Raw genomic sequence first — 461,373 nt, 5'->3', positions numbered from 1 at the left:
CGCAGGGAGCGACGGCTTGCGCGCCGGACTCGACTTCACCACCGGCGTCCTGACGCTGGTGTCGCTCACTGCTGCGGTCGCCTGGGGCCTGCTGGCCACCGACCGGATTTTCCTCTCGACCCGTCAGCGGCTGATCGGCCAGGGCATCCACCGGGCCGCCGCTGTCACCTCGCTCGGCTTCCTCCTGCTGCACGGCACCGTGAAGGTCTCGCTCGGGCACGTGGAACTGATCGGCGCCCTCATACCCTTCGGCCTCGGCGTCAGCGGCACGGCCGGACTCATCGGCTTCGGCTCGCTGGCCGGCCTGCTGATGATCGTCACTGCGGCAACCGGTGCCATGCGCAGCGCTTTCGCCACCCCGGGGAAGATCGCCGGCCGCTGGCGGGCGTTGCACGCGCTGGCCTATCCGGCCTGGTGCTCCGCACTGTTGCACGGCCTGTACGCCGGCCGTCAGGCCGCGACCTGGGTCGTCGTCATGTACAGCCTCTGCCTGATCGCCGTGGCCGCCGCACTGTGCCTGCGGCTGCTGCCCGCCCCGACCAAGCGCCTGATCACCGATCTGGTCACCACCCTGATCAGCCCCGACGGCCCTCCCCCGGACCCCGACCCGGTGATACGCAGTTCCCCGCTCGGGGGCACGGAACGCATGCCGTCGCAGGCGCGCGAGGGGCTGCAGCGACAAGGGCTGCCGCCCGAGGCGCCCGGGTGGGGTGACGACCGCGAGGTACGCGGCACCCCTGTCCGTCCCCGTACGCTCTCCGCCCCCTCCCCGCCGCTGTACGAGGCCCCGCAGTTCGGGACCACGCCGGACGAGTCCCCTCTGTACGAAGCCCCGCCGCGCAGCTCCGAGCGGCTCGGTCCGGGCCTCGACGCCACGACGGCGACAGGGGCCGCGGCGGGACCGGGGCCCGGGCCGGGCATCTCTGCCGCCTACCGCGCCGTCTCCCGGCCACCCGCACCCCCGCAGGAACGCCCGGCGGACGGCCTGTGGCCCGCACCGTCCCCCGCGCCCCCCGCACAGGCGCTCAGGCCTTCCTACGGCCCCGACCCCTCTTACGACCCCGAGCACGCGTACGCCCGCACCCAGGAGTCCACGGCGTACTCCACGCCCTCGCCCACCGAGACGGCGTACTCCACGCCCTTGTACAGCGAGACCGCTTACGCCACGCCCTTGTACACCGAGACCGCTTACGCCTACCCCGATGCCACTTCGACCGGCTCCGTCCCCGCCGCCGACCCGGCCGGATACGACGGCAGTGCCGCAAGGGGCAACGCCGACACCGAACAGCTGCCAGGGCTCTATCCGCCTCCCGCAGGAGAGCCCTGGCACGCACCCGCAGGAGACCGACCGTGAATGTCCCCCTCCCCGATGTACCCGAGGTCCGCGTAGTCGGCCTTCCCCAGCTGACGACCGGCTTCGACCTCGTCGAGCGGATCGATCTCGCCATGCACCTGAAGGTGCACGGCCCGCTCGAACCGATGAACGGCGAGCGCCTTGCCGAACTGGCCGAGTCCATCTCCCTGCGCGGCCGCGGCGGCGCAGGTTTCCCGTTCGGCAAGAAACTGCGCGCCGTGGCGAAGGCCTCCATCCGGCGCGGGGTGCGGCCCGTCGTCGTGATCAACGGCAGTGAGGGCGAGCCCGCCTGCCGCAAGGACACCCTCCTGCTCAACCGCGCCCCGCACCTCATCCTCGACGGCGCCCTGCTCGCGGCGGAGGCACTCGGCGCGCGCACCCTGGTCGTCGCCGTCACCCGCAACTCCACCGAGATATCCATCCGCGCCGCACTGGCGGAGCGCGGCCTGTCGGATCGGCGGGGACAGCACCTGCGCGCCCGGGTCGTGCGCACCCCGGAGCGCATGGTCTCGGGTGAGGCATCGGCAGTCATCCGGGCGGTGAACGGTGGCCCCGCTCTGCCGCCGGGCCGCCGGGAGCGCGCGGCGGAGTCCGGAGTGGCCGGCGCCCCGACCCTGCTGTCGAACGCGGAGACGTACGCACAGCTCGCCGTCGCGGCCCGGATCGGCTCCCGCCGCTACGGGCACACAGGCCTGCCCGACGAGCCCGGCACGGTCCTGCTCACCGTCTCCGGGGCCGTGGCGCGGCCCATGGTCATCGAAGTGCCCACCGGAGTGCCCCTGCGGTACGTACTGCAGCTGGCCGGTGCGCCGCCGCTGCCCCAGGGCGTGCTCACCGGTGGCTATCACGGCAACTGGATCGACGCGAACGCCACGCACGACGCCGTCGTCTCCCGGGCGTCCCTGGCTGCGGCGGGGGGTGCGCTCGGTGCGGGGGCCATCCTGCCGATCGGCCCGGAGACCTGCCCGATCGGCGAGTCGCTGCGCATCGCGAACTGGCTGGCGGCCGAGACGGCGGGCCAGTGCGGGCCGTGCAAGCTCGGGCTGCCGGCCGCGGCCGGCGGACTCTCCGACGTGCTCAACGGCGGCGGACCTGCCGCCCTCGAGGCGCTGCGGGAGGTGACCCAGGCCGTGAAGGGCCGTGGGGCGTGCAAGCACCCGGACGGCTCGGCGCGCTTCCTGGCGTCAACCCTGTCCGCGTTCACGGACGACCTCGCGGCGCATGTCCTGGGCGGCGGCTGCGGACGCGAGACGCTCGGGGTACTGCCCCTGCCCTCTCCCGGCTACGAGGACGTGGAGGAGTCGATTCCGAGCGGCGAGAAGCTGGCGGTCGACTGGACGCTCTGCCGGGGCCACGGACTGTGTGCGGACATCGTCCCCGAGCTGATCAGACTCGGCCCCGACGGTTACCCGGCGCTCGCGGACGCGGCCGTGCCGATGCATCTGCGGGGCCGCGCCCAGCGCGCCGTACGGCGATGCCCGGAGCTGGCCCTCCGCATCGAGCAGGCCCCTGCCGAACGTCCGATGCTCCCGAGCGCCCAGCGGAAGGCCCTGGGCAGCGGACGGAGTTGATCCGGCTCCCCACCCCAGCACCCCGGTGCACAACGAGAAGCGGTCCATCCGATTCGGATGGACCGCTTCTTCACTGTGGAGCTAAGGAGAATTGAACTCCTGACCTCCTGCATGCCATGCAGGCGCTCTACCAACTGAGCTATAGCCCCTCGCTTATCGCCCGGTTCCCCCGGCGACATCGAGAACATTACACGGTCCCCCCGGCCCTTCACCAAATCGTTTCCAGTCTGTCCCGATATGCCCGACTGGCGAAGCCCTGACCAGCGAGGGGCCCGGCGGCCCGGACCTCGTCAGGCAGTGGCGAAGGAGTAGAACCGCTTCAGGGTGCAGTGCTCCTCAAGAAGCCGTCCGTAGATGGGCTCACCCTCGAGCTCCCGGTACGTCTCGATGGGGTCGCCTTTTATGATCAGCGCCCGTGCGCACTCCTCGCACCAGTACTGGAACTCCGAATTGACCGGATCCATGTCCCTGACGATGGGCGTACCGCTGCCGCACCAGTCGCACTTACGCCTGTGTGCACCCATCGGTCAGCTCCGACTGTGGCCGCAGGCCGTGCACGCGTGGGGGGCCAACTGCGGGGCCTCCGGGCCGGGGGGCGCCTTGGAGGTAAGGGGCAGGTCCGGGACCTGTTCGCGGCTCGCAGGCATCGCGCTCCCTCCCGATCGGTCCATCGCCCCCTCCGGCGGTCCGATTCTGCCATGACCCCGCAAGGGGGTCAGCCCGCCGACCACCGGACCGCCTGTATCAGCCGTACGGAACCGGCCACCGCGCCCGAGAAGAAGGCTTGAATGCGCTCCCGAGGGGAGGAGGAGCAGGAAGGAGGAGAGCCGGCGGGAGAGCTCCGGCCCTCAGGACGGCAGTCCCACGCCCGGTGACCGGACGGACTCACCGCACGACCGCACGACCGCACGACCGCACGACAAAGGATCCCGCCCCCTGCTGGGGACGGGATCCTTTGATTGTGGAGCTAAGGAGAATTGAACTCCTGACCTCCTGCATGCCATGCAGGCGCTCTACCAACTGAGCTATAGCCCCGCTGTTCGCTGTGTTTCCCTGCGTTTCCGCGCTGCGAACAAGAAGAACTTTAGCCTGCGACCAGCCGGAAAGTGAAATCCGGCCCCCGCGGCCCGGAGACACCCTCCGGACACCCGCTAATCGTCGTCGCCGAGCACCGGTTCGGGGAGCGTCCCGGCGTTGTGCTCGAGCAGTCGCCAGCCCCGCGCGCCTTCGCCGAGCACGGACCAGCAGCAGTTGGAGAGCCCGCCGAGCCCCTCCCAGTGGTGCGCTTCCAGACCGAGCAGCCGGCCGATCGTCGTCCGGATCGTGCCCCCGTGGCTCACCACGACGAGCGTGCCGCCGTCGGGCAGCTTGGCGGCGTGCTCCAGGACGACCGGAGCAGCCCGGTCGGCGACCTCGGTCTCCAGCTCGCCACCGCCCCGGCGCACGGGCTCACCGCGCTTCCAGGCGGCGTACTGCTCGCCGTACTGCCCGACGATCTCCTCATGGGTGAGGCCCTGCCAGGCACCCGCATACGTCTCGCGCAGTGCGGAGTCGTGTGCGACGTCGAGGCCGGTGACCGAGGCGAGCTCGGCGGCCGTGGCCGCTGCTCGCTGCAGGTCCGAGGCCACGATGGCGTCAGGCTTCAGCGAGGCGAGCAGCCGGGCGGCCCTGTGGGCCTGTCCGACGCCGGCCTCGGTGAGCTCGATGTCCGTGGAGCCCTGGAAACGGCGCTCCAGATTCCACGCCGTCTGGCCGTGGCGCCAAAGGACGATCCGGCGGCCCCTGCCGCCCTTGCTGCCGTTCAGCTCTGCTCACCTTCCGTGACACCGTGGAGCTGGGCGTGCTCCTCGGCCTTACCGCGGGTCTTGAGGGCGTCCTCGGGGAGGGCGATCTCGGGGCAGTCCTTCCACAGGCGCTCGAGCGCGTAGAAGACACGCTCCTCGCTGTGCTGGACGTGGATCACGATGTCGACGTAGTCGAGGAGGATCCAGCGGGCGTCGCGGTCGCCCTCGCGGCGTACCGGCTTGGCGCCGAGCTCCTTCTGCAGCCGCTCCTCGATCTCGTCGACGATCGACTTGACCTGGCGGTCGTTGGGGGCCGAGGCCAGCAGGAAGGCGTCGGTGATCGACAGCACGTCGCTGACGTCGTAGGCGATGATGTCGTGCGCGAGCCGGTCGGCTGCCGCCTGGGCGGCAGCGTTGATGAGCTCGATGGAGCGGTCCGTGGCGGTCACATGCAGGCTTTCGTCGGCGGTCAGATCAACCTCTAGGGTCTCACGGACCGCCGACAGCCCTTACGACGTTTACGCCGGGTGCTACTTGATCTTGTAGTTCTGGCCGAGCACGACGGACACATCGGCATTCGCCGCGGGCTTGCCCTGCTTCACCGAGCTCGTCGGCAGGCCCAGGGTCTTGGCGACCTCGACCGCCTTCGCCTTGTCCTCGGCAGCCTTGTAGACGACCTGGGACGACGCCTCGGCGCCCGACTTCCCGCCGTCCACGAAGGCGTATCCGCCGTTGACCAGCTGGACTCTGGCGAATTCCGTGCCGTCGGCGTTGCCTGTGGCGTTCTTGACTCCGACCCGTACGGCCGCACCCTGGTCCGGGGCCTTCACCGTGCCGCCCAGGATGTCCTTGACGACGCTCTCCGTCGCCTTGTCCGTGAGGGTGCCGTCGTCCTGGACCGGGAGCAGCGCCGTCTTGTAGTCGCCCACCTTGGCGTGCCCGGCGAGTTTCGCCAGCGAGGCGCCCAGGTCCTGCTCGGGCAGCGACGGGTCGAGGATCTGCGCCAGGGTCTCCACGGTGACCGTGGCGGCCTTGGGGTCCTCCGACATCTTGCGCAGAACGCTGCGCATGACCTGCCCGAAGCGCAGCAGCTGCTTCGCCTCCGGCTCACCGGGACCCCGGTAGGTGGCGTACGCGACGGCCATCTGGCCGCTCAGCGTCTGCGCCTCGCCCTTGCTCACGAGCGGCGACGCGCCCTTCTTGGCATCGGGCACATCGGTGTCGGTGTCGACCTCGATGTTGCCCACGAGCTCGACGAGGTTCTCGAGGTACGGGGTGTCGAGCCGCCAGGTGCCGCTGATCCTGGTGCCGAGCAGGGTGTCGATCGCCTCGCGTGTGCCCGTGGACCCGTCGTCGTCGACGGACTTGCCGAGCGTGGTCGTGGAGCCGTCGTCCGTGGCCACGGAGAGCGAGTTGGGAAGCAGGACGGTGGTGCCCTGCTTGGTGGTGACGTTGTCGACGAGCAGCGCCGTGGAGGTGCCGCCCTTCTTGGTGTTGTGCAGATGGACGACGATGACGTCCCGCTGCTGCGGACCCGTCGCCGTGTTGGTCTGCTTGTCCTGGTCCGAGAGGCCGGGGATCTTGCCGGCGTACCAGAGGTAACCGGCGCCGCCGACCGCCACGAGGACCATGACGACTATCAGCGCGACGATCCGCTTGCGCCCGCGGCGTCGCGCTTCCTCGCGCCGCTCGCTGCGGCTCTCGGTGAATTTCAGCCAGTCGATGACGTCTTCGGAGTCCTCGTCGGGCTCCTCGATGAACGAGAACTGCTCGGTGCGGTAGTCGCGGTCGGCGCGGCGCTGCTCGGGCACGACGGGTTCGGGCACGACGGGTTCGGGCGCCGGCTCGGGTGCACGCCGCGGCCCGGGCTCCGGTGGTGCGGCCATCGGGGCGCTCTGGTGCTGCTGGGTGCTCCACTGCTGCGTGGAGTCGTCGACGGCGGGCTGCTGGCCTGTGTCGTAGCCGTAGTTCCCGTAGCCGCCGTCGTAGTCGTAGCCCTGCTGCTGCGGCTGCTGCGGAGCGGCATACGGGTCGTACTGCTGCGTACCCGCGTACGGGTCGTAGCCGTACCCCTGGCCGGCCCCGTAGGCCTGCTGCGTCTGGGCCTGCTGCGTCTGCCCGTCCTGCTGCGGGGCTTGCTGGGCCTGCTGCGCGTACGGGTCGTACTGCTGCTGCCCCTGCTGCTGGTAGACCGGCTGCCCGTACTCGTCGTAGCCGATGATCTGCGGCTGCTGTTGGTAGTACGGGTCGTACGGGTTCTGTCGGTCGTTCACCGGTGCCCCTCTCCGTGGCTCATTCGCCGCGGTACAGCTGGCGCTTGTCGATGTAGCGGACCACACCGTCCGGCACCAGGTACCAGACAGGATCCCCCTGCTGGACCCTCGCTCGGCAGTCTGTGGACGAGATCGCCAGCGCGGGTACCTCCACGAGCGAGACCCCGCCCTCGGGCAGTCCGTCGTCCGTGAGCACATGACCCGGCCGGGTCACACCGATGAAGTGGGAGAGCGAGAAGAGCTCCTCCGCGTCACGCCAGGTGAGGATCTGGGACAGCGCGTCGGCGCCGGTGATGAAGAAGAGGTCCGCGTCGCCGTGCACCGCACGCAGGTCCCGCAGCGTATCGATCGTGTACGTCGGTCCGCCACGGTCGATGTCGCTGCGGCTGACCGAGAACTGCGGGTTCGACGCCGTCGCGATGACCGTCATCAGGTAGCGGTCCTCGGCCGGGGACACGTTCTTGTGGCTCTTCTGCCACGGCTGCCCGGTCGGGACGAAGATCACCTCGTCGAGGTGGAAATGGGCGGCCACTTCACTGGCCGCCACCAGGTGTCCGTGGTGGATCGGGTCAAATGTCCCGCCCATCACGCCGAGTCGGCGCTTGCCGCGGCCGGTAGGCACTTCCTGCTCTCCCATGCGTGCAGACCCTACTGGCACAGCTGTTCGCCTCTGCCTCAGCGGTCTCGGTTGAAGCGGGTCGTGATCCACAGAAGCAGCATGAGCGCGACGAACGCACCGCCGCCGGTGAGGTACGGGCTGAGGCTTTCGTGGTTGCCACCCTGCTCGCCACCTTCGGAGGCGAGGGTGACCAGCTGGTGCGCGGTGCTCGTGAGGCTCATCTTCGGCAGGACCTATCGATCGGGAGTCGGAAGGAAGACGTCGCGGACATCGTATGCGGGCGCTGCGGGCACGCTCACGCCGACTCAGTCGTTGTTGTCGTCGTTGCGGTATCCGCGCAGCAGGAACCAGGCGAGCAGGGCAGCTCCGACGAGCGAGACGAGCAGCACGACGCGGAGCGTACTGCCGGGCCCCTGGTCCTCGGATGCGGCAGCGAGCACTGCGACGGTGTACGGCATTTCGGGCGCTCCTCAAAGTTATCCACAGCCCCCCGCACACCGTAGCGCCAGCACATACGCTGGGTTTTGTCAGGGGGACGAGCGACGTCTCGTACGAACAGGGGGCTTCCATGACCGACAACAGTCACGAGAGCGTGCCGAGCAGGCAGCGCAGGCGATTCCCGGGTATCTCCTCCCGGGCGTACGAACACCCGGCGGACCGCTCGGCCCTGGTGGCCCTGCGCAAGCTGAGCGGTTTCGACACCGTGTTCAAGGCCCTCAGCGGACTGCTCCCGGAGCGCAGCCTGCGGCTGCTCTTCCTGTCGGACTCCGTCCGGGTGAGCGACGCACAGTTCACCCACCTCAACGACATGCTGCGGGACGCCTGTTACATCCTGGACCTGGAGAAGGTCCCGCCCATGTACGTCAATCAGGACCCGCAGCCGAATGCCATGTGCATCGGTCTCGACGAGCCGATCATCGTCGTGACGACGGGCCTGGTGGAGCTGCTCGACGAGGAGGAGATGCGGGCGGTCGTGGGCCATGAGGTGGGCCACGCGCTCTCCGGTCACGCGGTGTACCGGACGATACTTCTCTTCCTGACCGGCCTCGCTCTCAAGGTGGCCTGGATCCCGCTCGGCAACGTCGCGATCATGGCGATCGTGACGGCGCTGCGCGAGTGGTTCCGCAAGTCGGAGCTGTCCGCGGACCGGGCCGGACTTCTCGTCGGGCAGGACCAGCAGGCGTCGATGCGCGGCCTGATGAAGATCGCGGGCGGCAATCACCTCCACGAGATGAATGTGGATGCCTTCCTCGCCCAGGCCGACGAGTACGAGAAGGGCGGCGATCTGCGCGATTCCGTGCTCAAGATCCTCAACGTGCTGCCCCGCTCCCACCCCTTCACCACCGTGCGGGCGGCCGAGCTGAAGAAGTGGTCGGAGACCCGCGAGTACCAGCGGATCATGGACGGCCACTACCCCAAGCGCGAAGAGGACAAGGACACCTCGGTGACCGACTCCTTCCGGGAGTCCGCATCGCACTACGCGGACACGGTGCGCACCAGCAAGGACCCGCTGATGAAGCTCGTCGGTGACATCGCAGGCGGTGCGGGTGACCTGGGGGGCAAGCTCCGGGACAAGTTCACCGGGGCGAATGGCGGGAGCGGCGGTGGGGCCGCGGGCAAGGGCGGAGCCCCGTCCTCGGACTCTACGGACGGCTCCGATGGGACCTGGAGGCGTCAGGACCCGGAAGAGGGCTCGGCGCCGGCGGGGGGCTGACCGCAAGGGTGCCGCACAGCGCCGCGGTGGGCAGGCCCGTGGCATACGGGTCCGTACCGGCCGGTCCCCGGGTGTCGGCCCGCTCGCCGGCGAACAGCGGACGCAGTGCGCCTGCCGCATCGGCGGAGCACGCCTGCGGCCCGGCCTGGACGTAGGCGCTCCGCACCTCCAGCCGGTGCAGCCGGAGGTCCTCCCGGTCCACGAGGAAGTGCATCTCGCGCCGCACGGTGAACAGTGAGGCGCCGTCCGCGCGGTGGGGACCGGATACGGCCGGGCGCAGGGCGTACGTGAAGGTGTGGTCGGACACCACCTCCAGAGTGTCCGACCCCGCCTCCGCGTAGGAGAACGTGCCCTGGACCCGGATCTCCGGGTCCGCGAGTTCCACCTCGGCCGGGTCGAAGCGCACGAGCCAGCCCGTCGCCATGTGCTGGCCGTCCCTGTCGGGTGCGCTCATGCTCCGGTCGAACTGGGGCGTCTGGTCCGGGTCGATCAGCCGCCCGACCGGCCGGACGATGCCACCGGTGAGCACATCGGGGTCGAGCGAGGACTCCACCAGGTAGTCCTTGGCCGTGATCAGGGCTGTCGTCACCTGACTGTCCGAGAAGTTCTTCGTCCGCCGGACCACCGGCAGGTTGATGCCCGCCGCGCCGGTCCGGTAGCCCGCTGCCGGGCCGGTGGCGAAGAGCGAGTCAGGGGTCCCGCCCGGCACGGCGCCCCGGGGGGCGAGTGGAATCAGAGTCGTCCGCAAGGGCTCGGCATGCCTGCCCGCGGGCGTCGGATAGGGGTTGCGGAAGCCCACGTAGACCGCGGCGGCGAAAGCAAGCGCGATGAGCACGACCAGGGCGACAGCGGCCCGGGAGCGCCGTCGGCCGGCGCGGCCGGGCAGGGAACGCACGGCGCGGGCGTGATCGCCCATCCGTTCCTGGGCGGAGAACTCCTGCAGACGGGCAGCACGGACAAACGATTCGTCGAAGACGAGGGAGCGGTACTCGTCCTCACCGCTCGATGAGTTCTCGGGCGGACCTTCCGGCGGTTCTCCGCGGCCTGTCATGACTTCTCCCGATCTCCACGCCACCGGCGAGGGCGGGCGCTGGGGCCGGCCCTGGGCCGATGGGCACCGGGCCGGCCTGTCCGTCACGGGTTCGACGCAGGGATAAGTGAAGGGCCCTCTCCCCGGGGACGGGGACGGGAGGAGGGATCACGGGGTCATACCTTCAGATTGGGTCGATCCTCATCAAGGTAAACGCCGTGCAGGTGGGAGCGCAGGCGGAGAAGCCCGCGGTTACGCCACCGGGTTAGGCCTTTGCCGGCCCCACCGGATTGCCCCACCCGCGTGACGCCGACCGCCCCGCGCGCCGGGGACGGCTGCGCCGGAGGCCGGACGCCGGAGGATGTTGCGCCGAGGGCGGCACGGTATGCCGCCCGTGCGTCAGGCCCGTACGTGGGTCACGGTGTGCGTGGGATCGCGGAGACCGCCGGGCGGGAGTAGTCGGCCGATGCGGAGGGGGCGACGCCGGGCTTGTCGACCCCGCTCGTCACCGGCGGCGGGACCTGGTCCTGCCGGTTGCCGGCGGCGCCGCGGTAGACGGCGCTGAAGGCCAGCGCGACCATGCCGATACCCATCAGCACGGCCAGCAGCCAGGCGACCGGCCGGTGCCAGCGGGCGCTGCCACGGTAGGGGCGCAGAGCCCCGCCGTGACGCCCGTAGGGGCCGCTGTCGTCCTCGTAGTCACCGTCGGGGCCTTCCAGGTCACAAGGATCCCCGAAGGCCCGCTCACGGCCGTACAGGCCGTCGGGCCCGTAGCCGTCGTCGTGGAGGTCGTCGTCCATGGTGCCGCCGCGCGAATGCGCCCTGGCCGCCTCGGCCTCCGCGCGCGCCTCAGCGGCGGCGAGCAGCCGCTCGACGGCGGTGGGTTCGTGGATCTCGGCGGACCGGACGAAGTCCTCGTCGAACACCACGGAGGCGAAGTCCTCGTCCGCGCCCCCGCGGTCGTCGTCGGGCTCCCAGCCGTCCGGGAACGGCCTGCCCCCCACGTCGTCCGGCACAGCTTCAGCGTAGCCCCGGCGGGGCGTTTTGGGCAGAGAGCCCACACATTCACCCACCCCGCCGGGTGCGCACCCGGTTACCGGATGTGGCCGTCGCCGGTGACGATGTACTTCGTCGAGGTCAGCTCCGGCAGCCCCATCGGCCCGCGGGCATGCAGCTTCTGCGTGGAGATGCCGATCTCCGCGCCGAAGCCGAACTGCCCGCCGTCCGTGAAGCGCGTGGAGGCGTTCACGGCGACCGTCGTGGAATCCACCAATTGGGTGAACCGGCGGGCCGCCGCCTGTGACGTGGTCACGATGGCCTCGGTGTGGCCCGAGGACCAGAGCCGGATGTGCGCCACGGCCGCATCCAACGACTCCACGACGGCCGCCGCGATGTCGTACGAGAGGTACTCGGTCTCCCAGTCCTCCGGCGTCGCCGCGACGACGGTGGCCTTGGACCCCTCCGCGTACTCCAGCACCCGCTCGTCACCGTGGACGGTGACCCCTGCGTCGGCCAGCGCCTCCAGGGCGCGCGGCAGGAAGTCCGCGGCGACGTCCTTGTGGACCAGGAGCGTCTCCGCGGAGTTGCAGACGCTCGGGCGCTGCGCCTTGGAGTTGATCAGGATGTCGACGGCCATGTCGAGGTCGGTCTGCGCGTCGACGTACACATGGCAGTTGCCGGTGCCGGTCTCGATGACGGGGACGGTGGACTCCTCCACGACCGTACGGATCAGCGAGGCGCCGCCGCGCGGGATCAGCACGTCGACGAGGCCGCGGGCACGCATCAGCTCGCGTACGGAGTCGCGGTTCTCCCCCGGGACCAGCTGCACCGCGTCGGCCGGGAGGCCCGACCCGCCCACCGCGTCCCGGAGCACCCGTACGAGGGCGGTGTTGGAGGCGTAGGCGGAGGACGATCCGCGCAGCAGTACGGCGTTCCCGGACTTCAGGCAGAGGGCCGCGGCGTCGACCGTCACATTGGGCCGGGCCTCGTAGATGATGCCGACCACGCCGAGCGGCACCCGCACCTGGCGGAGGTCGATGCCGTTGGGGAGGGTGGATCCGCGTACCACTTCGCCGACCGGGTCGGGCAGGGCCGCCACGTCGCGCACATCGGCGGCGATCGCGCGGATCCGCTCGGGGGTGAGGGTGAGCCGGTCGACGATCGACTCGCTCGTACCGGCCTCGCGTGCGCGCTCGACGTCCTCGGCGTTGGCCGCGACGATCTCGCTGGTACGCACCTCGAGCGCGTCCGCGATCGCCAGCAGGGCGTCGTCCTTCGCCGAGCGCGGCAGCGGGGCGATGTCGGCGGCGGCGGCGCGTGCACGGTAGGCGGCCCGGGCGACCGGGGACATGTTGTCGTACGGCGAAAGCGTGGTCATGCCCGCAGGGTAGTGCGCACACTGCGGGCATCCGTCACGTATCCCGTGATGCGAGACAAGCACGCCGGTACCTGTGCACCCTGCGACGTACGCCCGGTCAGTACGGGTGCACCCCGACCGGGGCCGCCGGTGGCGGGCCGTAGCCCTCGGCGATGCGCTGGTGGTACGTCTCCCGGTCGATGACCTCCAGGCCGACGATCTCCCATGGCGGAAGCTTGGCGCTCGACCGGTGCTCACCCCAGAGGCGCAGCGCGACCGCTGCCGCGTCGTGCAGGTCGCGCGCCTCTTCCCAGTAGCGGATCTCCGCATGGTCGTTGGCGTACCGGCTGGTCAGCAGGAACGGGTGGTCGTGCGCCAGCTGCTCAAGGCCGCGTCTGACCTCCTTCAGCGGGGTCTCGCTGCCGGAGACGCTGAGGGTGATGTGCCACAGCTTCGACTGGGTCCGCTCCTCCTCCGTCACCACCGGTTCCTGCTCGAGGGTCTGGTCGCTGCGCGAACCGATGAAATCGGCCCCCGCTCCGACGCTGGTCAGGGCGCGGCTGCCCGTTCCGCGGGGCAGCGCCCCCGGGCGCGCTCGTCTCACCGGCGGCCTCCTGTGAATGTGTAGCTGTGCTGACCCCTTGTATCCCCGTGACAAAGTTGACCAGTCCGGGGCCGGGTGTGGGGCGGTTTTGGTGAAGGTCTCTGCCCGAAGGCTGGACTTTCAGCCGTTTCAGGGGGTGCGGCGGGGCGCGAGGACGACGAGATCGTCCCTGTGTACGACCTCGCGCTCGTACGAGGGGCCGAGCTCCCGTGCCAGGTCGCGGGTGGAGCGGCCGAGCAGCTGGGGGATCTCCTTGGCGTCGAAGTTGACGAGCCCCCGGGCGACGGCCCGGCCGGCGGCGTCGCGCAGCTCCACCGGGTCCCCTGCGGAGAACTCGCCCTCGACTGCGGAGATTCCGGCCGGCAGCAGAGAGGTACGGCGCTCGACAACGGCCTCGACCGCTCCGTCGTCCAGGGTCAGCGCGCCCAGCGGGGTCGACGCGTGGGCCAGCCAGAGCAGCCGGTCGGCCGAACGGCGCCCGGTGCGGTGGAAGTACGTACCGGTGTCGCGGCCCGCGAGGGCGTCCGCGACCCGGCTCGCGGAGGTGAGGACGACGGGGACTCCGGCGGCGGTGGCGATCTGCGCGGCCTCGACCTTGGTGACCATGCCTCCGGTGCCGACGCCGGCCTTGCCCGCGCTGCCGATCGTGATGCCTTCCAGATCCGCGGGGCCGCTCACCTCGGCGATGCGGGAGGTGCCGGGGGTACTGGGGTCGCCGTCGTAGAGACCGTCCACGTCCGAGAGGAGGACGAGGAGGTCGGCATGGACGAGATGGGCGACGAGCGCGGCGAGCCGGTCGTTGTCGCCGAACCGGATCTCGTCGGTGGCAACGGTGTCGTTCTCGTTGACGACGGGGAACGCGCCCATCTCCAGGAGCTGGTCGAGCGTGCTGTACGCGTTGCGGTAGTGGGCGCGCCGACTCGTGTCGTCGGCGGTGAGGAGCACCTGGCCGACGCGTACGCCGTAGCGGGCGAAGGACGCCGTGTACCGGGCGACGAGCAGGCCCTGCCCGACGCTGGCGGCGGCCTGCTGGCGGGCCAGGTCCTTGGGTCTGCGGACGAGTCCGAGGGGGGCGAGTCCGGCCGCGATCGCTCCGCTGGAGACCAGGACGATCTCGCGCTCCCCGCCGCTCCTGACCTTGGCGAGTACGTCGACGAGGGCATCGACCCGGTCGGCGTCGAGGCCGCCCGACGCCGTGGTGAGCGAGGAGGATCCGACCTTGACCACGATCCTGCAGGCGTCGGTCACGCCCGGCCTTCGCCCCGCGCCGTCCCCGGAGGGTGTGCGGAGTGCGCCTTCGGTATCCCTTGCCCCTGACACGTACGCCCGTCCCCATCACGTCGTCCTGTTCGGTGACCACAATCTACGCGAGGAGGCCGGAGCCGCGCTGTGCCGTCTCAGCGCGGACGGACGGCCTGCGCCGTGCCGTCCCGATGCAGACGGACAGGCCCGCGCCGCCCTGTGACATGCCACCGAAATGAGCCATTTACGTAATCTCCACCGGTCATTCATCGGGCTACGCTTTACGCGTGACAGATGAACCTTCCCGCAAGAGACGCATTCTTCTCAGATCGGGCAAAAGCCCCTTCGATGTGGCCTCGCTCGAACAGTCCCTCCACAGAGATGTCTTCGCGACCAACGCGGGCAACTTGATCTTCAGCGACGCGGCGCACAAGATTCTGACGACTCCGCGGGCAGAGGTCTTCTCCAACGGAATCCGTACGGACCCGTCGGCGGCCGAGCGCATAAACGAGGAGTACGACGCATTCGTCGTGCCTCTCGCGAACGCCTTCCGCCCGACCTTCGAGCGGCCGCTGAAGCGGATGACGCAGCTGATCAAGAAGCTGCGCATTCCCGTCGTCGTTCTGGGTGTCGGCGCGCAGGCCAGCCTCGACTACGACGCGTCCCGGCTGAAGCCGATGGAGCCGACCGTCAGGGAATTCGTCACAGAGGTGCTCAACCGCAGCGCGTCCATCGGTGTGCGTGGCGAGTTCACCGAGCAGTACCTCAAGGACATGGGATTCCGGGACGTCGAAGTCATCGGCTGCCCCTCCATGTTCCTGAACGGCGATACGTTCCGGGTCGAGAAGAGGACCGAGGCGCTGACCGCGGACTCTCTCGTCTCGGTGAACGGCTCACACAGCGCCGTACGCTCGCACGGCCTCGACGCCATCATCCGGCAGGCCCACGAGCGCTATCCGCATCTGCGGTTCGTCGGGCAGAACCTGCTCGAGGCGCAGCTGCTGCACTGGCGGGAGACGTCGAACCCGATCGGCGCCCAGGCCTCGATGCCGACCCACCCGTCCCACCCCATGTACCGCGAGGGCAAGGTCCGGCTCTACGTCGACCCGGTCACCTGGATCGACGAACTGCGCGCGTACGACTTCTCGTTCGGCTCCCGCATCCACGGCAACATCGCGGCGCTGCTGGCCGGTGTGCCGAGCACCGTGCTCTGCAGCGACTCCCGCACCCTCGAGCTGTGCAGGTACTTCGGCATCCCGCACCGCAAGATCACCGAGACCCCCAAGAACATCGACCCGGCCGAGCTGTACGCGGCGGCCGATTTCGGTGAGCTCGTGAACGGGCACAAGGAACGCTTCCTCCGCTTCACCGGATTCATGGAGAGGAACGGCCTGGAGAACACGTTCACCCATGGCGACGGCGGCGCGGCATTCGACGCGCAGCTGGGCAAGCTCTCCTTCCCGCCCGCCGTGCGCCCCTGGATCGACAGTGACCCGGAGTCGCTGAGCGGCCGGTTCAGCTGGATGCAGAGCCGCATGGAGGAACTCACCGCGCAGAACACCATGTTGAGGAGCCAGCTCGACAGGAAGAGCGGTCAGGTCAGCATCAAGGTGCAGGCGGGTGACGGTGCGGCCGCCTGGCCGTCGGCCTACCGGCGCGCCCGCCGCGTGGTGGGCCGTCCGGTCAGGAAGCTGCTGCGCCCCGAGCAGTAGGGAAGGAAGGTCCACTGTCGCAGCGGGGCGCGCTCCTGCGCGGGCTCAGACCTTGTGTGCCCGCTGCGGCATGTGCAGGGTGGTCCGGGCCACCCTGCGGGCCTTGCGTGCCAGGCGCCGCACGAAGACGGCAGTGGACTGTGTGACCGGCGGCGCCTCGGTCCGCCCTTCGGCGAACCGTTCGGTCACGGTCACCTCGTACGCCGAGTCGGGCAGCCCGGCGCGCTCCCCGAAGTGCGGATAGGCCAGGTAGAGCCGCCCCTTGAGCCCCTTCCGGACGGCCTTCGGCTCGTGCTTGTCCTTGATGAACTGCAGGATGTCCAGGAGCAGATCGAGCCTGCCCTTCGACACACAGAGCATGCGCAGCCGTTCCTGGACCCTGAGGCGGCCGGCCAGCCCCGCCGACCAGTAGGCGTCCAGGAGCGGGGCGCCCAGCTCCATCTTCTTGGCCCGTACGGCCTCGGACTGCCTGAGGAGCACGGGGCCGAACTGCGGGAGCAGTGTGACGACGAACGGCCTGACCATCAGGGCGTCCCGCCGGGGCCCGGGCGGAAGGTGTGCGGCTATGAGCCCCATCAGCGCGCGGGCCGAATCGAAACGCAGCTGGTAACTGCCGCTCTTCGTCACGTGTTTGCCGTCGTCCCTGCCGACCAGGTAGTAGCAGACGTGGTCGGCGACGACGGAGACGCCGTTGCCCCGCAGATACGCCTCCATGGTGAAGAGCGCGTCCTCGCCGGTCTTCAGTCCCTCGTCGAAGGTCATTCCGAACCGCGTGAGGAGTTCCCGCCGGAACAGCTTCTGGGCACTCAGCGTGAATTTGATGTTGGAGGAATGGACGTCGGTGCGTTCGACGGTTTCCTTCCACATCGACTTCGCGGCACCGCGGTTGACTCCGACGACCTTGCCCAGCACCACATCCGTGCCGGCCCGGTCGCCCATCGCGACCATCCGCTCCAGGGCCTCCTCGCCGAAGTAGTCGTCCGCGTCAAGGAAGAAGACGTACCGGCCGCGGGCGAGCCCGAGGCCGACATTGCGCGGGCCGCTCGGCCCTCCCGAGTTCTCCTGGCGGATGACACGCATGTCGATCGCGGTCCTGGCGGCGAATTCCTCCAGGTACTCCCCCGTCCCGTCGGTGGAGCCGTCGTCCACGGCGACGATCTCCATGCGTCCGGCGGGAAGTGTCTGCGCTTCGACGGATTCCAGGCAGCGGATCAGATAGGGCATCGCCTCATAGGCCCCGATTATGACGCTGACATCTGGCGTGCTGCTGCTCATCGCTCCCCGGTCTGTACATATCCGTATCAATCAGGAGAAACGATAGAGCGTTGTTCGATCACCTGCTCTGTGCACGGACACGCCGAACGGCCCGTACGTTCCCCTCCCGAAGGAGGAGACGGACGGGCCGTCGAGGGGGTTGCGTCACCATCCGGACGACTTTCGAACATCTGGATGACGGCTGGATTACATCTGGTGGCCGGTACTGATCAGGCCATCAGCGGGACACCGTGGGACCTGCGCCGATGCTCGCGTCGGCCTCCGAAACGGCCGTCTCATCGGGATCGGCCGCTGCCACAGCCTCGGCGGTGACCGCAGCCGCACCGTCGCCGGCACCACTGGATTCGGCCTCGGGGTCGGGCAAGGGGGCGGGCTGCTCACCGATGCGCTGGGCGACGCCCGCGTTGCGCGCCTCGGCCTTGGCCGAGAGTGTCCGCACGGCGACGTCGAACCGTTCCAGGGAGGTCGGCTCGTCCGGACCCAGCAGATAGCTCTTCAGCTCGCGGCGGGCCTCGGTCAGCGGGTCCGCCTTCGGGTCGGCGACCGCGTTCAGGAGCTCGCCGATCTCCTCGGCGCTGTTGGAGAGGACGACGGCGGCCCGTACGGCGGTGTTCTGGCGCTTGAACTCCTCCGCGCCGAGCTCCGCCGAGTCAGTGACGGCGTACGGCTTGCCGCTCGCGATGAAGTCGGACACCACACTGGAGATGTCCGAGACCATGGCATCGGCCTGGTTGAAGCAGTCGTACAGCTTGGGCTGCGAGCCGGTCACCGTCCGGTGCTCCCACCAGCCGAAGGAACGCCAGTACGCGTCGTTCCACTCGGCCCGCAGGGTGGCCATCTCGGCCTGGCGTGCCGGGTCGGCGAGCGAGACCCGCGACTCCTCCGACTCGTCCCCGCCGGCCCGGCCGGGCCGGGCCAGTACGTCCAGCCGTGCCTCGATCCGCGTCAGCTCGGCCTGCGCCGCACGCTGATCCGCGGCGGCCTTGCCGGCCTCCCCGGCCCAGCGGGGGTCGGCGGCGCGCGCCTGGGCCGCCTTGGCGACCCGGGCAACGATCCGGGCGTGCACGGCCTTGGCCTTGGCACTGCGGATGCCGGTGAACGGGTGCGGCTTGTAGATGACCCGGACGGGCTGGTCCGCGTCGAGCAGCCGACGCACGATGTTCTCCCCGGCCAGCAGCAGGGAGGTGTTGCCGGGGTTGTCGTCCCAGCCTTCCCAGGTCGGGGCGTACAGAACTGTCGGAATGGGGTTCTTCGCGGTGCCGGTCCAGCTCGTGATGGGCGCCAGCTGCGGGCGTCCGACCTCGACGATGTCCTCGTCGCGGATGCCGACATCGGCGAGCGCGTACCGGTCGCGGCCCGCGCGGCCGGCCGTCCACACCTCGTCGTACACCTTGGAGTACGGGTTGACGCTGGCGAGCTTGTCGCTGTCGCCGTGGCCGATGAAGACGTGCTTCATCGTCGGGACGCGGAGCATGTGGATGTTCTTGCCGACGTTCGCCGGATACAGGCAGACCCGCACGGTGGAGAGGTTCAGATTCATCAGGTGGGTGCCCGCGGGGATGCAGACCACCGGTACGGAGGTCTCGGCGAGCATGGACACCAGGGGGCGCTCCCGCATGACGATCAGCGGCCGGCCCTCTATGCCTGCCATGGTGTCCAGCCACATGTTGACCTGGTACGCCGACTCGTTGGAGCCGGAGAAGTACAGGACGACGGTCGGCTGGTACTCGTTCAGCCAGGTGTCCAGGGCCTTGAGCACGGCGGGGGCGGTCGGCACCCGGCGGGCCCGGCGCAGGTACGGGACGAGCAGGGCGTTGTAGAGGACGGCCAGCAGCACCGTCACTCCGGCCCCGACGAAGCCGATGATCTCCTGGCCCGTTCCGGCGGCGATCAGGATGCCTGCCACCGCGGGGATGTCCAGGTGGAGCATCTTCTCGGCGGAGCGGTGCAGCAGCGCGCGCGGCGGGGCGTCGGCGATGCGGACGGCATGCAGGTCCACGTTGCGGGTGACGATCGGCATCGTGCGGCGGAGCCGGATGAGCGTCGTCAGGGCGCCGTGCGGTGCCTGGAGGCCGTAGAAGACGAGGAAGCAGGCGACCGCCGCGTAGAAGATCGGCTCCTCGGCGAGATCCAGCCGCGCGAGCAGCAGGATGATCATCAGCTGGCGGAGCAGGAAGCGGATCGGCAGTCCCGCCCGCACCTTGCCGAGCCGGTTGACCAGATAACTGCCACGCTGGTGCAGGAACCAGTCCGTGAAGTACGTGACAGCCGTGGCCGCCGCGAAGAACCAGATATCGGGGAGAAGCGCGGCAATCATGACGCAGGGGTATCCCAGCGTCATCAGTATCGCTGCCGCCAGTTCTGACCGACTGCCCACACGGGCCAGGCGAATGGCTGTCGAAATCACGAAGAACCTGCTCCAGGGGGTGCCGGTTGTTTCACGTATAGAGGGAAATGTGAAGATGCGGCTTCACGCACTCGGGCCTCTGCAGTCGCGTTTCAGCGATAACAGAGGCCCGTTAAAGTACATTTGTCAAGAATTATTACACATCTTCCTGACGGTCCAGCACCGAGGCGAGTGCCTGCTCGAATCCGGAGGATTCGGCGACGTCACGCGTCGGGTCCTGCTGGCGTACGTCGATGACGTGACCCGTCATCGCCGAGAGCAGGACGTCCAGCGAGGTGCGTGCCACCGCCTCGGAGGAGAGCAGCGAGCCTTCCGGCTCCTGGCCGAACGCCTTGGTCCGCATCGGGGTCGCGGTGCGCTCCGGGTTCACACAGTTGACCCGGATCCCGTCGCCGGCCCACTCGTCCGCGAGCGCCTGGGTGAGGTTCACCATGGCGGCCTTGGTGGAGGAGTAGAGGCTGTACTCGGCGCGGCCGCGGGTGTAGCTGCTGGAGGTGTAGAGCAGCAGCTGACCCTGGGTCTCCGCCAGGTACTTGTACGAGGCGCGGGCGATCTGGACGGGCGCCAGGTAGTTGACGTTCAGCGCTTCCTGGATCGTCGTGTTGTCGGTCTCGGCCAGCTTGCCGATGCGCAGCACGCCCGCGGTGTTGATGACGTAGTCGACGCGACCGGTCTCGGCGTACGCCTTGGAGAGCGCGTCGTCCACGTGCTCCGGGTTCTCGACGTGGGTACCGGTGGTCGAACGGCCCAGCGCGTACACGCTGGCGCCGTACTGCTCGGCCAGCGTGGCGATGTCCGCGCCGATCCCGTACGAACCGCCGAAGACGACCAGGGTCTTGCCCGAGAGCAGCTCCCGGTAGGCGGCCTCGTCGGCCTGGCGCGGGGCCGCAGTGGAGGCCAGCTGGAAGAGCTTGTCGGTGATGAAGACGTCGACCGGCTGGGTCACCTTCATGTTGTACTCGTCGCCCGCGACCACGTAGATCGGCACGTCGGGGAGGTACCGCAGGACCACCGAACAGTCGTCGGTGGCCTGGAAGTTCGGGTCGCCCGCCGCGATCGCGTACGCCTTGCGGATCGTGGAGAGCTTGAAGGCCTGCGGGGTCTGGCCGCGGCGCAGCCGGGACCGGTCCGGGACCTCGGTGATGAATTCCCCGTCCTCGCCGTGCGTGCGGGTCACGATGATCGTGTCCGCGGACGGGATGGCGACGTCGACGGCCTGGTAGCGGTCGAGGGCGTCGACACAGTCCTTGATGACGCGCTGTGACAGAAGCGGACGGACGGCGTCATGGAAGAGGACGTTGCGGTCCTCACCCTCCGCGAGCCCTTCGCCGAGCGCCGCGATGGCACGCTCGGTGGTCTCGTTGCGGGTGTTGCCGCCTTCGATGATCTTGATGACCTTGGTCAGTCCGGCCTTGGCGACGATCTTCTCGACGTCGGGCACGAAGCCCGGCGCCATCAGCACGATGACATCGTCGATGTCCTCGGCGTTCTCGAAGATGGACAGCGTGTGCTCGATGACTGCCTTACCGGCGATCTTCAGCAGCTGCTTGGGGATCGCCAGTCCCACGCGCTGACCGGTACCACCGGCGAGCACGACCGCTGTGGTCCGGGGCTTGGCTTCATGCGGCAAAGACACAGACGACCTACCTTGCGATGACAGGGGGGAACAGTGTGATGGTCGCACTCTCCGTGACCGTCTCGCAAGGCGGACGTCCACCGCTGCTCGCCTCCGCGAAACCCGCAGTTCACTGCCTGGCCAGGGAGGTTGGGCCGTGCCGGCCCCGTACGCGGAGTGACGGACTCCACAGACGTCTTACGCAATCCGCACATCATCGGCGACGTCACCGCCGCCACCTGGCAGTTCCCTGTGAAAACAGGGCGCTCCCCTGTGAGAACCGGGCGCCCTCCGTGCGGAGGGCGCCCGGCGGGGTGCCTAGAAGGGCTTGAAGTCGTCGTACTCGCGCTGAGCCTCGTCGCGCTCGCTCTCCCGCTCGCGGCGGCGCTGCTCGGCGGGCCGCGGTGCCTCGAGACGGTGGTCCTCGCCACGGCGCCCCAGCATCTCGGCGCCCGCCGTCAGGCTCGGCTCCCAGTCGAAGACGACCGCGTTCTCCTCGGCCCCGATGGCCACGCCGTCACCGGCCTGGGCACCTGCCTTGCGCAGCGCGTCCTCGACACCGAGGCGGTTGAGGCGGTCCGCGAGGTAGCCGACGGCCTCGTCGTTGTTGAAGTCGGTCTGGCTGATCCAGCGCTCGGGCTTCTCGCCGCGCACGCGGTAGATGCCCTCGTCGTCCCTCTTGACCGTGAAGCCCGCGTCGTCGACGGCCTTGGGACGGATGACGACCCGGGTCGACTCCTCCTTCGGCTTGGTGGCGCGCGCCTCGGCGATGATCCCGGCGAGGGCGTAACTGAGCTCGTTGAGGCCCTTGTGCGCGATGGCGGAGACCTCGAAGACGCGGTAGCCGCGCGCTTCCAGGTCCGGGCGGATCATGTCGGCGAGGTCCTGGCCGTCCGGGATGTCGACCTTGTTGAGGGCGACGATGCGCGGGCGGTTCTCGAGGCCGCCGTACAGCCGCAGCTCCTCCTCGATCATGTCGAGGTCGGAGACGGGGTCACGGTCCGACTCGAGCGTCGCGGTGTCCAGGACGTGCACGAGCACGGAGCAGCGCTCGACGTGCCTCAGGAACTCCAGGCCGAGGCCCTTGCCCTGGCTGGCGCCCGGGATGAGTCCGGGGACGTCCGCGATGGTGTAGACGGTCGAGCCCGCGGTGACGACGCCCAGGTTGGGCACGAGGGTCGTGAACGGGTAGTCCGCGATCTTCGGCTTGGCCGCGGAGAGCACCGAGATCAGCGAGGACTTGCCGGCGCTCGGGTAGCCGACGAGGGCGACGTCGGCGACGGTCTTGAGCTCCAGGACGATGTCCCGGCTCGTTCCCGGCTCGCCGAGCAGCGCGAAACCGGGCGCCTTGCGGCGCGCCGAGGCCAGCGCGGCGTTGCCGAGGCCGCCGCGGCCGCCCTGGCCCGCCACGAAGGTGGTGCCCTGGCCGACCATGTCCGCCAGGACGTTGCCGTCGCCGTCGAGGACGACGGTGCCGTCCGGGACGGGCAGCACCAGGTCCTGGCCGTCCTTGCCGGAGCGGTTGTCGCCCGCACCGGGCTGGCCGTTCGTGGCCTTGCGGTGGGGGCTGTGGTGGTAGTCCAGCAGCGTGGTGACGGCCTGCTCGACGACGAGGATCACGTCGCCCCCGCGTCCGCCGTTGCCCCCGTCGGGGCCGCCCAGCGGCTTGAACTTCTCACGGTGTACGGAGGCGCAGCCGTGGCCCCCGTTACCCGCGGCGGCATGCAGCTCGACGCGGTCCACGAAGGTGGTCATGGTTGGGGCCTCCAGGTAATGCGGATAAATACAGGAATGTCTTTAGACGTAACGCGCCGAGGGCGGACCCGCTTCCCCGATTACCGGGAAAGCTGAGATCCGCCCTCGGAAGGTGCTGTGTCGTTCAGTCGAAACCTGAAATCAGGCAGCGACGGGAACGATGTTCACGACCTTGCGGCCACGGTGCGTACCGAACTCCACCGCACCGGCGGTCAGCGCGAACAGCGTGTCGTCGCCGCCACGGCCGACGCCCGTGCCCGGGTGGAAGTGGGTACCGCGCTGGCGGACCAGGATCTCACCGGCGTTCACGGCCTGACCGCCGAAGCGCTTCACGCCGAGCCGCTGGGAATTTGAGTCGCGCCCGTTCCGAGTGGACGATGCGCCCTTCTTATGTGCCATGTCTCCTCAGTCCCTTACTTCGCAGCCGCGGGGATACCGGTGACCTTGATCGCCGTGTACTGCTGGCGGTGACCCTGGCGACGGCGGTAGCCGGTCTTGTTCTTGTAGCGAAGGATGTCGATCTTCGCACCCTTGTGGTGGTCCACGATCTCGGCCTGGACCTTGATGCCGTCCAGGACCCAGGGGTCGCTGGTCACGGCGTCGCCGTCGACAACGAGCAGGGTCGAGAGCTCGACCGTGTCGCCAACCTTGGCGGTGGGAATCTTGTCAACCTCAACGATGTCGCCGACAGCAACCTTGTGCTGGCGACCACCGCTGCGCACGATGGCGTACACGCGGATCTCTCTCTCACTCGGAACGGATCCCCCTGAAGCCAGCCGATCGCGCAGGCCGGGGCCCACGACAGTCCGGAAGGATGAGCGGCCTCTCACAGGGACGGATCCACCGCGAGGGATGTGCTCAGGGGTAGGCGCACGGAAACACGCCGAGGGTCAAGGCTACGGGGCCGCTGCGGAGGGGTCAAACCGGGTCGCGCCCCCGGCGCACCTCGCCTGGATCCGGGGGGTCGTATGCTCGCCGGGCAAGTCCGCTCTCCGGAAGGCGCAACACGTGAACTACAGGGTCCAGCCCACCGCCCAGGTCGATGGGAGTGCCGAGATCGGCGACGGCAGCAGCGTCTGGGAGCTCGCCCAGATCCGCGAGGGAGCCAGGCTCGGCGAGGGCTGCGTGGTCGGCCGTGGCGCTTACGTGGGCACCGGCGTGCAGATCGGCAACAACGTCAAGCTGCAGAACTACGCGCTCGTCTACGAGCCGGCCGAGCTCGGCGACGGGGTCTTCGTCGGTCCCGCTGTCGTTCTCACCAACGACCACAACCCGCGCTCCGTCGACCCCGAGGGCAAGCAGAAGCGCGGCGGCGACTGGGAGGCCGTCGGTGTGAAGGTCGCCGAGGGCGCTTCGCTCGGCGCCAGGTCCGTGTGTGTCGCGCCGGTACGGATCGGGGCCTGGGCCATGGTCGCCGCGGGCGCCGTGGTCACGAAGGACGTGCCGGACTTCGGCCTGGTCGTGGGCGTGCCCGCCCGCCGGATCGGCTGGGTGGGCCGGTCCGGTGTGAAGCTCGTCGAGCGTGCGGACGAGCCCGGTGTCTGGGAGTGCCCGCAGACGGGCACCCTGCACGACGAGAGCGACGGCGTACTCACGGAGCGTGCCGCCCGGGCGCTCTGACCCGAGGACGTCGAGCGCGCCCGCCCCGATGCCCCGGTCGGCATCGGGGCGGGCGTGCGTCGGGCCACCCGGCGTCTGCCGCGCGTTTGGTGGGCAGCCACTCTTCCGTTACCCACGCGAAGCCCGTACGGTCCGAGTTCCTGACTCGAACGTGGAGCTTCGCTGTGCTGACACCTCGCCTCTCCGACGAACGCCTCGTCGGTCTCGCACGCTGGGCCACCGACCGGATGGCACGCGTCAAGAACCCGGTCCTGGCGGAGCGGGTGCTCGGCGTGGCCGGTCACCGCATCCAGGACTCCCGGACCAGGGCCGACGTACTGGCGGATGCCGCGGAGGCCCGGCTCGCCCTCGGTTACATACCCCGCCATCTGACGCAGGCGTACGCGGCGGAACTGGCGTGTGCCGACGAGCACCACAAGGCCGGCCGGCGCAGCGCCGCCGCGGCCTCGGCCGCCAAGGCCCTGATCCTCGCCTTCCACCGGGTCGCCCACCTCGACAGCCTCGCCTCGCCGCTCGCCACCGACCCCGCCAGGTTCACGGCGCCGCTCCGCCGCAGCCGGGTGCTGCGGGCCCTGCGGGCGCCTCGCGGGCGCTCCGCTCCGGCAGCCGCGCCGCCCACCGACCGGCCGCTGCGGCTGCTCTTCGTCCACAGTGCGAACGCGAACTTCCTGCCGCCGATCCTCGACCGCTACCGGGCGCACCCGGACGTCGAGGTCCGCGTCATGAACACCGCGGACACCCCGGCGACGGCCCCGCTCGCCAAGGGCATGGGCCGGATGATCGGCTGCGGTATCGGGGGCGGGCGCGACTACGCCGCGCAGGCGGAGACGGCGCTGCGCCCGCACCTCGACTGGGCCGACGTCGTGTTCGTCGACTGGTGCACGGCTGCCGCCGCCTTCCTCACGCTCGTCGACCCCGGTACGACCCGGGTCGTGGTGCGTCTGCACAGTTTCGAGGCGTTCAGCTACTGGCCCCACCTGGTGGACTTCTCCCGTGTCGACGACGTGGTGTTCGTCAGCGAACACCTGCGGGACCTCGCCCTCGCTTCGCTCCCCCGGCTGCGGGAGCCGGGCGCTCCGGCCGTTCATGTCATCGACAACGCGGTCGACCTCACCCGTTTCCCGCTGCCCAAGAAGCCCGAGGCCCGGTTCACGCTCGGCCTGGTGGGCGCCGGCCAGGTCGCCAAGGATCCCCGCTGGGCCCTGGAGGTACTGCGGTTGTTGCGGCAGAAGGACAAGCGCTACCGCCTGCATCTGATCGGCAGTCCCATGAACCCGGCCGACAGCCCCGCCCTCGCCCGCTACCACGAGGCGTTCACCTCCGACCTGGCACCGCTCGTCTCCGCCGGGGCGGTCCAGGTGACTGGGCAGACGGACGACGTGCCCGCGGCGCTGACCGAGGTCGGGCTGATCCTCAGCACGTCCGTCCGCGAGAGCTGGCATCTGGGCCTGATCGAGGGAGCCGCGAGCGGCGCGGTCCCGGTCGTACGTGACTGGCCCTTCTTCGCGGACAAGCCGCGGGGTGCCCATTCGCTCTTTCCCGGCTCCTGGGTGGTGTCCTCGCCCGCCGAGGCGGCCGAGCGGATCCTCGCGGTCAACGAATCCGCGGAGAGCTGGCTCAAGGCCGGTCACGAGGCCTCCGAGCAGGCGATCTCGACCTGGGACTGGCAGACGGTCGGTCCGCACTTCGACCGGCTGCTGATCACCCGGTCCGCGGCGATCCCCGCCCAGAGGGCCGTACGGACCACGGCGGAGTGACGTGCGGCCGGGCCGCGGGCGCACGCACCCCGGTCACGGTCTGTTCATAGGCTCTTTAGGATGACCGGACACAGCACCGTCATCACGTGCCCAGTACAAGCCTAACGAGGCCGCCATGCCCCAGACCGAGGTCCAGGTGCCAAGCCAGCCGGCTGTCACCGCGACTGCCGTTCAGCCCAGTCCCGCCAGGGCGCCCGGGCCGCGGCTGCACGCCCTGGACGCGCTGCGGGTCGTCGCCGCGCTCGCCGTGCTCGCCTTTCACTTCACCGGGGTGGACGCCGCGACGAAGGCCAACTGGGGGGTGAACCCCAAGGAGCTGTTCCCGTGGCTCTTCCCGGTGACGTCCTACGGCTCCTACGGCGTCCAGCTCTTCTTCCTGATCAGCGGCTTCGTGATCTGCCTGTCCGCGTGGGACCGCACCCCGGGCCAGTTCGTGCGGGCCCGGTTCCTGCGCCTGTTCCCGGCCTACTGGTTCTCGGCCGCCGTCGCGTTCGCGGTCTGGCGCGCGCTGCCGGACGGCACGCGCACGGGTCCGAGCATCAGTGAGTCGCTGACGAACCTGACGATGCTCCAGGTGCCGTTGTCCGCCCAGCATCTGGTGGGCGCCTACTGGACGCTCTGGGCCGAGCTCACCTTCTACCTGATCTTCCTCCTGGTGATCTGGAAGGGCCTCGACTACCGCCGCGTCAGCGTCTTCTGCTGGCTGTGGCTGCTGGCGAGCGTGCTGATCCAGCAGGAGAACAACCAGGTGCCGATCCTCGGCATCTTCGCCCAGCCGCTCAACACCGCCCTGTTCGTCGGCGGCATCGCGATGTACCTGATGTACCGCTTCGGCCCGGACCTCAAGCTCTGGGGCCTGCTCGCCGCGAGCTGGCTGGTCATGCAGAGCGACCTGGTCCAGCACGCCGACGGTCTGCGCCACGACCGGGGCATGGACCGCCAGCCGTACGTGGCGCTGGCACTGGTGACCGTCTTCTACCTGCTCGTGCTGGCCGTCGCGCTCCACAAGCTCGACAGGATCCGCTGGACCGGGTTCGCCACCCTGGGCGCACTCGTCTACCCGCTGTACCTGCTGCACGAAGAGCTCGGCTGGGCCCTGATCCGGAACCTGTACGGACCTCTGGGCGCCTGGCCCACGCTCCTGGTGACCACGGCCGTCATCCTGCTGGCGGCCTGGCTGCTGCACCGGCTGGTGGAACGCCCCTCACAGCGCTGGCTGCGCGCCAGGCTGGACCGGGAGGCACGGGAGGCGGCGGCCCGCACCGAGCGGTCCAAGGCCGTCTGACACCCCTCCGGAACGGACGATGGGCCCCACCCGGCACTGCCGGGTGGGGCCCATCGCGTGGCGGTGGAGCGGTCAGCCGCCGATGACGACGCGGCGGACGCCGGCCCAGTTGGCCGGGTCGGTCGTACGGCGGCCGTCGACCAGGACGCGGACGTCCGGCAGGTCGGCGGCGGCCAGCTCGCGGTACTCGGCGTGGTCGGCCTGGAGGATCGCGGCGGTGACGGCCTGGCCCTCGTGCGGCACGAGGCCGTGGGCGGTCAGCTCGTCGGCCGTGTACATCGGGTCCGAGACGAACGGCATCGCGCCGCGCGCCTTCAGGGCCTCCACGACGCCGAAGACACCGGAGAACGCGGTCTCCTTGACGCCACCGCGGTAGGCGGCGCCCAGCACGACCACACCGACACCGTTCAGGTCGCCGTAGGCGGCGGCCAGCAGGTCGACGGCGTACTCGGGCATCGCGGCGTTGGCCTCACGGGCCGAGCGCACGACGGTGGCCTCCGGGTCGTTCCACAGGTACATCCGCGGGTAGATCGGGATGCAGTGGCCGCCGACGGCGATGCCGGGCTGGTGGATGTGGCTGTAGGGCTGGCTGTTGCAGGCCTCGATGACCTTCTTGATGTCGATGTCGTTCTTGTCGGCGAACCGGGCGAACTGGTTGGCCAGACCGATGTTGACATCGCGGTAGGTGGTCTCGGCGAGCTTGGCGAGCTCGGAGGCCTCCGCCGTACCGAGGTCCCACACACCGTTCGCACGGGGCAGGTCCTCGCGGTCGTCGAAGTCGAGCACGGCCTCGTAGAACTCCACACCGCGCTGCGCGGAGGCCTCGTCGATGCCGCCCACGAGCTTCGGGTAGCGGCGGAGGTCGGCGAAGACGCGGCCGGTCAGGACCCGCTCCGGGGAGAAGACGAGGTGGAAGTCCCTGCCCGGCGTGAGGCCCGATCCCTCGGCGAGCATCGGCGCCCAGCGGGTACGCGTGGTGCCGACCGGGAGCGTGGTCTCGTAGCTGACGAGGGTGCCCGGCTTGAGGCCTGCGGCGATCGCCTTCGTCGCGGCGTCCATCCAGCCGAAGTCCGGGGTGCCCTCGGCATCCACGAAGAGCGGTACGACCACCACGACGGCGTCGGACGCGGCCACGGCGGCCGTGGTGTCCGTCGTCGCGGAGAGCAGGCCGGCGCCCACGGTCTCCTTGAGCTTGACGTCCAGGTCGTGCTCGCCGGGGAACGGCTCGGTGGCCGCGTTGACCAGCTCGACGACCTTCTCGTTGACGTCCGCGCCGATGACCTTGTGGCCCTTGGCTGCGAACTGCACGGCGAGCGGAAGGCCGATCTTGCCGAGCGCGACTACACAGATGTTCATCGGGTTACTTTCCTCTTCAGCCTGGACAGCATGTGGCGCAGCCGCTTGCCCGCACCGGGTTTGATCTCCCACAGGGGTGCCGTCGTGATCACGAGGCGGCCCTTGGGATTCTGGTTCGCCGCGACCCTGTACGGGACGGCCTGCCGCCAGCGGCGGGCCAGGGGCAGCGGCCTGCCACCGGTCTTCACCGGGATCTCGTACGTCGAGCCCGCCAGGTCCACGTACACGCGGACACCGAGCTTCGACTTCACCGCGTGGACGGGGATCCGGCCCCGCAGCGTCGTCGCCCGTCCGTCATCGGTGGTACCGAGGGTGAACTCACCCTCCGGTGCCGGCAGTTCGTGTCCCGGCGGCAGTCGTCGCGCGCCGGGCTTGTCCGCGCTCTTGGGCATGGCCCCCTTGGCCATGCGCACGGTCACCGAACCGGTGTCGCCGAGGACTCCGATCCGCGCCGACAGAACGAGGTGCAGGTCGTCGCCCGCCTGGTCCCACTCGGCGGCGAGGAGTTCCGTCCCCTGCGCCAGCCGCCCGGGAACGGCCTCACCGACCAGCTCGTAGTAGCGGTCGGGGAGACCGAGGGACTCGTCGCGGAAGCCGGGGTACAGGGCGAATGCCTTGTCGCCCTCGATGCGGAAGGGCGGGGCGCCCTGCTCCGCCTCCTCGGTGATCGCCCGGATCAGCTCGTCGACGGCACCCGCCCGCGCGAGACAGATCCGTACCCGGCGCTTGACGTCCAGGGAGTCCCTGAGCGCGTCGGTGAGGTAGTCGTCGGCGAGCGCAGCGATGCCCTCGCAGACCTCGCGCCGCGTCTCGGCGTCGAGGGCGGGGAAGTCGTCCTGGACGAGCTTGGCGAGCTCCCAGGTGAAGTGACGCTGGAAGAGGGCGTCCCGGTCCGGGCCCGCTTCGACCAGGGAGGCCGCGTGCTTCATGATCGCGGCCGTGCAGCGCAGCCGGGACAGGTGATTGGCCCGGTAGGTGATGTTGCTGGCATCACCGCGCTTCACCGCGTAGTAGAAGGTGTAGTCCGAGAGCACCGAGATCTTCCGGGCCCGGAAGCACGCCTCTATGGTGAACGGCTGGTCGCTGCCGACCGGCAGGTCCTCCGGGAAACGCAGCCGGTGCTTCTCGACCAGCTCGCGACGGAAGAGCTTGGTGTTCGCCAGCGTGAAGGGCAGGCTGGAGTGGAACAGGCTGACGTCCGGGTCGTTCTTCTTGTACAGCTTCTGGTGGACGTACCGGCCGTTGGTTCCGACCATCTTGCCGACGACCACGTCGGATTCGTGCTCGTCCGCGTAGGCCACCATCCGCTCCAGGGCTTCCTCGCCCAGGTAGTCGTCGGAACCTATGAAGTAGACGAACCGGCCGGTGGCCACCTCCAGCGCCCTGTTGCTGGGCGCGGCGGGACCGCCCGAGTTGGCCTGGTGGATGACCTTGACCGTACCGGGGTACCGCTCGGCGAACCGGTCGAGCTCGGCGCCGCTCTCGTCCGTCGATCCGTCGTCGACCGCGACGACCTCGAGCCGGTCGAGGCCGATGCTCTGCCCGATGAGCGAGTTCAGGCACTCCGTCAGGTAGGGCATCGTGTTGTAAACGGCGACAACCACACTGACGTCAGGAGCCGTCGTCATAGTCTGTTTTCCGCCTTCTCGCGGTCTGAGAGCAGGTTGGTGTACAGGCCGTCGAGAACCTCGGCCTGCGCTTCCCAGGTCCAGGTGTCCAGCAGGCCGGGCTTGTCGTAGGCGGCGCGGTAGCGCTCGGGATCGGCCAGCACCTGCTTGATCGCGCGGACCAGATCGGGAACGTCCTCAGCGGTGCAGACCTCGCCCTGACCGGTCGAACGGGTCACCTCGGACATGGTCTTCACATCGCTGACGACCAGGGGCAGCCGGGCGTGCGAGTACTCGAAGAACTTGGTGATCAGAGCGATCTCGTGGTTCGGCCAGTGGTGGATCGGGATGCAGCCGGCGTCCGCCGCGGACAGGAACTTCACGACCTGCCAGTGCGGTACGTACGGAACCGCGTGCAGACGGTCGCCCGCCCCCAGCTCCTCGGCCCGGGCCAGGAGGCCCTTTATGTAGCCGGCGGCCGGACTGGGAACGACGAACGCCATGTGCACGCCGTCGAGGTGCGGCAGTGCCTCCACCAGGTCGCCGAGGCCACGCTGCGGACCGGGCGAGCCGCTGTAGACGACCAGCGGAACATCCGGGCCGATGCCGCACAGTTCGCGCAGATCCGGAACCGGGTCGGCGTCGTCCTCGTCGAGCCGCTCGACCGGCCGGTCGGGCGCGTTGAGGACGACCGTCGGCTGCTCGGCCAGGGAGTGGCGCTCGCGCAGCAGGTCGCCGAGGCCCTCGGAGACGGTCACCACCGCGTCCGCGTACGGGGCGAACTCGCTCTCGTGCGCCGTGTTGCCGGGAATCCAGTGCGCGTTGTCCTCCCACGGGCGGACGCCCGGCAGGAACTCGTGCGCGTCCCAGACCAGCTTGACCTTCCGGCCCGCGGCCCTGGCGCGGACCGCCGCGCGGGCGCCGACTCCGAGCATCCGGAAGTCGTTGGCATGGATCAGGTCGGGCTTGAGGGCGTCGATCTCCTTGCCGTACGTGAGCTCGTAGTCCCACAGTGCGGGCTCGAGCCTGCGCCAGGCCCTGTTCCCCTTGGCCCTCTTCCAGGCCGCGGTGAACGCCCGGTCCAGCGGCCCCTGGAGCCGGCGGCCGGCCTTCTGCGCCTCGGTGGACTGGCGGGACCGGAGTTCGATCCAGCGCTGCATCACCTTCGACACCGGCCCGGCCACCTTGAGGCGGGCCTGCTCCGTCCTGCGGAAGCCCGGGGTACCGACTGCCTGCGGCGCCACCTTGAGCGCGGCACGACGTGTCGCCACGTCGGCGCGCCACGCCTTCGCCCACTGCCGGCGATAGGCGGCGAGCGGACCGGGCGGATACGCCAGCGGACGGCGCAGCAGCGAGCGGTGCCGCTCGGCATGCCGCTTCGCCAGGGGCGTCTTCAGCGGCAGCAGCCGCACGTCGGCGTCGCCCAGCTTCCAGCTGCGCCCGTTGCCCGAGCGGACCAGGCCCAGCAGCGTCACGTCCCAGCCTGCCGCGGCCATGGACTCGGCAGCCTTCTGTACGCGCGAATCGCCTTCGACCTTGTTGTCGACCAGCATGACGACCCGGCCCCTGACGGGCCTGTCGGTGCCGAGTTCCTGCGTCTCCATCAACAACCTTTCCCCCGGACGCGTCACTTGAGGAAACCGCTCAGTACCTGGGCGGTCCAGCGTCCGTCATGGTAAGTACGCGCGAATTCCACCGAGGCGCGGCCGATGGCCGCGGTTCCCTCGCGATCGTCGATCAGGGAGCCCAGCACCTCGCGCAGGGTGTCAGGAGTGGCGCTGACGATCGGCAGTTCCCCGTTCGTCGTGGCCTTCACCGCGTCGCTGATGTAGCCGACGACCGGCTTTCCGGCCGCCATCGCCTCCACGGCGAACGTGCCGTAGCTGCCGGTGGTGAACTGGTCCAGGACCAGGTCGCTCTCCTTGACCAGCGCCTGCATCTCGGCCCAGGGGATGTCCTCGGCGAGCCTGAAGTCGATCACGCCCTTGTCGTGCAGCTCGGTGAGCACGGGCATGATGCGGTCCGTGCCCTTCGTCCAGCGCTTGGACGGGGCGTGCATCACGATGGGCCGCTCGCGCTCCATCACGGGACGGTCGGCCGCCCACGAGGCGACGTCGACGACGAGCGGCGCCCACTTGGCCGACGGCAGGTCGTCCAACAGGTCGGGGGTCGTGACGAAGAGCGGAAGGCCGCATTCGTCGGCGATCCGCCGGTTGGCCTCGGCCTTGGCCTGGAGCTTCTCCGCGATGCCCTCGGGGGCGTCCCGGAACAGCGAGAACTCGTGGCGCTCCAGGTGCCGGGCGGGGTTGCGGATGTCGCTGCCGTGCGACAGCAGCGCCACCTTGACGCGGGCCTTGCGCAGCGCGGCCAGATCGCCGGCGATCGTGTCGCCGTTGAGCCGTCCGAAGACCGGCATGAAGGCGTCGACGATCAGGTGGCTGTAGCGGCCGACCACCCGCTTCACCTGTTCCAGCTGGACGTCCAGCTCGCCGAGCCGGGAGGCGTCGACGTAGACGTCCGCGGGATAGTCGAAGGTGTCCGCCCGCTGGTTCATGACCACTTCGACGGACACATCCGGATTCGCCTGCGACACGGCCTGCGCGAACGCGGCACCCTGACCGGCGTAGTTGGCCGGTCCGATGCCCAGCTTCACGGGTGTCGGGCCGAGGGGGGTCCAGACCGGTACACCGGACTTGCCGCTGCTCGCACCGAGCGGTGCGGCCCCCGGCGTCTCCTGGACGGTCCACGACACCTCGGCGACGGGCACCGGCGGCGTCTTCTTCGACAGGGTGCGGTACAGCTCGAGCAGCCCGGCGCTCTGCTGCTCCCAGGAGAGCTCCTTGAGCACGTCCTCGGTGATGTGCGCGGCAAGCTCGCTGCGGTTCTTCAGCGCGCGGGACGCGGCGGCCGCGAAGGTGGTCGGGTCGTCCCAGGTGAAGACCTCACCGAGGCCCTTCTCCTCCACGTACGCCTTGATCACCCGTACGTCGCTGGTGACCAGCGGAAGACCCGCCTGAAGGTACTCGGACACCTTCGTCGGCAGCGAGACCTCGCAGTTGGGGACCCGCTTGAACGGGGTCAGGCCGACGTCCGCCGAGGACAGGTAGTCCGCGACCTCGTGCTGCGACACATAGGGCACCAGGTGGATGCGGTCGCGCACACCGAGCGACTCGGCAGTCGCCAGCAGCTGCTCCAGCAGCGGGGTCACCCGGCTGCAGACGAGCGCCAGGTGTACGCCGGGCAGTTCGGGAAGCCCGTCGATGACGGCGTCCACACCGCGCTCCGGGCCGAGCCAGCCCGAGTACACCATCAGCGGGACCTCGGGGCCCAGGCCGCACACCTCGCGGACGGACGAGCGCACCGAGCCGGAGCCGATGACCTCGCGGACCGGGGAGTTGCCCACGACCAGGGGGGCCTCAGCGAGCTTGTGGTCGTTCTTGAGCAGCTCGGCCAGCTGCGGGGACACGGTGACCACCGCGTCCGCGCGGCCGATGTACTCGGCCTCGGCCGCCGGAAGGGCGTAGCCCTGGCGCGGGTTGGGCCATTCGACGCCGCGGATGTACTCGTGCGCGTCGTAGAGCCAGGCACAGCGGTGACCGCTCGCCCGGAGCCGCGCCGCACTGCGCGCGGCCGTCACGATCATGGTGGCGTCGTTGGCGTGGATGACGTCCGGCTTGAGTTCCTCGATCACCGGACCGAACGCCAGGTCGAGATCGACCAGCTGCGGCCAGTCCCGGCGCCAGTCGCGGACCGGATCCTTCGGCGTCCGGCGCTGCTCCCACTTGAACGCGCGTACCCGCAGCTTGTAGACGGCGCGGCGCGCGCGCAGCACGGCCTTCAGGGACGCCCGCCGGGGCGCGCCCGACCAGGTCGTCTCGGCCGACGTCTGGCGCACCCAGGCCCGGTAGGAGGCACGGTAGTGGCTCAGAGCCGCCTGGTCGTGGATACGGAACTGGGTCATGGCCCCACGCAGCGGATGAGCCCTGCGGGCCTTCACCGACCGCACGTACTCCGCGGACACGGGGACGCGGACCACCTGGATCGGTCCCATCCTCGACCGCTGGACACGCTTGGTGTCACTCCTGCCGATCAGCGTGACGTCCCAGCCGTCGCGGGCGGCGGCCACAGCCGTCTTCTGGACCCGCGAGTCGCCCGTGATGCCGTTGGCGACGATCACGGCGAGCCGCGGTCGGCGGGCAGGGGATTTCATTCTGTACTTCCTCCGGTGGAAGACAAACGAGCCGGTACCTGCTGCGCACTCCCCAGGAGTGCGCAGCGGACCGGGCAGATGAGCGATATGCCCGCTGCCGGGGCTTCAGCCCGCCGCACTGTTGGTGTCCAGGCGGACGGTCGTGCCGCTCACGGCCGACTCGAGGACCGCGGCAGCCACCTCAACGGTACGCAGGCCCTGCCGCAGGGTGCAGATGTCGGCGTCCGTACCCAGCACAGCGTCCCTGAAGAGCTCGTGCTCGACAAGCAGCGGCTCGCGCTTCGGGATCGCGTAACGGATCATGTCGCCCTCGGAGACACCGCGGAACGCGCGCAGCGCCTCCCACTCGGTGGTGACCGCGGCGTTCGAGTGGAACGTGAGGTCGGCGGTGAGGGTGTCGGCGATGTAGCAGCCGCGCTCGCCGGTGACCGAGGTGAAGCGCTCCTTGAGCGGGCTCAGCCAGTTGACCAGGTGGTTGACCATGGTGCCGTCGGAGAGCTGGCCCACGGCGGAGACCATGTCCTCGTGCGGGCGGCCGGACTTCGACACGGTGTGGGCCGCGATCGACGTGTACGTCTGACCGGTCACCCAGCCCGTCAGGTCGATGTCGTGCGTGGCGAGGTCCTTGACCACGCCGACGTCCGCGATCCGGTGCGGGAACGGGCCCTGGCGGCGGGTGACGACCTGGAAGACGTCGCCGAGCTCGCCGGCCTCCAGACGGCTGCGCAGCGAGCGCAGGGCCGGGTTGCAGCGCTCGATGTGGCCGACTCCGGCCACCAGGTTCCGCGACTCGAAGGCCTCGACGAGGCGGCGGGCGCCCTCGACGGTGTCGGCCAGCGGCTTCTCGATCAGGGCGCAGACACCGGCGTCGGCCAGCTGCAGGCCGACCGTCTCGTGCAGCGCGGTCGGGCAGGCCACGACCGCGTAGTCGACACCGAGGGCGATGAGCTCCTCGACGGTCGACAGGACGGGGGCGCCCTGCGCCCAGCCGTTCTTGTCGCCCATCGGGTCGACGACGCCGACCAGGGTCACGCCTTCGAGTCCGGCCAGCACACGGGCGTGGTGGCGCCCCATGGAGCCCAGGCCGATGAGCCCGGCCCTCAGTACGGCGGCGGTCACAGGCTCTCCCCCAGTGCGTTCACGGCGTTGGCGATGCGCTCCAGCTCACCCTCGCTGAGCGACGGGTGGACGGGCAGCGAGACGACCTCGGCGGCCGCACGCTCGGTCTCGGGCAGGTCCCAGTTGCGGCCGGCCTTCTGGTCCGGCTCCCAGTAGGGCTTCAGCCGGTGGATCGGGGTCGGGTAGTAGACGGCGTTGCCGATGCCCGCCTCGGTGAGCTTCGCCATCGCGGCGTCGCGGTCGCCCTGCACCCGGATCGTGTACTGGTGGTAGACGTGGCGGGCGCCCTCGGCGACCGGCGGCGTCGTCACGTGCGGCGTGGTGATGTGCGCGTCGAGGTACGCGGCGTTGGAGCGGCGCTGCTCGGTCCAGCCGCCGACCTTGGTCAGCTGCACGCGGCCGACGGCCGCGGCCACGTCCGTCATGCGCACGTTGGCGCCGACGATCTCGTTGGCGTACCGCTGCTCCATGCCCTGGTTGCGCAGGAGGCGCAGGGTGCGGGCGAGCTCGGCGTCGGCCGTGGTGACCATGCCGCCCTCGAGGGAGTGCATGTTCTTCGTCGGGTAGAAGCTGAACGTTCCGCCTTCGCCGAACGCGCCGACGGGGGTGCCGTTCAGGGCGGCGGCGTGGGCCTGGCACGCGTCTTCGACGACAGCCAGTTTGTGCTTCGCCGCAATGGGCATGAGCTTGTCCATCGCCGCCGGGTGGCCGTACAGGTGCACCGGCATGATCGCGGCGGTGCGCGGCGTGATGGCCGCCTCGACCGCGGCGGGGTCCAGGCCGTAGCTGCCGGGCTCGATGTCGGCGAAGACGACATCGGCACCGACGAGGCGGACCGCGTTCGCGGAGGCCGCGAAGGAGAAGGAAGGGACGATCACCTCGTCGCCCGGGCCGATGCCGAGGGCCAGCAGCAGAAGGTGCAGCGCGGAGGTACCGGAGTTGACGGCGACGCAGTGTCGGCCGTCGACCAGCTCGGAGAAGCCCTCTTCGAAAGCCGCGACCTCCGGCCCCTGTACGACGCGGCCACTGCGCAGCACGCGTACCGCAGCCTCGATCTCTTCTTCACCGATGACCGGGCGGGCAGCAGGAATCGGCTGCTCGTTGATGCTCGTCATGGACGTCCTCCTTGAACACCGCAAGAGCTCTTTACAGGCAGAGGTCTGGGGTGCGGGACGTCTTACGAGGCCGCGCATAACCCCACCGGCACAATGCCGACGCCCTACCGAGGAATCTGGGCCCAGTCTGTCCTGAACCGGGTCGGTCACCGACCGTAGTCCCGCTGGGGAACCTGAACAGGCCGACGACCGCCGTCACATTATCAGGGATTTCTCAGGTGATTTCGGGCCCGTTAACCCGCTAGTGCATCAGTTCTGAAACAAAGCAGGTGTCCCGCCCCGAAGGCTTCGGGGCGGGACACGGATCGATGAACAACCGGTTACGAAATGCTCAGTCGACCGTTGATCAGGACTCGTCGGCCGGTGCGGAAGCGGTCACGGAAGGCGACGACTGCTCGGCGGCGACGGTCTTCTTCGCCGTTGCCTTCTTCGCCGTCGTCTTCTTCGCGGTCGTCTTCTTCGCAGCGGTCTTCTTCGCGGCCGTCTTGGTGACCGCCTTCTTGGCCGGGGCCTTCTTGGCGGCCTTGCGGACCGCCTTCTTGGCCGGGGCCTCCGCCTCCGTCCCGGACTCGTCCGCCACCGGGGCGTCGGACGGGGCCGGCTCGGTCGCGGGGCTGCCCGTGACCACGACGACCGCCGCCTCGTCCGCACCGGTGGGCGAACCTGCCGGAGCGGTGACCTTGCGGGTCGCCCGGCGGCGGGCACGCGGCGGGGCGACCGGAGCGGATGCCTCGTCAACTGCCGGTGCCTCAGGGGCCGGAGCCTTGGCCGCTGCGGCCTCGACGACCGGGTCCTCGACCGCTACGGGTTCCGCGGCGGGCTCGGCCGGCGTGACCGGCTGCGCGACATCGGCCGACTTGGGAGTACCGGCCGGCGAGGTCGCCTTCCGGGTCGCCCTGCGGCGCGTACGCCCCGCGGGTGCGGGCTCGGCCTCGGGGGCCGGGACGACAGCCGGGGTCTCGGCGACCGGCTCGGCCTGCGGCTCCGCCTCGACGGCCGGGGCCGACTCGGCCACAGGAGCCGGGGCGGCCTGCGGCGTGCCGGCCGGAGCCGACACCTTGCGGGTCGCACGCCGACGGCCACGGCCGCGTGTCGCTGCCGCCTCCGCCTCGGCCGGGCTGCTGTACAGCTCCTCGTCCGCGACGAACTCCGGCTCGGGCAGCGCGATCGGGGCTGCGACCTCGGCCGCCACCTCGTCCTCGCTCTCGACCGCGTGCTCGTCGTGCTCGTGGTCCTGGACGTGCTGGTCGTGGTCGTGCTCCTGGCCGGCGCCACCGCGTCCGCGCTTCTTCGAGCGCTTGCCGCCGCCACCGCCGCCGCCGACGGACGTCGGCTGCTCCATGTGCACGATCACGCCGCGGCCGTTGCAGTGGACACAGGTCTCGGAGAAGGACTCCAGCAGACCCTGGCCCACGCGCTTGCGCGTCATCTGGACCAGGCCCAGCGACGTGACCTCGGCGACCTGGTGCTTCGTACGGTCCCGGCCCAGGCACTCCAGCAGTCGCCGCAGCACCAGGTCCCGGTTGGACTCCAGCACCATGTCGATGAAGTCGACGACGACGATGCCACCGAGGTCGCGCAGCCGCAGCTGGCGCACGATCTCCTCGGCCGCCTCCAGGTTGTTCTTGGTGACGGTCTCCTCGAGGTTTCCGCCCTGCCCGGTGAACTTGCCGGTGTTGACGTCGACGACGACCATCGCCTCGGTCTTGTCGATCACGAGCGAGCCGCCGCTGGGCAGGTAGACCTTCCGGTCCAGTGCCTTCATCAGCTGCTCGTCGATCCGGTACGTCGCGAAGACGTCGACCTCGGAAGTCCAGCGCGACAGACGGTCCGTGAGGTCCGGTGCCACGTGCGAGACGTAGCCGTGGATGGTCTCCCAGGCGTCCTCACCGCTGACGATGACCTTCGAGAAGTCCTCGTTGAAGATGTCGCGGACGACCCGGACGGTCATGTCCGGCTCGCCGTACAGAAGCGTCGGGGCGTTGGTGCTCCCGCTGCTCTTCGACTTCTTCTGGATCTCTTCCCACTGGCCCTGCAGCCGCTCGACGTCGCGGCGCAGCTCGTCCTCGCTCGCGCCCTCGGCGGCGGTGCGCACGATGACGCCCGCGTCCTCGGGAACGATCTTCTTGAGGATGGTCTTCAGCCGGGCCCGCTCGGTGTCGGGCAGCTTGCGGCTGATGCCGGTCATCGAGCCCTCGGGCACGTAGACCAGGTAGCGGCCGGGCAGCGAGACCTGGCTGGTCAGGCGGGCGCCCTTGTGGCCGATCGGGTCCTTCGTGACCTGGACGAGGACCGACTGGCCGGACTTCAGCGCGGTCTCGATGCGGCGCGGCCCGTGGGCCATGCCGAGCGCCTCGAAGTTGACCTCACCGGCGTACAGCACCGCGTTGCGGCCCTTGCCGATGTCGACGAACGCGGCCTCCATGGACGGCAGTACGTTCTGCACCTTGCCCAGGTAGACGTTGCCGACGTAGCTGGTGGCCTGCTCCTTGTTGACGTAGTGCTCGACGAGCACGTTGTCCTCGAGGACGCCGATCTGGGTGCGCTCGCCGCTCTGGCGGACGACCATGACGCGCTCGACGGCCTCGCGGCGCGCCAGGAACTCGGCCTCGGTGATGATCGGGACGCGGCGGCGGCCCTGCTCGCGGCCTTCGCGGCGACGCTGCTTCTTGGCCTCCATACGGGTCGAGCCCTTGATGGACTGGACCTCGTCGAAGCCGGTGCCGGGCTCGCGCTCGGCTTCCTTCTTGCGCGGCTCGCGGACCTTGACGACCGTACGCTCCGGGTCGTCCTGGCCCGAGGGGCCGTCCTCGCCCGAGGCGTCGCCGCTACGGCGGCGACGACGGCGACGGCGACGGCTGCTGCTGGATCCGGACGCCGAGGACTCGTGGTCCTCGTCGTTGTCCTCGTCCTGCTCCTGCTCGTCCTCGGAGGCCTCGTCGTGCTGCTCGGCGTCGTCCGCGTCGTTGGTCTCACCGCGACGGCGACGGCGGCCGCCACGGCGGCGACGGCGCGAGGGGCGGTCGCCGTACTCGTCCGAGTCGTCCTCGTGCTCGGCTTCCGCCTCGGGCTCGGCCTCGTGCTCGTCCTCGACGGGCTCCTCCACCGGGAGGGTGACGGGCGTCGCGGCCGGCTCGGTCTCGACTGCCTCACCGCGACGGCGGCGACGGCGGCGCGAACCGCCCTGCGGCGCGGCCTCCGCGGCCTGCGCGGGTGCGGCGGCCTCCGTCTCGGGCTCCGCCTGTACGGCTTGTGGGGCCTGTGCGGCCTTGCGGGACGCGCGCTCGGGGGCCTTCGGCTCCTCGAACTCGTCGTTCTCCTCGTACTGCGATCCGGACCCGGCGGCAGCCGCTGCGGCGGCCGCGGTCTCCGGGGTCTGGAACATCGGCTCGGCGAAGACCGGTGCCTGGAAGACGGCCACGGCGGGGCGCGCGGCGCGGCGGCTCCTGCGTGCCGACTCCTCGACCTTGCCGGTGAACTCCGGCCTGCCTGCGGCGGCGGTGGCCCGGCGGCGCTGGCGGCCTCGCGGCGCGGCTTCCTCGACCTCTTCGGCCTCTGCGGCGAGCTCCTCGGCGACAGCCGCGGGAAGGCTCTCACCGGTCTCGGCGGCGGCCTCCTCGGCAGCCTCCTCGGCCGGCTGCGGGGCACCTGCCGGAGCGGTCGCCTTGCGCACCGCACGACGACGGCCGCGCGGGGCCTCCGCCACAGGCGCCTCGGCAACCGGCTCGGCGGCTTCCGCGACCGGCTCGGCCACGGTCTCGGCCGGAACCTCGGCGGCCTGCGTGCCCTGCGGCGTACCGGCCGGAGCCGACGCGCGGCGCCGGGTACGGCCGCGCGGCGCGGCGACGGGCTCGGGGGTCTCAGTGGCCTCGGCGGCAACGGGCTCGGTCTGCTCGGCCACGACGATCTCCTCGGCGGCGGCCTCCGCGTTCTGCGGGGCACCTGCCGGAGCGGTGGCCTTACGGGTGGCACGACGACGGCCGCGCGGGGCCTCGGCGACAGGCGCCTCGGCCACTTCCGCGACCGGCTCGGCGGTCTCCGCGACCGGCTCGGCCACGATCTCCGCCGCGGCCTCGGCGTTCTGCGGCGCACCCGCGGGGGCGGTCGCCTTGCGGACCGCGCGACGGCGCGCACGTACCGGAGGCGCCGGCTCTGCGGCCTCGGGGGCTTCTTCGGTCTCGTCCGGGGTCTCCACGGGTGCCGCGGCTGCGGGCTCCACGACCTCGGGGGTCTGCGGCGCACCCGCGGGCGCGGTCGCCTTGCGCACCGCGCGACGGCGGGCACGTGCCGGAGGCGCCGCTTCGGCGGCCTCTGCGGTCTCGGCCTTCGCGGTACCGGTCGTCCCGGTCACCGCGGCCTCCTCGGCCGGTATGGCCGGCGTGGCGTCCTCGGCGACTGCCGCACCCGGTGCGCCCGACGGCGGTCCGGCGGGGCGGGAGGCTGCGCGGCGCCTGCGGCGCGGCGGCAGCTTGTCCCCGGGGGTGTTGTCCTCTGTGTTCCCGGCGGTACCGGGTTCGATCGGCTCAAGCATGCGGGCGGTTCTCCCGTCACGCTCCCGGGCGCCGCGCCTGATTCCGGTCCGGCACGGTTCGCATGAGATGCGCGATACCGCCGTCCGGGGCGCGGGCGCCGCACGGGAGCTGATGTCTGGCTCGCCGGTTCCGTACGCGTGTACGCACGGCCTGGCGAAAGTCTTATGGGGCGGTGCGCGGCCCGACCCAGGTGGCTCCCGAGTCCAAGGGCTGCGCTACAACGACCGCCTTACGCGGAACCTGCACCTTTCGGCGCCGTCGCGACGGCGGGCCGGTCGGCCGGAACAGATACGGCCGTGGCTGCCTCGCGGTCAGGCGCGAGCGGGTCGGTCACCGTGCCGGACTCCTCGTCGAAGAGCCCCTGCGCCAGCCTGGTCACCGCTGCGGGGACCGGCGGCGCCAGGTCGGCCACAACTCGGAGACCGGACAGGACGTCGTCGGGTCGCACGGCAGGTGTCACGTGCCGCACTACCAGGCGCAGTATCGCACAGGGCCTGTCCCCGGACCTATCAGGCTGTGGATCAAGAGCCTGCAGTTCGGCGACGGCGGCACGGGCGTCGAAGCTCCGCATCCCGTTCTTCGCGCGCCGCTGGACCTCGACGGTCTCGGCGTCCAGGAACGCGGCAACGGCCTTCCGGGCGTCCTCGACGTCGACTCCGTCCAGGCGCATCTCCCACACGGAGGCGGTCAGCCGGTCGGCGAGGCCCGAGGTGTGGGCCTCCACCGCGTCGATGATGTCGAGGCCGTCCGGCATCGACGCGTCGAGCAGCTCGCGGAGCGTTGCGGGGTCCCGCGCCTCGGTGAGGGCGATCTCCAGGAACTCGGCCTCGCTGCCCGTACCCGTAGGGGCGGCGTTGGCGTACGACACCTTCGGGTGCGGGGTGAAGCCCGCCGAGTAGGCCATGGGCACCTCGGAGCGGCGCAGTGCCCGCTCGAAGGCGCGCTGAAAGTCTCGGTGGCTGGTGAACCGGAGGCGGCCCCGCTTGGTGTAGCGCAGTCTGATGCGCTGCACCGCCGGTGCGGGCGGCGGGCCTTCGGGCTGTCGCTTGCCCAGTGGTTCTTCTCCTCGGTGCGGGGCGGACGCGGTGGCGCACCGCCCACGAAGTACGGGTGCCCCGGGGTGCCGCTCCGGCTCACCCCCGCTCGACGGTTTTGTCGGCAAGCAGGGAGATCTCGGGCGCGGGCGCCTCGCTGGGGACAGTCGTTGTTCTACCCAGGGTACGCGCAGCGGACCCCTGGAGTTCCCGCACCTCTGTGACCTGCGGCGGTCCCACCAGTGCGCGCCATGCGTCGCGGCGGGCCGTGCGCACGCTCTCGCGGGCCGCGCTCAGCGCACTGCGGACGGCGCGCCCCGCCTCCAGGGCGCCCTTCTTGACGGGGGCCCACACCGCGTCGCGTACGAAGTGTCCGACCGGTGTGCAGACCGTGCGATAGACCCAGGTCACCGGCGCGCCGACCAGGTGCCACGCCAGCCACGCCAGGGCGCGGCCGACGGCCCGGGAGATGTATCCGGCGATTCGCCAGGCGACGCCGACCGCGGCTGCGATCTCCCGGCCGACGGGAGCCAGGACATGCCGGTACACCCAGGCGAGGGGCAGGACGAGCAGCGTCATGACCAGCCAGACGACGGCGGCCCCGAGGCCCCGCCCGGTGGCGGCGATCCCGCGCCCCAGCTGGGTGAACACCCACACGATGCCGTGCCCGACCGGGGTGAGCACGTACCAGTACGTCCAGGCGACGGGCATCACGATCAGGTGGGTGACGAGCCAGTCGGCGGCGATTCCGATCGGCTTCAGGACGTAGCGCCACAGGCCGACCACCGGCCACACCAGGAGCACCGTGAACAGCCCGGCGACGGCGGCGCCGACCGCCCGGCCGGCCGGGACGAGCAGCGTGCGGTACACCCACCGCAGCCCGTGCCCGGCCGGGGTGAGGACGGCCCCGTACAGCCAGACCAGCGGGGCGACGATCCCGTAGCGGACGACGGGGACGACGACATACCGCCACAGCCCGATCCAGGGCCACACGAGGACGGCGACGGCCAGCCACGCGAGGGCCCGCCCGACCGGCGTGAGCACGGTGTCGTACAGCCACTCCAGGGCGCGTCCCAGCGGACGCAGCAGCACACGGTCCAGGACCCGCAGCCCCGCGACGAGCACGTCCCAGATCATCCGTACGGGCAGGACGACGACGAGGACGACGATCCGTACCGGAATCCTGATGAGGGTGGTCAGACAGCCCTCCCCGCCTTCGTACCGCTCGGGCGCCGGCCGCTTGTCGTAGTCCATGCAGTACATGACGCGAAGGCCCGGCCAGGGGTTTCCCCGGCCGGGCCTTCTTCACCGGGCTGTCACCCGGACGCGTGCTTCGGCGCTACTTCACCACGGTGAGCGGCAGGAGCTTCTTGCCCGTCGGACCGATCTGGATGTCCAGGTCGAGCTGGGGGCACACCCCGCAGTCGAAGCAGGGGGTCCAGCGGCAGTCCTCGACCTCGGTCTCGTCGAGCGAGTCCTGCCAGTCCTCCCAGAGCCAGTCCTTGTCGAGGCCGGAGTCCAGGTGGTCCCAGGGCAGGACCTCCTCGTACGTGCGCTCGCGGGTGGTGTACCAGTCGACGTCCACGCCGAAGGCGGGCAGCGTCTTCTCCGCGCTCCGCATCCAGAGGTCGTAGCTGAAGTGCTCGCGCCAGCCGTCGAAACGGCCGCCCGACTCGTACACCTCGCGGATCACCGCTCCGACCCGGCGGTCGCCCCGGGAGAGCAGGCCCTCGACGATGCCGGGCTTGCCGTCGTGGTAGCGGAACCCGATGGACCGGCCGTACTTCTTGTCGCCGCGGATCTTGTCGCGGAGCTTGGCGAGCCGGGCGTCGGTCTCCTCGACGCCGAGCTGCGGGGCCCACTGGAACGGGGTGTGCGGCTTGGGGACGAAGCCGCCGATGGAGACCGTGCAGCGGATGTCGTTCTGGCCGGAGACCTCGCGGCCCTTGGCGATCACGTTGACCGCCATGTCGCCGATCTGGAGGACGTCCTCGTCGGTCTCGGTGGGCAGGCCGCACATGAAGTACAGCTTCACCTGGCGCCAGCCGTTGCCGTACGCGGTGGCGACCGTGCGGATCAGGTCCTCCTCCGAGACCATCTTGTTGATGACCTTGCGCATGCGCTCGGAGCCGCCCTCGGGGGCGAAGGTGAGACCGGACCTGCGGCCGTTGCGGGTCAGCTCGTTGGCCAGGTCCACGTTGAACGCGTCGACGCGGGTGGAGGGCAGCGAGAGGCCGATCTTGTCCTCGGTGTACCGGTCGGCGAGGCCCTTGGCGATCTCACCGATCTCGGTGTGGTCCGCGGAGGAGAGCGACAGGAGGCCGACCTCCTCGAAACCGGTGGCCTTGAGGCCCTTCTCGACCATTTCGCCGATGCCGGTGATGCTTCGCTCCCGCACGGGACGCGTGATCATGCCGGCCTGGCAGAAACGGCAGCCGCGGGTGCAGCCGCGGAAGATCTCGACGGACATCCGCTCGTGGACGGTCTCGGCGAGGGGCACGAGGGGCTGCTTCGGGTACGGCCACTCGTCGAGGTCCATGACCGTGTGCTTGGACACCCGCCACGGCACGCCGGACTTCTTGGGCACGACACGGCCGATGCGGCCGTCGGGGAGGTACTCGACGTCGTAGAAGCCCGGGACGTAGACCCCGCCGGTCTTCGCCAGCCGGAAGAGCACCTCTTCACGGCCACCGGGCCGGCCCTCGGCCTTCCAGGCGCGGATGATCTCGGTGATCTCCAGGACGGCCTGCTCACCGTCGCCGATGACCGCGCAGTCGATGAAGTCCGCGATCGGCTCGGGGTTGAACGCGGCGTGGCCGCCCGCCAGCACGATCGGGTGATCGACGGTGCGGTCCTTGGACTCCAGCGGGATGCCCGCGAGATCCAGGGCGGTGAGCATGTTGGTGTAGCCGAGCTCGGTGGAGAAGCTCAGCCCGAACACGTCGAACGCGCCGACGGGGCGGTGGCTGTCCACGGTGAACTGGGGCACCTTGTGCTCGCGCATCAGCTCCTCGAGGTCCGGCCAGACGCTGTACGTGCGCTCGGCAAGGACGCCTTCGCGCTCGTTGAGCACCTCGTAGAGGATCATGACGCCCTGGTTGGGCAGTCCGACCTCGTAGGCGTCCGGGTACATGAGTGCCCAGCGGACGTCGCATTCGTCCCACGGTTTGACGGTGGAGTTCAGCTCACCGCCGACGTACTGGATGGGCTTCTGCACATGCGGGAGCAGAGCTTCGAGCTGCGGGAAGACCGACTCGGCAGACATCTGGGGACCTTCGTGAGCTGACAGGGGTGACCATCAAGCGTAACCCGGTGCTCAGCTCTTCAACGCCGATCGCAGTCCGGGGTCCGATGCCTGGGCCCATACCTCGGGCAGTTCGCGTTCCCGGTCGGCCGCCGCGGCCTCCTCCTGTCCGTACAGCAGACCCCAGGTGAACGCGGACTCCCCCGCCCCGTGCGCCTGGACCGCCAGCCCGCGCAGCGCGTCACGGGCGACCACGCTGTCCTGGTGCTCCCCGAGGACCGTCTGCACCGCCTTCACGCGCTTGGCGAACTTCTTGGCCGGCTTGCCCAGGGCGGGCCTGGCGGCCTCTCCCGCGTACCGCGCGCGTTTCGCGGCCTTGCGGGCCTCGTGCATGGCGAGGTCCCGGTCCTCGCCCGGGGGCTGCGCCAGGGCGTGACCGATTCGGGTGGCGAGGCGCTCGTAGTCCTTGAGCACGGCCCGGGGCAGGGCCTCCCCCGGTTCCTGTGCCGCGCCGGGCAGCAGGGGCGGGTCGGCGAGGAGGGTGTCGAGGGTCTCCAGCAGGGCCAGATACCGCTTGCCGTCGAGCACGGAGACGATCCGGCGCCGCGACCCGGCGCGCCGGGCCACGGACCACAGGCGCAGACGGCCGCGGACGGGGCCGAGGAGGAGGGTGCGGGGCAGTGCGGCGATCCGGGTGCCGAGCCGCTCGTCGAGCACTTCCTGGTCGCGGTCGATCCCGAGTTCGGCGGCGAGCCATTTCAGTTCCTCGCCGACGGGGTCGGTGACGGTCCGGTCCAGCACCTTGCGGTAGGTCTTGAAGGCGCTGCGCAGCCGTCGGGTGGCGACCCTCATCCGGTGCACGGAGTCGGGGAGGTCGCGGCGTACGGCGGGGTCGAGTCCGATGACGGCCTCGATCTGGTCGCGTACGTAGGCGAGAACGTGGTCGCCTGCCGTGAGCGGGGCAGCCGGGCCGCTCTTCTTCTTCCGCCGCTGCTTCTTCGGGGCGGTCTCGGCCAGGGCCCTGGCCAGCTTCGACGCCGAGGCCGAGGACCGTACGCCGGCCTTGTGGAGCCGCTGCTCGACGGCGTCGAGGAAGGCGGGGTCGCCGTCGTCCGCCAGCTCGACCTCGATCTCGGTCCAGGCGGCCGTGGCGCCGTGCGCCTGTGCGGTGAGCCGTTCGGCGCGGACCTCGTCGATGCTGAGCTCGGCGAGCAGGACGCCGTCCTCGTCGAGCAGGTGGTGGACGTCCCGGGAGGAGAGCAGCCGGACGACGGGGACCGTCTCCGCGTCCCTGACCCGGGAGCGGAGCAGCCCGGCCAGGCTGTGCGGCAGGGTGTCGGCGAGCGGGGCGTGGATCTCGTCGCGGATGCCGGTGGAGACCGGGAACTTGAGATGCCAGCCGGCGTCGTCCCCGCCCGTTCTGCGCCGCAGGGTGAGGGAGTCGGCGGCCAGCCGGAGGTCCTCGGTGTCGTAGTAGACGGCGTCGAGTTCCCTGAGGCCCCGGTGGACGACGGCCGACACCCCGGCCACACGGGTCAGGTCGGGCAGCCGGGTTCCGGGCGTCGCTTCGTACTTACGCTCGATCTCACGCTTCGAGTCCGCCATGAACCGAATCTAGACGTGTTCCGCGCCGATGGGCAGGGGCCCCGCGGGCGGCCGCTAACGGCTCAGGCCGTTATCGGCCTCTGCACCCTGATCGACTGGAGGAGCCCGATCGCCACCCAGACGGCGAACATCGATGATCCTCCGTACGACACGAACGGCAGCGGGAGCCCCGCCACCGGCATGATCCCGAGGGTCATGCCGATGTTCTCGAAGGACTGGAAGGCGAACCAGGCGATGATGCCGGCGGCGACGATCGTTCCGTAGAGCTCGCTCGTCTCGCGGGCGATCCGGCAGGCGCGCCACAGGACGATGCCGAGCAGGACGATGATCAGACCGGCACCGAGGAAGCCGAGCTCCTCACCCGCGACCGTGAAGACGAAGTCGGTCTGCTGTTCGGGCACGAACTGACCCGTGGTCTGGGAGCCCTTGAAGAGCCCGGTGCCGCTGAGCCCGCCGGAGCCGATGGCGATGCGCGCCTGGTTGGTGTTGTAGCCGACGCCGGCCGGGTCCAGCGCCGGGTTGGCGAAGGCCGCGAAGCGGGCGATCTGGTAGTCGTCGAGCAGGCCGAGCTGCCAGATGGCGACGGCGCCCGTCGTCCCCGCGCCGAGGAGTCCGAAGACCCAGCGGTTGGACGCTCCGGAGGCGAGCAGGACACCGAGCACGATGACGGCCATGACCATGACGGAGCCGAGGTCGGGCATCAGCATGACCACGGCCATCGGGACGAGCGCCAGGCCGAGGGCCTTGGCGACGGTCCGGTGGTCGGGGTGCAGCTGGTCGCCCGCGTCGACCCGGGCGGCGAGCAGCATCGCCATGCCCAGGATGATCGTGATCTTGGTGAACTCGGAGGGCTGGAGGGAGAAGCCACCGGGAAGGAGGATCCAGGCGTGCGCACCGTTGACGGTGGCGCCCAGCGGGGTGAGGACGGCGAGGACGAGCACGACCGACAGTCCGTAGAGGACGGGCACCGCTCCCCGCAGGGTGCGGTGGCCGAGCCAGATCGTGCCGACCATCAGGGCGACACCGATACCGGTGTTGAGGGCGTGCCGGAACAGGAAGTAGTACGGGTCGCCGTGGGTGAGCGAGTCACGGCCGCGGGTCGCCGACCAGACGAGGAGCGAGCCGATGAAGGACAGCGCGAGGGCCGACCCGAGCAGGGGCCAGTCCAGCCGCCGGACGACGGAGTCGCGTGCGGTGAGCTTGGCCCAGGAGGAACGCTCGGGGGCGTAGCGCGAAACGGAGAATCCGGCCATCAGTCCCGCCTCCACGGCACTCCGGCGAGTGCGAGTGCCTGGGTGCCCTCTTCGGCAGGGGGCTCGGGGACGTAGGGCTTGATCTTCGGCGACTCGATCTGCCCGTCGGGCTGGATCTTCGGCAGGGCCTTCTGGGGCTTGGGCAGCAGAGCCTTCTTGAGGTCCTGCTTGCCGGCGGAGTCGAGTCCGTAGAGCGCGTTGTAGATGTTGCGCACGGCGGGGCCCGAGGCGCCGGAGCCCGTACCACCCTGGGAGATCGTCATGACGATCGAGTATTCCTTGGTGTACGTGGCGAACCAGGAGGTCGTCTGCTTGCCGTAGACCTCGGCCGTGCCCGTCTTGGCGTGCATCGGGATCTTGTCCTGGGGCCAACCGCCGAATCGCCAGGCGGCGCTGCCCCGGGTCGCGACTCCCGCGAGGGCTTCGTCTATTTTGTCGCGCGTGTCGCCCTTGAAGGGCAGCTTGCCGTGCGCCTGGGGCTTGATCTCCTGGACCGTCTTGCCGTCGCCGCTGATGACGGCCTTGCCGACGGCCGGGTCGTAGAGCGTGCCGCCGTTGGAGATCGCGGAGTAGATGGTCGCCATCTGGATCGGGGTGACGAGCGTGTCGCCCTGGCCGATCGAGTAGTTGACGGAGTCACCGGCGCGCATCTTGTAGCCCTCGAGGCAGCCTTCGTACGCGATCTTCTCGACGTACGTGCCGTCCTTCTTGCCCTGCTTGCACCAGGAGGTCTTGTTGGCGTCGTAGAAGTTCTGCTTCCACTGGCGGTCGGGGACACGGCCGGGGACCTCGTTGGGGAGGTCGATGCCGGTCTCCTTGCCGAGGCCGAACTGGTGCGCGGTCTTGTAGAACCAGTCGTTGGTGTTCTTCTTCGGCTTGTTGCCGCCGTCCTTCTGCCACTCCCTGTGCGCGAGACCGTAGTAGACGGTGTCGCAGGAGACCTCCAGGGCGCGGCCGAGGCTGATGCTGCCGTAGCCCTGGGACTCGAAGTTCTTGAAGACCTGGCCGCCGATGGAGTACGAGCTCGGGCACGGGTAGTTGCCGTCGAATTCGTATCCGGCGTTGACCGCGGCGGTCGAGGAGATGACCTTGAAGATCGACCCGGGGGCCGCGGTTCCCTGGATGGCACGGTTCAGCAGCGGGAAGTTGGACTTCTTGCCGGTGAGCTTCGCGTAGTCCTTGGCGGAGATGCCGCCGATCCAGGCGTTGGGGTCGTAGGTCGGCAGCGAGGCCATCGAGACGATGCGGCCCGTCTTGGCCTCCATGACGACGACGGCACCGGAGTCCGCCTTGTAGAGCTCGTTGGTGTTGCGGTCCATCTCCTTGCGGGCCGTCTCCATCGCCTTGTTGAGCTCGTACTCGGCGACGGCCTGGACCCGGGCGTCGATGGAGGTGACGACGCTGGCCCCGGGCTCGGCCTCGTCGTTCTGCGCCTGGCCGATGACACGGCCGAGGTTGTCGACCTCGTAGCGGGTGACGCCGGCCTTGCCGCGCAGCTCCTTGTCGTACGTGCGCTCCAGGCCGGAGCGGCCGACCTGGTCGGAGCGGAGGTAGGGCGAGTCGCTGTCCTGGGCCTTGGTGACCTCTTCGTCGGTGACGGGCGAGAGGTAGCCGAGCACCTGGGCGGTGTTGGCCTTGCCGGGCGCGGCGTAACGGCGTACGGCGGTGGGTTCGGCGGTGATGCCGGGGAAGTCCTCGGCACGCTCACGGATGGTGAGGGCCTGCTGGGTGGTGGCCTCGTCGGTGACCGGGATCGGCTGGTAGGGCGAGCCGTTCCAGCAGGGCTGCGGGGTCTTGGCGTCGCAGAGCCGGACCTTGTCCCGGACGTCCTTGGGCTTCATGTCCAGGACTCCGGCGAGCCGGGTGAGGACGCCGACGCCGTCGTCCTTCATCTTCATCAGCTCGGTGCGGCTGGCGGAGACGACGAGGCGGGTCTCGTTGTCGGCGAGGGGTACGCCGCGCGCGTCGAGGATTGCGCCTCGGACGGCGGGCTGGACGACCTGTTGGACGTGGTTGTTCTTGGCTTCGTCGGTGTACTCCTGGCCGTTGCGGATCTGGAGGTACCAGAGCCGGCCGCCGAGCGTCAGGAGCAGGGAGAAGACGAGGACCTGGATGACGACGAGACGGATCTGGACCCGCTGGGTCCGGCCCGTCTCCGGGATGTTGCTCACAGTCGCTTGACCCCCTTGATCCTTCCTGCGCGTGCGGCGCGGTTACGGGCGGCCTTGACGCGCAGTCCGCCCCGCTGGCTGCCGATCCGCAGCCCGGTACCCGAGGCCAGCCAGCCGGCGGCGACATCGCCGCCACCGGAGCTGTCGGCGATCGGATCGTTCTCGGTGCGTCTGGCGAGCGCCATGATCAGCGGAACGGTGAACGGCGCGAGGAGCAGGTCGTACACGGCGGCGGTGAACAGCAGGCTGCCCAGCCCCACATGGCGGGCCGCCGTGTCGTCGACGAGGGCGCCGACACCGGCGTACAGCAGGGTCGACCCGATCGCCGCGGCGACGACGACGGCCATCGGGGCGAAGGCCGACTTGAGCTGGCCGTTCTCGGGGCGGACCAGACCGGCGAGGTACCCGATGACGCAGAGCACCAGGGCGTAGCGCCCCGCGGCGTGGTCCGCGGGCGGCGCCAGGTCGGCGAGGAGGCCCGCGCCGAAGCCGATGAGCGCGCCGCTGACGTGCCCGTACACGAAGGCGAGTCCGAGCACGACGAGCAGCAGCAGGTCGGGGGTGGCGCCGGGGAGCTGGAGGCGGGCGAGTACGGAGACCTGGACGACGAGGGCGACCACGACCAGGGTGACGGAGAGCAGAGTCCGGTTGAAGCGCATGGGGATCAGCTCTATTCCTGCTCGTCGGCCGCGTTGTCGGCGTTGCCGGTCGCATTCGGGTCTGCGTTGCCGGTCGCGTTCGCGTCGGCGTTCCCGGAGGCGTCCGCGTCGGGCTTCTCGTGGATGTTCCCGACGACCTTGCCGCTGCCGTCGACCAGGTCGCCGTTCGGCTGGACCGTGACGGTGACGGTCGGGGTGGGCTTCGGCTTCTCCGGCTTCTTGGGCTGCTTCGGCAGCACCATGTCGCGGGGGTCCTCACGGGGTGCCTGGACGACGATGCCGACGATGTCGAGCTTGGTGAAGCCGACGTACGGGCGGACGTAGACGGTCCTGGTCAGGTCGCCGCCCGACGGGTCGACGCGGACCACTTCGCCGACCGGGACGCCGGGGACGAAGGGCTTGTCCTTGCTGGACCCGAAGGTGACCAGCCGGTCGCCCTTCTTCACCTTCGCCTTGCCGTTGAGGAACTGGACCGACAGCGGCCGGGATCCCTGTCCGGTGGCGAAGCCGAGCTCGTCGGTCTTCTCCATCCGGGTGCCGACGGTGAAGTCGGGGTCGTTGGCCAGCAGGACGGTCGCGGTGTTCGGACCGACGGTGGTGACGCGGCCGACGAGCCCCTCACCGTTGAGTACGGTCATGTCGCGCTTGAGGCCGTCGTTGGACCCCGCGTCGATGGTGATCGTCCAGGAGAAGCCCTGGGCCGCTCCTATGGCGATGACCTCGGCGCCCTTGATGCCGTACTGGCCGGCCCCTGCGGCCTTGAGCATGCTGTCGAGCTGGCGGACCTTGCTGCTGTTGCGGTCGTCGCTGCCCAGTTTCGCCTTCAGCGCGGCGTTCTCCTGCTCCAGGGCCGCGATCCGGTCGTGCCTGTCACCGGAGTCCCGTACGGCGCCTATGGCGTTGCCCACCGGGTCCACCGCCGCTGCTACGCCGTTCTCGACCGGTCCGAAGACCGTGGCGGCGGCCTGCCGGGCGCCGTCGACCGGCGACTCCTCGCCACCGCGGATGTCCACCGTGATCAAAGCGAACGCGATGGCGATCAGCAGCACCAGGAGCAGCCGGCTCTCTCGTGTGTCCCTCACGTGCGGCGGCCGTGCCTTCCTCGTCGGAATATTGGTGCCTGTATATCAACGTTCCGCCGTACGGGAGCGGCAGCACCCGTACGGCGGAACGTCGGGTTCTACCGTCGGGGCTGGGCGTCCAGCACCTGCTGGAGCGCCTCGAACTCCTCGACGCACTTGCCGGATCCGAGCGCCACCGAGTCCAGCGGGTCCTCGGCGATGTGGATCGGCATGCCCGTCTCGTGGCGCAGCCGCTCGTCGAGGCCGCGCAGGAGCGCGCCGCCACCGGTGAGGACGATGCCGCGGTCCATGACATCGCCGGAGAGCTCCGGCGGGCACTTGTCGAGCGTCGTCTTCACGGCGTCGACGATCGCGTTGACCGGCTCCTCGATGGCCTTGCGGACCTCCGTGGCGGAGATGACCACGGTCTTGGGCAGCCCGGAGACGAGGTCGCGCCCGCGGATCTCCGTGTGCTCCTCCTTCTCGAGGTCGAACGCCGAGCCGATCGTGATCTTGATCTGTTCGGCGGTGCGCTCACCGAGGAGGAGCGAGTACTCCTTCTTGATGTGCTGGATGATCGCGTTGTCCAGCTCGTCACCGGCGACCCGGATCGACTGGGCAGTGACGATTCCGCCGAGCGAGATCACCGCGACCTCGGTGGTGCCGCCACCGATGTCGACGACCATGTTGCCGGTGGCCTCGTGGACCGGCAGGCCGGAGCCGATGGCCGCGGCCATGGGCTCTTCGATGATGTGCACCTGGCGGGCGCCGGCCTGCGTCGACGCCTCGATGACGGCGCGTCGCTCGACCCCTGTGATGCCGGAGGGCACACAGACGACGACCCGCGGGCGGGCCAGGTAGCGGCGCTTGTGGATCTTGAGGATGAAGTAGCGGAGCATGCGCTCCGTGATCTCGAAGTCGGCGATCACGCCGTCCTTCAGAGGCCGTACGGCAACGATGTTGCCCGGCGTACGGCCGATCATCTTCTTGGCCTCGGAGCCGACCGCCAGGATTCCGCCGGTGTTGGTGTTGATGGCCACGACGGACGGCTCGTTCAGAACGATGCCGCGCCCCCTGACGTACACCAGCGTGTTGGCAGTCCCGAGGTCGATAGCCATGTCACGGCCGATGAACGACATTGAGTTCCCCTTGTTCCCCATGAGGATGCGTCGGGCCTTCCCAAGAAGCGAAGAATGGCTTGTTTTAGGTAGGCGAGGGTTGGCGCTGCGGGCGTGGAAGCTTCCATCGTAGTGCCGTGAGCACGGACACAGCGCGAGGGTCCTTCGCCAATGTGAGCGGAACGGCTGCCCGTCCCACCCATGGTGACGTTACGTCGGAGGGATGCGTTCCCGCGATCCGGGACCCTATGCCGAAGGGCGACCGAATTACTTCGGTCGCCCCAGGTCATGAGCGCTGATTGGCCGAGCCGAAGTCAGGAAAGTCCGGGAAAGAAAAGCTTCAGTTCTCGCTCTGCGGACTCCTCGGAGTCCGAGGCGTGGATGAGGTTCTCCCGGGTGACCGTCCCGAAGTCGCCACGGATCGATCCGGGCGCGGCGGCGATCGGGTCGGTGGGTCCGGCAAGGGCGCGAACACCCTCGATGATCCGCTCGCCCTCGGCCACGAGAGCGACGACGGGGCCGGAGGCCATGAACTCGACGAGCGGCTCGTAGAACGGGCGGCCCTTGTGCTCGCCGTAGTGCTGCTCCAGGGTCTCCTGGTCGAGCGTGCGCAGCTCCAGCGCGGTGATCGTCCAGCCGGCCTTGCGTTCGATGCGGCCGACGATCTCGCCGATCAGCCCACGCCGTACGGCATCCGGCTTGAGAAGGACGAGGGTGCGCTGAGTCATGTGCGGCTCCTTGCAGACTGCGGGTGCGGTGAGGCGAGATTACAGGGGCACGGGAACGGGCCGACGGCCGGGCTTACGCTGCGTCATCTTCAGGCCGGAGCCTCTGTGCCCTCCTGGGCCTCGGCCTGCGCCGCCCACCGCGCCTTCGCCTCGTCGATCTTGCGGCCGTAGTGCACCGAGGCCCACCACAGCGCTCCGAAGACCAGGCCGAGGATGAACATCATCGGGACGACGAAACCGCTCAGCACCAGGGCGATCTGCAGCGCCCAGCCGAGCTGTATCCCGCCGGGGCGGGTGATGACACCGCAGAGCAGGACGGACAGCAGCATGCCGATGCCGCAGACCGTCCAGACCGTGGCCATGGACATGTCGTCGGACTTCATCGCAACGAGTCCGGCGAAGCCGATCACGAAGAACTCGCCGATCAGCGTCGATGCACAGAGCGTACGCACAGGTCAGCGCCTTCCCAGAAGCAGCCGGGCCTCGCCGACCGTGATCACGGAACCGGTCACCAGGACTCCGGCACCCGCGTACTCCGCGTCCTCCTCGGCGAGGGTGATGGCGGCTTCCAGCGCGTCGTCGAGGCGGGGCTCGACCTGCACGCGCTCGTTGCCGAAGACCTCGACGGCGACCGCGGCCAGCTCGTCCGCGTCCATCGCGCGCGGGCTGGAGTTCTGGGTGACGACGACCTCGGCGAAGACCGGTTCGAAGCCTTCGAGGAGCCCTCGGACGTCCTTGCCCTCGCTGGCGCCGACGACCCCGATGAGCCGGGAGAAGCTGAAGGCCTCGGAGATCCCCGCGGAGGCGGCAAGGGCGCCTGCCGGGTTGTGGGCGGCGTCAAGGACGACGGTGGGGCTGGACCGTACGACTTCGAGCCGGCCCGGTGAGAGCACCGCGAGGAATGCCTTGCGGATCGCTTCGATGTCGAGGCTGCGGGCCTGCTCGGCGCCGATGCCGAAGAACGCCTCAACGGCGGCGAGCGCCACCGCGGCGTTGTGCGCCTGGTGGGCGCCGTACAGCGGGAGGAAGATGTCCTCGTACTCCCCGCCGAGGCCCCGGAGCGTCAGCAGCTGGCCGCCGACCGCGACCTCGCGGGAGACGATGCCGAACTCCATGCCCTCGCGGGCCACCGTGGCGTCCACCTCGACGGCCTTCTTCAGCATGACCTGCGCGGCGTCGACCGGCTGCTGGGCCAGGATCACCGTCGCACCCTGCTTGATCACTCCGGCCTTCTCTCCGGCGATCTCCGCGGGGGTCGTGCCGAGGCGGTCGGTGTGGTCCAGCGAGATGGGGGTGACGACGGCGACCGAGGCGTCGATGACGTTGGTCGCGTCCCAGGTGCCGCCCATGCCGACCTCGACGACCGCGACGTCGACCGGCGCGTCGGCGAAGGCCGCGTACGCCATGCCCGTCAGCACCTCGAAGAACGACAGCCGGTACTCCTGCTGGGCGTCGACCATCTCGACGTACGGCTTGATGTCCTCGTACGTCTCGATGAAGCGCTCAGCCTCGATCGGGGCGCCGTCCAGGCTGATCCGCTCGGTGATCGACTGGACGTGCGGGGAGGTGTAGCGGCCGGTGCGCAGCTCGAAGGCGTTGAGCAGGGCCTCGATCATGCGGGCCGTGCTGGTCTTGCCGTTGGTCCCCGTGATGTGGATCGAGGGGTAGGCGCGCTGCGGCTCGCCGAGCACGTCCATCAGGGCCGCGATGCGGGTCACCGACGGCTCGAGCTTGGTCTCGCCCCAGCGTCCGGCGAGCTCCTGCTCCACGGCGCGCAGCGCCTTGTCGATCTCGGGGTCGGTGGGGCGGGCGGGGACCACATCACCCTGGGGCGGTCCCGACTGGGTGCGCAGCGTGCGGCTCCCGGCCTCGATCACCGCCAGGTCGGGGTCGCGCTGGGTCGCTTCGTCGACGATCTCCTCGAAGGTGTCGTCGGAGTCTGACGCGTCGTGCCGGTCTGAAGGGCGGGGCTCACTCACAGGGCCAGTCTACGGATGTGCACCGACAACGCGCGCAGCGCCCGCTGCCCCGCTCCCCCGGGGTACGACGAAGCCCCCGCTCCCCCGGTCGGTCGGGGGTGCGGGGGCTTCGTCCTCAGATCATCAGCTCTGCGGCAGATTCGCCAGCTGGGCGGTGATCCGCTCGATGTCGGCCTCGGCCTTCGCGAGCCGGCCGCGGATCTTGTCGACCACGTTGTCGGGTGCCTTGCCCAGGAACGCCTCGTTGTTGAGCTTCCCGTTGGCCTGCGCCTTCTCCTTCTCGGCTGCGCCGAGGTCCTTCGTCAGGCGCTTGCGCTCGGCCTCGACGTCGATCGTGCCGGAGAGGTCCAGGGCAACCGTGGCTCCCGCGACCGGGAGGGTCGCCGTGGCGTGGAAGCCGTCACCGGCGGGCTGCAGACGCAGCAGCTGCCGGATGGCCGCCTCGTGCGCGGCGAGGACCGTACCGTCCAGAGCGAGCTCGGCCGGGACCTTCTGGCCGGGCTGCAGGCCCTGGTCGGAGCGGAACCGGCGGACCTCGGTGACGACCTGCTGGACGAGCTCGATCTCCTTCTCGGCCGCGTCGTCGCGGAAGCCGGAGTCCTTGGGCCAGTCGGCGACGACGAGGGACTCGCCGCCGGTGAGAGTCGTCCAGAGCTGCTCCGTGACGAACGGAACGATCGGGTGGAGGACCCGCAGCGTCACGTCGAGGACCTCGCCGAGGACCCGGGCGGACACCTTCGCCTGCTCGCCGCCCGCGAAGAACGTCGTCTTGGACAGCTCGACGTACCAGTCGAAGACCTCGTCCCACGCGAAGTGGTAGAGCGCCTCGCTGAGCTTGGCGAACTGGAAGTCGTCGTAGAACGCGTCGACTTCGGCGACGGTCGCGTTGAGGCGCGACAGGATCCAGCGATCGGTCGCCGACAGCTGCTCGACGGGAGGCAGCGGACCCTCGAGGGTCGCGCCGTTCATCATCGCGAAGCGGGTGGCGTTCCAGATCTTGTTGGCGAAGTTGCGGGAGGCCTGGACCCAGTCCTCACCGATCGGGACGTCGGCGCCCGGGTTGGCACCCTTGGCGAGGGTGAACCGGACTGCGTCGGAACCGTAGTTGTCCATCCAGTCGAGCGGATCGACGGCGTTGGGGTTGGACTTGGACATCTTCTTGCCGAACTCGTCACGGACGAGGCCGGTCAGGGCGACGGTCTTGAACGGGACTTCGCCGTCCATCGCGTACAGACCGAACATCATCATCCGGACGACCCAGAAGAAGATGATGTCGTGCCCGGTGAGCAGGACATCGGTCGAGTAGAACTTCTTGAGGTCCGGAGTCTCCTCGGGCCAGCCGAGCGTGGAGAAGGGCCACAGCCCGGAGGAGAACCAGGTGTCGAGGACATCGGGGTCCTGGGTCCAGCCGTCACCGCTCGGCGGCTCCTCGTCGGGTCCGACGCAGACGACCTCGCCCGCCGGCCCGTACCAGACCGGGATGCGGTGCCCCCACCAGAGCTGGCGCGAGATGCACCAGTCGTTGAGGTTGTCGACCCAGTCGAAGTACCGCCGCTCCATCTCCTTCGGGTGGAGCTCGACGCGACCGTCACGGACGGCGTCGCCCGCGGCGCCCGCGAGCGTCTCGACCTTGACCCACCACTGGAGCGACAGGCGCGGTTCGACGGTCGTCTTGCAGCGCGAACAGTGGCCCACGGAGTGGACGTAGGGGCGCTTCTCGGCGACGACACGGCCCTGCTCGCGCAGGGCGGCGACGATCGCGGAGCGCGCCTCGAAGCGGTCGAGCCCCTCGAACGGACCGTGGACCGTGATGACCCCGCGCTCGTCCATGATCGTCATGGACTCCAGGCCGTGGCGCTGGCCGATCGCGAAGTCGTTCGGGTCGTGGGCGGGCGTGACCTTGACGGCGCCGGTCCCGAACTCCGGGTCGACGTGCTGGTCGGCGACGACGGGGATCGTACGGTTGGTCAGCGGCAGCTTGATCCGCTTGCCGATGAGGTGCGCGTAGCGCTCGTCATCGGGGTGGACGGCGACCGCCGTGTCACCGAGCATCGTCTCGACGCGCGTGGTGGCGACCACGACTGTCTCGTCGCCCTCGCCGTACTTCAGCGAGACCAGCTCGCCGTCGTCGTCCTGGTAGTCGACCTCGATGTCGGAGATCGCCGTCAGACAGCGCGGGCACCAGTTGATGATGCGCTCGGCACGGTAGATCAGTTCGTCGTCGTACAGCTTCTTGAAGATGGTCTGGACGGCCTTGGACAGGCCCTCGTCCATGGTGAACCGCTCGCGGGACCAGTCGAGGCCGGCACCGAGACGGCGCAGCTGGCCGAGGATCCGGCCGCCGAACTCGTCCTTCCACTGCCACACACGCTCGGTGAACTGCTCACGGCCGAGGTCCTGACGGGACTTGCCCTCTTCCGCGAGCTGCTGCTCGACCTTGTTCTGGGTGGCGATCCCGGCGTGGTCCATGCCGGGCAGCCACAGGGTCTCGAAGCCCTGCATGCGCTTGCGCCGGGTCAGCGCGTCCATGAGCGTGACCTGGAAGGCGTGTCCCAGGTGGAGCGCACCGGTGACGTTGGGCGGCGGGATGACGATCGTGTACGGGGGCTTCTCACTGTCCGGGTCGGCCGTGAAGTAACCGCGCTCTACCCAGCGCTCGTACAGCTTCCCCTCTACCTCGGCCGGCGCGTACTGGGTCGGCAGTTCGGGGTTGCTGACTGGCTGCTGCGATGCGTTCTCGGTCACGCAGCACAGTTTAGGGCCGTCACAGTCGTGCACTGAAACGGGATAGTTCAGTAACGGTGTGCTGCCCGGTGCCCCATGTCACGGCCCCATCCGCCAGGATGTTCGGAACGCATAAGCATTCTGGAGGGGACAGCCCAATGAGCTACAACCAGCCGGGCCCGTACGGTGGGCAGCCGCCGCAGGGCCAGCCCGGACCCTACGGCCAGCAGCCGGGCCCGTACGGCGGCCAGCCGCCGCAGGGACAGCCGCAGGGCCAGCCCGGGTACGGCTACCCGCAGCAGGCCCCCCAGGGTGTCCCGCCGCAGCAGCCCCCGCAGGGCTACGGCTACCCGCAGGCCCAGCAGCCGGGCCCGTACGGCCAGCAGCCGCCCACGCCCCCGTACGGCGGCCAGCAGGCGTACCCCGGCGGCCCTCCGCAGCCGGGCGCCCCGAAGAAGAAGACCGGCCTGATCATCGGCGGCGCCGTCGTGGCGCTGGCGGTCATCGCGGGCGGGGTGTACTTCCTCACGTCGGGTGGCTCCAGCAACAGCGATGTCGCGGACTCCACCAAGGGCTACAAGCTGACGCCGGCCGCCTCGGTGGACGACTACAAGAACAACCCGTCCAGTTCGGCGCCCTCGGGCCCGATGACCGGCAAGGACAAGGCCGAAGCCGAGGCCGCTGGGATCAAGAACCCGTCAGAGGCGGGTGCCCAGTACGTGAGCGGTGACATGGCGAAGAACCCGCTCACCACGAAGATGCTCATGCTCGTCGGCGCCTGGGGTGAGATCGAGGACCCTGCCTCGACCATCGACGGCTTCTTCGAGAACGCCGAGAACGAGGCGATGAAGGACGAGGACACGAAGGGCTCGCTGGTCGGCAGCCCCAAGAACGTCACCCCGCCCGGCTTCGAGGGCGCGCTGATGAAGTGCCAGAACATGAAGGTCGTCAACGACGAAGCCGACGGTACGGCGGCCAAGGGCCCCAAGGAAATGATCATGCCGGTCTGCGTTTGGGCCGACTACAGCACGGTCAGCGCCGTGATCGGCTTCGACATCGGCGGCGCCATGACGAACAAGCCGATGAGCCAGGACGAGACGGCGGCCCTCGCCGCCAAGCTCTACAACACCTCGCGCACCAAGATCTGACGCTCGACGCCGAAGGGGCGCCCGGCCACTGGCCGGGCGCCCCTTCGCGTACGTTTTGCTGCCGCTACGCGGACTTCTCGTGGCGGCCGCCATCCGCGTTCTTGCCGATCGTGCGCGGCTCGCACCATTCCGCATCACGCTTATCGCGTGACTTGCGAGTACGAGGCCAAGCGCACCCGGAAGACAGGGACCGTCCCGAATCACTACGGCCGATCCTCGCCTGGCGAAATCGCGTCGATGAAGACGACACCCGAAGAATACTGGCGTACGGAGAAGTCAGCCATCGCGGCTGTCTACCCGAACACCGAGCCTTCCTGCATTGACTTCCCCTCCGGGAGCGAACCGAATGTGAGCGCCTCGAGAAGAGGCTGAACGCGGGCGCCAATCGGTCCTGCCGCCCGCACCCAACTCGCCGAGGAAGCCCGACACACGGGGGGGGCGATAATGGCGCGCGCCCTCCCCCACAAACACAGAGCGAGCTGCCCACTAATCGCCAGAAGGACGCTGGGGACCAGAGGCCAGGCGGCCGCCCATCACAGGCCTCCAGTCAGCCCGCCACAGGACTGGCCGGGCGCCCGAGTGGCCGCCGCACGACGCGCCCCACCCCTCGGAAAGGTCAGTACGAGTAGCAAGCATCCCCAGCGTGACCACTCCTCACGCCAATGGCGATCAACTGCGCCTTACAAACCGCCCTCTGATGCTCGGCCACAATATTCAGAGGAGAGGTGCTCGCGTTAGCGTTAGAGCAGGCGGCCTTCGATTTCGCGCCGACAACATATCCATTATTCTGCAGGGATATCTGACACCGCGACGGGCTCGCGTTCGCCACCCCCGCCGTCGCCACAGGGAGAGCAACCCCTGCCGCGACCAAACTGACGGCTACGATCACGCGACGAACCTTGAGGACGTTCACTCGATATACCTCAGATTTCCACTACAAAGAAATAACGAACACCTGCACGAATAGAAAACCATGTATGCGTAACCCCGTCCATCTCTCATGGGTACGTTGGCTCGAAGTCGATCTCAAGCAGACGCTCTGGCGTAAAGATGTCAGCCTTCCGCATCCTGCTGAAGCAATTTCGCCGCGGGCAACACAGCCAGCCGCGTTACGAGCCACTCAGACCGAAGGGGCGTCCGGCCATTGGCCGGACGCCCCTTCGGCGTACGTATCGCTGCCGCTGCCGCTACGCGGACTTCTCGTGGCGGCCGCCGTCGTCGTTCTTGCCGATCGTGCGCGGCTCGCGCGGAACCAGCGTCGGGTTGACGTTGTTGCGGACGACGTCCGGGGTGATGACCACGCGGGCCACGTCCTTGCGGGACGGGACCTCGTACATCACGGACTGGAGGACTTCCTCCATGATCGCGCGCAGACCGCGCGCACCCGTCTGGCGCAGGATCGCCTGGTCGGCGATGGCTTCCAGCGCCTCGCGCTCGAAGTCCAGCTCCACACCGTCGAGTTCGAACAGCCTTTGGTACTGCTTCACCAGGGCGTTACGCGGCTCGACCAGGATCTGCAGCAGCGCCTCGCGGTCCAGGTTGTGGACCGAGGTCAGTACGGGAAGGCGGCCGATGAACTCGGGGATCATCCCGAACTTCACCAGGTCCTCCGGCATGACCTCCTGGAACTGGTCGCTCGCCTGGATCTCCAGCTTCGAGCGGATCGTCGCGCCGAAGCCGATGCCCTTGGCGCCGGCCCGCGACTCGATGATCTTCTCCAGCCCGGAGAAGGCACCGCCCACGATGAACAGCACGTTCGTCGTGTCGATCTGGATGAACTCCTGGTGCGGGTGCTTCCGGCCGCCCTGCGGCGGTACGGAGGCCGTGGTGCCCTCCAGGATCTTCAGCAGGGCCTGCTGGACGCCCTCGCCGGAGACATCGCGGGTGATCGACGGGTTCTCGCTCTTGCGGGCGACCTTGTCGATCTCGTCGATGTAGATGATCCCGGTCTCGGCCTTCTTGACGTCGTAGTCCGCGGCCTGGATCAGCTTCAGCAGGATGTTCTCGACGTCCTCGCCGACATAGCCGGCCTCCGTCAGCGCCGTCGCGTCGGCGATGGCGAACGGGACGTTGAGCATGCGGGCCAGCGTCTGCGCGAGGAGCGTCTTGCCGGAGCCCGTGGGGCCCAGCAACAGGATGTTGGACTTGGCGAGCTCGATCGCGTCGTCGCGATTCGCGCCGCCGCCGTTCTCACCGGCCTGGACCCGCTTGTAGTGGTTGTACACCGCGACCGAGAGGGCCTTCTTCGCGGGCTCCTGCCCGACGACGTACCCCTCGAGGAACTCGTAGATCTCGCGCGGCTTGGGGAGTTCCTCCCACCGCACCTCGGAGGTCTCTGCGAGCTCCTCCTCGATGATCTCGTTGCAGAGATCGATGCACTCGTCGCAGATGTACACACCGGGTCCTGCGATGAGCTTCTTCACCTGCTTCTGGCTCTTTCCGCAGAACGAGCACTTGAGCAGGTCGCCGCCATCACCGATGCGTGCCACGAGGTGCTTCCCCTTCGCCTGGGAGCAGCCTGGTTCAGCGGCTCCTGGTGCCTCTATCCGACGGTACCTTGCCTGGCCCCCCGTTCGGGCCCCCCTTGGCACGGTTCACACGGCCGTGGCCGTGCTGGTGGAATGTGCCAAGGGGAAAGACCGACGTCAGACGGCCGCGCCGGCTGTGGTCTTGCGGGTGGAGACAATCTGGTCCACCAGACCGTACGCGAGTGCGTCGGCGGCGGTAAGGATCTTGTCGCGCTCGATGTCCTCGCTGATCTTCTCCAGCGGGGTGGTGGAGTGCTTGGCCAGCATCTCCTCGAGCTGGGTGCGCATCCGCAGGATCTCGTTGGCCGCGATCTCCAGGTCGGAGAGCTGCTCACGGCCGGTCTGCGAGGACGGCTGGTGGATCAGCACACGGGCGTGCGGGAGCGCCATGCGCTTGCCCGGGGTGCCCGCGGCGAGCAGGACGGCGGCGGCGGAGGCCGCCTGGCCCATGCAGACCGTCTGGATGTCCGGCTTCACGAACTGCATCGTGTCGTAGATCGCGGTGAGCGCGGTGAACGAGCCGCCGGGGCTGTTGATGTAGATCGAGATGTCACGGTCCGGGTCCATGGACTCCAGGCACAGCAGCTGCGCCATGACGTCGTTGGCCGAGGCGTCGTCGATCTGCACACCGAGGAAGATCACACGCTCCTCGAAGAGCTTCGCGTACGGGTCGTACTCGCGCACACCCTGCGAGGTGCGCTCCACGAAGCGCGGGACGACGTAGCGGTTGTCCACCTGCGGGCCGGTGTAGAGGCCGCTCGCGGAGGCGCCGGGGAAGTTGTTCATGTGGGTGTTCACCATCCTGGTGGCGTTCATGTGGGCTGGGAGTCTCGGCGTACGAGAGGGTGCGGCGCGGTGCCTGTCCGGGTGTGCCGGATCAGGCGCCGGTGCCGCCGCCGCCCGGGATGCCCGACGCGACCGTGATGATCTCGTCGATGAGGCCGTAGTCCTTGGCCTCCTCCGCCGTGTACCAGCGGTCGCGGTCGCCGTCGCGGATGATCGTTTCCACGGTCTGGCCGGAGTGGTGGGCGGTGATCTCCGCCATCCGCGTCTTCGTGCGGAGCAGGTACTGGGCCTGGATCTTGATGTCCGAGGCGGTACCGCCGATGCCGGCCGAACCCTGGTGCATGAGGATGTCGGTGTTCGGGAGCGCGAAGCGCTTGCCCGCCGTACCGCCGGTGAGCAGGAACTGGCCCATCGAGGCCGCCATGCCCATACCGATGGTGACCACGTCGTTCGGGATGTACTGCATGGTGTCGTAGACCGCCATGCCTGCCGTCACCGAGCCGCCGGGGCTGTTGATGTAGAGGTAGATGTCCTTGTCCGGGTCTGCGGCAAGGAGCAGAAGCTGTGCGGTGATCTTGTTGGCGATGTCATCGTCGACCTGCTGACCGAGGAAGATGATGCGTTCGCCGAGCAGTCGGCTGTAGACCTGGTCACCGAGGCCTCCACCGAGGGACGGCTCTCCGGCGGCGTAGGGCATCAGATTCGTCACGTATCCACCTGCTCGTCTCTGACGGCTCCGGCCGTCTCAGCGTCTTCGTACCGGGTGGGCCGGGACTTACCGACCCTTCCTCTTCATGGACCCTAACGCGCAGGTGGGACAACGCCATCCCGCTTCCCCAACTGTTCGCTGGGAGCGCAAGGTCAGCAGTCCGCACAAGGGTTCTGGGGGTGCGGGCCGGTACGCCGACGGGCCCCGGACGTGGTACGTCCGGAGCCCGTCGTGTACGGATCAGAAAAGCCGATCAGTTCGAGGATCAGGCCTCGGTCTTCTCGTCGTCGGCGGCACCGTCAGCGGTGCCCTCGGCGGCCTCGACCGTCTCGACAGCCTCTTCCTCGTCGTCCTCGAGCTCGACGACCTCACCGTTGGTGTCGACGACCTTGGCGGCCTCGACGACCACCGCGAGCGCCTTGCCGCGGGCGACCTCGCCGACGAGCATCGGCACCTGACCGCCTTCGACGACGGCCTGGGCGAACTGGTCGGGGCTCATGCCGGAGGAAGCAGCGCGCCGCATGAGGTGCTCGGTGAGCTCCTCCTGGTTGACGTTCAGCTTCTCCTTGTTGACGAGCTCGTCAAGGATGAACTGGGTCTTGATGCCCTTGATGGCCTGCTCGGAGGTCTCGGCCTCGAACTCCTCGAGCGTCTTGCCCTGGATCTCCAGGTACTTCTCGAGGTCGAGACCCATCTGGCCGAGCTGGTGGTGCTCGAGGTTGTGCTTGCGGGTCTGGACCTCGTCCGCGAGAAGCTTCTCGGGGATCGGGACCTCGGCCAGCTTCAGCAGCTCGTCGAGGACGCGCTCCTGGGCCTGGGTGGCCTGGTCGTACTGCTTGGTGTTCTCGAGGCGCTTGCGGCTGTCCTCGCGGAGCTCGGCGAGCGTGTCGAACTCGCTCGCCATCTGCGCGAAGTCATCATCCAGCTCGGGCAGTTCGCGGGAGGCGACGGTGGTGACCTTGACGGTGACCTCCGCTTCCTTGCCCTCGGCGGAGCCGCCCTTCAGCTCGGAGGTGAAGGTGGCCTCGCCACCGGCCTCCAGGCCGGTCACGGCCTCGTCGATGCCCTCGAGGAGCTCGCCGGAACCGATGGTGTACGAGACACCGGCGGCCACGCCGTCCTCCAGGACCTCTCCGTCGACCTTGGCCTCCAGGTCGATCGTGACGACGTCGCCCTCGGCGGCCGCGCGCTCGACCGGGTTGGTCGAGGCGAAGCGCTCGCGGAGCTGCTCCACGGCCTTGTCGACGTCCTCGTCGGTGACCTCGAGTGCGTCCACGGTGACCTCGATGCCGGAGTAGTCCGGAATCTCGATCTCGGGACGGACATCCACCTCGGCGGTGAAGGCCAGCAGCTCGCCGTCCTTCAGTTCGGTGATGTCAACCTCGGGCTGGCCCAGAACATTGAGCTCACCCTCGTTGACAGCCTCGGTGTAGAACTTCGGAAGGGCGTCGTTGACGGCCTCCTCCAGCACAGCACCACGGCCGAACCGCTGGTCGATGACGCGGTTGGGGATCTTGCCCTTACGGAAGCCCTTCACCGTGACCTGCTGGTTGATCTTCTTGTACGCCGCGTCGAGGCTGTCCTTGAGCTCCTCGAAGGGCACCTCAATGCTGAGCCGAACCCGGGTCGGGTTCAGGGTCTCCACGGCGCTCTTCACGGTTCGGTCTCCTTGGTGGCTGACTTCTTGGGGTTCTGCTGGGCCGCCGAGAGGCGGCTTCGCGGATCGAGCCCGGTACATCAGACACACGGGCACGCAATTTGCATAGTAACGGCAAGCGGGATGACTCCCACAACGCGATCTTGCCTGGAGATCTTGCTGGTGGTCGGGGTGGCCGGATTCGAACCGACGACCTTCCGCTCCCAAAGCGGACGCGCTACCAAGCTGCGCCACACCCCGTCGGTGCGACACGTAGGGTACATGCAGACGAGCAGTGCGCAGCACGCTTTACGAAGGCGGTCACGGACGGTCACACCGAAACGGGTGTGCGCGAACCTTCCCGGACCCGCTACGATGCTTTTCGTGCCGCGGTCCCCAGGACCTGCGGTGCACCGCTTGCGGGCGTAGCTCAATGGTAGAGCCCTAGTCTTCCAAACTAGCTACGCGGGTTCGATTCCCGTCGCCCGCTCCACGCCAGGGCCCGGTCCGACGGTTACTCGTCGGACCGGGCCCTTTGCGTGCGCGGATCAGAAGCTGATCTGGTTGATCGTCTCGGCTATCGAGTTCATGAATCTGTTGATCGACGGCGCCATGCCCGTCGATGCCAGGAAGAAGCCGAAGAGCACGGCCACGACCGCCGGCCCGCCCTTGATGGACCCGCCGCGGATCAGCACCACCAGGATGATCCCCAGCATCAGCACCACAGACAGTGAAATGGCCACGACTGATCACACCCTTGGTCGGTCCGCCTTGCCGGCCCGGCGGTGTGCAGCCCAGCACACCTCCGTTGACTCCATCGTGCCACCAACTCCCCTGTGGGTGCTGCCAGGTGACGGATAGCACTGTCCGGATCGCGCCATCCTCACGCCCGCGTGCACCCCGGGGCGGATCGGCGCGCGGGGCGCCCGGAGAAGGGGCGCCGGGGCGCGGCGGGAAATCCGGGCGCCCGCCGCGCGCGAGGCAGTTCGAATATCGGCCACTGTGATCGTTTCCATACCCCCACAGTTCATTCACAGCATTTTGCCGTGCGTTCGTGCGACGAAATTCACTCTCCCCAACTACGCGACGATATGCCCCGTTTAAGGGGGATTAACCGCCTCATAGCGGGCGGTTGCCGGTGGTTTCATTTTCGAATGGGCGGGAACACGCGATATCTCTTGGCAGTTTTACGCATGGCAATCAACAGGTCTAAGGTGCTTTAGATGTTCCAAGCTCCGAGCGAATTCAAGAGGGCCCCGATCCCCCCGGAGACCCGGGAGCCGGAGCCCAGACACGAGCGGGCGACGTCAACGGCCGTCAGGACTCCCCCGGCGTCCGCCCCGGCCCGCTCCGCAGCCCCCGCGGCCTCCGGGGGCCCCGCTCCGGCCAAGCAGCGCGACGCCTACTTCGACAATGTGAAGTACCTCGCGATCGTGCTCGTCGCGGTGGGCCACGCCTGGGAACCGGTGATGGACGGCAGCCGCGCCGCACGCGCCCTGTACATGGTCGTGTACACGTTCCACATGCCGGCCTTCATCCTCATCTCCGGCTATTTCTCACGGTCTTTCGACATGAGCCCCGCCAAGGTGAAGCGCCTGGTCACCGGGGTGGCCGTGCCCTATGTCCTGTTCGAGACGGCGTATTCACTGTTCAAGCGGTACGCGGGCGGCGGTTCGGACGACGTCCCGGTCACCCTGCTCGACCCCCTGTTCCTCACCTGGTTCCTGATTGCCCTGTTCATCTGGCGGGTCACCACTCCCCTGTGGCAGTCGCTGCGCCACCCGATGCCGGTCGCCCTCACGATCGCCGTACTCGCCTCGGTGACTCCGGGCATCGGTGACGACCTCGATCTGCAGCGCGTCCTGCAGCTCCTGCCGTTCTTCGTGCTGGGTCTCCTGCTGAAGCCCGAGCACTTCCAGCTGGTCAGGCGGCGTGAGGTCCGACTGCTCGCCCTGCCGCTCTTCGCCGGGGCCCTGCTGTTCGCCTACTGGGCGGCGCCGCGCATGCAGCTCGGCTGGTTCTACCGGAGCAGTGCCGCACAGGAACTGGGCGCTCCGTGGTGGTCGGGGGCCGTGATGTCCCTGGCGATGTTCGGGTGTGCGCTCGTTCTCACGATCGGCTTCCTGGCCTGGGTGCCGCGCCGTCACATGTGGTTCACCGTGCTGGGAGCCGGGACGATCTGCGGTTATCTGCTGCACGGCTTCCTCGTGAAGGGAGCCGGATACTTCGGCCTGTTCGACCGGTACGAGTGGCTCACGAAGCCTGCCGGCCTGATGGTCGTCTCCGTCGTCGCGGCCGCCGCCGTCACCCTGCTGTGCACTCCCCCGGTCCGGCGCGTCCTGCGGTTCGCCACCGAGCCGGATCTGAACTGGGCGTTCCGCCGGAACGCCGCCAAGCGCTGATTCCGTCCGGTCCGCGGCGGGCCGGGCGGGTTCCGGCCGTCGCGTGGTCCGGCCCGGGACCGGCGACGGGCCGGTCCTGGATCAGCCCCCCGCGGGGTTGGCCGGATCCTGCTGGTCGGTGGGCAGTTCGGCTCCGGGGAGCCCCAACAGCCCACGCACCTGCGCATATTTCGCTGTCAGCCGGGTACGCGTCGCCGGTTCCAGGACCGCGAGGCGGTCCGGATCGGCGTTGTGCGCCAGGTCCGACTCCTTGATCAGCAGCGCGCCGGGGGTGGCGAGAATCCGCCCGGTGTACGCGGAGAGGTCCTCGCCGTCCCGCTTGGTGACGGCGAGGACCATTTCTTTGACCTGCTGCGGAAGCGGGGCCTCGTCCAGCCACTGCCGGGACAGCGCGCCGTCCTCGACGGCGTCGTGCAGCCAGGCGGCGGCGATCTGCTCGTCGCTCCCGCCCCGGATCCGTACGCCCTCGGCCACCGCGGCGAGGTGCTCGACGTAGGGGCGTCCCGCCTTGTCGGTCTGGGTGCGATGGGCCTCGCGAGCGGTCGACTCGACCTCGGTCAGGGTCAGATGCGGGGTCGGCATGCGCCGACTGTACGCCGCCGGGAGCCGCGGTTCGACGGGTCCATAGTTGCAGCGTCAATCGTTCGGTAAACTAATTACTGACGATTCCTTGACGCTCTCTTGACCTAACGAAGGATCAGGCTCATCGGACACGCAGACACGCTCATCGCCATGGGCGGCGCCTTCCTGGCCGCCGCCGTCCTCGCCCGCGTCGGCGGCCGGATCGGACTGCCGACCATTCCCCTGTTCATCCTCGCCGGGATCCTGCTCGGCCCGCACACACCGGGTGTCGTCCTCGTCGACGACCCCCACGAGCTGGAGATGCTCTCCGCGCTCGGCCTGGTGCTGCTGCTCTTCTACCTGGGCCTGGAGTTCCACCTCGACGACCTCAAGGCGGGCGGGCGCAAGATGGCGCTCGCCGGCGGCACGTACCTCGCGCTGAACGTCGGCGCCGGGCTCGGCTTCGGCTTCGCGCTCGGCTGGGGAACTTCCGAGGCGCTCGTCCTCGCCGGTGTGCTCGGGATCTCGTCCTCGGCGATCGTCACCAAGGTCCTGGTGGACCTCGGGCGCATCGGCAACGCCGAGACCAAGCCGATCCTGGGCATCATCGTCGTCGAGGACGTCTTCCTCGCCCTGTACCTGGCCGCGCTCCAGCCCATCCTCTCCGGCGCCGACAGCCTCTCCGCCGCGGCAGCCGACGGGGGCAAGGCGTTCGGCTTCCTGCTGCTCCTCGCGCTGGCCGCTCGCTTCGGCACCAAGGTCGTCTCCCGGCTCTTCGACACCAAGGACGACGAACTCCTCGTCATCTCCTTCCTCGGCGCCGCAGTCTTCGTCGCGGGCGTCTCCGAGTGGTTCGGGGTGGCCGACGCGATCGGCGCGTTCATGGTCGGCCTGATGCTCGGCAGCACCGCGTCGGGCCCGCGCATCCTCAAGCTCGTCCACCCGCTGCGGGACGCCTTCGGCGCCATCTTCTTCTTCGCGTTCGGCCTCTCGATCGACCCGGGCGACCTGCCGAGCGTCCTGTGGCCGGTACTCGCCGCGGTCGCGGTGACCATGGTGATGAACGTGCTGGCGGGACTGGCCGCCGCCAGGATCTACGCCTTCGGACCCCAGGCAACCGCGAACATCTCGACCACCCTGCTGGCCCGCGGCGAGTTCGCCCTGATTCTCGCGACCATGGCGGCGGGCGCGGGACTGGACGAACGGCTCTCCCCGTTCATCGCCGGTTATGTGCTCCTGCTCGCGGTCCTGGCTCCGCTGGCGGCCGGCCGCTCGGACTGGCTGGCCCGCTTCCTGCCCGGAGGCCCGGCGAAGGACCAGGAGACCGAGAAGACCGCGGTGCCGGCCTGACCGCCGCGTACGGGTACGGGGAGCAGCGTCTCCGTGCCCGTACCGCCGTCGGGAGATCCACGTCCGGGTGAAAGGGGGTGGCCGCGTTGACGGTTGTACCTTTTCAGGTGCTTCCGTACGGTTCAGGCCCGACGGGACAGAAGCAGCAGCGCACGGTCGTCGTTGACGTCCTTCGCGCAGGCCTCGATGAGGTGCCAGGCCGCGCCGTCGAAGCCCGTGGCGACATAGCGGTCGGCCTCGCCGGTCAGCCGGTCGATGCCCTCGGCCATGTCCCGGTCGGACGCCTCCACCAGACCGTCGGTGAAGAGCATCAGCACATCACCGGGCGCCAACGAGCCCTTCACCGCGTCGAACTGGGCCCCGTCGTACACACCCAGCAGCGGCCCCTCCGCGGCCTTCTCCTCCCACTGGCCGCTGCCCGCGTGCAGTTGCAGTGCCGGCGGGTGGCCGGCGGACAGGAGTTCGTAGTCGCCCGACTCCAGGTCCAGGACCAGATGGATCGACGTGGCGAAACCCTCGTCCCAGTCCTGGCGCAGGAGGTAGCCGTTGGCCGCGGGCAGGAAGCCGTGCGGGGGCAGGGAGCCGAGAAGGCCGCCGAAGGCGCCGGACAGCAGCAGGGCCCGGGAGCCCGCGTCCATGCCCTTGCCGGACACGTCCGTGAGGACGGCTTCCAGGGTGCGCCCGCCGTTGGTACGGGCCGCGACGACGAAGTCGCCGGAGAAGGACTGGCCGCCGGCCGGGCGCAGCGCCATCTCGCGGTGCCAGCCCTGGGGCAGCAGGGGCAGGGCGCTCTGGACCCGGATCCTCTCGCGGAGGTCGAAGAGCATCGTGCCGCCGCGCCTCCACGGCACTCCGACTCTCGCCCGGAACTGGGCGAGGACCAGCCCGAAGAAGCCGCAGGCGGCGACGACCAGGACGGTGCCCGGAGTGACCCCGGCCGGTTCCTTCATGTACGGGCCGAGGCTGAGCGACTCCACGATGAGGGCGGTGGCCGCGGCCGCGTACAGGCTCAGCAGGCTGGCCGGCCGGAGCAGCAGACCGCCGGCGACGATGGGCAGCGCCAGCGCGGCAGGTGAGAACCACACGGGGTTCAGCAGAGTGGCGCAGGTGATCGCCGGGATGATGAGCAGGAGGCCGACGAGCGCGATCCAGTCGGAGCCGTCACCGCGGAAGTAGTCGACGCCTGACTTGCGCAGCGCGATGCGCGCCCGGTGGGCCGATCTTCGCCACCGGGCCGGGTACGCGTCTACTCCTCTGCGACGGGCCATTGCCGGGACCCTATCCACCCGACAGCCTCCGGTGCAGGGGGACCCCTGTGACAATGCGTTCGAAATCGGTCCGACCCGGTCCGGTGCGCGCACTCCGGGGGCGCTCCGGAGTCGCTTTGTCCTCAATCGAGTTGTCCTCAATCGCGGGACGGACCGGATGCGCTCGCGGCCGGACCGGACGCGCCCTTCTGACAGGACGGGCACCAGAAGAGGTTGCGGGCCGCGAGGTCCGCGGTGCGGATCCCGGTGCCGCAGATGTGGCAGGCCTGCCTGGCCCGCCGGTAGACGTAGACCTCGCCGCCGTGGTCGTCGACGCGCGGTGGGCGGCCCATCGCCTCGGGCAGGTGCTCGGGGCGGACCGTGTCGATCCGGTTGTTCCGTACGCCCTCGCGCATCAGCTCGCCGAGGTCGGACCAGATCGCGTCCCACTCCCTGCGCGTGAGGTCCTTGCCGAGGCGGTACGGGTCGATGCCGTGCCGGAAGAGGACCTCGGCGCGGTAGACGTTGCCGACGCCCGCGACGACCTTCTGGTCCATCAGCAGGGCGGCGACGGTGACGCGGCTCCGGGAGATCCGCTGCCAGGCCCGCTCGCCGTCCTCGCCGGTGCGCAGCGGGTCCGGGCCGAGCCGGTCGTGTATCGCCCGCTTCTCGGGTTCGGTGATCAGGGCGCACGTGGTGGGGCCGCGCAGGTCGGCGTAGTGGGCGTCGTTGACCAGGCGGAGCCGGACCGTGTCGGTGGGCGGCGGCGCCGGAGTCGTACCGAAGCCGAGCTTGCCGAAGAGCCCGAGGTGGATGTGGACCCAGCCGGGCCCGTCGAAGCTCCGCCTGTCGGAGCCGTGCCCGTCGGAGCCGTGACCGCCGAAGCCCAGGAAGAGGTGCTTCCCGTGCGCGTCCACGCCGGTGAGGGTCCGGCCGTCCAGCAGGGCCGCACTCTCGGAGAACTTGCCCTGCGGGCTGCTCACCCGCACCGGACCGCCCTCGAACCGCTCACGGTGGTCCGCGGCGAGGCGGTGGATCGTATGCCCCTCGGGCACGGCGGATCTCCTCGGTGACACGACTGTGCCGCCGGGTACGGATCCCGGCGGCACAGTGGAGCGGGTGCGGGCGGTTCAGCCCTGCTGCGGGTGGTGGGCCGGGATCGGGGGGAGCTCGCCGGTCGCCTCGTACGCCGAGAGCATCTCGATGCGCCGGGTGTGACGCTCCTCGCCCGAGTACGGGGTGCCGAGGAAGATCTCGACGAACTTGGTGGACTCCTCCGTCGTGTGCATCCGGCCGCCGATGGCCACCACGTTGGCGTCGTTGTGCTCACGGCCGAGCGCGGCGGTCTGCTCGCTCCAGGCGAGTGCGGCGCGGACGCCCTTGACCTTGTTGGCGGCGATCTGCTCGCCGTTGCCGGAGCCGCCGATGACGATGCCGAGGCTGCCCTTGTCCGCTGCGGTCCGCTCGGCGGCACGCAGGCAGAACGGCGGGTAGTCGTCCTGGGCGTCATAGATGTGGGGACCACAGTCGACGGCCTCGTGGCCCTGGGCCGTGAGCCACTCGACGAGGTGGTTCTTGAGTTCGTAGCCGGCATGGTCGGAGCCGAGGTACACGCGCATGGTGCGAAGTGTGGCACGGACCGGGCGGGGTAGCCGTCAGCGGGGTCGGGACCCACCGGGCGGTCCGGGGGTCCGGGTCCGGCCTCGGGACCTGTGGGCAATGCCACTCGGGCAACGATCCGGTCAACGATCCGGAAGAGGGGGTTCCCCTTCCGGTGTCATTCGGGCTTGAATGCGTGGCCTTGCCTTCGCACCACCCCCGCTGAGGCAGGACCGACCCACGCGATCAGAAAACGTAAGGATTCGATCCATGACGTCGCAGACGACTCTGGCCGAGCCGGGCCAACAGCCCGAAGGGCCGGACAAGCCGGACTCCACGGACGGGCTTCAGGCCGGTCTCAAGAACCGTCATCTCTCGATGATCGCCATCGGTGGCGTGATCGGCGCGGGCCTCTTCGTAGGCTCCGGCGCCGGTATCGCCGCCGCCGGACCGGCCATTCTCCTGTCGTACGCGCTCGTCGGCCTGATGGTCGTCTTCGTCATGCGGATGCTCGGCGAGATGGCCGTCGCCCGGCCCAGCTCCGGCTCCTTCTCCGCCTACGCGGACCGCGCCCTGGGCCGCTGGGCAGGCTTCTCGATCGGCTGGCTGTACTGGTTCTTCTGGGTCGTGGTGCTCGCCGTCGAGGCCACGGCGGGTGCCAAGATCCTGGAGAGCTGGATCCCCGGCGTTCCGCAGTGGGCCTGGGCCCTGATCGTCATGGTGGTACTCACCGCGACCAACTTGGTGTCCGTCGGCTCCTACGGTGAGTTCGAGTTCTGGTTCGCCGGGATCAAGGTCGTCGCGATCGGCGCCTTCGTCGTCGTCGGCATGCTCGCCGTCTTCGGCCTGCTGCCGGGCTCGGACAACGCCGGTTCGGGACTCGCCCACCTCACGGACACCGGCGGGTTCTTCCCCGAAGGGCCGGGCGCCATCCTCACGGGTGTGCTGATGGTTGTCTTCTCCTTCATGGGCAGCGAGATCGTTACCCTGGCCGCCGGTGAGTCGGAGGACCCGCAGCGCGCCGTCTCCAAGGCGACCAACAGCGTGATCTGGCGTATCGCCATCTTCTACCTGGGCTCGATCTTCATCGTCCTGACGCTGCTGCCGTGGAACGACCCGTCGATCGTCAAGGACGGCTCGTACGTCGCCGCGCTGAACGCCATCGGCATTCCGCACGCCGGCCAGGTCATGGACGTCATCGTGCTGACGGCCGTGCTGTCCTGCCTCAACTCCGGCCTCTACACGGCCTCGCGGATGGGCTTCTCGCTCGGCCAGCGGGGCGACGCCCCGAAGTCCTTCGCCCGCGTGAACAAGCGGGGCGTGCCGCAGGTGGCGATCCTCTCGTCCGTCGTGTTCGGTTTCGTGGCCGTCTTCTTCAACTACCAGTGGCCCGACACGGTGTTCCAGTTCCTGCTGAACTCCTCCGGCGCCATCGCCCTGTTCGTCTGGCTGGTGATCTGCTTCACCCAGCTGCGGATGCGCGGCATCATCCTGCGCGAGTCGCCCGAGAAGCTCGTCGTACGGATGTGGCTCTTCCCGTATCTGACCTGGGCGACGATCGCGATGATCTCGTTCGTCCTGGTCTACATGCTGACCGACGACGCCGGGCGTGAGCAGGTGCTGCTCTCGCTGCTGGTCGCGGCGCTGGTCGTGGCCGTCTCGCTGGTACGTGAGGCGCGCAGCCGCAAGGCGGCGGCCCCGGTCGAGTAGTCGGCACGGACACCTGCCGGCAGGTGTCGGGTTCACCGGGGAGGCCCTCCTTCGCCACGCGTCAGCGAGCGAACGGGGGGCCTCCCTCGTTGCTGCTCGCTCCGGGCGACGGTACGGACGTGGCGGCCGTACGGGCGCCGTGCGCCGAGGTCACCGGTGAACCGGGGCCGTACCGAGGGGCCGCTCACCGGACTTCCCCTTCGGCGGCAGGGTCCGTACCGGAGACTCCCGCGGCCCCGGGTACACGAGAGGCCCGTCGGCCGTACTGCTGTCGCAGTACGGCCGACGGGCCTCTTCGGTAGGCCTACGGCATCAGCCGCGACGCCCGATGAGCTTCCAGGACGCGGGCAGCGCGCCCATGGCCAGCGCCGCCTTGAGGGCGTCACCGATCAGGAACGGCGTGAGGCCCGCGGCGACGGCGGCGCTCATCGACATCCCGGTGGAGAGCGCCAGGTAGGGCACGCCGACCGCGTAGATGATCACGGAGCCGGCCACCATCGTGCCCGCGGTGCGCAGCACCGAGCGGTCGCCGCCGCGGCGGGCGAGGCCGCCGACGACCGTGGCGGCGAGCAGCATGCCCAGCACATAGCCGAACGAGGCACCGCCGGCTCCGGAGCTGCCCCCGGCGAACCACGGCATGCCGGCCATCCCGATGAGCGCGTACAGCGCGAGGGAGAGGAAGCCGCGACGGGCGCCGAGGGCGGTGCCGATGAGCAGCGCGGCGAAGGTCTGGCCGGTGACGGGAACCGGGGAGCCGGGGACGGGGACGGCTATCTGGGCCGCGATGCCGGTGAGGGCGGCGCCGCCGAGGACCAGCGCGGTGTCCACGGCGTAGCGGTGCCGGGCTGCGGGCAGCAGGTCGGCGAGGACCGCTCCGGAACGGATGGGGGCGGCAGCAGTGCTCATCGGGGACTCCGCAGGTGAGGGCAACATGACAGGTGGGGACAGACTGATGGTGACGTTAGCCGACGGAATATCACTCGATCATCAGCAGCCGCCCACAAAGCGGTGGTTGAGGAGTTAGTCGGGTTCAAACAAAGGGCGTCACACAATCACCTATGGGCGTGATGCTTGTCACTGAGGCCGGGGCATGTGCGGCACCCCGTACAGGAGGGGCCGGTGGACCGTGAGACTGTAGGTTCCCCATAAATGATCCGAGAGTGACCCGCACCTCATGCACGACGCCCCTCCCCCCACGCCCTCCCCCCTGCCGCCGGAGCCCCTGGCCCACGGCCTGAAGCAGCGCCACCTGACCATGCTCGGGCTGGGCGGAGTGATCGGCGCCGGGCTGTTCGTCGGCTCGGGCGCCGGGATCGCCGTCGCGGGCCCCGCCATCGTCGTCTCGTACCTGATCGCGGGCGCGCTCGCGATGCTGGTGATGCGGATGCTCGGCGAGATGTCCGCGGCGATGCCCGCGTCCGGTTCCTTCTCCGTCCATGCGGAACGCGCGCTGGGCCGCTGGGCGGGCTTCAGTGTGGGCTGGCTGTACTGGTTCCTGCTGGTGGTCGTACTCGCCGTGGAGGCGACGGCCGCCGCGCAGATCGCTCACGGGTGGGTACCCGCGGTGGATCAGTGGCTCTGGGTGCTGGTGTTCATGGTGGTGTTCACCGTGGCCAATCTGACGGCTGTGAAGAACTTCGGCGAGTTCGAGTTCTGGTTCGCCGCGCTGAAGGTGACGGCCATCGTGGCCTTCCTGGTGCTCGGGCTGCTGGCCGTCTTCGGCATCCTCCCGGACACCGCTCCGGTCGGGATGACCAATCTCACCGGACAGGGCGGCTTCCTGCCGAACGGCTGGGACGGGGTCGTCTCCGGCGTGCTCACCGTGGTCTTCGCCTTCGGCGGGCTGGAGGTCGTGACGATCGCCGCCGCCGAGACCGACGATCCGGCGCGCGCGGTGGGCCGTGCGGTGCGCAGCGCGATGGTGCGCGTCCTCTTCTTCTACGTCGGTTCGATGCTGGTCATCGTGACGGTGCTGCCGTGGACCGCCCAGCAGGCGGGGCTCAGCCCGTACGTGAAGGTTCTGGACGCGATCGGGGTGCCGTCGGCCGGGCAGATCATGAACATCGTGGTCTTCGTGGCGCTGCTCTCGGCGCTCAACGCCAACCTGTACGGGGCTTCCCGGATGGTCTTCTCGCTGGCCGAGCGCGGCGAGGCCCCTCGCGGGCTGCTCAAGGTCTCGGGGGGCGGCGGGGGCGGGGTGCCGCGGCGGGCCGTGCTGGCCTCGGTCGCCTTCGGCTTCGTCTCCGTACTGCTCAATCTGAAGTGGCCCGACACGGTCTTCCTCTACCTGCTCAACTCGGTCGGTGCGGTCCTGCTGTTCGTCTGGGCCCTGATCGCCGCCTCGCAGCTGCGCCTGCGCCGGCGCATCGAGCGTGAGGCGCCCCGGGGCCTGACCCTGAAGATGTGGTGCTTCCCCTATCTGACCTGGCTGACCCTGGCCGGCCTGCTGGGCGTCCTGCTGCTGATGCTCACCGATGACGCGGCGCGCTCCCAGGTCCTGTGGTCGGCGGGTGCCACCGGGCTGGTGCTGCTCGTGGCAGGTGTGCGGGAGTTCCGGACGCGCAGGGCCTGACCCGGGGTCAGCACGTGCCCGGGTGTGCACCATGTGTGAGCCCGGTGACCGTATAGCGGACAACGGTTCCTTGTGGACGGGCAGCATGTCCAGACTGTGGGCCGTCCCCTGTCCCACCCAGCGAACAGAGCCTGCCGATGTCCCGGACTTCCGCGCCGCCCCCCACGGACACCACGCCCACCGTCGACTCCGCGCTCACCCACGGGCTCAAGCAGCGCCATCTGTCGATGATCGCCCTGGGCGGTGTCATCGGCGCCGGCCTGTTCGTCGGCTCCGGCGCCGGGATCGCCGCCGCCGGTCCGTCGATCGTCATCGCCTACGGCATCTCCGGCCTGCTGGTCATGTTCGTGATGCGGATGCTCGGCGAGATGTCGGCCGCCAATCCGGCGTCGGGTTCGTTCTCCGTGCACGCCGACCGGGCGATCGGACCGTGGGCGGGCTTCACCGCCGGGTGGTCCTTCTGGGTGCTGCTCTGCGTCGCCGTCGGTCTGGAGGGCATCGGCGCCGCGAAGATCGTCACGGGCTGGCTGCCCGGCACGCCGGAGTGGGCCTGGGTCGCCCTGTTCATGCTGGTCTTCCTCGGCACGAACCTCGCCGCCGTGAAGAACTTCGGCGAGTTCGAATTCTGGTTCGCAGCGCTCAAGGTCGTCGCGATCACGCTCTTCCTCGTGCTCGGCGTACTCGCGCTCCTCGGCGTGCTGCCCGGCACGGACTCCCCCGGCGCGTCAAACCTCACCGGAGACGGCGGGCTCCTGCCGAACGGCTCCGACGGATTCATCATCGGACTGCTCGCGTCCGTCTTCGCGTACGGCGGTCTGGAGACCGTCACCATCGCCGCGGCCGAGTCCGAGAACCCGGTGCAGGGTGTCGCCAAGGCCGTGCGCACGGCGATGTGGCGGATCGCGGTCTTCTACGTCGGTTCGATGGCGGTTATCGTCGCCCTCGTCCCGTGGGACGACCCGGCGGTCGCCGAGGTCGGCCCGTTCTACGCGGCGCTCGACCACCTCGGCATCAGCGGCGCCGCGGAGATCATGAACGTGGTCATCCTCATCGCCCTGCTCTCCGCGATGAACGCCAACATCTACGGCGCCTCCCGCATGGCCTGCTCGCTCGTCGCCCGCGGCCAGGGCCCGAAGCGCCTCGGCACGATCTCCTCGGGCGTGCCGCGCAACGCCGTGCTCGTCTCCTCCGTGTTCGGCTTCCTGTGCGTGCTGCTCAGCTACTGGCGTCCCGATGACGTCTTCCCGTGGCTGCTCAACATGATCGGCGCGGTGATCCTGGTCGTCTGGATCTTCATCGCCGTCTCCCAGCTGATCCTGCGCAGCCGGATGGAGCGCGAGGCACCCGAGAAGCTCGTCGTGCGCATGTGGCTCTTCCCGGTCCTCACGATCGTGGCGCTGCTCGCCATGGCCGGCATCTTCTTCCTGATGCTGCGTCAGCCCGACACGCGTGACCAACTGCTGGCGACCGGCGCGCTGACCGCGGTGCTGATCGTGACCGGTCTGATCCGGCAGAAGCGGGCGGGGCGCGAACCGCGCGCCTGAATATCCCGTGCACACCGCACGGGTCTTCTGGGAGAGTGCCCGCATGAGCCGCCTCCCCGCCGATCCCACAGTGCTCCACCCGATGCCCGGCCAGCCCCGGGTGGTGCAGCTGAAGCCCCTGGTCACCTCGGCTCTCATCGAGGTCGGCGAGTACTCGTACTACGACGACCCCGATGACGCGACCGCCTTCGAGACCCGCAACGTGCTGTACCACTACGGTCCCGAGAAGCTCGTCATCGGCAGGTTCTGCGCGCTGGGGACCGGGGTGCGGTTCATCATGAACGGCGCCAACCACCGCATGGACGGCCCGTCGACGTTCCCGTTCCCCACCCTGGGCGGCTCCTGGGCCGACCACTTCGACCTGCTGGCCGGTCTGCCGGGCCGGGGCGACACGGTGGTCGGGCACGATGTGTGGTTCGGCTACCGGGCGACGGTGATGCCGGGCGTACGGATCGGGAACGGCGCGATCATCGCCGCGGACGCCGTGGTCACGGCCGATGTCCCGGACTACGGGATCGTCGGCGGCAACCCGGCGAAGCTGATCCGTACCCGGTACGACGACGCGGACATCGCCCGGCTGCTCGCCGTCGCCTGGTGGGACTGGCCCGCCGAGCACATCACCGAGCATGTCCGCACGATCATGTCGGGCAGCATCGACGACCTGGAGGCGGCCGCACCCGGGGGCTCCGCTCAGCCGGGCGACTGAGCTGCGACGAGCACGTCTCCGGCCTCCGTACGGAAATAGAGCACCGACCGGCCCGACCGGCGGCGGCCGGCCAGGCCCGCGTCGAGCAGGACCCTCAGATGACGGCCCACCGATCCCAGCCCCTGGCCGGTCAGCGCCACCAGCTGCGTCGTGCTCCTGGGACTGTCGAGCAGGACGAGGACACCGGCCCGCGCCGGCCCGAGCAGCCGGCCGAGGCTGTCGGGAACCAGAGGCCGGTCCACGTCCGACAGCGTGCCCGAACTGGGGTACACCACGGCGTACCTTTGCGCCGCGGCGTCCCAGGAGACCCAGCCCTGGCGGGGCGTGACCGGGACGAACATCAGGCGTACGCCGGTGAGTTCGCGCGGCGGATAGTCACGCGGGTTGACCTGGAGCCGGCTCCCGCCCAGCCAGCGCATGCCCGGATTCATCGCGTCCAGCGCAGCGGCCCAGCCGCCCTGGCTCAGCTGTGCCGCCCGCGCCACGATGTCCGCCTCGAGGATCCGGCGGCGACGCGGCCAGTCAGGCAGCACGATCCGCTCCCACACCCACTCCAACAGGTCCGCCGCTCGCTCCGGCAGGTCAGGACGGTTCAGCAGTTCCGGGAGCGGGCCGCCCCTCGACATCTCCAGATCGGCACGGGCTTCGGCGGGCGGTGTCTCACGGACGCGCGCGAGGTTCTGGGCGAACGTGCCCTCACCAGTGGGTGTGGGGGTGAGGAAGTCCGCGTTCCAGTGGCCGCCGAGACCGATCCGTACCAGCTCCGCGGTGACCGGGTCGTCGGCGAGCCGCTGCCGGTAGGCAGGCCGGTGCGTGTCGAACCACGCGCGTTCGGCCGGGTTCGTCGCCGCCCCGCACTCCAGTGCCTGGAGGACCGCGGTGGCCTCGGCCAGTTCCGACACGACGAATCTGCCGGCGGCCAGCGTGTCCGCGTTGACCTGCCACCAGCCCATGGTTTCGCCTCCCGGCGAAACAGTAACGGCCGTGCGGAGACGTCACCAAGACTCCCCGGCATGCTCACCTACCGGGAAGTGTTCCGGGTCCCGCAGTTCGGGCCCCTCTTCGCGACCGGTGCCCTGCAGGGCGCCGCCTCGACGACGAGCGGGCTGGCGCTCGGCACCCTCGTCTACACCGCGACCGGATCGCCGCTGCTCGCCGCCCTCTCCATGTTCGGCTCCTCGCTCGCCCAGCTGATCGGCGCGGCCCTGCTGATGTCCGCGGCCGACCGGCTGCCGCCGCGCGGCGCGCTGAGCGGTGCGGCGCTCGCCTTCGGCATCGGGACCGCCGTCCTGGCCGTCCCCGGGCTGCCGCTCCCCGCGGTCTTCGCAGTCGTCCTCGGCGAGGGGCTGGTGGCAGCGGTGATCGGCGGTGTGCGGTACGGGCTGCTCAACGAGATCCTGCCCAAGGACGCCTTCCTGCTGGGGCGTTCCGTGCTCAACGTGTGCTCAGGCACGATGCAGATCTGCGGGTACGCGGTCGGCGGCGTCCTGGTTGCCGTGCTGTCCCCGCGCGGCACGCTGCTCATCGCGGCGGTCCTGTATCTGGCCGGCGCCGCCACCGCCCGGTTCGGCCTCGCCCGGCGTCCGCCCAGGGCCACCGGCAGGCCGTCGGTCGGCGAGACATGGCGGACCAACAAGGTCCTGCTGTCGTCCGCACCCCGGCGCCGCGTGTACCTCACGCTCTGGTTGCCCAACGGGCTGATCGTCGGCTGCGAATCGCTCTTCGTCCCCTACATGCCGGATCACGCGGGACTGCTCTTCGCCTTCGCGGCCCTCGGGATGCTCATCGGGGACACCGTGACGGGCCGGTTCATCCCGTTGCGGTGGAGGGGTCAACTGGCCACTCCCCTGCTCCTGCTGCTCGCGGCGCCCTATGTAATGTTCGCGTTTCGGCCCGCGCTCCCCCTGGCCCTGGCACTCGCCGCCCTCGCCTCGGCCGGGTTCTCGGCGAGCCTGCTGCTCCAGGAGCGCCTGATGGCGATGACACCGGATGCGATGACCGGCCAGGCCCTCGGCCTGCACTCCTCGGGGATGCTCGCCATGCAGGGCGTCGCGGCCGCGCTCGCCGGCACCCTCGCCCAGCAGACCTCCACCGCGACGGCGATCGCCCTGATGGCGGCGGCTTCCGTCGCGGTCACCGCGGCCCTGGCACCGGGGCTGCGGCGGGATCGCGGGGCACCGGCCGGTCACGTCCCCGTGGAGGCGTGACGCCCGGGGGATCAGCCGAGTCCGATGCGGAGCAAGGGCAGTTCGCGCCCCGGGATCGAACCCGACGGGGTCGCGCCGATGCGGACCGCCCCCATGGCCACGTAGAACGGCTCGGCGTTCGGGTCGGCGTCGATGGTAAGCGCCGCGAATCCGAGCCGGCGGGCCTGCGCCATCGTGTGTTCGAACAGCGTCCTGCCCACACCTCGGCCGATCGTGTCCGGCTCCACGAACATCATGCCGAGGGCTCCCCTGGGAGGCTCCCCGTCGAGGGTGGTGAACCCCAGGATGCGCCCGTCCTCCTCGGCGACCTCGGTCCGTCGGGGGCCCATATCGGCGGGGCGGACGGTGAGTTCGTCACGGCAGGGGGCGAGGAACTCCTCGTCGTAACCCCAGTGCCCCTTCGACCGCAGCGCCAGCTCGGTCAGTGCCGCGGCTTCCTCGGGGCGGCCCTTTCGAACCTTCATCCGGCACCGCCTCCCGTTCCGCTCCATCGGTGTCCGACGCCCTCCGACGACCCTACCCACGTCCGTACATGAGGCGGCAAGCCTCTGTCCGCCCTGTTGTAACCCCTCGTGGCTTTGGTGGTTCCTTCGCACGATCCGGCCCGTACGAGGAGCTCGCATGTCCCAGCACCCGAGACGCCGTTCGATCCTCCTGGCCACGGCCGCGGTGTCGGCCGCCGCCGCGACCCCCGCCGTCGCGTCGTCCGGCTCCGGACGCCCCCGCGGGCCCGTCGTCATCGGCCACCGCGGCGCCGCCGGCTGGCGGCCCGAACACACCGCCGCCGCCTACACCTTCGGGGTGCGGGCCGGAGCCGACTGGATCGAGCCCGACCTCGTCCCGACGAAGGATCACGTCCTGGTCGTGCGCCACGAGAACGAGATCTCCGGCACGACGGATGTGGCCGGGCACCCGGAGTTCGCCGGCCGCCGCACCACGAAGACGGTCGACGGCAGGGCCGTCACCGGCTGGTTCACCGAGGACTTCACCCTGGCGGAGCTGAAGACGCTGCGCGCCGTGGAGCGGCTGCCGCTGATCCGTAACCGCAATACGGTCTTCGACGGCCGCGAGCAGATCATGACGTTCCAGGAGGTCGTCGATCTGGCCCGCACCCTGTCCAGGGAGCACCGCCGCCGGATCGCGGTCTTCCCCGAGACGAAGCACCCGACGTACTTCCGCTCGATCGGCCTGCCGCTGGAGCCGGAGCTGATACGGGTGATCCGGCGCAACCGCCTCACCGCCCGCGACTGCGTCGTCCAGTCCTTCGAGCCGTCCAGCCTGCACCGGGTGGCCGAGGCCCGGCTCGGCCTCCCGCTCTGGCAGGCGCTGGGCACGAGCGGTGGCCCGTACGGCCACCCGGTCACGTACAAGGAGATGATGACGCCGGCCGGGCTGCGCGAGATCGCCTCGTACGCGCAGTGGATCGGCCCGGACAAGTCCTCGCTCGTCCCGCCGCTGACCCTGCTGGCCGATGCCCACGCGGCGGGGCTGAAGGTCGGCGCGTACACCTTCCGCGCGGAGAACCAGTACCTCCCTGCCCAGTACCGGAGGGGCGCCGCGCCCAACGACTTCGGGGACGCGTTCGCCGAGTACGCCTTCCACTTCGGGCAGGGCGTGGACGCGGTCGTCACCGACTTCCCGGACCTGGCCGCGGCCGCACGCGGCGGTTCCGGGTCCTAGGACCAGGGGCTGATCACTTTCGGACCCTCCTCCTGCTAGCCTGCAATTGCGAACGACTTGCAATAACAACAGGACAGCAGTTGGAGGGTTCGAACCTATGGCCACGTACACGCTCCCGGAACTCCCGTACGACTACGCGGCGCTCGAACCGGTCATCAACCCGCAGATCATCGAGCTCCACCACGACAAGCACCACGCCGCGTACGTGAAGGGCGCGAACGACACCCTGGAGCAGCTGGAAGAGGCCCGCGACAAGGAGGCCTGGGGCGCGATCAACGGCCTCCAGAAGAACCTCGCGTTCCATCTCTCCGGCCACATCCTGCACTCGATCTACTGGCACAACATGACCGGCGACGGCGGCGGCGAGCCCCTCGCGGCGGACGGTGTCGGCGACCTCGCCGACGCGATCGCCGAGTCCTTCGGCTCGTACGCCGGCTTCAAGTCCCAGCTGACGAAGGCCGCGGCCACCACGCAGGGCTCCGGCTGGGGCGTCCTCGCCTACGAGCCGGTCAGCGGCCGGCTGATCGTCGAGCAGGTCTACGACCACCAGGGCAACGTCGGCCAGGGCTCGGTCCCGATCCTGGTCTTCGACGCCTGGGAGCACGCCTTCTACCTCCAGTACAAGAACCAGAAGGTCGACTTCATCGAGGCGATGTGGCGCGTCGTCAACTGGCAGGACGTGGCGAAGCGGTACGCGGCCGCCAAGGAGCGCGCGGACGTGCTCATGCTCGCCCCCTGACGGTCCTCAGACGTCCTGCCTCGTGATCGTCTTCTCAACCTTCACCCGGCAGGCGGATCAAAGAGGAACCCCCGCGAGGACATGACTCGCGGGGGTTCTTCCATGGGGCCGTGCGGGGTCGTGCGGGTACGTCAGTCGAAGGACGGGCCCTGCGTACGGGTCCGCTTGATCTCGTAGAAGCCGGGGACCGACGCGACCAGCAGCGTGCCGTCCCACAGCTTCGCCGCGTCCTCGCCCTTCGGGGCCGGGGTCACGACCGGGCCGAAGAAGGCGATCTGCTCGCCGTCGGCGCCGGGCACCGCGATGACCGGAGTGCCGACGTCCTGGCCGACCTTCTCGATGCCCTCCTTGTGGGAGGCGCGCAACTCCTTGTCGTACGTGTCCGAGTCCGCGTACTCCGCGAGCTCCACCGGCAGGCCGACATCTTCGAGGGCGCCCACGACGGCCTCGCGGGTCGGGCCCTCGCCCTTGTTGTGGAAGCGGGTACCGAGCGCGGTGTAAAGGGGGCCGACGACGGCGTCGCCGTGCTTCTGCTGGGCGGCGACGACGACCCGGACGGGGCCCCACGCCTTGGTCGCCAGCATCTCCCGGTACTCCTCGGGCAGCTCGTCCAGCCTGTCCTCGTTGAGCACGGCCAGGCTCATCACATGCCAGCGGACCTCGACGTCGCGGACCTTCTCCACTTCCAGCATCCAGCGTGAGGTCATCCAGGCCCAGGGGCAGAGCGGGTCGAACCAGAAGTCCGCCGGGGTCCTGCCGTTCGACGTGCTGTTCTCGGGCATGTCTCTCCTCATGAGGTCGTCTCGCACCTGGGTTCCAGAACGCCACGGGGCACTCCGGCCATTCCCGGGTGCCGGGGTCTTCGGCCGCATGCGAGGATCAAAGCTGTTCGAAAGAGACACAAAGGAGTGTTCCGTGCCCGGTGAGAACCTGTCCCGCGACGAGGCCCGTGAGCGGGCCGAGCTGCTGACCGTCGACGGTTACGAGGTCGCCCTCGACCTGCGTTCCGCCGTCGGTGAGCCCGACGGGAGCGCCGGTCCGCGCACGTTCCGCTCGCTGACCACGATCCGCTTCCGCGCCGCGCGTGCGGGGGCCTCGACCTTCGCCGACCTGGTGGCCCCGGCCGTGAGCGCGGTGACGCTGAACGGGAAGGCCCTGGACCCGGCGGCCGTCTTCGACGGCACCCGGATCGCGCTGGACGGCCTCGTCGAGGGCGAGAACGTCCTGGTGGTCGACGCGCAGTGCGCGTACAGCCGGACCGGCGAGGGCATGCACCGCTTCGTCGACCCGGAGGACGGCGAGGTCTACCTCTACACGCAGTACGAGCCGGCCGACGCCCGGCGCGTCTTCGCGAACTTCGAACAGCCCGACCTGAAGGCGCCCTACCGCTTCGAGGTGAAGGCACCCGAGGGCTGGACGGTCCGGTCCAACGGCGCCGAGGAGTTCCACGAGGGCGAGGAGTGGCGCTTCGCCGAGACGAAGCCCATCTCGACGTACATCACGGTGGTCGTCGCGGGTCCGTACCACTGCGAGAGCGACCTCTACACCCGCACGTTCGACGACGGTTCGAAGCTGGAGATCCCGCTCGGCGCGATGTGCCGCAAGGGGCTCGCGCGGCACTTCGACGCGGACGACATCTTCCTGATCACCAAGCAGGGACTGGACTTCTTCCACGACCACTTCGACTACCCGTACCCGTTCGGGAAGTACGACCAGGCGTTCGTGCCCGAGTACAACCTCGGCGCCATGGAGAACCCGGGCTGCGTCACCTTCCGCGAGGAGTACATCTACCGCGGCAAGGTCACCTCGGCGTCCTACGAACGCCGCGCCAACGTCATCCTGCACGAGATGGCGCACATGTGGTTCGGCGACCTGGTCACCATGCAGTGGTGGGACGACCTGTGGCTGAAGGAGTCCTTCGCCGACTTCATGGGGTCCCTCTCGATGGTGGAGGCCACCCGCTTCACCAACGGCTGGATCACCTTCGCCAACAACCGCAAGTCCTGGGCGTACCGCGCCGACCAGCTGCCGTCCACGCACCCGATCACGGCCGACATCCGTGACCTGGAGGACGCCAAGCTGAACTTCGACGGCATCACGTACGCCAAGGGCGCCTCGGTGCTCAAGCAGCTGGTGGCGTACGTGGGACGGGACGCGTTCCTGGAGGGTGCGCGCCGGTACTTCAAGCAGCACGCGTACGGCAACACGCAGCTGGGCGACCTGCTCTCGGTGCTCGCCGAGACGTCCGGGCGCGACATGACGTCCTGGTCCCGGTCCTGGCTGCAGACGGCGGGCGTCAACGTCCTGACGCCGGCGGTGACGTACGACACCGCGGACCGGATCACGGAGCTGGTGGTGCTCCAGGGGGCCGCCGCCTCCCACCCGGAGCTGCGCCCGCACCGGGTCGCGGTGGGCCTGTACCGCCGCACCCCCGAGGGTGACCTGGTGCGGTACGCGCGTGCCGAGGTGGATGTCGCCGGGCCGCACACCGTGGTCACGGAGCTGGCCGGGGCCGAGAAGCCCGACCTCGTCCTGGTCAACGACGACGACCTCACCTACTGCAAGGTCCGCTTCGACGAGGGATCCCTCGCCACCCTGCGGGACCACCTGGGCGACATCACCGACCCGCTGGCCCGCGCGCTGTGCTGGTCCGCGCTGTGGAACCTGACCCGGGACGCACTGCTGCCCGCTCGCGACTTCGTCTCCCTGGTCCTGGCGTTCGCCGGCCGGGAGTCGGACATCGGCGTGCTCCAGATGCTGCACGCCTGGGCCCAGTCCGCGCTCGTGCACTACGCCGCGCCGGCGTGGCGCGAGGAGGGCGGCCGGGCGCTGGCCGAGGGCGCGCTGCGGGAGCTGCGCCTCGCGGAGCCGGGTGGTCAGCACCAGCTGACCTGGGCGCGGTTCTTCGCGGCGGTCGCCACCTCGGAGGCGGACTTCCAGCTGCTGACGGGCCTGCTGGACGGCACGGCCGTGATCGAGGGCCTGGATGTCGACCAGGAGCTGCGCTGGGCCTTCCTGTCGCCGCTGGCTTCGCACGGGGTGGCCAACGAGCCGGCCATCGACGCCGAACTGACCCGCGACGACACGGCGTCCGGCAAGCGCCACCACGTGCGGTGCCTGGCGTCGCGCCCCTCGGACGCGGTCAAGGCCCAGGCGTGGGCGGCGGTCGTGGAGTCGGACAAGCTGTCCAACGCGCTCGCCGGGGCGACGATCGCGGGCTTCGTGCAGCCCTCGCAGCGCGAGCTGCTGGCGCCGTACACGGCCTCGTACTTCGAGGCGATCGAACGGGTGTGGGCCGAGCGGTCCATCCAGATCGGCATGGATGTCGTCAAGGGCCTGTTCCCGGGGCTGCAGGACGACCCCGCGACGCTGGCGGCGACGGACGCGTGGCTGACCTCCCGCCCGGACGCGGCCCCGGCGCTGCGGCGGCTGGTCCTGGAGGCCCGGGACGACCTGGCGCGGGCGCTGCGCGGCCAGGAGTGCGACGCCGCGGTCTGATCGGTGACCCGGCCGCCCCGTACATCCGTGCGGGGCGGCCGTCGCACAATCCCCGGCGTGCCCGCTCTTTTCGGCAGTCGAACTGCCGTACTTTAGGACGGCGTTGTCCCGAAATGCCGACGGCCTTGTAACAGAGGTTGGTGCTCCTGAGAGGTGCGGGAACCTCCGGGGCATGACCCAGAACACCCCGCTGTCCCCCCGTCCCCTTCACGATGTGCGGCAACGCGTGCAGTCCGCCGCGCAGTTGCGCGCCCAGGGTGTGTCCGCCGCCCAGACCGCCGCGCAGTGCCTGCCGGGCGGGCCGTGGCAGCAGTTGCTGCCCGGCGTGTACCTCCTGCACCCGGGCCCGCCCACGAGCCAGGAGCGCGTGCACGGCGCCCTGTTGTACGCCGGCCGGCCACCGGTCTCCGCGCGGCGGACGGTGCCGGCCCAGTCCGGGCCGGGGTACGGCGAGGCGATGGTCACCGGGCTGGCGGCGCTGGCCCTGCACGGCTTCGCGTCGGCCCCGCCGATGATCGCTCTCCACCGGATCGATGTGCTGGTGCCACGCACGAGGCGGCTGCGCTCCACCCGGTTCGTCGATGTGAAGCGGGCGGCCTCGCTGCCCGCGCCCGACCGGCGGCTCGGAGTGCCCGTGGCCCCGGTGGAGCGGGCCCTGGCGGATGCGGTGGCCGGGCTCACGGATGCTCCCACGGTGCGCCGGATGCTGACGGAGGCGGTCCGCGAAGGGCACTGCGAACCCGCCACGGTCGTACGGGAGTTGAGTGCGGCCAAGCTGCTGGGCAGGCCCCATGTGGTGGAGGCCGTCGACGCGCTGCTCATGGAGGGCAGGGCGGTGGCGGAGGACCGGCTGTACGAGATGGTGCGCAGCTACGGTCTGCCGGAGCCGGTGTGGAACGTGGATCTGTACCTGCGGGGCGGCACGTTCCTGGGCGGGGTGGACGCGTACTGGCCGGACCAGGCCGTCGCGCTCGAACTCGGCACCCGCAGCCCCCGCCAGGAGCACATCACGTACACCGCGGAACGGGAGCACCTGGAGGGGCTCGGGGTGACCGTCGTCCGCGTCACGGCGAAGAAGCTGCGCGAGAGGATGGCGCAGCAGGCGGTGGTGGTGCGTACGGCCCTGATGGCGGCGGACGACCGTGAACCGGCCGCGTACGTGGTGGTCCTGCCGCGATGAGCGGAATATTCACCCTTTTCGTCCCACATGACGCATCAGCACCGGTGGCGAATGTACGCCATGTCCACTACTCGCCGCCGCCAAGTCTCCACAAACCCCTGCCTTTTAGGAAAGGCTGAGCGGTCATCCGGTACCGAATTCCGGACTCTCTCTTTCTTTCACCTACAGGGATGCTGATGACCAAGGAATCCCCCAGCTCCATACCCGGGGCGAGACGCGCGGCGCGCATCGCAGCCGCTGCCGGTCTGGTGGCCGCACTGGCCGCCTCCGGCGCCGCCCCGGTCTTCGCCGCCGACGCCCCGGTGACCACTCCGGTGAAGCCCGCCGCCACCAGCGACAAGGGCGACAAGCTCGGTGAGGCCGACGCCGATGTGCTGGCGAAGGCCGAGGCCAAGGGCGAGAAGAACATCACGATGATGGTCGCCACCGCCCCCGGTGCGACCGAGCAGGTCACCGAGCAACTGGACGCCGTCAAGGGGTCCGTGCTGGGGCAGACGTACGACAAGCTCGGCTATGTCCGGGCCACCGTGCCGACCGCGACGGCCGAGGCCACCATCAAGGCGGCCCAGAAGCTGTCCTCGGTGTACGGCATCGATCTCAAGCAGGAGATCAAGCTCGACGACCCGACGCCCACGGGCGACCGGGCCGCCGGTGCGAAGCAGACGAAGTCCACGGGCAGTTACCCGGCGCCCGGCAAGAACACGCCGGCGAAGAACCCGTACAACCCGTCCTTCGAGACGGGCGCGGTCGACTTCGTCCAGCAGCACCCGAAGGCCGACGGCCGCGGTATCACCATCGGTGTCCTGGACTCCGGTGTCGACATCGCGCACCCGGCGCTGCAGAAGACCACCACCGGCGAGCGCAAGATCGTCGACTGGGTGACCGCCACCGACCCCGTGAGCGACGGCGACCGCACCTGGCTGCGGATGACCGCGGCCGTGGCGGGTCCGACGTTCACCATCGGCGGCCGCACCTACTCGGCGCCGGAGGGGTCCTACAAGATCCAGATCTTCTCCGAGGCCGCCACCCTGGGTGGCGACATGGCCGGGGACCTGAACCGGGACGGCGACACCACCGACAAGTGGGCCGTGCTCTACGACCCGACCGCCGGTACCGTCCGCGTCGACCTGAACGACGACGCGAACTTCGCCAACGACGCCGTGCTCCAGCCGTACAAGGACAAGCACCAGGTCGGCTACTTCGGTACGGACAACCCGGCGACGCAGATCGTCGAGCGCATCCCGTTCGTCGTCGAGACCCGCAAGGACGTCGTCTTCGACGCGGCCGGCACCAAGGCCGACTACGTCAACATCGGCGTCATCGAGAGCGAGCACGGCACGCACGTCGCGGGCATCACCGCGGCCAACGGCCTGTTCGGCGGCAAGATGAACGGCGCGGCGCCCGGCGCCAAGGTCGTCTCCTCGCGTGCCTGCACCTGGTCCGGCGGCTGCACCAACATCGCGCTGACCGAGGGCATGATCGACCTCGTCGTGAACCGCGGTGTCGACGTCGTCAACATGTCGATCGGCGGCCTGCCGCCGCTCAACGACGGCAACAACGCGCGCGCCGAGCTCTACAAGCGGCTCATCGACATCTACGGCGTCCAGCTGGTCATCTCGGCCGGCAACGAGGGCCCGGGTGTCAACACGATCGGTGACCCCGGCCTCGCCGACCACGTCATCTCGGTCGGCGCGTCCATCTCCAAGGAGACCTGGGCCGCGAACTACGGCTCGAACGTCACCAAGAAGTACGACATGCTGCCCTTCTCCTCGCGCGGTCCGCGTGAGGACGGCGGCTTCGCGCCGATCCTGACCGCTCCGGGTGCGTCCATCAACACCACCCAGACCTGGTTCCCCGGCGGTCCGGTCAAGGAGGCGGGTTACACGCTGCCCGCCGGTTACTCCATGCTGCAGGGCACCTCGATGTCCTCGCCGCAGGCCGCGGGCGCCACGGCGCTGCTCCTGTCCGCCGCGAAGCAGAAGAACATCGAACTGCCCCCGGCCGACCTGCGCACCGCGCTGACCAGCACCGCCACCCACATCGACGGCGTGCCCGCGCACGCCCAGGGTGCCGGTCTGATCAACATCGTCGGTGCCTGGAAGCAGATCGAGAAGCAGGGCGCCCCGGCGCACGAGTTCTCGGTCAAGGCCCCGGTCGACACCGCGATCGACTTCGCGCTGAAGACCCCGGGCTTCGGCACCGGCCTGTACGACCGTGAGGGCGGCCTGAAGGCCGGCCAGAAGAAGTCGTACGACGTCACCGTCACCCGCACCACGGGTCCGGACCGCGCCGTCGCGCACAAGCTGTCGTGGAAGAACAACGACGGCACCTTCAAGCTGGCCGGTTCGAGCACCGTCTCGCTGCCGCTCGGCAAGCCCGTGACCGTCAAGGTCGAGGCGAAGCCCGGCACCGCCGGTGTGCACAGCGCGATCCTGCAGGTGGACGACGCCAAGACCGTCGGTGTCGACCAGCAGATTCTGGCCACCGTCATCGTTTCCAAGGACCTGGTGAAGCCGGGTTACGCGTTCTCGACGACCGGCTCGGTGCAGCGCAACGGCACCACGTCGTACTTCGTGAACGTCCCCGAGGGTGCGGAGACGCTCGAGGTCGCGATGAGCGCCCTGCGCTCGGGCAGCCAGACGCGGTTCATCTCCATCCACCCCTACGGGGTCGCGGTGGAGGACAGCTCCACGATCTTCTGCTACCCGAACTACGAGAACCCGGCCAACACCTGCCGTCCGGACACGCGGTCCTACAAGGCCCCGCAGCCCGGCGTCTGGGAGATCGAGGTCGAGTCCCGTCGTACGTCGCCGCTGCTGGACAACCCGTACAAGCTGGATGTCTCGCTGCTCGGCGCGTCCTTCGACCCGGCGGTGAAGACCATCGCCGAGGCGAAGATCGGCACCCCGGCCGCGGTGGACTGGAAGGTCACCAACAACGCCGGTGACCTCGAGGGCTCGCTCAAGGGCGGCTCGCTGGGTTCGGCCAAGGTCGAGCGTCCGTCGATCTCCACAGGTGAGACGTACGAGACCACGGTCACCATCGGTGAGGGCGTCGAGAAGCTCGACTTCGCCATCGGTGGCACCTCGGACGCCAACGCCGACATCGACCTGTACGTCTACAACGGCGACACGGAGGTCGGTGCGTCCACGACGGCCGGCTCGGAGGAGTCGGTCAGCCTGGTGAAGCCGGCCGCCGGTACCTACACCGTCGTCATCGACGGCTACGCGGTCCCGGCCGGGACCACCGAGTACGACTACCGCGATGTGTACTACGCACCGTCGCTCGGCGCGATCAACGTCGACGAGTCGAAGGTCGTGACCCTGGCCAACGGCGCGTCCGCGCAGGTCGGCGCCGAGGTCGTGGTCGCCGGAGCGGCTCCCGAGGGCCGTCAGTTCTTCGGCGAGGTACACCTGGTGAACTCCCGCGGCACCGCGGCGGGCACCGGCAGCGTCGTGATCGAGAAGGTCACGCCGTAACGGTCTGAAGTACCTGAGCAGCGGGGCGGGCGCTCTTCCGGGAGCTCCCGCCCCGCTGTGCGTCATCCGGGGTCCGTGCATTCCAGGGTGCGCGAGGCGGGCAGCGCGGCCGACATCCACTGCCAGGCGGTGGCCCGGTCCTCACCGGTGAAGGAATCCACCGGCTCGCCCGGGAAGCGCGAGACGATCACGACCATGGGCCTGCCCGGCCGGAAGTAGTCCGCCTCCTCGCCCGGGACGACGAACGAGGTCTCCCGCGGCCCCCGGTCCGGTTTGAGGTACCGGTCGACGGTCAGTACGACCCGTACGAGGCCGCCGACCCGTTCCTTCCGGCTGACCGTGCCGTCCGCGACGACCCGCGCGCAGGCCATCATTCCCTCCCGGCCCAGTTTGGCGTCGCCGTGCTCCCCGGACGGCTGGGCGACCGACCAGAGGATTCCGGTGCCGGCCAGGCCCGCGGCGATCACCACAGAGGCGGCGAGCGCGAGGGGCCCCTTCCGCACCCACCGGGGACGCGAAGGCGTGAGGGTGCCCTGTGCGCCGTCCGGGGCGGCCAGCCGGTCCCCGATGAGGTGCAGCTGCTCGCGGAGCTCCGTCATGTCACGCCTCGCGGCGTCGTACCGCGCAGCGGCCGGTGCGTCGCCCGGGTCGGGCGCGGACTGCCCCAGCAGTACGGCCATCAGCTCGTCGGACCCGTCCGTGTCCATCGTCACACCACCTCGTCCGCGTGAACCCGCGCGAGCCGCTCGCGCATCGCTCGGGCCGCCACGTGCAGGCGGCTCTTGACCGTTCCCTCGGGGATGCCCAGCTCCGCCGCGATCTGCGGTACCGAGAGGTCCGCGTAGAACCGCAGGACCAGGGCCTGGCGCTGCGGTGCCGGCAGTTCGTCCAGCCCCTCGGCCACCGTGAGAGCCAGCAGGCGGGCCTCCTGACCGCCCTCGGTCCCGGAATCGGCCGGGCTCAGCGCGGCGAGCCGGGCGCCGACCCGTTCCTGTCGGTTCCTGCTCCGGTGCCAGTCGGCGGCCAGGTTCGAGGCGACCACGGCCGCCCAGGCGCCGATCTCCCGGGGGGCTTCCCGGCCGCTCGCCGAGCGCTCCAGGAGGCGCAGCCGTATCTGCTGCACACCGTCCTGCAGGTCGGAGTACGGAACTCCGCCCAGAGAAAGAACCGCCCTGACGCGGTTCACCTGTGCCGGGCCCAGGGGGTCGTCCCCCGCACCGGCCGCCTTCCTTCCCAGCAAGGAGTTCCTCCCCCTGAATGTGTTTCCCCTCTGACGCGGGAGCGCGCCAGAACGTTCGCCCGGGACGTCGCCGTCCGCCTGCCGGACAATGGATTGGACAAGGAAGCCGTGGACATACGCATCATGGAGCGGCAACCGTGCCCGTTCGTACGTTTGAAGGAGTCCCTGTGAAGGTCGGAATCGTCGGCGCCACCGGTCAGGTCGGCACAGTCATGCGCAGGATCCTGGCCGAGCGGAAGTTCCCCGTCGCCGAACTGCGGCTCTTCGCCTCCGCCCGCTCCGCGGGCTCCACGATCACGTACGAGGGCACGGACATCACCGTCGAGGACGCCTCCACGGCCGATTACACGGGTCTGGACATCGTGCTGTTCTCCGCGGGCGGCGCGACGTCGAAGGCCCTGGCCGAGAAGGTCGCCGCCCAGGGTGCCGTCGTGATCGACAACTCCTCCGCCTGGCGCAAGGACCCGGAGGTACCGCTGGTGGTCTCCGAGGTCAACGCGCACGCGATCGGCAACCGCCCCAAGGGCATCATCGCCAACCCGAACTGCACGACGATGGCCGCCATGCCCGTGCTGCGCCCGCTGCACACGGAGGCAGGTCTGGAGACGCTGACCGTCGCCACGTACCAGGCGGTGTCGGGTTCCGGCGTCGCCGGTGTCGCGGAGCTGCACGGCCAGGTGTCCAAGGTCGCCGCCGACGCGGACAAGCTCACGCACGACGGCGGCGCGGTCGACTTCCCCGAGCCGGGTGTCTACAAGCGTCCGATCGCCTTCAACGTGCTGCCGCTGGCCGGCTCGATCGTCGACGACGGTTCGTTCGAGACGGACGAGGAGCAGAAGCTCCGCAACGAGTCCCGCAAGATCCTGGAGATCCCGGAGCTCAAGGTGTCCGGCACCTGCGTCCGGGTCCCGGTCTTCTCCGGCCACTCCCTGCAGATCAATGCCCGCTTCACCCGTCCGATCAGCGTCGAGCGCGCCTACGAGCTGCTGAAGGACGCCGAGGGTGTCGAGCTCTCGGAGATCCCGACCCCGCTCCAGGCGGCCGGCCAGGACGCCTCGTACGTGGGCCGCATCCGGGTCGACGAGACCGTCGAGCACGGTCTCGCGCTCTTCGTCTCCAACGACAACCTGCGCAAGGGCGCGGCGCTGAACGCGGTGCAGATCGCGGAGCTGGTGGCGGCGGAGCTCAAGGGCTGACCCTCCCACTCGTGAAAGGGCGGCCCCCGGTGTCCGGGGGCCGCCCTTTCGCATGCCTCAGAGGGCGAGGTGCCGCCGCAGAGCCGCGTCGATATCCGTCATGCGCTGACGGGGAACGGTGCCGACCTGCCGTACGAACCGCTCCTCAGCCATCGCGCGTACCTGCTCGCACTGCACCTTGGAGTCCTTCGTCAAACCTGTCTCCCCGGCCTGCAACAGCACCTGGAAGGGATAGATCCGAGCAACGTTCGAGGTCAGTGGTACGACGGTGACCACTCCTCGCCCCGTTCGCGCCACCACGGCGTTCGCTCCGTCGTTGGAGATGATCACCGAGGGGCGGGCCTTGTTGACCTCACTGCCGCGGACGGGCTCGTAGTCGACCAAATAGATGTCACCGCGTTTCATCGGCGATCCCGTCCCCCGAGAACCGGTCCCAGAACACGGCGTCCTCGCTCGCGTCCCACTCGGCGAAGGCGGCCTCGTAATCGGCCTCCAGGTTGGCGGAACGCAGCAGCTCGATGGCGGCGTGTATCACCGCCGACCGGGAATCCGCCTCGGTCTTCGCGGCGTACTCGTCGACGAAGGCGACATCCTCCTGCGGCAAGCTCACACTGATCTTCATGCCCTCTATCCTACCAAGGGTAGGAACTAGCTGGCTACCGGAGCAGCAAGGTGCGGGTACTACCCGCGTCGCACCTCGAAGTGGAAGCAGCCGTACTCCACGGCCCGCACGTGCACCAGCGCCACCTCCGGGTCGGCGAAGGCTTCCGCGAGGGCCTCGTCGTAGCCACGCTCCTCGTCGGCCGGGATCTCCAGCAGGCGGCCGCCCACGATCGCGCCGTCCGCGTCGTAGCGGCGGACCGTGCGCAGCGAGCCCGCCCGCGAGAACGGGTAGCCGTCCGGGTCCGCCGCCGGCCCCTCGCACTCCTCGGCGTGGATGAAGACCGGGCCCTGCTCGTCGTACGCCCCCGGCCGGGCCCAGGTCTCCGCCGCCCAGCGCCTCAGCGGGGCGTACGAGACGAGGGCGATCCGCTCCCCCGGCCCGGCGGCGCGCAGGCAGCAGCGCAGCGGTTCGCCGCCCTCCTGCGCCGTGTACGGGACGCAGGGCCGGTCCGCGTCGTCGGTCTTGCGGAGGTCGTCGAGGGCGGTGGGGGCGATCGGTCGTGCCTCATAGGTGGTCATGCTCCGAGGGTGGCCCGAACGCCTCCACCGGTCCGGCGGAAAACGGACATCGCGCTGCGCGTACCCCACGTGGAAGGATGGCCAAAAACATCGCATATCAAGGAGATGACCGCGTGCCTGGCACGAATCTGACCCGCGAAGAGGCACAGGAGCGGGCGCGCCTGCTGACCGTGGACGCGTACGAGATCGATCTCGACCTCTCCGGAGCGCAGGAGGGCGGCTCCTACCGGTCCGTCACCACCGTGCGCTTCGACTCCGCCGAAGCCGGCGCGGAGACCTTCATCGACCTGGTCGCCCCGGCCGTGCACGATGTCGTTCTGAACGGCAAGGCGCTGGATGTCGCCGCCGTCTTCCGCGACTCCCGGATCGCGCTGAAGCACCTGCAGGCGGGTTCCAACGAGCTGAAGGTCGTCGCCGACTGCTCGTACACGAACACCGGTGAGGGACTGCACCGGTTCGTCGACCCGGTCGACGAGCAGGCCTACCTCTACACCCAGTTCGAGGTGCCGGACGCCCGCCGGGTGTTCGCCAGCTTCGAGCAGCCCGACCTGAAGGCGACGTTCACCTTCACCGTGAAGGCGCCGTCCGGCTGGACCGTGATCTCCAACTCACCGACGCCGGAGCCCAAGGACGACGTCTGGTCCTTCGAGCCGACGCCGCGTATCTCCACGTACATCACGGCCCTGATCGCCGGCCCGTACCACGCGGTGCACAGCAGCTACGAGAAGGACGGCCAGTCGGTGCCGCTCGGCATCTACTGCCGTCCGTCGCTCGCCGAGTACCTCGACGCGGACGACATCTTCGCGGTCACGCGGCAGGGCTTCGACTGGTTCCAGGAGAAGTTCGACTACGCGTACCCGTTCGCCAAATACGACCAGCTCTTCGTCCCGGAGTTCAACGCCGGCGCGATGGAGAACGCGGGCGCGGTCACCATCCGCGACCAGTACGTGTTCCGTTCGAAGGTCACGGACGCGGCGTACGAGACGCGCGCCGAGACGATCCTCCACGAGCTGGCCCACATGTGGTTCGGCGACCTGGTCACCATGGAGTGGTGGAACGACCTCTGGCTGAACGAGTCGTTCGCCACGTACACCTCCATCGCGTGCCAGGCGGACGCCGAGGGATCGAAGTGGCCGCACTCCTGGACCACGTTCGCCAACTCCATGAAGACGTGGGCGTACCGCCAGGACCAGCTGCCCTCGACGCACCCGATCATGGCGGACATCCGGGACCTCGACGACGTCCTGGTGAACTTCGACGGGATCACGTACGCGAAGGGCGCCTCGGTCCTGAAGCAGCTCGTGGCGTACGTCGGCAAGGACGCGTTCTTCAAGGGCGTCCAGGCGTACTTCAAGGCGCACGCCTTCGGGAACACGCGCCTGTCCGACCTGCTGGGCGCGCTGGAGGAGACCTCCGGCCGTGACCTGAAGACCTGGTCGAAGGCGTGGCTGGAGACGGCCGGCATCAACATCCTGCGCCCGGAGATCGAGACGGACGCGAACGGCCACGTCTCCTCCTTCACCGTTCTCCAGGAGGCCCCCGCCCTCCCCGTCGGTGCGAAGGGCGAGCCGACGCTGCGTCCGCACCGGATCGCGATCGGCTGCTACGACCTCGACGAGGCCGGGAAGCTGGTCCGTACGAACCGGATCGAGCTGGACGTGGACGGCGAGCGCACGACCGTGCCGTTCCCGGCGGGCACGGCACGCCCGGCGGTCGTCCTGCTCAACGACGACGACCTGTCGTACGCGAAGGTCCGCCTCGACGAGGAGTCGCTGGCCGTCGTCACGGAGCACCTGGGCGACTTCGCCGAGTCCCTTCCCCGCGCCCTGAGCTGGGCCTCCGCCTGGGACATGACGCGGGACGGCGAGCTGGCGACGCGCGACTACCTGGCGCTGGTCCTCTCCGGGATCAGCAAGGAGACGGACATCGGCGTCGTCCAGTCGCTGCACCGCCAGGTGAAGCTGGCGCTGGACCTGTACGCGGCGCCAGAGTGGCGCGAGGCGGGTCTGACCCAGTGGACCGAGGCGACGCTCGCGCACCTGCGCGCGGCGGAGCCGGGCAGCGACCACCAGCTGGCCTGGGCCCGCGCGTTCGCGGCCACGGCCCGCAACCCCCAGCAGCTCGACCTGCTGCAGTCCCTGCTGGACGGCACGGAGGACATCGAGGGCCTGGCCGTCGACACGGAGCTGCGCTGGGCGTTCGTGCAGCGGCTCGCCGCGACGGGCCTCCTGGACGAGGAGGAGATCGCCGCCGAGTACGAGCGCGACAGGACGGCGGCGGGTGAGCGCCACGCGGCGACCGCACGTGCGGCGCAGCCGTCCGCGGAGACGAAGGCCGAGGCGTGGGCCTCGGTCGTCGAGTCCGACAAGCTGCCGAACTCCCTCCAGGAGGCGGTCATCGGCGGTTTCGTCCAGACCGACCAGCGTGAGCTGCTCGCCCCGTACACGGAGAAGTTCTTCGCCGCGGTGAAGGACGTCTGGGACTCGCGCAGCCACGAGATGGCCCAGCAGATCGCGGTCGGTCTGTACCCGTCCCTCCAGGTCTCCGGGGCAACGCTGGACGCCACGGACGCCTGGCTGGACTCGGCCGGGCCGAGCGCGGCGCTGCGCCGGCTGATGTCGGAGTCCAGGGCGGGCGTCGAGCGCGCGCTCAGGGCTCAGGCTGCCGACTCGGCGGCAGCGACCGCGTAGGCGGTGGAAACCGCCCGGCGGGCAGGCGCTGTTGCGCAGCCGTCCGCCGGGCGGGGTCGGGGGGGAGAGGGAGCCGGGGGCGCAGCCGTCAGCCGGCCGACTCCTCGTAGCGGCGGGCCAGTTCGGCCGCTCCCGCTTCCGTCGGCGTGCCGTGCAGGCGCATCCGGGCCACGCCGCCGTCGGGGAAGGTGTCGAGGCGGACGTGGGTGACCACGGCCTCGGTGTCCAGGACGAAGCGGTGCAGGGTGTCCGGCTGGAGCCGGGTGCGCGGGAGGATCTCGAACCACTCGCCCGTGTCGCCGTCCCGGCCGTGGAGGGCGATCCAGCCGGCCGCGTTGCCCTTGAGGCAGGCCGTGTCGATCTCGACCGCGCGCACCGCGCCCTGGGCGGGAAGCCGGAAGCGTACCCAGTCGTTCGTGTCGCGGACCCGGCGGCGGCGGTTCTCCCAGCCGTCGTCCATCTTGCGGGAGGTGCCGGGCAGGATGATCTGGGCCGGTGAGGAGTAGAAGCGGTCGGAGGCGTCCTCGTACGTACCGCCGTTGAGGATCGAGAGCAGGTCGACCGTGCCCAGCGCGGCGAGCCAGGCCGGGTCGGGGACGACCTCGCCGTGGACGCGGAGGCGGGCGATGCCGCCGTCGGGGTGCTGGCAGAGGCGGACGTGGGTGTAGCGCCGGTCGCCGGTGATCTCGAAGGCGTTGGCCGCGTGGCCGCGCACGGGGGTCTGCGGGACGATCTCCTCCCACTTCACGTCGTCGGCGAGGAGCTGCTCGGGGCTCGGGGCACCTTCGACGGCCGTCGCCTGGACCGAGACGCGCTGCGGGTAGTTGCCGCGGAAGTGGGCCGTGTCGACGACGATGCCGCGGATGATGCCGGGGGCGCCCAGGCGGACGATCGCCCAGTCGTGCTCCCCGGGGGCGGGGAAGGGGTGGTCCGCGTCCGCTCCACGGCGGCGGCGGGTCTCCCAGCCGTCCATGATCTTGCCCTTGTGGCCGAAGCGCTCGGGGTCGAAGACGGCGGGTTCACGGATCAGGAGGTTCTCGCGCTCGGCGAAGAACTCGTCGTTGGCGGCGATCACGCCCGCGCCGAGGCGGCGGTCCGCGAGGTCGACGAGGTCGGTGAACGCGAGGCCGGTGGCGGTGCGGTAGTCGGCGTACGGGTCGCCGCCGCCGTAGGGGGCCGCGTCATTGGCGTGGGGGTCGGTGTCCTGGAATGTGCTCTCGTTCGCGTCGAAGTTCATGCGACGACTCTCGTACGGGGAGACCCATCAGGTCCATCGAAAGTTTTCGTACAGTTCGTTCAGTTCTGCTTAACAGCGATCTGCTCCAGCGCTGCCAGTACCCGTGCCACCGCCGGCCCCCGCTCGGCCCCCTGCCGTACCGCCGCCACCACATGGCGGCGTGGCCGGTCGGCGTCCAGGACCCGCATGGCCACACCCTCGCGCGGCCGGTCGGCGGCCGACGCCATGCGGGGAATCAGCGCGACGCCCATGCCCGCCTCCACCATGGCGAGGATCGCGGTCCAGCCGGACGCGCTGTGTGCCTGTTCGGGGACGAAGCCGGCCGCTTCGCAGGCGGCCGTCGTGATCTGCGACCAGGGGCCCGAACCGCCGAAGATCCAGGGCTCGGCGGCGAGGTCCGCCAGGCGCAGGCCCGGGGTCCGGGCGAGGGGGTGGTCCGCGGGCAGTGCCACGTCCAGCGGGTCGGCCAGCAGCGGAACGAGGGTGAAGCGGGGGTCGCGGGCCGTGGGGGCGTGCGCCGCCAGGGAGAGCGCGAGGTCCACCTCGCCCGCAGAGAGCAGCTCGTACGCCTGTGCCGCCTCCGCCTCCCGTACGCGGACCTGGGGCGAGGGCCGGCGGTCGGCGGCCAGGAGCCGGACGGCCGGTACGACGAGGGCGGGGACAGCCGTCGAGAAGGCGCCGACCCGCACCTGGCCCGCCTCACCGCGCAGATAGCCCGTCAGCTCGGCGTCGGCCTGCTCCAGCTGGGCGAAGACCGCTTCGGCATGGCGCAGCACGAGGTGCGCGGCGTCGGTGAGCCGGACGCGGCGGCCCTGTGCCTCCAGCAGGGGGACGCCGAGCTGCTTGGCCAGGTTCGTGAGCTGCTGCGAGACGGCCGACGGGGTCATCAGGAGAGCCTCGGCCGTCGCCGTCACCGTGCCCCGGTCGCGCAGGGTACGCAGGATGCGGAGCTTCTTGACGTCCCACTCGGTCATGGCCGAAACCTACCGGGATCCGGACATGCGGGTGCGCCGCGCGGTACTGCGTACCGGCGGCGCACCCGTGAAGAGCGGAGTGGCGAGAGGTGCTAGGCCTGCTTCTTGGACTTGTCGAGGACCATGACGAGGCCCACGATCGCCAGGAACAGGACGATGGGCGCCGCGACGAAGAGACCGAGGGTCTCCATCACGTTCAGCCCCGTACCCGGGTCGTCACCGTCGTCGCGGGTGAGAGCGAGCGCGGGGGACGACATGAGCAGCATCATCAGCGTCGTACCGGCCGCGACGGCGCCGGCGCGCATAGCGTTCTTCTTGTCCACGGTGCAAACGTAGCGAACGCCTGCGAGCGGCGCGCGCCCGGGGGTGCCGTACAGGCCCTACGGCCGGTCCGCGCCAGGTCTCAGAACCTCCATCAGCCTGTGCAGCCGGGGTGATGCGGCGATCTCCTCCAGGGTGACCGGATGGCCCTCCGCATCGGCGATGGGCAGGCGCCAGTTGGGGTACTGGTCCCAGGTGCCGGGGAGATTCTGCGGGCGGCGGTCGCCCACGGTGTCCGGGAGCCAGACCCCTGCCATCCGGGCCGGGGTGAGCAGCAGGAAGCGGTGGACGGCGCGCACGGCGGCCTCCTCGTCGCCGTCGCCCTCGGGCAGCAGCCGGAGCCTCGCCAGATAGGCCAGCCACTCGGCGGTGTCCGTGGCGTCCTCGGCCAGCTCCTGCTCCAGGGGGCGGGTGAGCAGCCCCAGCCGGTGGCGCAGCGTCACGTGCTCACCCGTCAGCCGGGCGGCGGTGGAGGGCAGGTCGTGGGTGGTGGCGGTGGCCACGCAGTCCCGGCGCCAGCGCTCGGGGGGCAGCGGGCGCCTGGTGCCGTCCCAGTCGCGCTCGAACCAGAGCACGGACGTGCCGAGCACCCCGCGCCGGGCGAGCGCCTCGCGCACTCCGGGCTCGACGGTGCCCAGGTCCTCCCCTATGACGACGGCACCCGCGCGGTGCGCTTCCAGGACGAGAACGGCGAGCATCGCCTCGGCGTCATGGCTGACATAGGTGCCCTCGGTGGGCGGGCTGCCCTCGGGCACCCACCAGAGCCGGAACAGGCCCATGACGTGGTCGATGCGCAGGGCGCCCGCATGAGCGAGGAGGCCGCGCAGGAGGCCGCGGTAGGGGGCGTAGCCGGATGCGGCGAGCGCGTCGGGGCGCCAGGGTGGCAGCCCCCAGTCCTGGCCGTGCGCGTTGAAGGCGTCCGGGGGCGCTCCGACGGACATGCCGTGCGCGAAGGCGTCCTGCTGGGCCCAGGCGTCGGCCCCGTCGGGGTGGACGCCGACCGCGAGGTCGTGGACGATCCCGACGGCCATCCCGGAGTCCCGCGCGGCGCTCTGGGCCGCGGCGAGCTGGGTGTCCGTCAGCCAGGCGAGCCGGCAGTGGAAGTCGACCCGCTCCAGGAGATCGGTGCGGGCGCGGGCGCTCTGCGGGGAGCGCGGGTCGCGGAGCCCCTCGGGCCAGCCGCGCCAGTTCGAGCCGTGCACCTCGGCCAGGGCGCACCACAGGGCGTGGTCCTCCAGGGCCTGCCCCTGCTCGGCCAGGAAGTCGCAGTAGGCGGCGCGGCGGCCGGGGGTCAGCGGGACCTGGACGATGAGCTCCAGTGCCTGCTTCTTGAGCTCCCAGACGGCGTCACGGTCGATGAGCGCCCCCTTGTTCAGGACGGCCTCGCAGAGTGACGCGGCGTCCTGGCGCAGGTCGTCCAGCGTCGCCCGCTCCGATACGTGCCCGTACTCCGGCACCGACTCGATGTGCAGGTGGACGGGGTCGGGGAAGCGCCGCGAGGAGGGGCGGTAGGGGGACGGGTCGGTGGGCCTGCCGGGCACGGCGGCGTGCAGCGGGTTGACCTGGACGAAGCCGGCCTGCAGGGTCCGTCCCGACCAGGCGGCGAGGTCGGCCAGGTCCGCCAGGTCGCCCATGCCCCAGGACCGGGCGGAGAGCAGGGAGTAGAGCTGGACGAGGAAGCCGTGCGTGCGGGCGGGCGGCTGGGGTACGCGGTCGGGTGCGACGACGAGCGTGGCCGTGGCGTAGCGGTGGTCCGGGGCACGGACGGTCAGCCGGTGGACGCCCAGGGGCGGTTCGCTCCACCAGGAGGGCGTGCGCGGCGCGTTCCCGGCCCGGGGTGCCGCGACGGCCGCCGGGACCTTCATCCGCAGCGGGGGCGGCGCCTCCGTGCTTCCCGGTTCGCTCTCGGGCTCGATCGTCAGGGTCACGCCGGGCGGCAGCGCGGCCAGGGCGGGCGGCAGCGGCTCCCCGGCCCAGGTCACCACCGTCGGCGGGAGCAGGCGGGAGGCCGCTGCCGATTCGGCGGCGACGAGTGATCTCCCCACCCCCGCGGGAGTGGCGGCGTCGACGCCCAGCGCGGCGAGCACGGCCTTGACCGTGTCGTCGGGGACGGACACCGTGACATCCGCGGACGGGGAGAAGGAGGTGGCGACGCCGTGCAGTGCGGCGAGCCGGGACAAGCCCATTCAGACTCCTGGGGACTCCATGCCCCCTGCGGTGCCGGGTGCTGTCGGCTCGCTGGTCAGAGGGGCGACGGCGGCGAGCGGTGGCTCGCTCGTGAGCGGGGTTGCATCGGCGAGCGGTGGCTCGCTGGTCAGCGGGGCGTCTTCGGCGAACCCTTGCTCGCCGACGAGGTGGGAGACATCGGCGAGCGGCAGCTCGCTGATCATGAGGGGCACGACATCGCTCAGGGGCGGTTCGCTGGTCAGCGGATCACCGGTGAGCGGATCAGGACCCGTGGGGCTCGGTACCTGTTTGGAGAGGGCGGAGAGCAGAAGCTGCGCGGAAGCGGGCACGGTGGCCTCCTGGCCGTGGACAACAGGACACAGCAGGCCTACCCAGCGGGCGCGGGAGCAGGCGTGGACGTGACGTAGGCGTTATGACAACGAGCCCAACGTGCCGTGGGTCACATACCGTTCCCGCGTACGTCGGGTATGGGCTGTTTTCGGCCACTCGACGCCCCTCTCGGTGATGCGCGCCGACCGCATCATGCGACACATCCGGCATATGCGTCACAACGGCCACGCGCATTGACACCCTCGCGCCCGGGTGGTGGGCTCGGAGCCCACGGGCGGGACGAAGGGAGAACGGCGTGCAGTTCGGGCGCAGAAGGCGTGCGACGGCCGTCGCCGTCGCCGTGATCGGCGGACTGCTCGGCTCGGCCGCACCGGCAGCGGTCGCGGCCCCCGTCGTCCCCGGCACACCCGCCGCGACCACGCCCGACCGCGCCGACGGAACACAGCTGCCCTCCGTCTGGCCACGGCCCCAGGCGATCAAGGCCTCCGGCCGGGCCGTGTCCCTCGGCACGGAGGTCACCCTCCTCGCCGACGCGGACGCGGACCGCTATGCCGTGGCCGAGCTCAGGAAGGTCCTGGGCGACGCCGGCGTGCGGACCGTGCACGACGCCCTGCCGGGCCGCGGCCCGGTGATCAGGCTGGGCGGTACGGGCGCCGGTCAGGCACTGCGGGACCTTCGCGCACCTGAGCGCGCCGACCTTCCGTCCGGCGGCTACCGGCTCGCCGTGGGCGAGGTGCGGGGCCGTTCCACCGTCGCTCTCGACGGCATCGGCGAGGACGGCCTCTTCCACGGCGTCCAGACCCTGCGCCAGCTCATCACCGACGGCACCGTCGCCCCGGCCGTGGTCCGCGACTGGCCGGGCACCGCCGTGCGCGGAATGGCCGAGGGGTTCTACGGGCAGCCGTGGACCCGCGAGGAGCGGCTCGCCCAGCTCGGCTTCATGGGACGCACGAAGCAGAACCGCTATCTCTACGCGGCCGGCGACGACCCCTACCGGCAGGCCCGCTGGCGCGACCCGTATCCCGCCGGGCTCCGGGCGGACTTCCGGGCGCTGGCCGAGAAGGCGCGAGCCGAGCATGTGACGCTCGGCTGGGCCGTCTCCCCCGGACAGGCGATGTGCATGGCGTCCGACGCGGACGTCAAGGCGCTGACACGGAAGATCGACGCGATGTGGGCGCTGGGCGTCCGGGTCTTCCAGCTGCAGTTCCAGGACGTGAGCTACAGCGAGTGGCACTGCGACCGGGACGCGGAGACGTTCGGCAGCGGCCCGCGGGCGGCGGCCAAGGCCCAGGCGAGGGTCGCGAGCGCGGTCGCCCGGCATCTGGCCGAGCGCCACCCGGGCGCGGAGCCGCTGTCGGTGATGCCGACGGAGTTCTACCAGGACGGCGCCACCGACTACCGCACCGCGCTCGCCGCCGACTTGGACGACCGGGTACAGGTGGCCTGGACCGGGGTCGGCGTCGTACCGAAGACCATCACCGGGCGTGAGCTGGCCGGCGCGCGGGCCGCCTTCCGCCATCCGCTGGTCACCATGGACAACTACCCGGTCAACGACTACGCACAGGACCGGATCTTCCTCGGTCCGTACACCGGCCGGGACCCGGCCGTGGCCGGCGGCTCCGCGGCGCTGCTGGCCAACGCGATGGAGCAGTCGTCGGCCTCCCGCATTCCGCTCTTCACAGCCGCGGACTTCGCCTGGAACCCGAAGGGGTACCGGCCGCAGGAGTCCTGGCAGGCGGCGATGGACGACCTGGCGGGCGCCGACGCCGACACCCGGGCGGCGCTGCGCGCGCTGGCCGGCAACAGCGCCGCATCGGTGCTCGGGGGCGACGAGTCCGCCTATCTGCAACCGCTGTTCGCCGCGTTCTGGGCATCCCGTGCGACGACGGACGCGACGGCCCGTGACGACGCGGCGCGTGAGCTGCGGGCGGCGTTCTCCGTGATGCGCCGGGCCCCGCAGCAGCTGAGGACCCCGGCGGACGGGCGGCTGGACGACGAGGTGCGCCCGTGGACCGAGCAGCTGGCCAGGTACGGCCGTGCGGGTGAACTCGCCGTCGACCTCCTGCAGGCGCAGGCGCGCGGCGACGGAGCGGCCGCCTGGAAGGCCCAGCTGGCGCTGGAGCCGCTGCGCAAGGAGATCGGGGCGAGCGGCGCGACGATCGGCAAGGGCGTGCTCGGCCCGTTCCTGGACCGGGTCCGCAAGGAGGCCGACGGCTGGAACGGCACCGACCGCGATGCCGGCACGGTGAGCCGGGACACGAACACCTACACGGTCCGCCTGGACCGTGCCCGCCCGGTCCAGGCCGTCACCACGCTGACCGCGCCGGGCAGCGGGGCCGCGGGCGCGGTCCTGGAGGCCCATGTGCCGGGCGAGGGCTGGCGCGGCCTAGGCCCGCTGTCGACGGCCGGATGGACGCACACACCGGCGACGGGCCTGCGGGCGGACGCGCTCCGGGTCACCGTCCCGGCAGCCCGCCCCGTCCTCACCGGGCCCCTGCCCCCGGGTGTCACGGGCGCGCCCTCCGTCGTGGCGGGTGCGGGCCTCGGCCCCGCGGCCGTGCGTGCGCTCGTGCCGTGGTTCGGCGACGAGCCGGCTGCCCGGCTCGATCTCGTACGCGGCGAGACGGACGCGGTGATCGGCGGCGCTCCGCAGCGTGTCGAGGCGCGACTGGCCGGCGGGCGCCCCGCCGAGGTGAAGGGGTCCCTGACCGCGAAGGCGCCCAAGGGCATCAAGGTGACGGTGCCGAAGCAGACGACGGTGCCGCGCGGTTCCCGTACGGATGTCCCGGTGGACATCACCGTCCCCGCGGACACCCCGGCCGGCGAGTACGAGGTGCCGCTGAGCTTCGGCGGCGAGGAGAGCACGCTGACCGTGCGGGCCTACCCGCGCACCGCGGGCCCCGATCTGGCGCGTACGGCCACGGCTTCCTCGTCCGGCGACGAGACCCCGGACTTCCCGGCATCGGCGGCCTCGGACGGCGATCCCGGGACGCGCTGGTCCTCGCCCGTGGAGGACGGCGCCTGGTGGCAGGCCGAGTTGCCCCGGCCCGTCAGGCTGGGCCAGGTGGTGCTGCACTGGCAGGACGCGTACGCCTCCCGCTATCGCGTCCAGGTCTCCGCGGACGGCCGCACCTGGCGTACGGCGGCGACCGTGCGGGAGGGCGGCGGCGGGCGCGAATCGGTCCGGATGGACGCGAAGGACACCCGCTTCATCAGGGTGCAGGGCGACGCCCGGGCCACGCAGTACGGCTACTCGCTGTGGTCGGTGGAGGCCTACGCCGTGGCCGAGTAGCGCGGCGGGCCTCCGGGCCCGCCCCGCGACCTGCCCCGCGACCAGCCCCGGGACGACAGAGGCCCGGGTTCTCAGGCGGAAACGCCATCGATCCGGGCCATCACGTCGTCCGCGCCGAACGGTTGCAAGTAGGGCAGCCAGCGCGGATCGCGGTGTCCGGTCCCGATGATCCGCCAGGCCAGGCCGCTGGGCGGGGCGGGCGCGTGGCGCAGCCGCCAGCCGAGCTCGGGCAGGTGGCGGTCGGCCTTGACGTGATTGCAGCGGCGGCAGGCCGCCACCACGTTGTCCCAGGCGTGCTGGCCCCCGCGGCTGCGCGGAATGACGTGGTCGACGCTGGTCGCGGCGGCACCGCAGTACATGCAGCGCCCTCCGTCCCTGGCGAAGAGCGCCCGGCGGGTCAGTGGAACGGGCCCCCGGTAGGGAACCCGCACGAACCGCTTGAGGCGGACGACGCTGGGCGCCGGCACGGCACGGGTGGCACTGTGCATGAAGGCGCCGGACTCCTCGAGGCAGATGGCCTTGTTCTCGAGGACGAGGACGAGCGCGCGGCGGAGCGGTACGACGCCGAGGGGCTCGTACGACGCGTTGAGAACCAGGACATGCGGCACGGTGGATGCCTCCTTGTACGCCGGCGGCGCGTGGCTCGCGCCGGGACGATCCGATCTCAGTCTCTCCTCATGCCTGGTCGAAGCGCCACCACGTCCGGGTAACGGGCCGGAGGGATTTTTCTCACCACCGGCCGGACGCACCGCCGGAAGACAGCGGAACAGGCGCTTCACCACGGCAGCCGATCGCCCTGTGCGATCGGCCACACCCTCTGTATCCCCGGGTGAGACGTGTCTCTCCCCTCGCAGCGGCAACGAACCACTCCTCCGGCTTCGTTACTGTGGTTGGTCTGCTGTCGCCCCACCTGGAGGTCCCCGTCGTGTCCCTGTCCGCCCTCCTGGCCGCAGCCCCGTCCCCAGCGCCCGGCGGCTCTCTGGACGAAGCCGCCGAGCGGGCCGGGAACGCCGCCGGCTGGGTCGAGGAGAACTGGTCCACCTGGGTCAACACCGGTCTGCGCATCGTGCTCATCGCGGCGATCGCGCTCGTACTGCGGTACGTGATCCGGCGTGCCCTGACCAATCTCATCGACCGGATGAACCGCAGCGCCCAAGCGGTGGAGGGCACGGCTCTCGGCGGTCTGCTGGTCAACGCGGAACGACGCCGTCAGCGCTCGGAAGCCATCGGTTCCGTACTCCGTTCGGTCACGTCGTTCCTGATCCTCGGCACGGCCGCCCTGATGATCCTGGGCGCGTTCCAGATCAATCTGGCGCCCTTGCTGGCCTCCGCGGGCGTCGCCGGTGTGGCGCTCGGCTTCGGCGCCCGCAACCTGGTCACCGACTTCCTGTCCGGTGTCTTCATGATCCTTGAGGACCAGTACGGGGTCGGCGACCAGATCGACGCGGGTGTCGCCTCCGGCGAGGTCATCGAGGTGGGTCTGCGCGTCACCAAGCTGCGCGGCGACAACGGCGAGATCTGGTACGTCCGGAACGGCGAGGTCAAGCGGATCGGCAACCTCAGCCAGGGCTGGTCGACGGCCGGTGTCGACGTCACGGTGCGCCCGACGGAGGACCTGGACCGGGTCCGCGCGTCGATCACCGAGGCGGCCGAGGTCATGGCCAAGGAGGACCCCTGGTCGGAGCGCCTGTGGGGCCCGGTGGAGATCCTCGGCCTGGACGCCGTCCTGCTCGACTCGATGACCGTGAGGGTCACCGCGAAGACGATGCCGGGCAAGGCGCTGGGCGTGGAGCGCGAGCTGCGCTGGCGGATCAAGCAGGCGCTCGACTCGGCCGGCATCCGCATGGTCGGCGCCGTCCCCCTCCAGGCGGACGGCGAGTCGGCCCCGGACCCGACGGCGGGCGTCGCCGCCCCGTCGGCGTACGCGTCGACGACATCGCCGCAGTCGCTGGCGGCCACGCCGATAGCGCCGCCGAACCTGACCAAGTAGCACCGGCCCGGACACGGGCGAAGGGGCGCCGCGCGGACTCCGCGCGGCGCCCCTTCGTCGTCCGCCCGGCCTCAGGTAACGCTTTGATTGCCGCAGGGGTGGACACCATTGACGTGCCGGTGACGTGCGCCATACGTTCCTCCCACCGAATAGGAAACTTTCCTAACAGAGGGCAGGTGCATCCGTCATGGCGGGAACCACACCGGGCACGCCGGGCACACCGCGCGTCCTTCGCGCCATGAACGACCGCGCCGCCCTGGACCTGCTCCTGGAGCACGGCCCCCTCTCCCGTACGAGGATCGGGAAGTTGACGGGCCTGTCCAAGCCCACCGCCTCCCAGCTCCTCGCCCGGCTGGAGGCTGCCGGGCTCGTCGTGGCCACCGGTACGAGCGAGGGACGGCCGGGCCCCAGCGCCCAGCTGTACGCGGTGAACGCGCGGGCCGCGCACGTGGCGGGGCTCGATGTGACCGCCCGGCGGATCGTCGCGGCGGTCGCCGACGTGACCGGCCGGACAGTCGGTGAGTACGAGCTCCGCACCCCCGGACGGCGCGCCGACAGCGTGGTGCGACAGGTCACGGACGCCCTGGACGGCGCGGTCAAGGAGGCCGGGCTCGCCCGCGCCGATGTGCACCGTGTCGTCATCGGCACCCCGGGCGCCTTCGATCCCGGCACGGGACGGCTGCGCTACGCCTCGCACCTGCCCGGCTGGCACTCCCCCACGCTGCTGGACGAGCTGGCCGCCTCCCTGCCGATGCCGGTGGAGTACGAGAACGACGTGAACCTGGTCGCCGTGGCCGAGCAGCGGCTCGGAGCGGCCCGGGGCCACGAGGACTTCGTCCTGCTGTGGAACGAGGAGGGCCTCGGTGCCGCCCTCGTCATCAACGGCCGGCTGCACCGCGGTTTCACCGGCGGCGCGGGCGAGGTCGGGTTCCTGCCGGTGCCGGGCACCCCTCTCGTGCGCCAGGTCGTGAAGGCCAACGCCGGAGGCTTCCAGGAGCTGGCCGGCGCGCAGGCGGTCCCCCGGCTCGCAACCTCGCTCGGCATCGACACCCCGCACCAGCCGTACGCGGAGGTCGCGGCCGGGCTGCTGGCCCGGGCCGCCGCCGCGTACGAACAGGACCCCGCACTGACCGAGCTGCTCCGCCAGTACGCCCAGCGGCTCGCCACCGGTCTCGCGTCCGTCACCGCCGTTCTCGACCCCGGCCTGATCGTGCTCTCCGGCGAGCTCGTCGCCTCGGGCGGCGAGCTGCTGCGGTCCCTGATCCAGTCCGAGCTCGCCGAGCTCGCGGCATCCCGGCCCCGTCTCGTACTCGGCGGGATCAGCCGGCACCCGGTCCTGCGAGGTGCCCTGGAACGGGCCCTCGCGGACACCCGCGACGAAGTGTTCGACACCTCCCGCTGAACCCTTTCCCACTCCTGCCTCCTCCTCTTCCCCCTGTCCCTGGGAGCTTTGCCATGCGCAGAAGCCGACTGACCACCACCGCCGCTGTCGCCGTCGCCGCGATCTCGGTCCTCGCCACCGCCTGTACGGGCCAGGCCGAGTCCGGTGCGAACGACGACCCGAACGCGAAGACCACGATCAATTTCTGGCACGGCTGGAGCGCGCCCGCCGAAGTGAAGGCTGTCCAGGACAACGTCGACCGCTTCGAGAAGACCCACCCGAACATCAAGGTCAACGTCGTCGGCAACATCAATGACGACAAGCTCAACCAGTCGCTGCGCACCGGCAGTTCGAACGGCCCCGACGTCGTGTCGTCCTTCACGACCTCCAACGTCGGCAAGTTCTGCTCGTCCGGCGCCTTCGCCGACCTGAAGCCCTTCATAGAGAAGTCGAAGCTGGACCTGGAGAAGACCTTCCCCGAGGTCCTGCTCGACTACACCCAGTTCGAGGGCAAGCGCTGCGCCCTGCCGCTGCTCGCGGACGCCTACGGCCTCTACTACAACAAGGACGCCTTCGAGAAGGCCGGCGTCACGGCGCCGCCGAAGACGATGTCCGAGCTGGCAGCGGTCGCGAAGAAGCTGACGGTCTCCAAGGGCGACAGCTACGAGCAGCTCGGCTTCATGCCGACCTACCACGGCTACGAGACGGTCGCCGATCACTACCTGTCCTCGTGGGACCACACGTACTTCGACGCCGACGGCAAGTCGAACATCGCCAAGGACCCGGCCTTCGCCAAGATGTTCACGTACCAGAAGAAGCTGGTCGAGGACCTCGGCGGATACGCGAAGCTGGAGAAGTTCCGCGGCACCTTCGGCGACGAGTGGGGCGCCAAGCACCCGTTCCACACCGGTCAGGTCGCGATGCAGCTGGACGGCGAATGGCGGCTGGGGATGGCCACCGACGCCAAGGTGCCGTTCGAGATCGGTGTGGCGCCGATGCCGGTGGCCGACGACGAGGCCGACAGCTACGGCAAGGGCTTCCTTTCCGGCACGATCATGGGGATCGCCCCGGCCAGCAAGAAGCAGAACGCGGCGTGGGAGCTCGTGAAGTTCATGACGAGCGACACGCAGGCCGTGGTCGACTTCGCGAACGGCATCCGCAACGTGCCCTCCACCTTCGCGGCGCTGAAGTCCCCCGACCTGAAGTTCGACCCGCGGTTCAAGACCTTCCTGGAGATCGCCCAGCACCCGAAGTCCAACACGCCCGACGGTGCGGTCAACGGGTCGGCGTACCAGCAGACCCTCCAGGACTTCGGCTTCCAGTACGAGAAGGGCGCGGTGAAGGACCTGAAGGCCGGTCTGGAGAAGACCGCCGCGCAGATCGACACCGACATCGCCAAGGCCAAGTAGATCCCGATGACCACGCACACACTCCGCTCCAAGCACCGCCGGTCGGCGCTGCGGACGGCAGCCTTCATGTCGCCGTGGCTGATCGGGTTCACCGTCTTCTTCGCGTACCCGATGGTCTCGACCGTGTACTTCTCCTTCATGAAGTACGACGGCTTCGGGGTGCCGTCCTTCAACGGGGCGGCGAACTGGACGTACGTCTTCAGCGACTACCCGATGTTCTGGCCGTCCCTGCGCAACACGCTCTGGCTGGTGCTCGTCATGGTCACCTGCCGGGTGGTGTTCGGCCTCGGCATCGGCATGCTGATCACGAAGATCAGGACGGGGACGGGGCTCTTCCGCACCTTCTTCTACCTGCCCTACCTGGCACCGCCGGTCGCCGCGACACTGGCGTTCGTCTTCCTGCTCAACCCGGGTACGGGGCCCGTCAATTCGATCCTCGGCGACCTGGGGCTGCCGACACCGGGCTGGTTCAACGACGCCTCCTTCTCGAAGCCGGCGCTCACCATGCTCGCGGTGTGGGGCATCGGCGACCTGATGGTGATCTTCATGGCCGCTCTGCTCGACGTACCGAAGGAGCAGTACGAGGCGGCCGAGCTGGACGGCGCGTCCGGATGGCAGAGGTTCCGCTTCGTCACGCTGCCGAACATCTCGCCGATCGTGCTGTTCGCCGTGGTGACCGGGGTGATCCAGGCGATGCAGTACTACACCCAGCCGCTGGTGGCGGGGAAGGTCGCCTCGGGCGTGATCGGCGGCTCCGGGCAGCAGTTCGAACCGGGCTACCCGGACAAGTCGACCCTGACGCTTCCCCAGCTCGTCTACAACCTCGGCTTCCAGCGCTTCGACTACGGCTCCGCCTGTGTCGTCGCCCTCGTCCTGTTCGCCCTGGCCATGGCCTTCACCGCGCTGCTGATGCGGGGCCGCAACAACCTGATCCAGGCCGGTGACTGAGCCATGACCCAACTCCTCGACAAGCCCCGCCCGGTGCCGGCCACGGACACCTCCACGCCGGCCCTGCGCACAGCCCGCCGCAAGGCACTGCTGCACTGGATCGCCGTCCACTCGCTGGGCATCGCGGCCGCGCTGTTCTTCGTGCTCCCGTTCGTGTTCGTCGTCCTGACGTCACTGATGAGCGACCAGCAGGCGCTGACCCGCGACCTCACCCCCGACACCTGGGAGTGGGACAACTACCGGCGGGTCCTCGACACCCCCGGCTTCCTCACCTGGTGGCGCAACACCCTGCTGTACGCGGGGGTCGGCACCGTCCTGACCGTCCTGTCGTCGGTGCCCGTCGCGTACGCGCTGGCCAAGTTCCGCTTCCGGGGCCGCAAGCTCTCGCTGATGCTCGTCATCTCGATGATGATGCTGCCACCGCAGGTCGTCATCATCCCGATGTACCTGTTCTGGGCGAAGGAGCTGGACCTGTCCGGCACGCTCTGGCCGCTGATCATTCCGATGGCCTTCGGCGACGCGTTCAGCATCTTCCTGCTGCGGCAGTTCCTCCTCACCATCCCGGACGAGTACCTGGACGCGGCGAAGGTCGACGGGTGCGGTGAATTCCGTACCCTGATCAGGGTCGTCCTGCCGATGGCGAAGCCCGGCATCGCGGCGATCGCCCTGTTCCAGTTCTTCGCCGCCTGGAACGACTACTTCGGCCCGCAGATCTACGCCTCCGAGAACCCGGCCGCCTGGACGCTCAGTTACGGCCTGGAATCCTTCAAGGGCGCACACCACACCGACTGGAACCTGACCATGGCCGCGACCGTTCTGGTCATGGCCCCCGTGATCGCCGTCTTCTTCTTCGCCCAGAAGGCATTTGTCGAGGGCGTCACACTGACCGGAGTAAAGGGCTGATTGATGAAGCTCGCAGTAGTGGGTGGCGGGTCCACCTACACACCTGAACTGATCGACGGATTCGCACGGTTGCGGGACACCCTGCCGGTCGAGGAGCTGGTGCTCATCGACCCGGCGGCCGACCGGCTGGAGCTCGTCGGCGGTCTCGCCCGACGGATCTTCGCCAAGCAGGCCCACGCAGGGAAGATCACCACCACGTCCGACCTGGACGCCGGGGTGGACGGCGCCGACGCGGTCCTGCTCCAGCTGCGCGTCGGCGGGCAGGCCGCCCGCGGCCAGGACGAGACGTGGCCGCTGGAGTGCGGCTGCGTCGGTCAGGAGACCACCGGGGCCGGCGGCCTCGCCAAGGCCCTTCGTACGGTGCCGGTCGTCCTCGACATCGCCGAGCGGGTCCGGCGCACCAATCCCGACGCCTGGATCATCGACTTCACCAACCCCGTCGGCATCGTGACCAGGGCGCTCCTGCAGGCCGGGCACAAGGCCGTCGGCCTGTGCAACGTGGCGATCGGCTTCCAGCGGAAGTTCGCGCGGCTGCTCGACGTCACCCCGGCCGAGGTGCACCTGGACCATGTCGGGCTCAACCACCTGTCGTGGGAGCTCGGGGTGCGGCTCGGCGGTCCGGACGGCGAGAACGTCCTGCCGAAGCTGCTCGCCGAGCACGGCGACACGATCGCCGACGATCTGCACATGCCGCGCCAGATCATCGACCGGCTCGGCGTCGTCCCCTCGTACTACCTGCGGTACTTCTACGCGCACGACGAGGTCGTACGGGAGCTCGGTACGAAGCCCTCGCGGGCGGCCGAGGTCGCCGCGATGGAGAAGGAACTCCTGGCCATGTACGGCGATCCGGCGCTGGACGAGAAACCGGCGCTGCTCGGCAAGCGCGGCGGCGCCTTCTACTCGGAGGCGGCCGTGGACCTGGCCGCCGCCCTGCTCGGCGGGGGCGGCTCCGCGGTACAGGTGGTCAACACCTACAACAACGGGACGCTCCCGTTCCTGCCGGACGACGCCGTGATCGAGGTCCAGGCCCGGGTGGACCGCACGGGTGCCACGCCGCTCGCGGTGCCGGCGCTCGACCCGCTCTACGCGGGACTGATCGCGAACGTGACGGCGTACGAGGACCTCGCCCTGGAAGCGGCGCTCCGGGGCGGCCGGGACCGCGTCTTCAAGGCCCTGCTCTCGCACCCGCTCATCGGCCAGTACGAGTACGCCGAGGCGCTCACCGACCGGCTGGTCGCGCACAACCGGGAGCACCTCGCGTGGGCGTGAACGCTTCGGTCGTCGCCATCGATGCGGGGAACAGCAAGACCGATGTGGCACTGATCGGCGAGGACGGCTCGGTCCTGTCCACGGCCCGCGGAGGCGGCTTCCAGCCGCCGACGGTCGGTGTGGAGGCCGCGGTGGATGTGCTGGCCTCGGTACTCGGCCAGGCGCTCGCGGCGGCCGTCGAGCCCGTCGGGAGCATCGGGCACGTGTCGGCGTGCCTGGCCAACGCCGACCTCCCGGTGGAGGAGGAGGAACTCACCCAGGCTCTGTTGGAGCGTGGGTGGGGCCGCACGGTGGAGGTCCGCAACGACACCTTCGCGATCCTGCGGGCCGGGGTCGACGAGCCGCGCGGTGTGGCAGTCGTCTGCGGCGCCGGGATCAACTGCGTGGGCATGGTGCCGGACGGGCGTACCGCCCGCTTCCCCGCCATCGGCCGGATATCCGGTGACTGGGGCGGCGGTTCGGGGCTCGCCGAGGAGGCCATGTGGTTCGCGGCGCGGGCCGAGGACGGCCGTGGTGGGCCGACGGAGCTGGTCCGTACGCTGCCGGGGCACTTCGGGCTCGGCTCGGTGTACGAGCTGATCGAGGCACTGCACCGGGGGCGGATCCCGTACGAGCGCCGGCACGAGCTGACTCCGGTGCTGTTCGCGACGAGTACGGCCGGGGATCCGGTGGCGAGCGCCCTGGTGGACCGGCTGGCCGATGAGGTCGTCGCCCTGGCGTCGGTCGCGCTGGGCCGGCTGGAACTGCTGGACGAGGAGGTGCCGGTGGTCCTGGGCGGCAGTGTCCTCGCCGCGCGGCACACACGGCTGGACGAGCGGATCGCCGGGCTCCTGGCCGAACGCGCCCCGAAGGCGGTGGTCCGGGTGGTCTCGCAACCTCCTGTGCTGGGGGCCGGCCTGCTGGGTCTGGACCGCACGGGGGCGGCGCCGGAGGTGCACAGCAGGCTGCGTACGCACTACAACTGACACATCGGTCGCACCTGATGGGGCGTCCCGCGGCTCCGGCGCCGCGAGACGCCCCATCAGCACGGGAACCGATCAGATGTCCCGAACGTGTTCATGATGGGGAGATCGATCCGCTTCGGGGGATGCATCGGGAATTGCACCGGGACTTGTCTTGATCGGCCGCGTTCGTCCTGATCGAATGCACCTGATCGACTTCGGGGATCGATGCGGGATCCAGTCATTCCTGGTGGATGCCGCTCCCTGCGGCCATACTTCTGGCCGGGTACCAGTCCTCCGATCGGCCGGGGGTCGGGGCCACCGTCAGTGACCGAGGGGGAGGTCAAGTGACATACCCGCCGAACGGGGACTCGCAGCGGGAGCGTGCGCCGGATCGCGAGGCCGCGGCGACGACCGTACCCGCGCAGCGTCGTGGCGCCGGGGCGGTGGCCGCCGAGCGGCTTCGGGCCGCGGCGATGACCGAGCCGGGCAGGCTGCAGATCATCGGTGCCGTACTGGCGCTGCTGGTCGTGGCGTTCGGGGCGGTCACGGCCCTGGAGATCTCCGGGCGGGCCTCGGCCGCCGACGACGTGGTGACCCGCAGTCAGCCGCTCAGCGCGGACGCGGCGAGCATCTACCGTTCGCTCGCCGACGCGGACACGATGGCGGCGAGCGGCTTCCTGGCAGGTGCGCAGGAGCCCAAGGCCGTTCACGAGCAGTACGAGAAGGACATCAGGGAAGCCGCCAGGCTCCTGGTGAAGGCCGCGGCGAGCACCGACGCGTCGTCATCGTCGTGGAACGAGATCACGACGCTCAACAAGCTGCTTCCCGAGTACACGGGTCTGATCGAGCGTGCCCGCGCCAACAACCGGCAGGGGCTGCCCCTCGGCGGCGCCTATCTCCGGTACGCGAACCAGAAGATGACGAACGAACTCCTCCCGGCGGCCGAGCGGTTGTACGCGGCGGAGACCGGCCGGCTCGGCACCGACTCGACCGACGCCCGGCAGTGGCCGTTCTTCTCCCTGGGTGCCGGGATCGTGGCACTGACCGCACTGGTGTGGATGCAGCGGCGCAACTACCGCAGGACCAACCGCGTCCTCAACCGCGGGCTGCTCGCTGCGACCGCGGCGGCCACGGTGGTGCTGCTGTGGCTGGCCGTGGGGCACACGGTGGCGCGGGCCGAACTGCGTGAGGCGATGGCCCACGGGCAGGAGTCGCTCGACGTCCTCAACAACGCGCGGATCAACTCGCTGAAGGCGCGCGCCAATGAGAACCTCACACTGGTCGCCCGTGGCGCGGTCCTGACCGCCGATGGTCAGAAGGACAAGTACGAGACCGACTACAGCACGGGCATGAAGTCCCTCGGATCGCAGCTCAAGAGCGCCGAGAAGCTCGCCGACGACTCCCGGGGGAGCGATCCGGTGGCGAAGGCCATCAGCAGTGTGAACGAGTGGCAGGGCCGCCACAAGAAGGCCCGCGCGACGGACGACCAGGGCGACTACAACAGCGCCTTGCAGCAGATCATCGGTTCGAAGGGCTCCACGGGAGAGTGCTTCGAACTGGTGGACCGGGCGCTGCAGCAGGCGCTCGCCCATGAACAGGGCGAGTTCACCGCGGCGGCGAAGGACGGGCGCGGAGCGCTGGGCGGGATGCCGATCGGGGCAGCCGTCCTCGCCGTACTGGGTGCGGTAGCGGCGATCGCCGGGGTCAACCGCAGGCTCTCGGAGTACCGGTGAGAGGGGCAGCGATGACCAGGGCCGAGGTCTGGGCCGCCCGCGGCAGGCTGCGTGGCTGGGGAGGTGTGACGGGCATGGCGGTGGCCTGTGCCCTGACGGCATCGCTCACCCTGCTGCCGCTGACGCACGGCGGGGGCTCTTCGGACGGGCAGAGTACGGGGCAGGGCGCGACGTCCGCGGTGGCCGCCAAGGCCGACTCGTGCACGGATCCGGAGGCGAGCCTGGCGCCGTCGAGCGCGGACGGCCCGACCATCAAGAAGATCCAGGAGCGCGGGAAACTGATCGCCGGTGTCGACCAGAACAGCTTCCAGTGGGGTTACCGCAATCCGGAGACGGAGACCGGCACACTCGAAGGCTTCGACATCGATCTGGTGCGGGCGATCGCGAAGGACATCCTCGGCGACCCCGAGGCGGTGATCTTCCGTGCGATCCCCACCAACCAGCGCATCGCCGCCCTGGAGAACGACAGGGTGGACGTCGTCGTGCGGACGATGACGATCAACTGCAAGCGCCTGGAGCAGGTCTCGTTCTCCACCGCCTACTTCCAGGCGGGCCAGCAGGTCCTGGCCCCCAAGGAGTCGACGATCACGGGGTACGACACGTCGCTCGCCGGCAAGCGGGTCTGCACCGCCGAGGGCTCCACGGCGTACGAAGCGCTGGAGAAGGAGTCCTACGGTGCGACCTTCAAGGACGAGCACGACGGCAGCGAGCAGGACCTGGACCAGCTGACCGTCCCCAACCAGCTGGACTGCCTGGTGCGGCTGCAGCTCGGCGAGGTGGACGCGGTCGTCACGGACAACGCGCTGGCGGCCGGCCAGGCCGCTCAGGACCCGGCGGTGGAGCTCAAGGGCGACAAGCCGTTCACCACCGAGTACTACGGCGTCGCGGCGAAGCTCGGGGCCGACGATCTCGTGGCCCGGGTCAACAAGGTGCTGGACGACTATCGCCAGGGCGGTGCCGACAGCCCCTGGATGCGGTCGTACCGCACGTGGCTGGCTACGGGACTTCCCGGGATCACGGCGCCGCCGGCGCCCAAGTACCGGACCAACTGAACCTGCCGGGCCATGCCCGGCGCGAGAGCGGAGAGGTGATCGATGGGCGTCGCGGGATCCTTCCCCAGCTTCGCGGGGAGGCCCCCCGGCCCGGTCATGGACCGGGACGAGGCGGACCGTGCGCTGGCCCGGCTCGGTGCGGAGCACGAGGCGATCGAGACCTCGCTCCTCGCCCTGCAGGACCATGCCGGCCGCCGGCTCCTGGAGGGCGCCGATCTGACCGGTGTCACCAAGGACCGCTGGGCCTCCGCCGAGCAGTCGATCACCCTGTTGTGGGGGTACTTCGACGCCTATGCGGGGGCGCTCTCCGCGGCCCGCGAGGTCCGGGCCAGGCGCCGCTACCCCAGCAAGGACGACCTGGTGGCCCTCACCGAGCTGCTGCGCGGCGACGGTGTGACCGTGGCGAACACGGCCGCGGTGAGCCCCGAGCCGGGGCTGACCGGCCCTGCCAGGCTCTCCGAGCGGTTCACGCTGGAGGAGCTCGTCGCCCGGATGAACGACCTGTACGCACGCTCGCTGGACATGGTCGTCGCCTCGGACTCCGTCTGGTCGGCACTGCCCGCCCGGATAGACCTGCTCGCCGCGGAGCTGCGCCGCACCCGCTCGCTGGCGCACTCCGTCGGTGTGCGGCCCGGGGAGCATCCGGCGGGTGACGACCTGGAGTCGATCACCGAGGAGCTGACCACCCTGCGGGTGCAGGTGATCTCCGATCCGCTGGCGTTCTGGCTGCCGGGTCCCGGCAGCGCGGCGCCCGGCGGCGGGCGTCCCGACACCACGCGCTACGACCGGGCGGCCCGCGCCCTGGAGGACGTACGGCGGGAGATCGAGGCGGTGCTCGCGGTCCGGCAGGACGCGGAGCAGCGCCTGGTCCAGCTCCGCGACGTGCTGTCGCGGGCCGACCGTACGCTCGCCGAGGCACGTTCGGCGCGCGGCGAGGTACTGGCGAAGATCGCCGCCTCGGAGGTACCCGCGGTCAGCGGCCCGTCGACCGCGTTGCAGGAGCGGCTGGCCGCGGCGTCGGAGTACCGCAGGCACGCCCAGTGGAACCGCCTCTCGCCGCTGCTCGACTCGCTGGAGCGGGAGGCCGAGGACGAACTGCTGCGCGCACGGGAGTCCCTGACGTCCGTCACGGCGCCGCTCGCGGTCCGTGCGGAACTGCGGGGCAGGCTCGACGCGTACAAGGCGAAGGTGGCCCGGCACGGCATGGCGGAGGACCCGGTGCTGATCGAGCGGTACGACGCGGCGCGCCGGGTCCTGTGGAGCGCGCCGTGCGATCTGCGCGTCGCCGAACAGACGGTGCTGCGCTATCAGCAGGCGGCGGCGGATCTGCTGACGCCGCAACGCCGGGACGGACAGGGCCGGGGCGAACAGGGGGAGACATCGTGAGTACACAGTGCCGGCGCCCCGCGTGCGAGGGCAGTTACGAGGACATGGGCGGCGGTGAGCTGTACTGCGACACCTGCGGCCTCGCGCCGGTGGAGTCGCCTCCGGCGCAGGACCCCGGGAGTCCGCGGTGCCAGCGCCCCGCGTGCGAGGGCAGCTACGAGGACATGGGCGGCGGTGAGCTGTACTGCGACACCTGCGGCCTCGCGCCGGTCGTTTCCTCGACGGGCATGCTGAGCTCGCCGCCCACGGGTATCGCGGGCGGCGGCAAGGGGAGCAGCAGCAGCTCTCAGCGGTCGAGTTCGCGCGCGTCCTCGCGGTCCTCGTCCCGCTCGTCGACCTCGCGGCGCTCGGTGTCCGGGCGGCTCTCCCGCTCGTTGTCGGGCGCCTCGGCGTCCCGTTCGGTGTCGGTGCGCTCCTCGGGCACGTCGACGGGCGTCTCGGGCCGGGGCAGGCTGGGTGCCGGTCTGGTACTCGTACCGGATGTGCCGCGGCCCGATCCGCGGACCGCGGTCATGGAGAACCCCGAGGTCCCGGAGCGGAAGCGGTTCTGCTCCCGTTCCGACTGCGGAGCGCCGGTGGGCCGGGCCCGCGGGGAACGGCCGGGCCGGACCGAGGGATTCTGCACCAAGTGCGGCCACCCCTACTCCTTCGTGCCGAAGCTGCAGAGCGGCGACGTCGTCCACGGGCAGTACGAGGTCGCGGGCTGCCTGGCGCACGGCGGGCTGGGCTGGGTGTACCTCGCCGTGGACCGTGCCGTATCCGACCGCTGGGTGGTGCTGAAGGGCCTGTTGGACACGGGCGACCAGGACGCGATGGCCGCGGCCATCTCCGAGCGGCGCTTCCTCGCGGAGATCGAGCACTCCAACATCGTCCGCATCTACAACTTCGTGGAGCACCTGGACCAGCGGACCGGTTCGCTCGACGGCTACATCGTGATGGAGTACGTCGGCGGCAAGGCGCTCAAGGAGATCGCCAACGACCGCCGCACACCGGCCGGGAAGCGGGATCCGCTGCCGGTCGAGCAGGCGTGCGCCTACGGCATCGAGGCGCTGGAGGCGCTGGGCCATCTGCACAGCCGCAACCTCCTGTACTGCGACTTCAAGGTCGACAACGCGATCCAGACCGAGGACCAGCTCAAGCTGATCGACATGGGCGCGGTGCGGAGGATGGACGACGACGAGTCGGCCATCTACGGCACGGTCGGCTACCAGGCGCCGGAGGTGGCCGAGGTCGGCCCGTCCGTCGCCTCCGACCTGTACACGGTCGCGCGGACGCTGGCGGTGCTCACCTTCGACTTCCAGGGGTACACGAACGTCTTCGTGGACTCGCTGCCCGACCCGGACAACATCGAGGTCTTCCGGCGGTACGAGTCGTTCTACCGGCTGCTCGTGCGGGCCACGGACCCGGATCCGGCGCGGCGGTTCGCCTCGGCCACGGAGATGGCCGAGCAACTGACGGGCGTGCTCCGGGAGGTGGTGGCCCTGCAGACGGGGCGCCCGCGCCCGTCGCTCTCGACGCTCTTCGGTACGGAACTGCGGGTCACGGACACGGCGTTGTTCGCGGAGCTGACGGACGAGGTGTCGCGGCTGGGCGTCCGGTCGGCTCCGGCCGGCGGCGGGCGCTTCGCGCGGCGGCGGAACGGTTCGGCCGTGGCCCCCGCACAGGGTGCGGTGGCGACCGCTGTGGCCGGCGCGCTGCCGGTCGGCACCCGGCCCGCAGGGGCTGTGCCCCCACCGGCCGCCTACCCGTACAGCGCTCCGGGCGCCGGTGCGGTGTACGCGCCCGACACCCATGTCCGGGCCGGCGGGGGCGGCACGCCGGGCGGCGGGGGAAGCCCGCTCGCGTACGCCCCACCGCAGGCGGCCGTTCCGGCTCCGCGCGCGGCGGTCCCGGATCCCGCCACGCTCCCGGGGGCGTACACCGGCCGGGGCGGGCCCCGGCTGGGGGTCTTCGACGCGCGGGCCACCTCGCTCGCCCTGCCGGTCCCCCGGGTCGACGCGAACGATCCCAACGCCGGTTTCCTCGCCGGGCTGATGGCGTCGGCACCCGCCGAACTGATCTCCGCTCTGGGGACCGTGCCCGCCGCCTCGCTGGAGACGCGGCTGCGCGAGCTGCGCGCACGCCTGGAGATGAGCGAACTCGACGCCGGCGCCCGGGCACTGGGAGCGCTGGAGGCCGAGCATCCGGACGACTGGCGGGTGGTCTGGTACCGCGGTGTCACCTCGCTGGTGACCGGCGACAACGAGATCGCGGCCTTGTCCTTCGACGCGGTCTACGACGCGTTCCCCGGTGAGCCCGCGCCGAAGCTGGCCCTGGGGATCTGCGCGGAGGTGCTGGGCCAGCTGGACAACGCCGCGGAGTACTACCGCCTGGTGTGGGCGACCGATCCGAGCTTCGTCAGCGCCGCGTTCGGTCTTGCCCGGGTACAGATCGCCGCGGGTGACCGGGTCGGGGCGGTGCGGACCCTGGAGTCCGTACCGGAGTCGTCGATCCACTACACGGCGGCGCGGGTGGCCGCGGTGCGGGCCCGGCTGCGCGAGAGGGTCCCGCAGGATCCCCTGATCGACGATCTCCTCGCCGCGGCGGACCAGGTGACGGCCCTCAAGGGCTACGGGCTGGACGCGGTCCGGCGCGAGCAGTTGTCGACCGAGGTGCTGGGGACGGCACTTGACTGGGTACTCTCCGGTAGTCCCACAGCTCAGTCACCGGCCACGGCCTCCCCCGCGACCGCGGGACCGAGGACGCTGCTGGACAGTGAGCTGGACGAGCGAGGCCTCAGGTTCGGTCTCGAACGCTCGTACCGGATGCTCGCCCGGCTCGCGCAGCGGGGCGACGAGAGGATCGAACTGGTGGAGCGGGCCAACCGTTTCCGCCCCCGGACCTGGGTGTGAAGATGTCACAGATCCACCAGCAGGCCTCCTTGCCGGGGTGCCCCAGCTGTGAGGAACCGCTGGAGTCGGGCGACCTGTTCTGCGGAGCGTGCGGGTACGACCTCTCGGCCGTACCCGCCCCGCCGGGCGACCGTCCGACGGTCGCCATCACCGTCCCCGCGCAGAGCGCGGGCGCCGGTCCGGTGGAATGGCCGCCCGCTTCCGAGGCCGACAGCTCGGACCTGCCCGCGCCCACGCACCGTCCTGCCGATCTTCCGGGCCTGGACTCGGGCGGGAAGCCCCTGCCCACCACTGCCCCTTCGGCCGTCCGCTTCGACGAACCGGACGCCCCTGCCGCGGAGCATCCGGACACGGCCCGCCCCGACGCGGACCGCCCGGCCGCCTCGGGCGACTTCGAGCTGGCCGCTCCGGGGGCGACGGCACCCGACCCCCGTACCGCGGAGCACTCCGGTGCCGGTGTCCCGGCCGGTGCGAAGGTCTGTGTGGCGTGCCGCTCCGGCCACGTGGACACCGACGGCTACTGCGAGAACTGCGGGCACGCCCAGCCCCGCGAGCGCGACCACATGGAGCAGGAGCTCGGTTCCGTGGCCGCCGTCAGCGACCGCGGCCTGCGCCACCACCGCAACGAGGACGCGTTCGCGGTGTCCTCCACCGCGCTCCCTGACGGGTCACCGGCCGTCGTGGCGATCGTGTGCGACGGGGTCTCGTCGGCGAGCCGCCCGGACGAGGCCTCGGCCGCGGCCGCGAGCGCCGCCAACGAGACGCTGCTGGAGTCGCTGCCGCGGGGCACGCATCCGCAGCAGGCGATGCACGAGGCGATTCTCGCCGCCGCCGAGGCGGTCAACTCCCTTGCGCAGGAACCCGGTCAAGCGATGGAGCACGATCCGCACCGCCATCAGAACGCCCCGGCGTGCACGCTGGTCGGCGCGATCATGGCGGGCGGTCTGCTGGTCGTCGGGTGGGTCGGTGACAGCCGTGTCTACTGGGTGCCCGAGGACCGCACGAATCCGCCCGCCCGGCTCACGGAGGACGACTCCTGGGCCGCGCAGATGGTGGCGACGGGCCTGATGAACGAGGCGGAGGCGTACGCCGACGAGCGCGCCCACGCCATCACGGGCTGGCTCGGCGCCGACGCGTACGAACTGGAGCCGCACACCGCTTCCTTCAAACCGGACCGGCCCGGTCTGGTGGTGGTGTGTACCGACGGACTGTGGAACTACGCCGAGTCGGCGGTGGAGATGGCGACGGCCGTGCCGCCCGAGGCGTACGAACGGCCGCTGCACGGCGCCCAGGTGCTGGTCGGCCATGCGCTCGACGGCGGGGGCCACGACAACGTAACAGTGGCCCTGCTCCCGTTCGCCGTGCCGACGCAAGGGGCAGGATCGGCCTACAGCACCGCCTGAGCCGCGTTCGGTCCGCCGGTCCCCGCCGGTCCACCTGTCACTCCGTACTGCCAGCCGCCTTCCGCCCTCTCCTCACCCTTCCACTTCCTCTTGCCCCTCCTGTCCTGAACTCTGTCCGCATATCTGTCTTCATCTGACATACGTGGAGCCTCAAGGAGCCGATCAGATGGCCAACTTCTCCAAGTCGAACGTGCCGCAGTTCTCCGTCGAGGTCTACCAGAACGAATATCTGCCCGAGGGCGGGCGTGAGGTCAACGCGATCGTCACCGTGACCTCGACGGGCGGTGGCACCACCGGCCGTGTGCCGCTGACCGGCGCGTCAGCGACGGCCGCACACGCACCGGGACAGGCGCCGAACGCCGCGGCGGTGCTCATGGTCGACTGTTCCGGCTCGATGGAGTACCCGCCGACCAAGATGCGCAACGCCCGCGACGCGACGGCGGCGGCCATCGACACCCTGCGTGACGGCACGCAGTTCGCGGTGGTGGCCGGAACCCATGTGGCCAAGGATGTGTACCCGGGCAACGGACGGCTCGCGACCGCCGACACGCAGACGAAGGCCCAGGCGAAGGACGCCCTGCGGCGGCTGAGCTCGGGCGGCGGTACGGCGATCGGTACGTGGCTGCGGCTGGCCGACCGGCTGCTGGGCGCGGCCGATGTGGATATCAGGCACGGCATCCTGCTCACCGACGGCCGTAACGAGCACGAGTCGCCCGAGGATCTGCGGGCCGCTCTGGACGCGTGTGCGGGCCGCTTCACCTGTGACGCGCGTGGCGTGGGCACCGACTGGGAAGTGAAAGAGGTCACAGCCATCGCCTCCGCGCTGCTCGGCACGGCGGACATCGTCGCCGATCCGGCGGGCCTCGCCGCGGACTTCACGCAGATGATGGAGAACGCGATGGGCAAGGAGGTCGCGGACGTGGCGCTGCGGCTCTGGACGCCCGTCGGGGTCGAGATCGTGTTCGTCAAGCAGGTGGCGCCCACGGTCGCCGAACTGACCGACCGGCGCACCGTGGCGGGACCCCGCGCCGGGGACTATCCGACGGGCTCCTGGGGCGACGAGTCCCGGGACTATCACGTGTGTGTACGGGTTCCCGAGGCCGGCATCGGTCAGGAGATGCTTGCGGCCCGGGTCTCGCTGATCCTTCCCGCCCCCTCGGCCGGCGAGGCCCCGCAGACCCTGTCCCAGGGACTCGTACGGGCGGTCTGGACGGACGACATGGCCGCGTCCACGTCCATCAACCCGCAGGTTGCCCACTACACAGGTCAGGCAGAACTGGCGCAAGTCATCCAACAGGGGCTGGATGCGCGTAAATCGGGAGACTTCGACGGCGCGACGGCGAAACTCGGCCGTGCGGTGCAGCTCGCATCGGCCTCCGGGAACGCGGATACTGCGAAACTGCTTTCGAAGGTGGTCGACGTTGTCGATGCAGCGACCGGTACTGTGCGACTGAAAGCGAGGGTGGCGGAAGCGGACGAGATGACACTCGAAACTCGCTCCACCAAGACCGTTCGCGTCAAGAAATAACAGCACGTACGACAGCGAGACAGCCGTGCGGAAGGCCACCCGGCCGGCCGGACGGCGCACCTACGAGCATGGCGGCCTCCGGGCCGGACGAGGAGAGGGGGAAGCGCCGACATGCCGACCTGCCCGAACGGACACCAGTCGGGTTCCGAGGACTGGTGCGAGGTCTGCGGACATCGCATGGCCGGGGCGGGCGCGCCCGCGGGCGCAGTCCCCCCGCCGCCTCCCCCGCCGCCCGCGCCCGGTTACGGCTACCCGCAGGGTTCCGGGGAGCCGACCGCCCAGGCCGAGCTCTGCCCGCAGTGCCGCACCCCGCGTGAGGCGATGGCGCCGTTCTGTGAGGAGTGCCGCTGGAACTTCCTCACGAACACGGCGACGTCGTACACCCCGCTCGCCCCGCAGGGTGGCGCCGGGGGCCCGGTGCCCGGGCTGAATCTGCCGCCCGGCTTCCAGGCCCAGCAGGGCCCGCCGCAGCCTCCGCAGCAGCGCGACCCGTTCGAGTACCAGAGCTCGCGGCCCTCGCAGATGAACCGGCCCGCCGAGCCGCTCTCGCCGGAGCAGGCAGGCAGGCCGGGCCCGCCGCCTCCCCCGTCGTTCCAGCAGGGGCCGCCGCCCCCGCCCGCATTCCAGCAGCAGTCGTCGTCCCCCTTCGAGCGACAGGGACAGCAGGGTCAGCCCGGGCAGCCCTCGCCGTTCGACCCGCAGGGTCAGCAGGGACAGCCGGGGCCGTTCGACCCGCAGGGACAGCCGGGGCCGCAGGGACAGCAGGGTCACCCCTCGCCGTTCGACCCGCAGCGCCAGGGTCCGCCGCCGCCCCCGTCGTTCCAGCAGCAGTCCGCGCCGCCGCAGCCGCAGGCTCCGCAGACCGGCGGGGACGACTGGATGCTGCCGCCGCCCTCGCAGCAGCAGCAGCCCCCGCAGGCTTTCCAGCAGGGACCGCAGACGCCTCAGGCCCCGCAGCAGCACTTCCCCGGCCAGGGCCCAGGTCAGGCTCAGGGACAGGGTCCCGTTCCGGGCCAGAGCCGGCAGCCGGTCAGCTGGTCGGCCGTGATCGCGCCGGACCGCGAGTACTTCCTGGCGATGATGCAGCGCAGCGGCCCCGAGGCGACCGGGCTCAACCTGCCCGCGTACTCCCCGGAGCAGCACCTTCCGCTCACGGGCAACCAGATCACGATCGGCCGTCGGCGGCACAGCACCGGCGAGTCCCCCGACATCGACCTGGCCGTGCCGCCGGAGGACCCGGGCGTCTCGCACCAGCACGCCGTGCTGGTGCAGCAGCCGGACGGCAACTGGGCCGTCGTCGACCAGAACTCCACCAACGGCACCACGCTCAACGGCGCCGAGGATCCGATCCAGCCCTATGTGCCCGTGCCGCTCCAGGACGGCGACCAGGTGCATGTCGGGGCCTGGACGACGATCACGGTGCGCCGCGACTGATCCGGTACGCACCGGCCGAGGAGCGGGGTCCTAGGACTCCGGTACTCGGCCGGTGCGTCTGCGACCATGGACGGGTGACAGAGATTCCGCGCGACACGCTTCAGGAGCAGACCTTCTACGAGCAGGTCGGCGGCGAGGAGACCTTCCGGCGCCTGGTCCACCGCTTCTACCAGGGGGTCGCGGACGACCCGCTGCTGCGGCCGATGTACCCGGAGGAGGATCTGGGTCCGGCCGAGGAGCGCTTCACCCTGTTCCTCATGCAGTACTGGGGCGGTCCGCGCACCTACAGCGACGAGCGGGGGCACCCCCGGCTGCGGATGCGGCACGTTCCGTTCCGGGTGGACCGGGCGGCTCACGACGCCTGGCTCGGCCATATGCGGGTGGCGCTCGACGAGCTCGGGCTGTCCCCCGCGCACGAGCGGCAGTTGTGGGACTACCTCACGTACGCCGCCGCCTCGATGATCAACACCGAGGGCTGACCCGCGGCTCCTCGCGCCTCCTCGCGCACGTGCGGAATCCGGTGCTCCGCCGCCGGATAACGGTCACGATCCCATCAATAGCGACCGCAAGCGGTTTCCAGGAGCCCGTGCACTCTGAAAGCATCCTGGGAACGTCGGGGGGCGTGCGGCTGCTGAGGGTTCGGGGGATCAGGTGACGGGGTTCGTCTTTCTGCGTGTGCGTGCGCACCGGCTGCTTCTCGCGGCCGCCCTCCTGGCCGTGCTGCTCACCACCTGTGTACTGGCCGCGCTGACCGCCTTCTCCGGTTCCGTCGGGGACGCCGCCCTGCGGCACACGCTGACCCACCGCTCCGCCGAGTCCGCCTCGCTCTTCGTGTCCGCCGAGGTGGACCGGGAGCAGCGTGAGGAGGCCGACGAGGCGGTCCGCGAGGCGGCCCGCGCGACGTTCGACGGACTGCCGGTGACGGTACGGAAGCTGGAGACCTCGGGACCGTACGCGCTGCCCCGCGGTCTCCAGGCCCCGACCGGGCGGCGCGGCGAACCCGACCTCACGCACCTCGCTGCGCTCGACCGCAGCCGCGTCCGCCTGGCCGAGGGGCGCATGCCCGCCGCCGGAGCCGGGAACGCCGCCGGGCCGGTGCAGGTGGCGCTCCCCCGCGCCGCCGCCGAGGCCCTGAAGCTGAAGCCGGGTGCGCGTCTCACCCTCGCCGACCGACTGGGCGGTGCACCGCTCCAGGTCGAGATCACCGGTCTGTACGAGGTGTCCGACCAGGCCGACCCGTACTGGCAGTTGGACGCGCTCGGCGGGCGCGGGGTCCGCAAGGTCGTCTTCACTACGTACGGTCCGCTGCTCGCCGATCCCGCGGTGCTCGCCTCCGGCAGGCTCAGTCCCGGCGGGGTGTCCTGGCTGGCCGGCGCCGACTTCCGTACGGTGACCACCGGCCGGACCGGGGACCTGCATAGCACCTCGACGGACGGTCCGAAGGCGCTGTCGGCCGCCCCCGTGTTCGACGGCGGGATCACGGTGCGGACCTCGCTGCCCACCGTCATCGAGCAGATCGACCGGGCGCTGCTGGTGTCCCGCTCGACGATCATGATCGTCGCCGTCCAGCTGGTCCTGCTCGCCGGTTACGCCCTGCTGCTCGTGGCCAGGCTGCTGAGCAGCGAGCGAGCCGGCGAGACCGAACTGCTGCGGGCCCGGGGCGGCTCGCGGGGCCGGATCGCCTCGCTGGCCGCGACCGAGGCACTGCTGCTCGCCGTACCGGCCGCCCTCGTCGCCCCGCTGGTCGCCGGTCCGCTGACCCGGCTGCTCGCGGACCGGAGCGGGCTCACCCGGATCGGCCTGCGGCTCGGCGACGGTGTGAACGGCTCGGTGTGGCTGGTGGCCGCCGCCGTCGCCCTGGCCTGTGCGCTGGCCGTGGTGGCACCGGCGCTGGCCGCGAGTGCGGGCGGGCGGCGGGGCTCCCGCGCCGCGGCGCTGCCCACTCCGGTGCGTGCGGGCGCCGACCTCGGGCTGCTGCTGGTCGCCGGTGTGGCGTACTGGCAGCTGGACCGGCAGACCGGGTTGTCGGGCAGCGGCGCGCTCAGTGGCGACCGGGAGGGCGATCTCGGCATCGATCCGCTGCTGGTAGCCGCGCCCGCCCTGGCCCTCCTCGCGGGAACCGTGCTGACTCTGCGGCTGCTGCCGCCCGCGGCGAGGCTCGCGGAGCGCCGTGCGGCGGGCGGCAGGGGGCTGTCCTCGGCGCTGGCCGGATGGCAGTTCAGCCGCCGGCCGCTGCGCGGTGCGGGTCCGGTGCTGCTGCTGGTGCTGGCCGTGGCGACGGGCATGCTGGCCATCGGCCAGGCCGCTTCCTGGGACCGCTCGCAGAGCGACCAGGCCGACTTCAGGTCCGGTGCTTCGGTACGGATCGTGGCGGGGCTCGGCAATGACCCGGCGAAGGCCGCGCCGTACACGGATCTGCCCGGCGTACGCGAGGCGGCTCCGGCGTTCCGTGCCACGGCCGAGCTGTCCGGCGGACGGACGGCCGAGGTGCTGGCGCTGGACACCGCGCATGCGGACGAGCGGATGCTGATGCGAGAGGACCTCGCGGGCTCGGCACCGCAGAAGCTGTTCGACGCGATCACCCCGCCGAAGGCCGCCCGTACCGGGGTGACGCTGCCGAAGGGCAGCACCCGTGCGGTGTTCGATCTGCGGATCCTCGACACCACGGCCCCCGGGGCGAAGAAGCCGGCCGGTCCGGCTCCGCTGGTCAGCGTTCTGCTGGAGGACCGCTACGGCATCGCCTACCGGGTCGGTGCCGGGACCGTTCCCGTCGACGGGCGCGAGCACACCGTCTCCGTCCCCGTGTCCCCGTCGGGCGAACTGGCCGTGACCGGATTCGAGGTGGACGGCGATGTGCCCGCGGGCCGCTCCCAGAAGCGGCTGGTCTCGGTGACGGGCCTCAGGGCGCAGACCGGCAGTGGGAGCGAGCAGCCGGTTCCGGTCGTGGACGGGGTCCGGTGGCGGGCCGCCACGACCGTCACCGAGGCCGGGGAGGAGAGGCCGGGCGAGACACCGCGGACGGTGAGCGGCTCGGGCACCTCGCCCTCCTTCCGGTACGGCACCGGGGCCGTCCTGACCCCGGAGCCGTTCTTCGGCGGCGGCCCGGTCGGCACGCTCCGGATCACCGCGGTCCGCGCACCGGCTCCGGCGCTGAAGGCGGTGGCGACCGACGCGTACCTGACGTACTCGGGGGCGAAGCTGGGCCAGGACGTCGACCTCACGCTGGCGGGCCAGACGGTCCGGGTGACCCTGGCGAAGGCGGTGCGGCAGCTGCCCACCACTGGTGCTCCCGTGGCCGTGAGCGGTGCGGAGTCGTCGACGAAGCCCGGCGGAAGCCTGCTCCTGGACCTCAAGGCCGTGTCCGAGGTGCTCGCCCACCGGTCCGGGGCCGCCCTTGCGCCCACCGAGTGGTGGCTGAGCACGGCGCCCGGCGACGGGCCGGACGTGGCGGCCGAGCTGCGCAAGCTGCCGGGTACGGATCCGGCCCAGGTGCTGGTGCGGGACGAGACGGCCCGGGAGCTGGCGGACGACCCGCTGGGAGCGGGTCCGCAGTCCGCGCTGCTGGCGGTCGCCGCGGTCGCCGCCGCGCTGGCCGCAGTCGGTTACGCGGTCGGCCTCGTGGGCTCGCAGCGCGAACGGTCCGCCGAGTTCGCCGTGTTGCGGGCCCTGGGCACGCCCCGCCGCAGGCTGGCCCGGATGGTCGCCGCGGAGCAGGGGATCCTGATCGCCCTCGCCATGGTGATCGGGCTCGCTCTGGGGGCTGTTCTGACCAGGGCCGTCGTACCGCTCGTGGTGCTGACGGGACAGGCTGCCCGGCCGGTGCCGGATGTCCTGGTGCTGCTGCCTGCTGGGCAGGTCGCCGTGCTGCTGGCCGCCGTCGCGGTGTTCCCGCTGGTGATCGTGGCCGCCATCACGCTGCGGCGGGCAGACCCCGCCGTTTCGCTGCGCCACCAGGGGGACAACTGACATGACCGCCGACAAGATCTCGGCCGCCTGCGCCCCGTGGGTCCGTACGCGGCTGCGTACCGCTCCAGGGATCAGCGCCGCCCTCGCGGTCCTGGTGTTCCTGACGGCGTTCCTCGCCGCCGCGTTCCCGCGTTCCGTGGACGCGTACGAGGCGAAGGCGCTGCGCCATGACGTCTCGACCGCGTCGCCGGGCCAGAGCGTGCTCGAAGTGACCACACCCCCGCCCTCGCTCGCGGACCCGCGACCGGCGCGTGAGCAGGCCCTGCGCGAGGAGACCCTGGCCGCGATCGACCGTGCGCTCGTGAAGGGGCTTCCCGCACCCGTACGGGCCGATCTGCCGCTCTCCTCCTACGGGGTGCACACGGCGAAGCCGATCGTCGCGGACGAGGAGTGGCTGCCCCGCCCCAACGCGATGCCGCCGCAGCTGCACTACGCCGTCCCGTCGGCGCTCGGCGATCACAGCAGGCTGACCGCGGGCCGCTGGCCGGTCTCGCGCGGCGAGGTGACCACCGGCACCCGTGAGGTGGAGGCGGCCGTCACCGAGGAGACCGCGGCGGAGCTGAAGATGAAGCCGGGCTCCACGATCACGGTGCCCACCCAGGGTGGGAAGGCGCTGACCGTACGCGTCACGGGCCTCGTGACCCCGTTGCATCCGAAGAGCGGCTACTGGTCGGTCGACCCCCTCTACCGCGCCCCGTCGCTGGTCGCGGACCCGGGTTCGCCGACGCCGGTCTTCTACTGGACGGCGACGCTGCTCCTTGCTCCCGACACCGGGCCGGCCCTGCTGGACACGTCGGGCGAGCCGGAGCTGTACTGGCGCATCGCTCCGGACCCCTCCGGCCTGACCGCGAACGAGGTCCCCCGGCTGCGGGACGCCGTCGCCTCGTTGGAGAACGGCCCGGAGCTGCTGAAACTGCGCGCGCTGGCGGGGCCCAACACGACGCTCACCACGGATCTGGACGCCATTCTCGACGCCTACACGTCGATGCGTGCGGCGATCAGCCCCGTCGTCACGGTCGCGGCCGTGGGGATCGGAGCGGTGGCCGCCGTGGTCCTGCTGATGACGGGCGGGCTCATCGGCGCCCGCCGCCACGGCGAACTCGCCCTGCTGCGCTCCCGGGGCGGCTCGCTGCGGGGCATCGGCGGACGGCTGCTGGCCGAGACGGCGGTGTCCGTCCTGCCCGCGGCGGCGCTCGGGCTGCTGCTGGCCGTCCTCGTCATCGGCGAGGCCCGGTGGTGGCCCCCCGTCGTCGGTGCCGCCTCGGTCGCCGTACTGGTCTGCGTGGCGCTGCCGCTCCGCACGACGCTGTACCACCGCAGGCCGCTGCTGCACGGCGCCCGCGAGGACGTCGTGAACGCGAAGCCGTCCCGGCGGCGCACGGTCGCCGAACTGACCCTGCTCGTCCTGGCGATCGGCGCGGTCGCCGCCCTGCGCCGTCGGGGTACGGCAACGGGCTCGGACGCCGATCTCCTGGTCAGCTCGGCCCCCGTGCTGGTGGGGCTGATCGCCGCTCTCGTTCTCGTACGGCTCTATCCGCTGCCGCTGCGGCTGGCGGCCCGTCCCGTCGCGCGGCTGCGCGGAGCGGTCGGCTTCCTGTCGCTGGCCAGGGCGGGCCGGACCGGCGCGAGCGGCACGCTGCCGCTGCTGGCCCTGCTGATCGCGCTGACGACGGCGGCCTTCGGCGGCTCGGTGCTGGCCGGGGTCGCCGACGCCCGCGACGCGGCGGCGCTGCGCGCGGTCGGCGCCGACGCCCGGATCAGCGGCGAGAACGTCGGGCTGACGGCGGTCCCGGACAGCCTGGTCCGCTCGGTGCGGGCCATGGACGGTGTCGAGGACGTGGCGGCCGTACGCATCGAGTACAGCGTTCCGCTGGCCGCCGACCTGGACGTCAGGGGGGACACCGAGCGGGCGACCCTGCTGGGTGTGGAGCCGGGTTCGTACGCCCGGCTGGCCCGGGAAACGGGTCAGCCCGCCTTGCCCGTCGGCCTGCTGAAGGCCGGCCGGGGACAGGACGAGGTGCTGCCGGCGATCGCTTCCCCCGAGGTGGCGAAGCTGCTCGGCGACGAGCCGCACACGATCCGGTCGGAGGGCGGGGACATCACGGTGCGGGTCGCCGCCGTCCGCCCGCGCACGTCCGCGGTGACCGATTCCGGCTTCCTGATCGTCGACTCCGCCGGGCTCCCGGCACGGCAGCCCACGACGCTGATGGTCACGGGCCCGGGGGCGGACGGCGAGGAGCTGCGGGCCGCCGCGCAGGGCGCGGGCCAGTTCACCGTCCGGCTGCGGTCGGAGGAGCGCGAGGCGTTCGTCGACACCCCGATGCAGTCGGGCGCCGAGCGGATCTACGGGGCGGCTGTCGCGGCGGGCGCCGGATACGCGCTGCTCGCCGTGCTCCTCTCCCTGCTGCAGACCGCGCCGGAGCGCAGGACGCTGCTGGCCCGGCTACGCACCATGGGGCTCACCACCCGGCAGGGCCGGCGGCTGCTCGCGTTCGAGGCCATGCCGCAGGCGCTGCTGGCCGCGTTCGGCGGACTCCTCGTCGGCTGGACGACCATCGAACTGCTGGCACCCGGTGTCGACCTGGCCGCGCTGGCGCTGGCGGGCGGGGAATCCGGATCACCGAACACCGCTTCACTGCGGGCCGACCTCTGGTCGCTGGCCGTTCCGGCACTGGGGGTGGTCGTCCTCGCCGCAGCCGTGGCCGGCGTCCAGGCCTGGTGGGCGAGCCGCCGTGGATCGATCAAGGAACTCAGGGCAGGAGACACCCGATGACGTCGTCGACAGAGACCACCTTGGCGGAGCTCGAACAGCGGGCCTCCGCCCGCCGCGACCGTCCTTCGTACGGGCATGACGCGCTGATCGCGTGCGACCGGCTGGTGCGCATCTTCTCCGCGGACGGGGTGGAGGTGCAGGCCCTGCAGGGGCTCGATCTGCTCGTCACCGAGGGCGAGTTGATGGCACTGGTGGGCGCTTCGGGCAGCGGGAAGTCCACCCTGATGAACATCCTGGCGGGCCTCGACGTGCCCACTGCCGGGTCGGCGAAGGTGGCGGGCTGCGATCTGCTGGCGATGGGGTCGAAGGAGCGCCTGCGCTACCGCCGCGACGTGGTCGGTTTCGTCTGGCAGCAGACCTCCCGCAATCTGCTGTCGTATCTGACCGCCGTTCAGAACATCACCCTTCCGATGCAACTGCGCGGCGGCGGCCGGAACCGTGAACGGGCCGCGCGTGCCGAGTCGTTGCTGCAGATGCTCGATGTCGCGGACTGCCGCGACCGGCGCCCGGCGCAGATGTCCGGGGGCCAGCAGCAGCGGGTGGCGATCGCGGTGGCCCTGGCCAACAACCCGTCGGTGCTGCTGGCCGACGAGCCGACCGGTGAGCTGGACTCGGCCACCGGTGAGCAGGTGTTCGCGGCGTTCCGCCGGGCCAACGAGGAGCTCGGCACCACGATCGTGATCGTCACCCATGACCTGGCGGTGGCGGGCGAGGTACGCCGCACGGTGGCGATCCGTGACGGCCGTACGTCCTCCGAGGTGCTGCGGCGCACGGAGGTCGACGCGGCTACGGGCCAGGAGTCGCAGGTGGCGCGGGAGTACGCGATGCTCGACCGGGCGGGCCGGCTGCAGCTGCCCGCCGACTACACCGAGGCGCTGGGTATGGAGCACCGGGTGATGCTGGAGCTGGAGCAGGACCACATCGGGGTGTGGCCGGACGACCCGAAGGACACACCGGCGAAGTAGTACGCGGGCTCAGGCAGTCCCGACCGTCACCGCGAGGTTGCCGAGTCCGCCGCCCGCGCCCCTCAGCGCGATCGAGCCGAACGGGGTGCGCAGCCGCAGCCACGATCCGGCACCGAGCAGCGCGACGGGGAAGTCCGGGGCAGGCCTCAGGAAGCCCAGCGACTGGGCGGCATGGACGGCGCGCAGCGGGAGTTCGGTGTCGCCGACCGTGCGGGACCAGATGTCGCGGCCGATCTGATCGCGTTCCGCCCGGGTACGGCGGTCCTCGGGCAGCGCCTCGTCGCGCGCCCGGAACTCCGCGACGGCCTCCGTGAGGGCGGTGCGCAGGGCCAACGGCCCCGGCAGCCCGGGCCGTTCCTCCCAGCCGCCGCGAGGCGGCAGCACGCCGGCCCACGGCGGACCGGTCACGGGGGCGGGCAGGGAGCCCGAGCCGGCGCCCCCCTCGGCGCTCTCCCCGGTGTCCAGGGATTCCAGGAGCTCACCGGCCGAGACGGTGGTGTCGAAGTCGTGCGTGTCGGCCAGCCGGGCCGTACGGATCGCGAGGACCTCGAACGACGGCGGCCGGCCGAACACCGCGAGCGCGCCGCCGCCCGCCTGGAGGCGGACAGCGGCGGCCCGGTCGTAGTGGAGCAGCCGGCCGAGGAAGGCGGCGAGATCCGCCGCCTCCCTCGCGTCGGCGAACTGCAGCGACCGTACGGGCACCGTCATGCGGCGGCAGGCTCCTGATCGAGGTATTCCTGCAGGAAGAGCTTCTCCTCGGCAGTGATCCGCCGGGGCCGCTCCTCCACCAGGTTGTAGGGCACGACTATCGTCGACGCCCGTACGTAGACCTGTTCGGGGTCCTTGATCTCGTAGGCGATCGTCAGCGACGCGGCACCGATCTTCGTCACCCACGACTCGACGGTCACCGGCGCGTGCCGGTGGACCAGCGGCCGCACGTAGTCGATCTCGTGCCGTGCCACGACGGACCCGCCGGCGAAGGACGGCGAACCGTCCCCCGGCGCCAGCCGGAACATGAAGTCGATGCGCGCCTCCTCCAGGTAGCGGAGGAAGACCACGTTGTTCACGTGGCCGAAGGCATCCATGTCCGACCAGCGCAGCGGGCAGCTGTAGATATGACGAGCCACGATCAGCCTCGCGTGAGCTTCTTGTACGTGGCACGGTGCGGACGGGCCGCGTCCGCACCCAGGCGCTCGATCTTGTTCTTCTCGTACGACTCGAAGTTGCCCTCGAACCAGTACCACTTGGAGTCGCCCTCGTACGCCAGGATGTGCGTGGCGACGCGGTCCAGGAACCAGCGGTCGTGGGAGATGACCACGGCCGCACCGGGGAACTCCAGCAGCGCGTTCTCGAGCGAGGACAGGGTCTCGACGTCGAGGTCGTTGGTGGGCTCGTCGAGGAGCAGCAGGTTGCCGCCCTCCTTGAGCGTCAGCGCCAGGTTGAGGCGGTTGCGCTCACCACCGGACAGGACACCGGCCGGCTTCTGCTGGTCCGGGCCCTTGAAGCCGAACGCGGAGACGTACGCCCGCGAGGGCATCTCGACCTGGCCGACGTTGATGTAGTCCAGCTCGTCCGACACGACGGCCCAGAGGGTCTTCTTCGGGTCGATGTTGGCGCGGGACTGGTCGACGTAGGAGATCTTGACCGTGTCGCCGACCTTGATGGCGCCGGAGTCCGGCGTCTCCAGGCCCTGGATCATCTTGAACAGCGTGGTCTTGCCCGCACCGTTCGGGCCGATGATGCCGACGATGCCGTTGCGCGGCAGCGTGAAGGACAGGTCGTCGATGAGGACCTTGTCGCCGAAGGCCTTCGAGAGGTTCTCGACCTCGACGACGATGGAACCGAGACGCGGGCCCGGCGGGATCTGGATCTCCTCGAAGTCCAGCTTCCGCATCTTGTCCGCCTCGGCCGCCATCTCCTCGTAACGGGCGAGGCGCGCCTTGGACTTGGTCTGCCGGCCCTTGGCGTTGGAGCGGACCCACTCGAGCTCTTCCTTGAGCCGCTTCTGGCGCTTCTCGTCCTTGCGGCCCTCGACCTTGAGGCGCGTGGCCTTGCGCTCCAGGTACGTGGAGTAGTTGCCCTCGTAGGGGATCGCGCGGCCGCGGTCGAGTTCGAGGATCCACTCGGCGACGTTGTTCAGGAAGTACCGGTCGTGGGTGACGGCCACGACGGCGCCCGGGTACTTCGACAGGTGCTGCTCCAGCCAGTTCACCGACTCGGCGTCGAGGTGGTTGGTGGGCTCGTCGAGGAGGAGCAGGTCCGGGGCCTCGATCAGCAGCTTGCAGAGCGCCACACGGCGCTTCTCGCCGCCGGAGAGGTTGTTGACGGGCCAGTCGCCGGGCGGGCAGCCCAGGGCGTCCATGGCCTGCTCCAGCTGGGCGTCCAGGTCCCACGCGTTGGCGTGGTCCAGGTCCTCCTGGAGCTTGCCCATCTCGTCCATGAGCGCGTCGGAGTAGTCGGTCGCCATGAGCTCGGCGACCTCGTTGAAGCGCTTGAGCTTGCCCATGATCTCGGCGGCGCCGTCCTGGACGTTCTCCAGGACGGTCTTCGACTCGTCGAGCTTCGGCTCCTGCATGAGGATGCCGACGCTGAAACCGGGCGTGATGTACGCCTCGCCGTTGGACGGCTGCTCGAGGCCCGCCATGATCTTCAGCACCGTGGACTTACCGGCGCCGTTGGGTCCCACGACACCGATCTTCGCGCCGGGCAGGAAGTTCAGGGTGACGTCATCGAGAATCACCTTGTCGCCGTGCGCCTTGCGCGTCTTGCGCATGGTGTAGATGAACTCAGCCAAGAGAAACCGTCCGGCAGCAATAGAGGTGTGGGCAGATACACCCATCTTGCCTGACGTCCGCACCCGGACGGAAACCAGTCCGGTCCCCGGTACCCCCTGTTCTTCCGCCCGGAACGCACCGGGCCCGGTACGCGGGTGCGTACCGGGCCCGTCACCGGCGCATCGTCACGGTGCGCCGCCGGTCACTCACCCGGCGTTTCCGCCGTCATCGCCTTCGCCGGCCGGCTTCTTCTTGCGGAGCAGGAAGACCGCACCGCCGCCGAGGACGACGAGGCCGATGGCGATGCCCGCGATGAGCGGCGTCGCACTGGACCCGCCCGTCTCGGCGAGGTCGCCCTCGATGCCGGTGGAGCTGGTGCCGGTCGAGGCGGGCACGGGCTGCTTGGCGCTCTGCGTCCCCACGCCGTCACCCGTCACGGTGCTGCCCGAGGTGGCGCAGTCCAGGACGCCCTTGAAGTTCTTGCGGAAGCCGCCGGGCCCGGTGATGGTGAAGTCGTACGCCTGGTCCTCGGCGACCGGGATGGTCACCGTCCTGGTGGCTCCCGCTTCGATGGTGTGCTGGAAGCCGGCGAGCTCGAAGGTGAACGGGGCGTCCCCCTTGTTGGCCGCGGTGATGTCCACGCCGCCCTTGGCGCAGTTCTTCTTCGCCGTGAGAGCGGGTACGGCGCCCGTCTCGGCCCAGGTGGCGGTCGCCGTCGCGGAGACCGTGGACTCGCTGGAGCCGGCCAGGATCTGCGTCTGGCTCCTGGTGACCCCGGCGAACGCCCGGCCGACGGGCACGGAGGTGGTCGCCTGGACGGTCAGCGAGGCGGAGCCGTCCGCGGCGTCCTCGGGGATGTCGAAGTACAGGCCGGTGCCGTCGACCGCCTCCGTTATGGGCTTGCCGTCCTTGTCGGTGACGGTGATCCCGCTGGCCGCGGCGTCGGCGGGCGGCGCGACGGAGACCTGGCCCGCGTCGGTGCGGACGGTGACCGGGCCGAGACGCCCACCGGCCCGTCCGGAGACCGCGGCCGGGTCGAGCGCGAGGGATGCCTTGGGCTCCGCCATGTTGACGGCCTCGTCCTCCAGCCAGTCGGCGAGCTTCTCTGCCTGCTTGTCGGCCGCCTCGACCTCGGCGTCGTCCGAGTAGCGCCAGATGGCGACCTGGGTGCCCGCGGCAGCGGTCCGCTCGGTGAGCGGCCCCGTGCCGGCCTTCTCGGCGAGCACCGCGAGGTCGTCGACCTGGGGGTAGGAGTGCTGCAGGATCCAGCGGATCTTCCCGGCGTTCTTGTTGGCGCCGAGCGAGGTCTGGATCCAGGGGGTCTCGAGGTACTTGGCCTGGTCCTGGGTGGGGTTGTGGATGTCGATGCAGTAGGTCTTGAGCCTGCCGCCGCCGTCGACGGTCATCTCGAACAGGCCTGCGGGAAGCTCCTGTGTCGTGCGCTCCTTGCCGCCTTCGCCGCCGGTGTGGAGCAGCGCACGGTCGAAGGTCTTCAGCCCGTCCAGAACGGCGGTCGCGCCCCCCTGGTGCTGACCTGTCTCCTCCGCTGCCGCCGTCGTCGCACCGGCGAGGGTGCCGGCCGCGACGAGACCGGAAGCCATCACCGCGGCGGCCAGCCGGGCGAGACCGCGTCCTCGGCCGGCTCTCCGGCTCCGGCCCGGCACCTGGTCGCGCTTCCGACCCCGGCTTCGGCTCCGTGCGGAGTGCTCCGTCGCCGCGGTGGACGGCGAAGCAGACGCTGCGGACGCAGAAAACACAGAAAACACAGAATTCCCCTCCGGGCGAGGCCTTCACGCATGGTGCGTGTGTGGGGATTGCCTCGCCAGCAGACTCAAGTGCCGCATGAGTACTGAGGAATCCTAAGGAGCGGGCGAGGGGCAGTCCCCCGTCATACCGTTGGATAACCATTCCGACTCGTAATCGTTATCGCCTTCTCCGGCGCGTCCTGCCTATTTCAGGACACCGACACCATCTCCGTGGCCTGTTTCTGACGAGGCGCCGATTCTTCCGGGGCCCAGCCTGCCGCGCCGCCGCTCGCCCCGCCCGTACTTGCCCCGCCCCTGCCTGCGGCACCCCTGCTCGCCGCAGCACTGCCGGCCTCGCTGCTGCCGGCCTCGCTGCTGCCGGCCTCCCTGCTGTCCGCCTCGCCTCTGTCCGAGCTCCCCGGTGGACGCGGCCGACGGGCCGTCAACGAGGGCTCACCCCTCACCACCCGCCGGAACGCCGCCGTCCCGCGGGTCAGGTCGTGTCCCACCGCCACGGCCTCGATGTCCACGGACGTCTTCCAGGCCCCATCCCGTTCCTCCTCACGCACCTTCAGACGACCGTGCACGACGAGGGGTTCTCCGACGGAAACGGAACCGGCCAGATTCGATGCCAGCGTCCGCCATGCCCACACCGTGTAGAAGCTGGTGTGCCCGTCCGCCCAGTGCTGCTTCTCGCGGTCCCATCGACGCGGAGTCGCCGCCATCCGGAATCGCGCCATTCCCCCGGTGGCCGTCTCCCGGAACTCCACTGCGGTCGCGGCATTTCCCACCAGCGTCACCAAGGTCTCGTTCATTTCGTCCCCCGTATCCGTCCTGCACCGGTCCGGTGGGATCCGGTGTGATCCCATGCTGGACGGAAATCGGGGATCCTGCCGGCGCCTGTGGACTACCGGCCGGTTGTGGAAAACTCCGTCACCGCCACGTACCGCTCGCGCACCTCGCGATAGCGCGCCAGTTCCGCCGCGACGGGGTCCAGGACCCTGGCCCGGCCGCATCCGGACGCGGCCTCGCGCAGACGCCTTTCGGCCTCCTGCCCGTACCGTCGCGCGGGGCCCCGTGCGGCAGCCGCGCAGGACCACTCCACGAGCGGTCCGCCGACGACCCCGGCCAGCATGAGCAGCGCGGGTGCGACCAGGCCCGGTTCGAGTACGCCGACGATCTGGCCGAGCAGCCACAGTCCACCGAAGATCTGAAGCAGCGTCATCGACGCCTGCGCGAGCACCGCTGCGGGCCACCACGCGGGTCGCGGAGGCCTGACGGGCCGGCCGCCGAGCGCCCCCGCGGCAGGAGCGACGGCCCTGCCCGAAGCCCCGGAACCGAGAGCGCCGGAGCCAAGAGGTCCTGAGCCGAGGGCCCCTGAGCCCGGAGCCCTCGCCCCGGCCGGCCCGCCGAGCGTCCCCCGCGCCCCCGGTGTTCCCTGCGCACCCGCACCCCTCGCGCCCGAGGCAGCCGCGCCGTGATCCGCGGCACCTTTGTGCCCGCCGCCCGCACGCCCCCGGCCGGCCGCTCCCGCCCCGGCCTGAGCGTTCCGTGCGAGCTCGTCCAGCGCCTCAGGCAGCCCCTTCGCCCCGCTCACCGCCGCCTCGCGCACGGCCTGGGCCCAGGGCGCGGGCAGCCCGACGACCGCGTCGTCCGCCAGCGTGCGTACGGCCTGCTCCACGCGCTGCCGGGCGGTGAGTTCCTCCTCCGGCGGCGCGAGCGCCTGCGCCATCAGGTCCAGGCCGCCGAGCTGCCGGGTGGATTCGTACCAGCGCCACAGCCGCAGCCACGGCGTCCCGCAGGCCCGTCCCGCGTTCCTGCGCCACTCGCGCTCCGCGGCCTGTCCCGCGGCTGCCGCACCGACGGCTTCCGCGAGCCGGTCGGCGAATTCCTCACGCGTGCGTTCACCGAGTCCGGGCCGCCCCTCGGCGACGTACACGGGCCTGAGCCGCGCCGCTGCCGCGGCCACGTCGGCGGAGAGCCGCGCCGCAGCCGCCGTACGGTCCTGGACGAACCGGCCGAGCAGCTCGCGCAGCTCCGCCACCCCGTCACCGGTGAGCGCGGACAGGGACATGACGGTGGCGCCCGGTTCGCCGTGCTCGCCCACCGCCATGCCGTCCTCGTCGAGCAGCCTGCGCAGGTCGTCCAGGACCAGGTCGGCGGCCTCTCCGGGGAGCCGGTCGATCTGGTTGAGAACGACGAAGGTGATCTCCGCGTGTCCGGCGAGCGGTCGCAGATAGCGTTCGTGGAGGGCCGCGTCGGCGTACTTCTCCGGGTCGACGACCCAGATCACCGCGTCGACCAGCGCGAGGACCCGGTCCACCTGGTCCCGGTGCCCGGTCGCGGCCGAGTCGTGGTCGGGCAGGTCCACCAGCACGAGCCCTTGCAGCGCCTCGTCGACGTCCGTGCCTCCCTGCACGGGCCTGCGCCGCAGCCGGCCGGGAATGGCCAGCCGGTCCAGCAGCCCGGCGGCTCCGTCGGTCCAGCTGCAGGCGATCGGCGCGGACGTGGTCGGCCTGCGCAGCCCGGTTTCGGAGATCTGTGAGCACGCGAGGGCGTTGAAGAGGGTCGACTTCCCGCTGCCGGTGGCCCCGGCGATGGCGACGACCGTGTGCCGGGAGGAGAGCCGCTGCCGGGCCGATGCCTCGTCCAGGACGCGCCCCGCCTCGGCGAGGGTGTCTCCGTCGAGCCTGGCGCGGGAGAGGCCGACGAGCTCGCGCAGCGCATCGAGTCGCGGGCGCAGAGGGCTGCCCGGCAGTCCGTACGCCTCGACCTGGGGCCGTACGTCGTCGTCCGGCGGACGCTCCCTCTCGACGCCCTCCTGCAGGGCGTCCGCGGCCCGTCGTGCGATGAGCCCGTCGTCCCAGCGCCGGCCCGCCGCCTCCTCCGCTCCTTCGGCGCGCCCGGCTCCACCGGCCTCGCCGTCGGCCGCCCCACCGGCCCCTCCGTGCTCGGGGCCCTGCCCCCGGTCCCGGCCCTGGTCAGTGACAGCGGTCATCGCTTCCACCTCTCCTTCTGCAGTACGGACAGCGCGGCAATCAGTTCGGCCTGCGGTTCCGGGGCCACCTCGAGCGCATCGAGCGGGGCGAGCCGCCGGTCGCGTTCGCCGTGCAGTACCTGGTCCAGATAGCTGGTGAGCAGCGCCCCGCCCTTGTCGCGCAGCCTCAGTGCGCCCTGGGCTCCGATCCGTTCGGCGAGCTGCTCCCCGGCACCCCGGGCGCGGCGCCCGCCGAGCAGGGCGGCCGCCAGCAGCGCCGCCACCGTCTCGGCGTCGGGTGCGGCATTGCGTTCCAGCAGCCGCGCCTCCTCCTCGGCCAGCTCCTCCAGGACCCGCCGCCACCGCCGTACGGCCATGGCGATACGGCCCTGGATGTCCTCGGCCGGTCCCCACCCACCGGCTTCCCGGCCCGCCTCCTCGAACCTGAAGTCCCCTGCCGCGGGCTCGCGCTGCCAGGTGGTGCGGATCTGCTCGTCGGCGGCCGCCACGGCGCACTGGAGCAGGGCCGCGAGGCTCTCCACGAGTGCGTCGAGCAGTTCCCCGGCGGTGCTGTACAGCGGATATCCGCGCCACCGGGTGCGGGCGTCACCGGCGAGCACGGCACCGTTCTGGAGCCGTCGGCGTACGCGCGAGGACTCCGTCCCGTACGCCTCCTCGACCACGCCGGTCAGCCGCACCGCCGCCGCGTACTGAGCGGCAACCGCCCCGGCCAGTTCGGGCATCCGCACGTTGAGCGACTCGATGACCCCGGACGCCGTACGCCCCACCGCCTGCTGACGGGCCGCCGGATCCTGTGCCCGGTGGGTGAGCCAGGAGCGCAGCGGCGCGACGGCGGTGGTGGGCAGCAGTCCGCTGCCGCCTTCCGCGGACTCGGGCAGCTCCGGGATGGTGAAGCGGGGCACCTCGCCCAGTCCGGCCCGGGTGAGCAGCGCCGCGAACTGCCGGGACACTTCGCCGATCACCTGGTGCGGTACCCGGTCCAGGACGGTGACCAGGCAGGCGTCGTACTCCTTGGCGGTACGCAGCAGATGCCACGGCACCGCGTCGGCGTACCGGGACGCGGTGGTCACCATGACCCATACGTCGGCGGCGCAGATGAGTTCGGCGGCCAGCACCCGGTTCCGTACGACGAGCGAATCGATGTCCGGGGCGTCCAGCAGCGCGAGTCCCCGGGGCAGGGTCGCCGCGGTCTCCACGCGCAGGACGGTGTCGTCCTCGCCCTCCGGGCCGAGGTGGTCGAGCCCGTCCGGATCCGGGGCCTGCCCCGGCGGCAGCCACACCCGGGTCAGCTGCGGCAGCACGCGTACCCCTGCGAACCAGTGGTGATCGTCCGGGTGGCAGACGAGTACGGGGGTGCGGGTGGTCGGCCGCAGCACACCGGCCTCACTGACCCGGCATCCCACGAGCGAGTTGACGAGCGTCGACTTGCCGGCGCCGGTGGATCCCCCGATGACCACGAGGAGCGGCGCATCGGGATCCTTGAGCCTGGGCACCAGATAGTCGTCGAGCTGGGCGAGCAGTTCGGTCCTCGTCTGCCGGGAGCGCGCGGCTCCCGGCAGCGGGAGTGGAAGACGCACGGCAGCGACACGGTCGCGCAGGGCGGAAAGTGCGTCGATGAGCTGGGGCCGTACGTCCATGGTTACCACATGTGAAGAATGCCCAATTTTGACGCCTTTTTGAAGCGTATAGGCACCCTCTGCGCGGCGGATCCACGTTGGGGGACAGAGGGGACGAGTGGGGCGCAGGCATAACGAGTGCACAACACCCGGGGCGTGAGGCGTCAAAAGCGGTGCATGAATCGCACCCACCTGCGATTATCGGTTCGCTTCACCGAACCTCCACATCGTGCCACGCAGGTGAAGCAACCGGGACGAGGCGATCTGAGCCCTATCCTTGTCCCGGCAAGGTCACGGATGGCTTGATTCAGCGCCCTCCGGACCATCGAGGCCGACACCGGCCCCCGTAGCTCAGTGGATAGAGCAGGCGCCTTCTAAGCGCTTGGCCGCAGGTTCGAGTCCTGCCGGGGGCACACATCCCGTACGACGTCAGGCCCTCCCTCGGGAGGGTCTTTTTTGCAGGTCACAGCACCGTAGCGAGGGCGGCGTAGCGACCGCGTAAGCGCCGGACCGCCCCCAGGTCACGGTGGGGAGGGTCCGGCGCTGTCCGGTTGTCGCCGGGTTCTTGTGGGAGGTCACGGTGAATACACGGTGACGCGTCCCACGCGGAGTCAGTCGAGGGGAAGGCCCTGCATCTGCCCGAGGGTGCGGGCTCCCGAGCCATGGAGCAGGGTGCCGTCACAGGAGGGCAGTTGGCCCTGCACCTTCTCCAGTTTCTCGGCATCCACGTAGCCGACGGGGATGTCTCCCTTGTCGGTGAAGACCTTGGTGTAGCTCCGGTCGTGATCCGTCCCCATGGACAGCAGGCGCTTGCTGTCGAGGAGCACGCCGTAGTACGGCCTGTCGGAGTTCAGCTTGTCCACGGCCGAACAGAGCACGGGTACCTCTTCGCCGCGCTGAGGGTGGCAGTCGGGCTTTGCCTGATTGCACAGCTCGGCATCACTGACCTTGATCACCTTGCAGCTGTCCTCGGACTCGCCCGTGCAGGAGACCGGCATGATGTTGAGGGGCGGGCTCACGCCGACGCTGTCGTACACGCTGGCCCAGTCCGCGCTGACGGCTGTCCGGTGCACTTCGGGACGGGCACACAGGTCGATGTCCGCCGTCCCCCCGAATTTGTCGTCCTGGACGGTCACCGCGTGCTTGTCGGGGCAGTCCTGTGACCCGCCCTCGTCGGCCGCGCCACCGCCGGCCGTACTGCCCGCGGCCGCCGGGCCCGGGGCGTCCGGGTCCTTGTCCGCCGTGGATCCGCAGGCGGTGAGTGACAGCGCCAGGACCACTCCGAGGATGTGGGAGACGAGGACGCGGTGTGACACGAAAGCACCTCTTGTTCGACCGGTGAATCATCCGAATGCCTGCAGCGCCCGCACGTGGCTGTTGCTGCGGCACGGCGACCGACGCTCGCAGGATCCGCTGCCGAGGGCGTCGGTGGATTCACGTACTTCGCTACGTACTGGCCGGCCGGTCGACCGCACACGCCCTGAATTACGTAGGCCCGTCAGGGAATCCACGGACGCGCGGCACCGCGATGGCTGGGAGGGTCGAGGTCGGTCGGTCCGGTGAGCCGTACACGTCACAGGCGGTATGCGTGACGGCTGCCTACGGGGAGGGCAGGCGGGTGGCGCGAACGGCAGGGACATGGGCACGCAGGGTGGGCCTGACCGGAGCGGTGGTCAGCCTCACCGTCGCCGGGTGGCTGATATGGCTGTTCCCGGGGCCCCACCTGGCGGCGGTCCTGGGCATCGGCCCTGTGGACGGCGTCATGAGGATCAGCAGGTGCTACGAGTCCACCGACGCGCAGGGCTATCAGGACGGCACCGACTGCACAGGCATGTACACGCCGCGCGCGGCGGGTGAGCCCCGGCGTGAGGTCACGCTGGACAAGGCTGCCGAGACGCACGAGCCCGGCAGCACCGTGGAGGTGCGGATGGTGAGGGGCCGGGCCCACGAACCGTCGGGCTACGCGCTGGGTACGTGGGTCACCGTCACCGGACTCATCCTCGGACCGTTCCTCGCCCTGTCGCTGTCGTTCCGCGCCTGCGCGCGGGACGCCACGTGGAGCCACAACGGTGACTACGTCCTGGTCTTCATCGCCGCCGAGATTGCCGCCCTCATTCTCGGAGTGCTGGTCGGCATCCTCGCCTGGATCGCCATCGCCCTGTTCGGCTGAGAAGGCGAGGGGTGCCCACGACCCCGCGTCCTCGGGGGAGGTTCTGGACGCGGCATGTGTACGACTCTCGAACGGCCCTCCGTTCAACGTGGTAGACAATGACGTGGAGTTCGGTAGGGAGATCACACACGTGGGAGCGTCGGAAGACGCTGCCACACCTCACGACCGCGGGAGCCCCCTCGTCGGCCGCACGGCCGAACTGGGTCTGCTCGACACGGTGATCGACCGGCTGGGCCATGGGGCACCGCCCTTCGTCGACATCACCGGCGCGGCAGGGATCGGCAAGAGCCGGCTGATGGCGGAACTCTGCCTGCGCGCACGGCGACGCGGGGTGACGGTGCTGCGCGGCCGGGCGGCCGAGTACGAACGGCACCTCCCTTTCCACCCGTTCGCCGACGCGTTCGCCGATCTGGACGACCGCCTGCCGCACGCGGCACCGGACCTGCTCGACGCGGTCTCCCCGGTCCTCGGCGGCCGTGGCGCCGGGCCGTCCCCCGGACCGGTGCCGGCCACCGCCGACCGCTTCGGCCTCCACCGTTCGGTGGCAGGGCTGTTGGCGCAGCTCGGGCGGGCCGGCGGCCTGGTGGTGGCGCTGGACGACGTGCACTGGGCGGACCCGGCGTCGCTGGAGCTCCTGGACCATCTCGTCCGGCATCCCGTACCCGGCCCGGTCGTCCTCGTCGTCGCCCGCCGCGACCGGCAGACTCCGACCGCACTCACCGCGGCGCTCACCCGCGGGGTCGACACCGATGCGGTTCTCCGGATCGCTCTGGCGCCGCTCGCCGAACAGGAATGCGTCGAAGAGCTCGCACCCGATCTGCCGCGCGGCCGGGCCGCGCAACTCTATGCCGCAGGCGAGGGCAACCCGCTCTACTTCCTCTCTCTCCTGCACGCGCACCGCGAGGGCGCCGCGCGGCGCCCTACGTCCTCCTCGGCCTCCGCCGAGAACGGTCTCGGCGAACTGCCCACCGGACTCGGAGCACTGCTGCTGAACGAGCTGGCCCCGCTGACCCCGTCGCAGCACCGGGCCCTGGAGGCGATCGCCGTGCTCGGCGATCACGCGGTGTCCCCGGTGATCCGCAGGGCGACCGGCCGTACCGATGCCGAGCTCGACGACGATCTGGACGCCTTGGCGCGACGTGACCTCGTGCGGCCGGGCCCGGGTGGGCGCATGGTGTTGCGCCACCCGGTGATCCGGACCCTGGTCCATGAGTCCACCGCCGCCCGGCGGCGCGTCGAGATCCATCGCGCCGCAGCCGCCGAGCTGGCCCGCACCCGCGCACCGGCCGTCGAGCAGGCCCGGCACGTCGAACGGTCGGTGACCTCGTGGGACCCGCAGGCGTACGCCGTACTGAGACAGGCAGCCGAGCAGACCGCGTCGACGGCCCCGACGAGCTGCGCCCACTGGCTCGGGGCCGCGCTCCGGCTGCTGCCCGACACGGTCGAACGCGCCGCCGAACGGCGCGATCTGATACTGCGTCGTGCCCGCGCACTGGGTGTTGCCGGCGGGCTGCGGGAGAGCCGCGACCTGCTGCACAAAGTGATCAGCACGGCCGGTCCCGACGAGGCGGGCGTCAGGACGTCGGCGGTCGTGCTGTGTGCCTTGACGGAGCGCCACCTCGGAAGGTATCCGGAGGCAATCGCGCTCCTGCGCCGCGAGTTGAGCAGCCGGCCGGAACTGTCGCCGTCCGACAGGGTGTCGATCGGCCTCGAACTGAGCTCGTCCGCACCGCACAACGCCTCCTATCCGCAGATGCGGGGCGAGGTCGCACGGACCCTCGCGGAAGCCCGCGCCCTCGGCAACGAACTCGGCGAGGCGGGGGCACTGGCGGTCGCCGCGTTCGGCGAGGCCTACGAGGGCGGTGTGGCCGCGGCGGGCTCGTACGCCGCGCAGGCGGCCGATTTGCTGGACGGTCTGCCCGACGACGACCTCACGGCGCTGTGCGAGCCGCTGGGCAGACTGGCCTGGGCGGAGGCATTCCTCGGCCGCTTCACCGATGCCGAGCGCCACGCGGACCGGGGCCTCGGGATCGCCCGGCGCAGCGGACAGGTCTACCTCCTGCCGCTCCTGCTGCTGTGCAAGGCACACGTACGGATCCAGACCTGCCGGCTCCCGTCGGCCTGTGAACTGGCGGACGAGGCCGAGGACATCGCCCGCGGTATCGGCAGCAGCGAACTGCTCGCCTTCGTCCTGGCCAACAAGGCCCAGGTACGCATCGCGGCGTCCGCACCCGGTGACCCGGAAGCACTGGCTGCCGCCGAGGAGGCCGTCGCGTCCATGGGGCCGAGCGACAACTGGCGGGCCTCCATGGCCTGGTGCATGCTCGGCTACGCGGCGCTCACCGGCGGTGATCCGCACCGTGCCCGGGACGCCCTCCTCCGGGCCGGGGGCGACGACCTGCGTGGCCTGCAGCCCTCGATGCGCCCCCTCCTGTCGGAGCTTCTCGTCACGGCGGCCCTCTTCACCGGGGACGTCGACTCCGCGTCCGCATGGTCCGAGCGGGCCCGCAAGGACGCGGAGCAGCTCGGCCTGCCCGTGCAGCGCGCCTCCGCGATGCGCAGTGCGGCACAACTCGCGCTGCACGGCGGCGACCCTGCCAGGGCGGCGAAGCTGCTCGCCGAGGCGGCGGCGGAATGCGCACGGTCCGGTGCCGTGTTCTGGGAGGCGCGGTCACTGCTGCTCGCGGCCCCGGCGATGACGGCTGCCGGGTTCGGAGCGCGCGGTGCGGCCATGTGGGAACAGGGCCGTCGGCTGGCCACCGGCGGGGGCGCGGGCCTGCTGGTCGGCCTGGCGGAGATGACGCGGCCGTCCGCGCCGTCCTCCCCCGCCCCGCCGTGGCTGGCCTCCTTGACGGCACGCGAACGGGAGGTCGCCGAACTGGTGGCCGAGGGCCTCACCAACCAGGCGATCGCGGCCAGGCTCTACCTCAGTCGGCGTACCGTCGAGACCCACATCTCCCGGGTGTTTCGCAAGACCGACGTCGCCACCCGGGCGGGGCTTGCCGCCCTCATGGCCCGTTCCTGACACCAGGAAGCGGAGGCGCCCACGTCGAGGCGCCCACGTTCAGGAGCTCGGCACCGGGGCCGGCCTGGCCAGCACTTGGTCCAGGACCTCGGTGAGGAACCGAGCCGGATCCGCCGGCGACACCGTGGCGCGCATCGCGACGATCCCGTCCGGACGGACGAGCAGCGCCCCTTCCTCGGGCAGCCACGGGACCGCGACGCGATGCGCGGGCAGTGCGGCGTCCGCCGCGGCGGTGAGCCAGCGCTCGCCCGCGTCGCCCACCAGCAGGGTCCACCGGGACGCCACCATGTCGAGCGTGGACACTCCGTCGATCCACGCGTGGGGCACCCGTGAACCCGGCGACCCGTCCAGCACCAGGTCCACTGTGGACGGGAGTTCCGGCCGCGGGTCGACGACGGCGGCCGAGTCGTACCTCTGGCCGAGGTGCACGACCGGCGCCGCCCACACCCCCGCCGCCGCCCTGGCGGCGTCTGCCTCGGGACCGCGCCCCCAGTGCAGCTCCGGGTCGGCGAGCCTGCGCATCGCCTGGTCCAGTGTCGCCGCGGCGACCGGTTCACGTTCCTGCGCGTAGGTGTCGAGCAGCCCGGCACCGGCCTCGCCGTGGTGGACGGCGGCCAGCTTCCACGCCAGGTTGTGCGCGTCGGCGACCCCGGTGTTGAGGCCGAACGCGCCCAGGGGCGACACGGTGTGCGCGGCGTCGCCCACGAGGAACACACTGCCGACGGCGAAGCTCTCGGCCGCCGCGCTCCGGGGCCGCCACGAGAGCACGCTGCGCACCTCGACGTCGAGGCCGGGATCGCCGACCGCCAGCCGGACGACCGCGGCGCAGCGCTCGTGCGTGAAGTCCTCGGGGCGTTCGCCGCCGTCGACGTCGCAGGGGACGTGGAAGACCCAGTTCGTCTCGCCGTCCACGGTGGCCAGCAGGCCGGGCGCCTCCGGCGTGGTGATCGTGCAGGTGGCGAAGGACATTCCCCGCAGGTGCGGTCGCAGGTCGGCGCGGAACAGGATGTTGATCATCGACTTGCCCAGGTCGCCCGGCCCGGAGGTGCCCACGCCGAGGGCGCTCCGCACGGTGCTGTGCGTGCCGTCGGCGGCGACCACGCGCGTGCACCGCAACGGGTAGCGGCCGTCCGGTCCCTCCAGTTCGACGTCGACCCCGTCGGCGTCCTGCGCGATGCCGACCAGTCGGGTCGACCAGCGCAGGTCCACTCCGCGGCGTGCCAGGTCGGCTGCCACGACGGCGTCGAGCCGGTCCTGGGCGCAGACACCTCGCAGCCTGAACGGTGTCACGTCCAGTTCGCCGGCGGACGGAGCCGGCATGGGCACGGTCACGACGTCACCCGCGCCCATCTCGACGACGGTCCGCGCCACCGCCTTGCCCGCGCCGCCCCGGAGGTCGACCGCGGCGGCGTCGACGGCGGTGTCGAGCCCGAGTTCGCGGAGGACCTCGACGGTACGCGGTCCGATGCCGGTGGCACGTGGGTGCACCGACGGCCCGGACCGGCGTTCGACGAGCACCGCGGGGACGCCGTGGTGGGTGAGCAGCGCCGCGGTGAGCAGGCCGACGCTGCCACCTCCGACCACGAGGACCGGCACTTCTGGATACACTGTCTCCGTCATGGATACACCGTAGCCAGAAGGTACGATGCGGGTCAACGAGGAAAGGACCGCCCCGATGACCGACCCCGTTCCCTCGTCGGTGTGGACCCGGCCGCGCCCCGAACCGCGGCGACGCGCGCCCGGGGTGGACCAGTACGTGGCCGCCGCGCTGGCCGTCGCGGACGCGGAGGGACTGGCGGCGGTGTCGATGCGTCGGGTCGCGGGTGATCTCGGTTCCGGGACCGCCACGCTCTACCGGTACATCACCAACCGCGACGAGCTGGTGGACCTGATGGTCGACGCGGCGCAGGGCGAGGATCCGCTGCCCGAGTCCACCGAGGACTGGCGTGCCGGTCTGGGGGCGGTCGCGCACGCGTCGCGTGCGACGCTGCTGCGGCATCCCTGGCTGGCGGGTGAACTGACGGGGAGGCCCGCGCTCGGCCCCAACTCGCTTCGGCGGTCCGAGTCCGCGCTGCGCGCCGCCGTCGCGCTCACGCCCGACATCACCCTGGCCTCGCAGGCGCTCGGCGCCGTGCACGCGTACGTACTGGGTTCGGTCGCCGCCCAGCAGGCCCTTCGACGCGCGGAACAGCGCACCGGGCTCAGCGAGGAGGAGTGGCAGCGCAACGTCGGGCCCTACATCAGCGAGGTCCTCGCGGCGGGGAAACACCCGATGCTCGCCCGCCGCGTCCACGAAGCCGAGGAACCCGACCCCGACGTCGAGTTCGCCTTCGGCCTGGACTGCGTGCTCGACGGGCTCGCGGCCCGGCTGGGTCGCTGAGCGGTCGGTACGGACCACGACGCCGGGCCGGGCAGGGCGGGCCCCTGCCGGAGAGTTGGCAGGGGCCCGCACTACGGAGAGCCGAGGAGAGCCGGGGCCTGTCCTCGACGAGCACCGTCCTGGCCGACACCGTTTACGGATTACCGGCTGCTGTCGGCCTGACGGACCGGCCTCACTTCAGGTGACGGGCGAAGAACCGGGCCGCATCGTCCCCCGCGAACTGCGGGACGCCGGTGTGCCCGCCCATGTTGGCTTGCAGCGTCTTCTCCTCGGAGCCGAAGGCGTCGAACAGGTCCAGGGCCGCCTGCCGGTCGTTCCCTTCGTCGTCCCACTGCAGCAGGACATGCAGCGGAATGGTGACCCGGCGGGCCTCCTCGAACATGGCGCGAGGCACAAAACTCCCGGCAAAGAAGCAGGCGGCGACGATGCGCGGCTCGACCACCGCAAGCCGGACGCCGATGGAGATCACTCCCCCCGAGTACCCGACCGGGCCGCCGATCTCCGGCAGCGACAGGAGGGCGTCCAGGGCGGCCTGCCATTCCGGGACCGACTTTTCGACGAGCGGGAGGACGAGGGCGTCGATGATCTCGTCGTTGACCGGCTCGCCGGCTTCCATGACCCGGCGCAGGTCGGCGCGGGCCTGCTCGGCGGCGGCCCAACGGGGCCGGTCGCCGCTCCCGGGGAGTTCGATGGTGGCGGCGGCGAAGCCATCCGCCACGGCCTGCCGGGCCCGTCCCGCCAGCCGGGGGTACATCCTGTGCAGTCCGAGCGGGGGATGGCCGAGAAGGATCAAGGGCGCCGGTGCGGAGGCGGATGCGGGCGCGGACGCGGGCGTCCACAGGATGCCGGGGATCTCACCGAGGGTGAATTCGCGTTCGAGGACGCCGTCGTCGAGGCGCTGTTCGGAAGTGAATTGCATGGTCGTGCCTTTCGGGAGTGCTCAGAACGGCGCTCCCGGACGACCTATCGCCCGACCGTGGCCCCGGAGGGGAGCACCCATGTCGATACTGCGTTCACGGGTACCACCTCCTCGTTCTCTCGCACGGCCTCCGGAAACGTAGCAAGGGTCGCCGTGGTCCGCCAAGCGGTTTCCTGCGCGGGCTCCGTGGCCGGATGCCACGGAGCCGGAACACTACGCAGAGCTGTCTGGCGCGGCGGGCTCGGTCGCCGGCATCGGCATCGACATCAGTGATGCACCGCATCTGCCGCTGCGCACCGATCCATCACGAGTGACGGGACAGCCCTCAGTCGAGCGGAGCGAGGCACAGGGTGAAGCTGTCTCGGCCTCCGTACTCGGCGTACTCGGAAAAGTTGGTGCGGTCGCAGCGGGCATCACTGCCCTCGTGCCGCTCCGCAACCTTGAACTCCGCCTCGGCCGAACCGCAGTCGACAACAGCGACTTCAGGAGCGCTTTCCGTTCCGCTGACGCGCACGCACTCACCGACCCTGGCGGTGTTCGCGCTGTCGTCCAGCTCCGCGGCGATCGCGAAGAACCCGACGATGAGGAACGGCGCGAGGACGCCAAACGCCTCGACACGTCGTATGACCGGCTTTCTGGGGTCGAGCGGAGGTCGCAGGCCGTCGGCGGGAGGCGTCATCCGGCCGAAGCGAAAGCGAGCGACGAGGTTGGAGATCAGGGTGACCGGGGCGATGACGAAGGAGGCGATGCCCCACCACCCCTGCCACAGCGTCTTGGTGCTCATCTCACGGTGCGTGGCGATGCCGCAGGTGCGACAGAAGTGACCCCGCACCTTGAGGAACCGCATGACGATGAGAAAGCCCTGATGGCCCCGGATCGTGGCTCTGAGCGCCGGCATCCCGCCGCAGAATTGGCAGGACTGCGAGTCGGCCCCTACAAGCCCCGGGAGCGGTACGGCTGCGGGTGCAGGTACGGGTGCGGGTGCGGGCTGAGTGGGCGGGACTGGATACGGATCAATGTTCTGCGGCGGTGTCGCCATGCTGTTTTCCCCCCCCGGGAAATGATCTCTGAATCTTGCGAGAGCCGAAGTGTAGAGCAGCGGACCGACACAACTGGCCCCAGGCCAGATCCCGTCCAGCAGTCCCCGGGTACGGGCTCGGCAGACCTTTCGCCCCACTGGTTCGAAGCGCCCGAGCGCTGGACCGGGGCGCTCTCCTGGACGGCGCCCCGCCGGCTCGCCTGAGCCATCGGTTCCGCCCCCGGACACCCGGATCAACGGGCCGCCGTCCAGGGCAGGTGACCGAGGCAGCGCCGCTCCGAAAATGGATTGCCGTTGACGGGCGGCATACGGCGATACTCCGGCATGAGCAGAATTGCGCAGGTCATCGTGTTGGCGACGTACGCGGACGAGGTCATGGAACCGCTGACCCGCCCTGACGAGTCACGTAGCTGGCGAGGTCACTTCCAGCCCCTCGACCTGTTCGTAGGCGGATGGGTCATTGAGTTCAACCGTGTGGGGCCGCGCACCGGGCTGTTGAAGCATCTCGAATCACTTCCGTGGCCCAACCCGGGCCATGTGCAGGTCCTGATCCACGACGAGGAGGACGACTGCTTCGGCCTGTGGATGATTCACGACGGCAGACTGGTCGAGGTGCCGCTTCCACGCACCCAGCGCTTCCATTCCCCGGCTCCGCCCTCCGACGAATACGCCCCGAGTCCGGGGTATTTGTGGCGGACCGACGCGGGCAGCACTGTGCCGGCGAAACTCTCGACCGAGCAGCAAGATCCGCGACCGGCCTGGTAGCAGCAGAGCCGGAGCCGCAGCACCCGCTGGTCGTCAGTAGCGGTGGCCGGGCCAGTGCGGATCCATCCAGCGGTCCTCGTCGGTGAGGCCGAGCAGCCGTATCCGGTGCTGCAGATCCTCCGATGCCCCCGACTCGCGGAGCCGCACCGCGGCGTGGCCGAGGAGCCATGCGACCAGTTCGGTGCGCATCTCCTCCTCGTCGTGCCCGTACCAGCCGCTCCACGGCAGGCTGTCTCCCAGCAGCTCGTACTCCCATACGGCCGCTGCCTCCACGAGGCGTCGGTCGCTGAGATGGCCGGTCTGCTCCTCCCACTCGGCAAGCCAGGGTCCGACCGTTCCGGACGCCTCGGCGCACATCACGAAGACCTCGTGCGCCGGGACGGCCGCATCCGGATCGGTGAGGCTGTGCACCCACCACGCGTGCAGGAACTCGCGTACGGGACCGGCGTGATCGTCGGGCCACTGCTGCCAGCCGCCGCGGGCGAAGGACTGCCCGGCCTCCTGCAGTCCGAACAGGGGGTCTGCCCGACCGGCGACCAGGACCTTCGCGAACTGCGGCAGGACTCGGCGCAGTACGGCCGCGGAATCGGTCCAGTCGGTGGCCTGCCAGGTACGGCGAAGGAGGTCCGGCTCCAGCTCCACGTCCGGCGTCTTCAGGAGCGAGAGCTCGTCCCGACTTCCCCAGTGGCACTCACAGTTGGCTTCATCGGGACGCGCGGTCATGCCGCGGAAGGTGACAGCCAGGTCGTCCAGGGCAGCGCCGAGTCGGCGGCGTGCGGGATGGTCGGCGAGATGCATGGTGTGCCCGGCCTTCGAGGACTCCGTACGGCTTCCGCCGACCGAAGATCGCCACTTTACCGGGTGAGCCGGGGTTGGCTCCGGCAGTCCTGGGGGGACTGTTCATGAAGCACGTCGTCGACGACCGCCCGCCGCGGAGCAGCCGGCAGACGGCGGGCTACGCGGCCGATGAGAGCCCGGGAATGCCCAGGCCGACAAGGAGGAGCCCGTACAGCTCTTCCGCGAAGGTGGCGGACCCGGTGAGCGCCTGTCGGACGACTTCCGCGTCGGGGGTCAGCCCGGCAGCCTCCGACCACGCGAGTGCGCCCGCTACGGCGTGCTCCGCCGGGAAATCCTCCAGCGGTATGTCGTAGCTCTCCGCCATACCGCGGTTGAGCAGCCCGTCCCAGGCTCCGCCGTCCGGCGTCATGGCCTCGACGAACCCCACATCGCTGTCCAGGAACGACACCATGACCGCCGGCGCCCCGGTCTTCTCCACGAGTCCTGGCAGGCTGCGCTGATCCGCGTCGGCGAATTCCACCGTCTGCCAGCCCTCCGCCAGAACGTCCGTGTCCTCGATGCCGACATAGCCCGTCGCCTTCAGCAAGTCGCGGAGCTCTGCCGGGGATCCGATCGCGAGTGAACCGCCGAAATTTCCCATGCCCCGCAGGTTAGCCAGCACCACCGACAACGCCCCGCTGCGTCCGACTGCCCTGTCCGCGGTCGCGTTCGGTTCGAGGTCCGCTGAGCGGACCGAGTGGCCCCCGGCCGCACCGTGCCCGCACGCGGGGAGGCTTGGGGAGGGCTTCAGGCGTGCACCAGCCGTTCCACCAGCGCGGGCACGTCCGCGAAGGAGTCGAGGACGTGGTCCGGGGTGCCGTCCGCTGCCGCGTGGGTCTCGGGCAGGTACTTGCCTGTCCTGACCAGCACGCCGGTGATTCCGCCGCGCTGGGCCGCCAGCACGTCCGACTCGATGTCGTCGCCCACCATCAGCGACTCGGACGGGTCGGCGCCGAGGTGGTCGAGGGCGGCTTCGAAGAACGCCCCGGCGGGCTTGCCGGTGATCTCCGCCTCCGTGCGGGCCGCCCGCTCCAGACCGTAGAGGAACGCCCCGGTGTCGAGGTCGAGCCCGCCGGCGGTGCGCCAGTACAGGTTCCGGTGCATGGCCACGAGCCGGGCGCCCTGCTGTACGTGGCGGAAGGCGCGGTTGAGTGCCTCGTACGTGAACGCGGCGCCGGCTCCGCCGAGGACGATGACGTCCGGTACGGCGCCCTCGCTGTCCTCCTCCTCGACGAGCGTCACGCCCGACAGGTCGTCCCGTACGTCGCCGGTGTTGATCAGCAGGCAGCGGGCCTCGGGGTGGTGCTCGCGCAGATACGCGGCGGTCACCGCCGGGGCGGTGAGGATGTCGTCGGCGCTGACGGGGAAGCCCGACCCGGCCAGCTGTTCGGCGATCCCGGCGCGTGTCCGTGAGGTGTTGTTGGTGACCAGTGCCAGAGGGATTTCCGCAGCCCTCAGCTGCTCCATGGCCTCCACGGCACCGGGCAACGGCTCCCAGGACACCGTGAGTACGCCGTCGATGTCGATCAGGACCGCTCCGATTCGTTCCATACCGTCGACCGTCCCCGACTTGCCGAACAGGTGCAAATGGGATTGTTTCGAAGGTGGGGGTGTGTGTTCGTTCCGGTCTCCCCTCCTTGGAGGCGAACCACTGTGCAGTTCACCGACCGCACGGACGCCGGGCGGCGGCTCGCCCAGGCGCTCGGACACCTGGAGACGCGTCGGCCCGTCGTCCTGGGACTGCCCCGGGGCGGGGTCCCGGTGGCATTCGAAGTGGCGCAGTTCCTCGGTGCCCCGCTCGATGTGATCGTGGTCCGCAAGCTGGGGGTCCCGTACCACCCGGAGCTGGGCTTCGGTGCCATCGGCGAGGGCGGGGTCAGGGTCATCAGCGACGAGATCGTCCGGCACGCCGGGGTCCGCGAGAAGGACCTGGTGTCGGTCGAGCGCGCCGAGGAGGCGGAGCTCGTACGGCGGGCGCGGACGTACCGGGACGGCCGGCCGCGCCTCCCGCTGGAGGGCCGGGCGGTGATCGTCGTGGACGACGGGGTCGCCACCGGCGCGACCGCGCGGGCCGCGTGCCAGGTGGTGCGGGCACAGGGAGCCGCCTATGTCGTGCTCGCCGTTCCGGTGGCATCTCCTGATGTGGCCGACCGGCTGCGCTCCGAGGTGGACGAGGTCGTGTGCCTGTCCACGCCTCAGCTCTTCTCCGCTGTCGGTGAGTGGTACCGGGACTTCTCCCAGACCTCCGACGAGGAGGTCGTCTCCCTGCTGGCGCGAACCCCCGAGGGCCGCGGTTCCTCCGAACAGGTCGAGGTGGACGCGGGCGGCATCGGGCTCGCCGGGGATCTCGTACTCCCGGACGGCACCGCGGCGGTTGTGGTGTTCGCCCACGGCTCCGGCAGCAGCCGTCACAGTCCACGCAACCGCTCCGTGGCCACGGCCCTGAACCGGGCCGGCCTCGGCACCCTGCTCTTCGACCTCCTGACGCCGGGGGAGGAAACGTACCGGGCCAACGTCTTCGACATCGGGCTGCTGGCCGGGAGGCTGGCGGGTGCCACCGAGTGGCTGCGGCGCCGGGTGTCCGTACCGGTCGGGTCCTTCGGGGCGAGCACCGGGGCGGCGGCGGCGCTGCGGGCCGCCGCCGCGGCCGACTCCGGCATCGGCGCCGTGGTCTCCCGCGGCGGGCGCCCCGACCTCGCGGGGGCGGACCTGTCCGGGGTGCGGGCGCCGACGCTGCTCATCGTGGGCGGCAACGACACCACGGTGATCGATCTGAACCGGCAGGCGCAGGCGGCACTGTCCTGCGAGAACCGGCTGGAGATCGTCCCGGGCGCCACCCACCTCTTCGAGGAACCGGGCGCGCTGGGCCTGGTGGCGGATCTGGCCCAGGACTGGTTCACCACGCACCTGGTGCCCCAGGCCGGTTAGTACGAGCCCGCCGCCCTATCCTGTCCCCCGGACACGCACGGCGGCGGGAGGGGCAGTCCATGCAGGTCAGGACCGTGAACGGCGCGGGTGTCCCGGCGTACGCCGACGGGATACGGCGCGTGTACGCGGACGTGTTCTCGGCGCCCCCGTGGAACGAGGACCCCGCGGCGGCCGCGTCGTACGCCGAGCGCCTCGCCAGCGATGCGGAGCGACCGGGATTCACCGCCGCGCTCGCCCTGGACGCCGGCACCGTGACCGGCTTCGCCACCGCCTGGACCACGCCCGATCCCTTCCCGGGCGACCGCAGCTACGGGCACGTCGCCGAAGCCCTCGGGCCCGACCGGGTCGCGGAGTGGCTGTGCGGGGCAGTCGAGGTGGACGAACTGGCCGTCGGCCCCGCGGCGCGCGGCGCCGGGCTGGGCGCGGCGCTGCTGGCAGCAGTCACCGAGGCGGCCCCCGACGGACGGTGCTGGCTGCTCACCTCGGTCCGGGCCGAGGACACGCTGCGCTTCTACCGACGCGCCGGCTGGCATCAGATCCCCGCACCCGTTCCGGGCAGGGCGGGACTTGTCGTGCTGCTGGGGCCGCAGCATCCGGCCGGCATCCGCACCACCGGCTGAGGCGTACGGGTACCGCTTCCGGGGCACGGATCGGGGCACTGCAGCCGCACCGGAGCGATGCGGCTCCGGTGCGGCCGACAACGATGCCATCCCCCTGCCGCCACTCGCCGCGGCAGGGACTCGGGCCACCTGGTGCGCACGTGTAAGAGGAGCGATGCACGACCGTTATATGAATCGATTCAGAGACGGGCAACATAGTTGCTGACCTCGGAGACTGTCAAGGGTTCTCCCCATTCACCCCATTCGGTCCGCACATCCCCTCTCCGGCATGAACTTCTCGCCATCAACCCATTGACTGCGCCCGCAATCCCCGTTTAGCTTCCGAGCAACCTCATTGAAACCTTTCACGGCGAGTGGAGCGACGCAGTCCCACCGCTGAGGAGCTCCCATGAACCAGTCCGCCCCTGACCCGGCCCCGGTCCTGGCCCTGAAGGGCGTGAGCAAGTCCTTCGGTGCCGTACGGGCCCTGCAGGACGTTTCCCTGCAGTTGTTCCCCGGCGAGGCACACGCACTCGCCGGGGAGAACGGCGCAGGCAAGTCGACCCTGATCAAGGCCCTCGCCGGGGTCCACCGCCCGGACAGCGGCGAGGTGCAGCTCGACGGGCGGCCCGTCGTCTTCCACGGCCCCGCCGACGCCCGGGACGCCGGCATCGCGGTCATCTACCAGGAGCCGACGCTCTTCCCCGACCTGTCGATCGCCGAGAACATCTTCATGGGCCGCCAGCCGCGGCGGACGCTGGGCCGCATCGACCGCAGGGCCGTGCACGCCACCACCGCCGGGCTGATGCGCCGGCTCGGTGTCGATCTGGCCCCCGATCGGCCGGCCCGGGGGCTGTCGATCGCCGACCAGCAGATCGTCGAGATCGCCAAGGCGCTCTCCTTCGACGCCCGCGTCCTGATCATGGACGAGCCGACCGCCGCCCTGACCGGCAGCGAGACGGCCCGGCTCTTCTCCGTCGTGCAGACGCTGCGCGCCGAGGGCGCGGCGGTGCTGTTCATCTCGCACCGGCTCGACGAGATATTCGAGCTGTGCCAGCGCGTCACGACGCTGCGCGACGGCAGGTGGATCTCCTCGGAGCCGCTGGAGGGGCTGACCGAGGACGACCTGGTGCGCAGGATGGTCGGCCGTGACCTCGACGACCTCTACCCCAAGCAGGACGCGGAGGTCGGCGAGGTCGCCCTGTCGGTGCACCGGCTGACCCGCGAGGGCGTCTTCCGTGATGTGTCCTTCGACGTCCGCCGCGGCGAGATCGTCGCGCTCGCCGGGCTCGTCGGCGCCGGGCGCACCGAGGTCGCGCAGGCGGTGTTCGGCGTGGACCGTGCCGACGCGGGCGAGGTGAAGGTGGGCGGCACGGTGCTGCGGCCCGGTTCACCGACCGCCGCGATGGCCGCCGGGATCGCGCTCGTACCCGAGGACCGGCGGCAGCGCGGGCTGGTCATGGATATGTCGATCGAGCGCAACATCGGCCTCACCGGCCTGGACGAGGTCCGTAAGCGAGGGCTCGTCAGCCGGGCCCTGGAGCACGACCGGGCAGCCGACTGGGCGGTGCGCCTCCAGCTCAAGTACAACCGGCTGGCCGACACCGTGGGTGTGCTGTCCGGCGGCAACCAGCAGAAGGTCGTGCTGGCCAAGTGGCTGGCGACCGGCCCGGCCGTGCTGATCGTCGACGAACCGACCCGCGGAATCGATGTCGGCACCAAGGCCGAGGTGCACCGCCTGCTGTCCTCGCTCGCGGCGGACGGCCTCGCCGTACTGATGATCTCCTCCGACCTGCCGGAGGTGATCGGCATGGCCGACCGGGTGCTCGTGATGCACGAGGGCCGGCTCGTCGCCGAGATCCCGCGCGAGAGCGCCACCGAGGAGTCGGTCATGGCGGCGGCCACCGGACGCAACGAGAGGGCAGCGGCATGACCACCACCATCGAGAGTCCTCCGGACACGGCGAAGGCCCCGGAACGGAGCGCCGCCTCCCTCGTGGACACCGTCTTCCGGGCCCGCGAGATCTCCATCGCCGGGGCGCTGGTCCTGCTGATCCTCGGCACCTATCTGGCCAACCCGCGCTTCCTGTCCGACCAGGGCATCAAGGACCTGCTGCTCAACGCCTCGATCCTGGTGCTGCTCGCGGTCGGCCAGTCCGCAGTGGTGATCACCCGCAACATCGACCTGTCGGTCGGCTCCGTCGTGGGCCTCTCCGCCTTCGCCTGCGGCAAGTTCGTCGCGGGAAGCGACCACGGCGTGCTGACCGTGATGCTGCTCGGCATCGCCATCGGTGTGGTCTGCGGACTGGTCTCCGGGGCCCTCGTCAGCTTCGGCAAGGTCCCCGCGCTCGTCGTGACCCTGGGGATGCTCTACATCATCCAGGGCGTCGACTACTGGTGGGCGCAGGGCGAGCAGATCAGTGCCTCCGATGTGCCGGACGCCGTTCTGGGGCTGGGCAGCGGAAGCTTCCTGGGGGTGCCGTACCTGCCGCTGATCGCCCTCGTACTGCTCGCCGCGACCGCGTACTTCATGCGCAGCTACCGCTCGGGGCGTGAGCTGTACGCGATCGGTTCGAGCCCCGAGGCCGCCCGCCTCGCCGGTATCCCGATCCGCCGCCGGGTGCTCGCCGCGTACGCGTTCTCCGGTGCCGTCGCCGGCTTCGCGGGTGCCCTGTGGCTGGCCCGCTTCGGCACCGTCGTCGCGGACAACGCTCACGGCTGGGAACTGACCGTCGTCAGCGCCGTCGTCGTCGGCGGTGTCGCCATCACCGGCGGTACCGGCAGCGTCTGGGGCGCCGCGCTCGGCGCCCTGCTGCTCACCACCATCGGCAGCGTCCTGGTCGTGCTGAAGGTGGACTCCTTCTGGCAGGGCGCCATCACCGGTGCGCTCCTCCTGCTGGCCATCAGCGTCGACCGGATCGTGAACCTGCGGATGACCGCCGCACTGAGGAAGAGGAGCGCCCGTTCATGACCACGGCGCCTGAAAAGCAGGCCACACAGGGCTCACAGGGCTCGAAGAGGACGCCCCGGCCCCCGGCCGGCTCCCTGCGGAGCCTCGCACTGCGCTGGGACACCGCCGTCGGCGTCCTGCTGGTGGCCGTCCTCGTCGTCGGCCTCGGCAGCACGGAGGGTTTCGGCTCGACGGAGAACCTGGCGTTCGCCTTCAACGACATCGCCGAAGTCGCCATCATCGCGCTCCCGATGACCCTCCTGGTCGTCGCCGGGCAGGTCGACCTGTCGGTCGCCTCCATGCTGGGCCTGGGCAGCGCGCTGACCGGTGCGCTGTGGGAGGCGGGCTGGGCCTTCGAGATGATCGTGCCGGTGGTGCTCCTGGTGGGCGTCGCCGGAGGCCTCCTCAACGGCTGGCTGGTCACCCGGGTGGGGCTGCCGTCCCTGGCCGTCACCATCGGCACCCTCGCGCTCTACCGCGGCCTCGCCTCCGTGGCCCTCGGCAGTGACGCGGTGACCGACTTCCCGCAGACGTACGCGGACTGGGCCGTCGACACCACGACCGTGCCCGGCACCTTCCTCACCTACCCGGTCCTGCTCTTCCTCGTGCTGGCCGCTGTGACCGCGGTGGTGCTGCACGCCACCGGCCTGGGCCGCTCGCTCTTCGCGATCGGAGCCCAGGAGGAGGCCGCGTACTTCGCCGGCATCCGGGTCAAGCGGATCAAGCTGCTTCTCTTCGTCGTGACCGGGCTGTTCTCCGCCTTCGCGGGTGTCGTCTTCACCCTCCGTTACGGAAGTGCCCGCGCGGACAACGGACTCGGCTTCGAGATGCTCGTCATCGCGTCCGTGCTGCTCGGCGGCATCGACTTCGACGGCGGGAAGGGCACGCTCTTCGGCGCGGTCGCCGGTGTCCTGCTGATCGGTGTCCTGAAGAACCTGCTCACCCTCAACGACATCGCCAACGAGGTGCAGGTCATCGTGACCGGCCTGCTGCTCGTGGCGTCCGTCCTCACCCCACGGGTCATCGCCACCGTCGTCGAACGACGGCCCAGGCGGGCCGCGAACACCCCCGCGTCCCGGTCGTCGTAACCGCGTCGTCACCACCGCCCCTTCCCCCGTACCTCTCCGAAAGGCACAACGCCGCCATGATGCTCCGCAATGCCGCTGGGCGCCGCGCCGTCGCGACCGCCGCCACCGCCGTCTCCCTCGCGCTCGCCCTCACCGCCTGTTCCGGCACCACGAAGGACAGCAAGGACACCGGTGGCGAGAAGGCCGCCGGCTCCGCGAAGGCCGACCCGAGCGCACCGTTGAAGAAGGGCCTGAAGATCGCCTTCCTGCCCAAGCAGATCAACAACCCGTACGAGAAGATCGTCGACGAGGCGGGCATCGCCGCGGCGAAGGAGTACGGCGGCACGGGCAAGGAGGTCGGCCCGTCCGACGCCAGCGCCTCCTCGCAGGTCAGTTACATCAACACCCTGATCCAGCAGCGCCAGGACGCCATCCTCGTCGCGGCGAACGACCCCAACGCGGTGTGCGGCCCGCTCAAGCAGGCCATGAAGAAGGACATCAAGGTCGTCGCGTACGACTCCGACACGGCGAAGGACTGCCGTCAGCTCTTCATCAACCAGGCCAGCTCCGAGGAGATCGGCCGCAGCCTGGTCCAGCACCTCGGCGAGCAGCTGAACTACAAGGGCAAGGTCGCGATCCTCTCGGCCACCCAGAACGCGACCAACCAGAACACCTGGATCGAGTTCATGAAGGAGGAGCTCAAGCTCCCCAAGTACAAGGGCATGGAGCTCGTCAAGGTCGCGTACGGCGACGACGCGGACCAGAAGTCGTTCCAGCAGACGCAGGGCCTCATGCAGGCCTACCCCGACCTCAAGGGCATCATCTCGCCCACGACGGTCGGCATCGCCGCCGCGGCACGCTACCTGAGCGACTCCTCGTACAAGGGGAAGGTCGTCCTCAACGGCCTGGGGACGCCGAACCAGATGCGCAAGTACGTCAAGGACGGCACCGTCGAGCAGTTCTCGCTGTGGAACCCGGAGGAGCTCGGCTACCTCGGCTCGTACGCCGCCGCCGCCCTGGCGTCGGGTCAGATCACCGGCGCGGAGGGCGAGAAGTTCAAGGCGGGCAAGCTCGGCGAGTACACGATCGGCAAGGACGGCGAGGTCATCCTCGGCGAGCCCACGGTCTTCGACTCGAAGAACATCGACGAGTTCGACTTCTGAGCGCGGGAGCCCTCTTCATGCAGCGAGTCTGTTTTCTGCTGAAGGTCCGCGAGGACCGCAAGGACGAGTACCGCGAGCGGCACGCCGCGGTGTGGCCGGAGATGCTCGCCGCGCTGTCGGAGGCCGGCTGGCACAACTACTCGCTCTTCCTGCGCGAGGACGGTCTCCTCGTCGGCTACCTGGAGACGGAGGACTTCGACGCGGCACGTGAGGCGATGGCCGCGACCGAGGTCAACGCCCGGTGGCAGCGGGAGATGGCGGAGTTCTTCGAGCAGCCCGAGGCGCCGGACGAGGCGATGGCCCCGCTGACGGAGGTCTTCCACCTCGCCTAGGGTCTGCCCGGTCAGGGCCGGGGCTCCTCGTCAGGGGGGTCCCGGCCCCGGCATGCCGGCAGCGGCCAGCAACTGTACGGGCGCCACCGCCTGTACGCCCGCTCTCCGGAGGTCCGGACTACAGGACGGTCCGGACTGCAGGACAGCCACCACGAGCAGGACGAAGGCGGCGAGCGAGAGCGCGGTCCGGGCCTGGTGGAGGCTGTTCCACCGGGACTCGAACGCGGTGCGCGCCGCGCTGTCGTCGCCGCCCTCCGCCCCGGCGAGAGCCGTGTTCAGCGGGATGTTGCCGGCGATCGTGATCAGGTGGCCGACGACGGCGCAGAGGAGCGCGCCGAGGACCGTCGGCCAGTGGGACGTCCCCGCGATGAGCACGGCGGCCGGGAAGACGATCACCCCGGCGAAGAGGACGAGGAAGGACGGTCCGGGCACCTTCTCGTTGAAGCGGCGCATCGCTGAGGTGAACTGATCGTCCGGCAGGGCCGCGAGGCCGGGCATGATCGCGATCAGGAACGTCAGCATGAAGCCGGCATAGAGGCCGGCTGTGAGCACGGCGGCCAGCATGAGCACGAAGGACATGCGGCTCATGATGACGCGGGCGCGGGGCTCGTACAGGGTTTTCCGCACGTCCGTACGAGCCGCGCGGCGCGCAGCCTCCGTGTGAGCCGGAGGCGGGGCCCGCACCTCCGTGCGGGCCCCGTCTCCCGGTCAGCCGAGCTCGCCCTCCCCGTCGCCGGCCGGCTTCTCCTCGTCGCCGCTCCTCATCCCTTCGGCCTGTTCGATCGCCGTCGCCAGCTTCGCCACCGAGCTGTCCTCGGTGCTGTCCGCCAACTTGCCCGCCCGGGTGGCGAGTTCGGCAAGCGTGGGGGTGCCGGGCAGGTCGCCGCCGCGCAGCACGTCCGCGAAGTACGCGGCCACCGCCGTCACCTGGAGCCGAGGGTTGTCACCGCCCCAGAGCCTGTCGTCGATCGCGCCGGTCCCCACCGAACCGGTCTCCTCGTACGCCTTCCGCGTCTTCGGGTCCAGCCAGCGCACCGTCGCCGTCGCCACGTGCCCGGAGGCACCGTCGCGCAGGCGTACGGCGTAGAGCGCCGTCACGGTGTGGCCGGGGCCGACCTCGCCGCCGTCGACGCTGTCGTCGCGGAAGTCCTCGTCGGCGACCTTGCGGTTCTCGTAGCCGATGAGCTTGAACTGCTTGACGGTCTTGCGGTCGAAGGAAACCTGGGCCTTGGCGTCGCGGGCCCGCAGTTCGACATGGGCGGGCAGCTGGTCGACGAAGACCTTCCTGGCCTGGGTCTCGTCGCCGACGTAGGTGGTGTTGCCGTCGCCCTTGTTGGTGAGGCGTTCCATCAGCGCGTCGCCGTAGTCGCTGCCGACGCCGACGCCGAACAGGGTGATCCCGAATTCCTTGCGTGCGTCGCCGATCCGTTCCAGGATCGCGTCGGCGTCGGTCTCACCGGTGTTGGCGAGCGCGTCGGAGAGCAGGACGACGCGGTTGTTGGCACCCTTGCGGTGGCCCTTGACCGCCTCGTCGTAGCCCCGCTCGACGCCGGCTGCCACATTGGTGGAGTCCGCGGGTTCCAGCTCGTCGACGGCGTCCCGGATCTTGGTGCGGTTGCCGCCGAGCCGGGTCATCGCCAGCCGGGTCTCGGCCTCCCCGCTGAACGTGACCAGGGAGACGGAGTCGTCGTCGCGCAGCTCGTCGGTGAGGATGCCCAGCGACTTCTTCGCCAGGTCGAGACGGCCCGGTTCGGCCATCGATCCGGAGATGTCGACGACGAAGGTCAGTGCGGCGGGCGGGCGTTCCCCCGCGTCGGTGGCGGCCCCGGTCGCCAGGCCGACCCGTACGAGCGACCAGTCGGCGGCCCCGGCGCCGACCGCCGCGCCGTCGACGTTCACCGAGAAGCCGTTGCCCTTCGGCCGCTCGTAGCCCTGCCGGAAACTGTTGACGAACTCCTCCGGCCGCACGGTCTCCGACGCGGGCATCTTCCCGTCGCCGAGCAGACGGCGCGCGTAGCCGTAGCTGGCGGTGTCCACGTCCAGGGCGAAGGTCGACAGGTAGTCGGGCGGCGCGACCTCCCGCGTATCGCCGTCCTCCTTGCTCTGCGCACCGTCCTCCTGCTGCTCCGGTGCGGCGGACGGCGCCGCGGGCGCGGGCTGCACGCCGCGCGGTCCGCCGCTGCCACTGGTCTTGTCCGCGGCGGACTCGTTGCCCGATCCGCCGCAGCCGGTCAGCAGCATCCCGCCCGCCAGCAGCAGAACCAGCGCACCCTGATGAGTCCTTGTCAGGCGTTGCATCCGTACCCCCCACGTCGTCGACATCTGTGAATGTGACGTACGGGGCGCCTGTCAGGATCGGACGAATGTGTTGCGGATCCGTCTCGATGCGGCAACAGCGTGCGACGGCGGGGCGGAACGTCAAGGTCAGGACACGATGTCCTTACGACTGAACCCCCGGAACGCGAACGCGAACAGAATCAGGGCATACGTCACCGAGATGGCTGCGCCCTTCGCCATTCCGCTCCATTCAAGATCGGGCTGGAGGGCGTCGGCCCAGGCGAACTGCCAGTGCGCGGGCAGGAAGTCCCGCCAGGAGCCGAGCGCGGTGACGGCGTCCAGGACGTTGCCGACGATGGTCAGGCCGACCGCGCCGCCGACCGCGCCGAGCGGGGCGTCGGTCTTGGTCGACAGCCAGAACGCCAGTCCCGCGGTGACGAGTTGGGACACGAAGATGAACCCGACGACGAGTGCGAGGCGCGGCACGGTGTCGGCGGTGCCGAGCGCTCCGCCGGTGGGCAGCTGGAGCGGACCCCAGCCGTACGCGGCGGCTCCCGCGGCCAGTGCGACGACCGGCAGCAGCACCATCGCCGCCAGGCTGAAGCCGAGCGCCACGACGAGCTTGCTCCACAGCAGCCGGGAGCGGGGTACGGGTGCCGCCAGCAGGTAGCGCAGCGAGGACCAGCTCGCCTCGGAGGCGACGGTGTCGCCGCAGAACAGCGCCACCGGCACCACCAGCAGGAAGCCGGCGGAGACGAACAGGCAGGTCGCGGCGAAGTTCGCCGCGGACTCGGTGGCGACGTCCATGAGGTTGATCCGCGAGCCGCCCCCGCCGCCGCCCCCTTCGCCGCCCGGGGTGCCGCCGATCGCGAAGGCGATGATCAGGATGAACGGCAGGGCGGCCAGCACCCCGCCCATGAGCAGGGTGCGGCGCCTGCGGAGCTGCCGCATCGCTTCGACGCGCAGGGGCAGGGTGCGGCGGGCGTGGTAGCCGGGGGCTTCGGCGTGGCCCCGGACTTCGGTGGCGGAGCTCATGCGGATCCTCCGGAGATGAGGGTGAGGAACGCGTCCTCCAGGCGGCGGTGCGGCCCGACACCCGTCACCGGTACGTCGAGACGGACCAGGTCGGCGACCAGCCGGTCCGCTGTGGTGCCGTCGAGGCGGACCAGCAGTCCGTGGCCGTCGCCCACGCGGACGGCGGAGCCGATGCCTGGCAAAGCTGCCACCTTGTCCACGAGGGGTTCCGTGACCTCGTCCGCGGTGGTGACGAGCAGCATGTCCCCCGAGCCGGTGATCTCGGCGACGGGGCCCGCCTGGACGAGCCGGCCCCGGTCCATGACCACGAGGTGGGTGCAGGACTGTTCGACCTCGGACAGGAGGTGGCTGGAGACGATGACGGTGCGGCCCCCGGCCGCGTACCGGATCATCACGTCCCGCATCTCGCGGATCTGGGGCGGGTCGAGGCCGTTGGTCGGTTCGTCGAGGATGAGCAGGTCCGGCATGCCGAGCATGGCCTGGGCGATGGCCAGCCGCTGCCTCATGCCCTGCGAGTAGGTGCGCACGGCACGGGCCAGGGCGTCGCCGAGTCCGGCGATCTCCAGGGCGTCGTCGATGTGCGAGTCCTCGGCGGGCCGTCCGGTGGCCTGCCAGTACAGCTCGAGGTTGGCGCGGCCCGACAGGTGCGGCAGGAAGCCGGCGCCCTCGACGAAGGAGCCGACCCGTGACAGCACGGGGGCGCCGGGCCGGATGGCGTGCCCGAAGACCCGGATCTCTCCGGCGTCGGGGGTGATGAGCCCCATCAGCATGCGCAGCGTGGTGGTCTTGCCGGCGCCGTTCGGTCCGAGGAGGCCGAGCACCTGGCCCTTCTCGACCTGGAAGCCGAGGTCGCGTACGGCGTACCGGTCCGAGGACTTGGCGTACTTCTTGGACAGGTCCGTGATCCGCAGCGGTACGTCCTCGAGTGCCGGGTCGGGTGCGGGGGTCGCGGTGCGCCTGCGTGCGGTGAGCAGGAGTACGGCGGCGATCACCACGGCCGCGGCGGGGAGCCCCCACGTCCACCAGGGCAGGGTGGCCGCCGCGGTCCTGACGGCGGGCGCGGTGGGGACGGTCAGGGGCCCGTCGAGGGAGACGGTGTACGTGGCCGGCTCGGCGGGTGACGCGTAGCCGAGGTCGGTCGCGGAGAGGACGAGGCGGAGCCGGTGCCCGGAGTCCACTTCGTGGTCGATGGCGGGCAGGGCCAGTTCGACGGGCTTCCCCTGCTCCTCGGGGGCGATCCGGTAGGGCGCGACGAGCTGGGAGGGCAGCACCTGCTGCTTCCCGTCCGGTGAGACGTCGTACACCTTGCCGAACAGCACGGCGTCGCCCCGGTCCGCCTTCACGTTCACGCGGACCGTGGGTGAGCCGGTGACGCGGAGGGACTTGTCCAGTGGGGCGGAGTCGAAGCGCGCGTACTGCCCGGGGAAGTCTAGGGAGAGGCCGACGCCGAGGGAGGACAGCTGGGAGAGCCCGCCGCCGATGCCGGGAAGGGCCGAGACGGAGGGCGGGTTGGCCCCCGCGGGGTTACGGAACGTCTGGGTCCGCCGCTCGCCGCCGAGTGCGATCTGCTCGCCGCCGCTGACCAGGCCCGGGTAGGTGTCGCCGTCCGCGCCGCGCTTGAGGGCCGCCCCGTCGGTGGAGTCGATTCCTCCGGTGCGGGTGACGCGGAAGGCGGGGCCGGTGTCGGCGCCCTTGTCGTCCTTCAGGTACCGGTCGAACCACGCGCCGATCCTGTTCTGGACGCGGTCGCCCTCCATGTCGCCGCCGTCGTGTCCGCCCGCGATCCAGTCGACGGAGACGGGGGCGCCGTTCTTGCTGATGGCCCTGGCCATGGCGTCGGCCTGGCCGAGCGGGAAGAGGGAGTCGCTCTGGCCCTGCACGATGAGTGCGGGCACGTCGATGCGGTCGGCCACGGCGACGGGGGAACGTTCCGTCAGGAGCTCACGCGCGGCCGCGTCCGGTGTGCCGCTGACGGCGACCCGCTCGTACATGTCGCACAGCTGCTTCTCGAACTTCTGGCAGCCGCCGCCGGTGGTGACGAAGATCCCGGCCCAGAGCTTCTTGAACACTCCGTCGGGGAAGAGGGCGTCGGCCAGGTTCCAGTAGGTGATCATCGGGGCGATGGCGTCGACCCGCTTGTCGTAGCCGGCGGCGAGGAGCGACACCGCGCCCCCGTACGAGGCGCCGGTGACCCCGACCCGCGGGTCGCCCTTGGCGTCGAGCTCCACCTCGGGCCTGCCCGCCAGCCAGTCGATGAGCCCCGAGACGTCCTTGACCTCGCCGTCGGGGGCGTTGAGCGTGATCTCCCCGCTGGTCCTCCCGAACCCGCGGGCCGACCAGGTCATCACGGCGTACCCGTCGGCGGCCAGCTTCTCGGCCTGGGCGCGCACATCGTTCTTGCTGCCGCCGAAGCCGTGCCCGATGAGGACGGCGGGCCTGCGCTGCGAACCACCGGTCGTGAAGTACGAGGTGTCGACGGACACCCCGTTCATCCGCATCATCCGGTCCTCGCGGTGCACGGACGGCACACTGTCGTCGGCAACGGCGGTCCAGGTACCGGCACCCGCGAGGACGGCCAGCACGGCGAGCACCGCGGCCCACCGGCCTCGGGTACGGGGCAGCAGCCGCCACCGGGAAGTCGGTTTCTCCATGACTCGACCCTAAAGGGCGCGCGCCGGGCCCCGAGGTGCCGCCAGGGTGAGGTACCCCGCATCCCTGAGAGGTACAGCAGGACCGCCCCGTACTCCGTACGTGGTACATCACCGTCACGAAGGGCACGTCCATGGACATCCGCCGCGCCACCACCACCGCGGAGCTCCTCGCGGCCTCGCACCTGTACGACGGTCCCGCGACCCCGAAGTGGGCGTCCCGCTTCCTGGCGGCGGGCGGGCACCTGATGCTGATCGCGTACGTGGACGGGGCACCGGCGGGGTTCGTCTCCGGCGTCGAGATGCTGCACCCGGACAAGGGCTCGGAGATGTGCCTGTACGAACTCGCGGTGGACGAGGCCCACCGCCGCCGCGGCATCGGCCGGGCGCTGACGGACGCCCTGGCGGCCGAGGCCCGGGAGCGCGGCTGCTACGGGATGTGGGTGGGCGTGGACCGCGACAACGAGGCCGCTCTTGCCACCTACGGCTCGGCGGGGGCGGTCGACGACGGTGTGTTCGCCATGCTGGCGTGGGAGTTCGACGGTCCGCGCTGAAAGCGGTCCGCGCGGAGACCGGGAACCGGCTGGGCGCCGCCGGGGCTGTAGGGCAGCTCCCGGGGCAGCAGCGCGGTCGCCGCGTCGTCCTGTCCCGCCCGCACCAGCCCGTGGATCTCCCGGGCGAGCGGCGTGACGTCCCGGATGGAGACCGTCCACTCGTCGGCGTAGCGGCGCGACGCCTCACCGGAGAGGCCGAGCTGGAGGGAGCGGTACGGGAGCCGGTCGAGGTGGAGGTCCCGTTCGGGGTCCCACTGGACCCGGGCCGGGGCGCGGCGCAGGTTGCGGCGCCAGGTGGCGTGGTCGGGGTGAACGCCCTCGACGTAGTGGGAGAGTTCGGCTCCGTCGAGGGCCTGGTCGAAGCCCTCGCGGGCGATCTCGACGGCCAGGACCGTCTCCTGGTCCTGCTTCGTGGCCCAGCCGCAGCGGTACATCATCCACAGGAAGCTCGGCTTGATCCAGGTCATGCGGTCGCGCTTCCAGACGGCGGGGAAGCGTCCGTCGCGGGCGGCCGGGAGGCCGATGGAGGGCGGGTACGCCTGGTAGACGGTCACTGTGGTGGCGGTGTGCTGTGCGCGGATCTCGTGCTGAGGAACCGGCAGTTCGCGGTCGGGCGCGGATGCGGTCATGGCGCCATCCCAGCACCCCGCACGCCGGGCGGGCCAGCGGATTTCCCCGACTGCCCTGTCATGTACGGCTGCTGACATCTGTCATACGGAGGTCAGGACGCCGGGCCCTGCCGCGCACCGTGCCCCGGCGGCCAGAGTGTGGGTGTCGGGAGCGGGCGTCGAAACCGCCCCGGTCCCGAGTCCGTACCCCTGGAAGGAACCCCGTCATGACCACCACGGCCACCGTTCCCGCCCCTGCTCCTGTCGCCGCGGGCCCCCGCAAGGCGCTGCTGGCGGGCTTCGCGCCGCTGGTCCTGGACGCCGGGGCGCCGATCGCCGCGTACTACCTGCTGAGGGCGGCGGGGATGGGAACCCTGGGGGCGCTGGCGGTCAGCAGTGTGCTGCCCGCGGGACGCATCGTGTGGGGGTGGGTGCGGGACCGCAGGATCAATGCCCTGGCGGGTCTGATCCTCGCGGTGAGCGTGGTGGGGCTGCTGCTCAGCACGGTGACCGGGGACGCGCGGCTGATGCTGGCCAAGGACAGCGGGGTGAGCAGCACGATCGGGCTCGTGGTCCTGGTGTCGGCGCTGCGGGGACGCCCGTTGATGTCCTCGGTCCTGGGGCCGTGGCTGACCCGGGGGCGGGCGGACCGCGATGCCGCCCGGGAGCGGTTGTCGGCAGGGTCGGACCGATTCCGGCGGGCCGAGCGGCGGTTCTCGGTGCTGTGGGGTGCGGCGCTGCTGGCCGAGTGCGTGGTGCGGGTGGTGGGTGCCTACACGGTGCCGGTGGACACGATGGTCTGGCTCGGTGCGGTGATCGTGTCGGTGACGATCACGCTGACGTTCATCGTCTCCGGCCCGCTGGCGGTCGTCCCGATGGTGCGGATGATCGAGGAGGAGACCCGCAAGGGCGTCTGACCCGACGCCTCCGCCCCCGCCCGGTGCGTCCGGGCGGGGGCGGAGGCGGTGCGTGGGTGTGTCAGTGGTTGCGGGGGAAGCCGAGGTCCACGCCGGACGGGGCGTCGGCCGGGTCGGGCCAGCGGGTGGTGACGACCTTGCCGCGGGTGTAGAAGTGCACGCCGTCGTTGCCGTAGATGTGGTGGTCCCCGAAGAGGGAGTCCTTCCAGCCGCCGAAGGAGTGGTAGCCCACCGGCACCGGGATCGGGACGTTGACGCCGACCATGCCGGCCTCGATCTCCAGCTGGAAGCGGCGGGCCGCGCCGCCGTCGCGGGTGAAGATCGCGGTGCCGTTGCCGAACGGCGAGGCGTTCATGAGGGCGACACCCTCTTCGTACGTGTCGACGCGCAGGACGCACAGGACCGGGCCGAAGATCTCGTCCCGGTAGGCGTCGGAGTCCGTGGAGACGTGGTCGAGGAGGGACAGGCCGATCCAGTGGCCGTCCTCGAAGCCCTCGACCGTGTGGCCCGTGCCGTCGAGGACGACGTCGGCGCCCTGGGCGGCGGCGCCGGTGACGTAGCCGGCGACCTTGTCGCGGTGGGCGGCGGTGATCAGCGGGCCCATCTCGGACGTGGGGTCGTTGCCCGGGCCGATCTTGATCTTTTCGGCGCGCTCCTTGATCCGGGCCACCAGGTCGTCGGCGACGGAACTCACGGCGACGACGGCGGAGATGGCCATGCAGCGCTCGCCGGCGGAGCCGTACGCGGCCGACACGGCGGCGTCGGCCGCGGCGTCCAGGTCTGCGTCCGGGAGGACCAGCATGTGGTTCTTCGCGCCGCCGAGCGCCTGGACGCGCTTGCCGTTCGCGGAGGCCGTGGCGTGGATGTAGCGGGCGATCGGGGTGGAGCCGACGAAGGAGACGGCAGCGACGTCGGGGTGGGCCAGGAGGCCGTCGACGGCGACCTTGTCACCGTGCAGGACGTTCAGGACGCCGTCGGGCAGGCCCGCCTCGGCGGCCAGTTCGGCCAGCAGGTTGGCGGCCGAGGGGTCCTTCTCGCTGGGCTTGAGGACGAAGGTGTTGCCGCAGGCGATGGCCAGCGGGAACATCCACATCGGCACCATGGCCGGGAAGTTGAACGGGGTGATGCCCGCGACGACGCCGATCGACTGGCGGATCGAGGAGACGTCGACCCGGCTGGAGACCTGGGTGGACAGCTCGCCCTTGAGCTGGGTCGTGATGCCGCAGGCCAGCTCGACGATCTCCAGGCCGCGCGCGACCTCGCCGAGCGCGTCGGAGTGGACCTTGCCGTGCTCGGCCGTGATCAGCGCGGCGATGTCGTCGCGGTGGGCGTCCAGCAGGGCCCGGTAGCGGAAGAGGACGGCGGTGCGGGCCGCGAGGGAGGACGTGCCCCAGGTCTCGTACGCGCTCTTCGCGGCGGCGACCGCGGCGTCGACCTCCTCGGCCGAGGCGAGTGCGACCTGGGTCGTGACGGCGCCGGTCGCCGGGTCGGTGACCGGCCCGTAGTTGCCCGACGTGCCCTCGACGGTCTTGCCACCGATCCAGTGGTTGACGGTCTTCATGACGGGGTCTCCTTCAGAGGTGTCGGCGTCGGGCAGCGGTCTGCCGGTCGTACTCCTTGCGTGCCTCCACCGCCGACGGGCGGGTCGCGGTCTCGGCCACAGGAACATCCCACCACGCCTGTGCGGGAGGGGGCCCCGACACTGTGTCTGGCGTTTCGGTCTCGACGTAGACACAAGTGGGACGGTCCGCGCCGCGTGCCTCGGCGAGGGCGTGACGCAGGTCCTTCACGGAGTTCGCGCGCAGCACGCGCATGCCGAGCGAGGCCGCGTTGGCCGCGAGGTCGACGGGGAGCGGGGTGCCGGTGAAGCCGCCGTCCGCGGCGCGGTGCCGGTAGGCCGTACCGAAGCGTTCGCCGCCGACGGACTCGGAGAGGCCGCCGATGGACGCGTACCCGTGGTTCTGCAGGATGACGAGCTTGATGGGCAGGCCCTGCTGCACGGCGGTGACGATCTCGGTGGGGTTCATCAGATACGTACCGTCGCCGACCAGGGCCCAGACGGGGCGGCCGGGGGCGGCGAGCTGGACGCCGAGGGCTGCCGGGATCTCGTATCCCATGCAGGAGTAGCCGTACTCGACGTGGTACTGCTGCGGGGAGCGGGTCCGCCACAGCTTGTGGAGGTCGCCGGGGAGCGAGCCCGCCGCGTTGATCAGGATGTCGTCCTCGGTGACGAGGGCGTCGAGCAGTCCGAGCACCTGGGCCTGGGTGGGGCGGGCGTCCGGGTCGTCGGCGGTGAAGGCCACGTCGACGCGCTGTTCCCAGCGGTCCTTGGCGTCGGTGTACTCGGTCTCGTAGGCGGCGTCGACGTGGTAACCGCGTGCGGCGAGCGCGGCGCCGAGGGCTTCGAGGGAGGTCCGGGCGTCCGCGACGAGCGGGAGGGCGGCGAGCTTGTGGGCGTCGAAGCCGGTGATGTTGAGGTTGAGGAAGCGGACCGCCGGGTCGGCGAAGAGAGTGCCTGACGCGGTGGTGAAGTCCGTGTAGCGGGTGCCGATCCCGATCACGAGGTCCGCCTCGCGGGCCAGGTCGTCGGCGGTGGCGGTGCCGGTGTGGCCGATGCCGCCCACGTCGGCGGGGTGGTCGTGGCGCAGGGAGCCCTTGCCGGCCTGGGTGGAGGCGACGGGGATCCGGGTGGCCGCGGCGAAGGCGGCGAGGGTCTCCTGCGCCGCGCTGTGGTGGACGCCGCCGCCCGCGACGATCAGGGGGCGGCGCGCGGTGCGGACGGCCCGGACCGCCTGTTCGAGTTCGGCCAGGTCGGGGGCGGGCCTGCGCACGTGCCAGACGCGTTCGGCGAAGAACTCCGCCGGCCAGTCGTACGCCTCGGCCTGCACGTCCTGCGGCAGCGCGAGCGTGACGGCGCCGGTGTCCGCCGGGTCGGCGAGGGTCCGCATGGCCTGCAGGGCGGCCGGGATCAGCGCCTCGGGGCGGGTGATCCGGTCGAAGTAGCGGGAGACGGGGCGCAGGCAGTCGTTGACCGAGACATCGCCCGCGTGCGGCACTTCGAGCTGCTGCAGTACGGGGTCGGCGGGGCGGGTCGCGAAGGTGTCGCCGGGCAGCAGCAGGACCGGGAGGTGGTTGACGGTGGCGAGGGCGGCACCCGTGACGAGGTTGGTGGCGCCGGGGCCGATGGAGGTCGTGACGGCGTGCGCGGAGAGCCGGCCCGACTGGCGGGCGTATCCGACGGCGGCGTGCACCATGGCCTGTTCGCTGCGGCCCTGGAAGTAGGGCATCGCGGAGCCGGACTCGACGAGTGCCTGGCCGATGCCCGCGACGTTCCCATGGCCGAAGATGCCCCAGGTGGCGCTGATCAGCCGCTGGCGGCGGCCGTCACGCTCGGTGTACTGGCGGGCCAGGAAGGCGACGAGGGCCTGCGCGGTGGTGAGTCTGCGGGTGGCGTGCGACGTGGTCAACGGCTTGCCTCCGGGCCGGGAGTGCGTGGTGGGGTCACTGGACGGCCTCCGGACCGTGGAGCGGAAGCGCCGGGGTCACTGGACGGCCTCCGGACCGTGGAGCGGAAGCCGTGGGTCGACGGGCTGGGCCGGCCAGGTCTCGCGGATCCAGCTGTGGCCGGGGTGGTCGCGGATCAGCCACTCGCGCTGCTCCCCCGGGCCCGCCATCACGTTCAGGTAGTAGAGGGTGCGGCCGGGCGGGGCGATGGACGGGCCGTGCCAGCCGTCGGGAATGAGGACGGCGTCACCGGTGGCCACCTCGGCGAGGACGTCCGTACCGCCTGCGCGGGACGGCGACACCCGGTGGTAGCCGAGGCCGTCGTCCTCGACCTCGAAGTAGTAGATCTCCTCCAGCTCCGACTCGACACCGGGGTGGTGCTCGTCGTGCTTGTGGGGCGGGTACGAGGACCAGTTGCCGCCGGGGGTCAGGACCTCGACGGCGATGAGGCGGTCGCACTCGAACGTGTCCGCGGCGGCGAAGTTGTTGACCTGGCGCGAGCAGTTCCCGGCACCGCGGAGCTCGACCGGTACCTCCGGCGCGGGGCCGTAGCGAGCGGGGAGTCGTCGCTCGCACTTCGCTCCTGCCAGGGCGAAGCGGCCTCCTGCGCCGGAGGCGATCTGTGCGCGGGCGTCACGCGGTAGATAGGCGAAATCCGTCACCGAACTGAACACGCTTTCCCTGCCCGCGAGTTCGAATACATCATCCGCCGTGTGCACCGTACAGCCACCGGCCAACGGCAGAACGACCCACTCGCTCTCCCCGGTTACCAAGGTATGAACACCACCGGGCTCGAGCTCCAGTACACGCAGACTCGACCGGTCCCATCCGGCCCGCTTCGGGTCGATATGGAGGGCGTAGGGGCCGCTCGCGGCGTCGCCGGCCCGGAGGTGGTACCGCTGTTGCTCGTCGCGCGTCGTCATGCTCCATCCCTACCCGTATCCCTGCGCGTCGCTCACAGAAGTCCCACGGCGGTGTCGACCGCGCCCGCCACGTCCCCGTCGGCCGGATAGAGCAGCGAGCGACCGACGACCAGTCCCTGAACGGTCGGCAGTCGCAGCGCCCCGCGCCATTTCTCGTACGCGCCGTCCAGGTCTCCCTTGACCTCGCCGCCGAGCAGGACGGCGGGGAGCGTCGAGGTCTCCATCACCCGTGCCATGTCGTCGGGGTTCTCGGTGACGGGGACCTTGAGCCAGGTGTACGCGGAGGTGCCGCCCAGCCCCGAGGCGATGGCGATGGAGGTGGTGACGGCTGCTGCTCCCAGATCGGTGCGGAGCCTGCCGTCGGTGCGGTGGCACAGGAACGGCTCCACGAACACGGGCAGCCGGTGGGCCGCCATCGCGTCGACGGTGCGGGCGGCGGTGTGGAGGGTGTCCAGGGAGCCGGGGTCGCCGTAGTCGATTCTCAGCAGGAGCTTGCCCGCGTCGAAGCCGTACCGGGCGAGGTCGACGGGGCGGTGGCCGGTGAAGCGGTCGTCGAGCTCGAAGGCGGCTCCCGCGAGACCGCCGCGGTTCATGGAGCCGATGACGACCCTGTCCTCCAGGGCTCCGAGCAGCAGCAGGTCGTCGAGGACGTCGGCGCCGGCGAGGACCCCGTCGACGCCCGGTCGCGAGAGGGCGAGGCAGAGCCGTTCCAGGAGGTCGAAGCGGTTGGCCATGGCGAGTTCGTCCTCGCCCACGGCCAGGGCACCGCGGGCGGGATGGTCCGCCGCGATGATCATCAGGCGCCCCGTGGCGCCGACCAGGGGACGCCTGCCCCGTCGGGCGGCTGCCTCGGCGACGGCCTCGGGGTGGTGGGTGCGCAGCCGGACGAGATCGGCGACGGAGGAGGCGGGCGGTGTCATGGGGCGGCTCCGGTGGCTCCGGTCTCAGTGGTCGCTCCCGAGGTTCCGGGGGTTCCGGGGGTTCCGGGGGTTCCCGGTTCTCCCGTTGCTCCCGTTCCGTCGACGGCTCCGGCGGCGAGGGCCTGTTCGACCTCGTACGGGAACGGCATCGCGGACGAACAGGCGAGGCGGGACGCGACGATGGCCCCTGCGGCGTTCGCGTAGCGCATGATGCGTTCCGTCTCCCAGCCGGCGAGCAGCCCGTGGCAGAGGGCGCCGCCGAACGCGTCCCCGGCACCGAGCCCGTTGACGACGTCCACGGGGAGGGGCGGGATCCGGGCGGTGGTGCCGTCGCGGTGGACGGCGAGGACGCCTGCGGGGCCCTGTTTGACGACGGCGAGTTCGACCCCGGCGGCCAGCAGGGCGCGGGCGGCCGCGTGCGGTTCGCGTTCGCCGGTGGCGATCTCGCACTCGTCGAGGTTGCCGACGGCGACCGTGGCGTGGGCGAGGGCCTCGCGGTAGCGGGCGGGGGCGGTCGAGGTGTGCGCGGCCGTCAGGGACCCGTCCCAGAACATGGGCCGCCAGTCGAGGTCGAAGACCGTGGCGCGCGGGGTCCCGTCCGTCCGTGTCGCACCGTCCTCGGCCGCCCGTGCAGCGCTCCGGGCACGGAGTGCGGTGAGGGTCGCGGTGCGGCTGGGTTCGGCGCACAGCCCGGTGCCGGTCATCCAGAAGACCCGCGCGGCACGCACCGCGTCCAGGTCGAGCTCCTCCGCGTGGATCTCCAGGTCGGGCGCCTTGGGCTGCCGGTAGAAGTAGAGCGGGAAGTCGTCGGGCGGGAAGATCTCGCAGAAGGTGACCGGGGTCGGATACTCCGCGACGGGTGTCACCCACCGGTCGTCCACTCCGAACTCCTCCAGTGCCTGGTGGAGATAGTCGCCGAAGGCGTCCTTGCCGGTCCTGGTGACCACGGCCGTGCGCCTGCCCAGGCGGGCGGCGGCGACGGCCACATTGGTCGGCGAGCCGCCGAGGAACTTCCCGAAGGTCTCGACCCTGGACAGCGGTACGCCGGTCTGGAGTGGGTAGATGTCCACCCCGATCCGCCCCATGGTGATCACGTCGTACGGCTCAGGCATACGCATCCCTTCGGCTGCCCCCAGGTCTAACCCGCACCCGGGACCCTGTCAACACTTTGTCCGGACATTCGGACGAACTCTTGACACTCCCTTCCGAGGGCTGAAGGGTGGGCGATATGACCTCCTCCGTACCGGCTCCGGCTCGCATCCGCATCGGCTCGGCACCCGACTCATGGGGGGTGTGGTTCCCCGACGATCCGCAGCAGGTGCCCTGGGAACGGTTCCTCGACGAGGTCTCCGAAGCGGGCTACGAGTGGATCGAGCTCGGCCCGTACGGCTACCTGCCGACCGATCCGGCCCGGCTCACGGACGAGACCGCCCGCCGCGGCCTCACCGTCTCCGCGGGAACCGTCTTCACCGGATTGCACCACGGTCCTGACGTCTGGGACCGGACCTGGGAGCATGTCGCCGGCATCGCGGCACTCACCCGGGCCATGGGCGCCGAACACCTGGTGGTCATCCCGTCGTTCTGGCGGGACGACAAGAGCGGCGAGGTGCTGGAGGACCGCACGCTCACGGCGGCGCAGTGGGGCGATCTCACCACCCAGACGGAGCGGCTGGGCCGCGAGGTCCGGGACCGCTACGGACTGCGGATCGTCGTGCACCCGCACGCCGATACGCACATCGACAGCGAGGAGAACGTCAACCGCTTCCTCGACGCCACCGACCCCGAACTGGTCTCGCTCTGCCTCGACACCGGGCACTACGCGTACTGCGGCGGGGACAGCGTCAAGCTCATCGAGACCTACGGCGAACGGATCGGCTACCTCCACCTCAAGCAGGTCGATCCGGTGGTCCTCGCCGATGTCGTGGCGAACGAGGTGCCGTTCGGCCCGGCAGTGGCGCGCGGCGTGATGTGTGAGCCGCCGGGCGGGGTGCCCGCGCTGGAACCCGTACTGGAGGCCGCGCGCGCCCTGGGCACCGACCTGTTCGCGATCGTCGAGCAGGACATGTACCCGTGTCCGCCCGACAAGCCCCTCCCCATCGCCCGCCGCACCCGCGAGTTCCTCCGCGGCTGCGGACCCGCGCGGCCCTCCGCCTGATCCCTCCCGCTCTCCCTGGATCCCCCTCCGTCACAGCAGTCACTTCTTCGTCACGTATATCTCCGTTCCGCAGGGTTTGCGTCACAGGCGCGCGACGCCCCCAGCCCAGCCCGCCGGCCCGTCGTTGGGCCGGACAGACGCTGAGTGGTCGTCAGCGTGCGCACCGGGGCTCCCCCGACGGCCCCCGCCGCCGCCGCGGTGCGCAGTACGGAGGTACAGAGAGGTGTCATTCATGACGGACAGAAGGCTCTGGTCGTACAAGGACATTGCCGCGCACATCCGGGTCCAGCCCGACACCATCCGCTCGTACCGCAAACACGGACTCCTCCCCCCGCCCGACGATGTCCAGCACGGAAAGCCCTACTGGTACGTGGACACGGTCCTCGCCTGGGTCGCCTCCCGCCCCAGCAACCGGGGCCGCTGAGGCCTCACTCCTCCCGTGCCGGTTCGATGATCGTCACGCCCGCCCCCGGCGCTCCGCCCATGGCGGCCAGCGCCGCCGGGGCGGCGTCCAAAGAGATGGTGGAGGTCACCAGCAGGTCGGGGCGCAGGGTGCCTGCCCGGACCATGTCCATCATCGGCGGGTAGTCGTGCGCGGCCATGCCGTGGCTGCCGAGAATCTCCAGCTCCAGGCCGATGACCCGTGCCATCGGCACGACCGGGTCCCCGGCTGCCGACGGCAGCAGCCCGACCTGGACGTGGCGGCCCTGCCGGCGCAGGCTCCGCACCGAAGCGGCACAGGTGACCGGGGAACCCAGGGCATCGAGCGACAGATGCGCACCGCCGCCGGTCAGTTCGCGTACCGCCTCGTCCGCGCCGACGGGATACGCGGAGGCGTCCACGCACTCCGCCGCGCCGAAGGCCCGCGCCAGTTCGAGGGCGTGCGGCGAGACATCGACGGCCACGACCCTGGCTCCGCACGCCACCGCGATCATCACGGCCGACAGCCCGACCCCGCCGCACCCGTGCACGGCGACCCACTCCCCCGGCGAGACCCGGCCCTGACCGACCACGGCCCGGAACGCCGTGGCGAACCGGCATCCGAGCCCCGCCGCCGTGCCGAACGGCATGCCCTCGGGCACGGCGACCAGATTGACGTCGGCCTGTTCCAGCGCCACGTACTCGGCGAACGATCCCCAGTGGCTGAAGCCCGGCTGGGTCTGCCTCTCGCAGACCTGCTGGGCGCCGGCCGCGCAGGCGGCGCAGTGGCCGCAGGCGCAGACGAAGGGAACGGTGACCCGGTCCCCGAGGCGCCAGTTGTACACACCGGAGCCCACCGCCTCGACCACCCCGGCCAGTTCGTGACCGGGGACATGGGGGAGGACGATGTCCGGGTCATGGCCCATCCAGCCGTGCCAGTCGCTCCGGCACAGCCCGGTGGCCCCGACCCGGACCACGACTCCCCCGGCGGAGGGCGCGGGATCCGGGAGGTCCTGGACACGGGCCTCCTGCCCGAACTCCTCGAACACCACTGCCCGCATCGGCCCCGCCCTTCGCTCGTGCCCCGCCTGCCGGGTCCGGCGAATCTACGCTTCGGCCGTGACCTTGTCCCGCTCCTCGTCCCCCGCCCGGGATGTCCCGGGTATCTCCTCGGCGGCCAGGTCCTCGGCGGGGGCCTGTGCGGACTCCCCTTCGCTCAGCCCGAACCTCTGGTGGAAGGCGCGCAGCGGCGCGGGGGCCCACCAGGTGACCCTGCCCATCAGCTTCATGACCGCGGGCACCAAGAGGCTGCGCACCACCATGGCGTCCATCAGCACGGCCAGCGCGATGCCGAGCCCGAGCATCTTGGTGTTGGTCACCCGCGAGGTGCCGATGGCCACCATCACCACCGCCAGGATCACTGCGGCGGCGGTGATCAGCCCGCCCGTGTGCCGCAGTCCGAACGTCACCGAGTGCTCGTGGTCGCCGGTGCGGTCGTACTCCTCCTTGATCCGGGAGAGCAGGAACACGCCGTAGTCCATGGAGAGACCGAAGGCGACGCAGAACATCAGCACGGGCAGGGTCGTCTCTATGTCACCCGTGCTGGTGAAGGAGAGCAGCCCGGACAGATTCCCGTCCTGGAAGACCCAGACCACCGCTCCGAACATCGCGGTCAGGCTCAGGGCGTTGAGCACCACCGCCTGGATCGGTATCAGCACGCTGCCGGTGAGCAGGAAGACCAGCAGCAGGGTCACCACGACGATGATCCCCACCGCCCAGGGCAGCCGGTCGGCGATGGCGTCCTTGGAGTCGACCAGGACGGCCGCCGTGCCGGTCACCGAGGTTTCGAACGGTGCGGGCTCGGCCCGGAGATCCTGGACGAGCTGCTGGGCGCCCTGGCCGACGGACTCCCCGTCGGGCAGCACGGCGAAGTACGCGGACCCGTCTCCCGCGACCGGGCCGTCCACACGCTGCACCCCGGGGAGCGCGGCGATCCTGGTGCGGAAGTCGGCGTACTGGGCGGGTGTCGCCGCGCCTTCGGCGAGCACTTCGAGGCCGCCGCCCGGACTGCCGGGGAAGCCGTCCCGTATGTGCTCCTGGACGACGCGGGACTCGGCGCTCGCGGGCAGCTGGCGGTCGTCCGCCGTACCGAACTTCACCCCGAGGAACGGCAGCCCCAGGAGTACGAGCCCGACCGTGGTGACGACGGCGAAGACCGGTGCCCTGCGCATCACCAGCAGCGCGAAGCGTCCCCATCCCGTGCCCGAACCGTCGGAGGCACCGCCCGCCCTGTCTGCCGCATCCGGCCCGGCCTGCTTGCCCCTGGCGCGGCGCCGCAGCAGCCGGCGAAGGTCCAGCGAGTTGACCCGGGGCCCGAGCAGCATCAGCGCGGCCGGCAGCAGGATCAGGGCTGCGGCTGCGGCCAGCAGCACCACGGCGATGCCCGCATAGGCGAAGGAACGCAGGAAGTACTGCGGGAAGACCATCATCGCCGCCAGCGACACCGCCACCGTCAGGGCGGAGAAGAGCACCGTGCGTCCCGCTGTGCGCAGTGTGGTGCCGATGGCCGTACGGGTGTCCGCCCCTGTGGCCAGCTCCTCGCGGAACCGGCGCACGATGAACAGGGCGTAGTCGATGGCGAGTCCGAGGCCGAGAGCTGTGGTGAGGTTCTGGGCGAACACCGAGACGTCGGTGAACTCGGTGATGCCCCGCAGCACCGCGTTCGTTCCCAGGATCGCGACGATGCCGACAGCGAGCGGCAGCAGGGCCGCGATCGCGCTGCCGAAGACCATGACCAGCAGCACCAGCGTCACCGGCAGGGCGATGAGCTCGGCCCGCAGCAGGTCGTCCTGGATGATCGTCTGCATTTCGTGCCGTACGGCGACGGGTCCGCCGACGGAGACCTCCACCGGGCCGTTCACACCCCGGAAAGCGGGTGCTATGCGGTCGAGGATCTCACCGGCGGCCTTCTCGTCACCCTCGATCCGCGCGGCGACGATCGCTTCGTGGCCGTCCTCGGAGCGCAGAGCGGGGGACGCGCTCCGCCAGTACGAGCCGACGCCGGTGATGCCCTCCTCGGCGGCCAGCCGCTCGGTGAGCCGGGCAGCCTCCGCGGCGACCGCGGGATCGTCGACAGAGGCGCTCCCGCTGTCGACGAGCAGCAGCAGATTGGGCTGCGAAGCGGGGAACTCGCGCTCCAGCACCTGGGTCGTATAGGTCGACTCGGCGTCGGGGTCCTCCCAGCCGCCGCTGCCCATCCGGTCGGCCACACCGCTTCCCGCGAACACGGCGAGCGCCGTGATGACCAGGGCTGCCAGCAACGCCAGCCGTGGCCGTGCGGTGACGAAACGGGTCCAGCCCCCGACACGCTCCGGGCTGTTGACTTCGGACATGGTGCGGTGTCCCCTTCACCCAGACCCGGGCAGCACGAGGCAGCATGGGTCAGTCGTTGCCACTTACACTGGCAAACACGAGTCAGCGCTCGCGTTTCCCAAGAATGCGAGCGGGTGCTCGTGTTTGTCAACCGCGTCTTGAAAGCTGGGGATTGACCGTGTCGGAGGCCAGGGCCGGAGAGGCCACCTCGCCCGCACAGAGCGCCAAGGAGGCCGGGGCCGCCCGGCCGCGCCGCCGCCAGGCACGCGGCGAGGCCCGCATCGCCCAGCTGCTCGATGCCGCAGCGAGCGTCTTCTGCACCAGCGGCTACTACGGCGCCAGCACCAACGCCATCGCCCGCGAGGCCGGCGTCTCACCCGGCACGCTCTACCAGTTCTTCCCCAACAAGGAGGCCATCGCCGTCGAGCTCGGCGACCGGCTCATGCACCGCTGGCGCGAGACGTACGGCGCCGCGTTCGTCCCCAGCCACATGGAGCTCCCCCTCGACCGGATGCTGGACGCGATCCTCGACCCGCTGATCGCCTTCAACTGCGAGAACCCGGCCTTCGCCGTCCTCACCCACGGCTCCGAGATCCCCGGCGTGATCACCCAGGAGCACGACATCCTGCACGCCACGATGGCCACCAGGGTCGAGCAGCTCATCGGCGCCTACCTGCCGGAGCTCCAGGCCGACCAGGTCACCCGCATCGCCGCCATGTCCTTCGTCCTCTTCAAGTCCGGACTTGACCTGATCATGTCCCACGAGGGAGACGAACGGGAGGCGTACATCAGGGAGTTGAAGACGGTGATGTACCGCTACCTGGATCCACTGGTCTGCGAGGGGCCCACGGGGACGACACCCGCGCCGATTGATACCCCCTAGGGGTATAGTCTGGGACGGGTGGGGCGAACCGGCCTTCCGGTGTCCCCTCACGCCACGTCCATGTGTGCTCGCGAAGAGGAGAACGTCATGACCGCCGAGACCGAGATCCCCCGGACCGCCGGCTCCTGCTGCTCGTCCACCGGTTCCTGCCACGACGGGGCGGCCGACGTCCAGGTGGGCGGCGTCACCACCGTGTACGAGGTGAAGGGCATGACCTGCGGCCACTGCGAAGGAGCCGTCTCCGAGGAGATCTCCGGGATCGAGGACGTCACCTCGGTGAAGGCCGAGGCCTCCACCGGCCGGGTGACCGTCGCCTCCAGGGCCCCGCTGACCGAGGACGCGGTGCGCGCCGCCGTCGACGAGGCGGGCTACGAGCTCGTGGGCCTGGCCTGAGCGATCCGGGGCCCGAGCGGCCTGCGGCATCCTTGGAACAGGTCCTCCACCGGACCGCACCACGCACCAATTCCCCTCGGGCCGATTCCCTCACCAGATGCGGCAGATACTGGTAGGGAGCGGCCCGACCTGCTTTACCCAGGAGTCCGGACATGGCGAGCACCACAGCAGCCGCGGCCCCGGCCGCGGAGACCTCCGAGGCCGAGCTCACGATCGGCGGGATGACCTGCGCCTCCTGCGCGGCCCGCGTCGAGAAGAAGCTCAACCGCATGGACGGTGTCACCGCCACGGTCAACTACGCGACGGAGAAGGCCCGCGTCTCCTTCGGCGCCGGAACCGCGCTCGACGACCTCGTCGCCACGGTCGAGAAGACGGGCTACACGGCGCAGCCCGTACCCCGTCCGGCCCCCGAGCCGCCTCAGGCCGCCCCGGACTCCCGGAGCGGGGAACCCGTGCACGACGGGGAACACGCGCAGGGCGAGGACCCCGCGCGGGGTGGGGAAGCCTCGCACGACGGGGAGGCGCCGGCAGCCGCGCCGGGCCAGGAAACCGGGGCGGCGGACCGGGATCGCGAAGGCGCCCAGGACGCGGCCGACCGAACGGCCGCCGAAGCTCTCGCCGCGCTCCGCCAGCGTCTGCTGGTGTCGGCGACACTCGCCGTACCGGTCGTCCTGATGGCCATGGTTCCCGCGCTCCAGTTCGACAACTGGCAGTGGCTCTCCCTCACCCTCGCCGCCCCGGTCGTCGTCTGGGGCGGGCTGCCCTTCCACCGCGCCACCTGGACCAACCTCCGGCACGGTGCCGCGACGATGGACACCCTGGTGTCGGTGGGCACCCTCGCGGCGTTCGGCTGGTCGCTGTGGGCGCTGTTCTTCGGCGACGCCGGCATGCCGGACATGCGGCACGGGTTCGACGCCACCGTCTCCCGCTCCGACCCCGCCTCCACGATCTACCTGGAGGTGGCGTCCGGGGTCATCGGTTTCATCCTGCTGGGCCGCTACCTGGAGGCACGGTCCAAGCGGGCTGCGGGTTCCGCCCTGCGTGCACTGATGCACCTGGGCGCGAAGGACGTGACAGTCCTGCGCGGGGGTACGGAGGTACGCGTCCCCGTCGGCCGGCTCGCCGTGGGCGACCTCTTCGTCGTCCGCCCCGGCGAGAAGATCGCCACGGACGGCACCGTCGTCGAGGGGTTCTCCGCCGTCGACGCCTCGATGCTCACCGGTGAGTCGGTACCGGTGGACACCGCCACGGGCGACTCCGTGGCCGGAGCCACGCTCAACGTGTCCGGACGGCTCGTGGTCGAAGCCACCCGCGTCGGCGCGGACACCCAGCTGGCCCGGATCGCCAAGCTCGTCGAGGACGCCCAGAACGGCAAGGCGGCGGCCCAGCGCCTCGCCGACCGGATCTCGGCGGTCTTCGTCCCCGTCGTCCTGCTGATCGCCCTGGGTACCCTCGTCGCCTGGCTGCTCGCCACCGACGACATCACCGCGTCGTTCACCGCGGCCGTCGCCGTCCTCATCATCGCCTGCCCCTGCGCCCTGGGGCTCGCCACGCCCACCGCCCTCATGGTCGGCACCGGGCGCGGCGCCCAGCTCGGCATCCTCATCAAGGGCCCCGAAGTCCTGGAGACCACCCGCCGCGTCGACACGATCGTCCTCGACAAGACCGGCACCGTCACCACCGGCCGGATGACCCTCGGGCGCGTCCACACCGCCGTCGGCACGACCGAGGCCGACGTCCTCCGCCTTGCGGGCGCCATCGAACACGCCTCCGAACACCCCATCGCGCAGGCCATCGCCGCCGGAGCGGCCGACCGCACCGCGGCCCCCCTCCCCTCCCCCGAGTCCTTCACCGGAATCCCCGGCCTCGGGGTACGCGGCACCGTCGAAGGACACCAGGTGCTGGCGGGCCGCACGAGGCTGCTCACCGACGCCGGGATCGCGCTCACACAGCCGCTGGCCGACGCCATGGCGGACGCCGCGAGCCAGGGCCGTACGGCAGTCGCCGTCGCCTGGGACGGCGAGGCGCGGGGCGTGCTGGAGGTCGCCGACGCGGTGAAGGAGAGCAGTGCAGCGGCCGTCGCGGAGCTGCGCGCCCTGGGCCTCCGGCCGATTCTGCTGACCGGCGACAACCGTGCCGTCGCGGACGCCGTGGCACGCGCGGTCGGGATCGACGAGGTCCATGCGGAGGTCATGCCGCAGGACAAGGTGGAGGTCGTCCGGCGCCTCCAGGCCGAGGGGCGTTCCGTCGCCATGGTCGGTGACGGGGTCAACGACGCCGCCGCGCTCGCCGTGGCCGATCTGGGTCTGTCGATGGGTACCGGGACGGATGCGGCGATCGAGGCCGGCGACCTCACACTCGTTCGTGGAGATATTAAGGTGGCCGCTGACGCCATCCGGCTGTCACGGCGTACGCTGTCGACCATCAGAAGCAACCTCTTCTGGGCCTTCGGCTACAACGTTGCCGCGCTGCCTCTGGCTGCGTTCGGGCTGCTCAGCCCCATGATCGCAGGTGCGGCAATGGCGTTTTCGTCGGTCTTCGTCGTGACGAACAGTCTGCGGTTGCGCTCCTTCACGTAATTTCCACAAAGAGACTTAGATCACACCGATTCGAGGGTAACCATCTGATGGGTTGGTGAGTCTAAGAGTGCGATGCCAAGGATGTCTTGGGGGACGTCCAGTGGAGTGTCTTGGGGGACGCTCCTGGCAAGCGTTGGCCGGGGCACGTGCACCGGGGAGCTTTGAGCGGCCCTCCCGTTCGTACGTACCCCGGCAGACCGCACAGCAGGACCGAACTGAATACGCACCACCAGCCAAACAACGGGAGCCTCGGCTCCCTGCAGACGCCCGGCCGGATCCCGTGGGGGGAATCCGCTCCGGGATATGGGAAGCGCCCTGTCCGTCGACCCGTGGGGGGATCGGCGGCGGGGCGTTTCTCGCACTCCGGCAGCCTCGTGGCGCCGTCGCAAGGCCCCCAGGAACGCCGAAACGCCCCGGACACCGCGCTCTGATCAGCGAGCGCGGCACGCGGGGCGAAGGCAGTCGGCCGATGCGGCCGGGTACTGCAGCAGGTGCGGGAGCCGGATTCAGCGACTCTCGACCGGGACGAAGTCGCGCAGGACCTCGCCGGTGTAGATCTGGCGCGGGCGGCCGATGCGGGATCCCGGCTCCTTGATCATCTCGTGCCACTGGGCGATCCAGCCGGGGAGCCGGCCGATCGCGAAGAGCACGGTGAACATCTCGCTCGGGAAGCCCATGGCCCGGTAGATCAGACCCGTGTAGAAGTCCACGTTGGGGTAGAGGTTGCGCGAGACGAAGTACTCGTCGGAGAGCGCGTGCTCCTCCAGCTTGAGCGCGATGTCGAGCAGCTCGTCGGACTTGCCGAGCGAGGAGAGCACGTCGTGCGCCGCGGCCTTGATGATCGTGGCGCGGGGGTCGAAGGACTTGTAGACGCGGTGGCCGAAGCCCATCAGCCGGACGCCGTCCTCCTTGTTCTTCACCTTGCGGATGAAGGAGTCGACGTCGCCGCCGTTGGCCTGGATGCCCTCGAGCATCTCCAGCACCGACTGGTTGGCGCCACCGTGCAGCGGTCCCCACAGGGCCGAGATACCGGCGGAGATCGAGGCGAACATGTTCGCCTGCGAGGAGCCGACCAGACGCACGGTGGAGGTCGAACAGTTCTGCTCGTGGTCCGCGTGCAGGATGAGCAGCTTCTCCAGCGCCGAGACGACGACCGGGTCCGGCACGTACTCCTGGGCGGGGACCGAGAAGGTCATGCGCAGGAAGTTCTCGACGTAGCCGAGGTCGTTGCGCGGGTAGACGAACGGGTGACCGATCGACTTCTTGTACGCGTACGCCGCGATCGTCGGGAGCTTGGCCAGCAGCCGGATCGTCGAGAGGTGGCGCTGCTCCTCGTCGAACGGGTTGTGGCTGTCCTGGTAGAACGTGGACAGCGCGCTGACGACCGAGGACAGCATGGCCATCGGGTGGGCGTCGCGCGGGAAGCCGTCGAAGAACCGCTTGACGTCCTCGTGCAGCAGCGTGTGCTGGGTGATCTCGTTCTTGAAGTCCGACAGCTCGTCGACCTTCGGAAGCTCACCGTTGATCAGCGTGTAGGCGACCTCGATGAACGTCGAGCTCTCCGCGAGCTGCTCGATCGGGTATCCGCGGTACCGCAGGATGCCCTGCTCGCCGTCGAGGTAGGTGATGGCGGATTTATACGCGGCCGTATTGCCGTATCCGCTGTCCAGCGTGACCAGGCCCGTATTGGCCCGGAGCTTCCCGATGTCGAAGCCCTTGTCGCCGACGGTGCTGTCGATCACCGGGTAGGTGTACTCGTCATCGCCGTACCGCAGTACTACAGAGTTGTCGCTCACGTCATCCCTCACCGACGTAGTGCCTCTTCTTCGAGGTGCCCTGACTGTCTCCACCCTCCCCCATTTGGCTCAGGAGAGTGCACTCGGGGTCGTCCATTGGACCTACTGACGGCACTGAGTGCCGCCAACTTACTCATCCTGCCCCCTGGAATCCGGTTCCGGAAGGCCTCCGTGATGTTTCCCACCGTTTTGATCGATCATTTTTCCGCGAAGTCTGCGACGGGCACCCCACGGAGCCGGAAATCCAGCCCCGTACAGCGCCTGCCTGCGGAAACCGTGCGGACCGCCTGGCCGATGGCCTTGCGTGAACCGACCAGCACGACAAGCTTCTTGGCCCGTGTCACCGCCGTGTACAGCAGATTCCTCTGCAGCATCATCCAGGCACTGGTGGTCACGGGGATGACGACCGCCGGGTACTCGCTGCCCTGGGAGCGGTGGATCGTCATCGCGTAGGCGTGGGCGAGCTCGTCGAGCTCGTCGAAATCGTACGGAATCTCCTCGTCCTCGTCCGTGAGGACCGTCAGCTTCTGCTCGTCGACGTCGAGGGCGGTGACGACGCCGACCGTGCCGTTGAAGACGCCGTTCTCCCCCTTGTCGTAGTTGTTGCGGATCTGGGTGACCTTGTCGCCGACCCGGAAGACCCGGCCGCCGAACCGCTTCTCGGGCAGATCGGGGCGGCCGGGCGTGATGGCCTGCTGGAGCAGCCCGTTGAGATGGCCCGCACCCGCGGGGCCGCGGTGCATCGGGGCGAGAACCTGCACGTCACGGCGGGGGTTCAGGCCGAACTTGGCGGGGATGCGGCGTGCCGCGACGTCCACGGCGAGCACCCCGGCGTCCTCCGTCTCGTCCTCCACGAAGAGGAAGAAGTCGCTCAGCCCCTCGGTCAGCGGGGGCACCCCCGAATTGATCCGGTGGGCGTTGGTGACGACGCCGGACTGCTGGGCCTGACGGAAGATCGTGGTCAGGCGGACGGCCGGCACCGGGCCGCCCTCGGCGAGCAGATCCCGCAGCACCTCCCCGGCGCCGACCGAGGGCAGCTGGTCGACATCGCCCACCAGCAGGAGATGGGCACCGGGTGCCACCGCCTTCACGAGTTTGTTGGCCAGCAGCAGATCGAGCATCGAGGCCTCGTCGACGACGACCAGGTCGGCGTCCAGCGGCCGGTCGCGGTCGTACGCGGCGTCCCCGCCCGGCTTCAGCTCCAGCAGCCGGTGCACGGTGGACGCCTCCGCGCCCGTCAGCTCCGAGAGCCGCTTCGCCGCCCGCCCGGTGGGTGCGGCCAGCACCACCTTCGCGTTCTTGGCGCGGGCCAGCTCGACGACCGACCGGACCGTGAACGACTTGCCGCAGCCGGGACCGCCGGTGAGGACGGCCACCTTCCGGCTGAGCGCGAGCCGGACGGCCGCCTCCTGCTCCGGTGCCAGAGTGGCCCCCGTGCGCTGCGCGAGCCAGGCCAGCGCCTTCTCCCAGTCCACGTCCTGGAAGGCCGGCATCCGGTCCTCCGGCGTACGCAGCAGGCGCTGCACCTGGGCGGCGAGGGAGATCTCGGCGCGGTGGAAGGGCACCAGGTACACAGCGGTGACGGGCACCCCGTCCTCGGGGCCAGGCACCTTCTCCCGTACGACGCCCTCCGGGTCCTCGGCGAGCTCGGCGAGACAGTCGATGACGAGCCCGGTGTCCACCTGGAGGAGCTTCACCCCATCCGCGATGAGCCGCTCCTCGGGCAGGAAGCAGTGCCCCTGGTCCGTGGACTGCGACAGCGCGTACTGGAGTCCGGCCTTGACCCGCTCCGGACTGTCGTGCGGAATGCCGACGGCCTGGGCGATGCGGTCGGCGGTGAGGAAACCGATGCCCCAGACGTCGGCGGCCAGCCGGTAGGGCTGGTTCTTCACGACGGAGATCGAGGCGTCCCCGTACTTCTTGTAGATACGGACGGCGATGGAGGTCGAGACGCCCACGGTCTGCAGGAAGACCATGACCTCCTTGATCGCCTTCTGTTCCTCCCAGGCCGCGGCGATCATCTTCGTCCGCTTCGGGCCGAGGCCGGGCACCTCGACGAGCCTCTTGGGCTGCTGCTCGATGATGTCCAGGGTGTCGACGCCGAAGTGCGTGGTGATGCGGTCGGCCATCACCGGTCCGATGCCCTTGATCAGGCCGGAGCCGAGGTAGCGGCGGATGCCCTGGATCGTGGCGGGGAGGATCGTCGTGTAGTTCTCGACGGTGAACTGTTTCCCGAACTGCGGATGGGAGCCCCAACGGCCCTCCATGCGCAGTGATTCGCCGGGCTGCGCGCCGAGCAGCGAACCGACGACGGTGAGCAGGTCGTTGGCTCCGCGCCCTGTGTCGACGCGCGCGACCGTGTACCCGTTCTCCTCGTTGGCGTACGTGATCCTCTCCAGGACCCCTTCGAGGACAGCCATGTTGGACATACGACGACGTTACCGGTCGGCGCCGACAGCCGGACGGGGCCGGTCGCCCTCCTGCGGGCGGCCGGGGGGGCGTGGTTAACCGTTCGGCGGACCGCGCCCGGTGGCCGATGATGTGCGCATGGCACTGACCGACACCCTGGCGCGCGCGGACGCCGACCTCGCCGCCGGACGCATACCCATGGCCCGCACCCGGCTTCGCGGGCTCGTCCAGGCCTACCCCGCGAGTGCGGAGGTACGCCGGCGCCTGGCGGAGATCTACCGGCTGTACGGCGAACCGGAGCAGGCGGGACGGTGGATGTACCTGGAGGAGGACCGCGATCCGGTGGAGACGGCCGCCTTCGAGGACCGGTACGGCGAGCCTGCCCGGCGCATGCGCGCACTGGCCTGGCGGGGGCATGAATCGCTGGCCGGATCCGCTTTCGCCGAAGCGCAGTTGACCGCTGTCCGTGCCGCCTGTGCGGAGTCGCTGGGCCGTGCCGTCGACTGGGACACCTTCACCGGCGAGGAGGAGGAGCCTGACACGGGCGGCATGCGCCGTGTCGCGGGGTGTGCGGGGACGTTCCTCCTCGTGGCGGTCTGGGTGAACGGGCTGGTCGACCTGTTCGACTGAGCCCGGCACGCCCCGGCCCGGCGCCGGGAATTGTTCGAGAAACACATCCGGGCACCCCGCCCAGTGCCCCGTCCAGGCCCTCGGGAGGGCCGCCCGGAGCGCTCCCGCCCTTCCCCCGCCCCTGCCGCCCGACCCTCTCGCGAAAGGCGCGCAGCCGCCCGTCAGGACTCATCACCAAACGGCTCTGACCTGGGATGATGCAGCAACTCCGCCTAGAATTGGGGCCTCGGGAAGGGGGTCCGGATGGACCGGAACATACGCTCGGTGGACGACGTACTGAAGCTCATGGACAGCCTGTTCGCACCGGGGGCCGACCGGTGGACCGGTGGGGCGGGCACATGGTGGGACGGGTTCTACGCGGACCGGTCGAAGCCCGTGCCGTTCTTCGTGGCGAAGCCGGACGAGAGCCTCGTCTCGTACCTCGACCGGGGCCTGGTCGCCCCGGGCCGGGCGCTCGACCTCGGCTGCGGGCCGGGGCGCAACGCGCTGCACCTCGCCTCGCGGGGCTTCGAGGTGGACGCGGTCGATCTGTCGCCCGGGGCCATCGCCTGGGCCGGGGAGCGGGCCCATGAGGCCGGGGCGGACATCCGCTTCCACTGCGGAGACGCCTTCGCCGAGGACGCACCGGCCGGGCCGTACGACCTGGTCCACGACTCCGGCTGCTTCCACCACCTGCCGCCCCACCGCCGCGTCAGCTACCTCGCGTTCGTGGACCGTGTCCTCGCCCCCGGCGGGCACCTGTCCCTCAGCTGCTTCGCCTCGGGTGCGATGGGCTCCGAGCTGCCGGACGCGGACTTCTACCGTGAGGCGGGACTCCAGGGCGGGCTCGCCTACACGCCGGAGTCGCTGCGCTGGATCTTCTCCGAACTGACGGAGGTCGAACTGCGCCGGATGCGGGACGAACCGGCCGACTCCCCTTGTTTCGGCGAGGAGTTCCTCTGGACCGCGCTGTTCAGGAAGGCCCGTTGACTGTCCCGGCGGACCGGCCGCGCGCCCACTCAGAGAAGCGTCAGACCCAGATGCTCGGTGAGCGCTTCGCCCTGCGCGGGCGTGGCCAGGACGATGATGCTGTCGTGGATGGAGCCCGGCTCCCGCGCGAAGTCGACGTTGCGCCATGACCGGGGGTCGTCGTCATGGGCGGTCTCCCTGATGGCCAGGTAGGCCGTCTCATGGTCGTAGTAGTCCTCCGAGAAGTGCTCGGCCACGAGGGAGACGAGCGTGCCGTTCCTCTCGAACTCCAGAAGATCACAGCGGCCGCCACCCTCGAATCCGCCTTCGCCCTTGACGATCCGGACGTCGGTGACGGTGACTCTGCCGCCCGCGACCTCGGCGGCGCCTGCCAGCAGGGGTGCGTAGTCCTCATAGATGGAGTCGATGTCGTCGACGTGCACCGAGACCGCCGCACCGAATTCCACCAAGGCACCGGCCGCCTCGGCGGGGGCCAGCTCGTCGTCCGCGTAGGCGGCAAGTCCTTCGAGGACGCTGTGCATCTTCTCCGCGGACACCATGCCGGTCTCGTGGAGGAGCGCGCCGACGCTTCTGTAGGTCACTGGTGAATCCTTCGCCATTTCGGCGATCCTGCCAGACAGGCGACGGGCCTCCGCCGCGGCGCCGTCGTTCCGGGAAGCCGGCGTTCCGGGAAGCCTGCGTCCCGTAAAAGCGGAATGGGGCCCGGCCACCAGGCCGGACCCCCCTCGCTGTCCCCCTCCGTCGGGTCTTCCCGATCCCCCCGGACCCCTCCCCGGAAGTCCCGACGCTGAGTACGACCGGGCAAGGTGCGTAAAGGTTGCACGCCTTGACGTTCTCTTTACCAATGTCCGCCGGACACGCTCTCAGCAGGCATGTTCCAGGTAGCGGGAAGCGACCTCCGCCAGCACCTCGGCGCCGTCACGCGCCCACAGGTCCTCGTTGAAGATCTCGACCTCGATCGGGCCGTCGAAGCCGGTGGCCTCGACCTGCCGGCGCATGGCCCTGAAGTCCACGCACCCGTCGCCCAGTTGGCCCCGGCCCACCAGGACGCCCGCCGGAAGCGGAGTGATCCAGTCGGCCAGCTGGAAGGAGTGGATCCGGCCGCCCGCGCCCGCCCGGGCGATCTGTGCGGGAGCCTGGTCGTCCCACCAGATGTGGTACGCGTCGACGACCACGCCGACCTGCTCGGCCGGAAAGCGCTCTGCGAGGTCGAGGGCCTGGGACAGGGTGGAGACGACGCAGCGGTCCGAGGCGAACATCGGGTGCAGCGGCTCGATCGCCAGCCGTACGCCCCGCTCCTGCGCGTACGGGCCCAACTCGCCCAGGGCGTCGGCGATCCGCTCCCGGGCGGCGTACAGGTCCTTCTCTCCGGACGGGAGTCCGCCGGAGACCAGGACCAGGGTGTCGGTGGACAGGGCCGCGGCCTCGTCGACCGCCGCCCGGTTGTCGTCCAGGGCGCGGGCCTGCTCGGCGGGGTCGACCGCGGTGAGGAAGCCGCCCCGGCAGAGGCTGGTGACGGTGAGGCCCGCGTCCTTCACCAGTTGTGCGGCGCGCTCGACCCCGTACTCCTGTACGGGGGCCCGCCACAGGCCGACCTGTCCGATGCCCGCCTTGACGCAGCCCTCGGTGAGCTCGGGCAGGGACCACTGCTTGATGGTCTCCTGGTTGATGGAGAGGCGGGAAAGGGCGGTGCTCATCGTGCTCCTCCGTGGACGGCCAGCAAGGCGCGCATCCGGGTTTCGGCCAGCTCCGGGTCGGGGAACAGGCCGAGGCGGTCGGCGAGTTCGTACGCCGTCGCCAGGTGCGGCAGCGAGCGTGCGGACTGCAGGCCGCCGACCATCGTGAAGTGGTCCTGGTGGCCCGCCAGCCAGGCGAGGAAGACCACGCCGGTCTTGTAGTAGCGGGTCGGGGCCTCGAAGAGGTGGCGGGACAGCTCGACCGTCGGGTCGAGAAGGGCGCGGAAGCCCTCGACGTCCCCGGTGTCCAGGACCCGTACCGCGTGGGCGGCCAGAGGGCCCAGCGGGTCGAAGATGCCGAGCAGCGCGTGGCTGAAGCCCCGGTCGTCGCCGGCGATCAGCTCGGGGTAGTTGAAGTCGTCGCCGGTGTAGCAGCGCACCCCGCTGGGAAGACGGCGCCGGACGTCGATCTCGCGCTCGGCGTCCAGGAGCGAGATCTTGATGCCGTCGACCTTGTCCGGGTGTTCAGCGATGACCTTCAGGAAGGTGTCCGTGGCCGCGTCGAGGTCCGGGGAGCCCCAGTAGCCCTCCAGCGCGGGGTCGAACATGGGGCCGAGCCAGTGCAGGACGACCGGTTCCGTGGCCTGGCGCAGGAGATGGGCGTACGTCTCCAGGTAGTCCTCGGGTCCCTTCGCCGCGGCGGCCAGCGCGCGGGAGGCCATCAGGATGGCCTGGGCTCCGCTCTCCTCGACGAGGGCCAGTTGCTCCTCGTACGCCGCACGCACCTCTGCGAGCGTCGCGGGGCCGGTGAGCTGGTCGGTGCCGACACCGCAGGCGATCCTGCCGCCGACCGACTTCGCCTCGGCGGAGGACCGGCGGATCAGTTCCGCGGCGCCCGCCCAGTCCAGGCCCATGCCTCGCTGCGCGGTGTCCATCGCTTCGGCGACGCCCAGGCCGTGCGACCAGAGGTGGCGGCGGAAGGCGAGGGTGGCGTCCCAGTCGACGACGGCGGGAGCGTCGGGGCTGACGTCGGCGTACGGGTCGGCGACGACGTGGGCGGCCGAGAAGACCGTACGGGAGGCGAGCGCCGCGCCGCCCGGTGCGAGGTCGAGCGGGGTGCTGCGCGGCTCGTACGGGCCCTGCGGGAGGTGGATGGTCACAGGCTCAGCTCCGGCACGTCGAAGCGGCGGCCCTCGGCGGACGACTTGAGGCCGAGCTCGGCGAGCTGGACACCGCGGGCGCCGGCCATCAGGTCCCAGGTGTAGGGCTCGTCGAGCACGATGTGGCGCAGGAAGAGCTCCCACTGGGCCTTGAAGCCGTTGTCGAAGACGGCGTTGTCGGGGACTTCCTGCCACTGGTCGCGGAACGGCTCGGTGACCGGGAGGTCGGGGTTCCAGACCGGCTTCGGCGTGGCCGAGCGGTGCTGGACGCGGCAGTTGCGCAGTCCGGCGACGGCGGAGCCGTGGGTGCCGTCGACTTGGAACTCGACGAGCTCGTCGCGGTTGACGCGGACCGTCCAGGAGGAGTTGATCTGGGCGACGGCACCGCTCGCCAGCTGGAAGGTGCCGTACGCGGCGTCGTCGGCGGTGGCGGCGTAGGGCTTGCCCTGCTCGTCCCAGCGCTGCGGAATGTGTGTCTGCACGTGCGCGGACACGCTCGTGACCTGGCCGAACAGCTCGTGCAGCACGTACTCCCAGTGCGGGAACATGTCGACGACGATGCCGCCGCCGTCCTCCGCGCGGTAGTTCCAGGACGGCCGCTGGGCCTCCTGCCAGTCGCCTTCGAACACCCAGTAGCCGAACTCGCCGCGCACGGAGAGGATCTCGCCGAAGAAGCCGCCGTCGATGAGGCGCTTCAGCTTCAGCAGGCCCGGCAGGAAGATCTTGTCCTGGACGACGCCGTGCTTGATTCCGGCGTCGCGGGCGAGGCGGGCCAGGTCCAGGGCGCCCTCGACGTCCGTGGCGGTGGGCTTCTCGGTGTAGATGTGCTTGCCCGCGGCGATCGCCTTCTTGATCGCCTCGACGCGGGCCGAGGTGACCTGGGCGTCGAAGTAGATGTCGATCGATTCGTCGGCGAGTACCGCGTCCAGGTCGGTCGACCACTCGGTCAGACCGTGCTGTGCGGCGAGTGCCTCCAGCGCGTGGGCGCGGCGGCCGACGAGGACGGGCTCGGGCCACAGCACCTCGCCGTCGCCGAGGTCGAGGCCGCCCTGCTCGCGGATCGCGAGGATCGAGCGCACCAGGTGCTGCCGGTATCCCATGCGACCCGTGACGCCGTTCATGGCGATGCGCACTGTCCTGCGTGTCACGAAGTTCCCTCCATAAAGCCGTAGCAAGCGCTTTCTATTTGGTATGACGCTAGCCTGCCGACAGCGGCCCGGACAAGAGGGGCCGCGCCACAACTCCTCGGAGGAGAGCGATGACAGTCACCCTGGCGGACGTGGCGGCTCGCGCCCGGGTGTCCCCGGCCACCGTGTCCCGCGTGCTGAACGGCAACTACCCGGTGGCCGCGTCCACCCGGGAGCGGGTCCTGCGTGCGGTCGACGACCTCGACTACGTACTGAACGGCCCCGCCAGTTCGCTCGCCGCCTCGACGTCCGACCTGGTCGGGATCCTGGTCAACGACATCGCCGACCCCTTCTTCGGGATCATGGCGGGGGCCGCACAGACCGAGATCGGCGGACCCGGCGACGGATCGGGCCGCGGGGGCGGCGAGAAGCTCGCCGTCGTCTGCAACACCGGCGGCTCCCCCGAGCGTGAACTCACCTACCTGACCCTGCTCCAGCGCCAGCGCGCCGCAGCGGTCGTCCTGACCGGTGGCGCCCTGGAGGACCCGGCCCACCAGGCCGCGATGGCCGTCAAGCTGGCGAAACTCGCGGACGCCGGTACCCGCATCGTGTTCTGCGGGCGGCCGCCGCTGCCGGACACCGACGCGGTCGTGGCCTCGCTCGCCTTCGACAACCGGGGCGGCGGCCGGCGGCTCACCGAGCACCTCGTCTCGCTCGGCCACCGGCGCATCGGGTACGTCGCGGGGCCGCTGGAGCGCACCACCACACGGCACCGCCTCGAGGGCCACCGCGAGGCGATGAAGGCGGCGGGGCTGTACGGGGACGAGGAGCGGCTCACCGTCCACGGCCCGTACGACCGCCGGTCCGGCTACGAAGCCACGCTCGAACTCCTGCGCAGGGAACCGGATGTGACGGCCGTCGTCGCCGCCAACGACACCGTGGCACTGGGTGCCGGTGCGGCGATCCGGGACCGCGGGCTGCGCATCCCCGAGGACGTCTCGGTGGCGGGCTTCGACGATCTGCCGTTCTCGGTGGACGCGGTACCGGCGCTGACGACCGTACGGCTGCCGCTGTTCGAGGCCGGGGCACGCGCGGGCCGGCTGGCGATGGGCAAGGAGAAGCCGCCGGCCGGCGGCATAGCGACGATTGCGGCGGAACTGATGGTCCGCGGCTCGACAGCGCCGCCGCGGGTGGGGTGAGGATTCCCTCGCGGAAACGGGGGTACCGATCAGCCCGGCATCGACGGAAGGACTACATCGTGAAGCTCGCTTTTTCGACTCTCGGGGTGCCGGGGCTGCCCGTGGCCGAGGTGGTACGCCTCGCCGCCGGGCACGGGTACCAGGGTGTGGAACTGCGCACCCACCCCGAGGAGCCCGTGCACCTGGGGCTCACGCCGCTCGAACGGGCCTCCGTGGTGGAGGAGTTCAAGAACGGCGGGGTCGAGATCCTGACCCTCGCCGGGTATGTACGGATCGCCGCCGAGGGTGACGACGAGCCGGTGCTGGCCGAGCTCGCCGGGCTGGTGGAACTGGCCCGCGACCTGGGGGCGGCGAACGTCCGCGTGTTCCCCGGCGGCGGTGGACAGGAGCCCGCCGAGGCCGACGCGACCGCCGCCCGGCGGCTGGGCGCCGCGGCTCCGCACGCCGCCGACATGGGCGTACGGATCCTGCTGGAGACACACGACTCGCACCGCGCCGGGGCCGATGTGGCCCGTGTGGTGGGGACCGTCGGGCACGGGCAGATCGGCGCGATCTGGGACATCATGCACACCTGGCTGGCGGGCGAGGAGCCGGTGGCCAGCCATGCGGTGCTCGCCCCGCACCTGGGATACGTCCAGGTGAAGGACATCGCGTCGGCCGAGGACACCGCACCGCTGGCCCTCGGGGACGGCGTGCTGCCGCTGAGGGCCTGCCTGGACACGCTGGATGCCGACAGCTGGGTCTGCTGGGAGTACGAGAAGCGCTGGCACCCCGGCGCACCGGAGCTGCCGGGCCTGCTGGCCGCGGCGCGGGAGTACCTGCTGCGGCTGGGCGCACCGAAGCAGTAGCCGTCGGGCCGGCGCCCGCCCCGGAGCAGCCGGCCTCAGACGCGGACCGCCTGCGCCTCCGGCGCCTGCGGCGCGGTCGCGCGCCGCCCCGCCAGGGACGTCAGTGCCACTCCGCCGACCAGCAGCGCCGCCGCACACCATCGCAGCGGGCTCACCGATTCGCCGAGGAACAGTGCGGCGGAGGACATGCCGAAGACCGGCACGAGCAGGGTGAACGGGGCCACGGACGATGCCGGGTGGTGGCGGAGGAGGAAGCCCCATGCCCCGAAGCCGAAGACCGTGGTGATCCAGGCGACGTAGACGATGATGCCGACGCCGCTCCAGTCGAGTGCCGCGAGGGCCTCGGCGTCGCGGTCCGGTCCCTCGATGAGCAGGGACAGGCCGAGCAGCGGCAGTACGGGCACCGTCGACACCCACACCATGAAGTTGAGGGAGTCCGACGGGGCGGCCTTGCGGGTGAGGACGTTCGACACGCCCCAGCAGGCTGCCGCCGCCACGACCAGGACGAAGGCGAGCACGGGCCCGCCCGCCCCCTCGTCGACGGCCGCGACCCCGATGCCCGCGAGGGCCACGCCCATCCCCAGCACTCGTACCCTGCCCGGCCGTTCGCCGAGCGCCAGGGCCGCGAACAGGGCGGTGAAGACCGCCTGGACCTGGAGGACGAGGGAGGAGAGCCCGGCGGGCATGCCTCGGTCCATGCCGATGAAGAGCAGCCCGAACTTGGCCACCCCGAGGACGAGGCCCACGCCGATGATCCACTTCCACGCGACAGTGGGCCGCCCGACGAGGAACACGGCCGGCAGTGCGGCGACGAGGAAGCGCAGGGCGGAGAAGAGCAGGGGCGGGAAGTGGGCGAGGCCGACCTCGATGACGACGAAGTTCACACCCCAGACGGCGGCGACGAGCGCGGCCAGGGCGATGTGGAGGGGACGCATGCACCGAGGATCGGATGCGGGGACCGTGTAGCACCAGCGCGGATTTCTTCATGATTGGATTAAGCGCTGCTCATGCTTCGCTCCCGGGAGGTTCCCGTGCTCGATCTGTCCCGGCTGCGCGCCCTGCACGCCGTCTCCGTCCACGGCTCCGTCGCGGGCGCGGCCGCCGCGCTCGGCTACACGGCCTCGGCGGTCTCCCAGCAGATCACCAAGCTGGAACGGGAGACCAGGACGACTCTTCTCGAGCGGCGCGGGCGCGGGGTGGCGCTCACCGAGGACGCGCTCCATCTCGCGGCCACGGCACAGCAGTTGCTGGCCATCGTGGAGCAGGCGGAGACGACGCTGGAGGAGCGCAGGGGGCTGCCGACGGGGCGGTTGTCGATCGGCGCGTTCGCGTCCGCGGCGCGGGGGCTGCTGCCCGGCGTGCTGGCGCGGCTGCAGCAGGAGCACCCCTCGCTGGACGCCCGGCTCACCGAGGTCGACCCGCACCTCTCGGTCGATCTGGTGGCGAAGGGCGTGATCGATCTCGCCGTGGCGCACGACTGGGACATCGCGCCGCTGCCCGCTCCGGAGGGGGTGGCGCAGGCGGTCATCGGCGACGACCGGTGCGATCTGCTGGTGCCGGAGGGGCACGCGCTCACCGGGCGGACGGCGGTGCGGCGCGAGGAGCTGGCCAGGGAGCGGTGGGTGTGCCAGCCGCCCGGCACGGTGTGCCACGACTGGCTCGTACGGACGTTGCGGGCTGCGGGGTACGAGCCGGACATCCGCCACCGGGCCGAGGAGAACCACACCCAGCTGGCCCTGGTCGCCGCGGGGCTCGGCGTGGCGATGATTCCGCGGCTGGGGCGGGGGCCGCTCCCGCCCGGCGTGGTGGAGGTGCGGCTGGATCCCGTACCGGTGCGGCGGCTGTACGCGCTGTGGCGCACGGAGGCGGCACGGCGACCGGCGATCACCGCTGCGGTGGCGGCACTTCAGGGCCACGGCGCGGGGGCGGGGCTGACGTAGCCGTCGCCTGGACGCGGCTTGCCGCCGCACGGCACGGGTGTGGGCCATGTCCGGGCATGTCCACCCGTCCTCCCGCGTGTCACTGCCTTTATCGGGTGGTCCTCTTGACTGGTAGTTACTTTCCATATATCCGTACCTTCTTGGAAGTTTCTTTCAGCACCGGAAGGAGCTCACGTGCACCACCGCACCTCCAGACGCACTCTTCTCACCGCCACCGCGGCCACCGTCGCCGCGGCAGCGACGGGCGTCGCCGCCGCTCCCGGGGCCGCCCAGGCATCCACGGGCACCTCCACGGACAGCCGCCTCAAGCGGCTCATCGCCCGGATGAGCCTGGAGGAGAAGGTCGGCCAGCTCTTCGTGATGCGGGTGTACGGGCACTCCGCCACCGCACCCGACCAGGCGGACATCGACGCCAACCTCGCCGAGATCGGTGTGCGCACCGCGGCCGAGCTGATCTCCACGTACCACGTCGGCGGCATCATCTACTTCGCCTGGGCGCACAACACCCGCGACCCGCACCAGATCGCCGACCTGTCCAACGGCATCCAGCGCGCCGGGCTCGCCGGGCCCACTCCCCTGCCGCTCCTCGTCTCCACGGACCAGGAGCACGGGATCGTCTGCCGCGTCGGTGAGCCCGCCACCCTGATGCCCGGCGCGATGGCGCTGGGCGCGGGCGGCTCGCGCTCCGACGCGCGCACGGCCGGCCGGATCGCGGGGGCCGAGCTGGCCGCGCTCGGCATCAACCAGAACTACGCGCCGGACGCTGACGTCAACGTCAACCCGGCCAACCCGGTCATCGGCGTACGCTCCTTCGGCTCCGACCCGGAGTCGGTGGCCGGCCTGGTCGCCGCGCAGGTGAAGGGCTACCAGAGCTCCGGAATCGCCTCCACGGCCAAGCACTTCCCCGGCCACGGCGACACCAGCACCGACAGCCACACGGGCCTGCCCTACATCCACCACACCCGCGAGCAGTGGGCGGAGCTCGACGCCCCGCCGTTCCGGGCGGCCGTCGCCGCGGGCATCGACTCGATCATGACGGCCCACATCGTGGTGCCCGCCCTGGACCCCTCGGAGGATCCGGCCACCCTGTCCCGGCCGATCCTCACCGGCATCCTGCGCGAGGAGCTCGGCTACGACGGTGTCGTGGTGACCGACTCGCTCGGCATGGAGGGCGTGCGCACGAAGTACGGCGACGAACGCGTCCCCGTGCTCGCCCTGCAGGCAGGCGTCGACCAGCTGCTCAACCCGCCGAACCTCTCCGTGGCGTGGAATGCCGTCCTCGGCGCCGTGCGGAACGGCGAGATCAGCGAGGCCCGCATCGAGGAATCGATCCTGCGCATCCTGCGGCTGAAGTCGAAGCTGGGCCTGTTCCGGGACCCCTACGTCACCCACCGGGGCGTGGACCGCACGGTGGGCATCCGTACCCATCTCGCCGCCGCCGACCGGATCGCCGAGCGCACGACCACGCTGCTCGCCAACACCGGTTCGCTGCTGCCGCTCTCGCGCCGCTCCCACCGGAACCTGCTCGTGGTCGGCGCCGATCCCGCCTCCCCGTCGGGCACGACCGGACCACCGACCACGACGCTCGCCGCGGCGTTCGAGGAGCTGGGGTACACGGCCACCGCCCTGTCCACCGGCACCGCTCCCGCCCCGGCGAAGATCGCCGAAGCGGTGGCCGCCGCGCAGGGCAAGGACGCCGTGGTCGTGGGGACGTACAACGTCACCGCGACGAGCTCCCAGCGCACCCTCGTGGCGGCCCTCGCGGCGACCGGGGTCCCGGTGATCACCGTCGCGATCCGCAACCCGTACGACATCGCCCAGCTGGCCGGCACCGGTTACGCCGCGAGCCTCGCCGCGTACTCCTGGACGGACGTCGAACTCCGGGCAGCCGCCCGGGTGATCGCGGGGCGGGCCGAGCCCCGGGGCAAGCTGCCGGTCCCGGTGCAGCGTGCGGACGTCCCGGCACAGGCGCTGTACCCGGTCGGCTACGGACTGTCGTACTAGACGTACGCCGCACCCTAGGCGTACCGACACCGAAGAGCGCAAAGCCCCCCGCTCGCCTGGCGTGTACCCGCTCCTGCGGGTCACGCTGGGTGTACGTCTTCACGGACGTAACGGGGGGTCGACCATGTACGAGCACCGTGTCCCGGGGGTCCTGCGCGTCCTGCTGTCCGCACTCGCGGCGCTGTCCCTGAGTGCCTGTCAGCAGCCCGTGGGCGGCGCGTCGGGGCCCGGGGCCGACGGGCTGCGGGACAGTACCGCGCCGTCCGGCTACGGGGTGGTGTTCCTGGGCCCCGCCGACTGCAGTTCGCGCGGGGACGTGGTCCGTGAGGTGTCGTGCCGCAGCGAGAAGGCGGCGGCACGGGTACTGGCCCGGCACACGGGTGCGCCTCCGGAGGGTCCGGCCTGCCCGCCCTCGACCGATTTCGTGCTGCACATCTCGCGGAGCGGCCCCTCCCAGGAGCCCGCCGTGCCCGGCGGGTACGCGTGCATGCGCAATCTGGAGTCCCCGCATCCGGGCGATCCCGGGCAGGGCGGAGGCCCCCTGACGGTCGTCGGGGACTGCGTCTACGGCTCGCGCAAGGGCGAGGTCAGGGAGACGGCCTGCGACGGATCGGGTGAGCGGCCACCGGAGTTCGAGGTCGGCTCCGCGGTGGAGCGGCGCGGTCTGTGCCCGGACACGACTGATCTCTTCGTGCAGTTGGGCGGGGAAACGCCGGTGGGCTGCGCGCGCCGGGTGTGAACCCCGGTGCGCACAGCCCACGTCGGCGTATCGGCCGGACTACTGCCTCACCGCTGCCCGACTACGGCCGCAGCGTGCCGAGGTTCCGCTCGAGCTCGGCGTCGCGCTTGTCCAGACGCGCGTCGAACTTCGCGAGCGGCTTCGCCTTCGCCGGGTCGGCCTCGACGGCCGCGGGGGCCACTCCGGCCCAGCGCAGGATGGCCGCGGTGGCGTTCGCCTTCTCGTCGGCGACGAGACCGGCGACCTTGGAGCCGTGGTTGCCGCCCGGCACGGTGTAGACGTAGCTGTCACGCGCCCCCCTGCCGAGGCGGAAGGGCTCGGCACCCCACGGGTCGTTCTCCCCGTAGACGTACAGCATGTGCCGGGCGTTGTTCCTGACCCAGCTGTCGATGTCCCGCATCGCCGACGGCTGGAACTTCATGGAGATGTCGCGCGGTACGAAGTTGCGCGGCGGCTGGTAGCCGTACCGGCTCAGGTTGCCGAGCCACGGCTGCCTGATGTCGGGCGATCCGAGCTGTGTGCCCGCCTGGTAGTAGTACGGCGTGTACGTCCCCAGGCCCTGGTCGGCATAGGCCGAGAAGCCGGCGATGGCGTCGATCGAGTCCCAGATCTCCTGGTCGGTCGCCTTGGCGGCGTCGGCCGGGATGGCCTCGCAGTCGGCGAGCAGGCTGTACTGCCAGAACGCCCAGACGTAGTCCATGACGACGGCTTCGTACGCCTTGTCGAGCGAGCCCACGGTGGTGAAGGTGTAGCCGTTCTCGGCGGCGTACGCCTCGTACTTCTTCTCCAGCGGCTCACGCCGGACGAGGGCCTCGCGCTGGACACCGGAGAGCCGGTCGCGGCACTCCTTGGTGCCGACGCGGGCGAGGAAGCGGTCGTACGCCGAGTCCTCGTTGTTGACCACGTCGTTGGGCGCGACATAGGCGACGACGCCGTCCATGTCCTTCGGGTAGAAGCGCTCGAAGTAGGTGGCGGTCATGCCGCCCTTGGAGCCGCCGGTGGTCAGCCAGTTCTCGGAGTAGATCTTCTTCAGCGCGGTGAAGACGCGGTGCTGGTCACTGGCGGCCTGCCAGATGTCGAGCTTCGACCAGTCCGCCGGCGCGGGGCGGGACGGGGTGAAGAAGCGGTACTCCAGCGAGACCTGGTTGCCGTCGATGATCTGCGTCGGCTCGCTGCGGCTGGGGTTGGTCGAGACGTTGTAGCCGCTGGTGAAGAAGACCGTCGGGCGGCTCGTGTCCTTGTGCAGCAGGGTGATGCGCTGCTGGAACGTGCCCTTGGACGGCCTCTTGTGGTCGATCGGCTGGGTGTAGTTGAGGACGAAGTAGCGGTACCCGGGGTACGGCTTCTCCTCGATCAGACTCATGCCCGGGATGGCCAGGATGCGGTCCTTGATGTCCTCGCTGCTGCTCTCGCTGCTGCTGGTCGAGCCGCTGCTCTGCTTCGCGGTCGGTTCCGCGGCGGTGGCCGCACCGGCCGAGGCACCCGTCGCACTCACTGTGCCTATGAGCACCGCGAGCGACAGGACCCCTCTGAGCGCCTTGCGCATGCACCCTCCCCTTGATTCACGACAGTCGCCGCGAACCTAGCCGGGGTAACACCTGCAACGCCAGACCCAGTTGTGCGTCAGCACAGGATCCATCCAGTGGATGCCGATTTGCCCGCGATGGAACCGGACGCGCGGACGCAGCGGTTGAGAGCGTGGACCGTGACGGGACCGGCCAGCTTGGTGAACCTGCCGCTGTCGACGGCCGCCCGGCCGCCGCGCGGCTGCAGGGACACGCGCATGTCGCGGCGCGCACCGGGCTTGTTGGCGACGGTGACGGCGCACGCGTAGGCGCGGCTCTCGTAGACGCGCAGGGAGCCGGTGGAGAACGCCACCGTCTTGACCAGCCGTCCGGAGCAGGCCGCGGCGGCGTGCGCCGGGGAGCTGCCCGAGGTGCCGAGCACCAGCCCGACGGCTCCGAGCAGCGGCAGGACGAACAGGAGGACCGCCGCGCGTCTCCCGGCGGGTCCTCCCGACGGTCTCGACGACCTCAGCGGTCCCACCACCCCGTCCACCCCACCTGTTCCGTCTGTTCCATCGAACATTCCGAGCCTCGCCAGACACATGTACGTATGTGCGTACGACGCCGAGGCGGGCCGAAAGGTTCCGGGAACGGGTGGAGTGGCCGGACGGTGTCACACACCCGCCGGTGTGTCCTCCCCTATGTCCTCTCCTATGAAGGTGCGCCACAGCCGGGCGTACGTCCCGTCCCTGGCGAGCAGTTCGTCATGCGTGCCGTCCTCGGCGACCCTGCCGTGGTCCATCACCACGACCCGGTCGGCGCGGGCGGCCGTCGTCAGCCGGTGGGCCACCACGAGCGTGGTGCGGCGGCCGGTCAGCCGGTCGGTGGCCTGGTTGACCAGCGCCTCGCTGGCGAGGTCCAGGGAGGCGGTCGCCTCGTCGAGGAGGAGGATGTCGGGGTCGACCAGCTCGGCGCGGGCGAGGGCGATCAGCTGGCGCTGGCCGGCCGAGAGGTTGCGGCCGCGCTCGGCGACCTCGTGCAGATAGCCGTCCTCCAGGGTGGCGATCATGTCGTGCGCGCCGACTCCCCTGGCCGCCGCCTCCACCTGCGCGTCGGTGGCGTCCGGCAGACCGTAGGCGATGGCGTCGCGGACCGTACCGGCGAAGAGGTAGGCCTCCTGCGGTACGACTCCGAGGCGGTGCCGGTACGCCGTCATGTCGAGTGCGCGCAGATCGGTGCCGTCCGCCGTGACCCGGCCGCTCGTCGGGTCGTAGAAGCGGGCGACGAGCTTGACGAGCGTGGACTTGCCCGCGCCGGTCTCGCCGACGAACGCGACCGTCTGACCGGCCGGGATCCGCAGATCGATGCCTGTGAGGGCCTCTTCCTCACCCTTCTCTCCGTCGAAGGCGCCGTAGGCGAAGGAGACGTCCTCGAAGGCGATTTCGCCGCGCAGCGAGGAGACGTCCTGCGGCGCGTCGTGGTCGGCCGTGGAGGTGGGCTCCCGCAGGAGTTCCTGGATCCGGCCGAGGGAGACCGTGGCCTGCTGGTAGCCGTCGAAGACCTGGGACAGCTGCTGCACGGGGGCGAAGAACAGGTCGATGTAGAGGAGGTAGGCGACCAGCGCACCCGTGGTGAGCGTGCCGTTGTCGACGCGGCCCGCGCCGACGATCAGCACGGCGGCCGCGGCGACCGAGGCGAGCAGCTGCACGAACGGGAAGTACACGGAGATCAGCCACTGCCCGCGCACCCGGGCCTGGCGGTAGTGGTCGCTGCGGGCCGAGAACTGCTCGGCGCCGTCCTGCTCGCGCCGGAACGCCTGCACGATCCGCAGCCCGGAGACGGACTCCTGGAGGTCGGCGTTGACGACGCTGATGCGTGTCCGGGCGAGCTCGTACGCCTTGACGCTCTTGCGGCGGAAGAAGAACGTGCCGACGATCAGCAGCGGCAGCGTCGCGAAGACGACCAGGGCCAGCTGGACGTCGAGGACGAGCAGGACGCCGGTGATGCCGAAGAAGGTGACGACGGAGACGAAGGCCGTGACCAGACCGGTCTGGAGGAAGGTGGACAGCGCGTCCACGTCCGTCGTCATCCGGGTCATGATCCGGCCGGTCAGCTCGCGCTCGTAGTAGTCGAGGCCGAGCCGCTGGAGCTGCGCGAAGATCTTGAGGCGGAGCGAGTACAGGACGCGTTCGCCCGTACGCCCGGTCATCCGGGTCTCGCCGATCTGGGCCGCCCACTGCACGAGGACGGCCAGCAGCCCGAGTCCCGCCGCCGCCCAGACCGCGCCGAGCGCCATCTTGGTGACGCCGTCGTCGATGCCGTGCCGGATCAGTACGGGCAGGAGCAGGCCCATGCCCGCGTCGACGGCCACCAGCGCCAGGCTCACGAGCAGCGGGAGCCCGAAGCCGCGCAGCAGCCTGCGCAGCCCGTACGACTCCTCGGGACGGACCGCGCTCGCCTCGTCGATGCCCGGGGCGTCCGTGGCGGGCGGCAGTGCGTCGACCTGGGCGAGGAGCTCGGGGGTTGCGGGCATTCCGGCCGCGGCCGTGTCGCGCTGCTCCTCCTTGCGGATCCACAGCTCGGGGGTGACGCCGCGCTCGGCGTCGAACTCGGCCTCCAGTTCATCCTGGAGCGCGCGGTCGTCGTCCTCGGGCACCCCGGTCATGACGGGCTGGTGGCCCGGTGAGGTGCCGCCCAGCTCGTCGGGGTCGGTGAGGAGCCTGCGGTAGAGCGCGGAGCGCTGTTCCAGCTCCGCGTGCGTGCCGATGTCGGCGAGCCGCCCCTGGTCGAGGACCGCGATGCGGTCGGCGAGGCCGAGGGTGGAGCGGCGGTGCGCTATCAGCAGGGTCGTGCGACCGGCCATGACCTGTGCCAGGGCCTCGTGGATCTCGTGCTCCACCCGGGCGTCGACGGCGGAGGTGGCGTCGTCGAGGAGGAGCAGCCGGGGGTCGGTGAGGATGGCGCGGGCGAGCGCGACGCGCTGGCGCTGGCCGCCGGAGAGGGTGAGCCCGTGCTCGCCGACCGTGGTGTCGTACCCCTCGGGCAGCTCGGAGATGAAGCCGTGGGCCTGGGCGGTGCGGGCGGCCTGCTCGATCTGCTCCTGGGTGGCCCCCGGGAATCCGTACGCGATGTTGGCGCGGATCGTGTCGGAGAAGAGGAAGCTGTCCTCCGGTACGAGCCCGATGGCGGCCCGGAGCGAGTTCTGGGTCAGTTCACGGACGTCGTGACCGCCGACGAGGACGGCGCCGTGCGTCACGTCGTAGAAGCGGGGCAGCAGGAGCGAGACGGTGGACTTGCCGCTGCCGGAGGCGCCGACGACGGCGACCGTCTCGCCGGGCTCGATGGTGAGGGAGAAGCCGTCGAGTACGGGGCGCTCCTCGTCGTAGCCGAAGCGCACGTCGTCGAACTCGACGCGGGCGGGGGCGTCGGCCGGGAGCTCCTTCGTACCGTCCTGCATGGACGGTTCGGTGTCGATCAGCTCCAGGACGCGCTCCACACCGGCCCGTGCCTGCTGGCCGACGGTCAGGACCACGGCGAGCATCCGGACGGGGCCGACGAGCTGGGCGAGATAGGTGGAGAAGGCGACGAACGTACCGAGGGTGATCTCGCCGCGGGTGGCGAGCCAGCCGCCGAGGGCCAGCATGGCGACCTGGCCGAACGCGGGGACGGCCTGGAGGGCGGGGGTGTAGCGGGAGTTCAGCCTGATGGTGCGCAGCCGGCCGGCGAAGAGCCTGCGGCTGACCTCGCGGAGCTTGCCCGTCTCCTGCTCCTCCTGCCCGAACCCCTTGACGACCCGGACTCCGGACACGGCCCCGTCCACCACTCCGGCGACGGCGGCGGCCTGGCTCTGCGCGTACCAGGTGGCGGGGAAGAGGCGGGTGCGGGAGCGGCGGGCGATGAACCAGAGGGCGGGGGCGACGGCGAGGGCGATGAGGGTCAGGGGCAGCGACAGCCACGCCATGATCACCAGGGAGATGATGAAGAGCAGGATGTTCCCGATGGTCATCGGGAGCATGAAGAGGAGTCCCTGGATCAGCTGCAGGTCGCTGGTGGCGCGCCCGACGACCTGTCCGGTCGACAGCTCGTCCTGCCGCTTCCCGTCGAGCCGGGTGATCGTCGTGTACATCTCGGTACGCAGGTCGTGCTGTACGTCGAGGGCGAGCCGGCCGCCGTAGTAGCGGCGGACGAAGGTGGCGGCGTAGACGAGGACGGCCGCGCCGATCAGGAAGCCGGTCCAGACGCCGAGGGAACGGGTGTGGTCGCCGACGACATCGTCGATGATCACCTTGGTGATCAGCGGGACGAGGGCCATCACGGCCATACCGGCGAGCGACGACCCGAGCGCCAGCACGACATTGCGCCGGTAACGCCACGCGTATCCGGTCAGCCGCCGGCCCCACCCCTGTCGGTCGGCGCCCTGTTCCTCCGCGCCCTGTTCCTTCGTGCCCGCCACCCCGTGCCTCCAGTCCGCCCCGCTGTCCCACCTGACCTACCGCACGTGACCAACGCGGTCAGCTGCGGATTTCATCCCGCTGCAACAATTCTCGGCCCATGGTCGGAGACGGTACTCGGGTGGTCCTAGGACCACCCGGTGGCGATCCGGGCGCCCTGGCCGGGCTTCCGCGCGCCGGGGGCGGGCGGGTTCGGCCGGCGGGTGACCGGGTAGTCATGTCCGCTGACCGGCATCGGGGACGACGGGTGACGACGCGGACAGGGGGCTCCATGCCGAACAGCGGGCACGCGGAGGCATACCGCTGCGGACAGCTCTACGCGGCACTGGCGGCGCTGCAGAAGTGCAGCGACGGACCGCATCATTCGCTGGGCCGGCCCGCGACGGTGAAGGACATCCTGAGATCACCTTCGAAGGTGCTCAACGATCATCTGTGGCGGGTCGGGAAGTACCTGGTCACTGCGCACAACAAGGGGTACGGAGCGGAGGCGGCGGTGCTCTTCCGGTCGATCCCCGATCTCCTGCCGACGCGGAAGGAACCTCCGTTCGCCCTCGACGCCGGGCAGCGGGAGCAGTTCCAGCTCGGCGCCGACGCCCAGAAGGCCGAGATCGAGAAGGCTCTTCGGTCGCTGTAGGCGCCGGCCTGCCCGAAGACACGACCGTCCGCGTACCCGGGGCACGGCTCCCCCGGGTACGCGGACGTCAGGTGCTCACAGGTGCGTCGGCTCGAACATCCTCAGCAGGGCGGGGAGCACGACCACCGACGGGCCGGGGCTTGCCAGGGCCTTCCCCAGGTCGGCGGCCAGGGACTCGGGCGTCGTAAGGACCGCGGGGACCCCGAAGGACTCGGCCAGGGCGACGAAGTCCGGCCGGGTCAGTTCCGTCGCCGTGGCCTCGCCGAAGGCCCCGGTCATGTACTCGCGCAGGATGCCGTAGCCGCCGTCGTCGACGATCAGCCAGGTGACGGGCAGGTCGTACTGCCGCGCCGTGGCGAGCTCGGCGATCGAGTACATCGCGCCGCCGTCGCCGGAGACCGCCAGTACGGGCTTCGTACGGTCGGCCGCCGCTGCGCCGATCGCGGCCGGGAAGCCGTAGCCGAGGCCGCCCGCGCCCTGCGCCGAGTGCATCGTGTTGGGGTGGCGGGCGTCGAAGGCGGACCAGGCCCAGTAGGCGAGGATCGTCATGTCCCAGAAGCTGGGCGAGGTGTCGGGCAGTGCCTCGCGGACCGAGGCGAGCACCTGCTGCTCCAGGGTGAGGTCCTGGGCGGCGATCCTGTCCTGGACGGCCCCCAGCACCTTCGCGACGCGCTCGGGCGCGGCCGCGTCCTCGCGGGCCTCCACCGCGTCCAGGAGGTCGTCGAGGGCCTCGCGGGCGTCGGAGTGGATGCCGAGTGCGGGGTGGTTGGACTCCAGCTTCCCGGCGTCGGCCTCGATCTGGACGACCCGGCCGCGGGGAGCGAACGTGTGGTAGTTCGAGGAGAGTTCGCCGAGCCCGGAGCCGACGACCAGCAGCACGTCCGCGGACTCCAGGAAGTCCGTGGTGTGCCGGTCCTCCAGCCAGGACCGGAGCGAGAGCGGGTGCTCCCAGGGGAAGGCGCCCTTGCCGCCGAACGTGGTGACGACCGGGGCGTTGATCTTCTCCGCGAGCGCGAGCAGCTTGCCGGTCGCGTCGGACCGTACGACTCCGCCGCCCGCGATGATCGCGGGCCGCTCGGCGTTCGACAGCAGGTGGGCCGCCGCGACGGTCAGTTCGGGGCGCGGGTACAGCTCCCGCGGGGTCGCGTCGAGTGCGCTGACGACCGGCAGGACCGTCTCGGCGAGAAGCACGTCCTGCGGGATCTCCACCCAGACCGGCCCGTGCGGGGCGGTGAGCGCGGACTCCCAGGCGGCGGCGATCGCTGAGGGGATCTGCGAGGCCGTACGCACGGTGTGCACGGACTTCACGATGTCGCGGAACGACGCCTTCTGGTCGCGGAGTTCGTGCAGGTAGCCGTGGCGTCCGCCGCCGAGACCGGCGGTCGGGATCTGGCTGGAGATCGCCAGCACGGGTGCGGACGCCGCAGCCGCCTCCTGGAGTGCGGCGAGGGAGGTCAGCGCGCCCGGTCCGGTGGAGAGGAGCAGCGGGGCGACCTCCCCGGTGATCCGGCCGTAGGCGTCGGCGGCGAAGCCCGCGTTGTTCTCGACGCGCAGCCCGATGTACGCGAGGGAGGAGCGCCGCAGCGCGTCGAACATGCCGAGCGCGTGCTGGCCGGGCAGCCCGAAGACGGTGGTGGCGCCGAGGCCCTGGAGGGTCTCGACCACGAGGTCTCCGCCGTTGCGTCCGGCCGGAGGGTTCAGGGCCGCCTCGGCCTGCGCGGGGGTGAGCCTGGGCCGGTCGTCGTGGTCGTGGCTCACTTGCCCTGCGCTCCCTTGGCCGCCGCGATCTGGCGGGCCATGATCGTCGTGAGTTCGTACGCCGTGTGGGAGGCGGCGACGGAGGTGATCTCCGCGTGGTCGTAGGCGGGGGCCACCTCGACCAGGTCCGCGGAGACCAGGTTGCAGGAGGACAGGCCGCGCAGGATCTCCAGGAGCTCGCGCGAGGTCAGGCCGCCGGCCTCGGGGGTGCCGGTGCCGGGGGCGTGCGCCGGGTCGAGGACGTCGATGTCGATGGAGATGTACAGCGGCCGGTCGCCGATGCGCTGGCGCAGCTGGTCGGCGATCTCGTCGACGCCGCGGCGCATGACGTCGGCGGAGGTGACGATGCCGAAGCCCATCTTCTCGTCGTCGGTGAGGTCCTGCTTGCCGTACAGCGGGCCGCGCGTACCGACGTGGGAGAGCGCCTCGGTGTCGAGGATGCCCTCCTCGACGGCCCGGCGGAACGGGGTGCCGTGGGTGTACTCGGCGCCGAAGTAGGTGTCCCAGGTGTCCAGGTGCGCGTCGAAGTGGAGCAGGGCGACGGGGCCGTGCTTCTTGGCGACGGAACGCAGCAGGGGCAGCGCGATGGTGTGGTCGCCGCCGAGCGTCATCAGGCGGGCGCCGGTGGAGAGCAGGTCGTCGGCGGCGGCCTCGACCGTGTCGACGGCCTCGTTGATGTTGAACGGGTTCGCGGCGATGTCACCGGCGTCGGCGACCTGGGCGAGGGCGAACGGGGAGGCGTCCTGCGCCGGGTTGTAGGGGCGCAGGAGGCGGGAGGCCTCGCGGATGGCGTTGCCGCCGAAGCGCGCGCCGGGGCGGTAGGAGACGCCGCTGTCGAAGGGCACGCCGACCACGGCGATGTCGGCGGTGCCGACCTCGTCGAGCCGCGGCAGCCGGGCGAACGTCGCGGGACCGGCATACCGCGGGACGCGGGAGGAGTCGATGGGGCCGCGCGGCGATTCGTTGCTGCTCATGGGGCGGGGTGCCTTTCCTTCGGTTTTCGTACGGTATCCAGTGTGCGGGAGGCGGTGGTGTGCGGGCCCCCCGGAAACGGTTTCGTCCTCGGGCGCCGGACGGGCCTGGGCTTCGCGGTCAGGCCCGTCCGGCGATCGAGGACAACGAGGGGGGTCAGGTGGTGGCCGGCTCCGGGGCGGGCGCCGGCTCGGCCTCCGCACCGCGGCCCGCCAGCCGTTCGCGCCAGGCGACCAGCACCGCGGCGTCCGTCGGCTTCGTGGCCAGCGAGACGATCACGTACACGGCGAGCGAGGCGAGCAGCCCGTAGTAGACCGGCTCGTTGGCGAGGATCCCGTAGGTCGCCATCAGCCCGATCACCGCGACGCCGCCCACACAGACGGAGGCCAGCGCGCCCGCGGCCGTGCCCCTGCGCCACAGGAGGCCGCCCAGGATCGGCACCAGCAGCCCGCCGACGAGCAGGTTGTAGGCGACGGTCAGGGCTTCGACGACGTTGTTGAGCGCGATGGCGATGGCGATGACGGCGATGCCCATGATCAGGATGAAGACCCGGTTGCCCTTCACCTCGTCGCGCTCCTCGCCGTCCCCCCTGCTGACCGCTCCCCGCAGCCGCGACCAGATGTCGTTGTTCGCCACGGTCGCGCAGGCGATCAGCGCACCGGAGGACGTCGACATCACCGCGGCGAGTGCGGCTGCCAGCACCAGGCCGCGCACGCCGACCGGCAGTTCGTCCTTGACGATGGTCGCGAAGGCGGCGTCCGCACTGGGCAGCTTCGGGTACATGACCTTGGCCGCCGTGCCGATGACGGCCCCGGCGACCGCGTACACCAGGCAGTAGGTACCGGCGACGGTTCCGCCCCAGCGTGCCGTGCGGTCGCTGCGGGCCGTGAACACGCGCTGCCAGATGTCCTGGCCGATCAGCATGCCGAAGGTGTAGATCAGGACGTACGTGAAGATCGTCTCGCCGCCGATGCCCAGCGGGTCGAAGTACTCGGTGGGCAGCTGGGCCTTCATCTCGCTGAAGCCGCCCGCCTTGATGACCGCGATCGGCAGGAGCAGCAGCAGGACGCCGATCGTCTTGACGACGAACTGCACCATGTCGGTGAGCGTGATCGACCACATGCCGCCGAGCGTCGAGTACGCGACGACGATGGCGCCGCCGAGGATGATCGAGAGGGTGCGGTCGAGGTCGAAGAGGACGTCGAAGATCGTGGCGTACGCGATCGTGGAGGTGACCGCGAGCATCAGGGTGTAGGCCCACATGACGACGCCGGATATGAGCCCCGCCCTGCCGCCGTAGCGCAGGTCGAGCATCTCGGAGACCGTGTAGACCTTCAGCCGGGCGATGCGGGCCGAGAAGAAGACGGACAGGGCGAGCAGCCCGAGGCCGATGGTGAAGACCATCCAGGCGCCGGAGAGCCCGTACTGGTAGCCGAGGCCGACCCCGCCGATCGTCGAGGCGCCGCCGAGGACGATCGCCGCCATGGTGCCGGAGTACATCCAGGGGCCGAGCCGCCGGCCGGCGACCAGGAACTCGCTCTTGGACTTGGCGCGGCGCATGCCCCACCAGCCCATGGCGAGCATGCCGGCCAGATAGACGACGATCACTGCGTAGTCGACAGCCATGGGCTTCCTCCGTCTCGTCTCGATACACGGGGCGTGTGTCGAGAAGACGGTAGGTGGCCGGAAGCCGACGCTGAAGTGTACGTTTCATCCACTCCCAGCTCCTCGAATGGATGGACCGTCCATGCCGGACTCCCCCGCCGGGCCGCCGACCCCGCCCATCCCCCTGGCCGAGCTGCTGGCCAGGGAGGAACTCGGGCTGCGCCGGATCGCCGGTCCGGACCACGCGGATCTGCTGTGGGTGCACACCTCCGAGATGGCCGACCCGTACCCGTACCTGCTCGGCGGCGAGCTTCTGCTGAGCGCCGGGGTGCTGCTCACCGACCCGGACACCTACGTGGCCCGGCTGGTGGAGGCGGGGGCGGCTGCGCTCGGTTTCGGGGTGGCGCCGGTGCACGACACGGTGCCGGCGGCACTGGTGGAGGCATGTGACCGGCACGGTCTGCCGCTGCTGGAAGTGCCCCCTCAGACCCCCTTCACGGCGATCGCGCGGGCGGTGTGGCGGCTGATGGCGGAGGCCCGCCACCGCGAGCTGCGCCGGGTGACCCGCGCCCAGCAGGCCCTGGCGACGGCAGCCGCCCGGCCCGACCCGGTACCCGCGGTGCTCCACCAGCTCGCCGTACAGCTGGAGGGCCGGGTGGTGCTGCTCACCAGGGAGGGCGCGGAGCTGCACACGGCGGGCGGCCATCCGCCTCCGGAGGAGCGGGCGGCCCTGGCCCAGCTGTCCCGGGTGGTCTCCTCCGGCCGGCGGGCCTCCCCCGCTTCCGCGACCGACACCCTGAACGGCACGCAGCTCGCCGCCTACGCGCTGAGCGGTGGCCAGGGGCTGGCCCTGGCCCTGGCGACCCGCCGGCGCGACCCCGGCGACCACACCGTCGCCGGGATCGCCGTCGTCCTGCTCGCCCTGCTGACCGCCCCGCACCAGGGCGCGGACGCGGCGGGCCGTTCGGCGGCGCTCGTGCGGATGCTGCTGGGGGCACCCCCGCAGGAGGCGGCCCCGCTCCTCTCGGACGACGGCGCACCCTGGACGGTGGTCCATGCCCGCCGTGCGGACGGCACGGTCCCCGACCCGCTCACCGCCGGAGCACTCGGCGCGTCGCTGGGCTCCGCCCTGGTCGACGCGCACGGCGAAACGGTACGGGTCCTGCTCACCGGCCACCGCGGGGCGACGGCGCAGCCGGGCTGGATCCTCGGTGCGTCCGCCCCCTCCCCCGCCACGGCCCTGCCCACCGCCGACACCGAGGCGGCCCGCGCCCTGGGCCGCGCGGAGGCCACCCGCTCCCCGCTGGCCACGCACCGTGCCGGTAGTGGAGGACTGGCCGCCCTGGTACCCGCCGACCGGGCCGAGGCCCACGCCCGCACCCTCCTGGCCCCGCTCACCGCTCCCCTGGCCGAGACGCTGCGGTGCTGGCTGAGCCTGCACGGCAGCTGGGACCGGACGGCCGTGGCCCTGCGGATCCACCGCAACACGGTCCGCCAGCGCATCGCACGCTGCGCGGAGCTGCTGGACGCGGACCTGGACGACATGGACGTACGCGCGGAGCTCTGGCTGGTGCTGCGCTGACGGCCGCCGCCCCTACCGGGCAGCCCTAACCGCCGTACACCGCTTGTGACTCCGCGAGGGTGTCCGCGAAGTCACGGGCGAGGACGCGGGATTCGGCGGGGGTGAGGGTCGCGGTGGTGACGCGCACGCCGGGCGGGGACGCGATACGGAAACGGGTGCCCGCCGCGGTCCACCAGCCGCGTGTGCGCAGCCCGTTGACGACGGCGGACTCGTCCCGGACGGGCACCCACACGTTGAGGCCGCTCACGCCGTGGGAGGAGATGCCGTGCTGCTCCAGCGCGGTGCTCAGGGCGTCCCGGCGGGTGGTGTACGTGCGGGCGGCCCCGGCCACCAGCCGGGTCACCGCCGGGTCGGTCAGGAGGTCCGCCACGGTCGTCTGCAGGATGTGGCTGACCCATCCGGAGGTCAGCAGCATCCGGCCGTCGTGGCGCGCGAGGGTGGCGGGGTCGCAGGCGAGGGCGGCCCAGCGCAGATCGATGCCCAGGTGCTTGGACACGGTGCGCACCTGCGCCCAGCGGGGCAGTGCGCCGGAGGTGAGGCTCACCGCGGCCGCACCGGCGATGTCCGCGTTGTGGTCGTCCTCCACGACCAGCACATCGGGGAAGTCGCGGAGCACGGAGAGGAGTTCGTCCCTGCGCCCGACGGTGAACCGCGCGCCGAGCGGGCTCTGGGCGCGGGGGCTGCACACCAGCGCGCGTGCCCCCGCGCGCAGGGCCGCCCGCAGCGCCTCGGGGCGGATGCCCTCGTCGTCGACCGCCACCGGCAGCATGCGCAGCGCGAGCGCCGGGACGAGGTCGAGGAGGTGGTGGAAGCCGGGATCCTCCACGGCCACGGCGTCGCCGGGCTTGAGCTCGGTGGAGAGCAGCCGGGCGATGCAGTCCAGCGCCCCGTGGGCGAACGTCACCGAACCGGTGGGCACGCCGTCGCGGGCGAACCAGTCGCGGGCCGCCTCCTCGAGTGCGGCGAGCCTGGGCGCGGCCCGGTGCGATCCGGGCACGGGCTCCACGCGCGCGGGCGGGTTCAGCACCGGGAGGCAGGCGGGATCGGGGTGCCCGCCCGCCAGGTCACGCAATCCGGACGGCACCCGTGGAGGGCGTCGCGAGGTGACGACGGGAGCGGACGCCACCACCGTGCCGCCGCGCCCCAGGGTCATCACCACCCCGCGCCCGCGCAGCTCCTTGTAGGCGGCCGCCACCGTGCCGGCGCTCACGCCCAGTTCCTCGGCGAGCCGGCGCACCGGGGGCAGCGAGGAGCCCGGGCGGAGCGTGCCGTCGGCCACGCGGCCTTCCACGGAGGCGGAAATCTCTCTGGCCGTACCACCCGTGATCCCATATTGTTCTGCCACAGAGGCAAGTTTGTACCGATACAAAATGCATGTCAAGGGGGGATCCTGATGCAGCCGACACCGAGCCGCGTCCCGTTCGTCCGGCGCCTGGCCGTCCCGGGCGGCCGGGACGGCCGGCTGATGCTGGTGGTCGCGATCGTCGACAAGGTCGGCACCGGCCTGTGGATGGGCGTGGCGACGCTCTACTTCGTCTACGTCACGCATCTGTCGGTGTCTCAGATCGGCCTGCTGCTGGGGGTGTCCGGCGTCCTCGGCATCGCCGGGCCCCCGCTCGCCGGGCGGCTGGCCGACCGCTTCCCCGTCACCCGCCTCCTGGTCGCCGCCCAACTGGTCAGGGGCGCGGCCCTGGTCGCGTTGCTGACCACGCACGACTTCCGGCTGCTGGTCCTGTACTCGGCGCTGGGCGCGCTGCCCGACCGTGCGTCGAGCGTGCTGACCAAACTGTTCGCCGCACGCGTGGCCGGCCCGCAACGCGTCCGCTACCAGGCGATCCAGCGCACCGCGGTGAACATCGGATGGGCCGTGGGCGGTACGGGAGCCGCTGCCGTACTCACGGTCGGAACCGTCCTCGCCTACCAGGTCCTGCTGCTCGCCAACGCCGCGTCCTACCTGGTCATGGCGGTCCTGACGCTCCGGTGCACGGAGCCGCCCGCCCCCGGCCGCGTCGTCGCCGGACCCGGTGGCGCCACCAACGGGAATGCTCTTCCGGTCGCGCGCCCCGAGGGGGCGACACCCTGGCGCGACCGCCGCTATCTCGCCTTCACCGGTACGGAGATCTGGCTGTTCCTGGACGACAGCGTGCTCCAGGTCGGATTCCCGCTGTGGATCGTCCACGCCACCAGCGCCCCGGTCGGGCTGGCACCGCTCGTCCTCGTCCTCAACAGCGTTCTGGTGATAGCGCTCCAGGTCCCCCTGTCCCGCTTCGGGGAGACCCGCGCCGCGGCCCGACGCCTGCTCGTCCCGATCGGTGCCGTGTTCCTCACGGGAGGGGTGGCGCTCGCGGCCTCGGCCGGAGGCGGCCCCTGGTTCGCCACCGGCGCCGTCGTCGTCGCGGCCGTCGCCTTCACCCTGGCGGAGATCCTGCACTCCCTCTCCTCCTGGGAACTCTCCGTCGCCCTCGCACCTCCTGAGGCGCAGGGCGCCTACCTCGGGGTGCACGGCCTGGCCCAGTCGGCGCAGCGCAGCCTGGGGCCTGTCGTCGTCGGGGCCGCGGTGAGCGCCGGCGCGCTGGCCTGGCCGGTGCTCGGCGCCACCCTGGCGCTGGCCTGCCTGGCCCAGCACCGGCTGGTCCGGCCGAAGGCCGCCCCGGACGCCCCCGCGGTGCGGGCCCTGCCGAGTGCCGCGAAGCCTGCGGGAGTACGGCAGTCCGACGGCTCCTGACGCCCTTGCCCGCGAGGGGGCCCGGGCCCGTTGTCGGTGGCACCTGACAAGATCGTCCGTATGACCAGCAGCACCGGAACTCCCGTCCCGCTCCCGGCCAATCACCGCATCTCGGAGACGTACGCCGACTGGGCGCGCACTCAGGGGCCGGGTGTCGAGGCGGACGCCCGCGACACGCTGGAACGGGCGGGCGGCAGCAGGCACCGGTCCTGGGAGAAGCCCGGCCGGTTCGTCGACGACGCGGAGCGCCTGGCCCGTGGCCTGCCGGCCGCCCATCTGCCCTGGTTCTGGGACACCATCGGCCACTGGATGCTGGAGACGCACCGCCGCTCGGCCGGCCGCGCCTACGGGCAGGCGCGTGCCGCCGAACGCACCCACGGGCTGCCGGTCGACCCCGACTGGCGGCGGGCGAACCTGCTGCTGTTCGCCCGGTTCGGCGCCCTGCCCGCCACCGAACTCAGCGGTGCGGCGGCCTGGTTGGCCGAGGTCCTCGAACCTGCCGACGCGCACCACGAGTTCGTCCGCCTGCTGACCGCCTGGGCGGCGTCACCCGGCGAGCTTCCCGCCGATCTGGCCCGCCGGGTCCGGGACTCGGCCCGTGCGGCGGGTCTCGGCACCGAGGAGGAGGCCCGGGTGCTGGGCGGGCTGCTGGCCGCGGCCCGCGGCAAGGCCGTACCCGACCGGCTGCTCGACGCGGCCGTCGGCCCGCTCACCGCGCACCCGCCCGCCGACGAGCAGGCCGTCGCCCTCCTCGACCTGTTTCCCGAGTCGAAGAACGACGCGGCGGCCTGGCTGCGGCTGCTCATCGCGTGCGGCGCCGCCGACGCGGCCGCGGCCGGACGGATCGTCCCGAAGGACGGCCTCGGGGACTGGCTGCGCCGGTACGCCGCCGGCTACTCCCACCGCACGGTCGGCGGCGGCGGGGTGACCCGTCAGCCCATGCCCGCGGAACTCTTCTACCTGGTCGGCCGGTTCGCCCCGCTGCTGCGCGCGGGCGGCAGCCCGGTCCGGCTGCACGAGGACCGCTACCGCTGGCCGCATCTGGATGCCGACCTGCTCGATCTCTGCCTCGCCGAGGGCATACCCGTCCACGACCCCGGTGCTGCGATCGGCCTGGAGTTCTGGGGTGACGGCTCCCAGCGCGACCTCGAGGCGCTCGCCGCCGACCCGGTGTTCGGGCCCCGGCTGGAAGGCACCGTGCACGCCGGGCTCCGCGCCCGTGGCGGCAGCGCCATCAGCCGGCTCCCGCACAACCCGGGCATCACCGCCGAGGTGCACGCCCGCGTCGAGAAGCTGCTCGAAGCCCTGCGCGGCGGGGGACTCGCCGCCGCGGACGAGGCCGTCGACGAGCTGCACGGCCTCCTGGACCGGCCCACCGCCATCGCTCTGGACGGCATCGAGGAGGCCCTGGACGCCCTCGATCTCACGGGCCCGCTGGCCCGCGCCCTGCGGGCCGGACTGCCCGAGGAGCTGGGCTGGCCCGCCCTGGACCGGGCCCTCGCCGGGTTCCGGTCCGACGAGACCGTGCACGTCACCTGCACCTGGCCGGTGCTCACGGTGTACGGGGAGTCCCGCGCCCTCGCCGTCGACCACGCCGGACTGCGCAGCGACCACGCCCTGGAACTGCCCGAAGGCTCACTCGGCCACACGGTGTACTGGGTCGGCGGCCGGTTCCTCGTCGCCTGGAACGAGGAGCACAAGGACAACTTCCCCAGCGCCGCCTACTGGTCCGACCGCCCCGACGAGACCTTCGAACCGGAGCAGACGTACGGGCTGCGCCCCTACGGCGGCAGCATCCAGGGCGGCCTCGGCTACCAGTTCGAAACCCCGGACGGTGGCGGGCGGTTCGACGGCGAGCGCGTCCTGCGGGCGGGCGGCCGTGAGGGCATCGGCCATCGCGACTACCAGATGAGCGACGGCCACGCCTTCTGGAGCACCTCGGTGTTCAGCGAGGACCGCGGCGGCTGGAGCCGCATCGACCCGGCCACCGGTGCTCCCCTCACCGACCGCGCCCTGCCGGCCTTCCACGACCCCGCAGGATCCCCGCCCGGCACGAAGCCCTTCCCCGACCACCGGATCCTCGCCGCGCTGCCGCCCGGCGCCCCGCCCTCCCCGCTCGGCCAGGACGGCGCACTCACCGGCTGCCGGGTCGACTACCGCACGCCGTACGCGGGTCCGTCGCCCCGCGAGTTCGTGCTGAGGTCCATCGACGGCCGTACCGCCTCCTACCGCAGCCGCAACTGGGGCCGCCGCCCGTGGGGCATCCTCGCCCTGCCGCTCGACGGCGAGGACGCCGTCCTGACCGGCGGGACCACGATCCGCTGCCACGCCGCCGACGACAACTCGCTGCTCTGGCAGGTCCAGGGCTTCCCCGGCAGCCGCAACAGCTCCCGGGGGCGCGCCACTCTGGGCGAGTCGGCCGGGCCGGTTCCGCCGCCCGCCTTCTGGCACTTCCTCACCCCGCGCGACGAGCCCTCGTCCCATGCCCTGCGGACGGTCACCGACACCGCCGTACGCGCACTGCTGCGGCCCGGCACCGGGAGCGCCCTGCCCGGAGTGACCGACCCCCGGGTCCGGGACGGCGTGGACCGTGCCGCCCGGCTCGCCGCCGACGTACTGCGCCGCCGCACGGAGCTGTCCCACCGGGTCGCCGTCATGCGGGCCGGGCCGGTCGTCGACCTGCCCGACCCGGCACCGGACACCCGGCTCGTCCCGGCCCTCCACGGCCTGCTGCCCCAGCTGCGCGGCTACGAGGAACGGCAGCCGCAGCCGCAGCCCGCCCTCCTCACCTCGGTCGCCGCCGACGGCCGGTACCTGCGCGGCGAGATCGACGACGAGGTGCGGGTGCTCGCCCTGCCCGCCCCGCCGTCCGAGTGGGCGGTGCTGACCGGCCGGATCGATGCCGTGGCCTGGCGGACCGTGGTCGCGGCCACCCCCGACGAGCAGCGACAGGCACTCGCGGCGCTGCTCGGTGTGTGGAGCCGGCAGCCGTTCGCGGAGGCCGGGGGCTCCTGGCGGACCGGCCGTGCTCCCGAGCAGCGGATCGCCGGACTGCGCGCAAACGGCGCCACCGTGGCCTCCGGGCCGGTCCGAAGCGGCCTCGCCCCCTTCCTCCAGCGAGCCGCCGATCCGGTGCCCGCCGACGCCGAGGAGTGCGCCACGCACACGGTCGCCGCCGACGACACCACCAGGCTCCCCCGTCTGCTGGCCCTGCTCGCCGAACAGGGCCCGCTGCCGGTGCCCGAGGAGGCCGTGGACCTGTTCCGCTGGCGCACCGGGGTACCGCGCCCCATCGCCGCCCTGGTCCTCGACGGATTCGCCGGCAGCGACGACTACGGCGTACACCGCAAGCTGGTCCGCGCCAAGCCGTACAAGGCCGACCGGACCACCTCCTACGCGTACGACGAGTTCCTGGGGCGGCTCGGCCCGGACGGCAGGCGCACCGTGCTCGCGGCCGCTGTGCCCGGCGACCCGGCGGAGCTCTGGGCCCCCGGCGGGACGACCGCGGCCGCGGCACGCATGGCCGCCGTCTGGGCCGAGTTGCTCGGTTCGGCCCCGTACACCGACGACGGCAGCCATGCCGCCGCCCTCGCCGCGGACCACGGCCTCCCGGAGACGTGGGCCACGGCGCTGCTCTCCGGCCGCGTCGAGGCACCTCTGGACGCCGACGGGATCCGGGCCGCCGCCACCGCCATCGCGTGGGCCCTCGCCGAGCGCCCGGTCGGAGACCCCGCGTCGCAGGGCGCCCGCGCCTTGGTCGACGGGCTCGCGCACGCCCCCGCCGGGCTCCTCACAGCCCTGCGCGCACTGGCGGACCGGTCCGCCGCCACTCCGGTCCCGCCCGGCCAGTACGAGGCCAACCCGCTGTTCGGCGTCCCGGACCTGGTGGACGAGGTGGCGGCGGCCCTCGGTGTCAGCCGTGACGCGGCCGCGCTCCACCTCCAGCTGCATGCCTTCGACCGCCCGGCCGACCGCACCGTACGCCGCTGGAATTCCTGGTCCCTCGACCATCACCGCGCCGTCCGCAAGGAGTTGACCGCCGCCAAGGCCCCGCGCCCGGCACCCGCCGCGCCGACGGATCCCGTGGAAGTCCCCGCCGCGGTCCCACCGCCCGCGCACGAGCGGTTCGCCCGCGCCTGGGCAGAGGGGGCGGCACGGCCCAGGCCGAAGGCATGACGCCGCTGTTGCGAGCCGACCGCTCAGCCGTGGGGACGTGCCGGGGCGTCACCGGTCCGCGCAGGCGTCAGGGCCATCCTCACGAGCGTGCCCGAGTCGTTGATCAGCAGCTCCGGCACATGGTCCTCGTAGAACCGGATCTGTCCGATGACACCCTCGGTCCCGCAGTGGTGGGCCAGCCGCTCCAGGAGCGCGTCCAGATCGGGCAGGAGCTCGGCATGCACCTCCTGCCGCGCGGTCAGTGACCAGCCGTCGCCGGTTCGGGCGATCTCTCCCACCAGGAGCCCGCCGATGCGCATCGCGGGCCCGCGTTCGGCGAGCAGCGGCACCTGGTCGTCCGGCTCGTCGTCCTGCCCGTCCGGATGCGTCCCGAGGTGCCGGTGAAGATCGTCCATCACGGAGCCCGGCACGGAGGCCCGGAGGTCCAGTGCGAGATCTACTGCGTACATGTCACCCATTCCCGCAGCCTAGGGGTCCTCGGCGCGCGGGCCGGCCGAAAAGGCGAGGCGTGGGCGGAGGACTCTTGTGAGGATGGGGGCACTTCGACCCAGGAGGCCTGGACGCCATGCCCGGTACCGTCACGTTGATCCGTTCCGCCCAGTTGTCCGACGTCGCCGAGTACGCCTACGCGGCCACGGCGCCCGCCGGCGCACGGCCGGTCTTCCTCGCCGGGGCGTGCCCGCTGAACGAGGACGGCTCGACGGCGGCTGTCGGTGACTACGCGGGCCAGGCGGCGAAGGCGTTCGAGAACATGCGGACCGCTCTCGCGGCCGCGGGCGCCTCCCTGGAGGACGTCATCAGTACGCGGGTGCTCGTCGCGTCCACGCGACAGGAGGACCTGGTCACCGCCTGGGCCGTGGTCCGGGCGGCGTTCGGGGAGCATGACGCCCCGAGTACGTTGCTGGGCGTCACCGTGCTCGGCTACGCCGACCAGCTCGTGGAGATCGAGGCCGTCGCCGCGGTGCTCGACTCCTGACGCGGCTCCCGGTACCGCCCCCGCCCTCCGTCACCACTCCCGGGTGGCGATCAGCTCCTCCACGTCCGCGTCCGCGAACCCGTACGCCGTCGCGATGCACCAGAAGTCCTCGGCTATCTCCTCGCGGGCGACGGTCTCGATCTCGCTGCCGGCTGCCTCGAACTCCGCTTCCAGGGCGTTGAACTCGTCGGTCGCCGCCGTCGTCAGCACGTACAGCGCCGCCAGGTCGGCGGGGCGCTCGGCCTCGATCCGTTCGCAGAGCCGGACCAGGACGGCCCTGCCCTTGTCCACGATGCGGTCGGGGAAGTACCCGTCCTCGTAGAGCCCCCGCAGGAACGCGTACTCCGTCATGCGCTGGTTCGTGATCGCCACGGCGATCCCCCCGTCCACTCGGTGATCCGTCGTCCCGATGCTGCACCACACCACTGACAACACCGGGCGGAATGTATCCGCCGTGTATGCCCGCCTCCTTCAATCGCCGTGTCACCCGACGACAAGGGGAGAACCATGCACAGGAATTTTCGCCGGTCGCTGATCACCATGAGCGCGGTCGCGGCCACCGCGCTCACCGTTCCGGCCGCTGTCGCGGCGCCGGTCGTGGACTCGTCGGAGGCCGCCGTGGCCGCGCGGCCCGCCTTCAAGATGCCCTTCGAGTGCAACCAGACATGGCTCGGCAGCAACTGGTCGGGGCACAGTCCCGCGCACTCGATCGACTGGAACCACTACGACGCGAACGGCACCCCCGACGACGAGGGCCGCAGAGTGTTCGCCAGTGCCGGTGGCACGGTGCTCGAATCGTATTACTCGACGGGCGCCGGATACGGGAACACGATAGTCATCGGCCACGGGGGCGGCTGGCAGACGCGGTACGCCCATCTGAAGACTCGTTCGGTGGCCGCGGGCGCCACGGTGAACGTGGGCCAGAAGATCGGCGAGGTCGGCAACACGTCCGCCCTCTACGACCTGTCCCCGCACCTGCACTACGAGCAGAAGCTCGACGGAGCGGTCGTCGTCGCGGTCGTCCAGGGCGTCACATGGAGCGACTACCTCAAGCGCAACCAGGTCAGCACCAACAGATGCTGACGCACCGCCGGGTGCCGGCGGGAGGACGGGCCGGCACCCGGTGACCCCCTGTGCCAGGTGCGGGTGCGACGGCGGTTACACCCGCACCTGTTCTCCATCGGCGCCGCTCAGCGCATAGAGCGGAGCTTCGCGTCCACCAGTCCGGCCTCGTCGGACAGGCCCAGGCGGCGCCAGGTCGCGAGGGAACGGTGGAAGTAGTGCCGCGCGGTCTGCTTGCGGCCGGTCGCGTCGTGCAGCTCGCCCAGCAGGCCGGCCACCCGGGCCTCGGCGCGGCGGTCCCCGAGCTGCTGCTGCACGGCGAGTGCCCCGATCAGCAGCGCCGACGCCTCACCGGCATCGCCCTGCCGCAAGCACAGTTCCGCGATGCTCTGCTGCACGTATGCGGCGCAGTGCAGGTCGGCCAGCTCGTCGAAGATGCCGAGGGCCCGCTCCAGTTCGCCGCGCGCCGACTGCGGTTCGCCACGCAGCTCGTGCAGCACGGCGACCCTGCGGCGCACCTGTGCCTCGCGGTGCCGGTCCCCGTTGGCACGGGACAGCTCCAGGGCCCCGCGCAGCCAGCCGGCCGCGGTCTCCGGGTCCTTGCGCTCCAGCCAGACGGAGGCGATCGCGTTGCGTGCCACCGCCTCGCCGTGCCGGTCGCCGGCCGCGGCGAAGTCCTGGAGCGCGGCGGTGAACGTCCCGAGTGCGGTGCCGAGATCACCCACGACCCGGTGGACCGAGCCGGCCCCCACCGCGGCGATCGCTTCCCCCGTCGGGTGACCGAGCTCGGCGAAGAGCGCCCTGGCCCGGTCGAAGGAGGCGAGCGCGTCCGGGTACCGGTCCTGGTAGAGATGCAACTGGCCGAGGTTGCGCAGCAGGGCCGCCGCCCTGAGGTCGTCGTGGTGCGGCATGGCGTCGAGCACGAGCCGGTGGGTCCGCAGCCAGTCACCGTAGTAGCCCCGCATGTCGAAGAAGCCCGCCAGTTCGATCGCGAGGTCGGCGGCCCGGTCGGTCCGCCCGAGCCGGACGGCTGCGTCGACGGCGGCGACGAGGTTGCGGTGCTCGCTCTCGAACCAGTCCACGGGCCGGGCGCGCACCGTGGCGGCGACGGCGTGCGCCGGTCCGTCCGGTAAGCCCCGCTCGTCGGGCTCGCCCAGCACGCCGAGGAAGCGGGTGGGCATGGCGGCGTTGGCGGAGCGGGAGAGGGCGGTGAGCGCGTCGATGACCCGCAGGCGCCGCCGCAGCCGTATCTCCTGATTGTCCGTCAGGGCGATTTCCCGGGCGTAGGACCGCAGCAGGTCGTGCATGCGGTAACGGTTCAGACCGAGCTGGTCCCTGCCCACGACTTCGACGAGGTGTTCGTCGAGCAGGGTCTCCAGACCCCCCTCCGTATCGCTGTCGCACCCCGTCGCAACGGCGACGAGCCAGCCAGGGACGGCGTCGTCGGGCAGGTCACCGAACGTGCGGAAGGCATGGGCGGCGGGCTCGGGCAGGTGGCGGTAGCTGAGTTCGGCGCCGGCCCGCACCTCCAGCTCACCCCCGGAGCCGGCCGCTCCGAGGCGACCGCGCTCGTCGCGCAGCGAGTCGGCCAGCGTGCCGACGCTCCAGCCGGGCCGGTTCACGAGCCGGGAGGCCGCGATCCGTACCGCCAGCGGCACGGATCCGCACTCGGCGAGCACACGGTCGGCGTCGGCCCCCTCCCGCCGGAGCCGGTCCGCGCCGACGATGGCACCGAACAGGGCACGGGCGTCGTCGTGCCGCATCAGCCCGAGCGGGCAGGCGTGCGCCGGCAGACCGGGCATCCGGCGCCGCGAGCTGACCAGCACGGCCGAGCCGCCGGTGCCCGGGAGCAGCGGGCTCACCTGTGCGCTGTCCAGGGCGTCGTCGAGCACGATGAGGAATCGCCGCTGGGCCAGGCGGGACCGGAACATCGCGGCGCGTTCGCCCGGTTCACCGGGTATCGCGCTGTCGATGACGCCCAGGCCGCGCAGCATCTCGGCCAGGACGTCCACGGCCTCACGGGGGCACTCGCTCGTTCCGGCCAGGTCGACGAAGAGCTGCCCGTCGGGGAACGCGCCACGCACCCGGTGGGCGACATGCACGGCCAGCGTGGACTTCCCGGCACCCGGCGGCCCCGACACCGCCGCGACCACGGGTTGCCGGCCGGCGGTGGACAGTAACTCCTCCAGGTCGGCGACCTCGACGGCGCGGCCGGTGAAGTCGGGTATGTCCATCGGGAGTTGGCATACGGGAACGGGCGTTGCCGCGCGGCGGCGGCCGGTGTAGCCGTTGACCTCGGCGCCGATGGCCCGCAGCGGTTCGCTCGGCCCGATCCCGAGCTCGGCGGCGATCACGTGCTCCGCCTCGGCGTACGCGGACCGCGCCTCGGCGCTGCGGCCCGCGTCGTTCAGCGCGTGCACGAGCATCCGCCACAGGTCCTCCCGCAGAGGGCTCTCGGTCAGCCGGGACCGCAGGCCGGAGACCAGGTGGGCGTAGTCCCCGAGCCGGAGCCGTAATTCCAGGCACTCGTCGGCCGCGAGCGACCGCAGCCCCTCCAGGCGCGTGACGGCCGGGTCCCACACCACGCTGGAGGCCACGTCCTGGAGCACTCCGCCGCGCCACAGCCCCAGGGCCGATTCGTAGGCGCGCAGTGCGGCGGCGTCCTCACCGCGCTCGCGGGCGGCACGGGCCGCCGCGAGCTGCTGCTCGAAGAGCAGCATGTCCACCTGCCCGGGTGCGACGTCCAGCGAGTATCCGGAGGGCTCGGTACGCAGTCCGTCGACTGCTTCGGGGGGCAGCCGCAGCCGTAGCGTCCGCACGTACGTGCGCACATTGGCGACCGCGGACCGAGGTGCGCCTCCGGGCCACAGGACCTCCGTCAGCAGGTCCAGCGAGACGAAGCCGTTCGGCTGGAGCAGCAGGGTCGCCAGTACGGCGCGGGGCTTGGCTCCACCGATCCGTACCGGGACACCGTGCGCCTTCACCTGGAGCGGCCCCAGGACTCCGAATGTCGGCTCCCCCACCGCAGGCCTCCGTGCTCTCGGCAACTGCGGTGCAGCGTAACGATGTTCGAAGCTCTCCAAACGAAATCCGGGTGACGACTCCCACCCGATTCGCGGCTCACTGCACGCGGGCGGACGCCCGGCGGCGGCTCTCCTCGTCCTCGCTGTCCTCGTCCGTGTCCTCGTCCGGGACATGGACGTCGAAGACGTTGATGTTGATCTCGACGACTTCCAGACCGGTCATCGTCTCCACCGCGTCCGTCACATGAGTCCTGACCTGCTCGGCGAGCTCATGGATCGGGACGCCGTACTCCACCTCGATGTCGACATCGATCGCCGTCTGCTTCTCCCCCACTTCCACCTTGACGGAGCGTCCGTGTCCGGACGACCCGGACACCCGCCCGGTGACGGCGCCCAGGGCCTTCGCTGCTCCCCGGCCGACCGAATGCACACCGTCGGTCTCGCGGATGGCGATTCCGGCGATGGTGGCCACCACGTTGTCGGCGATGGTGGTCCTGCCGCGCCCGGCCTGGCCCCCACTCCTGTCTGTCGTTGAACTCCCGCCCAGGGACTCGACATCAGCCATGACTGCCTCACAGAGGGTTGTGGCGACGAGGCGGCTCTCGTCCTCGCCGGCTCCTCATTTCACTGTGCGCCTGCCCGTCCCACACCGCCATTGGGGTGTACACAGCGCTCCGCTCCTTCACTCTCCGCCACCGGGCCCGGTGGGCCGCGGGCAGGCGGGGCGGGCGTGCTGAGCATCACCCTGGACAGCCACGGTGACCGCCGGGTAACTTTTAACTGGACTGAGCAAGCGCTTAGCCACCGACCGAAGCCGATGCTGAAGCTGACACAGGAGGCACCCCGTGCGCCGTACGGTTTACAACGAGGACCACGAGGCGTTCCGGGAGACCCTGCGCGCCTTCATCGAGGCCGAGGTCGTCCCCGTCTACGACGAGTGGTACGCCGCGGGCCAGGCGCCCCGTGACTTCTACTACAAGCTCGCCGAGCTGGGGATCTTCGGCATCGAGGTGCCCGAGGAGTTCGGCGGCGCCGGCGAGGACTCCTTCAAGTTCGAAGCGATCGTCTACGAGGAGACCGCCCGCGCGGGTGTGTCCTTCGGCGGCTCCGGTGTGCACGTCCTGCTCTGCCTGCCCTACCTCAAGGCCTACGCCACCGAGGAGCAGAAGAAGCGCTGGCTGCCCGACTTCGTCTCCGGCAACACCATGTACGCGATAGCCATGACCGAGCCGGGCACCGGTTCGGACCTGGCCGGCATGAAGACGACCGCCAAGCTCTCCGAGGACGGCACGCACTACGTCCTCAACGGCGCGAAGACCTTCATCACCGGTGGCGTCCACGCCGACAAGGTCATCGTCTGTGCCCGCACCGACGCGCCCAAGGCCGACGACCGCCGCCACGGCATCTCGCTGCTCGTCGTCGACACCAAGTCCGAGGGCTACTCGGTCGGTCGCAAGCTCGACAAGCTGGGCCTGAAGGTCTCCGACACCGCCGAGCTGTCCTTCGTGGACGTCAAGGTGCCCGTCGAGGACCTGCTGGGCGAGGAGAACAAGGGCTTCTCCTACCTCGGCCAGAACCTGCCGCAGGAGCGTCTCGGCATCGCCGTCGGCGCGTACGCGCAGGCCGCCGCCGCCGTGCGGTTCGCCCAGCAGTACACGCAGGACCGCACGGTGTTCGGCAAGACCGTCGCGTCCTTCCAGAACACCAAGTTCGAGCTGGCCGCCTGCAAGGCCGAGGTCGACGCGGCCGAGGCCGTCTGCGACCGGGCGATCGAGGCCCTCGACGCCGGCGAGCTCACCCCCGCCGAGGCCGCGTCCGCGAAGCTGTTCTGCACCGAGGTCGCGCACCGCGTGATCGACCGCTGCCTCCAGCTGCACGGCGGCTACGGCTACATGAACGAGTACCCGATCGCCCGCCTGTACGCGGACAACCGGGTCAACCGCATCTACGGCGGCACCAGCGAGGTCATGAAGTCGATCATCGCCAAGTCCATGGGCCTGTAAGAGCGGCTACGTTCTTCTCCATGAGCGCAGCACTTGAATCCCTGCTCGATCTGCTCGACCTGGAGCAGATCGAGCAGGACATCTTCCGGGGCATGAGCCGCAGCGCGGTCGTGCCCCGGGTCTTCGGCGGCCAGGTCGCGGCGCAGGCGCTGGTCGCCGCGGGCCGTACGGTCCCGGCGGACAGGTCCGCCCACTCCCTGCACGCGTACTTCCTGCGTCCCGGGGATCCGGGCGCGCCGATCGTCTACACCGTGGACCGCATCCGTGACGGGCGGTCGTTCGCGACCCGCCGGGTCGTCGCGGTGCAGCACGGCAAGCCGATCTTCCACCTCTCGGCCTCCTTCCAGGCGTACGAGGAGGGCATGGACCACCAGGCGCCCATGCCGTCCGCCCCGGACCCGGAGACCCTGCCCACGGCCGCGCAGATGCTGCCCCGGTACGCGGACCGTTTCGCCGATCCGCTGATGGTGGACCGGCTGATCGAGGCGCGGGCGGCGGTCGACCTGCGGTACGTGGACGCCCCGCCGTTCGCCACGGCGGGCGAACCGCGCGAGCCGCGGTCCCAGGTGTGGTTCCGGACGCACGGCAAGCTGGCGGACGATCCCCTGCTGCACGTCTGCATGGCCACGTACGTCTCCGACATGACACTGCTCGACTCGGTGCTGCTCGCCCACGGGCGCGGCGGCTGGGCGGTCGGTGACGTGGTGGGCGCCAGCCTGGACCACGCGATGTGGTTCCACCGGCCCTTCCGCGCCGACGAATGGCTGCTGTACGACCAGGAGTCGCCGTCGGCCTCCGGCGGGCGCGGTCTCGGCCAGGCCCGCATCTACACGGCGGACGGACAGCTGGCCATCACGGTCATCCAGGAGGGCGTGGTCCGCGTCCCGCGGGTCTGAAGACCCGTATACGGACATACTCCCCACCATGAGTGACGAGAAGAGCCCTGGTGGGGAGTCCACGTTCACCGTCGTCGTCGCGGCTGCGGCCAACCTCGGTATCGCCGTGGCGAAGCTGGTGGCCGGTCTGATCAGCGGTTCGAGCGCGATGCTCTCGGAGGCCGCGCACTCGGTCGCCGACACCGTCACCGAGGTCATGCTCCTCACCGCGCTCAGGCGCAGCCGGAAACCGGCCGACGAGGAGCACCCGCTGGGCTACGGCCCCGAGCGGTACATCTGGGCGATGCTCGCCTCCGTCGCCACGTTCGTCGGCGGCGCGGTCTTCTCGCTCTACGACGGCATCCACACCCTGGTCCAGGGGGAGGACCTCGGCGACCCGCTCGTGTCCTACATCGTGCTCGCCGTCGCCTTCCTGCTGGAGGGCTACTCGCTGCGTACGGGGGTCAGGCAGGTCCGGAGCGAGGCGGCCGGCCTCGGCATCCCCGCGCCCCGCTATCTGCGCCGCACCCCCGACACCGCGGTCAAGGCCGTCGTGATGGAGGACTCCGCCGCCCTGATCGGCCTCCTGCTGGCCGCCGGCGGGCTGCTGGGCGGTCAGCTCTCCGGGTCGGGGATGTGGGACGGCATCGCGTCCGTGCTGATCGGCGTCCTCCTGGTGTACGTGGCCTGGGTGCTCTGCCGGTCCAACGCCCAGCTGCTGATCGGCCGTCCGGTGTCGGCGGCGATGCGGGCGGGGGTGCGGGAGGAGCTGCTCTCCGTCCCGCACATCATCGACGTACTGGAGCTGACCACGCTCATCCAGGGCCCGGACGAGGTGCTGATCGCGGCGAAGGTCGACTTCCGTGACGTGGCGAGTGCCGAGCAGGTCGAATGGGCCTGCGAGGAGGCGGACGAGCAGTTGCGGGAGCGGTATCCGTCGGTCCGCCGGGTCTATCTGGATCCGACGCCGGGCCTCGGTCAGCGGCGCCGGGCCCGGCGCGGTACGGACGGGCCCTAGAGGCCCGCGAAGAACTCCCGCACGTCCTCGACCAGCAGCTCGGGCTGTTCCAGGGAGAGGAAGTTGCCACCGCGTTCGAACTCGGTCCAGCGCACCACGTTGTGGTCGCGTTCGGCGTACCGGCGGATGGCGACGTCCGACGGCAGCGCGACGACGACCGCGGTCGGGACCGTACCGCGCTCCTTGGGCGCCCAGGCGCCCGGGTCGTGGGCCGTCTCGTAGTACAGGTGGGCCGAGGAACCCGCCGTACCCGTGTACCAGTACAGGCTGACGTTGGTCAGCAGCCGGTCCCGGTCCACCGCGTCCTCGGGCAGTTCCTTCGCGGTGTCGGTCCACTCCTTGAACTTCTCCACGATCCAGGCGAGCTGGCCGACCGGTGAGTCGTGCAGTCCGTAGGCCACCGTCTCGGGGCGGGTCGACTGGATGGCGTTGAAGCCCATCTTGTCGTCGCGGAACTGCTGCAGCCGCTCCAGCCGGGTCTGCTCGCCCTCGGTGAGGCCGGCGAAGTCCGCGGGGTCGTCCGACGGGAAGGTGACCAGGCCGTTCACATGGATGCCGGCCACGTGGTCGGGCGCGATCCGGCCCATCTCACCGGCGATCCAGGCGCCGCCGCCGTTGCCCTGGACGCCGTACCGCTCGTAGCCGAGGCGGGCCATGAGGGTCGTGAACGCGGCGGCGATGCGGCCGGTGTTCCAGCCGGGCGAGGAGAGCGGCCCGGAGAAGCCGACGCCGGGCGTCGACGTGACGACGACGTGGAAGTCGCGCGACAGCGGCTCGATGACGTCGGTGAACTGGACGAACGATCCCGGCCAGTCGTGGATCAGCAGCAGCGGCGTGGCGTCGGCCCTGTCCGAGCGGACGTGCGCGAAGTGGATGTTCTGGCCGTCGATCTCGGTGAGGTACTGCGGGAACTCGTTCAGCCGGGCCTCGGCCTTGTGCCAGTCGAATCCGTCCGCCCAGTACTCGGCGAGCCCCTTCAGATAGTCGGCGGGTACGCCGCGCGACCAGCCCTCGACGCCGGGCACCCCGGTGTTCCAGCGGGTGCGGGAGAGGCGGTCGTGGAGGTCGTCGATCTCGGCCTGCGGGATCTCGACCCGGAAGGGCCGGACGGCGTCGGCGTGGGCGTTCGAGCTGGTGCTGCTGGTGCTGTTCTCCATGAGCAGAATTCTAGGATTCCAATAGGAAGAATTCGTTCCTATTGGGGCCTCACAGTGGGGGCATGTTGGAAACCTCCGCCCGTCTGCTGCGGCTCCTGTCCCTGCTCCAGTCACCCCGCGAGTGGCCCGGCACCGAACTCGCCGAACGGCTCGGTGTGAGCGGCCGGACGGTGCGCAACGACATCGAGCGGCTGCGCAGGCTCGGCTACCCGGTGGACGCCACCCGCGGATCGACCGGCGGATACCGGCTGGCGGCGGGCAGCGCGATGCCACCGCTGCTCCTGGAGGACGACGAGGCGGTCGCGGTCACCGTCGCGGTGCGCAACGTCGCCGGGAGTTCGATGGCCGGCATGGAGGAGACCTCGCTCCAGGCGCTCGCCAAGCTGGAGCAGGTGCTGCCGCCCCGGCTGCGCCGCCGGGTGCGGGCGCTCCAGCAGTACGCCGTGCCGGTACCCGCCGACCGGCCAGCCCCGGCCGTCGACACGGACGTCCTCATGACGCTGACGGCCGCCTGCCGCGACCACGAGCGTCTTCGCCTGGACTACCGCGACCACGCGGGCGCCTCGACGCGCCGACTGGTGGAGCCCCAGCGGGTCGTGAACTGGGGCCGCCGCTGGTACCTGGTCGCCTGGGACGTCGACCGGGACGACTGGCGCACGTTCCGGGCGGACCGGATAACCCCGCGCACCCCGTCCGGCCCGCGCTTCGCGCCGCGCGAGGACCCCGAAGGCAACGCGGCGGCCTACGTCGCGGGCAAGGCGTCCGCCGCGGCCTGGCGCCACCGCGCCCGGGTGACGGTGCACGCACCCGCCGCCGCGGTGCTCGAGCGGATCAACCCCGCGGTGGGTTCGGTGGAGGCGGTCGACGCGGAGACCTGCGTCCTGGACACCGGGGCCGACTCACTCGACACGCTCGCCGTCCATCTGGGCATGCTCGGCCACGACTTCACGGTGACGGAGCCGGCCGAGCTGGTCGAGCACCTGCGGGAGCTCGCGGCCCGCTACGCCAGGTCGACGGAGCCGAGCAGCCCGGCCGCGTCCAGCAGGTAGTCCGTCATCGGGTCGTAGAACCGGGGGTCGGTGACGTGGTCGTCCAGCGGGACGGTGACCTGGAGGGTGCCCTCGGCCTCGCCCAGGAAGAGCGCCGGGTCGTTGGAGTCCGCGTACCCGACGGAGTCGAGCCCGCGCTGTCCCGCGCACCCGGCCCATCCGTGGTCGGCCACGACCAGGTCCGGCTGCGGCCGGCCCTCGCGCTCCAGTCCGTCCAGGATCGCGGCCATCGGCGCCGGGGAGTGCGTGTGCCACAGGGTCGCACCGCGTTCCAGGACGGCCACGTCCGCGAACTGGAAGACCATGCCCTCGTCCGCCATGAGCCCCCCGGGGATCCTCACGATCTCGCAGCCGGCGGCCCGCAGGGCCGCCGCGGTCTGCCGGTGCACATCGAGGAGCCCGCCCGGGTGCCCGGTCGCGAACAGCACCCGCTCACCGCCCGCCGCCGCCTTCCGCAGCCGGGCCGCCATCCGGTCCAGGGCGTCGACGGTGAGCTCCGGGTCGATGGTGTCCTGGCCCTGCCTGTGCTCCGGGTCGTCGCTGACCCCGCACCTCTCGGCCATCACAGCGAGCACGTCCTGCTCGTCGCGCCACCGGTCGCCGAGCTCGAGCCCCAGCCAGTAGTGGCGGTCCCCGTTGGCGAGTTTGCGGTAATGGGAGAGGTTGTTGTCGCGGGGGGTGGCTACGTCGCCCGCGATACGCGTACGGACGAGGTGCTCGACGAGGGCGGCGCGGCTGGGTATCGGCATGAACCCATTGTGCCGTCAGGAAAGCGCTGTGTGCCGGGCGTCTTGCACCGCGGAATCCCTGCGGCGCCCGTCCGCCCGCACACCGGCACCGCGCGGGAGCACCGCGGGCGCCGGGCGGTCCTTCTCCCGGCTCACACGGCGGCGGTCCGGGACGCGGGCGTCGGCACCGCGGCGGCACGGACCCCGCCGCGGCCGGCCATCCGGCAGCCGAGGCAGCCGGGGTGTCCGTGGCGGGCGGCGGTGTCCCGGGACCGCCAGTCCTGTGCGCTCGCAGGGCGCGGACCTGCGGCCTTGCCCCATCCCGCGAGATGGAGTGCCCAGCAGGTCAGCGCCGCCAGCACGACGACGACGGCGCCGAGCCACAGAATCGCGGCGGACGCGGTGATGACGCCCGCTCCCAGTACCGCGCTCCCCAGGACTCCGACGGCCGTACCGGTCCAGCCGGCCACGGTGTGGCCCAGGTCATGGTCACCATGTGCGCTCACGTCGGCTCCTCAGGGTGTGATAGTTCAGCGACCGGCACTCCACCCGGCATCAATAGCTTACGAGCTAAGTTACTTAGACACTAAGGGGAATCTCCGTGGACGGCAAGAAGCGCCCGGAGGCGACGGCCGACCAGGCGCTGCAGGCCATGGACCGGATGATCGCGCTCGCTCAGTTCGGGCAGCACGACATCGCCGGGCGCCTCGGCCTCAACACCACCGACCTGACCTGCCTCGGTTTCGTGATGGAGGCCGCCCTGGCCGGGGCGCCGCTGACCGCCGGCGACCTCGCCGAGCGGGCACGGCTGACCACCGGCGGGGTGACCGGCGTACTGAACCGGCTGGAGAAGGCCGGATACGCCCGGCGCCTGCCCGACCCGGGCGACCGGCGCCGGGTGCACGTGGTGATGGACGAATCGGCGCAGGCACGCATCCTTGCGGTGTACGGCCCGTTCTACGCCCGCCTGGGCTCCCTCTTCGCCGACTACGGGCCGAGCGAGATCGCCGTACTGACCGACTGGTTCGGCCGGGCGCGGGAGGCCATGCAGGAATCCCTCGACGAGATCAGGGCCGGCGAGGACCGGAGCGGTACCTGACGGGCCCCGCGATCAGGAGGCCGCCGCCTCGAACGCGCCGCGCGCCAGCCGGTGCAGCAGGGCGGCCGTGGCCTCGCGGCCCGGGAGTGCCTCGGGGCGGGCGAGGTGGGGGGTGGAGTTCAGCAGGCCGAAGACGGCGTGCACGGTGACGCGGGCCTCGTTCTCCGCGAGGGCCGGGTACAGGGCGCGGACGACCTCGACCCACACCTCCACGTACTGCCGCTGGAGCTGGCGCACCCGCTTGCGGTCCGTGTCGCGCAGCCGGTCGAGCTCGCGGTCGTGGAGGGTGATCAGGGGGCGGTCGTCCAGGGCGAAGTCGATGTGCCCCTCGATGAGCGCGTCCAGGAGGTCCCGGGGCGAGCTGCCCGAGGAGGCGGCGTCCTCGGTGACGCGCAGCCTGCCGCCGGCGAGCAGGCGCTCACTGATGCCCACCAGCAGCTCGGCGAGCATCGCGTCCTTGCCGGGGAAGTGGCGGTAGAGGCCGGGGCCGCTGATGCCGACCGCCGCCCCTATCTCGTCGACGCCGACACCGTGGAAGCCACGCTCGGCGAAGAGGCGGGCGGCCTCTCTGAGGATCTGCTCGCGGCGGGTGGGAGCCGCGACACGGGAGACGGCACGGGCAGCGGTGCGGTCGGCGGCATTGGTGCTCATGGAGATTCATTCTAGACAGGCGCGTTAGCGCTCGTTAACCTGAATGCAATGCGTTAACGAGCATTAACTTCAGCGGTACGGGCAAGGGGGCTCGACAGGATGCAGCAGGCACCGGTCCTGGCGAGCGCGGCCGATCCCGCCTCGGAGGCCTGGCAGGCCAATGAGGCGGCGCATCACGCGCTCGCCGAGGAGCTGCGCACGCGGCTCACCACGGCACGGCTCGGCGGGGGTGAGAAGGCCCGCGCCCGGCATGTGGCGCGCGGCAAGCTGCTGCCCCGGGAACGGGTGGACGCGCTGCTCGATCCGGGGTCCCCGTTCCTGGAGCTGGCGCCTCTGGCGGCCGAGGGGCTGTACGGGGGCGCCGCTCCGGCGGCCGGGGTGATCGCCGGAATCGGGCGGGTCAGCGGCCGGGAGTGCGTGATCGTCGCCAATGACGCGACCGTCAAGGGCGGCACGTACTACCCGATGACGGTGAAGAAGCACCTCCGCGCCCAGGAGGTCGCCCTGGAGAACCGGCTGCCCTGCCTGTACCTGGTGGACTCCGGCGGCGCGTTCCTCCCGATGCAGGACGAGGTGTTCCCCGACCGGGACCACTTCGGGCGCATCTTCTTCAACCAGGCCCGGATGTCCGGGGCCGGTATCCCGCAGATCGCGGCGGTGCTGGGTTCCTGCACGGCGGGCGGGGCGTACGTCCCGGCGATGAGCGACGAGGCGGTCATCGTCCGGAACCAGGGGACGATCTTCCTGGGCGGTCCGCCGCTGGTGAAGGCCGCCACCGGCGAGGTCGTCACGGCCGAGGAGCTCGGCGGCGGCGAGGTCCACTCCCGTACCTCCGGGGTCACCGACCACCTCGCCGAGGACGACGCGCACGCGCTGCGGATCGTGCGGAACATCGTCGCGACGCTCCCCGCGCGCGGGGAGCTCCCCTGGTCCGTGGAGCCCGCCGAGGAGCCCAAGGTCGATCCCGCCGGGCTGTACGGGGCGGTGCCCGTCGATTCGCGCACGCCCTACGACGTACGCGAGGTGATCGCCCGGGTGGTGGACGGCTCGCGCTTCGCCGAGTTCAAGGCGGAGTACGGCCAGACGCTGATCACGGGCTTCGCCCGGATCCACGGGCACCCGGTCGGCATCATCGCGAACAACGGGATCCTGTTCTCGGAGTCCGCCCAGAAGGGCGCGCACTTCATCGAGCTGTGCGACCAGCGCGGCATCCCGCTGGTGTTCCTGCAGAACATCTCCGGGTTCATGGTCGGCCGTGACTACGAGGCGGGCGGCATCGCCAAGCACGGCGCCAAGATGGTGACGGCCGTGGCGTGCACCCGGGTGCCGAAGCTGACCGTCGTCGTCGGCGGTTCGTACGGCGCGGGCAACTACTCCATGTGCGGCCGCGCCTATTCGCCGCGCTTCCTGTGGATGTGGCCCAACGCCAAGATCTCCGTCATGGGCGGCGAGCAGGCCGCCTCCGTGCTGGCCACGGTGAAGCGGGACCAGATCGAGGGGCGCGGCGAGGAGTGGCCCGCCGAGGACGAGGAGGCCTTCAAGGATCCGGTCCGCGCGCAGTACGAGCAGCAGGGCAACGCCTACTACGCCACCGCCCGGCTCTGGGACGACGGTGTGATCGACCCGATGGAGACCCGGCAGGTGCTGGGGCTCGCCCTGACGGCCTGTGCCAATGCTCCGCTGCCCCAGAAGGATCCCAACGGCCCGGGCTTCGGCGTCTTCCGGATGTGATGTGAGGACTTCCATGTTCAGCACTGTTCTGGTCGCCAACCGTGGCGAGATCGCGGTCCGGGTCATCCGGACCCTGCGCGAGCTCGGCGTGCGGTCGGTCGCCGTCTTCAGCGACGCGGACGCGGACGCCCGGCATGTCCGGGAGGCCGATACGGCGGTACGGATCGGGCCCGCGCCCGCCTCGATGAGTTATCTGTCCGTGGAACGGCTCCTGGACGCGGCCCGCCGCACCGGGGCCGAGGCCGTCCATCCGGGATACGGCTTCCTCGCGGAGAACGCCCACTTCGCGCAGGCCTGCGCGGACGCGGGGCTCGTCTTCATCGGCCCGCCGGCCTCGGCGATCTCGCTGATGGGCGACAAGATCCGCGCCAAGGAGACGGTCGCCGCGGCCGGAGTTCCGGTCGTGCCCGGCTCCTCCGGGAGCGAGCTCACCGACGGGCAACTGGCCGAGGCCGCCCGGGAGATCGCCATGCCCGTGCTGCTGAAGCCGTCCGCGGGCGGCGGCGGCAAGGGCATGCGGCTGGTGCGCGACGAGGCGCTGCTCGCGGACGAGATCGCGGCGGCCCGCCGCGAGGCGCGTGCCTCCTTCGGTGACGACACCCTGCTGGTGGAGCGGTGGATCGACCGGCCCCGGCACATCGAGATCCAGGTCCTCGCCGACGGACACGGAAACGTGGTGCATCTGGGCGAGCGCGAGTGCTCGCTCCAGCGCCGCCACCAGAAGATCATCGAGGAGGCGCCCTCGGTCCTGCTCGACGAGAAGACCCGCGCCGCGATGGGTGAGGCCGCCGTCCAGGCGGCGCGGTCCTGCGGGTATGTGGGCGCGGGCACGGTGGAGTTCATCGTCCCGGGCAGCGACCCCGCCTCGTACTACTTCATGGAGATGAACACCCGCCTCCAGGTCGAGCACCCGGTCACCGAGCTGATCACCGGCCTCGACCTGGTGGAGTGGCAGCTGCGGGTCGCGGCCGGCGAGCGGCTCCCGTACACCCAGGCCGGCATCACGCTCACCGGGCACGCGATCGAGGCCCGGGTCTGCGCGGAGGACCCGGCGCGCGGCTTCCTGCCGTCCGGTGGGACCGTGCTCGCCCTGGACGAGCCGCAGGGCGGCGGGGTGCGCACGGACTCGGGGCTCAGCGAGGGCGTGCCGGTCGGCAGCACGTACGACCCGATGCTGTCGAAGGTCATCGCGTACGGCCCCGACCGGGCGACGGCGCTGCGCAGGCTGCGGGCGGCGCTGGCCGGCACCGTGGTGCTGGGCGTCCCGACGAACGCCGGGTTCCTGCGGCGGCTGCTGGCGCATCCGGCGGTGGTCGCGGGCGATCTGGACACCGGACTCGTGGAGCGCGAGGCGGACAGCCTGGTGCCGACGGGTGTGCCCGAAGAGGTGTACGCGGCGGCTGCACTGCTGCGGCAGGCGCCGTCCGCCAGGACCTCCGGCTGGGTCGACCCGTTCTCCGCGTCCGACGGCTGGCGCCTCGGCGGCACGCCCGCCGCGACGTTCCACCACTTCCGCGTACCGGGCCACGATCCGGTGCGGGTGAGCGTGCGTGCGGCTGCGGGGGGTACGGCCGAGCTGGCCTTCGGCCACGCCGGGGACCGGGACGAGCGGGCCGACGCGTGCGGGCCGGTGCCCTCGCTGCCCGGTGCGCAGGTGTCCCGGCTCGTCGAGGCGACCGGGCGGCGCGTCGTCGTCGAACTCGACGGCCTCACCCATGCGTTCAGCCTGGCGGCCTCCGCGGACGGCGTCTGGCTCGGCCGGGACGGGGACACCTGGCACGTCCAGGACCACGACCCGGTGGAGGCCTCTCTCAGCGGCGCCGCCCGGTCCGGGGCCGACACGCTCGCGGCGCCCATGCCGGGGACCGTGACGGTGGTGAAGGTGGCCGTCGGGGACGAGGTCGCTGCCGGGCAGAGTCTGCTCGTGGTCGAGGCGATGAAGATGGAGCACGTCATCTCCGCCCCGCACGCGGGAACGGTCACCGAACTGGACGTCACCGCCGGTGCCACGGTCGCCATGGACCAGATTCTGGCCGTGGTGGCCCCGAGGGAGGAATCGTGACCGACATCGATCTGCCCATGACCGTGCCCGCTCCGGGGCTGCCGGACCGGGTCCGCATCCATGAGGTCGGCGCCCGCGACGGCCTGCAGAACGAGAAGGCCGTGGTGCCGACGGAGGTGAAGGCGGAGTTCATCCGCCGGCTCGCCGTCGCCGGGCTGTCCACGATCGAGGCGACCAGCTTCGTCCACCCGAAGTGGGTGCCCCAGCTCGCCGACGCCGAGCAGCTGTTCCCGCTGCTCGGGGATGTCGCGGATGTCGGGGACGTGGCACTGCCCGTCCTCGTGCCGAACGAACGCGGTCTGGACCGGGCGCTGGCACTCGGCGCGCGGAGGATCGCGGTCTTCGGGTCGGCGACGGAGACGTTCGCCGCCCGCAATCTCAACCGCACCGTGGACGAGTCGCTCGCCATGTTCGAGCCGGTCGTGGCCCGGGCGAAGGCGGAGAAGGTCCATGTGCGGGGCTATCTGTCGATGTGCTTCGGCGATCCGTGGGAGGGCGCCGTGCCCCTCGCCCAGGTCGTCCGTGTCGCGAAGGCCCTGATGGACCTCGGCTGCGACGAACTCTCCCTCGGCGACACCATCGGCGTCGCCACCCCGGGCCATGTGACCGCCCTGCTGTCCGCCCTGAACGGGGCGGGGGTGCCCACCGCCACGATCGGGGTGCACTTCCACGACACGTACGGCCAGGCGCTCTCCAACACCCTGGCCGCGCTCCAGCAGGGGGTGACGACGGTGGACGCCTCCGCGGGCGGCCTCGGCGGCTGCCCGTACGCGAAGAGCGCGACCGGGAATCTCGCCACCGAGGATCTCGTGTGGATGCTCGACGGCCTCGGTATCGAAACCGGGGTCGATCTCGGCGCACTCACCGCCACGAGCGTGTGGATGGCCGAACAGCTGGGCCGACCCAGCCCCTCCCGAACCGTCAAAGCGCTCTCGGCGTCACAAGCGCCGTCCCACAAGGAGTGACGTTCCATGTCCCTGGACCACCGGCTGACCGCCGAGCACGAGGAACTGCGCCGTACCGTCGAGGAGTTCGCCCACGACGTCGTCGCGCCGAAGATCGGCGACTTCTACGAGCGCCATGAGTTCCCGTACGAGATCGTGCGGGAGATGGGACGGATGGGCCTGTTCGGCCTGCCGTTCCCGGAGGAGTACGGCGGCATGGGCGGGGACTATCTCGCCCTCGGGATCGCCCTGGAGGAGCTGGCCCGGGTCGACTCCTCGGTGGCGATCACCCTGGAGGCCGGGGTCTCGCTGGGCGCCATGCCCGTCTACCGCTTCGGCACCGAGGAGCAGAAGCAGCGCTGGCTGCCGAAGCTCTGTGCGGGCGAGGCGCTCGGCGCGTTCGGGCTGACGGAGCCGGACGGCGGGTCGGACGCGGGCGGCACCCGGACGACGGCCGTGCTGGACGAGGCCACCGACGAGTGGGTGATCAACGGTTCCAAGTGCTTCATCACCAACTCCGGTACGGACATCACGGAGCTGGTCACGGTCACGGCGGTGACGGGCCGCAAGGAGAACGGCGCCCCGCGCATCTCCTCGATCATCGTGCCGTCCGGCACCCCCGGTTTCACGGTCGCGGCGCCCTATTCCAAGGTCGGCTGGAACGCCTCGGACACCCGTGAGCTGTCCTTCTCCGACGTCCGCGTCCCGGCGGCGAACCTGCTGGGCGAGGAGGGCCGCGGCTACGCGCAGTTCCTGCGGATCCTGGACGAGGGCCGGATCGCGATCTCCGCGCTGTCGACGGGCCTGGCGCAGGGCTGTGTGGACGAGTCGGTGAAGTACGCGAGGGAGCGGCACGCCTTCGGGAAGCCGATCGGCGCCAACCAGGCCATCCAGTTCAAGATCGCGGACATGGAGATGCGGGCGCACATGGCCCGGATCGGCTGGCGGGACGCGGCCTCGCGGCTGCTGGCGGGCGAGCCGTTCAAGAAGGAGGCGGCGATCGCCAAGCTGTACTCGTCGACGGTTGCGGTGGACAACGCACGCGAGGCCACCCAGATCCACGGCGGCTACGGCTTCATGAACGAGTACCCGGTGGCGCGCATGTGGCGCGACTCCAAGATCCTGGAGATCGGCGAGGGCACGAGCGAGGTCCAGCGGATGCTGATCGCACGGGAGTTGGGGATGGACGCCTGACCCGGACGGAGGGCCTTTCGGCCACTCGGACGGGCCGCTCGGGCCAGAGGGAAGGCCGCTCCGCCGGACACCGGCAGGGCGGCCTTTCGACCCCCCACCTGCCCATATCTGAGGTTAGGCTAACCTACCCTCGAACCCGTCGGCGGCCAGCCACGACCCGCACGAAAGCAGACAGCCCATGCCCAACGTCCGGCCCACCTCCCTCTCCCGTCGCGGCCTGCTGGCCGCCGGCGGAGCCGTCGGCCTCGGCGCCGTGCTTGCCGCGTGCGGTGACAGCGACTCCAAGGAGTCCGGCGCCGGCTCGGAGTCCGCCAAGTCCGGCCCGTGGACCTTCAAGGACGACCGTGGCCTGACCGCGAAGGCCGGGTCGACCCCGAAGAACATCGTCGCGTTCATCGGTGTCGCCGCGGCCCTTCACGACTACGGCATCGAGGTCAAGGGCGTCTTCGGCCCGACGAAGACCGCTGACGGCAAGGCCGACGTCCAGGCCGGCGACCTCGACGTCAGCAAGGTCGAGGTGCTCGGCAACGTCTGGGGCGAGTTCAACGTCGAGAAGTACGCCGGCCTCGCACCGGACCTGCTCGTCACCGCCATGTGGGAGAAGGACGCCCTCTGGTACGTGCCGGACGAGTCCAAGGACAAGATCCTCAAGCTGGCCCCGAGCGCGGCGCTGTGGGCCGCCCAGACCACCATGCCGAAGGCGATCCAGCGCCACGAGGACCTCGCGGCCTCCCTCGGCGCCGACGTCAAGGCCAAGAAGGTCACCGACGCCAAGGCCCGCTTCGAGAAGGCGGCCGCCCGGCTGCGCGCCGCCGCCAAGTCCCAGCCGAACATCAAGGTCCTCGTGGGCTCGGCAAGCCAGGACCTCTTCTACGTCTCGCTCGCCAAGACGTCCGCGGACACCCTGTACTTCCAGGAGCTCGGCGTGCAGTTCGTCGAGCCGAAGGTCAACGCGGCCGGCTTCTTCGAGGAGCTGAGCTGGGAGAACGTCGACAAGTACGGGGCCGACATCATCATGATGGACAACCGGTCCTCGGCCCTGCAGCCCGACGCCCTGACCTCGAAGCCGACGTGGGCGCAGCTGCCCGCCGTCAAGGCCGGCCAGATCGTCCCGCGTACGACGGAGCCCATCTACTCGTACGCCAAGTGCGCACCGATCCTCGAGGACCTGGCGAAGGCCATCGAGAGCGCCAAGAAGGTCAGCTGACCCTCGGCCCGGCCCGGAGCGACTCGCTCCGGGCCGGGCCGTCGCCGTTGTCGCCCCGGTTCCCGGTTCCTGGGAGGACCCTTCCATGACGACTGCCGCCGCACCCGTCGAACCCTTCCGGTTCTTCGGCCTGACGGTCCTGCGGACCCGCCGGCTGAGCCCTTCCATGTGCCGGGTCACCTTCGGCGGTCCGGGGCTCGACGGCTTCGCCGCCGGGGGCCGGGACCAGAGCCTCTCGCTGTTCCTGCCGCACCCGGGGCAGCGAGAGCCCCTCGTTCCCGTCGACGCGAACGGTGAGTGGTTCACCGCGTGGCGGGCCCTCCCCGAGGACGTACGGGCGGTGATGCGCTCGTACACGGTGCGGGCACAGCGCCGTACCGATGACGGTTCGACCGAGGTCGACATCGACTTCGCGTTGCACGAGGACGGCGGGCCCGCCTGCCGCTGGGCGTCCGCCGCAGCACCGGGGCAGCTGCTCAAGGCGCTCGGTCCGGCCGTCGAGGACAACACCGCGGTCCGCTTCCGGCCGCCGCAGGACACCGACTGGGTACTGATCTGGGCCGACGAGACGGCCCTGCCCGCCGCGTCGGCCGCGTTGGAGTGGCTGCCGGCCGGGACGAAGGCCAGGGTCTGGCTGGAGATCCCGCACGCCCAGGACCGCCAGGCGCTCCGCACGGCGGCCGATGCCCGCATCAGCTGGCTCGTCCGGGCGGAGGGCGCGCCCTCGGCCGTGGAGGCCGTGCGTGCCGCCGAGCTGCCCGAGGGCACCCCGTACGTCTGGATCGCGGGCGAGTCCTCCGGGGTCCGGGCCCTGCGCCGCCATCTCGTGCAGGAACGGCAGTTCGACCGCAGGCGGGTGACGTTCGTCGGTTACTGGCGGCGCGGACTCAGCGAGGAACAGCTGAGGGCCGAAGCGGCTTCCCAGGACGCGTAGCCCCGGTCGGTTTCCGCTGCACGGGTTCCTGACCCCGTGTCCCGGGCTGCCGGGCGGTCGGACCGCCCGGCAGCCCGGGACGGCTACCTCACTCCGTGGGCCAAGGGACCTGCGGCGACCGGTAGAAGTCGATCCCCAGCGCCGACAGCCGCGGACCCTGCGCCGCGAGGCGCACCTTGTAGGTGTCCCAGTCGTGCGTGGCCGCGGGGGACCATCCCAGTTCGGCGACCCCCACAAGCCGCGGGAACGCCATCTGCTCGATGTCCGCGCTGTTCGTCAGGGTCTCGGTCCAGATCGGCGCCTCCACCCCGAGGACGGCCTCCTCGGGGACGCCCTCCAGATAGGCCGCCGGGTTCCAGTCGTAGGACCGCTGGACCTCGACGTAGCCCGCCCAGGCCAGACCGAGCTTCGTGTCCTTGGTGTACTTCATGTCCAGGTAGGTACGGTCCGCCGGGGACAGCACCAGTTTCGTGCCGTTCTTCGCGGCGTCCGCCACCTGCTGCCGCTCGGCCGCGCCCGTCCGGTCGTAGCCCCAGTACTGGGCGACGGCGCCCTTCACCGGGACCGCCCCGGTCAACTGGTGCCAGCCGACGACGGTCTTGCCGTACGTGCCGACGACGGCCTGCGCCTTCTCCATGAACGCCACGTAGTCCTCATGGCTCGTGGAGTGCGCCTCGTCGCCGCCGATGTGGAGGTACCGGCCGGGCGTGAGGGCGGCCAGCTCACGGATCACGTCGTCCACGAAGTCGTACGTCACCGCCTTGGGCACGCACAGCGAGCTGAAACCGACCGCGGTGCCTGTGTAGAGCGGCGGGGCGACGCCGTCGCAGTTCAGCTCGGCGTAGGAGGCGAGTGCCGCGTTCGTGTGGCCGGGCAGATCGATCTCGGGGACGACCTCCAGGTAGCGGGAGGCCGCGTACCGGAGGATCTCCCTGTAGTCGCTCTTGGTGTAGTGGCCGCCGGGGCCGCCCCCGACCTCGGTGGAGCCGCCGTACTCGGCGAGCCGGGGCCAGGAGTCGATGGCTATGCGCCAGCCCTGGTCGTCGGAGAGGTGCAGGTGCAGCTTGTTGATCTTGTAGAGGGCGAGCTGGTCGATGTACCGCTTCACCTCGGCGACCGAGAAGAAGTGCCGTGAGACGTCGAGCATCGCGCTGCGGTACGCATAGCGCGGGGAGTCCGTGAGCGTGCCGCCCGCGATCTCCCAGGGCCCCTTCTGCGGGCTGTCCTCCTCCACGGCGGCCGGGAGCAGCTGCCGCAGTGTCTGGACGCCGTGGAAGAGCCCTGCGGGGGCGCGTGCGGTGATGGTGACGGAGCCGCGGGAGGACTTCAGGCGGTAGCCCTCGGCGCCCAGGCCGCTGTCCCCGGAGCCGAGTTCGAGCCGTATGCCGTCGTGCCCGGCCCGTTCGGTGACCGGCAGCGCGTACCCGGTGGAGGGCCGCAGCGCGTCCGCCAGGTACTCACCGATGCGCCGGGCCTCGCGGGAGCTGCCGTCGACCCGTATGCGCGTGCCCGCCGTGATGGCGTACGCGGGTCCGCCCGGCTTCACCGATACGGGGGCGGGCACGATCTCGCCGAGCGGCCGGGGTGACGCGGCCGGGGCCGGGCCGGCGCCGGCCGGGGCCGCTGCGACGCTGGAGACGCCGGCCGCCACGACGAGCAGCAGCGAGCCGAACAAGCGGGAAATCGTTCTGTGTTGTCTCACAAGCCGGTCCCTTTCGACGGGTTCACACCTGTGGATCTCCTGAACAACCGAACGGTCACCATGCGTACCGCGCGTCACACAGACCGTCAAGGACTAGACCACTTCTCGTCGTCCGGCTGGCAGAATCGGCGGCATGGCGGAAATCATCCAGCGCGACGGCACCTGGACGTTCGACGGGGACACGGTGCGCATCGTGCCGGGCAGCAGGGTGCATCCCGTCCGGCAGGACCTGGGCGAACTCGCCATCCCGGTGCAGGCGTTGGCGGGAGTCTCGTTCGAGCCCGACCGGAAGGGCGGCCGGCTGCGGCTGCGCCTGCGCACCGGCGCGTGCCCGGTGCTGCGGGCCGCGGACGGCAGGCTCAAGGACGCCTCCGACCCCTATCAGCTCGCGGTGGAGAAGGACCGCACGGGCGTCGCGGAGTACTTCGTCGACGAGGTGCGCAACGCCCTGGTCATCGAGCAGGTGCCCGATACGCCCGCGGAGGGCTTCCTGCTGCCGGGCCCCTCACTGCCCGTCTCCGGCGGTGGCGGGGATGGCACGGCCTCCTTCGACGGGGAGACGGTACGGCTCACCTGGAACTGGAAGGCCGCGGAGTCGAAGACCTCGGGCGGCCCGGTCACGTTCCCGGTGTCGGAGGTGACGGGCGTGCGCTGGCTGCCGGCGATCGGCCTGGAGAACGGCTTCCTGCGCTTCGAGAGGGGCCCGGGCAGCTCCTCGGCGCCGCCCAAGTTCGACCCGTACTCGCTGGAGCTGTGGGGGCTCTCCAAGAAGGAGTACTCGGCCGTCCTGGTCGCGGCCGCCGTCCTGACGCGGCTGCCCCGCACCGGGACAGCGCCCCAGCTGCCCGTGGCGGACCTCGCGAAGGCCGCCGCCCCGCCCGCCGACGATCACGACGTACTCCTGCGCAGACTGCGCGAGCTCGGCGAGCTGCATCAGGCCGGGATCCTCACCGATGACGAGTTCGGCACCGCAAAACAAGCGGTTCTGAAGCGCCTCTGACGCGGACGCCGACGTATTCCTGTGTGACGCTGCCCGATATCGGGCAGATTTCTTGCACATTGCGGCCGGGCGAAGCAATATCGACGGGTGCTCGAACGCCGCCCGTCGCATGACGACCTCATCGACCACCTCGTACGCTCCACCGCGCTCCAGCGCGGCGAAGCCGCCAGGGTGATCCTCGACGTGCTGGCGTACTTCGACGAGACGACCGAGGACTACGTCCGCCGCCGCCACCGCGAACTGCAGTCCGGCGGCCTGGTGAACACGGACATCTTCGAACGGATCGCGGCCGAGCTGCCTCACCGGGCGGTGGCGCCGCAGGAGCTCTCGCTCCGCCAGCTGCGCCGCATCGTCTACGGCTGAGCCGGACCGGCAGGGCCGGGCACACACTTTTGTACGTCGATGGAGGGGCAGAGACTCTATGTGCGGGATCGTCGGTTATATCGGAAAGCGTGACGTGGCTCCGCTGCTGCTGGAGGGCCTGCAGCGGCTGGAGTACCGGGGGTACGACTCCGCGGGCATCGTCATCACGGGCAAGGCCGCCGCGGGCAAGCCGGGCACCCTGAAGATGGTCAAGGCCAAGGGCCGGGTCCGCGAGCTGGAGGCCCGCGTACCCAAGCGGTTCGCCGGCACCACCGGTATCGCCCACACCCGCTGGGCCACCCACGGCGCTCCGAGCGACGAGAACGCGCACCCGCACCTGGACGCGGAGAACAAGGTCGCCGTCGTCCACAACGGCATCATCGACAACGCCTCCGAGATCCGCGCGAAGCTCGTCGCCGACGGCGTCGTCTTCCTCTCCGAGACCGACACCGAGGTCCTGGTCCACCTGATCGCCCGGGCACAGGCCTCCACCCTCGAGGAGAAGGTCCGCGAGGCGCTGAAGTCCGTCGAGGGCACGTACGGCATCGCCGTCCTGCACGCCGACTTCAACGACCGCATCGTCGTCGCCCGCAACGGCTCCCCCGTCGTGCTCGGCATCGGCGAGAAGGAGATGTTCGTCGCCTCGGACGTCGCCGCGCTCGTCGCCCACACCCGCCAGATCGTCACCCTGGACGACGGCGAGATGGCCACCCTCAAGGCCGACGACTTCCGTACGTACACGACGGAGGGCTCGACCACGACGGCGACGCCCACCACCGTGGAGTGGGAGGCCGAGTCGTACGACATGGGCGGCCACGACACGTACATGCACAAGGAGATCTCCGAGCAGGCCGACGCCGTGGACCGCGTGCTGCGCGGCCGGATCGACGACCGCTTCTCCACCGTGCACCTGGGCGGCCTGAACCTGGACGCCCGCGAGGCCCGCGGGGTCCGCCGGATCAAGATCCTCGGCTGCGGCACCTCGTACCACGCGGGCATGATCGGCGCCGGTCTCATCGAGGAGCTGGCCCGCATCCCCGCGGACGCCGAGCCCGCCTCCGAGTTCCGCTACCGCAACCCCGTCGTGGACCCCGACACGCTGTACGTCGCCGTCTCCCAGTCCGGTGAGACCTACGACGTGCTGGCCGCGGTCCAGGAGCTCAAGCGCAAGGGCGCACGCGTCCTCGGCGTGGTGAACGTCGTCGGCTCGGCGATCGCCCGCGAGGCCGACGGCGGCATGTACGTCCACGCGGGCCCGGAGGTCTGCGTCGTCTCCACCAAGTGCTTCACCAACACCGTCGTCGCCTTCGCGCTGCTCGCCCTGCACCTGGGCCGCATCCGCGACCTGTCGGTCTCCGACGGCAAGCGGATCATCGAGGGCCTGCGCAAGCTGCCCGAGCAGATCGGTCAGATCCTCGAGTCCGAGGACGAGATCAAGAAGCTGGCCGAGGAGTACGCGGGCGCCCAGTCGATGATGTTCATCGGCCGCGTGCGGGGCTACCCCGTCGCCCTGGAGGCCTCCCTGAAGCTCAAGGAGATCTCGTACATCCACGCCGAGGCCTACCCCGCCTCGGAGCTGAAGCACGGCCCCCTCGCGCTCATCGAGCCGGCGCTCCCCACCGTCGCGATCGTCCCGGACGACGACCTGCTGGAGAAGAACCGCGCCGCGCTGGAGGAGATCAAGGCCCGAAGCGGCCGGATCCTCGCCGTCGCCCACCGCGAGCAGGAGAAGGCCGACCACACGATCATCGTCCCGAAGAACGAGAACGAGCTGGACCCGATCCTGATGGGCATCCCGCTGCAGCTGCTCGCGTACCACACGGCGCTGGCCATGGGCCGTGACATCGACAAGCCGCGCAACCTGGCGAAGTCCGTCACCGTCGAGTAGGACACCGTCGGATCCGGCTCCCTCCGGGAGGGCCGCCCGTACGCACAGAGCGGCCCCCGCATCGCGCCACCAAGGGTGCGGGGGCCGCTCTCTCCCGTTGGACGGGGGCCGCCCGAGGCGCCCCGCCCGGCTGCTAGCCGGTGGCCGTCACGCCCCGGCCGGCAGCGCGCTTGGGTACCGCGGTCGGCCACTTGGCCAGCGCCGCCGTCGCCCCGTACCAGGCGGCGAGCCCGGCCACGGCGGCCACCCAGCCTCCGACCTTGCCGAGCCCGTCACTGCCGGCGTACTGCCCGACGCCCAGGAGCAGCAGCCCCAGGAAGAGCAGCCCGTACGTCCCCTGGGTGAGCAGACCTCCACCGGCCGCCCCCAGGGTCAGGCTCAGCGCGAAGAGGGCCCAGAGCAGCAGGAAGAGCCCTGCCGCATGGTCCGAGACCGTCGAACCGGCACCGGTGCCCCAGGTGAACCAGAAGGCGCCGAGGCCGGCGAAGGCCGTACCGGCGAAGGCGTTGGACGCGCGGAACTCCAGGAGTCCCGCGACGAACAGCGCGATGCCGCCGACATAGAGCGCGAGCGACACGGCGTCGGCCGCGGTGACACCGTCGATGACCCCGGTGTGACCGATGCCGAACGCCAACAGAGTGAGACCCAGGGCGAGATGGCCGAGGGTGGTGATACTGGCACTTCCCGCAGAGACGTCGTTGTCCACGGCGGGCTCCCTTCAACTGCTGTGCTGCTGCTACCTGTTGCAGTACAGATACCCTTCACAAGCGCACAATCCACCTCTGCGCACGAGTGAATTCACCGCGTGCCGAATAGGATTGACGCCCGGTCAGGGAGGGCCGGGGGGCGGAGCAGCACTTCAGCCGCGTCAGCGTCAGGGAGCGCAGCGGCGTTTCGGGAAACGCCTCAGGGGATGACGATGACCGGGCGCTGGGCGCGCCGCGCGAGACGGCCGGCCACCGAGCCGAAGATCCGCCCAACGATGCCGTGCGTGGAGCCGACGACGATCGCGTCGGCCGAGTACTCCCGGCCGACCTCCTCCAGCTCGTGGCAGATGTCGCCACCGCGCTCCACGAGCACCCACGGCACCTCGGCGAGGTAGTCCGCGCAGGCCAGCTCGAGCCCCAGGACCTCCGTGCGGTGGTCGGGCACGTCGACGAAGACGGGCGGCTCGCAGCCTGCCCAGACGGTGGTCGGCAGCCGGTTGGCGACGTGGACGATGATCAGCCCGGAGCCGAGCCTGTTCGCCATGCCGATGGCGTACGCGAGGGCTCGTTCGCTGGACGTGGAGCCGTCAAAACCGACCACGACCCCATGACGGAAGGCCGGATCGCAGGAGGGGCGCGACTCGGGGACCGTCTGCGGTTCCGACCGTGGGTCGGCTACCTGCTTGCGGTCTGCGGGTTCAGGGATTTCGTGACCGGCCATCGGTGTCTCGGCGAAGAGAGTCCTCGTGAGGAGAGAGCGGTTCGGAGGTTCGTTCATGGATGAAGCTGTGTCCGGGAATCATCTTCCCAACCCCCTACCCCCAAGGGTACGGCGCCACTCCTTCACCGCCCAGAACCTCGCAAAGTGCTTGCGGCGATGGAGGGAGCATGCCCGAGCCGGCCCCGTATGGCAATGCCGGTTGTGTCGTACATCCAGCTCGCGCGACGCGGAGGCGTTCCCACCCCCCGTTCCTTCCGGCCGCGAAGGCCGGAAGGGCCGCAGACGGCCGGATGCGACGCACAGCGCGCCGACCGGGCCGTCACGCCGTGCCACCGGGCGGCTCCGCCTCGTTCCCGTCCGGGGGCAGAACGGCCCCCGGGAGCCCCAAGGGCGCATGGAGGCTGCTGATACATGAGGTGGTGCGCCGGTCGCATGACTGGAATCCGCGCACGCAACCACTACTTTTCAGCCAACTTCACATTGCCCTTACTTCCTTGGCGTTTTGGCCGACCAACCCACGTGCCAGCAGGCAGGAATAGACCGCGCGGTACGCTTTGACCCAACGGGGACGGGCCATGATCGCTATGCGCACTTCCCTGAGGGGCTCGTGAGTGAAACGCTTCGTGATCGAATGCTTCGGGCCAAGTTGCCTTGTCGACATAGTGCCGGTGGGGAAACGTGTCACGTCGGCACCGCGGAACGCAGTAGATTCGATCATGAGTGTCGAGGACTGGGGACGCGTGCGAGACCGAGGGGAAACGTGCAGGAGCGACAGGCCCGTAGGGACCAGGGAGACGCGAACACCGAGGGGGGCTTAGCGTCATGAGCCAGGACTCCGCCGCCGCAACGGAGGCCGCACGGAAGCTGACCGGGCGGCGACGCCGGGAAGTTGTAGCCGTACTGCTGTTCAGTGGTGGCCCTATCTTCGAGAGCTCGATCCCGCTCTCCGTCTTCGGAATCGACCGGCAGGACGCGGGCGTTCCGCGCTACCGCCTGCTGGTCTGCGGGGGCGAGGAGGGACCGCTGCGCACCACGGGCGGGCTCGAACTCAGCGCGCCGTACGGCCTGGAGGCGATCAGCAGGGCAGGCACCGTCGTGGTGCCCGCCTGGCGGTCCATCACATCGCCGCCGCCCGCTGAGGCGTTGGACGCGCTGCGGCGCGCCCACGAGGAGGGCGCACGCATCGTCGGACTGTGCACGGGGGCCTTCGTCCTCGCCGCGGCCGGCCTGCTGGACGGCCGCCCGGCCACCACACACTGGATGTACGCACCGACGCTGGCCAAGCGCTATCCGTCGGTGCACGTCGATCCGCGTGAGCTGTTCGTCGACGACGGAGATGTGCTCACCTCCGCCGGAACGGCGGCCGGAATCGATCTATGCCTTCACATAGTCCGTACCGACCATGGCACAGAAGCAGCCGGGGCCCTGGCCCGTCGGCTCGTCGTACCGCCACGGCGCAGTGGCGGTCAGGAGCGCTACCTCGACAGGTCTTTACCTGAAGAGATCGGCTCCGACCCGCTCGCCGAGGTCGTGGCCTGGGCGCTGGAGCATCTCCACGAGCAGTTCGACGTGGAGACGCTGGCCGCGCGCGCCTACATGAGCAGGCGGACCTTCGACCGCAGGTTCCGTTCGCTCACGGGCAGCGCACCGCTCCAGTGGCTCATCACCCAGCGCGTGCTGCAGGCGCAGCGGCTGCTCGAGACCTCCGACTACTCGGTCGACGAGGTTGCGGGCCGCTGCGGCTTCCGCTCGCCGGTTGCGCTGCGCGGGCACTTCCGCCGCCAGCTGGGCTCCTCCCCCGCCGCGTACCGGGCCGCCTACCGGGCCCGTCGTCCGCAGGGCGGGGCGCTGGAGAGCGTCGCCACGGTATTGGAGACGTCCGTGCCCGCCCAGGGCCCGGCACCGAGCCGGCGGACCGCTGCGGCGGCCTCGCCCGGCCCGTCTCCCGTCACCGCGGCTGCGACCTCCGGCGGTCACGCGGAGCAGCTGAAACCGGGTCCCGAGTCGTACGTTCCGGGGCGCCCGACCCTGCCGGGGCAGCGGAGTGCCCCGTAGGGTGGGGCCATGAACGATCGCATGGTGTGGATCGACTGCGAGATGACCGGGCTCTCGCTGACGGACGACGCACTCATCGAGGTGGCCGCACTGGTCACCGACTCGGAACTGAACGTGCTCGGCGAAGGGGTCGACATCGTGATCCGCCCGCCGGACGCGGCCCTGGAGACCATGCCCGAGGTGGTGCGGCAGATGCACACCGCCTCGGGCCTCCTCGACGAGCTCGCCGGGGGCACGACCCTGGCAGACGCCGAGGAGCGGGTCCTCGCCTACGTACGCGAACATGTGAAGGAGCCCGGCAAGGCCCCGCTGTGCGGGAATTCGGTCGGCACCGACCGCGGCTTCCTGTCGCGGGACATGCCGTCACTGGAGGGGTACCTCCACTACCGGATCGTCGATGTGTCCTCGGTCAAGGAACTGGCGCGCCGCTGGTACCCGAGGGCGTACTTCAACAGTCCGGACAAGAACGGCAACCACCGGGCACTGGCGGACATCCGCGATTCGATCACGGAGCTCCGCTACTACCGGGACGCGGTCTTCGTCCCGCAGCCCGGCCCGGACTCGGCGCATGCCAAGGAGATCGCGGCGCGCCACGCACCGCCCGCCGGGCAGTAGGAAAACGCCCCTGGTCACGGGCCCTGCGGGGCCCGTGATCCGGTCCGGAAGAACTCGGGCGCGAGCACCCTCCCGGACCCTGTACACTTTTTCTCGGCCGGTCGGAAACGAACCGGACGACATGGTGGGTATAGCTCAGCTGGCAGAGCACCTGGTTGTGGTCCAGGATGTCGCGGGTTCAAGTCCCGTTACTCACCCTGATTGATCAAGGGCCGGTCTGTGAAAACAGACCGGCCCTTCTTCATGCCCACCCGGCCCCCGGAGCACCGGGCCTCCTCCCGACCGAGAGTGACCGTCCGTGCAGGACCGGTCATGTCCGGCGCGGGCGTACGGACTCACAGCAACCGGTCGGTCCGGGTTCCGTACGGCGTGGCCGAACGAGAGAATCCCGGCATGGCGATCACTGCTCGTGCTCTCAACCGCTCCACGCTCGCCCGGCAGTTGCTGCTCGGCCGCGAGTCGCTCGACGTCGTCGACGCGGTGCGCCGGGTCGTCGCCCTGCAGGCACAGCACCCCGCCTCGCCGTACCTCGCGCTGTGGAACCGGATCGGCGGCTTCGACCCGGCCGGCCTCGACGCCGCCGTGGCCGGCTTCCAGGCAGTCAGGTCGACGCTGATGCGGATCACTCTGCACATGGTCCACGCGGAGGACTTCCCGGCCTTCCGCGAGGCCGTGGAGCCGACGGTGCGCGCCTCCAGACTCGGCTCCCGCTTCACGGCGTCCGGGCTCACCCCCGGCGACGCCGACGCGCTCGTCCCGGATCTGCTGAAGTACGCCGACCGGCCACGGACCTCCGCCGAGATCCGGGGGTGGCTCGACGAGCGGGTGGGCGCGCCGAGGGAGCCGGTGACCTGGCGGCTGCTGCGGCAGTACGCGCCGCTGTGGCACGCGCCCGTCGGAGGGCCCTGGTCGTTCGGTACCCAGCAGTCGTACGTCGCGGCAGCAGGCACGCAGCCGGTGCTGACCGGTCCTGACGCTGCCGCCGTGGGTCTCCAGACCCTGATCCGCCGCTACCTGGAGGGCTTCGGGCCGGCGTCGGTGGCGGACATGGCACAGTTCGCGCTGGTCCAGCGGGCCCGGGTCAGGACGGCGGTGCGGGCGCTCGCCGACGAGCTCGAACAGCTGGAGGGCCCCGACGGCACGGTGATGTACGACATCCCTGGTGCGCCACGGCCGGCCGAGGACACTCCGGCCCCGCCCAGGCTGATGGCGATGTGGGACAGCACCCTGCTGGCGTACGCCGATCGCAGCCGCGTCGTCCCACCCGCTTACCGCAAGCATGTGACCCGGGTGAACGGAGACGTGCTGCCCACCCTGCTGGTCGACGGCTACGTGGCCGGAGTCTGGCGTCCCGTGGACGGGGGGATCGAGGCAGGCGCCTTCCACCCCCTGCCCGACCACGTCTGGCAGGGACTGGCCGCAGAGGCAGGGTCGCTCACGACGCTCCTCGCGGACCGCGACCCCAGGGTCTACAGCCAATACGGCCACTGGTGGACCAAGGGGCTGCCGGCCGCCGAAACCCGCCTGCTCCCCGGTTCCTGAACCGGTCTGCTCCGACCGATCCGCTGGACCGCCGCGTTTCTGCCGATCGTCATCGCATGGGGCGGTGCCGGATGCCGGTCGGGTTCCGGGAAGCCATTCGGCAGAGGAGAAGCACGAGGGCGAGCGCGACGAGACAGGCGCAGAACCAGAACACGTTTCGGTATCCCGCCTGTGCAGCGACCACCCCGGTGATGGCCCCGGCCAGCAGTTGGGCAACCGGGAAGGTGGACGAGTAGAGCGCGGATGCGGTGCCGGCTCCTCCGGGCACCTCTTGCTGCACCACCACCATCGGGACACTCATCATCACCGCGATCCACACGGCGTTCGGCAACTGCAGGGCGATGAGGACCGGTACGGAGCCGGCCACTGGCAGCAGGCAGAAGAACATGACGGCGACGACCAGGGCGGCGGCCATGACGCGCATCTTCCCGATGCGGTCGGCCAGGCGGCCCACCGTGATCATCAGCGGAATCTCAAGTGCCGCGCAGGTCCCGGCCATCAGCCCGACCGGAGCCGCTGACAGGTGCAGCTCTCCGGTGACGTACAGGGCGATGTTGATCAGATAGATCTGATTCGCCACGTTGACCGCCGTGACCGATCCGAGCAGCAGCCACGTGCGGCGCGGCACGGTGGCATAGACGCGGCGCAGCCCGGACGAGCGGCCATCCGCGTTGTCCTTGGCCGTCGGCCCGGGCGGCGAAGGAAGGGCGGGGAGGAACCAGCGGCCGAGCAGTGCGGTCAGCAGGAGCAGAGCCGCGGCGCCCGCGTACATGAGGCCGAAACCGATCTGTGTCAGCAGAAGGAATCCGACCGGCGGGCCGATTACCCACCCGGCGGAGAAGACCGACCGCACTGCGGAACTGAACGGAGTCACTTCCCTACCGGTGGACTCGGCGAACTCCTTGACGTACGCGAACAACTGGGAAATGTATGCGTCATTCAGACCGAGGAGCACGGCCCCCGTCGCGAATACCACCGCATAGTTCCGGACCTCGATGAAAATCAACGCACCGGCGACCCCGGCCAGTGCGGTCGCGGCGAGTGCGACCCTTCTGTCGGCCAGCCGGTCGGACAGCCATCCTGCGGCCAGGTTGATCGCAATGGCGGCCACGGCGCAGCCTGTGAAGTACAAGCCGATGAGTTCCGGCCCCACGCGAACAGCATCCGCCAGGAACAAGCTGATTGTCGTGCCCAGCACCGCCATGGTGATGGCGTAGCAACCAGCGGCAATGCCCAGGGCCGTCGCCGTCCGGCCGAGCATGGGTGATGGGGGTGAACCATCCGCCACGCGGGGGCGAGCGAAATACGCGAACTTCATGATGCTCCCTGGGTAAGTGCGACTCACCAGGGGCATGCGTTCTGCCGCGGGTATTTCTGAGAGGGCGTGGCGAAACTTCTCGTATTTCGCCACGGCCACAAACGTAAATCGTTCCTGCAAGGGAGTGGCAGCGACTTTCACGCCGTATCGCCGGGGAGCCGCCATCTACCCATTTGCACCCCTATCGACGATGGCCACCCGACACCTCACAAGGCGGTCAGAGCAGTTCAGGGCATTGCAACTGAAGCCATCTCTGGCGCATTTAGCGTGGCGGCATCTCTGCGTGAGTGGCTGGTTGTCGCTGTTACTGACGGGAACTCCTTCACCGGGTCGCGGAAACCCACGACCCGGTTGCCCGGGACGCGGCCACGCACGACGTAAATGCTTTAAAGGACCAGGGAAATTACCCTCCCCACCCAAACCCGACCCCACCCCGGCCGCCGTCACTCACAAGGGTGACTTATGGCAACTCAGCTGGATTTGAGGTGGGTTGGCTGGCATATGCTCGCCGCGACAACCACAGACATGCGACGGCCCCCGACCGGGACAGCGAATCCCGATCGAGGGCCTGACCACCGAGGAAGAGATCGCTTCCCGATGGATACCCAGCAGATTACCGCGCCCCCGTGCGCCCCGACCTCCGCATCCGGGGGCGGCACACCGTCGTCCGGTGTCATCCACGTCAACGTCCGGCACGCCGCCGGATTCACGGTCATCGGCAACCACCTCAGCCAGCACCGCGGCCTCTCACTCGTCGCGATCGGGCTTGCCGTGCACATCCAATCGCTGCCCGCCGGAACGAGGATCGGCATCAAGGTCCTTGTCGCCCGCTTCCCCGACAGTGAGACCCGCATCGCCGCCGCCCTGCGCGAACTCGAAGCCACCGGTTACCTCCACCGCAGCCGCGTGCGCCTCCCCGACGGCCGGATCACGACCCGCACGGTCTCGTACAACCAGCCGGGCGCCCACGTATCCACCGCACCGCCGCCCGCGCCGCCACCGGTCGACCCCGTCCCGGCCCCCGCTCCACCGCCGCAGTGCACCCCGGCTCCAGTACCCCCACCGCAGGCCGTTCCCGCCAAGGCCGCACCGGAGCCCGCACCGGTCCTCGTACCCGCACCGGTCCTCGTACCGGCGCCCACCGCACGCCGGACACCACCCGCGCCGCTCCCCCAGCCGCGGGCACACTCCCCGGAGTTGCACCGAACAGCAGCTGCGCTCCTCGCCGACCTGCGCCGGCACACTCCCCAACTCGTCCTCTCCGAGCACGACATCGACGCACTCGCACCCGGGGTCACCGCGTGGCTCGAACGTGACGCCCACCCCGACACCGTCCGCCACGCCCTCACCGCCGACCTGCCGGTTCCGCTGAAGCACCCGGCGAAGCTTCTCCGGCACCGGATCACGACGCTCCTCCCGCCCCCGCTGCCCGGAGCCCAGGACCTTGCCCCTGCTCGCCGCAGCGTCATCCTGATCCCGCTCCAGAACTGCGACCGCTGCGACCGCGCCTTTCGGGCACGGGAGCCCGGCCATTGCCGCGACTGCCGCACCGACTCGGCCCGGGCCGCCTGACGGCTCGATTGCGGCAGGGACGCGCGGTCCGGCATGGGCCTGCATGGAGAAGTTCCGGGCCGCCCTCCAGCCACGCCCCGCCTGCGAGCCCTCCGTACTGCCGTTTTTCCAGAGGGAGTTCGACGACACCGCGCTGCGGGCGTTCCCGCTCGCAGATTCTGGAAGTCCACGCGAAAACCCCCTTGCTCAATGGTCAAGAATCGTTGACCATTGCTCACATGCCTACCGATGACCTCCCCGAGACGTTTCACGTCACCACTGACGAGCAGCTGCGCGCCGTCTCCAATCTCACGCGCCACCGGATCATGGCCGCGCTCCGCTTCGAGCCCGCGACGATCACGCAGATCGCCGAGCGGGTGGGTCTTGCGAAGGGGAGTTCCAGCTACCACATACGACTGCTGGAGCGGGCCGGCCTGGTGAAGGTCGTGCGGACGCGGAAGGTGCGGGGGGTCACCGAGCGGTACTACGCGATGGCAGCGCGGTCGATCGCGCTGCCGGATCCGGGCGAGGGAGGGCCGGACATGCTGATGCGCCATGCGGTGGCGGACCTGGAGGCATCGCAGACGGACGAGCGGCACGTACGGATGGCGCATCTGCGGCTCACCGAGGAGCAGTTCGCGGAGCTTGGGGCGCGGCTGGAGGCACTGGCGGACGAGTACCAGAAGCTGTCCGATCCGTCGCTGCCGGACGCGTCACTCGTCTTCGCTCTCTTCCACCCGGCACCGCGCAAGGAGAAAGAGGGGGACGCCAAGTGACGTCAGACATAAGGAAATTGCCGACCGGGTTCGGACGGCTGTGGACTGCGCAGACGGTTTCCTCGCTCGGTGACGGGGTGTCGCACGCGGCACTGCCGCTGCTCGCGTTGACGTTGACACGGGATCCGATGGCGCTCGCCGTCGTCACGGCCGCGGGGACGCTGCCGTGGCTGCTCTTCGGGGTGCTCGGCGGTGCGCTGGTGGACCGCTGGGACCGCCGGCGCACGATGTGGGTCGTGGACGCGGCGCGTGCGGTGCTGCTCGTGATACCGGCGGCAGCAGCCGCGCTCGACGTGCTGAGCATTCCGCTGCTCGCGGCCGTCGCCTTCGTGCTCGGCCTCGGCGGACTCTTCTTCGACACGGCCGCCACGGCCTATCTGCCGGATCTGCTCGGCCGCGACCCCGAACTCCTGGAGCGCGCCAACTCTCGCCTGCGCGGCGCCCAGACCGCCATGTCCGGCTTCGCGGGGCCGCCTGCCGGCAGTGCGCTGCTCGCGCTCGGGCGGGCGGTTCCGCTGCTCGCCGACGCGGTGTCGTTCGCGCTCTCCGCACTGCTCGTACGTACGCTGCCCGCCGTACCCCGGCCCGTGCCGGAGGTCCGCGAGTCGTTGCTTCGGCAGGCGCGGGCCGGCGCCTCGTACGTCTTCCGGGACCGTTTGCTGCTCGGGCTCGCGCTCCGCCCGGCGGTCGGGAACGTCGCCTTCCTCGCCGTGGAGACCGTCCTCGCCCTCTTCGCGCACGAACGCCTCGGCATCGACACCTACGGCTTCGGCCTGCTCCTCACGGCGGAGGCCACCGGCGGCCTCCTCGGTGCGGGCATCGCCTCCTACCTCGGCCGACGACTCGGCACCGGCACAGCGCTGACCTGCACGGCCGCAGTCGAAGGGCTTGCCATCCTTGGCCTTGCCGCTGCCCCGAACCCGTACGTGGCCGGGCTGGCGCTCGCCGTCTGCGGGGCCGGCATGGGCGCCACGATGGTGCTCGCGCCCTCCCTCCGGCAGGCGATCGTCCCGGCCCACCTCATGGGCCGGGTCGCCTCCACCTCCCGCATGCTGGCCATGTGCGCCGCCCCCATGGGGGCCTTCCTCGGCGGCTGGCTGGCCACCACCTACGACATCCGCACCCCGCTCTACGCCGCCGCCGGCCTCCTCCTGGCGATGACGGCCGTCACGGCATCCATGACCAGCAACCGCCGGGTCGAAGCGGCGCTGCGTGCCGCCGCCCCGGCGGACGGTCCGGATCACCCGGCATCCGAGGAACCCGCCCAGGAGACTGCACCCGGCCTCCTGTGACGCCTGCCGCAAAGGCGCCACGACGCCTCGGGGCGCAACGAGTGGCCAGGTCACGGGCCGATCGTGCACCGGCCCACGCGTGAGACAGGCCACAGAGCACTCCGCACCGCATGGAAGCGCGACTCCCGGGCATTCGACACAACGGTCCTGCCGCGCTCTCCCCCGACGTGGCAGGGCCGCCCCCGTTCACGGGAGCTCCGTACGAGCTTCGGTCAGCCGTTCAGGATCCCGCCCACGGCGCCCAGTGCCAGGCTCCACGGAAAGCCCTCGGGTCGCCGCTCCCCCGGCTGATTCGGCACAAAGCCTCCCTCCCCGTACAGCACCGTCACCCCAGCCTTTCGCAAGGTGTCCACCGACCGGTCGAACTGCGGGTGCTGGACGTAAGCAGCGTTCACACACGGCATGGTCACGATGGGGATGCCCTTTCCGAGGCCCTCGGCGACCACTCCGACCACGAAGGACGAAGTGAGTCCGAGTGCCCACTGGTTGACGGTGTTGAAGGTGGCCGGTGCGAAGAGAATCGCATCGGCCTGCGGCCACACGTCGGGCTCCCCGGGCAACTTGTACTGCGACCTCACCGGGTGCCCCGTCAACCGTTCCAGCTCCGTCACCTGGGTCCCCACCCACCGCATGGCCGTGGGAGTCAGTCCCAGGCACACGCGCCACCCCCGCGCCTGCCCTTCCTCCACGATCGCAGCCATCTCGAGGACGGGCGGGGCAGCGGAGCCGAACAGGTACAGAGTCTTCATGCGCCCATCTCATCCATCGGCACCACGGCATGCAACTGTCCCCGTGCGGGGGAGCAACGGGCAATGCCAGGACCAGCGCGCAGCTGCCTGGGTAACGTCCTGAGAGAAGACGTCAGGAACGGAGTCCACATGCCCGGACCGATCGATGCCTGCGCCGGCTCCCGCATCAGGGAGCAGAGGAAACTCGCCCGACTGACGCAGAGGGAGCTCGCGGCCCGACTCCCGTATTCCTACAGCCTCCTCAACCAGGTCGAGTGCGGCGCCAAGCCCGCACACCCGGACTTCCTTGCGGCTGTGGCGCAGACGCTGCGGGTCGATGTCACCGTGCTCACCGGGCAGCCCTACGTGACCGAGCTTCAGCAGGACCGCCTGTCCGAGCTCGTACGTCCCATCCGCGAAGCCCTCGACCTGTACGACCTGGGCGCCGACGACGCGATTCCTGAAAAGCCCGCCACTGAGCTGATGACTGCTGCCGAGCGGCTCTGCGCCCTCGTCCGCGGTGCGCACCTGCGGAACGCGGCCCGGATGCTCCCGGCCACCATCACGGAGCTGACCACAGCGGCCTGGCGCACCGAGTCGACACAGCTCTGGCGAGCGCTCGCTTCCGCATACCGGAGCGCACACGACATCTCGGTGAAACTCGGCTATTACGACCTGTCGAGCGTCGCTCTCGATCGGATGGACTGGGCCGCTCATCGCGCTTCCGATCCGTGCCTGTCCGCGATCCGCCAGTACATGCGCGCGCTGGTCTACTTCCGCGAGGGGGAGTACCTCATCGGTCAGCGGCTCATCTCTGCCGGTCATCACATCGTGGCCGACGCAGAGCGGACCCGGGAGGCCGTTGTCGTAACCGGCCAACTGCACTTGGGAGGTTCCGTCATCGCAGCCCGCGCCCGCCAGCAGAGCACCGTCGACGCGCACATCGAGGAGGCCACACGCTGCGCGGAACGCTCCGGCGACGCTGCGGAGATCCACTGGCTCAGTTTCGGACCTACAAACGTGGCTCTCCACCACATGTCAGCAGCGGTGGAAATGCGGCACTACGACAGCGCATTGGAACAGGCTCGGCATATCAGCCTTCCCCCGACTCTCCCTCCATCGAGGCGAGCACACTTCCTCCTGGACCGGGCTCGTTCGGAAATGGAGACGGGACGACTGCAGGCGGCACTGGGCAGCCTCGTCGAGGCAAGGCGAACGGCACCGGAACAGACCCGGTACCACCCTGGCGCCCGGGAAACCATCGCAGGGCTGGTGCACCTCTCCCGGCGCACCTCGGACACTCTGGGCCACATGTCGGCCTGGATCGGTCTGTAGCCGACCTGCCAGTTCCCACGCAGTCGACGCTCACCGAAGTGTGAGCGTTCATGCCCTTCGTACCCGGCACGGTGATCTCGTATCTGATCGCCGACGAACCGGGACATGCCATGGCCGCCTTGAGACAACTGCCATCAGTCGGTTCACTGACGGATCAGCAACTACGTGGCTGGTCCTGCGTCTGGTGCGGCACTGTCCTGACCGTCGGAACCGGGATCAGCCTGGGCGACCGACGCCACCGGCCGGAGCGCGGAGCCGCGTACTGGTGGTTCCCTCGCGCCTGCGCCGAGGCCGCAGAGTGTGCGAGGCGCGAGTGCCGGTCTACAGATCCCGGATACCGTGCCATGCTCGACCACACCCTGGACTGCATCACCTGCCGGACCGGTGGACGGTGCAGGTCAGCCTCCGAACTACGGCTGGCCTGGCAGGAGGCGCGGCAGTGACCCGGTGTCCCGGAGGTGACCACGAATTCCCGGACGAGGACAGCGTCGGGGCGCACTGCCCGGAACACGAGATCACGCTGCTCCGGCGGAGCGCCCCGACGGCCGCACCTGTCGTACGCGAGTCAACCGGAGGCCACCGGCTCGCCGCTCCCGCGGCGGCGTCCCCCGCGGGTCTCCAGTTGCGCGATCACGGTGGCGTGGAACCGGTCGACCGCCTCGTCGACGCTGCGGATGAAGCCTGACTCCGCGTTGCCGCGGCTGCTGCCCATGCCCTTGAACAGGGAGAGGCGGAAGCCGCTGATGTCCGCACCGCTCTTCGGGAGTATGTCGGCCGGCTCGGGGCGCAGCCGCTCCAGCGTTCCCCGTGGGCCTGTGCCGTCGCCTTCGACGAGTGTTTCGATGTGCAGGTCCGCCGGAGCGGCGGCGAGCTGGCGAATGAGCCGCTTCGCCCGACTGAGCGGATAGCCCTGGTCGGACGCCGCCACCTCGATCGAGGTACGGAGCTTGCCCGTTCGCAGATCGGCGGCGATGGCAAGGACTCCGGGTGTTCCGTCGATACGGAGTTCGGCGTGGAGCCGTCCCTGGGAACAGAGCTGGTCGGCGAGATCGGCACGGCGTGCGCGGGGGTCAGCTCCGCGTTTTGCCCTTTGGACGGGCAGCACCTTCTGCCCCAGCTCCCCGCCGAGCCGCAGGCAGACCTGCCGGATCAGCCGTTCCCAGTTCTCGATGACTTCCATGGCTCGCGGGTCGCCCTGGCAGAGGGTTTCGTCGTCGATTCCCTTGCGGACCGGTACCCACGCGGCGCCCATGTTCTGGAACCCGTGGCAGCCCGAGTGCTCGTGCTGGAGGTAGTGCAGAAGCTCCTGCAGCAGCCACGCGTGGGCGGCGTTGTCCACCCCCTCGTGCCGGATCAGCATCTGTGCCTGATGGGCGACCTCTGCCCAGGACAGGTGCCAGAGGGCGACCTTGTGCTTGCGTCGGCCGTCGATCCTCACGTCGACGAGAGGACTGCCTTCGAGCGCCACGTCATTGGACAGGGTGATGACGGCCTCGTAACCACGCCGGGCTGCGATGTCCATGTAAGCCTGAACCTGGTCGGGCTTGAGGGCGTTGCCGTTCGTCTTCGTCTCGACGAGGGCCGTCCACAGTTTTCCCGCCCGCTCGACACGAATCACTCCGTCCGGCCGCCGGGGCGAGTCGCCGTGCGGCAGCGATACCTCGGTGAACGTCTCCATGCGCCCTGCGGGAGCTCCGAACCCTGCCGTGAGCCGCCGGCCGAACTCAGGCACCTGGGCCATCACCGACAGAAGTACTGAGGTGGCTCGCGTCTCCCGTTCACGGTCGCTCCTGAGGACCGAGAGCGGAAAGAGCCTGGCTGTCCTCCAGGAGTCGTTCTCGGCGAGTGACTTCTTCGCGGTCCTGGGGAGAGTCACCTTCCTCTTGGCCGTGCGCGGCCGGGCGCGCGGTTTCGGCTCCGCAGGCAGCGCCTCCTCGGCGCTCACGGTGACCGCCGGGACCACGGGGCCCGCGGGCGCCGGTTCCGGGATCCGCGGCGAGGGGACAGCCACTGCATGGTCTCCGGCCGGCCCGCGGAGCTCCTCCTCGGCGCCGTCCTCCGGATCTTCGTCCCCGGCATCGTCGTCGATGTCGACTCCGAAGTCCGTCGCCAAGCCGGCCAGCCCGGACTCGTAACCCTGTCCGACAGCCCGGAACTTCCACTCGCCGGTGCGGCGGTAGAGCTCACCGAAAATGAAGGCGCTCACCGCGCCGGCGTCCTCGATGGAGAACTGGACCAGTCCGTCACCGGCACTGTCCGCGAGCGTCAGGTGGAGGTCGTTGAGATCTCCGAACCGGGATCCGCCGTACCGGCTCGCGGCCACGACGATCTGCTCGACCTCGGACGGTACCGCGTCAAGATCGAAACTGATGCGGTCCTCGTTGCCGTCGGCGGTGGGCGTCTTGCCGAGCAACTGCACGCTTCCGTTGCCCGCGATCGGGTTGTTGTAGAAGCAGAAGTCCACATCGCTGCGGACCTTGCCGTTGCCGTCGAGGAGGAGCACGGAGACGTCCGCGTCCCCCTCCCCCGTGGTGCTGCTCCAGCCCAGACTCATCACCACGGAGCTGACGTCCTCGCTCAGTGCGGCCAGTCCGATGTTGGCGCCCTTGACCAGATCCTGCATGTGGCCCCCCAATGCCTGCCGGGCCAGAACGCACGCGCGGCAGCTCGCTGTGTGACGTTGTGTGGTGCGTCACACATTCGCCGTACACGGGGAACCCTAGCGGCCGGATGAGGGATTCATGGAGAAGTTGTGAAAGCTCCGCCGCCCCCGCAAGCGGGGACCCGGCGCAGCCGCGGGTCAGGACGACTCGCGCACCACCAGCTCCGTGGGCAGCACGATCCTCGGCCGCTCCTCCGTGCCTTCCTCCGTGCGGTTCGCGATCTCCTGGAGCAGGACCCGGGTCATCGTGCGGCCCATCTCCTCAATCGGCTGGCGGACGCTCGTCAGCGGGGGGTCCATGTGGCGGGCCACGGCGGAGTCGTCGAAGCCGATCAGGGCCACGTCGTCCGGGATGCGGCGGCCGGACTCGCGCAGGACCTGGCGGGCGCCTGCCGCCATCACGTCGGAGGCGGCGAAGACCGCGTCGACGTCCGGGCGGCGGGCCAGGAGTTCCCGCATGGCGCGGGCGCCGCCCTCCTCGGTGAAGTCGGCGGGGGCGATGAGCCGTTCGTCGGGGTCGAGGCCCGCGGCGGCGATGGCCTTGCGGTAGCCGTCGAGGCGGCGCTGCGCGCCGTACACGTCGAGGCGTCCGGTGATGGTGGCGATGGCGGTGCGGCCTCGCGATATGAAGTGGTCGACCGCCGCGCGTGCGCCTTCGAAGTTGTCGGAGTCGACCGACGGCAGCGGCTCCGCGGCGTGCCTGCGGCCGCTGATCACGGAGGGCATGCCGAGCTGTTCGAGGAGCTCCGGCAGCGGGTCGTCGGCGTGGACGGCGATCAGCAGGACGCCGTCGACCCGGTGGGCGGTCAGGTACTGGGCCAGCCGGCGGCGCTCCCGGTCGTTGCCCGCCAGGGTCAGCAGCAGCTGCATCTCCGTGTCGGCGAGGGCCTCACCCACCCCTCGCACGATGTCGGAGAAGTACGGCTCGGCGAAGAACCGGGTCTCGGACTCGGGTACGACGAGGGCGATGGCGTCCGTCCGGTTCCCGGCGAGCGCTCTGGCCGCCCGGTTGGGTACGTAGCCCAGCTCGGCGACGGCCGCCTCGACCGCCTCCCTGGTCTGTGCACTGACCCGTGGCGAGCCGTTGATGACGCGTGAGGCCGTGCCCCGCCCCACTCCGGCCCGTGCCGCTACTTCTTCGAGCGTGGGCCGCCCGCCACTCCGTACTCGCGCTGCCGCCATGGCTGCCTCCCGTTCGCGGTCAATTTCTCACAGCCGGATAGCCAAACCAAGTCCTGCTGTCCGATCCCTTGACACTCGTCCGGACCGACAGGCCCGTCGGGAGCGCCACACCTTCTGGGAGCGCTCCCAAGCCTACGGGGTCCCTGTGACGAACATGTAAGGCGGGCACAAAAAAGCGAGACCCGGCGCTCGGCCGGGTCTCGCTGTTCGCGCAGGTCAGACGGTGCTGTCGGCCGGGGGCAGGCCGTGGCGGCGGATCACGTCCGAGTACCAGTGGGCACTCGCCTTGGGAATGCGGTCCTGAGTGGCGTAGTCGACGTACACCGCGCCGAATCGCTTCGAATAGCCGTACGCCCACTCGAAGTTGTCCATCAGCGACCACAGGAAGTAGCCGCCGACGTCCGCTCCGTCGGCGATCGCCCGCTGTACGGCGTCGAGGTGGCCGTGCAGGTACGCGATCCGCTCGGGGTCCTCGACCTTGCCGTCGGGCGAGACCTGGTCGTCGAACGCGGCACCGTTCTCGGTGACCATCAGCGGGAGGCCGGGGTGCTCGCGGTGGGTGTCCATCAGGAGGTTGTAGAGCCCGTCGGGGTCGATCGACCAGTCCATCGCGGTGCGCTCCTTCCCCTCGGCGAGGTGGAAGGCGACGCCTTCGGAGCCGGGCCACGGGGAGTGGTCGCTGGCGCCGTGGGCATCGCTGCGCGCGTAGTCGGCACCGTCCACCGGAGTGGAGACCAGGGTCGGCGTGTAGTAGTTGATGCCGAGGGCGTCGACCGGGCGGGAAATGGTGGCGAGGTCGCCGTCGTGGACCAGCTTCGACCAGTCCACCAGGTGCGAGGTGTCGGCGATCAGGTCCTCGGGGTACTCGCCGCGCAGCATCGGGCCGGTGAAGACGCGGTTGCCGACGGCGTCGATCCGGCGGGCGGCATCGGCGTCGGCCGCGCTGTCGGTCAGCGGGCGGACCTGGTGCAGATTGAGGGTGACCGAGGCCTGCGCAGCAGCGGGGAGTTGGGCGCGCAGGACCTCGATCGCCCGGCCATGGGCGAGGTTGAGGTGATGGGCCGCCTGGAGCGCGGCTGCGGGCTCGGTGCGGCCGGGGGCGTGCACACCTGATCCGTAGCCGAGGAAGGCCGAGCACCACGGCTCGTTGAGGGTGGTCCACAGGCCGACGCGGTCGCCGAGGGCGCCGGAGACGATGGCGGCGTAGTCGGCGAAGCGCTCGGCGGTGGCGCGCTCGGGCCAGCCGCCGGCGTCCTCGAGCTCCTGGGGGAGGTCCCAGTGGTAGAGGGTGGCGACGGGCGCGATGCCGGCGTCCAGCAGCTCGTCGACGAGCTTGCGGTAGAAGTCCAGGCCGCGCTCGACGGCGGGGCCGCGGCCGGTGGGCTGGACCCGGGACCAGGAGACCGAGAAGCGGTACGCCTTCAGCCCGAGCTGCTTCATCAGCGCGACGTCGTCGCGGTAGCGGTGGTAGTGGTCGGCGGCGACGTCGCCGGTGTCACCGTTGTAGATCTTGCCGGGCGTGCGGCTGAAGGTGTCCCAGATGGACGGCGTCCGGCCGCCCTCGGCGGCGGCACCCTCGACCTGGTAGGACGCGGTGGCCGCGCCCCAGATGAAGCCCGTGGGGAAGTTCGTTGCCTCGGGCGCCTGCTTCGGGGTGATGTCGGGTCGTACTGCAGTCATGCGGGAGCGCTCCCAAGAGTGGACGAACAGGGACAGGGGTGAGGGGGCCGAGGGCCCGTACGGCCTGTGGTCAGGTACAGGCCGTACGGGACGACCGGGGTGGAGCGGAGCGGGCCGGGAAGTCAGCCCTTGACGGCGCCGGACATGATTCCCCCGACGATCTGCTTGCCGAAGATCACGAAGACGACGAGCAGAGGCAGGGTGCTGATCAGCGCACCCGCCATGACGATGCTCTGGTCGGGGACGTAGGACGCGCTCAGCTGACCGAGTGCGACCTGGAGCGTGGGGTTCTGCTGGTTCAGTGCCAGGTAGGGCCAGAAGAAGTCGTTCCAGGCCTGTACGAAGGTGAGCATGCCGAGAACCATCATGGCCGGTCGGGCGACCGGGAGCACGATGCTCCACACGACGCGGAGGTTGTTCGCCCCGTCCACCTTGCCCGCTTCGATGAGCTCGTACGGCAGCGCCTCGATCAGGTACTGACGCATGAAGAACACGCCGAACGCGCTCACCAGGGTCGGGAAGATGACCGACTCCAGCTGACCGCCCCAGCCGATGTCGGACATCATCATGAACAGGGGTACGACGCTGAGCTGCGGAGGGATCGTCAGCGTGGCGATGACCATCGTCATCAGCATGTTGCGGCCCTTGAAGCGCATCTTGGCGAAGGCGTACCCGGCCAGGGTGCAGAAGAACAGCGTCGCGAGGGTGATGCTGCTGGACACGATGAACGTGTTCAGGATGGCCTTGCCGAGGCTGGCCTGCTCCCAGGCCGCTTCGAGGTTGTTGAACAGGTTGCCGCCCGGGAAGAGCGGCGGGGTGGTGTCGAGCACCTCCTGCTGGGTGCGGGACGCGGCGACCAGCGTCCAGTACAACGGGAACAGCGAACCGAGCCCGACGACGACGAGGGCGAAGTAGGCGAAGGGGCCCGCGTGGTGCTGGCGACCCGCTCCCGGCTTGAAACGGCGGCGGCGCGGAGGCTCGTGACGGACCGCGGCCTTCGAGACGCGGCGGTGGTCCGGAGCGGTGATGGGGCTGGTGGTGGTCATGGATATCGCTCCCCGTCAGGCCGCGGTCTTGCGCACGAAGCGCCCGATGAGCCAGTTGATCGCGGCAATGAGCAGCAGCAGGACGAGCATGGCCCAGGCGACCGCGGCGGCCGGACCGAGGTGTCCGAGGTTCCAGCCGTAGTTGTAGAGGTAGATGCTGAGCGTCTCGTACTGGTTCTCGGTGCCGCCCTGTGCGCCGTTGGCGCCTCCTTCGAGCAGGAGGGGCTCACCGAACAACTGCATGGACCCGATGGTCGAGATGACGATCGTGAAGAGGATCGTCGGCCGGAGCGCGGGAATCGTCACGTTGCGGAACTGCTGCCAGCGCGAGGCCCCGTCGAGCGAGGCCGCCTCGTACAGGTCGGACGGCACCGCCTGCATCGCGGCCAGGTAGATCAGCGTGTTGTAGCCGGTCCAGCGCCAGATCACGATGACGGCGATGGCGATGTTGGACGTCCAGTGGCCGTTGACCCAGTTCGTCTCGCCGGCGCCGAAGAAGCCGAGGACCCAGTTCAGCAGGCCGCCGTCGGCCCGGAACACCAGGGCGAACACGAGGGCGGCGGAGGCCACCGAGGTGGCGTAGGGCGTGAGGATCACGGTGCGCCAGAAGGTGCTGGCGCGCAGTTTGTAGTTCAGCAGGTGGGCGAGGCCCAGCGCGACCATCAGCTGCGGGACGGTGGAGATGACGCCGATGACGAAGGTGTTGCTGACCGCGGTCCAGAACTCGTCCTCCTGGAGGATCTTGCTGAAGTTCCCGAAGCCGACCCATTCCATCTGGTCGAGGCCGGTCATCTCCACCCGGTGGAGGGCGATCCAGCCGGTGTAGACGAGCGGGTAGAGCCCGAAGGCCCCGAAGACGAGGAAGAAGGGCGCGATGTAGGCGTACGGCGATGCCTTGTCGTCGAAGCGCCACAGCCGGCTGCGCCAGGCCTGCCGGCCGGGCGACATGGGCTTCGGGGCGCGGCGGCTGGGCCGGGAGCCGTGTACGCCCCTGGTGGGGGTGGTGGTTGCCACAGGTGGGAGTCCTTCCCTGGGGTGTGCCGACACCGCAGGGGCAGGCCGGACCTGGTCAGGTCCGGCAGAGGTGTCGGAGAAGGTGCGCGGTGCCGTCGGGGGAACCGGCACCGGTGCGGGCCGGCCGGGACGGGTGGAAACCGTCCCGGCCGCCCGCACCGGTGAGGATCAGCCGATCACCTTGTCGATCGCCTCGGTGGCCGCGTCCCACGCGTCCTCGGGGCTGGTGCCCCGCTGCTCCATGTTGTTGATCTGGGTGGAGATGGTGTCCTTGATGACGCCGTCCTTCGGGCCGAGCACGGCGGCCGGGATGACCTGGGCCTCTTCGGCGTAGATCTCACCGATCGGCGCGTTGTTGAAGTACTCCAGCTTGGCCGTCTTCACCGCGGGGAGCAGGTAGGCACCCTTGTTCGACGGGAAGAGACCCGCGGCCGCGAACACGGCGGCCTGCTGCTCGGGCGCGGTCAGCCACTTGACGAGCTCACCGGCCTCCTTGACGTGCTTGCCCTTCGCGGGGACGGCGAGGAACGAACCGCCCCAGTTGGCCGCGGTCTGGCCCGGGGTGCGGGCGATGTCCCACTTCCCCTTGAACGCGTCACCGGCGTCCGTGGAGATCCGGGCCGCCATCCACGCGGGGCAGGCCACGGAGGCGATGGTGCCCTTGCGCAGGGCCGCCCCCCACTCGTCGGTGAACTGGGCGAGACCCTGGGTCAGCTTCTTGTCGGCGGCCTCGGCAGCGAGGTTCCAGCCGGCCTTGACCCCGGCGCTCTCCTTGTAGATCGCCTTGCCGTCCTTGGCGTAGTACTGCTCCTCGTTCGAGCTGACCACGCCGTTGTACATGGCGCTGGCGGAGTCCATGAAGTAAGTGCCCTTGGGGGCCTTCTTCTTGTACTCCTCGCCGAGCTTGAGGTAGTCCTCCCAGCCGCCGGCGAACTTCGCGGCGACCTCGGCGCGGTCGGTCGGCAGACCGGCCTTCTCGAACAGGTCACGGCGGTAGCAGATCGACATCGGGCCGATGTCGGTGCCGGCGCCGATGACCTTGCCCTCGTCGGTGGTGGCCTGCAGCGCCTTCCACGTCACCCACTGACCGGGGTCGATGACCTTGGACAGGTCCGCGAAGGCGTCCGCCTTGGTGTCGACGAGTTCCTTCGCGCGGCCGACCTCGATGCCGTGCACATCGGCCAGGCCGCTGCCCGTGTTGAGCTGCTGGAGGAACTTCGGGTAGTAGACCTTCTCGTCGGCCGAGACGTTTTCCTTGACCGTGATGTTCGGGTGGAGCTCGTGGTACTTCTCGAAGAGCCCCGCCTCCTTGTAGCCGAACTGGCCGAAGTCGGCGACGGTCAGAGTGATCTTCCCGTTGGCGTCGGCTCCCTCGGAGTCCGACTCGGAATCGCCGCAGCCGGTGAGCAGCAGGGCGGTGGCCGTGAGGCCCGTGGTGGCCATGACGAGGGTTCTGCGGCTTCGACCTGCGACAGTGCGGGTGATGCGCATTCCACTACTCCTTGTTCCAGGGTGGGACTGGCGTTCAATCTGCTCGGCATACGCACTGGTGGGTGCGGGTGCCGTCGGTACGGGGATGACATGGGCGGTGCCGTCCCCGTACGAGCGAAAACCTCGTTCGATATGGGAGCGCTCCCATGCGCTGATGCCGGAAGGTTGCTGCCTCAAGGGGGTGGGTGTCAAGAGTTGAAGACGCTTCCGTTGCCCGAGTGTGTCCTGCAAGTCACGCGACCGTGTCCGGCAGAGGTCTTGCGTTAACTCGCGCGTCCTGCATGCGCGGCGCGATGGATCGCGAATTTCCGCAGGTCAGAGAGGTGTTGACCCGGAAGGTCGGCCTGGGCCGCCGAAAAGGGCCGCCCGTGGAGCGGATTTCGGGACGCGGCTCTCGAAGGCGCCCGCACCACCGCTCGGGCCGGGAACGCCCGCCGGAAGATGAACGGGACGGCGCGCGGTGGGGGCGTCCTGGGGGCTTGAGGCGGATTCCGCGTTCTTTCCCCGAACTCCGGGGACGGGACGGATGGTTCCGCTTGACCGTGGGAGCGCGGTCGGTCCGGCGGGTTCGGGCCCTGGGCTCGATGGGCGTTGCGAATGCAAGCGCCGGACGGGCATATCAAGCCCGTCCGGCGATTAAGGACATCTCGGGGCCCGCAGGCCACATGAGGGGGGCGCACCCCGGCCGGGTGTGGGGGGTTGTGGGGCCGGCCGGGATGCGCGCGGGGGGTGGCGGTCTGTGGGGAGCGGCGGGTTACTTGAAGGCGCCGAATGCCTTCGTGAACGCCAGCGGCTCCTGGAGGATCGAGCTGCAGGACGCGTCCGCCGTCGGCTTCGTGCCGCCGGCGCACTCCTTGTCGCGGGTGCCGGACCACATCGCGAGCCGGCCGATGCCCTTGTCCTGGGCGAACTTCACCAGCTGCGTGGCGTCGTCGACCTTGAAGATCTCGGTGGTGACATCGTTCACGCCGATCATCGGGGTGACCGCGACGGCCTCCCAGGCCGCCGCGTCGGACAGCCCGAGCACACCCTTGATCTGGGCCTGCGTGGCGGTGGCCGCCTGGGTCGCGTAGTCGCCCATGTCGCCGCTGTACGAGGCCCCGTAGTCCATCGCCATGATGTTGACCGCGTCGACCCGCACGCCGTTCTTCTTCGCGTCGGCGATCAGGTCCACACCCGGCTGGGTCAGGCCTTCGGGCATCACCGGCAGGGTGTACGAGACGTCCAGGCCCGGGTGCTCCTTCTGGAGCTGGGCGATGGCCTGCGAGCGGCGGGAGTTGGCCGCGGTGTCGGGCAGCGCGCCGCCCTCGATGTCGAAGTCGACCTTGGTGAGCTTGTACGTGTCGATGACCTTGCCGTACGCGGCGGCGAGGTCGCCCGCCGAGGAGCAGTGCAGGGCCAGCTCGGCGCCCGCCGCACCGCCGAAGGAGACCCGGACGTCGCCGCCCTGGGCCCGCAGCGCGTCGATCTGGCCGGCCACCTTGTCGTCGCCGAGGCCGGTCACCCCGCCCCAGAGCGGGGCGCAGCTGCCGCCGGAGGTGATGAAGGCGAGGTTGAACTCCTTCACACCGGTCTTCCCGACGGTGTCCAGCAGGTCGTACGAGGGGTAGAGCGACGTGTCGATGTACGGGGCGAATCCGGCACCCGCGGCCGTGCCGCCCTCGTCACCGCCGCCGGACGTCTCGGAGGGTGTCGGTGAGGCCGTTGCCGACTCCGTGGCGGTGGGGGTCGCGGTGGCGGTGGGCGTCGGTGCGGGGCTCGCGGTCTCCGTGGGGCGTCCGCTGGGCTGCGGTGTGGCACCGGTGTCGACGGAGCACGTGGCCTCGTTGATGAGGCAGTCGACCGGATCGGCAGCCGTGCCGGACGAGGCGGTGACGAAGCCGACCGTCACCGACGCGCCGGGGGCGAGGTCCTTGTTCCAGCTCGCGGGCTTCACCGTGACGTGGTTTCCGCTGACGGTGTGCTCGCCGTTCCAGAGCGAGTCGATCTTCGTACCGGCGGGGAGGTCGAACTCCAGCGTCCATCCCGCCTGGGCCTTGTCGGTGTCGTTCGTGACGACGTACTGCCCGGTGTATCCGCCGGTCCACCCGCTCGTCCTGGTGTAGGTGGCCCCGACCGCCGCGGCCTGCGCCGTGCCGGTGAGTGCGAAGACCGTGCCACCGATGACTGCGGCGGCGACGACGGCGCCGACGGCCTTGGTGCGGGTGCTCGTCGTACGGCGGTGCGTGCTGGTGCCCATCGCGTTCCTGCCTCTGTCCTGCGGGGGGTGGTGTTTGCGTCTGCACGCTAGCCGCCCCGAACCGGGCAAAAGCCGCTTCCTGGACCTGAGTTGATGTTCTTAGGGTTGGCTTAAGGAGCGCATCGGTGCTGGTTAAAGGTTCAGCCCCGCCCCCGTGACTACGGGAGCTCTGCGTTCCGCCCCGTCACTCCGTGTCGCTGCCGCTTCCCGATCCGCTTCCCGGTGCGCCTGCCCACCCGGTGCCCCCGGCGCCCGCGCTCGGACGGGCCGCCGTCGAGGCCTATCCAGATGCGGACCTCCGTACCGCCGAGCACCGAACGCCCGATCCGCAGATCGCCTCCGGTGGACTCGGCGACCCTGCGCACGATGTCCAGTCCGAGGCCGGTCGAGCCCACGGCGCCCGGACCTTCGCCGCGTCCGGTGGCTCCCCGGGCCAGGGCGGCCTTCGGGTCGGCTATGCCAGGCCCGGCGTCGGAGACCAGGACGAGCACCGCGTCGCCGCTGTGGTGCACATCGACGGCGAACGCGGTGCCCTCCGGGGTGTGCCGGAAGACGTTGCCGAGCAACGCGTCCACTGCGGCGGCCAGTTCGGGCCTGGCGACCGGGATCCGTACCGTACGGTCCACTCCCGCGAGGCGGACCGTACGGCCCTCGTCCTCGGCCAGTGCCGACCAGAAGCCCATGCGCTCGCGGATCACCTCGGACGCGTCGCACCCGGCGCCCGCGCCCGACTGCACGCCCTGGGTCTGGGGGCGCTGTTCCCGGGCGGTACGGATGATCGTGTCGACCTCGCGCTCCAGCTGCTCGACCGCCGCCCGGGTCTGCTCGGCGGCGGGGCCCTCGCCCAGGGACGCGGCGTTGAGCCGGAGCACGGTCAGCGGGGTGCGCAGCCGGTGGGAGAGGTCGGCGGCCAGTTCGCGTTCGTTGGCGAGGAGTTGGACCACCTGGTCCGCCATCGAGTTGAACGCGATTGCGGCGGACCGCAGTTCGGTGGGTCCCTCCTCGGGGACCCGGGTGCCCAGCCTGCCCTCCCCCAGGTTCTGGGCGGCGCCGGCGAGCCGCTGGGCGGGCTCCACCATCCGTACGCCGAGCCGGTCGGCGACCGCCACCGAGCCGACGATCAGCGCGATGCCGACACCCGCCAGCATCAGCCAGGCCGTTCCGACGCCGTTGGAGACCTCGCCCTCGGGTACGAACACCTCGACGACGGCGATGTCTCCCGAGCTCAGCGCGGTGGGCTGGAGCAGCGCGGAGCCGCCCGGGACCTCGGAGATGGAGGCGCGCCCCGACGTCCGTACGGTCTCCAGGTCGTGGCGGGTGGCGCGCCGGGTGCCGATCTCCAGGCGCCGGCTGTCCGGCTCGTCGGCGGCGGGGACGTGGACGGCGAGCCGTCCTCGGCCGCCCGGTTCGGTGGACAGGACCGCGCGGGTCAGTTCCTCGCGGTCGGTGGTGATGGTGAGGGTCGGGCCGATGGTGGCGGCCTGGCGCTCGGCGTCGGAGAAGGCGCGGTCGCGGGCCATTTCCTTGATGACGAGCCCGAGGGGCACCGCGAACGCGATCACGACCATGGCGGTGACGGCCAGGCAGACCTTGACCAGTGCCCACCTCATGCGGGTGGTTCCGGTACGGTCCGCGGCGCCGCCGCGGGGGGTTCGAGTTTGACGCCGACGCCGCGCAGCGTGTGCAGATAGCGCGGCCGTGCGGCTGTCTCACCCAGTTTGCGGCGCAGCCAGGAGAGATGGACGTCGATGGTCTGGTCGTCGCCGTAGGACTGCTGCCAGACCTCGGCCAGCAGTTCCCGGCGCGCGACGACCACTCCGGGGCGCCCGGCGAGGAAGGCCAGCAGGTCGAATTCGCGGCGGGTCAGGTCGAGTGCCGTGCCGTCCAGTTCCGCCTGGCGGCGCAGCGGGTCGATGGAGAGCCCGCCGACCTGGATCACGCGCGGGGACGGGGTCCGGTCGCCGGCGCCGCGGGTGCGGCGCAGCACCGCGGCCATGCGCGCCGACAGGTGCTCCACCGAGAACGGTTTGGTCAGGTAGTCGTCGGCACCGTCGTTGAGCAGCCTGACTATCTCGGCCTCGTCGTCCCGCGCGGTCGCGATGATCACGGGTACGTCGGTGATGGACCGCAGCATCTTCAGCGCCTCGGCGCCGTCGAGGTCGGGCAGCCCGAGATCGAGGATGACCACGTCGAACCGGAAATGCGCCACTTCGCGCAGCGCTTCGAGCGCCGTGCCGACACTCCGTACCGTGTGGGAGGCCTCGGTCAGGTGCCGGATGAGGGCGGAACGTACGAACTGGTCGTCCTCGACCACGAGCACACTAGGCATGGGCGGCACCGTAGCCCATGCGGACGGACCCGGTCCTCTCCGGGACAGCACCGGTACGGGTGGGGCAGGATGTGCCCGATGCAACGAGGACTCGTACACGCGATCGCCTGGTCGCTGTCCACCGGGGCGGCGGTCACGCTGTCGTGGTGGGGTGTGCACACGGTGATGTCCGGGACGGCGTACGACCCTCCGCGCGCCGTGCCGATCTCTGTCGGCGCCCGGACCGAACAGGCGGCGGACGAGCCGGTGTCGTCGTCCACCCACCGCGCCCTTCCCTCGCCCACGCCGAGCGCGAGCGCCTCCCGGACCACGCCACCGCGGTCCCCGCACCCCTCCTCCCGTACTCCGTCGAGCAGTCCGGCCGCCCCGCCGAAGACCTCCGCGCCTGCGGCGGCGTCGTCGGGGGACGTGAAGAGCTATCCGACCCGCGGCGGCCGGGTGGTCCTGGAGCTGGCGAGTGCTTCGGCGAAGCTCGTCTCGGCGACCCCGGAGCAGGGCTGGTCGATGCAGGTGTGGACGAACGCGGAGTGGATCCGGGTGGACTTCAGCGACGGGGGCGGGGCGACCGTCTCCGTCTTCTGCACCTGGAACGGCCATCCGCCGACGGTGCAGGTCGTCGACCAGTAGCAGGCTTACGTGAAGGCGCCGGGCGGCGGGGCGGGGGACGGCTTGGCGCCCTCGTCGGTGACGACGGCGGCGCCGCCCGTGAAGTCGGCGAGTGCCCTGCCGTGTTCGACCCGGCCGGGGTGGGGGTCGCTCGCGACCCGTCGGGTCAGCTCGGCGACGGCGATCGGCAGGTCCGAGGCGACCAGGACCGCGTTCCCGAAGCGGCGGCCCCGCCAGACGGTCGGATCGGCTGCCAGGGCGAGCTCGGGGAAGAGGGAGGCCGCCGTCGCGATCTGGCCGCGGAGGTGGGCGAGCGGCGGACCGTCGGCGAGGTTGGCGGCGTACCGCCCGCCGGGCTTCAGCACCCGGCGTACCTCACCGAGGAATTCGGCGGAGGTGAGGTGGGCGGGGGTACGGGCCCCGCTGAAGACGTCGGCGATGACGAGATCGGCCCAGCCGTCCTGGATCTTGGCGAGTCCGGCGCGGGCATCCGTGGAGCGCACCCGTATCCGGGCCTGCGGGTCCAACGGGAGCTCCCGGCGGACGAGTTGGACGAGGGCCGCGTCGATCTCGACGATCTGCTGGGTGGAGCGGGGGCGGGTCGCCGCGATGTAGCGGGCCAGCGTGAAGGCGCCGCCGCCCAGGTGCACGACCTGGAGGGGCTGGTTCGGGGGCGCACAGAGGTCGATGACGTGACCGAGCCTGCGCTGGTACTCGAACGAGAGGTACGACGGGTCGTCCAGGTCCACATGGGACTGCGGGGCACCGTCCAGCAGCAGGGTCCAGGCACGTGGGCGTTCACGGTCGGGCACGAGCTCGGCGAGACCGCCGTCCACCGTCGCGGCGACGGGCTCCTGCCCGCGTTCGCGCTCCGGGCGCTTCCGGGCGCTCGCACCCTTGGCCGGCGCTCCTCGACGTGCCACGCGCGCTCGTCCTCGCTCACCGGATCGGGCCGGCTCCTGGGTCGGCCGGCGACGGCGGGAGATCCGCCCACCAGGCCATTATGGCCTCAGCGGCAGTTGTCGGCCGCCTCGATGAGCCTGGCGGCCTGGTCGAGAGCGGCCCGCAGCACGGCCGGATCGGTGACCGGGGCGTCCTCGGCGGGCGGCAGGAGCCAGCCGCCGCCGATCACGGGCGGCTCGGCGGGGACGCGCAGTCCCCGGCCGTCCGTCCGCGTACAGGCACTGCCGGGTACGTCCCAGGCGTCGGCGGTACCGGGCGGCACCAGGAATCCGAGGGTGTGGCAGGCTCCGTCGTGCAGGACCGGGCCGACGGCCTCGTGGTCCGCGCCGCGGCGCAGGATGTCCACAGCCTCCAGTCCCTGACGTGCCGGGACGGTGACCAGGTCGCACGGCGCGGTTTCCGGACCGATGTGCAGCATGGGAACCCCATCCTCTCGTCGCGAGGCAGAGCCACGCTCCGCCTCCTCATGGACCAACGCACCGACGGCGTCAAGGGCTACGGCACTACGCCGCCGCAAAGGGTGGCAGTTCATGGCGGATCACGGGCGAGATGTCTCGTTTTGTAGGGAAACGCTGCGTGTGTGACGTGTCACAGCAGGTACGTTCTTGCTCCGCCGGGACACCGGATGCAGGCGCCCGGCTGCACCAGAGAGGGCCCCGCCATGGTGTCGACACGGGCAGTTCCCAACCTCGCGTTCCGGCGGCTGCGCGGTTCGCGGTCCGCCGGGGAGTTCGCGGCGGCGATCCGCAGGGCCGCACGCGAGATCGGGGAACACGTCGCGTGCGACGCCCGGTACATCGGGCGCGTGGAGTCCGGCGAGATCCGCTGTCCCAACTACGCGTACGAACGGGTGTTCCTGCACATGTTCCCGGGGGCGAGCCTGGTGGACCTGGGCTTCTCGGCCCGCGAGAGCGTGCGCGGCCGGGGGGCGCGCACAGGGGCCGCCGCGGCTGTGCCCCTGCCCCCTGAGCTCCACAGCGATATCGACGAGGAGAGCGACGTGCTGCGTCGCGTGTTCATGACGAGCGGTACCACCACGGTGGCAGCCGCGTCCCTGGGCCTGGGCGGCCCGTCCGCCGCCGCAGGCCCCCTGGCCGTGCCCGCACAGCGCCGCGTCGGCGAAGCCGAGGTGAGCGCCGTCGAGAAGGCGGTGCGGCAGATCCGGCTGCTGGACGACCGGCACGGCGCGGACGGGCTGTACCGGCGCGCCTCCCAGCCGCTGCGGGCCGCGTACGCGCTGCTGGACGCCGGCACCGCGAGCCGCCGCAGTACCGCGGACCGGCTGCACTCGGGCGCCGGTGAGCTGGCGATCTCGGTGGGCTGGCTGGCGCACGACTCGGGCCGCTTCGACGACGCGCGCTCGCACTACGCGGAGGCGCTCGCGACGGCGCGGCTGGCCGGGGACGCGGCTCTGGAGGCGCACGCGTTCTGCAACGCGTCGTTCCTGGCCCGGGACACGGGGCGGGCGCGTGAGGCGGTCCGGGCCGCGGAGGCCGGGCAGCGGGTGGCCGGCCCGCTCGGCTCACCGCGGCTGCTGGCCCTGCTCGCCCTGCGGGAGGCGGGCGGACGGGCGTGGCTCGGGGACCGTACCGGGTGCGAGCGGGCCATCGGGCGGGCGCGCACGGCATTCGAGCGGGGGGAGTGCGCGGCGGACCCCGAGTGGATGACCTTCTTCCGCGAGGCGGAGCTGGAGATGCTGGAGGCGCAGTGCTGGTCGGCCCTGGGCGACTGGCCGAGGGCGGCGCGGCACGCGCGGCGGGCCACGCGGCTGCAGGACCCGCACTTCACGCGGAACCTCGCCCTGTACCGGGCGCAGCTGACCGGTGACCTGGCGCGGGCGGGCGCGGCCGACCACGCGGCGACGGCGGGGCACCAGGTGCTGGACCTGCTGGACCGCGTCCAGTCCTCGCGGATCCGGGGGATGCTGGAGAGCGCGGTACGGGTGCTGAGACCGCGGGGCGGGGCGGAGGTCGTGGCGTTCCTGGAGCGGTACGAGGAGCTGCCGCCGGGGCCGGAGCGAGTGCCTTCGGCCGGGTGAGGGGGCCGCCGGGGACGGGGACGTTCTGTCCTCGATCGCCGGACGGGCTCGAATTGGGCCCCGGGCCCCTCACCGGCACCGGGGCGGTTATCGGTCCAGGTGGCCCGTGTCGTTCCAGCGTTCCAGGGCGGGCATTCCGTACGCCCAGCCCAGCACCGACAGTGAGGTCGGCTCAAGCCGGAGGTGCGCGGCGAAGGAGACGTCCTCGCCCAGCCACCGTGCTCCCAGCGCCCGCAGAATGTGCCCGTGGGCGAAGACCAGCACGTCCCGGTCCGCCGAGCGCGCCCAGTCCACGATCTCGTCCGCCCGGCGCGCCAGTCCCGACAGGGTCTCGCCCCCGGGGACACCGTCCCGCCAGATGAGCCAGTCCGGCCGGTCCGCCTTGATCTGCGCCGGGGTCAGGCCCTCGTACTGCCCGTAGTCCCATTCCATCAGCGCGTCCCACGGCTCGGCACGGTCACCGAATCCGGCGATCGCGCACGTCTCGGCGGCCCTGACGAGCGGGCTGGTCCGTACCTCCACCCCGGGCAGGCCGTCCCAGGGCTCCCGGTGCAGGCGTTCCCCGAGCAGCTTGGCGCCCTCGCGGCCCGTGTCGAGGAGGGGAATGTCGGTCCTGCCGGTGTGATTGCCCTGCACGGACCACTGGGTCTGGCCGTGCCGGGCGAGCAGGATTCGCGGTGCCATGACGGCTCTCCCTGAAAAATACTGAGATCTGAAGATCCGAGGACCCTAGGATCTGTTGGGTCCTGGACAGCGGTGTCCGGGACGACGACGGGAACGGCAGCCGGCCGGGGGACGGTGCCGATGAGGTCCCGCTCCATCATCGCGCACCTGCCACGCAGGCAACCTGCGGGGCCGTATCGGCGTCCCTCTCTGCGCACGACCAGGGACGTCCGCGGGGGACGCCCCCCGGGGGAATTCAGGGCAGACGACCGCCGTACGGTTGAACGCCCGCCGTCGACCGCATGAACATGGGGAGAGCTACCGGATGCCGCACGCCACCGCCGCGACACGCTCCTCCGGTCATCGGCCACGCTGGTGGACGGAGCTGCCACTGATCGCGGTGGTGTACGGGCTGTACTCGGCGGGGCGGCTGCTGGTCCGGGGCGACGTGTCGACCGCCGTGGATCACGGGCTCGCGATACTCGACCTGGAGAAGGCGCTCCACCTCAATGCCGAGCACCCGCTCAACCGGCTGCTGACCGCCAACCCGGCCCTGGGGATACCCGCCGACTTCGCCTACGCCTCACTGCACTACCTGGTCACTCCGGCCGTCCTCATATGGATGTTCCGGCGCCGGTCCGCCGCCTACCGGGCGGCCCGCACCTGGCTGATGACCTCCACACTCCTCGGGCTGATCGGCTTCACGCTGATGCCCACCTGCCCGCCCCGGCTGCTCGACGCCCGGTACGGATTCGTCGACACGATGGCCCAGTACAGCGCGCACGGCTGGTGGGGCGCCGGCGCGAGCGCCCCGCGCGGGCTCAGCGGGATGACCAACCAGTACGCGGCGATGCCGAGCCTGCACGTCGGCTGGGCGCTGTGGTGCGGGGTCCTCCTGTGGCGCCACGGGCGCCACCCGCTCATCCGTGCGGCGGGCATCGCGTATCCGCTGATCACGGTGCTCGTGGTGATGGGCACCGCGAACCACTACTTCCTCGACGCGGTCGCCGGCGCCGCCGTGATGGCCGCCGGAGCCCTGCTGACCAGGCCGGTCATCCGGATGGCCGACCGGGTCAAGAGCCGCCTGAGGGCCGTTCTCGCACCGGTCCCCGTTCCTGTGACGGCCAAGAAGTCCACGATTGTCAGTGGCGGATGCAAGACTTCCGCGGGTGAGCGAATCCCCGGCCAGCGGACCTCCTCCGCAGATTCCAGCGGCGCGGCCACCGGCTCCGCAGCCGAAGCCGCCAGCGACGACGCTCCGGCAGCGGCTCGCTGAGCTGCGCGGCCCGTCCGTCGCGCCGCACCCGCTCGACGCACGCGCGCTCGCCGCTCTCGCCGCCAACCCCGGCTGCAAGCGGCGCGCCCTGCTCGACGGCGCCGGGGTCGACAAGGCCGTGCTGGCGACCGCGCTCGGCTCCCCGGCCGCGTTCGGCCAGTCGCAGTTCGCGTTCATCCGGGGCAACGCGTTCGAGGCGAAGGTCAAGGCCGACGGCGGTACGGAGCTGCTGCGCCTGCTGTTCGAGCGGCTCGGCAGCGGAGCGGACGCACCGGGCCGGGCCGCGGTGCCCGATCTGACGGCGGCCGGTCCCGAGGGCCGCGCCGCGCGTACGGCGCTGGCGCTGCGCGAGGCCACCGCGGCGGGCGGCTGGGCGCTGCTCGACCATCCGATGCTGGCCCTGGAGGTGGCGGGCTCGCCTGCCTATCTGGAGCCGGACGCGGTGGTGGTGCACCCGGACGGCACCTGGACGGTCGTCGAGATCAAGTCCTTCCCCATGATCGACAGTTCGGCGGACGCCGCGAAGGTCGGTGCGGCGGCACGTCAGTCCGCCGTGTACGTCCTGGCGCTGGAGCGGATCGCCGCCATGACCGAGGGCGCCCGGGTCGGGCACCGGGTCCTGCTGGTGTGTCCGAGGGACTTCTCCAACCTGCCGACCGCCTCGGTCCTCGACGTACGCAAGCAGCGCGCCGTCACGCGCCGCCAACTGGCCAGGCTGACCCGTATCGAGGACATCGCGGCGGCCCTTCCCGAGGGCACGACGTTCGACCCGGGGTGCTCGGCCGAGGAGCTGGGCACCGCCGTCGAATCGGTGCCCGCCGCCTACGCCCCTGAGTGCCTGGCCGCGTGCGAGCTGGCCTTCCACTGCCGGGCCAAGGCCCGGACGGACGGGGCCGTGGAGGCGCTGGGCCGGAGCGTGCGGGGCGAGCTCGGCGGTCTGACGACGGTCGCCGGGGTGCTGGCCGCGGCGGCCGGCAAGGAGGGCGACCCGGCGGATCCGACGGTGGCGGCCCTGCGCCGGGCCGCGGCCCTGCGCGCGGAGGCCCTGGAGAACGCGAGCGGCGGCGTCCCATGTCGTTGATCAACACCCTGGCCCGGCTGGAGGCCGTGGACAGCGGGCGGGCCCAGCCTCTCACCACCGTGCGCCACCGCCATCTGACCGGCGGCCCGCTCGTACTGGTGCCGCTGACGACGGCCGGTGAGGCGGGCGCGCCCCTCGGGGCCCTCGTGGGGACGGACCGTGAGGCGCCCAGGCTGCTTGCTGTGGCCCAGCCGCGCGACCGCGACCTGCGGTTCGCGTTCCTCGCCGAGCTGGCGGAGGCGGTTCTCCCGCACATCGAGTCGTACGCGGACGTCATCGAACCCGCCGAGCGCAACGAGACCGATCCGGAGACCGGAAAGAAGGTCAAGGTCGAGGTCGAGCTGTGCACGGACGCGCCCCAGCTGATCGTGCCGAGCCGGGCCGGCATCGACTTCGTCCGGCTGCTCGGGCGGTCCATGCGGTTCCGGCGCACCGCCGAGGACGATCCGGACACCCCGTATCCGGCGCCCGCCCGTGTCCCGCTGCTCGGCCGCTGGCTGACGCACTACGGGGAGCGGGCCAGGGTGCCGGGCTCCTCGCTGCTGCTCGCCGCGACCGATCTGCTGAACCGGCACTGGGCGACGGGGCAGAGCAGCCTGGAGGACCAGCATCTCGGGGCGCTGCTGGCCTGGATCGACCCGCCGGACGGCGAGTCGGGGGCGTCGGCCGCGCTCCGTGCGGAGCTGCTGCGGGACCGGGCCGGCCAGCTGGTCGTCCCGCCGGCGGGACCGGCCACGGACCCGGCGTTCGACAACAGGCTGCTCGCGCCCGCGATCGAGAAGTACGACCGGGCGCGCACGGCGCTGGCCGCCGCGGAGGACGGCCTCGCCGCCGATGCCCGGCTGGGTGAGCTGAGCAGTGCCGAGCGGGAGATCAGGTCGCTGCTCGCCGGGGTGCTGCTGCCCACGTGGGACGCGGTGTGGCGGGGGCTCGACCTGCTGCGGGAGCTGCCGGAGGGGGCCAGGGCCGAGGACCGGTGGACCCGGGACCGCTGGTCGTTCACCGCTCACCGGGACCGGGTGCGGGCGGGCGAGCCGCCGCAGCCGCGGCGGGACGATGCGGTGACGGCGGCGCAGAAGCTGGCCTCGCGGGAGACGGCGCAGGCGCAGCTGGAGGCGCAGGAGGCGCTGGACGATCCGCTGGTGCTCGCGGGGCGGCGGCTGGCGGGCGAGGCGTTCGTCGGCGAGGTGACGGACGTGGAGATGACGTACAGCGAGTCGAAGCGGCCCTCGCCGCGCCCGCTGGTCACGGTCCGTACGGATGAGCGCCCGCATCTCGGTGAGCGGACGAAGGTGTACCGCTCACTGGACGGAAAGCCGCAGACGGCGGAGTTCGTGGGGTACGGCTCCGACGGGTCCGCCGACGGAGAGGGCACCGACCGGGAAACCGCGGACGGGGTGTCCGCGGACAAGGTGTCCGCGGACGGGCAGGACACCGGCGCGGTCCTTCTCGTCCTGCGAATCACGGACCGCATGGGGCGCGGCAAGGAGCCCGCCCCCGGTTCCGTGCCGGAGCCGGGCGACCGGATCGCGTGGACGCTCTTCGAGCACGATCAGCGAAGCGGCCCGAAGCTGCCGGACCCGGAGGACACCCCGTGGACCCACGGCGGTCCGCCGGGCACCGGTGACGGGCATGCCGAGAAGCCCGACCCCGTGACCGCGGAGGACCTCCTGTGACTGTCATTTTCGATCCGGGTGCCGCAGCGGCGCAGGCGACCGACGCGATCCTCGGCGACACCCTGCGGGGTACGGCGCGCGGCATCGTGGTGGATTCGCCGCCGGGTGCCGGGAAGTCGACGCTGGTGGTGCGGGCGGCGCTCGAGCTGGCCGCGGCGGGCCGCCCGCTGATGGTGATCGCGCAGACGAACGCCCAGGTGGACGATCTGGTGGTCCGGCTGGCGGAGAAGGCCCCGGATCTGCCGGTGGGCCGTCTGCACAGCAGCGACTCCGATCCGTACGACAAGGTCCTGGACGGTTTCGCGCAGGTGCGGAAGTCGGCGAAGGCGGCGGATCTGGCCGGTCTCGACATCGTCATCTCCACGGCCGCCAAGTGGGCGCACGTGAAGAACGTCGAGCCGTGGGGGCACGCGATCGTCGACGAGGCGTACCAGATGCGCTCGGACGCGCTGCTGGCCGTGGCCGGGCTGTTCGAGCGGGCGCTGTTCGTCGGGGATCCGGGTCAGCTGGACCCGTTCTCGATCGTCGGTGCGGACCAGTGGGCGGGACTGTCGTACGACCCGTCGGCGAGCGCGGTGGCCACGCTGCTCGCGCACAATCCGGAGCTGCCGCAGCACCGGCTGCCGGTGTCGTGGCGGCTGCCCGCGTCGGCGGCACCGTTGGTGTCGGACGCGTTCTACCCGTACACGCCGTTCCGCAGCGGTACGGATCACGGCGACCGCCGGCTGTCCTTCGGTGTCCCTTCGGACGGTTCCGGGCCCGACCGGGTGCTGGACGTGGCGGCGGAGTCGGGCTGGGGGCTGCTGGAGCTCCCGGCCCGCCACACCCCGCGTACCGATCCGGAGGCGGTACGGGCGGTGGCCTTGGTGGTCCGCCGGCTGCTGGACCGGGGCGGCGCCGCGACGAGTGAGCGTGCGCCTGATCCGGTCCCGGTGACGGCGGACCGGGTCGCGGTCGGCACGGCGCACCGCGACCAGGCGGCGGCGGTGCGGGCGGCGCTCGCCGAGCTGGGTGTGACCGGCGTGGCGGTGGACACGGCGAACCGCCTCCAGGGGCGCGAGTTCGATGTGACGGTGGTCCTGCACCCGCTGTCGGGCCGCCCGGACGCCACGGCGTTCCATCTGGAGACGGGCCGCCTGTGCGTGCTGGCCTCCCGGCACCGTCACGCCTGCATCGTGGTGTGCCGTGCGGGGGTGGCGGATCTGCTGGACGAGCACCCTTCGACGGAGCCGGTCCAGCTGGGTGTGACGGTGAAGTTCCCCGACGGGTGGGAGGCGATGCAGTCCACGTGGGAGCTCTGGTCGAACCACCGCGTTCCGTGGCGGCCGTGAGTCCGTGGGGCCCCGCACGCATCGCGGGCCCCGATCGTGGGAAGCGCTCTTGCGCCGGGCTGGACAATGGAAGGTGGCCGTCCGGCCGTACGAGGAAGGAACATCACATGGCACAACCCGAGCGGAACGAGCGGCAGAGGCTGCGTCCCGCACCGCTGCTCTTCGAGCCGTCGGAGGCGGCGGCGGACCCGGAGCACTTCTTCGACCTGGAGTCGATGGACGACCCGAAGGAGCTGCTGGCCCGCGCGACCGAGCTGACGCTCGCGTTCCGGGCCGCGACCGACCGGGCCGTGGAGTTCCAGGCCGTGGCCGCCGCCCAGCTCGCCGATCCGCGCAGGTTCGACCGGCTCACCCCGGCGGACATAGCGGCCCGCGCGGAGTGGACCGAGGATTATGCCAAGAAGATGATCGAGTTCGGCCGGTCCCTGCTGGACGATCCCAGGCCCTGACGCCCCAAGGGCTCTTCGTCACTCCGGGTACAGCCTCTGGCATATGCCGTCGGGCAAGATACTCCTTCGGGGCCCGCCCTGTCCGGCTTTCGGCAACTCTCGGAAACAGTACCGTCACTGCCGGTAGACCTGTCGTCATGAGCGCATGGCTGAAAGACGAAACGACCCTGCACACCGGTGCCACCCCGCGCCACGGCGTCGACATCTTCGCCCTGCTGCGGGACCGCACGGGCGACCGGGCAGCCGATGACAGGGCGGCCCAGGTCACCGCATCGGGAGCCGCCTGGCTCGCCGGCGCCTCGGCCTACCCGCGCAGCACGCTCTCCCAGTGGGAGGCCCGCCCCGGCTCCCCCGGCGTCCTGCCCTGCGGCTCCGCCTTCGACGTGGTGAACGTGCCCGCGCTGTTCGGCCGGCGGATGCTGGAGCAGCTCTGGGCCGAGGGCCCGGGCTCAGGCCCCGTGGCCACGCACCGCGGGCGGATGCTGCTGTTCGCCGCTCCCGGCACCGCCCAGCGGCTGCCGTCACTGCTGGCCTGGGAGGAATGGGGCACCGGCAGCACGTCCGGCAGCGCCGGAGGCTCACAGAGGCACCACGGATCCATGCCCCCGCTGCTCTGTCATGGCGCCGGTGACGCGGTCACGGTCCCGCCCCTGGTCGGCGGTTCCGGCAGCGGCCCCCGCTGGCTCGTCGCCCCCGATACGCGCAACCCGTGGCTTCCGGGCCCGGACGTTCTGCTCTGGGCCTGTGTACGGGTGGGCAGGTCGGCGGCCCCGTCGACCACCGGGAATTCGATTTTTCCTCCGGCCGATCCGGGTGCTAATGTCTACGACGTCAGCAGGCGCCGTTAGCTCAGTTGGTTAGAGCAGCTGACTCTTAATCAGCGGGTCCGGGGTTCGAGTCCCTGACGGCGCACAGACAGAAGAAGCCCCCTCGCGCGAGCGAGGGGGCTTCTTCGTGCGTGCTCCCGGCGGCCGGCTCCGGGCCAGGGGCTCGGGGCCTCAGGTGCCGGTGGTGATCCGTACCGTCCAGGCGCCGGACCGCGTCCGGTCGGCGACCTCGATCCGGGTGCGCTCGCCGGGCACGCTGTAGCGCTCGCCCTCGCGGAGCGGGGCGTCCGCGAGCGGCGGGTAGACCGAGCGCTCCCAGCAGGCGTCCGAGTCCGGGTGGGTGTCCAGCACCTCGATCGGGCCGCCGCCGGAGGGCGTGTGGTTGTGGATGCGGTAGATCAGCACGCCTTCGGTGCAGGTCCCCCGGTCGTTCCCGGTGGCGCTGCGGGCCTCGACGGCCAGCGCGCTGTCCGGGCCGGTCCTGATGACGGCGAGCCGGGTCCCGATGGATCCGCCGGGCACGGGTACCGCGGCCATGGGTTCGAGGGTCAGGTCGGCACTGCCCTGCACACAGACGACCTGGCCGCGGTCGAGCCAGCCGAGCTTCCACTTGTGCCAGCCGAACAGATCCGGGGAGAGTCCGAACTGGCTGCCCATCACGTCCCAGTCGCCGACGTATGTGTCCCAGTCGCCCTTGCCGTCCTCGGGCCGGTGGTAGAGGTCCGCCAGGTCGAAGACGTGTCCGGTCTCGTGGGCGAGGACGTTGCGGTCCGGCGGGTGCTCCTCGAAGACGGTGACCACACGCTTGATGTCCGTGCCGTCGGCGCGCAGCGGCCGGTCGAAGTTGACGACCTTCGTGGCGTCGGAGTCGACGCCGGGCGCGTCCGGGTCGGCGACGAGATAGACGATGTCGTACGCGGAGAAGTCGACCTGGTCGTCGACGGCATCGATCGCGTCGCGCAGGTAGGCGGTGCGCTGCTCGGATCCCCAGTCGCGCTGTATGCCGTACCAGGTGGAGGGGTGCGGCATCCGGGTCCACTGCTGCTGGGGGTGGGCGCGGAGGGTGAACTTCCCGTACGAGGCCCGCTTGAAGAAGCGGGTGGTCGAGGGGAAGTAGTCGGCGGCGAGCACGGCGGGGGTGACGGCGGGCTCGGAGTCCGGGAACGAGAGGAAGACCATGACCGCGTCGAGGCTGCGGTCGGGGCGCGGGTAGGCGTCGTTCCAGGTGTCCAGGCCGAGCGAGTGGTGCGCCCCGGTCCTGGGCAGGGCGCACGGGCTCGCGTCGCGCGAGGCCGCCACGGCGGGTCCGGCGACGAGTCCGGTGGCGGCGAGCGCCAGGAGAGAGGTGAGTGCGGCCGCCGCACTGCGCAGACTCGGCCTCTCCACTCCCCCGGGTCTGTGCTGACGCGGCACATCTACCTCCGGGTGGCGAATGCGGGACATCCCCCTCACCCTGTGCCGATTCGGTGCCGTACGCCCTGTTGTGCTGCCCCACTCGGGTAAGCGTGAAGGGGACAGCGAAGGGGACAGCCTCACCCTTCACTCACAGACAGTCACAATCAATCACCTCAGCAGCACGCCAGAACAGATCCGCACAGAAACAATCAGTAGCGGGCAAAGAGGGTTGCTGGGTTCCGCGTGGGCCATACGCGTACGGCGGGCCCGAAACCGCGGACGCGCTGGAACGCCCGACGCGCCACCATCTATGCTTCACCTCGCTTTCCTGCGTGGTTTCCGCCTCTGGCACGGGCGCTCCACCCGATGACCCCTGTCCGACCCTCCGACCGATATCTGTTCACGACAATCTGCACAGCGGGAGCGAGCGGTGAGCGGAACGTCCGAAGGGCCGATGCCCCCGGCGGGCACGGCACCCGACACCGGGCAACCCATGGTCACGGAGCGTGACAGTTCCGACGTGGATCGCGCCGAGCTGCGCGACTACCGTTCCGCGTTCCAGGTGGCCGCACTCCCCATGGCCGTCGTCGACCGTCACGGCCAGGTCGTCCGGGCGAACGAGGCGCTGGGTGGGCTGCTCGGCACCGAGCCCGGGGTCCTGGCCCGGCAGTCGGCGGCCGATCTCGTCGACCTCGCGTCCGACCGCCGCACCTGGCAGGCATACCGCGAGGTCCTGGGCGGCAGCCGCTCGCGGCTGCGCTGCACCCGGCGGCTGAAGCATCCCGACGGCCGGTCCCTGTGGGCCGAGATCACCGTCGTGCCGATGGCCGGTCCGCCGGCCGGTGGGGGCAGCGACGGTGTGCTGCTGTCCGTCGCCGACATCAGCGACCGGCGCGAACTGCAGAACCGGCTGCGCCACCTCCAGATGCACGATCCGGTGACCCGGCTGCCCAACCGGACGCTGTTCTTCGAACGCCTCTCCACCGCACTGGAAGGCCCGCCGTTCCAGGACGACTCGCTGCCGCGGCACGGCCGGATCGGGCTCTGCTACCTGGACCTCGACGGCTTCAAGGCGGTCAACGACACCCTGGGGCACCGGGCCGGCGACCGGCTGCTGGCCGCCGTCGCCACCCGGCTCACCGACTGCGCGGAGGCCGACGGCTTCGACCGCAGCGGCAGCCATCTGGTGGCGCGCCTGGGCGGTGACGAGTTCGCGATCCTGGTCGAGGACTCGGCGGGTACGCATCAGCTCACCGAGCTCGCGCGCTCGGTGCTCAACGCCCTCCAGCAGCCCTTCGACCTGGCCGGACAGCGGCTGTCCGTCTCCGCGTCGATCGGGGTGGTGGAGCGGGCCTCGGCAGGCACCTCCCCCACCGGTCTGATGCAGGCCGCCGACACCACGCTCTACTGGGCCAAGGCGGACGGCAAGGCGCGCTGGACGCTCTTCGACCCCGAGCGCAACGCCCACCGGATGACCCGTCAGGCACTGTCCTCCACGCTCCGGCCCGCCGTCGAGCGCGGCGAGTTCACCCTGGAGTACCAGCCGCTCGTCTGCATGGCCGACGAGGTCGTACGGGGCGTGGAGGCCCTGGTCCGGTGGAATCACCCGCAGTTCGGGATGCTGCCGCCGAACAGGTTCGTCTCGATCGCCGAGGAGGACGGCACGATCGTCCAGCTCGGCCGCTGGGTGCTGCGCACGGCATGCCGCCAGGCCCGCCGCTGGCAGGTGGAACACCCCGGCGAGCCACCGCTGTTCATCAGCGTCAACGTCGCGGTGCGCCAGCTGCGGGACTCCGATCTGGTCGCCGATGTGGCGGAGATCCTCGCCGAGACCGGTCTCGCACCGGGGCTGCTGCAACTGGAGCTGACCGAGTCCGCCGTGATGGGGTCATCGGGCCGGCCGCTGCGGGTCCTTCAGGCGCTCAGCGACATGGGTGTCCGCATCGCGATCGACGACTTCGGCACCGGCTACTCCAACCTCGCCTATCTGAGCCGGCTGCCCGTCTCCGTACTCAAGCTGGACGGCTCCTTCGTACGCGGCTTCCGTTACGAGGACGGCGCGCACCCCAGCCCCGCCGACGAGACCATCGTCGAGGCCATGGTGCAGCTGGCGCACCGCCTGGGCCTGACGGTCACCGCGGAGTGCGTGGAGACGTCGGGCCAGGCGGAGCGGCTGCGGCGGATCGGCTGCGACACCGGGCAGGGCTGGCTCTACTCCCGTGCGGTCGCCCCGGAGCGCATCGCCGAACTGATCGGCACCCGGGCGCTGGAGGTCTGAGCCGGGCAGCCGGGCCGGACCTCGTCAGCCGAGGACGGGCAGGCCGTACGCGTCCGCGATCAGCTCGTAGGACCGCAGCCTGGCCTCGCCGCTGTGGGCGTTGGCGGTGATCATCAGTTCGTCTGCGCCGGTGCGCTTGGCCAGGTCGTCGAGTCCCGTGCGGACCTCGTCCGCGGTGCCGTGGACGATGTTGACGAGCCAGCTGTCGACGAATTCGCGCTCCATCGGGCTGAAGGCGTACGCCTCCGCCTCCTCGGGCGTCGGGACGAGGCCGGGGCGGCCGGAGCGCAGGCGCAGCATCGACAGGGCGCCGGTCAGGACCTGGCGACGGGCCTCGCGCTCCTCGTCGGCGGCCAGGGCGGCGACGCCGATCAGGGCGTACGGGGCGTCGAGCACCGCGGACGGCTTGAACGACTCCCGGTACAGCTCGAGGGCCGGCACCGTGTTCTGGGCCGAGAAGTGGTGGGCGAAGGCGAAGGGCAGGCCGAGGACACCCGCCAGCCGGGCACTGAAGCCGGAGGAGCCCAGCAGCCAGATGGGCGGGCGGGCCGCGGACTGGACGCCGCCGTCCGAGGTGGCCTGCACCGGTCCGGGGACCGCGTGGATACGGGCGTAGGGGTGCCCGTCCGGGAAGTCGTCGTCCAGGAACCGGGTCAGTTCGGCGAGCTGCTGGGGGAAGTCGTCGGCCCCCTCGTTGAGACGCTCGGTGCGGCGCAGCGCCGCTGCCGTGGCGCCGTCGGTGCCGGGAGCACGGCCGAGGCCGAGGTCGACGCGGCCGGGGGCCATCGCCTCCAGGGTGCCGAACTGCTCGGCGATCACCAGGGGGGCGTGGTTGGGCAGCATCACGCCGCCGGAGCCGAGCCTGATGCGCTCGGTGTGGGCGGCCAGGTGCGCGAGGATGACGGCCGGGGACGACGAGGCGACACCCGGCATGGAGTGGTGCTCCGCCACCCAGTAGCGGTGGAAGCCGCGGCTCTCGGCGAGCCTCGCGATGTCGACGCCGGTGCGCAGGGCCTGGGTCGCTGTCCGGCCCTGGCCCACGGTCACCAGGTCGAGCACGGAGAGGGGCACGGAGGCCGTTCCGCCTGCGGTGCCGCGAATTCCGTCGCCTCGGTTCTCATCCACGTGTTCGGCCTCTCCCGGTGCTGCGTGTGCGTATCGGGAGGTACGAACAGGAGGATGGCTCCGTTTATTCCCGTACCGCTTCCGCGTGCCTCATTCCCGTACCTCGATGCCCCGGTGCTCGGCGGCTCCGAGCGGGGGCTCGCGGGTGGCGAAGAGCGTGCCGAGCGTGGGTGCCCAGACCCGGCGGTCGGCCAGCCGGAGCCCTTCCCAGACCGCCACCTGGTTCGCGGTGAGGACCGGCTTGCCGAGGAGTTCCTCCAGCTCGGGGATGTGGGCCGTGGTGTGCAGGGCGTTGTCCGGGAGCAGCACCACCTCGGCGTCGGGATGGTCCCCGGCCACGGCCAGTTCCTTCACCCGCTCCAGGTCCACGGTGGCGGCCTCGGCGGCACTGATGATGCCGTTGCCCCGGGTCGACGCCACTTCGATGCCCGCGGCCCCGAGGAAGTCCGCGAAGAGCGCGGCCACGTCCTCGGGGTACGTCGCGGCGACCGCGACCCTGGTGGCACCCAGCTCCCCCACGGCGTGCGTGAAGGCGAGGGACGTACTGGACGCGGGCAGCCCCGCAGTCCTGGCGAGGGTCGCCATCTGTTCGTGGGCCCCGTCCCACCCGTAGGCGAAGCTGCCGCCTGTGCAGGCCCAGATGAGCGACTCGGCTCCCGCCATCCGCAGTTCCTCGACCCCGGCGGCCAGGCGCTCGGGCGTGCCCGCCCCGCGCAGGGAGTCGGAGCTGCGGGAGTCCTCGTCGATGTCGGTGTGGAACAGCGGCACTCTGATGTCGCTGTCGAGCATGATCTCGGTCCGCGGGAAGTCGTCCTCCGCGGCGTAGCCCGGGTAGAGAAGTCCTACGGTCGTCATGTCCATCCTTCCGGTGCGTCCGGATGTCCTGCTGCCGCCTCTCGGGCGCGCCCTGAAACCGCTGCCCCTGCCTGGGACAAGTATTCCTCCAATGACCGAACAACGCCGCCCGCAACCGGTCTGACCTGCGGTTCTCATGGTCCTGTTGACGGCGGGGCGGCCGGGTGCGAGCGTGGTTGATCCTGATGCCCCAGCCTCTGATCCTCGTCCTTGACGCCGCCCCGGCGCCGCGCCTGGGCCGGCTCACCGGGCAGGCCCGCATCCGTCACACCGACGGGCACGGCCTCGCCCGGCAGCTGCCGGACGCGGATGTGCTGCTCGTCTGGGACTTCACCTCCGACGCCGTGCGCGAGGCCTGGCCGGGCGCGGGGCCGCGGCCCCGCTGGGTGCACACGGCGAGCGCCGGCGTCGACCGGCTGCTCTGCCCCGAGCTGGCCGCGTCCCCCACCGTCGTCACCAATGCGCGGGGCGTCTTCGAGCTTCCGATCGCGGAGTACGTGGCGGGTCTCGTGCTCGCGTTCGCGAAGGACCTTCCCGGCACGCTGGAGCTCCAGCGGCAGCGGCATTGGCGCCACCGTGAGACCCGTCGGCTCGCCGGCAGCCGTGCGGTCGTCGTCGGTGCCGGGCCGATCGGCCGGGAGATCATGCGGCTGCTGCACGGGCTCGGTGTCCAGGTGGCGCTCGTGGGGCGTACGGCGCGGCGCACGATCCACGGTGTCGAGGACCTGGACCGGCTCGCGGCCGGTGCCGACTGGGTGATCTGCGCGGCTCCGCTGACGGCGTCGACGCACGGCATGTTCGACGCACGGTTCTTCGGACTCCTCCAGCCCTCCGCCCGGTTCATCAACGTGGGGCGCGGACCGCTGGTCGTCGAGGAGGACCTGGCCGAGGCGCTGCGCAGGCGCTGGATCGCGGGTGCGGCGCTCGACGTGTTCCAGGAGGAGCCGCTGGACCGGGAGAGCCCGCTGTGGGACGTACCGGAGTTGATCGTCTCCCCGCACATGAGCGGGGACACGGCCGGCTGGCGGGACCGGCTCGCCGAGCAGTTCGTGGCGATGTACGAACGGTGGGCGGCCGGGGAGCCGCTGCCGAACATCGTGGACATACAGCGCGGTTACGTCCCTTCCGAGGACATCCCCGCATAACGGTCAGTCATGAAGCAAGCCTCCCCAGGGAATACGCCCCGCACTCCTCTCGTCGCGCTCCGCCCGCGATGAGACACGGGAAGGTCACCCTCCGGCCACTTTTCGGTTACATGGCAGCGCTTCCTGCATAGACGTACGGGATCGGGCAGGCGCTCACCCTGTCCGGACTGTGCAACCCCTCCAGGAGATTGCGAACCATGGCTGACTTCCCGAACCTGTCCCGCCGGGGTTTCCTCAACCGATCGGCAGCCGTGGGCGGACTGCTCGTCGTTCCCGGACTGCTCTCCGCGTGCAGCAAGACCGATGCCGGCTCCGTGGAGGGCGAGGGCGCGCTCGACAAGCTCCGCAAGCAGGGATTCGTCCGGGTCGCGTACGCCAATGAGGCCCCGTACGGCTACCTGGAGGGCAAGGAACTCAAGGGCGAGGCCCCCACCTTGCACCGGGAGATATTCAAGGCGCTCGGCGTCGACGAGCTGAAGCCCACCCTCTCGGAGTGGGACGGCCTGATCCCCGGTCTGCAGGCCGGGAAGTACGACGTGGTCAGCGCGGGCATGGCCATCACTCCCGAGCGCTGCGCCAACGCCATCTTCTCCGAGCCGGAGTTCATCTCCCCCACCGCGCTGATGGTGAAGAAGGGCAACCCGAAGAAGCTCACCGACCTGGCGTCCGCGAAGGCCGCCGGAGTCACCGTCGGCGTGATGTCCGGTGCGGTCGAGGGCTCGTACGCCGAGGGCGCGGGCATCCCCGAGGGGAAGATCAAGACGCTGCAGAAGCCGCAGGACGGCGCCGACGCCGTCAAGGGCGGCCGGATCGACGCGTTCCTGCTCACCGGCATCTCGCTGCGCTGGCTCGCGAAGACCAACCCGGACACCGAGGTCACCGAGGCCTTCGTGCCGGAGCTGGACGGGAAGCAGCAGTTCTCCCCGGGCGGTGCGGTCTTCCGCCAGGGCAACGAGGACCTGCGGGACTCCTTCAACCGTGAGCTCAAGAAGATCGTCTCCGACAGGTCGCGCTATGTGGGCCTGCTGCAGGAGTACGGCTTCGGGGCCACGGAGATCCCGCCGGCCACCCTGAAGACCGCCGATCTGTGCAAGGGCTGACGGGGCGGACCACACCGTATGAGTGACTTCTTCTCCACATTCCTCGATGAGCTGCCCCAGATCAGAGCGGGCCTGTGGGTGACGATCGAGGCCACGGTCCTCGGCTCCCTGCTGGCCCTGCTCCTGTCGTTCGTGCTCGGACTGGCGGCGGGCAGCAAGCTGCTCCCGGTGCGCGGCGTCTCCCGGATCGTCGTGGAGTTCTTCCGCGGCACCTCGCTCTACATCCAGCTGTTCTGGCTCTACTACGCGATGCCACAGCTCACCGGGTACGAACTGACGCCGCTGCTCTGCGGGGTCGTCGCCTTCGGGCTGAACTACGGCGCGTACGGCTCCGAGATCGTGCGCGGCGCGATCAACTCCGTGCCCCGCGCCCAGTACGAGGCGGCGGTGGCGCTGAACATGAGCCCCTCGCACCGGATGCGGAAGGTGATCCTGCCGCAGGCCTGGGTGCAGATGATCCCCTCCTTCACCAACCTGCTGATCCAGCTGCTGAAGTGCACGCCCCTGCTGTGGCTGATCTCCGCGGCCGACCTGATGACCGTGATCCAGCAGATCCGCGACCGCACCGGTGAGACCGTCGGCGCGTACCTCACGCTGCTGGCCGTCTACTTCGTCCTCGCCTACGCGCTGACCCTGCTGATGAACCTGCTGGAGCGGAGCGCCAAGCGGCGGCTCGGTCTGCACACCGGTGCGGGAAGCCTGCTCAGGACGCGCAGCGCGGAATCCGCCACGACCGCCGGAGGTACCCGGTGAACGCATTCGACTGGGACGCCGTCGGGGAAGCCCTTCCCCTGCTGCTCGAAGGGTTCAGGGTCACCCTCCTCGCGACCGTGCTCGGCACACTCGTGGCAGCCGTGCTCGGTCTGCTGATCGCGATGGCCGGGCGGGCCCCGTCCCGCCTGGTGACCCTGCCCGTGAAGGCGGTGATGGAGTTCATCCGCTCCACCCCGCTGCTGGTCCAACTGGTCGGCGCCGCAGCCCTCTTCACCTCGGTGGAGCCGCTGACCGTCGGCATCGCGGTACTGGGCGTCCACTACGCCACGTACACCTCGGAGGTGTACCGGGCGGGGATCGACGGTGTGCCCAAGGGGCAGTGGGAGGCCTGCCGGGCACTCTCCCTGACTCCCCGGCGGACCTGGCAGGCCGTGATCCTGCCGCAGGCGGTGCGCAACGTGCTGCCCGCCCTCGGCAACTACGCGATCTCGATGTTCAAGGAGACCCCCTTCCTCGCCGTGATCACGGTGCAGGAAATGGTCTTCGAGGCCCGCAAGTACGGGGCCGACCACTTCGCGTACACCGAGGCATTCACGCTCGCGGGACTGGTCTTCCTGGTCGCGAGCTACCCCACCTCGCTGCTGATGAGAAAGCTGGAGAAGCGCCTTGGCCACTGACTCTGCTCCCCTGAAGGAACCCGCGGACGCCGCTCCGGACTCCAGGACGACCGGCGTCGAGCCGCTGGTCCGCTTCGACAAGGTCGTCAAGCGGTACGGCGACCATGTGGTCCTCGACGAGCTGGACTTCACCGTGCGGCGCGGCGAGCACGTCACGCTGATCGGGCCGAGCGGCTCCGGCAAGACCACGATCCTGCGGCTGCTGATGACGCTGGAGAAGGTCAGCGACGGCGTCATCTGGGTGGACGGCTCACCCCTGTCGCACATGCGGACGCCGAACGGCTCGCTGAAGCCGGCGGGCGAGAAGCAGCTGCGCGAGTCCCGGAAGAAGATCGGGATGGTCTTCCAGCAGTTCAATCTCTTCCCGAACATGAAGGTGCTCCAGAACATCACCGAGGCACCCGTCAACGTGCTGGGCATGGACCGCGACGCGGCGGAGGCCAGGGCCCGTGAGCTGCTCGACCTGGTCGGCCTGTCCGGCAAGACCGACGCGCACCCCTCCCAGCTCTCCGGCGGCCAGCAGCAGCGGGTCGCCATCGCCCGGGCGCTGGCGATGCGGCCGGAGATCCTGCTGCTCGACGAGGTGACGTCGGCGCTCGACCCGGAGCTGGTGGCGGGTGTGCTGGAGCTCCTCGGTGACATCGCGAGGAACACCGACATCACGATGCTCTGCGTGACCCACGAGATGAACTTCGCCCGGGACGTCTCGGAGAAGGTCCTGATGTTCGACGCGGGCCGTGTGGTGGAGTCCGGAACGCCGGAGAAAATCTTCTCCGATCCGGAGCACGAACGTACGCGCGAGTTCCTCAACGCGGTGCTGTGACCTTGTCGTTGATGTACGGACAATGACTCCGGCATATGCCGGACGGGTGCGCCCCAGCTGACAGGGCCGGGGCGCACTCATCAAGTCATCAACAGCCCCTCCGAATGGGGCTCTTGGCGGCTATCGTGGGGCAAAAGCTTGCGGTCACAACCTGGTAGGGGGAAACCGTGGCGTTGAAGCCCGAGCCGAAGGCGCCGTTCCACTCGGTGCAGTACGCCCTGCGTGTGCTCGAATCCGTGTCCACACACGGCAACGGTGTGACCGACGCACAGATCTCCCGCGAGACGGGGCTGCCCGTCGGCCACCTCTCCTCCCTGCTCCTGATGCTGCGCCGCGAGGGGTACGTCGAGCAGGTCACCGACGGCGCGTACATCATCGGCGCCTCACTCACCGAGCTCGGCTCCGGCGCCGCCACCCGCAGGCAGGCCCTGGAGGCCAAGCTCCAGCAGACGCTCGTGCAACTGCGGGACTCGGTGGGCGCGGCGGTCTACATCAGCCGGTACGTCGACGGGGAGATCCGGGTCACGCAGATGGCCGACGGGCCGCGCACGCCCGCCGTCAACGAGTGGGTGGACTTCAGGTCGGCGGCGCACGCCAGCGCGATCGGCAAGTGCCTGCTGACGCAGCTCGACCAGAACGGCCGGCGCGACCATCTGTCGCGGCACCGGATCGCACGGCTCACCTCGCGGACCATCACGAGCGAGAAGGTGCTCTTCTCGAAGCTGGACAGCCAGCCGGCGACGGTACCCGTGCTCGACCTGCAGGAGTACGCGGTGGGCACGGTGTGCGCGGCGGTCCCCCTGACGGCGGGCTCGTCGGCGGGGTGCCTGGCGCTGTCGCTGCCGATCGAGGACGCGCACCGGCTGCGGTCCGCGGCGGCCACGCTGAACCGGCGGGCGGCGCCCGTGCTCCTGTCGCTGGCGCTCTGATCTCTGGTCCGGTGCGGGGTCCAGGGGCGCCCTGGGGTCGTTCTTGTCCTCAATCGCCGGACGGGCTTGAAGTGTGCCCGTCCGGCCTTGAAGTGTTCCCGGACGGGCTTGAAGTGTGCCCGTCCGGCCTTTGAAGTGTGCCCGTCCGGCCTTTGAAGTGTGCCCGTCCGGCCTTTGAAGTGTGCCCGTCCGGCCTTTGAAGTGTGCCCGTCCGGCCTTTGAAGTGTGCCCGTCCGGCCTTTGAAGTGTGCCCGTCCGGTCTCGGGAGCTAGAGGGCCAGCCACACCGTCGTGTCCGGGGGCACGGTGCCGTCCGGGAGCGGGCCGCTGGCCAGCAGGACTTCCGCGCCGCGGGGCAGGGGAACCGGCGCCGCCGAGACGTTCAGCAGGCAGCGGAATCCGCCCGGGCCCCGGTCGAAGCACACCGTCCCCGCGCCCGACTCCACCCATGTCAGTGACTCCGGCAGAGGCACCAGGCGTTCGCGGCGCAGCGCCAGCGCGGCACGGTAGAGGGTGAGGAAGGACTCCGGGTCCGTGTGCTGCGCCGCCACGCTCAGGGCGGACCAGGACTCCGGCTGCGGCAGCCAGGGGGCCGCGGCCCCCTCCGGCGAGAAGCCCAGCGAGGGGCCCGGTCCCCACGGCAGCGGGATACGGCACCCGTCGCGCCCCCGGTCCGCCCCGCCCGAGCGGACGAACGTCGGGTCCTGGATCAGCGCGTCGGGCAGGTCCTGGACCTCGGGCAGGCCCAGCTCGTCGCCCTGGTACACGTACACCCCGCCGGGCAGCGCCAGCGTCAGCAGTGCCGCCGCCCGCGCCCGGCGACGGCCCAGGACCGGATCGCTCGGGTCGAGCAGCCGCTTGTCCCCCATGTCGAACGAGGTGTCCGCCCGTCCGTACCGCGTGACGTGCCGGATCGTGTCGTGGTTGGAGAGCACCCAGGTGGGCGGCGCCGCCACGGGTGCGTGCCCGGCGAGGGTCTCCTCGACGACGCGGCGCAGCGCGTCCGCGTCCCACGCACAGCACAGGAAGTCGAAGTTGAACGCCGAGTGGAGCTCGTCCGGGCGCAGATAGCGTGCCGACTGCTCCGGCGTCGGCAGCCAGACCTCGCCGACGAACGTGCGCTCGCCGTCGTACTCGTCGAGGATCTTGCGCCAGGACCGGTAGATGTCGTGCACCGCGTCGCAGTCCTGGTAGGGCAGGTCCGTGACGTCTGGGTCGGGGCCGACGTCCGGCAGGCCCGGCTTCTTCTCCAGCCCGTGGGCCACGTCGATCCGGAAACCGTCGACGCCCCGGTCCAGCCAGAACCGCAGGATGTCCTCGAACTCGGCCCGTATCTCGGGGTGTTCCCAGTTCAGGTCCGGCTGTTCGGGCGCGAACATGTGCAGGTACCAGGGCCCGGCGCTGCCGTCCGCCTCCGTCACCCGCGTCCAGGCGCTGCCGCCGAAGTAGGAGGTCCAGTCGTTGGGCGGGAGTTCGCCGCTCCCGCCACGGCCCGGGACGAACCAGAAGCGTTCCCGCTCGGGTGATCCCGGGCCCGCCGCGAGCGCGTCGCGGAACCAGACGTGCTGGTCGGAGCAGTGGTTGGGTACCAGGTCGATCAGGACGCGCAGCCCGTGCTCATGGGCCGCGACGACGAGCTGTTCGGCCTCGGCGAGGGTGCCGAAGAGCGGGTCGATGTCGCGGTAGTCCGCCACGTCGTAGCCGCCGTCGGCCATGGGCGAGGTGTACCAGGGGGTGAACCACAGGGCGTCGACGCCGAGTTCGCGCAGGTACGGCAGGCGGCTGCGGACTCCGGCGAGGTCGCCGGTACCGTCTCCGTCGCCGTCGGCGAAGCTGCGTACGTAGATCTGGTAGATCGCGGCGTGCCGCCACCAGTGGGTGGTCACTGAGACTCCTTGCTCGGTATGTGAAAGGCGGTGCGGGCCCGCGTCAGGGCGGGCCCGCACCGGTCGTCGGGCTACCAGCCGGTGTTGCCGGCACCCCGGGTGATCGTGAAGCCGCCGGCGCTGGACAGGCCGCCGTCGGTGGCGCCGCTGACGGTGACGCGGGAGAAGGTCCCGGCGCCCGCGGAGTTGATCTCGATCCCGTACGAACCGGCCTTGTCGATCTTCAGACCGTCGACGGTGAGTGCGGCGACGTTCTTCTGCCAGGAGACGAGGAGCCCGCTGTAGGTGCTGTCGAGGATCTCGTTGTCCTTGACGAGGACGGGTGCGGTGATGTCGGAGGAGTCGGCGTAGATCCACAGGGCGCCGAGCTTGCTCTGCCAGTTGGGTTCGTAACCGCCCGTACGGGTCAGGGTGTTGCGCTGGACGGAGGTCGTTCCGCTGAACGGCACCGGGGCGAAGCGGCTGCTGATCGCGATGCCGGAGGAGCCGGTGACCGTGTCGGCGAGGACGTTGTCCTCGACCCGGTTGCCGTGACCGCCGTAGATGCCGACGGTGTTGGCGAGCATCGGGAGCTGCACGGTGTTGAAGCGGAACGCGCTGTCGGTGACGGCCTGGGCCTCGGAGAACATGGCGAGTCCGTCGTCCCCGGTGTTGCGGACGCTGCTCTGGGAGACCTCGCTCGCCTTCGTGCCCTTGTGGAGGTTGACGCCGTCCGCGAAGGTGTCGCGGATGCGGAGCCCGGAGGCGTACAGGCCGTCGGTCGGCGCGTCGATCCAGAGGCCGACCTTGGTGTGCTGCATCCAGATGTTCGCCAGCGTGGACCCCTTGCCGAAGTCGCCCTCGATCGCGGCGTCGAAGGTGGCGTCGTCGCGGTAGGAGACGTCACCGGCGATCATCAGGTCCTGGACGTTGCTGGTGCCGCCGCGTCCGAAGAGCCCGCCCTTGCCGTTGCTGCCGCGCAGGACGGTGTGCCACTGGCCGGCGCCGCGCAGGTCGGCTCCGGTGAGGTTGACGTGGCCGGAGATGTTGTACGTGCCGGTGGGCAGCCACAGCCCCTTGCCCTGCGAGGTGGCCGTGGTGAGCGCCGAGTTGAGGGCGTTGGTGTCGTCGGTGGAGTCGTCCGGGGTGACGCCGAGCGTGGTCGCGGAGACGAAGCCGGTGGACGGCATGGCGAGGGCGGCCGGTGCGGTCTCGGTCTCGACGAGGTCCAGGGTGTAGGAGGCGGCGGTGTCGTCGGCGTCCTTCTGGAACTTCAGCACGGTGCCGGCCGGGAGCTGTCCGGTCAGCAGGGTGCGGGTCTCGTCGAAGAAGTGGTGGCCGGAGCCCTGGGAGGGGTCGTTGTTGTACGGGTAACCGCCGTATACCCAGCTGTACTTGGAGCTGAGGGGCAGGTCGCGGAGCTGGGTGCCGCCCGCGTAGACGCTGAGTGTGGCGGCGGTGCCGGTGCCTGCCGCGTTGTCCGGGACGGAGTAGCGCAGGGTCAGGGCGTTGGCGGGCTCGGTCAGGGTGAACTGCACGTACTCGCCGGTGGCGTCCAGGACGACGGCCCTGCGGCCGGACGCCTCGGACGGGACGGTGAGGTAGGTGCGGTCGGGGCCGATGGTGGTGGCGTTGGTGCTGCCGCTCTCCGCCTCGTACGTGGTGTACGGGAGGGTCGCGCCGCGGGTGCTGTTGGGTGTGGAGCCGGTGACGCCTATGCCGTCGAGCTGGAGGGTGCCGTTGTCACCGGATGCGGTGCGCAGGGTGATGTGGTTGAGGGCGGCGCGCAGGGGGACGTCGGTGGCCGCGTTCTGCCAGGCGCCGCCGGTGCCGGGCAGGGTCACCCGGCGGACGGTGGTGCCGTTGGCGAGCAGGGTGACGGTGGAGGCCGTGGCGTCGGCGGTGCGGTAGCGCAGGGTCAGCGGGTAGGTGGCCGCGCTCGGGGCGTCGACCGCGAAGACGGCGCGGGCTCCGGGGGTGGTGAAGCCGGAGAGGTAGGCGCTGCCCTCGTAGCCGGTGGCGGCGGTGGCCCGCGCCGGGCCGCCGGAGACGAAGGCGTCCTCGGCCTGGTGGGTCAGGGTGGTGGGGCCGGGATCCGTGGGGGTGGTGGGGGTGTTCGCGGTGGCGTTGTCGATGTTGACGTTGCCGCTGTCGGCGGTGGTGAACGTCCAAGCGACGGTGTTGGCGCCCTTCGCGTAGGTCACCGGCTCCTCGCGCGTGGCCCAGGTGCCCCAGTTCGCCGTGGCGGGGAGGGCGACCTGGCGGACCTTGGCTCCGTTGACGTACAGGCTCAGCGTCATCGTGGCGGTGGTGCCGTTGGCGTACCGGAGGGTGAGGGTGCCGCCGCCGGCCGCTTCGGCGGTGACGTCGAAGGCCACCGAAGCGGAGCCCTTGTTGGTGTCGGTGAAGCCGCCGACGAAGCCCGATCCGGTGTAGCCGCCGTGTTCGGTGGACACGGCGGCCCCGCCGGACAGCCGGGCCGACTCCGCTTCGAGTGTCGTGGGGGCCGCCTGCGCCGCCGCCCCGTACAGCAGGGCGCCGAGCATCGACAGGAGCAGGGGGAGGATGAACCGTAGGGCTTGGGAGCGCTCTCTTGGTGCAGGAGACACGGCTGGGTGTCCTTCCTGTGGGGGGATGGGTCGGGTCAGCCCTTGAGGCTGCCCGCGGTGAGGCCCGCGATGATGTGGCGCTGGAAGATCAGGAAGAGGACGAGCAGGGGAATGCTCGCCATGACCATCCCGGCCAGCAGCTGGTTGGCCGGCATGAACTCCGAGAGCCGGTTGAGTGCCACGGTGATCGGCTGCTTCGCCTCGTCGGGGAGGACGAGCATCGGCCAGAGGAAGTCCTTCCACACGCCGACGACCGCGAAGATCGACACGACGGCGAGTACCGGCCGGGACAGCGGGAGGACCACCGAGACCAGGACCCTGAGCGTGCCGGCCCCGTCGATCCGTGCGGAGTCGAGGAGTTCGGCGGGTATCTGGTCGAAGAACCGTTTGAGGATGAAGATGTTGAAGGCGTTGGCGGCGGCGGGGAGCCAGATCGCGAACGGCGTGTTGATCAGGTTGACGTGGAGGAGCGGCACGTCGACCACGGTCAGGTACGTCGGTACGAGCAGCGCGGACACCGGCAGCATGAGCGTCGCCAGCATCATGCCGAGGACGACGTTGCCGAGCAGCGGCCGGAGCTTGGACAGCGCGTACGCGGCGGACACGTCCACCAGGATCTGGGTCAGCCAGGCGCCGAGGGCCAGCACCAGGGTGTTGAGGAAGAACTGGCCGAGCCCGACGTTGGTCCAGGCTTCGGTGTAGCTCTCCGGATGCCAGCTCTCGGGGAACAGCGTGGGGTTGGGGTCGGCGAGCTCGGAGGACGACTTCACCGCTCCCGTCGTCATCCAGTAGAGCGGGAAGACGAAGGCGATCGTGAAGCCGGTCAGGGTGGCGACGAGCACGAACCGGTAGAGGAACCTGCCGGTGCGCCGGGTCATCTCGGCGGGTGCGATCAGTGTGCGTACGGGGGTTTCGGCAGCCATGGCAGCAGTCCTCTCAGCCCTTGCTCCGGGTCAGGCGCAGATAGACGACGGAGAAGAGGCCGAGGACCACGAAGAGCAGGGTGCTCATGGCGCTGGCCAGGCCGAAGTCGTTGTAGACGAAGGCGTAGCGGTAGAGGAGCAGGAGCACGGTGACGGTGGCGTCGTCGGGTCCGCCGCCGGTGAGGACGAAGGGTTCGACGAAGACCTGCATGGTGCCGATGACCTGGAGCAGCAGCGTGATCATCAGGATGAACCGCATCTGCGGGATCGTGACGTGCCACAGCCGCTGCCTGATCGACGCGCCGTCGAGCTCGGCCGCCTCGTACAGCTCGCCGGGGATGCCGCCGAGCGCCGCGAGGTAGATCAGGGTGGTGGTGCCCATGTTGGCCCAGGTGGAGACGAGGACCAGGGAGACCATCGCGAGGTTCTCCGACTCCAGCCACTGCTGGGCCGGCAGGTGGAAGACCTCCAGCGCGCTGTTGAACAGGCCGGGACCCGGGTCGTAGAACCAGCGCCAGAGGAGCATGGTCACGATCGGCGGCAGCATGACCGGCAGATAGACGGTCATGCGCAGGTACGGGCGTCCGTGCCGCAGTTCGTTCAGGACGACGGCGGTGGCGAACGGGGCGGCGAAGCCGAACACGAGGGCGAGCAGGGTGAAGTGGCCGGTGTTCTGCCAGGCGGTCAGGAACAGCGGATCCTCGAACAGGCGCCGGAAGTTGTCCAGGCCCACCCACCGGGCGGGTTCGGCGAAGGTGACCTGCTGGAAGCCGAGCAGGACACCGCGCACGATCGGGTACCAGGAGAAGAGCGCGAAGCAGAGGACACCGGCGGCGAGGAAGAGGTACGCGACCAGGTTCTCGCGCACCGCACGGCGGAGGCGTGAGTTCCCCGCCCGGGCCCCCGTCCGCGCCCCGGCCGGGGGCCTGGGTGCGGACGGGGGCACGTCCTCGTCGGTGCTCTTCGCCACGGTGGAGGAGAGCGGCTGGGCGGTCACGGTCACTTCACCGGGGCGAGGATGACGTCGGCCTTCTTCGCCGCCTCCGCCAGGAGGGCGTCGATGTCCGCGTCCTCCTTGGTCAGCACGGACTGCATGACCCCGTCGAGGACGGTGTAGAGCTGCTGGGCGTTGGGCGGCTCGACCTTGGTCTCCACCTGCGCGTTGCGCTCGACGAACGGCCGGTAGTTCCCCACCGGGGTGTTGGCGTACTCGGCGCGGATCTCGTCGATCTTCGCCTGCGTCCCACCGGCGAACAGCCTCGGCTGCGGCAGCCCGATGGGTACGCCGTCGGCCTTGGCCCGCTTGCTGTCCACGGCCTCGCGCTCCGGGCTCCTCAGGTACTTCCACTGGACCCACTGGAGTCCGGCCCTGATCTTCTCCGGGGATGCCTTCGGGTTGAACATGAAGCCGTCGCCGCCGCCGAGGGTCGCGTTGCCGGGCAGTGCCGCCAGGCCGTACTCCTCGTACTCCCGCTCGAACTGCTTGACGATGGTGGGGATGTTGTCGGGACCTGCCATGTACATCCCGAGCTTTCCGGCGCCCATCATCTTCTGGACGTCGGCTATCTCCAGGAGCTGGCGGGTGCCCATGCTCTTGTCGGTCCAGCGCATGTCGTGCAGCGCCTGGAGTGCCTTGCGTCCCGCATCGCTGTCGAACGCCGCCTTCCACTTGCCGTCCTGCTTGCTCGCGACATCGCCGCCCATGGAGTAGATCCACGAGGTGAGGTGCCAGCCGCCCTGGTTGTTCTTGCTGTAGTCGGCGTACCCGACGGTGCCGTCACCGAGCGCACTGATCCTCTTGGCGGCCGTGCGCACCTCCTCCCAGGTGGCCGGGGGCTTGTCGGGGTCGAGTCCGGCCTTCGTGAACAGGGCGCGGTTGTAGAGCAGGCCCAGCGAGTAGTTGCCGGTGGGAAGGCCGTACGTCTTGCCGTCGGCGTCCTTGAAGACCTTCATCAGCGCCGGGTCGATGTCCTTGAAGTACGGCACGTCCCCGACGTACTTGCTGATGTCGGCCGCCTGGCGGCGCTCGATCAGTCCGGCGGGGTCCGTGAAGTAGACGTAGTACACGTCCTCGAGCTGGCCGCCGGCGAGCTTGGCAGCGAAGGTCTTCGGATCCATCTGGCCCTCGCGGGCGTCGATCCTGATCTTCGGGTGGCTCTTCTCGAACGCTTTGACGTCCTCCTCGAAGTTCTTGCGGTCGACCGGCTGCGTCTTGGCCGGCATGCCGTTCACGACGACCGTGACCACACCGTTCTTGTCCACACCGGAGGACGAGGGAGCGGAGCCGCCGCAGGCCGTGAGTGCAAGGGCCAGAGCGACGGCCGTCGCCGAACCGAGAACCTGACGTCTGCTGATGCCGGGCATGCCATCCATGCGAATCGTGCCTTCCTCGAGGTCCACTGCGGGGCTGTCGGACCCCGAGCACTGAGCTGCGCTGAAGGTAGAAGCCGGTTACGCAAGAAGTCAATGCATCTACGCAAGAAATTAATGTCGGGGGCTTGCGCAAGAAACACGGGAGGGGGCCCCGCCGCGCACCCCCGCCGGCTCAACGGGGACGGGCGGCTGTGGAGCCTCGGACGATGAGCTCGGTGTCGAACATCATCAGGTCGTTTGCGCCCGCATGGCCGTCGATCTGCGTCATGAGCGAGGCGACCACCGCCGAGGCCATCGCCAGGATCGGCTGCCGCGCGGTGGTCAGCGGCGGGTCCGTGGCCACCATGAACGGGGAATCGTCGAAGCCCACCACGGAGAGGTCCCGCGGCACGGACACCCCCTGGCGGCGGGCCCCCCGCACCGCTCCGAGCGCGAGTGCGTCGCTGGCGCAAACGATGCCGGTGACCCCTTCGGCCAGCAGTCGGGGCAGCGCGGTGGCACCGCCCTCCATGGTGAACAGCGCATGCGTCACCCGTCGCCGCCACTCGTCCGGGGCGACTCCCCGGCGTGCGCAGAAGGCCGCGAACCCGGCGAGCTTCCTGGCCGAGGGGACGTGCCCCACCGGGCCGAGGATCATGCCGATCCGCTCGTGCCCCAGGGCCGCGAGATGGGTCAGCGCCTGGTCCGCGGCGAGGGCGTCGTCCACCCTGACCTGAGCGACACCGAGGTTCTCGTCCGCCGCGTTGAGGAGCACCATCGGAACTTTGCGTTCCCGCAGCACACGGCCGTGTTCCGGGCCCGCGTCGGCATAGCTGGCGCCGATGAACACGATGCCGCCGATGTTCTGCTGGAGCAGCATCTCGATGTAGTGGGCCTCGGAGACGCCGTCGGCGGTCCGGGTGCAGAGCACGGGTATGAGCCCGCGCTTGTTCAGGAGCCCGCACAGGGCCTCGGCGAACGCGGAGAAGATCGGATTCTGCAGATCCGGTACGACCAGGCCGATCAGTGCGGCCCGTTCGGCGCGGTAGCGGAGCGGGCGCTCGATGCCGCACACGTCCAGCGCGCTCAGCACCGCCTCGCGCGTCGTGCTCGCCACATCGGGGCTTCCGTTGAGGACACGGCTGACCGTCGCCTCACTGACACCTGCGTACTCGGCCACCTGAGAGAGTCGTCGTTTCGTCACGGGACTCACCCTACAAAGAGCTACGCAAAAATAAAGATCACTTACGAAAGAAACTGACTTTCTCTGCGGGAGCGGCGCCGGGGCCATGGGAGACGGGGCCACCGGGGGTGACGCGGGCACGTGTCACCAGCACCCCTGAGGACCAGGTATTATTTTCGAGTCACCAGGCGCCGTTAGCTCAGTTGGTTAGAGCAGCTGACTCTTAATCAGCGGGTCCGGGGTTCGAGTCCCTGACGGCGCACAGACAACGCAGTGGGCGGTTTCCGTAAACGGAGACCGCCCACTGCGCTTTGTGCTGCCGGTTACCCGGCTACACCTCAGAACTGGACATCGGAGCACGCGTAGAACGCGTTGGTGGTGTCCGCGACGTTCCAGACGGCCAGGATGATGTGCTTCCCGGTCTTCTGGGTGGGGATGGTGCCCTGGTGGGTCAGCGTGGCCGGGGGCTGCTGGTTCCCGTAAGGCACCGTCATGAAGGGCTGCGACTCCAGCGCGGCCCTGGTGAGCGGCTGGCTGGAGTTCCAGCCGTCCTTGGTGATGTAGTAGCGGAAGTCGGACGTGGAGTGACGTGCGGTGAACTGCCAGCGGAAGCTGTAGCCCTGCCCGCCGGTGACCTTGGTGGCGGGCCAGCTGCCGCCACGGGGGTCGTCGAGCTGGGCGAACTGACTGTTCCCTCCGGAACAGATCTTGCCGTCCGCAGGTCCTGCCGCCGGGAAGCCCTTGGGCCCCTCGACGCTCTGCGGCTCCCACTGGATGTTTCCGCAGTTGGTGACGGTGCCGTTGGCACAGAGCTTCTGCCGGCTGATGGGGGAATCCGTGTAGCCGTGGCTACTGGCACTGCCGGTCGCGAACATGGAGACGCCCGCTATCGCAAGGCCGATGACGGCCGCGCTTGCCCTTTTCCGCATGCTGTGTCGCTCCTAGAGAACGTGGGGGATGTTCCGGGGGCTCTTACTGCGCGCAAGTTGTGCGGTCTAGACCAAGTCCCAGATTATTGACGAGGCATGAACATGTCCAGACCAATGTGGGAACGGTTTCGGCCGGCCGCCGCCGGGCCCCCGGAGCGCCTCAGGCCCCTTCTCCTCCGCTGCGACCGGTGTAGAAGGCCACCGTCAGATCCCTGACCAGGGCCTTGTGTTCGTAGGCGTCGAGCTCGACGATGCCGCGCGAGGTCAGCCTGCGGACGGTGTCGTCCACCGCGTCGACCACGGAGGTCAGCACGCCGTCCCGGTGCTTGGCGTCGATGGCCGCCACCCGGCACCGCTGCATCGCCGCCGCGACCTCCGGGGCGTACTCGATCCCGGTCGGCTGCGCGGAGTACACCTCGATGCCCACCGGCACGCAGTCCGCCTTCAGCATCCGGGTCAGCGCATCGCCGACGGTCTCGGCGTCGCGCAAGGTGCGGGTCTCCTCGTGGAAGGCGTCGGCGGGCAGCTGCGAGAGCACCCGTGCGAGCGCCGCCTCCACCTGGTCCCGCAGGTACTGCTCGTGGTCCGCGACACCGAGGGTGGCCCGCACGGTGTCCTTGATCCGCCAGACGACGAGGACGACGACGCGCAGGGAGGTCCCGCTCGCGTCCACGGCGGGCAGCGGCTCACTGCGCCAGTGCCTCAGCCGTACGTCGACGCGGCGGCGCAGCAGGAGCGGGGAGACCCAGATCAGACCGGTGCGCCGGGCGGTGCCCCGGTACTCGCCGAACAGGGTGAGCACCGAGGCGTACCCGACCCGGCCGCGTCCCAGGCCGCAGAGCGCGAAGAGCACCACGGTCGCCAGCAGCGCGAGCAGCGCCCAGGTCCCGGTGCCGATGCCGTCGTACGGGCGGGCGCCGATCCCGAGGCGGCCGGCCACCTCGGCGGGCAGAGCGCCGGTCCACCAGAGCAGGGCGAGTCCGGCGCCGGTTCCGGCCGCCGCGGTGAGCAGCGCGGTCCACCCGGGGAGCACGGGCCCGGGCCGCTCGGCGAGCCTGGGATCGGCGAGGGGGGCGGGCCGGGTCGGCACGTGCTCCTGGGGCGAACGCGGCACGGGCGGCCGTCGGACACCGGGGCGCCGCACCGCGACACCGGCGCCGGCTCCGAGGCCGGTTCCGGTTCCAGTGCTGGTGCTGGTGCTGGTGAGCTGGCTGTCGTGGCTCTCGTGCTTGTCGTCGTCGCGGAAGAGAAGGTGTACGGGAATGGGCGCGGTCGTCTCGTTGGCGATGACGGAGTGCCGCCGCCCCCCGGCCCCCCACCACGCACCGGGGTCCCCGCTGCCCGCGGTTCCTTCCGGGGCGGGGGCCGAGTCCCACCACCCGGGCCTGGACCCGCCGTCGCCCATCCGGTCCCACTCCCCCGGCGCGCCGGCGGCGAGGACCGCCCCGTTCACCCCGGCACTCCGGCTCATCGGGGCGGACACCCCGAACACCGGATCCGGAACCGTCCCGGGCCGGAGATCGGGCTGGAGCTCGGGCTGAAGCTCGGGCCGGACCTCTGCCTCTGGCTCGGGATCCAGGCCGAGATCCGGGTCGTGGCCCGCCGGGACACCCTCGACGGGGCCCGCCACGACAGCCGCCGCTCCCGGATCCGGCGACACCACGGCCCCCGAGCCCTCCACGACCAGCACCGGAGCGAGTTCCGGAGCCTGATCGGGCTCCCCGGCAGGCACCGCACCCGCATTCACACCCGTCGGCACCTTCGCCGGCACCGGCTCCGCAGCCTCCGCGCCCCACCCGTCCGCGTCCCCCGCCCGGTCCCCCAACACATCCCGCGCACCGTTCGCGGGCGCCTCGGCCCGCGCCGAGCTCCCGGTCGGCGAGTCGTCCGGCCCGGGGCCGGGCCCCGCCTCCGGTACGGCAGCACCCGGCGCCACCCCGGGTACACCACCCGGCACCGGTACCGCGCCCGGCCCGTCGTACCCGGCCGCCACCGGCTCCCCGGCCCACTCGTTCTCCGTGGATCGCATTCCAGCCTCCGTCATGTCCGTTCCGTTCCCACACCGCCGCTACGTTGTCGTCGCCGTCACGCGAAGAGCCGCCGCCAGGTCTCCGGCCCCGGATACCCGTCGGCCGCGCCCCCGCGCCAGCCCTGGGCCCGCTGGAAGGCCTCGACGTTGCGGCGGTCCGCCTCCGTCCACCTCCGGCCGGGGCCCGTCACGTACTGCGCGCCGTATCCCTTCGCCACCAACTGGGTGCCGAGCTTGAGGACATGGCTGTTGGACTGCCCCGGCCTGAATACGCCGCGCCCGGGGTACGCCGGGGCGGCGCTCGGGCTGCCGCCCGATCCGGCGGCGGGAATCCTGCGCCCGTTGCCCTTGACCAGCAGCTTCCAGGTGTCCGGGCCGGGGATGCCGTCCGCTTCCTTGCCCTTCCAGCCCTGCGCCTTCTGGAACGCCTGTGTGGCCCGCTTGTCCGCGTCGCTCCAGCGCGGCCCGGCGCCCTTCTTGTAGAAGCGCTTGCCGCCCTGGGCGATGAGCATCTTCCCGAGCTGGGTCACATACGCGTTGTCGGCACCGGCGCCGAACTTCTTCACCCCGGGGAACGCGGTGCCGGCCCCGCTGCCGCTCGTTCCGCTCGTGAGGCCCTTGTAGCGGTACGCCACGTACTTGGAGGAGTTGCTCCAGTACGCCATGGGCGTCGTCGCCTTGCGGGTGTGCGGCCGGGTCTGCTCGTAGGCGAGGTAGTGCTTGTGCGTGCTGTCGCTCCAGCCGCCGAAGATCGTGACGTGCGAGCCCACCGCGGGGTCGGCCAGGTTGTGGAAGAGCAGCATGTCGCCGGGCTGCAGATCGGCCCGGGCGATCTTCGTCCCGAACGCGGCGAGGCTGCCGGTCCACTCGTTGCTGCCGAGGTTCCAGGCCATCGACACATAGCCGGAGCAGTCCTGTCGGTACCCGTCGGACCAGTACTTCGCCATGTCGTAGGGGACCTGTGAGGACACCCACTTCTTGGCGCGGTCGATGATGGCGGTCCGGGTCGTCGCGCGTGGCACGGACGCCGGTCCGGACGGCGGCCCCGAGGCTCCGGTGCCGTTCAGGGGCCCGGCCGAGCCCTGCGGGGTGACGGGCTGGGGATCCGCGGCCCCGGCGGCCCCCGCACCCCGGTGGGCCAGGGACGCCGCCTCGGCCGCCCCGCAGGACAGGACCATTCCCGCCGCGGTGACCAGCACCAGCGCGCGTCGCGCACCGTGGGCGGCCGGGTGGCCGCCGTACCTCACCGGCAGTGCCGCGGCGGCGCGCCGCTGCTGGGCGCACCCGGCGCAGCCGCAGTCGATGGCGGGTTCGTACTCCTCGAAGACCGGCACAGTCATGCCACTCCCTCTTCCCCTCCGCAACCGTCGGATCTTCCGTATCTCAACTTCACGACAGACATTTCTCATATTGACGGACCAAAGGGAAAAAACGACCATCCGACAGGCCGGACCGGCCGGGAATCGGTCAGGAGCACTCCGGCGGATCGGGTAGAGTTCTCCAGGTCAGCAGGCGCCGTTAGCTCAGTTGGTTAGAGCAGCTGACTCTTAATCAGCGGGTCCGGGGTTCGAGTCCCTGACGGCGCACGCAACAGCAAGGCCCCCTCACCGCGCGTGAGGGGGCCTTGTTCGTATGCCCCGAGGGCGGAGCGGTTCCGTGGCGCCGACGGCCACCTCCGCACGCCCCTTCACACGCGTCACCCAAATCGTGCGTATGCCCGGTAAACAGCCTGTTTCACCCTTGCGATCACGCCACAGGTCGGACAACCTGTCCTGGTGCCGTGGACTCCAAGGAGGCTTCGGACGCATGCAGTTGAGACGACGGAAGCAAGCATTCCGGTTGCTTTCCCCGCGGGGTGGGGGTCCCGCTCAGGCGCTGATGCCGAGGGGGCATCATGCAACCGGAAGGGTTCCATTCCATGTCCCTGTGGACGGTGGCCCTTCACAGAGTGCGGACGTGGTGAACGAGGGGACCCGGCCGCACGGACGAACTGACCGATCAACCACGCAGACGGCTTGCGTGCGGGGGGATGACCATGACGTCGACGCCGCCAGGCGACCGGCACGACAACGACCCTTCCCGGACGGCACAGCTGCGGATACCCCCGCAGCTGCGCACCGGGGGATCACGGCGACGTACGAAGAAGGCGCTGCCGCGCTACGACTACGAGCACTACAGCCGGCTCGCCGGGCCTCTGACCCAGCCCGACCCGACCCGGCCGTACACGGTCCAGTTCCGCTCACTCCTCTCGCAGGAGCCGCACCGGATCCGCGCGGCCCTGCTGCTCGGCGCGGCACCGCTCCTCTCGCTCGGCCTGTTCGCCTGGCTGATGCAGCCCGAGCACTGGACGGAGCGCGACCCGAACCTCAAGAACGACACGCTGCTCGTCCTCGACATCGTCATGCTCGTCTCGATCGGCCTGATCGAGCTCTTCCGCACGATGAACGTCCTGTCGAACGCGCACGCGACGCTGGTGGCCCGTGACCCGGTCCCCGTCGTCCCGGAGACCGGCACCCGGGTCGCCTTCCTCACCTCCTTCGTCCCGGGCAAGGAGCCCCTGGAGATGGTGACGAAGACGCTCGAGGCCGCCGTGAGGATCAGGCACCGCGGGCTGATGCACGTCTGGCTGCTGGACGAGGGCGACGACCCCGCGGTGAAGGAGGTCTGCGCCCGGCTCGGGGTGCACCACTTCTCCCGCAAGGGCGTCGCGCACTGGAACCAGGCCAAGGGCCCGCACCGCGCCAAGACCAAGCACGGCAACTACAACGCCTGGCTCGACGCGCACGGCGACGCCTACGACTTCTTCGCGTCCGTGGACACCGACCACGTCCCGCTGCCCAACTACCTGGAGCGGATGCTCGGCTACTTCCGCGACCCGGACATCGGCTTCGTCATCGGCCCGCAGGTCTACGGCAACTACGACACGTTCGTCACGAAGGCCGCGGAGTCCCAGCAGTTCCTCTTCCACGCGCTGATCCAGCGCGCCGGCAACCGCTACGGCTCACCCATGTTCGTCGGCACGAGCAACGCCGTGCGGATCTCGGCCCTCAAGCAGATCGGCGGTCTGTACGACTCGATCACCGAGGACATGGCCACCGGCTTCGAGATCCACCGCCACCGCAACCCGCTCACCGGCAAGAAGTGGCGCTCCGTCTACACCCCGGACGTCCTGGCCGTCGGCGAGGGCCCGACCGCGTGGACCGACTTCTTCACCCAGCAGCTGCGCTGGTCACGGGGCACGTACGAGACGATCCTCAAGCAGTACTGGAAGGGCTATTTCTCGCTCCCCGCGGGCAAGCTCTTCAACTACACCATGATGATCATCTTCTATCCGATGTCGGCGATGAACTGGATCCTCGCGGCACTGAGCTGTGCCCTGTTCCTGGGCATGGGCGCCTCCGGTGTGCAGATCGACCCGGTGATCTGGATGATGCTGTACGGCAACGCCTCGGCGCTCCAGATCGGCCTCTACATCTGGAACCGCCGCCACAACGTCTCGCCGCACGAGCCCGAGGGCTCCGGCGGCCTCGCCGGCATGGTGATGTCCGCACTCTCCGCGCCGATCTACGCACGCTCGCTGATGGATGCCGTGCTGCGCCGCAAGAGCTCGTTCGTGGTGACGCCCAAGGGCGATTCGTCCAGCCCGGACACCCTCTTCGGCACCTTCCGTATCCACCTGTTCTTCATCCTGGTCTTCGGCGGGTCGATCGCCGCGTCCTTCTTCAACGGGCACAACCACCCGGCCATGCTGACCTGGGCCTGCCTGGCGCTGCTGATCACCGCGGCACCGATCTTCGGCTGGCGGCACACCGTCCGTGCCGAAAAGAAGAAGAAGCGCCGGGGCGGCTCCGACACTCCCCGGCCGGAGCACGCTCCGCAGGAGCAGCCCACCTGGGCGGGGAACGACCAGACCATGCAGATCGCCCTTGGGGGACGTAAAACATGAAGTACCGTCCGAGCCGCCGTACCCGCCGTCTGGCGATCAGTACGGCGGTGGTTCTGGCGCTCGCGGGTGCGAACGGTCCGTGGCTGTACCGCGTCGGCACCGAGCGCTACCACGAGTACACGATCAACAAGCCGGAGTACAAGGCGGAGAACGGCCACTGGGACTTCCTGGACATCCCCTCCGAGTTCCGGATCAACACGATCCACGCGGCGCTGCTGCACACCGGCAAGGTGCTGCTCGTCGCGGGCTCCGGGAACAACCAGAAGAACTTCGACGCGAAGAGCTTCCGCTCCGTGCTGTGGGACCCGAAGGCGAACACGTACAAGAACATCCCGACGCCCAAGGACATGTTCTGCGCGGGCCACACGCAGCTGCCCGACGGCAAGCTCCTCATAGCCGGCGGCACGAAGCAGTACGAGAAGCTCGAGGGTGATGTCACCAAGGCCGGCGGCCTGATGATCGTCCACAACGAGGACCCCGACAAGCCGATCACGCTGCCCGCGGGCACCCGCTTCACGGGCAAGGAGAACGGCAGGACGTTCGTCACCAAGGACCCGGTGCTCGTGGAGAAGGCCACCAAGGTCTTCGACAAGCAGACCGGCGCCTTCCTGCGCAACGACCCGGGGCTCGGCCGGATCTACGTCGAGGCGCAGAAGTCCGGTGCGAAGTACGAGACGGGCACCGAGGACAACTACCGGATCGCGGGCCTGTCGGGCTCCGACACCCGGAACGTATACGGAATCGCGCAGAAGCTGGCCCTCGACAAGAAGGACTTCCAGGGCATCAAGGAGGCCTACGAGTTCGATCCGGTGGCGGAGAAGTACATCACCGTCGACCCGATGAACGAGGCCCGCTGGTACCCCACGCTGACCACGCTCAAGGACGGCAAGGTCCTCGCGCTCTCCGGCCTGGACGAGATCGGGCAGATAGTCCCCGGCAAGGACGAGGTCTACGACCCGAAGACCAAGGAGTGGGAGTACACCGGCATCGTCCGGAAGTTCCCCACCTACCCGGCGGTCTTCCTGCTGAACAGCGGCAAGCTCTTCTACTCCGGTTCCAATGCCGGCTACGGACCGGCGAACGTCGGCCGCGCCCCCGGCATCTGGGATCTGGAGTCCAACAAGTTCGAGAAGATCCCCGGCCTCAGCGACCCGGACAAGATGGAGACGTCGGCGACCGTACGGCTCCCTCCCGCCCAGGACGAGAAGTTCATGGTGATCGGCGGTGGCGGCGTCGGCGAGTCCGAGAAGTCCAGCGAGAAGTCGCGGCTGGTCGACCTCCGGGAGGACGACCCCAGGTTCAAGGACGGCGCGTCACTGTCCGAGGGCACCCGCTACCCGAGCGCCTCCCTCCTCCCCGACGACTCCCTGCTCGTCACGGGCGGCTCCAACGACTACCGCGGGCGCGGTGGTTCGGACAGCCTGCAGGCCCGGCTGTACGACGCGAAGTCGGACACGTACAAGCGGGTCGCGGACCCGGCGGTGGGCCGCAACTACCACTCCGGCTCGGTCCTGCTGCCCGACGGACGGGTGATGATCTTCGGTTCGGACTCGCTCTACTCGGACGCGGCGAACACGCGGCCCGGCACGTTCGAGCAGCGCATCGAGATCTACACGCCGCCGTACCTGTACCGCGATGCCCGACCGGAGCTCACGGCCGGCCCGAAGCGGATCAAGCGGGGCGGCACGGGGCTGTTCACGACGCAGCACGCGTCCTCCATCGCCTCGGCGAAGCTGATGCGGCCCAGTGCGGTCACCCACGTCACGGACACGGACCAGCGGTCGATCGCGCTGGACCTGGAGAAGACGGCGGACAGCGTCTCCGTGACGGTCCCGAAGAACCGGGCACTGGTCCCGTCGGGCTGGTACATGCTCTTCGTCACGGACGACCAGGGCACGCCGTCCGAGGGCACCTGGGTCGAGGTCCCCTAGGACCTCTCGCCCGAAGGCTCCCCGTGCGGCCCCGCAGGCCGCACGGGGCCCTCGGCTACTTCGTGTTGCGGGCCAGGCCCAGCGCGTACTCCGCCCACCAGTCGCCCGCCTTGGGCCCGCCCTTGCAGTCGCCGTCCGACTCGCCCGGCCGCTTGACCCACAGGTACGCGTCGACCAGGTCGTCGCCCGTCTCGGTCGTCGGGGGCTCGCCCAGCGCCCGTCCCGGCGGATTGCACCAGTTCTCCGCGGGGTCGCCGCCGTCGTACGGGCCGTTGCCGTTGCGGCTCGTGTCGATCACGAAGGGCTTGCCGCCCACCTTCGCGGACAGCTGCTTGCCGAACTCCGTACTGGCCGCCGTCGTCTGGAAGTTGGACACGTTGACGGCGAATCCGTCGGCTTCCGCGACGCCTGCCCGCTGCAGGGGCTGGAAGAGCGCGTCGGGCGTCTGCCACCCCGCGTTGCCCGCGTCCACGTAGACCGTGGTGCCCGGCTGCTTCTTCAGCCGCTCGACCGCGCCCTTCAGCAGGTCGTACCGCTCCTCGTGGAACTCCTGCGGGGTGCATCCGTCGACCAGGTGCAGCACGGCGTCCGGTTCCAGGACGACCGTCGCCCGGCGGTCCCCGATGCCCTGGGCGACGCTCTCCACCCAGGCCCGGTACGTATCGCCGTCCGCCGCCCCGCCCTTCGAGAACTGTCCGCAGTCCCGGTGCGGGATGTTGTACAGGACCAGCAGGGCGTCCCGGTCGGCCTTCTCGGCCGCCTCGGTGAAGCCCTTCGCCGCCTCCTGCGGATTCTCCGGACCGATCCACTCGCCCACCGGCTGCTCGGCGATCTTCCGGATCAGGTCGGCCTTCTTCTTGTCGCCGTCCTCCACGTAGGAGGCCACCTGCTTCGCCGCGTTCCCGTCGGGGTTGACCCAGTACGGGTCGCTCCCCTTGGGCTGCTGTTCGACGGCGGCGGGCGCGCCCTTGTCCCCGTCGCCGGACGAGGAACACCCGGCGAGCAGCAGGACCGCCCCGATCGCGGCTGCCGTACCGGCCCTCGGTCCGGTCGTCCTCGCGCGCGTGCGCACGTCGGACCGGCCGGTGTAACTGCCGTACATCCATTCCCCCTCGCAGCGATGTACTACCGGTCGGATCCATCCTGGCACAGCGCTGCGGGCGGTGGACGCCTCCTCCGGACCCGGACATCCTGTCAAAAACCCACTGGGCCGCGCCGGTCCCCCGCCCTACAGTGTCCTGCAGTGCGGACCACCGACCTCCCGTGCTGTGCCGGGCTTCTCCCGCAGTCCGGGCACCGCGGTCGAGGACCGGCCCGGCCGGCGACTCCGAGGGGGAGCGGGCCGCCGGCCGGGCCCGGTGAGCGGGCGGGGGCCCGCCTCAGGCGCTGCTCCTGGCCGCGCCGCGCTTCTCGCCCGTCAGATACGCCGAGACGACCACATTGGCCGTGTACGCGTGGGACTTCCGGTCGTACGTACCGCCGCAGGTGATCAGCCGGAGCTCCGCCCGCCCGTCCTCGCGGGGCCCGTAAGCCTTCTTGGCGTCGAAGCGTTCCCGGGTGACGACCTGGACGTCGTCGATGGTGAACTCGGCGACCGTCCCGTCGGACCGGCTCACCCGGATCTTCTCGCCGGGCCGGGCCGCGCTGAGCCCGTAGAAGACGGCCGGCTTCGTCTCGGTGTCGACGTGGCCGACGAAGAGCGCGGCGCCCTCGGTGCCGGGCTCGGTGCCGCTGTCGTACCAGCCGACGGTCTGCGGCATCTCGTACGGGGGCGGGTCGATGGCGCCCGAGGTGTCGAGGCCGCGGCCGACGACGGGTGCCTCGATCCCTATCGAGGGGATCTCGACCCGCTGCGGTGCGGCCCCGTCGAGGGGGTCGTGCGCCGGTGGCAGCGGTACGCCCAGGGGGCGCCCCACCGCGGCGACATCGCCGGTCGTCGGCGCGGAACTGCCGTCGGTGGCCTCGCGGCCCCACAGCCACAGCCCCAGCAGGAGGACGGCCCACGCGACACCGGTCAGCAACCGCCCGGATCCTGCGGGGCGGTCGGAGGCCGGCATGTCAGTCCAGCGCCGAACGGCGGCGTCGCGCACTGCGGAACGCGACGGCTACGGCCGCTACGGCGCCGAGGGCGAGTCCGATCACCGCGTGCCGGGTCCCGGGACCGCTCTGCTCGCCGGCCTGTTCGGCGAGGGTCGCGGTGCCTCCGCCGCCGGCCCGGACGGGGGCGACGGGCGAGGGGCGGCTGTGGTGGACGACGGTGAACGTGCCGGTGGCCTTGCCGTGGCCGTCCTTGCAGGTCACCCAGACCTCGTAGTCGTCGGGAGCGGCGTCGGAGCGGATCCGGGCCTCGGCGAAGAGGCCTTTGCCGTCGGCCGGCGCGAAGCGCGCTTCGGAGACGAAGGCTTCGGAGTTCCCCGTGGCCGACCTGCTCCTGCCGCAGGCGTCGACCCAGAGTTCGACCTCCCCGCCGGGGGAGACATTGGACGGGGTGACCGAGACCGATCCCTTGTGGTCCTTGGGCTCGGATTCGGCCAGTGCGGTGGACGCGGGCAGGGCTATGGTCGCGGCCGCCACAGTGGCACAGAACGTGAGGGGCAGTGAACGCATCGTAAACCTCCTGATGGCAGGTTCACCTGCGTCACTGCTCCCCGCATCCGCTGTGGGCCGGTCGGGTGACCTCCGGCCGGGGACGGTTACTCCACCGGCAGGTCGACGAGTTCGACCAGGTCCGCGATCGAGTCGACGACCGTGGACGGCCGGAACGGGTAGCGGTCCATGTCGGCGTGCGTGGTGAGCCCGGTGAGCACCAGGAACGTCTGCATCCCGGCCTCGAGGCCGGCGAGCACGTCGGTGTCCATCCGGTCGCCGATCATGGCGGAGGTCTCGGAGTGGGCGCCGATCGCGTTGAGCCCGGTCCGCATCATGAGCGGGTTGGGCTTGCCCGCGAAGTACGGGGCCTTGCCGGTGGCCTTGGTGATCAGCGCGGCGACGGAGCCGGTGGCGGGCAGCGGGCCCTCGGCGGAGGGGCCGGTCTCGTCCGGGTTGGTGCAGATGAAGCGGGCCCCGCCGTTGATCAGCCGGATCGCCTTGGTGAGCGCCTCGAAGCTGTACGTACGGGTCTCGCCGAGCACCACGTAGTCGGGCTCGTGGTCGGTGAGGACGTAGCCGATGTCGTGCAGCGCGGTGGTGAGCCCCGCCTCGCCGATGACGTACGCCGTGCCCTGCGGCCGCTGGTCGTCCAGGAACTGGGCGGTGGCCAGGGCCGACGTCCAGATGTTCGCCACCGGCACGTCCAGGCCCATGCGCTTGAGGCGGGCGTGCAGGTCGCGGGCCGTGTAGATGGAGTTGTTGGTCAGGACCAGGAACGGCAGTCCGGACTCCCGCAGCCGCTTGATGAAGGCGTCGGCCCCGGGGATCGGCGTGCCCTCGTGGATCAGGACCCCGTCCATGTCGGTCAGCCAGGATTCGATCGGCTTGCGCTCTGCCATGGGACGTGCTCCTGCCGTACGCACTGTGCACTCGGGGTGCCGGACGCCGGCGGCACCGCGTTGTGCAGCGCCGACGTCCTTGATTTTAGGGTGCCTGTCCGACCTGGCGGAACTCTCGGGTCAGGAGGAACTGATCTTGACCCCGTCGACGACCCAGTACCAGTTGTTGCCCGCCGTGTAGCGGAACCGGACCTTGACGTCCGTGGCGCCGGACGGGACCTGGAGGGTGATCGTCTCGTCCTTGGCGACGGCGTCCGCGGTGTACGTCTTCACGGGGACGGGAGCACCCCCGTTGTACGAGACGAGGACCTCGCCCTTCTGCGGGGCCTCCTGGCGGTAGTGCGTGGTGTAGCGCAGGACCGCCGTGGTGCCGCCGGTGACCGGCCAGGCGGGGCTGACCAGGGTGGAGTCGAAGGTGCCGGTGTAGCCCTTGTCGACCCATTCGTCGCCGTCCGCGACGGCGAAGACGTTGCGGGCGCGGACGTTGGACTCGCGCCACTGGTCGCGTTCGGCAGCGGTCCAGAACTCGTCGGTGGTGAAGGTCCAGCCGCGCCATTCGGTCATGCCGCCGGTGCCCATCGCCCCGTTCTCGATGGTCCAGCCCGCGGGCGGCGTGTGGGTGAAGCCGAGGACTCCGGCTCCGATGCCCGTCTCGTCGACGCGGGTCGTCAGCTGCGGCCGGAGCGCGTCGAAGGCGTCCGGGGAGGGCTGCTGGAGAGGGCGGCCGTCCAGGTTCCAGGACGGGGATATCGCGATGCCGAGGTGTGCGAGGGCGGAGGCGGCGAGGTCGGGCATCTTGATGTCGTGGCGGACGGAGCCCGCGGAGATGCCGCCGCCGCTCGCGATGAGGAAGGTCTGGCGTTCACCGGCGCTGGAGCCCCCGTGGCCGCCCGCGTCGGTGTGCCCGTGGTCGGCGGTGACCATGATGAGCCAGTCCTCAAGGGCGTACGAGGCCCGCGAGGTGACGGCGGCGACGAGCTGGCCGATCTGGGTGTCCGCGGTGCGGACGGCGTCGAGGTACTGCTGGCTCGCGGCACCGTGGCTGTGGCCCGCGTGGTCGATGTTGTCGAGGTGGACGAAGACCGCGTCCCGGTTGCCGTTCCTCAGTTCGGCGACGGCACGGCTGGTGGTTCCCGTGTCGTACTCGGCGGCCGGGGTGGAGACACGGGTGTCGACCTTCGAGGAGAAGATCGTGTCGGTGACGGGGCTCCAGGAGGCGACCGCGTACGTCGACAGGGCGGGCTTCGCGGTCTCGATCCGGGTGAGGAAGTCGGGGTACTGGGAGAACTTGCTCCCGGTGAAGCTGTTGTCCTTCACACCGTGCTTGTCGGGCCAGACACCGGTGATGACGGTGGACCAGCCGGGGCCGGACACGGTGGGCGCCAGCGGGTTGGCGTAGATCGCGCTGCCCGAAGTGAGTCCGGACGCCATGAGCGCGTCGAGGTTCGGTGCGGTGGCGTCCTTGATCCGTCCGAGCATGGCGCCGTCCAGGCCGATGGCCAGGACCTTGGGGGTGCGGGCCGCCGCGCGCGCGGCGGCTGCGGAGAGCGGTCCGGCGGCGGTGGCGAGGGCGGCGGCGCCCATGAGGAGCGTGCGGCGGGACAGTCCTGCGGACACAAGGTCCTCCGAGGGAAGGGAGACGGTTGATGGTGCTCAACTCCCCATAACAGAAAGGGAGTTGAGCGTGGGTACAGACCCGTTATGATTCCGTTGCGCTTCACCGGCGTTCCACACCTGCGCGGTGAATGATGCGGCAACGGTCAGCTACCCGTCGCCGACTTCCAGGCATCGACGTAGCTGTCCAGGTTGGTGCCGATATCGGACCAGTCGGGCTCGAAGATCTCCACGCCTTCGATCAGCCTGCTGAGCTCGGTCGCGTTGGCATCGGTGGCCTTGACGTCCTTGCGGGCGGCGAAGCCGCCGCCGACCGCGCTGACGTCCTTCTGGGCCTGCTCGGAGAGCATGAAGTCGAGCAGCTTCCTGCCGTTCTCGCTGTGCGGGGCCTTGTCGACCAGACCGGCCGCGTACGGCAGGGCGAAGGTGGTGGGCCTGCCGCTGCCCTTCGCGGGGAACCAGATGCCGAGGTTCGGCATGTCCTTGGACTGCGCGAAGTTCATCTGGACGTCACCGTTGGCCGCGTGCAGCTCGCCCTTGTCCACCTTGGGCGCGAGCTTGCCGGTGGAGGCGGACGGGCCGACGTTGTTCGTCTGGAGCTTCTTCAGGTACTCCATCGCCGGCTCCTTGCCGCCGAAGTCGTGCATGGCCTTGATGAGAACGGCCGTGCCGTCGCCCGCGACACCCGGGGTGGAGTACTGGACCTTCTCCTTGAACTTCCCGTCCAGGAGCTCCTCCCAGCTCTTGGGCGGGGTCGTCAGCTCCTTCTTGTTGTAGATGAAGCCGAAGTAGTTGTTGACGACCGAGGTCCACTTGCCGTCGGCGGCCTTGTCCGCGCCGTCGACCTGCTCGGAGCCCGCCGGTTCGTACGCCTTCAGCAGCCCCTTGGAGTCGGCCTGCTGGATGAAGGGCGGCAGGGTGACGAGCACATCGGCCTGGGTGTTGGACTTCTCGCGGACGGCGCGCTGCACCATCTCGCCGGAGCCGCCCTCGACGTACTCGACCTTGATGCCGGTCTTCTTCTCGAAGTCCTCGAAGACCTTGTCGTACCAGCCGTCGCCGTTCTCGCCCTTGAGGCCGTCGGCGCTGTAGACGGTGACGACCTTCTCGTCGGAGGCGGCCGAGGAGCCGCCGCAGGCGGACAGGGTGGCGGCGAGTACGAGGCTGCCGGTGACGGCGGCCACCGGGGTGAGGAGGTTCTTGCGCATGGGTGTCGTATCTCCTGGAGGTGAAGAGCGGGGTTGTCAGCGGTACGAGGCTCTGGTCCGGATGCGGGAGACGCCGAGCAGGACGAGCAGCGTCGCGCCCATCAGGACCACGGCCACCGCCGCTCCGGTGAAGAGCGAGCCACGGTCGGTGGCAGCGAAGATCTGCACCGGCAGCGGTGTCCAGTCCGGCGGGTAGAGCATCATCGTGGCGCTCAACTCGCCCATGGACAGGGCGAAGCAGAGCCCTGCGGCGGCCGTCAGCGACGGCAGCAGGAGCGGCAGCTTGATCCGCCACAGGACGTAACCGGGGCGCGCGCCGAGGCTGGCGGCCGCCTGCTCGTACATGGGGTCCAGACGTACGATCGCGGCCGAAACCGACTGGTAGGCAAACGCGGTGACAAGAACGGTGTGCGCGAGGATCACGATCCAGCGCGTTCCGTTGAGCAGCACCGGAGGCCGGCTGAACGCCACGAGCACCGCGAGGCCGACGACGACGGAGGGTACGGCCACCGGCAGCATGAACAGCGCGTCCAGGAGCCTCCTGCCCCGCTTGCGCAGCGAGGCGGCGGCGACGGCGGCCCAGGAGCCGATGGTGAGGGCCAGCAGGCTGGCGCAGAGGGCGGTGACCAGGCTGGTGGTGAGGGCCTGGAGGGAGTCGCCACTGGTGGCGGCCGCGTAGTGCTCGGTGGTGGGCCCGGAGGGGAAGGCACCGGACCAGTTCGTGGTGAACGAGGCGGCGACGAGGACCAGCAGCGGCACCGCGAACAGCGGGACGAAGAGGAGGAGGAAGACGGCCCAGGTGGCCCACTTCCCGGCTCGGCTATGCACCAGCACGGCGGCTCACCATCCGATACAGGCTGTAGAGACCGACCGAGATCGCGATGTTGACGACGGCGACGACGCAGGCGGCCGGGTAGTCGGATTCCAGGATCGCCTTGCCGTAGACGAGCATCGGCAGGGTGGTGACCCCTTTCGCCCCGGTGAAGAGCACGATGCCGAATTCGTTGAGGCACATGACGAGGACGAGGCTGCCGCCGGCCGCGAGTGCGGGCAGGGCCTCGGGGAGGATCACCTTCCGCACGATCCGTGCGGGGCGGGCGCCCAGTGAGGACGCCACCTCCAGTTGCGCGGTGTCGAGCTGCGAGAAGGCGGCGAGCAGGGGCCGCATCACGAACGGGGTGAAGTACGTGATCTCCGCGAGGAGTACGCCCCACGGGGTGGTGAGGAAGTGGAAGGGCCCCTCGGGCGCTCCGGTGGCATCGGTCCACAGGCCGTTGGCCATGCCGACCGTGCCGTAGATGAACAGCAGGGCGAGCGTGATCAGGAACGACGGGAAGGAGAGGAAGACGTCGATGAACCTGGCGACCGCCCTGCCGCCCGGGAACGGCACGAACGCGATGACCAGGGCCAGCGCGAACCCGAGCACGAGGCAGCCGGCGGTCGATCCGACGGCGAGCCAGACTGTGGTCGTCAGCGCCGAACGGAAGGACTCGGAGGCGAAGACGTCCGCGTACGGGGTGAGTGAGGTGCCGCCCTCGTCCGGGGTGACGGACTGCTGGACGACGAGGGCCAGGGGATAGAGGAGGACGAGCGCGAGGACGGCCACGGGGGGCAGGGCCCAGATCCAGGCCGCCGTGCGCCGGCGCGGGACACCACGGTCTGCCGAACCCTGGCGGACGTCTTCGGCGACCACGCTAGCCATGGGCCACTCCTGTCGCCGTCCTGTCCTCAATCGCCGGGCAGGCTTGAAAATCAAGCCCGTCCGGCGATTGAGGACACGGCGCTGCCGAAGGCTGCGCAACCGCTGTGCCGGCCGGGAGCAGTACGGCGTCCTCGGGCGCGAAGTGCAGCGTGACCTCGTCGCCCAGCACCGGCGTCTCGCGCAACTCCCGTACATCCGCCTTGATGCGGTGACCGTCGACGTCCACGTACAGCCGGTGCGTGGAGCCCCGCCACTGGACCTCGGCAATCGTGCCGGTAAGGGCATTGGGGCCCTCACCGAGACCGACGAGGTGGGGGCGTACGCACAGAGTGGCCGTGCTGCCCTCGGCCGCCTCGCCGGTGGAGAGCTCCAGGTGCGTCCCCGCGAAGGCGACGGACCCAGGACCGACCGTGACCGGCAGGAGGTTCGCGTTGCCGACGAACGAAGCGGTGAATTCGGTACGCGGGCGGCGGTACAGCTCCTGCGGGGTGCCGCAGTCCTGGAGCCTGGCCCGGTCCATGACGGCGATCCGGTCGGCGAGCGTGAGCGCCTCGACCTGGTCGTGGGTGACGTACAGGATGGAGACGTCCGGCAGTTCGCGGTGCAGGCGGGCCAGTTCGGCGAGCATTCCGGAGCGGAGCTGCGCGTCGAGCGCGGAGAGCGGTTCGTCGAGCAGCAGGACACCCGGCCGGATGGCGAGCGCGCGGGCGATGGCGACGCGCTGCTGCTGGCCACCCGAGAGCTCGCGGGGGTAGCGCCCGGAGTAGGCGGCCATGCCGACGAGTTCGAGTGCCTCGGTGACCCGCCCGGGGATCTCCGGCCTGGGGACCTTGTTGGCCTTGAGCCCGAAGGCCACGTTGTCCTGGACCCGCATGTGGGGGAACAGGGCGTACTGCTGGACGACCATGCCGATGCCCCGCCGGTGGGGTGGCAGCCCGGTGACGTCGCGGTCGCCGAGGTACACCCGCCCGGAGACCGGCCGGACGAATCCGGCGACGGCGCGCAGGGCGGTGGTCTTCCCGGAGCCGGAGGGCCCCAGGAGCGCCATGACCTCGCCGGGTTCGACGGTCAGGTCGAGAGCGTCGAGGACGGTGTTCGCGCCGTACGCGACGCTGACCCGGTCGAACCTGATGCCGCCGCCCGTCATGCCTCGGCCCGCGCGATCAGGTCCGGCAGTTCGGCGACCGACCGCAGGACGTGTGTGGCACCGTGCCGGTCCAGCTGGTCCTTGTCGTGGGCCCCGGTCAGGACGCCCGCGACGATGCCGGCCCCGGAGCGTACGCCGCTGAGCATGTCGTACGAGGTGTCCCCCGCGACCACGATGCTCCGGACGTCGTCCACCGCGCCGGTGCGCAGGAAGGCGGCGAGGACCATGTCCGGGTAGGGGCGGCCCCGGCCGCCCGCATCGGCGGGGCACAGGGTCAGGGCGGCCAGGTCACGCCAGCCGAGGGCGCCGAGGATGGCGTCCTGCGTGGCGCGGGCGAAGCCGGTGGACAGGACGACGGTGCGGCCGGCCGCCCTGAGCTCCTCGATCGCCTCCGGGGCGCCGGGGACCGGGGCGACGAGGCCGCTCTCGACGAGCTCCCCGTACGCCTCCTCGAAGGCGGTGTTGGCCTGCTGGGCCCTGTCCTCGTCACCGAAGAGGTGGCGGAAGACGGAGATCTTGGACTCGCCCATGGTGGCGCGGACGTAGTCCAGTTTCTCGGTGTGGTCGGCGGAGCCGGGTTCGACGCCCAGCCGCCCGGCGGCGGACGCGAAGGCCCGCTCGACCAGTCCGCCGTCGGCGACGGTGGTTCCGGCCATGTCGAGCACGATCAGGTTGTGGGTGCGCTTCTCGGTCAACGTGTTCACCAGCCCAGTTCGTTGGCGGTCGTTTCGGCGATGGCGGGCGAGCAGGTCATTCCGCGGCCGCCCGGCCCGGTGACCAGCCAGGTCGCACCGCGCACCTGCTGGCGGTGGACGACCCGGCTCGTGTCGGTGCACTGGGCGTAGACCCCGGCCCAGCGGTGCCGGATCCTCGGCAGCGGGCGGCCGAGGAAGGACTCGGCGACCCGGGTGAGGTGCTCGTACGGCTCCTCGACCGTGTCGAAGTCGAAGGGGTGCTCGTACGCGTGGGTGTCGCCGATGGTCAGTCCGCCGCCGCGTCGCTGGACCATGAGGAGCTGCATCCGGTGCTCGGCGGCGGTCGGGTCCTGGGCCTGGCCGGCGTTGAGCGCGTCCAGGGCCTCACCCGCGTACGCCGGGTAGTAGCGGAAGCTGTCGGCGTCGGCGACGGAGGTGGTCAGCTCCTCGCCGAGCGGGTCGGTCTGCATCATCTGGAGGCGGACGCGGCGCACGGGCAGGCCGGGGCCGGCGAGTTCGCGGACGAGGCCGCCGAGCCAGGCGCCGGTGCACAGGACGACGGTGTCGCCCGTGTGCACGTCGCCGTGGTCGTCGCGGACGGCGCTGTCGCCGATGACCTCGCGGACCTCGCGGCCGCCGAGGTACGTGTAGCGGCCGGAGGCCAGCAGCGCCTTCTTCAGCTCCAGTTGGGCGGTCCTCGGCTCGACGGCCGCGTCCCGCTCGCACCACAGGGCGGCCTCGAAGTCCCCGCGCAGCGCCGGGTTGACCGCCCGCGCCTCGCCGGGGGTCAGCAGCTTGTAGCCGCGGGATGCCGCGTCGGGGCGCGCCACGGCCGCTTCGGCGACCGCGAGTTCCAGTGCGCCGCGGACCGGGGTGAGCGATCCGCAGGCGCGGAAACCGAGCCCCGGAACCTGCCGGCCGATGCCTTCCCAGAGCTCGCGGGCCCGGAGTGCGGTGTCCAGCTCCTCACCGCCCGCCCGGCCGCTCACCCATATCTGGCCGAAATTGCGGAGGGACGCTCCGCGGGCCTCGCTCTCTCGCTCGATCTGTACGACCTCGTGGCCGCGGTTCACTGCGTGCCAGGCGTGCATGGTTCCCACCACGCCGGCTCCTACGACGATGACTCTCACGACGGCAACGCTGGCGGGGGCGGGTGACCCGGACGAATCCGGGCGGCAGCCGGGGGGTGAACGACCCCCCAAGACTGGACTAGACCCGTTATTGTTCCGTGACCTTTAGCGGTCGTGCCGCTGCCCGCCCAGCTGGGTCGTGAAGGAGAACCGGTCGCCTCGAAAGAGGGTGCGGACCCGCTCCAGCGGCAGGCCCGCCGTGTCCCGCGAGACCCGGTGGAGCAGCAGCATGGGCAGCGCGGGCGGCGTGCCGATCAGCAGTGCCTCGCGCGGGGTGGCCAGTACGGTCTCGATCCGCTCGTCGGCGTCGCCGAAGGAGATGCCGAGCCGCTCGCGGAGGTAGGCGTAGAACGACGAGTCGGGGTCGAACTCCGTGTCCAGGTCCGGGACACGGGCGACGGAGACGTACGTGCTCTCCAGGCCGACCCGGTCGTCGTCGGCGAGCAGGACGCGCTCCAGGTGCCAGACGGGTTCGCCGAGGGTGATGCCGATCTCCGCCGAGAGCGCCTCGGGGCAGGGGAACCTGTCGAGCCCGATGAGGGAGCGGCCCGGCCTGCGGCCCTGTCTGCGCACCCCTTCGGTGTAACTGGCAAGGGAGAGCGGCTGCTCCAGCTTGGGCCCCGCCACCACGGTGCCGCGTCCCTGGCGGCGCAGTCGGCCCTCCAGGAGCAGTTCGCGCAGCGCCTGCCGCACGGTCTCGCGCGACACGTCGTAGCGCACCGCGAGGTCGCGCTCCGTGGGCAGCGTTCCGCCTTCGCCCAATTCGTCCGTCAGGACGGAGAGGTGAGCCTTGACTGCGTAGTACTTGGGGATGCGCCCGTGCTCCGGAATGCCGGATCGGATCGGTGCGCCGGGTGCCTGGTCGTTCGGAAAGTCCACGGCCCGATGCTGGCAGACACACATGAACGCGACATGGCGGTTCCTGCGGGCAGGTCAGTCCCGCACCCTGCGGATCCTCCGGGCACCGGCCAGCGCCGCGACCCCGCCGAGGAGGAGCGCGGCGGCCGTGAGCCCGGCCCCGGCGGCCCTGTCCTGTCCGGTGCGGGCCAGTTCGGGGAGCGGATTCCCGGCCGCGTCGCGGCGGGGGGTGTCCGTCCCGGTGCCGGTTTCCTTGCCGGTGCCGGTTTCCTCATCGCCCGTCCCGGTGCCGGTTTCCTCATCGCCCGTCCCGGTACCGGTTCCCTCATCGCCCGTCCCGGTGCCGGCGTCCTCGTCGGTACCCGTCCCGGTGCCGGACTCCACGTCGGTGCCGCCGTCGATGTTCCCCTCGATGACGGTAAAGCTGTAGTCGGCCGACTCGCCGACCCAGTCCCCGTCACCGCCACTCTTCTCCGCTCCTGACAGCCGCTGGACGACGGCCGCGTTGGCCGTGACCGGGCCGGGCGCGGTGTCCGAGGTGAAGGCCATCCGGACCTGGACGGTGACCGTGCGCCCCGCCGGCACGGTGAAGCCGGGGAAGTCGTCGTCCTCGCCGCTGCCGAACACGCCGATCTGCTCGTGCCGTTCGGTGGTCTCCCAGGTCACGCGGTGCTGGGTGTCCGGATCGGACCGCTCCGAGAACTCGAGCTGGATCTGGGACGGGGTGAGCGTGCGGTCCCGGTCGGTGAGCACCAGTACGGGATGGATGGCACGGCAGGTCTCGGACGTGCTGTTGGTCAGGTCGAGGTACCAGATGCCGTAGCCACCGCCGGAGGCGTACGTGTCCGGACCGCCGTGGATCCGGGTCTCGATGGGGAAGTCCTCGGCGTCGGGCCGGCCGCAGACGGGCTGCCGGAGGCTGACGGCGGAGGCGAGTGCCTCCGGTGCGGCGCCCGCCTGCGTGCTGCCGAGGAGGACGGCGGGTACGGCGAATCCGGCCGCCAGCCCGAACGTCCCGAGAGTGGAGAAGACACGGCCGTCGCGCATTCGTGCGGCTGATCTGGGGGGCATGGACGGACACCCTTCGCTGCTCGCGAACGACCGGCTCGGGGGTGCCGGCTGCCGCGGACGACGCTGCCACGCACCCCCGGGGGATGCCACCTGCCGGCGGGGAACTCCGCCCGTTCGGGCGGCGAAGTCCGCCCGAACAGCCCCGATCGGGGCCGTTCAGTGCCGCTCAGTCCTGTTCGCCGCCCTCGCCCACCCGGCCGAACACGGGCGCCAGCACCAGCTGGGCCGCCCCGTCGGCGACCGGGCGGTCGCCGCCGCCCGCGACGGTGACCGGCACCGGGGCGCCGGTGCCGTCCCGGCGGGCTCGCTCCTCGATCACGGCGTGCACTCCTCGTACGTACGCGTCCTCGTCGGCGGCGACGGTACGGCCGCCGAGGACCACCCGGTCGATGTCGAGCAGTCCGACGAGGTTGGCGGCGCCCGCCCCGAGGACCCGGGCCGCCTCGGCGATGTCACCGCGGGCCACGGCGGCCAGGCAGAGCGCCTCGATGCAGCCCCGCCCGCCGCAGCCGCACGGGGGGCCGTCGAGCTGGAGGGTCTGGTGACCGAACTCCCCCGCGCCGGTACGGGCTCCGCGGTGCACCGTCCCGCCGAGGACGATCCCGGCACCGAGCCCGGTGCCCAGGTGCAGGTACGCGAAGTCGGCCGCGCCGCGTTCGCGCAGGGCGAGGCCGAGAGCGGCGGCGTTGGTGTCCTTGTCGACGACGACGGGCAGCCCGGTCCGCTCGGCGAGCGCGTCCCGCAGCGGGTAACCGTCCCACTGCGGGAACCCGGTGACGCGGTGCAGCACCCCGGCCCGGTGGTCCAGGGGGCCCGGCATCGCGACCCCCACGCCGAAGACCGGCCGGTCCTCGGTCCGGGGCGCCCCTGCCCGTACCGTCTCCACCGCATGGGCCGCGGTCGCGACGACCTCGGCGGCCGGAGCGCCGAGGTCGAGAGGGGTGGTCCGGGTGCCGACGGGGGTGCCGGACAGATCGACCAGGACGGCCGTCAGTTCGTCACGGTCCAGGTGGAGCCCGACGGCGTACCCCGCGTCCGGGACCAGTCGCAGCACCGTGCGGGGCTTGCCGCCCGTGGAGGCGAGATGACCGGCCTCGGCCGCCAGCCCCTCCGCGCGCAGCCTGCCGGTGATCTTGCTGACGGCCTGCGGGGTGAGTCCGGTGCGCTCGGCGAGCTCCAGCCTGCTGATCCCGCGCTCACCGGCCACGCGCAGCAGGTCGAGCACGAGCGAGGCGTTGTGGTGGCGCAGGGTCGGCAGGTTCGCACCGCCGCCGCCCCTGGTGTTGCTCCTGTTCACCCGACCATTGTCCCCATAGCTTGCACTTTGGCAACAGCGTTGCTTAAGTGGTTTGCATGACTGCCAACGCCCCTCTCCGCGTCGGACTCGTCGGCTACGGCCTGGCGGGCTCCGTCTTCCACGCCCCGCTGATCGCCGCGACCGAGGGCCTCGTCCTCGACACGGTCGTCACCTCGAACGAGGAGCGGCAGGCGCAGGCCCGCGCCGAGTTCCCCGGTGTGCGGTTCGCGGCCTCGCCCGACGAGCTCCTCGCTCGCGCGGACGAGCTGGACCTCGTCGTGATCGCCTCCCCGAACCGGACCCACGTCCCGATCGCGACGGCCGCGCTCGAGGCCGGCCTGTCCGTGGTCGTGGACAAGCCCCTCGCCGGTACGGCCGCCGAGGCCCGCGAGCTGGCCGCGCTGGCCGAGAGCCGGGGGCTGCTGCTCTCGGTCTTCCAGAACCGCCGCTGGGACAACGACTTCCGCACGCTGGCGCAGCTGATCGAGGACGGCGAGCTCGGCGACGTACTGCGCTTCGAGTCCCGCTTCGAGCGGTGGCGTCCGGAGCTGAAGGGCGGCTGGCGCGAGTCGGGCGACCCGGAGGAGATCGGCGGGCTGCTGTTCGACCTGGGCAGCCACGTCGTCGACCAGGCGCTCACCCTGTTCGGGCCCGCCGTGCAGGTGTACGCGGAGTCCGACGTACGCCGGGCCGGTGCGGCGGCCGACGACGACACGTTCATCGCGATCACGCACACGAACGGCGTCCGTTCGCACCTGTACGTCAGTGCCACGACGGCCCAGCTGGGCCCGCGCTTCCGGGTGCTCGGCTCGAAGGCCGGCTATGTGAAGCACGGCCTGGACCCGCAGGAGGCCGCCCTGCGCGACGGTGTCCGCCCGTCGGCCGGCGAGCCCTGGGGCGAGGAGCCCGAGGAGCTGTGGGGCCGGCTCGGCGCCGGTGAGTCGCCGCTGACCGGGGGCGGCAAGCCGGTCCGTACGCTCCCGGGCGACTACCCCGCGTACTACGCGGCCGTCGCGGCGGCCCTGCGCGGCACCGGTGAGAACCCGGTGACCGCCCTGCAGGCCGCCGCGGCGCTGGACGTCCTGGAGGCCGCGCGCCGCTCGGCCCGCGAGGGCGTCTCGGTCACCCTTCTTCCCCACCACGACGAGGAGCAGCACGCATGAACCCCAGCGCTCCGACCATTTCCGAGCTCATCGCGCAGGAGCGGCGTCTGACGCTGCCGCATTTCAGCTACGACGACGCGTACGCGCTGGGCGGCCTCCTCGTCGCGCTGGCCCGCGACCGGCACGCCCCGGTCGCGATCGACATCCGGCGCGGCGCGCAGCAGCTCTTCCATGCCGCGCTGCCGGGTTCGAGCGCGGACAACGACGCCTGGATCGACCGCAAGCGCAAGGTCGTGGAGCGGTACGGGGAGAGCTCCTACCTGGTGGGCACCCGCTTCCGGGCGAAGGGCACCACCTTCGAGGAGTCCTCCCGCCTGGATCCGGACACGTACGCGGCGCACGGCGGTTCGTTCCCGATCTCGGTCGAGGGTGCGGGCGTGATCGGTACGGTCACGGTGTCGGGCCTGCCCCAGGCCGAGGACCACGCACTGGTGGTCGAGGCCCTGGAGCAGTTCGCGACGCGCCGCCCGTCCTGAAATCGCGGTCCGCCGGGCCGGTCGACGTGACGGTGGCCCGCGGACCGCACAGACGCACCGCACATGCACCTGTCATGTTTCGGACAACATCCGGAGCGTTCGCCCGTGGGGGCCGTCCTGCCGGGCGGCCCTCGCCGGCGTCGTGGCCGGGGCGCGGCCGGATCGATGGCGACGGAGGATTTCGCGGTCCGCGCCGCGAACAGGGTCGCTGCCTGCGGGAACGGAGATCGACGATCATCCCGCGCGCGTGCCGTACCGGTCGGCAGGGACTCCGGTGTCGCCCGTACGTATACGGCGACACATAGCGGCAATGATCCCGAAACGATCGGCGATCGGGTCGCGGTGGCAGGATTCCGTCCACCATTGCCCCATGAATCTATCAGCGCCGTTGACGTAAGGATGGCGCTGTTTTAGCGTTTGGTCTCGTGCGACCAGCCGGTGGCTGAAATTCTGGCATTATCGCGTCCACGAGAAGCGGTGAGCATGTCCGAAACGGAAGCAATATCGGCAATACCCGCACATGAATTCCCCACGCTCGTCCATGTGCTCCGGTACCGGGCGGAGAAGCAGCCCGACGCCACCGCCTACGTCTTCCTCACCGACGGCGAGGAGGACGAGCTGCGCATCGGATACCGGGACCTCCTGGAAGCCGCCGACGGCGTGGCGAGCACATTGGCCGCCGGGCACCGGCCGGGCGAGCGGGCCCTGCTCCTCTTCCCGCCGGGGCCGGACTACGTCATCGCGTTCTACGGATGCCTCCTCGCGGGAATCGTGGCGGTCCCGGCCTATCCGCCGCAGGACGCGCGCAGCCTGGGCCGGTTGGACGCGATCGTCGCCGACGCCGGCGCGAGCATCGCCCTGACCACGAAGGATCTGCTGCCGGTCGCCAGGTCGGTGCTGGACGCCCCGTTGGCATGGATCGCGACGGACGCGCGGGCGGAGGAAGCCGTCCCCGCCCAGGATGCCCCTACCGCGGCCGAAGGACGGGCGGAGCCCGCGGGACCGACGGCCGACCAGGTCGCGTTCCTCCAGTACACGTCGGGCTCCACCCGGCTGCCACGGGGGGTGGTACTCACCCATGCGAACCTTGTGCACAACGCGGAAACCATTTATCAGGCCTTTGCCGGAACGCCCGAAGATGTGATGGTCAGCTGGCTTCCTCCATACCATGACATGGGCCTCATAGGCGCTATTCTGTCTCCCCTTCACGGCGGATTCCCCGCTGTCCTGATGGCCCCGTTACATTTCCTTCAGTCGCCTTATCGCTGGCTGAAAGCAATTTCGGTGCACCGCGGGACAATCAGCCCGGCCCCGAATTTCGGTTACGAATTATGCGTCCGCAAGATCGACGACGAGCAGCTGGCGTCGCTCGACCTGTCCTCCTGGCGTGCGGCGGTGAACGGCGCGGAACCGGTACGGGTGGAGACGGTCGAACGGTTCGCGGAACGGTTCGCCGGCGCGGGCTTCGACCCCGCCGCCTGCCGCCCCAGCTACGGCCTCGCGGAGGCCACCCTGCTGGTGACGGCGGACCCCGTGGGCGAGAACGTGCGGCGTTTCCCGGTCGAGGGGGTGCCGAGGATCGCCTGTGGGACGGCTCGGGGCGGCCAGTCCGTCGTCGTCGTGGACACCGCCACGCTCGCCCCGGCGGACCCCGGGCAGGTCGGCGAGATCTGGGTGTCCGGCCCCAGTGTCTCCACCGGCTACTGGGGGCGCCCCACCGAGAGCGCCGCACTGTTCGGAGCCACCCTGCCGGACGGCCGGGGCCCCTACCTGCGCACCGGAGACCTGGGAGCGCTGGACGCGGACGGTGCGCTCGCCGTCACCGGAAGGCTGAAGGATCTCCTCGTCCTGCGCGGGCGCAATCTCTATCCGCACGATGTGGAGAACGCCGCCGAGCAGGGCCACCCCGCCCTGCGGCCCGGTTGCGGAGCGGCGTTCACCGTCCCCGTGGACGGCGAGGAGCGGCTGGTCCTGGTGGCCGAGGTCGCGGACGGAGCGGACCTCGAAGCCGTCACTCTGCGGAGCCGCAGCGCGGTGTGGGAGGAGTGCGACGCCGAACTGCACGAACTGGTGCTGATCCCGCCCCGGACCATCCCCAAGACCTCCAGCGGGAAGATCCAGCGACGCGCGACCCGGGAGGCGTATCTCTCCGGTGACCTGCCCCGGATCGGCGGTCTGCGGGCCGACGCCGCGGTGGCGACGCCCGGGGGGACGGACCGCACACCTCCGCGCACCGCCCTGGAGTCACTGATAGCGACGGTCTGGGCCGAACTGCTCGGACGGCCCGAAGTCGGAGTCCACGAGGACTTCTTCGCCTCGGGGGCGCAGTCCCTGCTCCTCGCCCGGCTCGCCGTGCGGATCGAGCAGGAGCTGCCGGTGCGCGTCACGGTCGGGGACCTCTTCCAGGCGTCGACGGTCGCGAAGCTGGCCGAGCTGCTGGAGAGCCGCCCGCTGGCCGTCGACGAGGCGCACGCCGCCGGCCTCCTCGCGGGTGGCGACGACGGCTGAACCGTCCCGCCCGGAACAGGACCCCCCGCCGCCCGGAGGCGGCCGCACACCGCCCCGACGCGCAGCACCGCCCGCTCGCTCCGCACCTCTCCTACGTACGCCGAACCGGCAGGGGAAACCATGGATACGTCAGACGTGGTGGAAACGCTCGACCACCTGGTCGCCGACGCGACCGATCACCACTACAGCCCTTACACGCGCTTCGAATGGGTCGACGAACTCGCCGAGCAGCAGTGGTGGATGACGCCCGACCTGCTCAGCGTGGCCGGTACCCGCTACGCGCGGGAGCTGGACGAGAAACAGCTCATGAGGCTCAGCAAGTGGGAAGCCGTCAACTTCTTCAGCCTGAACATCCACGGCATACGCGAGCTGCTCATCGAGGTGACCCGGCGCATCCACAGCCCCGGGTTCGAGTTGCCGTCCGAGTTCTTCCACCGCTTCCTGGGCGAGGAGAACGGGCACATGTGGTTCTTCGCCCAGTTCTGCCTGCGCTACGGCGACAAGATCTACCCGGACAAGTCGCTCCCCGTCACGGTTGCGGAGGAGGACATCGATGTCGCGCACTTCCTCGTCTTCGCCCGCATCCTCATCTTCGAGGAACTGGTGGACCACTTCAATCTCCGGATGGGACGCGACGCCACGCTCCACCCCCTGATCCGGGAGGTGAACCAGGTGCACCACGACGACGAGTGGCGCCACATCGTCATGGGGCGCAAGCTCGTGGGTCTGCTCTACGAGCCGCTGCGCGAGCGCGGCGACCAGGAACTGCGTGATCGCCTGGACCTGTACCTGCGGCGCTACATCACCGCGAGCGTGCAGTCGCTCTACAACCCCTCGGTGTACCGGGACGCGGGCATCGCCGAGCCCTTCGCCCTCCGCGAGGAGCTGCTGAAGGACCCGGCGCGGACGGGCTACCACGAGACGTTCTTCAAGCGCATCACCGGGTTCCTGACGAGCCAGGGGATCATCAGCCGCTCCCCGTTCGAAGGGAGCGCGGCCTGATGGCGGACGCCGAGATCGAACGCGTGCGGGCCTGGCTGCTGGCGCGCAACCCCGAGGTGACGGCGATCGACTGGGACGAGGACCTCATCGACAGCCGGCTCATCGACTCCCTCGACTTCCCCCAGCTCCTCTTCCTGCTGGAGGACGTGGCCGGCCACGAGCTGGAACTGACCGCGGAGAACGTCGTCGGCTTCCGGACCCTGCGCGGCATCCGCGACAAGGTGCTGGTGGACTCCCTCGGCGGCGGTGCGCCATGAGCGACCTCTACACGGCGCGCGGCGGACTCGTCACTCTCGGGCCGGAGCTCGTCCGCCTCATGGACCTGCTGGACGGACACTTCCGCACGTGGGCGCGGGAGGCCGGCGCCGCCCCGATGCTCTTCCCGACCGTGATCGGCGCCGCCGACCTGGAATCCATCGACTACTTCGACAACTTTCCACAACTCGCCCTGATGACCGCCCCGTTGAGGCTCCCTGCCGAAGGGGGACCGACGGGCGGGGCCGTGGCGGACGGCCTGGCGGTCGCGGCGGACCGTCTTGGACCGAGTGAGTACGGGCTGGTGTCCGCGGCCTGTTACAACGTCTACCTCCATCACCGCTCCAGCAGCCTCACCGGCCCCCGGTTCGTGACCACCGTCGCCAAGTGCTTCCGCAACGAGGACTACTACGACGGGCTGCGCCGGCTGCGGGGCTTCACCATGCGGGAGATCGTCTGCCTGGGCCCCCGTGAGGCGGTCCTGGAACACCTGGCCGCGTTCCGTACGAAGGTGGTCGAGTTCGCGGCCTGCCTCGGCCTCGGGCTGACGGTCGAGGCGGCCTCGGACCCCTTCTTCGAGAAGGACGGCGGGCGCGCGCTGCTGGCCCAGCTCTTCCCGGTGAAGGAGGAGTTCGTGCACGGCTCCACCCTGGCCATCGGCTCCCTGAACTTCCACCGCAACTTCTTCGGGGAGCGCTGCGACATCTCCCTCGCCGACGGGGGGCCCGCCTACACCGGCTGCGTCGCCTTCGGCCTGGAACGGTGGATCGCGGCACTCCTGGAGACCCACTCGAACATCGACGACATCCTCGAACGGGTCGCGGAGGCCGCTTCGTGAGCGACCTCCTGGGCCGGCTGGCGGCATTACCCGAAGCGGAGCGGGCCCGGCTCATGGCCCGGCTGCGGCAGGAGCCCGGCGCGCCGGCGGCGTCGGACGTCCCGGGACCCGCGGCAGCGTCACCGGATGCCGCCGGTCCGGCATCGCCTTCCGCCGGTCCGGCACCGGTGCCCGCCGGGTCCGGCGCCGCCTCCGACGCCCAGGAGCGGCTGTGGCTGCTCCAGCGGCTCGACCCCGCGAGCCCGGCTCACCACCTCTCCGCCGCGTTCCGTCTGACGGGGCCGCTCGACACCGGGACACTGAGCGCCGCGCTGACGGAGATCACCGCACGCCATCCGGCGCTGCGCACGGGTTTCCGCGAGCACGAGGGCCGGCCGGTGCCGCACGTCGTGGAGCCCGCGGCCGTCGAGCCGGTGTTCGTGGACCTCGGCGAGCTGGAACCGGAGGAGCGTGAGCGGCGGGCACGGGAGCTGCACCGGGAGGAGGGCACCCGCCCCTTCGACCTGGAGCGGCCGCCGCTCGTCCGGTTCGGGCTCTACCGCTGCACCGCCGAACAGCATGTGCTGACGGTGGTCGCGCACCACCTGGTCTGCGACGGCTGGTCGGTGGGCGTCTTCGCCGAGGAACTGGCCGCGCTCCACGACGCTCTGAGCGAGGGACGCCCCTCCCCGCTGCCGCCGCCGCCACGCGCAGCGGCGCCCCGCCCCCAGGGGGACCGCGCAGCGGGGTACGACCGCTCGGCCGCGTACTGGCGTGCGGAGCTCGCCGACGGCCTCCCGGTCCTCGACCTCCCCACCGACCGTCCGCGACAGGCCCGGGAGACGGTCGCGGGTGCCCGGCACGGCTTCCGTATCCCCGCCGCCCTCCACGACGAGCTGCGCGCGGCCGCCGGCCGGGACCGCTCCACCGCCTACGGGTTCCTGCTCGCCGCCTACGCCGCGACGCTGCACCGCATCACGGGCGGGCGGGACTTCGTGATCGGCGCCCCCGTGGACGAGCGCCGCGGCGCGGACGAGGGGCGGCTCATCGGCTTCCACGTGAACACGTTGCCGCTGCGGGTACGACTGCGGCCGGGCATGACGTTCGCCACGGCGGCCCGGCACGCCGGTGAGGTGCTGAGCGGGGCGCTGACCCATGACATCCCCTTCGGGGACATCGTGCGCGAGGTCGGTCCGCCCAGGCCTGCCGGGCGGACCGTACTGCGGCAGACAGCTTTCTCCCTCCAGCCAGCCGTCGCCGACGGGCTCCGGGCGGGCGGGCTGACCTTCACCCCGGCCGCGCCCGACGACTTCCACCTGGGGGTCTCGCCCCTCGACCTCAGCCTCCATCTGCGCGAGCAGGACGGCGAACTGCTCGGCTGCCTCGAATACCGCACCGACCTCTTCGACGCCGCGACGGTCGCCGCGTGGGCCGAGGAGTTCCAGGGGGTCGTCCGCCGGGCGGTCCGGTCCCCGCAGTCGTCCGCCACGGCCGACGCCCCGGAACAGGCGGACGCGCCGCCCCCGGAGACCAACCTGACGGACAGCCAACTGGCTCTGTACTTCGGCAAGAAGACCTCCGGTGACGTGCGTCTCTACTACGAGAACGTCACCGCGCTCTTCACCCTCGCCGGGCCGCTCGACCACGAGCGGTTGCAGCGTGCCTTCCAGAAGCTGGTGGACAACAGCGACGCGCTGCGCAGCACCTTCCACGAGATCGACGGTGTCCCGGTACGACGGGTGAGCGAGACGGCGGCCGCCCCGGTGGACCTGGTGGATCTGACCGACGAGCCCGACCCCCGTGCCGCGGCCATGAGCTGGGCGCGCAGGCGTTCGGAGGGCGGACTCGACCCCGCCCGGGCGGTCTTCGACTCCGCCCTGCTCCGGCTCGGCGCCACCGACTGCGCCTGGTACCTCAACGTGGACCACCTGGTCTGCGACGCCTGGTCCATGGCGCTGATCCTGCGCACCCTGTCCACGTACTACGACCTGGACCGGGAAGGGCGACTCGACGAGGCCGAGCCCCTGCCGCCGTTCCAGGCGTACGTCGACCACGAGCGCTCGCTGCGGGGCTCGGAGCGCCGCCTCCGGGCCGAACGCCACTGGCGCGGGGCCCTGGACCGGCCGGTCGAACGACTCGCCTTCCACGGCCGGGAGGACACCGCTGCCGGCACCACCCGGACCGCACGCCTGAGCGTCGACCTCGGTGCCGGACGCAGCACCCGCATCACGGAGTTCGCCCGGCAGGAGGGGTACGCGTCGCCCGCCACCGCGTTCGGGACGGCGCTCTTCGCCTATCTTCACCGCGTCGGGGGCGGCGAACACCTGCGTGTCGGGACGCCGTTCGCCAGTCGCACGCCCGAATTCCGTTCCACGGTGGGCCTGTTCATGAACGTGCTGCCGCTCCAGTTGCGGATCGGCGGTGACACCACGTTCCGGCTGCTCGCCCGGGAGGTCCAGCGCTCCTTCCTCGACGCCGCCCGCCACCAGGACCACGTACCCCGGCACCGCGGCGGCGCACGCCTCTACGACGTCTACCTCAACTACCAGAACGCCGTCTTCGAAGGCTTCGGCTCCCCGGCCGGGTTCGACCTCGTCGACACAGGTCACTCACCGGACCGCCTCACCCTCCAGGTCCGTGAACTGCGCACGGACGCCGCCGCCCCGCCCCGGTTCGTACTCGACTTCGACTTCAACACCGCCTGCTTCGGCGAGACCGAGCGGGAGCGCACCACCGGTCACTACCTCGCGCTGCTCGACGCCCTGCTGGAGAGCCCCGACGATCCGGTGGCCGCCCCGACGATGCTGTCCGACGAGGAGGTGCGGCTGCTCGACTCGTACAACGACACCGCACGGCCCTACGACCTCGACACCCCCCTGCACGTCCGGGTCGAGCAGCAGGCGCGCCGCACCCCCGACGCTCCGGCGGTCGTGTTCGAGGGCAGTACCCTCACCTACGCCGAGCTGGACGCGGCGGCCGACCGCCTGGCCCGGCGCATCCGGGGGGCCCAGGACGCGTCGCGGGCCGGTGGTTCGCGACCCGGGCCCACGGTGGCGGTGCACCTGGACCGTTCGACGGAACTCGTCGTCTCCCTGCTGGCGGTCCTGAAGGCGGGCGGCGCCTACCTCCCCGTGGACCCGGCCACACCCGCCGAGCGCATGGCGTTCATGCTGTCGGACGCCGGCGCCGACCTCGTCCTCACCGCCGGGCCGCTGCCGGCGGGCGGCCTCCCGGACGGCATACCCGTACTGCGGGTGGTCGGTGCCGCGTCGGATCCGGAAGGGGTACCGGGGCAGTCGCAGGGCCCGGACCCGGTGGTCGGGCCCGACCGAGCGGCCTACCTCATCTACACGTCGGGTTCCACCGGCACACCCAAGTGCGTCGAGCTCACCCACCGGGGCATCTGCAACCGGCTGCTGTGGATGCAGGAGACCTACGGGCTCACGGCCGCCGACGCGGTGCTCCAGAAGACCCCGTTCACGTTCGACGTCTCCGTGTGGGAGTTCTTCTGGCCGCTGACGACCGGCGCGCGGCTCGTGGTGGCCCGCCCCGAGGGCCACCGCGACCCCGGGTATCTGGCCGAGCTGATCCGCCGCGAATCGGTGACGACCGTCCACTTCGTGCCGTCCATGCTGCGTGTCTTCCTCGCCGACCCGGCATCCGGTCCGGCCTCCGGCCGGGGCGGGCCGCTGCGTCGCGTCTTCGCCAGCGGCGAGGCCCTGCCCGCGGACCTCGTCGGGCAGTTCTTCGCGCGCAACCCCCATCCGGGCGTCGAACTGCACAACCTCTACGGCCCCACCGAGGCGTCCGTGGACGTGTCCGCGTGGCGATGCGGGCCGCAGGACGCCGAGGGCCCGGTCCCCATCGGCCGTCCGGTAGCCAACACCACGCTCGACGTTCTCGACGACCGGCTGGTCCCGGTTCCGCTCGGGATCGTCGGCGAACTGCACATCGGCGGCGTTCAGCTCGCCACCGGCTACCGGAACCGCGACGCCCTCACCGCGGAACGGTTCGTCCCCGACCCGCGCCGACCGGGCGGGCGGCTCTACCGCACCGGGGACCTCGTACGCCAACGGCCCGACGGGGCGATCGAGTTCCTCGGCCGGGCGGACGGGCAGGTGAAGCTGCGCGGATTCCGCGTCGAACTCGGCGAGATCGAGACCCGGCTGGCCGCCCACCCGTCCGTACGAGCTGCCGCCGTGCGCCCGTGGGAAGACCGGCTCGTGGCGTACGTCGTCGCGGCCGGCGGTCCCGGCGGGGCACCGGGCCGGGACGAACTGCGGACCTTCCTCGCGCGCTCGCTGCCCGACCACATGGTGCCGCCCGAGTACGTCGCACTGGACGCCCTCCCCGTCACCGCCAACGGCAAGCTCGACCGTGCGGCCCTGCCGGCGCCGGGCAGGCCGTCCGATCACGGCGGCGCGGTCCGCACCACGCGGACGACGGTCCAGCGGGCCGTCGCCGCACTGTGGGCCGAACTCCTCGGGCGCGACCCGGCCACGATCGGCCTCGACGACGACTTCTTCGAAATCGGCGGCCACTCGCTCCTCGCGGCCCGTCTCGTCGCCGCGGTGACCCGCCGCTTCGGGGTGCGGCTGCCGCTCACCTCCCTCTTCGAGGCGCCCACCGTGGAGCGGTTCGCCGAACTGATATCCGTCGGGTCGGCGCACGCCCAGGTCCTCCCGCTGCGGGCCCCCGTCACGCCGGCGCCGCTCTTCCTGCTGCATCCGGCGGGCGGCGACGTCATGGCGTACCGGCAACTGGTACGGCTGCTGCCGGAAGGGCGGGAGGTGCTCGGCGTCCGGTCCCGCGCCCTGTCCGGCGAGCCCGAGGCGAAGACCTTCGCCGCGATGGCCGCCCAGTACGCCGACCTGGTCCGTGACCGCAGGCCCACCGGGCCGTACCACCTCGCGGGCTGGTCGATGGGCGGCGCCCTCGCCGTCGAGGTGACGGCCGTGCTGGAGGCGGCGGGTGAACACGTCGAGTTGGTCGCCCTGCTCGACTCGTCCGTCCCCGGGGCCGGCGACCCCGATCCGCTGCTCGCCCCCGCCGTGGCCCTCGCCGACTCCCTCCCCGGACTGGCCGTGACCCTTCAGGAGACGGCCGCACTCCGCGAGCGGCTGCGCGGACTGCCGTTGCAGGAACGGCTGAAGCAGTTGATCACCTGGGCCGAGGAACGCGGCTTGCCGGCGGTGCCCACCGAGGCTCTGCTGCTCCAGGCCGAACTGGCCGAGCAGCACGAGCAGTTGGTGCTGGCCCACCGGCCCTCGGGGGTCGACGCCCCGCTCACCGTGTGGTGGGCCCGCGAGCGGCTCCGTGAACCCCGCACCTCCTGGGCCCCACTGACCCGGGGAGGGATCCGCGAGGAGGCGACCCTCCCGGGCAACCACTTCACCCTGCTGCGTCCGCCGCACGTCGCCGAGGTGGCACGGCGACTGGCGTCCGCCCTGGACCCTTCGGCGGCACCGGCACGAGAACCGTCAGCCCACAACGAACCAGAACGAGAAGGAAGTGAGCAGCTGTGACCTCTGCGCAAGCCGATCAGGGGACCACTCCGCCGCCCGAGACCCCCGTCCCCGCCGCGGGCACGCCCAGGCTGGCCGTGGTGGCGGGGGTGGTCACGGTCGTCCTCTGGGCTTCCGCGTTCATCGGCATCCGTGCGGCCGGTGACGACATCGACCCGGGCGCCCTCACCCTGGCGCGGCTCTTCATCGGGGCCGTGCTGCTGGGCGCCGTTGTCCTGATCCGCCGGGTCCCCATGCCGCCCCGCGCCGACGCGCCGCGACTGATCCTCTGCGGATTCCTGTGGTTCGGCGTCTACAACGTCGCGCTCAACGCCGCAGAGCAGCGCATCGACGCGGGCACCACCTCCATGATCATCAGCCTGGGCCCTGTGCTCATCGCCGTACTGGCCGGGCTGCTGCTCAAGGAGGGATTCCCCCGCTCGCTGGTCATCGGCGGCACCGTGGCGCTCGCCGGCGTCCTGCTGATCGGCCTGGCCACCTCCAGCGAGGGCCTGGACGCCGGGACGGGGAGTGCGCTGGCGCTGCTGGCCGCCGTGGCGTACGCGGCCGGTGTCGTCACGGAGAAGCCGCTGCTCGCCAACAGCTCCGCGCTCGTGGTCACCTGGCTCGCCTGCGTCGTCGGCGCCGTGCTGTGCCTGCCGTTCCTGCCGCAGCTCATCGACAACCTCTCGCACGCGAGCGGCGAGTCGATCGCCTGGACGATCTACCTCGGTGTCTTCCCGACCTCGGTGGCCTTCACCACCTGGGGGTACGCGCTCGCCCGCTCGACCGCCGGAAAGATGGGCGCGCTCACCTACCTCTCCCCGCCGATCGCCGTGACCCTGGCCTGGCTGATCCTCGCCGAGACGCCGCCGTGGCTGGCGGTCGTGGGCGGCGCGCTGTCGCTCGGCGGCGTCGTCTTCAGCCAGCGCAAGAAGTGAGAAAGGGTCCGGCGGTCACCGCCGCCACCGTCGCGGTCGCCGACACGCGCGAGGTACTGGCCATGCCCGGGGCCGGCCCCTCGGTCCTGACACCGGCCGAGGCGCTCCGTCTCGCGGCGGCCCGTACGGACGGGGCGCGGGCGGACTTCGTCGCGGCGCGCTTCCTGGCCCGGCTCTGCGCCGCCGACCGGAACGGGGGCTCGCCCCGGGACGTCGTGCTGGAGCAGCGGTGCCCGGACTGCGGCGGCCGGCACGGCAGGCCGAGGGTCGTCGGGGGCCCGGGAACGGCGCCCGAGGTCAGCCTCTCGTACGCGGACGGGGTGGTGGCGGCCGCGGCGGCCGACCGCCCGGTCGGCGTCGACGTGGAGAGGCTGCACCGCGACAGGGCGCCCGGTCTCCGTACGCTGCGGCGCTTCCTGACCGCCGGTGAGGCCGACCGGATCCGCCGATCCCGCACCCCCCGGGAGGCGCTCCTGCGCACCTGGGTCCGGAAGGAGGCGGTGGTCAAGGCGACCGGTGCCGGTCTGCCCGGGATGGCCCTGCTCGACCTCTCGCACCTGCCTCCCGGTCCGGCCGGTCCGGATCGCCCGCACCGGGCCGGCGTACGAGCCCCGCGAGGTTCGCGTGGCTCGTACGACCTGTACGACCTGTACGACCTGGCCGACGTCCCGTCCGGGGTGATCGCCGCGGTGGCCGTCGCGGTCGCCGCCCCCGGTTCCACGGCCGCCCCCCGTTCCCCCGCCGCCTCCGGTCCGCGGTCGCTGCGGTCGCTCGACCTCGACCTCGAAGAAACGATCGACACCCCCTCATACCAGGGAGACACATCATGACCGAGGTACAGAACCCGTTCACCCCTCACGAGAGCGTCATCCCGGACGCCCTGACCACGGTGCTTCTCGGACACAACGCCTTCCAGTTCATGCGTGCCGGAGTCGAACTCGGTCTCTTCGACCTGCTGGAGCGCAGTCCCGGCGCCGGCCGGCAGCAGATCCTCGAAGAACTGGGTCTCCAGGAGCGGGCGTTGGACATCCTGGTGCTGGGCGTCAGCTCGCTGAAGCTGGTCGAGCGCACCGAGAGCGGCTACTTCAACACCAAGGACGTCTCCGACCTGTTCACCGGCGGCCACTGGGAACTCGTCAAGGCCGTCGTCGGGTTCGAGGCGTACGTGACGTACCCGGGGCTCGTCGACTTCACCGAGTCGCTGCGGGACAACACCAACGTCGGCCTGCGCAGGTACCCGGGTGACGGCTCCACGGTCTACCACCGGCTGAGCGAGGACCCCGAACTGCTTCAGGTCTTCTACCACTTCATGGGCACCTGGTCGGCTGTCGCCTCCAAACACCTGATCAACTACGGCGACTTCAGCTCCTCCCGGCGCATCCTGGACGTCGGCGGCGGCGACGCCACGATGGCCATCGCGGTGGCGAAGGCCCACCCCGAGGTCGAGGTCACCGTCCTCGAGATCCCGAAGGTGGTCGAACTGGCCCGCGAGCGGGTGGAGGCAGCGGGGCTGAGCGACCGCGTCAAGGTCGTCGAGGGGGACATCTTCGAGGACGCCTACCCCGAGGGTCACGACACGGTGATGTTCGTCCACCAACTGCAGATCTGGCCGCAGGACCGCATCCGCGTGCTGCTGGGCCACGCGCACTCCGTACTGCCCGTCGGCGGCCGGGTGATGATCCTCAACTCCATGTCGGAGGACAACTACGACGGCCCTCTGATGGCCGCACTGGCCAGCCCCTTCTTCGCCGCGGTGGCCGGCGAGGGCGGGATGCTCTACGCGTGGGAGAAGTACGAGGAGTCCCTGAAGGAGGTGGGGTTCGACTCGGTCCTGCGCACCCGCTGCACCGAAGCCATCACCCCGCACGGCATCATCACGGCGACCAAGTGACGGGCACACTGCCCGCGGCCGGCCCGCTGGAGGACCTCGTACGACTGCGTGAGGACCTCCACCGGGAGCCGGAACTGGGCCTGCACCTGCCGCAGACCCAGGCGAAGGTCCTCGCGGCGCTCGACGGACTGCCTCTGGAGATCACGACGGGCAGCGGCCTGTCGTCCGTCACGGCCGTGCTGCGCGGCCGTGGCGGCGAGCACGGGCAGGGCGACCCTCCCGTCGTGCTCCTGCGCGCCGACATGGACGCGCTGCCACTGACGGAGGCGACCGGCCTCCCGTACGCCTCCGAGTTCGAGGGCCGGGCGCACGCCTGCGGACACGATCTGCACACGGCCATGCTGGTCGGCGCGGCACGGCTGCTCGCGGAGGAGCGGAACGAACTGGCCGGGGACGTGATCTTCATGTTCCAGCCGGGGGAGGAGGGGCACCACGGCGCGCGGCTGATGATCGAGGAAGGGGTACTGGAAGCGGCGGGACCGGGCCGTCGCCCCGTTGCCGCGTACGCGCTCCACGTGGCGTCCTCGATACTGCCGGCCGGCCTGGCGCTCACCCGCAAGGGGCCGCTGCTGGCCGGGGGCGACGCGCTGCGGGTGACGGTCCGGGGCCGGGGCGGGCACGACTCGCAGCCGCATCTGCTGAGGGACCCGGTCCCGGCCGCGTGCGAGATGGTCCTCGCCCTGCAGACGTACGCGAGCCGGGGCTTCGATCCCTTCGACCCGGTACTGATCTCCGTCGGCAGCATCCACGCGGGCACCTCGGCGAACATCATCCCGGACGAGGCCGAGCTGAAGATCGGCATCCGCACCTTCGGGCCGGGTGCGAAGGCGCAGGTCCTGTCCGGGGTGACCAGGGTCCTGGAGGGGGTCGCGGCGGCCCACGGCGTGACGGTGACGGTGGACCACTCCATGGACTACCCGGTCACCGTCGTCGATCCGGCCGAGGCGGACTTCGCGGCCGAGACGGTCGAGAAGACGCTGGGGCCGGGCCGGCTCGTCTGGGCGCCGACCCCGCTCAGTGCGTCGGAGGACTTCTCCTTCGTGCTCGACGAGGTGCCCGGAGCCATGCTGTTCCTCGGCGCCTGCCCGCCGGACCGCGACCTCGGGACGGCGAGTTTCAACCACAGCCCCGACGCCGTCTTCGGCAGCGAGGTCCTCGGCGACGGCGCCCGGCTCCTCGCGGACCTGGCCGGACGGCGGCTGGCCTCGGCGGGCTGACCGGCCGCTGTCGGACGGTGGCGGCCCGGGGCGCGGACTCAGTACCGCGCCCCGGGCCGCACCGGCGCTTCGGGTTCGGTGCCGGGCCTACGGATTCCGGGTTCAGTCCCGCTGCCGCAGCCGTTCCCTCAGCTCACGGTTCTCCGCCTCCAACTCGGCGAGGCGCTCGGAGACCTGCTCCAGCGAGTCCGCGAGTTCGGCCTGCGAAAAGCGCGGAGTGATGTGCTTGGAGCAATTCCACGCGAGACCCTCGACCCGGATGACCATCAGCCTCTCCTGATGCCCGTCCGTACTGATGCGCCCGACCCGTTCGGGTATTCCGGTGAGGTCGCCGGTGTCCCTGACCTCGGCACGGCCGAACACCTTGAGCCGCGCCCGGTGCGCGTAGTCCATGAAGAAGAGCGCGACACGGTCGTTGCCCCGGAGGTTGCCGGCGGTGATGTACTGCCGGTTCCCCCGCACGTCGGCGAAGGCCAGTGTCTCCTCGTCCATGACGTGCACGAACCCGGGCGGGCCCCCTCGGAACTGGATGTACGGCCAGCCGTCCTCGCCCACCGTGCCCAGGTAGAACCCGTCCCGCGCCCCGATGAAATCGGCCTCGTGGGGCCCGATCCGATCGGCCTGCACGCCGTCCCCGGCGAGCAGTCGCTCCATGGCTGCGGCGCTCCCCCGCTCCTCCTGCACACGCCGGACGTTCTCGGTGAACGCCACGTGGGCATATCGGCTCATAGGGCGGTTCTCCCTTCCAGGACGCGGGTCCGCAAGCGGAAAGAGCTGCCTGAATGCATCGATGCAAAGCCTAGTTCAGCGACGTCGGCGGAGGGTGTCGGTCGTATGAACACCGCCGGCGACCCGGCAACACGTGGCACGGGACCGAGCCCGTCCGGCGGTGGAGGACGAGACGTCAACGGACGGGCCCGGCAGCCCCGCCCCGGACCTACGCGTCCTTGAGCTCCTGCCGCTGCCGCCCCAGCCCCTCGACCTCGAGCTCCACGACGTCCCCGGCCCGCAGGAACGGCTTCGGCTCCGGCCGGCCCATCGCCACTCCCGCCGGCGTACCCGTGTTGATCACGTCGCCCGGGTACAGCGTCATGAAGTGGCTGAGGTAGCGCACGACCTCGCCCACCGGGAAGATCTGCGCCGCCGTCGTGCCGTCCTGCTTCAGCTCACCGTTGACCCACAGCTTCAGCGGCAGGGCCTGCGGGTCCGGGATCTCGTCCGCCGTCACGAGCCACGGCCCCAGCGGGTTGAACGTCTCGCAGTTCTTGCCCTTGTCCCAGGTCCCGCCGCGCTCGATCTGGAACTCGCGCTCCGAGACGTCGTGCGCCGTCGCGTACCCGGCGACATGGCCGAGCGCCTCCTCGGCGGAGTCCAGGTAGCGGGCAGTGCGGCCGATCACCACCGCGAGCTCGACCTCCCAGTCCGTCTTACGGCTGCCGCGCGGCACCAGCACCGTGTCCTCGGGCCCGACGACGGTGTCCGGAGCCTTGAAGAACAGGATCGGCTCCTCAGGGATCGCCGCGCCCGTCTCGGCGGCGTGGTCGTGGTAGTTCAGCCCGATGCACACGATCTTGCCGATCCGGCCGACCGGGGGCCCGATCCTCAGCCCGTCCGCATCGAGCGGCGGCAGCACATCGGGGGTCGCGGCGGCCTCCCGCACCCGGTCCAGCGCCGACGCGTCGCCGAGCAGCTCGCCGTCGATGTCGGTGACGAGCCCGGAAAGGTCGCGCAGGGTGCCGTCACGGTCAAGCAGCGCGGGGCGTTCCGCTCCCGCCGTACCTACTCGAAGCAGCTTCAACGGTCCATCTCCCCTAGGTCGAGATCGAGCCCGCCGGTGGGTTGCGGCCAACGAAGGGCTTGGCTGATCCTCCAAGACATCCGATCACCCCGCAAGACCTTGTTCACTTACTGGGACCGGTCCGTGGCGGTCCACCACGGATCCCGGGGCGCACCGGCTGCGCCTTCACCGGGTGGAGCGAGGGATCCGAGGGCCCGCACGCCCCCCAACGGGTGAGGAGGAACGGTTTCTCCGGCGGCCGTCGGAGTGACGATGAGCATCGCCCCACCGGTACAGGGGCAGCGTGGGACCGATCCCACTCCTACTTCCAGAGGACTGCTTCCATGCGCCTTCGCCACACCGTCGCCGCCGCCCTCGGCGCCCTCACCCTCGTCGTCACCCTGCCGACCGCAGCCTCCGCCGCCACCGGCCAGTTCAGGTACACGTACGAGACCGAAGAGGGCTACGAGGCGGTCGGCTTCCTGAACGACCCGCCGAGCGGCGCGTGCATCAACCTCCCCGGCGCCGACTCCGACGCGCTGCCGCCCGCGTACGCCCCGAAGAACATCACGGACGCGACGGCCACCGTCTTCCTCTCCGCCGACTGCGAGGGCGACGTCTACTACACGCTGCGTCCCGGCGGCGGCGCCTCGGATCGCCTGAAGGTCCGTTCCGTGGTCTTCGGCTGATCGGACCCGCCCGCCCCCGCGGTCCGCTCGCCTCAGAGCGCGGGGGCCAGCGCGGCCTCCGTGGCCGGGGTGTCCCGGTACAGGTAGGCCCGCTCGATCGCGGTCCACGTGGTGCTGGTGACGATGTACAGGGCCGCGGCCAGCGGCACGAAGGCCACGGAGAAGAGCGTCAGGAACGACATCAGCGGCATCACCTTCGTCATCGCGCCCATGCCCGGCACCGGCTGCCCGTCGGGGCCGGTCGCGGGGGTCACCGGGTTCGCCGCCATCTGGCGCTTCGTGCGGCCGTAGTTGAACGTGGCGACCGCGGCGACGATCACGAAGAGTGCGAGGTAGACCAGCCCCTGCGCACCGAAGGGCCCGCCGTCGGCGAGCGCGTCGTGCCAGCGTTCGCCGAGGGGCGCGCCGAAGAGCTCGTGGCCGAGCAGCGAGTTCGGGTCGCCGCCGATCTTCTGGCTGGAGAAGAGGTGGTAGAGCAGGAAGAAGGCCGGCATCTGCAGCAGGCTGGGCAGGCAGCCGGAGAGCGGCGAGACCTTCTCCTTCGCGTGCAGCTCCATGAGCGCCTTCTGCATGCGCTCGGGGTTCTTCGCGTGCTTCTTGCGCAGCTCGGTGATCTGCGGCTGGAGCTTGGTGCGGGCCTTCTGCCCGCGCGCCGCGGCCCGCGACAGGGGGTGCACGGCCAGCCGTACGAGGGCGGTGAACAGGACGATCGCGGCGGCGGTGGACGCGGTCTGGAAGAGCGGCTGGAGCAGATCGGCGAACGCGCCGACCAGGCTCGCGAAGGCGGACATGAAAGCGGACATGGGTGAGCCCTCCGGGGGTCTCGTCGTGCCGGGAAGAGTGGAACTCGGCAGGACGACCCGCGCGGGGAGTACGAGGAGGAGCTGGTCCCTACGCGGCCGTCAGGAGGGCGGATCCGGGCGCTCGGGGCCTGGTGCGCCCCCTGGCGTCGGGATCCCGCTGCGGCAGGAACGCGGTGCGCTTCTCCCTGTCGCGCATCGCGGTGCGCACCCGGGTGCGGGGCACGGGGGCGGCGCAGCGTGCGCTGATGACGGAGCAGACGAGGAGCGCCGATCCGGCTGCGGCGGTGGCGGCGAGCGCGACCGCGGCGGAGAGGCTGCCGCCTTCGGCGAGCAGGACCTCGGTGAGGAACAGGACGAGGAACGCGGCGGGCCGGAGCAGTCGGGCGACCGTGCGACGCAGACGGTTCATGTCGTTCATCGGTCCCTCCTTCTCCTTGTCGTGCGGCGCGTGCGCGCCTGGCCCGGTCTGTCCTGCTGGTCCTGCATGTCCCTCAGCCGTTATACACGATCGGCCTCGCGGCCCGCCTCGGGCGACCGAGGGATCCGGCCGGGCGGGAGCGGGGCACCGCCGGCCGGATTCCCCGGACCCCGCCTGCGTTGTGGCCTCCACCACGGCTCCATCCGTTGCTCTCTCACCCAGCCCCTGTACCGCAGTACGGTGTGGTTCATGCGCCCCGACACGCCTGCCGACCACACCACCGAAGCCGAGCGCCTGCTGCGCACCGCGGCGCAGTACCCCGAGGACCACGAGCCGCTGTTCCTCCAGGCCGCGGCCCACCTGGAGCTCGCCGGCGACCGAGCCCGCGCCGCCACTCTGTACGACGAGCTGCTCGCGTCCTCCGAAACCGCCATCGACAACCCGCATCTCGTCAAAGCGCTCAAAGCGGCCAACCTCTGGGAGTACGGCCACGAGGCGGAGGCCCGCGCGATCATCGACGGCATCCGCGCCGCCGGCCCGCTCGACGCGGCGCCGTGGGAGATCATCGCGGAGACGCTCGAGGCCCACGACGAGCTGGAGTCGGCCCACGAGGTCTTCTCGGCCGCGCTGACGCTCCTGCTGTCCCCGGGCGAGGAGGTGCCGTACGCCACCCAGTCGCTGCTGACCGGACGCCACCGGGTGCGCAGGCTGAGGGGCGTCGGTCACGACGCGTGGGACGAGCTGGCCGACACGCTCCACACGGCGGCCGTGCCGCTCGACGAGCTCCACGACCCGAAGCGTCTGTGGGCCCTGGGCTCCTCTGATCCGGGCGAGCTGCGGGCGGAGATCAACCGCCTCCGCGCCGAGCTGGGCACCTACCGCACGGCGCTCTCCCGCCCGTTCCCCGTCGCGGTGCTGCACTGGCCCGAGGACGAGCTGCGTGAGCTCCTCACCGCGTATCCGGAGCTGACCCAGGAGTACCTCGGCCACGCCGGCCACCTGGCACGCCTGGAAGCCGCGCTGCGGGACCTGCACGCCACGGGCACCCCGAATCTCGGCATCGTCACGGGCACGGTCCCCTCGTACGAGGCGTTCGCCGCATCGGAGGCCGCCTCCCCGTCCGACCCGGACCTGCTCCCCCAGTACGCCACCACCCTCGCGGCCCGCGGCCGTGCGGTCCCGTGGCCCCCGGCCCGCAGTGCGGCGTGCTGGTGCGGCTCCGGGCGCACGTACCGGGAGTGCCACGGCACCGCGTAACCCGCCGGGGCCGCTCGCTCCCCCGCCCCGTTCACTTGCCCGCGAAGGCGTCCCGCAGGGCGGCGTCGAGTTCGGTGGCCGCCGTGTCGCTGTCCGGCGACCTGGCGGCCAGCAGGGCGTGCACATGGGACTGCAGTACGTGGGTGAACGCCCCGTAGTAGGGGGTGCGTGGGCGCTGCACCGCCTCGTTCAGTGCCGCGCTCAGGGTCCGTCGGTACGCGTCGCGCGCCGACTGCCCCTGGTCCTTCCGGGCGCCCTCTCCCGACGGAGCGGGCGTCCCGGTCGGTGTGGCCGCGGTACCCGCCGCCTCGGGCGAGTCCCCGGCGGGCCGCAGCGCCGCGGCCACCCGGGGCCAGCAGGGCCATCGAGGGTCGTTGGAGTAGGCGGAGGCCCTGGTCGCGGCGAAGCCCGCGTCGAGCAGGCAGCGCTCGCTCTCCCGCGAGGTCAGGAACGTGACGAGTTCGCGGGCGTCGTCGGCGCGGGGCGAGTCCGCGGTGACGGCGAGGTTCTGCCCGCCGAGCACGGAGACGCCCGGCAGCCGGTTCACCGAGTACGCGTCGGGTGGCAGGAGTGCCTTCAGCGCCCCGTACACGTAGGGCCAGTGGCGCAGGAACACGGCGCGTCCCGCGGCGAAGTCGGTGAGTGCCGCCGTCTCGTCCGAGGAGAGGGCGGCGGGCTGGATCCGGCCGAGGCGGGCGCGGTCGAGCAGTTCGTCGAGCCCCTTCTTCAGTTCCTCGGGGCTCGACGTGTAGTGGCCTTCGCTGTCGGCGAGTTCGACGCCCACGCTGGCGAAGGCCTCGATGGCGTTGGCGGTCAGCCCCTCGTACTGCTTCAGCTGGGTGGTCCAGCCGGCCCGGTCCTCGGCGCGGTCGGGGCTGAGTGCGAGGGTTCCGACGGAGGCGTAGAGGTCGTCCCAGCTCCAGGCGGCGGTGGGCTGGCGGCCGGTCTGGATTCCCGCGGCCGTCAGCAGGTCGGGGCGGTAGTAGAGGAGGCCGACGTCCGTGTTGAACGGCCGGGCGTAGGAGCGGCTCTTCCAGACCGTCGTCGCGTGGACCCGCTTGATGAAGTCGAGATCGACGGCGTCGGCACCGTCGTCGTCACCACTGCCGCTGCCGGTGCCGGGCATCGGGCTGATGAGTCCGGCCTCGGCGAATTCGGGGATCCAGGTGATGTCGAGGTTCACCACGTCATAGCGGGCGCTGCCTGACTGGAGCGCGCCGAGGAGCTGACTGCGCTGCTGGTCGGCGCCGCCGGGCAGTTCGACGAGCTTGGCCTGCTGGGACTTGTTCCCGGTGTGCCTGCGGTTCCACTCCTCTATGAGCTGCTGCCGTACGCCCCCGGACCCGGTGACGTCGAGGCCGCTGGCGACGACGATGGGTCCTCGGGCCTCGCCCTTCCCGCCGGGCGGGGGTGTGTCGTCGGGGCCTCCCGTACAGGCGGCGCACGCGAGGGTGAGCAGGCAGGTGACCGCGGCGACTGCGCGGCCGACGGGGCAGCGATGCTGACGGCTCGTCATTTGGCGTCCCCCGTACCGGTCTTGGCGACTTCCGCTGCCAACTCGGTCGGAATGTCGTCGGCCGGGTCCAGGCAGCGCCCGCCGGTCGCCTCGGTGAGCCGCTCGCCGAACCGGCCGGCCGAGCAGCCGCCGCTCTGCAGCGAGACCGCCACGATCCGGACGGGAGGCCCCTGTCGGGCGTCCGCGAGCAGCCGGCCCAGCTCCTTCTTCCCGATGGCGGCGGAGTCCTCGTCGTCGGTGACCAGGACGAGGAGCCTGGGCTGTTCGTCGTCGGTGGACCCTCCGCGCAGGGTGGCGAGGGCGTCGCGCAGCCCGTCCGCGATCCGGGCGTCGAGATCGGCGGTCCTGGCCGCGGCGACGGCCCGCCGCGCACTGTCCCGCTGCCCGGCGTCCCGGGCGTTCGGCCCGAACGGCACCACGTCCGTGGCCTTCTTCCCGCCCCGCACGGCCAGGGACCACACGCCGTACGTGTCCTTGGCACCCAGGGACCCCATCGAACGCGTCACCAGTTCCTTGGCCCGTCCTGTTCCGTCCCAGACCCGTTTGTCCGCCATCGAGGTCGAGTTGTCCAGGAGGTACAGGACCCGTCCCGGCCCGAGGGCCTCCCGGTAGCGGCGCAGGGTCTCGCTCAGCGAGGCGGCCGTGACCGTGCTCGCGCCGGCCGGCGGGAGCTGCTCCCGTACGGCTTCCTCGTTGGCGTCCGCCGTGAGCGGCGAGCCCTGGGCGGGCGGGGCGGGGCTGCCGTCCTTGTCGACGCCGCGGAATCCGTCGTCGGTGAACAGCTTCTGCGCGTCGGCGTCCTCGGCCAGCCACGCGTGGAAGTCCGTCACCGCCGTCCTGCGCGCGTCGGCGTCCCGGCCCGCGTCGTCCCAGGTGACCCGGATGAACGGCAGGTCCAGGACCGGTACGTCGGAGGGGTACTGGGCGGTGCGGCCGTCCAGGGTGTCCGTCGCACAGGACGGGTGGCCGGGGTCCGTGGGGCGCAGGTTGAACTGCGCCATGGTCTGCTCCGGTACGAGGACGGCGGCCCTGTCCTCCAGGGAGTTGCTGGACACGTCGGCCAGGGCGCACATCAGCTCCCGGGCGGTGGAGGGCATCGGCCGGAGCGCCTGGGCCATGCCCTGTTCGAGCGCCGACGCGGGCCCGGAGCCCTCGGACGCGTACAGGGCCCCGGTCGACAGCAGGGCCCCCTCCGTGCCTTCCGGGTCGGGCCGCAGGACGGCGACCGGTTCCTTCTGCGCCCCCCGCAGCGCGGAGATGATCGAGCCGAGCGGGGTGCCGGTCTGTACGGCTTTCGCCAGCGGCATGGTGTACGGCACGGCGAGGACCATCGGGGTGAACGCGAGGGGGCCGAGCGGCTCCAGCGTCACGACGCTGTTCCCGGCGCCCTCGTCGGAACCGGCCGCCCTTGCCGAGGCGGAGGCGGCGGCGCTGCCTCCGGCGGCATCGCTCTCCTCAGTGTCGGTCGCCCGCTGCCACGCGCTCCCGGCGGCCGGAATCCAGATGTCCGGCTGGGCGCCGAGGTCCCGTTGGGGCCGCAGGCAGTCGCCCGACGCGGGGCAGGCGGCGGGCGGCTCCTGCCAGAGCGAGGAGGACCGGAAGGCGGCCACGGCGTCCGTGGCCTTGGCGTCGTACACGGTGATGTTGGTGGCCCGGCAGTCGCGGTCCCCGTCCCGGCGCTGCTTCGGGTAGGCGTCGGCGGCCCGCTGGACGGTGGAACGGATGTCGGGGTCGGCGAGGACGCGCAGCTCCAGGGGCGGCGCACAGGAGGTGGACCCGCCCGGCACGAGGCCCGTGAGGAGCCAGGCGCCCGCCCCGGCGAGTACGGCAACGCCCGTGAGGACGAGGGTGGTTGTGCGGGTCAACCGGCGGGGCCGTGCCAGGAGCCGGCGCCCGACGACAGCAGCTGAGGCCAGTCGCCGCCTTCGCGGCTCCGGCGGAGCAACCGGGTGCGTCGGCCGTGGCGGGGGCTGCGGGGAAGGCGGCGTGGGTGGTGGCGCGTCTCCCGTGAGGGCGAGCACCACATCGTCGCCGTGCCGCCGCTCCTCCGGAATCCACGGGTGCCCGTCGACGGCTTTGAGCGGTGCCATCGCCTCGCGTATCCCCGTGACGACGCGGGTGAACGTCGCCGGTTCCGGCCCGGCGGTGGACCCGGTCAGCAGCCGGTGCAGGGCCGCGGTGAACTCCGTACCGGTGGCGGGGTCGCCGGGCGGGATCTCCACGCCCGGCTCGGCCGCGGTGAGCAGCGCGAAGTTCTGGCCGACGGCAGGGGTGAACGAGGAGAGCGCGTTGCCCGCGAAGCAGCAGTCGAGGATGACGACCACCCAGTCGGCGCGGGCGTTGCGCAGTTCGGGCATGACGTCGTCCCGCCAGGACAGGGTGTCCACGAAGGGGTGGTGCCGGTCCCGGGTGACGCGCGAGTCGGTGAACATCAGGTTGAGGTCGCTGCCGTCGGGGCGCACGATGCCGTGCCCCGCGAAGTAGACGATCAGCAGGCCGGTCACCTCGTCGCGGGCAGCGCTGAGCGCCGCCCGCACCCGCAGCGGATCGACGGCCCTGGAACCGTCCGGCTCCCCGGCTCCGGGAACGATGACGAGATCCGCCGGATCCAGCACCCCGGTACCCTCGGCCGTCAGTGCCTCGGCCATGAGGCGAAGGCTGTGCCGTACGGCCGGCAGGTCGTTCCGGTTACCGGTGTAGGTCTCCACCCCGACGAGCACGGCGCGGTGCCGCTCGGCTCTGTTCTCCTCGCCGCGCGCGTTGTACGGCGGCACGGCGGCTAGACCTCTCCGGGCTCGTCGCCGCGCGCTCCGTTCCGCGGGCCGGACTCGGGCCCCGCTTCCGGCGGGCCGTCACGATCGCTGTCACGGGCGGTGTCACGGCCGAGGCCGGAACCGGGCCCCGTGTCCGGCCCGTCGAGGGTGACGCGCGGTGTCTCCTCGGGGTCGGCGAACCTGCGCCGGTTGCGCAGCCAGGTCTCCACGGACCGCCACGCGTTCTCCGAGACGGAGCGGGCCACCTCGACGGAGACGACGAGGATGATGTCCTGGATCAACTCCCCGCTCATGCCCTCGGTCTGGGTGAGCGAGTCCTTCCGCCCGACGCCGAGCTCGTGCCGCTCCCGCGCCTCTTCGAGCGCGGGCGCACTCTTCAGCCAGGTGTGGAGCGCTTCGAGGTCGTCCCTGCGGGTGTGGGTACCGCTGACGCTGATCCGTAACTCGACCGTTTCCCCGCTCCGTCCGGGCTCCTGCCCGCCTGCTTGCGCCCCGTCTGTCATGCGTTCTGCCCCCATCGGCACCGTTGCCGCCGCCCCGCGATGAAGCGATCCTGAAGCGATTCACTGAACACACAAGTATTTCACGCGAGTTGACACGGGGCACCCCTTTGTACCCACTCCACTCACGAGCCGTGCGGCGGCGGGTCCCCCACCCGGGGCAACCGCGCCGGGCGCCGCAGCGGGCGGGCCCGGACAGGCTCGGGCGGGCCCGGACAGGCTCAGGCGGGCTCGGGCGGCAGTGTCTGCTCGGCCCAGACGGTCTTGCCGTCGGGCGCGTACCGGGCGCCCCAGTGGCTGGCGAGCTGGGAGATGATGAAGAGGCCACGCCCTCCCTCGTCGACCGTCCGGGCATGGCGCAGGTGCGGAGCCACGGGGCTCGTGTCGCGGATCTCGCACGTCAGTCCCCGGTCGAGGATGAGACGCAGTTCCAGCGGCGGACTCCCGTAGCGCACCGCGTTGGTCACGAGTTCACTGACGATGAGCTCGGCCGCGTAGCGCGCGTCCTCGTCGAGGTTCCAGTCGGCGAGCTTCCGGGTCGTCAGACGGCGGGCCGCCGCGGGGGCCGACTTGTCGTGCGGGAGTTCCCACGCGGCGAAACGGTCCGCGGGCATGCCTTGGGTCCGCGCCAGGAGCAGTGTGGCTCCCTGGAGGTCGAGCGTGTCGGGGAGCGTGTAGGCGGCCGCGTCGCACAGCTCCTGCAGGGGGCGTTCGGGGTGGGTGAGCGCGCGGCGCAGGGCGCCGGACGAGGACTCGGCATGGCTCTGCATCGCCCGGCTGTAGAACGCCAGCATGCTGCCCTCGCTCAGCGTGAACGAGGTGGTCGCGAACGGGGCCTGCTCGGGGGAGCCGAGCGACGGGCCTTCGGGAAGCCCGGCCACCGCCGCGGAGCCGTCCGGGCCGATCACGAGCGGGGCCGGATGCCCGGCCGACGCGACCGTGCACGTACGGCTGAACGGGTCGTACGTGGCGTACACACAGGTCGCCGCGAGCGGGCTCCTGTGCAGCGGGTCGCTGTGCGGCAGCTCCGCGCGCTCCCGCGCCAGCCGGCGCGAGGTGTCGTACAGGCGCGCGAGCAGCTCGTCAGGTTCCAGGTCGAGTGCGGCAAGCGCGTTGACGACGGTGCGCAGCTGGCCCATGGTGGTGGCCGCGTGGATGCCGCCCTCGGCCACCTCGCCGATGACCAGTCCGGTGCGGGCACCGGACAGGGCGATCGTGTCGAACCAGCAGCCGCTTCCTCCGCCGGGCATCAGCAGGTGGGCCGTCTCGACACCGGTCCGTGCCGCCGGGTTCCGGGGCAGGAGCCGGCGCTGGAGGGTGCTGGCGATGGTGTGCTCGTGCGCGTAGCGGCGGGCGTTGTCGATGTTGAGGGCGCTCCGGGAGGCCAGTGCCGAGACGACCGGGAGGTCTTCCTCGCGGAACGGTTCGGAGTCGTTGCACCGGTAGAGGCTCACCATGCCCAGGATCGCTCCGCGCAGGGTGAGCGGTGCCACCAGGAGGGTGTGGGCACCGCTCGAACGGATCGAGCGGGCACGCGCGGGGTCGGCGGAGGCCCACGGGGCGTCCTTCAGGGGTACCAGGCGCGGCTGGAGGTCGGACAGCACCCGCGCGTAGGGCGTACCCGACGCGACGGCACGCACGTCTCCCACCGGGTGGGCCGGATCGGTCCTGTTGCCGCCGGCGGCGGCACGGCGCAGCGGAATCCCGGGGGCCAGTGGGAACGGAAGGGGGTCTTCGCCGCGCAGCACCCCGTCGACGACCTCGACGACGGCGATGTCCGCGTAGCCGGGTACGAGTGCGTCGACGAGTTCGTGGCAGGTGGCCTCGACATCCAGCGTCCGCCCCACGCCGTGGCGTACCGAGGACAGCGCCGCCTCCCGGGCCTTCGACCGCTCCCGATCGGTGGCATCGACGACGGCCACCCCGACCCCCAGGACCTCCCCCTGACGGTCCTGCAGCCGGAACGCCGATACGGACAGGATGCGCAGGCCCGCCGACCCGTCGGCCGGCCGGGCCCGGAACGAACACTCCGCGCCGTGGCCGTCGGCGTGCAGCGCCTCACGCACGAAGGCCTCCACACCCTCCGCGTCCACGAAGCCGCACACCTCGGCGAACGGCCGCCCGCGAAGCCGCGCGACGACCTCCGCGTCCTCGGACGATCCGCTGACCCGCATGACGCGGAGTTGCGGGTCGAGCGCGAGGACGCGTACCCGCGACTGCGTGAAGAGTGCTTCCAGCACGGCCGGTCCCACTTCGTCCTTGCCGGGCCCACCACTCGCGTCGGGCCAGACCCCCCAGACCCCTTCCGGCCCCGGCAGTGGCTGCAGCCGCAGGGCGGGCCCCCTGTCGCCGCCCGCCTCCCGCAGCACCCCACCACCGAGAACCGCCATGACGTGCTGGCCCACCGCGGTGGCGGCCGTAAGGCCGAAACGCCGCTCGGCGCGGCTGCTCCACCCGGTGACCACTCCGGCGCTGTCCACGACCATCAGGGGCGTGTCAGCCATCGACCCAGCTCCTTCGCCCCTTTCACGGGACCCGGGAGCGGGTCTCCGTACACCGACACCGACGCCCCCAGGATCTGCCCCCTGCCCGACGCCCGCGACCTGAGCCTCGGCCGGACGCGGTACGGGCCGGTCGACGGAATCGGAAAGGCAGACCCGGACCACCGATCACTTTCGGGCGCCGCCGCAGTCATAAGCGCAGCAGAACGCGACCTCACCTGACGACATACGGAAACGACTAGGACGTGGCGACATGACTGAACCGGCAAAGGGCCCCGCGAGCTACTTCCCCTCGATCGAGAAGAAGCACGGCCGCCCGATCGCGGAGTGGAAGGACCTCATCCGCACCTCACCCCTGACCAGGCACATGGAGCTCGTCTCCTGGCTCAAGACGGAGCACGGCCTGGGCCACGGCCACGCCAACGCCCTGGTCGCGCACACGCTCACCGAGGACAAGGCCGAGTAGGGGACGCCCGGCCTGCCGGGAGGACTGCCCGCCGGTCCGGGCAGATGGGACGCCAAGCGCCCCACTACCACTTTCCTCACCCCGAAGGACGAGTACCTCCACATACACGCAATTCACTGACATCCGGGCGACACCTGCGCCACACTCTGGCTCCCGAACAACGACAGAGCGGACAGGTGGTCGGATGGCAGGCCCGGTCGGCCGCACAAGGGGAAGGCAGGCACCGGTGCTGAACGGACTCGGGCAGCTGGGGAAGTCCGTCCGAAGGCGGGACATGCTCAGGTACGGCGGCCTCGGCCTGCTCTCCGTCGCCCTGGCAGCCTGCGGCGGGAACAAGGACGGCGACGAGGCGCCGGGAGCGGCCGGCAAGCCCGCCAGGCCGACGGTCACCGGGGCCGCGGTCCAGGCCTTCGTGGCCGGCGCATGGAACCTCGCCTTCACCCCGCAGGGCCAGGTCAACGACGAGTACAAACGGATCGAGATCACGGGCCGGAACTGGAGCCTCGACGCGGACGACCTGATGGGCTCCTTCGAGCTGACCGGCAACGAGCTCGTGGTCCGCATCGACAACGTGAGTACGGAGAACATCTGGGCAGCCACCGGCATGCCCGGCACGGTCGGCGACGACGCCTCGCTCACGCTGCAGTGGGGCCACTCCGCGGGATCCGCCCCGGTCGACGCCGGCTCCCCGGTGGACACCACACCGTCCCCGCTGCCCGTCACCTGGGACGGCACCACACTCAGGATCCAGGCCGGAAACGGCGTAGTGATCACCGCCGTACGCGCCTGACATCCCCCACCGAGACCCGACCCCCGTACGGAGCGCCTCCGCGCCCGCACGGGGGCGCTCGGCTGCGCGGGCGACGGCAGCCCTGCCAGCGGCGCCGACCAGCTAGCGACTTCCGAGCTCGCCATGTCAGCACCTCTTGAGCACCCACACGATTCACAGCGTTAGCGAGCTGCGTACGTGACCATTGAGCCTGCTCAAGCAGGCTCTCGAGTCCCGTATTGCGGTCGCTCTGGGGTTCCTTGGCCATTGCCAACTCCCGGACATACACGTCCCGCAGTTAGCTCTTCACACACCGCAATCAAAAGCGGCCAAGAGAGGAGCACGTGATGACCTCCGTGACAGAGAGCCATGGGCTCGGCCGTGACCCCGTCGTCGTGTCTGAGGCCTCACCAATCGACCTGACGGGGATCAGTGACTCCGTGGACGAGGCACTGGCCATCACGCTGTGCATGCCTGCTCGGGAGGACATCGACCGTTTGGCTGGCCGGTTGCGCGGTGCGCTGAACCTGTTCCTCACCGAGGACCCCGGGTTTGCCGGGGCACTAGAGGGACAGCAGATGCTCCGGACCGCCCACCGCCTGTTGGAGTTGAACGCCCGCCCCGATGCCGAGACGCCTCAGTTCACGGCCTTCGAATACGTACGTGACCTCGCCCGCCTGACCAAACGCTTCGTCGCTCTCTACCGAGAGAGTCATCCTGCGGAGGAGCCCAATGACTAACCAGAATCGCAAGAAGGCCCCCCTACCCGTCCGGGAGCCCGGCGCAGCGTTGCGACACTTCGCGCGAATCGGCGCCGCTGGCCGTCGGATTCATGCTCCGGAAACGGACGACACCGGTCTGCCTACCCGGTACCCGGTCTACGGACGCGATCGGCTCGAGGCCCGGCCGTGGTGATCCCCCAGCCTGGGCATTGCCCGCTCCCGGGACGTTGACGTGGGACCAGTCCGCAGGCCGCGCCTGTATCTGGTGCAGGCGCCCTCCTGCGCACGTTGCCCCCAGCCGTTCTCCGTCCACCGGAAGGATCACCCGCTAGGGGCGGCCTCCTCGCCCACAAGGTGCGTCACCGTGACGGCGATCCGACTGTGCGCGGAATCTAGAGCCGCTTCAGGTTCCGGTCCAGGATCGCCCTGAGCCGGTCGACGTCCGTGGGGTCCTGCGCCCCCCGCTTGGGCGTCACCGCGATTCCTGCCGCGCGGTCGCCGCCCAGCAGAACGAAGAGGTCGGGGGTCTCGAGGTACTGCCTGAACACCGTCCATTCGGCGGTGAAGGACACCCGCTCGCCTGTGCTCACCGCACCGCGGTCGTCGGCCACCATGCGGCACTCCCCGTACGGCTCCACGATGCTGAACATCCGGCGTGCCATGGTGCGGAGCCCTCGTACGGTGCCCCAGTACGCGATTCCCACGGAGAGCACCATCGAGATGATCCACACGGGCAGCGAGGCATCGCGGAGCGTGGCGTAGACGACCACGGTCGCAGCCGCCACCAGCGGGGCCAGCAGTGCTTGGGCCCGGCCCGCCGGTGTCCGGCGGGCTCGCGCACGGAGCGCCTCCTCGAAGTCCGCAGCCGTGGGCCGGTAGACGAACTCCGCGACCGTGACGCGCTCCGTGTCCTGCTGCGAAAGATCCCCACCCGTGATGTCCATGAGCGGGGATCTTATGGGTTGCCCCGTCGCCGGTGTGCTTGTGGTGGGGGGGGGGCGGGTGAGCACGGGTGGGGTGATCTGCGGGCCCGGCTGCCGCCATTTCCTGGGTGCCAGGGGCTCCGTGTATCGCGGGCATATCGAAAATCGCATACGCCGTGGCAACAGGCCTCCCTCTTCAATGGCTGCATGGTCCACAACGCACCCCTGTCAGCACCGCCCCGCCGCACGCGCAGGGTCGTGTTCCTCTGCCTGGCGATCCTCGGCACGGCGAGCGCGTTGTTCGTCATTCGGGGGCCGCTGCTGATGGCCGCCCCGAGGTGCGTGGCCGGGCGGTGGCACGGCTGCTGGGACACGTTCAACGGTGTGGTGCTCATGACCCTGGTCACGCTGCCGTTGGCCGTGCTGGTGGTGTGGGTTCTGGCGCGTCTTCGGCGTGCCGGCGGTGTCACGTCGGCGTGGCGGATGTCGGTGGCCGAGGTGGGCATGGTCCACGGGACGGTGCCGTTCCTCTGGCTGACCATGATGCCGGGCGGCGGGGCCGGCATCGTCCCTGCCCGGGTGAGCCTGGTTCCGCTGCGGGACCTGGTCACGATGGGGCCGCTCGGGATCGTCGGCAACCTGCTGGTCTTCGCGTCGCTGGGGTTCTTCGCCCCGATGCGGTTCGCGGCACTGGCGTCCCTGCCGCGGATCCTGGCCCTCGGGGCGGGCTGCTCGGTCCTGGTCGAGACCGCGCAGTACGTCCTGGACCTGGACCGGGTGTCCTCCGTGGACGACGTCCTGGTCAACGCCGCCGGCGCCGTACTGGCCGGGCTGGCATCGCGCCGCTGGTGGCGTACCAGGGCGCAGGCGCCGTCGGACCGGCCGCGCCCCGAGCCGGTTCCGGCGGGCTGAGTCGTGCGGCCGGTGGGCGCGCGACTTCGCATACGTCGGCGACACGGTCTGCTGCTTAGGCTTCGGACATGCGCGTACTGATCGTGGAGGACGAGCCCTACCTGGCCGAAGCCGTCCGTGACGGCCTGCGGCTGGAGGCGATCGCCGCCGACATCGCCGGCGACGGCGATACCGCCCTGGAACTGCTCAGGGTCAACTCCTACGACCTCGCGGTCCTCGACCGCGACATCCCCGGCCCCTCCGGCGACGAGGTCGCGCGGCGCATCGTCGCGTCCGGCAGCGGCATCCCGATCCTCATGCTCACCGCTGCCGACCGGATCGACGACAAGGCCTCCGGGTTCGCGCTCGGCGCCGACGACTACCTCACCAAGCCGTTCGAGCTGCGGGAACTGGTGATGCGGCTGCGCGCACTCGACCGCAGGCGTGCGTACGCCCGGCCCCCGGTCCGCGAGATCGCGGGCCTGCGGCTCGATCCCTTCCGCCGGGAGGTCTTCCGCGACGGACGCTACGTCGCGCTCACCCGCAAGCAGTTCGCCGTTCTGGAAGTCCTCGTCGCCGCCGAGGGCGGGGTCGTCAGCGCCGAGGAGCTGCTGGAACGGGCCTGGGACGAGAACGCCGACCCCCTCACCAACGCCGTGCGCATCACCGTCTCCGCACTGCGCAAACGGCTCGGCGAACCATGGGTCATCGCCACGGTGCCCGGCGTCGGCTACCGCATCGACATCCAGCCGGGGGCCGTGCACGCGGGAGGAGACCGTGGATAGGGCGCCCGGTCCGAGTGTGCGCCTCAAGCTCACGCTCAGCTACGCCGCGTTCCTCATGATTGCCGGCGCCCTGCTGCTCGCCGCGGTGTGGGTGTTCCTCCTGCGTTACGTACCCGAGCAGGCGCTCATCGTCCCCGGTTCCACCGGTACCCCCACCGGTGGGGTTTTTCCCGTCCGTTCCAACCTGCTGCGCGTGTTCGCTCCGAGGGCAGCCGCGGTGCTGGTGTTCCTGCTGGTACTCGGCCTGTTGGGGGGCTGGATCCTCGCCGGCCGGATGCTCGCGCCGCTCACCCAGATCACTGATGCGGCACGGGTGGCCGGGAAGGGGTCGCTGTCCCACCGGATCCGTTTGAAGGGCCGGCAGGACGAGTTCCGGGAACTCTCCGACGTGTTCGACTCGATGCTCGAGCAACTCGAGTCCCACGTCGCCGAGCACCAGAGGTTCGCCGCGAACGCCTCCCACGAACTGCGCACCCCGCTGGCGATCTCGCGGACGCTCCTCGATGTCGCCCGCAAGGACCCCACGCGGGACCGGGACGAACTCGTCGAACGCCTGCACGCTGTCAATACGCGGGCGATCGACCTCACCGAGGCCCTCCTGCTGCTCGGCCGCGGCGACCGCGGGAACTTCACCCGCGAGAGCGTCGACCTCTCCCTCGTCGCCGAGGAAGCCGCCGAGACACTGCTCCCCCTCGCCGAACGGCGCCGGATCACACTCGACGTCACCGGCGGGGCGGCCCCGACCAGCGGTTCCGCGGAGCTGCTTCTGCGGATGGTGACGAACCTCGTCCAGAACGCCGTCGTCCACAACGTCCCGTCCGACAACGTCCCCTCCGGCGGCACCGTGACGGTCCACACCGAGACGCGCGGCGACATGAGCGTGCTGCGGGTCGAGAACACGGGCCGTCGGATCCCGCCGGAGCTGGTACCGACCCTCACCGAACCCTTCCAGCGCGGCACGGAACGCGTACGCACCGACGAGCACGCCGGCGTCGGCCTCGGGCTGGCCATCGTGCAGAGCATCGTCCGCGCGCACGACGGGACCCTCGAACTCGTCCCCCGCCCCGCGGGCGGTCTCCACGTCACGGTCCGACTGCCCGGTACGCAAGGCCCCTTGCCTCAGGACAGCCATCGGATCAGCCCTTAGCGTGACCCGATGGCCGAGAGCACTTCGATGAGCGGGAGCACTTCGAGCGGACGCGGGAACCACTGCCCGCCCATGCGATCGGCCGACCCGTACGGGTGCGGGGCCCAGGGGTTCAAGGTGGGCGGTACGCCGTCCTGGGGCCGGCCTGCCCGGACCACTGCGATCCGGCAGCGGTCCGGCCCGTGAACCAGAACTGACACTGCGCGTCCTGAGCCGCTGTCGACCAGCGATCAGCGCGGCAACGGGTACCTCACGCGCTTCAGAACGGACCGTCAATTCCGCGTTACGCACCGTGTGATGTGGGTAAAGGATGTTCCTCGTGTGTCGATATTCCTCCGCTTCTGATTGAACTGGGCACAAGATGTTCACTAGGGTCGAGCTTCGGATCTTCGCACGATTGATCACCCATCCGGGGTGACAGCGAAGACACCGTCGAGTCCGTGACGTGCACGGAGCCGGGGATTCACCGCCCCCACAGCCCGGTACGGCTCGAGGAGGAAGGAGTCGCCTTCGTGGCGTCCCACCGTCGTCCCAAGCAGCCGAGCCGCACCCGCGTGACCGTGCTCACCGCGACCGCCGCCGCTGCCGTCGCACTGACTTCCCAGGCAGCTCACGCCGACCCCAAGCCGACCAAGAGCGAGGTCAAGGCGAAGGTCGACAAGCTCTACCACGAGGCCGAGGCCGCCACCGAGAAGTACAACGGGGCCAAGGAACAGCAGGACAAGCTCAAGAAGCAGGTCGACGCGATCCAGGACAAGGTCGCCCGCGAGCAGGCCGACCTCAACACCCTTCGGCGCGAACTCGGTTCGATCGCCACCGCGCAGTACCGGTCCGGTGGGATCGATCCCTCGGTGCAGCTCTTCCTCGCCTCGGACCCGGACAGCTTCCTCGACCAGGCCTCGGCGCTGGACCAGTTGACGGCCAAGCAGGCCGAGTCGCTCCAGAAGATCAAGGCCAAGCAGCGGACCCTCGCGCAGCAGCGCAAGGAGGCGCAGGAGAAGCTCGGCACCCTCGCCGACGTGCGCGAGTCGCTCGGCAGGAACAAGCAGAAGTTCCAGAGCAAGCTCGGCGAGGCCCAGCGCCTGCTGAACACCCTGACCGCCGCCGATCGCGCCAAGATGGCCGAGGGGGAGCAGCGCGCCAGCCGCGCCGCCGGCGACCGTGTCGATCTCGGCAACGAGGTCCCCGCGTCCGCCCTCGGCGCCGCCGCCCTCCGGGCCGCCGACACGCGCGTGGGCATGCCGTACGTCCGCACGGCCACGGGCCCCAACTCGTTCGACTGCTCGGGTCTGACCCAGTGGGCCTACGCCCAGGCCGGTGTCGAGATCACCCGCACCACGTTCACCCAGATCAACAGGGGCACCCACATCGCGCGCAGCCAACTGAAGCCGGGCGACCTGGTCTTCTTCAGCAACACCTCGCACGTGGGCCTCTACGCGGGCAACAACACCGTGCTGCACGCCCCGTACCCGGGCGCCTACGTCCGCTACGAATCGATGAGCACCATCGGCAGCTACCAGGCCGCGGTCCGGATCTGATCCCCGCATCCGATCCCCGCATCCGATCGCCGTACCGACCCGGTCCGAGGCTCGGATCCCGAGACCCGGGATCCGAGCTCCGGGCCGGGTCGGTTCGCTCTTTCGAGGGTACGGAGAGAGGTCCCGGCCCGGCGCTCAAGCTTCGGGATCCGGGGGCCGGGATCCGGGGGCCGGGATTCGAGCGGTGCCTTTCACCCGGTGGGTAAAAGAAGGGTGGGGAAGAACCTCCCCACCCTCCCCGACCCGTCACGGCCAGCAAGTATGACTAATCGTGACCGACTTGCGGCGGAGTGTCGCGCCTGCTTACGGTTCCCACAACTGAACGACCCCGACGCGGTGTTGGTCGCACCAGGCCGGGGTCTCACCCCAAGATCGAAAAGAGCGATCTCGTGGCTACCGAGCAGCCTAACTCCGCCCTGCGCGCACCCGCACGCCCCTCACGCCCGTACCGGAAAGCCCACCGCGGCTACGGCAAGCGCTCCGCGCCCGGCCAACGCCCGCCCGGGGCCGCCGATTTCGCCCTGCTGCCGGAGCGCGAGCGGTACATCGCCGGATACGTCGACCTCCTGCCCGACGGTGCGGCCATGGACATCAAGTCGCTGGCCAAGGACCTTCCCCTGTACGGGCAGATGGCCATCGGCACCGCCCTGCGCGCCCTGGGGGTGGCCGGGCATCTGCGCCATGTACGGTGCCGGGTCGAGTCCCTCGGGCAGAGCCGCTGGGTCACCCTCACCTTCTGGTCGCGCACCGCCCGCGACAACGAATGGTGGGCCGCCCACCTCGACGCCGAGAGCGGCCGGGCAGCCGGGACGACGGCCGCCACGGCTCCCCCGGTCACCGCGGAACCGGTCGAAGCGGGCGAGCCTACGGTCGCCGTCCCCGTACCCCCTCAGCGGAGTCCGGAACCGGCACCGGCCGACGCCCCCTCCCCCGCGCACCTCGCCCTGGCCCGACTGGGCCGCACCGAACCCCGGCTCGCGCTCTCCGCCTCCGACTGCGGCGCCCTGGAAGACCTGGCCGCAGCCTGGTTCGTACGCGGCGTGAGCGCCGACTACCTCACCCAGGCGCTCGTCTCCGGGCTCCCGGAGCAGGTCGGCTCCCCCGTCGGATTCGTCCGCCGCCGGCTCCTCGACAAGATCCCGGCCCGGCTGCCCGACGCCGCACCCGCACCGGACACCCCGGCACGCCGCCTGCTGGTCGAGTGCACCGAATGCGGCCGCCCGGGACCCGCCGAGTCGCTGCCCGACGGTCTCTGCCGCCCTTGCCGCACACCCGCCCCGGCGGAGCAGGAGGCCTTGGCGGAGCAGGAGACCCCGGCCGGCCTGCCCACCGAGCGCGATGTCCGCAGCTACGTCGACGTACTGCGCGGGAAGCACCGCATGCCCTCGTAACCCGGAAACGGGTGTCAGAGGAAGCACTCCAGGATCAGCGGCAGGTCCTCCAGCCACTCCTGCAGGCGCGCCCGCCTACGAGCGGCGATCAGGCACACATGGGTGGCGCCGCCGTGGAGGCGGACCGTGACCCTGAGGTGCTTGGAGCCCTCCGCCGCGTACTCGACCGTGCTGATCTCGGTCCAGGTGAACTGCAGTTCCCCGGCCGCCGAGTCGAACGCGACGCCTGTGGCGTCGATCAGAAGTGAACTCTCCGGGGAAACCGCGACGAAGTCCAGGTCGGAGTCCTCCGACGCACCGCCCACGGGGGCGAGTTCGGTCGGGGCCTGGTGCAGCGGGACGGCACTGAACGGGGCATAGGACGGCGGCGCGGGTACCGGCACCGTCGGGGAGCCGCCCAAGACCACCGGGGCGAACAGGTCCAGCAACCGCCCTGGTGTGGGCCGTTGTGCCGGGTCCTTGGCCAGACACGACGCCAGGACCGGCCGCAGGCCCTCCGGCACCGCGGTCAGATCCGGCGGCGCGTGCACGGACCGGTACATCAGGCCCATCGGCGTACCCGCCCCGAACGCGCTGCCGCCCGCCGCCGCGACGAGCACGGCACCCAGAGCGAACACATCGGCGGCGCCACCGACTTCCAGCCCCTCCGCCTGTTCGGGCGCCAGGAACCCCGGCGTCCCGAAAGCCATCCCGGTGGCCGTCAGGCGGGTCGACTCCAGCGCCCGCGCGATACCGAAGTCCAGGACCCGCGGGCCGTCCGCGGCCATGATGATGTTCCCGGGCTTCAGATCACGGTGCACCAGGCCGCAGCCGTGGATCGCCACCAGCGCCTCGGCGAGCGCGGCGCCCAGCTGCCGCAGCCGCGCCTCACCCATCGGCCCCTCGGCCTCGAGCAGCGCGGCGAGCGTGGGCCCGGGAACGTACGCCGTGGCAAGCCAGGGCGCCGCAGCCGTCGGGTCGGCGTCCACCACCTGGGCCGTGTGGAAGCCGCCCACGCTGCGCGCGGCCGCGACCTCGGCGCGGAACCGGTCCCGGAAGTGCGGGTCGGCCGCGAGTTCCGAGCGGGCCACCTTCACGGCCACCGCACGCCCGCCGCGCGAACGCGCCAGGTACACGGTGCCCATCCCGCCGGCCCCCAGCTGCCGCTCCACGGCATACCCGCCGATGTACTCCGGCAGGCCCGTACCGTCCGCCCCGTAGCCCATGCGCTGCATGCCTCCCCTGTGTTCAGGCGGTCAGTATGGCTCAGGCACGCCACAGACCCGGAGGCTGCCCACCAGAGAGCCCCTCACTTTTCGCTGTCTGCTCCGCGACGCCGGCGTGGAGATAGAGGTCGCGAAGGACGCCCAGTTCGGCCGCATGGTGAGCTGCTTCGTCCAGGGCGTGAAGTGCCAGCAGCAGGTAGCTCTCATGGTCGTAGGCACCGGCGCGGGGGCCCATGGGTCGAAGGAGACCTTCATCGCCGAGGGATTCGACGCGGGCGCGGAATCGGGACCAGTCGTCGGCCAGCATCCGGATGCCTTCGGTCGCCGAGCCCGGCCAGAGATGTCGGTCGCCGGCTTCGAACTCGTCCTCGAAATAGCGGCCGTAGGCACGCAGACAGTCCGCTCCGATGTGCCAGATACGCCAGCCGATCGTCGCGAACGGAGCCGGCTGGACATCAGGCGCGGGACGCGGGTCGGCCCGGGACACCCCGTCCGCAGCCGTCCGGAGCGTCAGGCATGACGCCACGGGCTCCCAGAGGTACTCGGCGTCGGTGAGGCCGTCCAGGCGGGCCAGGGTTCTGGACCGTACGTCGTCGAATGTTTCGAGCAGGTCGCGGGTTACGGGGCCGGGCGAGGTCATTGATTGCTCCAGGGTCGCCGACAGGTGCGGCCACCGTTGATCAACGGTGCGTGAAGACGGGCAATCATACGGCGCCCCAAGACCACGGCGTGGTGAACCTTCATGCCGTCAGGGGCAGTTCGAGGAGCCATGCGTGGTCGCCGTACCCGCACACGGTCCAAGACGTCGTCTCACGTGGACAGCTTCCTGAGCTCCTTGCCGCAGGTCGGGGCGGTGACCATTGGCTGGCCACAGCTCCGCCGATCGTTGCGGACCGCGCCGGGATCTTGAGGCCGTGAGCAGCCCATGGCAGGCTCGTGCCGCATGATCGATGAGTTCGCGAAGGACAACCTGCACGAGAGACTGCGGCGGGACCGTGAGGCGCTGCTCTGGAAGCTCGACGGCCTGTCCGAATACGACGCGCGCCGGCCTCTGACAGCGACCGGGACCAACCTCCTCGGCCTGGTCAAACACGTGGCCACGGTCGAGGCCAGGTACTTCGGTGAGGTCTTCGACCGCCCTTCTCCGGAACCGCTGTGCCGGTGGCAGGACTCCGACGGCAGCGATCACTGGGCGGCCGAGAACGAGACGCGCGATCAGATCGTCGGGTTCTACCGGCGCACGTGGGAACACTCGGACGCGACGATCAACGAGCTTGCCCTCGATGCCCCCGGCCACGTGCCCTGGTGGCCGGAGCCTTATGTGAACACGAGCCTGTTCGCCGTCATGGTCCATGTCCTCGGCGAGACCATCCGGCATGCCGGGCACGCCGACATCCTGCGCGAGGGCGTCGACGGCCGGACCGGGGTGCGCGCCGAAAACGAGCAGCCGATCGACGAGGAAGCCCGTGCCGCCTACTTCGCGAAGATCGAGCGGGCCGCCAGAACGACCGCACCGACCAAGGCTTAGAAGGCTGTCCCACGACGTGACGCTAAGCCGGAGACTCGCGGAACAGCCTCCCGACGAGCCGCGCCCCCTCGACGGCAACCACGGCGGTGACCGTGTAAATGCCAGACGCTATGGCCATCACGTAGCCGTTCGGATCGGTAACCCAATCCGCGCTCAAGCTGGTGTTGACGAAATTTCCCCCCGACAGAACAAATGGAATCCCCAGCAGCAAGAAGTCGATAACGAGCGTGATGGCCACCATGGAGAGAAACCCGAACACGATCAGGTTGCACGGTGCGCCCAGCAGGTAGGTCAGGCTTCTGCTCGAATCACCGCCGCGATAGGCGTTGAGCATGAGGAAGGCGGCACATGTGGTGAACCCGACGGATATCATGTCCGCATGCAGGTAGGGCGCCAGTGATTCCATTTCGAGAAGTGAGTCTGCGGGCAAATTGACGAAGAGTTCCCGCCGCGCAGGGTCGAAAGCCGAGGAAATGATGCTGCCCACGACGTAGGCGAGGCGGAGCATCACGTACTGGACGACGAGCACCATGGCAGTGATCATCAACGTGATGATGAGCCGAGGGAGCGGCTTGCCGAGGAGCCGGGTAATTCCTGCGCTTCCGGCTCGCCGAGTCGCCCTTGCCAGCTTCATCGCGTTCTGGGCATTCGTTACGTAGGATTCGACCGCGTAAGCCAATGTCACGAGAGCAATAATGGCCGGGTGTATGCCGATCAAGGCAAAAAAGCTGCCCAGTGAAGCAGTGAAGTCTGGCAAGCTCGGCATTGGACCTCGCTAGGGAGTTGGCCCAGTCAGCGCATGGTGCAACAGCATCGCGCACACGGGGCGCTTCCGCTGAGCTTCGCGGATTTCTCTCCGCGCTTACTGCAGAATCCGCATCCGACTCCGGCGCCGCGAACCGTTCCCCGCCCTCCCGGGACCGAGACCGCAGCCGTCGCAGGTCACTCGGACACGGGCATCCCCAGCTGTCCCAGGCGCCCGCTCGGCGCGTCGATGCACGATCCGACGCCCGGAAGTCCTGATCGGACGGCTTCGGTAGCCTTGCGGCAGTCAATCGGGGGGCACGTTCGACGCCTGGACCCACGGAGCACAGAGAATGCCGGCACGCGGACCTGAGGTTCCGGATGTGCACAGGCTCGATGACGAAGGTGCACCTTCCCGATGGACGAGATGAAAGCCCTCGAAGACGTTCTTGTCGAAGGTCTCGACGATTGGGTCCCCATCGATCAGTTGCTCTGGGCCGCAGGCGAATATCCGGCAGGTCGCACACGGCAGGAGCGCCTCGTAGAGCTACTGCGGTACGCGCTGTCGAGCGGTCTCGTCGAGGTCGGCGAATTGATGGAAGCGGGCTTCGCAGCATGGACGGGAGACGTGGACGAGCAGGTTCGCCGAGTGACTGCGGGCCTGGACCGACTCGACTGGGCACCACAGCTCGGCAGCTCGGTCTGGCTCTCCAATACCGCCAAGGGCGATGAGGTGGCCCGCCGAAGGAGCGGGTAGCAACACACCGGTTCGGCCGATGCGGGGCCCGGCACACCTGGGGCCCCGCCAGGCACTCGGGACAGACCTCAGGTCAGACTCGAGTCCGGGATCGAGTCGAGCAGCTTCTCCCACTCCGGGTAGGCGGCGAGCTTCCGGCGGTGCATTGCGAAGATCTCCGAGCCGATCCGCGGGTCACCGTCGTCGGTGAAGCGGACCGCGTGCAGCCGGGCCAGGCGCGGAATGATGTCGAAGTCCCCGGCCAGATGCACCGGGTCGTACATGTAGCGCTCCAGGGCCGCCAGGTCCGCGATCCCCGTCAGGCACCCGTGGGTGAAGCCCTCGGCCGGGTCGCCCAGGCCCGGTCCGACGGCGGAGAAGTCCAGAGTCCTCCGACGCACCGCCCACGGGGGCGAGTTCGGTCGGGGCCTGGTGCAGCGGGACGGCACTGAACGGGGCATAGGACGGCGGCGCGGGTACCGCCACCGCCGGGGAACCGCCCATGACCCGCCGGGGCGAACAGGTCCAGCAACCGCCCTGGTGTGGGCCGTTGTGCCGGGTCCTTGGCCAGACACGACGCCAGGACCGGCCGCAGGCCCTACGGCACCGCGGTCAGATCCGGCGGCGCGTGCACGGACCGGCACATCAGGCCCATCGGCGTACCCGCCCCGAACGCGCTGCCGCCCGCCGCCGCGACGAGCACGGCACCCAGAGCGAACACATCGGCGGCGCCACCGACTTCCAGCCCCTCCGCCTGTTCGGGCGCCAGGCAGGCCCGTACCGTCCGCCCCGTAGCCCATGCGCTGTGTGTCTCCCTCTGTGCTCCGGCGGCCAGTATGGCGCCCAGGCACCCTCAGGTCCGCCGGGTTCATGTACCGGCGGGATGCGTCCGGCCAACTGCCCCGGAACGCTGCGAATTTGGGCCACGGACCAACCTCCCACGGCAACGCGGAACGGCGCGGGGTGAGCCGTGCTGCCGGGAGATCAGGTCGATTCGCGCACCACGAGTTCGTTCGGCATGATCACCGGCCCTGTGGGGCCGCCGTCGATCAGGCCGAGGAGCAGGTGGACGGCGGCGGTCGCCTGGTCGGCCATCGGGCTGCGCACCGAGGTGAGCGCGGGACTGGTGTAGGACGCGGCTTCTATGTCGTCGAAGCCGATGACCGCCACGTCTTCGGGGACGCGTCGGCCCGCTTGACGGAGGGTGCGCAGGGCTCCGATCGCCATCAGGTCGTTGGCTGCGAACACCGCGTCGAGGTCCGGATCGTCCTCCAGGAGCTGCCGCATGGCTTCGGCGCCGGAGGCTCTGGTGAAGTCGCCCAGTGCCACGATGGAGCGACGGCCGGTGTCACGCAGCGTCCGGCGGTAGCCATCGAGGCGCTCACGCGCCTCGTACAGTTCGAGCGGCCCGGTGATGGTGGCGATCCGGCGCCGACCGCGCTCCAGGAGATGACGCACGGCCAGCGTCGCTCCGCCGGCGTTGTCCAGCGCCACGTACGGGACCTCCTGTGCGGAGGTGCGGTTGAAGGACACGACAGGCAGGCCCTGCCGGGCCAGTGCGGCCGGCAACGGATCCGTACCGTGCAGGGCGACCAGGAGCACGCCGTCCACATGCCCGCCGGCGATGTACTGCACCACTCTGGTCCGGCTCCGGTCCGATTCCGCGAGCATGAGCACGAGCCGTTTGCCCGACGTCTCGAGCTCTCTGCTGACGGCGCGGACCACGGCGGAGAAGAGGGGGTCGTCGGAGACGACTCCCTGAGGCGGGTCGGAGACCACCACGGCGATGGTGTCCGTGCGGCGGGTGACGAGATTGCGTGCGGCACCGTTGGGCACGTAGCCCAACTCGTCCACAGCGCGCATGACGACGTCTCGGATCTCCGGGGCGACCGTCGTCTCGCCGTTGATGACACGGGAGACGCTCGATTTGGACACGCCCGCTCGGGCGGCGACCACTTCGAGAGTGGGGCGTTTCATACCTGTCCGTCCCCTGTGCCGCCGCCCGGATTCGTGCGCGGGGCGGGATTTCTCATCGGGGCGACCTCCGGCTCTGCGTCATGGCGATGTGAGCAGCGTATCCGCAGGCCGGGACGTCATGAGCATGCCCGGGAGTGCGTCTCCCTCCGCGACACCCCCGTGGCGGCCGGCCCGGCACGTAGGGCCTGAGAGACCGCTCCCTCAGCGTGTCACTGGTGTTACGTCACTGTTTTTTCGAGGTGAAAGAGGCCTTGACAGTCTTCACCAGCCCCTCCATTCTCCCTCTCAGGGAGCGCTCCCTGGGGCATCCCCCACTTGAATCCCCCACGTAGATCCCCCACTTGAGGAGTCGCCCATGCCAGCGCTGCTGCGTCGCTTCGGCTTACTTCTGGCCCTCGCGGCCTCACTGCTCGCTTTCCTCACTCTCCCCGCCCCTTCCGCTCAGGCGGCGGAGGTCCTGCTCTCTCAGGCGAAGCCCGCCACCGCCTCGAGTACCGAGGGAGTCTTCGACGCTCGGAGCGCCGTGGACGGCGACCCCGGGACGCGCTGGTCCAGCGCCTTCGCCGACCCGCAGTGGATTCAGATCGACCTCGGGGCAAGTGCCGGGATCAGCCGGGTCGTCCTCAACTGGGAAGCCGCGTACGGCACGGCGTTCAGGATCGAGGTGTCGAGCGACGCGGCGAGTTGGACCACCGTCCACCAGACGACCACGGGCACGGGCGGCACCCAGAACCTGACGGTCTCCGGCACCGGCCGCTATGTGCGCATGTACGGGACACAGCGCGCCACCGCCTACGGCTACTCGCTGTGGGAGTTCCAGGTGTACGGCACTGCTGGTGCCGGCGGCCCCGGCGGTGACGCCGGCCAACTGCTCTCCTACGGCAGGCCGGGCGCGGCTTCTTCTTCCCAGCACGACCAGAACTGCTGGGAGTGCACACCCGCCAGGGCGTTCGACCGGGATCCGGCCTCCCGCTGGTCCACGAGCTCGACCACGGGATGGACCGATCCAGGCTGGATCTCCGTCGACCTCGGTGCGACGGCGCAGATCGACAAGGTCGTCCTGCAGTGGGATCCGGCCTATGCCAAGTCCTTCCAGATCCAGGTCTCGTCGAACGGAGCCGACTGGACCCCCATCTATTCGACGACGTCCGGCACGGGCTTCAAGCAGACGCTGGCCGTCTCCGGCACCGGCCGCTACGTGCGCATGTACGGGACACAGCGCGCCACCCCTTACGGCTACTCGCTGTGGGAATTCCAGGTGTACGGCACCGGCGGCGCTCCGATACAGCCTCCGCCCCTGCCCAGTGACCCCGCGAACCCGCCACGGCTGGTGTGGAGCGACGACTTCGACGGCGCCGCAGGCGGCAGGCCCGACTCCTCGAAGTGGAGGGCCGATCCGGGCACCGGACCGAACAACGAGCTGGAGTACTACACCGACCACCGCAACGCCGCACTGGACGGGGCGGGACACCTGGTGATGGAAGCACGCAAGGAGGCCACCGCCGGATCGTCGTGCCCGCCCGACCCGCTGAGCGGCAGCACCACCTGTCAGTACACCTCGGCGCGGATGAACACCGGCGCGACGTTCCAGTTCACCTACGGGCGCGTCGAAGCCCGCATCAAGGTGCCCAAGGGCAACGGTCTGTGGCCCGCGTTCTGGATGATGGGCGGCGACTTCCTGACGGGCCGGCCGTGGCCGTACAACGGCGAGGTCGACATCATGGAGGTCCTCGGCAAGGACGTGAAGACCTCCTACTCGACCGTCCACGCGCCCGCCTACAACGGCGGAGGCGGAATCGGCGCGCCGTACACACTGCCCGGGAACGCCGACTTCTCCGACGACTTCCACACCTGGGCTGCCGACTGGAACAGCAGAGGCATCACCTACAGCCTGGACGGCCGGATTGTCTTCTCCCTGGACAAGGATCAGGTGGAACAGACACGCGGACCGTGGATCTTCGACCACCCCCACTACGTGATCCTCAACCTGGCGGTCGGAGGCGACTGGCCAGGCCCGACGGACGCCGGCACCCCCTTCCCCGCCAAGATGCTCGTCGACTACGTGCGGGTCTATCAGTAGCCCTTCCAGCCGACCGGCGTTCGCCGGGCCCAGGGGCCGCTCCGCCCGCCCTTCGGGGCGGCCCGGGAGCCCGGATCACTCCGCCGGTCCCACACCACTGTCCGACTCCTGCTCTCCCCTCGCTGTGCTCCGGCAAGAAGCCGGCCCTTCACCCCTGATACCCGTAAGGAAGTGAAATGCGCAGATACCCCGTCCCTCTGTACACACTGTTGGTGAACGCTCTGGTGGTCGTGCTGGCCGCTGCCCTGAGCCTGACCGTCTCGGCCCAGCAGGCGCAGGCCGCGACGGTCACCGTCCAGGCCGAGTCCCACGCAGCCCAGTCGGGTGTCGTGTTGGAAGGGACCGCGGACACCGGAGGCGGGCAGAACGCCGCCTTCCTCGCCGACGGCGACTGGATGCGCTTCGACAACGTCGACCTCGGCGCGGCCGGCCGGCTGACGGTGTCGGCCCGCATCGCCTCCGCCGTCGGCTCGGGCACGGTCGAATTCCGGACCGGCAGCCTGACCGGACCACTGCTCGCCGTCATACCGGTCTCCCCGACCGGTGGTTGGCAGACCTGGGCGACCCAGGCCACTGACGTCACCGCCCATCCCACCGGTGCGCAGACGGTGTTCGCCGCGCTGCGCAGCACGGCGGCCGGTGACTTCGTCAACATCAACTGGTTCTCCTTCGTCGGCGCGGGCGACAGCCCGGCGGCCGGATGGGTCCCCATCGACCAGGCCAAGTGGGACGCCCAGTTGGCGCAGTTCCGTGCGATGACGCCCGCCGCGGTGCCCGCCGGTATCGTCCGGGTTCCGGAGTTCAACGCCACCTGCACCTACAGTCACTCCAAGCCGGACGACCCCATCGTCCTGCCGGGCCTGCCCGGTGCGTCCCACATGCACAGCTTCTTCGGCAACAAGAGCACCGACGCGTTCACCACGACCCAGTCGCTGCTGACCAACACACCCACCAGTTGCACCCCTGCCAACGACCTCTCGGCGTACTGGATCCCGACCTTGTACGAAGGCGACAACGCCGTCGAAGCCGAGGGCATGATCGTGTACTACGGTTCCCGGCTCGTCGACCCCTCGGCGACTGTGCCCTTCCCGCAGGGGTTCCGCATGATCGCGGGCAGCGCCAAGACCCAGACGCCCACCCCGGCGGGCTCTCCCGGCCAATACTGGTGCGCCGGCGAGGGCGGTGAGATCGGCCGCAGCGCCGACGGCAACTGGCCGCGCTGTGCCCCGAAGGCCCATCTCACCCACCAACTCGTCTTCCCCGACTGCTGGGACGGCAAGAACCTCGACAGTCCCGACCACAAGTCGCACGTGGCGACCACCTACGACGGCAAGTGCAGCGGCGCCTACCCCGTCGCCATCCCCAACCTCTCCTTCGTCGTCAGCTACCCGACCAGCGGCAGCACCGCGGGCTTCCGACTGGCATCGGGCATGGCATCGTCCATCCATGGCGACTTCTTCAACGCCTGGGACAACGCCGCTCTCGGGCACCGCGTGAAGGACTGCATCAACCAAAAGGCCAAGTGCAACTCGGCCGGTACGTTCTGACCCTGTGGTCGGATGCGCCGTGGTCATGGCGCTGCCGGCTGTCGGCTGCACCTCGCAGCCGGCAGCCGGTGCATTGCCGTGACCGGCCTTCGCCACCGACTCCGCTTGCGGGCATCTTCCTTTGGTCCGCCCGCTGATCCGAACGAAACCGCCTAGGTCAGCTGCGAGTCCGGGATCGAGTCGAGCAGCTTCTCCCACTCCGGGTAGGCGGCGAGCTTCCGGCGGTGCATTGCGAAGATCTCCGAGCCGATCCGCGGGTCACCGTCGTCGGTGAAGCGGACCGCGTGCAGCCGGGCCAGGCGCGGAATGATGTCGAAGTCCCCGGCCAGATGCACCGGGTCGTACATGTAGCGCTCCAGGGCCGCCAGGTCCGCGATCCCCGTGAGGTACCCGTGGGTGAAGCCCTCGGCCGGGTCGCCCAGGTCCGATCCGACGGTGGAGAAGGACACCGACTCCACCATTGCGGTCCTTCGCATCGCGGCCAGTACGGCTTCCTCGCCCTCCGGTCCGATGCCGTCCTTGAAGCTGAACCTCAGGATGTTGACGATCATGATGACCCTTCCATCTGAGTAGCAAAATTTGAACCAGCCGGTTCAGATTAGGATGCTGCGCACGGACCGGTCAACGAGGTTCGTAAAAATGAACCAGCTGGTTCAGTACGGGCCTCTGCTGCCGCGCTACGATGGGCCCGTGACGGCACGAGCGGAAGCACCGAAGGCCACGCGGGGGCGGATCGACAAGCGGCGCGCCATTCTGGACGCGGCGTTCACCGTCTTCACCCGCCGCGGGTACGCCCAGGCATGCATGCAGGAGATCGCGGACGAGGCGGGCGTGGCCAAGCCGACGCTCTACAACCATCTGCAGGACAAGGAATCGGTCTTCCGGGCCGCAATGGAGACCGTGGCGGAGTCCGTCGCCGCCGAGAACGTCGCCGCCGTGGAACGACTGCGGAATCCGGGTCCCGACCTGCGGGCCGACCTCGATGCCGTGTCCCGCCGGATGCTCAAGGTCTGCTGCTCCGAGCGCTCCCAGGCGCTGCGACGGCTCGCCTTCGCCGCGGCCGCCGACTTCCCCGACCTGCTCGAAAGCGTGCACAGCCGTACCGCGCTCGGCCTCGGTGAGGCGCTGGCCGACCGGCTGGCACGGCTCTCGCTGACCGGCCGGCTGCGCCCCTGTGACCCGGCGGTGGCTGCCGAACAGTTCCTCGCCCTGCTCACGGGTCCGCTGGAGGCCTGCTCCCGCTTGGGCACCCGCAAGGTCCCGGCCGCCAGGACCGCCGCGATCGCGGCAGCCGCCGTCGACACCTTCCTCCGGGCGTACGGGCCCGCGGAGGCCGGCTGAACAGGGGGCGCGGTGGCTGATGCCGGATCAGGCAGCGCCTGCCCTGTCGAGGAGGACGTGTCGCACCGCGACCGGGCATCCCCGGTCGGCATCTTCACATCCCTGTCCTGGACGGCCCGCCGGTAGGGTCGGCCGGAGGAGAGCGCTGATCTGGGGGACTCATGACGGCAGCGGGTGCACCGCCCATCATCTTCGTACACGGGACGCGGTTCAGCGCGGGACAGTGGAGTCCACAGCTCGCCGCACTCCAAGAGGACTTCCGGGTGGTTGCCGTCGACCTGCCCGGACACGGCACCCGTTCCGCCCAGCCCTGGAGCCTGAACGCGGCGACGGAGATCATCGCTTCAGCGGTGGACTCGCTCGACTGCGGACCGGCTCTCGTCGTCGGCCACTCGCTCGGCGGATACGCCTCGTTGGAGTTCGCGCGGCGCTGCCCCGAGCGGCTGCGAGGGCTCGTCCTCGCCGGGGCCAGCGCCTCGACCCGTGGCCCGTGGGCAAGGCCGTACCGGTGGGCCGCCGGGCTCGTCCCTCGCATACCGGCGGACAGGCTGACCCGGTTGAACGACCGGTTGCTGCGCCGGCTCTACCCACCCGAGGTGGTGGACGCGACCATCCGTTCCGGTTACGCCTTCCACACCCTGCCGGCCGCCTGGGGCGAGGTGCTGGGCCGCTTCGACGCAGGTGCGATGCGTCATGTGGCGGCTCCCGTGCTCATCCTGAACGGCGAGAAGGACACGGTCTTCCGGTCCGGTGAGTCGGACTTCGCCCGTGCCCATCCGTACGCCCGCGTCGAATTGATCCCGCGGGCAGGGCATCTCGCGAACTTCGACGATCCAAAGGCCTTCACCGATGCGGTCCGTCGCTTCGCCCAGCAGCTGCCTGCTCCTAGCTGAACTCGCCGGAGCCCGGTCCGTCAGGGCTTCCCGGGCGCAGTGCGAAGGTCCAGGAGCTGTCGGGTATGGCCCGGCACATGGTTCTCGGCGAGGCCGTCGATGAGGCTCGACAGCGGCATCGGCCCGTCCAGCACCACCTCATCGTTGGACAGGAGGAGCGTCGGCACCAGTACCGAGGCGGCCTGCTCGTTGAGCCGATCGGCGATGTCGCAGAGGACGGCGGCCTGGCTGCGGACGTGATCGATCAGGTCCGCCCTGCCCGAGTGCTCGGCGATGATCCGCTCAAGATTCCAGGTGTCGAGGGAGATCCGGTTGTCGAAGGCGGGCCGAGCGCCGGCCACAACTCCGAGAGCGACCGCTGCTGTTGCGGCGTCGACACTGAGGAGATGGGCCAGGACCTGGTCGGCGTTCCACCCTCCGTCGTCGGCGTCGCCGAGGTCGGGGATCGCCGCGGCATCGAGCAACCTGCCGTAGGCGCTGCGCAGTTCTGTCGTATCCATGGATGCTTCCTCAGTCTGGTCGTGTCGAGGGCGAATCCCGCTCGGCCGCCTCGGCTGCCTCCGCGACGCGTTTGATGTCGGCCAGCCGCCGGTCCCAGTCGGTGGCGAGCGTGGCCATCCACCGCGCCGTCGCGTCCAGCGCTGCGGGCCGCACCGTGTAACGGACCTCGCGTCCGACCCGGCCACCGGTCACCAGACCGGCGGCATCCAGAACGGCGAGGTGCTTGACCACCGCCTGGCGTGAGACGGGGAGCCCCTCGGCGAGCGTCGTCGCTGTGGACTCGCCCTGTGCGGCGAGCAGATCGAGCAGCCGGCGTCGCGTCGGATCGGCCAGTGCGCCGAGGACGCTGTCGACGACCTCGGCCGCGCCGGGAGGTTCTTCCGTCACGTGGAGGGCTGTTCCGCTCGGGCCTTGAGCGCGTCGAGCTCCAGGGGCCAGCCTCCGCTGTGGTCCTTGAGGTTCTGGCTGCGCAGCTCCTGGGAACCCGCCAGCGCCGCGAACCCGCTCTCGACGACGCGCAGCCGCGTCCGGTCGCCCTCCTGGGCCAGGGTGAACTCCACGAGGGTGCTGTTGTTCTCGCGCAGCTCCTCCCCGGGGAAAGCGCTGGTCCAGCGGTACGCCAGGTACGTCGGCGGCTCGACCTTCTCCACGCGTACCGGGAAGTCGCCGTGCTCGGGGTGCTTCGCGATCATCACTGCCCCTTCCTCGGCCACCGTGCCGGGCAGGCTCGCCTTGTCGGCCACCCAGAACCCGGGCTGGGCCACCAGTGACCAGACCCGTTCCAGGGGGGCCTCGATCAGGGTTTCGCGTTCGATCCGGTCCTCGCTCATGAGCTGACTCCGTTCATCGCCACCCATTACTTGCAACCCCAGAGTTGCACAGCATTCAGCCGGATGCAACTCAAGGGTTGCGCCTCGACCCCCGGGTCAGGCGAGGGCGGCGACCAGCAGAGCGAAGGCGGCGACGATGACGGCGACGCGGACGTAATGGAAGCGGTCCCAGCGGTTCGTCTGCTGCTTCCAGTCGGCGGGCCGGTTGTCAGGGGTCCACGTCTTGCTCCGGTTGTTGATCGGGACGAGCAGCAGGATGGACATGATCACGCTGAGGATCAGCAGCCCGCCGGCGGTGACGACGAGTCCGGCACCGTCGTGGCTCCATCCGGCGACGGCCCAGACCGCGACGAGGACGAGCGAGCCGATGTACCAGACCGGCATCACGGCGCCGAGCATCCGGCCCCCGTGCGCACGGCCGAGCTGGCCACTGTCCTCGGGGAGTGCGTTGAAGATCCGGTTCATGACGAAGGCGACGGAGAACTCCACCCCCACCATCAGGCCGACGATCACAGTGGTGAACACCTCGAGTGCGTTGAGCATGATGACCCCTCCGAATATCTAGCATTGCTAGCCGATGAGGCAACGCTAGCGCTAATGCCGCTTGATTGTCTAGCGGTGCTAGGATCGAGTCATGTCGGTACAGGAACGCAAGGAGCGCGAACGGGCGGTCCGCGAGCGCCTCATCGTGGCGACGGCCCGCGAACTCGCCGAGCAGCAGGGCTGGGACGCGGTCACCACCCGCCGCCTCGCCGAGCGCATCGAGTACAGCCAGCCCGTCCTCTACAGCCACTTCCGCGGCAAGCGCGAGATCATCGGCGCCGTCGCCCTGGAGGGCGCTGCCGAGATGGCCGCGGCGCTGCGGGCCGCGACCTCCGCCGCGGACGGCCCGCGCGCCCGGGTCACCGCTCTCGCCCGCGCCTACCTGGAATTCGCCGAGCGCAATCCGGCGGTCTACGACGCCATGTTCCAGCTCGACGGCGGCCTGGCGTTCGCGGACGAGGAGACCCCGGAGCCGCTGAAGGACGCCTTCGCCGCCCTGCTGGAGACTCTCGGTGAGGTCGCCGGGGACGGCGTCCACCCGGGACTGTTCACCGAGGTGTTCTGGGCGTCCCTGCACGGGCTGGCGACCCTGACCCGGGCGGGACGGCTGCCCGCGGGGAACGCCGGACAGAGAGCCGAGCTGGTGGTGGACCGGCTCGCCGTGATCTGACGCGTCGTACGGCCGAGCAGCAGGGCCTTCGGGCCCGGCTGCCTGCCTGCGGTATCGCTCCCCCAGCAGGGGCCTCTAGGGCCTATCGATCAACTTCGTCGTGCTTTCGACCGGGCGCTTCGGCACATTGAGGCGTCAGCCGGCCCACCGTGACGCTTGTTCGGCGATCAGACGTGCTGCTTCTCCCCGCCTGGGAGGCAAGGTTGTGCCGGCTGCCTGAAGTGGGTGCACAGCCCGCACCAGTCCTCATCCCGCCACACGCCACCGGTCACCGCATGCCGTATCGATTCGACCGTGGCCGACAGGTTCTCGGCCCTTCTGTCGAAGCAGCGCGCGACCCAAATGTCTTCGTCGCCCCACCATTTGTGGAGCTTCAGATGGATAGCGGTCTCGTTGCTGCTCCACCACTTGTCGGCGGGCCCGGTTGCCTCGCCGTCGCGGGCCGGGAGGTGCGCTTCGGCGACGGCCGGCTCCTGACCGGGTTCGGTGGCGAGGCCCAAAGTCACATGGGGCCGGCCCCGGACCTGGGCCAACTGAGCATGGCTCTCCAGGCGCTGGAGGATGCTGCTGTTGATGATCCGGGGTTGACCCGCGAGCGTCATGACTGTGCGCTCGTCGAGGAGGACGTCAACGGGCCAAGTTCGATCGCCGTCGAGGATTCCGGGAAAGCCCCAGCCGTCGATGCTGGGGTGGACGGTGGCCTCGCCGTTCAGGCCGTGTTCCATGCCGTTCGAGGTGAGGAGTGGGTACCACAGGCCCCCGTAGCGCTCCTCGAAACGGATCATCGCCTCGATGGCCTCATGGGGCACTGGTGCCGTGCTCTTGTCGGAAGCCTCTGCGCGGGCCAATTCGCGTATCCGAACAGCGGGCATCGAAGGGCCACGCCGTGCGCGCGCCAGGAGAGCCGCGACACGGGGCGACAAGCGAGGGTCATCGAGGATGTGCACGTCAACACGCTAGCGGGGCGGGGTCAGTCATCTCCTCGCCCCACACGAGTCAGAACGATTCTCGGGTGGACGGGTCACCCGACCCATAGGGCAAGCCCTAGTAGGGGCCTCCGCGAAAGAGCATGCTGCCGCTGTGACGCGGGCGGTCGCCGCGTTCGTGGGCCGCGTCCGACCGGTCGGCGGGGGCCGAGAGGCGGGCGAGGGCCCGGAGGGTCTCCAGGCCGGCCAGCACCTCGTCACGGCGATCGGCGGACTTCATCCAGGCAGGCAGACGGGCGAACATCCCCATCGTCGGGGAGGCGTGACGCTCGCGCAGCCGGGCGCCCACGTAGCCGGCGAGGGCATCCACGTGCTCCTCGTCGTAGGCCCACAGGATCCGTCCCGCACAGCGGGTCTGAAGCCAGAGCGGCCGCCGGAAGAAGGGGTCCTCGGTGCCGCCGGGCACCGCGCCGACCAGGCCGGCGCCCCGCTCCTCGGCCGTCCAGTCGGCGATCGCCCCGCAGCCGGCGCAGGTGAGGCGGCGGGGCCGGAAGAGGAGGGCGCTGAAGTACTTCGGGGCCTCCATGCCGGGCAGAGGGACGACGAGCGCGCGGCCACCGCACCTCGGGCAGACCACGAGCACCCGGCCGGTGAACTGGACGAGCCACTGGCCGTGGTCGTGGTGGCGTACCGGTTCTGGGCGCGCGGGCTCGGAGTTCATGACGGACACCCTGCCAGGACCGAAGCACGTCGGCGACGGAGATACGACGAACCCGCGGCACCAACCGCGGTGTTCAGCGGCTGTCGCGCTCGATCTCGTCCAACCGCCTCCGCACATGTGCGCGTTCGGGCTCGGTGCCTGCAAGACCGAGTGCCTCCCGGTACGCCTCCGCGGCCTCCGCGTGGCGGCCGAGACGGTGCAGCAGGTCGGCGCGCGCGGTCGCGTAGGGGTGGTAGGCGCGCAGCCTCGGCTCGTCGGCCAGTTCGTCCAGGAGGGCCAGCCCGGCCTCGGGCCCGTCGCGCATCGCCACCGCCGCGGCCCGGTTCACGGCGACGACCGGCGACGGGGCGAGTGCCTGCAGCACGTCGTAGAGCGCCACGATCTGCGGCCAGTCGGTGGCCGCGACGGAATCGGCCTCGTCGTGCAGTGCCGCGATGGCGGCCTGCACCCCGTAAGGGCCGGGCGGGCCGCCCTCCAGTGCGGTGACCACCAGGCGGGTGCCCTCCTCGATCATGGCGGCGTCCCAGCGGCCCCGGTCCTGTTCGTCGAGCAGCACGATCTCCCCGTCGGGCCCGGTCCTAGCCTCGCGCCGGGCATGGATCAGCAGCATCAGTGCGAGCAGCCCGGCCGTCTCCCGCTCGGCGGGCAGCAGCCTGTGCAGGATCCGGGCCAGCCGGATGGCCTCCTCCGCCAGGGCGATCCGCTGCAACTGCGGTCCCGAGCAGGCCGCGTACCCCTCCGTGAAGATCGAATAGAGGACCTGGAGCACCCCCGGCAGCCGCTCCGGCAACTCGTCCGCGCCGGGCACACGGAACGGGATGCGGGCCTCGCGGATCTTCTTCTTGGCCCGCACGATCCGCTGCGCCATCGTCGTCGGCGGTACGAGGAAGGCCCGCGCGACCTCGGGGGTCGTCAGGCCCGCCAGGCAGCGCAGGGTCAGCGCGCTCCTGTCCTCGGCGCCGAGCGCCGGGTGTGCGCACGTGAAGAAGAGCTGCAGCCGCTCGTCGGGAAGACCTCCGTCCACGTCGGCGGGCGGGGCATGGCCGGCCCGGTCCGCCTCCACCTGCAGGACGGCCAGCCGGGCGGCGTACGCCTGGTCGCGGCGCAGCCGGTCGACAGCCTTGCGCCGGGCCGTCGTCAGCAGCCAGGCGCCGGGCCTGGCCGGTACGCCGTCGACCGGCCAGTGCACCAGGGCTGCCTCGATGGCGTCGGAGGTGACCTCCTCGGCCAGGTCCAGGTCGCCGAAGCGACGGACGAGGGAAGCCAGCAGCCGTCCGTGCTCCTCGCGGAAGACCGAGGCGACGGAGGACACCGCAGGTGGCCCTTCCTCCGGCACCGCCCCGGGTCCGGTGGCTCCCTCGTCCATGACTGTCAGGCCCCGAAGTCGGCGACCGGCCGCACGACGACCGACCCGCTGCCGCGCGCGCCCGGACACCGGGCGGCCCAGTCGAGTGCGACATCGAGATCCGGTACGTCGATGACGAGGAAGCCGCCCAGAACCTCACGGGTCTCGGCGAAGGGCCCGTCCGTGACGGTCCGCTCCCCCGCGGGCCCGACACGGACCGTCGTGGCGGTGACCAGGTCGGCGAGCGACTCACCGGAGACGAGGATCCCGGCGTCCTTGACCTCCTTGTCGTAGGCCATCCAGTCCTCGACCGTGCATTCGGCAGCGCCACCGCTCGCGTCGGTCGCACCGCTGTGGATCAGCAACATGTACTTCATGGTCCGGCTCCTGTCGTGCTTTGTCATGCTCTGTCTTGCGTCCGGTACACGTTCTCCGTGTACACCATGACGACGTACGGGACCCCGGCGTATCGACACGCCCTTCCAAGATTCTTTGTCCGCCCGTCGAGTGGAGGGTGGGGACGACGAGCAGAGACCCTGAATACCGGGCTTGCAGTTGCCGCAGCGGAAGCTTCTACCGTCGTGAACAGGGCCGGAGAGACCGGCCCAGGTGATGCACTCATGAGGGAGGCAGGCGATGGCCTGGCCGATTGCGGAGGTCGCCCGGATGTCAGGGGTGACGGCCCGCACGCTGCGGCACTACGACGAAGTCGGACTGCTGCCGCCTGCCTGGATCGGGACCAACGGCCACCGCTACTACGAGGAGCGCCAGCTGCTGCGGCTGCAGCAGATCCTCGTCCTGCGGGAACTGGGCGTCGGTCTGTCCGAGGTCGGCCGGATCCTGGCCGAGCAGGTCGACGAGCTCGAAGCCCTGCGCGGCCACCGTCGCCGGCTGCTCGCCGAGCGTGACCGGCTCGACGCGCTGGCCGCAACCGTCTCCCGCACGATCACCGAACTGGAGCAGTCCAGGAAGGACGGTAGGCCCATGACCGGTATCAGCCGGCCCGAGAACCTCTTCGAGGGCGTCCGGCCCGCCCAGTACAGGGAGAGTCTGCGTGACTTCCCGGAGCTGGCCGGGAAGGTCGAACAGCGCACCGCCGGGATGAGCCAGGACGAGATCGAGGCCGGGCACCGGGAGCGCACCGCGCAGATGATCCGCCTGGCCGAACTGCTGGCCGCCGGTACGCCCGCCGGCGACGACGCGGTGCTCGCCGAGATCGACGGCCAGTACAGGGCGCTGACCGAGCTGCGGCCGGTCTCCGCCGAGGAGTACCGCGCGATCGGGCGCTCATGTGTGGAGAACGCGCAGTGGCGCGCGGCGTACGAGGCGATCGCACCCGGCCTGGCCGCGTACCAGCGGGACGCCATCGAGGCCTACGCCTCGACCTGGCTGCGCTGAGCCGGGCGTGCCGCCGCCACGGAAGTCGACCCGCGGCGGCGGCACTTGGGCACACGCCCACTCGGCGACGGCGTCGTCGAGGTTCATCCTGTCCCGCGGCCGCGGCACGGCCCCGACCGGATCAGACCGGGTTCCGCTCCACGGGGATCCAGAGTTCCGCGTCCGCCTCCGACGCGTCCGGCGACAGCCGGGTACGCAGGATCTCGGGACCCGGCCGGCTCCGGTACGGGTTGGACGGGAACCACTGCGTGAACACGTCCCGCCACAGGTACTGGAGCGTCTGGGGAAAGGACCCCGAGCTGTCGAAGACCGCCCACGTCCCGGCCGGGACGGTGAGTACGTCCATGTCGTCCGGTGCCTCGGCGCTGCTCACCACGCCGTGGTAGTAGTCGAGTTCGGTGCCTTCGGCGCGGCTCTCGTCCAGGTTGTCACTCACCGAGACGATGCCCTCGGGCTCCTGGTCGGACAGGCTCTCGATGCGCTGCAGCGTCTCCTTGCCGAGGCCCCGGATGAAGTCGCCGATGGCCGGGTTCATCCCCTCGTGCACGAGGGGGACGCGCGCCTTCCTGCCGACCACCCGGAACTCCTCCCGCTCCACAACCCTGTACCGCATGCTCGTGCTCCCTTCGACGACGATGCGGAAGGACATCCGGGGCTGGGACCGCAGGCTCGCACCGGTCCTTCTGGCCTCGCCGGGACCGACTCCGTGCATGCCACGGAACGCCCGCGCGAACGCCTCGCCCGATGAGTAGCCGTAGCGCACCGCGACCTCCAGCAGCGTCCGCTCCCCGGCCAGCACCTCGGCACCGGCGACCGTCAGCCGCCTGCGCCGGATGTACTCCGACAGCGGGATGCCCGCCAGTGCGGAGAACAGCCTGCGGAAGTGGTACTCCGACGTCATCACGATGCGGGCCAGTTCGGGCACCTCGATCTGTTGGCCGAGGTGGCCCTCGATGTGCTCCATCGCCTGGTTCAGCCGGTCCAGCACCCCGGACTCCTTCCTTTCGTCCCTCACGCTAGGCGGGACCCACCCGGGCGGACCCGACATCCCGTGCCCGGTACGGTCGGGTGCCGGGTTCGCCCACCACCGACAACGAGGATGCCGTGATCCGAGAGCTGTACAACGTCCGCACCGCGCCTTCGGAGCGGGCGACGACGACTCCCCTCACGCCGGATGAGGAACGACGGTGCAGGGCAACGCTGTTCACCGAGCTGGGCAACCGGATCGCCGACTGCGGCTGGGTGCGGTTCCCCGCCCACAGCCGGGAGGAGCGCGCGCGCCTCGTCGACGTCGGCCGGATGCTGAGCGAGCACTGGGGCATGACCGTCACGGTCGAGGCGGAGGACGAGTGCGCCCTGCGCCTGTCGCTCGCGGGTCACGCCCTGCGCCCGTAAGGACAACGGACGGACAGGGTTACGAAGGCTCCCGGAGGCCCGTGTCCGCCGGGGAGGCGGACGGTGCGACGGCCAGGGGCAGGAGCTCGGGGCGCTTCGCGGTGCGGCCGTCGCCGGAGGACCTGCCGCGCAGTCGTCGTCCCAGCCAGGGGCCGAGGAACCCGGCCGCCCAGCGCAGCTCTGCCCGTGCGGCCTGCAGGCCCGAGGGAAGGGCCTGCGGCGGCAGCGGGAGCGTCCAGCTGTCGTCGCTCCCGGGCAGGTCGATGGCCCGGGCGACGGCTGCGGCGATCCGCTCGTGGCCGAGCGGGCTCGCGTGCAGCCGGTCCTCGCTCCACAGCCGCGGGTCGGTGGCGACGGCCTGCGGTGCGATGTCGGCGACCGTGACGCCGTGCCGCGCTGCCGCCGCGCGGATGCGGGCGTTCATGTCGAACACGCGGGACCTGACCGGCCGGGCGATCGGCGCGATCTTCCCCACATCGGGAAAGGTCATCGTCACCACATGGGCACCGGCTGCCGTGAGCGCGGCGAACATCTCCTCCAGGTGCCCCGCCACCTCCTCGGCGTCGAAACCGGGCCTGAGGAGGTCGTTGACCCCGGCGAGCACGGTGGCGAGATCGGGGCGCAGGGCCAGCGCGGGGCCCAGCTGTTCCGCGCGGACCTGGCCGGCGACTCGTCCCCGTACGGCCAGATTGGCGTACTGGAGACCAGGGTTGGCGGCCGCGACGCGCGCTGCGAAGAGGTCGGCCCAGCCCCGCAGGCCGGTGGCGTCGTCTCCGTCGCCGACCCCTTCGGTCTGGCTGTCGCCCAGTGCGACGTAACGCAGGTACTCACCGCTCGGCACGGGTTGTCCGCCTCTCTCTCAGTACGTTCGCGATCCGCAGGCACCAGTCCCGGTGCCCCTCCTCGAAGGAGAGGCCGCGCAGGCACGTCAGGTACGGGCCGACTCGCTCGCCCGTGCGGAGGTACTCCTCCTCGTCCATGTCGCCGCGGAACTGCCGCAGCAGACCGGCGAGGAGTTCGATCTTCGCTTCGGCAGCGGACGCCCGCTCCTCCAGCTGCTCGATCACCGGTCCGGTGCCGATGCGGTCGGCGGCCTGGACCTTGACGAGCAGGTCGTCGCGGATGAACGAGGGCTTCGAGACGTCCGCTGCGAACCGCTCCAGCTCGGCGCGGCCGGCGTCGGTGACGTGGAAGAGGCGTTTGTTGGGCCGGGTCTCCTGGATCACCTGCCGACCGGCGACCAGCCCGTCCTTCTCCAGCCTGGCCAGCTCCATGTACAGCTGCTGGGGCAAGGCGTGCCAGAAGTTCGCGACGCCGATGTCGAAGGCCTTCGCCAACTGATATCCGCTGTACTCACCGTCCAGCAGTGCTGCCAGCACGGCATGCCGCAAGGCCATCGAAGCGCTCCTTCTCCCGTTTCTGGTCCGCCTCCCATCCTACTCAAGAAATTGTCTAGTCATACGCTTGAGCATGAGAGGGGAAATCAGGTGGAGGCGCACTGCGCGGGCCACCAGGATGACGAGATGAGCAACCATGCAATTCCCGTAGAAGCCTTGCTCGTTGTCGACGTCCAGGACGCCGCCGTCGCCGGTGACGGAGCCCTGCCGAACGCCGCCGGACTCCTGGACCGGACGAGGGACCTGATCGCACGGGCACGGCGGGTCGGGGCACTCGTCGTCCATCTGCAGAACGACGGGCAGCCGGGAGCGGGCGACGAGCCCCACACGCCCGGCTGGGAGCTCCACCTCCCCGTCGAGGCCGGCCCCACGGAGACCGTGATCCGCAAGACCCACGACGACGGATTCAAGGAGACGGCTCTGGGGGACCTCCTGTCCGGCGCGGGTGTGCGATCGCTCGCCGTCTGCGGGCTGATGTCCGAGATGTGCGTCCAGGCGACGGCCCGCACCGCCCTGGCGCTCGGCTACCGCGTCGTCCTTCCGCACGACGCCCACGCCACGCACGACATCCCGGCGGCCCCCGGAATCAGCGGGGTGATCCCGGCCGCCGTGGTCTCGCGGGTGGCCGCGTGGGCGATCAGCGGGGACGCCGACGTCACGACGCAGGCCTCGGACGTCGGCTTCACGGCGCCGTCCGGGCCCAACTCCCCCACAGCCGCCTGACGGCAGGCGTTCCGCGACGCATCAACGACAACGGGCGAAAACTTTCGAAGCGTTGACCGAAATCTGTCGGAGAGCTAGCCTGCCGCCTGAATCCCTGGGCGCAAGTGAGGACGCGGTCCATGTACGTGGACCGAACTCCCCGCTTGCCCCTACTTCTTCATGCCCTGCTTCCCGCACCCGCCCAGAGGGAGCACCACCGTGAACCGAAGATCAACGATCCTCAGCCTGCTCGCCACCGCGGCGCTCGCCGCCACCGTCGCCACCCCCGCGATCGGAGCCGGGGAAGGCGGCCACGGGCCGGGCAGCTCCCCGGCGCCGACGGAACGGAACGCGCGCTGGGTGAGCACCTGGACGTCCATGCCGCAGCTGACGGAGCCGGGCAACATGCCTCCGGCGCCGTTCACCCAGGAGGGCTCCGTGCTGACGGACGCCACCCTGCGGCAGACCGTCCACGTCTCGGCCGGCGGCGAGCACATCCGGCTGCGCTTCTCCAACGCGTTCGGCGGCGCCGTGCTGCCGATCACCAAGGTGACCGTGGCCCTGCCGCGCGACGGCAGGGCCGGAACCAGTGCGGTCCAGCCGGGAACCACGCACGAGGTGACCTTCCAGGGGCGCTCCTCGGTCTCGGTGCCGGCCGGTGCGCAGGCGGTCTCCGACCCGCTGGACTTCCGGCTCGAACCGGGCTCCAACCTCACCGCGACGGCCTATCTGGCCAACGGCCAGGCGTCCACCGCGATCACCTCGCACCCCGGCTCCCGTACGACCTCCTACCTGCAGGCCGGGAACCACGTCGGCGACACCGACCTCACCGGGGCGACGGCCACCGACCACTGGTACTTCCTCAGCGGCGTCGAGGTCTGGTCCAGGAACACCACCTCGGCCGCTGTCGTGCTCGGCGACTCACTGAGCGACGGCCGCGGCTCCACCACCAACATGAACGACCGCTGGCCCGACCTCCTGCACAAGCGCCTCACGTCCGGTCCCGCCACCGCGAAGGCCGCGATCGTCAACCAGGCGGCGGGCGGCAACAGACTCCTCAACGACGGCCTGGGCCCCAACGGCCTGGCCCGCCTGGACCGCGACGTCCTGGCACAGAGCGGCGTCGACTGGCTGCTCGTCTTCGAGGGCATCAACGACATCGGCACGGCCGGGGCATCACCCGCCGCGCAGAAGCAGGTCGCGGCCGACGTCATCGCCGCGTACGAGCAGATCATCACGCGGGCCCACACGCAGGGCATCCGCGTGTACGGGGCGACACTCACCCCCATCGGCGCCAACACCGGGTACGACGACCCGGACGGCTACCGCGAGGAGGCACGGCAGACCGTCAACACCTGGATCCGCACGAGCGGCCGCTTCGACAGCGTGCTCGACTTCGACCGGGCCGTGCGCGACCCGCTCGCTCCCAACCGGCTCCGGGCCTCGTTCGACACCGGCGACCACCTCCACCTCAACCCCGCGGGCTACCAGGCCCTCGCCGACGCGGTCCCGACCCGGCTGTTCCAACAGGCTCCGATTCCCCGGGGCTTCGGCTACAACTGACCGCTGTCTAGGGTCGGGGCATGACCGACCACTCCCACCTGACCGCCGTCCGGGACTCGTACGACACAGTCGCCGCCACCTATGCCGTACGGGTCCCGCGGCCCGCCGAACTCGACCCTCTGAACCGGGCGGTGCTGGCCGCCTTCGCCGAGCTGGTGCTTGCCGGGGGGAACGGGAGGGTCGCGGACCTCGGCTGCGGCCCCGGCCTGGTGACGGCGCACCTGGCCTCGCTGGGCCTGGACGCGTTCGGCATCGACCTGTCCCCCTCGATGGTCGGGATCGCCCGGGAGGGCAACCCCGAACTGCGGTTCACGGAAGGCTCGATGACCGCGCTGGACCTCGCGGACGACGAACTGGGCGGCATCCTGGCCTGGTACTCCACGCACCACACCCCACCGGAACAACTGCCGCTCGTGTTCGCCGAGTTCCACCGCACCCTGGCGCCCGGCGGACATGTGCTCCTCGGCGGTTACATCGGCGACGACGAACACCTGAGCCCGGCCGAGGCATACGGCCACCCGGTGTCCTACCACTCCCACTTCCTGCCGCTGGACCGCCTCGCGGAGCTGCTGGGCGGGGCGGGTCTCGTCGTCACGGCGCGCCTGGAACAGGCGCCCACCGGCCGGGCGAAGCGCCCCGACGTCTGCATCGTGGCCCGGAAGCCCGAACGCCCGTGAGCCCCTGAGCCGCGTGGCCGTGCGCCGCCGTGCGCCGCGGCGCCGATCGCGGCATCCTCGCAGCGGCGGTAAATTGTCGACATCAGCGCCACCGGACACCGCGCCGGCCGAGCGCGGCCCGGCAGGCGTGCGGCACGGCCGACGTGCGGCGCAGCCGATCCGGTGGGTGCACACGTGCACACAGTCCGTACCGACTCGTTCGAGAGGACCCGTCATGCCGTTCATCACCACGCAGGACCGGACGCCGATCTTCTACAAGGACTGGGGAACGGGACAGCCTGTCGTGTTCAGTCACGGCTGGCCCCTGAACGCCGACGCGTGGGATCCGCAGGCCCGGCTGATGGCGGAGAACGGCTTCCGCTCCATCGCCCACGACCGGCGCGGGCACGGGCGTTCCGGACAGCCCTGGAACGGCAACGACCTCGACACGTACGCCGACGACCTGGCGGCACTGATCGAGGAGCTCGACCTGCGCGACATCATCCTGGTCGGCCACTCCACGGGCGGCGGCGAGGTGACGCGCTACATCGGCCGCCACGGCACGGGCCGGGTCGCCAAGGCCGTCCTGCTCGGTGCGATCCCGCCAATGATGCTGAAGACCGAGGCGAACCCGGAAGGGCTGCCTCGCGAGGTGTTCGACGGCATCCGCAAGGGCGTCGCGACCGATCGCTCGCAGTTCTACCAGGAGCTCAGCGAGGCCTTCTACGGCGCCAACCGTCCTGGGGCGGACGTCTCCCGGGGCACCCGCGACGCGTTCTGGCAGTGGTCGCTGCAGGTCGGGATCAAGGGCGCGTACGACTGCGTCAAGGCGTTCTCCGAGACGGACCTCACCGAGGACCTGAAGGCCTTCGACATCCCGACCCTCATCGTCCACGGCAGCGACGACCAGATCGTCCCCATCGTGGCCTCGGCGGAGAAGTCCTCCGAGATCGTCAAGGACGCCACGCTCAAGGTGTACGAGGGGGCTCCGCACGGCCTGTCGATGGTCGCCCCGTTCAAGGACGTCTTCGACGCGGACCTGCTGGCCTTCGCCCGCGCCTGAGCGGGCCGCCGCGCCGGTCAGGCCGAGGCGAGCCAGTCGCGGTAGTGGGTGGGCGCGATGAGCACGTCGCTCTTGGCGATGATGGCGTCGCCCGGTACGGCCGCGAACATTCCGGCGCTGTCGTCCGTGACGACGGTGCGCTTGTCGCCGCGGGCGGCCAGCGTGATCCTGCCGAGCTCGTCCAGCGGAAAGACCTCGGGGCCGGCGACGTCGCGGGTGCCGCCGAGGGGGCTGTCGACGGTGACGTCGGCCACCGCCCGGGCGACGTCCGCCGCGGCCATGGGCTGCAGCGGGGTGGACGGCAGGCGGACGGTCTCCCCGTCGTCGGTCCAGGACAGAACCGCGTCCATGAACTCGAAGAACTGCGTGGCCCGGACGATCGAGTACGGCACGGGCCCGGCCTTCAGCACGTCCTCCTGGAGGACCTTGGCCCGGTAGTAGTCGAGGCCGGGCACCTGGTCCGCGCCGACGATGGACAGGACGACCGCGTGGCCGACCCCCGCCCGCTCGGCTGCCGCGAGGAGGTTGTCCATCGTGATCCGGAAGAAGTCGAGGGAGACGTCGTCGAAGGTGGGCGAGTTCGTCAGGTTGACGACGGCATCGGCCCCTTCGAGTGCCTGGGGCAGTCCCTGGCCGGTGAGGAGATCGACACCGGTGGACAGCGAGTGCGGTACCGCTTCATGTCCGGCAGCGTTCAGGATCTTCACCACCTGTGAACCGATGAGTCCCGTTCCGCCGATCACTGCGACCTTCATGTCTTGTCTCCCGGAGAGTGAACCCTGGATCCGATATGCCGGATTTGCCACGACTTGCTCACTCTACTCAGACGGCCGGGAAAGCGGTCGGGAAAGTACCGCCGCGGACTGAGAAGGTTGATCCATGGCCACTCTGCCCCGGATTGCCCCGATGCTCGCCACACCCGGCACCCTGCCGCCCGCGGCCACCGACGACCAGTGGGCGTTCGAGGTGAAGCAGGACGGCCAGCGGGCCGTCGTCTACCTGCCGGGAGACGGCACCGTGGAACTGCTGGCCCGCTCAGGTGCCGACATCACGGCCGCCTATCCGGAACTCGCGGCGCTCGGCCCCGCGCTCGACGGCGTACCGGCCGTACTGGACGGCGAGATCGTCGCACTGGACAGCCAGGGGCGCAGCGACTTCGAGCGGCTGCAGTCCCGCATGGGGCTCTCCGGGTCGCCCGCCAGGGCCGCCCGCATGGCGGAGCGGGTCCCCGCCCACCTCGTCCTGTTCGACGCCCTGTTCCTCCGCGGCACCAGCCTCCTCCCGCTGCCGTACACGGAACGCCGTGCGGCCCTGGAGGACCTGGGACTCGGCGGGGCGCACTGGTCGACGCCCGCGGTCGTCGTCGGGCACGGCGAGGAGGCCCTCGGGATGACCCGGGAGGCCGGACTGGAGGGCCTGATCGCCAAGCGGCTCTCCTCCGCGTACGAGCCGGGGGTCCGCGCCCGTACCTGGATCAAGATCCGCCACGTACACACCGTGGACGTCGTCGTGGGCGGCTGGGTGCCCGGTCGCGGCCGGCTGGACGGGCTGCCCGGAGCGCTGCTGGTCGGCGAACGGCACGAGGGCGGGCTGCGCTACGCGGGCAACGTCGGGACGGGGTGGAGCGACGCGGAGCGGACCACCCTCGGCGAGCTGCTCCGGGTCGCCGAGATCGACACCTGCCCGTTCGACGGGGTGCCACCGATCGCGGGTGCGCGGTGGGTGCTGCCGCGGCTGGTCGGCGAGGTGCGGTACGCGACCCGGACCAGGGCGGGGCGGCTGCGCCAGCCCTCCTGGCACCGGCTGCGGCCGGATCTCGCCCCGGACGACCTCGAGTGAGGAGGTGCGCCGGGCTCAGGACGCCGTCCGCTTCCTGGCGGCCGTCTTCCGCGCCGGTTTCCCGGCCGTCTTCGCCGTCTTGTTGGCCGTCGTCTTCCTGGCCGCCGTCTTCTTCGCGGCCCGCTTCCGGGTACCGGACTTCATCTCGTGCACGGTCGCGTGCTCGTCCTCCGTCCCGGTGGCCTCGCCGCGCGTCTCCTTCGCCGCCTTCACCGAGGCGTTCAGAGCGGCCATGAGGTCCATGACCTTCCCCGGCTCCTCCTCCTCGCCCCCGCGCGGCTCCGGCAGCTCCTTGCCCTCCGACTTGGCCGCGATCAGCTCCTCCAGAGCGTCCCGGTAGCGGTCCCGGAAGCCGGAGATGTCATCGAGGGCCATCGTGTCGGTGAGCTGGACGGCCCGCTCGATCTCGTCCTCGTCCAGCTCGACCTCGCCCGGCGCCAGGGACTCGGGGCTGCGGATCTCGTCCGGCCACCGCATGGAGTGCAGCACGATGGCGTTGTCCCGCACCCGCAGCAGACCGAGGCGCTCGCGGTTGTGCCAGGCGAACTTGGCGACGGCCACCTTGTCGCTGCGCTCCAGCGCCTTGCGCAGCAGGGTGTACGGCTTCGCCGCGACCTGGCCGTCGGTCGCGAGGTAGTAGCTGTCGCTGATCCGTACCGGATCGATCCGGTCCGCGTCGACGAACGCCACGATCTCGATCGCCTTCGCCGTCGGCAACGGCATCCGGTCGAGCTCCTCGTCCGTGACGGGCACGGTCCGGTCCTTGGCGACCTCGTATCCCTTGCCGATCTCGTCCTGCGAGAGGACCTGGCCGTCGAGCTCGCACACCTTGCGGGTACGGATCCGGCCCATGTCCTCGAGGTGGTACTGGTGGAAGGAGATCGAGTGGTTCTCGGTGGCGGACACCACCTTGATCGGGATGGTGACCAGCCCGAAGCTGATCGCTCCGGTCCACAGGGGCCGCGGCATCCAGTACCTCCAGACCCCCCTGGTGGCTGGGCTGTGCAGATCTCACATCCCCCTCACCGTAGAACGCCCGGAGCGTGGCCGCCCGTCCGTGGCCCCCTTTGCGCGACCCCGGCCGCGATGGCGGCTGCAGGCAGTGGCGGCCGATCCGGTGCCGCACGCGTGTCGGTGCCGTGCTGCGGATCCGGCCCCGCGCCACACTGACTCTCGGCTCCGTGCTTGGCGACAGGAAGAGCGGGACGTCATGAGTGGTGGCAGCGCCTGGACCGGAGCCACAATTGCGGCCGTCACCGCCGGCTACGCGCTGTTCTCGCGCCGCCTGAGCTCGACACCGGTATCGGCTCCCATGGTGTTCACCGGCTTCGGTGTGCTCATCGGCCCGATCGGGCTGGACGTTCTCGACCTGGGGCACGACGCGGGCCCCGTGATGGTGCTGGCCGAGGCCGCACTGGCCCTCCTGCTGTTCACCGACGCGATGACGGTACGCCGACAGACCCTTCGCGCGGGCCGCTTCCTGCCCCTGCGTCTGCTGGCCATCGGCCTGCCCCTGTGCATCGCAGCGGGGTGGCTGCTGGCATGGCCCCTGTTTCCCGGCCTGACCATGTGGGAGTTCGCGTTGCTGGGCGCCGTCCTCGCCCCCACCGACGCGGCGCTCGGCAAGACCGCCGGCTCCAGTCCCCGCGTTCCGGCCCTCGTACGCCAAGGGCTCAACGTCGAGAGCGGCCTGAACGACGGCCTCGCACTGCCGTTCTTCCTCCTGTTCCTTGCCGCCCTCCCGGGCACGCTCGCCTCCGAGGAAGGCGCGGGCGGAGTGTTCTGGCGGTCGGTGGTCATCAGCACCCTGGTGGGTCTGGCCCTCGGCTGGGCCGGAGGAAGGCTGCTGGCCCTCGCACAAGCCCGGGACTGGGCGACGGGCGAATGGCAGCAGGTGGCCGTCCTGGCCGTGGCCTTCTGCGCGTACGGCGTGGCGGCCGGCATCGACGGAAGCGGGTTCATCGCCACCTGGATGGGCGGGTTCGCGTTCGGTACGGCCCTGCGCACGGGCAGTTCGGCGGCAGAGGACCGGGCCGAGAAACGGCCGTCCGACCTGGCCGAGTACGTGGGCGGGCTGCTGGGGACCATGAGCTTCCTCGCCTTCGGGGCGGTCCTGCTCGGCCCGGCGCTGGAGCACCTGAACTGGCGCATCATCACGTACGCGGTCCTCAGCCTGACGATCGTCAGAATGCTTCCGGTCACCCTCGCGCTGATCGGCACCGGGATGCGGGCGCCCACCCTCGCCTACATGGGCTGGTTCGGCCCCCGCGGCCTGGCCTCGGTGGTCTTCGGACTTCTCCTGGTCGAGGACCGTGTGCCCGGAATGGAACTCCTGGGACAGGTCATCGCGGTCACCATCGGCCTCAGCATCCTGCTGCACGGCATGTCGGCGCCGTACTTCGCCAACCTCTACGGCGACTGGTACGACACCGCCAAGGCCGCCGACCCCGACCTCTGCGAGGCCCGGGGCACAGCCGAAGCCTCCCCCGGACACCACCCCGGCTCACGACGCCTGCGCTGAACCGAGCACAGGACCGGAGCCCGGTGGCGAGGGAGCGCGGGCATCCGGAATCCGGGACCGGCACGGCCGGGGCCGTGCCGGCAGGGCATGAGCCGGGAGGCGGACCGGAGCGCCCGGAAGGGAGAACCGGCCCGAGAGGGCCGAGGCGCGACCGGGCCACCGCCCGTACTCCCGATCCTCGCGCCACGGCCCCGGGACCGCATGTGGATCACCGCAGGGACGTCCACGCGGGGCAGTGAGGCGCCGCACGACAGGTCCTCCACATCTCCTCCATGTTTTCATCACAATTCCGCTTCCTTTCGCCGAAGCCCTCCTCCCGGCCCCCCGCCGCTGCGAGCATCGCCGCTTCACCCGCACAGAAATACTGCGCAAATGCCTTGGGGGACACATGACTTCGAGAGTGAAGAGCGGTCCGGTCCGGATCTCCGCAGGGATCGCCGTCCTGGCGATGGCCCTGGCGGGGTGCGGAGGAAGCGGCAGTGACGCGAAGACAGTGGCCGACTCGTCCCGGACGGCCTCCGGTGAGCGGGCACTCGCGCTCGTGGACGACGAGGCGAGCGCGGACGCCGGCACGGAAATCGTGATCGAGGCGCTCGCCAACGATGCCGTGACCCTGGAGGACGGCACGGACGCACCGCTCCTCGGCACCTACGAGACGGACCGGTTCACCTTCTCCGTCGAGAGCCCGACCCCGCACGGGACCGTCACCGTCAAGGGGACCTCGCTCGTATACACGTCCGCGGCCGATTACGGCGGCGAGGACGAGTTCACCTATCACGTCCTGGTCAACGGGAAGGCGGCACCCAGCGGCAGTGCCGTCGTGCGGATCACCGTGGCCGCGCCCGCCCCGACCCCGACCCCGACTCCCACGCCCACGCCCACGCCGAAGGCGAAGGTTTCCACCGAACCCTCGGTGTACTACCGCAACTGCGACGCGGTACGGGCGGCCGGGGCCGCACCCGTCCGCCGCGGGGACCCGGGCTACGCGGCCCATCTGGACCGTGACAACGACGGGGTCGGCTGCGAGCCCTACGGGACCGGGTCCGGCACGGGATCCTCCAGCGGCGGTTCGACAAGCGGCGGCTCGACGGACGGCGGTTCCTCCGGCGGCGACACGTACTACGCCAACTGCTCCGCCGTGCGCGCCGCAGGGGCCGCGCCCATCCACCGCGGGGACCCCGGCTACGGCTCCCACCTCGACCGGGACGGCGACGGCGTCGCCTGCGAGTAGAGGGCGCCGAGCGGGCAGATTTTGAGCACACGGGACCCGGGAAGCTTGAAGTTGCTTCAAGTGCGCAATAATCGAGCAACTTCAAGCATCGCTCGCCGTCGTACCCACGAAGGAAGCCCCATGCCGCTCATATCCACCGGTGACATCGCACACCGCGCCAGGACGAACACGACGGGTGTCGGGGCGTTCAACGTCGTGCAGATCGAACACGCGCAGGCCATCGTCGGCGGGGCGGAAGCGGCCGGGCTGCCGGTGATCCTGCAGATCAGCGAGAACACGGCTCGCTACCACGGCTCCCTCGAACCGATCGGGCTCGCCTCGCTCGCCCTCGCACGGGCGGCGAGCGTTCCCGTGGCCGTCCATCTGGACCATGCCGAATCGGCCGGCCTCGTACGCGAGGCCGTCCGGCTCGGCTTCACCTCCGTCATGTTCGACGCGTCCACGCTCCCGTACGACGAGAACGTCGCCGCGACCCGCGCCGTCGCGGAGTACTGCCACATCCACGATGTGTGGGTGGAGGCCGAGCTCGGCGAGGTCGGCGGCAAGGACGGGGCCCACGCCCCCGGGGTGCGCACCGACCCGGACGAAGCACGGGCGTACGTCGGCGCCACGGACGTCGACGCCCTCGCCGTGGCCGTCGGCAGCTCGCACGCGATGCTCACCCGCGACGCCGCGCTCGACTTCGGGCTCATCTCCCGGCTGCGCGACGCGGTGGGCGTCCCGCTCGTCCTGCACGGCTCGTCCGGAGTCGGGGACACGGGCCTGGCCAGGGCCGTCGCCGCGGGCATGACGAAGGTGAACATCTCCACCCATCTGAACAAGCTGTTCACCCAGGCAGTCCGCGCCTACCTGGACACCCACACCGAGGCGGCCGACCCGCGCAAGTACCTCGGCCCGGCCCGCGAAGCCGTCACGACCGAGGTGACGCGCCTGCTGCACGTCCTGGCCCGGACCGGCCCCGGCCAGGCGCGATAGGGTTCGGCGGCGAACAAGGAGGAACAGGTGGCGGCACACACCCGATGGACCCGGCTGCTGGAGATCCTCAGCGAACAGGGTCATCTCGACGTCCTCGACGCGGCCGCGCGACTGGACTGCTCGGCCGCCACCGTACGGCGCGACCTGGACGAGCTCGCCCGGCAGAACCTGCTGACCCGCACCCGGGGCGGCGCGGTGGTCAGCACCGTCGCGTACGACCTGCCGTTGCGCTACAAGGCGGCCCGCAGGGCGGACGAGAAGCAGCGCATCGCGAAGGCAGCGGCCGAACTGATCCCCTCGGGCTCCACGGTGGGGATCAACGGGGGCACGACGACCTCGGAAGTGGCCAGGGAGCTGGCCGTACGGCCGGAGCCCGCGGGCGGCGGGATCGCGCTGACCGTGGTCACCAACGCGATCAACATCGCCAACGAACTGGCGGTCCGCCCCCAGGTGAAGATCGTCGTCACCGGCGGGGTGGCCCGCCCGAACTCGTACGAACTCGTCGGCCCGCTGGTCGACTCCGTGCTGCGCACGCTCGCGCTCGACTACACGATCCTCGGTGTGGACGCCGTCCATCCGCTCTTCGGAGCGGCCACCCACGACGAGTCGGAGGCCGGCGCCAACCGGGCTCTCGCCGAGTGCGCGGGCACGGTGATCGTGGTGGCCGACTCCTCCAAGCTGGGCCGCCGGGCGTTCGCCCAGGTCTGCGAGACGAGCGCCGTGTCGATCCTGGTGACGGACAAGGACGCGCCCGAGGAGACCGTCGAGGAGTTCACCGGCCTCGGGATCGACGTGCTGCGCGTGTGACTCCCCCGGCGTGCCGGGTCAGCGGTAGTCGTCCGGGTGGCCCTGCATCCAGGTGTTGATGCGGTCGCGGGTGCCGATCAGCTGGGTGCGGTGCTTCTCCAGGTTGGCCGTGGAGGTGTCGTTCTTCAGCTCCGAACGCAGGGTGCCCATCCAGGCCAGGGGCTCCTTGAAGTGGCCCGGACCCTTCGCGTCCGCCTTCATGGCCGCGTCCAGGCCGTTCAGTTCCTCGTTGACCCGGCCCAGGAAGTAGGCGCAGTTACCGTCGCCCGGGGTGCAACTGTCGTACAGGGTCGCCTGCAGTCCTGCGAAGGCATCGCGGACCAACTCGGGACCCGCTGCGGCGACCCCCTCCGGGCTCGCCGGGGGAGACGCCTCCCCTTCCGCCTCCGCCCCGTCGGCCGCCGCGCTCGCCGCTGCGGCGTTCACCTCCGGCGCCACCTGGGGAACGTCACCGCCCGGCCCGTTCGTGGTGGTCGCCTCCGAGCAGCCGACCAGGCCCGCTCCCAGGATCACGGCCGGTACGGCGGCACGCAGAGCGCTGCGGATGAACATGAGGCCCCCCTCGTCGTTTGGCCCAGACCTTACTATCCGGGGCCGGCCTGCTGACGGCCGGTCAGCCGGCGACGAGGCTCTGGAGGGCGGGGGCGTACAGGTCCGCGAGATGCTCCGGGGTGGCGCGGGAGCCGGCGCCCTCGCGGTGGAGGCTGAGCGTTGCGCCCAGGCCGATCAGGTGGCCGGCGATCAGCTCGGCGCGCAGGGCGCGTTCGCGGCCGGGGAGACGGGCCGTCAGGCGCCCGGTGACCTGCTCGTGGAAGCGGGTGCGGAGCAGGGAGCGCTCGTCGTGGTTGCCGAGGGAGAAGACGACACGCAGCAGGGGGTCGGTCTGGTGCGCCCTGCGGCTGCGTACGAGCGTCAGCACCATGTGGCGGCCGAGCCCGTCGAGCGGGGCGTCGAAGAGCTCCTCGGCGGCCGGGCCGAAGTCCGCGACGGTGTTGAAGAGTTCTTCCTTGCGGCCGAAGTGCTTCACCACGAGGGACGCGCTCACACCGGCATCGGCGGCGATGCCCCGGATGGTCACCTCCGCGTACGGGCGCTGCGTGAACGCCCTGCGCGCGGCACGCAGAATCGCGTTCCTGCCCGTGGGGGCGTCCGGTGCGTCCGGTGCGGGTGTCGCTGCTGCGGTGACTCGGGCGGTCATGCGCCCTCCTGGATCGGCATCGCCCGCGTACGGTTCCTGCTCCTGCGGTTCCCCCCGACCGTACCCGTATCCGCGCGCCCGCCCGGCAGGCACAGCGTCACCGCCAGGGCCAGCAGGGCGGCGCCCGCCGCGATCAGGAAGACCAGCTGGTAGGCCTGGAGTGTCGGAGCCGTACGGCCACCGGCCAGGAAGGTCATGTTGGCGAGCACCGCCGCCACCGTGGCACTGCACAACGCCTGGCCGACCGAGCGCATGAGGGTGTTCAGGCCGTTGGCGGCGCCCGTCTCGCCGACCGGGACCCCGCTCATGACCAGGGCGGGCAGCGCCGAGTACGCGATGGCGGTGCCCGCGGCGACGACTGTCGCGCCCGCGACGATCAGCCACAGGCTGTGGCTGGTGAAGTACCGCACGACGTAGCCCACGGCGATGATCCCGGCGGCCAGCGCGAGGCTGGTCCTCGGGCCGCGCCCGGCGGAGATCCGCGCCGATACGGGCGAGAGCGCCACCATCGCCAGGCCGCCCGGCAGCAGGCACAGGCCGCTCACGACGAGCGAGGCGCCGAGCCCGTAACCGGTGGCTTTCGGCTCCTGCACCATCTGGGCGGTGACCAGGGAGTTCGCGTAGAAGGCGAAGCCGATCAGCAGGGCGGCGACGTTCGTGAGGAGCACCGCGGGACGGGCCGAGACCCGCAGGTCGACCATGGGGGTGGGCCTGCGGAGCTCGTACGCGCCCCAGAGCGGCGCGACGACGACGGCGACGGCGAGCAGACCGAGGGTGCGCGCCGACGTCCCGCCCCAGTCGCCGCCCTGGGTGACCGCGAGCAGCAGGCAGACCAGCGCCGCCGACAGGCCGAGCGCGCCGATCGCGTCGAAGCGGCCGCGGGAGCGCAGCGGGGACTCCGGTACGCAGCGGAGCACCAGGACGATGTCCAGGACGCCGATGGCCCCGGAGACCCAGAACATCGTGTGCCAGTCGAAGTTCTCGATCACGAGCGCCGCGACCGGCAGGCCGACGGCCGCCCCGATGCCGAGCGTCGAGCTCATCAGGGCGACCGCGGACAGCACGCGCTCGGGCGGCAGTTCGTCCCGCAGGATGCTGATGCCCAGGGGTACGACGGCGATCGCCGCTCCCTGCAGGGCACGGCCGGCGATCAGCACGCCGATGTGGGAGCTGACGGCGCACAGCACCGAGCCGACGACGAGCACGCCGAGGGACGCGACGAGCACGCGGCGCTTTCCGTACATGTCGCCGACCCTGCCGAGGACCGGGGTGAACACCGCGCCGGTGAGGAGGGTGACGGTGACCAGCCAGCTGGCGGCGGCGGGGGTGGCCCCGGTGAGGGCCGGGACGTGCGGGAGGAGCGGGACGACGATCGTCTGCATGACCGCGACCACGACGCCGCAGAAGGCCAGCACGCCGACGGCGAAGCGAGGGTGGTCCGGGGCGGCGGTGGCCGGAGCGGTCATGTGGTCTCCTACGCAGAGGGGTGCACAAGCGTTCACCTTCAGGGTAAACGCTTGTGCACCCCCTGGGTGCCACTGGAGTTCGAAGCAGCGCGTTAGCCTCGGAGCCTCGACCTGTACGAAGGAAGCGAAGGTGGCTGCGATGGCGAAGGTCCCGGCGGCGGCAGTGGCGGCGAGCGGACTCCTCGGGGGGTACGGGGTCGCCCGGTGGACCGGGAAGCGGCCGCTCGGCGGTGTCGCGCTCGCCGCCGCCGGCTCCCTCGCCGCGTACGAGTGGAACCGGCAGGCCGGGCCCCGGGCGGCCGTCGGGCTGACCGTCGCCTACGTCGCCGCGTTCGCCGGATCGCACCCGCTCGCCAAGAAGGTCGGTGCCTGGCCCGCGGTGTTCGCCGTCGCGGGCGGGGTCGCCGCGGCCTCGTGGGTGGTCACACGGCGCAGCGCCTGAGAAAAAGGCGCGCCGGGCGATGAACACCGGCGGCGGGCGGCACGTACTGAACGGCAACTCCCCCGCGTGACCCGGGGGTGCCCCCGTACGACAGGACGGCGGGCACCCCCGGTGCTTTCCCTCCACCGCGCCGCGCCGGCCACGGTTTCCGCCGACGCCCCGGGAGCGCTGTCAGCCGCCCAGTGCCCGTGAGACCGAATAGATCGCCAGACCGGCCAGCGCGCCCACCACCGTGCCGTTGATCCGGATGAACTGCAGGTCGCGGCCGATGTGCGCCTCGATCTTCTTGGAGGTCTGGTCCGCGTCCCAGCCGGCGACGGTGTCGCTGATCAGCGACGTGATCTCCGTGCGGTACGTCGTGACGACGTACACCGCCGCGTCCTCCAGCCAGCCCTCCAGCTTGGCCTGCAGCCGCTCGTCCGTCGCCAGCCTGGCGCCCAGCGACATCAGCGAGGCCCTGGCACGCAGCCGCAGCTCGCTCCGCTCGTCCTCCGCCGCCGCGATGATCATCGTGCGTACCGAGGACCAGGCCGACGCGATGACGTCCTGCACCTCGCCGCGCCCCAGGATCTCCGACTTGAGCCGCTCCACCCGCGCCCGGGTGTCCGAGTCCGTCTGGAGGTCCGCGGCGAAGTCCGTCAGGAACGTGTCGATCGAGTCGCGCGCCGGGTGCCCCGGCATGTCCCGCATCTCCGTGACGAAGCGCAGCAGTTCCTTGTAGACGCGCTCCCCCACCCGCTTGTCGACGAACCTCGGCGTCCAGCCCGGCGCTCCGCCCTGCACCGCGTCCATCACGGACTCGCCGTGCTCGACCAGCCAGTCGTGGGCCCTCACGCAGACGAGGTCGACGACCCTGCGGTGCCCGCCGTCGGCGACGACCTTCTCCAGCATCTTGCCGATGCCGGGACCGACTTCCGCCGCATCCGCCCGCCGGGTGATCGCCTCGCCGACGACCGCCTGCACGTCGGCGTCCCTGAGCACCGTCAGCGCACCGCGCAGCGCGGTCGCGAGCTCCGCGGTCACCCGGTCCGCGTGATCCGGCTCGGCCAGCCACGCCCCGAGCCGCGCGCCGACGCCCAGAGCGTGAATTCGGTCACGAACCACGTCTCCGGAGAGAAAATTCTCGCCCACGAAGGAACCGAGTGACTCCCCGAGCTGGTCCTTCTTGGTGGGGATGATGGCCGTGTGGGGGATGGGGAGTCCGAGCGGGCGGCGGAAGAGCGCCGTGACCGCGAACCAGTCCGCCAGCGCACCCACCATGCCCGCTTCGGCAGCCGCTGCGACGTAGCCCGGCCAGCCACCCACACCCTCGTTCTTCGCCCAGGTGGCGAGGACGTAGACGAGCGCGACGAGCAGGAGCAGACCCGTGGCGGTGGTCTTCATACGGCGCACTCCGCGCTGTTTCTCCTCGTCGGCAGCGGTGTACGCGAAACCGGCCAGCGGCGCCGCCGCCCGACGGGCACCCGGTCCGCCCGCCCCGGGCATCAGCCCCGGCCGCCCGGACACGGGACCGTCCGGCCCCGGTCCCGCCCCGGAATCCTGGCCGGACCCCGTTCCCTGTCCCGCGTCGTGTTCCATCCGCTCCACCCGTCCGCGTACGCGTCACCCAGTGCCGTACGCATTGTCCCTACCTCACCTACTCCCGGGCCGCACGTCGAGTTCCCCACGGCCTGTCGCATCATGAGACCAGCCCGATCATCACAAGGAGAATCACCGCCCATGCCCAGGCGCCAGGGGTATGCCCTGCTCATCGCCCTCATAGCAGGCACCGCCGCGCTCGCTGCCGCACTCGCGTTCGGTACGACACTGATCGCCGGGGAGACCCGGGCGCCGCTCCCCGGACCCGAGGCGCACGCGGCCGCACGCAATCCCGCCGCGCCGGCCAACTCCACCGGCACCTGGGTCGCCACCTGGACCGGAGCGCCCGTCAGCGGCGAACCGGACACGGAACACGGCCTCCCCGGACGCACCATCCGCAACACCGTGCACACCAGCGTCGGTGGCGACGCCGCCCGCATCACCCTCTCCAACCTCTTCGGCACAGCCCCGCTCGTCATCGACGAAGCCACCGTCAACACCCGCCCGGTGACCTTCCGCGGCCGGCCCGTGGTCACCGTCGCCGCAGGCCGTCAGATCGTCAGCGACCCCGTGGTCGTGCCCGTCGCACCCGACGCCGACCTCGTCGTCACCCTGCGCACCCCGTACCGGAGCGGCCCCGTCACCTATCACGCCCACGCCCTGCAGACGTCGTACCTGGCCGACGACCGCGGCACCTGGCGGACCGACCGGTGGCGCTACCTCACCGCGGTGGACGTACGCAACGAGAGCTCACCGGGCGCGATCGTCGTGATCGGCGACTCCCTCACCGCGGGCACCGGCTCCTCCACCGACGCCAACAACCGCTGGCCCGACGTGCTTTCCGACCGGCTGGAGCACCGCTACGGGATCGCCAACCAGGGCATCGCGGGCAACCGCCTGCTGCGCGACAGCGCCCCCGAGAGGAACGGCCGCGGCGGCGTCGGCGGCACCCACCGCTTCGAGCGGGACGTGCTGTCCGTCGCCGGAGCCAGGACCGTCATCATCGCGCTGGGCATCAACGACGTGCAGCAGGCTCCCCAGGAGGAGGACCCCCAGCGCATCGTGGCCGGACTGCGGTCCCTCACGGAACGCGCCCACGCCCGCGGACTGCGGGTCATCGGGACGACGCTGACGCCCTTCCAGGGCTTCGGTACGTGGACACCCGAACGCAACGACGTACGCCTGGCGGTCAACGAACAGATCCGGGCGGGCCGGATCTTCGACGACGTCATCGACTTCGACCGGGCGGTCCGCGACCCCTACGCCCCCAACCGGCTCCTGCCCTCGTACGACTCGGGCGACCGGCTGCACTTCAACGACGCCGGCTACCGGACGCTGGGCCGCCTCGTCGACCTCGCGACGGTGACCGGAACGCCGAAGGCCGGATCCTTCTGACCGCGCCCGCCCTCAGGAACCGTCCGGCTTCTCCAGGCGCAGCCGCTCCGCCTCCTTGAGGCGCTGCCGCTGCGCCTTGTTCCACTTGCGGTCCACACCGACCCCGCCCATCAGGGCGAACCCGGTCACCCGCACCCGCGGCGCGTCCGGAGCCGGTTCGCCGAAGTCGGCGTCCTTCGTCTGCTCGTCGAAACCGCCCATGACGCCGATGCCGTTGACATGGAGGTGCACGTTCGGCGGGACCTTCACCTGCAGCCCGCCCATGATCGCGAAACACCGGATGACGATCTCGCGCTGTTCGAAGTCCGCCTCGCGCAGATCGATCTCGCCCCCGCCCCACATCGCGAACGCGGTGAACTCCCGCCCCACCGTCCAACGGCCCTTGCGGCTGAAGCCGCCCCAGAAGGCGAACCCTCCCGAGGACGTCGCGGGCCCGCCGATACGCCTCGACCAGTCGACGGACGTACCGGGGGCGCGCACGGGCGACGAGGTACCCACGGGCGCAACAGCCGTGCCCGGAACGGGGAGATCGCGCACGATCGGCTCCAGCTCCCCGTGCGTACGCGCCTTGTACGTCGCGTCGAGCCGTTGCTCGAACTCGTCCATCTCCAGCCGGCCCTCGGCCATGGCCTCCCGCAAGGTCTCGGCGACCCGCTCACGTTCCGCATCGGAAGCACGCATGTCCGGACGTTCACTTGTCATACCGCGCAGCCTATAGAGCAACCCGAAGACCGGCCTAGAGACGTGAATCCGACATGTACATCTTCGCGATCACGGCCTCGATGTCCGGCTCCCGCACCGACAGGTCCACCAGCGGATAGTCCGCCGCGATACGCGCCACCAGGGGAGCCGCCGACGCGGACGCCGGGAACGCCAGCCACTGCCGGGGCCCCTCCACCTTCACCACCCGCACCGAGGGCTCCGACGCCAGCTCGATCGGCGGCAGCACCCGCTCCAGATCGACCACCAGCGTGCGCTCGCTCTCCCCCACCTCATGCAGCCCGGACAGCGCACCGTCGTACACCAGACGGCCGTGGTCGATCACCATCACCCGCTTGCACAGCTGCTCGATATCGGTCAGATCGTGCGTGGTCAGCAGCACCGTCGTGGACCGCTCCGCGTTCAAGTCCCGCAGGAACTCACGCACCTTGGCCTTGGAGACCACATCGAGCCCGATCGTCGGCTCGTCCAGGTACAGCACCTCCGGATCGTGCAGCAGCGCCGCCGCGATATCGCCCCGCATCCGCTGCCCCAGCGACAACTGCCGCACCGGAGTCTCCAACAGCTCGCCCAGATCCAGGAGTTCCACGCAACGGTCCAGGTTCTCCCGGAACCGGCGGTCCGGGATCCGGTACATCCGGTGCATCAGCCGGTACGAGTCACGCAGCGGCAGATCCCACCACAGCGTCGTGCGCTGCCCGAACACCACACCGATCCGGTGCGCCAGCTTCGTGCGCTCCCGCGACGGATCGATGCCCGCGACCCGCAGCCGGCCGCCGCTCGGGGTGAGGATCCCCGTCAGCATCTTGATCGTCGTCGACTTGCCCGCCCCGTTCGGGCCGATGTACCCGACCATCTCGCCCCGCGGCACCCGGAAGCTGATGCCGTCCACCGCACGCACCTCGCGCCGCTCCCGGCGCAGGAAACCCGTCCTGCGGTGTACGTCGAAGACCTTCTCGACCCCGTCGAGCTCAATGAAGTCCATGTCCATGTCCATGCCCACCCCTCCCTCAGCTCCCCGTACTGCGGTACGCCCGCAGCCCCGTACGCCACGCCAGCCCCGCAAGCACCCAGCACAGCCCCGCCACCAGCGGCGGCAGGAACGCCACCCACTCCGGCAGCCCCAACGGATAGTCCCTGCCCAGCACATACAGCGCCGGCAGCCAGCTCACGAACGCCAGCGGCACCACGAACGTCACCCCGCGCACCAGGTCCCGCGCGAAGATCGACGGCGGGTACTGGAGCAGAGTCGTCCCCCCGTAGGTGAACGCGTTCTGCACCTCCGAGGCGTCCTGCGCGAAGAACTGGAACGCCGCACCCACCACGAACACCGCCGCGAAGATCGCCGCCCCGCTCAGCACCATCAACGGCAGCATCAGCACCTTCAGCGGGGTCCACGCGATGTCCAGCGTCACCAGGGCATAGCCCAGCACCAGGAGCGCCTGCGTGATCCGGCCCAGCCGGCGCAGCGCGAACCGGTCCGCCGCCACCTGCGCCAGCACCGGCACCGGCCGCACCAGCAGCGTGTCGAGCGTCCCGTCCCGCACCCGCTGCCCCAGCCGGTCCACCGACCCCACCAGCAGATCGCACAGCCCGAACGCGGTCGCCGACACCCCGTACAGCAGGGCGACCTCCGGCAGCGTGTAGCCGCCCAACGCGTCGACGTGCGAGAACATCAGCATGACCGTGAAGAAGTCCGCCCCGGTCATCACGAAGTTGCCGATGGTCGTCATCACGAACGACGCCCGGTACGCCAGCGTCGAACGCAGCCACATCGCCACGATCAGCCCGTACGCCCGGACCCCCTCGACCAGCCGCGACCGGTCGGCGAACGCGATCTCCGGCCGCTCCGGCTCCCGCGCGGCCCCCTTCCCCGGCCGCTCCGGCTCCCTTGCGGCCAGCCTCTCCGTCCCGGCCTCAGCCACCCTGCACCACCACCCTCCTCGTCGCCACGGACTGCAGCAGACGCCCCGCCAGCAGCAGCGCCACCGCCCATCCGGCCTGGAAGGCGTACGCCTGCACCAGACCCCACCCCGTGCGCTTGCCCAGGAACACATCGGCCGGGACCTGCAACAGCGACGACCACGGCAACGCCCGCGCCACCTCCCCCAGCACGCCCGGGAACAGGTTCAGCGGCAGCAGCATCCCGGAGAAGAAGAGCCCCGCCAGCATGGCCATCTGCAGGGCACCCGCCCCGTCCATCAGCCAGAACGCCGACAGCGCGACCAGGAAGCGCAGCGCGAAACTCACCACGACCCCCAGCAGCACCGACACCAGGAAGGCCGGCCACATCCACGCCGACCCCGGCAGCGCCAGGTCGAAGGCCAGGGCCCCCAGCACCATCGGCACGATCCCGCGCCCCAGCAGGTGGAACGCCGCCCGGCCCAGGTCCCCCGCCAGCCACCACAACTGGAGATCGGCGGGCCGGTACAGGTCCACGGCGATGTCGCCCGAACGGATCCGCTCCGTCAGGTCACTCTCGAAGCCGCCGCCCATCATGGCGCAGGTCATCAGCAGGGCCTGACCCAGCCACACGTACGTCAGGGCCTCCGACTGGTCGTAACCGCCGAGCTGCGGACGCTCGTCCCACAGGGCGATATAGGTGTACGCCATGATGAAACCGAAGACGGTGTTGGTGAACACCCCCGCCGCCGTCGCCACCCGGTACGTCGCATGCCGCCGGAACCCACCGGCCGCCACCACCGCATAGAGCAGCACCGCGCCCCCTCCCCCGCCTCATCGGGCCAAAGCGCACGACCCTAGTCCACGACCGGCGGCCGCCGCGACCCGTTATCCGGGGAGGATCCGGTGGTTATCACTCCGAAAAGTGCACTATGGGATAACTGCCCGCAGCCGAGGAGCCTCCACAGCCATGAGCCACGAGCCACCGCAGCCCGGCGGAGACCACGGAGAGCCAGGTCGGAAAGGTCCCGCCGGCTGGCCGCCCCGGGACCCCACCACCGCGGCGACCGCCCGGAACCCGCAGCCCACGGACAGCGCACAAGGCGGCAAGGGGCGCACAAAACGCGTCAAGCGGCCCAAGCGCACCGGCTGGCGCCGTGCCGTACCCACCTGGCGCATGGTGCTCGGCAGCACCCTCCTCATCGCGCTCCTGCTCGTCGGCGGATTCATCGCCGGATACAAACTCGTCGGCATCCCCGCCGCCAACGCCGCCGCGACCGCGCAGTCGAACGTCTACCTCTACGAGGACGGCAGCGTCATCGCCCGGGACGGCGAGATCAACCGGGAGAACGTCCGGCTCGACGGGATCCCCCGCACCGTCCAGCACGCCGTACTCGCCGCCGAGGACCGGGACTTCTACTCCGAACCCGCCATCGACGTCAAAGCCATGACCCGCGCCGGCTGGAACACCCTCACCGGCAAGGGCCGCCAGGGCGGCTCCACCATCACCCAGCAGTACGTCAAGAACTACTACCTCGGCCAGGAACAGACCGTCGTACGCAAGGCCAAGGAATTCTTCATCTCGATCAAGCTCGGCCGCGAACAGAGCAAGGACGAGATCTTCGAGGGCTACCTCAACACCAGCTACTTCGGCCGCAACTCCTACGGCATCCAGGCCGCCTCCCACGCCTACTACGGCAAGGACGCCAAAGACCTCGACACCGGCGAGGGCGCCTACCTCGCCTCCCTGCTCAACGCCCCCAGCGCCTACGACGTCGTCGCCCACCCCGAGAACCGGGCCGCGGCCCTCGCCCGCTGGAACTACGTACTCGACGGCATGGTCAAGGAGGACTGGCTGAGCCCCTCCGACCGCGCAGCCATGACCTTCCCCGTCCCCGGCAAGGCCAAGCCCGCCACCGCACTCTCAGGACAGCGCGGCTACCTCGTCCAGGCCGTCGAGGACTACCTCGCCGCCAACAGGATCCTCGACGAGAACACCCTCGCCACCGGCGGCTACCGCATCACCACCACACTCGAGAAGAAGAAGCAGGACGCCCTCGTCGAAGCGGTCGAGGACAACGTCCTGGCCAAGACGAGCGACGACCGCAAGGCCGACCGCAACGTCCGCGTCGGCGGCGCCTCCATCGACCCCGCCACCGGCCACGTCCTCGCCATGTACGGCGGCATCGACTACACCAAGCAGTACGTCAACAACGCGACCCGCCGCGACTACCAAGTCGGCTCCACCTTCAAGCCGTTCGTCCTCACCGCAGCCATGGCCAACGGATCCACCACCCAGGACGGCCGGGGCATCACCCCCAACACCCGCTACGACGGCACCAACAAGCGCACCGTCCAGAGCGCCCACGGCTCCACCGGATACTCCCCCGCCAACGAGGACGACGTCGACTACGGCTCCCTCACCGTCCGCGAGGCCACCGACAAATCCGTCAACGCCGTCTACGCCCAGATGGCCCAGGACGTCGGCCCCGACGCCGTCAAGGACACCGCCGTCTCCCTCGGCATCCCCCAGAACACCCCCGACCTCACCGCCTCCCCCTCCATCGCCCTGGGCCCCGCCACCGCCAGCGTCCTCGACATGACCGAGGCCTACGCCACCCTCGCCGACCACGGCAAGCAGCGCGAACACACCCTCGTCGCCAAGATCAGCAAGAACGGCACCGACCTCGCACTCCCCGCCAGGAACACCCGGCAGGCCGTCAGCCGCGAAGCAGCCGACACCACCACCTCCGTCCTGCGGAGCGTCGTCGACGGCGGCACCGGCACCGCAGCCCAAGCGGCGAACCGCCCCGCCGCAGGCAAGACGGGCACCGCCGAGGAGGACAAGGCCGCCTGGTTCGCCGGCTACACCCCCGACCTCGCGACCGTCATCGCCGTGATGGGCCAGGACCCCGTCACCGGCGTGCAGAAACCCCTGTACGGAGCGCTCGGACTCGCCCGCATCAACGGCGGCGGCGCACCCGCACAGACCTGGGCCGCCTACACCGCCGTCGCCCTCGAGGACGACGAGGTGCAGCAGTTCGAGCTCGAAGCCGAAGAAGGCCCGGAAGAAGCCGACCCGGACGAGGAAGGGAACGAGGAGTCGGACGAACCCGGTGAGGACCGGAGCGAAACCGACTCCCCCGACTCCCCCGACTCCGACAGCCCCTCCGACGTCAGCACGGCGACCTCCCGGGCCCCGCAGACCCCCAGGACCGCCACCCCGGCCGACGCCCCCTCACGCACCTCCGCCGCCACGACACCCGACACCCCCGACGGCGACCGCCCCACCCCCGGCGACCCGGAGGACGACGGCTTCGTCGAAGGAGCCCGCGGCCCCGGCCTGCCCCGCCGCTGACACTCAGTGCCCGGACGTCGCCTTCAGACCCACCACGGCAACCAGCAGCAGACACACGAAGAAGATACGGGCGGCCGTCACCGGCTCGTGCAGCACCACCATGCCCAGCACCGCCGCACCCGCCGCGCCGATCCCGACCCACACGCCGTACGCCGTACCGATCGGCAGCGTCTTCGCCGCATGCGACAGCAGCACCATGCTGGCCACGATCCCGAGGCCCGTGAACACACTCGGCCACAGCCGCGTGAACCCCTCGGTGTACTTCATCCCGATCGACCAGCCCACTTCCAGCAGACCGGCAACAATCAACAGAACCCACGCCACGACGGCACCTCCGACACCAGACACGCGAACAACACGGGTGCGTCGTCTTTACGGAAAACCCGGTACGGCGCGTCTCGTCGGGGTCGCTCCAGCCTAACAAAACACAGCCAAAAGGCCTGGTGACAACGGTCACCAGGCCTCCACACCCCACCTGCCGGACTACAGATACAAGCCGGTCGAATCCTCGGAACCCTCGAACCGGTCCGCCGCCACCGCATGCAGATCCCGCTCCCGCATCAGCACGTACGCCACACCCCGCACCTCGACCTCGGCACGGTCCTCGGGGTCGTACAGCACCCGGTCCCCCGGCTCCACCGTCCGCACGTTCTGACCCACCGCGACCACCGCGGCCCACGCCAGACGCCGGCCGACCGCCGCAGTCGCAGGAATCAGGATGCCGCCGCCCGAACGCCGCTCGCCCTCGGGCGAATCGGACCGGACCAGCACACGGTCGTGCAGCATCCGGATGGGCAGCTTGTCGTCGGTGTCGTTGCTCACGCCCCGAAACCTACCTGCCCCGAAGCGCTCCGCACGCCCCCGGGGCCACCCGGAATCCGCCCTCAGCGCTTCCGGCCACGCACCGAAACCGTCAGCAACGCCACCGCGCCGACCACCAGCAGCGCCGCCGGAATGACGCGCTCCAGCCGCGGCGAGCCCTCCTCCGACACGAACTGCGCCTTCACATCCGACACCGACCGGTTCACCGCGACGAACGCACGCCCGGCAGTCCGGTCCACCGTCGACGCCACCTTGGCCTTCGCATCACCGATGATCGTCTTCGGGTGCACGCGCACCCCGATCTCGTCCAGCACCACCGCAAGCTGCTCACGCCTGCTGATGATGTCCGCCTCGATCTGCGCAGGGGTCCTCATATCCGACACTGCGCCGCCTCCGTGGTCGTCGTCCGGTAAACCTTCATCGACAGTCTGTCAGCTCGACCGCTCCTACACCCGGCGGCACCCCCTATTACGCTCGGTCCCACACACCCCGCGTGCCACTCGAGGAGAAACATGAGCGAGCGACTCCAGACCGGCGACCCCGCCCCCGCCTTCACCCTTCCGGACGCCGACGGCAACGAGGTCTCGCTCGCGGACCACAAGGGCCGCAAGGTCATCGTCTACTTCTACCCCGCCGCGCTTACCCCCGGCTGCACCAAGCAGGCCTGCGATTTCACCGACAACCTGGAGCTCCTCACCGGGGCCGGATACGACGTCATCGGCGTGTCCCCCGACAAGCCGGAGAAGCTCGCCAAGTTCCGCGAGAAGGAGAACCTCAAGGTCACCCTCGTCGGAGACCCCTCCAAGGAGACCCTGGAGGCGTACGGCGCATACGGCGAGAAGAAGCTCTACGGCAAAGTGGTGACGGGCGTCATCAGGTCGACGATCGTCGTCGACGAGGAGGGCAAGGTCGAGCGCGCCCTCTACAACGTCAAGGCGACCGGCCACGTAGCGAAGATCATCAAGGATCTCGGCATCTGACCGGGTTCCACCCCACCACCTGGCCGAAAAACATGTGAGCGACGTCGCAATCGGCCACGGATTCGGTTTGCAACCGCCATGACCGCGCAGAAGCCTTTCCTGGAACACCCTTCGAGGAAAGGAACCGGCCATGGCGGCCCCCGACCCCCACCAGGCGGCCGACCCGGACGCGGTCAAACGCCACCCCGCGCTCTTCCGTGCCATCAGGAAGCGCAAGAACCCCCGGCTGCGTCGGACCGACATCACCGTCACCGACGACCAGGCGGTCAAGCGCGCGGTGAAAGCGGCATCGCTCGGTAACGCCATGGAGTGGTTCGACTTCGGTATCTACTCCTACCTCGCCGTCACCATCGGGCACGTCTTCTTCCCTTCCGGGAACGACACGACCCAGCTCCTCTCCTCCTTCGCGACCTTCGCCGTGGCCTTCCTCGTCAGGCCGCTCGGCGGAATGTTCTTCGGACCCATGGGCGACAAGATCGGCCGGAAGAAGGTCCTCGCCCTCACCATGATCCTCATGGCGATCGGGACCTTCGCGATCGGCGTCATCCCCTCCCACGACACGATCGGACTCTGGGCCCCCGCCCTGCTGATCCTCTTCCGGATGCTCCAGGGCTTCTCCACCGGCGGCGAGTACGGCGGCGCCTCCACCTTCATCGCCGAGTACGCCCCCGACAAGCGCCGCGGCTTCTTCGGCAGCTTCCTCGAATTCGGCACGCTCGCCGGATACGTCGGCGCCGCGGGCCTGGTCACCGCCCTGTACGCCCTCCTGGACACCGGGCAGATGGAGTCCTGGGGCTGGCGCATCCCGTTCCTCGTCGCCGGACCCCTCGGCCTCGTCGGCCTCTACCTGCGACTGCGCCTGGACGAGACCCCCGCGTTCCAGAAGCTGGAGGGCGGCACCGCCCACGCCACGGAGGCCGCCGACCACGTCGAGTCCACCGCCAAGGGCGACCTCGCCAAGATCTTCCGCCAGTACTGGCCGACGCTGATCCTCTGCATCGCCCTGGTCGGCGCCTACAACATCACCGACTACATGCTGCTGTCGTACATGCCGACGTACCTCTCCGACGAGCTCGGCTACAGCGAGACCCACGGCCTGCTCATCCTGCTCGCCGTCATGATCTTCCTGATGCTGGTCATCAGCCAGTTCGGCAAGCTCTCCGACCGCTTCGGCCGCAAACCGCTCCTGATGGCCGGCATGCTCGGGTTCCTCTTCCTGTCCCTGCCGTCCTTCCTCCTGATCCGCCAGGGCAGCATCCCGGCGATCACCATCGGCATGCTGATGATGGGCCTCTCCCTGGTCTGCATGCTGGGCACGATGTCCGCCGCGCTCCCGGCCCTGTTCCCGACCAACGTCCGCTACGGCTCCCTGTCGGTGGGCTACAACATCTCGGCCTCGCTCTTCGGCGGTACGACCCCGCTGGTGATCACGGCCCTGATCAGCTGGACCGGCTCGAACCTGATGCCCGCGTACTACGCGATGGCGGCGGCGCTGGTGGGCGTGATCGCGGTGGCCTGCATGAAGGAAACCGCCAACCAGCCGCTGGCCGGCTCCCCGCCCTCGGTGGAGACGGCGGAGGAAGCGGCGGAACTGGTCCACGCGCAGAGCCCGGACCCGAAGTTCTGACCCGTTCTCTTCACGGAATGACCTGCCCCGCTTCAGTGGGGACTGAAGCGGGGCAGGTCATTCCACATCTTGTCGGATATCGGACGTGACTCTCCGATAAACGGATCGTTGTTCCGTGCGAGGCCGCGAACGCTCGGCCGGATGCGGAGGGGAACGTGTCGGTTCGGTATACGCGCGAGCTACTCGAAGAGGCAGCGCGCGAGACAACGAACGCCAATGATGCGGTTCGATGGTGCGGGGGGACGCCTACACCGGGGAGCCGGAGGTATCTGCAGAGCAAGATGGCGGAGTGGGGCATCGACATCTCGCACTTCGCTGACACGAGGGTGCGCCACACCGAGGAGAAGTTGCGCGAGCTGGTCGCCCATTCCACAAGTGTGGCCGAAGTTGTCCGCCGATTGGGCATCAATCCGGTTGGCGGCAATCACGCACACATCAGCCGCCGCATCGCGGTGCTCCGGATCGACACATCGCACTTCGTGCGCACACCGCCGCGTCGCCCCAAAGGTGCGCTGGGAAACCGTCTGACTCTCGGCTCCCCGTCAGACGGAAGGGTTCCCGGCGAACGACTGCGTCGAGAGCTCGTCCGCAACGGGGTTGAGGATGAGTGTGCCGCATGCGGCAACAAAGGCAAATGGCAGGACCAGCCGCTCCGGCTCGAAGTGGATCACGTCAATGGCGACTGGTGGGACAACCGTCCGGAGAATCTCCGGATCCTGTGCCCCAACTGCCACGCAGCGACCGACACTTATCGCGGCCGTAAGCGCGGCAGGGCGCTATGAGCGGCAAGTACCCGCGCGATCTGCTCGAACGAACCGCCGCTAGTGCAACCAGCCTCGTCGACGTCCTGCGCCGCCTCGGGGCACCGCTGGGCAGCCGGTCGTGCCGCTACGTGCGCGATCGGCTCAAGCACTACGACATCGACACATCCCACTTCGTCAAGGAATCCTTGCCGGATCGAGAGCACCGCTCGTACCCAAAGGAGGTCCTTGCCGAAGCTGCCGCCCACTCGCACAGCATCCGGGAGATGTTCGAGTACATGGGCCTGCCGCCAAGCGACAGCCCATACAGCTACATACGCGGAAGGCTTGATCGTCTCGGCATCGATACCTCGCATTTCACCAGCGGACGCAGACACGGGGCTCCTTCTACACCCCGCCGCCAACTGACAACCGCCGTCGTCGAGTCCCAAAGCCTCGCCGGCGTTCTCAAAACTCTGGGCCAAGTCGACAACGGCGGCACCCGTGCCCGCCTGAAGCGGGACATCGAGGCTTACGGCCTGTCAACTGACCACTTCTCGGGCCAAGGCCATGCGGCTGGCGCGCGCTCCCCGTACCGCAAAACCGCAGCCGAGATCCTCCTCCGCTTAGAATCCGGGGCATCTCGAACGCCCACAGCGCACCTGAGGCGAGCCCTCGACGATGTCAGGCTTCCTCACACGTGCGCGATTTGCGGCACCGGTGACACATGGCGGGGTAACCGCCTCGTCCTGGAGATCGATCACATCAATGGCGACAGGTTGGACAACCGCCTCAACAACCTTCGCTATCTCTGCCCTTCCTGCCACAGCCAAACGGCAACTTTCGCCAATCGTTCCCGATGACTCCCCACGGGCAGTAAGCTTGTTTTCGACTTGCGCCCGTACGCCATCTGGTTTGAGCGGCGATCTTTAGGTGGTCGTGTATGTCGGTTCGAATCCGACCGGGCGCACCCAGCACGGCGATGCCCGGTCCCTTCCAAGGGGCCGGGCATCGTTGCGTCAGCCCACCAGCTCCCGCACCACCGGCACCAGCGCCCGGAACGCCTTGCCCCGGTGGCTGATCGCGTTCTTCTCCGCGGGTGAGAGCTCCGCGCAGGTCCGGGTCTCGCCGTCGGGCTGGAGGATCGGGTCGTAGCCGAAGCCGTTCGTGCCCGAGGGGGCGTGGCGCAGGGTGCCCGTCAGGCGGCCTTCGACCACGCGTTCCGTGCCGTCGGGGAGCGCGAGGGCCGCCGCGCACGCGAAGTAGGCGGTGCGGTGGGGGGTGTCGATGTCGCCGAGCTGGGCCAGGAGCAGGTCCAGGTTGGCGCGGTCGTTGCCGTGGGTGCCGGACCAGCGGGCCGAGAAGATTCCGGGGGCGCCGCCGAGTACGTCGACGCAGAGGCCGGAGTCGTCGGCGACGGCCGGGTGGCCGGTGGCGCGGGCCAGGGCGTGGGCCTTGAGGAGTGCGTTCTCGGCGAAGGTGACGCCGGTTTCCTTGACGTCGGGGAACTCGGGGTACGCGTCCGCGCCGACGAGGTCGTGGGTGAGACCCGCGTCGGCGAGGATCGCGTGGAGTTCGGTGACTTTCCCGGCGTTGCGGGTGGCGAGGATCAGGCGCGTCATGCGTCGATTATCGCCGCACGGTCACGGGGAGCAGACCTTGCCGATCTCGCTGGCGGCGTCGGTGACCGGGGTGATGTCGGGGGTGGCGTCGCCCTTCTCGATGGAGGCGCGGACGTTGGTGACGCCTGCCTGGAGGTCGTCGACGGCCTTGCTGAGGTCGGCGTTGTCCGTGGTGTCGCCGAGGTCCTTGAGCTCCTTGTCGATCTCGTCCAGGGCCTCGGAGGCCTGCGTCGGGTCGTTGGAGGCGTTGGAGATGGCCTGCTGGAGGTTGTTGACGCTGGTGGCGATGGCGTCGGCGGTGCGGACGCAGTCCAGGGCCTTGTCGACGGCTCCGCAGCCGACGGCTGCGGTGAGGGTGAGCAGGGTGGCCGTGACGGCGAGTGCGGTGCGGTGGTGGCGGCGCGAGGCCATGGAGCGGTCCCTCCCCGGGGGTTGATACGTGGACGGACGCACGGTTCGACCCGTGCGCCCGTATCGGTTACGACGCTGTGCGGTGCGTATTTGGTTGCTTCTTTACTCGCCGAGGGTACGGGCGAGTGCTGCTTCCTGGATCTTCGTCAGGTCGGCGCAGCCGCCCGTGGCGAGGTCGAGAAGGGCGTTGAGCTCGGCGCGGTCGAAGGGCTCGGCCTCGGCGGTGCCCTGGACCTCGACGAAGCGGCCGTCGCCGGTGCAGACGACGTTCATGTCGGTCTCGGCGCGGACGTCCTCCTCGTAGCAGAGGTCGAGGAGGGGGGTGCCGTCGACGATGCCGACGCTGATGGCGGCGACGGTGCCGGTGAGCGGCTTGCGGCCGTGCTTGATGATCTTCTTGCCCTGGGCCCAGGTGACGGCGTCGGCGAGGGCGACGTAGGCGCCGGTGATGGCGGCGGTGCGGGTGCCGCCGTCGGCCTGGAGGACGTCGCAGTCCAGGACGATCGTGTTCTCGCCGAGGGCCTTGTAGTCGATCACGGCGCGCAGGGAGCGGCCGATGAGTCGGCTGATCTCGTGGGTGCGGCCGCCGATCTTGCCGCGTACGGATTCGCGGTCGCCGCGGGTGTTGGTGGAGCGGGGCAGCATGGAGTACTCGGCGGTGACCCAGCCTTCGCCGCTGCCCTTGCGCCAGCGCGGGACGCCTTCGGTGACGGAGGCGGTGCAGAAGACTTTGGTGTCGCCGAAGGAGATGAGTACGGAGCCTTCGGCGTGCTTGCTCCATCCGCGTTCGATGGTGACGGGGCGGAGCTGTTCGGGGGTGCGGCCGTCGATGCGAGACATGGCGCCGAGCCTATCGGCTGGCGGGGGTGGCTCCGTTCGGGTGCACCGCAGGCCCCGTTCCGGGGCCGGTGAGGGCCGAGGGAACGGGGCCTGCGGGGTGCGGCGCGGACCTGGGTGGGCCGGCCGGGGCCGGCCTGGGGGTCAGCGGGTCACATCATGTCTTCGATGTCGGCGGCGATGGGGTCGGCGTCGGTGCCGATGACGACCTGGATCGCGGTGCCCATCTTGACGACGCCGTGGGCGCCGGCGGCCTTCAGTGCGGCTTCGTCGACCTTGCTGGGGTCGTGGACTTCGGTGCGGAGGCGGGTGATGCAGCCTTCGATCTCGTCGATGTTCTCGATACCGCCGAGGCCGGCGACGATCTTCTCAGCCTTGCTGGCCATGTCCTTCTCCCTGGTCTGTGCGTGTGGGGGCGGCCCACCGTGGGTCCGTTTCGTCACGGTAACGCACGGTTGGCCCAACTTCACGGGCGGGTAACCGCGCTGTCCCCAATGATGACGATCACCGGCGCCCTGCCTTCCGGGCGGGCTCCGCACCGTACCGCAACTGGTCTACACCAGTTTGCAACGACCGCCAAACCTGGCGTGTTCCAGGAGGATGCCGATGAGCTCCAGCAGCGCAGCAGGCGCGGCAGTGCCGCAGAAGAAGTGGTGGAACAGCGCCTTCCAGGGTCTGCAGAAGATGGGTCGCAGCCTCCAGCTGCCGATCGCCGTCCTTCCCGCGGCGGGCATCCTCAACCGGCTCGGTCAGCCCGACGTCTTCGGCGACGACGGCCTCGGCTGGACGAACATCGCCAAGGTCTTCGCGGCGGCGGGCGGTGCCCTGCTCGACTCCGGGCTCGGCCTGCCGCTGCTCTTCTGCGTCGGTGTCGCGATCGGTATGGCGAAGAAGGCGGACGGTTCGACCGCGCTCGCGGCCGTCACGGGCTTCCTCGTCTACTACGCGGTCCTGCACGCGTTTCCGGTCGACTGCGCGGAGGGTTCGGACTTCGCCGGGGCAGGCACGTGGGGCGGTGTCTGTGTCGCCGACGACACCACCGTGACGGCGGCCGCCTACCAGAACCCCGGTGTGTTCGGCGGCATCGTGCTGGGGCTGCTGTCGGCCTGGTTCTGGCAGCGGTACCACCGGGTCAAGCTGGTCGACTGGCTGGGCTTCTTCAACGGCCGCCGGCTCGTCCCGATCATCATGGCGTTCATCGGCCTGCTCTTCGCGAGCCTGTGCGCCTGGCTGTGGCAGCCGGTCGGTGACGGCCTGACCAGCTTCTCCGAGTGGATGGTGGACCTGGACTGGCTGGGCTCCGGCGTCTTCGGTGTCGCCAACCGCGCCCTGCTCGTCTTCGGTCTGCACCAGTTCCTGAACACGTTCGTCTGGTTCCAGTTCGGTGACTACACCAAGCCCGACGGCACGGTCGTGCACGGTGACATCAACCGGTTCCTGGCGGGCGACCCGACGGCCGGCCAGTTCACCACCGGCTTCTTCCCGATCATGATGTTCGCGCTTCCGGCGGCGGCGCTGGCGATCACCCACTGCGCGAAGCCGCACCGGCGCAAGGCGGTCGGCGGACTGATGGTCTCGGTCGGCCTGACGTCGTTCGTCACCGGCATCACCGAACCGATCGAGTACTCGTTCCTCTTCGTCGCACCCCTGCTGTACGTGATCCACGCCTTCCTCACCGGCGTCTCGATGTCGGTGACCTGGGCGCTGGGGACGAAGGACGGCTTCAGCTTCTCGGCAGGCCTGATCGACTACGTCATCAACTGGAGTCTGGCGACCAAGCCATGGCTGATCATTCCGATCGGGCTGGCCTTCGCCGTCGTCTACTACGCGATCTTCCGGTTCGCGATCACGAAGTTCAACCTCCAGACGCCCGGGCGGGAGCCCGACGAGGTGGAGGAACAGATCGAGAAGGACCTCACCAAGTAGTCTCCGCCGGGCTTCGGACCCGGCTCGGAACAGCCCTCGGACCTGGTGGTCCGGGGGCCTTTTCGTGTCACCCAGGGTGGTGGCCGAACTACTGCGCAAATTGAAGGTTCCTTATCTAACCCTCACCGTGCTAAAACTGGTCTACACCACTGAGTGGTCCAGACCACGCGGCTGTTCTCTCCGCCGCGTTCCTCGAGTCGTCGCCTCCCCGGTAACCCGTCCCCGGCGACGCCTTGCCTTACCGGAGGAAGTTCATGAGTACGGACACCGCTGCCCCGGCGGCTCCCGCGAAGAAGCGGGGTGCCGGAGTGTTCCAGGGCCTGCAGAAGATCGGGCGCAGCCTCCAGCTGCCGATCGCCGTCCTGCCTGCGGCGGGCATCCTGCTCCGCCTCGGCCAGCCCGATGTCTTCGGGGCGGAGGGCCTCGGCTGGGGCAAGGTCGCCACGGTCTTCGCGACCGCCGGTGACGCCGTCTTCGCCAACCTGCCGCTGCTGTTCTGCGTCGGTATAGCCATCGGCTTCGCCAAGAAGGCCGACGGTTCCACCGCACTCGCCGCCCTGGTCGGCTTCCTGGTCTACAAGAACGTGCTGACCGCGTTCCCGACCTCCGACGCCGTCGTGAACACCACGGCCAACAAGGGTGTCGACGTCGCTGCGACGTACAACGACCCCAAGGTCTTCGGCGGCATCATCATGGGCCTCCTGGCCGCCGTCATCTGGCAGCGCTACCACCGCACCAAGCTGGTGGACTGGCTCGGCTTCTTCAACGGCCGCCGTCTCGTCCCGATCATCATGGCCTTCGTGGGCACCGTCATGGGTGTTCTCTTCGGTCTGCTCTGGGAGCCGATCGGTGACCTCATCACCAACTTCGGTGAGTGGATGACGGGCCTGGGCGCCGTCGGCGCCGGCATCTTCGGTGTCGTCAACCGTGGGCTGCTGCCCGTCGGTATGCACCAGTTCGTGAACACGGTGGCCTGGCAGGAGATCGGTTCCTTCAAGGACTCCGCCGGTGGCGTGTGGCACGGCGACCTGCCGCGCTTCTTCCACGGTGACCCCACGGCCGGTCAGTTCATGTCCGGCTTCTTCCCGATCATGATGTTCGCGCTGCCCGCCGCCGCCCTGGCGATCACACACACGGCCCGGCCCGAACGCCGCAAGGCCGTGGGCGGCATGATGATGTCCCTGGCGCTGACCTCGTTCGTCACCGGCATCACGGAGCCGATCGAGTTCGCGTTCATGTTCATCGCGCCGCTGCTGTACGTCATCCACGCGGTGCTGACCGCCGTGTCGATGGCCGTCACGTGGGGCCTGGGCGTGCACCACGGCTTCAGCTTCTCCGCCGGTGCGATCGACTACTTCCTGAACTGGAACCTGGCGACGAAGCCGTGGATGATCATCCCCATCGGTCTGGTCTTCGCGGTGATCTACTACGCGGTCTTCCGCTTCGCCATCACGAAGTTCAACCTCACCACCCCGGGCCGTGAGCCCGAGGAAGAGGTCGAGGACCTCACCAAGGCGTAAGCCCTGGCAGGCGCACGATGAAGCCCCCACCTCCCGCGCCGGGAGGTGGGGGCTTCATCGTGCGTGGGGCCGGGGGCTCAGATCTCGTACACCGCCCCCGGAACGGCCAGCTCGACCGGGCCGTCGTACACCTCGCGGGCGTCGGCGAGGTTGCGTTCCGCGTCCGTCCACGGCGGGATGTGGGTGAGGACGAGCCGTCCCACTCCGGCGCCTGCGGCGTACTCGCCGGCTTCGCGCCCGTTGAGGTGGAGGTCCGGGATGTCTTCCTTGCCGTGGACGAACGATGCTTCGCACAGGAACAGGTCCGCGCCCTCGGCAAGTTCGGCCAGGGCGTCGCAGGTGCCCGTGTCCCCGGAGTACGCGAGCGCACGGCCGTTGTGCTCGACGCGGATGCCGAAGGTGTCGACGGGGTGGCAGAGCTTCTCCGTGCGGACGGAGAAGGGGCCGATCTCGAACGATCCGGACTTGAGCGTGTGGAAGTCGAAGACTTCGCCCATCGCGTGGTCGGACGGCGTGTCGGCGTGCGCGGTGGTCAGGCGCTGCTCGGTGCCCTCGGGGCCGTACACGGGGATGGAGGCGGGCCGTCCCCCGTCGTTCGGGTAGTAGCGGACGACGAAGTACGCGCACATGTCGATGCAGTGATCGGCATGGAGGTGGCTGAGGAAGATGGCGTCGAGGTCGTAGAGACCGACATGGCGCTGCAGCTCGCCCAGGGCGCCGTTGCCCATGTCGAGGAGCAGCCGGAAGCCGTCGGCCTCAATGAGGTAGCTCGAGCATGCCGAACCCGCGGACGGGAACGAGCCGGAGCAGCCGACGACGGTGAGCTTCATGGAGCGTGAACCTCCGAGACGTGGGAACGGGGAGGGTTCGTGCGGTCCGTCGAGCGTAAGGCGCGAAACCATAGGTCGCTCCTCCGCAGCCTGCCGTTGTGGGGGAACTCACCTGTGCTGTCACCGGTTCGATGGAAGCCCGCGTGTCTGCGGGCGCCGGTACGGTCGGGATATGAACACGTGGTGGTGGGTGGCGCTGGCCGCCGTTGTCCTGCTTGCTCTCGTCGTGACGGTCACCGATGCGCGGGGGCGGGGTGGCCGCGGGCCGCGCCGTCCGGGTGGGCGGACCCGGCCGCCGGGCCGGGCGCCGGAGCGGCGGCCCCGGCCGGGTGCGGTGCCGCGGCCCGGGGAGATCTGGTGGGCGGATGTGCCGTACGAGGACGGGCCCGGGTCGAAGGACCGGCCCTGTCTGGTGCTGTCGGTACGGGGTGGCACGGCGGTCGTCGCCAAGATCACCAGTAAGCATCACGAGGAGCGGCCGGGCGTGATCGCGTTGCCGCCGGGGGCGGTGGGCGATGCGCGGGGGCGGCAGAGCTTCCTGGAGACGGACGAGCTGCGGGACGTGGCGGTGTCGGGGTTCCGCCGGAAGGCGGGCGAGGTGGACCCGAAGGTGTGGGGCCGGGTGCGCGGGCTGGGGTGAGGCGGGCGCGGGATCCGGCCCCGCAGTGCCTGAGCGCCGGAAACGGGCTGGGGATTCCAGCCCGTTTCCGGCGCTCGGGGGACGGTCGGGCAGCTACGCCCAGAGCTGGCCGTGCAGGGTTTCGATGGCGGCCTCCGTCGTGGGGGCCGTGTAGACGCCTGTCGACAGGTACTTCCAGCCGCCGTCCGCGACGACGAACGCGATGTCGGCGCTCTCCCCCGCCTTGACGGCCTTGTTGCCGACGCCGATCGCGGCGTGGAGCGCGGCGCCGGTGGAGACGCCCGCGAAGATGCCCTCCTGCTGGAGGAGTTCGCGGGTGCGGGTGACGGCGTCGGCGGAGCCGACGGAGAAGCGGGTGGTGAGGACGGACGCGTCGTAGAGCTCGGGGACGAAGCCCTCGTCGAGGTTGCGCAGGCCGTACACGAGGTCGTCGTAGCGCGGCTCGGCGGCGACGATCTTGACGTCCGGCTTGTGTTCCCGCAGGTAGCGGCCGACTCCCATGAGCGTGCCGGTGGTGCCGAGGCCTGCCACGAAGTGCGTGATGGACGGGAGGTCGGTGAGGATCTCCGGGCCGGTGGTGGCGTAGTGGGCGCCGGCGTTGTCCGGGTTGCCGTACTGGTAGAGCATCACCCAGTCGGGGTGTTCGGCCGCGAGCTCCTTGGCGACGCGGACGGCCGTGTTGGAGCCGCCCGCCGCCGGGGAGGAGATGATCTCGGCGCCCCACATGGCGAGCAGGTCGCGCCGCTCCTGCGAGGTGTTCTCCGGCATGACGCAGACGATGCGGTAGCCCTTGAGCTTGGCCGCCATCGCGAGCGAGATGCCGGTGTTGCCGCTGGTCGGCTCCAGGATGGTGCAGCCGGGCGTCAGGCGGCCGTCCTTCTCCGCCTGCTCGACCATGTGGAGCGCGGGGCGGTCCTTGATCGAGCCGGTCGGGTTCCGGTCCTCCAGCTTGGCCCAGATGCGGACGTCCTCGGACGGGGACAGCCGCGGCAGGCGGACCAGGGGCGTGTTGCCCACGGCCGCCAGCGGGGAGTCGTACCTCATCAGCGCATGCCGCCGGCGACGGCCGGGAGGATGGTGACGTTGTCGCCGTCGGCGAGCTTGGTGGAGATGCCGTCGAGGAAGCGGACGTCCTCGTCATTGAGGTAGACGTTCACGAAGCGGCGGAGCTGGCCGCCGTCGACGATGCGCTCACGGATGCCGTTGTGGCGGCTCTCCAGGTCGGCGAAGAGGTCGGCGAGGGTCTCCCCGCTGCCTTCGACCGCCTTGGCGCCGTCGGTGTAGGTGCGGAGGATGGTCGGGATGCGGACCTCGATGGCCATGGCGTGGGCTCCTGTCGAAAGCGGGGAGTGGCGTGGGGCGCGCGTTTGTGCCCCCGCGCTGGGGGTGGTGCGTCTGTGGTGGCGCTCGGGGCCGCGGCTCAGGCCGTCGGGCGGCTCACGGGCATGCTGCAGCGGGACAGATCGCGCTGGACAGCCTGCACAGGTCGACGTGCAGCCGCGCGACGAGCAGCATGCCCGGCGTCTTGTCGCTCACGTCATGGGGAACCATGCGGTCATCGTATCGATTCCCGACCGGGAATCCGGAGTGTGATCCCACATCGTGGATGGTGAGCGTTCGCCATGTGGACAACAGCCGGGGGCGGCGCTCATGGCACCGCCCCCCGGGGAGCTCAGGAGGCCGGGGCGTACGCCTCGACGACCTCGACGTCCTCCTCCGTGATCTCGCCGTCCACGATGCGGTACGAGCGGAACTGGAAGGGGCCCGACCCGTCCGTGTCCGCGGTGGAGACCAGGACGTAGTGGGCGCCCGGCTCGTTGGCGTACGTGACGTCGGTACGGGAGGGGTAGGCCTCGGTCGCCGTGTGCGAGTGGTAGATGATCACCGGCTCCTCGTCCCGGTCGTCCATCTCGCGGTAGAGCTTCAGCAGGTCCGTCGAGTCGAACTCGTAGAACGTGGGCGAGCGTGCGGCGTTGAGCATGGGGATGAAGCGTTCCGCGCGGCCCGTTCCGGCCGGTCCCGCGACCACGCCGCACGCCTCGTCGGGGTGGTCGGCGCGGGAGTGCGCGACGATCTGGTCGTAGAGCGCCTGGGTAAGGGTCAGCATGGCGCCAGGATAAGCATCCGGGCCCCTGCGTACCGAGGAGCGGTACGCAGGGGCCCGGATGCTGGACGGGCCGTTGGGGCAGCCGACGTCCTGGGGGCGCTTTCGCGCAGGTCAGCGCTTGGCGAAGGAGGTGTTCTCGGGGTTGCGTGACTTGAGCACCAGATACGAGACGCCCAGGATGAGGCCCCACAGCGGTGCGCAGTACAGCGAGATCCGGGCGTCCTTGTCGACGGCCATCATCACGATCACCAGGCCGATGAACGCGAGCGCGAACCAGCTGCTGAACGGGGCGCCGGGAGCCTTGAAGGTGGACTGGGGCAGCTCGCCGCGGTCGGCCTTGGCGCGGTAGCGGAGCTGGCAGACCAGGATCATGATCCAGGCCCACATGCCGGAGATGGTCGCGAAGGAGACGACGTAGTTGAACGCCTCGCCCGGCCACTGGTAGTTGATCCACACGCCGACGAGCATCAGCCCGGCCGAGAAGGTGGTTCCGACGAGCGGGAGGCCGTTCTTCGTCAGCTTGGTGAAGGACTTCGGCCCCTGCCCGTTGAGCGCGAGGTCCCGCAGCATGCGTCCGGTGGAGTACATGCCGGAGTTGCAGGAGGAGAGCGCCGCGGTGAGGACGACGAAGTTGACGATCGCGGCGCCGACGCCGAGGCCCATCTGCTCGAACGCGGCGACGAACGGCGAGACGCCCGGCTCGAACGTGCTCCACGGCACCACGGACAGGATCATGATCAGCGCGCCGACGTAGAAGACGGCGATGCGCCACGGCACGGTGTTGATGGCCTTGGGGAGAACGGTCTTGGGGTCCTTGGACTCGCCGGCGGTGACACCGACCAGCTCGACCGCGAGGAAGGCGAACATCACGATCTGAAGGGTCATCAGCGTGCCGCCGATGCCTTCGGGGAAGAAGCCGCCGTCGTTCCACAGGTTGGCCACGGTCGCGGTGTCACCGGCGTCGGAGAAGCCGAGCGTGAGGACTCCGGCACAGATGAGGATCATGCCGACGATCGCGGTGACCTTGACCATCGAGAACCAGAACTCGAGCTCACCGAAGAGCTTCACCGAGATCAGGTTCGCGCCGTACAGGATGATGGTGAACACCAGCGCGGACAGCCATTGCGGGATATCCCACCAGTACGTCATATAGGTGGCCGCTGCGGTGACTTCGGTGATTCCGGTGACGACCCAGAACAGCCAGTACGTCCAGCCGGTCACGAATCCGAAGAACGGGCCGAGGAATTCACGTGCGTACTCCGAGAAGGAGCCGGATACCGGGCGGTACATGAGGAGTTCGCCCAGCGCCCGCATGATGAAGAAGATGACCAGACCCGCGATGGCGTACGCCAGGATCAGACTGGGCCCTGCCCGGTCGATGGCCTTTCCGGCGCCGAGGAAGAGCCCCGTGCCGATGGCGCCGCCAATGGCGATCATCTGGATCTGACGGGCTCCCAGGCCACGCTGGTAGCCCTCACCCGTGGTGTCCGTGTCCACGGCCTGGCGGCCGGGCTGTCCCTTGTCGTCGACCTGCGCCGATGTCATGGTGGTGCGCCTTTCTCCACGCCGATCCGCGCCCTCGTAGGCGTCGGATCAGGTCCTGATCCCCCCGGATATGGATGGAGTGCCGCCGGCGTTCGGCCGGCTTGTAGCGCCCCCGGGGACAGGGGTGGCGTCCCCGGGCGGTCGTGAAGATTTATCACGGGCGCTCGGGCGAGCCATCGGACATTATGTGGCGCACGCCACAGGAAAAAGCGGACAAGAGTTTCCAGCCGCTGCAAAGAAGGCTATTCAGGTGACGGGATCGTTATTCGGATTTGAGCATCCGTTGAGCGAACGGAGCACGGCCGGAAGACGGCGGTCCGAACACGGCGCCGGCACGGAACACCTCAGTGGGGCATCAGTGTTTCGATGAGCGTTTCCTGGAGGGCGCCCAGCCAGAGATAGGCCATCACCATCGGCTTGCGCGGATCGCTGTCGGGAAGCCGGTAGAGCGATCCGTCCTGCCCCTCGTCCTCGTCGGACACCTCGAGACGGGTGCCGATGGTCAGCCTGAGGTCGTTGAGGGAGCCCAGCCAGCTGCGGCACTCGTCGGCGGTGAGGGTGAGCACCGCGCCGCCGTCCCCGGTCGGCGTGAGCGCGTCGAGCGTCCGTACGACGAGGAGGGCGTCCTCGCGCTTGCGGGTGCGCAGGTCGTTCTCGGTGAAGCGGCGGAACTCCGCCGAAGCCTCGCGCAGTTCCTTGTCCTCGTCCCCGTACGCCTCGGGGAAGAGCCTGGCGAGCGCCGGGTCGGTGGGCGGTTCGCTCGGGCCCTCGGCGAAGAGGGAGGCGAGCGGGTCCTCGCCGTCGGCGGGTTCGTCGCCGGGGCCCACCAGTTCCAGGAGCTGGACGGCGAGGGAGCGCAGGATCGCGATCTCGACCTCGTCGAGAGCGACGGACGCGCCGCCGCCGGGGGTGGCCTCGAAGTGGCCGGCCATGGATTCTCCGATGGATGGGTCGGGCGGAGGGACAGCGGTCAGGTCAGTTGCGGTCCTGGGTCAGCGTGGCCCAGAGCCCGTAGCCGTGCATGGCCTGGACGTCGCGCTCCATCTCCTCGCGGCTGCCGCTGGAGACGACCGCGCGGCCCTTCTGATGGACGTCCAGCATCAACTTGTGCGCCTTGTCCTTCGAGTAGCCGAAGTAGGCCTGGAAGACATACGTCACATAGCTCATGAGGTTGACCGGGTCGTTGTGCACCAGCGTCACCCAGGGGACATCGGGCTCGGGGACGGCGAAGGTCTCCTCGGCCGATTCGGGACGTTCGATCTCTACGGGGGCAGCAACGCTCACCTACCCCATGCTGCCACCAGGAGGGGCCCGGCGCACAAACGGAGCCCCTCCGCCGTCCCGACAGCCCTAGATCTCGTCACTTTGACGAATAGGGGGTAGCATCCCTGCCATGAACTCAGCGGACCTTGGGCGACGGGTCGGTGTGCCGTCGACCGCACTCTTCACCGACCAGTACGAGCTCACGATGGTGCAGGCGGCACTGAAGGCGGGCACCGCGGACCGGCGCTCCGTCTTCGAGGCCTTCACCCGGCGGCTGCCCGAGGGGCGGCGCTACGGCGTCGTCGCCGGCACCGGACGGGTGCTGGACGCCGTGGAGAACTTCCACTTCGACGACGAGATGCTCGGCTTCCTGCGCGACCAGCACATCGTCGACGCCTCCACGATCGACTGGCTGGCCGACTACCGGTTCAGCGGTGACATCTGGGGCTACCCGGAGGGCGAGGTGTACTTCCCGGGCTCGCCGCTCCTGCGGGTCGAGGGCTCCTTCGCCGAGTGCGTGCTGCTGGAGACCGTGATCCTCTCGATCCTCAACCACGACTCGGCGATCGCCGCGGCCGCTTCCCGGATGTCGGCCGCGGCGGGTGGCCGCCGGCTGATCGAGATGGGCGCGCGGCGCACCCATGAGCTGTCCGCGGTCGCTGCGGCCCGTGCCGCGTACATCGGCGGCTTCCACACCACCTCGGACCTGGCGGCCGGCTTCCGGTACAACATCCCGACCGTCGGGACGAGCGCCCACGCCTTCACGCTGCTGCACGACAGCGAGCGGGACGCGTTCCGGGCGCAGGTGGACTCGCTCGGCCGCGGTACGTCACTGCTGGTCGACACGTACGACGTGACCGAGGCGGTCCGTACGGCGGTGGAGGTCGCGGGGCCGGAGCTCGGAGCCGTACGGATCGACTCGGGGGACCTGCTGCTGGTCGCCCACCGGGTGCGGCAGCAGCTGGACGAGCTGGGCGCCACGCAGACGAAGATCGTGGTGACGTCGGACCTCGACGAGTACGCGATCGCCTCGCTGGCCGCCGCGCCCGTCGACGCGTACGGGGTCGGCACGCAGCTGGTGACCGGGAGCGGGCACCCGACGTGCTCGATGGTCTACAAGCTGGTGGCCCGTGCGGGCTCCGCCGATCCGGCCGATCCGCTGCTGCCCGTCGTGAAGAAGTCGCTGGGCGCGAAGTCGTCGAGGGGCGGCCGCAAGTGGGCGGCGCGCCGGCTGGACGGGTACGGGGTGGCCGAGGCCGAGGTGATCGGCACGGGGCCCGTCCCGGAGGAGCTCGCGGACCGGCAGCTGCTGGTCGAGCTGGTCAGGGGCGGCGAGGTGGTCGCCCGCGAGCCGCTGGAGGCCGCGCGTGAGCGGCACGTCGCGGCGCGCAAGGGGCTGCCGATGTCGGCGATCCAGCTGTCGCGGGGGGAGCCGGTGATCCCCACGGAGTACGCGTGAGGAGAGGCGGGCGGGGGCCCGGTCGCGGCTTCGTTCCGGTCGGGCGGGGTACGGGGCCCATACCGGCCGGGTGCGACCCCTCCCGCACTCTCCGTCGAGTCTCTAGGCTCGTTGGCGTCCCCACTGTCCCGTTTCGCCCGCCGAATCCCCGCCGGATCCCCGCCCAACCCCCACCGAAGGACACCCGTCATGCATCGCGCCTTGATCGTCGTTGACGTTCAGAACGACTTCTGCGAGGGCGGCAGCCTCGCGGTGGCGGGCGGCGCCGATGTCGCCGCCGCCATCACCGACCTGATCGGGGCCGCCCAGGCCGGTTACCGGCACGTGGTGGCCACCCGCGACCACCACATCGACCCGGGTGACCACTTCTCCGCGCAGCCCGACTTCGAGCACTCCTGGCCGGTGCACTGCGTCGCCGGTACGGAGGGCGTGGGATTCCACCCGAACTTCGCTCCCGCCGTCGCCTCCGGCGCGATCGACACCGTCTTCGACAAGGGGGCGTACGCCGCGGCGTACAGCGGGTTCGAGGGCGTCGACGAGAACGGCGTCGGGCTCGCCCAGTGGCTGCGGGAACGCTCCGTCACCGCTGTCGACGTCGTCGGTATCGCCACGGACCACTGTGTGCGCGCCACCGCGCTGGACGCCGCCCGTGAGGGCTTCACCACGCACGTGCTGCTGGACCTGACGGCCGGCGTCGCCGAGGGAACCACTGAGCGGGCCCTGAACGAGCTCCGCACCGCGGGCGTGGAACTGTCCGGCAAGCCGGTCGTCTGACCGCTCCCGGGGCCCTCAGGCGGCCGGACGGACCGGTCCCGCGTATCCGGTGGGTCCCAGCAGGGCCCGGATCGGGTGCCAGAGCTCCTGCCCGGCCTGCGGCGCGGTCCGCCAGAGCAGCCCGTCCGGGTGGTGCAGCACCGCAGTGACCTCGTCCTCGGTCGGCGGCTGGGAGTTTCCGCGGAGGTAGACGGCGCGCAGCCCCAGGTTGCGCAGCCTGGTCAGGGCCCGTGCCCGGGTGGCCGCGTGCACCAGTACGCGCACCGGGCCGCCGGGCCCCGTTCCGTCCGCAGGCCGGTTGAGGGCGACCGCCACCACCACCGTGCCGTTGGGCAACCTGCAGAAACCTCCGCCTGCCATGCTTCGAGCTCCCCCGTGAGACATCGCGTCAATAAGGATCGAACAAGACGCACCTAAACACGATCGGCCGCCGCCCGCTAGAGGGCGACGGCCGATCATGTTCTGACCTGCGGTGTTGCTGACTACTTGGTCGAGGGTCCGACCTTCACGGTCATCGTGGAGCCGCTGAGCGGCTCGCTGATGATCGAGATCCGGGTGTTGGTGTCAGTGACCTTGACACTTCCCGTGGGGTTCTCCGCGTACCAGTAGGTGCCCTTGCGGTCGTCGAAGACCGGGACGCCCAGCGAAGGCTTGATCTTGAGCGCCACGTCCGCGTTGTGCAGCGTGAAGCCCTTGTTCGGGTACCAGCTGAACGGCGCGTCGAAGGGCTGGATCTTGTTGCGCAGGAGCGAGCCGTTCGTCCACTTCAGCGGCTTGGCGTGCGAGTCCACCGGCAGGATCAGGCCCTGTCCGTGGTGCTGCGAGGTGTTGTTGTCCTTCTGGGCGGTGTCCCAGAGCCACACCATCAGACCGTTCTGGTACGAGTAGTGCTCGACCCAGTCGGGGCGGGTGGTGGAGAAGCCGAAGTTGTACGGCCCGACCTCGAGGGTCTCGTCGTACGACACGTACTGGCGGTTCTCGGCGATGTAGTACTGCGGGTAGTCGTTGGTGAACGACTCACCGATCCGCGAGAAGCCCTTGGCCGTCCAGCCGTTGTCGTCGCCCTCCGCGTTGTCCGTGAAGAGCGCGGCACCGTCGGCGTTGACCGTGATGGCGTCCGCCGTGAAGCCCTTGCCGCCCGCGCCGCCGTCCGTCTGGTAGCGGAAGCGGAGGTCGAACTTCTTGCCCGCGTACGCGTCCAGCGAGTACGAGAGCTTCTTGTACGCGCCCGAGACGTCGGTCAGGGCCGGCTTGTCACTGGCGTCGCGCGGGATGGCCAGGCCGTCGGCCTTGCCGTCGAGCGCGGTCCAGCTGGAGCCGCCGTTCTCGGACACCTCGGTGTAGAGGTAGTCGTAGTCGGCCTCGATGTCGTACCAGCCGGACAGGTCCAGCGAGGCGGACGTCTTGCCGGTCAGGTCGACCGAGCGGGTCAGGGTGTTCGACAGGTCGTCGCCCATGTCGCTCCACCACTGCTTCGAGCCCTCGGCGGGCTTCGTGACAGTCGTGGTGACGGCCTTGTCGGGCAGCTCGACGACGAGCGCCTGCTTGTTCTTGGTGTTGTACTCCGAGACGCCCAGCTTGTGGACCGAGTCCGTCGCGGCCTTGGCCGTGGCGTAGTCGAGCCAGCCCAGCTGCAGCTTGTCCCAGGCGGTCATGTCGCCCGGCAGGTTGCCGATCTCGCCCGTGCCGGTGCCGAGCCAGGAGCCCGCCGACATCAGGGACCAGAAGCCGACCGAGTTCTCGCCGCCGCCGGAGGTGTCGTACAGGTCCGGCAGACCGAGGTCGTGGGCGTACTCGTGGGCGAAGACACCCAGGCCGCCGTTCTCGGGCTGCGCGGTGTAGTCGCCGACCCAGATGCCCGTGTCGCCGATCTGGGCGCCACCGGCCTTGTTGCCGGCCGGGCCGGTCGCGCCGGCGTTGGTGCCGTACGCGTACCAGCGGTGCGCCCACAGCGCGTCGGTGCCCTGTGCGCCGCCGCCCGCCGACTCGTCCTCACCGGCGTGGACCAGCTGGAAGTGGTCGATGTAGCCGTCGGCCTCGTTGAAGTTGCCGTCGCCGTCGAAGTCGTAGCGGTCCCACTGGTCGTACTGGGCGAGGTCCGCCTTGATCTGCTCCAGCGTGCGGCCCTTGGCCTTCTGGTCGGCGACCCAGGCGTTGACGCCGTCGCGGACCGTGTCCCACACGTTGGCGCAGTTGGTGGAACCGCAGTAGTTGGAGCCGTAACGGGCCTCGTTGTACGGGACCTTGACCCAGTCCGAGACCTCGCCGTCGACCGAGTAGCGCCCGGAGGACGTCTTCTCGTAGTAGGTCTTCAGCGAATTCTTGCCCTTGCCCTCACCGAAGTAGAGGTCCTGGAAGTGCGCCTGGTTGTAGTCGGCCTGCCAGGCGGTGCTGTTGTCCTTCGCCGGGTCCGGCTCGGCTATCTCGTTGTGCTGCGGGCCGGGCGTGCCGCCGTACTTCTTGACCGGCGGCTTGGGGCCCTCGCCGTCCGGGTCGAACATCGTGGTGTCGTCGACCTGGTCGCCGAACTCCACGAGAATGGTGAAGATCTTGTCGGTCTTCTCCCGGCCGAGCTCGACGTACTTGTTGCTGCCGAGCTTGACGACCTTGGAGCCGCCGCGGGTCGAGACCTTCTTGTCACCGGCCAGCACCTGCTCCAGCGCGGCCTGACGCTGAGCGTCCTGCTCCTTGCTGAAGGGGCCTTCCAGGTCGTGCTCGCTCGCCTTGACCGGTGCGGGATCCCGTCGGTCAACGATGGAGGCGCCGGATCCCGACGCCTTGTCATCCGCCTGAGCGGTGGCGAAAACCGACGCCGTCGCGGCGGTGGCGGCCAGCGCCACGGCTACCGCGGTGGCGCGTAGCGCCCGTCTCTGAGTGATCACTTGATGCAGTCCTCCCCGGCGTTTCGCGTCCGCGGCCAGGGGGTTGAGAAAAGCCGCGCGCGTCAACGCGTCACAAGTGACGACATTCGATCGGAAGTATGAGAGAAAAGACAGATCTTGACTTGCACAGGCCAACTGCACTATGCAGGAGCCGAATTCCGCTATCCGGACGTTCGAGGCTTTGCCGTCGTCCGGTACAACCGGCGCGCCACGCCGCCCGATCGGCGATCGCGTGACTCAGTGCGCCCCCCGTGCACCGGTACCGTGGGTTAGGTCACGCTTACTACGTGTTCCTCCCGGGCATCCACCGTCGTAGAGTCGATTGACAGTGCGACCGTGTTGAGAGACTCCCCCAGCCGATGCCCCGAGGACGGATACCGCCATGCCGCGTCCGACTGCCGCACAGTTCTCCTACGGTTCGGTCACCGTCGTCTTCGCGACCCTCGCCATGCTGCTGCTGTCCCGCACGAACTCGGGCATCGGTGTGGCCGTCATCTGCACCGCGGCCCTGGGGCTCGGTCTGCTGGTGGCCGTGACCGTACCCCTGCCCAAGCGCACGAAGGTCCGGACGGCACCGGCGCCTGCCGCTGTCCGCACCCACCGCACGATCGAGGACATCGAGATCGCCACCGCGCACACGGAGCGCGTCGGCGAGCATTCACTGCACCGCTGAACGGCCCCGGCCTCACTGGATGGCGACCACGACCGTCTTGGACGCCTTGTCCTGCAGCGCCTGCCGGTACGGCTTGTCCGTGAACATCAGAACGATGTTGATCAGCCACCACAGGCAGGGGCAGCACAGCAGCGCCGGGACCCACAGCACGACGGCCCGCATCAGCGCCGAGCCGGTGTCGGGCACCGAGCCGTCGTTGAGCATCGCCACGCGCATCTTCAGCAGCCGCTTGCCGAGCGTCCGCCCGTCCTTGTGCGTCAGATACGTGTCGTAGGCGACGTAGACCACCAGGCCGATCAGCGACCAGAGCAGCTGATGCCCGCTGTAGGTGTTGCCGATGGCATCGCCGAAGTCGTCGTCGCCGTCCGAGGTGACGTCGACCGCGCCGCCGAACGGCAGCGAGATCAAGTACAGCGGGATCGAGATGATGAGAAGGTCGATCAGCCGCGCCAGGATCCTCTTGCCCGGCTCCGCGAGCGGCGGCATCCCGGCCAGCGGATCCGTACCGCCGTACTGCCCGCTGCCGCCGAACGGATCCCGGTCGTGCGGCGGTGGCGGCGGCGGCCCGCTGCCGTAGGGCGAGCCGCCGGACGGGGGCTCGGAGCCGTGCGGCGGCCTCTTGGAGAAGGGATCGTCCTCGGGCGGCTGTCCGGGTGGCGGCGGCGGTTCGTTGCTCATGGGGGCAGTGCACCCCGCCCCGCGGAGGCCCGCAACGGCTCAGGTGCTTTCGGGGGACGGAGGTCGGCACACGGCGTAAGCGGGGCCCGCCCCCCGACGGCTGACCCGCCCTCAGCCGGCGACGAACGTACCCGCCGCCTTGTCGTGCCAGCACTGACGCCACGGGCGGTCGAACAGGCACCACAGCACGTTGACCACGCCGATGACGAGGAGGCCCAGCACCCCGTACACGAGCCAGCGGCGCAGCGCCGCCCCGATCGTGGGCGGTCCGTGCGACTCGATGTCCCGCACCTCGAGACCGCAGAGCTTCTTGCCCAGCGTGCGGCCCCACTTGGCGGTGGGCAGCGCCTCCAGCACGAAGCCGAGCACCAGGAAGGCGCCGAGCACGGCACCGAACAGCCCGGCCGTGGTGGCGTCCAGGAGCCAGACGGTGACCGTCTCGCCGGACTGCTTGGCCGCCTCGATCTTCTTGTCGATGTGGTCCATCGCCTGTGTGACCAGCGGGAATCCGACCGCACCGACGACCGCGCCGAGCAGGACCGTGTCCAGGATCCGGGCGGTCAGCCGCTTGCCGAGCCCTGCGGGCCGGGCGGACGCCTGGGCCCGGGCGAGCTGCTGGAAGGGGTCCTCGACCGGAGGCTTCCAGGGCACGACGGGCGGCTGCGGCTGTTCGGGCCGGGCGCTCTGCTGCTGGGCGGGCACGGGGTGCTGCGGCCGGTGCTGCTGCGGCTGTTGCTGCTGCGGGCGGGCCGCCTGCTCGGGCCGGCCGAGCTGATGCGCCTGCTGCGCCCAGGACGCGGACCCGCCGCCGGGACCGGGAGTCAGGGGCGTGTTCAGCTGAGGCGTCTGCGCCGGTGGCTGCGCCTGTGCCGGCGCCTGGGGCCGGGCCTGTGCCTGGGGCGGGTTCTGGGCCTGCGGCGGGGACGCGGCACCGGGCTGCACGGCGCGGATCGCCATCGTGCCGTCGGCGGGCGCTCCCTCATCGCGCGGACGCGGCGGACGGGTGCCGCCGTCCCGTCCCACGGCACGGATCGTGACCGTGCCGTCGGTCGGCGGACGGTCGGCGTCACCGCTGCCGCCGGTCCTGTCGCCCCGGATGTGGACGGTGCCGTCGGTCACGTCACCGTTGCCGTCCCGCATACCGGGAAGGGCGCCGCGCGTCGGGTCCGGGGCCGCGGGCCGGCGCGGATCCTCGGACGCACCGGCGGCCGGAGAACGGTCCGCCGGAGCGGCGGCGGACGACGGTGCGCCGTCGCCGGGCGTACGGGGATCCGGGCCGCCCCACGAGACACGGCGGTCACGGTCGCCGCCGAAGCCGGTCTGCCGTGACGTGTCGGCCTGCCAGGCCGTCGCGGGCTCCGGGCGGCCACCGGTGGCACCCGCCTCACCGCCCCCGCCGAGCCCGTCGGCCTCGTCGAAGAACATCGGCCCGGTCTCGTCCACCGGGGCGGTCCGCCGCGCCGTCGGCTGCGGGGCGGCGCCCTCCGCCGATTCAGGCGGCGGCGCAGGGGTCGCCTCGCCCTGCCTGGGTGCGGGCCGGCTCGTACCGGGAACCCAAGACGCACCGTTCCAGTACCGGACGTATCCGGGAATGGACGGGTCGGGGTAGTAGCCCTCGCGTGGGCTTTCGTCACCGGGTGCCGGGGTTGGGGCGCTCATCACCGTGGTCCCGTATCTCTTCGAGGCCTCAGACCGGCCGGCGATCGGAGGGTGGCGTGGCACCGTCCGATCGCCGGCCGGCCTCCATACAAGGGTCCACATCTATCAGACCGCCGCGTACCCCCGGGCCGGTCCTGCCGTTTGGACCACTTTCCGGGCCTGCGGAAGTTTTTCTGGGAAGTCGCGTCATAGACGGCCGGGAGGGCGCTCTCTCCTTGTGCGGACCGGTCGAGGGACCGGCTCCTACGAGCATCGGAAGGTCGTGCACCCTCATGCAGAACATCGTGGAACGGGAACTGGAACTGAAGCTGGTCCTCTCGCCGGAGCGCTCCGTCCCCGTACCCGCCCGGCTGTCCTACCTCACCGACGACCCGTACGCCGTGCACATCACCTTCCACATCGGATCCGAGTCGCCGGTGCACTGGACGTTCGCCCGTGAGCTGCTCGTGGAAGGGGTGTTCAGGCCGTGCGGGCACGGGGACGTACGGATCTGGCCGACCAAGGTCGACGAGCACAGCGTCATCTGTGTCGCGCTCACCTCGCCCGACGGCAACGCCCTCCTGGAGGTGCCGTCGGCCGCCGTCTCCGCCTGGGTGGAGCGCACCCTGCGGGTGGTGCCCCCGGGCTCGGAGAGCGCGCTGCTCGGCCTGGACGGCGCGCTCGCCGAGCTGCTCACCCCCCTGCCCGCCGACGACCTGTGGCTGAGCGACCCCTGGCCCTCCGACGAGTCCCAGGACGGCGAGGCCTGAGTGCGGCGGGGCAGGAGCACGGCGGGCAGAGGTGGGGCGGGGCAGGCGCGGGACGGGTCAGAACAGCTTGCCCGGATTGAGGAGACCCAGCGGATCGAAGGCCGCCTTGATGCCTCGCTGCAACTCGACGCCCACCTCGCCCAGTTCACGGGCGAGCCATTCCTTCTTGAGCACGCCGACACCGTGCTCGCCGGTGATGGTGCCGCCCAGTTCCAGGCCCAGCGCCATGATCTCGTCGAAGGACTCGCGGGCCCTGCGGGACTCGTCGGCGTCGGTGTGGTCGAAGCAGACGACGGGGTGGGTGTTGCCGTCCCCCGCATGGGCGACGACACCGATGGTGAGGCCGAACTTGCCGGCGATGGCGGCGGTTCCCTCGATCATCGCGCCGAGCCTGGAGCGCGGCACGCACACGTCGTCGATCATCGTGGCGGACTTGATGGTCTCCATCGCGGGGAGCGACAGCCGGCGCGCGTGCAGGAGGAGTTCGGACTCGGCGGCGTCGTCGGCGGGCACGACCCCGGTGGCGCCGGCCGCGGTACACAGTTCGCCGACAGCGGTGAGGTCGGCCGCCGGGTCAGGGGTGTCGAAGGCGCAGAGCAGCAGCGCCTCGGTGGATTCGGGGAGTCCCATGGAGGCCATCGCGTTCACCGCACGGACGGTCGTACGGTCCATCAGTTCGAGGAGTGACGGGGTGTGGCCGCGTTCCATGATCCGGCAGACCGCGTCGCAGGCGGCCGCCGCGGAGGGGAACTCTGCGGCCAGCACGAGCTGTTGCGGGGGCTTGGGCCGAAGGGCGAGGACGGCTTTGACAACGATGCCGAGGCTGCCTTCGGAGCCGACGAAGAGCCGGGTCAGGTCGTATCCGGCGACACCCTTGGCGGTACGCCGGCCGGTGTTGAGGAGACGTCCGTCGGCGAGGACGACCTCCAGGCCGAGCACGTACTCGGCGGTGACGCCGTACTTCACGCAGCACAGTCCGCCGGACGCGGTGCCGATGTTTCCGCCGATGGTGCACATCTCCCAGCTGGAGGGGTCCGGCGGGTAGTACAGCCCGTGTTCGTTGACGGCGCGGGACAGCACGGCGTTGATGACACCCGGTTCGACGACCGCGATCCGGTCGACCGGACTGATCTCCAGGATCCGGTCCATCTTGACGAGGGAGAGCACGATGCAGCCGTCGGAGGCGTTGGCCGCCCCCGACAGGCCCGTCCTGGCACCCTGCGGCACCACGGGGACGCGCAGCGCCGTGGCGGTCCGCATGACGTGCTGGACCTCCTCGACCGTGCGTGGGAGCACGACGACGGCCGGCGCGCCCGCGTCGCAGAAGCTCGCCATGTCGTGGGCGTAGGTGGCGGTGACGTCCGGGTCGGTGATCAGGGCATCGGCCGGCAGGCCCGCGCGCAGCTCTTCGAGAAGATCATCCATGATTCAAGCGTGACACCCGGGGCCAATGGTGTGAACCCGTCTGCGCCAGCGATCGCGCAGCGCGATGTGATCTTCGCACTGACGCAGAGTGAGGCGCATGGATGCCATGCCGCAGCAGAATCCGGAGTCACCCCCCTCCCACCTGCCGCCGGAGGGCGCGACGGCCGTGCCACCGCCGCCCACGTCGATGCGCACGACACTGCGCAGGGCGGCGTTCGGTGCGGTGGCGGGCGCCGTCCTCGTGGCCGGCGCGGTGGTCGCCGTACCGGACGGCGACCAGGAGGCGGGGCCGCCCCTGCCCGGACCCGTCGCCCGGGCGGAGGCAGCGGCGGCGGCCGGCTCCCCGGCGTCCCTCTCCGACCTCACGGCGCTGATCGGGGACCGGCAGGAGTGGGTGGACACGCATCCCTCCGACGCACCGTCCTGGGCGGTGCTCGGTACGGCGTACGTGGAATGGGGCCGGCGTTCCGCGGACGCGGCGTACTACACGCGGGCCGAGCAGGCCCTGCAGCGCTCACTGGCCGCGCAGCCCGGTGAACGCGGCAACGCGGAGGCCTGGGTGGGGCTGGGAGCGCTCGCCAACGCACGGCACGACTACCTCGCCGCGAAGAAGTGGGGCGAGACGGTACGGGCCCGGCAGCCGAAGAACTGGACGGCCTACCCGGTCCTGATCGACGCGTACAACGGCCTCGGCGAGTACGCGGCCGCGAACAGGGCCACGGAGAAGTTCGGTTCGCTGCGCAAGGGCGTTCCCGCACTCGCCAGGACCGCCGAGATGTACCGCGGCCAGGGCTGGCGCGAGGACGCCCTGGCCACCGCCCAGGAAGCGGCGGACCGCGCCACCGCCCCCGCGGAGAAGGCCGAGGCCCTGCACCGCCTCGGCGACCTGGCCTGGGAGCGGGGCGAGCCCGCGGAGGCCGTCGCCCAGTACGAGGCTGCCCTGCGCACCGACGGCAACCACCTGGCCTCCCGCGCGGGCCGGGCACGCGCCCTGGTGGCCCTGGACCGCACGGACGAGGCGCTGGCCGACTACCAGACGGTGACGACGAAGCTGCCCCGCCCCGAGTACGTGCTCGAACTGGGCGAGCTGTACGAGTCCATGAGCCTGGACGGCGACGCCCGCACCCAGTACACGGAGCTCCGCAAGCTGCTCGCGCAGGCGAAGGCGGCCGGTGTGAACGAGTCCCTGACCGAGGCCCGCTTCGAGGCCGACCACGGCGACCCGGCGGCGGCCGTGGAGCTGATGCGCGCCGAGTGGTCGGCCCTGCACCGCAGCTCGGCGGCGGCGGACGCACTCGGCTGGGCGCTGCACCGTGCGGGCCGGTCGGAGGAGGCACTGCAGTACGCGGAGCAGGCGGTGGAAACGGGCGTACGGAACGCCTCGTACACGTACCACCTGGGTGTCATCGAGAGCGCCCTCTCCCAGAACGGCCCGGCCCGCATCCATCTGGAGGAGTCCGTCCGTACGAACCCGGTGTTCTCCCCGCTGGCCGCTCCCCTGGCGCAGGCCGCCCTGGACTCCCTGGGCGAACCGGCTCCGGGCGGGCCGGCGGACATGCAGCCGGACCCCGAACCGGTCCCCGAGCCGGAACCGGCGAAACCCGAACCGGCGAAGCCCGAATCCCCCACGTCCGAAGCCGCGAAGGGCGGGACATCAATGAGCGAGGCGTCGGAACCCGAGGCCTCGAAGCCCGAACCGGCTCCCGCACAGCGACAGGTGCCGGCGAGGCCCGCGCCCTCCGCCTCCCCAGGGACGGCAGCGTCCTCCCCGCACCCCTAGCCGTCGGGGGTCACGAACGGGGCGCGGAGCCGGTTCTCACCGGCTCCGCGCCCCGTTCTCGCGCTCAGTGGCACGAAGGCGTCACCGCACCGTGGTGCTGGTGATCACACCGGTCGGCCGGAGGGGCTCGTCACCCGTGGCCAGGAGTTCGGCCCTGACCTTCAGACCGTCGCGCCCGCCCGTACCGCCGTCACGGCCGTCACTCCACGGGTGGTCGCGGTGGGTGACGACGAGCGCGGTGCGGTAGGTGCCGCCCGGGTTCAGGTCGGCCCTCGGCGTGCGCGGCACGACCCCGGTGAGCGTCCCGCCCGGACCTGCGGTGAGGGTGAGGGGCCGGCCGTTCGCCGTCACGGTGAGGGCTTCAGGGGCGAGTGCCCGGCCGTTCGAGAAGACCAGGCGGGTGCCGACGCCCCGGTAGCCGGGGCCGTCCGCCGGGTCGGTGAAGGAGACGAAGCCGCTCGCCGTGCCGCCCCGCGTGCGCGGGCAGGGCTGGCTCGTGTGGTGGCAGGGCCGGTCCTGGTTGCCCCTGTTCAGCACGATGCGGCCCTGGGCGAGCCCTTCGGCGGCGAAGTCGTACGTGGTTCCGTTCGCGGTGAGGTTGTCCACGTAGGTGTCGAGCGAGGCTTTGACGTCACCGAGCCTGCCGGCGTTGGCGACGAGGCCGATGACCCCGTCACCGGTTGCGTCGCACCCGGCGGCGTAGGTGCTCAGCGGCGCGTCGGATCCGGCGGGCAGCGCGGGGTCCGTCGGCAGCGCCCGTGAGGTGCGCCAGAGCGAGGCGCCGGTGGACTCGAAGTGCTGCCAGGTGTCCGGCACCACACCGGCGCGGCCCCGGCTGTCGGTGGCGAGCTGCGGCTGGAAGCTGAGCGTGGTGAAGGCGCCCCGGCAGATCATGGGGAGCTGGAGGTTCACCGCGGTGCCGGTGGCGCCCCCCTCCACCGTCTTCACGTAGGAGTCGTAGGACAGCTCGGCGGCCGCGACGGTGCTCAGCGGGATCTGGGCCGTGTAGTGCGCGGCCTGGGCCTGCTGCCCGCCCGCGATCGAGAGGTGAAGGCTGCCGTTGAACCGGACCGGGTCGGCGAAGGGCGAGACCTCCTGGACGCCGGGCGGTCTGTTCACGTTGCCCTGGTCGTCCTGGAGCCGGAGCCAGGGCTTCCACGGTCCCAGGTCGACGGCCCTGACCTGCTGTACGACGTTCGCTGCCGCCGCGCCCACGGCGGAGGGGGCGAGCAGGGCGAGGGAGGCGCCGGCCGCCACTGCAGCGGCGGAGACGGACGCGGTGAGGCGGTTCATCGAGTGGGGGCTCCCGTCGGAAGCTGCGGCGCGCTCGGCCGCAGGCCGCGACGTCGCGGCTCCCTCATCCGTCCCACGCCCGGCCGGGACAACTCCCGCCGCGCCCCTACCTCACCCGATCAGCACGATCAAGGACCCCCGGCCCGCGCGTGTCCCCGTCGGCCGCATGCGGCACCACGCGGCCGACGGGGCCCTCCGACTGCCGGAAGGCCCCGCCGTCGCTCGGTGGATCAGAGGTTGCCGCGCTTCTCCTGCTCGCGCTCGATCGCCTCGAACAGCGCCTTGAAGTTGCCCTTGCCGAAGCCCATCGAGCCATGGCGCTCGATCATCTCGAAGAAGACCGTCGGACGGTCCTGGACCGGCTTGGTGAAGATCTGCAGCAGGTAGCCGTCCTCGTCGCGGTCGACCAGGATCTTGAGCTCGCGCAGCGTCTCCACGGGGACCCGGGTCTCGCCCGCCCACTCGCCGAGGGTGTCGTAGTAGGAGTCCGGAGTGTCCAGGAACTGCACGCCGGCCGCCCGCATAGCCTTCACGGAGGCGACGATGTCGTTCGTGGCGAGCGCGATGTGCTGGACGCCCGCGCCGCCGTAGAACTCCAGGTACTCGTCGATCTGCGACTTCTTCTTCGCGATCGCCGGCTCGTTGATCGGGAACTTCACCTTCAGCGTGCCGTCGGCGACGACCTTCGACATCAGGGCGGAGTACTCGGTGGCGATGTCGTCGCCCACGAACTCCTTCATGTTGGTGAAGCCCATGACCTTGTTGTAGAACGCCACCCACTCGTTCATCCGGCCGAGCTCGACGTTGCCGACGCAGTGGTCGATGGCCTGGAAGGTGCGCTTGGCGGCCGGCTCGACGATCGGGGCCGCCGCGGTGAAGCCGGGCAGGTACGGGCCGTCGTAGCCGGAGCGGTCGACCAGCGTGTGGCGGGTCTTTCCGTACGTGGCGATGGCGGCCAGGACGACCGTGCCGTGCTCGTCCTTCAGCTCGTACGGCTCGGTGATGCCCTGCGCACCGTGCTCGACCGCGTACGCGTACGCGGCGCGGGCGTCGGGGACCTCGATCGCGAGGTCGACCACGCCGTCGCCGTGGGCGTTCACGTGGTCGGTGAGGAAGGTGCCCCACTCGGTGGACGCCTTGATGACGGAGGTGAGGACGAAGCGGGCGGAACCGTTGGTCAAGACGTAACTCGCGGTCTCGCGGCTGCCGTTCTCCGGTCCGGAGTAGGCGACGAGCTTCATGCCGAAGGCGGTCGAGTAGTAGTGCGCCGCCTGCTTGGCGTTGCCCACGGCGAAGACCACCGCGTCCATTCCCTTGACCGGGAAGGGATCGGCCTGCCGGGCGGTGTCGGGCGTGGTGTGCAGAGTCTCAGTCATGTCCGAAGGTTCCCGCCGCTTCGCAAGGTGCGCAACAGTTCGCGTATTCGCTGGTCAATCTGTACAGCGGATGGCGATGATGAGCGGGCTATCCGTACAGGGTGCCCATCAGGAGGCGGATCATGGCGATCGATCATCTGGACGGCCGGCTCATCGTGCTGCTGGCCCGTGAGCCCCGTATCGGTGTACTGGAGGCCTCACGGCGGCTCGGGGTGGCGCGCGGGACCGTGCAGGCGCGGCTGGACCGCCTTCAGTCGAATGGCGTCATCCGGAGCTTCGGCCCCGACGTCGACCCGGCGGCGCTCGGCTACCCCGTGACCGCGTTCGCCACGCTGGAGATCAGGCAGGGCCAAGGTGCCGATGTGCGGGCCCATTTGAGTGGCGTGCCCGAGGTGCTCGAACTGCACACCACCACCGGGCACGGGGACATGCTCTGCCGGCTCGTCGCCCGTTCCAACGCCGATCTCCAGCGGGTGATCGACCGGGTTGTCGGTTTGGATGGCATTGTCCGGGCGTCCACGGCCATCGTCATGGAAAACCCGGTCCCGCTGCGTATTCTCCCGCTCGTCGAGCAGGCTGCACAGGACACCGACTGATCCGAGGAGCGACATGTGAACTTCTGGGAGTACGTGAGCACCCGGCACCAGCAGCTGCTCACCGACGCGTTCCAGCACGTCAGCGCCGTCTTCCAGTGCATGGTCATCGCCACGTTGCTCGGCGTCCTGATCGGCGTGGTCAGCTACCGGAGCAGCTGGGGCGGGTCGCTGGCCGTCACGTCGACGGCCATGATCCTCACGATCCCGTCGCTCGCGGCGATCGGCCTGCTGATCCCGCTGGTCGGCCTCGGGGTCCCGCCGACCGTGATCATCCTGACCCTGTACGGGCTACTGCCCGTCGTCCGCAACTCCATCGTCGGACTCCGGGGCGTGGACCCGGCCCTCGTCGACGCGGCGAAGGGCATCGGGATGTCACGTACGGCGCAGCTGTGCCGAGTGGAACTGCCGCTCGCCTGGCCGCCGATCCTCACCGGGATCCGGGTCTCCACCCAGATGCTGATGGGCATCGCCGCCATCGCCGCGTACGCCTCGGGTCCCGGCCTCGGCAACGAGATCTTCCGCGGTCTCGCCTCGCTGGGCAGTGCCAACGCGATCAACCAGGTCCTCTCGGGCACGCTCGGCATCGTCATCCTCGCCCTGCTCTTCGACGCCGCGTACGTCCTGCTCGGACGGCTCACCATCCCGAGGGGGATCCGTGTCTGAAACCGTCACCGGCACCGGACCGACGGGGACTCCCGCGTCCGGCACCACCACCTCGGGTGCCACCATCCGGCTGGAGAACCTCACCAAGTCCTATCCCGGCAGCCCCGCTCCGGCCGTCGACAACGTCTCCATGGACATCAAGGCCGGCGAGACCGTGATCCTCGTGGGGCCCTCCGGCTGCGGGAAGTCCACGACGCTGAAGATGATCAACCGGCTGATCGAGCCGACGTCCGGGCGGATCAGGATCAACGACGAGGACGTCACGGACATGGACGGGGTGAAGCTGCGGCGCAAGATCGGCTACGCGATCCAGTCCTCCGGGCTCTTCCCGCACATGACGGTCGCGGAGAACATCGCCCTCGTACCGAAGATGACCGGCTGGTCGAAGTCCGGGGTGAAGAACCGGGTCGAGGAGATGCTCGACCTGGTCGGTCTCGATCCGCGGGAGTTCCACGGGCGCTATCCACGCCAGCTCTCCGGCGGCCAGCAGCAGAGGGTCGGCGTGGCGCGGGCACTGGCCGCGGACCCGCCGGTGCTGCTGATGGACGAGCCGTTCGGCGCGGTCGACCCCATCACCCGCGATCACCTCCAGGACGAGCTGATCCGGCTCCAGCACGAGCTGCACAAGACGATCGTCTTCGTCACGCACGACTTCGACGAGGCGATCAAGCTGGGCGACCGGATCGCGGTGCTGCGGGAGCGTTCGCACATCGCCCAGTTCGACACCCCGGAGGCCATCCTCACCAATCCGACGGACGACTTCGTGTCCGGGTTCGTGGGGGCGGGCGCGGCGTTGAAGAGGCTCAACCTCACCCGTGTACGGGATGTCGGGATCGCCGACTTCCCGACGGTGACCGTCGAGGACCCGCTCCAGTCGATCTTCGACAAGCTGCGCGACGGCGGGCACAACGAGCTGCTGATGCTGGACCGCAGGAACCGCCCGTACAAGTGGCTGCGGCGCGGCGACCTGATGCGGGCCAAGGGCTCGCTGGCCCGGGCCGGGCAGCTGGTGCACGACACCGTGACCCGGGACGCGACGCTCCACGACGCGCTGGAGGCCGTGCTGACCGACAGCAGCGGGCGGGTCGCCGTGACGGGGCGGCGCGGGGAGTTCATCGGCGTCGTCGACATGCAGACGCTGATGAATTCCGTGCAGGAGCTCCTGGAGGCCGACCGGCTCACCGCGATGGAGCACCAGCACGATCTGGAGCACCTGCGGGTCCATCGGACCGAGCAGGAGCTGGAGGGGGGTGGCAGCGGGCTATGACCCCCAGTCGTCAGGCACCCCCCGAGGGAACACCGCCGCCCGGGGAGCAGGATGTGCGCGGCAACGCCTTTCGTGACGAGGAGGCGGAGCCCTCCCCCGCGCCGCCCCGACCGGCCCGCCGGATCACCTGGCAGAAGCTCGTGGTGGTACCGGCCGTCTGCGCGGTCGTCCTCGTGGCGACGTACCTGTGGATCACCAACGTCGACCTCGACTCGATCGCGGAGAACTCGCTGGCCGGCGACATCGTCGAAGTGCGCTGGTGGCAGCACGTCAGACTGACCGCGATCTCCACCTTCTGGGTGCTGATCATCGCCATCCCCCTCGGTATCGCGCTGACCCGGCGCGGCCTGAACAAGGCGGCCCCCGGGGTCACGGTCCTCGCCAACATCGGCCAGGCGACCCCCGCGATCGGGCTGCTGGCACTGCTGGTGATCTGGCTGGGCATCGGCCCGTCCACGGCGATCGTCGGGATGGTGATCTACGCGGTGCTGCCGGTGCTCTCCAACACGGTGGCCGGCCTGAAGGGGATCGAACCGACGCTCGTCGAGGCGTCCCGGGGCATCGGGATGTCGCCCATGGGGACGCTGACCCGGGTCGAGCTGCCGCTCGCCGTCCCGCTGATCCTGGCGGGCGTACGGACGGCCCTGGTGCTCAACGTGGGCACGGCGACCCTGGCCACCTTCGGGGGCGGCGGCGGACTCGGCGACCTGATCACCTCGGGGATCCAGACGCAGCGCATGCCCGTGCTGATCCTCGGTTCCGTTCTGACGGTGGTGCTGGCACTGCTGGTGGACTGGCTGGCCTCGCTGGTCGAACTGTGGCTCACACCGCGCGGACTGGAGGAAGCGTGAGGGTACGTACGGGCCTGGCATCGGCCGCCGCGCTCGCCCTGCTGCTCACGGGGTGCGGGCTGAAGAGCGGTTCGCCGCTGGTGGACGAGGTGGAACCGGGATCGGTCGGGAAGGGGCAGCCGCTCAGGGGCGCGTCGCTGACCGTGACCTCGAAGAACTTCAGCGAGAACATCATCCTCGGGCAGATCATGGGCCTGATCTTCAAGGCGGCCGGCGCCGAGGTGCTGGACCGGACGAACCTGCCGGGGTCGATCAGCGCGCGCGAGGCGGTCGTCAAGGGCGAGGCCGATGCCCTGTACGACTACACGGGCACGGCGTGGATCACCTATCTCGGCCACGCCAAGCCGGTCGTCGACCCGCAGAAGCAGTGGGAGGTCGTCCGCGACGAGGACAAGGGCAACGGGGTGACCTGGCTCCCGCCGTCCACGCTCGACAACACGTACGCCCTGGCCATCAGCAAGAAGAACAACGCCAAGTACCACCTGAAGACCCTGTCGGACGTGGCCGCACTCGCGAAGAAGGACCCGAAGGCCGTCACGGTCTGCGTCGAGAACGAGTTCGCCTCCCGCGACGACGGGCTGCCCGGCATGCAGAAGCTGTACGGGATGAACCTGCCGGCCGCGAACATCAAGAAGATGGACGCCGGGATCATCTACACCCAGGTGTCCGAGTCCGACTCCTGCCTGCTCGGCGAGGTATACACCACAGACGGCCGCATCAAGGCGATGAATCTGGACGTCATGGAGGACGACAAGCAGTTCTTCCCCAACTACAACGCGGCCCCCGCCATCCACACGGCGACCCTGAAGAAGTACCCGGAGATCGCCGGGCTGCTGGCCCCGGTGACCGAGTTGCTGACGACGCAGCTCGCGCAGGAGCTCAACTCCAAGGTCGACGTGGACGGGCAGGACCCGCACGAGGTGGCCTTGGACTGGCTGGTGGAGGAGGGGTTCATCCGGGTGGGCTGAGCAGGGCGCCAGAACTTCCAAAGAAGTCGTTGCAAAAAATGTGTTGCAAAGCAGTCTTTGCAACTCTATGGTCGTGCCATGCCACCGAACGAGCCAGAAGAGCGCCCGGTCCCGTACGCCGACGACCTGAAGATCCACCACGTCGACACCCGCACCCTGCGCGGCCTCGCCCACCCCCTGCGCATCCGGCTGCTGAACACCCTGAGGGAGTTCGGTCCCGCCACCGCCTCCGGTCTCGCCGACCGGCTCGGCGAATCGAGCGGCGCCACCAGCTACCACCTGCGCCAGCTCGCGTCCTACGGCTTCGTCGAGGACGACCCGGAGCGCGGCAAGGGGCGCGAGCGGTGGTGGAAGGCCGTCCACACAGGCACGGTCTTCGGGCGCTCGGAGAACTTCCTGCAGCACCCGGACCCCGAGGTGCGCGGAGCCATCGGAGTCGTGCTCCACGAGGTGGCGACCACACATGCCCAGGAACTGAACACCTGGCTCGGGACGATGCACGAATGGCCCGAGGAGTGGCGCCAGGCGTTCGACATGAGCGACTTCAAGCTGCGCCTCACCCCTGAACTCTCCGTGGAGCTCGCGGAGAAGATGCAGGAGCTGGTGAACAGCTACCGGGGCCGCGTCCCCGAGGGCACCGAGGGTTCGGCCGTGGTCCGCACCCACCTGCATGTGTTCCCGCGCCCCACCGACTGAGGGGATCACCGTCATGCACAACGACATCCACCGTCTGCTCCACACCTACCGCGCCGCCGAACTCCACCGCGCCGCGGCCGATTTCTCCCCCGTACGCCCCGGACTGCGCCACCGGATGGGCTGGACGATGGTCGAGCTCGGCCTCCGGCTGGCCCAGAGCACGCCTCCCCCGGCACGCGCCGCGCGAACGGCCTGACGTGGACGGGGGGCAGCAGGCGCGGGACCGCATCCCGCTCGCCGCCGTCCTGGCGGCCAACTCCATATCCACAGCAGGCACTTCGCTGACCCTCATCGGGGTCCCGTGGTTCGTCCTGGAGACCACCGGAAGCGCCGGCCGGGCCGGCGTCGTCGCCTTCTGCGCGACCCTGCCGATCGTCGTCGCCGCGCTGATCGGCGGGCCCGTCATCGACCGGATCGGCCGGCGCCGGGTCGCCGTCGCCTCCGACACGGTCTGCGGCGCGGCCATCGCCACGATCCCGCTGCTGCACTACGCGGGCGCACTCGAATTCTGGATGCTGTGCGCGCTGATGGCGCTGAACGGGCTGGCCCACACACCCGGCAACACGGCGCGCTACGTCCTCGTACCCGATCTCGCCGAGCACGCGGGCACCACGCTCGCCCGCGCCGCCAGCCTCTTCGACGCGGTGTCGCGCGGCGCCCGCATGGTCGGCGCGGCGCTCGCGGGCGTACTGATCGCGGTCGTCGGAGCCGAGACCGTGCTCCTGCTGGACGCGGCGACCTTCGCACTGTCCGCACTTCTGGTCGCAGCCGGCGTACGAGGGGTCGGCGCGGCCGAGCCCCACAAGGCCGCGGCCCCCGTCTCGCTGCGTACGTACCGCGCCGAACTCCGCGAGGGCTACACCTACCTGCTCGGCAACCGGCTGCTGCTCGCCGTGGTCGTCATGGTGATGTTCATGAACGGCACGGACCAGGGATGGAACGCCGTCCTGCTGCCCGTGCACGCGGAGGGCGAGCTGGGCGGGGCCACCGATCTCGGGCTGCTCACCGCACTCTTCGGCGCCGGCGGCCTCACGGGCGCTCTGCTGTACGGGGCGGTGGGGCACCGCTTCTCGCGGCGGGCCGTGTTCACGGTGTGCGTGATGCTGTGCGGGGCGCCGAGGTTCCTGGTCGCCGCGCTGACCGGGACGACACTTCCACTGGCGGTCACCATGGCGCTGGGCGGTGTCGCGGGCGGCATGCTCAACCCGATCCTGACGACGATGACGTACGAACGCGTCCCCCAGGAACTGCGCAGCCGGGTGTCCGGCGCCCTCACCGCGGGCTGCGAGCTCGCCATGCCGGTGGGCGGCCTCGTGGCGGGCCTGCTGGTCGAGGGCATGGGAGCGACGGGTGCGCTGCTGGCGATGGGCGGGGTGTACTTCCTGGCGACGCTGAGCCCTCTGGTGTTCCCGGCCTGGCGCACCATGGAGGGGCCCGGGGAGCCGGTCAGCAGCTCGGGACCTTGTCCCCCTGCTCCAGAGCCTTCAGCGAGGACACCGCGTTCTTCAGTGTCGTGACGGGGATCAGCCGCAGGCCCTTCGGCTGCTCCGCCTTCGCTTCCTTGCACTCCGCCCTGGGCACGAGGAAGACGGTCGCACCGTCACGCCGGGCTGCCTGCGTCTTCAGGGAGACCCCGCCGACAGCACCGACCGCGCCGTTGGCCTCGATCGTCCCCGTACCGGCGACGGTACGGCCACCGGTCAGGTCGCCGCCGGAGCCGTCGCCCGCGAGCTTGTCGATGATGCCGAGCGAGAAGAACAGGCCCGCGCTGGGGCCGCCGACGTCCGCGAGGTGCAGGGTGATGTCGACCGAACCGGGGGCCTTGCCGAGGTACTTCAGGGCCGCGTCGACGGCGACGTCCTGCGACTCCTCCATGTCCTGGAGATTGTGCTGCTCGATCTCCTTCTCGGAACCGCCGGTCGGGTAGACGGAGTCGCGGGGCATGACCGCGCGGTCCGTCCTGAACCAGCTGTCGACCACGTCACCGATCCCGACGTCGGCCTCCGGCCCGGTGGCGACGATGGTCGTCATCCGCAGCTCGCCGTCGGTGGCGCGGGTCGGCGCACCCTTGATCGTGATGACCGGCTTCCCCTGGTCGTCCCCGAGGACGTCCGCGGTCGTCCCGGGCTGCGCCAGGGTGAACGGCAGCGGCGCGAAGGCGGCCGTACCGAACAGGGCGAGGACCGGCAGCGCGCAGAGGGCGAGGATGCGGGGGCGCGAGAGACGAAGGAGCACCAGCCCAATCTATCCGCCGCCGCACGCCCCCTGTTCCGCAGGACTGCGCGGGGGGCCGGGTCTCCCCGTCCCCGCGCGCAGTCCCCACGCGCTTTCAGCGCAGCGCGTCCGCGACCTCCCGGGCCGCGTCGAGCACGCGCGGGCCGACCCTCTCCGGTACGGCGTCGGCGAGCATGACCACACCCACACTGCCTTCCACCCCGGACACCCCGACGAGCGGCGCGGCGGCGCCGCAGGCGCCGGCTTCGAGCTCGCCGTGGGTGAGGGTGTAGCCGGGATGGTCGGCGACCGTCTTCTGCCGGGCGGTGAGAATCGCCCGGCCCGCGGCGCCCCTGTCCAGTGCGTGGCGGAAGCCGGCCCGGTAGGCGACGTGGTAGTCGGTCCAGGTCGGTTCGACGACCGCGACCGCGAGCGCATCGGCCCCGTCGACGAGTGTGAGGTGGGCGGTTGCCCCTATGTCCTCGGCCAGGGAACGCAGCGCGGGCAGTGCCGCCTCCCTGACGAGCGGATGCACCTGGCGGCCCAGGCGCAGCACGCCCAGGCCGACTCTGGCCCGGCCACCCAGATCACGGCGGACGAGCGCGTGCTGTTCCAGAGTGGCGAGCAGTCGGTAGACCACGGTGCGGTTGACGCCGAGTTTGTTGGACAACTCGGTGACGGTCAGACCGTGGTCGGTATCGGCGAGCAGCTTGAGGACACGCAGTCCCCGGTCGAGCGTCTGAGAAGTCTCCGCGGTCACGACGCCCTCTCCCTCTTGGTGAGCGGGGCGGTTCTCCCGGAAGTGAGACGCCAGTCCCAGCGGCGACGCACGGAGAGGCCGCCGACTGGCCATGGCACCGGCTGCGCTCCGCGGCCACGCTGCCACGGGGCGTTTCATGTTTCGGGGACATTAGCGACCGGGTCCGCTCAGCGGAAGCCCTCGTCCAGAATCCGGGCGCTCCCAAAAACGCGATGACATAACCGCCGGTCAGCGCGGAACCGTCCGGAACGCGAACATCTACGCGCGTTCAAGTCGGGTGACGTCGACGCGACGCTCCGTACACCACACGTGAACGGTTGTTAACCCATCGTGAATAAAAGTTTCAAAATTTCCCGCGCACGCACGTCGTTCCCGTGCGCCGGCGCACGGGAACGGCGCGGGCCGGTACGGGGCGCACTCCCCCGTACCGGCCCGCGCCGTCGCTCCTGCCGTCCGGCTCACCTCACCGGCGGCCGCTCACCGCATCCGGGTGGCCCACTCCTGGACCTTCTTGATCCGGTCCTGGATCTGCCCGGCCGTCGCCTCCGCGCTCGGCGGCCCGCCGCACACCCGCCGCAGCTCGGTGTGGATCACACCGTGCGGCTTGCCGCTCTGATGCGTGTACGCCGACACCATCGTGTTGAGCTGCTTGCGCAGCTCCAGCAGCTTCTTGTGCGTGACCACGGGCCGGTTCTCGGCCGCCTTCTCCAGGAGATCGGCCTCCGCGGCCGGCTTCTGGCGGCTGTGCGCGATCTGCCGGGTCTGCCGCTTCTGGAGGAGCAGCTGCACCTGGTCGGGTTCGAGCAGTCCCGGGATACCCAGGTAGTCCTGCTCCTCCTCGCTGCCCGGGTGCGCCTGCATGCCGAACTCGGCACCGTCGTACAGCACCCGGTCGAAGACCGCGTCGGACTCCAGCGCCTCGAAGGGCAGCTGTTCCTCGGTCTCCTCGTCCTCGAGCCTCTCCGCGTCCGCGAGGAGCTGGTCCTCCTCGGCGAACGGGTTCTCCTCGTCGCTGCCCTTCTTCGGCTTGTCGAGTACGTGGTCGCGCTCGACCTCCATCTCGTTCGCGAAGTCGAGGAGCATCGGGATCGTCGGGACGAAGACGGAGGCGGTCTCGCCGCGCCGCCGCGACCGTACGAAACGGCCGACGGCCTGCGCGAAGAAGAGCGGCGTCGAAATGGTGGTGGCGTACACGCCGACCGCGAGACGCGGCACGTCGACGCCCTCCGACACCATCCGCACCGCGACCATCCAGCGCGAGCCGTCCTCGGTGAACTGGTCGATCCGCTTCGAGGCGGCCTTCTCGTCGGAGAGGACGACGGTCACCTTCTCGCCGCTGATCCGCTTGAGGATCTTGGCGTACTCGCGCGCCGACTCCTGGTCCGTCGCGATGACCAGGCCGCCCGCGTCCGGAATGCCCTTGCGCACCTCGGTCAGCCGCTTGTCGGCGGCGCTCAGCACATTGGGGATCCAGTCGCCGGTGGGCGCCAGCGCGGTGCGCCAGGCCTGCCCGATGGCGTCCTTGGTCATCGGCTCGCCGAGCCGGGCGGCGATCTCGTCACCGGCCTTGGTGCGCCACCGCATGTTGCCGCTGTAGCTGAGGAAGATCACGGGCCGGACGACGCCGTCGGCGAGCGCGTTGCCGTAGCCGTACGTGTAGTCGGCCGAGGACCGCCGGATGCCGTCGTTGCCCTCCTCGTACGCCACGAAGGGGATCGGGTTGGTGTCCGACCGGAACGGCGTACCGGTGAGCGCGAGCCGCCGGGTCGCCGGGTCGAACGCCTCCTGGCACGCCTCGCCCCAGGACTTCGAGTCACCGGCGTGGTGGATCTCGTCGAGGATCACGAGCGTCTTGCGCTGCTCGCACCGGTTGCGGTGCAGCATCGGACGCACGCCGACTCCCGCGTACGTGACAGCGACCCCGTGGTACTCCTTGCTCACGGGCCCGGCGCTGTAGTCGGGGTCGAGCTTGATGCCTATGCGCGCCGCGGCCTCCGCCCACTGCTTCTTGAGGTGCTCGGTGGGCGCGACGACGGTGATCTGCTGCACGACATGGTGGTGCAGCAGCCATGACGCGAGGGTCAGCGCGAAGGTGGTCTTCCCCGCGCCGGGGGTCGCGACGGCGAGGAAGTCGCGCGGCTGGTCCTGGATGTACCTCTCCATGGCGCCCTGCTGCCAGGCTCGCAGCTTGCCGGCCGTACCCCAGGGGGCGCGGCCGGGAAAGGCGGGTGAGAGGTGGTGGGAGGCGGTAGTAGTCACGGTCTCCGGTTCGGGGCACTCGGGTACGTGTGGCGCTGTCCTTGCGTGCTGTCCCTACGGGCCGGAACGGCTCGTAAGCAATACGACAACCGGGCCACCCTACCGGCGGGCGGCGCGGAACCCCGTACGAATCAGCCGTGGTTCGGCACGGCTGAGACCCGCTTCACAGAACACGAGCACCTGGCGAACCCGGGCGGCTGCTCCCCCACGGTGCTACGCGTCCGTCCGCACCCGCGTGGCCACCCACGCCCCCACCAGCGCAACCCCCGCCATCGGCAGGAACACCGCCGCGAACGCCCCCGGGTGCGATCCGGCGGTCCCGCTCCCCACCGCACCGTGCGCGGCCGCCCCCACCGCGCCGCCGCCGAGCGCGGCGAACGCCGCACCGCCGCCGGCGAGCAGCAGCACGTTCGACAGCCCGTCCGAGATCTGCAGGGCGGCGGAGTTGCCGCCCGCCTCCTGCGGGGCCGACAGCTTCAGCAGCAGCACGCTCGTCGACGCGATCACCATGCCCATGCCGAAGCACCCGACGGCCCACGCCACGGCCACGATCCAGACCGGCACCGACTCGATCAGCACGGTCGGCGCCGCCGCGATCGCCACGGCGACGAGGACCATGCCCACGACCATCAGGGACTCCCTGCGCGCCTCCAGGCGGGGCCGGGCCAGCACGTACGAGCCGAGCGCCCATGTCAGCCCCCCGGCCGCGAGCGACAGCCCGGCCATCGTCGGGGACATCCCGCGCTGGGTCACCAGCATCAGGGGTACGAAGGACTCGGCGGCGATGAACGACCCGGCCGACACCCCGCGCAGCAGGATCACGGCGGGCAGCCCCCGCGCGGCCCGCATCGTCCCCCGGGGCAGCAGCCCGCGCACGGCGGGTACGAGCAGCGCGGCACCGGCCACGGCAGGGACGAGCGAGAGCCAGCGCAGCTCCTGCCCGGCGAACTGGAGCAGCCCCGCACCCAGCGAGATCCCCAGCGCGAGCCGGATACGCCGCCCGTCGAACGGCTCGGCCCCCGCCGCGGCGTCCGTGGGCCCGGCCGCCATCCGCCGAATCGCGGGCAGCGCCAGGCCCAGCGGCAGCACGATGAGCACCGGGATCCCGACGAATACCCAGCGCCAGCCCAGGTGCTCGGTCACCGTCCCCGACGCGAGCGGTCCGACGACGGACGGGACGATCCAGGCGGCCGAGAACGCGGCCATGATCGCCGGGCGGATCCGTTCCGGGTAGGCCCGCCCGATGACGACGTACAGCGCCACGATCACGAGCCCGCCGCCGACGCCCTGGACGGCCCGGCCCAGGATGAACATCCACATGCTCCCGGCCGTCCCGGAGAGCAGCAGCCCGGCCCCGAAGGCACCGATCCCGGTGGCGAGCGGCGCGAGCGGTCCACGCCGGTCGGCCCACTGCCCGGAGAGCACCATGGCGAAGAGACTGGTCGTGAAGTACGCGGAGAACGCGAACGCGTACAGCGGAATGCCGTGCAGCTCACGGGCGGCGACCGGCATCGCGGTGCCGACGGCGGTCGCCTCGAAGGCGATCAGCAGCACGACCGAGACGATGCCGATGCTGAGCGCCCGGTGGGTCCGGCCCAGCACGCCCTCCGGCGGGGCGGCGTCGACGGTGTCTTCGAAGGGGATCGTGACGTCGGCGTCACGCGGTTCCAGGGCGCTCATGGAGCCAAGAGTAAGGGGCAAACAATCAATTGGACCCTGTCGGTGGGCGGGGTCCCCCTCGTCCCTTGGTCGTAGGACCGCCCGCGGAACATGAACGCGGTATGGCAGTCGCGTTGCAGCGGGGCCGACACCCTTGAGGCCCGTGCGTCCCGCGCCTAACGTCGACACCGGAACGAAGAAGAGGCACATGGCCGTGTGCCCGAGTGGTTTAGGGGCTCGACTGCAACTCGAGTTACACCGGTTCGATTCCGGTCACGGCCTCCAGCGGGAGAACCCGAAAGGGAACGGCCGCCCCCATGGTGCGGGGGCGGCCGTTCCTGTGTGCGCACGGTTGCCCCCGGGCCGGAGCGTACGATCTGGGGCCTTGTCCTGCCGGGTTCGGAGTGCGTGCATGGGTGTCGTCGTCTTCTCGTTCGTCACGGCCGCGGCGTTTCTCGTCGTCGCTCTGGTCGGCCCGTACCGGCTGTACTGGCGGGCCCGGCCGCAGGCGGCGCGGCAGCCGTCGGACGGGGCGCTCGCGTTCGGGCGGGTCGCCGCGTTCGGGGTCGCCGGGGTGTTCGTCTTCGGCGGCTGTTCGGCCCAGGCCGCAATCGACAAGGGTTCCTGGAGCGCGAGCGAGGTACGGGAGGCCGCCGAGAGCGCGGCCGAGTCCCTCGCCGCCGAACCACAGACGCGCCGCGACCCGTCGGACGGCTACGCCTCGCTGATCGAGGCGGACGTCACGAGGGCGGGTGAGGGCCAGGGGCCCTCGTACCGCATCTCCGTGGAACGGGCCGGGGGCGGGCACGACTACGAGATATCCGCGGACGGCGCCGGCACCGCCTTCTGCATGCACGTCACGGAGGAGAAGTCCGCACAGGGCGGAATCTTCGTCCCCGGAGCGGACGGCAGCAGCGGCTCCATCCCCGAGTACGACCTGACCGCCACCGTCGACGACGGCGCCTGCTGAGACGGCAGGCGCCGCCGGATCAGGACTTGGGGGTGGCCACCGCCGCCTGCGGGCGGATCGGGAGGCGGTTGACCGGGCGGCCCGTGGCCGCGCGGACGGCCGCGGCCACCGCTGCGGGGGACGTCACCACAGGTACCGCCGAGGCCGCTTTGGCGCCGAAGGGGGCAACCACGTCGCGTTCCTCGATCAGCTTCACGATGCGAATGTCCGGGGCGTCCAGGGACGTCGGAAGCGCGTACCCCGTGAGGTCCGGGTGACGAATGAGGCCGCGGGCCGTACGGAGGTTCTCCGTGAGGGCCGCGCCGATGCCCTGGGTGACTCCGGCCTCGATACGGGTCGCCAGCTGGGACGGGTTGAGGACCCGGCCGACGTCCTGGGCGACCGCCATCTCGACGACACGGATCGAGCCGAGCTCGATGTCGACGTCGACGACCGCGCGGACCGCGCAGAACGCCAGGCCGACGAAGGCGTCTCCCTGGCCCGAACCGTCCAGGGGTTCGGTGGGGTGCGGGCGGCACTGGGCCGTGGCCCAGAGTTCCTTGCCGTCCATGGCCTCCATGACCGTCGTGGAGAGCACACCGTCGTACGAGGTGATCTTGCCGTCGGCGATCTGGAGGAGCTCCGTGGACATGCCGAACTTGTGCGCCAGGGGCTGGAGGAGCTGGGTGCGGACCATCTTGGCCGCGCGCTCCACCGCACCGCCGGAGACCCAGGTGTGGCGGCCGTGCGTCGCCGGGCCCGCGGGGGGCTGGTCGGTGTCCACCGCCGCCACGTGGACCTCTTCGATGCCCAGGGTCTCCTGGACGATCTGGCGGGCGAGCGTGGTGAAGCCCTGGCCGGTTTCGACGGCAGCGCAGATGACCGTGGCGACGCCGTCGTGGACCCGGACGGTGGCCGTGGAGACCTCGTCCGTGCCCTCGGCGCCGAGCATGTGGACCATGCCGAGCGCGTAGCCGACTCCGCGGCGTACGGCTCCGGGCTCCCCCGCGCCCTCGGGGCCGCCCGGGAGCAGCCAGTCGTCCTCCGGGGCGTCCTTCGGGAGCGCGGGGAGCGGGAAGTCCCGGACCTCGCGGAGCAGTTCCGCCACCGGGGCCGGGCACGTCACGGTCTGGCTGGTGGGAAGGATGTCGCCGGTGGACAGGGCGTTGCGGAGGCGGAGTTCGGCCGGGTCGATGCCCAGTTTCGCCGCCAGCTTGTCCATCTGGCCCTCGTAGGCCGCGCAGACCTGCATCGCGCCCTCGCCGCGCACATGGCCGGAGGGCGGGTTGTTCGTACGGACCGCCCAGCCCTCGATGAAGGCGTGCGGAACGACGTACGGGCCGCATGCGAAGGCCACCGCGGCGGCCAGCGATTCGGACGAGGAGTCGGCGTACGCGCCGGCGTCCAGGAGGATCTGGGCCTCGACCTTGACCAGTCTGCCCTCGGCGTCCGCGTGGTGGCGGTAGCGCAGCAGCGTCGGGTGGCGGTGGGCGTGGCCGAGGAAGGACTCCTCGCGCGTAGCGGCCAGTTTGACCGGGCAGCCGGTGCGCAGGGCGAGCAGGCCGAGCGGGATCTGGAAGCCCGGGTCCTCCCGGTCGCCGGTCGCCCCGGGGACGCCGGTGACGACGACCTTGACCCGGTCGGGCTCCAGGCCGAAGCAGGCGGCGGCGAGGTCGCGGTCGGTGTGCGGGTCGGTGGACGCCGTGTACAGCTCCACGCCGCCGTCGGGGCGGGGCACCGCGAGTCCGGCCTCGGCCCCGATCGGGGCGGGGTCCTGACGGCCGATGCGGTACAGGCCCTCGACGATGACCTCGCCCACCGTGTCCGGGTCGCCGTAGCGCAGCGGGATGTGGCGGATGAGGTTGCCGTCGGGGTGGAGCGGTTCGGCCGCGAAGGCCTTCTCCGGGTCGGTGACCGGTTCGAGCACCTCGTACTCGACGGCGATCGCCGCCGCGGCCAGGCGGGCGGTGTCGGGATGGTCGGCGGCGACCGCGGCGATCGACTCGCCGTGGTGGCGTACCAGCTCGGAGGCGAAGACGGGGCGGTCGACGACACTGCGGCCGTACGCCCCGTCGCCGGGGATGTCCTCATGGGTGACGACGGCGCGTACGCCCGGCATCTCGGCGGCGGCCGAGGTGTCGATCGACAGGATGCGCGCATGGGGGTGCGGGGAACGCAGCACAGCCGCCCACAGCAGGCCCTCCGCCCAGAGGTCGGCCGCGTACGGGAACGTGCCTTCGGTCTTGGCGCGGGCGTCGGCGGGCGGGAGCGACGCGCCCAGGCCGAGCGCGGGGACTTCCTCGTCCTGACCGGTTCCCTCGGTCGGCGGGGGGTTCGTGCGGGTGGTGCTGGTCGCGGTGGCTGCGTCGTTGCTCACGCCGCCTCCTTGTCGTTCGCCCCGCTGCGGAAGCAGCTGATGGTGGAGGTGTGGGTGGTGTGGGTGGCCGGTGCTGAGGGAGGCGCGGTGCTCACCGGGCGTCTCCCTCGTGGGGGTGTGTCCGGGCGCTGCCCGCGCCGGGGGCCGCCTGCTGCGGGATCCGCGGCTCCTCGGCGTCGGCGTGGGCCGCTTCCGCGGTCGCCTCCCGGCCTGCGACGACCTCGCGTACGGCGTCGAGCACGCCCCGGTAGCCGGAACAGCGGCAGAGGTTGCCGCACAGTGCCTGTCGCGTCTCCAGCTCACTGGGGGCGTGGTTGCCCTCCAGGAGGTCGTGGACGGTCATGGCCATCCCCGGGATGCAGAAGCCGCACTGGACGGCCCCGCACTCGGCCAGGGCACGCTGGACGTCGGACGGCTCCCCGTCGACCGCGAGGCCCTCGACCGTACGGACCTCACTGCCCGCGGTGGTGGCTGCGGGGACCAGGCAGGAGGCCACGAGGCGGCCGTCCACCTGGACGTTGCAGGCGCCGCACTCGCCCTGCGAGCAGCCGTCCTTGGCACCGGCGAGGCCGAGGCGCTCGCGGAGCACGTACAGGAGGGACTCGCCGATCCAGGCGTCGGTGACGGGGCGGTCCACGCCGTTCACGTGCAGGACGTACGAGGCGGCGGGGTGCTCACTGGGGGCGTCCGGGAGTGCCGTCGCGGACTCGTCGAACTCCGGGGCGTGCGTGGTGGCGTCGTCGGGCACCTCGGCCGCCCCGGAGTGCTCGGGAGCCTCCTCGGGCTCACCGGGTGCGCCCCGGGGGTCGTCGTGATCGTTGCCCGGAGCCCCGGGCAGACCGGCGAGGGAGTCCTCCCCGGGAGCCTGCCGCGCGGCCTCGTGCTCCGCCTCGGCTGCCGGCTCGTGCGCGGCGGACTCGTGCGCGGCCTCGTGCGCCGCCTCCTGCTCGGGCTCCGGCGAAGGCGTGGCCGGGTCCGCGGGCGACGGCTCGTGCGGCTGCGTGGCCCACGGCGCCGGCGCACCGCCGGGCAGCGTGGCGGGGGGCGCGTCCGCGTACCACTGGGACGCGAGCGCCGAGGCTGCGAACTCGCCGGACTCCTCCGGGAGGTCACCGTTGGCGACCGGGATCGTCCACTGGCCGGTGTGCCCGGCAGGCTCGGCGGGAACGGAGTCCGGAGCGGGAGTGGTGTCCGGCGGGACGGCCTCGGTGAAGTTCCACTGGGCGGTCGTCGACGACGTCTGCCCGTACTGCGAGGTCTCGGGGTACTGCTGCTGGTACGGCTCCTGCTGGTTGGGGTCCGGCCAGTGGACCGCGTCCGGTGCCGGCTCCGTGCCCGCCTCGCGGTCGGCCCGCTCCTGTTGGCTCTGCGTCCGCACGACCCAGCTGCCCGTCGCGGCGGGGTCCAGCCCGGCCGCCGGGGTCAGCGGAAGGATCATCGGCGGTACGTAGCCCTGGCCGGGCGCGGCCAGCGGGTCGTTCCCGAGGTTGGCGAGGTCCTCCGGAGGCAGGTGGACGAAGGCGGTCGCCTCGGCGTCGTACTCACCGCTCTGCGGGGTCGGCTGCCAGCCGCCGTACGGGTCGGGCTGCCCGTGCTGCTGCTCGGGGTTCTCTTCATTGCTCACGACAGTGCCCTCCCCAGCGCGCGTCGGGCGAGCGCGGCGACCGTGCGCCGCAGGTGGAGTACGGCCGGGGGCAGCGGCGGTGCCTCTCCCCCGTCGTCCGGTGGTGCCTGGTCCGGGATGCAGGCCGCGGCGACGTACTCGCCGAAGGCGGCCAGCGCGTCGGCGGCCAGGCCCCGCTCGCCGTCCCAGTCGATCAGGGAGGCGATCCAGCGTTCGGCCTCCAGCGGGCGCAACGGCATCGGGGCGATCGCGCCGACCGCGCAGCGCACCCCGCGCCGGGCCGGGTCGAGGACGATCGCGACGGAGGCGGTGGCACGGCCGGGGCCGGTGCGGCCGGTCGCCTTGAGGAAGACCTGCGGGGCGTGCAGCA

390 protein-coding genes, 11 tRNA genes, 2 pseudogenes and 1 riboswitch (2 of these 404 only partly in view) are annotated in these 461,373 nt (G+C 70.7%); of the genes and pseudogenes, 181 read left to right on the top strand and 222 right to left on the bottom strand.

Annotation, left to right across the window (positions count from 1 at the left end):
* On the top strand, positions 1-1,354 hold the 3' portion of the coding sequence (locus tag OG257_RS25760; protein WP_329211171.1) for a hypothetical protein. 83 nt of this gene lie to the left of the window's left edge; the window shows 1,354 of its 1,437 coding nt (coding positions 84-1,437); the start codon falls outside the window, past its left edge; the stop codon is at positions 1,352-1,354.
* On the top strand, positions 1,351-2,925 hold the full coding sequence (locus tag OG257_RS25755) for an NADH-ubiquinone oxidoreductase-F iron-sulfur binding region domain-containing protein (protein ID WP_329211169.1): 1,575 nt from the start codon (positions 1,351-1,353) through the stop codon (positions 2,923-2,925). Before OG257_RS25760 ends, OG257_RS25755 begins: the two co-directional genes overlap by 4 nt.
* Positions 2,926-3,001: 76 nt before the next feature.
* On the opposite strand, the gene OG257_RS25750 is transcribed toward OG257_RS25755, so the two are convergent.
* The 9 genes from OG257_RS25750 to OG257_RS25710 all read right to left on the bottom strand — a co-directional run bounded on the left by OG257_RS25750 (position 3,002) and on the right by OG257_RS25710 (position 8,059).
* Positions 3,002-3,074 (bottom strand) — tRNA-Ala (locus OG257_RS25750).
* Between the two features lie 141 nt (positions 3,075-3,215).
* Positions 3,216-3,449: a hypothetical protein gene (locus OG257_RS25745; RefSeq protein ID WP_329211167.1), complete on the bottom strand. Its 234-nt coding sequence runs from the start codon at positions 3,447-3,449 to the stop codon at positions 3,216-3,218.
* Positions 3,450-3,887: 438 nt separating this feature from the next.
* Positions 3,888-3,960, bottom strand: a tRNA-Ala gene (locus tag OG257_RS25740).
* A 116-nt stretch (positions 3,961-4,076) separates the two neighbouring features.
* Positions 4,077-4,730: a histidine phosphatase family protein gene (locus OG257_RS25735; protein WP_329215348.1), complete on the bottom strand. Its 654-nt coding sequence runs from the start codon at positions 4,728-4,730 to the stop codon at positions 4,077-4,079.
* On the bottom strand, positions 4,727-5,158 hold the full coding sequence (gene rsfS, locus OG257_RS25730) for a ribosome silencing factor (RefSeq protein ID WP_056785448.1): 432 nt from the start codon (positions 5,156-5,158) through the stop codon (positions 4,727-4,729). Before rsfS ends, OG257_RS25735 begins: the two co-directional genes overlap by 4 nt.
* Before the next feature lie 81 nt (positions 5,159-5,239).
* Positions 5,240-6,982 carry an LCP family protein gene (locus OG257_RS25725; RefSeq protein ID WP_329211165.1) on the bottom strand — a complete coding sequence of 581 codons (1,743 nt, stop codon included), beginning with the start codon at positions 6,980-6,982 and terminating at the stop codon, positions 5,240-5,242.
* A 19-nt stretch (positions 6,983-7,001) separates the two neighbouring features.
* Positions 7,002-7,619, bottom strand: a complete 618-nt coding sequence (gene nadD, locus OG257_RS25720; protein ID WP_329211163.1) for a nicotinate-nucleotide adenylyltransferase — start codon at positions 7,617-7,619, stop codon at positions 7,002-7,004.
* A 38-nt stretch (positions 7,620-7,657) separates the two neighbouring features.
* Positions 7,658-7,822 (bottom strand): hypothetical protein, encoded by a 165-nt coding sequence (locus OG257_RS25715; protein WP_189541543.1) that lies wholly within the window; start codon positions 7,820-7,822, stop codon positions 7,658-7,660.
* 84 nt (positions 7,823-7,906) lie between these two features.
* Positions 7,907-8,059, bottom strand: coding sequence for a hypothetical protein (locus tag OG257_RS25710; RefSeq protein WP_329211157.1), 153 nt, complete (start codon positions 8,057-8,059; stop codon positions 7,907-7,909).
* 110 nt (positions 8,060-8,169) lie between these two features.
* Here OG257_RS25710 and OG257_RS25705 point away from each other — a divergent pair, with 110 nt between their 5' ends.
* The gene (locus OG257_RS25705; RefSeq protein WP_329211155.1) at positions 8,170-9,315 is read left to right on the top strand and encodes a M48 family metallopeptidase; all 1,146 of its coding nucleotides are present in this window, start codon (positions 8,170-8,172) and stop codon (positions 9,313-9,315) included.
* Here OG257_RS25705 and OG257_RS25700 read toward each other — a convergent pair.
* The 5 genes from OG257_RS25700 to proB all read right to left on the bottom strand — a co-directional run bounded on the left by OG257_RS25700 (position 9,245) and on the right by proB (position 14,553).
* Positions 9,245-10,366: an SCO2583 family membrane protein gene (locus tag OG257_RS25700; protein WP_329211153.1), complete on the bottom strand. Its 1,122-nt coding sequence runs from the start codon at positions 10,364-10,366 to the stop codon at positions 9,245-9,247. The two genes, OG257_RS25705 and OG257_RS25700, sit on opposite strands and share 71 nt — an antisense overlap.
* Positions 10,367-10,761: 395 nt before the next feature.
* Positions 10,762-11,361 carry an SCO2584 family spore wall biosynthesis protein gene (locus OG257_RS25695; protein ID WP_329211152.1) on the bottom strand — a complete coding sequence of 200 codons (600 nt, stop codon included), beginning with the start codon at positions 11,359-11,361 and terminating at the stop codon, positions 10,762-10,764.
* 77 nt (positions 11,362-11,438) lie between these two features.
* Positions 11,439-12,722, bottom strand: coding sequence for a glutamate-5-semialdehyde dehydrogenase (locus OG257_RS25690; RefSeq protein ID WP_329211151.1), 1,284 nt, complete (start codon positions 12,720-12,722; stop codon positions 11,439-11,441).
* 97 nt (positions 12,723-12,819) lie between these two features.
* Positions 12,820-13,305, bottom strand: a complete 486-nt coding sequence (locus OG257_RS25685; RefSeq protein ID WP_329211149.1) for a hypothetical protein — start codon at positions 13,303-13,305, stop codon at positions 12,820-12,822.
* A gap of 129 nt (positions 13,306-13,434) precedes the next feature.
* Positions 13,435-14,553 carry a glutamate 5-kinase gene (proB, locus tag OG257_RS25680; protein ID WP_329211147.1) on the bottom strand — a complete coding sequence of 373 codons (1,119 nt, stop codon included), beginning with the start codon at positions 14,551-14,553 and terminating at the stop codon, positions 13,435-13,437.
* Between the two features lie 281 nt (positions 14,554-14,834).
* Between proB and OG257_RS25675 the strand changes: the two genes are divergently transcribed.
* Positions 14,835-16,259 carry a polysaccharide pyruvyl transferase family protein gene (locus OG257_RS25675; RefSeq protein ID WP_329211146.1) on the top strand — a complete coding sequence of 475 codons (1,425 nt, stop codon included), beginning with the start codon at positions 14,835-14,837 and terminating at the stop codon, positions 16,257-16,259.
* Between the two features lie 45 nt (positions 16,260-16,304).
* Here the strand turns inward: OG257_RS25675 and OG257_RS25670 are convergent, their stop codons facing one another.
* From OG257_RS25670 to rplU, 6 genes are all read right to left on the bottom strand, one after another.
* Positions 16,305-17,534 carry a glycosyltransferase family 2 protein gene (locus OG257_RS25670; RefSeq protein WP_329211144.1) on the bottom strand — a complete coding sequence of 410 codons (1,230 nt, stop codon included), beginning with the start codon at positions 17,532-17,534 and terminating at the stop codon, positions 16,305-16,307.
* Positions 17,535-17,751: 217 nt separating this feature from the next.
* Positions 17,752-19,851 (bottom strand): hypothetical protein, encoded by a 2,100-nt coding sequence (locus OG257_RS25665; protein ID WP_329211143.1) that lies wholly within the window; start codon positions 19,849-19,851, stop codon positions 17,752-17,754.
* A gap of 226 nt (positions 19,852-20,077) precedes the next feature.
* Positions 20,078-21,577: a bifunctional cytidylyltransferase/SDR family oxidoreductase gene (locus OG257_RS25660; protein ID WP_329211142.1), complete on the bottom strand. Its 1,500-nt coding sequence runs from the start codon at positions 21,575-21,577 to the stop codon at positions 20,078-20,080.
* A gap of 297 nt (positions 21,578-21,874) precedes the next feature.
* A complete protein-coding gene (gene obgE / locus OG257_RS25655) occupies positions 21,875-23,311 on the bottom strand; it encodes a GTPase ObgE (protein WP_329211140.1) in 1,437 nt (478 codons plus the stop codon).
* 141 nt (positions 23,312-23,452) lie between these two features.
* Entirely contained in the window at positions 23,453-23,710 is a 258-nt protein-coding gene (gene rpmA / locus OG257_RS25650) for a 50S ribosomal protein L27 (RefSeq protein ID WP_056785490.1), read from the bottom strand.
* Positions 23,711-23,724: 14 nt separating this feature from the next.
* Complete coding sequence (rplU, locus tag OG257_RS25645; protein ID WP_018551604.1) at positions 23,725-24,045, bottom strand: 50S ribosomal protein L21; 321 nt, start codon at positions 24,043-24,045, stop codon at positions 23,725-23,727.
* A gap of 274 nt (positions 24,046-24,319) precedes the next feature.
* Here rplU and OG257_RS25640 point away from each other — a divergent pair, with 274 nt between their 5' ends.
* From OG257_RS25640 to OG257_RS25630, 3 genes are all read left to right on the top strand, one after another.
* Positions 24,320-24,931 (top strand): acyltransferase, encoded by a 612-nt coding sequence (locus OG257_RS25640; protein WP_329211137.1) that lies wholly within the window; start codon positions 24,320-24,322, stop codon positions 24,929-24,931.
* Positions 24,932-25,095: 164 nt separating this feature from the next.
* On the top strand, positions 25,096-26,688 hold the full coding sequence (locus tag OG257_RS25635; RefSeq protein WP_329211136.1) for a glycosyltransferase: 1,593 nt from the start codon (positions 25,096-25,098) through the stop codon (positions 26,686-26,688).
* 115 nt (positions 26,689-26,803) lie between these two features.
* A complete protein-coding gene (locus OG257_RS25630) occupies positions 26,804-27,973 on the top strand; it encodes an acyltransferase family protein (RefSeq protein WP_329211134.1) in 1,170 nt (389 codons plus the stop codon).
* Between the two features lie 72 nt (positions 27,974-28,045).
* On the opposite strand, the gene OG257_RS25625 is transcribed toward OG257_RS25630, so the two are convergent.
* From OG257_RS25625 to OG257_RS25530, 20 genes are all read right to left on the bottom strand, one after another.
* On the bottom strand, positions 28,046-29,329 hold the full coding sequence (locus OG257_RS25625) for a nucleotide sugar dehydrogenase (RefSeq protein ID WP_329211131.1): 1,284 nt from the start codon (positions 29,327-29,329) through the stop codon (positions 28,046-28,048).
* Entirely contained in the window at positions 29,326-30,957 is a 1,632-nt protein-coding gene (locus OG257_RS25620) for a glycosyltransferase family 2 protein (RefSeq protein ID WP_329211129.1), read from the bottom strand. Before OG257_RS25620 ends, OG257_RS25625 begins: the two co-directional genes overlap by 4 nt.
* Positions 30,954-32,540 (bottom strand): glycosyltransferase family 4 protein, encoded by a 1,587-nt coding sequence (locus OG257_RS25615; RefSeq protein WP_329211127.1) that lies wholly within the window; start codon positions 32,538-32,540, stop codon positions 30,954-30,956. The genes OG257_RS25620 and OG257_RS25615 overlap by 4 nt, the downstream gene beginning before the upstream one ends.
* Before the next feature lie 23 nt (positions 32,541-32,563).
* A complete protein-coding gene (locus OG257_RS25610; RefSeq protein ID WP_329211125.1) occupies positions 32,564-35,146 on the bottom strand; it encodes a glycosyltransferase family 4 protein in 2,583 nt (860 codons plus the stop codon).
* A 105-nt stretch (positions 35,147-35,251) separates the two neighbouring features.
* Positions 35,252-36,265 carry a Gfo/Idh/MocA family protein gene (locus OG257_RS25605; protein ID WP_329211123.1) on the bottom strand — a complete coding sequence of 338 codons (1,014 nt, stop codon included), beginning with the start codon at positions 36,263-36,265 and terminating at the stop codon, positions 35,252-35,254.
* Positions 36,262-37,380, bottom strand: a complete 1,119-nt coding sequence (locus OG257_RS25600; RefSeq protein ID WP_329211121.1) for a DegT/DnrJ/EryC1/StrS family aminotransferase — start codon at positions 37,378-37,380, stop codon at positions 36,262-36,264. The genes OG257_RS25605 and OG257_RS25600 overlap by 4 nt, the downstream gene beginning before the upstream one ends.
* Before the next feature lie 346 nt (positions 37,381-37,726).
* Positions 37,727-41,911, bottom strand: a complete 4,185-nt coding sequence (locus OG257_RS25595; RefSeq protein WP_329211120.1) for an Rne/Rng family ribonuclease — start codon at positions 41,909-41,911, stop codon at positions 37,727-37,729.
* Positions 41,912-42,141: 230 nt separating this feature from the next.
* Positions 42,142-42,924 carry a TIGR03936 family radical SAM-associated protein gene (locus OG257_RS25590; RefSeq protein ID WP_329211118.1) on the bottom strand — a complete coding sequence of 261 codons (783 nt, stop codon included), beginning with the start codon at positions 42,922-42,924 and terminating at the stop codon, positions 42,142-42,144.
* Positions 42,925-43,045: 121 nt separating this feature from the next.
* Positions 43,046-44,200: a hypothetical protein gene (locus OG257_RS25585; protein WP_329211116.1), complete on the bottom strand. Its 1,155-nt coding sequence runs from the start codon at positions 44,198-44,200 to the stop codon at positions 43,046-43,048.
* 85 nt (positions 44,201-44,285) lie between these two features.
* Positions 44,286-46,211 carry a TIGR03960 family B12-binding radical SAM protein gene (locus OG257_RS25580; RefSeq protein WP_329211114.1) on the bottom strand — a complete coding sequence of 642 codons (1,926 nt, stop codon included), beginning with the start codon at positions 46,209-46,211 and terminating at the stop codon, positions 44,286-44,288.
* Between the two features lie 51 nt (positions 46,212-46,262).
* Positions 46,263-47,795 carry a CYTH and CHAD domain-containing protein gene (locus OG257_RS25575; protein WP_329211112.1) on the bottom strand — a complete coding sequence of 511 codons (1,533 nt, stop codon included), beginning with the start codon at positions 47,793-47,795 and terminating at the stop codon, positions 46,263-46,265.
* Positions 47,796-47,857: 62 nt separating this feature from the next.
* Complete coding sequence (rodA, locus tag OG257_RS25570) at positions 47,858-49,048, bottom strand: rod shape-determining protein RodA (protein WP_329211111.1); 1,191 nt, start codon at positions 49,046-49,048, stop codon at positions 47,858-47,860.
* A complete protein-coding gene (gene mrdA, locus OG257_RS25565) occupies positions 49,048-51,219 on the bottom strand; it encodes a penicillin-binding protein 2 (protein ID WP_329211109.1) in 2,172 nt (723 codons plus the stop codon). Before mrdA ends, rodA begins: the two co-directional genes overlap by 1 nt.
* A complete protein-coding gene (gene mreD, locus OG257_RS25560; protein ID WP_329211107.1) occupies positions 51,216-51,878 on the bottom strand; it encodes a rod shape-determining protein MreD in 663 nt (220 codons plus the stop codon). Before mreD ends, mrdA begins: the two co-directional genes overlap by 4 nt.
* Before the next feature lie 11 nt (positions 51,879-51,889).
* Positions 51,890-52,960 (bottom strand): rod shape-determining protein MreC, encoded by a 1,071-nt coding sequence (gene mreC, locus OG257_RS25555; RefSeq protein WP_329211105.1) that lies wholly within the window; start codon positions 52,958-52,960, stop codon positions 51,890-51,892.
* Positions 52,961-53,058: 98 nt separating this feature from the next.
* Entirely contained in the window at positions 53,059-54,078 is a 1,020-nt protein-coding gene (locus OG257_RS25550) for a rod shape-determining protein (RefSeq protein WP_329211103.1), read from the bottom strand.
* A 293-nt stretch (positions 54,079-54,371) separates the two neighbouring features.
* On the bottom strand, positions 54,372-54,785 hold the full coding sequence (ndk, locus tag OG257_RS25545) for a nucleoside-diphosphate kinase (RefSeq protein WP_329211101.1): 414 nt from the start codon (positions 54,783-54,785) through the stop codon (positions 54,372-54,374).
* 89 nt (positions 54,786-54,874) lie between these two features.
* Complete coding sequence (locus OG257_RS25540; protein ID WP_329211099.1) at positions 54,875-55,237, bottom strand: DUF4233 domain-containing protein; 363 nt, start codon at positions 55,235-55,237, stop codon at positions 54,875-54,877.
* A gap of 3 nt (positions 55,238-55,240) precedes the next feature.
* Entirely contained in the window at positions 55,241-56,764 is a 1,524-nt protein-coding gene (gene folC, locus OG257_RS25535; RefSeq protein ID WP_329211097.1) for a bifunctional tetrahydrofolate synthase/dihydrofolate synthase, read from the bottom strand.
* A gap of 123 nt (positions 56,765-56,887) precedes the next feature.
* Positions 56,888-59,509, bottom strand: a complete 2,622-nt coding sequence (locus tag OG257_RS25530; RefSeq protein ID WP_329211095.1) for a valine--tRNA ligase — start codon at positions 59,507-59,509, stop codon at positions 56,888-56,890.
* A gap of 137 nt (positions 59,510-59,646) precedes the next feature.
* Here OG257_RS25530 and OG257_RS25525 point away from each other — a divergent pair, with 137 nt between their 5' ends.
* A complete protein-coding gene (locus OG257_RS25525; protein WP_329211094.1) occupies positions 59,647-60,636 on the top strand; it encodes a hypothetical protein in 990 nt (329 codons plus the stop codon).
* Positions 60,637-61,823: 1,187 nt separating this feature from the next.
* Here OG257_RS25525 and clpX read toward each other — a convergent pair.
* The 5 genes from clpX to OG257_RS25500 form a co-directional block, all read right to left on the bottom strand.
* Positions 61,824-63,125, bottom strand: coding sequence for an ATP-dependent Clp protease ATP-binding subunit ClpX (gene clpX / locus OG257_RS25520; protein ID WP_056785577.1), 1,302 nt, complete (start codon positions 63,123-63,125; stop codon positions 61,824-61,826).
* Between the two features lie 156 nt (positions 63,126-63,281).
* Positions 63,282-63,965, bottom strand: a complete 684-nt coding sequence (locus OG257_RS25515) for an ATP-dependent Clp protease proteolytic subunit (RefSeq protein ID WP_329215347.1) — start codon at positions 63,963-63,965, stop codon at positions 63,282-63,284.
* A 76-nt stretch (positions 63,966-64,041) separates the two neighbouring features.
* Entirely contained in the window at positions 64,042-64,647 is a 606-nt protein-coding gene (locus OG257_RS25510) for an ATP-dependent Clp protease proteolytic subunit (RefSeq protein ID WP_164494208.1), read from the bottom strand.
* A gap of 277 nt (positions 64,648-64,924) precedes the next feature.
* A complete protein-coding gene (tig, locus tag OG257_RS25505) occupies positions 64,925-66,316 on the bottom strand; it encodes a trigger factor (protein WP_329211090.1) in 1,392 nt (463 codons plus the stop codon).
* Between the two features lie 163 nt (positions 66,317-66,479).
* Positions 66,480-66,556 (bottom strand) — tRNA-Pro (locus tag OG257_RS25500).
* A 158-nt stretch (positions 66,557-66,714) separates the two neighbouring features.
* Here OG257_RS25500 and OG257_RS25495 point away from each other — a divergent pair.
* A tRNA-Gly gene (locus OG257_RS25495) sits at positions 66,715-66,788 on the top strand.
* Positions 66,789-66,843: 55 nt separating this feature from the next.
* Here OG257_RS25495 and OG257_RS25490 read toward each other — a convergent pair.
* Complete coding sequence (locus tag OG257_RS25490) at positions 66,844-67,038, bottom strand: hypothetical protein (protein ID WP_329211088.1); 195 nt, start codon at positions 67,036-67,038, stop codon at positions 66,844-66,846.
* Positions 67,039-67,518: 480 nt separating this feature from the next.
* On the opposite strand from OG257_RS25490, the gene OG257_RS25485 reads away from it, so the two are divergent.
* Positions 67,519-68,697, top strand: a complete 1,179-nt coding sequence (locus OG257_RS25485; RefSeq protein ID WP_329211086.1) for an acyltransferase family protein — start codon at positions 67,519-67,521, stop codon at positions 68,695-68,697.
* A gap of 81 nt (positions 68,698-68,778) precedes the next feature.
* On the opposite strand, the gene OG257_RS25480 is transcribed toward OG257_RS25485, so the two are convergent.
* A complete protein-coding gene (locus OG257_RS25480; RefSeq protein ID WP_329211085.1) occupies positions 68,779-69,279 on the bottom strand; it encodes an HD domain-containing protein in 501 nt (166 codons plus the stop codon).
* A 150-nt stretch (positions 69,280-69,429) separates the two neighbouring features.
* Here OG257_RS25480 and OG257_RS25475 point away from each other — a divergent pair, with 150 nt between their 5' ends.
* The gene (locus tag OG257_RS25475) at positions 69,430-70,608 is read left to right on the top strand and encodes a cation:proton antiporter (protein WP_329211083.1); all 1,179 of its coding nucleotides are present in this window, start codon (positions 69,430-69,432) and stop codon (positions 70,606-70,608) included.
* 122 nt (positions 70,609-70,730) lie between these two features.
* Here the strand turns inward: OG257_RS25475 and OG257_RS25470 are convergent, their stop codons facing one another.
* From OG257_RS25470 to OG257_RS25460, 3 genes are all read right to left on the bottom strand, one after another.
* Positions 70,731-71,876: a PP2C family protein-serine/threonine phosphatase gene (locus tag OG257_RS25470; protein ID WP_329211081.1), complete on the bottom strand. Its 1,146-nt coding sequence runs from the start codon at positions 71,874-71,876 to the stop codon at positions 70,731-70,733.
* 137 nt (positions 71,877-72,013) lie between these two features.
* Entirely contained in the window at positions 72,014-72,910 is an 897-nt protein-coding gene (locus tag OG257_RS25465) for an Fpg/Nei family DNA glycosylase (RefSeq protein ID WP_329211079.1), read from the bottom strand.
* Between the two features lie 75 nt (positions 72,911-72,985).
* The gene (locus OG257_RS25460; RefSeq protein WP_329211077.1) at positions 72,986-73,474 is read right to left on the bottom strand and encodes a ribose-5-phosphate isomerase; all 489 of its coding nucleotides are present in this window, start codon (positions 73,472-73,474) and stop codon (positions 72,986-72,988) included.
* 250 nt (positions 73,475-73,724) lie between these two features.
* Here OG257_RS25460 and OG257_RS25455 point away from each other — a divergent pair, with 250 nt between their 5' ends.
* The gene (locus OG257_RS25455; protein ID WP_329211075.1) at positions 73,725-75,164 is read left to right on the top strand and encodes an amino acid permease; all 1,440 of its coding nucleotides are present in this window, start codon (positions 73,725-73,727) and stop codon (positions 75,162-75,164) included.
* A gap of 312 nt (positions 75,165-75,476) precedes the next feature.
* Here OG257_RS25455 and OG257_RS25450 read toward each other — a convergent pair whose 3' ends face one another.
* Entirely contained in the window at positions 75,477-76,070 is a 594-nt protein-coding gene (locus tag OG257_RS25450; protein ID WP_329211073.1) for a biotin transporter BioY, read from the bottom strand.
* Positions 76,071-76,338: 268 nt separating this feature from the next.
* On the opposite strand from OG257_RS25450, the gene OG257_RS25445 reads away from it, so the two are divergent.
* The 3 genes from OG257_RS25445 (at position 76,339) to OG257_RS25435 (ending at position 79,986) form a co-directional block, all read left to right on the top strand.
* Positions 76,339-77,736 (top strand): amino acid permease, encoded by a 1,398-nt coding sequence (locus OG257_RS25445; RefSeq protein WP_329211071.1) that lies wholly within the window; start codon positions 76,339-76,341, stop codon positions 77,734-77,736.
* A gap of 137 nt (positions 77,737-77,873) precedes the next feature.
* Positions 77,874-79,280, top strand: a complete 1,407-nt coding sequence (locus OG257_RS25440) for an amino acid permease (RefSeq protein WP_329211070.1) — start codon at positions 77,874-77,876, stop codon at positions 79,278-79,280.
* A 43-nt stretch (positions 79,281-79,323) separates the two neighbouring features.
* Positions 79,324-79,986, top strand: a complete 663-nt coding sequence (locus OG257_RS25435) for a CatB-related O-acetyltransferase (protein WP_329211068.1) — start codon at positions 79,324-79,326, stop codon at positions 79,984-79,986.
* Here OG257_RS25435 and OG257_RS25430 read toward each other — a convergent pair.
* Positions 79,971-80,939 carry an ArsR/SmtB family transcription factor gene (locus OG257_RS25430; protein ID WP_329211066.1) on the bottom strand — a complete coding sequence of 323 codons (969 nt, stop codon included), beginning with the start codon at positions 80,937-80,939 and terminating at the stop codon, positions 79,971-79,973. The genes OG257_RS25435 and OG257_RS25430 overlap by 16 nt on opposite strands.
* A 60-nt stretch (positions 80,940-80,999) precedes the next feature.
* Between OG257_RS25430 and OG257_RS25425 the strand changes: the two genes are divergently transcribed.
* On the top strand, positions 81,000-82,193 hold the full coding sequence (locus tag OG257_RS25425; protein WP_329211064.1) for an MFS transporter: 1,194 nt from the start codon (positions 81,000-81,002) through the stop codon (positions 82,191-82,193).
* 11 nt (positions 82,194-82,204) lie between these two features.
* On the opposite strand, the gene OG257_RS25420 is transcribed toward OG257_RS25425, so the two are convergent.
* Positions 82,205-82,657, bottom strand: a complete 453-nt coding sequence (locus OG257_RS25420) for a GNAT family N-acetyltransferase (protein ID WP_329211062.1) — start codon at positions 82,655-82,657, stop codon at positions 82,205-82,207.
* Positions 82,658-82,814: 157 nt separating this feature from the next.
* Between OG257_RS25420 and OG257_RS25415 the strand changes: the two genes are divergently transcribed.
* Positions 82,815-83,873, top strand: a complete 1,059-nt coding sequence (locus tag OG257_RS25415) for a glycerophosphodiester phosphodiesterase family protein (RefSeq protein ID WP_329211061.1) — start codon at positions 82,815-82,817, stop codon at positions 83,871-83,873.
* A gap of 97 nt (positions 83,874-83,970) precedes the next feature.
* A complete protein-coding gene (locus tag OG257_RS25410; protein ID WP_329211059.1) occupies positions 83,971-84,612 on the top strand; it encodes a superoxide dismutase in 642 nt (213 codons plus the stop codon).
* 131 nt (positions 84,613-84,743) lie between these two features.
* Here the strand turns inward: OG257_RS25410 and OG257_RS25405 are convergent, their stop codons facing one another.
* Positions 84,744-85,394 carry a mycothiol-dependent nitroreductase Rv2466c family protein gene (locus OG257_RS25405; protein ID WP_329211057.1) on the bottom strand — a complete coding sequence of 217 codons (651 nt, stop codon included), beginning with the start codon at positions 85,392-85,394 and terminating at the stop codon, positions 84,744-84,746.
* A gap of 133 nt (positions 85,395-85,527) precedes the next feature.
* Here OG257_RS25405 and pepN (OG257_RS25400) point away from each other — a divergent pair, with 133 nt between their 5' ends.
* From pepN (OG257_RS25400) to OG257_RS25390, 3 genes are all read left to right on the top strand, one after another.
* Positions 85,528-88,110 (top strand): aminopeptidase N, encoded by a 2,583-nt coding sequence (pepN, locus tag OG257_RS25400; RefSeq protein ID WP_329211055.1) that lies wholly within the window; start codon positions 85,528-85,530, stop codon positions 88,108-88,110.
* Positions 88,111-88,282: 172 nt separating this feature from the next.
* Positions 88,283-89,290: a hypothetical protein gene (locus tag OG257_RS25395; protein ID WP_329211053.1), complete on the top strand. Its 1,008-nt coding sequence runs from the start codon at positions 88,283-88,285 to the stop codon at positions 89,288-89,290.
* Positions 89,291-89,460: 170 nt separating this feature from the next.
* Positions 89,461-92,769: a S8 family serine peptidase gene (locus OG257_RS25390; protein ID WP_329211052.1), complete on the top strand. Its 3,309-nt coding sequence runs from the start codon at positions 89,461-89,463 to the stop codon at positions 92,767-92,769.
* Between the two features lie 62 nt (positions 92,770-92,831).
* Here OG257_RS25390 and OG257_RS25385 read toward each other — a convergent pair whose 3' ends face one another.
* Positions 92,832-93,476 (bottom strand): hypothetical protein, encoded by a 645-nt coding sequence (locus tag OG257_RS25385; protein WP_329211051.1) that lies wholly within the window; start codon positions 93,474-93,476, stop codon positions 92,832-92,834.
* A gap of 2 nt (positions 93,477-93,478) precedes the next feature.
* Positions 93,479-94,009, bottom strand: a complete 531-nt coding sequence (locus tag OG257_RS25380; RefSeq protein WP_329211049.1) for an RNA polymerase sigma factor — start codon at positions 94,007-94,009, stop codon at positions 93,479-93,481.
* Between the two features lie 167 nt (positions 94,010-94,176).
* On the opposite strand from OG257_RS25380, the gene OG257_RS25375 reads away from it, so the two are divergent.
* On the top strand, positions 94,177-95,205 hold the full coding sequence (locus OG257_RS25375) for an aspartate-semialdehyde dehydrogenase (RefSeq protein WP_329211047.1): 1,029 nt from the start codon (positions 94,177-94,179) through the stop codon (positions 95,203-95,205).
* Positions 95,206-95,262: 57 nt separating this feature from the next.
* On the opposite strand, the gene OG257_RS25370 is transcribed toward OG257_RS25375, so the two are convergent.
* Genes OG257_RS25370 through OG257_RS25360 form a run of 3 tightly spaced genes read right to left on the bottom strand, consistent with a single transcriptional unit; the run spans position 95,263 to position 96,387 of the window.
* Positions 95,263-95,610, bottom strand: coding sequence for a type II toxin-antitoxin system PemK/MazF family toxin (locus OG257_RS25370; RefSeq protein ID WP_329211045.1), 348 nt, complete (start codon positions 95,608-95,610; stop codon positions 95,263-95,265).
* Positions 95,597-95,827, bottom strand: a complete 231-nt coding sequence (locus OG257_RS25365) for a ribbon-helix-helix domain-containing protein (protein ID WP_329211043.1) — start codon at positions 95,825-95,827, stop codon at positions 95,597-95,599. The genes OG257_RS25370 and OG257_RS25365 overlap by 14 nt, the downstream gene beginning before the upstream one ends.
* A 59-nt stretch (positions 95,828-95,886) precedes the next feature.
* Complete coding sequence (locus OG257_RS25360; protein WP_329211041.1) at positions 95,887-96,387, bottom strand: DUF1203 domain-containing protein; 501 nt, start codon at positions 96,385-96,387, stop codon at positions 95,887-95,889.
* A 113-nt stretch (positions 96,388-96,500) separates the two neighbouring features.
* Between OG257_RS25360 and pepN (OG257_RS25355) the strand changes: the two genes are divergently transcribed.
* Entirely contained in the window at positions 96,501-99,077 is a 2,577-nt protein-coding gene (gene pepN, locus OG257_RS25355; protein ID WP_329211040.1) for an aminopeptidase N, read from the top strand.
* Between the two features lie 88 nt (positions 99,078-99,165).
* Here pepN (OG257_RS25355) and alc read toward each other — a convergent pair whose 3' ends face one another.
* The 5 genes and pseudogenes from alc to OG257_RS25330 all read right to left on the bottom strand — a co-directional run bounded on the left by alc (position 99,166) and on the right by OG257_RS25330 (position 104,125).
* The gene (alc, locus tag OG257_RS25350) at positions 99,166-100,314 is read right to left on the bottom strand and encodes an allantoicase (RefSeq protein ID WP_329211038.1); all 1,149 of its coding nucleotides are present in this window, start codon (positions 100,312-100,314) and stop codon (positions 99,166-99,168) included.
* A 59-nt stretch (positions 100,315-100,373) separates the two neighbouring features.
* On the bottom strand, positions 100,374-101,288 hold the full coding sequence (locus tag OG257_RS25345) for a LysR family transcriptional regulator (protein WP_329211037.1): 915 nt from the start codon (positions 101,286-101,288) through the stop codon (positions 100,374-100,376).
* A gap of 92 nt (positions 101,289-101,380) precedes the next feature.
* On the bottom strand, positions 101,381-101,611 hold the full coding sequence (locus OG257_RS25340; protein ID WP_443054482.1) for a hypothetical protein: 231 nt from the start codon (positions 101,609-101,611) through the stop codon (positions 101,381-101,383).
* Positions 101,557-103,795, bottom strand: a pseudogene (malQ, locus tag OG257_RS25335) (4-alpha-glucanotransferase). The gene OG257_RS25340 and the pseudogene malQ overlap by 55 nt, the downstream one beginning before the upstream one ends.
* On the bottom strand, positions 103,796-104,125 hold the full coding sequence (locus tag OG257_RS25330) for a hypothetical protein (RefSeq protein WP_329211033.1): 330 nt from the start codon (positions 104,123-104,125) through the stop codon (positions 103,796-103,798).
* Between the two features lie 296 nt (positions 104,126-104,421).
* On the opposite strand from OG257_RS25330, the gene OG257_RS25325 reads away from it, so the two are divergent.
* Entirely contained in the window at positions 104,422-107,418 is a 2,997-nt protein-coding gene (locus OG257_RS25325) for a beta-N-acetylglucosaminidase domain-containing protein (protein WP_329211032.1), read from the top strand.
* A gap of 71 nt (positions 107,419-107,489) precedes the next feature.
* Here OG257_RS25325 and OG257_RS25320 read toward each other — a convergent pair whose 3' ends face one another.
* On the bottom strand, positions 107,490-108,026 hold the full coding sequence (locus tag OG257_RS25320) for an HNH endonuclease (protein ID WP_329211031.1): 537 nt from the start codon (positions 108,024-108,026) through the stop codon (positions 107,490-107,492).
* A 317-nt stretch (positions 108,027-108,343) separates the two neighbouring features.
* Here OG257_RS25320 and OG257_RS25315 point away from each other — a divergent pair, with 317 nt between their 5' ends.
* From OG257_RS25315 to OG257_RS25230, 18 genes are all read left to right on the top strand, one after another.
* Complete coding sequence (locus OG257_RS25315; protein ID WP_329211029.1) at positions 108,344-109,408, top strand: mechanosensitive ion channel family protein; 1,065 nt, start codon at positions 108,344-108,346, stop codon at positions 109,406-109,408.
* A 187-nt stretch (positions 109,409-109,595) separates the two neighbouring features.
* Positions 109,596-110,810, top strand: coding sequence for an ROK family transcriptional regulator (locus tag OG257_RS25310; protein WP_329211027.1), 1,215 nt, complete (start codon positions 109,596-109,598; stop codon positions 110,808-110,810).
* 53 nt (positions 110,811-110,863) lie between these two features.
* Positions 110,864-112,198 carry an ABC transporter substrate-binding protein gene (locus OG257_RS25305; RefSeq protein ID WP_329211025.1) on the top strand — a complete coding sequence of 445 codons (1,335 nt, stop codon included), beginning with the start codon at positions 110,864-110,866 and terminating at the stop codon, positions 112,196-112,198.
* A 6-nt stretch (positions 112,199-112,204) separates the two neighbouring features.
* A complete protein-coding gene (locus OG257_RS25300; protein ID WP_329211023.1) occupies positions 112,205-113,146 on the top strand; it encodes a carbohydrate ABC transporter permease in 942 nt (313 codons plus the stop codon).
* A gap of 3 nt (positions 113,147-113,149) precedes the next feature.
* A complete protein-coding gene (locus OG257_RS25295) occupies positions 113,150-114,049 on the top strand; it encodes a carbohydrate ABC transporter permease (RefSeq protein WP_329211021.1) in 900 nt (299 codons plus the stop codon).
* Positions 114,050-114,052: 3 nt separating this feature from the next.
* On the top strand, positions 114,053-115,318 hold the full coding sequence (locus OG257_RS25290; protein ID WP_329211019.1) for a 6-phospho-beta-glucosidase: 1,266 nt from the start codon (positions 114,053-114,055) through the stop codon (positions 115,316-115,318).
* Positions 115,309-116,283: an N-acetylglucosamine kinase gene (locus OG257_RS25285; RefSeq protein WP_329211017.1), complete on the top strand. Its 975-nt coding sequence runs from the start codon at positions 115,309-115,311 to the stop codon at positions 116,281-116,283. The genes OG257_RS25290 and OG257_RS25285 overlap by 10 nt, the downstream gene beginning before the upstream one ends.
* 323 nt (positions 116,284-116,606) lie before the next feature.
* On the top strand, positions 116,607-117,995 hold the full coding sequence (locus OG257_RS25280; protein ID WP_329211015.1) for a hypothetical protein: 1,389 nt from the start codon (positions 116,607-116,609) through the stop codon (positions 117,993-117,995).
* A gap of 11 nt (positions 117,996-118,006) precedes the next feature.
* On the top strand, positions 118,007-119,047 hold the full coding sequence (locus OG257_RS25275) for a glutamate ABC transporter substrate-binding protein (RefSeq protein ID WP_329211013.1): 1,041 nt from the start codon (positions 118,007-118,009) through the stop codon (positions 119,045-119,047).
* 42 nt (positions 119,048-119,089) lie between these two features.
* Positions 119,090-120,433 (top strand): hypothetical protein, encoded by a 1,344-nt coding sequence (locus OG257_RS25270; RefSeq protein ID WP_329211011.1) that lies wholly within the window; start codon positions 119,090-119,092, stop codon positions 120,431-120,433.
* A complete protein-coding gene (locus OG257_RS25265; protein WP_443054481.1) occupies positions 120,430-123,324 on the top strand; it encodes a tetratricopeptide repeat protein in 2,895 nt (964 codons plus the stop codon). The genes OG257_RS25270 and OG257_RS25265 overlap by 4 nt, the downstream gene beginning before the upstream one ends.
* Positions 123,325-123,326: 2 nt before the next feature.
* Positions 123,327-124,727, top strand: coding sequence for a PP2C family serine/threonine-protein phosphatase (locus tag OG257_RS25260; RefSeq protein ID WP_329211009.1), 1,401 nt, complete (start codon positions 123,327-123,329; stop codon positions 124,725-124,727).
* Between the two features lie 166 nt (positions 124,728-124,893).
* Positions 124,894-126,255, top strand: coding sequence for a vWA domain-containing protein (locus OG257_RS25255; protein WP_329211007.1), 1,362 nt, complete (start codon positions 124,894-124,896; stop codon positions 126,253-126,255).
* Positions 126,256-126,366: 111 nt separating this feature from the next.
* Complete coding sequence (locus OG257_RS25250) at positions 126,367-127,689, top strand: FHA domain-containing protein (protein WP_329211005.1); 1,323 nt, start codon at positions 126,367-126,369, stop codon at positions 127,687-127,689.
* A 74-nt stretch (positions 127,690-127,763) separates the two neighbouring features.
* Positions 127,764-128,168, top strand: coding sequence for a globin (locus tag OG257_RS25245; RefSeq protein ID WP_329211003.1), 405 nt, complete (start codon positions 127,764-127,766; stop codon positions 128,166-128,168).
* A 172-nt stretch (positions 128,169-128,340) separates the two neighbouring features.
* On the top strand, positions 128,341-131,655 hold the full coding sequence (locus OG257_RS25240) for an ABC transporter permease (protein ID WP_329211001.1): 3,315 nt from the start codon (positions 128,341-128,343) through the stop codon (positions 131,653-131,655).
* Between the two features lies 1 nt (position 131,656).
* Entirely contained in the window at positions 131,657-134,428 is a 2,772-nt protein-coding gene (locus OG257_RS25235) for an FtsX-like permease family protein (protein WP_329210999.1), read from the top strand.
* Complete coding sequence (locus tag OG257_RS25230; protein WP_329210997.1) at positions 134,425-135,393, top strand: ABC transporter ATP-binding protein; 969 nt, start codon at positions 134,425-134,427, stop codon at positions 135,391-135,393. The genes OG257_RS25235 and OG257_RS25230 overlap by 4 nt, the downstream gene beginning before the upstream one ends.
* A 9-nt stretch (positions 135,394-135,402) precedes the next feature.
* On the opposite strand, the gene OG257_RS25225 is transcribed toward OG257_RS25230, so the two are convergent.
* The 7 genes from OG257_RS25225 to OG257_RS25195 all read right to left on the bottom strand — a co-directional run bounded on the left by OG257_RS25225 (position 135,403) and on the right by OG257_RS25195 (position 144,547).
* The gene (locus tag OG257_RS25225; RefSeq protein ID WP_329210995.1) at positions 135,403-136,101 is read right to left on the bottom strand and encodes a hypothetical protein; all 699 of its coding nucleotides are present in this window, start codon (positions 136,099-136,101) and stop codon (positions 135,403-135,405) included.
* A complete protein-coding gene (locus OG257_RS25220; RefSeq protein WP_329210993.1) occupies positions 136,098-136,520 on the bottom strand; it encodes an acyl-CoA thioesterase in 423 nt (140 codons plus the stop codon). The genes OG257_RS25225 and OG257_RS25220 overlap by 4 nt, the downstream gene beginning before the upstream one ends.
* 2 nt (positions 136,521-136,522) lie before the next feature.
* Complete coding sequence (gene ettA / locus OG257_RS25215) at positions 136,523-138,187, bottom strand: energy-dependent translational throttle protein EttA (protein ID WP_329210991.1); 1,665 nt, start codon at positions 138,185-138,187, stop codon at positions 136,523-136,525.
* 186 nt (positions 138,188-138,373) lie between these two features.
* Positions 138,374-139,768 (bottom strand): Cys-Gln thioester bond-forming surface protein, encoded by a 1,395-nt coding sequence (locus OG257_RS25210; RefSeq protein WP_329210989.1) that lies wholly within the window; start codon positions 139,766-139,768, stop codon positions 138,374-138,376.
* 353 nt (positions 139,769-140,121) lie between these two features.
* Entirely contained in the window at positions 140,122-140,727 is a 606-nt protein-coding gene (locus OG257_RS25205) for a single-stranded DNA-binding protein (protein WP_329210987.1), read from the bottom strand.
* 92 nt (positions 140,728-140,819) lie between these two features.
* Positions 140,820-142,910 (bottom strand): GTP-binding protein, encoded by a 2,091-nt coding sequence (locus OG257_RS25200; protein WP_329210985.1) that lies wholly within the window; start codon positions 142,908-142,910, stop codon positions 140,820-140,822.
* Complete coding sequence (locus OG257_RS25195; protein ID WP_329210983.1) at positions 142,907-144,547, bottom strand: dynamin family protein; 1,641 nt, start codon at positions 144,545-144,547, stop codon at positions 142,907-142,909. The genes OG257_RS25200 and OG257_RS25195 overlap by 4 nt, the downstream gene beginning before the upstream one ends.
* A 319-nt stretch (positions 144,548-144,866) precedes the next feature.
* On the opposite strand from OG257_RS25195, the gene OG257_RS25190 reads away from it, so the two are divergent.
* Positions 144,867-144,939: transfer RNA gene (locus OG257_RS25190), tRNA-Arg, on the top strand.
* 198 nt (positions 144,940-145,137) lie between these two features.
* Here the strand turns inward: OG257_RS25190 and OG257_RS25185 are convergent.
* Positions 145,138-145,842: a hypothetical protein gene (locus OG257_RS25185; RefSeq protein WP_329210981.1), complete on the bottom strand. Its 705-nt coding sequence runs from the start codon at positions 145,840-145,842 to the stop codon at positions 145,138-145,140.
* Between the two features lie 272 nt (positions 145,843-146,114).
* Between OG257_RS25185 and OG257_RS25180 the strand changes: the two genes are divergently transcribed.
* Together OG257_RS25180 and OG257_RS25175 are read left to right on the top strand one after the other, a co-directional pair.
* A complete protein-coding gene (locus OG257_RS25180; protein ID WP_329210979.1) occupies positions 146,115-146,696 on the top strand; it encodes a hypothetical protein in 582 nt (193 codons plus the stop codon).
* A 130-nt stretch (positions 146,697-146,826) separates the two neighbouring features.
* Entirely contained in the window at positions 146,827-149,721 is a 2,895-nt protein-coding gene (locus OG257_RS25175; protein ID WP_329210977.1) for an ATP-binding protein, read from the top strand.
* Between the two features lie 39 nt (positions 149,722-149,760).
* Here OG257_RS25175 and OG257_RS25170 read toward each other — a convergent pair whose 3' ends face one another.
* Positions 149,761-151,341: an FAD-dependent monooxygenase gene (locus OG257_RS25170; protein ID WP_329210975.1), complete on the bottom strand. Its 1,581-nt coding sequence runs from the start codon at positions 151,339-151,341 to the stop codon at positions 149,761-149,763.
* Between the two features lie 55 nt (positions 151,342-151,396).
* Between OG257_RS25170 and OG257_RS25165 the strand changes: the two genes are divergently transcribed.
* The gene (locus OG257_RS25165) at positions 151,397-152,101 is read left to right on the top strand and encodes a TetR/AcrR family transcriptional regulator C-terminal domain-containing protein (RefSeq protein ID WP_329210974.1); all 705 of its coding nucleotides are present in this window, start codon (positions 151,397-151,399) and stop codon (positions 152,099-152,101) included.
* 172 nt (positions 152,102-152,273) lie between these two features.
* On the opposite strand, the gene OG257_RS25160 is transcribed toward OG257_RS25165, so the two are convergent.
* Together OG257_RS25160 and OG257_RS25155 are read right to left on the bottom strand one after the other, a co-directional pair.
* The gene (locus tag OG257_RS25160) at positions 152,274-153,020 is read right to left on the bottom strand and encodes an alpha/beta hydrolase (RefSeq protein ID WP_329210972.1); all 747 of its coding nucleotides are present in this window, start codon (positions 153,018-153,020) and stop codon (positions 152,274-152,276) included.
* 325 nt (positions 153,021-153,345) lie between these two features.
* Positions 153,346-153,918, bottom strand: a complete 573-nt coding sequence (locus tag OG257_RS25155; RefSeq protein WP_329210970.1) for an LppU/SCO3897 family protein — start codon at positions 153,916-153,918, stop codon at positions 153,346-153,348.
* 465 nt (positions 153,919-154,383) lie between these two features.
* On the opposite strand from OG257_RS25155, the gene OG257_RS25150 reads away from it, so the two are divergent.
* Positions 154,384-154,824, top strand: coding sequence for a hypothetical protein (locus OG257_RS25150; RefSeq protein ID WP_329210968.1), 441 nt, complete (start codon positions 154,384-154,386; stop codon positions 154,822-154,824).
* A gap of 33 nt (positions 154,825-154,857) precedes the next feature.
* Here OG257_RS25150 and OG257_RS25145 read toward each other — a convergent pair whose 3' ends face one another.
* The 3 genes from OG257_RS25145 to OG257_RS25135 form a co-directional block, all read right to left on the bottom strand.
* Positions 154,858-155,622, bottom strand: a complete 765-nt coding sequence (locus OG257_RS25145) for a hypothetical protein (RefSeq protein ID WP_329210966.1) — start codon at positions 155,620-155,622, stop codon at positions 154,858-154,860.
* A 157-nt stretch (positions 155,623-155,779) separates the two neighbouring features.
* Positions 155,780-156,262 (bottom strand): hypothetical protein, encoded by a 483-nt coding sequence (locus OG257_RS25140; RefSeq protein WP_329210965.1) that lies wholly within the window; start codon positions 156,260-156,262, stop codon positions 155,780-155,782.
* Positions 156,263-156,408: 146 nt separating this feature from the next.
* Positions 156,409-157,212 (bottom strand): HAD-IIA family hydrolase, encoded by an 804-nt coding sequence (locus OG257_RS25135; protein ID WP_329210964.1) that lies wholly within the window; start codon positions 157,210-157,212, stop codon positions 156,409-156,411.
* Between the two features lie 102 nt (positions 157,213-157,314).
* On the opposite strand from OG257_RS25135, the gene OG257_RS25130 reads away from it, so the two are divergent.
* The 7 genes from OG257_RS25130 (at position 157,315) to OG257_RS25100 (ending at position 164,699) form a co-directional block, all read left to right on the top strand.
* Positions 157,315-158,589, top strand: coding sequence for a phosphoribosyltransferase family protein (locus tag OG257_RS25130; RefSeq protein ID WP_329210962.1), 1,275 nt, complete (start codon positions 157,315-157,317; stop codon positions 158,587-158,589).
* Positions 158,590-158,648: 59 nt separating this feature from the next.
* The gene (locus tag OG257_RS25125; protein WP_329210961.1) at positions 158,649-159,209 is read left to right on the top strand and encodes a GNAT family N-acetyltransferase; all 561 of its coding nucleotides are present in this window, start codon (positions 158,649-158,651) and stop codon (positions 159,207-159,209) included.
* 388 nt (positions 159,210-159,597) lie between these two features.
* Entirely contained in the window at positions 159,598-161,121 is a 1,524-nt protein-coding gene (locus OG257_RS25120; protein ID WP_329210960.1) for a sugar ABC transporter ATP-binding protein, read from the top strand.
* A complete protein-coding gene (locus tag OG257_RS25115; RefSeq protein ID WP_329210958.1) occupies positions 161,118-162,158 on the top strand; it encodes an ABC transporter permease in 1,041 nt (346 codons plus the stop codon). The genes OG257_RS25120 and OG257_RS25115 overlap by 4 nt, the downstream gene beginning before the upstream one ends.
* Positions 162,155-163,225 (top strand): ABC transporter permease, encoded by a 1,071-nt coding sequence (locus OG257_RS25110; RefSeq protein ID WP_443054479.1) that lies wholly within the window; start codon positions 162,155-162,157, stop codon positions 163,223-163,225. The genes OG257_RS25115 and OG257_RS25110 overlap by 4 nt, the downstream gene beginning before the upstream one ends.
* Positions 163,226-163,281: 56 nt before the next feature.
* The gene (gene rhaS, locus OG257_RS25105) at positions 163,282-164,367 is read left to right on the top strand and encodes a rhamnose ABC transporter substrate-binding protein (RefSeq protein WP_329210956.1); all 1,086 of its coding nucleotides are present in this window, start codon (positions 163,282-163,284) and stop codon (positions 164,365-164,367) included.
* 17 nt (positions 164,368-164,384) lie between these two features.
* Complete coding sequence (locus OG257_RS25100; RefSeq protein ID WP_329210954.1) at positions 164,385-164,699, top strand: L-rhamnose mutarotase; 315 nt, start codon at positions 164,385-164,387, stop codon at positions 164,697-164,699.
* Positions 164,700-164,840: 141 nt separating this feature from the next.
* Here the strand turns inward: OG257_RS25100 and OG257_RS25095 are convergent.
* The 4 genes and pseudogenes from OG257_RS25095 to OG257_RS25080 form a co-directional block, all read right to left on the bottom strand.
* A pseudogene (locus OG257_RS25095) lies at positions 164,841-165,278 on the bottom strand (anthrone oxygenase family protein); the annotation flags it as partial.
* A gap of 129 nt (positions 165,279-165,407) precedes the next feature.
* The gene (locus OG257_RS25090; RefSeq protein WP_329210952.1) at positions 165,408-166,997 is read right to left on the bottom strand and encodes a vWA domain-containing protein; all 1,590 of its coding nucleotides are present in this window, start codon (positions 166,995-166,997) and stop codon (positions 165,408-165,410) included.
* A gap of 126 nt (positions 166,998-167,123) precedes the next feature.
* Positions 167,124-168,011: an ABC transporter permease gene (locus OG257_RS25085; protein ID WP_329210950.1), complete on the bottom strand. Its 888-nt coding sequence runs from the start codon at positions 168,009-168,011 to the stop codon at positions 167,124-167,126.
* Entirely contained in the window at positions 168,008-170,662 is a 2,655-nt protein-coding gene (locus OG257_RS25080) for an alpha/beta fold hydrolase (protein ID WP_329210949.1), read from the bottom strand. Before OG257_RS25080 ends, OG257_RS25085 begins: the two co-directional genes overlap by 4 nt.
* 131 nt (positions 170,663-170,793) lie before the next feature.
* Between OG257_RS25080 and OG257_RS25075 the strand changes: the two genes are divergently transcribed.
* On the top strand, positions 170,794-171,213 hold the full coding sequence (locus OG257_RS25075; RefSeq protein ID WP_329210947.1) for a GNAT family N-acetyltransferase: 420 nt from the start codon (positions 170,794-170,796) through the stop codon (positions 171,211-171,213).
* On the opposite strand, the gene OG257_RS25070 is transcribed toward OG257_RS25075, so the two are convergent.
* Positions 171,141-171,842 (bottom strand): DUF4291 domain-containing protein, encoded by a 702-nt coding sequence (locus tag OG257_RS25070; protein WP_329210945.1) that lies wholly within the window; start codon positions 171,840-171,842, stop codon positions 171,141-171,143. The two genes, OG257_RS25075 and OG257_RS25070, sit on opposite strands and share 73 nt — an antisense overlap.
* Before the next feature lie 206 nt (positions 171,843-172,048).
* On the opposite strand from OG257_RS25070, the gene OG257_RS25065 reads away from it, so the two are divergent.
* Entirely contained in the window at positions 172,049-172,738 is a 690-nt protein-coding gene (locus tag OG257_RS25065; protein WP_329210943.1) for a VC0807 family protein, read from the top strand.
* 61 nt (positions 172,739-172,799) lie between these two features.
* Here the strand turns inward: OG257_RS25065 and OG257_RS25060 are convergent, their stop codons facing one another.
* From OG257_RS25060 to iolC, 5 genes are all read right to left on the bottom strand, one after another.
* On the bottom strand, positions 172,800-174,299 hold the full coding sequence (locus tag OG257_RS25060) for a CoA-acylating methylmalonate-semialdehyde dehydrogenase (RefSeq protein WP_329210941.1): 1,500 nt from the start codon (positions 174,297-174,299) through the stop codon (positions 172,800-172,802).
* Between the two features lie 13 nt (positions 174,300-174,312).
* Positions 174,313-176,205, bottom strand: a complete 1,893-nt coding sequence (gene iolD / locus OG257_RS25055) for a 3D-(3,5/4)-trihydroxycyclohexane-1,2-dione acylhydrolase (decyclizing) (RefSeq protein WP_329210939.1) — start codon at positions 176,203-176,205, stop codon at positions 174,313-174,315.
* A gap of 75 nt (positions 176,206-176,280) precedes the next feature.
* Complete coding sequence (gene iolB, locus OG257_RS25050; RefSeq protein ID WP_329210936.1) at positions 176,281-177,165, bottom strand: 5-deoxy-glucuronate isomerase; 885 nt, start codon at positions 177,163-177,165, stop codon at positions 176,281-176,283.
* Positions 177,166-177,197: 32 nt separating this feature from the next.
* Positions 177,198-178,085 (bottom strand): Cgl0159 family (beta/alpha)8-fold protein, encoded by an 888-nt coding sequence (locus tag OG257_RS25045; RefSeq protein WP_329210933.1) that lies wholly within the window; start codon positions 178,083-178,085, stop codon positions 177,198-177,200.
* Complete coding sequence (gene iolC / locus OG257_RS25040; RefSeq protein ID WP_329210931.1) at positions 178,082-179,197, bottom strand: 5-dehydro-2-deoxygluconokinase; 1,116 nt, start codon at positions 179,195-179,197, stop codon at positions 178,082-178,084. The genes OG257_RS25045 and iolC overlap by 4 nt, the downstream gene beginning before the upstream one ends.
* A 116-nt stretch (positions 179,198-179,313) precedes the next feature.
* Between iolC and OG257_RS25035 the strand changes: the two genes are divergently transcribed.
* The gene (locus OG257_RS25035) at positions 179,314-180,240 is read left to right on the top strand and encodes a sugar phosphate isomerase/epimerase family protein (RefSeq protein ID WP_329210929.1); all 927 of its coding nucleotides are present in this window, start codon (positions 179,314-179,316) and stop codon (positions 180,238-180,240) included.
* A 232-nt stretch (positions 180,241-180,472) separates the two neighbouring features.
* Complete coding sequence (locus tag OG257_RS25030) at positions 180,473-180,664, top strand: helix-turn-helix transcriptional regulator (protein ID WP_329210927.1); 192 nt, start codon at positions 180,473-180,475, stop codon at positions 180,662-180,664.
* Positions 180,665-180,668: 4 nt separating this feature from the next.
* On the opposite strand, the gene OG257_RS25025 is transcribed toward OG257_RS25030, so the two are convergent.
* Together OG257_RS25025 and OG257_RS25020 are read right to left on the bottom strand one after the other, a co-directional pair.
* Positions 180,669-181,721 (bottom strand): zinc-dependent alcohol dehydrogenase family protein, encoded by a 1,053-nt coding sequence (locus tag OG257_RS25025; protein WP_329210925.1) that lies wholly within the window; start codon positions 181,719-181,721, stop codon positions 180,669-180,671.
* A gap of 45 nt (positions 181,722-181,766) precedes the next feature.
* Positions 181,767-184,052 (bottom strand): MMPL family transporter, encoded by a 2,286-nt coding sequence (locus OG257_RS25020; RefSeq protein ID WP_329210923.1) that lies wholly within the window; start codon positions 184,050-184,052, stop codon positions 181,767-181,769.
* Between the two features lie 104 nt (positions 184,053-184,156).
* Between OG257_RS25020 and OG257_RS25015 the strand changes: the two genes are divergently transcribed.
* From OG257_RS25015 to OG257_RS25005, 3 genes are all read left to right on the top strand, one after another.
* On the top strand, positions 184,157-184,915 hold the full coding sequence (locus OG257_RS25015) for a TetR family transcriptional regulator (RefSeq protein WP_443054478.1): 759 nt from the start codon (positions 184,157-184,159) through the stop codon (positions 184,913-184,915).
* An 87-nt stretch (positions 184,916-185,002) separates the two neighbouring features.
* Complete coding sequence (locus tag OG257_RS25010) at positions 185,003-185,308, top strand: heavy-metal-associated domain-containing protein (RefSeq protein ID WP_329210920.1); 306 nt, start codon at positions 185,003-185,005, stop codon at positions 185,306-185,308.
* 152 nt (positions 185,309-185,460) lie between these two features.
* A complete protein-coding gene (locus tag OG257_RS25005) occupies positions 185,461-187,887 on the top strand; it encodes a heavy metal translocating P-type ATPase (RefSeq protein ID WP_329210918.1) in 2,427 nt (808 codons plus the stop codon).
* A 506-nt stretch (positions 187,888-188,393) separates the two neighbouring features.
* Here OG257_RS25005 and OG257_RS25000 read toward each other — a convergent pair.
* Together OG257_RS25000 and recD2 are read right to left on the bottom strand one after the other, a co-directional pair.
* Entirely contained in the window at positions 188,394-189,683 is a 1,290-nt protein-coding gene (locus tag OG257_RS25000) for a citrate synthase (RefSeq protein WP_329210916.1), read from the bottom strand.
* A 197-nt stretch (positions 189,684-189,880) separates the two neighbouring features.
* Positions 189,881-192,112 carry an SF1B family DNA helicase RecD2 gene (gene recD2, locus OG257_RS24995; RefSeq protein WP_329210914.1) on the bottom strand — a complete coding sequence of 744 codons (2,232 nt, stop codon included), beginning with the start codon at positions 192,110-192,112 and terminating at the stop codon, positions 189,881-189,883.
* Between the two features lie 118 nt (positions 192,113-192,230).
* On the opposite strand from recD2, the gene OG257_RS24990 reads away from it, so the two are divergent.
* Both OG257_RS24990 and OG257_RS24985 read left to right on the top strand, forming a co-directional pair.
* Positions 192,231-192,722, top strand: coding sequence for a DUF6584 family protein (locus OG257_RS24990; RefSeq protein WP_329210913.1), 492 nt, complete (start codon positions 192,231-192,233; stop codon positions 192,720-192,722).
* 243 nt (positions 192,723-192,965) lie between these two features.
* A complete protein-coding gene (locus OG257_RS24985; RefSeq protein WP_329210912.1) occupies positions 192,966-193,691 on the top strand; it encodes a class I SAM-dependent methyltransferase in 726 nt (241 codons plus the stop codon).
* Between the two features lie 29 nt (positions 193,692-193,720).
* On the opposite strand, the gene OG257_RS24980 is transcribed toward OG257_RS24985, so the two are convergent.
* The 4 genes from OG257_RS24980 to OG257_RS24965 form a co-directional block, all read right to left on the bottom strand.
* Complete coding sequence (locus OG257_RS24980; protein ID WP_329210910.1) at positions 193,721-194,272, bottom strand: hypothetical protein; 552 nt, start codon at positions 194,270-194,272, stop codon at positions 193,721-193,723.
* Positions 194,273-194,554: 282 nt separating this feature from the next.
* Entirely contained in the window at positions 194,555-195,388 is an 834-nt protein-coding gene (locus OG257_RS24975; RefSeq protein WP_329210908.1) for a sugar phosphate isomerase/epimerase family protein, read from the bottom strand.
* The gene (locus tag OG257_RS24970; RefSeq protein WP_329210906.1) at positions 195,385-196,527 is read right to left on the bottom strand and encodes a dihydrodipicolinate synthase family protein; all 1,143 of its coding nucleotides are present in this window, start codon (positions 196,525-196,527) and stop codon (positions 195,385-195,387) included. Before OG257_RS24970 ends, OG257_RS24975 begins: the two co-directional genes overlap by 4 nt.
* A complete protein-coding gene (locus OG257_RS24965; protein ID WP_329210904.1) occupies positions 196,524-197,675 on the bottom strand; it encodes a Gfo/Idh/MocA family protein in 1,152 nt (383 codons plus the stop codon). Before OG257_RS24965 ends, OG257_RS24970 begins: the two co-directional genes overlap by 4 nt.
* A 110-nt stretch (positions 197,676-197,785) precedes the next feature.
* On the opposite strand from OG257_RS24965, the gene OG257_RS24960 reads away from it, so the two are divergent.
* Both OG257_RS24960 and OG257_RS24955 read left to right on the top strand, forming a co-directional pair.
* Positions 197,786-198,853 (top strand): LacI family DNA-binding transcriptional regulator, encoded by a 1,068-nt coding sequence (locus OG257_RS24960; protein ID WP_329210902.1) that lies wholly within the window; start codon positions 197,786-197,788, stop codon positions 198,851-198,853.
* Positions 198,854-198,912: 59 nt separating this feature from the next.
* On the top strand, positions 198,913-199,701 hold the full coding sequence (locus OG257_RS24955) for a sugar phosphate isomerase/epimerase family protein (RefSeq protein ID WP_329210901.1): 789 nt from the start codon (positions 198,913-198,915) through the stop codon (positions 199,699-199,701).
* Between the two features lie 35 nt (positions 199,702-199,736).
* On the opposite strand, the gene OG257_RS24950 is transcribed toward OG257_RS24955, so the two are convergent.
* A complete protein-coding gene (locus OG257_RS24950) occupies positions 199,737-200,636 on the bottom strand; it encodes an EamA family transporter (RefSeq protein ID WP_329210899.1) in 900 nt (299 codons plus the stop codon).
* 96 nt (positions 200,637-200,732) lie between these two features.
* Here OG257_RS24950 and OG257_RS24945 point away from each other — a divergent pair, with 96 nt between their 5' ends.
* The 3 genes from OG257_RS24945 (at position 200,733) to OG257_RS24935 (ending at position 204,384) form a co-directional block, all read left to right on the top strand.
* Entirely contained in the window at positions 200,733-201,641 is a 909-nt protein-coding gene (locus OG257_RS24945; RefSeq protein ID WP_329210897.1) for a LysR family transcriptional regulator, read from the top strand.
* Between the two features lie 174 nt (positions 201,642-201,815).
* A complete protein-coding gene (locus tag OG257_RS24940) occupies positions 201,816-203,645 on the top strand; it encodes a glycoside hydrolase family 3 protein (protein ID WP_329210894.1) in 1,830 nt (609 codons plus the stop codon).
* Positions 203,646-203,769: 124 nt separating this feature from the next.
* Positions 203,770-204,384: a hypothetical protein gene (locus OG257_RS24935; protein WP_329210891.1), complete on the top strand. Its 615-nt coding sequence runs from the start codon at positions 203,770-203,772 to the stop codon at positions 204,382-204,384.
* A 61-nt stretch (positions 204,385-204,445) separates the two neighbouring features.
* Here OG257_RS24935 and OG257_RS24930 read toward each other — a convergent pair whose 3' ends face one another.
* From OG257_RS24930 to OG257_RS24920, 3 genes are all read right to left on the bottom strand, one after another.
* Positions 204,446-205,930 (bottom strand): S28 family serine protease, encoded by a 1,485-nt coding sequence (locus tag OG257_RS24930; RefSeq protein WP_329210889.1) that lies wholly within the window; start codon positions 205,928-205,930, stop codon positions 204,446-204,448.
* 77 nt (positions 205,931-206,007) lie between these two features.
* A complete protein-coding gene (locus OG257_RS24925) occupies positions 206,008-206,472 on the bottom strand; it encodes a hypothetical protein (protein ID WP_329210887.1) in 465 nt (154 codons plus the stop codon).
* Between the two features lie 90 nt (positions 206,473-206,562).
* Positions 206,563-210,342, bottom strand: a complete 3,780-nt coding sequence (locus OG257_RS24920; protein WP_329210885.1) for an ABC transporter ATP-binding protein — start codon at positions 210,340-210,342, stop codon at positions 206,563-206,565.
* Between the two features lie 269 nt (positions 210,343-210,611).
* On the opposite strand from OG257_RS24920, the gene OG257_RS24915 reads away from it, so the two are divergent.
* Positions 210,612-210,974 (top strand): hypothetical protein, encoded by a 363-nt coding sequence (locus OG257_RS24915; protein ID WP_329210883.1) that lies wholly within the window; start codon positions 210,612-210,614, stop codon positions 210,972-210,974.
* Positions 210,975-211,049: 75 nt separating this feature from the next.
* On the opposite strand, the gene OG257_RS24910 is transcribed toward OG257_RS24915, so the two are convergent.
* From OG257_RS24910 to OG257_RS24900, 3 genes are all read right to left on the bottom strand, one after another.
* The gene (locus tag OG257_RS24910) at positions 211,050-212,732 is read right to left on the bottom strand and encodes a thiamine pyrophosphate-binding protein (RefSeq protein ID WP_329210882.1); all 1,683 of its coding nucleotides are present in this window, start codon (positions 212,730-212,732) and stop codon (positions 211,050-211,052) included.
* Complete coding sequence (gene speB, locus OG257_RS24905; RefSeq protein WP_329210880.1) at positions 212,729-213,706, bottom strand: agmatinase; 978 nt, start codon at positions 213,704-213,706, stop codon at positions 212,729-212,731. Before speB ends, OG257_RS24910 begins: the two co-directional genes overlap by 4 nt.
* A gap of 154 nt (positions 213,707-213,860) precedes the next feature.
* Positions 213,861-215,330: a sodium:solute symporter gene (locus tag OG257_RS24900; RefSeq protein WP_329210879.1), complete on the bottom strand. Its 1,470-nt coding sequence runs from the start codon at positions 215,328-215,330 to the stop codon at positions 213,861-213,863.
* A 121-nt stretch (positions 215,331-215,451) separates the two neighbouring features.
* On the opposite strand from OG257_RS24900, the gene OG257_RS24895 reads away from it, so the two are divergent.
* Positions 215,452-216,891, top strand: coding sequence for a PucR family transcriptional regulator (locus OG257_RS24895; RefSeq protein ID WP_329210877.1), 1,440 nt, complete (start codon positions 215,452-215,454; stop codon positions 216,889-216,891).
* A gap of 25 nt (positions 216,892-216,916) precedes the next feature.
* Here the strand turns inward: OG257_RS24895 and OG257_RS24890 are convergent, their stop codons facing one another.
* Positions 216,917-218,236 (bottom strand): GntR family transcriptional regulator, encoded by a 1,320-nt coding sequence (locus tag OG257_RS24890; RefSeq protein ID WP_329210875.1) that lies wholly within the window; start codon positions 218,234-218,236, stop codon positions 216,917-216,919.
* A gap of 48 nt (positions 218,237-218,284) precedes the next feature.
* On the opposite strand from OG257_RS24890, the gene OG257_RS24885 reads away from it, so the two are divergent.
* Together OG257_RS24885 and OG257_RS24880 are read left to right on the top strand one after the other, a co-directional pair.
* Complete coding sequence (locus OG257_RS24885; RefSeq protein WP_329210874.1) at positions 218,285-219,616, top strand: MFS transporter; 1,332 nt, start codon at positions 218,285-218,287, stop codon at positions 219,614-219,616.
* A gap of 60 nt (positions 219,617-219,676) precedes the next feature.
* Positions 219,677-223,792, top strand: coding sequence for a hypothetical protein (locus tag OG257_RS24880; RefSeq protein ID WP_329210873.1), 4,116 nt, complete (start codon positions 219,677-219,679; stop codon positions 223,790-223,792).
* A 23-nt stretch (positions 223,793-223,815) separates the two neighbouring features.
* On the opposite strand, the gene OG257_RS24875 is transcribed toward OG257_RS24880, so the two are convergent.
* Positions 223,816-224,241, bottom strand: coding sequence for a hypothetical protein (locus tag OG257_RS24875; RefSeq protein WP_329210871.1), 426 nt, complete (start codon positions 224,239-224,241; stop codon positions 223,816-223,818).
* A 116-nt stretch (positions 224,242-224,357) separates the two neighbouring features.
* Here OG257_RS24875 and OG257_RS24870 point away from each other — a divergent pair, with 116 nt between their 5' ends.
* A complete protein-coding gene (locus tag OG257_RS24870) occupies positions 224,358-224,768 on the top strand; it encodes a RidA family protein (protein ID WP_329210870.1) in 411 nt (136 codons plus the stop codon).
* 30 nt (positions 224,769-224,798) lie between these two features.
* Here the strand turns inward: OG257_RS24870 and OG257_RS24865 are convergent, their stop codons facing one another.
* On the bottom strand, positions 224,799-225,140 hold the full coding sequence (locus OG257_RS24865) for a DUF5713 family protein (RefSeq protein ID WP_329210869.1): 342 nt from the start codon (positions 225,138-225,140) through the stop codon (positions 224,799-224,801).
* Positions 225,141-225,275: 135 nt separating this feature from the next.
* On the opposite strand from OG257_RS24865, the gene OG257_RS24860 reads away from it, so the two are divergent.
* Complete coding sequence (locus OG257_RS24860; protein ID WP_329210867.1) at positions 225,276-225,851, top strand: M23 family metallopeptidase; 576 nt, start codon at positions 225,276-225,278, stop codon at positions 225,849-225,851.
* Positions 225,852-225,958: 107 nt separating this feature from the next.
* Here the strand turns inward: OG257_RS24860 and OG257_RS24855 are convergent, their stop codons facing one another.
* Both OG257_RS24855 and OG257_RS24850 read right to left on the bottom strand, forming a co-directional pair.
* Positions 225,959-228,853: an AfsR/SARP family transcriptional regulator gene (locus tag OG257_RS24855; protein WP_329210865.1), complete on the bottom strand. Its 2,895-nt coding sequence runs from the start codon at positions 228,851-228,853 to the stop codon at positions 225,959-225,961.
* 97 nt (positions 228,854-228,950) lie between these two features.
* Positions 228,951-229,418, bottom strand: a complete 468-nt coding sequence (locus OG257_RS24850; protein WP_329210863.1) for an Asp23/Gls24 family envelope stress response protein — start codon at positions 229,416-229,418, stop codon at positions 228,951-228,953.
* 280 nt (positions 229,419-229,698) lie between these two features.
* Between OG257_RS24850 and OG257_RS24845 the strand changes: the two genes are divergently transcribed.
* The 3 genes from OG257_RS24845 to OG257_RS24835 are packed head-to-tail and all read left to right on the top strand — an operon-like array spanning position 229,699 to position 232,749.
* Positions 229,699-230,856, top strand: coding sequence for an acyl-CoA dehydrogenase family protein (locus tag OG257_RS24845; protein WP_329210861.1), 1,158 nt, complete (start codon positions 229,699-229,701; stop codon positions 230,854-230,856).
* Between the two features lie 20 nt (positions 230,857-230,876).
* Positions 230,877-231,752 carry an acyl-CoA thioesterase gene (locus OG257_RS24840; RefSeq protein WP_329210859.1) on the top strand — a complete coding sequence of 292 codons (876 nt, stop codon included), beginning with the start codon at positions 230,877-230,879 and terminating at the stop codon, positions 231,750-231,752.
* 28 nt (positions 231,753-231,780) lie between these two features.
* The gene (locus OG257_RS24835) at positions 231,781-232,749 is read left to right on the top strand and encodes a cation diffusion facilitator family transporter (RefSeq protein ID WP_329210857.1); all 969 of its coding nucleotides are present in this window, start codon (positions 231,781-231,783) and stop codon (positions 232,747-232,749) included.
* Here OG257_RS24835 and OG257_RS24830 read toward each other — a convergent pair.
* The gene (locus OG257_RS24830) at positions 232,746-233,906 is read right to left on the bottom strand and encodes an epoxide hydrolase family protein (RefSeq protein ID WP_329210855.1); all 1,161 of its coding nucleotides are present in this window, start codon (positions 233,904-233,906) and stop codon (positions 232,746-232,748) included. The two genes, OG257_RS24835 and OG257_RS24830, sit on opposite strands and share 4 nt — an antisense overlap.
* A 62-nt stretch (positions 233,907-233,968) precedes the next feature.
* On the opposite strand from OG257_RS24830, the gene OG257_RS24825 reads away from it, so the two are divergent.
* Complete coding sequence (locus OG257_RS24825) at positions 233,969-234,955, top strand: helix-turn-helix transcriptional regulator (RefSeq protein ID WP_329210853.1); 987 nt, start codon at positions 233,969-233,971, stop codon at positions 234,953-234,955.
* Here OG257_RS24825 and OG257_RS24820 read toward each other — a convergent pair.
* The gene (locus tag OG257_RS24820; RefSeq protein WP_329210851.1) at positions 234,907-235,704 is read right to left on the bottom strand and encodes a phosphatase; all 798 of its coding nucleotides are present in this window, start codon (positions 235,702-235,704) and stop codon (positions 234,907-234,909) included. The genes OG257_RS24825 and OG257_RS24820 overlap by 49 nt on opposite strands.
* A gap of 131 nt (positions 235,705-235,835) precedes the next feature.
* The gene (locus OG257_RS24815; protein WP_329210849.1) at positions 235,836-236,189 is read right to left on the bottom strand and encodes an HGxxPAAW family protein; all 354 of its coding nucleotides are present in this window, start codon (positions 236,187-236,189) and stop codon (positions 235,836-235,838) included.
* Between the two features lie 95 nt (positions 236,190-236,284).
* Here OG257_RS24815 and OG257_RS24810 point away from each other — a divergent pair, with 95 nt between their 5' ends.
* Entirely contained in the window at positions 236,285-236,782 is a 498-nt protein-coding gene (locus OG257_RS24810; RefSeq protein WP_329210848.1) for a MarR family winged helix-turn-helix transcriptional regulator, read from the top strand.
* Between the two features lie 12 nt (positions 236,783-236,794).
* On the opposite strand, the gene OG257_RS24805 is transcribed toward OG257_RS24810, so the two are convergent.
* Entirely contained in the window at positions 236,795-237,433 is a 639-nt protein-coding gene (locus OG257_RS24805) for an SACE_7040 family transcriptional regulator (protein WP_329210847.1), read from the bottom strand.
* A 99-nt stretch (positions 237,434-237,532) separates the two neighbouring features.
* On the opposite strand from OG257_RS24805, the gene OG257_RS24800 reads away from it, so the two are divergent.
* From OG257_RS24800 to OG257_RS24775, 6 genes are all read left to right on the top strand, one after another.
* A complete protein-coding gene (locus tag OG257_RS24800; RefSeq protein ID WP_329210846.1) occupies positions 237,533-239,164 on the top strand; it encodes a carboxyl transferase domain-containing protein in 1,632 nt (543 codons plus the stop codon).
* Positions 239,165-239,177: 13 nt separating this feature from the next.
* Positions 239,178-241,226: an ATP-binding protein gene (locus OG257_RS24795; protein WP_329210844.1), complete on the top strand. Its 2,049-nt coding sequence runs from the start codon at positions 239,178-239,180 to the stop codon at positions 241,224-241,226.
* A 17-nt stretch (positions 241,227-241,243) separates the two neighbouring features.
* Complete coding sequence (locus OG257_RS24790; RefSeq protein ID WP_329215339.1) at positions 241,244-242,191, top strand: hydroxymethylglutaryl-CoA lyase; 948 nt, start codon at positions 241,244-241,246, stop codon at positions 242,189-242,191.
* 6 nt (positions 242,192-242,197) lie between these two features.
* Complete coding sequence (locus OG257_RS24785) at positions 242,198-243,364, top strand: acyl-CoA dehydrogenase family protein (RefSeq protein ID WP_329210842.1); 1,167 nt, start codon at positions 242,198-242,200, stop codon at positions 243,362-243,364.
* A gap of 178 nt (positions 243,365-243,542) precedes the next feature.
* The gene (locus OG257_RS24780; RefSeq protein WP_329210840.1) at positions 243,543-244,571 is read left to right on the top strand and encodes an ABC transporter substrate-binding protein; all 1,029 of its coding nucleotides are present in this window, start codon (positions 243,543-243,545) and stop codon (positions 244,569-244,571) included.
* 85 nt (positions 244,572-244,656) lie between these two features.
* Positions 244,657-245,505: a siderophore-interacting protein gene (locus OG257_RS24775; RefSeq protein ID WP_329210838.1), complete on the top strand. Its 849-nt coding sequence runs from the start codon at positions 244,657-244,659 to the stop codon at positions 245,503-245,505.
* Between the two features lie 88 nt (positions 245,506-245,593).
* Here OG257_RS24775 and OG257_RS24770 read toward each other — a convergent pair whose 3' ends face one another.
* Positions 245,594-247,180 (bottom strand): beta-N-acetylhexosaminidase, encoded by a 1,587-nt coding sequence (locus tag OG257_RS24770; RefSeq protein ID WP_443054477.1) that lies wholly within the window; start codon positions 247,178-247,180, stop codon positions 245,594-245,596.
* Positions 247,181-247,340: 160 nt separating this feature from the next.
* On the opposite strand from OG257_RS24770, the gene OG257_RS24765 reads away from it, so the two are divergent.
* The 3 genes from OG257_RS24765 to glmS all read left to right on the top strand — a co-directional run bounded on the left by OG257_RS24765 (position 247,341) and on the right by glmS (position 250,458).
* Positions 247,341-248,207, top strand: coding sequence for a DUF4429 domain-containing protein (locus tag OG257_RS24765; protein ID WP_329210836.1), 867 nt, complete (start codon positions 247,341-247,343; stop codon positions 248,205-248,207).
* A gap of 87 nt (positions 248,208-248,294) precedes the next feature.
* The gene (locus tag OG257_RS24760; RefSeq protein ID WP_329210835.1) at positions 248,295-248,570 is read left to right on the top strand and encodes a hypothetical protein; all 276 of its coding nucleotides are present in this window, start codon (positions 248,295-248,297) and stop codon (positions 248,568-248,570) included.
* Positions 248,571-248,628: 58 nt separating this feature from the next.
* Positions 248,629-250,458: a glutamine--fructose-6-phosphate transaminase (isomerizing) gene (glmS, locus tag OG257_RS24755; RefSeq protein ID WP_329210833.1), complete on the top strand. Its 1,830-nt coding sequence runs from the start codon at positions 248,629-248,631 to the stop codon at positions 250,456-250,458.
* A 133-nt stretch (positions 250,459-250,591) separates the two neighbouring features.
* Here the strand turns inward: glmS and OG257_RS24750 are convergent, their stop codons facing one another.
* Together OG257_RS24750 and OG257_RS24745 are read right to left on the bottom strand one after the other, a co-directional pair.
* The gene (locus OG257_RS24750; protein WP_329210832.1) at positions 250,592-251,164 is read right to left on the bottom strand and encodes an acetate uptake transporter; all 573 of its coding nucleotides are present in this window, start codon (positions 251,162-251,164) and stop codon (positions 250,592-250,594) included.
* Between the two features lie 200 nt (positions 251,165-251,364).
* A complete protein-coding gene (locus OG257_RS24745; RefSeq protein ID WP_329215334.1) occupies positions 251,365-251,886 on the bottom strand; it encodes a universal stress protein in 522 nt (173 codons plus the stop codon).
* Positions 251,887-252,708: 822 nt separating this feature from the next.
* Between OG257_RS24745 and OG257_RS24740 the strand changes: the two genes are divergently transcribed.
* The 4 genes from OG257_RS24740 to OG257_RS24725 all read left to right on the top strand — a co-directional run bounded on the left by OG257_RS24740 (position 252,709) and on the right by OG257_RS24725 (position 256,098).
* A complete protein-coding gene (locus tag OG257_RS24740) occupies positions 252,709-253,941 on the top strand; it encodes a helix-turn-helix domain-containing protein (protein WP_329210831.1) in 1,233 nt (410 codons plus the stop codon).
* A gap of 9 nt (positions 253,942-253,950) precedes the next feature.
* Positions 253,951-254,556, top strand: a complete 606-nt coding sequence (gene orn, locus OG257_RS24735) for an oligoribonuclease (protein ID WP_329210829.1) — start codon at positions 253,951-253,953, stop codon at positions 254,554-254,556.
* Between the two features lie 124 nt (positions 254,557-254,680).
* Positions 254,681-254,753, top strand: a tRNA-His gene (locus OG257_RS24730).
* A gap of 196 nt (positions 254,754-254,949) precedes the next feature.
* Entirely contained in the window at positions 254,950-256,098 is a 1,149-nt protein-coding gene (locus OG257_RS24725; protein ID WP_329210827.1) for a winged helix DNA-binding domain-containing protein, read from the top strand.
* 49 nt (positions 256,099-256,147) lie between these two features.
* On the opposite strand, the gene OG257_RS24720 is transcribed toward OG257_RS24725, so the two are convergent.
* The gene (locus tag OG257_RS24720; RefSeq protein ID WP_329210825.1) at positions 256,148-257,416 is read right to left on the bottom strand and encodes a sugar efflux transporter; all 1,269 of its coding nucleotides are present in this window, start codon (positions 257,414-257,416) and stop codon (positions 256,148-256,150) included.
* Between the two features lie 597 nt (positions 257,417-258,013).
* On the opposite strand from OG257_RS24720, the gene OG257_RS24715 reads away from it, so the two are divergent.
* The 3 genes from OG257_RS24715 (at position 258,014) to OG257_RS24705 (ending at position 261,035) form a co-directional block, all read left to right on the top strand.
* On the top strand, positions 258,014-258,988 hold the full coding sequence (locus tag OG257_RS24715) for a helix-turn-helix domain-containing protein (protein WP_329210823.1): 975 nt from the start codon (positions 258,014-258,016) through the stop codon (positions 258,986-258,988).
* A 218-nt stretch (positions 258,989-259,206) separates the two neighbouring features.
* Positions 259,207-259,743 (top strand): ArsR/SmtB family transcription factor, encoded by a 537-nt coding sequence (locus OG257_RS24710; RefSeq protein WP_329210821.1) that lies wholly within the window; start codon positions 259,207-259,209, stop codon positions 259,741-259,743.
* On the top strand, positions 259,740-261,035 hold the full coding sequence (locus tag OG257_RS24705) for an MFS transporter (protein ID WP_329210819.1): 1,296 nt from the start codon (positions 259,740-259,742) through the stop codon (positions 261,033-261,035). Before OG257_RS24710 ends, OG257_RS24705 begins: the two co-directional genes overlap by 4 nt.
* 212 nt (positions 261,036-261,247) lie before the next feature.
* On the opposite strand, the gene OG257_RS24700 is transcribed toward OG257_RS24705, so the two are convergent.
* Positions 261,248-261,784, bottom strand: coding sequence for a flavoprotein (locus OG257_RS24700; protein ID WP_329210817.1), 537 nt, complete (start codon positions 261,782-261,784; stop codon positions 261,248-261,250).
* 129 nt (positions 261,785-261,913) lie between these two features.
* On the opposite strand from OG257_RS24700, the gene OG257_RS24695 reads away from it, so the two are divergent.
* Positions 261,914-263,098: a helix-turn-helix domain-containing protein gene (locus OG257_RS24695; protein ID WP_329210815.1), complete on the top strand. Its 1,185-nt coding sequence runs from the start codon at positions 261,914-261,916 to the stop codon at positions 263,096-263,098.
* Positions 263,099-263,663: 565 nt separating this feature from the next.
* Here OG257_RS24695 and OG257_RS24690 read toward each other — a convergent pair.
* From OG257_RS24690 to OG257_RS24650, 9 genes are all read right to left on the bottom strand, one after another.
* Positions 263,664-265,721, bottom strand: coding sequence for a TerD family protein (locus tag OG257_RS24690; RefSeq protein WP_329210814.1), 2,058 nt, complete (start codon positions 265,719-265,721; stop codon positions 263,664-263,666).
* Between the two features lie 177 nt (positions 265,722-265,898).
* On the bottom strand, positions 265,899-266,942 hold the full coding sequence (locus tag OG257_RS24685; protein WP_329210812.1) for a LacI family DNA-binding transcriptional regulator: 1,044 nt from the start codon (positions 266,940-266,942) through the stop codon (positions 265,899-265,901).
* A gap of 216 nt (positions 266,943-267,158) precedes the next feature.
* On the bottom strand, positions 267,159-268,622 hold the full coding sequence (locus OG257_RS24680) for a GH1 family beta-glucosidase (protein ID WP_329210810.1): 1,464 nt from the start codon (positions 268,620-268,622) through the stop codon (positions 267,159-267,161).
* 122 nt (positions 268,623-268,744) lie between these two features.
* Positions 268,745-269,668, bottom strand: a complete 924-nt coding sequence (locus tag OG257_RS24675; protein WP_329210808.1) for a carbohydrate ABC transporter permease — start codon at positions 269,666-269,668, stop codon at positions 268,745-268,747.
* A gap of 15 nt (positions 269,669-269,683) precedes the next feature.
* Entirely contained in the window at positions 269,684-270,682 is a 999-nt protein-coding gene (locus OG257_RS24670) for a carbohydrate ABC transporter permease (protein ID WP_383811241.1), read from the bottom strand.
* Between the two features lie 168 nt (positions 270,683-270,850).
* Entirely contained in the window at positions 270,851-272,173 is a 1,323-nt protein-coding gene (locus OG257_RS24665; RefSeq protein WP_329210806.1) for an ABC transporter substrate-binding protein, read from the bottom strand.
* Between the two features lie 754 nt (positions 272,174-272,927).
* Positions 272,928-274,412, bottom strand: coding sequence for a glycoside hydrolase family 18 protein (locus OG257_RS24660; RefSeq protein WP_329210804.1), 1,485 nt, complete (start codon positions 274,410-274,412; stop codon positions 272,928-272,930).
* 158 nt (positions 274,413-274,570) lie between these two features.
* Positions 274,571-276,022, bottom strand: a complete 1,452-nt coding sequence (locus OG257_RS24655; RefSeq protein WP_329210802.1) for a HAMP domain-containing sensor histidine kinase — start codon at positions 276,020-276,022, stop codon at positions 274,571-274,573.
* Positions 276,019-276,741, bottom strand: coding sequence for a response regulator transcription factor (locus tag OG257_RS24650; RefSeq protein WP_329210800.1), 723 nt, complete (start codon positions 276,739-276,741; stop codon positions 276,019-276,021). The genes OG257_RS24655 and OG257_RS24650 overlap by 4 nt, the downstream gene beginning before the upstream one ends.
* A 78-nt stretch (positions 276,742-276,819) precedes the next feature.
* Here OG257_RS24650 and OG257_RS24645 point away from each other — a divergent pair, with 78 nt between their 5' ends.
* Positions 276,820-277,368, top strand: a complete 549-nt coding sequence (locus OG257_RS24645; RefSeq protein ID WP_329210798.1) for a hypothetical protein — start codon at positions 276,820-276,822, stop codon at positions 277,366-277,368.
* A 5-nt stretch (positions 277,369-277,373) separates the two neighbouring features.
* Here the strand turns inward: OG257_RS24645 and OG257_RS24640 are convergent, their stop codons facing one another.
* Positions 277,374-278,270, bottom strand: a complete 897-nt coding sequence (locus OG257_RS24640) for a spermidine synthase (protein WP_329210796.1) — start codon at positions 278,268-278,270, stop codon at positions 277,374-277,376.
* Between the two features lie 86 nt (positions 278,271-278,356).
* Positions 278,357-278,728 carry a hypothetical protein gene (locus OG257_RS24635; protein ID WP_329210795.1) on the bottom strand — a complete coding sequence of 124 codons (372 nt, stop codon included), beginning with the start codon at positions 278,726-278,728 and terminating at the stop codon, positions 278,357-278,359.
* A 243-nt stretch (positions 278,729-278,971) separates the two neighbouring features.
* On the opposite strand from OG257_RS24635, the gene OG257_RS24630 reads away from it, so the two are divergent.
* A complete protein-coding gene (locus OG257_RS24630) occupies positions 278,972-280,348 on the top strand; it encodes a tetratricopeptide repeat protein (protein ID WP_329210793.1) in 1,377 nt (458 codons plus the stop codon).
* 87 nt (positions 280,349-280,435) lie between these two features.
* Here the strand turns inward: OG257_RS24630 and OG257_RS24625 are convergent, their stop codons facing one another.
* On the bottom strand, positions 280,436-281,032 hold the full coding sequence (locus OG257_RS24625; RefSeq protein ID WP_329210792.1) for a histidine phosphatase family protein: 597 nt from the start codon (positions 281,030-281,032) through the stop codon (positions 280,436-280,438).
* Positions 281,033-281,336: 304 nt separating this feature from the next.
* On the opposite strand from OG257_RS24625, the gene OG257_RS24620 reads away from it, so the two are divergent.
* The 7 genes from OG257_RS24620 (at position 281,337) to OG257_RS24590 (ending at position 287,736) form a co-directional block, all read left to right on the top strand.
* Complete coding sequence (locus OG257_RS24620; RefSeq protein WP_329210790.1) at positions 281,337-282,287, top strand: phosphatase PAP2 family protein; 951 nt, start codon at positions 281,337-281,339, stop codon at positions 282,285-282,287.
* Entirely contained in the window at positions 282,181-283,368 is a 1,188-nt protein-coding gene (locus OG257_RS24615; RefSeq protein WP_329210788.1) for a hypothetical protein, read from the top strand. The genes OG257_RS24620 and OG257_RS24615 overlap by 107 nt, the downstream gene beginning before the upstream one ends.
* Complete coding sequence (locus tag OG257_RS24610; RefSeq protein ID WP_329210786.1) at positions 283,359-285,044, top strand: hypothetical protein; 1,686 nt, start codon at positions 283,359-283,361, stop codon at positions 285,042-285,044. Before OG257_RS24615 ends, OG257_RS24610 begins: the two co-directional genes overlap by 10 nt.
* Positions 285,041-286,375, top strand: coding sequence for an AAA domain-containing protein (locus tag OG257_RS24605; RefSeq protein ID WP_329210784.1), 1,335 nt, complete (start codon positions 285,041-285,043; stop codon positions 286,373-286,375). Before OG257_RS24610 ends, OG257_RS24605 begins: the two co-directional genes overlap by 4 nt.
* 107 nt (positions 286,376-286,482) lie before the next feature.
* Complete coding sequence (locus tag OG257_RS24600; protein WP_329210782.1) at positions 286,483-286,824, top strand: hypothetical protein; 342 nt, start codon at positions 286,483-286,485, stop codon at positions 286,822-286,824.
* 137 nt (positions 286,825-286,961) lie between these two features.
* Complete coding sequence (locus OG257_RS24595) at positions 286,962-287,672, top strand: hypothetical protein (protein WP_329210781.1); 711 nt, start codon at positions 286,962-286,964, stop codon at positions 287,670-287,672.
* Positions 287,663-287,736 (top strand) — tRNA-Lys (locus OG257_RS24590). Before OG257_RS24595 ends, OG257_RS24590 begins: the two co-directional genes overlap by 10 nt.
* A gap of 86 nt (positions 287,737-287,822) precedes the next feature.
* Here the strand turns inward: OG257_RS24590 and OG257_RS24585 are convergent.
* Positions 287,823-289,094 (bottom strand): M6 family metalloprotease domain-containing protein, encoded by a 1,272-nt coding sequence (locus OG257_RS24585; RefSeq protein ID WP_443054476.1) that lies wholly within the window; start codon positions 289,092-289,094, stop codon positions 287,823-287,825.
* A 382-nt stretch (positions 289,095-289,476) separates the two neighbouring features.
* On the opposite strand from OG257_RS24585, the gene OG257_RS24580 reads away from it, so the two are divergent.
* Positions 289,477-291,324, top strand: a complete 1,848-nt coding sequence (locus tag OG257_RS24580) for a putative bifunctional diguanylate cyclase/phosphodiesterase (RefSeq protein WP_329210779.1) — start codon at positions 289,477-289,479, stop codon at positions 291,322-291,324.
* A 24-nt stretch (positions 291,325-291,348) separates the two neighbouring features.
* Here the strand turns inward: OG257_RS24580 and OG257_RS24575 are convergent, their stop codons facing one another.
* On the bottom strand, positions 291,349-292,449 hold the full coding sequence (locus tag OG257_RS24575) for an LLM class flavin-dependent oxidoreductase (RefSeq protein ID WP_329210777.1): 1,101 nt from the start codon (positions 292,447-292,449) through the stop codon (positions 291,349-291,351).
* 90 nt (positions 292,450-292,539) lie between these two features.
* Positions 292,540-293,304, bottom strand: coding sequence for a maleate cis-trans isomerase family protein (locus OG257_RS24570; protein WP_329210775.1), 765 nt, complete (start codon positions 293,302-293,304; stop codon positions 292,540-292,542).
* Between the two features lie 185 nt (positions 293,305-293,489).
* On the opposite strand from OG257_RS24570, the gene OG257_RS24565 reads away from it, so the two are divergent.
* The 6 genes from OG257_RS24565 to OG257_RS24540 all read left to right on the top strand — a co-directional run bounded on the left by OG257_RS24565 (position 293,490) and on the right by OG257_RS24540 (position 298,692).
* Entirely contained in the window at positions 293,490-294,449 is a 960-nt protein-coding gene (locus OG257_RS24565) for a D-2-hydroxyacid dehydrogenase (RefSeq protein WP_329210773.1), read from the top strand.
* Between the two features lie 197 nt (positions 294,450-294,646).
* Positions 294,647-295,549: an ectoine/hydroxyectoine ABC transporter substrate-binding protein EhuB gene (gene ehuB / locus OG257_RS24560; protein ID WP_329210772.1), complete on the top strand. Its 903-nt coding sequence runs from the start codon at positions 294,647-294,649 to the stop codon at positions 295,547-295,549.
* An 18-nt stretch (positions 295,550-295,567) separates the two neighbouring features.
* Positions 295,568-296,302 (top strand): ectoine/hydroxyectoine ABC transporter permease subunit EhuC, encoded by a 735-nt coding sequence (ehuC, locus tag OG257_RS24555; protein WP_329210770.1) that lies wholly within the window; start codon positions 295,568-295,570, stop codon positions 296,300-296,302.
* Positions 296,299-296,940: an ectoine/hydroxyectoine ABC transporter permease subunit EhuD gene (gene ehuD / locus OG257_RS24550; protein ID WP_329210768.1), complete on the top strand. Its 642-nt coding sequence runs from the start codon at positions 296,299-296,301 to the stop codon at positions 296,938-296,940. Before ehuC ends, ehuD begins: the two co-directional genes overlap by 4 nt.
* On the top strand, positions 296,930-297,763 hold the full coding sequence (ehuA, locus tag OG257_RS24545) for an ectoine/hydroxyectoine ABC transporter ATP-binding protein EhuA (protein ID WP_329210766.1): 834 nt from the start codon (positions 296,930-296,932) through the stop codon (positions 297,761-297,763). The genes ehuD and ehuA overlap by 11 nt, the downstream gene beginning before the upstream one ends.
* Positions 297,764-297,930: 167 nt before the next feature.
* A complete protein-coding gene (locus tag OG257_RS24540) occupies positions 297,931-298,692 on the top strand; it encodes an IclR family transcriptional regulator (protein ID WP_329210764.1) in 762 nt (253 codons plus the stop codon).
* Between the two features lie 268 nt (positions 298,693-298,960).
* Here the strand turns inward: OG257_RS24540 and OG257_RS24535 are convergent, their stop codons facing one another.
* From OG257_RS24535 to OG257_RS24510, 6 genes are all read right to left on the bottom strand, one after another.
* Positions 298,961-300,577 (bottom strand): glycoside hydrolase family 13 protein, encoded by a 1,617-nt coding sequence (locus OG257_RS24535; RefSeq protein WP_329210762.1) that lies wholly within the window; start codon positions 300,575-300,577, stop codon positions 298,961-298,963.
* 71 nt (positions 300,578-300,648) lie between these two features.
* Positions 300,649-303,165 (bottom strand): glycosyl hydrolase family 28-related protein, encoded by a 2,517-nt coding sequence (locus OG257_RS24530; protein WP_329210760.1) that lies wholly within the window; start codon positions 303,163-303,165, stop codon positions 300,649-300,651.
* A 35-nt stretch (positions 303,166-303,200) separates the two neighbouring features.
* Positions 303,201-304,088 carry a carbohydrate ABC transporter permease gene (locus OG257_RS24525; RefSeq protein ID WP_329210758.1) on the bottom strand — a complete coding sequence of 296 codons (888 nt, stop codon included), beginning with the start codon at positions 304,086-304,088 and terminating at the stop codon, positions 303,201-303,203.
* A gap of 13 nt (positions 304,089-304,101) precedes the next feature.
* The gene (locus OG257_RS24520) at positions 304,102-305,034 is read right to left on the bottom strand and encodes a carbohydrate ABC transporter permease (protein ID WP_443054574.1); all 933 of its coding nucleotides are present in this window, start codon (positions 305,032-305,034) and stop codon (positions 304,102-304,104) included.
* Between the two features lie 53 nt (positions 305,035-305,087).
* Positions 305,088-306,461 carry an extracellular solute-binding protein gene (locus OG257_RS24515; protein ID WP_443054475.1) on the bottom strand — a complete coding sequence of 458 codons (1,374 nt, stop codon included), beginning with the start codon at positions 306,459-306,461 and terminating at the stop codon, positions 305,088-305,090.
* Between the two features lie 172 nt (positions 306,462-306,633).
* Entirely contained in the window at positions 306,634-307,644 is a 1,011-nt protein-coding gene (locus tag OG257_RS24510) for a LacI family DNA-binding transcriptional regulator (protein WP_329210756.1), read from the bottom strand.
* Positions 307,645-307,811: 167 nt separating this feature from the next.
* Between OG257_RS24510 and OG257_RS24505 the strand changes: the two genes are divergently transcribed.
* Positions 307,812-307,885 (top strand) — tRNA-Lys (locus OG257_RS24505).
* A 76-nt stretch (positions 307,886-307,961) separates the two neighbouring features.
* Here the strand turns inward: OG257_RS24505 and OG257_RS24500 are convergent.
* From OG257_RS24500 to OG257_RS24490, 3 genes are all read right to left on the bottom strand, one after another.
* Positions 307,962-308,552, bottom strand: coding sequence for a lytic polysaccharide monooxygenase auxiliary activity family 9 protein (locus OG257_RS24500; RefSeq protein ID WP_329210755.1), 591 nt, complete (start codon positions 308,550-308,552; stop codon positions 307,962-307,964).
* 160 nt (positions 308,553-308,712) lie between these two features.
* Positions 308,713-310,581: an SPFH domain-containing protein gene (locus OG257_RS24495; protein WP_329210753.1), complete on the bottom strand. Its 1,869-nt coding sequence runs from the start codon at positions 310,579-310,581 to the stop codon at positions 308,713-308,715.
* A 56-nt stretch (positions 310,582-310,637) separates the two neighbouring features.
* The gene (locus OG257_RS24490; protein WP_329210750.1) at positions 310,638-311,921 is read right to left on the bottom strand and encodes a peptidoglycan-binding protein; all 1,284 of its coding nucleotides are present in this window, start codon (positions 311,919-311,921) and stop codon (positions 310,638-310,640) included.
* 172 nt (positions 311,922-312,093) lie between these two features.
* Here OG257_RS24490 and OG257_RS24485 point away from each other — a divergent pair.
* From OG257_RS24485 to OG257_RS24475, 3 genes are all read left to right on the top strand, one after another.
* Positions 312,094-312,167, top strand: a tRNA-Lys gene (locus OG257_RS24485).
* Between the two features lie 449 nt (positions 312,168-312,616).
* Positions 312,617-314,527, top strand: a complete 1,911-nt coding sequence (locus OG257_RS24480) for a glycosyltransferase family 2 protein (protein WP_329210749.1) — start codon at positions 312,617-312,619, stop codon at positions 314,525-314,527.
* Positions 314,524-316,458 carry a kelch motif-containing protein gene (locus tag OG257_RS24475; protein ID WP_329210747.1) on the top strand — a complete coding sequence of 645 codons (1,935 nt, stop codon included), beginning with the start codon at positions 314,524-314,526 and terminating at the stop codon, positions 316,456-316,458. The genes OG257_RS24480 and OG257_RS24475 overlap by 4 nt, the downstream gene beginning before the upstream one ends.
* Positions 316,459-316,513: 55 nt before the next feature.
* Here OG257_RS24475 and OG257_RS24470 read toward each other — a convergent pair whose 3' ends face one another.
* From OG257_RS24470 to OG257_RS24405, 14 genes are all read right to left on the bottom strand, one after another.
* On the bottom strand, positions 316,514-317,560 hold the full coding sequence (locus OG257_RS24470) for a glycoside hydrolase family 6 protein (RefSeq protein ID WP_329210745.1): 1,047 nt from the start codon (positions 317,558-317,560) through the stop codon (positions 316,514-316,516).
* A 277-nt stretch (positions 317,561-317,837) separates the two neighbouring features.
* Entirely contained in the window at positions 317,838-318,515 is a 678-nt protein-coding gene (locus tag OG257_RS24465; RefSeq protein ID WP_329210743.1) for a class F sortase, read from the bottom strand.
* A gap of 1 nt (position 318,516) precedes the next feature.
* Positions 318,517-319,065: a hypothetical protein gene (locus tag OG257_RS24460; protein WP_329210740.1), complete on the bottom strand. Its 549-nt coding sequence runs from the start codon at positions 319,063-319,065 to the stop codon at positions 318,517-318,519.
* 86 nt (positions 319,066-319,151) lie between these two features.
* On the bottom strand, positions 319,152-319,946 hold the full coding sequence (locus OG257_RS24455; protein ID WP_329210738.1) for an HAD-IIA family hydrolase: 795 nt from the start codon (positions 319,944-319,946) through the stop codon (positions 319,152-319,154).
* A gap of 120 nt (positions 319,947-320,066) precedes the next feature.
* Positions 320,067-321,530, bottom strand: coding sequence for an alkaline phosphatase family protein (locus tag OG257_RS24450; RefSeq protein WP_329215323.1), 1,464 nt, complete (start codon positions 321,528-321,530; stop codon positions 320,067-320,069).
* Positions 321,531-321,706: 176 nt separating this feature from the next.
* Positions 321,707-322,768, bottom strand: a complete 1,062-nt coding sequence (locus OG257_RS24445) for a 2-aminoethylphosphonate ABC transporter substrate-binding protein (RefSeq protein ID WP_329210737.1) — start codon at positions 322,766-322,768, stop codon at positions 321,707-321,709.
* 36 nt (positions 322,769-322,804) lie between these two features.
* Positions 322,805-323,602, bottom strand: coding sequence for an ABC transporter permease (locus OG257_RS24440; protein WP_329210736.1), 798 nt, complete (start codon positions 323,600-323,602; stop codon positions 322,805-322,807).
* The gene (locus OG257_RS24435; protein WP_329210734.1) at positions 323,589-324,470 is read right to left on the bottom strand and encodes a 2-aminoethylphosphonate ABC transporter permease subunit; all 882 of its coding nucleotides are present in this window, start codon (positions 324,468-324,470) and stop codon (positions 323,589-323,591) included. Before OG257_RS24435 ends, OG257_RS24440 begins: the two co-directional genes overlap by 14 nt.
* On the bottom strand, positions 324,463-325,617 hold the full coding sequence (locus OG257_RS24430) for an ABC transporter ATP-binding protein (RefSeq protein WP_329210732.1): 1,155 nt from the start codon (positions 325,615-325,617) through the stop codon (positions 324,463-324,465). The genes OG257_RS24435 and OG257_RS24430 overlap by 8 nt, the downstream gene beginning before the upstream one ends.
* On the bottom strand, positions 325,614-326,321 hold the full coding sequence (locus tag OG257_RS24425) for a phosphonatase-like hydrolase (protein WP_329210730.1): 708 nt from the start codon (positions 326,319-326,321) through the stop codon (positions 325,614-325,616). The genes OG257_RS24430 and OG257_RS24425 overlap by 4 nt, the downstream gene beginning before the upstream one ends.
* Positions 326,318-327,442, bottom strand: coding sequence for a TIGR03364 family FAD-dependent oxidoreductase (locus OG257_RS24420; RefSeq protein ID WP_329210728.1), 1,125 nt, complete (start codon positions 327,440-327,442; stop codon positions 326,318-326,320). The genes OG257_RS24425 and OG257_RS24420 overlap by 4 nt, the downstream gene beginning before the upstream one ends.
* Before the next feature lie 105 nt (positions 327,443-327,547).
* A complete protein-coding gene (locus OG257_RS24415; protein WP_329210727.1) occupies positions 327,548-328,321 on the bottom strand; it encodes a GntR family transcriptional regulator in 774 nt (257 codons plus the stop codon).
* A 54-nt stretch (positions 328,322-328,375) separates the two neighbouring features.
* A complete protein-coding gene (locus tag OG257_RS24410) occupies positions 328,376-329,371 on the bottom strand; it encodes a hypothetical protein (protein ID WP_329210726.1) in 996 nt (331 codons plus the stop codon).
* A 166-nt stretch (positions 329,372-329,537) separates the two neighbouring features.
* Positions 329,538-330,668 (bottom strand): ROK family transcriptional regulator, encoded by a 1,131-nt coding sequence (locus tag OG257_RS24405; RefSeq protein WP_329210724.1) that lies wholly within the window; start codon positions 330,666-330,668, stop codon positions 329,538-329,540.
* Positions 330,669-330,724: 56 nt separating this feature from the next.
* On the opposite strand from OG257_RS24405, the gene OG257_RS24400 reads away from it, so the two are divergent.
* The 11 genes from OG257_RS24400 (at position 330,725) to OG257_RS24350 (ending at position 346,442) form a co-directional block, all read left to right on the top strand.
* Positions 330,725-331,831, top strand: a complete 1,107-nt coding sequence (locus OG257_RS24400) for a Gfo/Idh/MocA family oxidoreductase (protein ID WP_329210722.1) — start codon at positions 330,725-330,727, stop codon at positions 331,829-331,831.
* Positions 331,828-332,307, top strand: coding sequence for a heme-degrading domain-containing protein (locus OG257_RS24395; protein WP_329210720.1), 480 nt, complete (start codon positions 331,828-331,830; stop codon positions 332,305-332,307). Before OG257_RS24400 ends, OG257_RS24395 begins: the two co-directional genes overlap by 4 nt.
* Positions 332,308-332,790: 483 nt before the next feature.
* A complete protein-coding gene (locus tag OG257_RS24390) occupies positions 332,791-334,815 on the top strand; it encodes an AMP-binding protein (protein WP_329210718.1) in 2,025 nt (674 codons plus the stop codon).
* A 120-nt stretch (positions 334,816-334,935) separates the two neighbouring features.
* Complete coding sequence (locus tag OG257_RS24385) at positions 334,936-335,817, top strand: diiron oxygenase (RefSeq protein WP_329210716.1); 882 nt, start codon at positions 334,936-334,938, stop codon at positions 335,815-335,817.
* Positions 335,817-336,074 (top strand): acyl carrier protein, encoded by a 258-nt coding sequence (locus OG257_RS24380; protein WP_329210714.1) that lies wholly within the window; start codon positions 335,817-335,819, stop codon positions 336,072-336,074. Before OG257_RS24385 ends, OG257_RS24380 begins: the two co-directional genes overlap by 1 nt.
* Complete coding sequence (locus tag OG257_RS24375; RefSeq protein WP_329210712.1) at positions 336,071-336,910, top strand: hypothetical protein; 840 nt, start codon at positions 336,071-336,073, stop codon at positions 336,908-336,910. Before OG257_RS24380 ends, OG257_RS24375 begins: the two co-directional genes overlap by 4 nt.
* The gene (locus tag OG257_RS24370; RefSeq protein WP_329210711.1) at positions 336,907-342,414 is read left to right on the top strand and encodes a non-ribosomal peptide synthetase; all 5,508 of its coding nucleotides are present in this window, start codon (positions 336,907-336,909) and stop codon (positions 342,412-342,414) included. Before OG257_RS24375 ends, OG257_RS24370 begins: the two co-directional genes overlap by 4 nt.
* Positions 342,411-343,334, top strand: a complete 924-nt coding sequence (locus OG257_RS24365) for a DMT family transporter (protein WP_329210710.1) — start codon at positions 342,411-342,413, stop codon at positions 343,332-343,334. The genes OG257_RS24370 and OG257_RS24365 overlap by 4 nt, the downstream gene beginning before the upstream one ends.
* Entirely contained in the window at positions 343,331-344,164 is an 834-nt protein-coding gene (locus OG257_RS24360; protein ID WP_329210709.1) for a 4'-phosphopantetheinyl transferase family protein, read from the top strand. Before OG257_RS24365 ends, OG257_RS24360 begins: the two co-directional genes overlap by 4 nt.
* The gene (locus OG257_RS24355; protein WP_329210707.1) at positions 344,161-345,225 is read left to right on the top strand and encodes a methyltransferase; all 1,065 of its coding nucleotides are present in this window, start codon (positions 344,161-344,163) and stop codon (positions 345,223-345,225) included. The genes OG257_RS24360 and OG257_RS24355 overlap by 4 nt, the downstream gene beginning before the upstream one ends.
* A complete protein-coding gene (locus OG257_RS24350; RefSeq protein ID WP_329210705.1) occupies positions 345,222-346,442 on the top strand; it encodes a M20 metallopeptidase family protein in 1,221 nt (406 codons plus the stop codon). Before OG257_RS24355 ends, OG257_RS24350 begins: the two co-directional genes overlap by 4 nt.
* Before the next feature lie 102 nt (positions 346,443-346,544).
* On the opposite strand, the gene OG257_RS24345 is transcribed toward OG257_RS24350, so the two are convergent.
* Positions 346,545-347,171 carry a pyridoxamine 5'-phosphate oxidase family protein gene (locus tag OG257_RS24345; protein WP_329210703.1) on the bottom strand — a complete coding sequence of 209 codons (627 nt, stop codon included), beginning with the start codon at positions 347,169-347,171 and terminating at the stop codon, positions 346,545-346,547.
* Positions 347,172-347,379: 208 nt separating this feature from the next.
* The gene (locus OG257_RS24340; protein WP_329210701.1) at positions 347,380-348,240 is read right to left on the bottom strand and encodes a fumarylacetoacetate hydrolase family protein; all 861 of its coding nucleotides are present in this window, start codon (positions 348,238-348,240) and stop codon (positions 347,380-347,382) included.
* 323 nt (positions 348,241-348,563) lie between these two features.
* On the opposite strand from OG257_RS24340, the gene OG257_RS24335 reads away from it, so the two are divergent.
* Positions 348,564-348,908 (top strand): hypothetical protein, encoded by a 345-nt coding sequence (locus tag OG257_RS24335; protein ID WP_329210700.1) that lies wholly within the window; start codon positions 348,564-348,566, stop codon positions 348,906-348,908.
* A 32-nt stretch (positions 348,909-348,940) separates the two neighbouring features.
* Here the strand turns inward: OG257_RS24335 and OG257_RS24330 are convergent, their stop codons facing one another.
* Complete coding sequence (locus tag OG257_RS24330; RefSeq protein ID WP_329210699.1) at positions 348,941-349,711, bottom strand: YidC/Oxa1 family membrane protein insertase; 771 nt, start codon at positions 349,709-349,711, stop codon at positions 348,941-348,943.
* An 88-nt stretch (positions 349,712-349,799) separates the two neighbouring features.
* Positions 349,800-350,129: a DUF6412 domain-containing protein gene (locus OG257_RS24325; protein ID WP_329210697.1), complete on the bottom strand. Its 330-nt coding sequence runs from the start codon at positions 350,127-350,129 to the stop codon at positions 349,800-349,802.
* 249 nt (positions 350,130-350,378) lie between these two features.
* Between OG257_RS24325 and OG257_RS24320 the strand changes: the two genes are divergently transcribed.
* Positions 350,379-351,386, top strand: a complete 1,008-nt coding sequence (locus tag OG257_RS24320; RefSeq protein WP_329210695.1) for an SEC-C domain-containing protein — start codon at positions 350,379-350,381, stop codon at positions 351,384-351,386.
* A gap of 31 nt (positions 351,387-351,417) precedes the next feature.
* On the opposite strand, the gene OG257_RS24315 is transcribed toward OG257_RS24320, so the two are convergent.
* From OG257_RS24315 to OG257_RS24300, 4 genes are all read right to left on the bottom strand, one after another.
* Complete coding sequence (locus tag OG257_RS24315; protein WP_329210693.1) at positions 351,418-352,902, bottom strand: extracellular solute-binding protein; 1,485 nt, start codon at positions 352,900-352,902, stop codon at positions 351,418-351,420.
* Positions 352,899-355,676 carry a caspase family protein gene (locus OG257_RS24310; RefSeq protein WP_329210691.1) on the bottom strand — a complete coding sequence of 926 codons (2,778 nt, stop codon included), beginning with the start codon at positions 355,674-355,676 and terminating at the stop codon, positions 352,899-352,901. The genes OG257_RS24315 and OG257_RS24310 overlap by 4 nt, the downstream gene beginning before the upstream one ends.
* A gap of 5 nt (positions 355,677-355,681) precedes the next feature.
* A complete protein-coding gene (locus tag OG257_RS24305; protein ID WP_329210689.1) occupies positions 355,682-356,179 on the bottom strand; it encodes a hypothetical protein in 498 nt (165 codons plus the stop codon).
* 218 nt (positions 356,180-356,397) lie between these two features.
* Positions 356,398-358,680 (bottom strand): SpoIIE family protein phosphatase, encoded by a 2,283-nt coding sequence (locus OG257_RS24300; protein ID WP_329210688.1) that lies wholly within the window; start codon positions 358,678-358,680, stop codon positions 356,398-356,400.
* Between the two features lie 250 nt (positions 358,681-358,930).
* Between OG257_RS24300 and OG257_RS24295 the strand changes: the two genes are divergently transcribed.
* The 3 genes from OG257_RS24295 to OG257_RS24285 all read left to right on the top strand — a co-directional run bounded on the left by OG257_RS24295 (position 358,931) and on the right by OG257_RS24285 (position 360,652).
* A complete protein-coding gene (locus OG257_RS24295) occupies positions 358,931-359,143 on the top strand; it encodes a DUF4287 domain-containing protein (protein WP_329210686.1) in 213 nt (70 codons plus the stop codon).
* A 274-nt stretch (positions 359,144-359,417) separates the two neighbouring features.
* The gene (locus OG257_RS24290; protein ID WP_329210684.1) at positions 359,418-359,933 is read left to right on the top strand and encodes a hypothetical protein; all 516 of its coding nucleotides are present in this window, start codon (positions 359,418-359,420) and stop codon (positions 359,931-359,933) included.
* Positions 359,934-360,259: 326 nt separating this feature from the next.
* Complete coding sequence (locus OG257_RS24285; RefSeq protein ID WP_329210682.1) at positions 360,260-360,652, top strand: DUF6415 family natural product biosynthesis protein; 393 nt, start codon at positions 360,260-360,262, stop codon at positions 360,650-360,652.
* Positions 360,653-361,026: 374 nt separating this feature from the next.
* On the opposite strand, the gene OG257_RS24280 is transcribed toward OG257_RS24285, so the two are convergent.
* The gene (locus OG257_RS24280) at positions 361,027-361,578 is read right to left on the bottom strand and encodes a hypothetical protein (protein WP_329210680.1); all 552 of its coding nucleotides are present in this window, start codon (positions 361,576-361,578) and stop codon (positions 361,027-361,029) included.
* 186 nt (positions 361,579-361,764) lie between these two features.
* Here OG257_RS24280 and OG257_RS24275 point away from each other — a divergent pair, with 186 nt between their 5' ends.
* The 5 genes from OG257_RS24275 (at position 361,765) to OG257_RS24255 (ending at position 367,309) form a co-directional block, all read left to right on the top strand.
* A complete protein-coding gene (locus OG257_RS24275; RefSeq protein WP_329210678.1) occupies positions 361,765-362,469 on the top strand; it encodes a VanZ family protein in 705 nt (234 codons plus the stop codon).
* Positions 362,470-362,537: 68 nt separating this feature from the next.
* Complete coding sequence (locus OG257_RS24270; protein WP_329210676.1) at positions 362,538-363,233, top strand: response regulator transcription factor; 696 nt, start codon at positions 362,538-362,540, stop codon at positions 363,231-363,233.
* Complete coding sequence (locus OG257_RS24265; RefSeq protein WP_329210674.1) at positions 363,226-364,380, top strand: sensor histidine kinase; 1,155 nt, start codon at positions 363,226-363,228, stop codon at positions 364,378-364,380. Before OG257_RS24270 ends, OG257_RS24265 begins: the two co-directional genes overlap by 8 nt.
* 512 nt (positions 364,381-364,892) lie before the next feature.
* On the top strand, positions 364,893-365,918 hold the full coding sequence (locus OG257_RS24260) for a C40 family peptidase (protein ID WP_329210673.1): 1,026 nt from the start codon (positions 364,893-364,895) through the stop codon (positions 365,916-365,918).
* Between the two features lie 389 nt (positions 365,919-366,307).
* Positions 366,308-367,309, top strand: coding sequence for a MarR family transcriptional regulator (locus OG257_RS24255; RefSeq protein ID WP_329210671.1), 1,002 nt, complete (start codon positions 366,308-366,310; stop codon positions 367,307-367,309).
* 14 nt (positions 367,310-367,323) lie between these two features.
* Here the strand turns inward: OG257_RS24255 and OG257_RS24250 are convergent, their stop codons facing one another.
* Complete coding sequence (locus OG257_RS24250; RefSeq protein ID WP_329215321.1) at positions 367,324-368,514, bottom strand: serine/threonine-protein kinase; 1,191 nt, start codon at positions 368,512-368,514, stop codon at positions 367,324-367,326.
* Between the two features lie 40 nt (positions 368,515-368,554).
* Positions 368,555-369,154 (bottom strand): DinB family protein, encoded by a 600-nt coding sequence (locus OG257_RS24245; RefSeq protein WP_329210669.1) that lies wholly within the window; start codon positions 369,152-369,154, stop codon positions 368,555-368,557.
* A 303-nt stretch (positions 369,155-369,457) separates the two neighbouring features.
* Between OG257_RS24245 and OG257_RS24240 the strand changes: the two genes are divergently transcribed.
* Positions 369,458-370,042 (top strand): DinB family protein, encoded by a 585-nt coding sequence (locus OG257_RS24240; protein WP_329210667.1) that lies wholly within the window; start codon positions 369,458-369,460, stop codon positions 370,040-370,042.
* A gap of 22 nt (positions 370,043-370,064) precedes the next feature.
* Here OG257_RS24240 and OG257_RS24235 read toward each other — a convergent pair whose 3' ends face one another.
* Entirely contained in the window at positions 370,065-370,799 is a 735-nt protein-coding gene (locus OG257_RS24235) for a hypothetical protein (protein WP_329210666.1), read from the bottom strand.
* A 405-nt stretch (positions 370,800-371,204) separates the two neighbouring features.
* On the opposite strand from OG257_RS24235, the gene OG257_RS24230 reads away from it, so the two are divergent.
* Positions 371,205-371,543, top strand: a complete 339-nt coding sequence (locus OG257_RS24230) for a hypothetical protein (protein WP_329210665.1) — start codon at positions 371,205-371,207, stop codon at positions 371,541-371,543.
* A gap of 68 nt (positions 371,544-371,611) precedes the next feature.
* Here the strand turns inward: OG257_RS24230 and OG257_RS24225 are convergent, their stop codons facing one another.
* The 3 genes from OG257_RS24225 to OG257_RS24215 all read right to left on the bottom strand — a co-directional run bounded on the left by OG257_RS24225 (position 371,612) and on the right by OG257_RS24215 (position 373,499).
* The gene (locus OG257_RS24225) at positions 371,612-371,923 is read right to left on the bottom strand and encodes a Dabb family protein (protein ID WP_329210664.1); all 312 of its coding nucleotides are present in this window, start codon (positions 371,921-371,923) and stop codon (positions 371,612-371,614) included.
* 197 nt (positions 371,924-372,120) lie between these two features.
* Positions 372,121-372,243: a hypothetical protein gene (locus OG257_RS24220; protein ID WP_329210662.1), complete on the bottom strand. Its 123-nt coding sequence runs from the start codon at positions 372,241-372,243 to the stop codon at positions 372,121-372,123.
* Positions 372,244-372,506: 263 nt separating this feature from the next.
* Complete coding sequence (locus OG257_RS24215) at positions 372,507-373,499, bottom strand: LacI family DNA-binding transcriptional regulator (protein WP_329210660.1); 993 nt, start codon at positions 373,497-373,499, stop codon at positions 372,507-372,509.
* Positions 373,500-373,854: 355 nt separating this feature from the next.
* Here OG257_RS24215 and OG257_RS24210 point away from each other — a divergent pair, with 355 nt between their 5' ends.
* Together OG257_RS24210 and OG257_RS24205 are read left to right on the top strand one after the other, a co-directional pair.
* Complete coding sequence (locus OG257_RS24210) at positions 373,855-375,579, top strand: discoidin domain-containing protein (protein WP_329210658.1); 1,725 nt, start codon at positions 373,855-373,857, stop codon at positions 375,577-375,579.
* 176 nt (positions 375,580-375,755) lie between these two features.
* Entirely contained in the window at positions 375,756-377,126 is a 1,371-nt protein-coding gene (locus OG257_RS24205; RefSeq protein ID WP_329210656.1) for a DUF1996 domain-containing protein, read from the top strand.
* 152 nt (positions 377,127-377,278) lie between these two features.
* On the opposite strand, the gene OG257_RS24200 is transcribed toward OG257_RS24205, so the two are convergent.
* Positions 377,279-377,677, bottom strand: a complete 399-nt coding sequence (locus tag OG257_RS24200) for a Dabb family protein (RefSeq protein ID WP_329210655.1) — start codon at positions 377,675-377,677, stop codon at positions 377,279-377,281.
* A 139-nt stretch (positions 377,678-377,816) separates the two neighbouring features.
* Between OG257_RS24200 and OG257_RS24195 the strand changes: the two genes are divergently transcribed.
* Positions 377,817-378,467 carry a TetR/AcrR family transcriptional regulator gene (locus OG257_RS24195; protein WP_329210653.1) on the top strand — a complete coding sequence of 217 codons (651 nt, stop codon included), beginning with the start codon at positions 377,817-377,819 and terminating at the stop codon, positions 378,465-378,467.
* Between the two features lie 161 nt (positions 378,468-378,628).
* On the top strand, positions 378,629-379,360 hold the full coding sequence (locus OG257_RS24190; protein WP_329210651.1) for an alpha/beta fold hydrolase: 732 nt from the start codon (positions 378,629-378,631) through the stop codon (positions 379,358-379,360).
* A 20-nt stretch (positions 379,361-379,380) separates the two neighbouring features.
* Here the strand turns inward: OG257_RS24190 and OG257_RS24185 are convergent, their stop codons facing one another.
* The 4 genes from OG257_RS24185 to OG257_RS24170 all read right to left on the bottom strand — a co-directional run bounded on the left by OG257_RS24185 (position 379,381) and on the right by OG257_RS24170 (position 381,234).
* Positions 379,381-379,860, bottom strand: a complete 480-nt coding sequence (locus OG257_RS24185; RefSeq protein WP_329210649.1) for a hypothetical protein — start codon at positions 379,858-379,860, stop codon at positions 379,381-379,383.
* A gap of 10 nt (positions 379,861-379,870) precedes the next feature.
* Positions 379,871-380,248, bottom strand: coding sequence for an ArsR/SmtB family transcription factor (locus OG257_RS24180; protein WP_329210647.1), 378 nt, complete (start codon positions 380,246-380,248; stop codon positions 379,871-379,873).
* The gene (locus OG257_RS24175) at positions 380,245-380,691 is read right to left on the bottom strand and encodes an SRPBCC domain-containing protein (RefSeq protein ID WP_329210645.1); all 447 of its coding nucleotides are present in this window, start codon (positions 380,689-380,691) and stop codon (positions 380,245-380,247) included. Before OG257_RS24175 ends, OG257_RS24180 begins: the two co-directional genes overlap by 4 nt.
* A 96-nt stretch (positions 380,692-380,787) precedes the next feature.
* Positions 380,788-381,234 carry a DUF1772 domain-containing protein gene (locus OG257_RS24170; protein WP_329210643.1) on the bottom strand — a complete coding sequence of 149 codons (447 nt, stop codon included), beginning with the start codon at positions 381,232-381,234 and terminating at the stop codon, positions 380,788-380,790.
* A gap of 91 nt (positions 381,235-381,325) precedes the next feature.
* Between OG257_RS24170 and OG257_RS24165 the strand changes: the two genes are divergently transcribed.
* Positions 381,326-381,904, top strand: coding sequence for a TetR/AcrR family transcriptional regulator (locus tag OG257_RS24165; RefSeq protein ID WP_329210641.1), 579 nt, complete (start codon positions 381,326-381,328; stop codon positions 381,902-381,904).
* 167 nt (positions 381,905-382,071) lie between these two features.
* On the opposite strand, the gene OG257_RS24160 is transcribed toward OG257_RS24165, so the two are convergent.
* From OG257_RS24160 to OG257_RS24145, 4 genes are all read right to left on the bottom strand, one after another.
* Entirely contained in the window at positions 382,072-382,752 is a 681-nt protein-coding gene (locus tag OG257_RS24160) for a hypothetical protein (RefSeq protein ID WP_329210639.1), read from the bottom strand.
* A gap of 196 nt (positions 382,753-382,948) precedes the next feature.
* Positions 382,949-383,551 carry a hypothetical protein gene (locus OG257_RS24155; RefSeq protein WP_329210637.1) on the bottom strand — a complete coding sequence of 201 codons (603 nt, stop codon included), beginning with the start codon at positions 383,549-383,551 and terminating at the stop codon, positions 382,949-382,951.
* Between the two features lie 73 nt (positions 383,552-383,624).
* Positions 383,625-384,917: an RNA polymerase sigma factor gene (locus tag OG257_RS24150; RefSeq protein ID WP_329210635.1), complete on the bottom strand. Its 1,293-nt coding sequence runs from the start codon at positions 384,915-384,917 to the stop codon at positions 383,625-383,627.
* Positions 384,918-384,922: 5 nt separating this feature from the next.
* A complete protein-coding gene (locus OG257_RS24145) occupies positions 384,923-385,273 on the bottom strand; it encodes a YciI family protein (RefSeq protein ID WP_329210633.1) in 351 nt (116 codons plus the stop codon).
* A gap of 259 nt (positions 385,274-385,532) precedes the next feature.
* Between OG257_RS24145 and OG257_RS24140 the strand changes: the two genes are divergently transcribed.
* Positions 385,533-386,294: a MerR family transcriptional regulator gene (locus OG257_RS24140; RefSeq protein ID WP_329210632.1), complete on the top strand. Its 762-nt coding sequence runs from the start codon at positions 385,533-385,535 to the stop codon at positions 386,292-386,294.
* A gap of 121 nt (positions 386,295-386,415) precedes the next feature.
* On the opposite strand, the gene OG257_RS24135 is transcribed toward OG257_RS24140, so the two are convergent.
* Entirely contained in the window at positions 386,416-387,282 is an 867-nt protein-coding gene (locus tag OG257_RS24135; protein ID WP_329210630.1) for an AraC family transcriptional regulator, read from the bottom strand.
* 116 nt (positions 387,283-387,398) lie between these two features.
* On the opposite strand from OG257_RS24135, the gene OG257_RS24130 reads away from it, so the two are divergent.
* Entirely contained in the window at positions 387,399-387,689 is a 291-nt protein-coding gene (locus tag OG257_RS24130) for a hypothetical protein (protein WP_329210628.1), read from the top strand.
* A gap of 19 nt (positions 387,690-387,708) precedes the next feature.
* On the opposite strand, the gene OG257_RS24125 is transcribed toward OG257_RS24130, so the two are convergent.
* A complete protein-coding gene (locus OG257_RS24125) occupies positions 387,709-388,530 on the bottom strand; it encodes an SGNH/GDSL hydrolase family protein (protein ID WP_329210626.1) in 822 nt (273 codons plus the stop codon).
* The gene (locus OG257_RS24120; RefSeq protein WP_329210625.1) at positions 388,517-389,086 is read right to left on the bottom strand and encodes a PadR family transcriptional regulator; all 570 of its coding nucleotides are present in this window, start codon (positions 389,084-389,086) and stop codon (positions 388,517-388,519) included. Before OG257_RS24120 ends, OG257_RS24125 begins: the two co-directional genes overlap by 14 nt.
* 126 nt (positions 389,087-389,212) lie before the next feature.
* Here OG257_RS24120 and OG257_RS24115 point away from each other — a divergent pair, with 126 nt between their 5' ends.
* The 4 genes from OG257_RS24115 (at position 389,213) to OG257_RS24100 (ending at position 393,070) form a co-directional block, all read left to right on the top strand.
* On the top strand, positions 389,213-389,809 hold the full coding sequence (locus tag OG257_RS24115; RefSeq protein ID WP_329210623.1) for a cysteine hydrolase family protein: 597 nt from the start codon (positions 389,213-389,215) through the stop codon (positions 389,807-389,809).
* A 159-nt stretch (positions 389,810-389,968) separates the two neighbouring features.
* Positions 389,969-391,351, top strand: a complete 1,383-nt coding sequence (locus tag OG257_RS24110) for an SGNH/GDSL hydrolase family protein (protein ID WP_443054473.1) — start codon at positions 389,969-389,971, stop codon at positions 391,349-391,351.
* A gap of 20 nt (positions 391,352-391,371) precedes the next feature.
* A complete protein-coding gene (locus OG257_RS24105; protein ID WP_329210620.1) occupies positions 391,372-392,028 on the top strand; it encodes a class I SAM-dependent methyltransferase in 657 nt (218 codons plus the stop codon).
* 214 nt (positions 392,029-392,242) lie between these two features.
* Positions 392,243-393,070, top strand: a complete 828-nt coding sequence (locus tag OG257_RS24100; RefSeq protein ID WP_329210619.1) for an alpha/beta fold hydrolase — start codon at positions 392,243-392,245, stop codon at positions 393,068-393,070.
* 17 nt (positions 393,071-393,087) lie between these two features.
* Here OG257_RS24100 and OG257_RS24095 read toward each other — a convergent pair whose 3' ends face one another.
* Complete coding sequence (locus tag OG257_RS24095; RefSeq protein ID WP_329210616.1) at positions 393,088-393,825, bottom strand: SDR family oxidoreductase; 738 nt, start codon at positions 393,823-393,825, stop codon at positions 393,088-393,090.
* A gap of 124 nt (positions 393,826-393,949) precedes the next feature.
* On the opposite strand from OG257_RS24095, the gene ligD reads away from it, so the two are divergent.
* Entirely contained in the window at positions 393,950-394,909 is a 960-nt protein-coding gene (gene ligD, locus OG257_RS24090) for a non-homologous end-joining DNA ligase (protein WP_329210614.1), read from the top strand.
* Positions 394,910-394,924: 15 nt separating this feature from the next.
* Here ligD and ku read toward each other — a convergent pair whose 3' ends face one another.
* On the bottom strand, positions 394,925-395,878 hold the full coding sequence (gene ku, locus OG257_RS24085) for a non-homologous end joining protein Ku (RefSeq protein ID WP_329210612.1): 954 nt from the start codon (positions 395,876-395,878) through the stop codon (positions 394,925-394,927).
* A 241-nt stretch (positions 395,879-396,119) separates the two neighbouring features.
* Here ku and OG257_RS24080 point away from each other — a divergent pair, with 241 nt between their 5' ends.
* From OG257_RS24080 to OG257_RS24065, 4 genes are all read left to right on the top strand, one after another.
* Positions 396,120-397,430 (top strand): cation:proton antiporter, encoded by a 1,311-nt coding sequence (locus OG257_RS24080; protein ID WP_329210610.1) that lies wholly within the window; start codon positions 396,120-396,122, stop codon positions 397,428-397,430.
* 388 nt (positions 397,431-397,818) lie between these two features.
* Positions 397,819-398,661, top strand: coding sequence for an excalibur calcium-binding domain-containing protein (locus OG257_RS24075; protein WP_329210608.1), 843 nt, complete (start codon positions 397,819-397,821; stop codon positions 398,659-398,661).
* Between the two features lie 120 nt (positions 398,662-398,781).
* A complete protein-coding gene (locus OG257_RS24070; RefSeq protein WP_329210607.1) occupies positions 398,782-399,636 on the top strand; it encodes a class II fructose-bisphosphate aldolase in 855 nt (284 codons plus the stop codon).
* A gap of 27 nt (positions 399,637-399,663) precedes the next feature.
* Entirely contained in the window at positions 399,664-400,443 is a 780-nt protein-coding gene (locus OG257_RS24065; protein WP_329210606.1) for a DeoR/GlpR family DNA-binding transcription regulator, read from the top strand.
* A gap of 18 nt (positions 400,444-400,461) precedes the next feature.
* Here OG257_RS24065 and OG257_RS24060 read toward each other — a convergent pair whose 3' ends face one another.
* The 3 genes from OG257_RS24060 to OG257_RS24050 form a co-directional block, all read right to left on the bottom strand.
* Positions 400,462-400,995, bottom strand: coding sequence for a hypothetical protein (locus OG257_RS24060; protein ID WP_329210604.1), 534 nt, complete (start codon positions 400,993-400,995; stop codon positions 400,462-400,464).
* Positions 400,996-401,056: 61 nt separating this feature from the next.
* Positions 401,057-401,641 carry a TetR/AcrR family transcriptional regulator gene (locus tag OG257_RS24055; RefSeq protein WP_329210602.1) on the bottom strand — a complete coding sequence of 195 codons (585 nt, stop codon included), beginning with the start codon at positions 401,639-401,641 and terminating at the stop codon, positions 401,057-401,059.
* Positions 401,638-403,107 (bottom strand): MFS transporter, encoded by a 1,470-nt coding sequence (locus OG257_RS24050; protein ID WP_329210600.1) that lies wholly within the window; start codon positions 403,105-403,107, stop codon positions 401,638-401,640. The genes OG257_RS24055 and OG257_RS24050 overlap by 4 nt, the downstream gene beginning before the upstream one ends.
* 139 nt (positions 403,108-403,246) lie before the next feature.
* On the opposite strand from OG257_RS24050, the gene OG257_RS24045 reads away from it, so the two are divergent.
* Positions 403,247-403,549 (top strand): hypothetical protein, encoded by a 303-nt coding sequence (locus tag OG257_RS24045; protein ID WP_329210598.1) that lies wholly within the window; start codon positions 403,247-403,249, stop codon positions 403,547-403,549.
* A gap of 171 nt (positions 403,550-403,720) precedes the next feature.
* Here the strand turns inward: OG257_RS24045 and OG257_RS24040 are convergent, their stop codons facing one another.
* A complete protein-coding gene (locus OG257_RS24040; protein WP_443054472.1) occupies positions 403,721-405,127 on the bottom strand; it encodes a DUF445 domain-containing protein in 1,407 nt (468 codons plus the stop codon).
* 141 nt (positions 405,128-405,268) lie between these two features.
* Between OG257_RS24040 and OG257_RS24035 the strand changes: the two genes are divergently transcribed.
* The gene (locus OG257_RS24035; protein ID WP_329210596.1) at positions 405,269-406,522 is read left to right on the top strand and encodes an SGNH/GDSL hydrolase family protein; all 1,254 of its coding nucleotides are present in this window, start codon (positions 405,269-405,271) and stop codon (positions 406,520-406,522) included.
* 12 nt (positions 406,523-406,534) lie between these two features.
* Here OG257_RS24035 and OG257_RS24030 read toward each other — a convergent pair whose 3' ends face one another.
* From OG257_RS24030 to OG257_RS24015, 4 genes are read right to left on the bottom strand one after another with little or no spacing between them, the layout of a single operon-like run.
* Positions 406,535-407,203, bottom strand: a complete 669-nt coding sequence (locus tag OG257_RS24030) for a DUF1707 SHOCT-like domain-containing protein (RefSeq protein ID WP_329210594.1) — start codon at positions 407,201-407,203, stop codon at positions 406,535-406,537.
* A 55-nt stretch (positions 407,204-407,258) separates the two neighbouring features.
* Positions 407,259-408,233 carry an ABC transporter ATP-binding protein gene (locus OG257_RS24025; RefSeq protein WP_443054573.1) on the bottom strand — a complete coding sequence of 325 codons (975 nt, stop codon included), beginning with the start codon at positions 408,231-408,233 and terminating at the stop codon, positions 407,259-407,261.
* 19 nt (positions 408,234-408,252) lie between these two features.
* A complete protein-coding gene (locus OG257_RS24020; RefSeq protein WP_443054572.1) occupies positions 408,253-409,143 on the bottom strand; it encodes an ABC transporter permease in 891 nt (296 codons plus the stop codon).
* Between the two features lie 16 nt (positions 409,144-409,159).
* Positions 409,160-409,960 carry an ABC transporter permease gene (locus OG257_RS24015; RefSeq protein ID WP_329210591.1) on the bottom strand — a complete coding sequence of 267 codons (801 nt, stop codon included), beginning with the start codon at positions 409,958-409,960 and terminating at the stop codon, positions 409,160-409,162.
* Between the two features lie 154 nt (positions 409,961-410,114).
* Between OG257_RS24015 and OG257_RS24010 the strand changes: the two genes are divergently transcribed.
* Positions 410,115-412,502, top strand: a complete 2,388-nt coding sequence (locus OG257_RS24010) for a transglycosylase domain-containing protein (protein ID WP_329210589.1) — start codon at positions 410,115-410,117, stop codon at positions 412,500-412,502.
* Positions 412,503-412,505: 3 nt separating this feature from the next.
* Here the strand turns inward: OG257_RS24010 and OG257_RS24005 are convergent, their stop codons facing one another.
* From OG257_RS24005 to OG257_RS23995, 3 genes are all read right to left on the bottom strand, one after another.
* Complete coding sequence (locus OG257_RS24005) at positions 412,506-412,826, bottom strand: DMT family transporter (RefSeq protein ID WP_329210587.1); 321 nt, start codon at positions 412,824-412,826, stop codon at positions 412,506-412,508.
* Positions 412,827-412,862: 36 nt separating this feature from the next.
* Positions 412,863-412,934: riboswitch (guanidine-III (ykkC-III) riboswitch) on the bottom strand.
* A 51-nt stretch (positions 412,935-412,985) separates the two neighbouring features.
* On the bottom strand, positions 412,986-413,324 hold the full coding sequence (locus OG257_RS24000; protein WP_329210585.1) for a GroES family chaperonin: 339 nt from the start codon (positions 413,322-413,324) through the stop codon (positions 412,986-412,988).
* Between the two features lie 62 nt (positions 413,325-413,386).
* Positions 413,387-413,707 carry a DUF3618 domain-containing protein gene (locus OG257_RS23995; RefSeq protein WP_329210583.1) on the bottom strand — a complete coding sequence of 107 codons (321 nt, stop codon included), beginning with the start codon at positions 413,705-413,707 and terminating at the stop codon, positions 413,387-413,389.
* Positions 413,708-413,836: 129 nt separating this feature from the next.
* Here OG257_RS23995 and bcp point away from each other — a divergent pair, with 129 nt between their 5' ends.
* The 5 genes from bcp to OG257_RS23970 all read left to right on the top strand — a co-directional run bounded on the left by bcp (position 413,837) and on the right by OG257_RS23970 (position 417,641).
* Complete coding sequence (gene bcp, locus OG257_RS23990; RefSeq protein ID WP_329210581.1) at positions 413,837-414,304, top strand: thioredoxin-dependent thiol peroxidase; 468 nt, start codon at positions 413,837-413,839, stop codon at positions 414,302-414,304.
* A gap of 130 nt (positions 414,305-414,434) precedes the next feature.
* Complete coding sequence (proP, locus tag OG257_RS23985) at positions 414,435-415,931, top strand: glycine betaine/L-proline transporter ProP (RefSeq protein ID WP_329210580.1); 1,497 nt, start codon at positions 414,435-414,437, stop codon at positions 415,929-415,931.
* Between the two features lie 155 nt (positions 415,932-416,086).
* Positions 416,087-416,713 (top strand): HNH endonuclease signature motif containing protein, encoded by a 627-nt coding sequence (locus OG257_RS23980; RefSeq protein ID WP_329210578.1) that lies wholly within the window; start codon positions 416,087-416,089, stop codon positions 416,711-416,713.
* Positions 416,710-417,534 carry an HNH endonuclease signature motif containing protein gene (locus OG257_RS23975; protein ID WP_329210576.1) on the top strand — a complete coding sequence of 275 codons (825 nt, stop codon included), beginning with the start codon at positions 416,710-416,712 and terminating at the stop codon, positions 417,532-417,534. Before OG257_RS23980 ends, OG257_RS23975 begins: the two co-directional genes overlap by 4 nt.
* A 32-nt stretch (positions 417,535-417,566) precedes the next feature.
* A tRNA-Leu gene (locus OG257_RS23970) sits at positions 417,567-417,641 on the top strand.
* A 49-nt stretch (positions 417,642-417,690) separates the two neighbouring features.
* Here OG257_RS23970 and rdgB read toward each other — a convergent pair.
* The 4 genes from rdgB to OG257_RS23950 form a co-directional block, all read right to left on the bottom strand.
* Positions 417,691-418,293 carry an RdgB/HAM1 family non-canonical purine NTP pyrophosphatase gene (gene rdgB, locus OG257_RS23965; RefSeq protein WP_329210575.1) on the bottom strand — a complete coding sequence of 201 codons (603 nt, stop codon included), beginning with the start codon at positions 418,291-418,293 and terminating at the stop codon, positions 417,691-417,693.
* A gap of 21 nt (positions 418,294-418,314) precedes the next feature.
* Entirely contained in the window at positions 418,315-418,704 is a 390-nt protein-coding gene (locus tag OG257_RS23960; RefSeq protein ID WP_329210573.1) for a hypothetical protein, read from the bottom strand.
* Positions 418,705-418,806: 102 nt separating this feature from the next.
* Positions 418,807-419,544 carry a ribonuclease PH gene (gene rph, locus OG257_RS23955; RefSeq protein ID WP_329210571.1) on the bottom strand — a complete coding sequence of 246 codons (738 nt, stop codon included), beginning with the start codon at positions 419,542-419,544 and terminating at the stop codon, positions 418,807-418,809.
* Between the two features lie 149 nt (positions 419,545-419,693).
* Positions 419,694-419,984, bottom strand: coding sequence for a PTS glucose/sucrose transporter subunit IIB (locus OG257_RS23950; RefSeq protein WP_329210569.1), 291 nt, complete (start codon positions 419,982-419,984; stop codon positions 419,694-419,696).
* Positions 419,985-420,147: 163 nt separating this feature from the next.
* On the opposite strand from OG257_RS23950, the gene OG257_RS23945 reads away from it, so the two are divergent.
* Positions 420,148-421,467, top strand: a complete 1,320-nt coding sequence (locus OG257_RS23945; RefSeq protein ID WP_329210567.1) for a PTS transporter subunit EIIC — start codon at positions 420,148-420,150, stop codon at positions 421,465-421,467.
* 254 nt (positions 421,468-421,721) lie between these two features.
* The gene (locus tag OG257_RS23940) at positions 421,722-422,987 is read left to right on the top strand and encodes a PTS transporter subunit EIIC (protein WP_329210565.1); all 1,266 of its coding nucleotides are present in this window, start codon (positions 421,722-421,724) and stop codon (positions 422,985-422,987) included.
* Between the two features lie 77 nt (positions 422,988-423,064).
* Here the strand turns inward: OG257_RS23940 and OG257_RS23935 are convergent, their stop codons facing one another.
* Positions 423,065-423,817 (bottom strand): MBL fold metallo-hydrolase, encoded by a 753-nt coding sequence (locus OG257_RS23935; protein ID WP_329210563.1) that lies wholly within the window; start codon positions 423,815-423,817, stop codon positions 423,065-423,067.
* 172 nt (positions 423,818-423,989) lie between these two features.
* Here OG257_RS23935 and OG257_RS23930 point away from each other — a divergent pair, with 172 nt between their 5' ends.
* Positions 423,990-424,457 (top strand): type II toxin-antitoxin system PemK/MazF family toxin, encoded by a 468-nt coding sequence (locus OG257_RS23930; RefSeq protein ID WP_329210561.1) that lies wholly within the window; start codon positions 423,990-423,992, stop codon positions 424,455-424,457.
* A 93-nt stretch (positions 424,458-424,550) separates the two neighbouring features.
* On the opposite strand, the gene OG257_RS23925 is transcribed toward OG257_RS23930, so the two are convergent.
* The 7 genes from OG257_RS23925 to clpS all read right to left on the bottom strand — a co-directional run bounded on the left by OG257_RS23925 (position 424,551) and on the right by clpS (position 429,393).
* A complete protein-coding gene (locus OG257_RS23925) occupies positions 424,551-425,501 on the bottom strand; it encodes a PLP-dependent cysteine synthase family protein (RefSeq protein WP_329210559.1) in 951 nt (316 codons plus the stop codon).
* Complete coding sequence (locus OG257_RS23920) at positions 425,501-425,779, bottom strand: MoaD/ThiS family protein (RefSeq protein WP_329210557.1); 279 nt, start codon at positions 425,777-425,779, stop codon at positions 425,501-425,503. Before OG257_RS23920 ends, OG257_RS23925 begins: the two co-directional genes overlap by 1 nt.
* Positions 425,780-425,894: 115 nt before the next feature.
* A complete protein-coding gene (locus tag OG257_RS23915; RefSeq protein WP_329210556.1) occupies positions 425,895-426,008 on the bottom strand; it encodes a putative leader peptide in 114 nt (37 codons plus the stop codon).
* Positions 426,009-426,129: 121 nt separating this feature from the next.
* Positions 426,130-426,564 carry a M67 family metallopeptidase gene (locus tag OG257_RS23910; protein ID WP_329210554.1) on the bottom strand — a complete coding sequence of 145 codons (435 nt, stop codon included), beginning with the start codon at positions 426,562-426,564 and terminating at the stop codon, positions 426,130-426,132.
* Between the two features lie 111 nt (positions 426,565-426,675).
* Positions 426,676-428,109 carry an amino acid permease gene (locus OG257_RS23905; RefSeq protein ID WP_329210552.1) on the bottom strand — a complete coding sequence of 478 codons (1,434 nt, stop codon included), beginning with the start codon at positions 428,107-428,109 and terminating at the stop codon, positions 426,676-426,678.
* Positions 428,110-428,453: 344 nt separating this feature from the next.
* Complete coding sequence (locus OG257_RS23900; protein WP_329210551.1) at positions 428,454-429,041, bottom strand: DUF2017 domain-containing protein; 588 nt, start codon at positions 429,039-429,041, stop codon at positions 428,454-428,456.
* Between the two features lie 43 nt (positions 429,042-429,084).
* Entirely contained in the window at positions 429,085-429,393 is a 309-nt protein-coding gene (gene clpS / locus OG257_RS23895) for an ATP-dependent Clp protease adapter ClpS (protein ID WP_031100168.1), read from the bottom strand.
* Positions 429,394-429,502: 109 nt separating this feature from the next.
* Between clpS and OG257_RS23890 the strand changes: the two genes are divergently transcribed.
* On the top strand, positions 429,503-430,831 hold the full coding sequence (locus tag OG257_RS23890; protein WP_329210549.1) for a nicotinate phosphoribosyltransferase: 1,329 nt from the start codon (positions 429,503-429,505) through the stop codon (positions 430,829-430,831).
* Positions 430,832-431,020: 189 nt separating this feature from the next.
* Positions 431,021-431,605: an isochorismatase family protein gene (locus OG257_RS23885; RefSeq protein ID WP_329210547.1), complete on the top strand. Its 585-nt coding sequence runs from the start codon at positions 431,021-431,023 to the stop codon at positions 431,603-431,605.
* 15 nt (positions 431,606-431,620) lie between these two features.
* On the opposite strand, the gene OG257_RS23880 is transcribed toward OG257_RS23885, so the two are convergent.
* Together OG257_RS23880 and OG257_RS23875 are read right to left on the bottom strand one after the other, a co-directional pair.
* Positions 431,621-431,965, bottom strand: coding sequence for a hypothetical protein (locus OG257_RS23880; RefSeq protein WP_329210546.1), 345 nt, complete (start codon positions 431,963-431,965; stop codon positions 431,621-431,623).
* A gap of 122 nt (positions 431,966-432,087) precedes the next feature.
* Complete coding sequence (locus OG257_RS23875; protein WP_329210545.1) at positions 432,088-434,487, bottom strand: immune inhibitor A domain-containing protein; 2,400 nt, start codon at positions 434,485-434,487, stop codon at positions 432,088-432,090.
* A gap of 382 nt (positions 434,488-434,869) precedes the next feature.
* On the opposite strand from OG257_RS23875, the gene OG257_RS23870 reads away from it, so the two are divergent.
* Positions 434,870-435,160: a hypothetical protein gene (locus tag OG257_RS23870; protein ID WP_329210544.1), complete on the top strand. Its 291-nt coding sequence runs from the start codon at positions 434,870-434,872 to the stop codon at positions 435,158-435,160.
* A 12-nt stretch (positions 435,161-435,172) separates the two neighbouring features.
* Here the strand turns inward: OG257_RS23870 and OG257_RS23865 are convergent, their stop codons facing one another.
* Positions 435,173-435,838 carry an RDD family protein gene (locus OG257_RS23865; RefSeq protein ID WP_329210542.1) on the bottom strand — a complete coding sequence of 222 codons (666 nt, stop codon included), beginning with the start codon at positions 435,836-435,838 and terminating at the stop codon, positions 435,173-435,175.
* A gap of 111 nt (positions 435,839-435,949) precedes the next feature.
* Complete coding sequence (locus tag OG257_RS23860) at positions 435,950-437,497, bottom strand: RDD family protein (protein ID WP_329210541.1); 1,548 nt, start codon at positions 437,495-437,497, stop codon at positions 435,950-435,952.
* 272 nt (positions 437,498-437,769) lie between these two features.
* Here OG257_RS23860 and OG257_RS23855 point away from each other — a divergent pair, with 272 nt between their 5' ends.
* Entirely contained in the window at positions 437,770-438,246 is a 477-nt protein-coding gene (locus OG257_RS23855) for an SsgA family sporulation/cell division regulator (protein ID WP_329210539.1), read from the top strand.
* A 57-nt stretch (positions 438,247-438,303) separates the two neighbouring features.
* On the opposite strand, the gene OG257_RS23850 is transcribed toward OG257_RS23855, so the two are convergent.
* Positions 438,304-439,671 (bottom strand): FAD-binding oxidoreductase, encoded by a 1,368-nt coding sequence (locus OG257_RS23850; RefSeq protein WP_329210537.1) that lies wholly within the window; start codon positions 439,669-439,671, stop codon positions 438,304-438,306.
* Positions 439,672-439,768: 97 nt separating this feature from the next.
* On the opposite strand from OG257_RS23850, the gene OG257_RS23845 reads away from it, so the two are divergent.
* Positions 439,769-441,451: a tetratricopeptide repeat protein gene (locus OG257_RS23845; protein WP_329210535.1), complete on the top strand. Its 1,683-nt coding sequence runs from the start codon at positions 439,769-439,771 to the stop codon at positions 441,449-441,451.
* An 81-nt stretch (positions 441,452-441,532) separates the two neighbouring features.
* On the opposite strand, the gene OG257_RS23840 is transcribed toward OG257_RS23845, so the two are convergent.
* Together OG257_RS23840 and hppD are read right to left on the bottom strand one after the other, a co-directional pair.
* Positions 441,533-442,744, bottom strand: coding sequence for a hypothetical protein (locus OG257_RS23840; RefSeq protein WP_329210533.1), 1,212 nt, complete (start codon positions 442,742-442,744; stop codon positions 441,533-441,535).
* A gap of 230 nt (positions 442,745-442,974) precedes the next feature.
* On the bottom strand, positions 442,975-444,120 hold the full coding sequence (hppD, locus tag OG257_RS23835) for a 4-hydroxyphenylpyruvate dioxygenase (protein WP_329210531.1): 1,146 nt from the start codon (positions 444,118-444,120) through the stop codon (positions 442,975-442,977).
* A gap of 122 nt (positions 444,121-444,242) precedes the next feature.
* Between hppD and OG257_RS23830 the strand changes: the two genes are divergently transcribed.
* The 8 genes from OG257_RS23830 to OG257_RS23795 all read left to right on the top strand — a co-directional run bounded on the left by OG257_RS23830 (position 444,243) and on the right by OG257_RS23795 (position 450,678).
* Positions 444,243-444,716 carry an Lrp/AsnC family transcriptional regulator gene (locus OG257_RS23830; protein WP_329210529.1) on the top strand — a complete coding sequence of 158 codons (474 nt, stop codon included), beginning with the start codon at positions 444,243-444,245 and terminating at the stop codon, positions 444,714-444,716.
* A 15-nt stretch (positions 444,717-444,731) separates the two neighbouring features.
* Positions 444,732-445,379 carry an ABC transporter permease gene (locus OG257_RS23825; protein ID WP_329210527.1) on the top strand — a complete coding sequence of 216 codons (648 nt, stop codon included), beginning with the start codon at positions 444,732-444,734 and terminating at the stop codon, positions 445,377-445,379.
* Positions 445,372-446,646, top strand: a complete 1,275-nt coding sequence (locus OG257_RS23820) for an ABC transporter ATP-binding protein (RefSeq protein ID WP_329210525.1) — start codon at positions 445,372-445,374, stop codon at positions 446,644-446,646. Before OG257_RS23825 ends, OG257_RS23820 begins: the two co-directional genes overlap by 8 nt.
* Positions 446,643-447,497, top strand: a complete 855-nt coding sequence (locus tag OG257_RS23815; protein WP_329210523.1) for an ABC transporter permease — start codon at positions 446,643-446,645, stop codon at positions 447,495-447,497. Before OG257_RS23820 ends, OG257_RS23815 begins: the two co-directional genes overlap by 4 nt.
* The gene (locus OG257_RS23810) at positions 447,494-448,465 is read left to right on the top strand and encodes a glycine betaine ABC transporter substrate-binding protein (RefSeq protein WP_329210522.1); all 972 of its coding nucleotides are present in this window, start codon (positions 447,494-447,496) and stop codon (positions 448,463-448,465) included. The genes OG257_RS23815 and OG257_RS23810 overlap by 4 nt, the downstream gene beginning before the upstream one ends.
* 78 nt (positions 448,466-448,543) lie before the next feature.
* Complete coding sequence (locus OG257_RS23805; protein WP_329210520.1) at positions 448,544-449,161, top strand: ArsR/SmtB family transcription factor; 618 nt, start codon at positions 448,544-448,546, stop codon at positions 449,159-449,161.
* A gap of 13 nt (positions 449,162-449,174) precedes the next feature.
* The gene (locus tag OG257_RS23800) at positions 449,175-449,357 is read left to right on the top strand and encodes a hypothetical protein (protein WP_329210519.1); all 183 of its coding nucleotides are present in this window, start codon (positions 449,175-449,177) and stop codon (positions 449,355-449,357) included.
* A gap of 1 nt (position 449,358) precedes the next feature.
* On the top strand, positions 449,359-450,678 hold the full coding sequence (locus tag OG257_RS23795) for an MFS transporter (RefSeq protein ID WP_329210517.1): 1,320 nt from the start codon (positions 449,359-449,361) through the stop codon (positions 450,676-450,678).
* On the opposite strand, the gene OG257_RS23790 is transcribed toward OG257_RS23795, so the two are convergent.
* The 4 genes from OG257_RS23790 to OG257_RS23775 form a co-directional block, all read right to left on the bottom strand.
* Complete coding sequence (locus OG257_RS23790; RefSeq protein ID WP_329210516.1) at positions 450,608-451,396, bottom strand: S16 family serine protease; 789 nt, start codon at positions 451,394-451,396, stop codon at positions 450,608-450,610. The genes OG257_RS23795 and OG257_RS23790 overlap by 71 nt on opposite strands.
* A gap of 94 nt (positions 451,397-451,490) precedes the next feature.
* Positions 451,491-452,135 carry an IclR family transcriptional regulator gene (locus OG257_RS23785; protein WP_069173008.1) on the bottom strand — a complete coding sequence of 215 codons (645 nt, stop codon included), beginning with the start codon at positions 452,133-452,135 and terminating at the stop codon, positions 451,491-451,493.
* A gap of 477 nt (positions 452,136-452,612) precedes the next feature.
* A complete protein-coding gene (locus tag OG257_RS23780) occupies positions 452,613-454,394 on the bottom strand; it encodes a DEAD/DEAH box helicase (RefSeq protein WP_329210512.1) in 1,782 nt (593 codons plus the stop codon).
* Between the two features lie 213 nt (positions 454,395-454,607).
* Positions 454,608-456,074 (bottom strand): MFS transporter, encoded by a 1,467-nt coding sequence (locus OG257_RS23775; RefSeq protein WP_329210510.1) that lies wholly within the window; start codon positions 456,072-456,074, stop codon positions 454,608-454,610.
* 189 nt (positions 456,075-456,263) lie between these two features.
* Here OG257_RS23775 and OG257_RS23770 point away from each other — a divergent pair.
* Positions 456,264-456,338, top strand: a tRNA-Cys gene (locus OG257_RS23770).
* A gap of 127 nt (positions 456,339-456,465) precedes the next feature.
* Positions 456,466-457,023: a hypothetical protein gene (locus OG257_RS23765; protein WP_329210508.1), complete on the top strand. Its 558-nt coding sequence runs from the start codon at positions 456,466-456,468 to the stop codon at positions 457,021-457,023.
* 19 nt (positions 457,024-457,042) lie between these two features.
* Here OG257_RS23765 and OG257_RS23760 read toward each other — a convergent pair whose 3' ends face one another.
* The 3 genes from OG257_RS23760 to OG257_RS23750 form a co-directional block, all read right to left on the bottom strand.
* Positions 457,043-459,379 (bottom strand): xanthine dehydrogenase family protein molybdopterin-binding subunit, encoded by a 2,337-nt coding sequence (locus OG257_RS23760; protein ID WP_329210506.1) that lies wholly within the window; start codon positions 459,377-459,379, stop codon positions 457,043-457,045.
* A 91-nt stretch (positions 459,380-459,470) separates the two neighbouring features.
* Positions 459,471-461,003, bottom strand: a complete 1,533-nt coding sequence (locus OG257_RS23755; RefSeq protein WP_329210505.1) for a 2Fe-2S iron-sulfur cluster-binding protein — start codon at positions 461,001-461,003, stop codon at positions 459,471-459,473.
* A protein-coding gene (locus OG257_RS23750; RefSeq protein WP_329210503.1) for an FAD binding domain-containing protein crosses the window boundary here: on the bottom strand, positions 461,000-461,373 show its 3' end. Its footprint extends 523 nt past the window's final position; only the last 374 of its 897 coding nucleotides appear in the window; its start codon lies beyond the right edge, outside the window; it ends in the stop codon at positions 461,000-461,002. Before OG257_RS23750 ends, OG257_RS23755 begins: the two co-directional genes overlap by 4 nt.

Source organism: Streptomyces sp. NBC_00683, assembly GCF_036226745.1.
Taxonomy (GTDB): Bacteria; Actinomycetota; Actinomycetes; order Streptomycetales; family Streptomycetaceae; genus Streptomyces.
This window is presented reverse-complemented; position numbering and strand designations above follow the sequence as displayed.

Excerpts from the sequence above, each read along its gene's own strand:
- OG257_RS25425 (WP_329211064.1), top strand. The coding sequence starts at position 81,000 with ATGCTCACCTACCGGGAAGTGTTCCGGGTCCCGCAGTTCGGGCCCCTC.
- OG257_RS24400 (WP_329210722.1), top strand. The coding sequence starts at position 330,725 with ATGACTGCCAACGCCCCTCTCCGCGTCGGACTCGTCGGCTACGGCCTG.
- OG257_RS24140 (WP_329210632.1), top strand. The coding sequence starts at position 385,533 with ATGGCCTGGCCGATTGCGGAGGTCGCCCGGATGTCAGGGGTGACGGCC.
- OG257_RS25615 (WP_329211127.1), bottom strand. The coding sequence starts at position 32,540 with ATGGAGACGCAGGAACTCGGCACCGACAGGCCCGTCAGGGGCCGGGTC.
- OG257_RS25385 (WP_329211051.1), bottom strand. The coding sequence starts at position 93,476 with ATGGACACGGACGGGTCCGACGAGCTGATGGCCGTACTGCTGGGGCAG.
- OG257_RS25110 (WP_443054479.1), top strand. The coding sequence starts at position 162,155 with ATGACCACGGCGCCTGAAAAGCAGGCCACACAGGGCTCACAGGGCTCG.
- OG257_RS25430 (WP_329211066.1), bottom strand. The coding sequence starts at position 80,939 with ATGGGCTGGTGGCAGGTCAACGCGGACACGCTGGCCGCCGGCAGATTC.
- OG257_RS25510 (WP_164494208.1), bottom strand. The coding sequence starts at position 64,647 with ATGCCCTACGCCGCCGGAGAGCCGTCCCTCGGTGGAGGCCTCGGTGAC.
- OG257_RS24395 (WP_329210720.1), top strand. The coding sequence starts at position 331,828 with ATGAACCCCAGCGCTCCGACCATTTCCGAGCTCATCGCGCAGGAGCGG.
- OG257_RS24490 (WP_329210750.1), bottom strand. The coding sequence starts at position 311,921 with ATGACTGTGCCGGTCTTCGAGGAGTACGAACCCGCCATCGACTGCGGC.
- OG257_RS23830 (WP_329210529.1), top strand. The coding sequence starts at position 444,243 with ATGGCGATCGATCATCTGGACGGCCGGCTCATCGTGCTGCTGGCCCGT.
- OG257_RS24630 (WP_329210793.1), top strand. The coding sequence starts at position 278,972 with ATGGTGTCGACACGGGCAGTTCCCAACCTCGCGTTCCGGCGGCTGCGC.
- nadD (WP_329211163.1), bottom strand. The coding sequence starts at position 7,619 with ATGGGAGAGCAGGAAGTGCCTACCGGCCGCGGCAAGCGCCGACTCGGC.
- OG257_RS24080 (WP_329210610.1), top strand. The coding sequence starts at position 396,120 with ATGAGTGGTGGCAGCGCCTGGACCGGAGCCACAATTGCGGCCGTCACC.
- OG257_RS25480 (WP_329211085.1), bottom strand. The coding sequence starts at position 69,279 with ATGCCGACCCCGCATCTGACCCTGACCGAGGTCGAGTCGACCGCTCGC.
- OG257_RS25030 (WP_329210927.1), top strand. The coding sequence starts at position 180,473 with ATGACGGACAGAAGGCTCTGGTCGTACAAGGACATTGCCGCGCACATC.
- OG257_RS23860 (WP_329210541.1), bottom strand. The coding sequence starts at position 437,497 with ATGAGCGCCCCAACCCCGGCACCCGGTGACGAAAGCCCACGCGAGGGC.
- OG257_RS25135 (WP_329210964.1), bottom strand. The coding sequence starts at position 157,212 with ATGGAACGAATCGGAGCGGTCCTGATCGACATCGACGGCGTACTCACG.
- OG257_RS23855 (WP_329210539.1), top strand. The coding sequence starts at position 437,770 with ATGCAGAACATCGTGGAACGGGAACTGGAACTGAAGCTGGTCCTCTCG.
- OG257_RS25195 (WP_329210983.1), bottom strand. The coding sequence starts at position 144,547 with ATGGACGTACGGCCCCAGCTCATCGACGCACTTTCCGCCCTGCGCGAC.
- OG257_RS25295 (WP_329211021.1), top strand. The coding sequence starts at position 113,150 with ATGACCCAACTCCTCGACAAGCCCCGCCCGGTGCCGGCCACGGACACC.
- OG257_RS24270 (WP_329210676.1), top strand. The coding sequence starts at position 362,538 with ATGCGCGTACTGATCGTGGAGGACGAGCCCTACCTGGCCGAAGCCGTC.
- OG257_RS24330 (WP_329210699.1), bottom strand. The coding sequence starts at position 349,711 with ATGTCCGCTTTCATGTCCGCCTTCGCGAGCCTGGTCGGCGCGTTCGCC.
- OG257_RS24105 (WP_329210620.1), top strand. The coding sequence starts at position 391,372 with ATGACCGACCACTCCCACCTGACCGCCGTCCGGGACTCGTACGACACA.
- OG257_RS24250 (WP_329215321.1), bottom strand. The coding sequence starts at position 368,514 with ATGGGCTACGGGGCGGACGGTACGGGCCTGCCGGAGTACATCGGCGGG.
- OG257_RS24465 (WP_329210743.1), bottom strand. The coding sequence starts at position 318,515 with ATGCCGGCCTCCGACCGCCCCGCAGGATCCGGGCGGTTGCTGACCGGT.
- OG257_RS25255 (WP_329211007.1), top strand. The coding sequence starts at position 124,894 with ATGGCCAACTTCTCCAAGTCGAACGTGCCGCAGTTCTCCGTCGAGGTC.
- OG257_RS24050 (WP_329210600.1), bottom strand. The coding sequence starts at position 403,107 with ATGACCGCTCCGGCCACCGCCGCCCCGGACCACCCTCGCTTCGCCGTC.
- OG257_RS25420 (WP_329211062.1), bottom strand. The coding sequence starts at position 82,657 with ATGAAGGTTCGAAAGGGCCGCCCCGAGGAAGCCGCGGCACTGACCGAG.
- iolC (WP_329210931.1), bottom strand. The coding sequence starts at position 179,197 with ATGCCTGAGCCGTACGACGTGATCACCATGGGGCGGATCGGGGTGGAC.
- OG257_RS24110 (WP_443054473.1), top strand. The coding sequence starts at position 389,969 with ATGCCCTGCTTCCCGCACCCGCCCAGAGGGAGCACCACCGTGAACCGA.
- OG257_RS23925 (WP_329210559.1), bottom strand. The coding sequence starts at position 425,501 with ATGAGGTACGACTCCCCGCTGGCGGCCGTGGGCAACACGCCCCTGGTC.
- hppD (WP_329210531.1), bottom strand. The coding sequence starts at position 444,120 with ATGACTGAGACTCTGCACACCACGCCCGACACCGCCCGGCAGGCCGAT.
- OG257_RS24795 (WP_329210844.1), top strand. The coding sequence starts at position 239,178 with ATGTTCAGCACTGTTCTGGTCGCCAACCGTGGCGAGATCGCGGTCCGG.
- OG257_RS25745 (WP_329211167.1), bottom strand. The coding sequence starts at position 3,449 with ATGGGTGCACACAGGCGTAAGTGCGACTGGTGCGGCAGCGGTACGCCC.
- ligD (WP_329210614.1), top strand. The coding sequence starts at position 393,950 with ATGGCCACTCTGCCCCGGATTGCCCCGATGCTCGCCACACCCGGCACC.
- OG257_RS24990 (WP_329210913.1), top strand. The coding sequence starts at position 192,231 with ATGGCACTGACCGACACCCTGGCGCGCGCGGACGCCGACCTCGCCGCC.
- OG257_RS24725 (WP_329210827.1), top strand. The coding sequence starts at position 254,950 with ATGGCGATCACTGCTCGTGCTCTCAACCGCTCCACGCTCGCCCGGCAG.
- ndk (WP_329211101.1), bottom strand. The coding sequence starts at position 54,785 with ATGACTCAGCGCACCCTCGTCCTTCTCAAGCCGGATGCCGTACGGCGT.
- OG257_RS24055 (WP_329210602.1), bottom strand. The coding sequence starts at position 401,641 with ATGACCGCCCGAGTCACCGCAGCAGCGACACCCGCACCGGACGCACCG.
- OG257_RS25700 (WP_329211153.1), bottom strand. The coding sequence starts at position 10,366 with ATGACAGGCCGCGGAGAACCGCCGGAAGGTCCGCCCGAGAACTCATCG.
- OG257_RS25125 (WP_329210961.1), top strand. The coding sequence starts at position 158,649 with ATGCAGGTCAGGACCGTGAACGGCGCGGGTGTCCCGGCGTACGCCGAC.
- mreD (WP_329211107.1), bottom strand. The coding sequence starts at position 51,878 with ATGCGCTTCAACCGGACTCTGCTCTCCGTCACCCTGGTCGTGGTCGCC.
- OG257_RS25345 (WP_329211037.1), bottom strand. The coding sequence starts at position 101,288 with ATGACCGAGTGGGACGTCAAGAAGCTCCGCATCCTGCGTACCCTGCGC.
- OG257_RS24240 (WP_329210667.1), top strand. The coding sequence starts at position 369,458 with ATGATCGATGAGTTCGCGAAGGACAACCTGCACGAGAGACTGCGGCGG.
- OG257_RS24375 (WP_329210712.1), top strand. The coding sequence starts at position 336,071 with ATGAGCGACCTCTACACGGCGCGCGGCGGACTCGTCACTCTCGGGCCG.
- OG257_RS25455 (WP_329211075.1), top strand. The coding sequence starts at position 73,725 with ATGACGTCGCAGACGACTCTGGCCGAGCCGGGCCAACAGCCCGAAGGG.
- OG257_RS25360 (WP_329211041.1), bottom strand. The coding sequence starts at position 96,387 with ATGACCACCTATGAGGCACGACCGATCGCCCCCACCGCCCTCGACGAC.
- OG257_RS25160 (WP_329210972.1), bottom strand. The coding sequence starts at position 153,020 with ATGCAATTCACTTCCGAACAGCGCCTCGACGACGGCGTCCTCGAACGC.
- OG257_RS24315 (WP_329210693.1), bottom strand. The coding sequence starts at position 352,902 with ATGACGAGCCGTCAGCATCGCTGCCCCGTCGGCCGCGCAGTCGCCGCG.
- OG257_RS24860 (WP_329210867.1), top strand. The coding sequence starts at position 225,276 with ATGCACAGGAATTTTCGCCGGTCGCTGATCACCATGAGCGCGGTCGCG.
- OG257_RS24960 (WP_329210902.1), top strand. The coding sequence starts at position 197,786 with ATGACAGTCACCCTGGCGGACGTGGCGGCTCGCGCCCGGGTGTCCCCG.
- OG257_RS24175 (WP_329210645.1), bottom strand. The coding sequence starts at position 380,691 with ATGAGCGAGGACCGGATCGAACGCGAAACCCTGATCGAGGCCCCCCTG.
- OG257_RS24165 (WP_329210641.1), top strand. The coding sequence starts at position 381,326 with ATGTCGGTACAGGAACGCAAGGAGCGCGAACGGGCGGTCCGCGAGCGC.
- OG257_RS25715 (WP_189541543.1), bottom strand. The coding sequence starts at position 7,822 with ATGAGCCTCACGAGCACCGCGCACCAGCTGGTCACCCTCGCCTCCGAA.
- OG257_RS24825 (WP_329210853.1), top strand. The coding sequence starts at position 233,969 with ATGTTGGAAACCTCCGCCCGTCTGCTGCGGCTCCTGTCCCTGCTCCAG.
- OG257_RS23850 (WP_329210537.1), bottom strand. The coding sequence starts at position 439,671 with ATGGATGATCTTCTCGAAGAGCTGCGCGCGGGCCTGCCGGCCGATGCC.
- OG257_RS24745 (WP_329215334.1), bottom strand. The coding sequence starts at position 251,886 with ATGGCCGGTCACGAAATCCCTGAACCCGCAGACCGCAAGCAGGTAGCC.
- OG257_RS23840 (WP_329210533.1), bottom strand. The coding sequence starts at position 442,744 with ATGAACCGCCTCACCGCGTCCGTCTCCGCCGCTGCAGTGGCGGCCGGC.
- OG257_RS25595 (WP_329211120.1), bottom strand. The coding sequence starts at position 41,911 with ATGCTTGAGCCGATCGAACCCGGTACCGCCGGGAACACAGAGGACAAC.
- OG257_RS24850 (WP_329210863.1), bottom strand. The coding sequence starts at position 229,418 with ATGGCTGATGTCGAGTCCCTGGGCGGGAGTTCAACGACAGACAGGAGT.
- OG257_RS24635 (WP_329210795.1), bottom strand. The coding sequence starts at position 278,728 with ATGCTGCACATCGGTCCGGAAACCGCGCCGTGCGACCTGGTCACCGTC.
- OG257_RS25070 (WP_329210945.1), bottom strand. The coding sequence starts at position 171,842 with ATGACCGCATCCGCGCCCGACCGCGAACTGCCGGTTCCTCAGCACGAG.
- OG257_RS24075 (WP_329210608.1), top strand. The coding sequence starts at position 397,819 with ATGACTTCGAGAGTGAAGAGCGGTCCGGTCCGGATCTCCGCAGGGATC.
- OG257_RS24775 (WP_329210838.1), top strand. The coding sequence starts at position 244,657 with ATGACGACTGCCGCCGCACCCGTCGAACCCTTCCGGTTCTTCGGCCTG.
- OG257_RS25310 (WP_329211027.1), top strand. The coding sequence starts at position 109,596 with ATGGCGGGAACCACACCGGGCACGCCGGGCACACCGCGCGTCCTTCGC.
- OG257_RS24700 (WP_329210817.1), bottom strand. The coding sequence starts at position 261,784 with ATGAAGACTCTGTACCTGTTCGGCTCCGCTGCCCCGCCCGTCCTCGAG.
- OG257_RS25395 (WP_329211053.1), top strand. The coding sequence starts at position 88,283 with ATGACCCAGAACACCCCGCTGTCCCCCCGTCCCCTTCACGATGTGCGG.
- OG257_RS24780 (WP_329210840.1), top strand. The coding sequence starts at position 243,543 with ATGCCCAACGTCCGGCCCACCTCCCTCTCCCGTCGCGGCCTGCTGGCC.
- OG257_RS23805 (WP_329210520.1), top strand. The coding sequence starts at position 448,544 with ATGCCACCGAACGAGCCAGAAGAGCGCCCGGTCCCGTACGCCGACGAC.
- OG257_RS25035 (WP_329210929.1), top strand. The coding sequence starts at position 179,314 with ATGACCTCCTCCGTACCGGCTCCGGCTCGCATCCGCATCGGCTCGGCA.
- OG257_RS24645 (WP_329210798.1), top strand. The coding sequence starts at position 276,820 with ATGCAACGAGGACTCGTACACGCGATCGCCTGGTCGCTGTCCACCGGG.
- OG257_RS25575 (WP_329211112.1), bottom strand. The coding sequence starts at position 47,795 with ATGGCGGACTCGAAGCGTGAGATCGAGCGTAAGTACGAAGCGACGCCC.
- OG257_RS25210 (WP_329210989.1), bottom strand. The coding sequence starts at position 139,768 with ATGGCTTCCGGTCTCGTCGCGGCCGGCACCCTCGCCGGTGCGACGACG.
- OG257_RS24200 (WP_329210655.1), bottom strand. The coding sequence starts at position 377,677 with ATGATCGTCAACATCCTGAGGTTCAGCTTCAAGGACGGCATCGGACCG.
- OG257_RS24710 (WP_329210821.1), top strand. The coding sequence starts at position 259,207 with ATGCCTACCGATGACCTCCCCGAGACGTTTCACGTCACCACTGACGAG.
- OG257_RS25090 (WP_329210952.1), bottom strand. The coding sequence starts at position 166,997 with ATGCAACGCCTGACAAGGACTCATCAGGGTGCGCTGGTTCTGCTGCTG.
- OG257_RS25445 (WP_329211071.1), top strand. The coding sequence starts at position 76,339 with ATGCACGACGCCCCTCCCCCCACGCCCTCCCCCCTGCCGCCGGAGCCC.
- OG257_RS24500 (WP_329210755.1), bottom strand. The coding sequence starts at position 308,552 with ATGCGGAAAAGGGCAAGCGCGGCCGTCATCGGCCTTGCGATAGCGGGC.
- OG257_RS25100 (WP_329210954.1), top strand. The coding sequence starts at position 164,385 with ATGCAGCGAGTCTGTTTTCTGCTGAAGGTCCGCGAGGACCGCAAGGAC.
- OG257_RS25010 (WP_329210920.1), top strand. The coding sequence starts at position 185,003 with ATGACCGCCGAGACCGAGATCCCCCGGACCGCCGGCTCCTGCTGCTCG.
- OG257_RS23800 (WP_329210519.1), top strand. The coding sequence starts at position 449,175 with ATGCACAACGACATCCACCGTCTGCTCCACACCTACCGCGCCGCCGAA.
- OG257_RS25405 (WP_329211057.1), bottom strand. The coding sequence starts at position 85,394 with ATGCCCGAGAACAGCACGTCGAACGGCAGGACCCCGGCGGACTTCTGG.
- OG257_RS24625 (WP_329210792.1), bottom strand. The coding sequence starts at position 281,032 with ATGGCACCGCGAATCCTGCTCGCCCGGCACGGCCAGACCCAGTGGTCC.
- OG257_RS24680 (WP_329210810.1), bottom strand. The coding sequence starts at position 268,622 with ATGACTGCAGTACGACCCGACATCACCCCGAAGCAGGCGCCCGAGGCA.
- OG257_RS25475 (WP_329211083.1), top strand. The coding sequence starts at position 69,430 with ATGGGCGGCGCCTTCCTGGCCGCCGCCGTCCTCGCCCGCGTCGGCGGC.
- OG257_RS24720 (WP_329210825.1), bottom strand. The coding sequence starts at position 257,416 with ATGAAGTTCGCGTATTTCGCTCGCCCCCGCGTGGCGGATGGTTCACCC.
- ehuC (WP_329210770.1), top strand. The coding sequence starts at position 295,568 with ATGAGTGACTTCTTCTCCACATTCCTCGATGAGCTGCCCCAGATCAGA.
- OG257_RS24430 (WP_329210732.1), bottom strand. The coding sequence starts at position 325,617 with ATGACGGGCGGCGGCATCAGGTTCGACCGGGTCAGCGTCGCGTACGGC.
- OG257_RS25580 (WP_329211114.1), bottom strand. The coding sequence starts at position 46,211 with ATGTCTGCCGAGTCGGTCTTCCCGCAGCTCGAAGCTCTGCTCCCGCAT.
- rpmA (WP_056785490.1), bottom strand. The coding sequence starts at position 23,710 with ATGGCACATAAGAAGGGCGCATCGTCCACTCGGAACGGGCGCGACTCA.
- OG257_RS23905 (WP_329210552.1), bottom strand. The coding sequence starts at position 428,109 with ATGACATCGGCGCAGGTCGACGACAAGGGACAGCCCGGCCGCCAGGCC.
- OG257_RS24060 (WP_329210604.1), bottom strand. The coding sequence starts at position 400,995 with ATGTTCATCCGCAGCGCTCTGCGTGCCGCCGTACCGGCCGTGATCCTG.
- OG257_RS24765 (WP_329210836.1), top strand. The coding sequence starts at position 247,341 with ATGGCGGAAATCATCCAGCGCGACGGCACCTGGACGTTCGACGGGGAC.
- OG257_RS25440 (WP_329211070.1), top strand. The coding sequence starts at position 77,874 with ATGTCCCGGACTTCCGCGCCGCCCCCCACGGACACCACGCCCACCGTC.
- rph (WP_329210571.1), bottom strand. The coding sequence starts at position 419,544 with ATGTCTCGCATCGACGGCCGCACCCCCGAACAGCTCCGCCCCGTCACC.
- OG257_RS24120 (WP_329210625.1), bottom strand. The coding sequence starts at position 389,086 with ATGGCCTTGCGGCATGCCGTGCTGGCAGCACTGCTGGACGGTGAGTAC.
- OG257_RS24450 (WP_329215323.1), bottom strand. The coding sequence starts at position 321,530 with ATGGGCGCCGCCGCCCTCGCCACCGCCGCCGGACCGCTCTCCGCAGCC.
- OG257_RS24740 (WP_329210831.1), top strand. The coding sequence starts at position 252,709 with ATGAGCCAGGACTCCGCCGCCGCAACGGAGGCCGCACGGAAGCTGACC.
- OG257_RS25045 (WP_329210933.1), bottom strand. The coding sequence starts at position 178,085 with ATGACACCGCCCGCCTCCTCCGTCGCCGATCTCGTCCGGCTGCGCACC.
- OG257_RS25275 (WP_329211013.1), top strand. The coding sequence starts at position 118,007 with ATGACCAGGGCCGAGGTCTGGGCCGCCCGCGGCAGGCTGCGTGGCTGG.
- OG257_RS24035 (WP_329210596.1), top strand. The coding sequence starts at position 405,269 with ATGCCCAGGCGCCAGGGGTATGCCCTGCTCATCGCCCTCATAGCAGGC.
- OG257_RS24155 (WP_329210637.1), bottom strand. The coding sequence starts at position 383,551 with ATGAACTCCGAGCCCGCGCGCCCAGAACCGGTACGCCACCACGACCAC.
- recD2 (WP_329210914.1), bottom strand. The coding sequence starts at position 192,112 with ATGTCCAACATGGCTGTCCTCGAAGGGGTCCTGGAGAGGATCACGTAC.
- OG257_RS24385 (WP_329210716.1), top strand. The coding sequence starts at position 334,936 with ATGGATACGTCAGACGTGGTGGAAACGCTCGACCACCTGGTCGCCGAC.
- OG257_RS24570 (WP_329210775.1), bottom strand. The coding sequence starts at position 293,304 with ATGACGACCGTAGGACTTCTCTACCCGGGCTACGCCGCGGAGGACGAC.
- OG257_RS25025 (WP_329210925.1), bottom strand. The coding sequence starts at position 181,721 with ATGCGGGCAGTGGTGTTCGAGGAGTTCGGGCAGGAGGCCCGTGTCCAG.
- OG257_RS24880 (WP_329210873.1), top strand. The coding sequence starts at position 219,677 with ATGACCAGCAGCACCGGAACTCCCGTCCCGCTCCCGGCCAATCACCGC.
- OG257_RS24950 (WP_329210899.1), bottom strand. The coding sequence starts at position 200,636 with ATGCGTCCCCTCCACATCGCCCTGGCCGCGCTCGTCGCCGCCGTCTGG.
- OG257_RS24665 (WP_329210806.1), bottom strand. The coding sequence starts at position 272,173 with ATGCGCATCACCCGCACTGTCGCAGGTCGAAGCCGCAGAACCCTCGTC.
- OG257_RS24095 (WP_329210616.1), bottom strand. The coding sequence starts at position 393,825 with ATGAAGGTCGCAGTGATCGGCGGAACGGGACTCATCGGTTCACAGGTG.
- OG257_RS25305 (WP_329211025.1), top strand. The coding sequence starts at position 110,864 with ATGCGCAGAAGCCGACTGACCACCACCGCCGCTGTCGCCGTCGCCGCG.
- OG257_RS24565 (WP_329210773.1), top strand. The coding sequence starts at position 293,490 with ATGCCCCAGCCTCTGATCCTCGTCCTTGACGCCGCCCCGGCGCCGCGC.
- OG257_RS25710 (WP_329211157.1), bottom strand. The coding sequence starts at position 8,059 with ATGCCGTACACCGTCGCAGTGCTCGCTGCCGCATCCGAGGACCAGGGG.
- OG257_RS25065 (WP_329210943.1), top strand. The coding sequence starts at position 172,049 with ATGACCACCACGGCCACCGTTCCCGCCCCTGCTCCTGTCGCCGCGGGC.
- OG257_RS23815 (WP_329210523.1), top strand. The coding sequence starts at position 446,643 with ATGACCCCCAGTCGTCAGGCACCCCCCGAGGGAACACCGCCGCCCGGG.
- OG257_RS23920 (WP_329210557.1), bottom strand. The coding sequence starts at position 425,779 with ATGGCCATCGAGGTCCGCATCCCGACCATCCTCCGCACCTACACCGAC.
- OG257_RS24045 (WP_329210598.1), top strand. The coding sequence starts at position 403,247 with ATGGCGAAGGTCCCGGCGGCGGCAGTGGCGGCGAGCGGACTCCTCGGG.
- glmS (WP_329210833.1), top strand. The coding sequence starts at position 248,629 with ATGTGCGGGATCGTCGGTTATATCGGAAAGCGTGACGTGGCTCCGCTG.
- OG257_RS25155 (WP_329210970.1), bottom strand. The coding sequence starts at position 153,918 with ATGCCGGCGCTCAGAGCCACGATCCGGGGCCATCAGGGCTTTCTCATC.
- OG257_RS25230 (WP_329210997.1), top strand. The coding sequence starts at position 134,425 with ATGACGTCGTCGACAGAGACCACCTTGGCGGAGCTCGAACAGCGGGCC.
- rdgB (WP_329210575.1), bottom strand. The coding sequence starts at position 418,293 with ATGACGCGCCTGATCCTCGCCACCCGCAACGCCGGGAAAGTCACCGAA.
- proP (WP_329210580.1), top strand. The coding sequence starts at position 414,435 with ATGGCGGCCCCCGACCCCCACCAGGCGGCCGACCCGGACGCGGTCAAA.
- OG257_RS24655 (WP_329210802.1), bottom strand. The coding sequence starts at position 276,022 with ATGAGGTGGGCACTGGTCAAGGTCTGCCTGGCCGTCACCGCCATGGTC.
- OG257_RS24600 (WP_329210782.1), top strand. The coding sequence starts at position 286,483 with ATGGCACAACCCGAGCGGAACGAGCGGCAGAGGCTGCGTCCCGCACCG.
- OG257_RS25270 (WP_329211011.1), top strand. The coding sequence starts at position 119,090 with ATGGGCGTCGCGGGATCCTTCCCCAGCTTCGCGGGGAGGCCCCCCGGC.
- OG257_RS24685 (WP_329210812.1), bottom strand. The coding sequence starts at position 266,942 with ATGGCGGCAGCGCGAGTACGGAGTGGCGGGCGGCCCACGCTCGAAGAA.
- OG257_RS24830 (WP_329210855.1), bottom strand. The coding sequence starts at position 233,906 with ATGGAGAACAGCACCAGCAGCACCAGCTCGAACGCCCACGCCGACGCC.
- OG257_RS25150 (WP_329210968.1), top strand. The coding sequence starts at position 154,384 with ATGAGCAGAATTGCGCAGGTCATCGTGTTGGCGACGTACGCGGACGAG.
- OG257_RS24355 (WP_329210707.1), top strand. The coding sequence starts at position 344,161 with ATGACCGAGGTACAGAACCCGTTCACCCCTCACGAGAGCGTCATCCCG.
- OG257_RS24660 (WP_329210804.1), bottom strand. The coding sequence starts at position 274,412 with ATGGGCACCAGCACGCACCGCCGTACGACGAGCACCCGCACCAAGGCC.
- OG257_RS25665 (WP_329211143.1), bottom strand. The coding sequence starts at position 19,851 with ATGATTGCCGCGCTTCTCCCCGATATCTGGTTCTTCGCGGCGGCCACG.
- OG257_RS24300 (WP_329210688.1), bottom strand. The coding sequence starts at position 358,680 with ATGGCTGACACGCCCCTGATGGTCGTGGACAGCGCCGGAGTGGTCACC.
- OG257_RS24410 (WP_329210726.1), bottom strand. The coding sequence starts at position 329,371 with ATGCCCCCCAGATCAGCCGCACGAATGCGCGACGGCCGTGTCTTCTCC.
- OG257_RS25450 (WP_329211073.1), bottom strand. The coding sequence starts at position 76,070 with ATGAGCACTGCTGCCGCCCCCATCCGTTCCGGAGCGGTCCTCGCCGAC.
- OG257_RS24190 (WP_329210651.1), top strand. The coding sequence starts at position 378,629 with ATGACGGCAGCGGGTGCACCGCCCATCATCTTCGTACACGGGACGCGG.
- OG257_RS25365 (WP_329211043.1), bottom strand. The coding sequence starts at position 95,827 with ATGAAGATCAGTGTGAGCTTGCCGCAGGAGGATGTCGCCTTCGTCGAC.
- OG257_RS25525 (WP_329211094.1), top strand. The coding sequence starts at position 59,647 with ATGAGCTACAACCAGCCGGGCCCGTACGGTGGGCAGCCGCCGCAGGGC.
- OG257_RS25165 (WP_329210974.1), top strand. The coding sequence starts at position 151,397 with ATGACCGACCCCGTTCCCTCGTCGGTGTGGACCCGGCCGCGCCCCGAA.
- OG257_RS24115 (WP_329210623.1), top strand. The coding sequence starts at position 389,213 with ATGAGCAACCATGCAATTCCCGTAGAAGCCTTGCTCGTTGTCGACGTC.
- OG257_RS24805 (WP_329210847.1), bottom strand. The coding sequence starts at position 237,433 with ATGAGCACCAATGCCGCCGACCGCACCGCTGCCCGTGCCGTCTCCCGT.
- OG257_RS25120 (WP_329210960.1), top strand. The coding sequence starts at position 159,598 with ATGAACCAGTCCGCCCCTGACCCGGCCCCGGTCCTGGCCCTGAAGGGC.
- OG257_RS24915 (WP_329210883.1), top strand. The coding sequence starts at position 210,612 with ATGCCGAACAGCGGGCACGCGGAGGCATACCGCTGCGGACAGCTCTAC.
- OG257_RS25145 (WP_329210966.1), bottom strand. The coding sequence starts at position 155,622 with ATGCATCTCGCCGACCATCCCGCACGCCGCCGACTCGGCGCTGCCCTG.
- OG257_RS24800 (WP_329210846.1), top strand. The coding sequence starts at position 237,533 with ATGCAGCAGGCACCGGTCCTGGCGAGCGCGGCCGATCCCGCCTCGGAG.
- obgE (WP_329211140.1), bottom strand. The coding sequence starts at position 23,311 with ATGACCACCTTCGTGGACCGCGTCGAGCTGCATGCCGCCGCGGGTAAC.
- OG257_RS25060 (WP_329210941.1), bottom strand. The coding sequence starts at position 174,299 with ATGAAGACCGTCAACCACTGGATCGGTGGCAAGACCGTCGAGGGCACG.
- OG257_RS25200 (WP_329210985.1), bottom strand. The coding sequence starts at position 142,910 with ATGACCGCTGTCACTGACCAGGGCCGGGACCGGGGGCAGGGCCCCGAG.
- OG257_RS24325 (WP_329210697.1), bottom strand. The coding sequence starts at position 350,129 with ATGAACGACATGAACCGTCTGCGTCGCACGGTCGCCCGACTGCTCCGG.
- OG257_RS24790 (WP_329215339.1), top strand. The coding sequence starts at position 241,244 with ATGACCGTGCCCGCTCCGGGGCTGCCGGACCGGGTCCGCATCCATGAG.
- OG257_RS23930 (WP_329210561.1), top strand. The coding sequence starts at position 423,990 with ATGAACACGTGGTGGTGGGTGGCGCTGGCCGCCGTTGTCCTGCTTGCT.
- OG257_RS24875 (WP_329210871.1), bottom strand. The coding sequence starts at position 224,241 with ATGTACGCAGTAGATCTCGCACTGGACCTCCGGGCCTCCGTGCCGGGC.
- OG257_RS24895 (WP_329210877.1), top strand. The coding sequence starts at position 215,452 with ATGCCGGACTCCCCCGCCGGGCCGCCGACCCCGCCCATCCCCCTGGCC.
- OG257_RS25290 (WP_329211019.1), top strand. The coding sequence starts at position 114,053 with ATGAAGCTCGCAGTAGTGGGTGGCGGGTCCACCTACACACCTGAACTG.
- OG257_RS25075 (WP_329210947.1), top strand. The coding sequence starts at position 170,794 with ATGGACATCCGCCGCGCCACCACCACCGCGGAGCTCCTCGCGGCCTCG.
- OG257_RS24470 (WP_329210745.1), bottom strand. The coding sequence starts at position 317,560 with ATGTACGGCAGTTACACCGGCCGGTCCGACGTGCGCACGCGCGCGAGG.
- OG257_RS23945 (WP_329210567.1), top strand. The coding sequence starts at position 420,148 with ATGAGCTCCAGCAGCGCAGCAGGCGCGGCAGTGCCGCAGAAGAAGTGG.
- OG257_RS24595 (WP_329210781.1), top strand. The coding sequence starts at position 286,962 with ATGAGCGCATGGCTGAAAGACGAAACGACCCTGCACACCGGTGCCACC.
- OG257_RS24985 (WP_329210912.1), top strand. The coding sequence starts at position 192,966 with ATGGACCGGAACATACGCTCGGTGGACGACGTACTGAAGCTCATGGAC.
- speB (WP_329210880.1), bottom strand. The coding sequence starts at position 213,706 with ATGAGCAGCAACGAATCGCCGCGCGGCCCCATCGACTCCTCCCGCGTC.
- OG257_RS24455 (WP_329210738.1), bottom strand. The coding sequence starts at position 319,946 with ATGGCAGAGCGCAAGCCGATCGAATCCTGGCTGACCGACATGGACGGG.
- OG257_RS24290 (WP_329210684.1), top strand. The coding sequence starts at position 359,418 with ATGCTCAGGTACGGCGGCCTCGGCCTGCTCTCCGTCGCCCTGGCAGCC.
- OG257_RS25600 (WP_329211121.1), bottom strand. The coding sequence starts at position 37,380 with ATGACGAGCATCAACGAGCAGCCGATTCCTGCTGCCCGCCCGGTCATC.
- OG257_RS25585 (WP_329211116.1), bottom strand. The coding sequence starts at position 44,200 with ATGGACTACGACAAGCGGCCGGCGCCCGAGCGGTACGAAGGCGGGGAG.
- rodA (WP_329211111.1), bottom strand. The coding sequence starts at position 49,048 with ATGGCCGGATTCTCCGTTTCGCGCTACGCCCCCGAGCGTTCCTCCTGG.
- OG257_RS24040 (WP_443054472.1), bottom strand. The coding sequence starts at position 405,127 with ATGGAACACGACGCGGGACAGGGAACGGGGTCCGGCCAGGATTCCGGG.
- OG257_RS24025 (WP_443054573.1), bottom strand. The coding sequence starts at position 408,233 with ATGGACATGGACTTCATTGAGCTCGACGGGGTCGAGAAGGTCTTCGAC.
- OG257_RS24335 (WP_329210700.1), top strand. The coding sequence starts at position 348,564 with ATGCGCCTTCGCCACACCGTCGCCGCCGCCCTCGGCGCCCTCACCCTC.
- OG257_RS23915 (WP_329210556.1), bottom strand. The coding sequence starts at position 426,008 with ATGGTTCCCCATGACGTGAGCGACAAGACGCCGGGCATGCTGCTCGTC.
- OG257_RS24840 (WP_329210859.1), top strand. The coding sequence starts at position 230,877 with ATGAGCGCAGCACTTGAATCCCTGCTCGATCTGCTCGACCTGGAGCAG.
- OG257_RS23765 (WP_329210508.1), top strand. The coding sequence starts at position 456,466 with ATGGGTGTCGTCGTCTTCTCGTTCGTCACGGCCGCGGCGTTTCTCGTC.
- orn (WP_329210829.1), top strand. The coding sequence starts at position 253,951 with ATGAACGATCGCATGGTGTGGATCGACTGCGAGATGACCGGGCTCTCG.
- OG257_RS24030 (WP_329210594.1), bottom strand. The coding sequence starts at position 407,203 with ATGCGTGCTTCCGATGCGGAACGTGAGCGGGTCGCCGAGACCTTGCGG.
- OG257_RS25300 (WP_329211023.1), top strand. The coding sequence starts at position 112,205 with ATGACCACGCACACACTCCGCTCCAAGCACCGCCGGTCGGCGCTGCGG.
- OG257_RS25435 (WP_329211068.1), top strand. The coding sequence starts at position 79,324 with ATGAGCCGCCTCCCCGCCGATCCCACAGTGCTCCACCCGATGCCCGGC.
- OG257_RS23880 (WP_329210546.1), bottom strand. The coding sequence starts at position 431,965 with ATGGCAGGCGGAGGTTTCTGCAGGTTGCCCAACGGCACGGTGGTGGTG.
- OG257_RS25260 (WP_329211009.1), top strand. The coding sequence starts at position 123,327 with ATGTCACAGATCCACCAGCAGGCCTCCTTGCCGGGGTGCCCCAGCTGT.
- OG257_RS24280 (WP_329210680.1), bottom strand. The coding sequence starts at position 361,578 with ATGGACATCACGGGTGGGGATCTTTCGCAGCAGGACACGGAGCGCGTC.
- OG257_RS24935 (WP_329210891.1), top strand. The coding sequence starts at position 203,770 with ATGTACGAGCACCGTGTCCCGGGGGTCCTGCGCGTCCTGCTGTCCGCA.
- OG257_RS24495 (WP_329210753.1), bottom strand. The coding sequence starts at position 310,581 with ATGCGATCCACGGAGAACGAGTGGGCCGGGGAGCCGGTGGCGGCCGGG.
- ku (WP_329210612.1), bottom strand. The coding sequence starts at position 395,878 with ATGCCGCGGCCCCTGTGGACCGGAGCGATCAGCTTCGGGCTGGTCACC.
- iolB (WP_329210936.1), bottom strand. The coding sequence starts at position 177,165 with ATGACGACGCGCGACGAGCAACAGCGGTACCACCTCCGGGCCGGCGAC.
- bcp (WP_329210581.1), top strand. The coding sequence starts at position 413,837 with ATGAGCGAGCGACTCCAGACCGGCGACCCCGCCCCCGCCTTCACCCTT.
- OG257_RS25085 (WP_329210950.1), bottom strand. The coding sequence starts at position 168,011 with ATGAGCTCCGCCACCGAAGTCCGGGGCCACGCCGAAGCCCCCGGCTAC.
- OG257_RS24435 (WP_329210734.1), bottom strand. The coding sequence starts at position 324,470 with ATGGCTAGCGTGGTCGCCGAAGACGTCCGCCAGGGTTCGGCAGACCGT.
- OG257_RS24785 (WP_329210842.1), top strand. The coding sequence starts at position 242,198 with ATGTCCCTGGACCACCGGCTGACCGCCGAGCACGAGGAACTGCGCCGT.
- OG257_RS23865 (WP_329210542.1), bottom strand. The coding sequence starts at position 435,838 with ATGAGCAACGAACCGCCGCCGCCACCCGGACAGCCGCCCGAGGACGAT.
- OG257_RS24305 (WP_329210689.1), bottom strand. The coding sequence starts at position 356,179 with ATGACAGACGGGGCGCAAGCAGGCGGGCAGGAGCCCGGACGGAGCGGG.
- OG257_RS24345 (WP_329210703.1), bottom strand. The coding sequence starts at position 347,171 with ATGAGCCGATATGCCCACGTGGCGTTCACCGAGAACGTCCGGCGTGTG.
- OG257_RS25170 (WP_329210975.1), bottom strand. The coding sequence starts at position 151,341 with ATGACGGAGACAGTGTATCCAGAAGTGCCGGTCCTCGTGGTCGGAGGT.
- OG257_RS24380 (WP_329210714.1), top strand. The coding sequence starts at position 335,817 with ATGGCGGACGCCGAGATCGAACGCGTGCGGGCCTGGCTGCTGGCGCGC.
- OG257_RS24885 (WP_329210874.1), top strand. The coding sequence starts at position 218,285 with ATGCAGCCGACACCGAGCCGCGTCCCGTTCGTCCGGCGCCTGGCCGTC.
- OG257_RS24480 (WP_329210749.1), top strand. The coding sequence starts at position 312,617 with ATGACGTCGACGCCGCCAGGCGACCGGCACGACAACGACCCTTCCCGG.
- OG257_RS23890 (WP_329210549.1), top strand. The coding sequence starts at position 429,503 with ATGAACTCAGCGGACCTTGGGCGACGGGTCGGTGTGCCGTCGACCGCA.
- OG257_RS25485 (WP_329211086.1), top strand. The coding sequence starts at position 67,519 with ATGTTCCAAGCTCCGAGCGAATTCAAGAGGGCCCCGATCCCCCCGGAG.
- OG257_RS24320 (WP_329210695.1), top strand. The coding sequence starts at position 350,379 with ATGCGCCCCGACACGCCTGCCGACCACACCACCGAAGCCGAGCGCCTG.
- OG257_RS23885 (WP_329210547.1), top strand. The coding sequence starts at position 431,021 with ATGCATCGCGCCTTGATCGTCGTTGACGTTCAGAACGACTTCTGCGAG.
- OG257_RS23775 (WP_329210510.1), bottom strand. The coding sequence starts at position 456,074 with ATGAGCGCCCTGGAACCGCGTGACGCCGACGTCACGATCCCCTTCGAA.
- OG257_RS24445 (WP_329210737.1), bottom strand. The coding sequence starts at position 322,768 with ATGCGCAAGAACCTCCTCACCCCGGTGGCCGCCGTCACCGGCAGCCTC.
- OG257_RS24675 (WP_329210808.1), bottom strand. The coding sequence starts at position 269,668 with ATGACCACCACCAGCCCCATCACCGCTCCGGACCACCGCCGCGTCTCG.
- OG257_RS24185 (WP_329210649.1), bottom strand. The coding sequence starts at position 379,860 with ATGGATACGACAGAACTGCGCAGCGCCTACGGCAGGTTGCTCGATGCC.
- ehuB (WP_329210772.1), top strand. The coding sequence starts at position 294,647 with ATGGCTGACTTCCCGAACCTGTCCCGCCGGGGTTTCCTCAACCGATCG.
- OG257_RS25205 (WP_329210987.1), bottom strand. The coding sequence starts at position 140,727 with ATGAACGAGACCTTGGTGACGCTGGTGGGAAATGCCGCGACCGCAGTG.
- OG257_RS24610 (WP_329210786.1), top strand. The coding sequence starts at position 283,359 with ATGTCGTTGATCAACACCCTGGCCCGGCTGGAGGCCGTGGACAGCGGG.
- OG257_RS25390 (WP_329211052.1), top strand. The coding sequence starts at position 89,461 with ATGCTGATGACCAAGGAATCCCCCAGCTCCATACCCGGGGCGAGACGC.
- OG257_RS24285 (WP_329210682.1), top strand. The coding sequence starts at position 360,260 with ATGACCTCCGTGACAGAGAGCCATGGGCTCGGCCGTGACCCCGTCGTC.
- OG257_RS25630 (WP_329211134.1), top strand. The coding sequence starts at position 26,804 with ATGCCCCAGACCGAGGTCCAGGTGCCAAGCCAGCCGGCTGTCACCGCG.
- OG257_RS24525 (WP_329210758.1), bottom strand. The coding sequence starts at position 304,088 with ATGGCTGCCGAAACCCCCGTACGCACACTGATCGCACCCGCCGAGATG.
- OG257_RS25015 (WP_443054478.1), top strand. The coding sequence starts at position 184,157 with ATGCGAGCGGGTGCTCGTGTTTGTCAACCGCGTCTTGAAAGCTGGGGA.
- OG257_RS25140 (WP_329210965.1), bottom strand. The coding sequence starts at position 156,262 with ATGGGAAATTTCGGCGGTTCACTCGCGATCGGATCCCCGGCAGAGCTC.
- OG257_RS24585 (WP_443054476.1), bottom strand. The coding sequence starts at position 289,094 with ATGTCCCGCATTCGCCACCCGGAGGTAGATGTGCCGCGTCAGCACAGA.
- OG257_RS25690 (WP_329211151.1), bottom strand. The coding sequence starts at position 12,722 with ATGACCACGCTTTCGCCGTACGACAACATGTCCCCGGTCGCCCGGGCC.
- OG257_RS24230 (WP_329210665.1), top strand. The coding sequence starts at position 371,205 with ATGGACGAGATGAAAGCCCTCGAAGACGTTCTTGTCGAAGGTCTCGAC.
- OG257_RS23900 (WP_329210551.1), bottom strand. The coding sequence starts at position 429,041 with ATGGCCGGCCACTTCGAGGCCACCCCCGGCGGCGGCGCGTCCGTCGCT.
- OG257_RS24210 (WP_329210658.1), top strand. The coding sequence starts at position 373,855 with ATGCCAGCGCTGCTGCGTCGCTTCGGCTTACTTCTGGCCCTCGCGGCC.
- OG257_RS24975 (WP_329210908.1), bottom strand. The coding sequence starts at position 195,388 with ATGAGCACCGCCCTTTCCCGCCTCTCCATCAACCAGGAGACCATCAAG.
- OG257_RS25115 (WP_329210958.1), top strand. The coding sequence starts at position 161,118 with ATGACCACCACCATCGAGAGTCCTCCGGACACGGCGAAGGCCCCGGAA.
- OG257_RS25410 (WP_329211059.1), top strand. The coding sequence starts at position 83,971 with ATGGCCACGTACACGCTCCCGGAACTCCCGTACGACTACGCGGCGCTC.
- rhaS (WP_329210956.1), top strand. The coding sequence starts at position 163,282 with ATGATGCTCCGCAATGCCGCTGGGCGCCGCGCCGTCGCGACCGCCGCC.
- OG257_RS24900 (WP_329210879.1), bottom strand. The coding sequence starts at position 215,330 with ATGGCTGTCGACTACGCAGTGATCGTCGTCTATCTGGCCGGCATGCTC.
- OG257_RS24925 (WP_329210887.1), bottom strand. The coding sequence starts at position 206,472 with ATGTTCGATGGAACAGACGGAACAGGTGGGGTGGACGGGGTGGTGGGA.
- OG257_RS25080 (WP_329210949.1), bottom strand. The coding sequence starts at position 170,662 with ATGGAGAAACCGACTTCCCGGTGGCGGCTGCTGCCCCGTACCCGAGGC.
- OG257_RS25250 (WP_329211005.1), top strand. The coding sequence starts at position 126,367 with ATGCCGACCTGCCCGAACGGACACCAGTCGGGTTCCGAGGACTGGTGC.
- OG257_RS24145 (WP_329210633.1), bottom strand. The coding sequence starts at position 385,273 with ATGAAGTACATGTTGCTGATCCACAGCGGTGCGACCGACGCGAGCGGT.
- OG257_RS25670 (WP_329211144.1), bottom strand. The coding sequence starts at position 17,534 with ATGAGCAGCAGCACGCCAGATGTCAGCGTCATAATCGGGGCCTATGAG.
- OG257_RS23845 (WP_329210535.1), top strand. The coding sequence starts at position 439,769 with ATGGATGCCATGCCGCAGCAGAATCCGGAGTCACCCCCCTCCCACCTG.
- OG257_RS25370 (WP_329211045.1), bottom strand. The coding sequence starts at position 95,610 with ATGAAACGCGGTGACATCTATTTGGTCGACTACGAGCCCGTCCGCGGC.
- OG257_RS24390 (WP_329210718.1), top strand. The coding sequence starts at position 332,791 with ATGTCCGAAACGGAAGCAATATCGGCAATACCCGCACATGAATTCCCC.
- OG257_RS25225 (WP_329210995.1), bottom strand. The coding sequence starts at position 136,101 with ATGACGGTGCCCGTACGGTCGCTGCAGTTCGCCGACGCGAGGGAGGCG.
- OG257_RS25625 (WP_329211131.1), bottom strand. The coding sequence starts at position 29,329 with ATGAACATCTGTGTAGTCGCGCTCGGCAAGATCGGCCTTCCGCTCGCC.
- OG257_RS24715 (WP_329210823.1), top strand. The coding sequence starts at position 258,014 with ATGGATACCCAGCAGATTACCGCGCCCCCGTGCGCCCCGACCTCCGCA.
- OG257_RS23940 (WP_329210565.1), top strand. The coding sequence starts at position 421,722 with ATGAGTACGGACACCGCTGCCCCGGCGGCTCCCGCGAAGAAGCGGGGT.
- OG257_RS23870 (WP_329210544.1), top strand. The coding sequence starts at position 434,870 with ATGCCGCGTCCGACTGCCGCACAGTTCTCCTACGGTTCGGTCACCGTC.
- OG257_RS24460 (WP_329210740.1), bottom strand. The coding sequence starts at position 319,065 with ATGCGTTCACTGCCCCTCACGTTCTGTGCCACTGTGGCGGCCGCGACC.
- OG257_RS25550 (WP_329211103.1), bottom strand. The coding sequence starts at position 54,078 with ATGTCGTTCATCGGCCGTGACATGGCTATCGACCTCGGGACTGCCAAC.
- OG257_RS24205 (WP_329210656.1), top strand. The coding sequence starts at position 375,756 with ATGCGCAGATACCCCGTCCCTCTGTACACACTGTTGGTGAACGCTCTG.
- OG257_RS24070 (WP_329210607.1), top strand. The coding sequence starts at position 398,782 with ATGCCGCTCATATCCACCGGTGACATCGCACACCGCGCCAGGACGAAC.
- OG257_RS25620 (WP_329211129.1), bottom strand. The coding sequence starts at position 30,957 with ATGACGACGGCTCCTGACGTCAGTGTGGTTGTCGCCGTTTACAACACG.
- OG257_RS24690 (WP_329210814.1), bottom strand. The coding sequence starts at position 265,721 with ATGCAGGATCTGGTCAAGGGCGCCAACATCGGACTGGCCGCACTGAGC.
- OG257_RS25470 (WP_329211081.1), bottom strand. The coding sequence starts at position 71,876 with ATGGCCCGTCGCAGAGGAGTAGACGCGTACCCGGCCCGGTGGCGAAGA.
- OG257_RS24170 (WP_329210643.1), bottom strand. The coding sequence starts at position 381,234 with ATGCTCAACGCACTCGAGGTGTTCACCACTGTGATCGTCGGCCTGATG.
- OG257_RS24295 (WP_329210686.1), top strand. The coding sequence starts at position 358,931 with ATGACTGAACCGGCAAAGGGCCCCGCGAGCTACTTCCCCTCGATCGAG.
- OG257_RS24475 (WP_329210747.1), top strand. The coding sequence starts at position 314,524 with ATGAAGTACCGTCCGAGCCGCCGTACCCGCCGTCTGGCGATCAGTACG.
- OG257_RS24650 (WP_329210800.1), bottom strand. The coding sequence starts at position 276,741 with ATGCCTAGTGTGCTCGTGGTCGAGGACGACCAGTTCGTACGTTCCGCC.
- OG257_RS24870 (WP_329210870.1), top strand. The coding sequence starts at position 224,358 with ATGCCCGGTACCGTCACGTTGATCCGTTCCGCCCAGTTGTCCGACGTC.
- OG257_RS24695 (WP_329210815.1), top strand. The coding sequence starts at position 261,914 with ATGCCCGGACCGATCGATGCCTGCGCCGGCTCCCGCATCAGGGAGCAG.
- OG257_RS23975 (WP_329210576.1), top strand. The coding sequence starts at position 416,710 with ATGAGCGGCAAGTACCCGCGCGATCTGCTCGAACGAACCGCCGCTAGT.
- OG257_RS24245 (WP_329210669.1), bottom strand. The coding sequence starts at position 369,154 with ATGACCTCGCCCGGCCCCGTAACCCGCGACCTGCTCGAAACATTCGAC.
- OG257_RS24150 (WP_329210635.1), bottom strand. The coding sequence starts at position 384,917 with ATGGACGAGGGAGCCACCGGACCCGGGGCGGTGCCGGAGGAAGGGCCA.
- OG257_RS23960 (WP_329210573.1), bottom strand. The coding sequence starts at position 418,704 with ATGGCCTCGCGCCGCCACCACCGCACCGCACTCGCCGTCACGGCCACC.
- OG257_RS25610 (WP_329211125.1), bottom strand. The coding sequence starts at position 35,146 with ATGAAATCCCCTGCCCGCCGACCGCGGCTCGCCGTGATCGTCGCCAAC.
- OG257_RS25415 (WP_329211061.1), top strand. The coding sequence starts at position 82,815 with ATGTCCCAGCACCCGAGACGCCGTTCGATCCTCCTGGCCACGGCCGCG.
- OG257_RS25005 (WP_329210918.1), top strand. The coding sequence starts at position 185,461 with ATGGCGAGCACCACAGCAGCCGCGGCCCCGGCCGCGGAGACCTCCGAG.
- OG257_RS25460 (WP_329211077.1), bottom strand. The coding sequence starts at position 73,474 with ATGCGCGTGTACCTCGGCTCCGACCATGCCGGCTACGAACTCAAGAAC.
- OG257_RS24620 (WP_329210790.1), top strand. The coding sequence starts at position 281,337 with ATGCCGCACGCCACCGCCGCGACACGCTCCTCCGGTCATCGGCCACGC.
- OG257_RS25020 (WP_329210923.1), bottom strand. The coding sequence starts at position 184,052 with ATGTCCGAAGTCAACAGCCCGGAGCGTGTCGGGGGCTGGACCCGTTTC.
- OG257_RS24010 (WP_329210589.1), top strand. The coding sequence starts at position 410,115 with ATGAGCCACGAGCCACCGCAGCCCGGCGGAGACCACGGAGAGCCAGGT.
- OG257_RS24930 (WP_329210889.1), bottom strand. The coding sequence starts at position 205,930 with ATGCGCAAGGCGCTCAGAGGGGTCCTGTCGCTCGCGGTGCTCATAGGC.
- OG257_RS24835 (WP_329210857.1), top strand. The coding sequence starts at position 231,781 with ATGAGTGACGAGAAGAGCCCTGGTGGGGAGTCCACGTTCACCGTCGTC.
- OG257_RS24820 (WP_329210851.1), bottom strand. The coding sequence starts at position 235,704 with ATGCCGATACCCAGCCGCGCCGCCCTCGTCGAGCACCTCGTCCGTACG.
- OG257_RS23910 (WP_329210554.1), bottom strand. The coding sequence starts at position 426,564 with ATGCTGACCCTTACCCAGGCGCTCTACGACCAGATCGTCGCGCACTCC.
- OG257_RS25235 (WP_329210999.1), top strand. The coding sequence starts at position 131,657 with ATGACCGCCGACAAGATCTCGGCCGCCTGCGCCCCGTGGGTCCGTACG.
- OG257_RS23935 (WP_329210563.1), bottom strand. The coding sequence starts at position 423,817 with ATGAAGCTCACCGTCGTCGGCTGCTCCGGCTCGTTCCCGTCCGCGGGT.
- OG257_RS24100 (WP_329210619.1), top strand. The coding sequence starts at position 392,243 with ATGCCGTTCATCACCACGCAGGACCGGACGCCGATCTTCTACAAGGAC.
- OG257_RS24515 (WP_443054475.1), bottom strand. The coding sequence starts at position 306,461 with ATGGATGGCATGCCCGGCATCAGCAGACGTCAGGTTCTCGGTTCGGCG.
- OG257_RS24215 (WP_329210660.1), bottom strand. The coding sequence starts at position 373,499 with ATGAAACGCCCCACTCTCGAAGTGGTCGCCGCCCGAGCGGGCGTGTCC.
- OG257_RS25515 (WP_329215347.1), bottom strand. The coding sequence starts at position 63,965 with ATGGTGAACACCCACATGAACAACTTCCCCGGCGCCTCCGCGAGCGGC.
- alc (WP_329211038.1), bottom strand. The coding sequence starts at position 100,314 with ATGAACTTCGACGCGAACGAGAGCACATTCCAGGACACCGACCCCCAC.
- OG257_RS25705 (WP_329211155.1), top strand. The coding sequence starts at position 8,170 with ATGACCGACAACAGTCACGAGAGCGTGCCGAGCAGGCAGCGCAGGCGA.
- OG257_RS24275 (WP_329210678.1), top strand. The coding sequence starts at position 361,765 with ATGGTCCACAACGCACCCCTGTCAGCACCGCCCCGCCGCACGCGCAGG.